General features: G+C 52.8%; 397 protein-coding genes, 15 tRNA genes, 3 rRNA genes, 1 other RNA gene, 3 pseudogenes and 1 other annotated feature (2 of these 420 only partly in view). Of the genes and pseudogenes, 148 read left to right on the forward strand and 271 right to left on the reverse strand.

Features of this window, described 5'->3' with window-relative positions:
- Window positions 1-171 carry the 3' portion of an MFS transporter gene (locus AAGQ96_RS15245; RefSeq protein ID WP_147199077.1) on the forward strand. The gene continues 1,431 nt to the left of window position 1, outside the view, so 171 of the gene's 1,602 nt are visible here — the last part of the coding sequence; its start codon lies beyond the left edge, outside the window; the stop codon is at window positions 169-171.
- Between the two features lie 5 nt (window positions 172-176).
- Entirely contained in the window at window positions 177-1,205 is a 1,029-nt protein-coding gene (locus AAGQ96_RS15250) for an HlyD family secretion protein (RefSeq protein ID WP_147199078.1), read from the forward strand.
- 299 nt (window positions 1,206-1,504) lie between these two features.
- Here AAGQ96_RS15250 and alaC read toward each other — a convergent pair whose 3' ends face one another.
- Window positions 1,505-2,743, reverse strand: coding sequence for an alanine transaminase (alaC, locus tag AAGQ96_RS15255; RefSeq protein WP_147199079.1), 1,239 nt, complete (start codon window positions 2,741-2,743; stop codon window positions 1,505-1,507).
- Window positions 2,744-2,861: 118 nt separating this feature from the next.
- Window positions 2,862-3,389, reverse strand: a complete 528-nt coding sequence (locus tag AAGQ96_RS15260) for a GNAT family N-acetyltransferase (RefSeq protein ID WP_147199080.1) — start codon at window positions 3,387-3,389, stop codon at window positions 2,862-2,864.
- Window positions 3,390-3,725: 336 nt separating this feature from the next.
- On the opposite strand from AAGQ96_RS15260, the gene AAGQ96_RS15265 reads away from it, so the two are divergent.
- The gene (locus AAGQ96_RS15265) at window positions 3,726-5,441 is read left to right on the forward strand and encodes a sensor histidine kinase (protein WP_342755574.1); all 1,716 of its coding nucleotides are present in this window, start codon (window positions 3,726-3,728) and stop codon (window positions 5,439-5,441) included.
- The gene (locus AAGQ96_RS15270; RefSeq protein WP_147199081.1) at window positions 5,438-6,166 is read left to right on the forward strand and encodes a LytTR family DNA-binding domain-containing protein; all 729 of its coding nucleotides are present in this window, start codon (window positions 5,438-5,440) and stop codon (window positions 6,164-6,166) included. The genes AAGQ96_RS15265 and AAGQ96_RS15270 overlap by 4 nt, the downstream gene beginning before the upstream one ends.
- Before the next feature lie 41 nt (window positions 6,167-6,207).
- Here the strand turns inward: AAGQ96_RS15270 and glk are convergent, their stop codons facing one another.
- Window positions 6,208-7,173 (reverse strand): glucokinase, encoded by a 966-nt coding sequence (gene glk / locus AAGQ96_RS15275; protein WP_147199082.1) that lies wholly within the window; start codon window positions 7,171-7,173, stop codon window positions 6,208-6,210.
- Between the two features lie 174 nt (window positions 7,174-7,347).
- On the reverse strand, window positions 7,348-9,000 hold the full coding sequence (locus tag AAGQ96_RS15280; RefSeq protein WP_342753973.1) for a thiamine pyrophosphate-binding protein: 1,653 nt from the start codon (window positions 8,998-9,000) through the stop codon (window positions 7,348-7,350).
- A gap of 208 nt (window positions 9,001-9,208) precedes the next feature.
- On the opposite strand from AAGQ96_RS15280, the gene AAGQ96_RS15285 reads away from it, so the two are divergent.
- Both AAGQ96_RS15285 and AAGQ96_RS15290 read left to right on the forward strand, forming a co-directional pair.
- On the forward strand, window positions 9,209-10,198 hold the full coding sequence (locus AAGQ96_RS15285; protein ID WP_147199084.1) for an aldo/keto reductase: 990 nt from the start codon (window positions 9,209-9,211) through the stop codon (window positions 10,196-10,198).
- A gap of 156 nt (window positions 10,199-10,354) precedes the next feature.
- Window positions 10,355-10,705: a DUF2502 domain-containing protein gene (locus AAGQ96_RS15290; protein WP_147199085.1), complete on the forward strand. Its 351-nt coding sequence runs from the start codon at window positions 10,355-10,357 to the stop codon at window positions 10,703-10,705.
- 63 nt (window positions 10,706-10,768) lie between these two features.
- Here the strand turns inward: AAGQ96_RS15290 and AAGQ96_RS15295 are convergent, their stop codons facing one another.
- Entirely contained in the window at window positions 10,769-12,007 is a 1,239-nt protein-coding gene (locus tag AAGQ96_RS15295; RefSeq protein WP_147199086.1) for an Nramp family divalent metal transporter, read from the reverse strand.
- 365 nt (window positions 12,008-12,372) lie between these two features.
- Here AAGQ96_RS15295 and AAGQ96_RS15300 point away from each other — a divergent pair, with 365 nt between their 5' ends.
- The 6 genes from AAGQ96_RS15300 to AAGQ96_RS15325 all read left to right on the forward strand — a co-directional run bounded on the left by AAGQ96_RS15300 (window position 12,373) and on the right by AAGQ96_RS15325 (window position 20,114).
- Complete coding sequence (locus AAGQ96_RS15300) at window positions 12,373-13,560, forward strand: NupC/NupG family nucleoside CNT transporter (RefSeq protein ID WP_147199087.1); 1,188 nt, start codon at window positions 12,373-12,375, stop codon at window positions 13,558-13,560.
- 189 nt (window positions 13,561-13,749) lie between these two features.
- Window positions 13,750-14,832 carry an LLM class flavin-dependent oxidoreductase gene (locus AAGQ96_RS15305; protein WP_342753975.1) on the forward strand — a complete coding sequence of 361 codons (1,083 nt, stop codon included), beginning with the start codon at window positions 13,750-13,752 and terminating at the stop codon, window positions 14,830-14,832.
- A complete protein-coding gene (locus AAGQ96_RS15310) occupies window positions 14,832-15,803 on the forward strand; it encodes an ABC transporter substrate-binding protein (RefSeq protein ID WP_147199089.1) in 972 nt (323 codons plus the stop codon). Before AAGQ96_RS15305 ends, AAGQ96_RS15310 begins: the two co-directional genes overlap by 1 nt.
- Window positions 15,796-16,386, forward strand: a complete 591-nt coding sequence (locus tag AAGQ96_RS15315; protein WP_147199090.1) for a cysteine dioxygenase — start codon at window positions 15,796-15,798, stop codon at window positions 16,384-16,386. The genes AAGQ96_RS15310 and AAGQ96_RS15315 overlap by 8 nt, the downstream gene beginning before the upstream one ends.
- Entirely contained in the window at window positions 16,379-17,977 is a 1,599-nt protein-coding gene (locus tag AAGQ96_RS15320; RefSeq protein ID WP_342753976.1) for a rhodanese homology domain-containing protein, read from the forward strand. The genes AAGQ96_RS15315 and AAGQ96_RS15320 overlap by 8 nt, the downstream gene beginning before the upstream one ends.
- Window positions 17,978-18,743: 766 nt before the next feature.
- Window positions 18,744-20,114: an FRG domain-containing protein gene (locus AAGQ96_RS15325; protein ID WP_342753977.1), complete on the forward strand. Its 1,371-nt coding sequence runs from the start codon at window positions 18,744-18,746 to the stop codon at window positions 20,112-20,114.
- Window positions 20,115-20,196: 82 nt separating this feature from the next.
- Here AAGQ96_RS15325 and AAGQ96_RS15330 read toward each other — a convergent pair whose 3' ends face one another.
- Window positions 20,197-20,934, reverse strand: coding sequence for a hypothetical protein (locus tag AAGQ96_RS15330; protein WP_342753978.1), 738 nt, complete (start codon window positions 20,932-20,934; stop codon window positions 20,197-20,199).
- An 898-nt stretch (window positions 20,935-21,832) separates the two neighbouring features.
- Here AAGQ96_RS15330 and AAGQ96_RS15335 point away from each other — a divergent pair.
- Together AAGQ96_RS15335 and AAGQ96_RS15340 are read left to right on the forward strand one after the other, a co-directional pair.
- On the forward strand, window positions 21,833-22,426 hold the full coding sequence (locus AAGQ96_RS15335; RefSeq protein ID WP_342753979.1) for a hypothetical protein: 594 nt from the start codon (window positions 21,833-21,835) through the stop codon (window positions 22,424-22,426).
- Window positions 22,427-22,914: 488 nt separating this feature from the next.
- Window positions 22,915-23,523 carry an HD domain-containing protein gene (locus tag AAGQ96_RS15340; RefSeq protein ID WP_342753980.1) on the forward strand — a complete coding sequence of 203 codons (609 nt, stop codon included), beginning with the start codon at window positions 22,915-22,917 and terminating at the stop codon, window positions 23,521-23,523.
- On the opposite strand, the gene AAGQ96_RS15345 is transcribed toward AAGQ96_RS15340, so the two are convergent.
- The 4 genes from AAGQ96_RS15345 to AAGQ96_RS15360 all read right to left on the reverse strand — a co-directional run bounded on the left by AAGQ96_RS15345 (window position 23,498) and on the right by AAGQ96_RS15360 (window position 28,273).
- Window positions 23,498-24,427 (reverse strand): AEC family transporter, encoded by a 930-nt coding sequence (locus tag AAGQ96_RS15345; protein ID WP_342753981.1) that lies wholly within the window; start codon window positions 24,425-24,427, stop codon window positions 23,498-23,500. The genes AAGQ96_RS15340 and AAGQ96_RS15345 overlap by 26 nt on opposite strands.
- A 7-nt stretch (window positions 24,428-24,434) precedes the next feature.
- Window positions 24,435-25,169, reverse strand: coding sequence for a hypothetical protein (locus AAGQ96_RS15350; RefSeq protein ID WP_342753982.1), 735 nt, complete (start codon window positions 25,167-25,169; stop codon window positions 24,435-24,437).
- Between the two features lies 1 nt (window position 25,170).
- Window positions 25,171-26,598 carry a pyruvate kinase gene (gene pyk, locus AAGQ96_RS15355; protein WP_342753983.1) on the reverse strand — a complete coding sequence of 476 codons (1,428 nt, stop codon included), beginning with the start codon at window positions 26,596-26,598 and terminating at the stop codon, window positions 25,171-25,173.
- 472 nt (window positions 26,599-27,070) lie between these two features.
- Window positions 27,071-28,273, reverse strand: coding sequence for an MFS transporter (locus AAGQ96_RS15360; RefSeq protein WP_342753984.1), 1,203 nt, complete (start codon window positions 28,271-28,273; stop codon window positions 27,071-27,073).
- Between the two features lie 65 nt (window positions 28,274-28,338).
- On the opposite strand from AAGQ96_RS15360, the gene AAGQ96_RS15365 reads away from it, so the two are divergent.
- Together AAGQ96_RS15365 and AAGQ96_RS15370 are read left to right on the forward strand one after the other, a co-directional pair.
- Window positions 28,339-29,361 carry an AraC family transcriptional regulator gene (locus tag AAGQ96_RS15365; RefSeq protein WP_342753985.1) on the forward strand — a complete coding sequence of 341 codons (1,023 nt, stop codon included), beginning with the start codon at window positions 28,339-28,341 and terminating at the stop codon, window positions 29,359-29,361.
- A 330-nt stretch (window positions 29,362-29,691) separates the two neighbouring features.
- On the forward strand, window positions 29,692-29,832 hold the full coding sequence (locus tag AAGQ96_RS15370) for a hypothetical protein (protein ID WP_342753986.1): 141 nt from the start codon (window positions 29,692-29,694) through the stop codon (window positions 29,830-29,832).
- Between the two features lie 252 nt (window positions 29,833-30,084).
- On the opposite strand, the gene AAGQ96_RS15375 is transcribed toward AAGQ96_RS15370, so the two are convergent.
- Together AAGQ96_RS15375 and AAGQ96_RS15380 are read right to left on the reverse strand one after the other, a co-directional pair.
- The gene (locus AAGQ96_RS15375) at window positions 30,085-30,924 is read right to left on the reverse strand and encodes a hypothetical protein (RefSeq protein ID WP_342753987.1); all 840 of its coding nucleotides are present in this window, start codon (window positions 30,922-30,924) and stop codon (window positions 30,085-30,087) included.
- Between the two features lie 55 nt (window positions 30,925-30,979).
- On the reverse strand, window positions 30,980-31,975 hold the full coding sequence (locus AAGQ96_RS15380) for a DGQHR domain-containing protein (protein ID WP_342753988.1): 996 nt from the start codon (window positions 31,973-31,975) through the stop codon (window positions 30,980-30,982).
- Between the two features lie 864 nt (window positions 31,976-32,839).
- On the opposite strand from AAGQ96_RS15380, the gene AAGQ96_RS15385 reads away from it, so the two are divergent.
- The 6 genes from AAGQ96_RS15385 to AAGQ96_RS15410 all read left to right on the forward strand — a co-directional run bounded on the left by AAGQ96_RS15385 (window position 32,840) and on the right by AAGQ96_RS15410 (window position 38,574).
- Window positions 32,840-33,703: a glucose 1-dehydrogenase gene (locus tag AAGQ96_RS15385; protein WP_147199096.1), complete on the forward strand. Its 864-nt coding sequence runs from the start codon at window positions 32,840-32,842 to the stop codon at window positions 33,701-33,703.
- Between the two features lie 106 nt (window positions 33,704-33,809).
- On the forward strand, window positions 33,810-34,877 hold the full coding sequence (locus AAGQ96_RS15390; RefSeq protein WP_342753989.1) for a type I phosphomannose isomerase catalytic subunit: 1,068 nt from the start codon (window positions 33,810-33,812) through the stop codon (window positions 34,875-34,877).
- Between the two features lie 8 nt (window positions 34,878-34,885).
- Entirely contained in the window at window positions 34,886-35,644 is a 759-nt protein-coding gene (locus AAGQ96_RS15395; RefSeq protein ID WP_342753990.1) for an alpha/beta hydrolase, read from the forward strand.
- A gap of 169 nt (window positions 35,645-35,813) precedes the next feature.
- Window positions 35,814-36,722 (forward strand): LysR family transcriptional regulator, encoded by a 909-nt coding sequence (locus AAGQ96_RS15400; protein ID WP_342753991.1) that lies wholly within the window; start codon window positions 35,814-35,816, stop codon window positions 36,720-36,722.
- A gap of 101 nt (window positions 36,723-36,823) precedes the next feature.
- Entirely contained in the window at window positions 36,824-37,231 is a 408-nt protein-coding gene (locus tag AAGQ96_RS15405) for a DoxX family protein (protein WP_147199100.1), read from the forward strand.
- Between the two features lie 221 nt (window positions 37,232-37,452).
- A complete protein-coding gene (locus AAGQ96_RS15410) occupies window positions 37,453-38,574 on the forward strand; it encodes an aminotransferase class V-fold PLP-dependent enzyme (protein ID WP_147199101.1) in 1,122 nt (373 codons plus the stop codon).
- Between the two features lie 162 nt (window positions 38,575-38,736).
- Here AAGQ96_RS15410 and AAGQ96_RS15415 read toward each other — a convergent pair.
- Together AAGQ96_RS15415 and AAGQ96_RS15420 are read right to left on the reverse strand one after the other, a co-directional pair.
- A tRNA-Ala gene (locus AAGQ96_RS15415) sits at window positions 38,737-38,812 on the reverse strand.
- Between the two features lie 46 nt (window positions 38,813-38,858).
- A tRNA-Ala gene (locus tag AAGQ96_RS15420) sits at window positions 38,859-38,934 on the reverse strand.
- A gap of 415 nt (window positions 38,935-39,349) precedes the next feature.
- Between AAGQ96_RS15420 and AAGQ96_RS15425 the strand changes: the two genes are divergently transcribed.
- Together AAGQ96_RS15425 and AAGQ96_RS15430 are read left to right on the forward strand one after the other, a co-directional pair.
- On the forward strand, window positions 39,350-40,132 hold the full coding sequence (locus AAGQ96_RS15425) for a formate/nitrite transporter family protein (protein WP_147199102.1): 783 nt from the start codon (window positions 39,350-39,352) through the stop codon (window positions 40,130-40,132).
- 160 nt (window positions 40,133-40,292) lie between these two features.
- The gene (locus AAGQ96_RS15430) at window positions 40,293-40,652 is read left to right on the forward strand and encodes a YfeC-like transcriptional regulator (RefSeq protein ID WP_147199103.1); all 360 of its coding nucleotides are present in this window, start codon (window positions 40,293-40,295) and stop codon (window positions 40,650-40,652) included.
- A gap of 43 nt (window positions 40,653-40,695) precedes the next feature.
- On the opposite strand, the gene gltX is transcribed toward AAGQ96_RS15430, so the two are convergent.
- A complete protein-coding gene (gene gltX, locus AAGQ96_RS15435) occupies window positions 40,696-42,111 on the reverse strand; it encodes a glutamate--tRNA ligase (RefSeq protein ID WP_342753992.1) in 1,416 nt (471 codons plus the stop codon).
- A gap of 272 nt (window positions 42,112-42,383) precedes the next feature.
- On the opposite strand from gltX, the gene AAGQ96_RS15440 reads away from it, so the two are divergent.
- The 5 genes from AAGQ96_RS15440 (at window position 42,384) to AAGQ96_RS15460 (ending at window position 43,330) form a co-directional block, all read left to right on the forward strand.
- A tRNA-Val gene (locus AAGQ96_RS15440) sits at window positions 42,384-42,459 on the forward strand.
- A 50-nt stretch (window positions 42,460-42,509) separates the two neighbouring features.
- A tRNA-Val gene (locus AAGQ96_RS15445) sits at window positions 42,510-42,585 on the forward strand.
- A gap of 32 nt (window positions 42,586-42,617) precedes the next feature.
- A tRNA-Val gene (locus AAGQ96_RS15450) sits at window positions 42,618-42,693 on the forward strand.
- A gap of 4 nt (window positions 42,694-42,697) precedes the next feature.
- Window positions 42,698-42,773, forward strand: a tRNA-Lys gene (locus tag AAGQ96_RS15455).
- Window positions 42,774-42,985: 212 nt separating this feature from the next.
- Entirely contained in the window at window positions 42,986-43,330 is a 345-nt protein-coding gene (locus AAGQ96_RS15460; protein WP_147199105.1) for a FlxA-like family protein, read from the forward strand.
- On the opposite strand, the gene AAGQ96_RS15465 is transcribed toward AAGQ96_RS15460, so the two are convergent.
- A complete protein-coding gene (locus AAGQ96_RS15465) occupies window positions 43,327-44,247 on the reverse strand; it encodes a LysR family transcriptional regulator (protein WP_342753993.1) in 921 nt (306 codons plus the stop codon). The genes AAGQ96_RS15460 and AAGQ96_RS15465 overlap by 4 nt on opposite strands.
- A gap of 96 nt (window positions 44,248-44,343) precedes the next feature.
- Here AAGQ96_RS15465 and AAGQ96_RS15470 point away from each other — a divergent pair, with 96 nt between their 5' ends.
- Window positions 44,344-45,369, forward strand: a complete 1,026-nt coding sequence (locus tag AAGQ96_RS15470; protein ID WP_147199107.1) for a bile acid:sodium symporter family protein — start codon at window positions 44,344-44,346, stop codon at window positions 45,367-45,369.
- 66 nt (window positions 45,370-45,435) lie between these two features.
- On the opposite strand, the gene AAGQ96_RS15475 is transcribed toward AAGQ96_RS15470, so the two are convergent.
- The 3 genes from AAGQ96_RS15475 to zipA form a co-directional block, all read right to left on the reverse strand.
- Entirely contained in the window at window positions 45,436-45,651 is a 216-nt protein-coding gene (locus AAGQ96_RS15475) for a DUF3820 family protein (RefSeq protein ID WP_147199108.1), read from the reverse strand.
- Window positions 45,652-47,670 carry an NAD-dependent DNA ligase LigA gene (gene ligA, locus AAGQ96_RS15480; RefSeq protein WP_342753994.1) on the reverse strand — a complete coding sequence of 673 codons (2,019 nt, stop codon included), beginning with the start codon at window positions 47,668-47,670 and terminating at the stop codon, window positions 45,652-45,654. It lies immediately after the preceding gene.
- Window positions 47,671-47,744: 74 nt separating this feature from the next.
- Window positions 47,745-48,752, reverse strand: coding sequence for a cell division protein ZipA (gene zipA, locus AAGQ96_RS15485; RefSeq protein ID WP_147199110.1), 1,008 nt, complete (start codon window positions 48,750-48,752; stop codon window positions 47,745-47,747).
- 220 nt (window positions 48,753-48,972) lie between these two features.
- On the opposite strand from zipA, the gene cysZ reads away from it, so the two are divergent.
- The 5 genes from cysZ (at window position 48,973) to crr (ending at window position 53,962) form a co-directional block, all read left to right on the forward strand.
- Window positions 48,973-49,734 carry a sulfate transporter CysZ gene (gene cysZ, locus AAGQ96_RS15490; protein WP_147199111.1) on the forward strand — a complete coding sequence of 254 codons (762 nt, stop codon included), beginning with the start codon at window positions 48,973-48,975 and terminating at the stop codon, window positions 49,732-49,734.
- A 129-nt stretch (window positions 49,735-49,863) separates the two neighbouring features.
- Window positions 49,864-50,835: a cysteine synthase A gene (gene cysK, locus AAGQ96_RS15495; protein ID WP_342753995.1), complete on the forward strand. Its 972-nt coding sequence runs from the start codon at window positions 49,864-49,866 to the stop codon at window positions 50,833-50,835.
- Between the two features lie 393 nt (window positions 50,836-51,228).
- Window positions 51,229-51,486, forward strand: coding sequence for a phosphocarrier protein Hpr (gene ptsH, locus AAGQ96_RS15500; RefSeq protein WP_034916267.1), 258 nt, complete (start codon window positions 51,229-51,231; stop codon window positions 51,484-51,486).
- 199 nt (window positions 51,487-51,685) lie between these two features.
- Window positions 51,686-53,413 (forward strand): phosphoenolpyruvate-protein phosphotransferase PtsI, encoded by a 1,728-nt coding sequence (gene ptsI / locus AAGQ96_RS15505; RefSeq protein ID WP_147199113.1) that lies wholly within the window; start codon window positions 51,686-51,688, stop codon window positions 53,411-53,413.
- 45 nt (window positions 53,414-53,458) lie between these two features.
- Window positions 53,459-53,962 (forward strand): PTS glucose transporter subunit IIA, encoded by a 504-nt coding sequence (gene crr, locus AAGQ96_RS15510; RefSeq protein ID WP_147199114.1) that lies wholly within the window; start codon window positions 53,459-53,461, stop codon window positions 53,960-53,962.
- A gap of 61 nt (window positions 53,963-54,023) precedes the next feature.
- Here crr and AAGQ96_RS15515 read toward each other — a convergent pair whose 3' ends face one another.
- The 13 genes from AAGQ96_RS15515 to AAGQ96_RS15575 all read right to left on the reverse strand — a co-directional run bounded on the left by AAGQ96_RS15515 (window position 54,024) and on the right by AAGQ96_RS15575 (window position 64,682).
- Complete coding sequence (locus AAGQ96_RS15515) at window positions 54,024-54,719, reverse strand: GntR family transcriptional regulator (RefSeq protein WP_147199115.1); 696 nt, start codon at window positions 54,717-54,719, stop codon at window positions 54,024-54,026.
- A gap of 57 nt (window positions 54,720-54,776) precedes the next feature.
- The gene (locus AAGQ96_RS15520; RefSeq protein WP_342753996.1) at window positions 54,777-56,126 is read right to left on the reverse strand and encodes an ATP-binding protein; all 1,350 of its coding nucleotides are present in this window, start codon (window positions 56,124-56,126) and stop codon (window positions 54,777-54,779) included.
- Window positions 56,123-56,803 (reverse strand): response regulator transcription factor, encoded by a 681-nt coding sequence (locus AAGQ96_RS15525; RefSeq protein WP_147199117.1) that lies wholly within the window; start codon window positions 56,801-56,803, stop codon window positions 56,123-56,125. Before AAGQ96_RS15525 ends, AAGQ96_RS15520 begins: the two co-directional genes overlap by 4 nt.
- Window positions 56,804-57,013: 210 nt before the next feature.
- Entirely contained in the window at window positions 57,014-57,892 is an 879-nt protein-coding gene (gene cysM, locus AAGQ96_RS15530) for a cysteine synthase CysM (RefSeq protein WP_147199118.1), read from the reverse strand.
- Between the two features lie 73 nt (window positions 57,893-57,965).
- On the reverse strand, window positions 57,966-59,060 hold the full coding sequence (gene cysA, locus AAGQ96_RS15535) for a sulfate/thiosulfate ABC transporter ATP-binding protein CysA (protein WP_147199119.1): 1,095 nt from the start codon (window positions 59,058-59,060) through the stop codon (window positions 57,966-57,968).
- Window positions 59,050-59,922 carry a sulfate/thiosulfate ABC transporter permease CysW gene (gene cysW, locus AAGQ96_RS15540; RefSeq protein ID WP_342753997.1) on the reverse strand — a complete coding sequence of 291 codons (873 nt, stop codon included), beginning with the start codon at window positions 59,920-59,922 and terminating at the stop codon, window positions 59,050-59,052. The genes cysA and cysW overlap by 11 nt, the downstream gene beginning before the upstream one ends.
- Window positions 59,922-60,755, reverse strand: coding sequence for a sulfate/thiosulfate ABC transporter permease CysT (gene cysT, locus AAGQ96_RS15545; protein WP_147199121.1), 834 nt, complete (start codon window positions 60,753-60,755; stop codon window positions 59,922-59,924). Before cysT ends, cysW begins: the two co-directional genes overlap by 1 nt.
- Complete coding sequence (locus tag AAGQ96_RS15550) at window positions 60,755-61,762, reverse strand: sulfate ABC transporter substrate-binding protein (protein ID WP_342753998.1); 1,008 nt, start codon at window positions 61,760-61,762, stop codon at window positions 60,755-60,757. The genes cysT and AAGQ96_RS15550 overlap by 1 nt, the downstream gene beginning before the upstream one ends.
- A 272-nt stretch (window positions 61,763-62,034) precedes the next feature.
- Window positions 62,035-62,652 carry an RpoE-regulated lipoprotein gene (locus AAGQ96_RS15555; protein ID WP_147199123.1) on the reverse strand — a complete coding sequence of 206 codons (618 nt, stop codon included), beginning with the start codon at window positions 62,650-62,652 and terminating at the stop codon, window positions 62,035-62,037.
- Window positions 62,653-62,706: 54 nt separating this feature from the next.
- On the reverse strand, window positions 62,707-63,162 hold the full coding sequence (locus AAGQ96_RS15560; protein ID WP_342755576.1) for a DUF2919 domain-containing protein: 456 nt from the start codon (window positions 63,160-63,162) through the stop codon (window positions 62,707-62,709).
- 16 nt (window positions 63,163-63,178) lie between these two features.
- Window positions 63,179-63,604 (reverse strand): GNAT family acetyltransferase, encoded by a 426-nt coding sequence (locus tag AAGQ96_RS15565; RefSeq protein WP_147199124.1) that lies wholly within the window; start codon window positions 63,602-63,604, stop codon window positions 63,179-63,181.
- A gap of 98 nt (window positions 63,605-63,702) precedes the next feature.
- A complete protein-coding gene (locus AAGQ96_RS15570; RefSeq protein WP_342753999.1) occupies window positions 63,703-64,020 on the reverse strand; it encodes an AzlD domain-containing protein in 318 nt (105 codons plus the stop codon).
- Window positions 64,017-64,682: an AzlC family ABC transporter permease gene (locus AAGQ96_RS15575; protein WP_342754000.1), complete on the reverse strand. Its 666-nt coding sequence runs from the start codon at window positions 64,680-64,682 to the stop codon at window positions 64,017-64,019. The genes AAGQ96_RS15570 and AAGQ96_RS15575 overlap by 4 nt, the downstream gene beginning before the upstream one ends.
- A 98-nt stretch (window positions 64,683-64,780) precedes the next feature.
- Here AAGQ96_RS15575 and AAGQ96_RS15580 point away from each other — a divergent pair, with 98 nt between their 5' ends.
- The 3 genes from AAGQ96_RS15580 (at window position 64,781) to hemF (ending at window position 67,320) form a co-directional block, all read left to right on the forward strand.
- The gene (locus tag AAGQ96_RS15580) at window positions 64,781-65,329 is read left to right on the forward strand and encodes a helix-turn-helix domain-containing protein (RefSeq protein ID WP_147199127.1); all 549 of its coding nucleotides are present in this window, start codon (window positions 64,781-64,783) and stop codon (window positions 65,327-65,329) included.
- 122 nt (window positions 65,330-65,451) lie between these two features.
- Window positions 65,452-66,312, forward strand: coding sequence for an N-acetylmuramoyl-L-alanine amidase AmiA (amiA, locus tag AAGQ96_RS15585; RefSeq protein WP_342754001.1), 861 nt, complete (start codon window positions 65,452-65,454; stop codon window positions 66,310-66,312).
- Window positions 66,313-66,411: 99 nt separating this feature from the next.
- Window positions 66,412-67,320: an oxygen-dependent coproporphyrinogen oxidase gene (gene hemF / locus AAGQ96_RS15590; RefSeq protein WP_147199129.1), complete on the forward strand. Its 909-nt coding sequence runs from the start codon at window positions 66,412-66,414 to the stop codon at window positions 67,318-67,320.
- A gap of 100 nt (window positions 67,321-67,420) precedes the next feature.
- Here the strand turns inward: hemF and maeB are convergent, their stop codons facing one another.
- Window positions 67,421-69,700 (reverse strand): NADP-dependent oxaloacetate-decarboxylating malate dehydrogenase, encoded by a 2,280-nt coding sequence (gene maeB / locus AAGQ96_RS15595; RefSeq protein WP_342754002.1) that lies wholly within the window; start codon window positions 69,698-69,700, stop codon window positions 67,421-67,423.
- Between the two features lie 616 nt (window positions 69,701-70,316).
- Here maeB and tal point away from each other — a divergent pair.
- The 3 genes from tal (at window position 70,317) to AAGQ96_RS15610 (ending at window position 74,680) form a co-directional block, all read left to right on the forward strand.
- Window positions 70,317-71,267, forward strand: coding sequence for a transaldolase (tal, locus tag AAGQ96_RS15600; protein WP_147199131.1), 951 nt, complete (start codon window positions 70,317-70,319; stop codon window positions 71,265-71,267).
- Window positions 71,268-71,378: 111 nt separating this feature from the next.
- Window positions 71,379-73,379 carry a transketolase gene (tkt, locus tag AAGQ96_RS15605; protein WP_342754003.1) on the forward strand — a complete coding sequence of 667 codons (2,001 nt, stop codon included), beginning with the start codon at window positions 71,379-71,381 and terminating at the stop codon, window positions 73,377-73,379.
- A 152-nt stretch (window positions 73,380-73,531) separates the two neighbouring features.
- Window positions 73,532-74,680 (forward strand): heparan-alpha-glucosaminide N-acetyltransferase domain-containing protein, encoded by a 1,149-nt coding sequence (locus AAGQ96_RS15610; RefSeq protein WP_342754004.1) that lies wholly within the window; start codon window positions 73,532-73,534, stop codon window positions 74,678-74,680.
- On the opposite strand, the gene AAGQ96_RS15615 is transcribed toward AAGQ96_RS15610, so the two are convergent.
- The 4 genes from AAGQ96_RS15615 to AAGQ96_RS15630 form a co-directional block, all read right to left on the reverse strand.
- Window positions 74,677-75,759, reverse strand: coding sequence for a DUF1176 domain-containing protein (locus tag AAGQ96_RS15615; protein ID WP_342754005.1), 1,083 nt, complete (start codon window positions 75,757-75,759; stop codon window positions 74,677-74,679). The genes AAGQ96_RS15610 and AAGQ96_RS15615 overlap by 4 nt on opposite strands.
- Window positions 75,760-76,126: 367 nt before the next feature.
- A complete protein-coding gene (gene nudK / locus AAGQ96_RS15620; protein ID WP_147199135.1) occupies window positions 76,127-76,711 on the reverse strand; it encodes a GDP-mannose pyrophosphatase NudK in 585 nt (194 codons plus the stop codon).
- A gap of 121 nt (window positions 76,712-76,832) precedes the next feature.
- Complete coding sequence (gene ansP, locus AAGQ96_RS15625; RefSeq protein WP_342754006.1) at window positions 76,833-78,320, reverse strand: L-asparagine permease; 1,488 nt, start codon at window positions 78,318-78,320, stop codon at window positions 76,833-76,835.
- A gap of 312 nt (window positions 78,321-78,632) precedes the next feature.
- A complete protein-coding gene (locus tag AAGQ96_RS15630) occupies window positions 78,633-78,908 on the reverse strand; it encodes a YdgH/BhsA/McbA-like domain containing protein (RefSeq protein ID WP_342754007.1) in 276 nt (91 codons plus the stop codon).
- A gap of 361 nt (window positions 78,909-79,269) precedes the next feature.
- On the opposite strand from AAGQ96_RS15630, the gene narQ reads away from it, so the two are divergent.
- Together narQ and acrD are read left to right on the forward strand one after the other, a co-directional pair.
- A complete protein-coding gene (gene narQ, locus AAGQ96_RS15635) occupies window positions 79,270-80,940 on the forward strand; it encodes a nitrate/nitrite two-component system sensor histidine kinase NarQ (protein ID WP_342754008.1) in 1,671 nt (556 codons plus the stop codon).
- Window positions 80,941-81,121: 181 nt separating this feature from the next.
- The gene (gene acrD, locus AAGQ96_RS15640; RefSeq protein ID WP_342754009.1) at window positions 81,122-84,238 is read left to right on the forward strand and encodes a multidrug efflux RND transporter permease AcrD; all 3,117 of its coding nucleotides are present in this window, start codon (window positions 81,122-81,124) and stop codon (window positions 84,236-84,238) included.
- A gap of 429 nt (window positions 84,239-84,667) precedes the next feature.
- Here the strand turns inward: acrD and AAGQ96_RS15645 are convergent, their stop codons facing one another.
- On the reverse strand, window positions 84,668-84,862 hold the full coding sequence (locus AAGQ96_RS15645; RefSeq protein ID WP_147199140.1) for a hypothetical protein: 195 nt from the start codon (window positions 84,860-84,862) through the stop codon (window positions 84,668-84,670).
- A 134-nt stretch (window positions 84,863-84,996) separates the two neighbouring features.
- Between AAGQ96_RS15645 and AAGQ96_RS15650 the strand changes: the two genes are divergently transcribed.
- From AAGQ96_RS15650 to AAGQ96_RS15660, 3 genes are read left to right on the forward strand one after another with little or no spacing between them, the layout of a single operon-like run.
- Window positions 84,997-85,353 carry an ArsC family reductase gene (locus AAGQ96_RS15650; protein ID WP_342754010.1) on the forward strand — a complete coding sequence of 119 codons (357 nt, stop codon included), beginning with the start codon at window positions 84,997-84,999 and terminating at the stop codon, window positions 85,351-85,353.
- Between the two features lie 2 nt (window positions 85,354-85,355).
- On the forward strand, window positions 85,356-86,483 hold the full coding sequence (gene dapE / locus AAGQ96_RS15655; RefSeq protein ID WP_147199142.1) for a succinyl-diaminopimelate desuccinylase: 1,128 nt from the start codon (window positions 85,356-85,358) through the stop codon (window positions 86,481-86,483).
- 9 nt (window positions 86,484-86,492) lie between these two features.
- Window positions 86,493-86,681, forward strand: coding sequence for a YpfN family protein (locus AAGQ96_RS15660; RefSeq protein WP_147199143.1), 189 nt, complete (start codon window positions 86,493-86,495; stop codon window positions 86,679-86,681).
- A 33-nt stretch (window positions 86,682-86,714) separates the two neighbouring features.
- Here the strand turns inward: AAGQ96_RS15660 and ypfH are convergent, their stop codons facing one another.
- From ypfH to dapA, 6 genes are all read right to left on the reverse strand, one after another.
- On the reverse strand, window positions 86,715-87,407 hold the full coding sequence (gene ypfH, locus AAGQ96_RS15665) for an esterase (RefSeq protein WP_147199144.1): 693 nt from the start codon (window positions 87,405-87,407) through the stop codon (window positions 86,715-86,717).
- A 43-nt stretch (window positions 87,408-87,450) separates the two neighbouring features.
- The gene (locus tag AAGQ96_RS15670; RefSeq protein WP_342755577.1) at window positions 87,451-89,484 is read right to left on the reverse strand and encodes a GNAT family N-acetyltransferase; all 2,034 of its coding nucleotides are present in this window, start codon (window positions 89,482-89,484) and stop codon (window positions 87,451-87,453) included.
- Window position 89,485: 1 nt separating this feature from the next.
- On the reverse strand, window positions 89,486-90,346 hold the full coding sequence (locus tag AAGQ96_RS15675) for a neutral zinc metallopeptidase (RefSeq protein ID WP_147199145.1): 861 nt from the start codon (window positions 90,344-90,346) through the stop codon (window positions 89,486-89,488).
- A gap of 195 nt (window positions 90,347-90,541) precedes the next feature.
- Window positions 90,542-91,255: a phosphoribosylaminoimidazolesuccinocarboxamide synthase gene (gene purC, locus AAGQ96_RS15680; RefSeq protein WP_147199146.1), complete on the reverse strand. Its 714-nt coding sequence runs from the start codon at window positions 91,253-91,255 to the stop codon at window positions 90,542-90,544.
- A gap of 151 nt (window positions 91,256-91,406) precedes the next feature.
- Window positions 91,407-92,441, reverse strand: coding sequence for an outer membrane protein assembly factor BamC (bamC, locus tag AAGQ96_RS15685; protein ID WP_147199147.1), 1,035 nt, complete (start codon window positions 92,439-92,441; stop codon window positions 91,407-91,409).
- Between the two features lie 15 nt (window positions 92,442-92,456).
- Complete coding sequence (gene dapA / locus AAGQ96_RS15690; RefSeq protein WP_147199148.1) at window positions 92,457-93,335, reverse strand: 4-hydroxy-tetrahydrodipicolinate synthase; 879 nt, start codon at window positions 93,333-93,335, stop codon at window positions 92,457-92,459.
- Window positions 93,336-93,492: 157 nt separating this feature from the next.
- Here dapA and AAGQ96_RS15695 point away from each other — a divergent pair, with 157 nt between their 5' ends.
- Together AAGQ96_RS15695 and bcp are read left to right on the forward strand one after the other, a co-directional pair.
- Entirely contained in the window at window positions 93,493-94,086 is a 594-nt protein-coding gene (locus AAGQ96_RS15695; protein ID WP_147199149.1) for a glycine cleavage system transcriptional repressor, read from the forward strand.
- Window positions 94,064-94,531, forward strand: a complete 468-nt coding sequence (gene bcp / locus AAGQ96_RS15700; protein WP_147199150.1) for a thioredoxin-dependent thiol peroxidase — start codon at window positions 94,064-94,066, stop codon at window positions 94,529-94,531. Before AAGQ96_RS15695 ends, bcp begins: the two co-directional genes overlap by 23 nt.
- A gap of 349 nt (window positions 94,532-94,880) precedes the next feature.
- Here the strand turns inward: bcp and AAGQ96_RS15705 are convergent, their stop codons facing one another.
- The 3 genes from AAGQ96_RS15705 to AAGQ96_RS15715 all read right to left on the reverse strand — a co-directional run bounded on the left by AAGQ96_RS15705 (window position 94,881) and on the right by AAGQ96_RS15715 (window position 98,505).
- Entirely contained in the window at window positions 94,881-95,942 is a 1,062-nt protein-coding gene (locus AAGQ96_RS15705; protein ID WP_147199152.1) for an AI-2E family transporter, read from the reverse strand.
- Window positions 95,943-96,038: 96 nt separating this feature from the next.
- Window positions 96,039-97,640: a sensor domain-containing diguanylate cyclase gene (locus AAGQ96_RS15710; protein ID WP_342754012.1), complete on the reverse strand. Its 1,602-nt coding sequence runs from the start codon at window positions 97,638-97,640 to the stop codon at window positions 96,039-96,041.
- A gap of 259 nt (window positions 97,641-97,899) precedes the next feature.
- Window positions 97,900-98,505, reverse strand: a complete 606-nt coding sequence (locus tag AAGQ96_RS15715) for a DsrE family protein (protein ID WP_147199154.1) — start codon at window positions 98,503-98,505, stop codon at window positions 97,900-97,902.
- Window positions 98,506-99,203: 698 nt separating this feature from the next.
- On the opposite strand from AAGQ96_RS15715, the gene AAGQ96_RS15720 reads away from it, so the two are divergent.
- Complete coding sequence (locus AAGQ96_RS15720) at window positions 99,204-100,661, forward strand: M48 family metallopeptidase (RefSeq protein ID WP_147199155.1); 1,458 nt, start codon at window positions 99,204-99,206, stop codon at window positions 100,659-100,661.
- Between the two features lie 11 nt (window positions 100,662-100,672).
- On the forward strand, window positions 100,673-101,044 hold the full coding sequence (gene arsC, locus AAGQ96_RS15725; RefSeq protein ID WP_147200657.1) for an arsenate reductase (glutaredoxin): 372 nt from the start codon (window positions 100,673-100,675) through the stop codon (window positions 101,042-101,044).
- Between the two features lie 55 nt (window positions 101,045-101,099).
- Here the strand turns inward: arsC and hda are convergent, their stop codons facing one another.
- The 3 genes from hda to upp all read right to left on the reverse strand — a co-directional run bounded on the left by hda (window position 101,100) and on the right by upp (window position 103,850).
- Window positions 101,100-101,801 carry a DnaA inactivator Hda gene (hda, locus tag AAGQ96_RS15730; RefSeq protein ID WP_342755578.1) on the reverse strand — a complete coding sequence of 234 codons (702 nt, stop codon included), beginning with the start codon at window positions 101,799-101,801 and terminating at the stop codon, window positions 101,100-101,102.
- A 91-nt stretch (window positions 101,802-101,892) separates the two neighbouring features.
- Window positions 101,893-103,170, reverse strand: a complete 1,278-nt coding sequence (gene uraA / locus AAGQ96_RS15735; protein WP_147199157.1) for a uracil permease — start codon at window positions 103,168-103,170, stop codon at window positions 101,893-101,895.
- Window positions 103,171-103,223: 53 nt separating this feature from the next.
- Window positions 103,224-103,850 (reverse strand): uracil phosphoribosyltransferase, encoded by a 627-nt coding sequence (gene upp / locus AAGQ96_RS15740; RefSeq protein WP_125289554.1) that lies wholly within the window; start codon window positions 103,848-103,850, stop codon window positions 103,224-103,226.
- Window positions 103,851-104,090: 240 nt separating this feature from the next.
- Between upp and purM the strand changes: the two genes are divergently transcribed.
- Both purM and purN read left to right on the forward strand, forming a co-directional pair.
- On the forward strand, window positions 104,091-105,131 hold the full coding sequence (purM, locus tag AAGQ96_RS15745; protein ID WP_147199158.1) for a phosphoribosylformylglycinamidine cyclo-ligase: 1,041 nt from the start codon (window positions 104,091-104,093) through the stop codon (window positions 105,129-105,131).
- Window positions 105,128-105,766 (forward strand): phosphoribosylglycinamide formyltransferase, encoded by a 639-nt coding sequence (purN, locus tag AAGQ96_RS15750; protein ID WP_147199159.1) that lies wholly within the window; start codon window positions 105,128-105,130, stop codon window positions 105,764-105,766. The genes purM and purN overlap by 4 nt, the downstream gene beginning before the upstream one ends.
- Before the next feature lie 240 nt (window positions 105,767-106,006).
- Here the strand turns inward: purN and pstB are convergent, their stop codons facing one another.
- From pstB to AAGQ96_RS15765, 3 genes are read right to left on the reverse strand one after another with little or no spacing between them, the layout of a single operon-like run.
- A complete protein-coding gene (gene pstB / locus AAGQ96_RS15755; protein ID WP_147199160.1) occupies window positions 106,007-106,774 on the reverse strand; it encodes a phosphate ABC transporter ATP-binding protein PstB in 768 nt (255 codons plus the stop codon).
- Between the two features lie 15 nt (window positions 106,775-106,789).
- Window positions 106,790-108,436, reverse strand: a complete 1,647-nt coding sequence (gene pstA, locus AAGQ96_RS15760; RefSeq protein ID WP_147199161.1) for a phosphate ABC transporter permease PstA — start codon at window positions 108,434-108,436, stop codon at window positions 106,790-106,792.
- Entirely contained in the window at window positions 108,433-110,577 is a 2,145-nt protein-coding gene (locus AAGQ96_RS15765) for an ABC transporter permease subunit (RefSeq protein WP_147199162.1), read from the reverse strand. The genes pstA and AAGQ96_RS15765 overlap by 4 nt, the downstream gene beginning before the upstream one ends.
- Window positions 110,578-110,735: 158 nt before the next feature.
- On the opposite strand from AAGQ96_RS15765, the gene ppk1 reads away from it, so the two are divergent.
- The 3 genes from ppk1 to tehB are packed head-to-tail and all read left to right on the forward strand — an operon-like array spanning window position 110,736 to window position 114,928.
- The gene (gene ppk1, locus AAGQ96_RS15770) at window positions 110,736-112,796 is read left to right on the forward strand and encodes a polyphosphate kinase 1 (RefSeq protein ID WP_147199163.1); all 2,061 of its coding nucleotides are present in this window, start codon (window positions 110,736-110,738) and stop codon (window positions 112,794-112,796) included.
- A 6-nt stretch (window positions 112,797-112,802) separates the two neighbouring features.
- On the forward strand, window positions 112,803-114,332 hold the full coding sequence (gene ppx / locus AAGQ96_RS15775) for an exopolyphosphatase (protein ID WP_147199164.1): 1,530 nt from the start codon (window positions 112,803-112,805) through the stop codon (window positions 114,330-114,332).
- Window positions 114,329-114,928, forward strand: coding sequence for a tellurite resistance methyltransferase TehB (tehB, locus tag AAGQ96_RS15780; protein ID WP_147199165.1), 600 nt, complete (start codon window positions 114,329-114,331; stop codon window positions 114,926-114,928). The genes ppx and tehB overlap by 4 nt, the downstream gene beginning before the upstream one ends.
- Before the next feature lie 19 nt (window positions 114,929-114,947).
- Here tehB and AAGQ96_RS15785 read toward each other — a convergent pair whose 3' ends face one another.
- Window positions 114,948-117,173 (reverse strand): EAL domain-containing protein, encoded by a 2,226-nt coding sequence (locus AAGQ96_RS15785; RefSeq protein ID WP_342754013.1) that lies wholly within the window; start codon window positions 117,171-117,173, stop codon window positions 114,948-114,950.
- A 328-nt stretch (window positions 117,174-117,501) separates the two neighbouring features.
- Here AAGQ96_RS15785 and AAGQ96_RS15790 point away from each other — a divergent pair, with 328 nt between their 5' ends.
- Window positions 117,502-117,675 (forward strand): YfgG family protein, encoded by a 174-nt coding sequence (locus tag AAGQ96_RS15790; protein ID WP_147199167.1) that lies wholly within the window; start codon window positions 117,502-117,504, stop codon window positions 117,673-117,675.
- Window positions 117,676-117,799: 124 nt separating this feature from the next.
- On the forward strand, window positions 117,800-119,236 hold the full coding sequence (gene mgtE, locus AAGQ96_RS15795; RefSeq protein ID WP_147199168.1) for a magnesium transporter: 1,437 nt from the start codon (window positions 117,800-117,802) through the stop codon (window positions 119,234-119,236).
- Between the two features lie 76 nt (window positions 119,237-119,312).
- On the opposite strand, the gene guaA is transcribed toward mgtE, so the two are convergent.
- Window positions 119,313-120,893, reverse strand: coding sequence for a glutamine-hydrolyzing GMP synthase (gene guaA / locus AAGQ96_RS15800; protein ID WP_147199170.1), 1,581 nt, complete (start codon window positions 120,891-120,893; stop codon window positions 119,313-119,315).
- Between the two features lie 79 nt (window positions 120,894-120,972).
- Window positions 120,973-122,439 carry an IMP dehydrogenase gene (gene guaB / locus AAGQ96_RS15805; protein WP_147199171.1) on the reverse strand — a complete coding sequence of 489 codons (1,467 nt, stop codon included), beginning with the start codon at window positions 122,437-122,439 and terminating at the stop codon, window positions 120,973-120,975.
- A 170-nt stretch (window positions 122,440-122,609) separates the two neighbouring features.
- Between guaB and xseA the strand changes: the two genes are divergently transcribed.
- The 3 genes from xseA (at window position 122,610) to AAGQ96_RS15820 (ending at window position 125,420) form a co-directional block, all read left to right on the forward strand.
- On the forward strand, window positions 122,610-123,974 hold the full coding sequence (gene xseA, locus AAGQ96_RS15810) for an exodeoxyribonuclease VII large subunit (protein ID WP_147199173.1): 1,365 nt from the start codon (window positions 122,610-122,612) through the stop codon (window positions 123,972-123,974).
- Window positions 123,975-124,074: 100 nt separating this feature from the next.
- Window positions 124,075-125,088, forward strand: a complete 1,014-nt coding sequence (locus tag AAGQ96_RS15815) for a M4 family metallopeptidase (protein WP_342754014.1) — start codon at window positions 124,075-124,077, stop codon at window positions 125,086-125,088.
- Window positions 125,088-125,420, forward strand: coding sequence for a protealysin inhibitor emfourin (locus AAGQ96_RS15820; RefSeq protein WP_147200658.1), 333 nt, complete (start codon window positions 125,088-125,090; stop codon window positions 125,418-125,420). The genes AAGQ96_RS15815 and AAGQ96_RS15820 overlap by 1 nt, the downstream gene beginning before the upstream one ends.
- A gap of 66 nt (window positions 125,421-125,486) precedes the next feature.
- On the opposite strand, the gene AAGQ96_RS15825 is transcribed toward AAGQ96_RS15820, so the two are convergent.
- The 11 genes from AAGQ96_RS15825 to ndk all read right to left on the reverse strand — a co-directional run bounded on the left by AAGQ96_RS15825 (window position 125,487) and on the right by ndk (window position 138,502).
- Window positions 125,487-127,919 carry a glucose/quinate/shikimate family membrane-bound PQQ-dependent dehydrogenase gene (locus AAGQ96_RS15825; RefSeq protein WP_342754015.1) on the reverse strand — a complete coding sequence of 811 codons (2,433 nt, stop codon included), beginning with the start codon at window positions 127,917-127,919 and terminating at the stop codon, window positions 125,487-125,489.
- A 538-nt stretch (window positions 127,920-128,457) separates the two neighbouring features.
- Window positions 128,458-128,685: a zinc ribbon domain-containing protein gene (locus AAGQ96_RS15830; protein WP_147199178.1), complete on the reverse strand. Its 228-nt coding sequence runs from the start codon at window positions 128,683-128,685 to the stop codon at window positions 128,458-128,460.
- Between the two features lie 64 nt (window positions 128,686-128,749).
- A complete protein-coding gene (der, locus tag AAGQ96_RS15835) occupies window positions 128,750-130,240 on the reverse strand; it encodes a ribosome biogenesis GTPase Der (protein WP_147199180.1) in 1,491 nt (496 codons plus the stop codon).
- Between the two features lie 168 nt (window positions 130,241-130,408).
- On the reverse strand, window positions 130,409-131,590 hold the full coding sequence (gene bamB, locus AAGQ96_RS15840; RefSeq protein ID WP_342754016.1) for an outer membrane protein assembly factor BamB: 1,182 nt from the start codon (window positions 131,588-131,590) through the stop codon (window positions 130,409-130,411).
- A gap of 45 nt (window positions 131,591-131,635) precedes the next feature.
- A complete protein-coding gene (locus AAGQ96_RS15845; RefSeq protein ID WP_342754017.1) occupies window positions 131,636-132,268 on the reverse strand; it encodes a YfgM family protein in 633 nt (210 codons plus the stop codon).
- A 14-nt stretch (window positions 132,269-132,282) separates the two neighbouring features.
- Window positions 132,283-133,569: a histidine--tRNA ligase gene (gene hisS, locus AAGQ96_RS15850; protein ID WP_147199186.1), complete on the reverse strand. Its 1,287-nt coding sequence runs from the start codon at window positions 133,567-133,569 to the stop codon at window positions 132,283-132,285.
- Window positions 133,570-133,664: 95 nt separating this feature from the next.
- The gene (gene ispG / locus AAGQ96_RS15855) at window positions 133,665-134,786 is read right to left on the reverse strand and encodes a flavodoxin-dependent (E)-4-hydroxy-3-methylbut-2-enyl-diphosphate synthase (protein ID WP_147199188.1); all 1,122 of its coding nucleotides are present in this window, start codon (window positions 134,784-134,786) and stop codon (window positions 133,665-133,667) included.
- A 37-nt stretch (window positions 134,787-134,823) separates the two neighbouring features.
- Window positions 134,824-135,795: a cytoskeleton protein RodZ gene (gene rodZ, locus AAGQ96_RS15860; RefSeq protein WP_342754018.1), complete on the reverse strand. Its 972-nt coding sequence runs from the start codon at window positions 135,793-135,795 to the stop codon at window positions 134,824-134,826.
- On the reverse strand, window positions 135,785-136,516 hold the full coding sequence (pilW, locus tag AAGQ96_RS15865) for a type IV pilus biogenesis/stability protein PilW (RefSeq protein ID WP_147199191.1): 732 nt from the start codon (window positions 136,514-136,516) through the stop codon (window positions 135,785-135,787). Before pilW ends, rodZ begins: the two co-directional genes overlap by 11 nt.
- Window positions 136,517-136,597: 81 nt before the next feature.
- Window positions 136,598-137,767, reverse strand: a complete 1,170-nt coding sequence (locus AAGQ96_RS15870; RefSeq protein WP_147199193.1) for a bifunctional tRNA (adenosine(37)-C2)-methyltransferase TrmG/ribosomal RNA large subunit methyltransferase RlmN — start codon at window positions 137,765-137,767, stop codon at window positions 136,598-136,600.
- 303 nt (window positions 137,768-138,070) lie between these two features.
- Window positions 138,071-138,502 carry a nucleoside-diphosphate kinase gene (ndk, locus tag AAGQ96_RS15875; RefSeq protein ID WP_147199195.1) on the reverse strand — a complete coding sequence of 144 codons (432 nt, stop codon included), beginning with the start codon at window positions 138,500-138,502 and terminating at the stop codon, window positions 138,071-138,073.
- A 335-nt stretch (window positions 138,503-138,837) separates the two neighbouring features.
- Here ndk and sseA point away from each other — a divergent pair, with 335 nt between their 5' ends.
- Entirely contained in the window at window positions 138,838-139,692 is an 855-nt protein-coding gene (sseA, locus tag AAGQ96_RS15880; protein WP_342754019.1) for a 3-mercaptopyruvate sulfurtransferase, read from the forward strand.
- Window positions 139,693-139,763: 71 nt separating this feature from the next.
- On the opposite strand, the gene sseB is transcribed toward sseA, so the two are convergent.
- From sseB to trmJ, 5 genes are all read right to left on the reverse strand, one after another.
- On the reverse strand, window positions 139,764-140,528 hold the full coding sequence (gene sseB / locus AAGQ96_RS15885) for an enhanced serine sensitivity protein SseB (protein WP_342754020.1): 765 nt from the start codon (window positions 140,526-140,528) through the stop codon (window positions 139,764-139,766).
- A gap of 60 nt (window positions 140,529-140,588) precedes the next feature.
- Complete coding sequence (gene pepB, locus AAGQ96_RS15890; RefSeq protein WP_342754021.1) at window positions 140,589-141,872, reverse strand: aminopeptidase PepB; 1,284 nt, start codon at window positions 141,870-141,872, stop codon at window positions 140,589-140,591.
- 162 nt (window positions 141,873-142,034) lie between these two features.
- Window positions 142,035-143,249, reverse strand: coding sequence for an IscS subfamily cysteine desulfurase (locus AAGQ96_RS15895; protein WP_342754022.1), 1,215 nt, complete (start codon window positions 143,247-143,249; stop codon window positions 142,035-142,037).
- A gap of 116 nt (window positions 143,250-143,365) precedes the next feature.
- Window positions 143,366-143,863 (reverse strand): Fe-S cluster assembly transcriptional regulator IscR, encoded by a 498-nt coding sequence (iscR, locus tag AAGQ96_RS15900; protein ID WP_147199204.1) that lies wholly within the window; start codon window positions 143,861-143,863, stop codon window positions 143,366-143,368.
- A 187-nt stretch (window positions 143,864-144,050) separates the two neighbouring features.
- Window positions 144,051-144,785 carry a tRNA (cytosine(32)/uridine(32)-2'-O)-methyltransferase TrmJ gene (trmJ, locus tag AAGQ96_RS15905; protein WP_342754023.1) on the reverse strand — a complete coding sequence of 245 codons (735 nt, stop codon included), beginning with the start codon at window positions 144,783-144,785 and terminating at the stop codon, window positions 144,051-144,053.
- A gap of 118 nt (window positions 144,786-144,903) precedes the next feature.
- Between trmJ and suhB the strand changes: the two genes are divergently transcribed.
- Entirely contained in the window at window positions 144,904-145,707 is an 804-nt protein-coding gene (suhB, locus tag AAGQ96_RS15910) for an inositol-1-monophosphatase (protein ID WP_147199208.1), read from the forward strand.
- A gap of 45 nt (window positions 145,708-145,752) precedes the next feature.
- Here suhB and AAGQ96_RS15915 read toward each other — a convergent pair whose 3' ends face one another.
- Both AAGQ96_RS15915 and AAGQ96_RS15920 read right to left on the reverse strand, forming a co-directional pair.
- Window positions 145,753-146,751: a nickel/cobalt transporter gene (locus AAGQ96_RS15915; protein ID WP_342754024.1), complete on the reverse strand. Its 999-nt coding sequence runs from the start codon at window positions 146,749-146,751 to the stop codon at window positions 145,753-145,755.
- On the reverse strand, window positions 146,742-147,344 hold the full coding sequence (locus AAGQ96_RS15920) for a DUF1007 family protein (RefSeq protein ID WP_342755579.1): 603 nt from the start codon (window positions 147,342-147,344) through the stop codon (window positions 146,742-146,744). Before AAGQ96_RS15920 ends, AAGQ96_RS15915 begins: the two co-directional genes overlap by 10 nt.
- A 171-nt stretch (window positions 147,345-147,515) precedes the next feature.
- On the opposite strand from AAGQ96_RS15920, the gene csiE reads away from it, so the two are divergent.
- Window positions 147,516-148,793 (forward strand): stationary phase inducible protein CsiE, encoded by a 1,278-nt coding sequence (gene csiE, locus AAGQ96_RS15925; RefSeq protein WP_342754025.1) that lies wholly within the window; start codon window positions 147,516-147,518, stop codon window positions 148,791-148,793.
- Here csiE and AAGQ96_RS15930 read toward each other — a convergent pair.
- Together AAGQ96_RS15930 and glyA are read right to left on the reverse strand one after the other, a co-directional pair.
- Complete coding sequence (locus AAGQ96_RS15930) at window positions 148,776-149,930, reverse strand: 3-phenylpropionate MFS transporter (RefSeq protein WP_342754026.1); 1,155 nt, start codon at window positions 149,928-149,930, stop codon at window positions 148,776-148,778. The two genes, csiE and AAGQ96_RS15930, sit on opposite strands and share 18 nt — an antisense overlap.
- A 121-nt stretch (window positions 149,931-150,051) precedes the next feature.
- Entirely contained in the window at window positions 150,052-151,305 is a 1,254-nt protein-coding gene (glyA, locus tag AAGQ96_RS15935) for a serine hydroxymethyltransferase (protein ID WP_147199216.1), read from the reverse strand.
- A gap of 334 nt (window positions 151,306-151,639) precedes the next feature.
- On the opposite strand from glyA, the gene hmpA reads away from it, so the two are divergent.
- Window positions 151,640-152,824 (forward strand): NO-inducible flavohemoprotein, encoded by a 1,185-nt coding sequence (gene hmpA, locus AAGQ96_RS15940; protein ID WP_342754028.1) that lies wholly within the window; start codon window positions 151,640-151,642, stop codon window positions 152,822-152,824.
- 113 nt (window positions 152,825-152,937) lie between these two features.
- Here the strand turns inward: hmpA and glnB are convergent, their stop codons facing one another.
- The 5 genes from glnB to purL all read right to left on the reverse strand — a co-directional run bounded on the left by glnB (window position 152,938) and on the right by purL (window position 161,504).
- Entirely contained in the window at window positions 152,938-153,276 is a 339-nt protein-coding gene (gene glnB, locus AAGQ96_RS15945; RefSeq protein WP_125289509.1) for a nitrogen regulatory protein P-II, read from the reverse strand.
- A 141-nt stretch (window positions 153,277-153,417) separates the two neighbouring features.
- Window positions 153,418-154,752, reverse strand: coding sequence for a two-component system response regulator GlrR (gene glrR / locus AAGQ96_RS15950; protein WP_147199220.1), 1,335 nt, complete (start codon window positions 154,750-154,752; stop codon window positions 153,418-153,420).
- The gene (gene qseG, locus AAGQ96_RS15955) at window positions 154,749-155,471 is read right to left on the reverse strand and encodes a two-component system QseEF-associated lipoprotein QseG (protein WP_342754029.1); all 723 of its coding nucleotides are present in this window, start codon (window positions 155,469-155,471) and stop codon (window positions 154,749-154,751) included. Before qseG ends, glrR begins: the two co-directional genes overlap by 4 nt.
- Window positions 155,471-156,901, reverse strand: a complete 1,431-nt coding sequence (locus tag AAGQ96_RS15960) for a HAMP domain-containing sensor histidine kinase (protein WP_147199223.1) — start codon at window positions 156,899-156,901, stop codon at window positions 155,471-155,473. Before AAGQ96_RS15960 ends, qseG begins: the two co-directional genes overlap by 1 nt.
- A 715-nt stretch (window positions 156,902-157,616) precedes the next feature.
- The gene (gene purL, locus AAGQ96_RS15965) at window positions 157,617-161,504 is read right to left on the reverse strand and encodes a phosphoribosylformylglycinamidine synthase (RefSeq protein ID WP_342754030.1); all 3,888 of its coding nucleotides are present in this window, start codon (window positions 161,502-161,504) and stop codon (window positions 157,617-157,619) included.
- Between the two features lie 268 nt (window positions 161,505-161,772).
- On the opposite strand from purL, the gene mltF reads away from it, so the two are divergent.
- Entirely contained in the window at window positions 161,773-163,230 is a 1,458-nt protein-coding gene (mltF, locus tag AAGQ96_RS15970) for a membrane-bound lytic murein transglycosylase MltF (protein WP_147199227.1), read from the forward strand.
- A gap of 198 nt (window positions 163,231-163,428) precedes the next feature.
- Here mltF and tadA read toward each other — a convergent pair whose 3' ends face one another.
- The 3 genes from tadA to murQ all read right to left on the reverse strand — a co-directional run bounded on the left by tadA (window position 163,429) and on the right by murQ (window position 165,741).
- On the reverse strand, window positions 163,429-163,938 hold the full coding sequence (gene tadA / locus AAGQ96_RS15975; protein WP_147199229.1) for a tRNA adenosine(34) deaminase TadA: 510 nt from the start codon (window positions 163,936-163,938) through the stop codon (window positions 163,429-163,431).
- 40 nt (window positions 163,939-163,978) lie between these two features.
- Window positions 163,979-164,617, reverse strand: coding sequence for a phosphatidylglycerophosphatase C (yfhb, locus tag AAGQ96_RS15980; RefSeq protein WP_147199231.1), 639 nt, complete (start codon window positions 164,615-164,617; stop codon window positions 163,979-163,981).
- Window positions 164,618-164,841: 224 nt separating this feature from the next.
- Window positions 164,842-165,741, reverse strand: a complete 900-nt coding sequence (gene murQ / locus AAGQ96_RS15985; protein ID WP_342754031.1) for an N-acetylmuramic acid 6-phosphate etherase — start codon at window positions 165,739-165,741, stop codon at window positions 164,842-164,844.
- Window positions 165,742-165,903: 162 nt separating this feature from the next.
- On the opposite strand from murQ, the gene AAGQ96_RS15990 reads away from it, so the two are divergent.
- Window positions 165,904-166,743 carry a MurR/RpiR family transcriptional regulator gene (locus AAGQ96_RS15990; RefSeq protein WP_147199235.1) on the forward strand — a complete coding sequence of 280 codons (840 nt, stop codon included), beginning with the start codon at window positions 165,904-165,906 and terminating at the stop codon, window positions 166,741-166,743.
- An 84-nt stretch (window positions 166,744-166,827) separates the two neighbouring features.
- Here AAGQ96_RS15990 and AAGQ96_RS15995 read toward each other — a convergent pair whose 3' ends face one another.
- Window positions 166,828-167,661, reverse strand: a complete 834-nt coding sequence (locus tag AAGQ96_RS15995) for a benzoate transporter (protein WP_342754032.1) — start codon at window positions 167,659-167,661, stop codon at window positions 166,828-166,830.
- A gap of 801 nt (window positions 167,662-168,462) precedes the next feature.
- Between AAGQ96_RS15995 and AAGQ96_RS16000 the strand changes: the two genes are divergently transcribed.
- On the forward strand, window positions 168,463-169,752 hold the full coding sequence (locus tag AAGQ96_RS16000) for an O-antigen ligase family protein (protein WP_342754033.1): 1,290 nt from the start codon (window positions 168,463-168,465) through the stop codon (window positions 169,750-169,752).
- Window positions 169,745-170,518: a glycosyltransferase family 25 protein gene (locus AAGQ96_RS16005; RefSeq protein WP_342754034.1), complete on the forward strand. Its 774-nt coding sequence runs from the start codon at window positions 169,745-169,747 to the stop codon at window positions 170,516-170,518. The genes AAGQ96_RS16000 and AAGQ96_RS16005 overlap by 8 nt, the downstream gene beginning before the upstream one ends.
- 136 nt (window positions 170,519-170,654) lie before the next feature.
- Here AAGQ96_RS16005 and AAGQ96_RS16010 read toward each other — a convergent pair whose 3' ends face one another.
- From AAGQ96_RS16010 to AAGQ96_RS16110, 21 genes are all read right to left on the reverse strand, one after another.
- Window positions 170,655-171,206: a tail fiber assembly protein gene (locus AAGQ96_RS16010; protein ID WP_342754035.1), complete on the reverse strand. Its 552-nt coding sequence runs from the start codon at window positions 171,204-171,206 to the stop codon at window positions 170,655-170,657.
- Window positions 171,206-172,159 carry a hypothetical protein gene (locus AAGQ96_RS16015; RefSeq protein WP_342754036.1) on the reverse strand — a complete coding sequence of 318 codons (954 nt, stop codon included), beginning with the start codon at window positions 172,157-172,159 and terminating at the stop codon, window positions 171,206-171,208. Before AAGQ96_RS16015 ends, AAGQ96_RS16010 begins: the two co-directional genes overlap by 1 nt.
- Window positions 172,160-172,161: 2 nt before the next feature.
- The gene (locus AAGQ96_RS16020; protein WP_342754037.1) at window positions 172,162-172,728 is read right to left on the reverse strand and encodes a DUF2612 domain-containing protein; all 567 of its coding nucleotides are present in this window, start codon (window positions 172,726-172,728) and stop codon (window positions 172,162-172,164) included.
- A complete protein-coding gene (locus tag AAGQ96_RS16025) occupies window positions 172,725-173,927 on the reverse strand; it encodes a baseplate J/gp47 family protein (protein ID WP_342754038.1) in 1,203 nt (400 codons plus the stop codon). Before AAGQ96_RS16025 ends, AAGQ96_RS16020 begins: the two co-directional genes overlap by 4 nt.
- Entirely contained in the window at window positions 173,927-174,277 is a 351-nt protein-coding gene (locus AAGQ96_RS16030; protein ID WP_147199250.1) for a hypothetical protein, read from the reverse strand. Before AAGQ96_RS16030 ends, AAGQ96_RS16025 begins: the two co-directional genes overlap by 1 nt.
- Window positions 174,274-174,930, reverse strand: a complete 657-nt coding sequence (locus AAGQ96_RS16035; protein WP_147199252.1) for a Gp138 family membrane-puncturing spike protein — start codon at window positions 174,928-174,930, stop codon at window positions 174,274-174,276. Before AAGQ96_RS16035 ends, AAGQ96_RS16030 begins: the two co-directional genes overlap by 4 nt.
- Window positions 174,931-174,982: 52 nt before the next feature.
- On the reverse strand, window positions 174,983-176,005 hold the full coding sequence (locus AAGQ96_RS16040) for a hypothetical protein (protein ID WP_147199254.1): 1,023 nt from the start codon (window positions 176,003-176,005) through the stop codon (window positions 174,983-174,985).
- Window positions 176,002-176,310, reverse strand: coding sequence for a hypothetical protein (locus tag AAGQ96_RS16045; RefSeq protein WP_147199256.1), 309 nt, complete (start codon window positions 176,308-176,310; stop codon window positions 176,002-176,004). Before AAGQ96_RS16045 ends, AAGQ96_RS16040 begins: the two co-directional genes overlap by 4 nt.
- Window positions 176,310-176,867: a phage baseplate protein gene (locus AAGQ96_RS16050; RefSeq protein WP_342754039.1), complete on the reverse strand. Its 558-nt coding sequence runs from the start codon at window positions 176,865-176,867 to the stop codon at window positions 176,310-176,312. The genes AAGQ96_RS16045 and AAGQ96_RS16050 overlap by 1 nt, the downstream gene beginning before the upstream one ends.
- Window positions 176,867-178,513, reverse strand: coding sequence for a hypothetical protein (locus AAGQ96_RS16055; protein ID WP_342754040.1), 1,647 nt, complete (start codon window positions 178,511-178,513; stop codon window positions 176,867-176,869). The genes AAGQ96_RS16050 and AAGQ96_RS16055 overlap by 1 nt, the downstream gene beginning before the upstream one ends.
- Window positions 178,503-178,655, reverse strand: coding sequence for an NTP pyrophosphohydrolase (locus AAGQ96_RS16060; protein ID WP_147199261.1), 153 nt, complete (start codon window positions 178,653-178,655; stop codon window positions 178,503-178,505). The genes AAGQ96_RS16055 and AAGQ96_RS16060 overlap by 11 nt, the downstream gene beginning before the upstream one ends.
- Window positions 178,656-178,690: 35 nt before the next feature.
- Complete coding sequence (locus tag AAGQ96_RS16065; protein WP_147199263.1) at window positions 178,691-179,116, reverse strand: phage tail assembly chaperone; 426 nt, start codon at window positions 179,114-179,116, stop codon at window positions 178,691-178,693.
- Window positions 179,117-179,119: 3 nt separating this feature from the next.
- Window positions 179,120-179,560 carry a phage protein gene (locus AAGQ96_RS16070; RefSeq protein WP_147199265.1) on the reverse strand — a complete coding sequence of 147 codons (441 nt, stop codon included), beginning with the start codon at window positions 179,558-179,560 and terminating at the stop codon, window positions 179,120-179,122.
- A 10-nt stretch (window positions 179,561-179,570) separates the two neighbouring features.
- Window positions 179,571-180,722 (reverse strand): DUF3383 family protein, encoded by a 1,152-nt coding sequence (locus AAGQ96_RS16075; RefSeq protein WP_342754041.1) that lies wholly within the window; start codon window positions 180,720-180,722, stop codon window positions 179,571-179,573.
- 3 nt (window positions 180,723-180,725) lie between these two features.
- Window positions 180,726-181,271: a hypothetical protein gene (locus AAGQ96_RS16080; protein ID WP_147199270.1), complete on the reverse strand. Its 546-nt coding sequence runs from the start codon at window positions 181,269-181,271 to the stop codon at window positions 180,726-180,728.
- 31 nt (window positions 181,272-181,302) lie between these two features.
- The gene (locus AAGQ96_RS16085) at window positions 181,303-181,620 is read right to left on the reverse strand and encodes a lysis system i-spanin subunit Rz (RefSeq protein ID WP_342754042.1); all 318 of its coding nucleotides are present in this window, start codon (window positions 181,618-181,620) and stop codon (window positions 181,303-181,305) included.
- 199 nt (window positions 181,621-181,819) lie between these two features.
- The gene (locus AAGQ96_RS16090; RefSeq protein ID WP_342754043.1) at window positions 181,820-183,643 is read right to left on the reverse strand and encodes an amylovoran biosynthesis protein AmsF; all 1,824 of its coding nucleotides are present in this window, start codon (window positions 183,641-183,643) and stop codon (window positions 181,820-181,822) included.
- Window positions 183,644-183,695: 52 nt separating this feature from the next.
- The gene (locus AAGQ96_RS16095) at window positions 183,696-184,133 is read right to left on the reverse strand and encodes a lysozyme (protein ID WP_342754044.1); all 438 of its coding nucleotides are present in this window, start codon (window positions 184,131-184,133) and stop codon (window positions 183,696-183,698) included.
- Window positions 184,123-184,467, reverse strand: coding sequence for a phage holin family protein (locus tag AAGQ96_RS16100; RefSeq protein ID WP_147199281.1), 345 nt, complete (start codon window positions 184,465-184,467; stop codon window positions 184,123-184,125). Before AAGQ96_RS16100 ends, AAGQ96_RS16095 begins: the two co-directional genes overlap by 11 nt.
- A gap of 161 nt (window positions 184,468-184,628) precedes the next feature.
- Entirely contained in the window at window positions 184,629-185,471 is an 843-nt protein-coding gene (locus AAGQ96_RS16105) for an alpha/beta hydrolase-fold protein (RefSeq protein ID WP_342754045.1), read from the reverse strand.
- A gap of 450 nt (window positions 185,472-185,921) precedes the next feature.
- Window positions 185,922-186,296 carry an antiterminator Q family protein gene (locus tag AAGQ96_RS16110; RefSeq protein WP_147199287.1) on the reverse strand — a complete coding sequence of 125 codons (375 nt, stop codon included), beginning with the start codon at window positions 186,294-186,296 and terminating at the stop codon, window positions 185,922-185,924.
- A gap of 174 nt (window positions 186,297-186,470) precedes the next feature.
- On the opposite strand from AAGQ96_RS16110, the gene AAGQ96_RS16115 reads away from it, so the two are divergent.
- A complete protein-coding gene (locus AAGQ96_RS16115; protein WP_342754046.1) occupies window positions 186,471-187,136 on the forward strand; it encodes a S24 family peptidase in 666 nt (221 codons plus the stop codon).
- An 84-nt stretch (window positions 187,137-187,220) separates the two neighbouring features.
- Window positions 187,221-187,478 (forward strand): YfhL family 4Fe-4S dicluster ferredoxin, encoded by a 258-nt coding sequence (locus tag AAGQ96_RS16120; RefSeq protein ID WP_147199292.1) that lies wholly within the window; start codon window positions 187,221-187,223, stop codon window positions 187,476-187,478.
- 89 nt (window positions 187,479-187,567) lie between these two features.
- Here AAGQ96_RS16120 and acpS read toward each other — a convergent pair whose 3' ends face one another.
- The 11 genes from acpS to rpoE all read right to left on the reverse strand — a co-directional run bounded on the left by acpS (window position 187,568) and on the right by rpoE (window position 197,013).
- On the reverse strand, window positions 187,568-187,948 hold the full coding sequence (gene acpS, locus AAGQ96_RS16125) for a holo-ACP synthase (protein ID WP_147199294.1): 381 nt from the start codon (window positions 187,946-187,948) through the stop codon (window positions 187,568-187,570).
- On the reverse strand, window positions 187,948-188,679 hold the full coding sequence (gene pdxJ / locus AAGQ96_RS16130; RefSeq protein ID WP_342754047.1) for a pyridoxine 5'-phosphate synthase: 732 nt from the start codon (window positions 188,677-188,679) through the stop codon (window positions 187,948-187,950). The genes acpS and pdxJ overlap by 1 nt, the downstream gene beginning before the upstream one ends.
- Window positions 188,680-188,753: 74 nt before the next feature.
- Window positions 188,754-189,488: a DNA repair protein RecO gene (gene recO, locus AAGQ96_RS16135; protein ID WP_147200660.1), complete on the reverse strand. Its 735-nt coding sequence runs from the start codon at window positions 189,486-189,488 to the stop codon at window positions 188,754-188,756.
- Window positions 189,489-189,493: 5 nt separating this feature from the next.
- The gene (era, locus tag AAGQ96_RS16140; protein WP_147199298.1) at window positions 189,494-190,399 is read right to left on the reverse strand and encodes a GTPase Era; all 906 of its coding nucleotides are present in this window, start codon (window positions 190,397-190,399) and stop codon (window positions 189,494-189,496) included.
- Window positions 190,396-191,076 (reverse strand): ribonuclease III, encoded by a 681-nt coding sequence (rnc, locus tag AAGQ96_RS16145; protein WP_342754048.1) that lies wholly within the window; start codon window positions 191,074-191,076, stop codon window positions 190,396-190,398. The genes era and rnc overlap by 4 nt, the downstream gene beginning before the upstream one ends.
- Before the next feature lie 131 nt (window positions 191,077-191,207).
- Entirely contained in the window at window positions 191,208-192,161 is a 954-nt protein-coding gene (lepB, locus tag AAGQ96_RS16150) for a signal peptidase I (protein ID WP_147199301.1), read from the reverse strand.
- Window positions 192,162-192,186: 25 nt separating this feature from the next.
- A complete protein-coding gene (lepA, locus tag AAGQ96_RS16155; RefSeq protein ID WP_342754049.1) occupies window positions 192,187-193,986 on the reverse strand; it encodes a translation elongation factor 4 in 1,800 nt (599 codons plus the stop codon).
- A gap of 356 nt (window positions 193,987-194,342) precedes the next feature.
- Entirely contained in the window at window positions 194,343-194,807 is a 465-nt protein-coding gene (gene rseC / locus AAGQ96_RS16160) for a SoxR-reducing system protein RseC (protein WP_147199305.1), read from the reverse strand.
- Window positions 194,804-195,757: a sigma-E factor regulatory protein RseB gene (gene rseB / locus AAGQ96_RS16165; protein WP_342754050.1), complete on the reverse strand. Its 954-nt coding sequence runs from the start codon at window positions 195,755-195,757 to the stop codon at window positions 194,804-194,806. Before rseB ends, rseC begins: the two co-directional genes overlap by 4 nt.
- The gene (gene rseA, locus AAGQ96_RS16170) at window positions 195,757-196,407 is read right to left on the reverse strand and encodes an anti-sigma-E factor RseA (protein WP_147199309.1); all 651 of its coding nucleotides are present in this window, start codon (window positions 196,405-196,407) and stop codon (window positions 195,757-195,759) included. The genes rseB and rseA overlap by 1 nt, the downstream gene beginning before the upstream one ends.
- Window positions 196,408-196,437: 30 nt before the next feature.
- Window positions 196,438-197,013: an RNA polymerase sigma factor RpoE gene (rpoE, locus tag AAGQ96_RS16175; RefSeq protein ID WP_147199310.1), complete on the reverse strand. Its 576-nt coding sequence runs from the start codon at window positions 197,011-197,013 to the stop codon at window positions 196,438-196,440.
- Window positions 197,014-197,473: 460 nt separating this feature from the next.
- On the opposite strand from rpoE, the gene nadB reads away from it, so the two are divergent.
- Window positions 197,474-199,075 carry an L-aspartate oxidase gene (gene nadB / locus AAGQ96_RS16180; protein WP_342754051.1) on the forward strand — a complete coding sequence of 534 codons (1,602 nt, stop codon included), beginning with the start codon at window positions 197,474-197,476 and terminating at the stop codon, window positions 199,073-199,075.
- On the opposite strand, the gene AAGQ96_RS16185 is transcribed toward nadB, so the two are convergent.
- The gene (locus AAGQ96_RS16185) at window positions 199,076-199,813 is read right to left on the reverse strand and encodes a tRNA1(Val) (adenine(37)-N6)-methyltransferase (protein WP_342754052.1); all 738 of its coding nucleotides are present in this window, start codon (window positions 199,811-199,813) and stop codon (window positions 199,076-199,078) included. It abuts the gene before it with no gap.
- Window positions 199,814-199,945: 132 nt separating this feature from the next.
- Here AAGQ96_RS16185 and srmB point away from each other — a divergent pair, with 132 nt between their 5' ends.
- Window positions 199,946-201,277 (forward strand): ATP-dependent RNA helicase SrmB, encoded by a 1,332-nt coding sequence (gene srmB, locus AAGQ96_RS16190; RefSeq protein WP_147199315.1) that lies wholly within the window; start codon window positions 199,946-199,948, stop codon window positions 201,275-201,277.
- A gap of 242 nt (window positions 201,278-201,519) precedes the next feature.
- Here the strand turns inward: srmB and grcA are convergent, their stop codons facing one another.
- Window positions 201,520-201,903, reverse strand: a complete 384-nt coding sequence (grcA, locus tag AAGQ96_RS16195) for an autonomous glycyl radical cofactor GrcA (RefSeq protein ID WP_147199317.1) — start codon at window positions 201,901-201,903, stop codon at window positions 201,520-201,522.
- A gap of 280 nt (window positions 201,904-202,183) precedes the next feature.
- On the opposite strand from grcA, the gene ung reads away from it, so the two are divergent.
- Window positions 202,184-202,870 carry a uracil-DNA glycosylase gene (gene ung, locus AAGQ96_RS16200; protein WP_147199319.1) on the forward strand — a complete coding sequence of 229 codons (687 nt, stop codon included), beginning with the start codon at window positions 202,184-202,186 and terminating at the stop codon, window positions 202,868-202,870.
- Window positions 202,871-202,957: 87 nt separating this feature from the next.
- On the opposite strand, the gene grpE is transcribed toward ung, so the two are convergent.
- Window positions 202,958-203,539, reverse strand: coding sequence for a nucleotide exchange factor GrpE (grpE, locus tag AAGQ96_RS16205; protein WP_147199321.1), 582 nt, complete (start codon window positions 203,537-203,539; stop codon window positions 202,958-202,960).
- 124 nt (window positions 203,540-203,663) lie between these two features.
- Between grpE and nadK the strand changes: the two genes are divergently transcribed.
- The 3 genes from nadK (at window position 203,664) to bamE (ending at window position 206,928) form a co-directional block, all read left to right on the forward strand.
- Complete coding sequence (gene nadK, locus AAGQ96_RS16210) at window positions 203,664-204,542, forward strand: NAD(+) kinase (protein WP_342754053.1); 879 nt, start codon at window positions 203,664-203,666, stop codon at window positions 204,540-204,542.
- Between the two features lie 88 nt (window positions 204,543-204,630).
- Window positions 204,631-206,292: a DNA repair protein RecN gene (gene recN, locus AAGQ96_RS16215; RefSeq protein ID WP_342754054.1), complete on the forward strand. Its 1,662-nt coding sequence runs from the start codon at window positions 204,631-204,633 to the stop codon at window positions 206,290-206,292.
- A 288-nt stretch (window positions 206,293-206,580) separates the two neighbouring features.
- On the forward strand, window positions 206,581-206,928 hold the full coding sequence (gene bamE / locus AAGQ96_RS16220) for an outer membrane protein assembly factor BamE (RefSeq protein WP_147199326.1): 348 nt from the start codon (window positions 206,581-206,583) through the stop codon (window positions 206,926-206,928).
- Window positions 206,929-206,992: 64 nt separating this feature from the next.
- On the opposite strand, the gene AAGQ96_RS16225 is transcribed toward bamE, so the two are convergent.
- Both AAGQ96_RS16225 and AAGQ96_RS16230 read right to left on the reverse strand, forming a co-directional pair.
- Window positions 206,993-207,280, reverse strand: coding sequence for an RnfH family protein (locus AAGQ96_RS16225; protein WP_342754055.1), 288 nt, complete (start codon window positions 207,278-207,280; stop codon window positions 206,993-206,995).
- On the reverse strand, window positions 207,273-207,707 hold the full coding sequence (locus tag AAGQ96_RS16230; protein WP_217363415.1) for a type II toxin-antitoxin system RatA family toxin: 435 nt from the start codon (window positions 207,705-207,707) through the stop codon (window positions 207,273-207,275). Before AAGQ96_RS16230 ends, AAGQ96_RS16225 begins: the two co-directional genes overlap by 8 nt.
- A gap of 158 nt (window positions 207,708-207,865) precedes the next feature.
- Between AAGQ96_RS16230 and smpB the strand changes: the two genes are divergently transcribed.
- The 3 genes and pseudogenes from smpB (at window position 207,866) to AAGQ96_RS16245 (ending at window position 210,153) form a co-directional block, all read left to right on the forward strand.
- Window positions 207,866-208,348, forward strand: coding sequence for an SsrA-binding protein SmpB (gene smpB, locus AAGQ96_RS16235; protein ID WP_147199333.1), 483 nt, complete (start codon window positions 207,866-207,868; stop codon window positions 208,346-208,348).
- 48 nt (window positions 208,349-208,396) lie between these two features.
- Window positions 208,397-208,760, forward strand: a transfer-messenger RNA (tmRNA) gene (ssrA, locus tag AAGQ96_RS16240).
- Between the two features lie 192 nt (window positions 208,761-208,952).
- Window positions 208,953-210,153 (forward strand): annotated as a pseudogene (locus AAGQ96_RS16245) (integrase domain-containing protein).
- A 9-nt stretch (window positions 210,154-210,162) separates the two neighbouring features.
- Here the strand turns inward: AAGQ96_RS16245 and AAGQ96_RS16250 are convergent.
- From AAGQ96_RS16250 to AAGQ96_RS16265, 4 genes are all read right to left on the reverse strand, one after another.
- Window positions 210,163-212,811, reverse strand: a complete 2,649-nt coding sequence (locus AAGQ96_RS16250; RefSeq protein ID WP_342754056.1) for a DEAD/DEAH box helicase — start codon at window positions 212,809-212,811, stop codon at window positions 210,163-210,165.
- A gap of 9 nt (window positions 212,812-212,820) precedes the next feature.
- Entirely contained in the window at window positions 212,821-213,768 is a 948-nt protein-coding gene (locus AAGQ96_RS16255) for a DUF1837 domain-containing protein (RefSeq protein ID WP_342754057.1), read from the reverse strand.
- 344 nt (window positions 213,769-214,112) lie between these two features.
- Complete coding sequence (locus AAGQ96_RS16260; protein ID WP_342754058.1) at window positions 214,113-214,364, reverse strand: ogr/Delta-like zinc finger family protein; 252 nt, start codon at window positions 214,362-214,364, stop codon at window positions 214,113-214,115.
- Complete coding sequence (locus tag AAGQ96_RS16265) at window positions 214,361-214,780, reverse strand: hypothetical protein (protein ID WP_342754059.1); 420 nt, start codon at window positions 214,778-214,780, stop codon at window positions 214,361-214,363. Before AAGQ96_RS16265 ends, AAGQ96_RS16260 begins: the two co-directional genes overlap by 4 nt.
- Before the next feature lie 199 nt (window positions 214,781-214,979).
- Between AAGQ96_RS16265 and AAGQ96_RS16270 the strand changes: the two are divergent.
- Window positions 214,980-216,418, forward strand: a pseudogene (locus tag AAGQ96_RS16270) (primase-like DNA-binding domain-containing protein); the annotation flags it as partial.
- A gap of 47 nt (window positions 216,419-216,465) precedes the next feature.
- Here AAGQ96_RS16270 and AAGQ96_RS16275 read toward each other — a convergent pair.
- From AAGQ96_RS16275 to AAGQ96_RS16290, 4 genes are all read right to left on the reverse strand, one after another.
- Window positions 216,466-217,626 (reverse strand): IS30 family transposase, encoded by a 1,161-nt coding sequence (locus AAGQ96_RS16275; protein WP_342754060.1) that lies wholly within the window; start codon window positions 217,624-217,626, stop codon window positions 216,466-216,468.
- Between the two features lie 396 nt (window positions 217,627-218,022).
- On the reverse strand, window positions 218,023-218,784 hold the full coding sequence (locus AAGQ96_RS16280) for a DUF4145 domain-containing protein (protein WP_342754061.1): 762 nt from the start codon (window positions 218,782-218,784) through the stop codon (window positions 218,023-218,025).
- A gap of 32 nt (window positions 218,785-218,816) precedes the next feature.
- Entirely contained in the window at window positions 218,817-219,839 is a 1,023-nt protein-coding gene (locus tag AAGQ96_RS16285) for a DUF3307 domain-containing protein (RefSeq protein WP_342754062.1), read from the reverse strand.
- Window positions 219,840-220,496 carry a hypothetical protein gene (locus tag AAGQ96_RS16290; protein WP_342754063.1) on the reverse strand — a complete coding sequence of 219 codons (657 nt, stop codon included), beginning with the start codon at window positions 220,494-220,496 and terminating at the stop codon, window positions 219,840-219,842.
- A gap of 1,171 nt (window positions 220,497-221,667) precedes the next feature.
- Here AAGQ96_RS16290 and AAGQ96_RS16295 point away from each other — a divergent pair.
- From AAGQ96_RS16295 to AAGQ96_RS16310, 4 genes are all read left to right on the forward strand, one after another.
- Entirely contained in the window at window positions 221,668-222,489 is an 822-nt protein-coding gene (locus AAGQ96_RS16295; protein WP_342754064.1) for an RNase A-like domain-containing protein, read from the forward strand.
- A 7-nt stretch (window positions 222,490-222,496) separates the two neighbouring features.
- Window positions 222,497-222,790, forward strand: a complete 294-nt coding sequence (locus tag AAGQ96_RS16300; protein ID WP_342754065.1) for a contact-dependent growth inhibition system immunity protein — start codon at window positions 222,497-222,499, stop codon at window positions 222,788-222,790.
- Between the two features lie 377 nt (window positions 222,791-223,167).
- The gene (locus AAGQ96_RS16305) at window positions 223,168-225,402 is read left to right on the forward strand and encodes an immunoglobulin domain-containing protein (RefSeq protein WP_147199378.1); all 2,235 of its coding nucleotides are present in this window, start codon (window positions 223,168-223,170) and stop codon (window positions 225,400-225,402) included.
- Window positions 225,403-225,641: 239 nt separating this feature from the next.
- Window positions 225,642-225,998 carry a hypothetical protein gene (locus AAGQ96_RS16310; protein WP_147199379.1) on the forward strand — a complete coding sequence of 119 codons (357 nt, stop codon included), beginning with the start codon at window positions 225,642-225,644 and terminating at the stop codon, window positions 225,996-225,998.
- A gap of 87 nt (window positions 225,999-226,085) precedes the next feature.
- On the opposite strand, the gene AAGQ96_RS16315 is transcribed toward AAGQ96_RS16310, so the two are convergent.
- Complete coding sequence (locus tag AAGQ96_RS16315) at window positions 226,086-227,231, reverse strand: phytanoyl-CoA dioxygenase family protein (protein ID WP_342754066.1); 1,146 nt, start codon at window positions 227,229-227,231, stop codon at window positions 226,086-226,088.
- Between the two features lie 160 nt (window positions 227,232-227,391).
- Between AAGQ96_RS16315 and AAGQ96_RS16320 the strand changes: the two genes are divergently transcribed.
- A complete protein-coding gene (locus tag AAGQ96_RS16320; RefSeq protein WP_342754067.1) occupies window positions 227,392-228,393 on the forward strand; it encodes a LacI family DNA-binding transcriptional regulator in 1,002 nt (333 codons plus the stop codon).
- Between the two features lie 32 nt (window positions 228,394-228,425).
- Here AAGQ96_RS16320 and AAGQ96_RS16325 read toward each other — a convergent pair whose 3' ends face one another.
- The 7 genes from AAGQ96_RS16325 to AAGQ96_RS16355 form a co-directional block, all read right to left on the reverse strand.
- Window positions 228,426-229,595: a Gfo/Idh/MocA family oxidoreductase gene (locus AAGQ96_RS16325; protein WP_254446266.1), complete on the reverse strand. Its 1,170-nt coding sequence runs from the start codon at window positions 229,593-229,595 to the stop codon at window positions 228,426-228,428.
- 9 nt (window positions 229,596-229,604) lie between these two features.
- Entirely contained in the window at window positions 229,605-230,657 is a 1,053-nt protein-coding gene (locus AAGQ96_RS16330) for a sugar phosphate isomerase/epimerase (RefSeq protein WP_147199385.1), read from the reverse strand.
- Window positions 230,658-230,700: 43 nt separating this feature from the next.
- Window positions 230,701-231,630, reverse strand: a complete 930-nt coding sequence (locus tag AAGQ96_RS16335; protein ID WP_342754068.1) for a substrate-binding domain-containing protein — start codon at window positions 231,628-231,630, stop codon at window positions 230,701-230,703.
- Between the two features lie 119 nt (window positions 231,631-231,749).
- A complete protein-coding gene (gene iolG, locus AAGQ96_RS16340; protein WP_147199388.1) occupies window positions 231,750-232,745 on the reverse strand; it encodes an inositol 2-dehydrogenase in 996 nt (331 codons plus the stop codon).
- A gap of 33 nt (window positions 232,746-232,778) precedes the next feature.
- On the reverse strand, window positions 232,779-233,771 hold the full coding sequence (locus AAGQ96_RS16345) for a hydroxyacid dehydrogenase (protein WP_147199391.1): 993 nt from the start codon (window positions 233,769-233,771) through the stop codon (window positions 232,779-232,781).
- Window position 233,772: 1 nt separating this feature from the next.
- The gene (locus tag AAGQ96_RS16350; protein ID WP_147199393.1) at window positions 233,773-234,588 is read right to left on the reverse strand and encodes an aldolase/citrate lyase family protein; all 816 of its coding nucleotides are present in this window, start codon (window positions 234,586-234,588) and stop codon (window positions 233,773-233,775) included.
- A 9-nt stretch (window positions 234,589-234,597) separates the two neighbouring features.
- Window positions 234,598-236,031 (reverse strand): NAD-dependent succinate-semialdehyde dehydrogenase, encoded by a 1,434-nt coding sequence (locus AAGQ96_RS16355; protein ID WP_342754069.1) that lies wholly within the window; start codon window positions 236,029-236,031, stop codon window positions 234,598-234,600.
- 410 nt (window positions 236,032-236,441) lie between these two features.
- Between AAGQ96_RS16355 and AAGQ96_RS16360 the strand changes: the two genes are divergently transcribed.
- The 5 genes from AAGQ96_RS16360 to AAGQ96_RS16380 all read left to right on the forward strand — a co-directional run bounded on the left by AAGQ96_RS16360 (window position 236,442) and on the right by AAGQ96_RS16380 (window position 241,796).
- Window positions 236,442-237,377, forward strand: a complete 936-nt coding sequence (locus AAGQ96_RS16360) for a MurR/RpiR family transcriptional regulator (protein ID WP_147199399.1) — start codon at window positions 236,442-236,444, stop codon at window positions 237,375-237,377.
- Window positions 237,378-237,524: 147 nt separating this feature from the next.
- On the forward strand, window positions 237,525-239,369 hold the full coding sequence (gene iolD / locus AAGQ96_RS16365) for a 3D-(3,5/4)-trihydroxycyclohexane-1,2-dione acylhydrolase (decyclizing) (protein ID WP_342754070.1): 1,845 nt from the start codon (window positions 237,525-237,527) through the stop codon (window positions 239,367-239,369).
- 17 nt (window positions 239,370-239,386) lie between these two features.
- Window positions 239,387-239,548: a hypothetical protein gene (locus AAGQ96_RS16370; protein WP_342754071.1), complete on the forward strand. Its 162-nt coding sequence runs from the start codon at window positions 239,387-239,389 to the stop codon at window positions 239,546-239,548.
- Window positions 239,548-240,357 (forward strand): SDR family oxidoreductase, encoded by an 810-nt coding sequence (locus tag AAGQ96_RS16375; RefSeq protein ID WP_147199404.1) that lies wholly within the window; start codon window positions 239,548-239,550, stop codon window positions 240,355-240,357. Before AAGQ96_RS16370 ends, AAGQ96_RS16375 begins: the two co-directional genes overlap by 1 nt.
- A gap of 572 nt (window positions 240,358-240,929) precedes the next feature.
- Window positions 240,930-241,796, forward strand: a complete 867-nt coding sequence (locus AAGQ96_RS16380) for a nucleoside-specific channel-forming protein Tsx (protein ID WP_147199407.1) — start codon at window positions 240,930-240,932, stop codon at window positions 241,794-241,796.
- Between the two features lie 59 nt (window positions 241,797-241,855).
- Here the strand turns inward: AAGQ96_RS16380 and AAGQ96_RS16385 are convergent, their stop codons facing one another.
- Both AAGQ96_RS16385 and aspT read right to left on the reverse strand, forming a co-directional pair.
- A complete protein-coding gene (locus tag AAGQ96_RS16385) occupies window positions 241,856-243,457 on the reverse strand; it encodes a bifunctional aspartate transaminase/aspartate 4-decarboxylase (RefSeq protein WP_342754072.1) in 1,602 nt (533 codons plus the stop codon).
- 42 nt (window positions 243,458-243,499) lie between these two features.
- A complete protein-coding gene (aspT, locus tag AAGQ96_RS16390; RefSeq protein WP_342754073.1) occupies window positions 243,500-245,191 on the reverse strand; it encodes an aspartate-alanine antiporter in 1,692 nt (563 codons plus the stop codon).
- A gap of 640 nt (window positions 245,192-245,831) precedes the next feature.
- Between aspT and speG the strand changes: the two genes are divergently transcribed.
- Window positions 245,832-246,398 carry a spermidine N1-acetyltransferase gene (gene speG / locus AAGQ96_RS16395; RefSeq protein ID WP_342754074.1) on the forward strand — a complete coding sequence of 189 codons (567 nt, stop codon included), beginning with the start codon at window positions 245,832-245,834 and terminating at the stop codon, window positions 246,396-246,398.
- Window positions 246,399-246,463: 65 nt separating this feature from the next.
- On the opposite strand, the gene AAGQ96_RS16400 is transcribed toward speG, so the two are convergent.
- The 4 genes from AAGQ96_RS16400 to AAGQ96_RS16415 form a co-directional block, all read right to left on the reverse strand.
- Entirely contained in the window at window positions 246,464-246,886 is a 423-nt protein-coding gene (locus tag AAGQ96_RS16400; RefSeq protein ID WP_147199415.1) for a hypothetical protein, read from the reverse strand.
- A gap of 95 nt (window positions 246,887-246,981) precedes the next feature.
- The gene (gene mmuM / locus AAGQ96_RS16405; protein WP_147199416.1) at window positions 246,982-247,905 is read right to left on the reverse strand and encodes a homocysteine S-methyltransferase; all 924 of its coding nucleotides are present in this window, start codon (window positions 247,903-247,905) and stop codon (window positions 246,982-246,984) included.
- On the reverse strand, window positions 247,892-249,310 hold the full coding sequence (gene mmuP, locus AAGQ96_RS16410; protein ID WP_342754075.1) for an S-methylmethionine permease: 1,419 nt from the start codon (window positions 249,308-249,310) through the stop codon (window positions 247,892-247,894). The genes mmuM and mmuP overlap by 14 nt, the downstream gene beginning before the upstream one ends.
- Before the next feature lie 148 nt (window positions 249,311-249,458).
- On the reverse strand, window positions 249,459-249,794 hold the full coding sequence (locus AAGQ96_RS16415) for a DUF2002 family protein (RefSeq protein ID WP_147199420.1): 336 nt from the start codon (window positions 249,792-249,794) through the stop codon (window positions 249,459-249,461).
- A 162-nt stretch (window positions 249,795-249,956) separates the two neighbouring features.
- Between AAGQ96_RS16415 and AAGQ96_RS16420 the strand changes: the two genes are divergently transcribed.
- From AAGQ96_RS16420 to emrB, 12 genes are all read left to right on the forward strand, one after another.
- On the forward strand, window positions 249,957-250,283 hold the full coding sequence (locus AAGQ96_RS16420) for a DUF883 family protein (RefSeq protein WP_147199422.1): 327 nt from the start codon (window positions 249,957-249,959) through the stop codon (window positions 250,281-250,283).
- Between the two features lie 367 nt (window positions 250,284-250,650).
- The gene (gene nrdH / locus AAGQ96_RS16425; protein WP_147199424.1) at window positions 250,651-250,890 is read left to right on the forward strand and encodes a glutaredoxin-like protein NrdH; all 240 of its coding nucleotides are present in this window, start codon (window positions 250,651-250,653) and stop codon (window positions 250,888-250,890) included.
- Between the two features lie 4 nt (window positions 250,891-250,894).
- Window positions 250,895-251,305 (forward strand): class Ib ribonucleoside-diphosphate reductase assembly flavoprotein NrdI, encoded by a 411-nt coding sequence (gene nrdI, locus AAGQ96_RS16430; protein ID WP_147199426.1) that lies wholly within the window; start codon window positions 250,895-250,897, stop codon window positions 251,303-251,305.
- Between the two features lie 41 nt (window positions 251,306-251,346).
- Window positions 251,347-253,428 carry a class 1b ribonucleoside-diphosphate reductase subunit alpha gene (gene nrdE, locus AAGQ96_RS16435; protein WP_254446364.1) on the forward strand — a complete coding sequence of 694 codons (2,082 nt, stop codon included), beginning with the start codon at window positions 251,347-251,349 and terminating at the stop codon, window positions 253,426-253,428.
- Window positions 253,429-253,450: 22 nt separating this feature from the next.
- Window positions 253,451-254,410 (forward strand): class 1b ribonucleoside-diphosphate reductase subunit beta, encoded by a 960-nt coding sequence (gene nrdF, locus AAGQ96_RS16440; RefSeq protein WP_147199430.1) that lies wholly within the window; start codon window positions 253,451-253,453, stop codon window positions 254,408-254,410.
- Between the two features lie 372 nt (window positions 254,411-254,782).
- On the forward strand, window positions 254,783-255,979 hold the full coding sequence (gene proV, locus AAGQ96_RS16445) for a glycine betaine/L-proline ABC transporter ATP-binding protein ProV (RefSeq protein ID WP_342754076.1): 1,197 nt from the start codon (window positions 254,783-254,785) through the stop codon (window positions 255,977-255,979).
- Complete coding sequence (gene proW, locus AAGQ96_RS16450; RefSeq protein WP_147199434.1) at window positions 255,976-257,151, forward strand: glycine betaine/L-proline ABC transporter permease ProW; 1,176 nt, start codon at window positions 255,976-255,978, stop codon at window positions 257,149-257,151. The genes proV and proW overlap by 4 nt, the downstream gene beginning before the upstream one ends.
- Window positions 257,152-257,224: 73 nt before the next feature.
- Entirely contained in the window at window positions 257,225-258,220 is a 996-nt protein-coding gene (gene proX, locus AAGQ96_RS16455) for a glycine betaine/L-proline ABC transporter substrate-binding protein ProX (RefSeq protein WP_147199436.1), read from the forward strand.
- A 129-nt stretch (window positions 258,221-258,349) separates the two neighbouring features.
- Window positions 258,350-259,534 carry an MFS transporter gene (locus AAGQ96_RS16460; protein ID WP_342754077.1) on the forward strand — a complete coding sequence of 395 codons (1,185 nt, stop codon included), beginning with the start codon at window positions 258,350-258,352 and terminating at the stop codon, window positions 259,532-259,534.
- 439 nt (window positions 259,535-259,973) lie between these two features.
- Window positions 259,974-260,504, forward strand: coding sequence for a transcriptional repressor MprA (mprA, locus tag AAGQ96_RS16465; protein WP_147199440.1), 531 nt, complete (start codon window positions 259,974-259,976; stop codon window positions 260,502-260,504).
- A 143-nt stretch (window positions 260,505-260,647) separates the two neighbouring features.
- On the forward strand, window positions 260,648-261,817 hold the full coding sequence (emrA, locus tag AAGQ96_RS16470) for a multidrug efflux MFS transporter periplasmic adaptor subunit EmrA (RefSeq protein ID WP_342754078.1): 1,170 nt from the start codon (window positions 260,648-260,650) through the stop codon (window positions 261,815-261,817).
- Between the two features lie 17 nt (window positions 261,818-261,834).
- Window positions 261,835-263,370, forward strand: a complete 1,536-nt coding sequence (emrB, locus tag AAGQ96_RS16475) for a multidrug efflux MFS transporter permease subunit EmrB (protein ID WP_147199444.1) — start codon at window positions 261,835-261,837, stop codon at window positions 263,368-263,370.
- 50 nt (window positions 263,371-263,420) lie between these two features.
- On the opposite strand, the gene AAGQ96_RS16480 is transcribed toward emrB, so the two are convergent.
- A complete protein-coding gene (locus AAGQ96_RS16480; RefSeq protein WP_342754079.1) occupies window positions 263,421-264,449 on the reverse strand; it encodes a tRNA/rRNA methyltransferase in 1,029 nt (342 codons plus the stop codon).
- A 311-nt stretch (window positions 264,450-264,760) separates the two neighbouring features.
- On the opposite strand from AAGQ96_RS16480, the gene trxC reads away from it, so the two are divergent.
- The 5 genes from trxC to AAGQ96_RS16505 all read left to right on the forward strand — a co-directional run bounded on the left by trxC (window position 264,761) and on the right by AAGQ96_RS16505 (window position 270,559).
- The gene (trxC, locus tag AAGQ96_RS16485; protein WP_147199450.1) at window positions 264,761-265,180 is read left to right on the forward strand and encodes a thioredoxin TrxC; all 420 of its coding nucleotides are present in this window, start codon (window positions 264,761-264,763) and stop codon (window positions 265,178-265,180) included.
- 82 nt (window positions 265,181-265,262) lie between these two features.
- Window positions 265,263-265,949 carry a tRNA-uridine aminocarboxypropyltransferase gene (locus AAGQ96_RS16490; RefSeq protein ID WP_147199453.1) on the forward strand — a complete coding sequence of 229 codons (687 nt, stop codon included), beginning with the start codon at window positions 265,263-265,265 and terminating at the stop codon, window positions 265,947-265,949.
- A gap of 108 nt (window positions 265,950-266,057) precedes the next feature.
- Window positions 266,058-268,712 (forward strand): bifunctional acetate--CoA ligase family protein/GNAT family N-acetyltransferase, encoded by a 2,655-nt coding sequence (locus AAGQ96_RS16495; protein ID WP_342754080.1) that lies wholly within the window; start codon window positions 266,058-266,060, stop codon window positions 268,710-268,712.
- A gap of 114 nt (window positions 268,713-268,826) precedes the next feature.
- On the forward strand, window positions 268,827-270,182 hold the full coding sequence (gene pssA / locus AAGQ96_RS16500) for a CDP-diacylglycerol--serine O-phosphatidyltransferase (RefSeq protein WP_147200664.1): 1,356 nt from the start codon (window positions 268,827-268,829) through the stop codon (window positions 270,180-270,182).
- A 56-nt stretch (window positions 270,183-270,238) separates the two neighbouring features.
- Window positions 270,239-270,559: a YfiM family lipoprotein gene (locus AAGQ96_RS16505; RefSeq protein ID WP_147199459.1), complete on the forward strand. Its 321-nt coding sequence runs from the start codon at window positions 270,239-270,241 to the stop codon at window positions 270,557-270,559.
- Here AAGQ96_RS16505 and AAGQ96_RS16510 read toward each other — a convergent pair whose 3' ends face one another.
- From AAGQ96_RS16510 to rluD, 8 genes are all read right to left on the reverse strand, one after another.
- On the reverse strand, window positions 270,560-271,861 hold the full coding sequence (locus tag AAGQ96_RS16510) for an MFS transporter (protein WP_342754081.1): 1,302 nt from the start codon (window positions 271,859-271,861) through the stop codon (window positions 270,560-270,562).
- A 425-nt stretch (window positions 271,862-272,286) separates the two neighbouring features.
- Window positions 272,287-272,402 (reverse strand): 5S ribosomal RNA (rrf, locus tag AAGQ96_RS16515).
- A 106-nt stretch (window positions 272,403-272,508) separates the two neighbouring features.
- Window positions 272,509-275,418: ribosomal RNA gene (locus AAGQ96_RS16520) — 23S ribosomal RNA — on the reverse strand.
- Window positions 275,419-275,637: 219 nt separating this feature from the next.
- Window positions 275,638-275,712 (reverse strand) — tRNA-Glu (locus tag AAGQ96_RS16525).
- A gap of 89 nt (window positions 275,713-275,801) precedes the next feature.
- Window positions 275,802-277,342: ribosomal RNA gene (locus AAGQ96_RS16530) — 16S ribosomal RNA — on the reverse strand.
- Together the 16S, 23S and 5S rRNA genes with 1 tRNA gene alongside form the textbook arrangement of a ribosomal RNA operon.
- Before the next feature lie 480 nt (window positions 277,343-277,822).
- Window positions 277,823-280,396: an ATP-dependent chaperone ClpB gene (clpB, locus tag AAGQ96_RS16535; protein WP_147199463.1), complete on the reverse strand. Its 2,574-nt coding sequence runs from the start codon at window positions 280,394-280,396 to the stop codon at window positions 277,823-277,825.
- A gap of 125 nt (window positions 280,397-280,521) precedes the next feature.
- Window positions 280,522-281,250 (reverse strand): purine nucleoside phosphorylase YfiH, encoded by a 729-nt coding sequence (gene yfiH, locus AAGQ96_RS16540; protein ID WP_342754082.1) that lies wholly within the window; start codon window positions 281,248-281,250, stop codon window positions 280,522-280,524.
- Complete coding sequence (gene rluD / locus AAGQ96_RS16545) at window positions 281,250-282,227, reverse strand: 23S rRNA pseudouridine(1911/1915/1917) synthase RluD (RefSeq protein WP_147199467.1); 978 nt, start codon at window positions 282,225-282,227, stop codon at window positions 281,250-281,252. The genes yfiH and rluD overlap by 1 nt, the downstream gene beginning before the upstream one ends.
- Window positions 282,228-282,357: 130 nt before the next feature.
- Between rluD and bamD the strand changes: the two genes are divergently transcribed.
- From bamD to AAGQ96_RS16575, 6 genes are all read left to right on the forward strand, one after another.
- Window positions 282,358-283,089: an outer membrane protein assembly factor BamD gene (gene bamD / locus AAGQ96_RS16550; protein WP_147199469.1), complete on the forward strand. Its 732-nt coding sequence runs from the start codon at window positions 282,358-282,360 to the stop codon at window positions 283,087-283,089.
- A gap of 265 nt (window positions 283,090-283,354) precedes the next feature.
- Window positions 283,355-283,687, forward strand: coding sequence for a ribosome-associated translation inhibitor RaiA (raiA, locus tag AAGQ96_RS16555; RefSeq protein ID WP_147199471.1), 333 nt, complete (start codon window positions 283,355-283,357; stop codon window positions 283,685-283,687).
- 96 nt (window positions 283,688-283,783) lie between these two features.
- Window positions 283,784-283,908, forward strand: a sequence feature (Phe leader region).
- Window positions 283,785-283,832: a pheA operon leader peptide PheL gene (pheL, locus tag AAGQ96_RS16560; protein WP_125294913.1), complete on the forward strand. Its 48-nt coding sequence runs from the start codon at window positions 283,785-283,787 to the stop codon at window positions 283,830-283,832. It overlaps the preceding feature by 48 nt.
- Before the next feature lie 23 nt (window positions 283,909-283,931).
- Window positions 283,932-285,092 (forward strand): bifunctional chorismate mutase/prephenate dehydratase, encoded by a 1,161-nt coding sequence (gene pheA / locus AAGQ96_RS16565; protein WP_147199474.1) that lies wholly within the window; start codon window positions 283,932-283,934, stop codon window positions 285,090-285,092.
- A gap of 150 nt (window positions 285,093-285,242) precedes the next feature.
- Window positions 285,243-286,295: an ABC transporter substrate-binding protein gene (locus tag AAGQ96_RS16570; protein ID WP_147199476.1), complete on the forward strand. Its 1,053-nt coding sequence runs from the start codon at window positions 285,243-285,245 to the stop codon at window positions 286,293-286,295.
- 22 nt (window positions 286,296-286,317) lie between these two features.
- The gene (locus AAGQ96_RS16575; protein WP_342754083.1) at window positions 286,318-287,034 is read left to right on the forward strand and encodes a molybdate ABC transporter substrate-binding protein; all 717 of its coding nucleotides are present in this window, start codon (window positions 286,318-286,320) and stop codon (window positions 287,032-287,034) included.
- 58 nt (window positions 287,035-287,092) lie between these two features.
- Here AAGQ96_RS16575 and tyrA read toward each other — a convergent pair whose 3' ends face one another.
- From tyrA to AAGQ96_RS16595, 4 genes are all read right to left on the reverse strand, one after another.
- Window positions 287,093-288,214, reverse strand: coding sequence for a bifunctional chorismate mutase/prephenate dehydrogenase (gene tyrA, locus AAGQ96_RS16580; protein ID WP_342754084.1), 1,122 nt, complete (start codon window positions 288,212-288,214; stop codon window positions 287,093-287,095).
- Window positions 288,215-288,216: 2 nt separating this feature from the next.
- Complete coding sequence (locus AAGQ96_RS16585; protein ID WP_147199480.1) at window positions 288,217-289,296, reverse strand: 3-deoxy-7-phosphoheptulonate synthase; 1,080 nt, start codon at window positions 289,294-289,296, stop codon at window positions 288,217-288,219.
- Between the two features lie 256 nt (window positions 289,297-289,552).
- Window positions 289,553-290,692, reverse strand: a complete 1,140-nt coding sequence (locus AAGQ96_RS16590) for an MFS transporter (RefSeq protein ID WP_342754085.1) — start codon at window positions 290,690-290,692, stop codon at window positions 289,553-289,555.
- Entirely contained in the window at window positions 290,689-291,222 is a 534-nt protein-coding gene (locus tag AAGQ96_RS16595; protein ID WP_342754086.1) for a TetR/AcrR family transcriptional regulator, read from the reverse strand. The genes AAGQ96_RS16590 and AAGQ96_RS16595 overlap by 4 nt, the downstream gene beginning before the upstream one ends.
- A 140-nt stretch (window positions 291,223-291,362) precedes the next feature.
- Between AAGQ96_RS16595 and AAGQ96_RS16600 the strand changes: the two genes are divergently transcribed.
- Together AAGQ96_RS16600 and AAGQ96_RS16605 are read left to right on the forward strand one after the other, a co-directional pair.
- Entirely contained in the window at window positions 291,363-291,884 is a 522-nt protein-coding gene (locus tag AAGQ96_RS16600; RefSeq protein WP_147199486.1) for a GNAT family N-acetyltransferase, read from the forward strand.
- Window positions 291,885-291,959: 75 nt separating this feature from the next.
- On the forward strand, window positions 291,960-292,652 hold the full coding sequence (locus tag AAGQ96_RS16605; RefSeq protein ID WP_342754087.1) for a CTP synthase: 693 nt from the start codon (window positions 291,960-291,962) through the stop codon (window positions 292,650-292,652).
- 94 nt (window positions 292,653-292,746) lie between these two features.
- Here the strand turns inward: AAGQ96_RS16605 and AAGQ96_RS16610 are convergent, their stop codons facing one another.
- From AAGQ96_RS16610 to ffh, 6 genes are all read right to left on the reverse strand, one after another.
- Window positions 292,747-294,045 (reverse strand): PAS domain-containing methyl-accepting chemotaxis protein, encoded by a 1,299-nt coding sequence (locus AAGQ96_RS16610; RefSeq protein ID WP_342754088.1) that lies wholly within the window; start codon window positions 294,043-294,045, stop codon window positions 292,747-292,749.
- Between the two features lie 242 nt (window positions 294,046-294,287).
- Complete coding sequence (gene rplS, locus AAGQ96_RS16615; RefSeq protein ID WP_024965502.1) at window positions 294,288-294,650, reverse strand: 50S ribosomal protein L19; 363 nt, start codon at window positions 294,648-294,650, stop codon at window positions 294,288-294,290.
- 46 nt (window positions 294,651-294,696) lie between these two features.
- A complete protein-coding gene (gene trmD, locus AAGQ96_RS16620) occupies window positions 294,697-295,467 on the reverse strand; it encodes a tRNA (guanosine(37)-N1)-methyltransferase TrmD (protein ID WP_147199491.1) in 771 nt (256 codons plus the stop codon).
- A 35-nt stretch (window positions 295,468-295,502) separates the two neighbouring features.
- A complete protein-coding gene (gene rimM / locus AAGQ96_RS16625) occupies window positions 295,503-296,051 on the reverse strand; it encodes a ribosome maturation factor RimM (RefSeq protein ID WP_147199493.1) in 549 nt (182 codons plus the stop codon).
- A gap of 18 nt (window positions 296,052-296,069) precedes the next feature.
- Window positions 296,070-296,318 (reverse strand): 30S ribosomal protein S16, encoded by a 249-nt coding sequence (gene rpsP, locus AAGQ96_RS16630; RefSeq protein ID WP_124234201.1) that lies wholly within the window; start codon window positions 296,316-296,318, stop codon window positions 296,070-296,072.
- A 136-nt stretch (window positions 296,319-296,454) separates the two neighbouring features.
- Window positions 296,455-297,816, reverse strand: coding sequence for a signal recognition particle protein (gene ffh, locus AAGQ96_RS16635; protein WP_147199494.1), 1,362 nt, complete (start codon window positions 297,814-297,816; stop codon window positions 296,455-296,457).
- 158 nt (window positions 297,817-297,974) lie between these two features.
- Between ffh and AAGQ96_RS16640 the strand changes: the two genes are divergently transcribed.
- Both AAGQ96_RS16640 and AAGQ96_RS16645 read left to right on the forward strand, forming a co-directional pair.
- Window positions 297,975-298,766, forward strand: coding sequence for an inner membrane protein YpjD (locus tag AAGQ96_RS16640; RefSeq protein ID WP_147199496.1), 792 nt, complete (start codon window positions 297,975-297,977; stop codon window positions 298,764-298,766).
- Window positions 298,767-298,791: 25 nt separating this feature from the next.
- Complete coding sequence (locus AAGQ96_RS16645; protein ID WP_147199498.1) at window positions 298,792-300,078, forward strand: HlyC/CorC family transporter; 1,287 nt, start codon at window positions 298,792-298,794, stop codon at window positions 300,076-300,078.
- Between the two features lie 38 nt (window positions 300,079-300,116).
- Here the strand turns inward: AAGQ96_RS16645 and luxS are convergent, their stop codons facing one another.
- The 19 genes from luxS to AAGQ96_RS16740 all read right to left on the reverse strand — a co-directional run bounded on the left by luxS (window position 300,117) and on the right by AAGQ96_RS16740 (window position 316,192).
- A complete protein-coding gene (gene luxS, locus AAGQ96_RS16650) occupies window positions 300,117-300,632 on the reverse strand; it encodes an S-ribosylhomocysteine lyase (protein WP_147199500.1) in 516 nt (171 codons plus the stop codon).
- Between the two features lie 155 nt (window positions 300,633-300,787).
- Window positions 300,788-302,347, reverse strand: a complete 1,560-nt coding sequence (gene gshA / locus AAGQ96_RS16655) for a glutamate--cysteine ligase (RefSeq protein ID WP_147199502.1) — start codon at window positions 302,345-302,347, stop codon at window positions 300,788-300,790.
- Between the two features lie 72 nt (window positions 302,348-302,419).
- Window positions 302,420-302,848 (reverse strand): YqaA family protein, encoded by a 429-nt coding sequence (locus AAGQ96_RS16660; protein WP_147199503.1) that lies wholly within the window; start codon window positions 302,846-302,848, stop codon window positions 302,420-302,422.
- On the reverse strand, window positions 302,845-303,411 hold the full coding sequence (gene yqaB / locus AAGQ96_RS16665) for a fructose-1-phosphate/6-phosphogluconate phosphatase (protein ID WP_147199505.1): 567 nt from the start codon (window positions 303,409-303,411) through the stop codon (window positions 302,845-302,847). Before yqaB ends, AAGQ96_RS16660 begins: the two co-directional genes overlap by 4 nt.
- A 356-nt stretch (window positions 303,412-303,767) precedes the next feature.
- Window positions 303,768-303,844 (reverse strand) — tRNA-Arg (locus AAGQ96_RS16670).
- 114 nt (window positions 303,845-303,958) lie between these two features.
- Window positions 303,959-304,035 (reverse strand) — tRNA-Arg (locus tag AAGQ96_RS16675).
- A 231-nt stretch (window positions 304,036-304,266) separates the two neighbouring features.
- Window positions 304,267-304,343: transfer RNA gene (locus AAGQ96_RS16680), tRNA-Arg, on the reverse strand.
- Between the two features lie 116 nt (window positions 304,344-304,459).
- Window positions 304,460-304,536: transfer RNA gene (locus AAGQ96_RS16685), tRNA-Arg, on the reverse strand.
- A gap of 3 nt (window positions 304,537-304,539) precedes the next feature.
- A tRNA-Ser gene (locus tag AAGQ96_RS16690) sits at window positions 304,540-304,632 on the reverse strand.
- Window positions 304,633-304,939: 307 nt separating this feature from the next.
- Complete coding sequence (csrA, locus tag AAGQ96_RS16695) at window positions 304,940-305,125, reverse strand: carbon storage regulator CsrA (RefSeq protein ID WP_004155916.1); 186 nt, start codon at window positions 305,123-305,125, stop codon at window positions 304,940-304,942.
- Between the two features lie 246 nt (window positions 305,126-305,371).
- Window positions 305,372-307,999, reverse strand: a complete 2,628-nt coding sequence (gene alaS / locus AAGQ96_RS16700) for an alanine--tRNA ligase (protein WP_147199507.1) — start codon at window positions 307,997-307,999, stop codon at window positions 305,372-305,374.
- 141 nt (window positions 308,000-308,140) lie between these two features.
- Window positions 308,141-308,656, reverse strand: a complete 516-nt coding sequence (locus tag AAGQ96_RS16705; RefSeq protein WP_147199509.1) for a regulatory protein RecX — start codon at window positions 308,654-308,656, stop codon at window positions 308,141-308,143.
- A gap of 204 nt (window positions 308,657-308,860) precedes the next feature.
- Window positions 308,861-309,925, reverse strand: coding sequence for a recombinase RecA (recA, locus tag AAGQ96_RS16710; RefSeq protein WP_147199512.1), 1,065 nt, complete (start codon window positions 309,923-309,925; stop codon window positions 308,861-308,863).
- A gap of 97 nt (window positions 309,926-310,022) precedes the next feature.
- Window positions 310,023-310,517, reverse strand: coding sequence for a nicotinamide-nucleotide amidase (pncC, locus tag AAGQ96_RS16715; protein ID WP_342754089.1), 495 nt, complete (start codon window positions 310,515-310,517; stop codon window positions 310,023-310,025).
- Between the two features lie 165 nt (window positions 310,518-310,682).
- A complete protein-coding gene (locus AAGQ96_RS16720; protein ID WP_342754090.1) occupies window positions 310,683-311,711 on the reverse strand; it encodes a fimbrial protein in 1,029 nt (342 codons plus the stop codon).
- Between the two features lie 52 nt (window positions 311,712-311,763).
- Window positions 311,764-312,291, reverse strand: a complete 528-nt coding sequence (locus AAGQ96_RS16725) for a fimbrial protein (RefSeq protein WP_342754091.1) — start codon at window positions 312,289-312,291, stop codon at window positions 311,764-311,766.
- Entirely contained in the window at window positions 312,282-314,837 is a 2,556-nt protein-coding gene (locus tag AAGQ96_RS16730; protein ID WP_342754092.1) for a fimbria/pilus outer membrane usher protein, read from the reverse strand. Before AAGQ96_RS16730 ends, AAGQ96_RS16725 begins: the two co-directional genes overlap by 10 nt.
- Window positions 314,838-314,878: 41 nt before the next feature.
- Window positions 314,879-315,562, reverse strand: coding sequence for a fimbria/pilus periplasmic chaperone (locus AAGQ96_RS16735; RefSeq protein ID WP_342754093.1), 684 nt, complete (start codon window positions 315,560-315,562; stop codon window positions 314,879-314,881).
- A 60-nt stretch (window positions 315,563-315,622) separates the two neighbouring features.
- The gene (locus tag AAGQ96_RS16740) at window positions 315,623-316,192 is read right to left on the reverse strand and encodes a fimbrial protein (RefSeq protein WP_147199529.1); all 570 of its coding nucleotides are present in this window, start codon (window positions 316,190-316,192) and stop codon (window positions 315,623-315,625) included.
- 387 nt (window positions 316,193-316,579) lie between these two features.
- On the opposite strand from AAGQ96_RS16740, the gene AAGQ96_RS16745 reads away from it, so the two are divergent.
- The gene (locus tag AAGQ96_RS16745; RefSeq protein WP_342754094.1) at window positions 316,580-317,728 is read left to right on the forward strand and encodes an alpha/beta fold hydrolase; all 1,149 of its coding nucleotides are present in this window, start codon (window positions 316,580-316,582) and stop codon (window positions 317,726-317,728) included.
- Here the strand turns inward: AAGQ96_RS16745 and mltB are convergent.
- Entirely contained in the window at window positions 317,725-318,792 is a 1,068-nt protein-coding gene (mltB, locus tag AAGQ96_RS16750; RefSeq protein ID WP_147199533.1) for a lytic murein transglycosylase B, read from the reverse strand. The two genes, AAGQ96_RS16745 and mltB, sit on opposite strands and share 4 nt — an antisense overlap.
- Window positions 318,793-318,992: 200 nt before the next feature.
- Between mltB and AAGQ96_RS16755 the strand changes: the two genes are divergently transcribed.
- The 3 genes from AAGQ96_RS16755 to mdtI all read left to right on the forward strand — a co-directional run bounded on the left by AAGQ96_RS16755 (window position 318,993) and on the right by mdtI (window position 320,679).
- On the forward strand, window positions 318,993-319,577 hold the full coding sequence (locus AAGQ96_RS16755; RefSeq protein ID WP_342754095.1) for a DJ-1/PfpI family protein: 585 nt from the start codon (window positions 318,993-318,995) through the stop codon (window positions 319,575-319,577).
- Window positions 319,578-320,012: 435 nt separating this feature from the next.
- Window positions 320,013-320,363 (forward strand): multidrug/spermidine efflux SMR transporter subunit MdtJ, encoded by a 351-nt coding sequence (gene mdtJ, locus AAGQ96_RS16760; RefSeq protein ID WP_147199537.1) that lies wholly within the window; start codon window positions 320,013-320,015, stop codon window positions 320,361-320,363.
- Window positions 320,350-320,679 carry a multidrug/spermidine efflux SMR transporter subunit MdtI gene (gene mdtI, locus AAGQ96_RS16765; protein WP_147199538.1) on the forward strand — a complete coding sequence of 110 codons (330 nt, stop codon included), beginning with the start codon at window positions 320,350-320,352 and terminating at the stop codon, window positions 320,677-320,679. Before mdtJ ends, mdtI begins: the two co-directional genes overlap by 14 nt.
- Window positions 320,680-320,807: 128 nt before the next feature.
- Here the strand turns inward: mdtI and lldD are convergent, their stop codons facing one another.
- The 6 genes from lldD to AAGQ96_RS16795 form a co-directional block, all read right to left on the reverse strand.
- Window positions 320,808-321,944, reverse strand: a complete 1,137-nt coding sequence (gene lldD, locus AAGQ96_RS16770; RefSeq protein WP_147199539.1) for an FMN-dependent L-lactate dehydrogenase LldD — start codon at window positions 321,942-321,944, stop codon at window positions 320,808-320,810.
- Window positions 321,945-322,153: 209 nt separating this feature from the next.
- On the reverse strand, window positions 322,154-322,831 hold the full coding sequence (narI, locus tag AAGQ96_RS16775; protein ID WP_342754096.1) for a respiratory nitrate reductase subunit gamma: 678 nt from the start codon (window positions 322,829-322,831) through the stop codon (window positions 322,154-322,156).
- A gap of 2 nt (window positions 322,832-322,833) precedes the next feature.
- Entirely contained in the window at window positions 322,834-323,556 is a 723-nt protein-coding gene (gene narJ / locus AAGQ96_RS16780) for a nitrate reductase molybdenum cofactor assembly chaperone (protein WP_342754097.1), read from the reverse strand.
- Window positions 323,553-325,121 (reverse strand): nitrate reductase subunit beta, encoded by a 1,569-nt coding sequence (gene narH, locus AAGQ96_RS16785; protein ID WP_342754098.1) that lies wholly within the window; start codon window positions 325,119-325,121, stop codon window positions 323,553-323,555. Before narH ends, narJ begins: the two co-directional genes overlap by 4 nt.
- Window positions 325,118-328,879: a nitrate reductase subunit alpha gene (locus tag AAGQ96_RS16790; protein WP_342754099.1), complete on the reverse strand. Its 3,762-nt coding sequence runs from the start codon at window positions 328,877-328,879 to the stop codon at window positions 325,118-325,120. Before AAGQ96_RS16790 ends, narH begins: the two co-directional genes overlap by 4 nt.
- Before the next feature lie 78 nt (window positions 328,880-328,957).
- The gene (locus AAGQ96_RS16795) at window positions 328,958-330,352 is read right to left on the reverse strand and encodes a NarK family nitrate/nitrite MFS transporter (RefSeq protein ID WP_342754100.1); all 1,395 of its coding nucleotides are present in this window, start codon (window positions 330,350-330,352) and stop codon (window positions 328,958-328,960) included.
- A 307-nt stretch (window positions 330,353-330,659) separates the two neighbouring features.
- Here AAGQ96_RS16795 and narL point away from each other — a divergent pair, with 307 nt between their 5' ends.
- Window positions 330,660-331,310 carry a two-component system response regulator NarL gene (gene narL, locus AAGQ96_RS16800; RefSeq protein WP_342755580.1) on the forward strand — a complete coding sequence of 217 codons (651 nt, stop codon included), beginning with the start codon at window positions 330,660-330,662 and terminating at the stop codon, window positions 331,308-331,310.
- 142 nt (window positions 331,311-331,452) lie between these two features.
- On the opposite strand, the gene AAGQ96_RS16805 is transcribed toward narL, so the two are convergent.
- The 4 genes and pseudogenes from AAGQ96_RS16805 to AAGQ96_RS16820 all read right to left on the reverse strand — a co-directional run bounded on the left by AAGQ96_RS16805 (window position 331,453) and on the right by AAGQ96_RS16820 (window position 336,580).
- Window positions 331,453-332,745, reverse strand: a complete 1,293-nt coding sequence (locus AAGQ96_RS16805) for a flippase (RefSeq protein WP_147199546.1) — start codon at window positions 332,743-332,745, stop codon at window positions 331,453-331,455.
- A gap of 45 nt (window positions 332,746-332,790) precedes the next feature.
- Window positions 332,791-333,777 carry a glycosyltransferase gene (locus tag AAGQ96_RS16810; RefSeq protein WP_147199547.1) on the reverse strand — a complete coding sequence of 329 codons (987 nt, stop codon included), beginning with the start codon at window positions 333,775-333,777 and terminating at the stop codon, window positions 332,791-332,793.
- 1,369 nt (window positions 333,778-335,146) lie between these two features.
- Window positions 335,147-335,814: pseudogene (locus tag AAGQ96_RS16815) on the reverse strand (nucleotidyl transferase AbiEii/AbiGii toxin family protein).
- Window positions 335,807-336,580 carry a type IV toxin-antitoxin system AbiEi family antitoxin gene (locus AAGQ96_RS16820; RefSeq protein WP_342754101.1) on the reverse strand — a complete coding sequence of 258 codons (774 nt, stop codon included), beginning with the start codon at window positions 336,578-336,580 and terminating at the stop codon, window positions 335,807-335,809. Before AAGQ96_RS16820 ends, AAGQ96_RS16815 begins: the two are co-directional and overlap by 8 nt.
- A gap of 374 nt (window positions 336,581-336,954) precedes the next feature.
- On the opposite strand from AAGQ96_RS16820, the gene mutS reads away from it, so the two are divergent.
- Complete coding sequence (gene mutS / locus AAGQ96_RS16825) at window positions 336,955-339,510, forward strand: DNA mismatch repair protein MutS (RefSeq protein ID WP_342754102.1); 2,556 nt, start codon at window positions 336,955-336,957, stop codon at window positions 339,508-339,510.
- 114 nt (window positions 339,511-339,624) lie between these two features.
- On the opposite strand, the gene rpoS is transcribed toward mutS, so the two are convergent.
- The 13 genes from rpoS to cysG all read right to left on the reverse strand — a co-directional run bounded on the left by rpoS (window position 339,625) and on the right by cysG (window position 350,962).
- Window positions 339,625-340,617, reverse strand: a complete 993-nt coding sequence (rpoS, locus tag AAGQ96_RS16830) for an RNA polymerase sigma factor RpoS (protein WP_147199549.1) — start codon at window positions 340,615-340,617, stop codon at window positions 339,625-339,627.
- Window positions 340,618-340,667: 50 nt separating this feature from the next.
- Window positions 340,668-341,735, reverse strand: a complete 1,068-nt coding sequence (gene nlpD, locus AAGQ96_RS16835) for a murein hydrolase activator NlpD (protein WP_342754103.1) — start codon at window positions 341,733-341,735, stop codon at window positions 340,668-340,670.
- A gap of 149 nt (window positions 341,736-341,884) precedes the next feature.
- The gene (locus AAGQ96_RS16840) at window positions 341,885-342,511 is read right to left on the reverse strand and encodes a protein-L-isoaspartate(D-aspartate) O-methyltransferase (RefSeq protein WP_342754104.1); all 627 of its coding nucleotides are present in this window, start codon (window positions 342,509-342,511) and stop codon (window positions 341,885-341,887) included.
- Entirely contained in the window at window positions 342,505-343,266 is a 762-nt protein-coding gene (gene surE, locus AAGQ96_RS16845; RefSeq protein ID WP_147199552.1) for a 5'/3'-nucleotidase SurE, read from the reverse strand. The genes AAGQ96_RS16840 and surE overlap by 7 nt, the downstream gene beginning before the upstream one ends.
- 173 nt (window positions 343,267-343,439) lie before the next feature.
- A complete protein-coding gene (gene truD, locus AAGQ96_RS16850) occupies window positions 343,440-344,486 on the reverse strand; it encodes a tRNA pseudouridine(13) synthase TruD (protein ID WP_147199553.1) in 1,047 nt (348 codons plus the stop codon).
- Window positions 344,486-344,965 carry a 2-C-methyl-D-erythritol 2,4-cyclodiphosphate synthase gene (ispF, locus tag AAGQ96_RS16855; RefSeq protein WP_147199554.1) on the reverse strand — a complete coding sequence of 160 codons (480 nt, stop codon included), beginning with the start codon at window positions 344,963-344,965 and terminating at the stop codon, window positions 344,486-344,488. Before ispF ends, truD begins: the two co-directional genes overlap by 1 nt.
- The gene (gene ispD, locus AAGQ96_RS16860; protein ID WP_174822364.1) at window positions 344,965-345,681 is read right to left on the reverse strand and encodes a 2-C-methyl-D-erythritol 4-phosphate cytidylyltransferase; all 717 of its coding nucleotides are present in this window, start codon (window positions 345,679-345,681) and stop codon (window positions 344,965-344,967) included. Before ispD ends, ispF begins: the two co-directional genes overlap by 1 nt.
- A 3-nt stretch (window positions 345,682-345,684) precedes the next feature.
- A complete protein-coding gene (ftsB, locus tag AAGQ96_RS16865) occupies window positions 345,685-345,999 on the reverse strand; it encodes a cell division protein FtsB (protein WP_147199555.1) in 315 nt (104 codons plus the stop codon).
- Between the two features lie 204 nt (window positions 346,000-346,203).
- Window positions 346,204-346,524, reverse strand: a complete 321-nt coding sequence (locus AAGQ96_RS16870) for a DUF3561 family protein (protein WP_147199556.1) — start codon at window positions 346,522-346,524, stop codon at window positions 346,204-346,206.
- A gap of 56 nt (window positions 346,525-346,580) precedes the next feature.
- A complete protein-coding gene (cysC, locus tag AAGQ96_RS16875) occupies window positions 346,581-347,189 on the reverse strand; it encodes an adenylyl-sulfate kinase (protein WP_147199557.1) in 609 nt (202 codons plus the stop codon).
- Window positions 347,189-348,619, reverse strand: coding sequence for a sulfate adenylyltransferase subunit CysN (cysN, locus tag AAGQ96_RS16880; RefSeq protein ID WP_342754105.1), 1,431 nt, complete (start codon window positions 348,617-348,619; stop codon window positions 347,189-347,191). Before cysN ends, cysC begins: the two co-directional genes overlap by 1 nt.
- Window positions 348,620-348,628: 9 nt before the next feature.
- Complete coding sequence (gene cysD / locus AAGQ96_RS16885; RefSeq protein WP_147199559.1) at window positions 348,629-349,537, reverse strand: sulfate adenylyltransferase subunit CysD; 909 nt, start codon at window positions 349,535-349,537, stop codon at window positions 348,629-348,631.
- Between the two features lie 9 nt (window positions 349,538-349,546).
- Complete coding sequence (cysG, locus tag AAGQ96_RS16890; protein WP_342754106.1) at window positions 349,547-350,962, reverse strand: siroheme synthase CysG; 1,416 nt, start codon at window positions 350,960-350,962, stop codon at window positions 349,547-349,549.
- Between the two features lie 253 nt (window positions 350,963-351,215).
- Between cysG and AAGQ96_RS16895 the strand changes: the two genes are divergently transcribed.
- Genes AAGQ96_RS16895 through AAGQ96_RS16905 form a run of 3 tightly spaced genes read left to right on the forward strand, consistent with a single transcriptional unit; the run spans window position 351,216 to window position 352,762 of the window.
- Window positions 351,216-352,250: an aminopeptidase gene (locus tag AAGQ96_RS16895; RefSeq protein WP_342754107.1), complete on the forward strand. Its 1,035-nt coding sequence runs from the start codon at window positions 351,216-351,218 to the stop codon at window positions 352,248-352,250.
- A complete protein-coding gene (locus AAGQ96_RS16900; protein ID WP_342754108.1) occupies window positions 352,250-352,534 on the forward strand; it encodes a YciI family protein in 285 nt (94 codons plus the stop codon). The genes AAGQ96_RS16895 and AAGQ96_RS16900 overlap by 1 nt, the downstream gene beginning before the upstream one ends.
- Complete coding sequence (locus tag AAGQ96_RS16905; protein ID WP_342754109.1) at window positions 352,535-352,762, forward strand: hypothetical protein; 228 nt, start codon at window positions 352,535-352,537, stop codon at window positions 352,760-352,762.
- A 169-nt stretch (window positions 352,763-352,931) separates the two neighbouring features.
- On the opposite strand, the gene cysH is transcribed toward AAGQ96_RS16905, so the two are convergent.
- From cysH to cysJ, 3 genes are read right to left on the reverse strand one after another with little or no spacing between them, the layout of a single operon-like run.
- The gene (gene cysH, locus AAGQ96_RS16910) at window positions 352,932-353,663 is read right to left on the reverse strand and encodes a phosphoadenosine phosphosulfate reductase (RefSeq protein WP_147199567.1); all 732 of its coding nucleotides are present in this window, start codon (window positions 353,661-353,663) and stop codon (window positions 352,932-352,934) included.
- Window positions 353,664-353,675: 12 nt separating this feature from the next.
- Entirely contained in the window at window positions 353,676-355,391 is a 1,716-nt protein-coding gene (gene cysI, locus AAGQ96_RS16915; RefSeq protein ID WP_147199569.1) for an assimilatory sulfite reductase (NADPH) hemoprotein subunit, read from the reverse strand.
- On the reverse strand, window positions 355,391-357,196 hold the full coding sequence (gene cysJ / locus AAGQ96_RS16920; RefSeq protein WP_342754110.1) for an NADPH-dependent assimilatory sulfite reductase flavoprotein subunit: 1,806 nt from the start codon (window positions 357,194-357,196) through the stop codon (window positions 355,391-355,393). Before cysJ ends, cysI begins: the two co-directional genes overlap by 1 nt.
- Window positions 357,197-357,496: 300 nt before the next feature.
- Between cysJ and queD the strand changes: the two genes are divergently transcribed.
- Window positions 357,497-357,856 carry a 6-carboxytetrahydropterin synthase QueD gene (gene queD, locus AAGQ96_RS16925; RefSeq protein ID WP_147199572.1) on the forward strand — a complete coding sequence of 120 codons (360 nt, stop codon included), beginning with the start codon at window positions 357,497-357,499 and terminating at the stop codon, window positions 357,854-357,856.
- 43 nt (window positions 357,857-357,899) lie between these two features.
- On the opposite strand, the gene AAGQ96_RS16930 is transcribed toward queD, so the two are convergent.
- From AAGQ96_RS16930 to AAGQ96_RS16995, 14 genes are all read right to left on the reverse strand, one after another.
- Window positions 357,900-359,507, reverse strand: a complete 1,608-nt coding sequence (locus AAGQ96_RS16930; protein ID WP_342754111.1) for a hypothetical protein — start codon at window positions 359,505-359,507, stop codon at window positions 357,900-357,902.
- 86 nt (window positions 359,508-359,593) lie between these two features.
- The gene (locus AAGQ96_RS16935; protein WP_147199576.1) at window positions 359,594-359,980 is read right to left on the reverse strand and encodes a hypothetical protein; all 387 of its coding nucleotides are present in this window, start codon (window positions 359,978-359,980) and stop codon (window positions 359,594-359,596) included.
- 9 nt (window positions 359,981-359,989) lie between these two features.
- Entirely contained in the window at window positions 359,990-360,580 is a 591-nt protein-coding gene (gene tadF, locus AAGQ96_RS16940) for a tight adherence pilus pseudopilin TadF (RefSeq protein ID WP_342754112.1), read from the reverse strand.
- Entirely contained in the window at window positions 360,558-361,088 is a 531-nt protein-coding gene (locus AAGQ96_RS16945; protein ID WP_147199579.1) for a TadE family protein, read from the reverse strand. Before AAGQ96_RS16945 ends, tadF begins: the two co-directional genes overlap by 23 nt.
- A 36-nt stretch (window positions 361,089-361,124) precedes the next feature.
- Window positions 361,125-361,886, reverse strand: coding sequence for a tight adherance operon protein (locus AAGQ96_RS16950; RefSeq protein ID WP_147199580.1), 762 nt, complete (start codon window positions 361,884-361,886; stop codon window positions 361,125-361,127).
- On the reverse strand, window positions 361,879-362,724 hold the full coding sequence (locus tag AAGQ96_RS16955) for a type II secretion system F family protein (protein ID WP_147199581.1): 846 nt from the start codon (window positions 362,722-362,724) through the stop codon (window positions 361,879-361,881). Before AAGQ96_RS16955 ends, AAGQ96_RS16950 begins: the two co-directional genes overlap by 8 nt.
- A gap of 1 nt (window position 362,725) precedes the next feature.
- Window positions 362,726-363,655, reverse strand: coding sequence for a type II secretion system F family protein (locus tag AAGQ96_RS16960; protein WP_342754113.1), 930 nt, complete (start codon window positions 363,653-363,655; stop codon window positions 362,726-362,728).
- A 4-nt stretch (window positions 363,656-363,659) separates the two neighbouring features.
- Window positions 363,660-364,934: a CpaF family protein gene (locus tag AAGQ96_RS16965; RefSeq protein WP_147199583.1), complete on the reverse strand. Its 1,275-nt coding sequence runs from the start codon at window positions 364,932-364,934 to the stop codon at window positions 363,660-363,662.
- A gap of 3 nt (window positions 364,935-364,937) precedes the next feature.
- Complete coding sequence (locus AAGQ96_RS16970; protein ID WP_342754114.1) at window positions 364,938-366,062, reverse strand: hypothetical protein; 1,125 nt, start codon at window positions 366,060-366,062, stop codon at window positions 364,938-364,940.
- Window positions 366,063-366,083: 21 nt separating this feature from the next.
- Window positions 366,084-366,530 (reverse strand): hypothetical protein, encoded by a 447-nt coding sequence (locus tag AAGQ96_RS16975; RefSeq protein WP_147199585.1) that lies wholly within the window; start codon window positions 366,528-366,530, stop codon window positions 366,084-366,086.
- A 12-nt stretch (window positions 366,531-366,542) separates the two neighbouring features.
- Window positions 366,543-367,865 (reverse strand): pilus assembly protein N-terminal domain-containing protein, encoded by a 1,323-nt coding sequence (locus tag AAGQ96_RS16980; RefSeq protein WP_342754115.1) that lies wholly within the window; start codon window positions 367,863-367,865, stop codon window positions 366,543-366,545.
- The gene (locus AAGQ96_RS16985) at window positions 367,865-368,617 is read right to left on the reverse strand and encodes a hypothetical protein (protein WP_342754116.1); all 753 of its coding nucleotides are present in this window, start codon (window positions 368,615-368,617) and stop codon (window positions 367,865-367,867) included. Before AAGQ96_RS16985 ends, AAGQ96_RS16980 begins: the two co-directional genes overlap by 1 nt.
- Complete coding sequence (locus AAGQ96_RS16990) at window positions 368,614-369,045, reverse strand: A24 family peptidase (protein ID WP_147199588.1); 432 nt, start codon at window positions 369,043-369,045, stop codon at window positions 368,614-368,616. The genes AAGQ96_RS16985 and AAGQ96_RS16990 overlap by 4 nt, the downstream gene beginning before the upstream one ends.
- A 45-nt stretch (window positions 369,046-369,090) precedes the next feature.
- On the reverse strand, window positions 369,091-369,333 hold the full coding sequence (locus tag AAGQ96_RS16995; protein WP_342754117.1) for a Flp family type IVb pilin: 243 nt from the start codon (window positions 369,331-369,333) through the stop codon (window positions 369,091-369,093).
- Window positions 369,334-369,701: 368 nt separating this feature from the next.
- On the opposite strand from AAGQ96_RS16995, the gene AAGQ96_RS17000 reads away from it, so the two are divergent.
- Complete coding sequence (locus tag AAGQ96_RS17000) at window positions 369,702-371,114, forward strand: PLP-dependent aminotransferase family protein (RefSeq protein ID WP_342754118.1); 1,413 nt, start codon at window positions 369,702-369,704, stop codon at window positions 371,112-371,114.
- Window positions 371,115-371,170: 56 nt separating this feature from the next.
- On the opposite strand, the gene queE is transcribed toward AAGQ96_RS17000, so the two are convergent.
- The 4 genes from queE to AAGQ96_RS17020 form a co-directional block, all read right to left on the reverse strand.
- Window positions 371,171-371,842, reverse strand: a complete 672-nt coding sequence (gene queE / locus AAGQ96_RS17005) for a 7-carboxy-7-deazaguanine synthase QueE (protein WP_147199590.1) — start codon at window positions 371,840-371,842, stop codon at window positions 371,171-371,173.
- Window positions 371,843-372,025: 183 nt separating this feature from the next.
- Window positions 372,026-373,321: a phosphopyruvate hydratase gene (gene eno / locus AAGQ96_RS17010; protein ID WP_147199591.1), complete on the reverse strand. Its 1,296-nt coding sequence runs from the start codon at window positions 373,319-373,321 to the stop codon at window positions 372,026-372,028.
- Window positions 373,322-373,399: 78 nt separating this feature from the next.
- Window positions 373,400-375,037, reverse strand: a complete 1,638-nt coding sequence (pyrG, locus tag AAGQ96_RS17015; protein ID WP_147199592.1) for a CTP synthase (glutamine hydrolyzing) — start codon at window positions 375,035-375,037, stop codon at window positions 373,400-373,402.
- Window positions 375,038-375,293: 256 nt separating this feature from the next.
- A complete protein-coding gene (locus tag AAGQ96_RS17020) occupies window positions 375,294-375,962 on the reverse strand; it encodes a TetR/AcrR family transcriptional regulator (RefSeq protein WP_147199594.1) in 669 nt (222 codons plus the stop codon).
- Between the two features lie 143 nt (window positions 375,963-376,105).
- Between AAGQ96_RS17020 and AAGQ96_RS17025 the strand changes: the two genes are divergently transcribed.
- Both AAGQ96_RS17025 and AAGQ96_RS17030 read left to right on the forward strand, forming a co-directional pair.
- Window positions 376,106-376,762 (forward strand): class I SAM-dependent methyltransferase, encoded by a 657-nt coding sequence (locus tag AAGQ96_RS17025; protein ID WP_147199595.1) that lies wholly within the window; start codon window positions 376,106-376,108, stop codon window positions 376,760-376,762.
- 92 nt (window positions 376,763-376,854) lie between these two features.
- On the forward strand, window positions 376,855-378,192 hold the full coding sequence (locus AAGQ96_RS17030; protein WP_147199596.1) for a peptidase: 1,338 nt from the start codon (window positions 376,855-376,857) through the stop codon (window positions 378,190-378,192).
- Between the two features lie 42 nt (window positions 378,193-378,234).
- Here AAGQ96_RS17030 and mazG read toward each other — a convergent pair whose 3' ends face one another.
- From mazG to rlmD, 3 genes are all read right to left on the reverse strand, one after another.
- Window positions 378,235-379,017, reverse strand: coding sequence for a nucleoside triphosphate pyrophosphohydrolase (gene mazG, locus AAGQ96_RS17035; protein ID WP_217363416.1), 783 nt, complete (start codon window positions 379,015-379,017; stop codon window positions 378,235-378,237).
- Window positions 379,018-379,224: 207 nt separating this feature from the next.
- Window positions 379,225-381,453, reverse strand: a complete 2,229-nt coding sequence (gene relA, locus AAGQ96_RS17040) for a GTP diphosphokinase (RefSeq protein ID WP_342754119.1) — start codon at window positions 381,451-381,453, stop codon at window positions 379,225-379,227.
- Between the two features lie 33 nt (window positions 381,454-381,486).
- Window positions 381,487-382,803, reverse strand: a complete 1,317-nt coding sequence (rlmD, locus tag AAGQ96_RS17045; RefSeq protein WP_342754120.1) for a 23S rRNA (uracil(1939)-C(5))-methyltransferase RlmD — start codon at window positions 382,801-382,803, stop codon at window positions 381,487-381,489.
- A 112-nt stretch (window positions 382,804-382,915) separates the two neighbouring features.
- On the opposite strand from rlmD, the gene barA reads away from it, so the two are divergent.
- Window positions 382,916-385,648 carry a two-component sensor histidine kinase BarA gene (barA, locus tag AAGQ96_RS17050; protein ID WP_147199600.1) on the forward strand — a complete coding sequence of 911 codons (2,733 nt, stop codon included), beginning with the start codon at window positions 382,916-382,918 and terminating at the stop codon, window positions 385,646-385,648.
- A gap of 61 nt (window positions 385,649-385,709) precedes the next feature.
- Here the strand turns inward: barA and AAGQ96_RS17055 are convergent, their stop codons facing one another.
- The 6 genes from AAGQ96_RS17055 to AAGQ96_RS17080 all read right to left on the reverse strand — a co-directional run bounded on the left by AAGQ96_RS17055 (window position 385,710) and on the right by AAGQ96_RS17080 (window position 392,676).
- Window positions 385,710-386,849 (reverse strand): glycerate kinase, encoded by a 1,140-nt coding sequence (locus tag AAGQ96_RS17055; RefSeq protein ID WP_147199601.1) that lies wholly within the window; start codon window positions 386,847-386,849, stop codon window positions 385,710-385,712.
- A 77-nt stretch (window positions 386,850-386,926) separates the two neighbouring features.
- Window positions 386,927-387,811 (reverse strand): 2-hydroxy-3-oxopropionate reductase, encoded by an 885-nt coding sequence (garR, locus tag AAGQ96_RS17060; protein ID WP_147199602.1) that lies wholly within the window; start codon window positions 387,809-387,811, stop codon window positions 386,927-386,929.
- 22 nt (window positions 387,812-387,833) lie between these two features.
- Complete coding sequence (gene garL, locus AAGQ96_RS17065) at window positions 387,834-388,604, reverse strand: 2-dehydro-3-deoxyglucarate aldolase (protein ID WP_147199603.1); 771 nt, start codon at window positions 388,602-388,604, stop codon at window positions 387,834-387,836.
- 20 nt (window positions 388,605-388,624) lie between these two features.
- Window positions 388,625-389,986, reverse strand: coding sequence for a glucarate dehydratase (gene gudD, locus AAGQ96_RS17070; RefSeq protein WP_342754121.1), 1,362 nt, complete (start codon window positions 389,984-389,986; stop codon window positions 388,625-388,627).
- A complete protein-coding gene (locus tag AAGQ96_RS17075; RefSeq protein WP_342754122.1) occupies window positions 389,986-391,323 on the reverse strand; it encodes an enolase C-terminal domain-like protein in 1,338 nt (445 codons plus the stop codon). The genes gudD and AAGQ96_RS17075 overlap by 1 nt, the downstream gene beginning before the upstream one ends.
- Window positions 391,324-391,332: 9 nt before the next feature.
- Entirely contained in the window at window positions 391,333-392,676 is a 1,344-nt protein-coding gene (locus tag AAGQ96_RS17080) for an MFS transporter (protein ID WP_342754123.1), read from the reverse strand.
- A gap of 510 nt (window positions 392,677-393,186) precedes the next feature.
- On the opposite strand from AAGQ96_RS17080, the gene garD reads away from it, so the two are divergent.
- Entirely contained in the window at window positions 393,187-394,746 is a 1,560-nt protein-coding gene (gene garD, locus AAGQ96_RS17085; protein ID WP_147199607.1) for a galactarate dehydratase, read from the forward strand.
- Window positions 394,747-394,817: 71 nt separating this feature from the next.
- Here the strand turns inward: garD and AAGQ96_RS17090 are convergent, their stop codons facing one another.
- The 4 genes from AAGQ96_RS17090 to syd all read right to left on the reverse strand — a co-directional run bounded on the left by AAGQ96_RS17090 (window position 394,818) and on the right by syd (window position 397,529).
- Window positions 394,818-395,267 (reverse strand): flavodoxin, encoded by a 450-nt coding sequence (locus AAGQ96_RS17090; protein ID WP_147199608.1) that lies wholly within the window; start codon window positions 395,265-395,267, stop codon window positions 394,818-394,820.
- Window positions 395,268-395,284: 17 nt separating this feature from the next.
- On the reverse strand, window positions 395,285-396,064 hold the full coding sequence (gene truC, locus AAGQ96_RS17095; RefSeq protein ID WP_147199609.1) for a tRNA pseudouridine(65) synthase TruC: 780 nt from the start codon (window positions 396,062-396,064) through the stop codon (window positions 395,285-395,287).
- Window positions 396,064-396,390, reverse strand: a complete 327-nt coding sequence (locus AAGQ96_RS17100) for a YqcC family protein (RefSeq protein WP_147199610.1) — start codon at window positions 396,388-396,390, stop codon at window positions 396,064-396,066. The genes truC and AAGQ96_RS17100 overlap by 1 nt, the downstream gene beginning before the upstream one ends.
- Window positions 396,391-396,974: 584 nt before the next feature.
- On the reverse strand, window positions 396,975-397,529 hold the full coding sequence (syd, locus tag AAGQ96_RS17105; RefSeq protein WP_342754124.1) for a SecY-interacting protein: 555 nt from the start codon (window positions 397,527-397,529) through the stop codon (window positions 396,975-396,977).
- Between the two features lie 135 nt (window positions 397,530-397,664).
- On the opposite strand from syd, the gene queF reads away from it, so the two are divergent.
- From queF to xni, 3 genes are all read left to right on the forward strand, one after another.
- Window positions 397,665-398,510 carry an NADPH-dependent 7-cyano-7-deazaguanine reductase QueF gene (gene queF / locus AAGQ96_RS17110; RefSeq protein ID WP_147199612.1) on the forward strand — a complete coding sequence of 282 codons (846 nt, stop codon included), beginning with the start codon at window positions 397,665-397,667 and terminating at the stop codon, window positions 398,508-398,510.
- 195 nt (window positions 398,511-398,705) lie between these two features.
- Window positions 398,706-400,067: a nucleotide 5'-monophosphate nucleosidase PpnN gene (ppnN, locus tag AAGQ96_RS17115; RefSeq protein WP_342754125.1), complete on the forward strand. Its 1,362-nt coding sequence runs from the start codon at window positions 398,706-398,708 to the stop codon at window positions 400,065-400,067.
- A 45-nt stretch (window positions 400,068-400,112) separates the two neighbouring features.
- A complete protein-coding gene (xni, locus tag AAGQ96_RS17120; RefSeq protein ID WP_147199614.1) occupies window positions 400,113-400,883 on the forward strand; it encodes a flap endonuclease Xni in 771 nt (256 codons plus the stop codon).
- A 178-nt stretch (window positions 400,884-401,061) separates the two neighbouring features.
- Here xni and rlmM read toward each other — a convergent pair whose 3' ends face one another.
- The 4 genes from rlmM to AAGQ96_RS17140 all read right to left on the reverse strand — a co-directional run bounded on the left by rlmM (window position 401,062) and on the right by AAGQ96_RS17140 (window position 404,075).
- Window positions 401,062-402,162: a 23S rRNA (cytidine(2498)-2'-O)-methyltransferase RlmM gene (gene rlmM / locus AAGQ96_RS17125; RefSeq protein WP_147199615.1), complete on the reverse strand. Its 1,101-nt coding sequence runs from the start codon at window positions 402,160-402,162 to the stop codon at window positions 401,062-401,064.
- Window positions 402,155-402,550, reverse strand: a complete 396-nt coding sequence (locus AAGQ96_RS17130) for a DUF423 domain-containing protein (protein ID WP_147199616.1) — start codon at window positions 402,548-402,550, stop codon at window positions 402,155-402,157. The genes rlmM and AAGQ96_RS17130 overlap by 8 nt, the downstream gene beginning before the upstream one ends.
- A 58-nt stretch (window positions 402,551-402,608) precedes the next feature.
- On the reverse strand, window positions 402,609-403,526 hold the full coding sequence (locus tag AAGQ96_RS17135; RefSeq protein WP_147199617.1) for a transcriptional regulator GcvA: 918 nt from the start codon (window positions 403,524-403,526) through the stop codon (window positions 402,609-402,611).
- A gap of 324 nt (window positions 403,527-403,850) precedes the next feature.
- Complete coding sequence (locus AAGQ96_RS17140) at window positions 403,851-404,075, reverse strand: YgdI/YgdR family lipoprotein (protein ID WP_147199618.1); 225 nt, start codon at window positions 404,073-404,075, stop codon at window positions 403,851-403,853.
- A 226-nt stretch (window positions 404,076-404,301) separates the two neighbouring features.
- Here AAGQ96_RS17140 and csdA point away from each other — a divergent pair, with 226 nt between their 5' ends.
- Window positions 404,302-405,507 (forward strand): cysteine desulfurase CsdA, encoded by a 1,206-nt coding sequence (gene csdA, locus AAGQ96_RS17145; RefSeq protein ID WP_147199619.1) that lies wholly within the window; start codon window positions 404,302-404,304, stop codon window positions 405,505-405,507.
- A gap of 2 nt (window positions 405,508-405,509) precedes the next feature.
- A complete protein-coding gene (gene csdE / locus AAGQ96_RS17150; RefSeq protein ID WP_342754126.1) occupies window positions 405,510-405,956 on the forward strand; it encodes a cysteine desulfurase sulfur acceptor subunit CsdE in 447 nt (148 codons plus the stop codon).
- Between the two features lie 7 nt (window positions 405,957-405,963).
- Here csdE and tcdA read toward each other — a convergent pair whose 3' ends face one another.
- Together tcdA and mltA are read right to left on the reverse strand one after the other, a co-directional pair.
- Window positions 405,964-406,764 (reverse strand): tRNA cyclic N6-threonylcarbamoyladenosine(37) synthase TcdA, encoded by an 801-nt coding sequence (tcdA, locus tag AAGQ96_RS17155; RefSeq protein WP_342754127.1) that lies wholly within the window; start codon window positions 406,762-406,764, stop codon window positions 405,964-405,966.
- Between the two features lie 28 nt (window positions 406,765-406,792).
- Window positions 406,793-407,935 carry a murein transglycosylase A gene (gene mltA / locus AAGQ96_RS17160; protein ID WP_147199622.1) on the reverse strand — a complete coding sequence of 381 codons (1,143 nt, stop codon included), beginning with the start codon at window positions 407,933-407,935 and terminating at the stop codon, window positions 406,793-406,795.
- A 204-nt stretch (window positions 407,936-408,139) separates the two neighbouring features.
- Between mltA and AAGQ96_RS17165 the strand changes: the two genes are divergently transcribed.
- The 3 genes from AAGQ96_RS17165 (at window position 408,140) to AAGQ96_RS17175 (ending at window position 408,486) form a co-directional block, all read left to right on the forward strand.
- Window positions 408,140-408,216, forward strand: a tRNA-Met gene (locus tag AAGQ96_RS17165).
- A gap of 55 nt (window positions 408,217-408,271) precedes the next feature.
- Window positions 408,272-408,348, forward strand: a tRNA-Met gene (locus AAGQ96_RS17170).
- 61 nt (window positions 408,349-408,409) lie between these two features.
- Window positions 408,410-408,486 (forward strand) — tRNA-Met (locus tag AAGQ96_RS17175).
- A 169-nt stretch (window positions 408,487-408,655) separates the two neighbouring features.
- Here the strand turns inward: AAGQ96_RS17175 and amiC are convergent.
- Complete coding sequence (amiC, locus tag AAGQ96_RS17180) at window positions 408,656-409,909, reverse strand: N-acetylmuramoyl-L-alanine amidase AmiC (RefSeq protein WP_342754128.1); 1,254 nt, start codon at window positions 409,907-409,909, stop codon at window positions 408,656-408,658.
- Window positions 409,910-410,144: 235 nt separating this feature from the next.
- Between amiC and argA the strand changes: the two genes are divergently transcribed.
- The gene (argA, locus tag AAGQ96_RS17185; protein ID WP_147199624.1) at window positions 410,145-411,488 is read left to right on the forward strand and encodes an amino-acid N-acetyltransferase; all 1,344 of its coding nucleotides are present in this window, start codon (window positions 410,145-410,147) and stop codon (window positions 411,486-411,488) included.
- 27 nt (window positions 411,489-411,515) lie between these two features.
- Here the strand turns inward: argA and recD are convergent, their stop codons facing one another.
- The 13 genes from recD to rppH form a co-directional block, all read right to left on the reverse strand.
- A complete protein-coding gene (recD, locus tag AAGQ96_RS17190; RefSeq protein ID WP_342754129.1) occupies window positions 411,516-413,351 on the reverse strand; it encodes an exodeoxyribonuclease V subunit alpha in 1,836 nt (611 codons plus the stop codon).
- On the reverse strand, window positions 413,342-416,869 hold the full coding sequence (recB, locus tag AAGQ96_RS17195; protein WP_342754130.1) for an exodeoxyribonuclease V subunit beta: 3,528 nt from the start codon (window positions 416,867-416,869) through the stop codon (window positions 413,342-413,344). Before recB ends, recD begins: the two co-directional genes overlap by 10 nt.
- Window positions 416,866-419,754 carry a pitrilysin gene (gene ptrA, locus AAGQ96_RS17200; protein WP_342754131.1) on the reverse strand — a complete coding sequence of 963 codons (2,889 nt, stop codon included), beginning with the start codon at window positions 419,752-419,754 and terminating at the stop codon, window positions 416,866-416,868. The genes recB and ptrA overlap by 4 nt, the downstream gene beginning before the upstream one ends.
- Before the next feature lie 152 nt (window positions 419,755-419,906).
- The gene (gene recC / locus AAGQ96_RS17205; protein WP_342754132.1) at window positions 419,907-423,275 is read right to left on the reverse strand and encodes an exodeoxyribonuclease V subunit gamma; all 3,369 of its coding nucleotides are present in this window, start codon (window positions 423,273-423,275) and stop codon (window positions 419,907-419,909) included.
- A 100-nt stretch (window positions 423,276-423,375) separates the two neighbouring features.
- The gene (locus tag AAGQ96_RS17210) at window positions 423,376-424,125 is read right to left on the reverse strand and encodes an oligogalacturonate-specific porin KdgM family protein (RefSeq protein ID WP_342754134.1); all 750 of its coding nucleotides are present in this window, start codon (window positions 424,123-424,125) and stop codon (window positions 423,376-423,378) included.
- 321 nt (window positions 424,126-424,446) lie between these two features.
- A complete protein-coding gene (locus tag AAGQ96_RS17215; protein WP_147199630.1) occupies window positions 424,447-424,755 on the reverse strand; it encodes a prepilin-type N-terminal cleavage/methylation domain-containing protein in 309 nt (102 codons plus the stop codon).
- The gene (locus AAGQ96_RS17220) at window positions 424,748-425,173 is read right to left on the reverse strand and encodes a DUF2509 family protein (RefSeq protein ID WP_342754135.1); all 426 of its coding nucleotides are present in this window, start codon (window positions 425,171-425,173) and stop codon (window positions 424,748-424,750) included. Before AAGQ96_RS17220 ends, AAGQ96_RS17215 begins: the two co-directional genes overlap by 8 nt.
- On the reverse strand, window positions 425,170-425,721 hold the full coding sequence (locus AAGQ96_RS17225; protein WP_147200667.1) for a prepilin peptidase-dependent protein: 552 nt from the start codon (window positions 425,719-425,721) through the stop codon (window positions 425,170-425,172). Before AAGQ96_RS17225 ends, AAGQ96_RS17220 begins: the two co-directional genes overlap by 4 nt.
- The gene (locus AAGQ96_RS17230) at window positions 425,712-426,161 is read right to left on the reverse strand and encodes a prepilin-type N-terminal cleavage/methylation domain-containing protein (RefSeq protein ID WP_342754136.1); all 450 of its coding nucleotides are present in this window, start codon (window positions 426,159-426,161) and stop codon (window positions 425,712-425,714) included. The genes AAGQ96_RS17225 and AAGQ96_RS17230 overlap by 10 nt, the downstream gene beginning before the upstream one ends.
- A 232-nt stretch (window positions 426,162-426,393) precedes the next feature.
- The gene (gene thyA / locus AAGQ96_RS17235) at window positions 426,394-427,188 is read right to left on the reverse strand and encodes a thymidylate synthase (RefSeq protein ID WP_147199633.1); all 795 of its coding nucleotides are present in this window, start codon (window positions 427,186-427,188) and stop codon (window positions 426,394-426,396) included.
- The gene (gene lgt, locus AAGQ96_RS17240) at window positions 427,185-428,066 is read right to left on the reverse strand and encodes a prolipoprotein diacylglyceryl transferase (protein ID WP_342754137.1); all 882 of its coding nucleotides are present in this window, start codon (window positions 428,064-428,066) and stop codon (window positions 427,185-427,187) included. The genes thyA and lgt overlap by 4 nt, the downstream gene beginning before the upstream one ends.
- Before the next feature lie 138 nt (window positions 428,067-428,204).
- Window positions 428,205-430,451, reverse strand: a complete 2,247-nt coding sequence (ptsP, locus tag AAGQ96_RS17245; protein WP_147200668.1) for a phosphoenolpyruvate--protein phosphotransferase — start codon at window positions 430,449-430,451, stop codon at window positions 428,205-428,207.
- Window positions 430,452-430,463: 12 nt separating this feature from the next.
- Window positions 430,464-430,988: an RNA pyrophosphohydrolase gene (gene rppH / locus AAGQ96_RS17250; protein ID WP_147199635.1), complete on the reverse strand. Its 525-nt coding sequence runs from the start codon at window positions 430,986-430,988 to the stop codon at window positions 430,464-430,466.
- Between the two features lie 686 nt (window positions 430,989-431,674).
- Here rppH and mutH point away from each other — a divergent pair.
- From mutH to AAGQ96_RS17270, 4 genes are all read left to right on the forward strand, one after another.
- Entirely contained in the window at window positions 431,675-432,361 is a 687-nt protein-coding gene (mutH, locus tag AAGQ96_RS17255) for a DNA mismatch repair endonuclease MutH (protein ID WP_342754138.1), read from the forward strand.
- A 69-nt stretch (window positions 432,362-432,430) separates the two neighbouring features.
- Window positions 432,431-433,141: a TerC family protein gene (locus AAGQ96_RS17260; protein WP_147199637.1), complete on the forward strand. Its 711-nt coding sequence runs from the start codon at window positions 432,431-432,433 to the stop codon at window positions 433,139-433,141.
- A 176-nt stretch (window positions 433,142-433,317) separates the two neighbouring features.
- Window positions 433,318-433,533, forward strand: coding sequence for a YgdI/YgdR family lipoprotein (locus AAGQ96_RS17265; RefSeq protein WP_147199638.1), 216 nt, complete (start codon window positions 433,318-433,320; stop codon window positions 433,531-433,533).
- 213 nt (window positions 433,534-433,746) lie between these two features.
- Window positions 433,747-434,787, forward strand: coding sequence for an NADP(H)-dependent aldo-keto reductase (locus AAGQ96_RS17270; RefSeq protein WP_342754139.1), 1,041 nt, complete (start codon window positions 433,747-433,749; stop codon window positions 434,785-434,787).
- A 162-nt stretch (window positions 434,788-434,949) separates the two neighbouring features.
- On the opposite strand, the gene lplT is transcribed toward AAGQ96_RS17270, so the two are convergent.
- The 9 genes from lplT to AAGQ96_RS17315 form a co-directional block, all read right to left on the reverse strand.
- Complete coding sequence (lplT, locus tag AAGQ96_RS17275; protein ID WP_342754140.1) at window positions 434,950-436,149, reverse strand: lysophospholipid transporter LplT; 1,200 nt, start codon at window positions 436,147-436,149, stop codon at window positions 434,950-434,952.
- Window positions 436,142-438,298, reverse strand: coding sequence for a bifunctional acyl-ACP--phospholipid O-acyltransferase/long-chain-fatty-acid--ACP ligase (aas, locus tag AAGQ96_RS17280; protein ID WP_342754141.1), 2,157 nt, complete (start codon window positions 438,296-438,298; stop codon window positions 436,142-436,144). The genes lplT and aas overlap by 8 nt, the downstream gene beginning before the upstream one ends.
- Before the next feature lie 411 nt (window positions 438,299-438,709).
- Entirely contained in the window at window positions 438,710-440,110 is a 1,401-nt protein-coding gene (locus AAGQ96_RS17285; RefSeq protein ID WP_342755581.1) for an efflux transporter outer membrane subunit, read from the reverse strand.
- A 2-nt stretch (window positions 440,111-440,112) separates the two neighbouring features.
- The gene (locus AAGQ96_RS17290) at window positions 440,113-443,208 is read right to left on the reverse strand and encodes a multidrug efflux RND transporter permease subunit (protein WP_342754142.1); all 3,096 of its coding nucleotides are present in this window, start codon (window positions 443,206-443,208) and stop codon (window positions 440,113-440,115) included.
- Complete coding sequence (locus AAGQ96_RS17295) at window positions 443,205-446,384, reverse strand: efflux RND transporter permease subunit (RefSeq protein WP_342754143.1); 3,180 nt, start codon at window positions 446,382-446,384, stop codon at window positions 443,205-443,207. The genes AAGQ96_RS17290 and AAGQ96_RS17295 overlap by 4 nt, the downstream gene beginning before the upstream one ends.
- A complete protein-coding gene (locus AAGQ96_RS17300; protein ID WP_342754144.1) occupies window positions 446,381-447,616 on the reverse strand; it encodes an MdtA/MuxA family multidrug efflux RND transporter periplasmic adaptor subunit in 1,236 nt (411 codons plus the stop codon). Before AAGQ96_RS17300 ends, AAGQ96_RS17295 begins: the two co-directional genes overlap by 4 nt.
- 154 nt (window positions 447,617-447,770) lie before the next feature.
- Window positions 447,771-449,177 (reverse strand): efflux transporter outer membrane subunit, encoded by a 1,407-nt coding sequence (locus AAGQ96_RS17305; protein WP_147199645.1) that lies wholly within the window; start codon window positions 449,175-449,177, stop codon window positions 447,771-447,773.
- Entirely contained in the window at window positions 449,177-452,290 is a 3,114-nt protein-coding gene (locus AAGQ96_RS17310; RefSeq protein ID WP_342754146.1) for an efflux RND transporter permease subunit, read from the reverse strand. The genes AAGQ96_RS17305 and AAGQ96_RS17310 overlap by 1 nt, the downstream gene beginning before the upstream one ends.
- A gap of 10 nt (window positions 452,291-452,300) precedes the next feature.
- Entirely contained in the window at window positions 452,301-453,428 is a 1,128-nt protein-coding gene (locus AAGQ96_RS17315) for an efflux RND transporter periplasmic adaptor subunit (RefSeq protein ID WP_147199647.1), read from the reverse strand.
- Window positions 453,429-453,876: 448 nt separating this feature from the next.
- Here AAGQ96_RS17315 and AAGQ96_RS17320 point away from each other — a divergent pair, with 448 nt between their 5' ends.
- Window positions 453,877-455,901 (forward strand): DUF2235 domain-containing protein, encoded by a 2,025-nt coding sequence (locus AAGQ96_RS17320; protein ID WP_342754148.1) that lies wholly within the window; start codon window positions 453,877-453,879, stop codon window positions 455,899-455,901.
- On the forward strand, window positions 455,898-456,569 hold the full coding sequence (locus AAGQ96_RS17325; protein WP_342754149.1) for a DUF2931 family protein: 672 nt from the start codon (window positions 455,898-455,900) through the stop codon (window positions 456,567-456,569). Before AAGQ96_RS17320 ends, AAGQ96_RS17325 begins: the two co-directional genes overlap by 4 nt.
- Before the next feature lie 54 nt (window positions 456,570-456,623).
- Here the strand turns inward: AAGQ96_RS17325 and AAGQ96_RS17330 are convergent, their stop codons facing one another.
- On the reverse strand, window positions 456,624-459,497 hold the full coding sequence (locus AAGQ96_RS17330) for an autotransporter domain-containing protein (protein ID WP_342754150.1): 2,874 nt from the start codon (window positions 459,495-459,497) through the stop codon (window positions 456,624-456,626).
- Window positions 459,498-459,742: 245 nt separating this feature from the next.
- Window positions 459,743-461,373 carry the 3' portion of a penicillin-binding transpeptidase domain-containing protein gene (locus AAGQ96_RS17335; protein ID WP_342754151.1) on the reverse strand. Its footprint extends 91 nt past the window's final position, so 1,631 of the gene's 1,722 nt are visible here — the last part of the coding sequence; its start codon lies beyond the right edge, outside the window — the gene reads right to left on this strand; the stop codon is at window positions 459,743-459,745.

A 461,373-nucleotide genomic window follows, 5' to 3' on the forward strand; every position in this document is an offset into this window, starting at 1 on the left:
AGTCATTTCAGCACGCTGGTAAAACATCAGGCGGTAATCCTTAGCATCAGCGACGCTTACCTGATGCTGATTGGTTTTGCCCTGCTGCTGGTCGTGCTGACCGCCTGGCTACCGAAACGCGTCTGGCCGCCGCAAACTTTACTTCAACCCGTTTCAAAAGCGACGAGATAATAACGATGAGCTTTACACCTGCCAAAAGAACATTCACCCTGGCCGTTCTGCTGCTGATCCTGCTGGGGATTGCCTTTTTCATCTGGTCGGCCATGAGCCGTCACCAGGCGCGCACTGATGATGCCGTCATCACCGCTGATTACACCGCAGTGGCACCAAAAGTGTCCGGTTATATTCGTACGGTAAACGTTGGCGATAACCAGATCGTTAAAGCGGGCGCCACGTTGGCGACGATCGATGACCGCGACTATCGGGTTGCGCTGGAAACGGCCGAAGCTAATTTACAGGTGAGTCAGTCCAAACTCACCAGCGTTCAGGCGCAGCTGGAACAGCAGCAGGCGACCATTGCACAGAACGATGCTGCCGTCAGCGCCAGCCAGGCTACGTTAAATTATGCCGGTCAGAATGCTGAACGCTATCGCCGCCTGCTGAAAAGCGGTACCGCCACGGCCGATGAGCAGCAGAAAACCAGCGCGTCAATGCAGGAAGCCGCCGCCCAGCTGCGCCAGAGCCAGGCAGCCGCGCTTGCTGCGCGTAAAGAAGTTGGCGTCCTGGAGGCCAGCATTCGTCAGGCTCAGGCCGATATTGCCGCATCTAAAGCCAGCGTCGATCAGGCTCGTCTGAATCTCTCTTATACCGTGATTACTGCTCCAATCGATGGCTCAGTAGGCCAACGTTCTGCCCGTCAGGGTGCCTGGGTTTCCGCCGGTACCCGGCTGATGGCCGTGGTGCCGTTACAGCAAACTTATGTCGTTGCTAACTTTCTCGAAACGCAGCTTGGCGATGTACGTCCAGGCCAGCCTGTCTCCATTGAAGTCGACGCGCTACCGGGCGTCACGCTGCGCGGGCATGTGGACAGTATTGCACCTGCTACCGGCTCTACCTTTGCCGCTATCACGGCTGATAACGCCACGGGAAACTTTACCAAAGTGGCTCAGCGCCTGCCGGTGAAGATTTTGCTGGAACCGGGTCAGGCAGATCTGCCTCGCCTGCGCGTGGGAATGTCGGCGATACCGACCATCGAAAAACGCTAAATCAGGCACTATTCTTAGTGCCGCAGCCTTTATTTTGCCGGTGAGAGCGGGTAAATTAGCGAACGATCCTGCTATGAGCTGACTCATGGCAACCTCAACCGGGGAATCTTCCGGTGTTTGTTCTGTTTGCGTTGCGCAGGCCCGGGATCGCCTCAGGTAACCGCTCAGAGGAGTCGTTTGGTGAAATATGCGTTGATGGGAATCTCATTTCTTCTGCTGGCCTGGCTGGGCACGTTTTATCTGATGCTGTAATTCAGGCTGGCGTGAGAGGGCAGGCAACGAGCCTGCCCTTCTGCTGTTTACTCCGCGCTCTCTTCGCTGATTTTTACCGTCCCCGGTAAGATGCCGTCCGCCCGGAACATCGCCTTAATGCCCCGGATCGCCTGACGAATACGGTCGCTGTTTTCAATTAGCGCAAAACGAACATGGGTATCACCATAGTCACCAAAACCGATGCCTGGCGAAACACAAACCTTCGCTTCCTGCAGCAGATGTTTGGCAAACTCCAGCGAGCCCATATGCGCGTAATGGTCCGGGATTTTGGCCCAGACATACATAGACGCTTTCGGGATCTCCACCATCCAGCCCGCCTCATGCAGCCCTTTCACCAACACATCGCGTCGGCGCTTATACTGCTCTGCAATATCGCGTACGCACTGCTGATCGCCTTCCAGCGCGGCAATCGCGGCCACCTGTAAAGGCGTGAAGGTGCCATAGTCATGATAGCTTTTGATGCGCGCCAGCGCGGCCACCAGCTCTTTGTTGCCGACCATAAAGCCAATGCGCCAGCCAGCCATATTATAGCTTTTCGACAGCGTGAAGAATTCTACCGCCACGTCGCGCGCACCGGGCACTTCCATGATCGACGGCGCTTTCCAGCCGTCGTAGACGATATCGGCATAGGCCAGATCGTGGATAACCAACACGTTATACTGCTTCGCCAGCGCGATAACCCGTTCGAAGAAATCCAGCTCCACGCACTGCGCGGTGGGATTCGAAGGGAAACCCAGGATCATCATTTTCGGCTTGGGATAGCTTTCGCGGATGGCGCGTTCGAGTTCATTGAAGAAATCGACGCCCGCAACCAGCGGGACTGACCGTACCTGAGCGCCCGCAATAACGGCACCATAAATATGGATCGGGTAGCTTGGGTTAGGCACCAGCACGGTGTCGCCATGATCCAGCGTGGCCAGCATCAGGTGCGCCAGCCCTTCTTTCGAACCGATGGTGACAATCGCTTCCGACTCGGGATCGATATCGACCTGATAGCGGTCGGCATACCAGCGTGAAATCGCCCGGCGCAGGCGTGGGATCCCGCGTGAAGTGGAATAGCCATGCGTATCTTCGCGCTGGGCAACCGCACACAGCTTTTCAACAATATGCGGCGGCGTGGGGCCATCCGGGTTGCCCATACTGAAATCAATAATATCTTCACCACGACGGCGTGCGGCCATCTTTAGTTCGCTGGTGATATTGAACACGTAAGGGGGAAGACGTTCGATACGGGAAAAACGACGTGCGGAGCTGTTGTCAGCCATAGGATCCTCTGATTTACGTTAGCGCCCGGACCGTCCGAGCGACGCTGACCAGAATCTGGTCGAGGAATGAACATATCGCACTGTTTGCCAGGCTGTCGAGAGGCAGAAGAAAATTTCTTTAAAAGTCAGATTTCAGGCAGCCAAACACCCAATCGTTCACCCATTGCCCGCGCAGCAGATAATTATCCCTTAGCGTACCTTCAAGCTGGAAACCATTTTTCTCCAGCACGCGCCGCGACGGCCAGTTGCCTTCCACCACCTGCGCCTTGAGCTTATGGAATTCACAGTGAGTGAACAGATAGTTGCGTATGGCTCCCAGCGCTTCGCTACCGTAGCCCTGCCCGGTAAAGCGATGCAGCAATGAATAACCGACTTCCGCCTGACGATACGGCGCCCATTCAGCGTTCGCGCCGATCAGGCCAATCGCTTCTCCACTGCTTTTCAGACGAATGGTCAGGCACAGCATATGCAAACTGGTTACCTGCCAGGGTGCCAGCCGATCGTTGAAGCGCTGGCGAATATCAGCCAGCTGCGGCACCGCGCTGATAAATTTCATGCTAACCGGGTCAGTATGCACCTGGTGAAACAGCGTCCAGTCGGCGGGCTGTAACCGATCCAGCAGCAGGTGCCGGGTATTTAGCTGCATAATTTGCTCCTAAAAGGGGATATATTTATTTTCTTATGGGGCAGAATTTCCTTGTTTTACGGCGATATTGCCCGGGAAAGGCGCGAGATATCTTCCAATACCTATCCCCTTTTTCCAACCAGGATTTCCGCAAATATCTTTTTTTGCGATGTTTGACAATATTTCGGCACCCGAAGCAATTCAAGCCTGCGAGGGCAAAAGAATGGCTGAGTCAATATTGATCCAAACAGGCATTATCTCATTTGGCCTCTCGCTTACCTGGCACATCGCCTGCGCTTTCCTTATCATGGAGCTCTCTTTTCCCGAGCCGGAGGGCTTGTGCACTCAACGTTTGAAATGCTGTTGGCGGTGCTGGATCGTGCCGCCCTGATGCTGATTTGTCTGTTCTTCATGACGCGCACCCGTCATTTTCGCCAGCTGCTGCAAAAAGACGAGCATTCACGTCAGGAGCTGATGGCGGTTACGGCTATCTTTTCGCTGTTCGCGCTTTTTAGCACCTGGAGCGGAATCAACGTTGATGGCTCGCTGGTTAATGTGCGCACCATTGCCATTATGTCTGGCGGCATCCTGTTTGGGCCCTGGGTGGGTATTATTACCGGCGTGATTGCTGGCCTGCACCGCTTCCTGATTGATATTCACGGCGTCACCTCCGTTCCCTGTCTGATTACCAGCATCATTGCTGGCTTTGCTGCCGGCTGGATCAATCTTAAAGTCGTTAAAGAGAAGCGCTGGAGCATGGGTATCGCTGGCGGCATGCTGTGCGAGTCACTGACCATGATCCTGATCCTGCTGTGGGCCGAACCGCGTGAGCTGGGGCTGAATATCGTGTCGGAGATCGCCCTGCCGATGATTTTAGGCGCGGTAAGCATCGGACTGATTGTGCTGCTGATCCAGAGCGTGGAAGGCGAAAAAGAAGCCATTGCCGCCCGTCAGGCCAAGCTGGCGCTGGATATTGCTAATAAAACCCTGCCGCTGTTTCGTCACGTTAACAGCAGCTCATTGCGAAAAGTCTGCGATATTATTCGCAGCGATATCAATTCTGATGCAGTGGCTATCACCAATAAGTATCAGGTTCTCGCTTATGTCGGTGTAGGCGAAGAGAACTACCGTGAAGGCGATGAAGCGATCAGCCCGACGACTGCCCGATCGCTCGCTAATGGTGAAATCATCATCAGGAATAACGATGAGGCGCACCGTACGCCGGAAATCCACTCCATGATTGTCATCCCGCTGTGGGAAAAAGGCAAAGTGACCGGCACGCTGAAAATTTATTATCGCCATGCTCACCGCATCACCTGGTCACTGCGAGAAATGGCCGTTGGCCTGTCGCAGATTATCTCGACCCAGCTGGAAGTTTCACGGGCAGAACAGCTGCGTGAAATGGCCAATAAAGCGGAACTGCGCGCGCTGCAAAGTAAAATCAACCCACATTTCCTGTTTAACGCTCTGAACGCCATCTCTTCGTCTATCCGTATCAATCCCGATACCGCCAGGCAGCTCATCACCAATCTGGCGCGTTATCTGCGCTATAACCTGGAACTGAACGACGACGAAGTCATTGATATTAAAAAAGAGCTGTATCAAATCAAAGATTACATCGCTATTGAGCAGGCGCGTTTTGGCAGTAAGCTGACGGTGATTTATGAAATTGACGAAGACGTAAGCTGTTCACTGCCGAGTCTGTTAATTCAGCCGCTGGTGGAAAATGCCATTGTGCACGGTATCCATCCCTGTCGTGGCAAAGGTGTGGTAACAATTAGCGTGAAGGAGCTGGACGACCGGGTCCGTATCGCCGTACGCGATACCGGCAACGGCATCAGCCAGGAAGTCATTGCCCGGGTTGAAAGCAATGAGATGCCCGGTAATAAAATTGGCCTGCTGAATGTGCATCATCGCGTGAAGCTTTTATACGGTGAAGGATTGCATATTCAACGGCTCAATCCGGGCACGGAAATTGCCTTCACCATTACCAGGAACGGGGCCGTTTTGCCCGAACGGGCGTCGCTCACCTTGTTTGCTGACGAAACCGCAACAACCGGAAAAACACCGTGAAAGCGATCATAGTTGAAGATGAATTTCTGGCTCAGCAGGAGCTGAGCTGGCTTGTCAGGCAGCACAGCCAGCTGACGATTGAAGCGACATTTGATGACGGCCTGGACGTGCTGAAGTATCTGCAAAACCATCAGGTTGACGTTATTTTTCTGGATATTAATATTCCGTCGCTGGATGGCGTATTGCTGGCGCAAAATATCAGTAAGTTCGCCCACAAGCCGCTGATCGTCTTTATCACCGCTTATAAAGAGCACGCGGTAGACGCCTTCGAACTTGAAGCCTTTGACTATATTCTCAAGCCGTACCACGAGATGCGTATTATTACTATGCTGCGCAAACTGGAGAATACGCTACAGCCGCCGCCTGCCGGAAATGCTGAGGCCGTTCGCAGTCCGGTACAGACCATTAATCTGGTGAAAGACGAGCGCATTATCGTCACCAATATCAACGATATCTATTATGCCGAAGCCCATGAAAAGATGACGTTTGTTTATACGCGGCGCGAAGAATACGTGATGTCGATGAACATTACCGAGTTTTGCCATCGCCTGCCGGAAGAGGCGTTTTTCCGCTGCCATCGTTCTTACTGTGTGAATCTGAGTAAAATTCGCGAAATCGAACCCTGGTTCAACAATACCTATATGCTGAAGCTGCGCGATCTGGATTTTCAGGTGCCGGTAAGTCGCAGCAAGGTGAAAGAGTTTCGCCAGCTGATGCGCTTATAATGATAAAGAGCCGGAAAGATATCCGGCTCTTTAGAGAAGTATTACAGGATCGTACCCAGCGTCTGGCGCAGATGCGCACCCGCGCCCAGCAGGCCTGGCTTATCATGCGTGATCAGATAAACCGGGATGTTCTGCACGTAATCCTTAAAGCGCCCTTTATCTTCAAACGCCGCACGGAAGCCGGAGGATTTGAAGAATTCCAGGAAGCGCGGCACGATACCGCCAGCGATATAAACGCCGCCGAACGTACCGAGACTCAGCGCCAGATTGCCGCCAAAACGTCCCATGATCACGCAAAACATTGCCAGCGCACGACGGCAGTCGGTACAGCTGTCGTCTAACGCACGCTGAGAAACATCCTTCGGCTTGAGATTTTCCGGTACGCGGTTATCGGCTTTAACAATCGCCCGATAAAGGTTAACCAGACCCGCACCTGACAGTACGCGCTCAGCGGAAACATGGCCCAGTTCAGCTCGCAGCACTTCAAGGATCAGATCCTCTTCTTCGCTGTTAGCGGCGAAATCGACATGGCCGCCTTCACCCGGCAAACTCACCCAGCGCTTATCAACATGCACCAGATGCGCGACGCCCAGTCCGGTTCCCGCACCGTAAACGGCAACAGGCTTATCTTTTACCGGCGCGGTGCCGCCAAACTGCATAACGTCCTGCTCGGTCAACATCGGGATAGCCATTGAAACGGCAGTAAAGTCGTTAATGATCTCCAGATGTTCAAAACCCAGGTTAGCTTTCATTTGGCTGGTGGAGAAAGCCCAGTCATGATTGGTCATATCAACCCAGTCATCGGTGATCGGACAGGCAATCGCGATGCAGCCGTCGGTCACATCCTGTTTTTGCTCGTCGAGATAAAAACGGATGACCGCTTCCAGGCTATCGTAGTCTGCTGTGGAGAACGTTTTGGCTTGTGAAATGGCGCCGTTCTCAACATCACACAGCGCCAGGCGAGCGTTGGTGCCGCCGACATCACCTACCAAAGCATACTTAGTCATTATTGTTTTGCTCCGCTTACGTCATTTGTACACACTATAAATTTCCCCCACTCAAACAACAACGCCCACCAACCGAAAGATGAGCGCAAAATCAAGCTGCGACCGCCTACCATACCTGCACTGGCGGCCTTTTCCCACGGGCATCAATCTGAATTCTGCCGCTGGTGCAGAATTTCAGGCGGAATTACGTTGATTCAGTGCTCTGGTAACGGCTTCAAGCAACGGTGGTACGTCCAGCGGCGGCAATATTACCTCGACCAGTGACAAACGCGAGCTTTGTGCGATCACCTTCAGTACCTCCGTTAATTGTACTGTTTGCGTCACTCGCCAGCTCTGGGCCATGCACGTTTTGCTCATCGCCTGAGGCAGCTGCGTCCAGTTCCAGGCCGCGATATCATTGTAGCGTTGATGTTCACCATGAATAGCCCGTTCGACCGTGTAACCGTCGTTATTCAGCACAAATATGATTGGCTTCAGATTGTCACGCAGCATAGAACCCATTTCCTGCGCGGTTAACTGTGCAGAACCATCTCCCACCAGCAGTACGACGCGCCGTTCAGGGCAGGCAATTTGCGCACCATAAGCTGCTGGCAGCGTATAGCCAATTGAGCCCCACAGCGGCTGGCTGATAAAGGTAACATCTTGCGGTAAACGCAGAGCGGCAGCGCCAAACGCGGCGGTCCCCTGATCGGCCAGCACGATATCGCCGGGCCGTAAAAAATCCTGCATTGCCTGCCAGAAGGTATTTTGCGTGAGGGAATCGGAGGGTTCATCAACCAGCGCAGGCGGCGCAATTTTACGTTCTGGCCAGCCTCCTGCGTGCTGCTTTAACAGCTTATGCAGAATAGCGATTGCTTCGCTCATCGGTACCTGCGGGAAATGCGCGTCTCCTACGCGCGCGCTGTTAAGGCCAATCGCGATAGTGTTCGCGGGATCGATTTGGTGGGTAAAACCGGCAGTAATAGTGTCAGTGTAAATAACGCCAACGGTAATAATGACCTCGTTTTCTTCAATGATTTTCTGGGTGTTGCCCGCGCTGGCTTTACCGGAATAGGTTCCGGCGAAGCCAGCCTGCTGTTCCGGCAGCACGCTTTTTCCCATCAGCAGCGTGGCAAACGGCAGTGGGATATCCGTCACCAGCCGGGCCAGCGCCGCTTTTTGTCCGGCGCGATCCGCCAGAAAATCAGCCAGCAGCGCTACGCTATTGGCCGCAGACAGCCTCTTCTCAGCCGCTGCGGCGAAGGCATCCAGTTTGCTTTTGTCGACGTCATGGCTCAGCGGCAACGGTTGTGCTGGCGGCTGGATGCGGGCCTCCGCCACGTCGGTGGCTAAAAAGAGATAAACGGGCCGGTGCTCGCGCAGCGCCACCACGATCAGCCGATCGATTTCTGCCGCCGCGTTTTCAGGCGTCAGCTCCGCCTGAGCCACGGTCACTTCTTTATACATACGCTGAAAGTGGCTGAAATCGCCATCGCCCAGCGTATGGTGCAGTAAAAGCCGGCCTTGCTGTGAAGTTGTCGAGGGGGCACCCACGATATGTATAACGGGCACATACTCCGCATAGCTGCCTGCCACGCCGTTTAACGCGCTAAGTTCACCTACGCCAAACGTTGTCAGTAGCGCAGCCGCGCCGTGACAGCGTGCATAACCATCCGCAGCGTAAGCCGCGTTCAGCTCGTTGGCACAGCCTACCCAGCCAATGTCCGGGCTGTTAATAACGTGATCGAGAAATTGCAGATTATAGTCACCGGGTACACCAAAAAGATGGCCAATGCCCGCCTGATGCAGCCGGATTAACAGGTAGTCTCCAACGGTCAGATTTTGCATGATTTTCCCCTTATTAAAATAAGCGCTGTAATCAGTATCGCCGATTATTTCGCCTCTATTTACAGCCGGTCTTCCCTCAATCTGGCAAGCGAACGTTACGCCTGAGACTTTTCCGTAAGTTGCGATCTGTGGCGCGAATCCATTTGGTGTAACCGTATACACTGCTACGCTCATTTTTACCCCGGTCTTTCAGCACAGGAACTTTTTTATGGTTTATCAGCCCGATGCACAGCGCTACCAGACAATGTCCTACCACCGTTGTGGAAACAGCGGCCTTAAGCTGCCCGCCATTTCGCTGGGGTTATGGCATAATTTTGGCGACAGCACCCGCGTCGATAACAGTCGCGAACTGCTGCGCCACGCTTTTGATAACGGTATCACCCACTTTGATTTAGCCAATAACTATGGTCCGCCACCGGGCTCAGCCGAGCAGAATTTTGGCCGGATTTTGCGTGAAGATTTTCACTCGCTGCGTGATGAACTCATTATCTCTTCGAAAGCCGGTTACACCATGTGGGACGGGCCGTACGGCGATTGGGGCTCGCGTAAATATTTGATAGCCAGCCTGAACCAAAGCCTGAAGCGCATGGGCCTGGACTATGTTGATATCTTCTATCATCACCGCCCGGACCCGGAGACGCCGCTGGAAGAAACCATGACCGCGCTCGACCATCTGGTACGCCAGGGAAAAGCGCTCTATATCGCGCTGTCAAACTATCCGGCAGCGCTGGCTGAAAAAGCCATTGGTATCCTTAATCAGCTCGGCACGCCTTGCCTGATTCATCAGCCAAAATATTCTATGTTTGAACGCGCGCCGGAAAACGGCTTGCTGGATGTGCTGACTGAACAGGGCGTCGGCTGTATCGCCTTTTCACCGCTGGCGGGCGGTATGCTGACTGACCGTTATCTGCACGGGATCCCGGATGATTCGCGCGCCGCCAGCGGCAGCAAATTCCTCAGCGGGGATCAGCTAACGCCGGAGAAAATGGCGAAAGTGCGCCAGCTCAACGAACTGGCTAACGCGCGCGGGCAGAAATTATCGCAAATGGCGCTGGCCTGGGTGTTGCGCGGCAACCGCGTCACGTCGGTGCTGATTGGGGCCAGTAAAACCAGTCAGATTGACGATGCTATCGGCATGCTTGCCGCGCGCGACTTCAGCCAGGCCGAGCTGGAACGCATTGAGGCCATCCTCGCCTGAGCCCTTTCCCGCCGCGCCCTGCGGCGGGATTTTTACAGATAACTCCCAATCTCATTATCTGCGCTGCTTTTCAGAACTTCCCAGGCGAAACGTTCGCAATCTCTTTATAATACTGGTACCCCAGCGGAGCAGGTGTGCCGTTGATAAGGAGATATAATGAAACGTTTGATGCTTATTGCCACGTTACTGGCAAGTTTGTCCCCGTTGGCAATGCACACAGCGCACGCCGACAGCGCCCGAATTTTTTTAGCACCGGGCGTCTCGCTGCAATTAGGCGATCGCGATCCGCGTGGTCGTTACTGGGACGGTGGTCGCTGGCGCGATGGCCGTTACTGGCATAATAACTATCGCTATGGTGAAGGGCGCTGGTGGCGGCACGAACAGTGGCGTCGTCATGAAGAGATGCGTCGTCGCCACGAGTGGCAGCGTGAACAGCGATGGCATGACCGTGAACGCCACCGTGAATGGCGCCATCACGAACGCGAGCGTCATCACGATCGCTGGTAATGATTATGACACGGCCTGTTCATGGGCCGTGTCATGCTTTCCCGGCATGGAGTATGCCGTCGGTTAAAACCCTCTTGCCATGGCCACCAGCAGATAGAAATTCAATGCAATAACAATCACCACTATCACCTTACCGACCGCCTGCATCAGGCGGGAGTTAACCATATCGCCCATCAGCTCGCGATTGCCGGTAAAAGCCAGCAAAGGGATCAGCGCCAGCGCGATGCCGAAGCTTAGCAGCACCTGGCTCATGACCAGGATGCGGGTGGGTTCCCAGCCAGCCATAATGACGATAAACGAGGGAAGCATGGTTACCACGCGGCGTACCAGTAGCGGAATGCGCACGTGAATAAAGCCCTGCATCACCACCTGCCCGGCCATGGTGCCCACCACCGTGGAAGAGAGACCCGCGGCCAGCAAGCTTAAACCAAACACCAGCGCGGCCGCGCGTCCCAGCAACGGATCCAGCGTCAGATAAGCCTGATCGAGTTCAGCAATGCCCGTATGCCCGCTAAAGTGGAACGCGGCGGCGGCAGTCGCCATCATCGCCAGGTTGACGAATCCGGCAATAGTCATGGCAATAGCCACGTCCAGTTTGGTCGAAGAGTAGCGTTCAGAGCGCGTGTTGCCGTTGGGATTTTGCGTCAGTGAGGAATGTAAATAGATGACGTGCGGCATGATCGTTGCGCCCAGCACCCCGGCGGCCAGCAGCACGGCATCTGCGGTTGGCAGCTGCGGGACGGCAACGCCCTGAAGTAAATCGACAATTTTCGGCTGCGAAAAGAACAGCTCAATGACATACGCCGCCGCGACAAACAGCAGCAGGCCGCCAATCACCAGCTCGAGCGGTTTCTGCCCGCGACTTTGCAGCATCAGAATCAGGAAGGTCACTACGCCAGTTAGCACAGCGCCCTGTAACAGACTGACGCCAAAAATCAGCTTAAAACCGATGGCTGCACCAATAAACTCCGCCAGGTCGGTCGCCATGGCGATAATTTCCGCCTGTATCCAGTAAAACCAGACGGCAGGACGCGGAAAACGATCGCGAATATGTTCAGCCAGGTTTTTGCCTGTCGCGATCCCCAGCTTGGCGGACATCAGCTGAATGACCATCGCCATGATGTTGGCCCAAACCACTACCCACAACAGTTTATAGCCGTAGGATGCGCCCGCCTGAATGTTGGTCGCGAAGTTGCCTGGATCGATATAGCCGATCGCCGCAATGAAGGCTGGCCCCATTAGCGCAAATTTAATTTTACGGGAACTGCGAATGGTTCGTTCCGCAGCGCGGCCTTCGAACATAAACATACTCCTGCTGATACACCTGAAGTTATTATTGTCTTTTAAATGATAATGATTATCAAGTGCATTTAGATAGGTTATTTTTATCGCTGTGATAGCCTGCGCTATAAAATATAGCATTGGCTATACTTTTAGACAAAGTATGTCATTCCCAGTCGATACGCAACAAGTTAAATCTAGGTTAAAAGGAATAACCACACAAGTTATTTGGTGTTTTTTTGAACATCAGCCCGCGCGTTCGGGAAAGGAAAATATCAATTTTGTGCGATAGGTAATTATTATAGTGAGGCTTTAGTCTCGTTTTTCTGCAACTTGTTACATAGAATATGCAGCGAAATATAACAGCCTTCAAATTTGGAGCAATCATGTCCCGCATTCTGCATTTTGCTTTGGCGATGGTGGTCGTGACGCTGCTGGCCCTGCTGGTGAGTAGCGATCGAAAAAACATCCGCGTACGTTTTATCATACAGCTTCTGGTGATCGAGGTTCTGCTCGCCTGGTTCTTCCTGAACTCAACGATCGGTCTGGGCTTCGTCCAGGGCTTCGCTGGCTTCTTCGATAAGCTGCTGGGCTATGCTGCTCAGGGAACTAACTTTGTATTCGGTAATATGAGCGATAAAGGCCTGGCGTTCTTCTGGCTTAACGTGCTCTGCCCTATCGTTTTTATCTCTGCGCTCATCGGTATTTTGCAACACTTCCGGATCCTGCCGGTGGTGATCCGGGCTATCGGCACCGTGCTGTCTAAAGTTAACGGCATGGGCAAACTGGAATCCTTCAACGCGGTAAGTTCGCTGATTTTGGGACAGTCAGAAAACTTTATCGCCTATAAAGATATCCTGGGCAAAATGTCGCAGCGTCGCATGTACACCATGGCGGCAACGGCGATGTCAACGGTCTCCATGTCCATCGTTGGCGCCTATATGACCATGCTCGAGCCGAAGTACGTGGTGGCGGCCCTGATCCTCAATATGTTCAGCACCTTTATCGTGCTTTCGCTGATCAATCCTTACCGCGTGGAAAGCGAAGAGGACCTGAAGCTCAACGATTTGCATAAAGGACAGAGCTTCTTTGAAATGCTGGGCGAATATATTCTTGCCGGTTTCAAAGTTGCGGTGATTGTAGCCGCGATGCTGATTGGCTTTATCGCGCTCATTTCCGCGGTCAATGCCCTGTTCTCCACCGTTTTCGGCATCAGCTTCCAGGGCGTGCTGGGCTACGTGTTCTACCCGTTTGCCTGGGTGATGGGCGTGCCCGCACACGAAGCGCTACAGGTTGGCAGCATTATGGCGACCAAGCTGGTTTCCAACGAGTTTGTCGCCATGATGGACCTGCAAAAAATTGCCGGTACGCTGTCACCGCGCGGTGAAGGCATCCTCTCCGTGTTCCTCGTTTCCTTTGCCAACTTCTCCTCAATCGGGATTGTGGCGGGTGCGATTAAAGGCCTGCACGAAGAACAGGGCAACGTGGTTTCACGCTTTGGTCTGAAACTGCTGTATGGATCAACGCTGGTCAGCGTGCTGTCTGCATCGATTGCCGGTTTGGTATTGAGCTAACCGTCTTTGACCGTGTTCGTTGACAGAAAAAGCGGATCCAACAGGATCCGCTTTTTTTATGTCTGCTGCCGGTGAATAGCTGTTTTGCATCTAACGTCAGCAGATATATGAATTTCACAGCAGGCCCTTGCGATAATAGGGTTTTCTCTTCCGTGCCGGCTTACCGGCCTTCCCTTCGGAGAGTTAACCATGAGCATTCAGTTTCTCGGCATGATTGGCCACCGGCTGGCATCGGAAATCATTCCTGCCAGTGGCCCCGTTTTCGATAAGCAATATATCGCGGATTTTGCCCGCGCCCATGAAGAAGCCGGTTTTGACCGGATACTGGTTGGCTACTGGTCCGATCAACCTGACGGTTTTCTGGTCACGGCGCACGCGGCGACCCATACGTCGCGCATTAAATTTTTGCTGGCTCACCGCCCAGGCTTCGTCTCACCCACGCTGGCTGCCCGTAAACTGGCGACGCTTGACCAGCTTACCGATGGCCGCCTGGCGGTACATATTATCAGCGGCGGCAACGATGCCGAACAGCGCCGCGACGGTGACTATCTCAATAAAATTCAGCGCTATGAACGCACCGACGACTTCCTCAGCGTGTTGAGAAAAAGCCTCTCTTCTGAGCAGCCTTACGATCATCAGGGCGACCATTATCAGGTTGAACAGGCATTTTCCGCCGTGAAACCGGTGCAGGCTAACCTGCCCGTCTACTTTGGCGGTTCCTCACCGGAAGCGATTGAGGTTGCCGCTCGCCACGCCGACGTGTTTGCCTTATGGGGCGAGCCGCTGGCCGGTGCGGCCGAAACGGTGCGTACCGTGCGTGCCGCCGCCGCCCGACACGGCCGTAAAATCGGTTTCAATATCTCTTTCCGACCGATTATTGCCGCCACCGAAAAAGAAGCCTGGGAAAAAGCAGAATATATTCGTGAAACCGCCCGTCAGAAACTGCTGGCGTCGGGTCACGATTTTGGCCTGCCGAAGCCGCAAAGCGTCGGTGCGGAACGCCTGATGGCGGCGGCCAACGAAGGCGACAGGCTGGATAAGAACTTATGGACCGGCATCGCCAGGCTGGTTGGCGGCGGCTATAACTCAACGTCGCTGGTCGGCACGCCGGATCAGGTCTCCGATGCGCTGCTCGATTATTACGATTTAGGCATTGAAAGCGTACTCATCCGCGGCTTCGACCCGCTGAACGACGCGCTGGATTATGGTAAAGAACTGATCCCGCTGACGCGGGAAAAAGTTGCGGCTCGCCGTATTGCAAGGAGTGCCTGATGCGTTTGTTCGCCGCCGTGCTGTTAACAGCCATCGCCACCTCTGCGGTTGCGGCTGAAAAGGTCACGCTGCGCCTGGGTGACGTAAAAGGGGATCGCTTTATCTCCCTGCGTGAATCCGGCGAGCTGAATAACCTGCCTTATGACTTAAAGCTGACCTCCTTTGATTCCGGCGCGCCGGTGCAGGAAGCATTGAACGCAGGCGCGCTGGACGTTGGCTTTACCGGCGATCTGCCCTTCCTGTTTGTTTATGCCGCAGGCGCCCCGGTAAAAGCGGTAGGTGCCTGGAAAAATAACCCGGACAGCATTGCCTTACTGGCCCGCCCGGATAGCGGCATTCACAGCCTCAACGATCTGAAAGGCAAGCAAATTGCCGTCAATCGCGGCGGCTGGGGCCACTATCTGCTGCTGGGGTTGCTGGAGCGCGCCGGACTGAAACCCTCCGACGTGACGCTGCGCTTCCTCGGGCCGGTGGATGGCCGCGCCGCGCTGGCCAGCCATTCCGTTGACGCCTGGGCGACCTGGGAACCCTACGTTTCTTCCGCCGTGGTGGTCGATCAGGATGTCCTGGTGCCGCAAGGCGGCGGCAAAGGCATTCTTTCAGGTTACTCATACTCGCTGGCACGGGAAGAGTCGTTGAAAGATCCCGCTAAGCGTCAGGCAATTGCCGATCTGCAAGCCAGACTGGCAAAAGCTCAGGTCTGGGCCGCGCAGCATCCTGCTGAATTTTCTGCTGCGCTGGCGAAATCACTGGGCATGCCTGAAAAAATTACTCAGCGTTGGATTGCCAGCGCGCAAATCCGCCCGGTGGATTTCACGCCAGCGGTGGCGGAAACCCTGCAACAGTCAGCAGATTTCTTTTTCAAATATCACGTTCTGCCTAAAGCCGTAAATGTCCATCAGGCCTTTGATTACAGCCTGTCAGCACAGGCGAACAAGGTAGCCGACCGCCAGGAGACCTCTTATGAGTGAGCTAAACCACTACCGCCTGCGTGAATTTGTCGGCGGGCTGGCAGAGTTACTGGATCGCCAGCCTGCGGAAGCCGAAATTTTGCAGGTCGGCAGCCAGCTACTGAGCCAGTTAATCCGCGATGACGACTGGCTGGGAGAGGCGTTTACCCGGCCCAGCCCGGAACGTTATCAGCAGTATTTATTGCACGCCGACGCCCGCCAACGTTTTTCAGTCGTCAGTTTTGTCTGGGGGCCGGGCCAGTCGACGCCGGTACACGATCATCGCGTCTGGGGATTAATCGGCATGCTGCGCGGCGCTGAAGTCTCTCAAAATTTCCGTCGTGACGCGCAAGGCCTGCACGCGGAGGGAGAACCCGTACGCCTGAATCCTGGCGATGTGGAAGCGGTCTCCCCGGCCGTTGGCGATATTCATCGCGTCAGTAATGCGTTTGCCGATCGCACCTCAATCAGTATTCACGTTTATGGCGGTAATATCGGGGCAGTCAGGCGCGCGGTTTATAGCGAAGATGGCCGCGAAAAGCCTTTTATTTCCGGCTATAACAACGAATTTCTACCTAATATCTGGGATCTTTCACATGGCTGATACTTTTACTACCCGTCGTTATCAAGACATTCGTCAGGCGCTGTTACAGCGTCAGGAACTGGCGCTGCTGGATGTGCGAGAAGAGGCACAGTATGCCGAAGGCCATCCGCTGTTCGCCGTCAATGTCGCCCTGTCAAAGCTGGAAATTGAGGTGCTGAACCGCATTCCCCGTCTGACTACGCCCGTTACCGTTTACGATAACGGTGAAGGGCTGGCCAAAATCGCCGCTGAACGCCTGAGCGCGCTGGGCTATCAGGATGTCGCCTTGCTGGAAGGCGGCCTGCAAGGCTGGCTGGACGCGGGCGGCGAGCTGTTTATCGATGTCAACTCACCGAGCAAAGCCTTTGGCGAACTGGTCGAGAGCCGCAACCATACGCCTTCGCTGCCGGCTGAAGAGGTCAATGCCCTGCTGCAAAGCGACGAATCTGTGGTGGTGCTCGACAGCCGCCGCTTTGATGAATATCAGACGATGAGCATCCCTGGCGGCATCAGCGTTCCTGGTGCAGAGCTGGTGCTGCGGGTCAGAGATTTGGCCCCCTCGCCTGAAACCAAAGTCATTGTTAACTGTGCAGGCCGCACCCGCAGCATTATCGGCACTCAGTCGCTGGTCAATGCCGGGATCCGCAACCCGGTTTATGCGCTGAGAAACGGCACGATTGGCTGGACGCTGGCCGGGCTTGAACTGGAGCACGGGCAAAACCGACGCTATGGCGAAGTCAGCGAAACCGCACAGATTCAGGCTGCACGCAGCGCGCGTGACGTGGCCGATAAAGCGGGCGTAAAACGCATTACGCTGGCCGATCTTCACAGCTTGCAGCAGCAGGATCGGCGCACGGTCTATCTGTTCGACGTGCGTGACGGTGAAGAATATGCGGCGGGCCATCTGCCCGGCGCACGCCACGTTCCCGGCGGCCAGCTGGTGCAGGAAACCGATCACTATGCCAGCGTGCGTGGCGCAAAAGTGGTGCTGGTGGATGATAAAGGCGTGCGGGCGAATATGAGCGCTTCATGGCTGGCACAGATGGGATGGGACGTGGCGGTGCTGGACGGCGTCGGCCCCGAAGAGTTCACCGCCACAGGAAACTGGTCGCCAGCCGTTCCGCCTTTAGCTCCGCAGCCGGAAGTGGAACCGATCCAGCTGGCCGAATGGCTAAAAGAGGGCCGGACGCAGGTACTGGATTTCACCACCAGCGCCAACTATGTTGCGGCTCACATTCCAGGTGCGGCATGGCTCCAGCGCGCCCTGCTCTCTTTAAACGGAACGCTGCCGGCTGCCGAACGCTATGTTGTCACCTGCGGCAGCAGCATGCTGGCACGCTATGCCGTCGCGGATATTGAACGCCTGACCGGCAAGCCGGTTGTGGTGCTGAAAGGGGGTAATACCGCCTGGAAAGCGGCCGGGCTTCCGGTTGAACAGGGCGAAGCGTTACTGCTTCAGCCGCGCAGCGATCGCTATCGTCGTCCCTATGAGGGAACTGACAATTCAGCAGAAGCTATGCAGGCCTATCTGGACTGGGAATTTGGTTTGATTGCTCAGTTAGATCGCGATGGTACGCACGGCTTTAGCGTGGTGACACAAAAAGTCGCCTGATAAAATCGGCCAGCCGTTGCAACAACAGCGTGCTGGCCTTATTTCCTTCGCTTCCCTTCTGTCCCCTTCTGTCCCCTTCTGTCTGGCCCGCTTCTCATCCTTAAAGTCATTATCATACTGAATCTTGTTTAGCAGCATATGGCCTCCGCTTCACCTTTCACGCCAGCACAGCAGGTTGAACGGTTACCATGAGCTCGATTTCGTATGTACAAGGCGAACAGGCGTGACGGTTTATATGAGAGGAGTGAGACCATGTTTCCAGTAGGTACAGACGTAAGCAAGAGCACGCTTGACCTCTGTATGCTTTACGATGGTATCAAAGGGCGTGTTAAAAAACCGCATGTCGAAAATCGAACCGTCTCAGCTGAGAGCGAAGTTTTACATGTCATCCCTGGGCGGGAAAATTCATAATAAACGGATGCGCAATATCTACAATGTGTGGTGTCTGCGGGGCAAACCGAAAAGGGTGGCCATCGGCGCACTGATGAGAAAACTGATCCACTTGTGTATGGCGTACTGAAAACGAAAGCGGCATTCTGTGACGTAAATTTTCATACCTCTGCGCACGCCTGACTTTCGCCCAGGTTTTACACGGCCGTTTTGTACAGAGGACAATATGAGCTGAGCATAGTCCGTTATGAGCGAGGAATGGACATTGCTAACAGCGTTCTATGTGAACCCGCGGGGCACAGGTCACGCAATGTTTAAAAATCAACCTGTTCTGGCATAATGAAAATACAATGTAATTCATGCAAGGATGACATACATGTTGAATCTTATCGTGGTCGGTAATCCCGATTATCACAGTTTTTTCTCTGACAATAACGGTGTAGCGTCTTTTCCGGTTTCCCGGCTTTTTGAATCCACCCCTGACTCACTCAGAAATAAACTGCTCCCCCTGACCAGCAAAACCTATCAGTTTCTTCAAGAACTGCCGGTCATCTTTATGACAGAGCCGGAGTTTGAAGTTGATGAGGAAGACAATACAGGCGGTTATTACAGCCATATCCGCATTGGAAGAATAAGTAACATCAGAGCAACAACTATAAACCGGGAAAAAGTTCTGGCTTTTAACTATGAGTTAACCGGTATCATCGGCAAAGAGTTCTTAACTAGTGAAAAAGAATACGTCAGGAAGCTGGAACTGGGCAGTTTCGGGCTGAACAGAAATTTCTGGGCAGTCAAGGATATAGACGTTAAAGAGTTTTTCGATATATTAGGTCTCAGTGTATTAGCCCCTGAAGCTTCCGCTGCGGTTAAAACTGAAGCACCTGACAATAATGAAAACCTTGAGGTAATTTCGGATATAAATCAATATCTGGAAATCATACTGAATCATCCTCAGGAAAATAATGAAGAGGTGTTTTACCGGGGTCACTCCGACATCAGCTATCAGTTAGAACCTTCGCTGTTCCGAAAAAATACGCAGGGTAACTATCGCTACCGACATCACGAATCGGATATGATTACCGAGCTGCTGACGGTTCAACCCGCCGAGTTCAGGGATGACCGCTATATGCTGGATAAGCTTGTACGCATGCAACATTATGGCTTACCCACGCGCCTGCTTGACGTCTCAACTAACCCGCTTATCGCACTCTATTTCGCTTGTTCCAAAATCAAACGAGATAAAGATGGAAATGAAATTGATGGCAACGTCATTATATTAACGGCACCCAAAAGTGAAATTAAGTTTTTCGACTCCGATACCGTAAGTTGTATAGCCAATCTTTCCCGGCTTCCATCACGTATCAAAAGCAACCTGAATACCAGCTTGGCGACTCAGGCATTTAATGCCACCGAAGAGTGCGGGCATTTGCTTCATCTGATCCGTGATGAGAAGTCCTATTTCAAAAACATTATCGATCCGGCACATCTGAGTAAAATCGTTCTGGTTAAAGGGCGGCTCAGCAACGCCCGCATTTCGTCTCAGTCTGGAGCGTTCCTCTTATTTGGCGAAAACGTGGACCTGCCAGAAACGGGGCTAAGTACGCTGAATGTCAGAAAACTGGTGATTAGAAACAAGGAACGCCTGATGCAGCAGCTCAGCCGCTTCGGCATCAACGAAAGTACGGTTTATCCGGGTATAGAGAAAGCTGCAACGGAAATCGCCAAACTCTACGATGGTCGGAGCTGATAACAGATAGGCATACGGTGCCACTGTATGCCATCCCAGTGCTACCTGTCGCGTATTTCTTTCGGAAAAGACGTACTCCTGATTAGAACGGAATGTCATCGTTCTTAACGGCATCATCAGAGATGAGTGCACCTCCGGGCAGAGGTATATTACTTACAGTATATAAATTAAGAATGTCTTCCCGGTCCATAAACATTATCTGGCTTCTTTTGCTGGCATCAAGTTTCCCGCCCAGCCAGTTCCTCGCCTGTTTAGTAATTTCTCCGCCGGCAACAATAAAGGCATGATCCACCAGCACCTTTCTGTTAGTTTCCGGGTCAAATATTTCATGGCCAAGCATCATCAGTACCTGGTTGTGGATTTCTGCCACGTTTGAATTCGTAGCTTTGCTTACGCCGGACGCATCAAGCTTGCCTTTTTTTGCCTGTATGCCGAAATAAAGAACATGCTGAGTTGGCAGTGTGAACTTCATCCAGATGTCTTTCCCGTATTCCAGCGCTTTATCTTTATGTCCCGCTGCTGTTATCCGGTGAAAACCGAGTTGCCGGAATAAAGGGAGGAGTACCTCTTCTATCAGCTCATCTTCAGAGCAGGTATCGAGAAACACGGTCAGTAATGTTCTGCGTTTTATTTCGTGAGGAGTTAAGGGCCGGTGAGGGTTATTACTTACTGAAACTGTTTTGGTGCCAATATGGCGTATATACAAAAGGTTATCGTCACCATAGAATGACTCATAGCCTTCCCGCATCAATGGCTTATTCAGTTCTTCAAGCGCTTTTGATCTTCCGGGATCGTCATCCATGGCATCTTCTTTTAACATTAAAGTCCTGAGTATATGAACAAACCTTTCCGGTAAAGTATGGGCCTTTGACTGTGGCTCATTAAGAAGTTCTTCAAGCCTCTGGGCCGTCCATGCCCACCGCGTTGATCCGTCATGAATAACCTCCATGTCGCAGTCCTGGAAAAATTCAGTGATGCGACTACTTGAGCGATACAGGAATGCCGTATTATCTCCGATGAGACATTCCGCGAGAGCCCTGAGATTTCTGTCCTTAAATTTCATGTGTAATAATCTCCCCCTGTTCAGTATATAGAATTAATTGCAGGCACCGTTTGTTCGGGTAACTGTTAGCGATTCACTGCTCATTACCACTAATTCACAAAAGAAACGCCCGAGGCAGTTATTGGGCGGGTATCACTGGCGGAACCTTCATACAGCAAGTGTATCCCCCATCATAATGGTGTTACAACGTCCCGGCTACGGGATTAACGCACTCGCGTGAAGCAGACTTGATCCGGCGTGCTTTTTTCATTTCCTGAGGGCAGAAAAATCAAGTGACCCTTTCCCCGTTGAACAACACTGATGGTTGTTAACTACTTCCGCTTATGGCACAAAGCGGACTGATGCTTACCCGTCTGATCACGTTCGGTAAAACGCCAATTCTGCCGAACCGCTCCCTCTAGATGGGCTTCGTCAGCTATGAGCGAAAAGCGGACGCTTGCTATTGCTCCCGCATTTGATGGCGCATGTTAATCAACAGTGAACGATAGTGGTGTATCAATGAATAGCGTAAAATAAATTTAGAGTGTTGTTACTTAAGACTATTGTTAAGTTTCGAAACGAAGTTTCTATATAGAACGCTAGTTTTTGAACTCAGCGAGCTTACGGTCCACAATCTCATGGGAGGAATATTGAGTTTCACAAATCGAGGAAAAAAATGCCGTTAAAAAAATGGATAGCAAAAGGCTTTATCGCAATCATTCTAGCAGTGGGAGGCGCCTGTCTGGAGGCAAGCTCAGATCTCATTAAGAACAATTTTGAACCAGTACTGGTGTCAGTAAGAAATTTCTTAGAGGATCGGTTATCCCCTATCCCGAGCAGCGCGCTTATTGGCATCAATCTCACCTTTTATTTATCTTCTGCTGATGCTGGAGAAGCATATGCGGAAGGAGTATCAGCAACGATACCAGGTTCCCTATGCTTGGCATCAAATGGACATAACATTGTACGCCCTTTTGAAGAGTCGGCTAACGGGTATAAAACGAACGTAATAATGCATATCGCTTGCAGACCCTCTGGTCGGATTTCCATAACTCTTTCACCTCAAAATGGCCAAGGCGTCAAGGTATACGAGGGTAGACTTAGTGACGGAGACAAAGTGGCTTTTTCCGGCGTGCCGGGCAGCTACAATGCAGGCATAGTAACAATCTACCGGCTCGATGCGATTGAACCTCAGGGACCTTGGGTACCAGCAAATAAATGTCTGCAATCTAATACATGTAAAGATTCCGACTTTTCAGTCGCAGAATAAAGTCTCAAGGACAGGATCAATTCTTATGCATTCAGGCTAGTCAAGTTAACAGCTTGCTCACATTGGCCGACTTTTACCTATGGCCAAAATGAGGGAGCAGTTATGACCTGTCTCCTATTGATTAAAACACAACATTGATAGCATTTTCCGCTTATGTCACTCAGCTGAAAAGCCCGTGGCGCAAAAGGTCTACTTTGAGCGAGGAGCGGACGTTATGCTGAATCTCCAGTTCGATAAGGGATGCAAAAAATACTGAAAGTCAAAAAATTTGATGCTATATCAATCGGGGTGAAATTCTGACTTCTCATATCCTTATGCTGAAATCGAATAAAACCAGCCATACTTTCCCTGAACAATTAAGTTTATGATAAACAGCATAAACATTAATCTAAAAACTCTTGCAGCTTGTAGATATCCCTCTATGAGGTTCCAGAATCTTTAAAGAGATTAATAAATGATTCAGCTCGTGATTTGATAAGGCTCAGAGAATGAATATTCGACAAAAGGCACAAAACTTCGCAACAAAAGCACATACCGATGCTGGTCAGTTACGCAAATTTACTGGTGAACCTTATATCGTGCATCCTGCCGCTATTGTTGAGCTGCTAGGAACTATCAGCCCTTCTGATGAAATGATCGCTGCCGCCTGGCTCCATGATGTTGTGGAAGATACTGACGTAACTCTGATGGATATTCAGAATGAGTTTGGCACTGTTGTAGCTCAATACGTAGAGATGCTTACCGATATTCAAACGAGAAGTTTCGGCGGGGAACGTATTCATCGAAAGAATGCAAATTTGTTGCATACGGCACAAGCTTGTCCCGAAGCACAGTCTATTAAACTTTGCGATTTAATCGATAATGCGTCGATGGTGGTTGAAAGGGATCCGATATTTGCACGCCAATACCTGCTTGAAATGAAACGTTTACTGATCGTCTTAACGAAAGGCGACCCAATTTTACACCAGCGCGCTTCGCTTATTTACGAAAGGGGGATCTCCCTGCTGTGCCTGCAACAGGGAAGTGAAGAATGGTTTAAACGCAGTTGGGAAGAATACGAAGCACATCTTCCTATAAAATCGGTGATATCTGCGTAAGCATGAGTATGAATGGGATCGTCATTGCAGCCAACACTGTTTGCACAGAGATAATACCGGCCGAAAGTTGATGATCTCCACCTAATAGCTTGGTCATAATATATGCTGAAGGCGTGCACGGAAGAGCATTAAAAAGAACCACAGTAGCTAATACTGGCCCTGAAATACCCGTCCAAATTCCTATAATCAGTGTTATTAATGGGACCAACAATAATTTCACAAAGGTTGACTGCAATACAGGCCCATGCGCCATTTTAGCCGCTTTTAAGTCAAGGCCAGCCCCCACAGCCAATAATCCCAGTGGTAGAGATGCACCGCCCAGTATATGTAAGATACCGGTTGCGGTTGCGGATATGTTTAACCCGCTCATATTAAATAGCAGTCCCGTAACAACTGACAAAATAACGGGGTTACGTATTAAGGCTTTTGTTATTTGGGCAAAGCCAGGCTTAGTGCCCCTGCCGTAATGCATTAATACGACTATTGAAGCTATGTTAAGTATTGGAATAGCCACTGCGATACTAATGGACGTGACAGTAAGCCCCGTATTTCCATAAGTGGCCGCCGCCGCCGCCACGCCGATATAAGTATTAGGACGTAGTGCGCCTTGTACTACCGAAGAAAATACACGACCAGATTGTTTACTCCATAACCGCCACAACCAGAGTGATAAAGCAGCTATCACTACAGCACCCAATACTGAACAGGCGATAGGTTGAACGGGGAACTCCTTTAAATCTGTTGAGGCAACCTGAGAAAACATCAACGCAGGAAAGAGATAAAAGTAGTTCAATTTTTCACAGGGCAACCAAAATCCAGGTTCTATCATCTTTCTGGCTCGCAAAATGTAGCCCATTGCGATGAGAAACATTACGGGAGCGAGTGATAAGAGTGTTGTCGCCATAAAATTCTCAAATGTAATCTTTGGTTATTACTACAATACCGTAAACGGCAATAAACACAGTTAGCAACCGTTCATAGAAGGGGGCAGTGGCTCGTATGAATAATAAATTACCCACGGCCCAATAGATGAATAGTCCCAATGGTGCAGCTTCCAATCCCAGCAGACTCAAAGCCTGTGGGCGCAAAATTGCCAATGTGGCCAACTGGATAAGGCCAAACATCAAATAATAACGGGATACAGTGGCCCGTATACCCACTTTCTCAGATTGAGTTGACGTTGAATATAGCGTCAGCAAAGCCCCACCCATGTTGGTCAGACCGTGGACCGCTCCCATAAGAAGTACAAAGCTACGTTGGTTACCAGCCAGGGCTCTGTTCACAGCGGTTCTGAATTTGGGACTTAATCTTATTGCGGCCGAAAAAATGAGGATGATACCAATGAGAATATCAATGTTAATTTTTAGACTTACCGTCAATATCAAGCTTAATAGTCCAACAACGGCGATAGCGCAAATCACCATGTTGGATTTTTCTTTGCCAGAAAAATCCAATTTTCTCGCGGTATACATTTGCGTGAAAGAAATAAAAACTGATGAAGGCAATAGCAGGCCCAGAACATCAGAGAAATCATAACCCATTAAAAGCAGTGTTGGCGTTCCAAATACCAAAATACCCATACCAAATACGGACTGAATTACTGCAAAAACGATAATTACCAGAAAATAGAGGTATTGATGTTCCATATTAGGCTACCTCTGAATCTGTTTTGTTAAAAGCATGCTGCTGTAACCAGGTTTTGATATTCAACGTTCTTAATAAATTCCCACTCAGGTTCTCACTATCCTGCTGTGCACTGACTAATACGACATAATCTTTTTCATCAATGAGATCTTTTTCTATCAACGCCTGAACAATACGATTTTCATCTGAAAGTGATGCAACAGAGAAAACACCACTCGTAATGCTGTCGACACCGGGTAATAAGTTCCAGCCACGGGTCAGGAAGGGGTCCGATCCCACAGCGATGACAGGCAGCCCCGTGCCTGACATTGCAGCAATGCGAACTGAGTACCCAGTTTGAGAAAGAACCACAAGTTTTGAAATCGGTAGCGCCTCTGCCAGTGCTCGGATAGCAAGGCGAATATCATTTTGTGGGTGCTCTATCTTAGAAATTTCTGGAGCGGCTAGCTGCGCGGCTGCAAGAGAAGCGATATTACTAATGCGTGAAACAGCTTCAACCGGATAGCGACCTACCGCTGTCTCACCGGAAAGCATGACTGCTGAGGCGCCATCCAGAACAGCATTTGTTATGTCGCTGACTTCAGCCTTTGTCGGTAAAGGGTTTTCAATCATGCTGTGCAGCATTTCCGTTGCTACGATTGTTGGCTTACCTGCCCTGCCAGCCGCAGAAAGAATCTGCTTTTGATACAGCGCTACATGATTAATTGAGGTTTCGACGGCTAAATCTCCCCGGTCAATCATAATAACGTCAGCAGCATCGACGATTTCTATGAGATGTTTAATACCCCCACTGTTCTCAACTTTCGCCACAATTTTTGGCGTTGGTGCATCAATAAGTCTTCTAATAGCTTCAATATGCTCTCTGCTTTCGACAAAGCTAATCCCGATATAATCAACACCGATATTTTTCGCAAAATCAATCATGCTGCGGTCTTTATCAGTCACTAAAGACTGCCCTAAATTGATACCGGGAACGTTAATACCTTTGCGACTTTTTAATGTTCCATCCATATCAGCACGGAGATAAATATCCCTTCCTTCGATTTTTACGACAACAAATGAAAGTGTGCCATCGTCCGCAAATACGCCAACGCCGGGAGAAAGCTTTTCGTGCAGTTTGTCATAGCCTACGGGGACTTTCACTTTGCCATTATGTGAAACGTCGGTGGTCAGAATAATTATCTCGCCGCGAAGGAATGAAGGTTCGTGTTCCAACTGAAGAGTACGAATCTTTCGACCCGGTATGTCCAGCAAAACTGGGACATCAGGTACAGTTTCTCTTAGTAGTTTAACGGTCTCTGCATGCCATTCATGAGTGTTATGGGAGCCATTAAGGCGCGCTACAGACATTCCCGCAGCACGGAGTTGAAGAAGTATTTTAGGATTATTTGAAGCGGGGCCAATAGTGGCAATTACACGAGAACCTGTCATTTAAGATATTCCTTTAAAAAAAATCTTTATGACATTTTTATTACAAAAAGATTAATGCTTAAATATAATTACATATTCACTCATATTATAAGCGGTAAGGAAATGTAAAAATATAGGTGCATCGTATTGGTTTTAATACTTTTCTGGATAATTTATTAGTAAATCAACTTTTCATATATAAACTTTAATTACGTTTGAGCAATTAAAAAGCACTTAAAACGTTCACTTTTGACACAAGGCTACTGTTGCAATTCTAAATAAGACAGGCTTCAAATGGACTCTGATAGCGCCTCATGAAGCAAAAGGCCGGTGTCCGCTTCTGGCACGAAGGGGACGCACGAGTAAGGTCAGCTAAGAGCTGACTATCGGAGAATAAATTGAGCGGAAAGAGGTAGGAAACTTCGCTACTTTTTTCAGGCCAGCCACCTTATTTAGCTGGCCTTTATTTTAAAAGTTTTTATAGAGGAAGTGGTCAAGTCAGGGCGACCTTCACCTTTAGTCCAATAACCAGCGTGGCAACAAGCATTATGCAACCAGCGGTGATGAAAACACCTGTTACGCCGCTGAGACCAAAAATTAATCCTCCCAACGCAGCGCCCGCAGCAATTGAGGATTGAACTGCTGCGACTACCATGCCGCCAGCAGTTTCAGCCTGATCGGGAACGGAACGTGCTACCCAGTTTGACCACGCAACGGGTACGCCACCAAATGCCATCCCCCACAACGCGACGCACAACATCAATCCTGCTTCGTCAAGTGGCAGCAAAATCATGCTTAAAGCCGCTAAACCAACAAGCGCTGGCATCAGTATCAGGGTAAGACGCAGACTTCTCTCCATCAGCCACCCGGCAAGCAGCGTACCGATAAAATTAGCGACGCCAAATCCAAGCAGTATTAATGACAAACGATCCACATCAAGTTGGGCAATATTTTCAAGAGCCGGACGGATATAGGTAAACAGCGCATATTGACCAGCATGAGCAATCACACACCCCGTCATTCCCACCGCGATGCCTGGGCGGCGGAGTAAATCCATGACAGATGCCGTTATCATCATTTTCCGCGGAGCCATTCCAGGAAGGGTAAACAGCTGAAAGAGCAGTGTCAGCACGCCTACTGCGGTTGCAGCGATAAAAGCACTACGCCAGCCATAAAGCCCACCTAAATAGCTCCCAAGTGGGATCGAAACCACGGTACCGACAGCAATACCGCTAAAAATAATGGAGAGAGCACGCGGGACGCTTTTAGTAGGGACCAGCCGCATAGCTACGGCAGCAGCCATACTCCAGAAGCCTCCCAGCGCGATGCCCAACAAAATGCGCATGAGCAGCAGCACAGCCAGGCTGGAGGAAATTGCGACAAGCAGGTTGGAGGCGATCATCAGCACGGTAAAACCCAGCAAAACAGTTCGGCGATCATAATTACGTGTCAGGCGTGGAATCATCAGACCAGCAAACAGGGCCACCACAGCCGTTACCGTTACAGCCTGACCAGCAAGCGCTTCGGTTACACCGAGATCCGCGGCCATGGGTGTCAACAAGCTGGCTGGAAGATATTCTGCAGTCAGCAAGCCAAACACGCCCATAGTCAGTGAAATAACGGCCATCCATGCGGATTCTTTAGGTTCCGAATTGTTCAAACTAGCGGATACAGCTTCAGTTGCTTCATTTCTCATAACACACTCTTTTTTTAGAGAAAAAATGATAACTCCAAGTCTAGAGTTGAGCAGCTGGACGATCTATGATGCCACATCCTGATTTTTTACCCGAAACTCCGAATATGCATGTGAATAAACATTTTGCCCTATCATCTGAACTCATCAGTGAATTGCTACTGGAAATGCGCCTGCGTGGCGTGCAGTATCGCCGTTTACAGACTGGCTCTGAGTTTGGCGTCGGTTTCAGCAACAGACCGGGACATGCCTATTTTCATTACATCGCAGTGGGTACTGCTCTGCTGCGCACACACGACGGTACGTTGCACGAACTGAGAGCCGGAAGCATGGTATTCATGCCGCAGGGCGAGGAGCATCAGCTTTTATCGGATGTCCGCTGTTCATTTCAACATATCGACACGTTCGGCTCTGCTCCTTTAGGCGAGGCCGTCAGCGGAATTAATACCTGCCCGAGTTCGCATCCGACACCCAGCACGGTTCTGTTTTATGGCTGTATGGAGTTCGATCTTGGTGGAATGCAGGGCCTTGGTAAACTGATGCCGCACGCCATCGTGGTTGAGGCAAATGAACAGATTTATCCGGGGCTGGTTCCCGTTCTGGGCGCGATGAAATCTGAAATCTGTTCCGGACGCACGGGCTTCGCGGGCATTCTGGCACGCCTCGCAGAAGTGGCAGCAGCCATGATTGTGCGTGGATGGATTGAAAACGGTAGCGAGAACGCCGCTGGTCTGCTCGCTGCGTTACGTGATCCACGACTTGCCCGTGCTATTCTGGCCATCCATCGTGATACGAGTCGGGAATGGTCTGTTGCTGAGCTTGCTGCGCAGTCGCATGTATCACGTTCTGTTTTTGCTGAACGCTTTAAATCAATCATCGGCATACCTCCCCAGCGCTATGCAAGGGAAGTGCGAATGCGCATCGCAGGTCACTGGATTATTCACGATAAGCTCTCAATTGACACCGTTGCTCTTCGCCTCGGCTATGCCTCACAGGCAGCGTTTAGCAGAGCTTTTAAACGCATCAATGGCTATCCGCCGGGTGCTATGCGTCAGCGACCAGTGAGAGGCGTTAATACAGTAAATAAGTGAATGTTATTTTTATGATTTGCTGGATTAACGTTAGGAGTCCGCTCTCAATATTAAAAACTGAGCGGAAACGTCCTTTCATCATTCAACGTATCGCAAATTTTCCGATATCCGCTTCCGGCACAAAGCTGGCTGTTGCAAGGAGCGGATGTCCGTTTTGAGCGAGGAGCAGACCTATCAATATGGTGTATCAATCGATGGGGAGCAGGTCAATTGGTGTGATCTTTGGAATTGCCACAGCTGGTGTAGTAGCGCTAGCCATTGCTGCATCTATTGGGGCTAGCGGCATTCTTGGAACAACAGCAGGAGGCACGATAATAGCAAGACTTGAAGGTGCAGCTTTATCAAGCGCATCTCTCGCTGACCTTGGTGGCGGATCTGTCGCAGCTGGTATGGCTGGAGGCGCTTGCGTTGATGCAGCGGGAGATGGTGCGGCTGCAGGCGCAATCACCCTCGGTGGGGTTGTTACTGTGAAATCAATGAAAAGCTAATTCTAGCTAGGAGCAATCACAATTATTCAAGCTGAACCTCAGATTGCCCAAATACGGTGGGACTTCGTGGCAAAATTATCCAGCACTATCTGACATCAACCAATATCAATAACTTAAAGTTATTACCGAAAATCACAGTGATGTATGTGAGTTGGTTTTTTCTACTCATATACATCATAATGTGTATTACATTTAATACCAAGATCCTCAAAAATTTAATTTTTAACAGAAAAATCTAATCACTATCATCAGAAAAAAATTGTCTATATGCCTCGTCTGAAGCTTTATATAAGACATCAGACAGCACTCCTATGGAAGCAGCGCTCGATGACTTACCCTTCCAAATAAAATTAGATGTCAACCAACCTTCAGAGGATGATGGGTTAGATGATAATTTTAAAAACTCCTTTCCCATCTCAATACCTTTACTTCCATAAAGGTATGGGTCTATATAATTCCATTCATTCCTAATACTGCTTGGGTACTCCCATCCATTTTCGCCAGATAATATAGATAATAAAACATTAACCTCAGGCCAATCTTCCTTATTTCTAAAGACAGTTTTCAGACAACTCTTTAAATTTGACCAGGCGTATTGATGAGGTTTTGATTTTGTATGATGGAAAATTATCTTACCAAACCCCGCAGAGACAACACCAGAAAATCCATTTAATCCTTTTAACTCTTCATGGTCGAACCCAGCCTTACGCTCAACTAAAGATACTTCCTCGCTAGTTAGATTTAAGTTAACCATATTTAGTATTCTAGATATATCTGTCGCACAGAAAAAGGCAGAGTAATAGGAAGTTATTATTTCCCATGCGGGACTAACATCTTTTTTTATTGGGTTCATGTTTAATAACTTTTGATTCTGAATGTTTCTCCTTTGATGACTTAATACGAAATCACAAATTATAGCCTCAGCAATAAGCCTTTCATTTTCAACTGCGACCGCAAAAGAAGACTTACCTGTTTTCACTAATTTAAAGTAAGGGTCATTAATTATTGAATACTTTAATCCATCATTAATAGATATCTTAGAAAAATCAATATCATCATTGATGACATCCATCATCCTGTACATTCTGGATATCATTTTCTCGGCAATAACATTAGATAACCTTCCCATTTTAGAATAAATCCTGACGGGGCAGCTTTGACTTTAACTCTATATCCAAATATTCATTAATATCTTTTTCTAATGCAGAAACTGCCTGTTCGTTAGTTCCTGAGTGCTGTTCGAAATCTATTTTTTGGATTAAGCTGAAAACTTCTTTAAACGACGCTACCTTATAATTACCATGCAAAGACATAGTGCATGAGCATGTTTTTTCGAAGCATCTGAATATAGCTTGGAAAAATGCAGCTTGATATAGTTTTTGTGTCAACCCTATTTCATCAAGGTTAATTTTTACACCACAAAGGAAATTACTTATTAACTTATACTTATCGTTGTAACCAACATCTTTTAGTGGTGAGTTAGATAGGGGTTTATTTAGAGCCGCCTCAAATGGGACGTGAGTTAAATAACCCCTCCCCCGCTGCGAAGAGCTAAGCTTAGAAAATAATGGGGACCCTTCTCGAGTATTTAAATCATCAAACAATTTAAGTCTAGTTGAATCTATACCACCCTCATCAACTAGGTACTTTGTTAACTCTATCCTTAAAGTTTTAGGAACCCCCTTCTGCGTTGAATTTATATCAATGAAATATTGTATTTCCTCTAAATGATTAAGGTTTGACAAAATACACACCGGGACATTAAGGTCATGTATAGTTTCCTTTGCCAATACAGATCCATACAATCTATGCTGCCCATCTATAACTAGAAATGAACCAACTTCGTCATCGAATGACAGGATGTTACTTTCATCATCAAATGAAAGTAATTCATTATTTTGACAAGATAAGATAATAGCCCCAGGTATTATCTTATTATCCAGAAGATAAGATGATATTTTCTTTGCTCTTGATTCATCAAGAGTCCTTTGAAATCCTTTTTCTAAGTCCTCATTTACCCTTGAAACTCTGGCTGTCTTTACTAATTCATCTGGCGTCATTGAAGTAAGGAAAAAAGAAGTTTCTCCACGACTAAGATTTATTGCGAGTTTTTTTATTTTTGCCACAATCAACCACCTAGAATAGGTTAATTACACAAGGTATCAATTAGAATAACATAGTGTATAATACTTACCAGCTATGGAAAACAAAAAAAACAATGTTTCAATTATTTAATAATCATATAGGTGTTTATTTTACTCCCATACGAGTTGCCTGTGTCAACCTTAACGCAAGGTTTTCCATCACAGGTTCTGGTATTAGCCAATGGAGCTTTCAGCTCCCACTCAGCTTTCTTTGCCTGCATCCGGGCAATCTGACTATAACCATCATTCATAAACTGACCTGCTCCCCGTTAATCAACACTAAGTGCTATTAACTACTTCCGCTTCTGGCACAAAGCGGACATTTTCCCTGAACTGTAACTAATAGCCTGAAGCCGACGATCGGTGGGCAGCCTGCCCCTGAATGCCGCTTCAGCGGCATGGAGGCACCAGATGATGCCACATGTAGGGCCGAAGCTCATTGCGCCGTACGCCCGGCGTAGCCGGTTACACCCTAATAAATCCTGCCCTATCCCTCCCTGAACAGCATGAACCCGCTTTCAGCAATGAATACGCTCAGGTAACCCCTTTTAACCCCGGTGAGCGGGCTTCGCGGCGCTTGCTACGTGCAGTGCGAGGTTTCCGGGACCTTAGCTTGCTGCTGACGCTTAAGGGGGGTGTATTGATGCATTCAGCGAAACCATGGAACTTAACAGGGTAGCTGTTTAGCCGAATCGGTTTAGCACTTTCATTTTTTTTAACTATGCTTACCTCATGCCCGGCTTACAGAGCCGCCTGGTAAAAATTCTTTCATATTCACTGCGTTGCCGCTGGCAGCGCGCTGTCTCATCAACTACCGGCGTAAAAACCGGTCTTAGAGGAGAAATCATGTCTACAACGCATCGTCCAAAACCTCCCTTCCCGGAACAGCCACAACAGTGGCCTGGCAGCACGAACGAAATGCAGCCGAAACCCGACCACGGTGAAACCAGCTACAAAGGCTCCGGCAAGCTAACCGGCAAAAAAGCCATTATCACCGGCGGCGACTCAGGCATTGGCCGGGCAGTGGCCATCGCCTACGCCCGTGAAGGCGCCGACGTGCTGATCTCTTACCTTGATGAACATGAAGACGCCAAAGAGACGGCTCGCCTGGTTGAAGAGGCGGGACAAAAAGCGGTGCTGGTTGCCGGAGACGTTACCGAGTCCGCGCATTGCAGGGACATTGTGCAGAAGGCGGTTGACGCCTTTGGCGAGGTCAACATCGTGGTCAATAACGCGGCTTTCCAGATGACCCGTAACTCGCTGGAAGAAATCAGCGATGACGAGTTTGACCGCACCATGAAAACTAATCTTTATGCGATGTTCCATATCTGCAAGGCTGCGGTTCCGCATATGCCACCAGGCGGCTCAATTATCAACACCGCCTCGGTCAACGCCGACCAGCCGAAGCCAAAGCTGATCGCCTACTCCGCGACGAAAGCCGCCATTATCAATTTCTCCGGTAGCCTGGCCGCCCTGCTTGCCGAAAAAGGCATCCGTGCTAACGCCGTGGCGCCGGGCCCAATCTGGACGCCGCTGATCCCAACCACCATGCCGGTTGAGCAGGTGAAACAGTTTGGTAGCGAAGTGCCGCTTAAGCGCGCGGGTCAACCTGCCGAACTGGCCGCTCCTTATGTGATGCTGGCCAGCGACGAAGCCAGCTATATCTCCGGCGCGACCATCGCCGTCACCGGCGGCGTTGCCGTTATCTGATTTTTCCGGCGTCAAGGCCTGACGCCGGTACCGGTTCTTTCCTCGCTGTCACCGCTGAAATATTACCTGCACGGGTAAAGAATCGCTTTCTGTAAGGAGCTGGATTATGGACGCTTATCCTTTGCAGCTGACGCTGCCGATGGCTTACCACATCTTCGGCGGAGAGCTGATCAAAACACGTCTGGGCAAGGCGAACCTGCCCGATAAACGGATTGCGGAAACCTGGGAAGTCAGCGACGTGGACGGCATGATCGCCACGGTGAAAAACGGCTCGCTGAGCGGTAAAACCCTGCGTGAGCTGGCTGAACAATTTCCCGACGAGCTGGTTGCGCCCGGCTGGAGAGGCCCGCACTTTCCGCTGCTCACCAAATTCATTGATGCCAGCGGCATGCTGCCGGTGCATCTTCACGCCAACGATGAGGCAGCGCAGCGGCTTGAGCAGCAGCCCAATGGCAAAACCGAAGCCTGGCATATTCTCTGGGCCGCACCGGGTGCGACCTGCCTGGTAGGCATCAAACCGGGTATTGGTCAGCAGCAGCTGCGCGCTGCCCTGCTGGCGGAGAAGTACGATGAGGTGATGCCTCGTAAACCGGTAAAAACGGGCGATACGTTTTATATTCCTGGCGGCATGCTGCACACGTTCGGGCCGGACACGCTGATTTATGAAATTGAACAAACCTCGAATATTCAACAGCACGCCATGCCGTGGCGGATGGAAGATGGCAGCAAGCTCTCCGCCCAGGAGCGGGAAAAGAATATTGATGCTCTGCTGGCCGAGCTGCGCCCGGAACTCACTACTGAACCCCAGCCGGGCCTGAAGCTGGAAGAAACGTCCCAGTTGAGCCGCCTGATCTGCTGCGCCGGGCCTTATTTCGCGCTGGAGCGCTGGAAGCTGTCGGGTTCATACCGTTATCAGTACAGCGGCGCCCGCATCGTCTCCAGCCTTGGCGACCCGCTACAAATTACCGCTAATGGAGAAAGCTGGACGCTGGAGCGCGCAGAAACCTTCCTGCTGCCTTCCGCGCTCGGCGACGTTACCTTTAGCGGCACAAGTGAGGTGCTGGTAGGCTACGTTCCTGATTTACAAAAGGATGTTATCGCACCTTTGCAGGCACGTGGCTACAGCGAGCACGCTATTGCCCAACTGGGTGATGTGCACGACAAACTGCGTTAGGAGATTCTATGCTGCCTTACAGCCTGCATGGCCAGGCAACCGACACGCCGACGTTCGTGCTGTTGCACTATCTTGGCGGTTCACGCCATACCTGGTATCCGACTATTTGCTGGCTGGACGCCCATCATCAATGCGTTGCGCTGGATACGCCCGGCTTCGGTGATGCTCATCATATTGAAGGTTACGACGTGGCCGCTATGGTTGCGCACGTCGATCGAACAATTCGTCAACTGGAACTGCGTAATTGCATTCTGGTGGGCCATTCCATGACCGGAAAAGTGGCGCTGGCCCTGGCGGCAGAGCAGCCGGACTACCTGCGAGGGCTGGTACTGGTTGCACCCTCACCGCCGGGCCCCCAGCCGATGACTGACGAAGCCAGGCAGAGCCAGATTGCGTATCGTGCCAGCCGGAAGGAAGCTGAAGCCTTTGTGGACACCGCAGCCCACGATCGCCTGCCCGATCTCCTGCGCGAGATTGCCATCCACGACGCGCAGCGTGCCAACCTTAATGCCTGGCGTGCCTGGCCGGAAGAAGGCAGCCGCGAAGACTGGACCAGCCGCATCGGACGGGTTGACTGTCCGGCTTTGTTGGTGGCCGGCTCGGAAGATGACCAGGTGCCGTCGGCGGAGGAGCAAAAGCAGCTGACGCTTTCACATTTGCCCAACGGACAACTGGAGGTGATAGCCAGCGCCGGGCATCTGATGCCGATGCAAACGCCTGAAACGCTGGCGAGACTGATGCTGGATTTTGCTGCCGAACTGGCTTAAACGGACGGGGAGAAATCCCCGCTCCCCTTTCCCTTCCGTTTGTCTTATCCACTTTACCTTATCAGCCCGTGCAATCATGTCACACTTCGCCGTCGTGTTAACGGCATTGCTATGTTAAAAATGGTTGCCTGAATAATAATTTATTTCCCCTCTGCCAACAGGAGGCCCGGTGGAAAGACTGGACTGCGAAAGAATGTTTATCGCCGTAATGGAAACAGGGAGCTTCACCGCCGCCGCTAAACGCATCGGCACCAGTCATGGTCAGGCTTCCAAACTCGTTTCTCGCCTTGAGAATGAGTTAGGTGTGCAGCTGTTTCGTCGCAGCACTCGCGCGCTGACCGCTACCGATCCTGGCATTGCCTATTACGATAAAATCCGAACGGTGGTCGCCGAATATGATGCGCTGAATGATGCTATTCGTAACAGTTCCGCGTCGCCAGCAGGACGGATACGCATTTCCGTGCCGGTGACGTTTGGCACCCGGCAGCTGACGCAGCCACTGATCGCCTTTGCCCGACGCTATCCCGACATTGAAATTGACGTCAGTTTTGCCGACCGCGTGGTCAACGTGGTGGATGAAGGTTTTGATCTGGCGCTGCGCATTGGTAACCTGGCTGACAGCAGTCTGATAGCGAGAAAGCTTTGCGATATCCATATTCTGACCGTCGCCTCGCCGCACTATCTGGCGCAAAAAGGCATACCTGAACACTTGCAGGCGCTGGCAGAGCATGACTGCATTATTGATACCAACTTTCGTGACCCTTTCCGCTGGGCTTTCCAGCAGGATGAACAAGTGTTGCCACTGCCGGTGAACGCACGGCTGAAATTTTCGAATGCGGAAGTTTGTCTTGAAGCGGCCGCTGGCGGCCTTGGCATCGCCCGCGTTCCGACCTTTGTCGCCAGTGAGGCGCTAAGACAAAAATCGGTGGTGCCGGTGTTGGAAGATTTTGCCTTGCCGCCACTGGGCCTGTTTGCCGTCTATCCTCCGGCAAAATATCTTGCGCACAAATCCCGCACCTTTATCGACTTTCTGATTGAAAATTTCGCGGGTCAGCCTGAGTGGGAAAAAGGCTGGTGACCATTTCCATTCAGGAACAAATCTTGCGCTAAATAAGCGGATAATCATCATTCTGGAAATAAGTTATCTTCCTTTCATCAACTGACTGAGAGGAAATCATCATGACCGACAACCGTACTGCACCCTTTGCTGCTTTGATACTGCGTATCTCGTCAGGCATTCTGTTTCTCGCCCACTTCGGCCTGAAATTCTTTGTCTTTACACCCGCTGGCACCGCCAAATTTTTTGCTTCGCTGGGACTGCCCGGCGGCCTCGCTTATCCGATCATGGCCGTTGAGCTGATCGGCGGTATCGCCCTGATCCTCGGGGCCTGGACGCGCATTGTCGCCGTTGTGCTGATCCCGGTGCTGCTGGGTGCCATCGCTACCGTTCACGGCCCGGCAGGGTTTTTCTTTACCGATACCAACGGCGGCTGGGAGTTTCCCGCGTTCTGGATTATCGGTTTGATCACGCTTGCGCTAATGGGCGATGGCAAATATGCCATCAGGCCAACGCTGGCAGGACGCTGATGGCGATTGCTGACCGGCTAAAGCCTGTACCCGTCTTACGCTAAGTCCTGACGGCCGTTTTTCTGCCGATCAGGATTTTTGCGTGAAGGGCGTTCGGTTGAACGATAAAACAAATAATTAACACCCGTGGTTTAAACAGGTTTATATTATTTTTTAATCAGTTATCAATCCGTTAGCCCGGCCGCCCGCTCTGACAGGGCCGCCACAGAGAGGAACAGCGCGTGGTAATAACCATCCCGGAACACCTGATCCCGACCGATCCCCGCTTCGGTTGCGGCCCATCCCTGATTGAACTCGATGACCTGACCCGTTTGCAGGAGTACGGGCCGCATCTGTTGGGAACCAGCCATCGTAAAGAACCCGTGCGGGCTTTGTGCCGCGACATTCAGCAAAATCTAAGGGCCTTTTTATCGGTTCCGGATGATTACAGCATCGTATTGGGTAACGGTGGCGCAACGGCGCTGTTCGATATGGTTGGGCTGGGACTGGTCAGAAAGCGCATTGCTCACCACGTTTGCGGCGAATTTTCCGATAAGTGGTTTAAAGCCTCCGATCGCATTCCCTGGATCGAAGCGCAGAAAGTGGCGGTAGATTATGGTCAGGCCAATCAGACGTTTGTTACTGAAAACGTTGATGTGGTGGCCTGCACGCTGAATGAAACATCGACAGGTGTCATGAATCCACGTTTGCCTGAAGTGGGTGAAGCGTGCCTGCTGGCCGTTGATGCCACCAGCGGTGCCGGACAAATTGCCTGTGACTTATCACGCGTGGATCTGTTCTTTTTCTCGCCACAAAAAGTTTTCGCCAGCGAAGGCGGACTGTTCGTGGCTATTTTGTCGCCCAAAGCCAAAGCACGGGTAGCCGAGATCGCCGCCGACAGTAACCGCTATATTCCTGTGTTCGCCGACTGGCGTCTGGCGCTGAGCAACAGCGAGCAGCAGCAAACTTACAATACGCCAGCCGTGGTCACGCTGTTTCTCTTTGCCAGACAGGCGCAGCGGATGAATCAGCTGGGATTTGCCGAGGTCGAGCGTCAGGCCGCAGCCAAAGCAGAATGGATCTACCAGTGGGCGGAGCAAAAAGCATATCTGTCCGCTTACGTCACCGATCCTGAATTCCGTTCCACTACGGTAGCCGCGATTGATGTCGCCGAACGAATTTCCGTCGATAAATTAACGCGTTTTTTGGATGAGCAAGGACTGGTACACGGTATTGAAGGCTATCGGGCATTGGGCCGCAACCAGCTGCGGATTGCGCTGTTCCACAATATCGCTTATGCCGATCTGCAAAAGCTTACCGCGCTGATCGACTATCTGATTGAAAGCAAAGAATTTAACGCTTGATGCCTAAGGTGCGGCTGTCCGGTATTAGCAGGATGGCTGCATTTAGCATTCACATCAGCAAACAGGCAGTTTTGAGCAATAAAAGGAAAGTACGACGAAAAACAGCGCGTGAATCGCAATGATTATCAAAATAAGGAATGCTGGAGCAGAGAAGAAAGGATTTGGTGGAGATAAGCGGGATCGAACCGCTGACCTCTTGCATGCCATGCAAGCGCTCTCCCAGCTGAGCTATACCCCCACAACAAAAAACCGGTTTTTCGCGGCCAAATCGTCTGGTGAAGATTTGGTGGAGATAAGCGGGATCGAACCGCTGACCTCTTGCATGCCATGCAAGCGCTCTCCCAGCTGAGCTATACCCCCGAGCCGAAAAACCTTTGTCGTCTTGACGGCGTGGATAATATGAAACGAGGCAAGGGGTGTCAACGGCAAATTCACAATCTGTGTTTGATCGCTGAAAAAGAAGCCAGAAGAGCGGTGCCGTGATGATATTTACAGCAACAGCCGCAGCATAATCCTCCTCAATACTACCGACGGTGGCGATCAAATGATGCCCAGAACGCAATTAATCGATGTTCAGGCTGCAATCACGAGACGTGCCAACCAATCCTGTAAACAGAGCGTTAAAACCCCGTTTTATTACGCTTGTTTTTGTTAATTTCCCGTGCAAAACTTCTCGCGTTTTCGAAGGCCAGTCCCCTGCCCGCGCCGGATACACGCGTTTCCGCTGCGGTGGATTTAGCCATTCTTCCTTTACTACACCAGAATCAGAGCCACTATGTCCTTGCATTCACCTAAAGAAATCGCGGCGGTCGCCATTCAGGCCGGTATCGCCAAAAGTCATTCTTCTGTCGCTAACCTGCTCATCCTGGGTTTTTTAGCTGGTGCTTTTATTGCCATCGGCTTTTTACTGGATTTGCACGTCATTAACCAACTGCCTGCGGACTGGGGTTCATTTGGCGGTCTGCTGGGCGCAGCCGTGTTCCCGGTCGGTATTATTCTCACCGTGCTGGCTGGCGGTGAATTGCTTACCGGCAATATGATGACCATGCCAATTGCTTTCTTTGCCCGCAAAGTAAGCGGATATGGCGTAATTCGTAACTGGTTCTGGGTCACCATCGCCAACTTTATTGGCAGTATTGCGGTTGCCTGGTTCTTTGGTCATCTGCTGGGCATGACGGAAGGCGACTATCTGAAAAAGACCGTCGCGATAGCAACAGCTAAAGTCCATACCGATTTTATGCACGCGTTTATTTCAGGTATTGGCTGTAACTGGCTGGTTTGTCTGGCGACCTGGCTGGCTTTTGCCAGTAAAGATGTGGTCGGTAAAATCTTCGGTATGTGGTTCCCGGTAATGGCTTTCGTTGCCATTGGTTTCCAGCACGTCGTGGCAAATATGTTTATTGTTCCTGCGGCTATTTTTGCTGGCCAGCTGAGCTGGGCCGACTATCTGCCAAACTTTGCGGCGGTATTTTTAGGTAATACCGTTGGCGGCGCAGTCTTTGTTGGTCTTGCCTACTATATGGCTTATCGCCCACAAACTCAGTCTGCTTCCGTATAAGGCCATCGCCTGTTTCCCTCTGTCAGCAGGCAGAGGGAACGCCCAAATTCAATCTCCCGTTTAGTAACAGCTTCGGATAACTCTTATCTGTTAGTTGTTCAGACAATAAATTCCTGTAATATGTCCTCGTTACATATAAACGCAAAAAGGATATTGCATAATGAAAAAGGAATGGTTAACGCCGGAAGAACTGGCGCAGGAAACGGGTTTTAGTCGTCAAACGATTAATAAATGGGTCAAGAAAGAACAGTGGACTACCGTGCCGAAACCCGGTGTTCAGGGCGGAAAAGCCCGAATGATCCATATTGACGAGAATGTCAGAAACTTTCTCAAGTCGACCCGCCATGTTGCTGAGCCGACAGCCACCTACCGCGTCACCCAAAACTCTCTCCCTGCACTGTTAATGACGTCTCTTCAACAGATGAACAGCGAAGAACAAGAAAAGCTTTACGCTCTATTGTTACGCGAAGGCATACAGGGGATGCTGCTCCGACTCGATATTTCTCAGTCTGAGACGTAAAAAAAACCGGCCAACTGGCCGGTTTCTTGTTTCTGCCTTAACGTCAGGCCTGAGCTTCACGGGCTGCAATGTAGCCCAACGCTTTTTCAATTCGCGCAACGGTGCGAGAGCGACCAATAGCCTGTACCGTCACGTCCAGCGCTGGCGACTGACCTGCACCGGTCACCGCTACACGCAGCGGCATACCGACTTTACCCATTCCCACTTCCAGCTCGTCTGCCGCTGCCTGAATCGCCTGATGCACATTTTCCGCGCTCCAGTCGGCAACCGCGGCCAGCTTATCACGCACGACCTCCAGCGGCTGGCGAGCGACCGGACGCAGATGTTTTTTCGCGGCATCCGCATCGAACTCTTCAAAATCCTCATAGAAATAGCGACAGGAAGCCGCCATCTCTTTCAGCGTTTTGCAGCGTTCGCCCAGCAGTTTAACCAGCTGAGCCAGTTCAGGCCCGGTGCGGGTGTCGATGTTTTCCTGCTCGATATGCCATTGCAGATGCGTGGCGACATATTCCGGTGCCAGCGTGGTGATGTAATGATGGTTCAGCCACTGCAATTTTTCAGTATTGAACGCGCTGGCCGATTTGCTGACCGCATTGAGATCAAACATCTGCTTCATTTCTTCAATGCTGAAAATTTCCTGATCGCCATGAGACCAGCCCAGACGCACCAGATAGTTCAGCAGCGCTTCAGGCAGGTAGCCATCATCGCGATACTGCATCACGCCTACCGCGCCGTGACGCTTGGAGAGCTTTTTACCGTCATCACCGAGGATCATCGAAACGTGCGCATAGACCGGAACCTGTGCACCAATCGCTTTCAGGATATTAATCTGACGCGGCGTGTTATTGATATGGTCTTCGCCACGGATAACGTGGGTGATTTCCATATCCCAGTCATCGATCACGACACAGAAGTTGTAGGTCGGGGCGCCATCGGTACGACGAATGATCAGATCGTCCAGTTCCTGGTTGCTGAACTCGATTGGGCCACGGATCTGGTCGTCAAAAATCACCGATCCTTCCTGCGGGTTGCGGAAACGCACGACGCAAGGCTCATCAGCAGCATGATGTTCGTGGCTGTCACGGCAGCGGCCGTCATAGCGAGGTTTTTCATTGTTCGCCATTTGCGATTCACGCAAGGCTTCCAGACGTTCTTTGGAGCAGTAGCATTTGTACGCTGTACCCGCGTCCAGCATTTCGTCGATAACGGCGTTATAACGATCAAAACGTTTGGTCTGATAATACGGGCCTTCGTCCCAGTCGAGGTTCAGCCAGTTCATGCCATCCATAATCGCGTCGATAGCCTGCTGCGTTGAACGTTCCAGATCCGTATCTTCGATACGCAGTACAAATTCACCGCCCTGATTGCGGGCAAACAGCCAGGAATAGAGTGCGGTACGAGCGCCGCCAACGTGCAGGTAGCCAGTTGGGCTTGGGGCGAAGCGGGTTTTGATTTTCATTAACAGCTGCCTTATTACGCTATTAGAGTCGGCCATCGCCGGGGGGTCTGGTAAAGACCAAAAGAAAGTGGGCAACATTCTATCATCTGAAGACGATTCCTCAACGGCAAACCCCTGCTTACTCACGGCCTTTGCTGTAAAAGGCAACAGGCGGCTGTTGTTTTTGCACAAAAGCCCAACATCCTGTTTAAATTTAAGACGAACGAACATTTTTGCCAGAAAAACCGTTGACTCATTTCCCGCGATCCCTATAATGCGACTCCACACAGCGGGGGTGATTAGCTCAGTTGGTAGAGCATCTCCTTTACACGGAGGGGGTCGGCGGTTCGAGCCCGTCATCACCCACCACTCTAAACGGTGGCTCCGCAGTGTTAAGTAAGACCAGAATTCTTCAGGATGGGTGATTAGCTCAGTTGGTAGAGCATCTCCTTTACACGGAGGGGGTCGGCGGTTCGAGCCCGTCATCACCCACCATTCTGAATGCATTTTGTGAGAAGTACCGAAGTGGGTGATTAGCTCAGTTGGTAGAGCATCTCCTTTACACGGAGGGGGTCGGCGGTTCGAGCCCGTCATCACCCACCACTTCGGGTCGTTAGCTCAGTTGGTAGAGCAGTTGACTTTTAATCAATTGGTCGCAGGTTCGAATCCTGCACGACCCACCAATGTAGAAAGGCGCCCTAAAGGCGCCTTTTTGCTTTTCTGCGTTTGTAGCATCGTCTAAAAATCAAAATCAAATTACGAGTCTGGCGCCACAGCAATCACCCAACCCACCGCTTCGCTTACGGATTCTTATCATTTCTTTTACTCTTTTCCGCATCAAGTCTCAGTCATCGCTGACCGATAACCGTATTGACCTATCACTAAGGAGACAGCGATGACGACTATCAGTACCAGCACCACCACTTCAATCGGTTCCGGCAGCTCCGGCAGCGGTTCCAGCTCGCAGATCGCCTCACTGAACAAGCAGATCACCACGCTGCAAACTCAGCTGAAAACCATCGATAAGGACACTACCCTTACCGACGAGCAGAAAACGCAGCAGGAACAGCTGATTAAAAACCAGATCCAAATGATTGAAGCGCAGATTGCTCAGCTGGAACAGAAGCAGGCAGAGAAATCAGCAGATAAAAAAGACGACCAGAAAGAAACAACCGCGACTAAAGCGGCAGATGGTGTTAACCGTCCGACCTCAACTAATTCGCTTAACGTTTATATCTAAAACGCTGGCGTGAGTTCTCGTTGTTGCGTCAGCAGGATCGCCTGCTGACGCACTTCCTGCCAGATAACTTCAGCCGCTGGCGTCAGCGAGCGGTTTTTACGTCTTATCAGCATAATTGAGCGATTAATCTCTGGCTCTATACGCCTGACCAGCAGCGGCCTGCCCTGCGGCAGCGGCAATGCCAGCGCAGGCAGAATACTGATGCCTATCCCTGCTTCTACCATCGGGTAAAGCGTTGCCGGATGGCCAATTTCCTGTACGATTTCCGCCTCAACCCGTTGCGCCCGCAGCGCCTCGTCAATCAGCACACGACTGCCGGATGAGTAATCTTGCAGCACCAGCTGGCGATTACTCAGCATTTCCCAACGGACCATTTGTTGATCCGCCAGCGGATCGTCCTGGCGGCAAAGCAGTAAAAAAGGCTCGTCCAGAATCGCCTCACACTCAAAGTCATCAACCTGTAGCGGGCCAATAGCAATGCCAAAATCGACCTCTGCGTTGCGGATACTCTGCAATACCCATTGCTGGGGTCGGTCGCGCAGCATTATTTTGATATCAGGAAAGCGCAGCTGACTGGCAGCCAGGCACTGTGGCATCAGATGCGCGGAAATGGTTTGGCTGGCGGCAACACGCACGGTGCCGCTTCGCTGCTGACCATAGCTGCGCACATCGAGCAGGGTTGTATTCAGTTCCTCAAGCAAGCGCTCCAGACGGCTGGCAAGCTGTTCGCCTGCCTCGGTAAGAAGCACTTCGCGGGTGGTGCGGTCGAGTAACCGAATCCCCATTTCCGTTTCCAGCTCTTTAATACTGTGGCTCACCGCAGACTGGCTAAGGCCAATCATCTGCCCTGCCTGACTGAAACTGCCCTGTTGGGCAACGGCAACAAACACCCGCAGCTGCCGTAGCGTGTAATTCATCGATTTTACTCATAGATGCATTCAATAAATCAATTTTATTTCTAAAACCCGGCGGCGCACAATAGCGCCATGATTTTTTTAACTGGGCGTTAACAAATGCGTATTTTTCGTCTTGACCCGCTGATGGTAAAACTGATCGTCACCGTACTGCTGGCGAGTTTTCTGCCTGCACGCGGTTATTTTGTTGAAATTTTTGAATGGCTGACAACGGCGGCGATTGCCCTGCTTTTCTTTATGCACGGCGCAAAGCTTTCCCGCGAAAAAATTATTGCTGGCGGTGGCCACTGGCGGCTGCATTTGTGGGTAATGTGCAGCACCTTCGTTATTTTCCCGCTCCTTGGGCTGCTATTTGTCTGGTGGCACCCGCTGCCGGTCAGCGCTGAAATTTATACCGGATTCCTTTATCTTTGCATTTTGCCTGCTACCGTACAGTCTTCTATTGCGCTGACCTCCCTGGCCGGCGGTAACGTTGCCGCAGCGGTCTGTAGCGCTTCAGCGTCAAGCCTGCTCGGCGTTTTTATCTCCCCACTGTTGGTCGGGCTGGTGATGAATGTTCATAGCGATGCGGCCGGCGGCAACCTGGAGCAGATTGGTAAAATCATGCTGCAACTGCTGCTGCCTTTCGTTCTGGGGCACATTTCACGTCGCTGGATTGCGGATTGGGTTGAAAGGCATCGTAGCCTGATTGGCAAAACGGATCAGACCTCCATTTTGTTGGTGGTCTACTCTGCGTTCAGTGAAGCGGTGGTAAACGGTATTTGGCACCGTGTTGGCGCAGGTACGCTGCTTTACATTGTAGCGGGTAGCCTGGGCATCCTGTTTGTGGCGCTGGCGATTAATCTCCTGGCGGCCCGCCTGTTCGGGTTTAACCGTCCGGATGAGATTACTATCCTGTTTTGTGGTTCGAAGAAAAGCCTGGCGAACGGCGTCCCGATGGCCAATATTCTGTTCCCTTCCGCAGCGGTCGGGATTATTGTCCTGCCATTAATGATTTTTCACCAGGTACAATTGATGGTCTGCTCAATGCTGGCGCAGCGCTATAAAAGAGCCGGTGAGAAGCTGATTGCCCAACAGCAACAAGAAAACACGCCGCGCAAAGCGGTGGTTGAATCGCAGAAATAAACAGTAAGGGGGAGCCAGGCTCCCCCTTGCATCACTGATGTGATGCGTTGCGTTTGCAGCCAGTCTCTAGTCTTTGCGTAAAGGCTTCACTAAACCTTCCAGACCTTCCACTTTTATCGCTAACGTCAGCTGCATCAGCTCCCCCAGATGCCCGGCCGGGAACTCGCCTTTACGGGCAAACCACAGCAGATAGGGTTCAGGTAAATCGATCAGCATGCGCCCTCTGTATTTTCCAAAAGGCATCGCCGTATTCGCGATTTCGATCAGGTGTTCTTTTTCCATTTAGTCACCCAGGAGCCGAATCATCTCCGCTTCGTCAATCACTTCAATCCCCAGTTCCTGCGCTTTCGCCAGCTTGGAGCCAGCGGCCTCACCGGCAATAACCAGATCGGTTTTTTTCGAGACGCTACCACTCACTTTGGCACCCAGCGCAGTCAACCGGTCTTTAGCTTCATCGCGGGACAGTAGGGTCAGTGAACCGGTCAGCACCACCGTTTTACCGGCGAAAGGACTGTCGATCTCCTCAGCCTTAATCACGGCAACCGCCGGCCAGCTAATACCGGCCTCTTCTATCAGCTGACGAATAACCTCACGGTTGCTCTCTTCATCCATAAAATTACGAACGTGAGCGGCAACCACGGTTCCGACATCCTGCACGGCGATTAACGCCTCAAGATCGGCTGCCATAATTTTTTCCAGCGAGCCGAAATGCGCCGCCAGGTTGGCGGCTGTCGCTTCACCAACTTCGGTAATGCCTAATGCATACAGGAAGCGTGCCAGCGTGGTATGACGTGATTTATCGAGCGCATTAACGACGTTTTGCGCCGATTTCGGCCCCATACGGTCTAAACCAGTCAGCTTGCCTGCGGTGAGCTGATAAAGATCGGCCGGGGTTTTGACGTATTCCTTTTCCACCAGCTGATCGATAATTTTATCGCCCATACCGTCAACGTCCATGGCGCGGCGAGAGACAAAATGCTTCAGCGCGCCTTTACGCTGTGCGCCGCAAATTAAGCCGCCGGTACAGCGGGCAACGACTTCGCCTTCCACACGCTCAACGTCCGAGCCGCACACCGGACAATGCGTTGGGAATTCTACCGCTCTGGCATCGGCGGGGCGATCGGCTTCAACCACACCCACCACCTGCGGAATGACATCACCGGCACGCCTGATAATCACGCGATCGCCAATGCGCAGCCCAAGGCGATCGATCTCGTCCGCATTATGCAGCGTGGCGTTGCTGACCATCACGCCAGCCACCTGCACAGGTTCAAGCCTTGCCACAGGCGTAATAGCGCCGGTACGGCCTACCTGGAATTCGACATCACGAACCCTGGTCATCTGTTCCTGCGCGGGGAATTTAAAGGCGACGGCCCAGCGAGGCGCGCGAGCAACAAAGCCCAGCTGCTCCTGGAGATCCTGAGAATCGACCTTGATGACCACACCGTCAATATCGAACCCAAGCGTGGCGCGATCCTGCTCGACCTGACGGTAGAATGCCAATACGTCGTCCGGTGAATGACAAAGCCGGATGCGATCGCTAACCGGTAATCCCCAGGCTTTAAACTGCTGTAACCGCGCAAGGTGGCTGCGCGGCATTTCGCCACCTTCCAGTAATGCTAAACCGTAGCAGAAGAAGGTTAACGGGCGTTTTGCGGTGATGCGTGGATCAAGCTGGCGCAGCGATCCCGCAGCGGCATTACGCGGATTAGCAAAGACTTTAGTTCCGGTACGGCGCGCCTCTTCGTTTAGTGCTTCAAAGCCGTTTTGCGGCATAAAGACTTCGCCACGAACCTCAACGCGTGCAGGAATGTTCTCGCCATGAAGGCGCAGAGGGATAGCACGAATGGTTCTGACGTTGGCAGTGATATTTTCACCCGTCGTGCCATCGCCGCGCGTAGCGGCACGCACCAGCAGGCCATTCTCGTACAATAAGCTTACGGCCAGGCCATCCAGCTTAAGCTCACAACAGAAAGTGATGTCGTCAACGCTTTTGAGGCGATCCTGGACGCGCTTGTTGAAAGCCCGATAACTCTCTTCATCAAAAGCATTATCCAGCGAGAGCATCGGCACTTCATGACGCACCTGCTCAAAAGCGCTGAGCGGTGCAGCCCCGACACGCTGAGTCGGCGAATCTGGCGTTATCAGGTCAGGATGAGCCTCTTCCAGCTTGCGCAGCTCGCCCATCAGGCGATCATATTCAGCATCTGGTACAACAGGCTCATCAAGGACGTGATACTGGTATTCGTAATGGCGAAGCGTGGTTTGAAGTGAAATAATTTTGTCTTGTACGGATTCCATAGCGGCACCATAGCGATAAAAAACCCCCGACGGGCGGGGGTCTTGTCATACGAGGATTAAGGCAGATTAATGAATCAGGCGTTCGCCTCAATCACGTCACGAATGCGGTTTTTATACGTTTCCAGCTTTTGCGGCGTCATCATCCGACGCTCATCATCCAGCACCACGCCGCCAACATCATCGGCAATACGCTGGGCCGACTGTAACATCAGCTTGAAGTTCTGATTCGCATCACCGTAAGAAGGCACCATCATAAAGATAGATACGCCCGGCGTGGTGAAATCAGCCATTTCGTCGGGATTGAAAGAACCCGGTTTCACCATATTGGCGAGGCTGAACAGTACCGGGCCGCTGCCTGCCGGGCTGAGATGACGATGGAAAATATTCATTTCGCCAAACTGGAAACCGGCCTGCAACATACCTTGCAACAGGGCTTCACCATTCAGTTCACCGCCTGCGTGGGCGCTGACGTGCAGCACCAGAACGGTCTCTTTTGGACGTTCCTGTACCGGTGTCGCTACTTCAGGCTTCACCGGTTCCGCTACGGGTTCTGGCTCAGGCGCTTCAGGCTCTGCAACGGGTTCTGGCTGAGGAGCCTGACTCACCACCGGCTGTGGGCTAACCGGCTGCGGCGGGCGCTGTGGTGACGGCGTACGCTGCGGCTCAGGCTGCCGATGAGTTGCCGGTGCAAGAGTGGGTTCATCATCGTAGTCATCTTCAGACGGCAAATCTCCGCCAAAGAGCGGATCGCGTTCAGGTTGCTCATCAACCGGCTGCTGATGACGAACGGGTTCAGGCTGAGCGCGAGGCTTAACCGGACGCGGCTGCGCCTTTTCCTCAAAAACGCCTACGGCGGGCTCATCGTCTTCCTGGCGCGAACGGGGACGTTTTGCGCGCACTTCCTGAGCGCCGTCATCGACGTCGTCATAAGACTCTTCTCTGTCCTGTTTTAAACGTTTGTGAGGACGATCGCGAAAAACGGAAGAGCGCTCTTTACGGCTGGTCCAGAAGCCGTGAAGCAGAAGCGCTATTATAGCGATCGCGCCAACAACGATTAATATCAGACGCAAATCCTGCATCATTGTATTCTCTGTTGTTCCAATACCTTGCCACCGCGGCAAACTTTATCCCCTAACTGTATTTGCCCGGCTGCACAAGTGCAAGTCTGTACAGTATTTTCTGACAAATAAGCGTATTTAGACACGCTTATTTGCTGTTTTTTCGCGCAAAACCCCTCTGGTCAGCGCAAGCAGCTGGGTTATTATAGCCCGGCTCAGGCTGCCTAACAGAGGAAAACAGGACATGGCCCTTCAACGAACTCACGTTTCCGGTAACGGAATTCACTATTTTGCGCAGGGATGGCGACTGATAAACCTGCCCGGGATCCGCCGTTTCGTGATCGTTCCTCTGGTACTCAACTTTTTGTTAATGGGCGGCGCGTTTATCTGGCTATTCCTGCAACTGGGACACTGGCTGCCTGCCATGATGGCTTATGTGCCTGACTGGCTTCAGTGGCTCAGCTATTTGCTTTGGCCTCTGACGGTGATCTCTGTCGTGCTGGTATTCAGCTATTTCTTTTCAACGGTGGCTAACTGGATAGCCGCGCCGTTTTGCGGGCTGCTCGCCGAGCAACTGGAAGCAAAGCTGACCGGAAAACCGCTACCCGACAGCGGCTGGGCCGGTATGGTGCGTGATATACCGCGTATAATGAAACGTGAATGGCAAAAACTGGCCTGGTATCTGCCGCGCGCGCTGTTACTGTTCCTGCTCTATTTCATTCCAGGTTTTGGTCAAACGGTAGCGCCCGTGTTGTGGTTTTTGTTCAGTGCGTGGATGCTCTCTATTCAGTATTGCGATTACCCTTTCGATAATCACAAAGTGAGCTTTAAACAGATGCGTTCCGCACTCAAACAGAATAAAACGGATGTGATGCAGTTTGGCGCGCTGGTCAGCCTGTTTACGATGGTGCCCGTGCTGAACCTGGCCATTATGCCGGTGGCTGTCTGCGGCGCGACCGCCATGTGGGTGGATCACTATCGCAATGCGTTGGGACGCGTCAGGTAAGGCTTATGCCATTTCATACGTCCTTATTGCTACAGAACATATATATATACTATTTCTTCACTTCCTTGAAAAAATGAAGCGGGTATGATCCAGGCTGTTCCCAATATTTCATACAGTTAAGGACGGGCTATGAGTAAGATCTATGAAGACAATTCGTTAACAATCGGTCATACGCCACTGGTTCGACTGAACCGCATCGGTAATGGCCGTATTTTGGCGAAAGTGGAATCGCGTAACCCGAGCTTCAGCATCAAATGCCGTATCGGTGCCAATATGATTTGGGACGCGGAAAAACGAGGCATTCTCAAGCCCGGCGTAGAACTGGTGGAACCGACCAGCGGTAACACCGGCATTGCTCTGGCCTATGTCGCTGCCGCTCGCGGTTATAAACTGACGCTGACCATGCCTGAAACCATGAGCGTAGAGCGCCGTAAACTGCTGAAAGCACTGGGTGCAAATCTGATCCTGACCGAAGGCGCTAAAGGCATGAAAGGTGCCATTACCAAAGCGGAAGAGATCGTTGCCGGCAATCCTGATAAATTTGTGCTGCTACAACAGTTCAGCAACCCGGCTAACCCGGAAATTCACGAAAAAACCACCGGCCCAGAGATCTGGGAAGATACCGATGGCGAAGTGGATGTCTTTATTGCCGGTGTAGGCACGGGCGGCACCCTGACGGGCGTGACGCGCTACATTAAAAACACGAAAGGTAAAAAAGACCTTATTGCGGTTGCGGTAGAGCCTACTGATTCTCCGGTTATCGCTCAGGCGCTGGCAGGCGAAGAGATCAAGCCAGGCCCACACAAAATTCAGGGTATCGGTGCCGGTTTCATTCCGGGTAACCTCGAACTGAATCTGATTGACCGCGTTGTGGCTATCACCAATGAAGAATCCATTTCGACCGCACGTCGTCTGATGGAAGAAGAAGGTATCCTTGCCGGGATCTCCTCTGGCGCAGCGGTTGCCGCAGCGCTGAAATTGCAGGAAGAGGAAGAGTTCGCCAATAAGAATATTGTCGTGATCCTGCCTTCTTCCGGTGAGCGTTACCTGAGTACCGCGCTGTTTGCCGATCTCTTCACCGAGAAAGAACTGCAGCAGTAATCTCTGTCACCGACAATTGCGCAAAAAAGCATCCTTTGGGGTGCTTTTTTGTGGAGCACGTCAAAGTTTTGCCATTCTCAACATTGCTTTTACCCTTGAGTGTCTGGTATCTAAGCTTTCAATTATTTCGAACCGCAAAATTAATCGCTGTGCTGATTCGATGCGGCTGAATCGATTTACCGGTTTGGCGCAACAGGAAGAATCGCGGCATAATGGGAAAGGGATAAGCGAGACAAAAATCGTTGATTTTAGCCCCGCCGCCACCCGCTCCTTAGCAGCGCATTTTTTGGCGCGTCTTTGTACGCAGGCCAGCGCGACTCCCAGGCTAAAGTCACGGTCCCAGGCTAGACTTTATGCCGATAACACCAAACCAAATTAAGTTGGGGAAACAGAATGTTCCAGCAAGAAGTCACAATTACTGCACCAAACGGTCTGCACACTCGCCCTGCCGCTCAGTTTGTAAAAGAAGCAAAAGCCTTTGCCTCTGAAATCACCGTCACCTCTAACGGCAAGTCTGCCAGCGCAAAAAGCCTGTTCAAGCTGCAAACACTGGGTCTGACTCAGGGCACCGTTGTGACGCTGTCGGCAGAGGGTGAAGACGAGCAGAAAGCCGTAGAGCATCTGGTTAAGCTGATGGCGGAACTTGAATAAGCCGTCGCTTTTCTTCCGCGGCTTGTACATTACTGCAAACATATTGATCGCGGACAGTTAGTCCGCGATGTTGTTTCGGTAAAGTATTCAACCGCCAGACGACAGCTCCAGGCGGGCGTTATCTGCCAATGGCTCAAGAGTGCGCCGACAGTTTCTGGATCGATCGCTCGCGATTATCAGTTATCAAAAAGGTAGGGTTATGATTTCAGGCATTTTAGCATCACCGGGTATCGCTTTTGGCAAAGCGCTTCTGCTGAAAGAAGATGAAATAGTCATCAACCGGAAAAAAATTACTACCGAACAGGTTGAGCAGGAAGTTCAGCGTTTTCTTGAAGGTCGCAGCAAAGCCGCCACGCAGCTGGAAGCGATTAAAATCAAAGCCGGTGAAACCTTCGGCGAAGAGAAAGAAGCCATCTTCGAAGGGCATATCATGCTGCTGGAAGATGAAGAGCTTGAGCAGGAAATCATAGCCCTGATAAAAGACGATCTGGCTTCTGCCGACGCGGCGGTGCACTCCGTCATTGAAGGCCAGGCGAAAGCACTGGAAGAGTTAGACGATGAGTATCTGAAAGAGCGTGCGGCTGACGTTCGCGATATCGGTAAGCGTTTACTGCAAAACATCCTTGGCTTGCACATCGTCGATCTGAGCGCTATTTCAGAAGAAGTTCTGCTGGTAGCGAAAGATTTAACGCCTTCAGAAACCGCACAGCTGAATCTGAACAAAGTGCTGGGCTTCATCACCGATTTGGGTGGCCGCACCTCCCACACCTCCATTATGGCGCGTTCTCTCGAACTGCCAGCCATTGTCGGCACCGGTTCTGTCACTTCACAAATTCAGAATGGCGATTATCTGATTCTCGATGGCGTTAACAACAATGTTTATGTTAATCCAACACCAGAGCAGATTGATGAGCTAAAAGCAATTCATAATCAGTATGTTACTGAGAAAAATGACCTCGCCAAGCTGAAAGATTTGCCCGCAATCACTCTGGATGGTCATCAGGTTGAAGTGTGCGCTAACATCGGTACCGTACGCGACGTCGCGGGTGCTGAGCGCAACGGTGCAGAAGGTGTCGGCCTGTATCGTACCGAATTCTTGTTCATGGATCGTGACTCTCTGCCCAGCGAAGAAGAGCAGTTCCAGGCTTATAAAGCCGTCGCAGAGGCGATGGGATCTCAGGCAGTTATCGTGCGTACGATGGATATCGGCGGCGATAAAGATCTGCCTTATATGAATCTGCCAAAAGAAGACAACCCGTTCCTGGGCTGGCGTGCAATCCGCATCGCCATGGATCGTCCGGAAATTCTGCATGCTCAGCTGCGCGCCATTCTGCGTGCTTCCGCCTTCGGCAAGCTGCGCATCATGTTCCCAATGATTATCTCTGTTGAAGAAGTTCGTACGCTGAAAGCCGAGCTGGAAACGTTAAAAGCGCAGCTGCGTACCGAAGGCAAAGCTTTTGATGAAAGCATTGAAGTCGGTATCATGGTGGAAACACCTGCTTCTGCCGCGATTGCTCATCATTTGGCCAAAGAAGTCGATTTCTTCAGCATTGGTACCAACGATCTGACGCAGTACACCCTGGCGGTCGATCGGGGCAATGACCTGATTTCTCATTTATACAACCCAATGACCCCTTCCGTGCTGACGCTTATCAAGCAAGTTATTGATGCATCTCACGCTGAAGGCAAATGGACTGGGATGTGTGGTGAGCTGGCTGGCGATGAACGTGCTACACTACTGTTACTGGGAATGGGGCTGGACGAGTTCAGCATGAGTGCCATTTCTATCCCGCGCATCAAAAAAATTATCCGTAACACGAATTTTGAAGATGCGAAGGCGTTAGCAGAGCAGGCTCTGGCTCAACCGACAGCGGAAGAGTTAATGAACCTGGTCAACAAGTTCATTGAAGAAAAAACACTCTGCTGATTACCCGCGAGACGCTGGCCAAATATTACTGCTTAGGAGAAGATCATGGGTTTGTTTTCAAAACTTTTTGGCGATAAGTCAGATACCGCATCTGGAGCCATTGAGATCGTAGCGCCGCTGTCTGGCGAAATCGTCAATATCGAAGACGTTCCAGACGTGGTGTTCGCAGAGAAAATTGTTGGCGACGGTATCGCTATTAAACCTACTGGCAATAAAATGGTAGCGCCGGTTGACGGCACCATCGGAAAGATTTTCGAAACCAATCATGCGTTCTCTATCGAATCAGACAACGGCATTGAGCTGTTTGTCCACTTCGGTATTGATACGGTTGAACTGAAAGGCGAAGGTTTTAAACGTATCGCTGAAGAAGGCCAGAAAGTGAAGAAAGGCGACGTCGTTATTGAGTTCGACCTGCCGCTGCTGGAAGAAAAAGCGAAATCCACGTTAACGCCGGTCGTTATCTCTAATATGGATGAGATTAAAGAGCTGGTTAAACTGACTGGTAGCGTAACCGTGGGCGAAACCCCGGTGATCCGCATCAGGAAGTAATCGGTCAGGCGTCCCGACTAAAGCCTCCTGAGCAGTCAGGAGGCTTTTTTTTGCGGTGAATTCAATGGCCGACAGCTAACGCTTCGCGCAGGTTTACCGGATCGGGCGTGGCGTCATTCAGATCGAGCTGCTGTTCAAGAATATCCAGATGTTCTTTCATCGCCATCTGCGCGCTGGCACCGTCGCCGCTCTGCAAGGCAGCAACGATTTTGCCATGCTCAAGGCACTGACAGGCGTGATTTTCGTTGCTTTGATACAGCGCCACAATCAGCGAGCTGCGTACCAGCAAATTAGCGAGGATTTCATTGAGTACCTGATTACCGCTGATTTTTGCCAACAGCAAATGAAAGCGGGAAAGCTGATGGACGATTTCAAGACGCTCGTTGTGCGCTATCGCCTCTTTTTCCGCCTGCTGCTGTTGCGCCAGTTCTTGTTGATGAGCAGCCATTTTTGCCGGGGTGATGTTGTCGATTACCGCGCTTTCAATCGCGCGGCGGGCGATAAACACTTCCACGGCCTCACGCGCTTCAGGACGTGCAACCATCGCTCCACGGTGAGGCTCAATGGTGACAATATGCTGCAATACCATACGCTGTAACGCCGCCTGCACATGATTACGGTTGGCGTTCAGCACCTCGACGATTTGCGCTTCGACCAGTCGCATTCCCGGCTTCAGTCTGTGCTGGGCGATAGCGCTCGATAAAGCTTCAACGATACGCTGCACTTCCTGCTGCTTACCCGGAACAGCCTTCCTCATCCCCTGCCCTCCAGCGTTACGTTTTTCCGGTAAGAATCATAGCACTGGCGCACACATTTAAACTAGCCAATGTGGAAGTTTGAGAGTTAGCTCAAGTCCGCCATCCTTACCGTTTACCGCACTGACTTCACCCTGATGCGCTAACAGGACTTTACGGACAATAGACAGTCCCAGCCCGTATCCCTTACCGGAAAGCGGCGAATTGACCCGGACAAAAGGATCGAAAATACTGGAAAGCTTGTCGGCATCGACGCCAGGCCCCTGATCGCTAACCGTAATGGTCAGCCAGTCATTATTCTGACGAAGATTGATTTTGACCTGCTGGCCCTGCATCGAAAACCGTAGTGCATTGCGCACGACGTTTTCCACAGCGGAACGGATCAGCTTGGCATCGCCTTTCACCGTATAATCGCTGTTCCGATCGGCGTAGAGCAGAATTTCCACGCCCGGTATCTGCGCTTCGTAACGCGCATCATTCGCGACCGCTTCCAACAAACCAAGCAGATCGAAATACTGCTCCTCAGGCACGCTCTGATGCTCAGTGCGCGACAAGGTCAGCAGCTCACCGATCATTTTGTCCAGCCGCCGGGCTTCTTCGTCAATACGATCTAAAGACTGCCCGACGGATTCCGGCGTTTGACGTGCCAGGCCGGTAGCCAGCTGTAACCGTGCCAGCGGCGAGCGCAATTCATGAGAAACATCGTGCAGCAGCTCTTCCCTCGCCTTTACCAGCACGGAAAGACGTTCCACCATGGCATCAAAATCCTGTGCCACCGTAGACAGCTCATCATGACGGCGACGCATTTTCGGAAACAAACGCACCGAAAGATCGCCTTTTGAGACGCGTTCAAAGCCGGCACGCAGCTGACGCATCGGCCTCGTCAGATTCCAGGCCAGAAAGAGGCTAAACAGTAACCCGCCGCCACCGGCCATAAACAGCATCGGTTCCGGGATATTCAGGAAATTACGATGATGGCCGGTTATGTCGCTATCTTCCCGTAAGCCCTGCACGTTATAGCGCAGCTGATACTGCTGCCCGTCTGCACCCGTCACCCACTCAATCACCTCTTTGGGGAAATCACCGGGACGTAAATCACGGTTAAGATCGCCACGCGGCAGTTCCTGCGGTGCTTTAGACATGAGCTGTACGGAGAAGAACCGACGGTCGTTGTCCGACCAGTCCGCCATCATATCGTTCAGCGCATCCATTCCGCCACGCTGAAGCACGGATACCGCTGACGTCATTTGCAGGTTAACGATGCGACGCGCCGCCAGATTTTCCGGAGGCTCGTGTTTTTTATCGTACAGGCTGAAGCTCAGCCACAGCAGCTGGCTCATAATCAGAAAGGTCAGCCAGAAGCCCAGCAGAATTTTCCAGAAAAGCAGCCCGCGAATGCCTGCTTTCATCGGATACGATAGCCAATGCTGCGAACGGTTTCGATGGTGACAGTGTCATTGGTCAACGCTGACAGCTTCTGACGGATATTGCTGATATGCACATCGACGCTGCGATCGTAAGCTTCGCGAGGACGGCCCAGCCCTTTTTCAGACAGCTCATCTTTTGAGACAACCCGATCGGGTGAACGCAGCAACAGATCCAGCAGATTAAATTCTGAGGCGGTCAAATCAAACGGCTTCTTTTGCCATTCACTGATGCGCGTGGCGGGATTGAGCGTTAGCTCGCCCCAGCTTGCCACTTCTTTGTTTTCAACCACTATCGGCTGCTCTTCCACGCGACGCAGGACGGCACGCAAACGTGCAACCAGCTCACGCGGATAACAAGGCTTGGGCACGTAATCATCCGCCCCCATTTCCAGTCCAATCACCCGATCGATGTTATCGCCTTTCGCCGTCAGCATAATGACCGGAAGTCGGCAAAGCTGCCGAACCTGACGCAATACATCAATCCCGCTCATGTCCGGCAGCATAATATCCAAAATCATTGCGCTGTATTCACCTGACATTGCGCCTTCAATTCCTGCCTTGCCGCTTAGTACCAGCGTGGCATCAAATCCTTCGGCAATCAGATACTGGCTGAGCATCGTACCCAGTTCAAGATCGTCATCCACCAGTAAAATTTTCATGCGTCATCTCTCAGTAGGCCAGGCGCTATTTTCACCTGTTGTTGCAACAATAGCAGCAGGATTTACCCAATCCTTACAGTGTAACAGCCGGGTAAGGAAAGTGGGCTTTATCAGGACAATGGCGAGCAGAAAGGGGATAGCGCAGGAGCGGTCAGAATTGCTGTTGCACTGTCGCGCACTACGCGTTGCTACAGTGCATCAGTCTGGTTATTACTGGTAGACGCCCGTTGAAAGATACCGATCGCCACGGTCGCAGATTATGGCCACGATAATGCTGCCAGGCTGCTCACGCGCGATGCGCAACGCGCCTGCTACGGCTCCGCCTGAGCTAACGCCGCAGAAAACACCTTCACGCCGGGCGAGCAAGCGCATTGTCTCTTCGGCTTCAGACTGGGCCATATCCAGCACGCGATCGACCAGTTCCGGCCGATAAATGCCCGGCAGATAGGCCTGTGGCCAGCGGCGAATGCCCGGAATACTGCTGCCTTCTGCTGGTTGCAGGCCGATAATTTGCACGCTCTGGTTCTGCTCTTTCAGATAGCGTCCTACGCCGGTAATGGTGCCGGTAGTGCCCATACTGGAGACGAAATGCGTGAGCCGTCCGGCAGATTGCTGCCAGATTTCAGGGCCGGTCGTGGTGTAGTGCCCCAACGGATTATCAACGTTATTAAACTGATCGAGCACTTTACCTTCGCCGCGCGCCGCCATTTCCAGAGCGAGGTCACGTGCGCCTTCCATGCCCACTTCACGACTTACCAGCATCAGATCGGCACCGTAAGCCCGCATCGCAGCCTGTCGTTCAATGCTCATGTTTTCCGGCATCAGTAGCTTAAGCCGATAGCCTTTCATTGCGGCGATCATGGCCAGCGCGATGCCGGTATTACCGCTGGTTGCTTCGATCAGGACGTCACCAGGATGCAGTTCGCCGCGCAGCTCAGCCATATGGATCATCGACAATGCGGCACGATCCTTTACCGATCCGCCAGGGTTGTTCCCTTCAAGCTTCAGCCAGATTTCGCTGCCTTCTGGCGTCAGGCGCTGAAGCTTAATCAGTGGCGTATTGCCGATAGTTTTTTCCAGGCTAGTCACGGTCCGGTTCCTGAAGTGGTGAAACAGGCAAAAAAAAGGTCAGGCAAGCCTGACCCGGTTCCGCCAGAACATATCAGGCGCTTTGTGCAAAGGCAACCTGCCGCAGCGGAGTTTCGCCTTTATAAAGTCGGGCCTGCTGCAAACCAACAAACAGACGCTCGCCGCGAATCGGCGCGGTCTGGTCGCCTTCCACCACCACGGTGACGGGTTCATGAGTCTGGCCCCAGCCGGAAGGCTGCACCACCAGCTGCCAGTAATGTCCACGAGGACTGACTTCCAGCACCTGTACCGGCAGCGGCGTTTCCAGACTGCTCTGGCGACTGACGTCAATCTCCCACGGACGCAGGAACAGTTCGACCGTGCCCTGATGCGCTGGCGTGTAGCCGAGCGGCCAGTGATGCGCGCCAACGTGGAACTGAGAACCATTGACTTCGGCGTCGAAGCGGTTCACCTCGCCGAGGAATTCCAGCACGAAGCGGGTAGCCGGATCGCGCCAGACTTCATCAGGCGTTCCCACCTGTTCAATATTGCCCTGGCTCATGACCACCACGCGGTCTGCCACTTCCATCGCCTCTTCCTGATCGTGGGTGACGAAGACGCTGGTGAATTTCAATTCTTCATGCAGCTGACGCAGCCAGCGGCGCAGCTCTTTACGCACCTGCGCATCCAGCGCACCGAAAGGCTCATCCAGCAGCAGGATTTGCGGCTCTACCGCCAGCGCACGCGCTAAAGCGACACGCTGTTTCTGGCCGCCCGACAGCTGTGCCGGATAGCGGTTAGCGAGATGGCCCAGCTGCACCATCTCCAGCAGTTGGGTCACTTTTTCTTTAATCGCGGCGGCAGAAGGACGCTCGCGACGCGGTAACACCGTCAGACCAAAGGCAATGTTGTCGAACACGGTCATGTGGCGGAACAGCGCATAGTGCTGGAAAACAAAGCCGACGCGACGATCGCGCGCATGCAGCGAGGTCACATCATTGCCATGGAAGCTGAGACGGCCGCTGTTCTGGCTTTCCAGACCGGCGATGATCCGCAGCAGCGTGGTTTTCCCGGAACCTGACGGCCCAAGCAGCGCAACCATCTGACCGGAAGGGATATCCAGTGAAATATCGTTCAGCACCTTAGTCCGGCCAAAGGATTTGTTAATTTTACTGATTTCAATGCTCATGATTCCCCTCCTCAAGACGCTTGTCCTGGCGTTCTAGTCGCCATTGCAGCGCGCTTTTCAGAAACAGTGTAACTATCGCGATCAGGGTCAACAGTCCGGCAGCGGTAAAAGCGCCCACGGTGTTATAGTCCTGATGCAGTAACTCAACCTGTAATGGCAGCGTATAGGTTTCGCCGCGTATCGATCCCGAAACCACCGAGACCGCACCAAATTCACCTATTGCACGGGCGTTGGTTAGCACTAACCCATACAGCAGCGCCCAGCGAATGTTCGGCAATGTCACGCGCCAGAACATTTTCCAGCCGGACGCACCCAGCAGCACGGCCGCTTCATCTTCATTGCTACCCTGGCTCAGCATCACCGGCACCAGTTCGCGTACGACAAACGGACAGGTAACGAAGATAGTGACCATCGCCATGCCCGGCCAGGAGAACATCAGCTGAATGTTATGCGCATCCAGCCAGCTGCCTGCCGGACCGTTGATGCCCCAGAACAGCAAATACATCAGCCCTGCTACCACCGGCGACACGGCAAAAGGAATATCAAACAGCGTCAATAACAGCTGACGGCCAGGAAAGGTAAAGCGTGTTACCAGCCAGGCCAGCAGCGTGCCGAACACAAGGTTCACCGGCACGGTAATCAGCGCCATCAGCACCGTCAGCCAAATTGAGTGCAGCATGTCGCCGTCCTGCAAGTTGCTGAACGTTGCCATCAGGCCTTCGGAGAAAGCGCTGGCAAAAATAGCAATCAGCGGCACCACCAACAGGCCAAGGGAGATAATCATTCCGGTGGCGATAAGCAGCCATTTACTCCAGTTGGTGCGGCTGCGCCCTACTCCGTTAAATTCAGTCACATCAGCCATTATTGACCTCCAAGACGACGGCCAAAGCGGCTCTGTAAGGTATTAATCGCAAACAGCAGCAGCAGCGAAGCGGCCAGAATCACCGAGGCAATTGCGCTGGCGGCTGGGTAGTCAAACTCCTGCAAACGGACAAATATCATCAGCGAGGTCACTTCCGTTTTCCACGCGATGTTACCGGCGATAAAAATCACCGCGCCGAATTCGCCGAGGCTGCGGGTGAAAGAGAGTGCCGTTCCCGCCAGCAGAGCCGGGCCCACTTCAGGCAGCACCACGCGACGGAAGCTCTGAAACGGCGTCGCGCCTAAGGTTTCAGCGGCCTCTTCGTATTCCGGCCCCAACTCTTCCAGCACCGGCTGTACCGTACGTACCACAAACGGGATGCTGGTGAAGGCCATCGCCACGGCAATCCCCAGCCAGGTGTAAGAAACCTTGATATCAAACTGCGCCAGCCACTGCCCGTACCAGCCGTTTACCGAAAACAGCCCGGCCAGCGTCAGCCCTGCCACGGCGGTCGGCAAGGCAAAAGGCAGGTCCATCAGGCCATCCAGCAGCGCACGTCCCGGAAAACGATAGCGCGTTAATATCCACGCCATTAGCATGCCGAAAAAGGCGTTGAAAAGTGACGCGACGCCCGCAGAAATCAGTGTCACTTTGTACGCGGCCATGACCTGAGGGTTAGTGACCACTTCCCAATATTGTGCCAGTGTCATCTGGGAAAGCTGCATCAGCAGCGCGCTGATTGGCAGTAATAAAATCAGGCAGGTGAAAAACAGGCTACTGCCGAGGCTGATGCCAAAACCAGGCAGCACGCGCTTACTTTTAGTGGCAAACATTACTTACGTCCCGCTGCTAACAACTTATCCAGCTCGCCACCGCTGGCAAACTGCGTTTTCATAACCCGATCCCAGCCGCCAAAAGTCTCTTCCACGCGAAAGAGATTGACCGTTGGGAAACGATCTTTCTGCTGCGCCATCAGCTCAGGATTATTTACGCGGTAATAATAATGAGTGATGATTTTCTGCGCCTCAGGACTGTACAAATAATTCAGATAGGCTTTTGCTGCTTTTTCCGTCTGGTTAGCCGCCACGTTTTTGTCGATCCAGGCGACCGGGAATTCAGCCAGGATATTGGTTTCGGGCACAATGACCTCAAAACCCTGCCGTGCGTACTGGTTACGGATGGTGTTAACTTCAGATTCAAAACTGATTAACACATCGCCCAGTCCACGTTCAGCAAACGTTGTCGTTGCACCGCGACCGCCGGTATCAAACACTTCCACATTCTGCAAAAAACGCTGCATAAAACGTTCTGTTTTAGCCGGGTCGTTTTCATCAGCTTTGTTCGCCGCTCCCCAGGCCGCCAGATAAGTATAACGTCCGTTACCGGAGGTTTTTGGGTTAGGGAAAACCAGCTTTACATCGCTTTTGACCAAATCCTGCCAGTCGTGAATGTGCTTTGGATTCCCCTTGCGAACCAGAAAGGCCATGGTCGAATAAAATGGCGAACTGTTATTTGGCAGACGTTTTTGCCAGTCGGCCGGGATCAGGTTGCCGCGATCGTGCAGTATCTGGACATCGGTAAACTGGTTATAGGTGACAACATCCGCCTTCAAACCCTGCAAAATCGCCAGCGCCTGCTTTGACGACCCGGCATGCGACTGCTTTATCGTCAATTTATCGCCCTGATTTTGCTCTGCCCACTGCTGCTCAAAAGGTGCATTCAGGGCAACGAACAGTTCACGGGAAACGTCATAGGAGCTGTTTAACAGCTCTGTTGCCTGGGCTGACCCGGCCAACAGCAGGAAAACGGCACCGCTGAAGCGTTTTTTCAATGTGGTCATTATCGTTCATCCTGGACAGATGGCCCGGCCTGTGGCCCGAGAAGCACCCAGTTTATTTATAACCACACGAAAAGCAGTAGCTGTTTTATATACCGTTTGGTGATTTAGAAGTTTAAAAAGCTATAAGCCGCTGGAATTGGTTATGCAGAGAACAGATTTAGGCGCGCATTTTATGCGCAAAGAAGGGACGTTCGCTTTTGATGCTATTACCCGATGGTACAACGCAGGCAGCCGTTGCTTCAGCGGCTGTGTGCGCCGCTGAAGCTTAACCTTTATTTACGCCAGATAATCTTGCTGACGGTCCATTTTTTTAATGCTTCGTCTGACGGCAACAGCCCTTCCGGGCCATGCCACTCGCCGGTAAAAACGTAGCTGATATGCTGACTGCCCGGTGCCTGACACTCCACACCATTACGATCGCTTCCTGAACCTTTCTGGCAGGCACCGAAGGCTTTGCTGTAGAGGTCACTGAATGGCGTGCCGATTTTGGTTCCGGAAGAAGTGGCAATAGCATCGTCGGTGACGTCAATGCGGCTGACGGTGGCTTCGCCCGTCACTTCAACCTTTACCTGTTTGCCATCCATCGCCTGGAAAAACGTCACCACGCCACCGTTTTCTCCGCGCATACCTTTCCGCACCTGATAGTCGCCGTTTAGCCCATCACCGATCGCCTGCTCGTTCATGGCCGTGCTGCCATTCAATTCACCTACGCCCTGCTCGGTTATCTCTGTTGATGAACCAAACCAGTGCCAGGGCGACAGGCTGGACCAGGAATAAGTGAGTGGATTCCACCAGGTGGCGCCGCTGTGGGTTTCCTGCGCAGTACCTGAACTGGCGCAGCCAGCCAGCATTAAAGCGGCGGCTACCGCTAACGGACGAACAATTTTCATTACGGCTCCTGACGATAAGAATTGAGTGTTGGAGTGCCATTCGGGCAAAAAGTTTTATTCACCGTTCAGTCGTGGATTGAAACAGTCCCGTAAACGCACGCTGAACCCGAGCCAGATCAGGGCAATAAGGTCAAAACCGGTCAACAAGATAACCACAGGCGAAGCCGCTTCATCATCCAGCGACAGGCTGACAGCCTGAAGCGCGAGGATGCCCACCAGCGTCAGGCAAAGCACCCAACGCCACGCCTGCCAGATCCGGGGAAAACGCTGACGATAGCCGGTCAACAGCAGACCAAGCGCGGCAGGAACGCCCAGACCCATCCCAATCCAAAAAGCCTGGGTGTCAGGATAGAACAGCGCTAACAGCGACGCGCCCTGTTCCCTTGAGGCACCCGCCATCACAAAAAGCAGCCAGGTACGCGCCTGGAGCAGCAGCACAGCCCAAAAGGCCAGCGGTAATTTCAGCTGGCCCTTCGCGTCAAAATCATCGGGGGTATAGTTTTGCATCATCAAGGTGCGAAGTCGTTTAGTATTCACGGTCTTCAATCAGACGCTTACCTAACAACACGATATCCTGCATTTCATACTCAAGCTTCTCGTAAAACCCCAGCACGGCGTCATTTTCTTCGCGCACCATTACGTTAATTTTCGGACAGCCGCGGGCAATCAGCTTTTTCTCAAGACGATTAATCAATGCGTTGGCGAAGCCCCGTCCCTGATAGTCAGGATGCACGCCCAGATAATAGGCCGAGCCGCGGTGGCCGTCATAACCGCCCATCAGCGTACCCACCACGGTGCCGCCAACCACGGCGACCAGGAACAGGTCCGGGTCGTGTTTGAGCTTACGCTCGATATCCATTTCAGGATCGTTCCATGGGCGTAACAAATCGCAACGCTCCCACAGCGTGATAACTTCTTCAAAATCGTCCTGGCTAAATGCGCGAATTTCCATGGCGTTGCCCCAGATGTTAACCATAATTTGCTGATTATCACGGTTTCTTCCGCCAGTGCCAAGATCGGTTAGCCATTAAATGGCGCAAAACCGCCGGTTCAGGCGATTCCGGCATAGCGCATTCCCGCCGTCGCGACGGCAGCGGCGATAATAACGACAATCAGCGGCGCTTTTCGCCACGCCAGCAACAGAGCAACCCCTACACCGGTCAGGCGAGCGTATCCGGCAAAGCGGCCAGCCTCGTAGAAAGTGGACGTTGCGGCAACGGCCAGCAGCAGCAGGATAGCCGCATCGGCTAACAGGGTTCGCGCACGCTCAGAGAGCGGCATCCGTTCGCCCAGCTTATAGCCCGCAAAACGCATGGCAAACGTGCCGATCGCCAATAAAGCAATGCCCGCGATAACTGACTGTGTCATTGACGATGCCTCCAGGCAAACAGGCCTGACAGTGAAAAAAGGATCGGCATACCGGCCGGCACAAACGGAACCGTGGCCAGCGCGATAACTGCGCCGACGGCGGCAGGTATCGCCACACGGCGCTTTTGCAGCGCCGAAAAAATCAGCGCGATTAAAATAGCCGGGAAAACTGCATCCAGCCCGATGACGCGGGTATCAGGAATCAACTGTCCAATCGACGCCCCTGCCAGCACGCTCAACGGCCAGCACAGGGCAATACCCAGACCACAAAACCAGTAAGCGGCAACACGCTGTGCCTGATGCGTTTGCGAAATGCCAAAGACGACGCTTTCATCATTCATAATGTGACATCCAAGCCAGCTGGCCGCTTTACGCCCAACCAAATCTTTCACCGCGATGCCAAAAGGCAAATGCCGCGCATTGACCAGTAAACCGGCTGCTGCGGCCATTAACGGACTTCCGCCGCCCGCGACAATACCAATGAACATAAATTCTGATGCCCCGGCCAGCACCATTGTGGAGAGCGCCATCGGCACCCATAAAGGAAAGCCCTCGGCGATGGCCAGCGAGCCATAGGAGAGTCCGACCAGGCTGTCGGCCAGGCAAACCAGCACGATAGCCTTGACCACGTTTCGGCTTAACGCCGGGCGGTAAAGCGCCATAACTCCATCCCATAACGAACGATAAAACGTTATAATGAACGCTTAAAATATGATTTACAAGACGAACGATCGTTCGTTATAGCGAAAGGAAACTGCTTTTGTCTCAACCTATCGATATCGTTGCAGGGGGATTGTTGCGGGAACGCCAGCGGGCCGGTCTCTCTCTGGCTGAAGTCGCACGCCGGGCTGGCGTGGCAAAATCGACGCTATCCCAGCTTGAGGCGGGTAATGGTAATCCGAGTCTTGAAACCCTGTGGGCGCTGTGCGCCGCGCTGAATATTCCCTTCGCGCGGCTACTGGAGCCAGAAGTGAATAAAATGCAGGTTATTCGTTGTGGCCAGGGGCCAATGGTCACCGCAGAGCTGGCTGATTATAAAGCGATTTTGCTTGCTACCTGTCCACCTGGCGCGCGGCGCGATATTTATCTGCTTTTGACCCAGCCGGGTTCTGACCGGCTTTCCAGTCCGCATCCCATCGGATCGGTTGAGCATTTAATCTTAACCAAAGGCCGGGCGCTGGTCGGGTTGACCGCTTCACCTGTTGAACTGCATCCGGGCGATTATATTTCTTATCCGGCCGATCGGGAGCATCTGTTTCGGGCGCTGGAGCCGGACACGATGGCTATCCTGGTGGCAGAGCAGCGCTAACACAACTGGACACGCCGTTAGCCTGCTGCAATAAAAAGTAAGAGGTTGAAATAGTTCCGTTCTCGCCGTTACGTGACTGTTACGATATAACACTAAGCACTTTGTGCTGTGAGGATGTTGTAATGAAAAAAGGCCCGATGACTCCGCTGACCTCCCGTCGCCATTTGCTGCTCTCTGGCCTGGCGCTGGCTTTATTAACCAATAAACCGGCTCGAGCCAAAGAATCGCCGCTCAAAACCGTAGGGCCACATGGGAAAACTCACGGCCCGTCTGCCAGCGGCAAGAAGATCGTGATGATCGATCCCGGTCACGGTGGCATTGACTCCGGCGCGGTTGGCGAAGAAGGATCGGAAGAGAAACATGTGGTGCTGGAGATTGCTAACCACATCCGCGACTTACTGAACGATCATCCGCACATTGAGGCGCGCCTCACCCGCGAGAGCGACCATTTTATCCCTTTGGGCGAACGCGTCGAAATTGCGCATCAGCATGGCGCCAGCCTGTTTATGTCGATCCATGCCGATGGTTTTACCAGCCCGGATGCCAACGGCGCATCGGTATTCGCCCTCTCTAACCGCGGCGCAAGCAGCAGCATGGCGCGCTATCTTTCCAACAGGGAAAACGCGGCTGATGACGTGGGCGGCGTAAAAGTGGCGCAGAAAGATCATTATCTACAACAGGTACTGTTTGATCTGGTGCAAACCGATACGATCAAGAACAGCCTGACGCTGGGTAAACACGTGCTGAATCAGATCCGTCCGGTGCATCATCTGCACAGTCAGCATACCGAACAGGCAGCTTTTGCGGTGCTGAAGTCGCCGTCGATTCCGTCTGTGCTGGTAGAAACTTCATTTATTACCAATCCGTCCGAAGAGCGCTTACTGGGCACGACAGCGTTCCGTCGCAAGATTGCCAGCGCTATCGTTGACGGTATCAACAGTTATTTCACCGAATTCGATGCGAATAACCGCCGTCCCGGCTGATGTCTGTTGCTTCTCACGGCGGATATTGATAACCGACGACCCAGCCCGCGCGTTTTGGCGTATACTTCGCGCGTCATTTTTTGTTATCCAGGTTATCTCATGAACGCACCCGATATCGCTAAGGTTAAGCAGTTTCTGCTCGGTTTACAGGATTCGATTTGCCAGCAGCTGGCGCAGGCTGACGGCAAGGCCGGTTTTGAAGAAGACAGCTGGACGCGTGAAGGCGGCGGCGGTGGACGTAGCCGCGTGCTGCGTAGCGGTGCCGTGTTTGAGCAGGCCGGCGTAAATTTTTCCCATGTTCACGGCGATCGGATGCCCGCTTCTGCCACCGCGCACCGGCCGGAACTGGCTGGCCGTAGCTTTGAAGCGATGGGCGTATCGCTGGTGATCCATCCTGAAAACCCCTATATCCCCACCAGTCATGCCAACGTGCGCTTTTTTATAGCCGAAAAGCCGGGAGCCGATCCGGTATGGTGGTTTGGCGGCGGTTTCGATCTCACGCCTTATTACGGCTTTACAGAAGATGCGGTGCACTGGCATCAAACCGCGTTCGATCTCTGTCAGCCATTTGGTGAAGAGGTGCATCCTCGCTTTAAGAAATGGTGCGATGACTACTTCTTTATTAAACACCGTAACGAGCAGCGCGGCATTGGTGGTTTGTTCTTTGACGATCTGAATACGCCCGATTTCGATCACAGCTTCCGCTTTACGCAAGCCGTCGGCGAAGGTTTTCTGAAAGCTTACCTGCCGATTGTTGCGCGTCGTAAAGCACTGCCGTGGGGCGAGCGTGAGCGTAATTTCCAGCTCTACCGTCGCGGCCGCTATGTGGAATTCAATTTAGTGTGGGATCGCGGGACGCTGTTTGGTCTGCAAACCGGCGGACGTACCGAATCGATTTTAATGTCGATGCCGCCGCTGGTTCGCTGGGAATATGACTATCAGCCGCAGCCGGGTACGCCGGAAGCGGCGCTCTATACCGATTTTCTGCCGGTTAAAGAGTGGATTTAAACCTATTTAAAACAGGGTGTTAAGCAGGTATTAAGACAGGGTTTCCCTCAGGCGGCTAACACCGTGCTGGCGTGAGAAACCCCATGTCCCTGCTCACCTTTTATAACGGGGTCGTTTGTGCCTCCACCACCGCCAGTGCCACCATATTGACGATACGCCGCACCGACGCGACTGGCGTCAACACGTGGACCGGTTTGGCGATGCCCATCAGCACCGGCCCCACTGTCACCCCTTCCGAACAGGAGACCCGCAGCAGGTTATAGCTGATCCTCGCGGCCTCCACGTTAGGCATAATCAAGATATTAGCAGCGCCTTTTAACGGGCTGTCCGGCATCAAATCCTGACGAATACTTTCTACCAGCGCGGCATCGCCATGCATCTCGCCATCAATTTCCAGTTCCGGTGCACGCGCCTGCACCCTCGCCAGCGTCTGGCGCATCTTACTGGCGGCGGGACCGTCGGACGTGCCAAAACTGGAGTGTGACAGCAGCGCCACTTTAGGTTCAATACCGAAACGCCGCACCGTTTCTGCCGCCATCAGCGTGAGCTCGGTCAGCTGCTCGGGCGTGGGATCTTCGTTAACGTAAGTGTCGGCGATAAAAGTATTGCCACTCGGCAGCAGCAGCGCGTTCATGGCACCCGCCACTTTGACGTCCTGCCGGAAGCCAAACAGCTTTTCAATCACGTCATAATGCTCGTGATAATCGCCAATAGTGCCGCAAATCAGCGCATCGGCTTCGCCGCGATGAACCATGATTGCGCCAATAAGCGTTGGATTACCGATAACCGCGCGCTGGGCCTGCTCCGGCGACACCCCGCGCCGCTTCATGATGTGATAATATTCGTTCCAGTAGGCCTTAAAGCGCGGATCGGACTGATTGTTCACAACCTCAAAATCTTTTCCCGCCTCGATTTTCAGCCCGAGCTTTTTCAGCCGCATCTCAATCACATTAGGGCGACCAATCAGTATCGGTTTCGCCAATCCCAGCGTGACCAGCTCCTGCGTAGCATGCAGGACTCGCGCCTCTTCCCCTTCCGCCAGCACCACGCGTTTAGGATCTTTACGTGCCTGAGTAAAGATGGGTTTCATAAACAGATTGGTTTTGTAGACAAATTCTCCCAGTTTTTCGCGATAGGCATCCATATCGTGAATGGGACGTGTCGCCACGCCCGACGCCATGGCTGCTTTAGCGACGGCGGGCGCGATTTGTACAATCAGCCGCGGGTCGAAAGGCTTGGGGATCAGATAATCGGGCCCGAAAGAGCGTTCTTCATCGCCATAAGCGGAGGCCACCACGTCACTCTGTTCTGCCAGCGCCAGTTCCGCAATCGCCTGTACCGCCGCCAGTTTCATCGCCTCATTGATTGCCGTAGCACCGACATCCAGCGCACCGCGAAAAATAAACGGGAAGCAGAGCACGTTATTGACCTGATTTGGGTAATCGGAACGTCCGGTGCAGATAATCGCATCGGGACGTACAGCCTTTGCGAGCGGCGGCAGGATTTCCGGTTCCGGGTTGGCCAGCGCCAGAATCAACGGGTCACGCGCCATTTTTTTGACCATTTCCGGCTTCATCACGCCCGGCCCTGAACAGCCAAGGAAGATATCCGCGTCAGCAATTACTTCATCCAGCGTGCGCTTTCCGTTGTCCGGGATAGCATAAGCCGCTTTGGTTTCCACCATATCTGCTTCGCGGCCCTGATAAATTACGCCACGGGAATCGCAGACCACGATATGGTGGCGCTGCATTCCCAACGCCACCAGCAGATTCATACAGGCGATGGCGGATGCGCCCGCTCCCGATACCACCAGTCGCACATCGGCGATATTTTTCTCCACTACGCGCAGTCCGTTTAGCACCGCTGCCGTACAGATAATAGCGGTGCCGTGTTGGTCATCATGAAATACCGGAATGTTCATGCGCTCGCGCAGCGTTTTTTCAATGTAAAAACATTCCGGCGCTTTAATATCTTCGAGGTTAATCCCGCCGAATGTGGGTTCCAGCGCCGCCACCACCTCAATCAGTCGGTCGGGATCCGTCTCATCAATCTCAATATCAAATACGTCGATACCGGCGAATTTCTTGAACAGTACCCCTTTGCCTTCCATTACCGGTTTTCCTGCCAGCGCGCCGATATTCCCTAATCCCAGTACGGCCGTTCCGTTCGAGATCACCGCGACCAGATTACCGCGCGCCGTATATTTGTGTGCGGCAAGCGGATCGGCAGCAATTTCAAGACAGGGTGCCGCCACGCCTGGCGAATAGGCCAGCGCCAGATCGCGCTGCGTCGCCAGCGGTTTAGTTGGAGAGACCTGAATTTTGCCAGGAACCGGATATTGATGAAAATCGAGCGCGCTCTGCTTCAGTTGTTCGTCCATTAGCATGATCCTTTCGTTTTGGCAGGAAGGTACAACCGCAACAGCATAAAAGGTGAGCGCCGGGAAAAACTTGAAGCAGCCCATAGTTCAGCGGCTGCGGGTTAAATGCTGCTGTTCAGCCCCGGTAAAAAGGACAACAGCCGCAGGTTAACGTTACGTAATGAGGCTGAAACTGCCGAAATTTGTTACCGTTAACACCAGGTTAAATTCCTGGTTTTCAGAGGGCAAGATTAAATAAAAACAAGTATTAACAAAGAGTTAACCATTCAAAATCGCGACGATTATTACGCGTAAGCGGCGCGGCGTCGTGCGCGCCGTCACGTAAATCTGAAGAGGTGCTACACTTTCAGATGCGGCATTTTTTCTTTGCGCAAACCTGAGTCATTGGGCTAACCCATTGCAACAATCAGAGAAAACGCATTCCCATCCCAGGACGTCTGATGCAATGTTTGGCCTGAGAACCTACCACCGTGTCGGGAATCCGCAGCAGGCCTTATGAAAAATCGTTGTGAATATTTAAGGCTTTCAGCGGATTTTTGGCTTAAAAGCCAGGGCAATCCCGTTGCCCAACGCGGTCATAATCCGCTTTGCAGATTGCACATCAAGGAGTCATGAGATGAACCAGCTAGACGCATTAAAACAGTACACCACCGTGGTGGCAGACAGTGGCGATATCGAATCTATTCGTAATTACCACCCGGAAGATGCCACCACCAATCCATCTCTGATCCTGAAAGCCTCCAGCCTCGAATCTTATAAGCACCTGATCACCGACGCTATTGACTACGCCAAAAAACAGGGCGGCAGTAAAGAGACCCAAATCATCAACGCCAGCGACAAAGTTAACGTCAATCTGGGCTTAGAAATTTTGAAAAGCGTACCGGGCCGTGTCTCGACTGAAGTAGACGCACGCCTGTCGTTCGATCGTGGTATGTGTGTGACCAAGGCTGAGAAACTGGTCAGAATGTATGAAGATCACGGTATCGACCGTTCACGTATTCTGATCAAGCTGGCTTCCACCTGGGAAGGGATCCGCGCCGCAGAAGAGCTGGAAAAAAACGGCATCAACTGTAACCTGACGCTGCTGTTCTCCTTCGCCCAGGCTCGTGCCTGTGCCGAAGCGGGCGTATTCCTGATCTCGCCGTTTGTTGGCCGTATCTACGACTGGTACAACACCCGTAAGCCTCTTGACCCGTATGTGGTGGATGAGGATCCAGGCGTGGTGTCCGTACGTAATATCTACGACTACTACAAGCAGCATCGTTATAACACGGTGATTATGGGTGCCAGCTTCCGTAAAACGGAGCAGATTCTGGCGCTGGCAGGCTGCGATCGCCTGACTATTTCCCCGAACCTGCTGGAAGAGTTGCAGGCAAGCGATGCGCCAGTTGAACGCAAGCTGAAGCCATCAACCGAAGCTTTCCACCAGCCTGCTCCGCTGTCTGAAGCCCAGTTCCGCTGGGAACATAATCAGGATCCTATGGCGGTAGAAAAACTGGCTGAAGGTATTCGTCAGTTCGCCGTTGACCAGCAGAGCCTGGAAGACGTGCTGGCAGCACAACTGTAACCGTATTCATATTGAGCGAAAGTTTTCCCGCTAAGGGTCGCGCTGGGAAACGCTTTCGCTCTGGCGTTTTCATCGCCCAATTTATCCCACCCCACTATCAGGGAGAAAAACATGTCTTCACGTAGAGAGCTGGCTAATGCAATCCGTGCCCTCAGTATGGATGCCGTGCAGAAAGCCAAATCCGGCCACCCGGGCGCCCCAATGGGCATGGCAGATATTGCTGAAGTGCTGTGGCGCGACTTCTTGCATCACAACCCGACGAACCCGGCCTGGGCCGACCGCGACCGTTTCATCCTCTCTAACGGTCACGGCTCCATGCTGCTGTACAGCTTGCTGCACCTCAGCGGCTACGATCTACCGATCGAAGAACTGAAAAACTTCCGTCAGCTGCATTCTAAAACGCCTGGCCACCCGGAAATCGGTTATACCCCAGGCGTGGAAACCACCACCGGCCCGCTGGGTCAGGGTCTGGCCAACGCGGTAGGTCTGGCTATTGCTGAACGTACGCTGGCCGCGCAGTTTAACCGTCCGGGTCACGACATTGTCGATCACCACACCTATGTGTTTATGGGCGATGGCTGTCTGATGGAAGGGATTTCGCATGAAGTTTGTTCGCTGGCCGGTACGCTGGGCCTGGGCAAACTGATCGGTTTCTACGATCACAACGGAATTTCTATCGATGGCGAAGTCGAGGGCTGGTTCAGCGACGACACCGCGAAACGCTTTGAGGCCTATCACTGGCATGTGATCCGTGATATCGACGGTCACGATGCCGATGCCGTTGCTAAAGCGATCAAAGAAGCGCAGAGCGTGACCGATAAACCTTCGCTGCTGATCTGCAAAACCATTATTGGCTTTGGCTCACCAAACAAAGCGGGCAAAGAAGAAGCACACGGCGCGGCGCTGGGCGATGAAGAAATCGCACTGACCCGTAAGCAGCTGGGCTGGACCTCTGCTCCGTTTGAAATTCCACAGGATATCTACGCGCAGTGGGATGCGAAAGAAGCAGGCCAACAGTACGAGCAGGCGTGGAACGAGAAGTTCGCCGCTTATAAAGCTGCGCATCCGGAACTGGCGAAAGAGTATTCGCGCCGAATGGATGGCGGCATGCCGGAAAACTGGGAGCAGGAAACGCAGAAGTTTATCGAACAGCTTCAGGCTAATCCGGCGAAAATTGCCAGCCGTAAAGCGTCGCAAAACTCGCTGGAAGCTTACGGTAAGCTGCTGCCGGAATTCCTCGGCGGTTCCGCTGACCTGGCGCCAAGTAACCTCACTATCTGGTCTGGCTCAAAGTCGATCAAAGAGGAAGCTGACGGGAACTATATCCACTACGGCGTGCGCGAGTTCGGTATGACCGCTATCGCTAACGGCATCGCGCATCATGGTGGCTTTGTGCCTTACACCGCGACCTTCCTGATGTTTGTGGAATATGCCCGTAACGCAGTGCGTATGGCCGCGCTGATGAAAGCGCGTCAGATTATGGTCTATACCCACGACTCTATTGGTCTGGGCGAAGATGGCCCGACGCACCAGCCGGTTGAGCAGATTGCCAGCCTGCGCGTCACGCCGAACATGAGCGTCTGGCGTCCTTGCGACCAGGTCGAAACCGCTGTGGCCTGGAAGCATGCGATTGAACGCCATCATGGCCCTACCGCGCTGATCCTTTCCCGTCAGAATCTGGCACAGCCAGAACGTACCAAAGCGCAGCTGGAGAACATCTCCCGCGGTGCTTACGTGCTGAAAGAGTGTGAAGGTACGCCGGAAGTGATCCTGATCGCAACGGGTTCAGAAGTGGAAATCACGCTGGGTGCTGAAGCGAAACTGACCGCCAGCGGTCATAAAGTTCGCGTGGTTTCAATGCCTTCGACCGATCTGTTTGACAGGCAGGACGTGGCATACCGTGAATCCGTGCTGCCATCAACCGTCACCGCGCGCGTGGCTGTTGAAGCGGGCATCGCCGATTACTGGTACAAGTATGTTGGCCTGAACGGCGCTATCGTTGGGATGACCACCTTTGGTGAATCCGCTCCGGCGGAGAAGCTGTTTAACGAGTTTGGCTTTACGGTGGAAAACATCGTTAGCCATGCCGAGAAGCTGCTGAAGCCGCACTGATAGTCGTTAACCCTGCTACCCCGTCTTCACCGGCGGGGTATTTTTTTGCCTGAAAAACGCCTGGTCGGCAATAATCGCCCTGCCAGCAAACCCGTTTAACCGCATCAATTGTTATGATATAACATTTCCTTTTTCATTCAGGATTTGTGAATATGCCTCACTCGCTTTCCCAACGTCTAATCGCTATTGATGCCCTGCGCGGTCTGGTGATGTTGCTCATGCTGCTCGACCACGTCCGCGAAACTTTTTTTCTTCATCAACAGGTCAGCGATCCTATTGACGTCACCAGTACCGATCCGCTGCTGTTCCTGATGCGTACGCTCGCCCACCTCTGCGCACCGACCTTTGTTTTTTTAACCGGGCTGTCTGCCATGCTCTATCACCAAAAGGTGCAGGATCGCCGTTTGACCTCGCTGTTTTTGTTTAAGCGGGGCCTGGTGCTGATTTTACTGGAGCTGGTGCTGGTGAATTTCGGCTGGACTTTTCAGTTTCCGCCACAGGTGATTTACTTACAGGTGATCTGGGCGCTGGGACTGAGCATGCTGGCGCTGGCCGCTCTGCTGTGGCTGCCTGAAACGGTATTGTTAGCGGTTGCGCTGGCCATCGTCGCCGGGCATAACCTGCTGGATCCGATTGTTCTGTCAACGGAGACGCCGCTGGGAATGCTCTGGGCCGTGTTACACCAGCGAGGCTGGATTGAGCTGGGCGAGAGCCTGCGGATGCGCACCTCTTATCCGGTGCTGCCGTGGATTGGCACTATCGCACTCGGCTACCTTGCCGGGTTGCTTTATCGCCCTCCGGTTGCAGCCGATAAGCGAGTCAACGCCCTGCGGCTTCTCTCACTGGCAACGCTGTTGCTGTTCTTCGGTCTGCGTTTTTTAAACGGCTACGGCGAAAAACCCTGGCAGCCTGGCGAGAACGTCACCCAGACGATGATGAGCTTTTTCAATCTCACCAAATATCCGCCTTCGCTACTGTTTCTCTGCCTGACAGTGAGTATTGCTCTGGCTCTGCTGGCGGCATTTGAACGGCTGCAGCAGCATCGAAGTATGGTGCTGCTGGCACAGTTTGGCGGCGCGCCAATGTTTATGTATCTGTTACATCTTTATCTGCTGAAAGCGATGTATCTGGGTGCGCTTGCCGTCTGGGGGAAAAATCACGGCGACGGGTTCGGCTTTAATGAGGTGTGGCAGGTAGCTGCCGGGGCGGTTGTACTCGGCGTAATCATTTTCTGGCCGGTACGTGCTTTTGCTGCTTTTAAAGCCCGCCGCCGCGATATCCCCTGGCTTAAGTATTTTTAATCACCCACCGCCGGAGCATCAGCTGCGGATGTCTCACGGGTTTCACTGGTCCACAGCGTGGGCCAGTCATCGCTACTGTGCCAGGCGTCACAGGTGCCCTCTTCCGCATATTCAGCCAGCACAAATTCGCGGCCATTATATTGCCAGCGCGTGGCCGTGCCACAATCGCCCAGCCCGCGTCCTTTACTGTAGGTCAGCAGTTCGCTTTTGCTGGCATCGTACTGCGCGTTAATCAGCTCCAGCTTTTTGTCGCTATGGTGTGGCGGCACAAAAGGCAGCGTCAGGGTGAGCCCCCGGGCCACATAAGGCTGAGTGCGTGTGACTTCAAAAGCCAGATCGATAACGTTATAAGCGCCCATTTCACAACTCACCAGCAGTAACGCTTTTTTGTCGCTAAGGGGTGCCACGCTGACCTCGCGTCGCTGTGGATCCAGCGAGCAACGATCGGTATTAACGCGCCAGGTGCCGAAGTCAATCAGGCCGGTGGTCTCTTCCTGAGTCAGTGCCAGCGGAACATTACGCGGAGCAGAAAGTGTCGGCTGCGCAGCCGGTGCCGGTACGTCGGTGCGGCTGCCGGGTTTAATCCACGCGCTGGTGCTGTTTACCCTTCCCTGCGTCTCATCCATCAGCAGCAGTGCCGCTTTCAAACCGTGTAAAGAGACAGATGAGCGTGGCCGATAGAGTAGCTGGATAGTGTTGGTATCCATCACCTGTAACAGAAACTCGTTGATAGAAATGGCGTGTGAGGTGCTCAGATGGTGAGTTTGCACATCCCAGTGCTTGAGATCGAGCCTGAGGCGCTGACCGTCGAGCAGCAAATTATCTTTCAGTGCCGCGCCGTTCAGTTCACCCGAAAAGCGGTTACCGTAATCAATGCGCAATAAAGGGCGATCGTCTGCGCCAGCCTGACGGCTGATGGTCATGACCAGCCCTTTATCGCCCGGAAAATTACGGGCTACACAGCTGTTCTGGTTATTACAGGTAATCTGCCAGTCAGAAAACGTTTTTTGTAAAGGTTCGCCATGCGCTGCCACAACAAAAAAAATTAGCACAAAAGGTAATTTCATCCAGTAACGCATTGATAACCTTTATCCCCGGGCGGCAGTGGAGCAGAGTGAAGCATAAGCATAGCGCAGTGATTGCCGGTCAGTGGCGTAAGTCAGCAACTGCGACAGCAATTTATGCACATCGTTAAACAGTTTCAAGCTGATTCTGGTCTCAAGCCAGAGGCTATCATGCCGCCTGGGATCGGTGCGCTCAATCAGATTAGTCGGACAAGGATCGCCCGATAGCGCCTGTTGCCGCAACCCCGGCAGCAGCCGGCTCGCTATTCTTATTCTCTTTGTCGGGATAAAAAACGTATTTCATCTTAATAAACAGGGCCAGTGCGATTAGTGTGATTGTTATCACTTTTTAAGCTGATAACGCGCACAGGGCCAATGCCGGCTACTGAGGAAGTTTCAGCCAGCCTTCAATGAAAGCATGCTGCAACAGCATAACGGTTTTAGCATCCCTGATGCGGCCATCCTTGAGCATGGCCCATGCCTGTGGAAACGAAATTTCCATCACGTCGATATCTTCATCATCCACGCCGCCGCCCTCATTCGCGCGGGTTGCGTCATTATACTCGGCGGCAAAAAAGTGCAGCAGTTCGGTTACGCCGCCCGGCGACATATAGAGCTCGTAAAGTTTCACCACTTCACCGACTTGATAACCGGTTTCTTCAATGGCTTCTTTACGGATACAGGCTTCCGGTGAGTCATCGTCCAGCAGCCCGGCGCAGGCTTCAATCAGCATGCCGCTTTGATTGCCGTTCAGCCAGGTGGCGATACGAAACTGACGCGTGAGGATCACGCTATTTTTCTTACGATTATAAAGCAGGATGGTTGCGCCATCGCCGCGATCGTAAACTTCGCGCTTATGCCGCAGCGTTACGCCATCTTTGTTGGTGAGTTCGTAGGTGAAATTGCGCAGGACAAACCAGTTTTCGGAGAGGATTTTATCTTTTATGACGTTGATTTTGACTGACATAGAGGCTCCATTGCGTTAAGCGGGACCCCATCATCTTAAGGTGAACGTTAGCGGAAAACTATCTTAAAGAAACCCGCCGCGCTCTGCTATTGCAGTCAGGGCGCGGCGGGTAATTCAGCGCTTAATGTGCTGACTTTTCGTGCAGTTCGTCAGCCTCTTCAGGCTCGTGGTGCTCTTCCTGAGCCAGCGCATTGGCGCGTTTACGCACGCCAAACCAGCCAAGAACCAGGATCACCGCAATCACCGGAATGGAAGCGATAGTGTAGGTGCCGTTCGGATAATCAAACGCCATCAGCACCAGTACGCTAACCAGGAACAGCAGCGTCAGCCAGGAGGTAAACGGCGCCCATGGCAGCTTAAAGCTTACGTCTTCCGCCTTGCCTTCTTTGATCGCTTTGCGCAGGCGCATCTGGCATACCACGATAAAGCCCCAGGAGGTGATGATACCCAGTGAAGCGATGTTCAGCACAATCTCAAACACGCGGGAAGGCACGATATAGTTGAGGTACACCCCAACAATATAAACGCCAATCGTCACCAGGATGCCCATGTAAGGAACCTGTTGACCGCTCATTTTTGACATGAACTTTGGCGCAGATCCCCCCATCGACATCGAACGCAGAATACGACCGGTTGAATAAAGGCCGGAGTTCAGGCTCGACAGCGCTGCGCTCAGCACCACGATATTCATGATGCTGCCAATGTAAGGCACACCCAGCTTCGAGAAGAAGGTCACAAACGGACTTTGGCCCGCCTGATAAGCGTTCCACGGCAGCAGCAGCACCAGCAGCACCACAGAACCGACGTAGAATAAACCAATACGCCAGATCACACTGTTAATGGCTTTAGGCAGCATGGTTTTCGGGTCTTTACACTCGCCCGCCGCCGTTCCTACCAGCTCAATAGAGGCGAAGGCGAACACCACTCCCTGTACCAGTACAAAGGCCGCCAGGATCCCATGCGGGAAGAAACCGCCTTTATCACTAATCAGGTGGAAACCGGTGGTGTTGCCATCCAGCATTTTACCGCTGCCCAGGAACACCACGCCGACAATCAGGAAGATAGCAATCGCCAGGACTTTGATTAGCGCAAACCAGAACTCCATTTCTGCAAACCATTTCACGCCAATCATATTCATTGTGCCGACAATCGCCAGCGCACCGAGGGCGAAAACCCACTGTGGAACGTCGCCGAAAGCGCCCCAGTAGTGCATATAAAGCGCTACTGCGGTGATATCAACAATGCCGGTCATCGCCCAGTTGACGAAATACATCCAGCCCGCCACGTAGGACGCTTTTTCGCCAAGGAATTCACGTGCATAAGAAACGAAGCTGCCGCTGGAAGGACGATGTAAAACCAGTTCGCCTAACGCACGCAGTATAAAGAAGGAGAAGATGCCACAAACCAGATAGACAATTGCCAGGGCCGGACCCGCAATTTGCAAACGAGCACCGGCACCAAGGAACAGGCCCGTACCAATCGCACCGCCAATAGCAATCATCTGCACGTGCCGGTTATCCATCGCTTTGTGATAGCCGGAATCATGAGAATTTAACCAACGTCGTCTTGCGGCGCGCTTGTCTGCAACCGCTTTTTTATCAGCTTTCATTTTCTTTCCTAATTATCCTGTCCACAGTGATAAGGCTGTCCTTCCTGGACATCCTGATTTCTGCCTTGCCAACCAAACGATTGCGTACAGACGCAAAAATTCGGGCAAGTTCCCGCTTCCTGTAGTTATTATCTTGAGGGAAGAAGGAGAAATGCGGCGATGCATCCTAACCGTTCTGTAAAGCCGACGCAAAAAATCTGTGGTGGAAATCGTTAGGTTTTGTGATTCTGACTGAAGGACGCAAAAAAAACCGGCCGCATCTTGCGGTCGGTTCAGTGAAATCACTAAGGCTACACTGGGACTAACTGATACTTAACGGTAAATCTCGGCGTTACCACTCCACAGGCTGGAGTCGCCGGGGGTGTCGGCACGGATGATTCGATAATGGGTCGCACCCATCTCTTCTGCCTTTTGCGCCAGCTGCGCGGTGGCATCATCCAGAGAACCGCTTACGCCCTGCACGGAAACCGTGCCCATTTGTTGCAGATTCTGAGTCTGACTCTCATCGACCTGCGTGGCCGCTAAGGTTGAAAATGACGCTGTCGCTAAAAAGGCGGCGGCAATCAGACCGGCTAATTTCGTCTTCATAGGATGCTCCTCGTCGGGTCCTGCTGGACATTCATTTTGTTAACGTCAGTGATTATGAGCGACGCAATGAAAAGCAGCGTGGGCAGCAGGTAAAGGCGTTAAAGGAATGTGAAGCCTATGAAGATTTTTAAAAAGAAGCGTCAATGAAAGTTACATTTTTTATAGCCTGTAACTTTGTGTGAATGGCGTGGGCATAAATAGCTAAATATTGTCCTACTCTATTCCTCGCTACGCTTCGCTTCAAGCGATACGGCGCACAATTTTGATATTCGACAAAGGAGAGTGAGCTGCTGGCAAATGCCCCTTTTGATGACGTTATACTGCCGCTCGTTTGCACCCTGCTCAGCCTGAGGAAGGAAGAATGTTGAAACGCTCCGTCACCCGCAGCCTCGCCCGCACGCTCTTTGCCATTGTACTTCTCTCCGTTCTCAGCTCCACCCTGGCTTTATTGACGCTTTCCGCCAGCCTGCGCGATGCCGAAGCGATTAACATTGCGGGTTCACTGCGAATGCAAAGCTATCGACTGGCCTGGGATGCCGCAGCCGACTCAGCGGGCCTGGCCCATAATATCGATCTCTATCAGCAGACGGTCGAGGCACCGGTCCTGCACGCATTAGAACGTGCATGGGTCCCTGACAGCGTGAAGGCGCGTTATCACGCGCTACAGCTCAGCTGGCGCGAGCTACGCCCCCTGCTGCTGAGCGGTAACACCGCCAGCTATCAGCAAAATGTCTCTCGCTATGTCACTCAGATCGATCGGTTTGTACTGGCCCTGCAACACTGGGCAGAATTGAAAATGAAACTGGTTGCCAGCGCCTGCCTGCTGGGATTTGTGGCGATTGCGCTGCTGGTGTTATGGACGCTGCGGCGGGTGAAAAAAGAAGTTGTTATCCCGCTACACCAGCTGGTGACGGCCAGTCAGCAGATCGAGCAGGCCAACTTCCATTATGCCCCGCTGGAGACAACGCTCCCCAACGAGCTGGGCGTACTGGCGCAAGCGTTTACCCATATGTCTGAAGCGCTGGAAAAACAGTACATCTGGCTGGAGCAGGCGGTGAAAGAGAAAACCCGCGATCTGCTTCAGGCCAATCGTCGGCTGGCGCTGTTATATCAATGTTCAGAAATGCTGCGCGGCCGAAACAGCCATGCTTATTCTGACGTTCTGCACCGGGTACGGGAACATGAAAATCTGCATGCCATAGCGCTGGTTGCGCAGCCTCAATGGCAGATTCAAATGGGCGAGCCATGTGCGGATCTCACCTGGCAAACGCTGCCGCTTGATTTGGCATCGGATAAGCACGTTGCCGAGCTGCGCTGGCAGGCGCAGGAAAGTGAGCCGCCGCTGATGCAGGGGCTGGCAACGATGCTGGCGCGTTCGCTACAGCTGGAAAATGCTGAGCAATCGATGCGGCACCTGTTATTAATGGAAGAGCGCGCCACCATCGCCCGTGAACTGCATGACTCCCTGGCCCAGTCTCTGGTTTATTTACGCATTCAGATGGTCCGCCTGAAGCGGGCAATGGGCGAGAGCAGCCCGCCAGCTCAGGCGATAACAGGAGAAATCGATCGGGCGCTTACTGAAGCTAATCGTCAGCTGAGAGAGTTACTCACCACTTTTCGCCTGTCGGTTGAACCCGCTGATTTGCTTACCGCTTTGCGGCAGGTCATCGCGCCGCTGCAAACGGAAGCGAAAATTCTGCTGGAGGGAGAACAGACGTTGCATCTTAGTGCGGCTCAGCAGGTACACGTCTTGCAGATCGTTCGGGAAGCCTTGCTGAATGCCATTCGTCATGCCAGCGCAACGCAAATTATCGTGCGCTGTATGCCGGACACAACCCCTAACCTGACCGTTGAAATTGAGGATAACGGGCCGGGGCTTAAAAAGCCTGAAGCACGACCGGGACACTACGGTTTGGCTATTATGCAGGAACGGGCCAGGAGCCTGCACGGAACACTCAAAATCAGCCAGTCTGCGGCGGGCGGGACAAAGGTCGCTTTCGTTTTTCCGCTCTCCGCTGAGGATTTTGCATGATAATTTACATATTCTCCTTATTTTCTCCACGATTATGCCGTTGGCGGCGGGTAGAGTGAAAGCTTAACCAATCCGGTTGAATAACCAGAAAAATTTGTTGCAGGCTGCTTGTTGCAGTGCCGTCAGGGTGCGCCGCCAGACGCAACGCCTTTCCGATAAATAGCCCGGAGTGCACCATTCAATGGCGAATTTTTTTATCGACCGTCCCATTTTTGCCTGGGTCATTGCTATTTTGCTGTGTCTGACTGGCGCACTGGCAGTATTTTCTCTGCCCGTTGAGCAGTATCCCGAACTCGCGCCGCCTAACGTTCGCATTACCGCCAATTATCCTGGTGCTTCTGCACAAACGCTTGAGAATACCGTCACGCAGGTTATTGAGCAGAATATGACCGGCATCGATAACCTGATGTACATGTCCTCTCAAAGCAGCAATACCGGGCAGGCGACCATTACGTTGACCTTCGTTGCGGGCACCAATCCGGATGAAGCACGCCAGCAGGTGCAAAACCAGCTGCAAAGCGCGTTGCGTAAATTGCCTCAGGATGTTCAGTCGCAAGGGGTTACGGTAACAAAGACGGGTGATACCAATATTCTGATGGTGGCTTTTGTCTCCACTGACGGCAGCATGGACAAGCAGGATATCTCCGATTATGTCGCCAGTAATATTCAGGACCCGCTAAGCCGCATCGATGGCGTAGGCCAGGTTGATGCTTATGGCTCGCAGTACGCCATGCGCATCTGGCTCGATCCGAATAAAATGATCGACTATGCGCTGACCACCAGCGACATTGTCAGCGCTATCGAGTCGCAAAACAGCCAGGTCGCGGTCGGCCAGCTGGGCGGATTACCCTCTGTCGATCGCCAGGCGCTGAACGCCACCATCAACTCTCAATCGCTGTTAACCACGCCAGAACAGTTCCGCAATATTACGCTGCGGGTTAATCAGGATGGTTCAGAGGTGAAGCTCAGCGACGTTGCCAGCGTAGCGCTTGGGGCAGAGAAATATGATTTCCTCAGTCAGTACAACGGCCAGGCCGCATCAGGGCTTGGCGTAAAGCTCGCTTCCGGTGCTAACGAGCTGCAAACCGATGAGCTGGTGCGGGCGCGTATCGACGAGCTTTCCCATTTCTTTCCCCACGGTCTGAAGGCGGAAATTGCTTACGAAACCACGCCGTTTGTTACTGCATCAATCCGCGACGTCGTGAAGACGCTTATTGAGGCCATCATCCTGGTCTTTGTCGTCATGTATCTTTTCCTGCAAAACTTCCGCGCAACCTTAATTCCGACGATTGCCGTTCCCGTCGTGCTGCTGGGGACGTTTGCCATACTTTCGGCCTGCGGCTTCAGTATCAATACGCTCACCATGTTTGCCATGGTGCTGGCAATAGGCCTGCTGGTGGATGACGCCATCGTGGTAGTGGAAAACGTCGAACGCATTATGAGTGAGGAAGGTTTATCACCGCGTGAGGCCACCCGCAAATCAATGGGGCAGATTCAGGGCGCACTGGTGGGCATTGCGCTGGTGCTGTCCGCCGTGTTTGTGCCTATGGCTTTTTTTGGCGGCACCACCGGCGCCATTTACCGTCAGTTCTCCGTCACCATCGTTTCCGCCATGGTGCTTTCGGTACTGGTGGCGATGATCCTGACCCCTGCCCTTTGCGCCACGCTGCTTAAACCCCTGCCTGCGGGGCAACATCACGAGCGCCGGGGCTTCTTCGGCTGGTTCAACCGCATGTTTAACCGCAATGCTGCGCGTTACGAACGGGGCGTCGGTCGCATTTTATCAAAAGTCGGGCGCTGGCTGATTCTGTACGTCGTGATCATTGCGGGCATGGCCTTGCTGTTTCTGCATCTGCCCACTTCTTTTTTGCCGCTGGAGGATCGCGGCGTCTTTACGACCCAGGTTCAGCTGCCGCCAGGCTCCACGTTGCAGCAAACAAATAAAGTCGTGGATAAGGTCGAGCAGTATTACCTCACCCAGGAGAAAGACAATGTGGTCTCCGTTTTCTCAACCATTGGTGCCGGGCCGGGCGGTAACGGTCAGAACGTGGCGCGTATGTTTGTGCGGCTGAAAGACTGGGACGAACGCAGCGGCGCAGAAAATACCTCTTTTGCCATTATCGAACGGGCTACTGCGGCCTTTAAACATATTCGCGAGGCTCGCGTTATCGCCAGCAGCCCGCCAGCCATAACCGGCATGGGTAACTCCGCCGGTTTTGATATGGAGCTTCAGGATCATGCGGGGCTGGGTCACGATGCGTTAATGAAAGCGCGCGATCGGCTGTTGGCCGAGGCCGAAAAAGATCCCTCGCTGGCCAGGGTTCGTCATAATGGTTTGGACGACACGCCACAGCTGAGAATCGATGTCGATCAGCACAAGGCGCAGGCGTTGGGCGTTTCTGTTGATGATATTAACGCTACGCTACAGACCGGCTGGGGATCGACTTACGTCAACGATTTCCTTGACCGGGGCCGGGTGAAAAAAGTTTATGTTCAGGCCGCCGCTCCGTTCCGTATGCTGCCGGACGATATCAGCAAATGGTACGTGCGCAACAGCAGTGGCAGCATGGTACCTTTCACCGCATTCGCCTCCACCCGTTGGGAAACCGGTTCGCCGCGTCTGGAGCGTTATAACGGTTATTCCGCCGTAGAGATTGTCGGTGAATCCGCCAGCGGCGTCAGTACCGGTACAGCAATGGATGTTATGGAAAAGTTGGTCAACAAGCTGCCCACCGGCTTTGGCTTGCAGTGGACCGGCGCTTCTTATCAGGAGCGCATGTCCGGTACCCAGGCACCCGCGCTGTACGCTATTTCGCTGCTGGTGGTTTTTCTGTGTCTCGCCGCACTCTATGAAAGCTGGTCAATTCCCTTCTCGGTTATGCTGGTGGTGCCGCTGGGCGTGGTGGGTGCGCTGGTGGCAACCTGGCTGCGCGGTTTGGAGAACGACGTTTACTTCCAGGTCGGTCTGCTCACCGTGATTGGTTTGTCGGCGAAAAATGCCATCCTGATCGTTGAGTTCGCCAATGAGATCAACAGCAAAGGACAGGATTTGTTAGCGGCCACGCTGGAAGCCTGTCGCCAGCGTCTGCGTCCGATATTAATGACCTCGCTGGCCTTTATTTTCGGCGTGCTGCCGATGACCATTGGTCAGGGTGCGGGTTCCAGCAGTCAGCATGCGGTAGGAACAGGCGTGATGGGCGGTATGATTTCCGCAACGTTATTAGCACTTTTCTTTGTGCCGATCTTCTTCGTGTTAGTACGGCGGCGCTTTCCGATAAAAGAGAAGCCGGTCACATAACGAATAAAGGCAGCCCGCAGGCTGCCTTTGTTATATTCGGATACTGAAGGTAAAGCTTGTTGATGTTGTCGCCGAGCTTTTCTTTATGAATGTGTTACTTACGAGTCAACATCACTTCGATAAAGTCTTTCCAGTTCCCCAGTTCTAAATCAATCATAAGTCACCTCTCGTTGTAGTGACGCCATTATAAGATTATTCCTAAAGCAAAGTGAACATCTTTCGTCCAACAACGCATCAACAAAACCAGGATTTATCCGAATATGTGGTGCGACGCACAGTTTAACCGATATGATTACCCAGGCAATTAATAGCAGTGTCATCATAAGGTTAGAAAGGTTTGTCTCATCAAAAAGAGGCGCTAAAAGAGAGGGAATATCACCAGTAGTGGCTGTCAAGTGAGAGGGGAGAAACCTCCCCTCAGAATCGCTGTTATTTCAATACGATGATTTTATCGTAACCGCCGCTTTCGCTGTCGATATGGGTTTTGGCTTCCGGATGTTCTGCCAGCACCGCCTCCACAATGTGATTGAACTCATCGCAGCGGCTCTCTCTTTTCCGGGCGATCACAATTGTCGACTTCGTTTCTTCAACCGTATGGGCGGAAGACGCTTTCATATAGTTCATATTGTCCCTCCTGATGCTAACTCTCTGTTAAACGTGCCGTCTTCCGTGCCTCTCAGGCGTATCCGTTGTAAACTAAGCGCCTGAGCAGTATCGAATATAGATGAAACCCACAGAAAAAAGAAGGGAACCCCGCCATGCTGACGATGTACGGCATTAAAAATTGCGACACCATCAAGAAGGCGCGAAAATATTTAGAAGCCCGGGACGTGAACTATCAGTTTCACGATTACCGGGCCGACGGACTGGATGCTGCACTGCTGCAAAAATTCATCGACCAGCTGGGTTGGGAAGCATTACTGAACACGCGCGGTACGACATGGCGTAAATTAAGCGAAGAAACGCGCAGCGCGGTGAATAATGCCGCAGCGGCACGGGAAGTGATGCTGGAAAACCCGGCAATGATTAAACGCCCGTTGCTCTGTAGCGCCGACGGCTCTATGCTGCTGGGCTTTAGTGAAAATGCTTACCAGCCTATCGTGGAGAAGTCCTGATTATGTTCTGTCCGGTCATTGAGCTGACGCAGCAGCTTATTCGTCGCCCTTCCCTCAGCCCGGATGATGCCGGTTGTCAGGCCATTATGATGGAACGCCTGCGCGCGCTGGGTTTCACCATTGAACCCATGAATATCGGCGACACCCAAAACTTCTGGGCCTGGCGTGGTGAGGGCGAGACGCTGGCGTTTGCCGGTCATACTGATGTGGTACCCGCCGGGGATGCCAACCGCTGGATCAATCCGCCGTTTGAACCGACCATCCGCGACGGTATGCTTTACGGACGTGGCGCAGCGGACATGAAAGGCTCGCTGGCCGCAATGACGGTGGCCGCCGAGCGTTTTGTTGCCAGTCACCCCAATCATAAAGGACGGCTTGCGTTTCTGATTACTTCAGATGAGGAAGCCAGCGCCACCAACGGCACGGTTAAGGTTGTTGAAACACTGATGGCGCGCCGTGAACGTCTTGATTACTGTCTGGTCGGCGAACCATCCAGTACCGAAATCGTCGGCGACGTAGTGAAAAATGGTCGCCGTGGTTCAATGACCGCTAACCTGACGCTGCACGGCGTTCAGGGGCACGTGGCCTATCCGCATCTTGCTGATAACCCGGTTCACCGCGCGCTGCCAGCGCTGAATGAATTAGTGGCGACAGAGTGGGATCGGGGCAATGAATTTTTCCCGCCGACCAGCATGCAGATTGCTAATGTTCAGGCCGGAACCGGCAGTAATAACGTTATTCCTGGCGAGTTTTTCGTGCAGTTTAACTTCCGCTTCAGTACCGAGCTGACCGACGAGCTGATTAAACAGCGCGTGCGGGAACTGTTAGACCGTCACCAGCTCCGTTATACGCTGGAATGGACGGTTTCCGGCCAGCCGTTCCTGACTTCAACCGGAAAACTGGTAGAAGCGGTGGTAAACGCCGTTGAGCACTATAATGAAATTAAACCGCAGTTGTTGACGACAGGCGGCACCTCTGACGGGCGCTTTATTGCCCGAATGGGTGCACAGGTTGTGGAGTTAGGGCCGGTGAACGCCACCATTCATAAAATCAATGAGTGTGTGAAAGCCGCTGATTTACAACTGCTTAGCCGTATGTACCAGCGTATTATGGAACAGCTTATCGCTTAAGGAGCAGATATGGAATTTCTCAAGCATTATTGGTGGCTGCTGGTCATTGTGTTGATGGTGGGCGTTCTGATGAACGTTTATAAAGACCTGAAGCGCATCGATCCTAAAAAGTATCTGGATAATAAACCGGATCTGCCGCCGCATCGTGATTTTAACGATAAGTGGGATGACGACGAAGACTGGCCGAAGAAGAAATAACATTTTCAGCAGGGGCATCCGTCCCTGCTTTTATCATCTCATTGGGATGACGTCATCATCACCCGGCGCGCTGCCGCTCAGGGCTTCATCGAAATAGCGTCGCGGCACCGTATAGTGCAGATGATCCAGCGCCGACTGCATGGCGCGCTGATCGACAGCATGCGGCAAATCTTCCACAATATTCAGCGTGACGTCCCCCCCCAGCGCCAGCAGCTGTGCTTCGGCTTCAAGCGCATGGCCTAACGGGACTTGTTCATCATCATCACCGTGGATCAAATGAATGGTGGTACGCTTTGTCACCGATTGTGGCGGGCTGGCATAACGTCCCGAGAAAGCAATTACCCTTCCCGCGAGGCCCGGCTGCGCCTTGATCGCCTCCAGCGCCATGGTGCTGCCCTGAGAAAAACCGATCAGCGCCGTTGCTTCCGCTTTTACGCCGCTCTGACGCTGCCAGTCCCGGATAATTTCAGTAAACGTTGCCATTACCGCATCGACTCGCTGCTGGTGATTTTCTTCGCTCAGATCGTCGACAGAATACCACTGACGGCCATGGACGCCAGAATCCGATGCGCCGACGCAGATCACCATCGCCTGTGGGAAAGAGTCGGCAAACCATTTGCCCAGATCGCCCATGGATATGGGGTTATCGCCCACGCCGTGAAATAACAGGAACAGCTGAGCCGGAGCGCTGACGGGACGCTGAACAACAAAATAGTCATGGTGCATGGTTTCCTCCTTAAAAAGCCTTACGCATCGCAACAGGAAAAGCTTAGCGCTGCTGATTTTGCAGCAATATAGCGATATAGCGTTGCCAGTTTGCGCTGCGCTGCGGATCCAACCGGTTCAGTGCCCGCTGCGTCTCCTGCCGCCAGCCAGCCAGTAGCGCTTTACGCCCCGACAGCCCGGACTGCTGAATGAGGCAGGTCGGAGAGAGCCGTTCAAGAACCGCGCCTTGTAATAATGGCAGCTCACGTGAGTCATTGCTGACCAGACGGCCAAGCGCGCCGATACTGGCTTCAAAAGGCCGATGCGCCCAGGCGAAACCGGCCAGATCCCGCCAGTCGTCTTCGTCCAGTTGATTAACCGCGCCCGACTCGCTTGCGGTAAGCGTTAGCGCCAGATCCACATCCCGCAGCTGAGGCCGCAGCCAGGGCCAGTCGCGGGCCAGTTTTCGCCTGCCTTTTTCTGCCAGCGCCCTGCCCGCTTCACTCAGCGGCAGGATGGCCATTGCGGTATAGCAGCCGCTGCTGGCCTCCGGTTTAGTGCCAAATCGCACCAGCTGAAAACCACAGGCCTGCCAGAAGCGCCATAAAACTTCAGTATAGCCAAAACTCACCGAGAGAAAATCCAGCCCTTCGGCATGCCCAAGGCTCTGCTGTATCATCTGACGACCGATGCCTCGCTGCCGAAGCGCAGGAGAAATGGCGATACGGCTGATGCGACGCGACGTCAGGGCAGCGGCTTCCGGCCAGCCGCCGTGGGCCGCCAGCGACTGGGCAACCAGATTGCCTGCCGGTCGGCGTAGTCCTGCCCATACGGCCTCTGCCAGCCCGGCTGACAATCCGCCTTCATCCACCAGCCACAGCGCACCCTGCACCTGGTCACCTTGCAATGCAGCGCTGAAATGCATGCCGGGCGCATCCATCATGCGCCGTAAATCCAGCGGTGAGGTGCGGTAATGGGCGCTGGTCAGCAGGCGGTACATCGCCTCAAGCTGGGTAGCGCGGCCTTGCCATTCGTTTTGCTGAGGATAGCTAAAATCAATATCACGCTCGGCTGCGATCGGTTCCGCCTCGCTAAATAACAGCGTGTCATCAATAAAGCGTTCCAGCGGATCGAACTGTGACCAGCGCAGCGGCTGTGCCAGCCTGAGAATTGTCGCCTCGGGTAAAGAAGCGCAGAACTTCAGCAAAAAGCCTCTCCCCGTCCCTTCATAACCCTGCAAGGTCGTGGTCAGCAGGACGCGTGGATAAAGATGAACCAGTTGATGAAGCATAGGGGTGGGAATGGCCGCCGCCTCGTCAATCACCAGCCAGTCGATATTTTCTGGCCGCTCTGCTGCGGTAAGCGCCAGTAGCCTGTCCGGGGCGATAAACTCAAACGCATCACCGGCAAATTTCGCCAGCACGTCCGTGGCAACTTTAGCCGGTGCGGAGATCAAACAGCGGCCCCGCCAGCGTGCGGCGAGGGTACCCGCCAGCGCTGACTTTCCTCTGCCACGCGGGGCAATCAGCACTGAAATGCCCGGCTCGCTTCTCAGAAGCTGTTGTAATACTTGCTGCTGCTGAGAGGTATCATCCGGCTGCCATTCTGGGGTGGCTGGTGGCGAGGGCAACACAGGCGCATGATGCTGGCGCAGAAGCGCGACCTGCTTATCTGCCAGCAAGCGTTTCTGCAAGCGATGGATAAAGTTGGGCGTGGCAATCGGCGTGGAGGTTTCGCTCCAGCGCAGGGAATCAAGATCGGGCTGTGTGGGCCAGCTTTCCCACTCCGGAGCAAGGATGACCAGCCAGCTACCCGCTTTGAGGGTACCGGCCAGCACCGCCAGCGCTTCGGCATGGAAACCGTCGCGGGCGTCGAAGACCGCATGCAGAAACTCTTGTCCCAGCAGCGTTTTTGCAGCAGAAGGTTTGCAGTTCAGCGGCGTTTGCGGCGCATCGCCAATCCACAGCCAGTCTCCAGGCAGCAGGGAGATCCACTGCTGTGCCTGAAGCTGGCACCACTGCGCCTCGCCGCTAACGACCATCAGTCGCCGTAAGCCCTGGCGTTTTAGCCTTTCCGTTTGCTCAATAATGTTGCCCAGATCAGCCACTGAAGGTATCACACTGGCCAGGATTACCGCTGTCGTAGCCTTTTTTAAACCAGCTGTAGCGCTGTTGCGAGGTGCCATGAGTGAAGCTGTCCGGCACTACGCGCCCCTGACTTTTCTGTTGCAGGCGATCGTCGCCAATCGCTTCAGCCGCATTGAGTGCCTCCTGCAAATCCCCCGGCTCCAGAACTTCCTGCTGCTGCATATAGTGTCCCCAAACGCCCGCGAAGCAGTCAGCCTGTAGCTCAAGCTTCACGGAAAGTTGATTGACCTGCGTCTGAGATGCGCCCTGCTGCAACTGCCGTACTTTGGATTCGATACCCAGCAGCCGTTGTACGTGATGGCCTACTTCATGGGCAATAACGTAACCCTGTGCGAAATCGCCATCCGCACCCAGCTTGTTTTTCATTTCGTCATAAAAAGAGAGATCGATATAAACGGTGCTGTCCGTCGGGCAATAGAAAGGCCCCATTACCGACTGGCCGGTGCCGCAACCCGTTCGCGTAGCGCCACGGTACATCACCAGTTTTGGCGGCGTATAGTTCTTCCCCATCTTCTGAAAGATTTTTTGCCAGGTATCTTCCGTTGTGGCGAGGATCACTGAAGTGAATTTTGCGGACTCGTCCTGTTGAGGATTGATTCCCTGCTGTTGTGAAGCCGGCTGAGAATAAGATGAGGTCTCTCCGGTCAGTAGCGGAGTTAAATCGTAGCCATAGTAACCGGCAATCATTACCAGAATCAGAATGACAATGCCGCCCTTTCCACGGGGAATACGCATTCGTCCCGCGCCTACCGTACCGGATTCATTACGGCGATCTTCCACGTTATCGCTCTCACGGCGCCCTTGCCAACGCATAAATTACTCCTGGTGATCTTAAAGTTGTTCTGATTTTAGTCGTGCGAAAGCACTAACACCAGCATCGTGAATAACGGCAGGAAATTACTGACAGTGAGGGAACAGCAACGTTGGCCAGCGCGCGGCGGCCGAAGGCGTGATAAAACAGGAGAAAGCGTAAAATAAGCTGCGGCCAGTCAGCCGCAGCCGAAAAAATCAGTCCAGCTTCACGCCAAGACGGTTAGCCACTTCTTCGTAGGCTTCAATCAGGCCGCCAAGACTCTGACGGTAGCGGTCTTTGTCCATCTTGTTCAGGGTTTCTTTATCCCACAGACGCGCGCCATCTGGTGAAAACTCATCGCCCAGGGTCACTTCGCCGTTAAACAGGCCAAATTCCAGTTTGAAGTCGACAAGGATCAGGCCAGCATCGGAGAACAGCTTGCTCAGCACATCATTCGCTTTGTAAGTTAATTCACGCATCCGCGCCAGGTTCTCTTTGTTCACCCAGCCGAAGGTTTCACAGTAGGATTCATTGATCATCGGATCGTGGCGGGCATCGTCTTTGAGAAACAGGTCGAACAGCGGCGGATTCAGGATTGTGCCCTCTTCCACGCCGAGACGCTTCACCAGTGAGCCAGCCGCACGGTTACGCACCACGCATTCAACAGGTACCATATCCAGCTTTTTCACCAGCGCTTCGTTATCGGACAGCAGCGCTTCCATTTGAGTTGGGATGCCTGCTTCCTGTAGCTTGCTCATGATGAAATAATTAAATTTATTATTAATCATCCCTTTACGATCAAACTGTTCGATACGCTCACCGTCCAGTGCTGACGTATCGTTACGGAATTCGAGTACCAACAGATCCGGGTTTTCGGTGCTGTAAACGGTTTTCGCTTTGCCGCGATACAACTCAGCTTGCTTTTTCATCTTGTCTAACTCCAAACGTGGATCCCCGTGGCTGACTGCTGGGGAATGAACCTATTGTGCGGTGGCTATTGTATGATCTGCGGCGAAAAAACCGAAGCAATCGTTTACGCAGCAGAAAATAAAAAAGGCCGGATAAATCCGGCCGGGTCGATTACTTGCTGAATGCCGCCTGGAATACCGCCACTAAGGCGTCATTCTGCGACTGGGTCAGCGAGTGACCTTTTGGATCGAGGAACTGCAGGCTGCTGCGGTTATCCAGATCGCCGACCTGCAACTTATAGTTGCCGTTTGGCAGCCCCGGATCTTTCGCACCCAGGCTGTCCCAGGTTTCTTCTGAAGGCGCGCTGTAAGCCACGCTCAGACTGCCCTGCGAACGGTTCTGGTCTGAGGCTTTCATGCCGATGCGCTGAAGCGCTGCTGGCAGACGTTCCCAAACGGTGTTGAACGGCGCACGCACAATCAGATTTGGCAGGCCAGTATCATCCGCCCCGCTCTGCACATTGATCTGCGCAGCGCTGTTTTTCGCCGCGGAATCTTCACGAATGTTTTCGATCTTATCCAGACCCATGCTCAGCTCGTTGAGCATCTGGGCGGTATAACGCTGAAGCTGCACAGGAGAATTAACAACTTTATCTTCCTGTTGCAGTTCCAGCAGCTTAACGGTCAGCGCCTGCTGATAGCCCTGCTGCTGAACGGCGATCTGATAACGTCCGCGATACTGATGGTCTTCATCAGCACGGTTCCACTGCACCCAGTCAGTGGTCAGCGTCTGGCTGGCGTCGGTACGGCTGGCAATGGTGTAATTACGCGCCTGCACAATATCGACAACCTGCGGCCACAGCGCACCGTTACGGGCATTGTCCACCAGCAACACGCCGGAATTACCGGCAAACTGCGTGCGTGTGCCGTTCATCAACGCCAGCGGCTGGGCCGGTGGGCGGATATCCAGCTGTTTGCCGACGGCACCTTTGCTGCTCACGGAAGGAATGTCGAAATCACCATTTTGCAGCGGCAAAATCATCCCTGAAGGCGCATGCAGCTCGCTGATATCAGCCGCCTTCAGATAAGATTCGTCTCCGCTAACCTGCCGCTTGTAACGCTGGTCGCTGGAGCAAGCTGCCAGCAGCATCACCAGTGAAACACCAACCACTTTCGCGATCGCAGACTTTTGTACTGAGTAAGCCATTAATTCTCCCTAAATTTACAGCAGGCCTGCGTTTTTCAGTGCCTGCTCAACAACCGGACGACCGGCATCAGTCATCGGCGTCATGGGTAGACGCAGCGTATCGGTTGCAATTAATCCTAATTTTTTAGCCGCCCATTTTACCGGGACAGGATTAGGCTCAATAAATAGCTTCTGATGCAGATGCATCAGGCGCTGATTCAGGCGGCGCGCGGCAACGAAGTCACCCTGCTGTGCAAAGGCGCACAGCTCGGCCATTTCGCGCGCGGCGATGTTCGCAGTCACGGAGATTACGCCCTTTCCGCCCAGCTGCATGAAGTCGAGGGCAGAGGCATCATCGCCACTGACCAGCACAAAGTCTTCATCAACCAGCTCTTGGATCTGACTTACCCGCGATAAGTTCCCGGTTGCTTCTTTGATTCCGATAATATTTTTGATTTTCGCCAGACGACCCACGGTTTCCGGCAGCATGTCACAACCGGTACGCGAGGGTACGTTGTAGAGCATTTGCGGCAGATCGGTGCTTTCTGCAATGGCTTTGAAGTGCTGATACAGCCCTTCCTGAGTAGGACGGTTGTAGTATGGGGTAACGGTCAGACAGCCAACCACGCCACTTTTTTCAAAACGTTGGGTCAGTGCGATCCCTTCTGCCGTCGCGTTGGCGCCGGTTCCGGCGATAACAGGAATACGGCCATCGGCTAAATCCAGCGTCATCATCACCACATCACCATGCTCATCATGGCTGAGCGTGGCGGATTCGCCGGTTGTTCCCACGGAGACAATTGCCGCTGTTCCGCTGGCAACATGATAATCAATCAGTTTTTTTAAACTCGTACGGCAGACATACCCTTTGTCATCCATCGGCGTAACGAGCGCAACAATACTTCCCGTGAACATTTGCCATCCCCTCCACAAACAAGTTCTTCATGGTACGTTTGACAGCTATTGAAAAGCAAGCGGCAAGCCCGCGTGGCCCCTTGGCAGAGGGTATTTTTTATGTTTACCTTAGGGTTATCACAATTGCTAATCACTGAGACGCACAGGAAGCATCATTTTGCCGCAGTTACCTCAACAACATTTGGTTATCACCGCCGTGGGGGTCGATCGCCCGGGGATCGTCAATGCCATCACCCGCCACGTCAGCAGCTGCGATTGCAACATTGAAGATAGCCGTCTTGCCATGCTCGGTGATGAATTCACTTTTATCATGCTGCTTTCCGGCAGCTGGAACGCCATTACCCTTATTGAATCCACGCTGCCGCTGAAAGGCGCCGAGCTGGAATTGCTGATCGTGATGAAGCGCACGACTTTTCGCGAACGGCCGCCAATGCCCGCAACGGTATGGGTGCAGGTTGAAGTTGCCGACTCGCCGCATATCATTGAACGCTTTACCGATTTATTCGACTCTCAGCAGATGAATATCGCTGAGCTGGTTTCCCGCACGCAGCCTGCGGCAGAAAATCAGCCGCCTTTGCTCTATATTCAGATCACCGCCCACAGTCCGGCCAGCCAGGATGCCGCGATTATCGAGCAGGCATTTAACAGCCTCTGTACAGAGTTGAGCGCTCAAGGCACTATTAGCGTCGTTCAGTATCCACAGCATGATGAAAAAACGGAGAATAGTGATGAATCCACTGAAGGCCGGTGATTTAGCACCGAAATTTAGCTTGCCCGATCAGGACGGCGAGCAGATAAATTTAACCGACTTCCAGGGACAGCGCGTTCTGGTCTATTTTTACCCGAAGGCGATGACGCCCGGCTGCACCGTTCAGGCTTGCGGCTTGCGCGACAGCATGGACGAATTGAAAAAAGCCGGCGTTGAAGTGCTAGGGATCAGCACGGATAAGCCCGAAAAACTGTCGCGATTTGTTGAGAAAGAGCTGCTGAACTTCACGCTGCTTTCTGACGAAGACCATCAGGTTTCCGAGCAGTTTGGCATCTGGGGCGAGAAGACTTTTATGGGTAAAACCTACGACGGGATTCACCGCATCAGCTTTTTAATCGATGCCAACGGCAAGATTGAGAAGGTGTTCGACGATTTTAAAACCAGTAACCATCACGATATCGTGATGGATTATCTGCAGTCGGCCTGATCAAATCCTGACTCAAAACCCCGCTTTAGTGGGGTTTTGAGTCAAACAGGCCTCTGAGCCAGATTAAGCCTCATGAGAGTTTAACTGACGCCGTGAAAATCGTTGTCCAGACGATACCCGCATTTTGCCCAATGGACGGTAATCTGCCAAACCGACATGCTTTTCACCCGCGACAATCTCACCAAAACTCGCAACCAAATCTTTTCCAGGCAACGAATTTAATCTGTTTTTATCTTGAGTTTTTCCATTTTAGAATCGGTCTCATCTCTCATAATAAAGCCCCTCCGCAACTGTTCATTTAATCGGCACATACAACTGCTGCAATCCTGAGCAATACTTTTCTGTCAGGTCAGAGAGGTTTTGCCAGCTCGTCCGGCCAGGCATGCACGACGGCTTTGACCAGCGTTGCCAGCGGAATAGCGAAGAACACGCCCCAGAAGCCCCACAGGCCACCAAAAATCACCACCGAGAGGATAATCACCAGCGGATGCAAATTGACCGCTTCGGAAAACAGTACCGGCACTAAAATGTTGCCATCCAGTCCCTGAATAATCAGATAAACGATAATCATCGTCCAGAATTCGCTGCCCAGCCCCCACTGCGCCAGACCAACACCCACTACAGGTATCGTCACCGCCAGCGCGCCGACGTAAGGTATCAGTACCGATACACCAACCAGCACCGCCAGTAATAAAGCGTAATTCATGCCGATAGCGAGGAAACCTATCCAGCTGGCAATGCCGACCACGATCATCTCCAGCACTTTGCCACGGATATAGTTGGAAACCTGCTGATTCATCTCTTCCCACACCTGACCGGCCAGGCCGCGATTGCGCGGCAATACCTGACTAATAGCGGCAAGCATTTGCGCTTTGTCTTTTAGCAGGAAAAAGACCATCAGCGGCACCAGTACCAGATAGATTGCCAGCGTCATTAGGCCAACCAGCGATGCCAGCGAGTATTTAACCAGCTGATCGCCCATGCCGCTCAGACGCGCACGCAGATTTTCTACCACAATATCAACAATGCCCACGTCCATTAACGCAGGAAAGCGCTCCGGCAAACGCGTGGCAAAGTGATACAGGCTGGTCAACATGGCGGGAAGCTCATGCGCGAGATTAATGCTTTGCTGCCAGGCAATCGGTGCGACGACCAAAATCAGCATCAGCACGATGGTGGCAAAAATAATCAGTACGATGGTAGTAGCCCAGGTGCGGGAACAGCCCAGACGCTCAAGACGCACCGTTGGCCACTCCAGCAGATAAGCGACCACCAGCGCGACCAGCAACGGCGCCAGCAGGCCATTAAAGAAGAAAAGAATACCGAAGGCGGCGAGAAGGATCGCCAGTAGTGCAATAGCCTGGGGATCGCTGAACCGACGACGATACCACTGTAATAAAAGATCCAGCATGTCAAACTTCCTGGCTTTCTGAAGGAGCGGGAGAGTCTACATGAAACAGGCTGGCGCTGTCGCGTGAACCGGCTGCGGTCTGGCTCAGGCTGGAAATCAACCTTGCTGACGAAGCTTTTCAGCCTGAATTTCATCCCGCTGCGGGCTAATTATCACCCGATTACGGCCCGCATTTTTAGCCGCGTAGAGCGCATCATCAGCCTGCTTGAACACGCGTTCGACAGAGGCGTTATCAGCAGCCCACAGCGCAACGCCAATGGAAATGGTGACGTGGCCCACCAGCTCTTGCTCCTGCTGTTCGATTCTTTTGCGCACGCGTTCAGCAATCGCACCCGCCATATCGCGGTCTGCGCCAGGGAGGATCATCAAAAACTCTTCACCACCGTTACGACAAACCACATCCGTCTGCCGTGAGCTTTTGCCCAACTGCTGCGCCACGTTCTTAATCACGCTGTCGCCCACGTCATGGCCCCAGGTATCATTCACCCGTTTAAAATGGTCGATATCGAGCGCCAGCACCGCAAACGGTTGATTGGTAGCAATAAAATATTCCAGTACCGCGCTGAGGCCGCGTCGGTTAAGCAAAGACGTTAGCGGATCTGTTTGCACTTCAAACTTCAGCCGACCGATTTTATCCTGCAACAGGCCGATGCCGGTCAGCATTGCGGCTTTAATTTGACTGGCTTCGTAGTACCACGAACGGATATTGCCAATCTCCAGCGAAACACCCAGCATATCCATCTGCGTCGCTTTACTGGCCAGCTGCCCCAGCGGTTTGGCAATCAATCGGGCAAGGAACCAGGCTAAAAATATCGTCAACAGTACCCAGGGAATGGAGCGCAGCAGAACTTTCAGCACCAGGCTGGTCAGAGGCACCAGCGTAGTCTGCGTCGGCTTCATCGCAACAATCATCCAGCCCGGCGTGGCAACCATGGCGTAGCCTGCCAGCATCGGTTCACCATGCTGTTTTAACACCTGCTGATAACCATTATCTTTTTTACGATCGTCGCTGATTAACGGCTTAATCGTCTGCCCGATGAGCCTGCTGTTCTGGTGATAAAGCACCCGGTTGTCGCCATCAACGACGTACAGCGACGAGCCGTCGCGATAAAACTGCTCGCCCAGCAATTCGTTAAGAATGCTTTTTTTCTTCAGGTAAATCGTGCCGCCAATAAAACCAAGGTAGTTGCCGTTTGCAGACCAGATAGGATAAGAAACAAACACCATCAGATTATTGGCGGCGGAAAGCGTGGCTTTACTGACCAGCGGCCGACGTTCCGCCAGTGCCTGACGCGTGGCGCTGGAGGTCAGATGCATCCCTTTAAGCATCAGTGATTCAGGCGAAATAGCTTTCAACCAACCGTTGGCATCGACAATCACTACCGAGTTGAAGCTACGGGTCTGTTCACGCAGGCGATTCACTTCACGCAAGGTCAGAGCATCGTCATCCATACCCGAACTGATTTCTTTCGCACTCCAGGCAAGCTGCGACTCGGCCTGCTGGAAAAACATTTCCGTCGTGGAAGCCAGCTTGGTGGCATAGACGCGGTTAGACTCCAGCGTGTTATTAATCAGCACTTCCCGCTGTACCTGCGAACTGGCATAGAGCGAACTGGCTAATGTAATTACAATGCTGGCTATCACTAATAAAGTAATAAGCGTTAGCAAGTCCGCCCTGAGTCTTTTTTGCCTCAGCATGGGCTTACCTCGAAGAAACATGTCATAGATGTCGCGTCTTATTTTTTTAGGTCTTATGGCGTCTCATGCCCTGGTGAAGCATGCGCTGATAGTACATCGTCACCCCCCTTCCCTCTTCGGCCATGTGCAGAAGAAGAGAACCGGCAGGCTGTGATCTACGTTATCGTCCATATGGCCAAAAACTTAAGGCAAACATTCCATTCTTTAGCAGGAAATTAAGCGGGCCAGCGCCCGCTATGTTAAGAAAACGTAAGGATTATTACATGGCGAGAAAAGCGTATCCTTGATTTTCCAGCGTTGCGACGGTTGTCGGGCTGGATAAGGCATGTGTAACAGAAGTATCGATCCAGTCATGATTAAAATGATGAAAAGCGACCGACTGATCGCAAACCGAGACGTCCACACCTTTCGCCCGCAGTTCATTAATCAGCTTCAGGTTCGGGTTATCAACACCATAAAACTTTTTGTATTGCGCATTCGTGAGCATGGCTGGCGTGCCATCACCCGTAACGGAAACCACGAATTTCAACTTATCCTGCGGGACACCGGCAGCAATATATAAATTAACCACGCGGGCAACCCGTTCAAGACCGAGGTTAGGCACGGTGGGGCCATTTTCCGCTTTGGTAATCTGGAAAACGACTTTATTACTGTCTCCGCTTGCAGGCTTATAAGCGGCATCGGATTCGTAATGAATTTTGCCATACCCATCAATAGCGGGCGTTGTCCAGAATCCTTCAGGGTCGCTGGGCTGACTGCCAAAATGCTGGCTAAATTTATCGGCCAGATCGGGGGCTTTTGAAAAACTGGCTCCCACCAGGCCGGCTACAACAGCAATTAAAACGTAAGATAAAACAGGGCGCATAGAATCCTCTCTACCTTCATACTTGCGTCAGTGGCCTGACGTCAAAAAGGAAAATAAACGTAACGGTTAAGAAAACGAAAAGAGATATACCACACTTAAAAATATAATTTCATCGAACAAATAATCGTAATGGCTGGTAGTGCCATTTTTTTGTTCGTCCAAATAAGTTTTTATTCTCATTTGCAAAATAAATAAGTGGGATTAGCGTGGCAATAAAGAGCCAGTATTAATCATGGCTTTAACTTTTAAAAGAAACAAAACTCCCTGCATTAACAGGCACCACCTCAATCCTGATATTTTCCAGCCCCGTCAAACTGCCATTATTCTTTTATTTGTTGGTACGGTAGATTCTGTATAAATGTAACAAAAAGACGCTCGATCCTTGCGTAATGGTTTTGTTACAACACGATCAATTAACTTGTTTTTCGGACTATACCTAACCATTTACATACAAACTTCAATTTATTTGAGTAAACCTGACAAATTTTAATTAAATAGCGCAGGATTGCTCACCCTGTAAGCGCAGTGTCTTTCAGTTTTTTTAAGTGAGTTACGCCCGGTTTCTTTCTGGCCTGATGAATAGCTGACGCGAGTCGTTTCCTTCCTCATTTCCTGTGGTTAAGATAGCCTGCGGTAAACATCCGGGATGCGGATCACCGCGAAGGATCAACGAGGACTTCATCAGAATGGGATTCAGTATGATTAACCGATTGAAGCACTGCGCGCTGGCATCAATGATCGCTGCACTGGCGGCAACCTCATTTTCCGTCGCAGCGGACGTTAGCGATATGTTACCGGATATCGGTACGACCGCCGGTAATACGCTCTCTATTAATCAGGAACTGGCGATGGGTGATTTCTATGTGCGCCAGCTACGCGCCAGTGCGCCCCTGATCAACGATCCCCTGCTGAATGACTATGTGAATCAGCTCGGCCAGCGGCTGGTTACGCATGCCTGGTCGGTGAAAACGCCTTTTCATTTTTATCTCGTCAGCAATGATGAAATTAACGCCTTCGCTTTTTTTGGCGGCAATGTGGTGCTGCACTCCGCGCTCTTTCGCTATACCGATAATGAAAGCCAGCTGGCTTCGGTTATGGCTCATGAAATCTCCCACGTTACGCAGCGTCATCTGGCACGCGCGATGGAAGAGCAACAGCGCAATGCGCCACTCACCTGGGTTGGGGCTTTAGGCTCCATTTTACTGGCGATGGCCAACCCGCAGGCGGGAATGGCTGCCCTGAGCGGTACGCTGGCCGGTACGCAACAGGGCATTATCAGCTTTACTCAGCAAAACGAGCAGGAAGCGGACCGTATTGGTATTCAGGTGCTTCAGCGTGCCGGATTTGATCCCCAGGCCATGCCGAATTTTCTGCAAAAACTGGCGGATCAGTCGCGCTTTTCCTCCAAACCGCCGGAAATTTTGCTCACCCATCCCCTCCCCGACAGCCGCCTTTCCGATGCCCGCAACCGTGCTAACCAGATGAAAGCGGTCGTGGTGCAGTCTTCGCAAGACTTTTACATGGCAAAAGTGCGCATACTTGGGATGTACGCCACAGGACAAAATCAGCTTACTGACGATCTGCTTGATACACTTAGTAAGGGCAATACGCGTGAACAGGCCGCCGCTCAGTACGGCAAAGCCGTGCAGTTTTTACAGGCGAAAAGCTTTGAGAATGCCCGACGCATTATTGCGCCGCTGCTGGCTAAACAACCCGGCAATGTCTGGTATCTGGATATTATGACGGATATCGACATCGGCCTGAACCAGCCTCAGCGCGCCGTAGCGCTGTTGCAGGGCGCTCAGGCAAGCGGTAGCCCGGTTGTGCAGCTGAACCTGGCGAACGCCTTTGTTGAAGCCAAACAGCCGGCGAATGCCAGTAAAGTGCTTTACCGTTATACCTGGGCGCACAAAGATGACCCTAACGGCTGGGATCTGCTGGCTAAAGCCTCTGCCGATCAGGGGCTAAGCGATGAAGAACAGGCGGCACGTGCCGAAAGTCTGGCGTTGAATGGCCAGTTGGATCAGGCGATCCGCAGCCTGAGCAGCGCCAGCGCGTCGGTGCCGTTGGGTAGCCTTAAACAGGCGCGGTATGATGCGCGGATTGACCAGCTGCGTCAGTTACAGCAGCGTTTCCATCAATATCAGAAAAAATAGAGAGGTGAATGATGTCCGATATCCTGATCTATCATAACCCACGCTGCTCCAAGAGCCGCGAAACGTTACAGCTCCTGCAAGCGCAGGGTATTACCCCTGAAATCGTACTCTATCTGGAGGATCCCCCGCCTGTCAGCACGCTGAAAACGCTCCTGGCGAAGCTGGAATTCACCACCGCCCGGGAGCTGATGCGTCAGCAGGAAGATGTTTATAAGCAGCTGAATCTGGATGATGAAACCTTAAGCGAGGAGCAGCTACTGCAAATCATGGCCGATAATCCGAAGCTAATTGAGCGACCTATTGTCATTGCCTATGGCAGAGCGCGTCTGGGGCGACCGCCGGCGCAGGTGCTGGAGATCCTGACCACCGCTAAGGCATACTAAAACATGCAGAAAAGAGTAAATGTTTTACGTGATGCCAGTGGCTTTATGCCGCTATTTACAGGCCCAGCGCTTCCTTCACAAACGGAATAGTGAGCTTGCGCTGGGCGCTGATAGAAGCGCGATCCAGCTTGTCGAGCGTGACGAACAGCGTACGCATTTCACGATCCAGCCTTTTTAGCAGAAAACGTCCCACGTCCTCAGGAAGTTCAAAACCTCGCAATTTTGCGCGCAACTGCATTGCCTGAAGTTTGTCTTCGTCGGATAACGGTTGCAGCCGATAGATTTGTCCCCAGTCGAGGCGGGAAGCGAGATCCGGTAGCTTTAAATTCAGCTGACGGGGTGGACGATCGCCCGTGATCAGCAGACGCGTTTTACCGGTTTCCAGAATGCGGTTATAGAGATCGAAGATCGCCATTTCCCAGGGCTCATCGCCTGCAATGCATTCAATATTATCAATGCAGATCAGCGCCAGCTGTTCCATTCCATCCAGCACCTCTGGCACAAACCAGGTGCGCTTATCCAGCGGCACGTAACCCACTGCTTCACCGTGAGCGGACAGCTGTGCGCAGGCAGCATGCAGCAGATGGCTGCGGCCGCCGCCTTCCCGTGACCAGAAATAGAAATAGCTGCCGTGCTCCTGTTGCAGCGCACTTTGCAGCGCAGCAATCAGCGACGGATTTTCCCCTGGCCAGAAGCTGGCGAAGGTTTCATCGTCGGGCAAATAGAGTGGCAAAGAGAGCTGTGCCGGCGTATTCAGAAGCACCTCAGTATCGATCGGGCAAAATCCGGCTGAAGTTTATCACAACTCTGCAAGGATTATGAAACGGGCAGCCTCAGCTGCCCGAAACTTAATCGCGATCTTCAGGCTCGAGGATCACCTCTTCCGGGCGGATCAGGCTAATGACTTTAAAAATCAGGCTCAGCGCGATGCCCACGATAGTCGCCAGCGCCATGCCTTTCAGTTCGGCCGCGCCGATATGAACCGTGGCGCCGCTGACGCCAATTATCAGGATCACCGAGGTCAGGATCAGGTTTTGCGCCTTGTTGTAATCGACTTTCGATTCGATCAGCACGCGGATCCCTGAAGCGCCAATCACGCCATAAAGCAGCAGCGATACGCCGCCCATCACCGGCACCGGCACCGCCTGAATTGCCGCAGCCAGCTTGCCGACGCACGACAGCAAAACGGCCAGAATGGCCGCGCCACCAATCACCCAGGTACTGTAAACACGGGTGATTGCCATTACGCCGATGTTTTCGCCATAGGTGGTATTTGGCGTGGAGCCGAAAAAGCCTGAAAATACGGTAGAAATGCCGTTAGCAAACATCGAACGGTGCAGACCCGGATCTTTTAGCAGGTCTTTTTTAACAATATTTGCCGTCACCACCAGATGGCCAACATGCTCGGCAATCACCACCAGCGCTGCAGGTAAAATGGTCAGCATGGCCGCCCATTCGAAGCGCGGCGTATAAAAGGTCGGTAAGGCAAACCAGGGCGCGGCTTCAACCGTCGACCAGTTGACGATCCCCATGAAGTAAGAGAGCGCATACCCCACCAACACCCCGACCAAAATGGGAATAATGGCCAGGAAGCCGCGAAACAGCACCGAGCCAAATACCGTTACCGCCAGCGTCACCATGGAAATCAGGATCGTTTTACCGTCGACGGACGCGCCGTTTGCCGGCAGCAGCCCGGCCATATTCGCCGCCACGCCAGCCAGCTCCAGACCAATGACGGCCACAATGGCACCCATTGCCGCAGGTGGAAACATCACGTCCAGCCAGCCAGTACCGGCTTTTTTAACAATCAGCGCCACCAGGCAGAACAGCACGCCGCACAAAATAAAGCCACCCAGCGCCACTTCATAACCCAGCGGCAACAGCAGCAGTACCGGTGAGATAAAAGCAAAGCTCGATCCCAGATAAGCGGGGATTTTTCCTTTACAGATAAATAAATACAGCAGCGTGCCGAGGCCGTTAAACAGCAGCACCGTCGCCGGGTTAATATGGAAAAGGATAGGAACCAGCACCGTCGCGCCAAACATGGCGAACAGATGCTGGAAGCTGAGTGGAATAGTTTGCAGCAGCGGTGGCCGCTCGCTTACGCCTATCGCGCGACGCGTCATAGTAATACCCTTTTTCAGACAATAAAAAACCGACTCTCTGGTCGGCTTAACGCTTATTTCGTACCGAAGATTTTATCGCCTGCGTCGCCGAGACCAGGAATGATATATCCTTTTTCGTTCAGCCCCTGATCGACTGATGCGGTGTACAGTTCAACGTCCGGGTGCGCTTTTTCCAGGGCGGCAATCCCCTCCGGCGCGGCAACCAGCACCAGCACTTTGATGCTGCTACAGCCCGCTTTTTTCAGCAGATCGATAGTGGCGATCATCGACCCCCCGGTCGCCAGCATCGGGTCAACGACCAGCGCCATGCGTTCTTCAATGTTTGAAACCAGCTTCTGGAAATACGGCACGGGCTCCAGCGTTTCTTCATCACGGTAAACGCCGACGACGCTGATACGAGCGCTTGGCACGTGCTCCAGCACGCCTTCCATCATACCCAGACCGGCACGCAGGATGGGTACGACGGTAATTTTCTTACCTTTGATCTGATCGATTTCCACCGGGCCATTCCAGCCCTCAATGGTCACTTTTTCCGTTTCTAAATCCGAGGTCGCCTCGTAAGTCAGCAGGCTACCTACTTCTGAAGCCAGCTCACGAAAGCGTTTAGTACTGACATCCTGCTCACGCATCAGACCCAGTTTATGTTTGACCAATGGGTGTTTAACTTCCACGATCTTCATTGTTGTTCTCCCGGAAAATATTGCTAAAAAAAAATCGCGGGATTATAGCGCCATTCCGGCGCTGCAACCTACCATTTAATCCAGGTTTTAAAACATCACACACGCTCCTGTAAGAATTGGCTAAAATTTAGCTATCCGCAATGTCACGGAAGATGAGGCTCGCAAACGTTTGCCTGCGCTGTTAGAATTGCCGCGCTTTATTTTCCAACCACCAACCGCAAACCGCGTGGGGATTTCGCAGTGACCGACAAAACCTCTCTCAGCTATAAAGACGCCGGCGTAGATATCGATGCTGGTAATGCTTTAGTCGATCGTATTAAAGGCGTGGTGAAAAAGACGCGTCGCCCGGAAGTGATGGGTGGACTGGGCGGTTTCGGTGCGCTTTGTGCGCTGCCGCAAAAATACCGTGAGCCCGTTCTGGTTTCCGGCACTGACGGCGTCGGCACCAAGCTGCGTCTGGCGATGGACCTGAAACGCCACGATACTATCGGTATCGATCTGGTCGCGATGTGCGTGAATGATTTGGTGGTACAGGGCGCCGAGCCGCTGTTCTTCCTTGACTATTATGCGACGGGCAAGCTGGACGTGGACACCGCTGCCAGCGTGATCACCGGCATCGCCGAAGGCTGTTCCCAGTCCGGCTGTGCGCTGGTGGGCGGCGAAACCGCTGAAATGCCAGGCATGTACCACGGTGAAGATTACGACGTGGCAGGCTTCTGCGTCGGCGTGGTGGAAAAATCAGAAATTATTGACGGCAGCAAAGTACAGGATGGCGACGTGCTGATCGCGCTGGGCTCCAGCGGGCCACACTCCAACGGCTACTCGCTGGTACGTAAAATTCTGGAAGTCAGCAAAACCGATCCTGAAGCGACCCAGCTTGAGGGCAAATCGCTGGCCGATCACCTGCTGGCACCCACCCGCATCTATGTGAAGAACATCCTGAGCCTGATTGAACAGGTTGATGTGCATGCCATCGCGCACCTGACCGGCGGCGGCTTCTGGGAAAACATCCCTCGCGTGCTGCCAGATAACACCCAGGCAGTTCTGGATGAAAAAAGCTGGGAATGGCCAGCGGTGTTTGGCTGGATGCAGGAAGCGGGCAACGTTAGCCGTTTTGAAATGTACCGCACCTTTAACTGCGGCGTCGGCATGCTGATTGCGCTGAGCGCAAGCGAAGCGGATAAAGCGGTTGAGCTGATGACCGCAGCCGGTGAGAAAGCCTGGAAGATTGGCGTGATCAAAGCGTCAGATTCCGAAGAGCGGGTGGTTATCAACGCATGAAAAGGCTGGTAGTGCTTATTTCTGGTCAGGGGAGCAATCTCCAGGCCATTCTGGAAGCCTGCCAGCAGCAGCGGATCCACGGCAGCGTCGCTGCCGTATTCAGCAATAAGGCCGAGGCTTACGGGCTGACGCGTGCGCGTGAAGCGGGTGTCGCTGCTCACGCGCTCAGCGCGGCTGATTTTGCCGATCGCGAAGCATTCGACCGTCAGCTGATGCTGGAAATCGATGCTTATGCGCCCGATCTGGTGGTGCTGGCGGGCTATATGCGTATTCTCAGCCCGGCATTTGTTGCTCGCTACGCGGGTCGGATGCTCAATATCCACCCTTCCCTGCTGCCCAAATACCCCGGTTTACATACTCATCGTCAGGCCATTGAAAACGGCGATGACGAGCATGGCACTTCCGTGCATTTTGTTACTGAGCAGCTGGACGGCGGCCCGGTGATCCTTCAGGCGAAAGTTCCAATCTTTGCCGGTGATACCGAAGAGGATGTGACGGAGCGCGTGCAGCATCAGGAACATGCTATCTATCCGCTGGTTGTTAGCTGGTATCTGGAAGGAAGAGTAGTGATGCGCGACGGTGCTGCCTGGCTGGACGGTAAAGAATTACCGCCGGAAGGCCATGCTTACGACTGAACCGGCTAAAAAACGGTTGAGGCGGTTGAGATAGTGCTCGCGTGAGGAGCATGTTTTTTTGCAGGCCATGAATTTGTTCAGAGCATCAGGAATACGGTACGGTAATAACGCCGCCCGGGCCATAGACGGCCCGGGCGGCGCTGTCAGGAAGGCGCTTTTTGTGCCTTTATGCACGGCCCGTGTTCCTGACGCCTGCACGGTGCAACAGGCCACTTTTTCCCTTCAGCCAAAACGTTCGATTCAGCCATAGCGCCCGGTAATATAATCTTCCGTACGCCGCTGCCGTGGCGTGGTAAATATCTTATCCGTCTCGCCAAACTCCACCACGCTGCCCTGATGCATAAACGCGGTAAAATCCGATACGCGTGCCGCCTGCTGCATATTGTGTGTAACCAAAACCAGCGTAAAATGCTGTTTAAGCGTGCTCATCAACTCTTCAATGACCAGCGTACTGATGGGATCCAGGGCGGATGTCGGCTCATCCAGCAGTAAAATTTCAGGTTCGATGGCTATCGCTCTGGCAATCACCAGCCGCTGCTGCTGTCCGCTGGAAAGCGTTAGCGCATTCTGCCAGAGATTGTTTTTAACTTCGCTCCACAGCGCCGCTGCGCGTAAAGCTCGCTCAACCGCTTCATCGAGTACCCGACGATCACGCACGCCTTGCAGACGCAGCCCGTAAACCACATTTTCGTAGATGGTTTTCGGGAACGGATTTGGACGCTGGAAGACCATCCCCACCTTTCTGCGCAGCGCGGCCAGATCCCGGCTGTCGCCCAAAATCGATTGCTGATTAATGCGAATATCACCCTCAGTCCGGCAGCCGTCGATTAAATCATTCATCCGGTTAAAGCAGCGCAGCAGGGTCGACTTACCGCAGCCGGAAGGCCCAATCAGCGCGGTGATCCGGTTTTTGGGCACGTTTAGCCTGATGGCACTAAGCGCCTGCTTCTCGCCATACCACAGTGAAAGATCCTCCACCTCCAGCACGGTGTCCAACTCATTATGCATTACTGCCCTCGCTCATTAATTCATCAGCGCGCGATAGCGCTCGCGCAGACGATGACGCAGTGCCATCGCTAACAGATTCAACGCCAGGATAATGATCACCAGCAGCAGCGCTGTGGCAAAAACCAGCGGGCGATCGGCCTGCGCATTTGGACTCTGGAAAGCCAGGTCATAGATTTGAAACCCGAGATGCATAAATTTGCGATCCAGGTGCAGATACGGAAAAATCGAATCCACCGGCAGCTCCGGCACCATTTTTACCACGCCCACCAGCATCAGCGGCGCGGTTTCGCCCGCGGCTCGGGCCACGGCGAGGATCAGTCCGGTTAACATGGCCGGTATCGCCAGAGGCAGCGTAACGTGCCACAACGTTTCCGCCTGCGTTGCGCCCAGCGCCAGCGATCCCTGGCGCAGCGATTGCGGAATGCGCGAAAGCCCCTCTTCGGTAGCCACAATCACTACCGGTAAGGTCAGAAGCGCCAGCGTCAGGGACGCCCATAGCAGGCCTGGAGTCCCGAAGGTAGGATTGGGTAAAGCGCTGGCGAAAAACAGCTGATCGAGACTGCCGCCAACCAGCCAGACAAAAAAGCCCAGCCCAAATACGCCATAAACGATGGACGGTACCCCAGCCAGATTGACTACCGCAATGCGTACCAGCCGGGTCATCAGGCTGTTTCCGGCATACTCATGCAGCCAGATTGCTGCAATCACCCCCAGCGGCATGACCACGACCGACATCAGTAGCACCATCAATACCGTGCCGAAAATAGCCGGAAATACCCCTTCATCTCCCAAACTACTGCCTGAAGATCCGCTAACGAAATGCCAGAGCTGCAGCAGGAAATGCTGCCATTTTTCACCGTAGCTCATGGCATTAGGATACCAGGCCGCCATGATATTACTCAGCGGTACCTGATGCTGTAGCCCGTGAACATCGCGCAGGATCAGCACCGTGCTTGCGCTTTCATTATTCAGCGCAATCAGCTGATTTGCCTTAGCGGCAAACTGTCGCTGAATTTCAGCACTGTCCGCCTGATGAATCGACTCGGCCTGGGCAGTATAGCGATGCTGCTGTTTCAAATGCCGCTGCTGCTCTGCCAGCTGCTCCATTTCGCTGTTCAGTTTTGCCATGCTGACGCGCCGGATAGCATCGGCCTGTTTTTGGCGCTCGCGAGTTTGTTTAATCCTCTGTTGCAGCACCTGCATCATATTTTTTGCTATCAGCGGCTGGCCGTTTTCCAGCAGGCCATCAAACCAGCCATACGCCATACCGCCGCTTCTTCGCTGGAGCGCAATGACGCCGCTGGGATAGTTTTCATCAATAATTTCACTGCTCAACAGACTGTGGAAATCGGTGTCGGCAAAGTCGCGATTCCCGGTTTTAATCAGGTAGCGCGTCACCTCTTCCGGCAGCGATGATGGCAGGGAGACGCCACTGTCCAGCAGCTGCTGACGTGAAACCCGCCCGGCGCTCACCTGCTCACCCAGCATCAGCGTTTGCCCTGCTGGTTTTTGAAGCGTAAAGAGCGTGACCGGCTGTGGCCAGAAATAGCGTAAACCGGTCATGCCCAATAATAAAATCAGCAGGATAAAAGCCAGCAGGCTGACGGCGACCGCGCCCGCCGTCAGCCATCGCCAACGGTGATTGTTCTTTACCGCACTCATCCCTGCATCTCCTGCTGACCAAAGCGCTGTCGCAGCCGCTGACGAACCAGTTCGGCAAGCGTATTGATCACCAGCGTAAAGACCAGCAGCACCAGTGCACTGAGGAACAGCACGCGATAATGCCCACTTCCCGCCGCCGCTTCCGGCATTTCAATCGCCACATTTGCCGCGAGGCTACGTACGCCATGCAGCAGGCCGCCCTCCGTAACCGGCGTGTTGCCCGTGGCCATCAGCACGATCATCGTTTCCCCTATTGCCCGGCCAAAACCGATCATCAGCGCGGCAAAAATACCTGCCGATGCGCCGGGCAACACCACGCGGGTGAGCGTCTGCCATGGCGTAGCGCCCAGCGCCAGCGATCCCTGCCCTAACGCAGGCGGGACGCTGAAAATGGCATCTTCCGCCAGGGTAAAAATCAACGGCACCAGCGCGAAGCCCATCGCCACGCCCGCTATCAATAAATTGCGTTGCTGATAGCCGCCGCTGAGGCGGCTGGCAAGGCTCTGACCCGTCAGGCTCTGTTCCAGTAAAGGAATGGCCCACACGCAGAACAGCGATGCCAGCAGCAGCAGCGGCAACAAAATCCAGATTTCACGCCCTTCGGCACATAAGCGCCGACGCCACTGCGGCGCCAGGCGCTGCGAGAGCCAGCCACACAGCAGCAGCGTTATCGTCAGAACCCCTGGCAACAACAACAGGCCCAGCAGCCGCTCAGCCAGGATGGGGGCCAGCCATATACCGGCGATCAGCCCAATGACTACGCTGGGCAACGCCCCCATCATCTCTATTGCCGGTTTCACCCAGCGTCGCAGGGCAGGCGCCATAAACCAGGCGGTATAGATTGCTGCCGCCAGCGCCAGCGGCGTGGCAAACAGCATCGCCAGCCCGGCCGCCTTTAGCGTGCCCACGACCATCGGGACCAGGCTGAATTTGCCCTGATAGTCATCATTTGCCGACGTGGACTGCCAGACATAGTCTGGCGCAGGATAGTGTTCGTACCAGACTTTTTGCCACAGGTTCCGCCAGCTGATATCCGGCCACGGATCGGCTATCAGAAAATGTTGCCAGCGGCCTGCGCGCTCAATCACTAAGCCATCGCCGCGCGGGGAGAAAATCGCGTTCGTAATGCCCGCTCCCAGCTGATGCGAGAAAAGCACGCCGTTTCGCTTACTGGAAAACAGCGCTAACGCTCCTGAGGGAGCAAGCGTGGCGAATACGCGGCGATGGGCCTCTGTCAGCAGCAGCTTCTCAGCCTTTGCGCCAGCAAAATAATGTATAAAGCGTAAATGCGGGCCGGTTTCGCTGGCGATATCAAACCACTGTGAGATCCCTCTCGCATCGACCACCAGCAGCGTACTCCCGCCGCTGAGCAGCGCTATCCGCTCCGGCGGCTGCGCAAAGGTTTGGCTATCGCGAAGCTCAAGCCCCTCAGAAGTGATGCGCCAGACGCGCAGAATATTGCCCGAGAGGCCGTACAACAGCTGACCATCGGGTGCCAGCAGCAGCTGACGAATATCCGCTATGGCGACGGTGTTATTCACCGCATTTTGCGCCGGCTGCAACCGTGACAGCGTAATCTGCTGCGGGCTGGCCTGAGCAATCAGCCAGTGTTGCTCATCAGGGTGCGCCAGCGCCATCAGTGTTGCTGACGGATCGCCCACGCTCAGCGGCCGGTCACCCAGCGGAAACGTCCAGCGTGGCGCTTTATCCACATTCAACGCGCTGAAGTCAGGCTCCACCACCAGCAGGCCGGCCGGGGTTTTTAACAGCACGCTGCCGTTATCGGCTGAGGTTGCGGCCGTGACCGTACCCTGAGACAGCGCCAGCGGGGTATAAGCAGGCTGACTGTCCAGCGGAATAAACTCTGCCTGTCCGTGTTCATCAATGCGCCATCCCCATTTCTGCTGCGCATCCGTTCCCATTGCCACGGCAGCAGTGGATTGTGTCAGGGCAATCTCTTTACTGCTGGTTATCGTGGGAGAAGAAAACAGCGGGACGACAACCCAAACCAGCCAGACAAACAGCAACAGCATCACCAGCAGAATCGCCAGCCCGCACGCCATCACCAGATAGCGGGTTAACCGGTCAATGATGCGTCGGCGACCGTCATTAAATTGTGCAGGAATGGGGGTTGGAGTCATGCCATTTTTCACTTTAGGGGACATTTCAGCAGCGTATGTTGCCCGTATGTCGTTAATAAGACAATCAGCATTCTCGATAGACATCGCCGTCATACTCCCGCAATAATGGCATAAGACAATGCCTGGTTTTTGACGGGAATCTGTGCAACGGAGTAAAAATGGGTCAGGAAAAGCTCTACATTGAAAAAGAATTAAGCTGGTTATCATTTAACGAACGCGTTTTACAGGAAGCGGCAGATAAAACCAATCCTCTTATTGAGCGTATGCGCTTTTTGGGGATTTACTCCAATAATCTGGAAGAGTTTTATAAGGTGCGTTTTGCTGACCTGAAACGCCGTATTCTGATTGGCGAAGAGCAAGGCTCGCCCAGTACGCCTCGTCACCTGCTAAAAAAAATCCAGGCGCGGGTTCTGAAGGCAGATCAGGAGTTTGATGGTCTCTATAATGATTTGCTGCTGGAGATGGCGCGTAATCAAATTTTCCTGATCAACGAACGCCAGCTCTCGCCAAACCAGCAAAACTGGCTGCGCCACTATTTCAAGCACGAGCTGCGCCAGCACATCACGCCCATTCTGATTAACCACGATACAGACCTGATCGAATTCCTGAAGGATGATTACACCTATCTGGCCGTTGAGATCATCCGTGGCGAGGACATTAACTACGCGCTGCTGGAAATTCCTTCCGATAAGGTGCCGCGCTTCGTTAACCTGCCGCCGGAAACGCCGCGTCGCCGTAAGCCAATGATCCTGCTGGACAACATTCTTCGCTATTGCCTGGGCGATATTTTCCGCGGCTTCTTTGATTACGATGCGCTGAATGCCTACTCGATGAAGATGACGCGCGATGCGGAATACGATCTGGTCACTGAGATGGAGTCCAGCCTGCTGGAGCTGATGTCTTCCAGCCTGAAGCAGCGTCTGACGGCTGAACCGGTGCGCTTTGTTTATCAGCGTGATATGCCGGATGCCATGGTTGAGATGCTGAGTAAAAAACTCAATATCAGCAATTATGATTCGATTGTGCCGGGCGGCCGCTATCATAATTTTAAGGATTTCATCGGCTTCCCTAACGTCGGTAAAGCCAATCTGGTCAACAAACCGCTGCCGCAGCTGCGTCATATCTGGTTTGATCGCTTCCGTAATGGCTTCGATGCTATCCGCAACCGCGACGTGCTGCTCTACTACCCGTATCACACGTTTGAGCACGTGCTGGAACTGCTGCGTCAGGCCTCTTTCGATCCGGCAGTGCTGGCGATTAAAATTAATATTTATCGCGTCGCGAAAAACTCCCGCATTATCGATGCGATGATCCACGCCGCCCACAACGGTAAAAAAGTCACCGTTGTGGTCGAGCTACAGGCGCGCTTTGATGAAGAAGCCAATATCCACTGGGCAAAACGCCTGACCGAAGCGGGCGTTCACGTGATCTTCTCCGCGCCGGGACTGAAAATTCACGCCAAGCTGTTTTTGATTTCCCGTCGCGAAAACGGCGAAATCGTGCGCTATGCGCATATCGGCACCGGGAACTTTAACGAAAAGACGGCAAGAATTTATACCGACTACTCGCTGCTGACCGCCGATGCCCGCATTACCAATGAAGTGCGCCGGGTGTTTAACTTTATTGAGAACCCCTATCGTCCGGTTACGTTTGAACACCTGATGGTGTCACCGCAGAACTCCCGGCAGATGCTTTATCAGCTGATCGATACGGAAATCGCCAATGCGCAGAAAGGCATTCAGGCAGGCATTACGCTGAAGGTCAATAACCTGGTCGACAAAGGCCTGGTGGATCGTCTTTACACCGCCTCCAGCGTGGGCGTGAAGGTCAATCTGCTTATCCGTGGTATGTGTTCGCTGATCCCCAATCTTGAAGGGATTAGCGAAAATATTCGCGTCATCAGCATCGTCGACCGCTATCTTGAGCACGATCGCGTCTATATTTTTGATAATGCCGGTGACAAAAAAGTCTACCTTTCTTCCGCAGACTGGATGACCCGCAATATCGATTATCGCATTGAAGTTGCCTGCGCCATCCTTGACCCTATTCTGAAACAGCGGGTGCTGGATATTATTGGCATCCTCTTCAGTGATACGCTTAAAGCGCGCTTCGTAGATAAAGAACTGAGCAATCGTTATGTTCCGCGCGGCAACCGCCGTAAGGTGCGCGCGCAGCTGGCTATTTACGATTACATTAAAACTCTGGAACAACCTGACTAATTCACTATGCCAATATCCCAGAAAAATACGCCTAAACCACAGGAATTCGCTGCTATCGATTTAGGCTCGAACAGTTTTCACATGGTGATTGCCCGCGTGGTCGATGGCGCCATGCAGGTGCTCGGCAGACTGAAACAGCGGGTCCATCTGGCCGATGGGCTGGATCACCAGAACCGGCTTAGTGAAGAAGCGATCCAGCGCGGCCTGAGCTGCCTGGCGCTGTTTGCTGAACGCTTACAGGGCTTCAGCCCGGCGAATGTGACGATTGTCGGCACCCATACCCTGCGTCAGGCGGTTAACGCGGAAGAATTTCTGCAACGCGCGGCCGATGTTATCCCCTACCCGATCGAAGTGATCTCCGGGCATGAAGAAGCGCGCCTGATCTTTATGGGCGTTGAACATACGCAGCCGGAAAAAGGCCGTAAGCTGGTGATTGATATCGGTGGGGGATCCACCGAACTGGTCATTGGCGAAGATTTTGAACCCAAGCTGGTAGAAAGCCGCCGCATGGGCTGCGTCAGCTTTGCCAATCTCTATTTCCCGGGCGGCGTCATCAGCAAGGAGAATTTCCGTCGCGCTCGTCTGGCCGCCACGCAAAAACTGGAAACGCTCTCATGGCAATATCGTTTGCTGGGCTGGCAGTATGCGCTGGGCGCGTCCGGCACGATTAAGGCGACCTGCGAAGTGCTCCAGGCGATGGGTGAGAAAGACAAGCTGATCACGCCAGAGCGGCTGGAAATGCTCTACGACGAGGTGGTTAAGCATAAATCTTTCGACAGCCTCAGCCTGCCCGGCCTTTCTGACGAACGCAAAGCGGTGTTTATCCCTGGCCTCGCGATTCTGTGCGGCGTTTTTGATGCGCTGGCTATTCGTGAGCTGCGGCTTTCCGATGGTGCGCTGCGTGAAGGCGTTCTCTATGAGATGGAAGGCCGCTTCCGTCACCAGGACATTCGCAGCCGCACCGCGCAAAGCCTGGCTAATCACTATGCTATCGACAGCGATCAGGCCAGGCGCGTGCTGGAAACTACCGATCGGCTTTATCAGCAATGGCGGGAGCAGAATCCGAAACAGGCGAATCCTCAGCTCTCTGCGTTGTTAAAATGGGCGGCGATGCTGTATGAGGTGGGCCTGACGATTAACCACAGCGGTCTGCATCGTCACTCGTCCTATATTCTGCAAAACACCAATTTGCCCGGCTTCAATCAGGATCAGCAAACGCTGCTGGCCACGCTGGTTCGTTTCCACCGTAAAGCGGTGAAAACGGAAGAGATGCCAAGGCTGACGCTGTTCAAGAAGAAGCAGTTTTTGCCGCTGGTATTTTTGCTGCGTCTTGGCACCCTGTTAAACAATCAGCGCCAGGCCACCTCTACCCCGGAAACCCTGAAACTGACCACCGATGATGGTCACTGGACGCTGACTTTTCCTCGCGATTACTTCAGCCAAAACAATCTTGTGCAGCTCGATTTGGAGCGTGAACAAAGCTACTGGAAGGATGTAACCGGCTGGCAGCTGATGATTGAAGAGTCTGACGAATGAAAGCCGCTCATTACTACAGCGAGAAATATCAGCTCACGGCTCCGCATTCAGAAGTGGTGGCCGCAGCCGAGTTAATCGCCCCCGGTCGGGCGCTTGATATCGGCTGTGGCAGCGGCCGCAATACGCTTTTTCTCAATCTGAAAGGATTTGAGGTGACGGCCTGGGATCGCAATGCCGCCAGCCTGGCTCGTCTGGATCAGATCGTTGCAGAGGAGCATCTCTCGCAGATCCATACCGCAGAAAAGGATCTCAACGATCTGCGTTTCAACGGGGCTTACGATCTGGTGCTCTCCACCGTGGTGATGATGTTTTTACAGCCGGAAACCATTCCGCAGCTGATCGCCGATATGCAGGCAAGCACGGTAAGAGGCGGCTATAACCTGATCGTGGCGGCAATGGATACGGAAGATTATCCCTGCAACGTCGGTTTTCCGTTCGCCTTCAAGTCAGGCGAGCTGAGTGAATATTATCGCAAATGGCATATCATCAAATACAACGAGCATGTCGGACAGCTGCACCGCACGGATGAAAGCGGCAACCGTATTGCGCTGCGTTTCGCCACGCTGCTTGCTAAAAAAGAGCAGGTTAAGGATTAAATTAACCTGAGCACCAGCGTCAGTTATTCGACGCTGGTGCCAGCGATTCTAACTGACAAGGCTCGCCATACAGGCTGCCCTGAAGGTAATCCACGCCCAGCTTACGCAGTAAAATATCCGCTTCTGCTGACTCCACGCAGCAAACAATAACCTGCATCTTTTTCGATCGGGCAATCACGCATGTTGCTTCGATGATTTGGTAATCCAGGCTGCTGTTCAGCATGTTACGCACAAAGCTGCCGTCGATTTTAAGCATATCCACCTGGGTTTCCTTCAGGCGCACATAGCTGTTGTAACCCTGCCCAAAATCATCGATCACGATCCGGCAGCCCAGCGCACGTAACTGAGCAATAGCACGGTTTCCCCAGCTGTAATCCGTCAGAACCGGTAATTCTTCTATGGCAAATATCAGCTGCCAGGGCTCAACCTGAAATTCGTGCAGCAGCGTTTCAATCTCTGTGACCAGCCCCGGGCGGCAAAGGCTTGCGGCAAACAGATTGATGGCAAACCGGATACCGGGCAGCGTTCCCCGGTGCGCATCAATAAAACCCAACGTATGCCGGATAACCCACTGGTCGAGCTGCCAGTTCAAACCAAATTCGTTCACTATCGGGTAAAGTCGTTCAAATTCGACCTTTTCGCCATAGCTGTCATTCAGGTAGAGCTGGAGATGATAATAATCATCACCTCTGGCACCACACGCTCTTTCCGCCATCAGCGTAAAGCTGTTCGATGTTAGCGCCAGCTGGATATCATTCAGTAAGGCGATTTTCTTGCTGATGCGAAACTGGACCGGCAGGCTTATATTCTGCTGTAAATTCTCCGCAACGCCGCTGGTCAGTGATGCTTCAGCCATGCCGCTCATCTCACCCAGCAATTCATATAAGTGGCTGACCGGCGGCCGAATATGGCAATAGCTCAGGCCCACTTTCAGATGAACCGGCAGGCCGTCCCAGCTCAAACGATAGTCCTGTAGCCGCACCGCGATGCTTTCTATCCGCGTCAAATGATTGTCGTCCTCCAGCCGCACGACCAGATCAAAACCTGGAAGCTGGTAGATATCTTCTCCAGCGCGCAACAAGGGTCGCAAATGGTTAGCCAGGCTGCGCTTGTACTGAATACGCAAGCGCAATCCATAGGTGCGGCTTAAACGATCCAGTTCGGGAATGGTCATAAAGCACAGCGTGGAACGGGAACTGTTGGCCAGCGCAAGACTCAACGCCCGCAGATTAGGCAGCCCCATCACAGGATCGTTTAATGCCGCTTTTTTCGTCCGGTTGAGCGCTCGTCGCTGTTGGGTGCTAACGGCGGCCATCAACAGTATGGTCATGCTGAATATCAGCAGATTGGCCGACATGACCGCCAGATGATACGGGTCAGTATACGGATGCAGAAAACGATCCCTGAGCTGATAGAGCACCATCAGCAGCAATGCCCAGCTGAGGGCGGTAAACAGATAGCCAAAGCGGACGGCGGCCCATAACATCAGCGGCAGAAGCAGCGGCAAGCCATAATCCGTACTCAGCAAATTGCGCTGGGTGGCGTCCAGCTGCATCAGCATAGCCAACAGGAAAACCAGCAGACAAAGCCAGGCAAGATATTCGATTCGGCTGACGCCTGCGGCGGCCTGACGCTGAATACGCAGAAATATCATCCGAAAGAAGGCAGGCTTACGCAGACCACGAATAAATAAATAGCAAATTTGCACCATGGTGACGCTGGAGAGCATCACTGACTGAAGATTAAGCAGCGTATGCAGCGACAGAAGATCGCGGGAAAAAACGCTGCCTTTTAGTGGCATCAGGCCGCTTGCCGCGACTATCTGCATCATCAGCCCAAACAGCGTGGGAATAAAAAAAACCAGCCACAATAGTCGTACAGGCATCAGCCGCAGCTCGCCATAATCTACACACCATCTTCGCCTGGCCTGTAATCGATATCCGCTCCACCCTGCCGCTAATACAATCAGATAAATGCCGATAATGATACTGGCGGGTTCTGGGGCATAGCGGTTGAAGTAATAGTATGAAAGCCCCAGCGTAATACCGGGCAAAGCGCCCCAGTCGTAGACCAGCATTAGCGCGATCATTACCGCCAGCGGCAGATAAATCAGATAGACATACCCTTCCAGCACCCACAAGCGTACCGAGAGATGTGTGGTCAGGGGAATCAATAACAGCGGCAGAATAAGGGCTAAGCCCCAGGGACTTTTGCGGAAATGGTTAAGCCGGGCTGTGGTGCACATGGTGTTCGCTGGTCGATGGCAGGCTCTGCCTGAACAAAGGGGCGCGCCGAAAAAAACAGGCGCGGTCGGATACGCCTTGCCAGCAGTTATCGGAAAGCAATAGCGCTGGCGCGCCACGTCATAGTAGGGATAAATGTCCGGTTAAATTTGATCCACATCAACCCATTTCAAGGTTTTAGCAGCAATAGCCGGTTGTTTAGCTAAAAATAGCCTTTATCTTTAAAACGGGCGCGTAACCCAGTCAATGATGAGGTGAGTTGATATTGACCTGTCGATTGGGCTGTGCGTAAATTGTTCTTCCGCCTTTGGGCTACTCCAGGATAAATGCGTGAATAACGCCATGTCATTTAAACGTCAGAAAACCAGCAGGATGACCCGCGTCGTTCTCCTCATAAGCTTTATTCTTTTAGTCGGCAGGCTGATTTATGCGGTTCCCGGCGCCATCGAACATCATAAGCAAAAACATCAGGACGCGAGTGTACCCAACACAGTGAATAAATAACGCTCACCCGTACGGTCTATCTATAGGGAGTTGCCTGAAAAAATGCAGCTTTTCCCTTCTTTTTGCCCGTTTTAAGCAATACTTAGTCCAACACCTGCATTTTGCCAGACACAAGGGAATTAATATGTCTGTAGCTCATTCACATGCTCGGCAACTTGCTGAGATTCGTAGCCGTATCCTTAACTTATTACTTAACGACGGCGACCTGGTCGATACGCTCCTTGAGCGGCCGCTAAAAGAAACCGATGCCGAAGCCCGCGCCCATGAGGAGCAGGTTCAGGAAATCGCCCAGTATCTTCCTTTGCTGCACGCGGCAGATATTGCTGACCTGCTGGAAGCGCTGCCACAGGACGAGCGACTGGCGCTATGGCGGCTGGTCAGTACCGAACGCCGGGGGATGGTGCTGGTTGAGGCGTCTGAAAGCGTTTGGGAAAGCCTGATTGAAGAGATGAGCGATCGCGATTTGCTGCGCGCTATCGAACCGCTGGATATTGATGAACAGGTCTACCTTGCCAAATATCTCTCCCGTGATTTAACCGGCCGCCTGCTGACTTCGCTGGAACCTGAGCAGCGTTCTCGCGTGCTGGAAGTGATGGATTTTGATCGGGATCGCGTAGGTCGTATTACCGATTTTAAGCTGGTCACCATGCCAGCAGACGTCACGCTGGCGACCGTACAGCGCTACCTGCGGCGGAAAAAATCGATCCCGGACGGTACCGATAAACTGTTTATTACTGATGAAAACAACGTGCTGTTAGGCGAGCTGACGCTAACGGATATTTTGCTGAACAAGCCGAAGAAACTGGTGCTGGAAGTAATGAACGATCGCCCCACCACCTTCCGGATTGATGATAAAGCGGAAGATGCCGCCGGCGCGTTTGAACGTTATAACCTGATTTCTGCGGCAGTTATTGATGCCAAAGGCAAGCTGATGGGTCGCGTGACCGTTGAAGACGTCATCGACCTGGTGAACGAGCAGAACGACAGCAGCATCCGTAAAATGGGCGGCGTGAACCCGGATGAGGATGTGTTCGCCCCGGTTACCAAAGCGGTTCGCACGCGCTGGACATGGCTGGCTGTTAACCTGTGTACGGCTTTTGTTGCCTCACGGGTCATCGGCCTGTTTGAAGATACCATTTCACAGCTGGTTGCGCTGGCGACGCTGATGCCTATCGTCGCCGGGATTGGCGGCAACACCGGCAACCAAACCATCACCATGATTGTTCGTGCGCTGGCGCTGCATCAGGTGGAGCCGGGCAACTTCTCCTTCCTCATCGCACGTGAGCTGGGCGTAGCGCTGATTAACGGGCTGTGCTGGGGCGGTATTATGGGCGGCGTGACCTGGGCGATGTACGGCAATCCGGCACTGGGCGGCGTGATGATGCTGGCGATGGTACTTAACCTGCTGCTGGCGGCGCTGATGGGCGTACTCATTCCGCTGATTATGACCAAACTCAACCGCGATCCGGCCGTCGGCTCCAGCGTGTTGATTACCGCCCTCACCGATACCGGCGGCTTCTTTATCTTCCTCGGGCTGGCGACGATGTTTTTACTGCACTGAGTTATATATGTAAAAAAGCCCGCAATTATGCGGGCTAATTTTTATCTGTTCGCGCCAGTCTGAGCCAGACGCTAAATCATTCCCACTCAATCGTGGCCGGTGGCTTACCAGAGATATCGTAAACCACGCGGGAAATACCGTCGATTTCATTGATGATGCGGTTAGAAACGCGGCCAAGGAATTCATACGGCAGATGCGCCCAGTGTGCGGTCATAAAGTCGATGGTTTCTACCGCGCGCAGCGAAACAACCCAGTCATATTTACGGCCGTCGCCCATTACGCCCACGGAACGAACCGGCAGGAATACGGTAAAGGCCTGACTGACTTTGTTATACAGGTCGGCCTTATGCAGTTCTTCAATGAAGATAGCATCGGCGCGACGCAGCAGGTCGCAGTACTCTTTCTTCACTTCGCCCAGCACGCGAACGCCCAGACCCGGACCCGGGAACGGATGGCGGAACAGCATCGCGTGCGGCAGGCCCAGCTCCAGACCGATTTTGCGCACTTCATCTTTAAACAGCTCGCGCAGAGGCTCAACCAGCCCCATCTTCATCTCTTTCGGCAGGCCGCCCACGTTGTGGTGAGATTTGATGACGTGCGCTTTGCCGGTAGCAGAAGCAGCAGATTCAATTACGTCAGGATAGATAGTGCCCTGCGCCAGCCATTTCACGTCTTCCAGCTTCAGCGCTTCTTCATCGAAGACTTCAACAAAGACGCGGCCAATAATCTTACGCTTGGCTTCCGGCTCATCGGTTCCTGCGAGCGCGTCGAGGAAGCGTTTTTCGCCCTCCACATGGATGATGTTCAGGCCGAAATGATCGCCAAACATCTCCATCACCTGCTCCGCTTCGTTCAGACGCAGCAGGCCGTTATCCACGAATACGCAGGTCAGACGGTCGCCAATCGCACGGTGCAGCAGCATCGCGGTCACGGAAGAGTCCACGCCGCCAGAGAGGCCAAGGATCACTTTATCGTTACCCACCTGCACGCGCAGACGTTCAACGGCATCCTCAATGATTTTAGCCGGGGTCCACAGGGCTTCACACTGGCAGATATCCAGCACGAAACGCTCCAGCATGCGCAGGCCCTGACGGGTATGCGTCACTTCCGGGTGGAACTGCACGCCATAGAAACGCTTCTCTTCGTTGGCCATAATGGCAAACGGGCAGCTGTCGGTGCTGGCAACGGTAACGAAGTCAGCAGGGATCGCGGTCACTTTGTCGCCATGGCTCATCCAGACGTCCAGCAGCGGTTTACCCGCTGCGCCGATCGCATCTTCGATGTCACGGATCAGCGCGCTGTTGGTCTGTACTTCAACCTGCGCATAGCCAAATTCACGTTCGTTAGAACCTTCAACCTTGCCGCCCAGCTGCATCGCCATCGTCTGCATGCCGTAGCAGACGCCCAGAACCGGCACGCCTGCGGTAAACACATAATCTGGCGCGCGCGGGCTGTCGTGTTCGGTGGTGCTTTCCGGGCCGCCGGAAAGAATGATGCCGTTCGGGTTGAACTGGCGGATCTGTTCTTCGGTAACGTCCCACGCCCACAGTTCACAGTAGACGCCCAGTTCACGCACGCGGCGTGCAACCAGCTGCGTATACTGCGAGCCGAAATCAAGGATCAGTATGCGATGTTTATGAATGTTTTCCGTCGTCATTGAGCTATTCCAGGGCGATATTACAAATAGAGGGATGAATTAAAACGCCCGGTCTGACCGGGCGTATGCAGCAGGGCTATCAGGAACCCATGCGGTAGTTCGGTGACTCTTTGGTGATGGTCACGTCGTGCACGTGGCTTTCGGTGATACCGGCGCCGCTGATGCGAACAAATTCCGCTTTGGTGCGCAGGTCGTCGATAGTCGCACAGCCGGTCAGACCCATACAGGAACGCAGGCCGCCCATTTGCTGATGCACGATAGCTTTCAGGAAGCCTTTATAAGCCACACGGCCTTCGATACCTTCCGGCACCAGTTTGTCGGCAGCGTTATCGGTCTGGAAGTAGCGGTCTGAAGAGCCTTTAGACATCGCGCCCAGTGAACCCATACCGCGATAGGACTTGAATGAACGCCCCTGGTACAGTTCGATTTCGCCCGGAGATTCATCCGTTCCTGCCAGCATAGAGCCAACCATGACCGCGCTTGCGCCGGCCGCGATAGCTTTGGCGATGTCGCCAGAGAAGCGGATACCGCCATCGGCGATAACAGGAATCCCGGTGCCTTCCAGCGCGGCAACCGCGTCGGAAACCGCGGTGATCTGCGGAACGCCCACGCCGGTGACAATGCGAGTGGTACAGATTGAGCCTGGGCCAATACCCACTTTTACCGCGCTCACGCCCGCTTCCACCAGCGCCAGTGCGCCAGCGCCGGTCGCAACGTTACCGCCCACGATTTGCAGGTCAGGATATTTAGCACGGGTAGCACGAATGCGTTGCAGAACGCCTTCAGAATGACCATGAGAGGAGTCAATCAGCAGCACGTCAACGCCTGCCGCAACCAGCGCATCAACGCGCTCTTCGTTGCCTGCACCTGCGCCTACCGCTGCACCAACGCGCAGGCGGCCTTCCTGATCTTTACAGGCGTTCGGTTTACGTTCGGCTTTCTGGAAATCTTTTACGGTGATCATGCCCAGCAGATGGAAGCTGTCATCCACTACCAGCGCTTTCTCGATGCGTTTTTCGTGCATCTTTTGCAGCACGACTTCACGCGCTTCGCCTTCGCGAACCGTCACCAGACGCTCTTTCGGCGTCATGACCGCAGAGACCGGCAGGCTCATATCGGTAACAAAGCGCACGTCACGACCGGTGATGATGCCCACCAGCTCGTTTTCGCCGTTCACCACCGGATAACCGGCAAAGCCGTTACGCTCGGTCAGCTTGCGGACTTCGCTCAGCGCGGTCGTTGGCAGCACGGTCTGCGGATCGGTGACAACGCCGCTTTCGTGTTTCTTCACCTTGCGAACTTCTTCCGCCTGGCGCTCGATGGACATGTTTTTATGAATAAAGCCCAGACCACCTTCCTGTGCCAGCGCAATCGCGAGGCCCGCTTCGGTGACGGTATCCATGGCTGCGGAGAGCATAGGGATATTCAGACGGATGGTTTTGGTGAGCTGGGTGCTGAGGTCGGCCGTGTTAGGTAATACAGTCGAATGAGCGGGAACGAGCAGAACGTCGTCAAATGTCAGGGCTTCTTTAGCGATTCTTAGCATGGCAATATCTCAACCTCAGGGTGAATGAGAACTTGTAAAATATTGCCGCGGCATTATACAGGCCGTAATCGATTGCCTCCAGCATTATTTACGAAAAGTTCTTGATCCCTCTGGTGAGCAATGTAGTATCGGTCAATTAACCCTCTGATTTAAAGTTTGATCCTCATCACATGTCGCTACCGCCAACCGCCAATATTTTTACCGTCAGCCGTCTCAATACGACAGTGCGTAAGCTGCTGGAGATGGAAATGGGCCAGGTCTGGCTGAGCGCTGAGATCTCCAACTTTTCTCAGCCCTCCTCCGGTCACTGGTACTTCACGCTGAAAGATGATGGCGCGCAGGTTCGCTGCGCCATGTTTCGCAACAGCAACCGGCGGGCCACGTTTCGGCCGCAAAATGGCCAACAGGTACTGGTCAGGGCTACCATCACGCTTTACGAGCCGCGTGGCGATTACCAGCTGATTGCAGAGAGCATGCACCCTGCTGGCGACGGCCTTTTGCAACAGCAGTTCGAACAGCTGAAGCAGAAACTGATGAGTGAAGGGTTATTTGAACAAATTCATAAGCAGCCGCTGCCCGATCCCGCGCGACAGGTCGGCGTGATCACCTCCTCAACGGGCGCGGCGCTGCACGATGTTTTACGTGTACTCCATCGTCGCGACCCTTCGTTGCCCGTCATCATCTATCCTACGCCGGTACAGGGCGCTGAAGCGCCAGCCAGCATTGTCCGGGCAATCGAGCTGGCGAACAGCCGCGCCGAGTGTGACGTGCTGATTGTTGGCCGTGGCGGCGGCTCGCTGGAAGATCTCTGGAGCTTTAACGACGAGCGCGTCGCCCGCGCTATTTTTGCCAGCCGCATCCCGATTGTCAGCGCCGTTGGCCATGAAACGGACGTGACGATTGCCGATTTTGTTGCCGATCTGCGTGCGCCGACCCCTTCCGCTGCGGCGGAACTGGTCAGCCGCAATCAGATTGAACTCCTGCGTCAGCTTCAGTCACAGCAAACGCGGCTGGAAATGGCGATGGATTATTATCTCGCCCAGCAAAACCGAACGTTCACCCGTCTGCATCATCGGTTGCAGCAGCAGCACCCACAGCTGCGGCTGGCCCGTCAGCAGACGGCCCTGATGAAGCTCCAGCGCCGTCTCGACGATGCCATGCAAATCCGTCTGCGTCAGGCAACACGACGTCAGGAGCGCGTTGAACAGCGTCTGGTCGCTTATCAGCCCGCCGGGCGTATTCATCGCGCGCAGCAACAGCTGCAAAACGGGCAGTTCAGGCTACAGCAGGCGATGCAGCAACAGCTTAACGAAGGCAAACAGCAGTTCGGTAAACAGGTCGCGCAGCTTGAAGGCGTCAGTCCGCTGGCCACGCTGGCTCGCGGATTCAGCGTTACGACAGCGCCTGACGGCAAAGTGGTGAAGAAAACCCGCCAGCTGCACACCGGCGATAAGCTAAAAACCCGCCTTGACGATGGCTGGGTCGAAAGCGAAGTCACGGCCATTGAACCGTTAAGGAAACGTAAATCTCGCTAATGGATTAGTCCGAAAAACTGGTCAATTTTTGTTTACTCCGTGCGTACGCAATACGGGTACTATACTTTTTTGGACAATTACTTTGACCAAGGAGCATGGTATGAATTATGGCGTTATTCCTCCCTATATTCTGCGTAAAATCATCGACAACGGCTCAGGGCAACAACAGAGCTGCGCGCGTCATACCCTGGCGCATGTGCAGACGCTGATGGCGGAAACCTGGACTAAACCTCAAAGTGCGCAAGCCGCAACGGCAGGTAAGGTTCAGCGAGAGATTTACAGCGCAGAGCAGACCCAAAACCTTCCTGGCACGCTGGTTCGTAGCGAAGGCCAGTCTCAAACCAATGATGTGGCAACCACCGAGGCCTATGATTATCTGGGCGTCACCTATGATTTTTTCTGGCAGGCCTACCAGCGCAACTCGCTGGACAATCAGGGACTGACGCTAAAAGGCACCGTTCACTATGGCGATGGTTATCAAAACGCCTTCTGGAACGGTCAGCAGATGGTTTTTGGTGACGGCGACGGCGAAATTTTTAATCGTTTCACTATTGCACTGGATGTTGTCGGCCATGAACTGTCGCACGGCGTGACGGAAACCGAAGCCGGGCTAATCTATTTTGAGCAGGCAGGCGCGCTGAATGAGTCGCTGTCGGACGTGTTTGGTTCACTGGTCAAACAGTTCAGCCGCAAGCAAACGGCGGACCAGGCCGACTGGATTATTGGTGAAGGCCTGCTGGCAAAAGGGATTAACGGCAAGGGGCTTCGCTCAATGTCCGAGCCGGGTACGGCCTATGACGATCCGTTGCTGGGTAAAGATCCTCAGCCAGCCGATATTAAAGGCTACGTGCAGACGCGTGAAGACAACGGCGGCGTCCATCTCAACTCAGGCATTCCTAACCGGGCTTTTTACCTGGCAGCAAAAGCGCTGGGTGGCTATGCCTGGGAGTTGGCGGGTTATGCCTGGTACGATACGGTCTGTGATAAAGAGCTGCCGCAGGATGCTGATTTCAAAACCTTTGCGCAGTTCACAGTCAGGCACGGCCAGACGCGGTTTAATAGCTCAGTGGGACAGGCTATTGAGAACGCGTGGAAAGAGGTCGGCGTATTATGATGAAAAACCTTCCGAAACTGAGCGATGACGCGGTAATTGACGTGGCACGCGAAGGCGGCTTTGCTTATATCCCTAAACTGGCTGGCGCAAGACGTTTCGCGCTGGCACAGCTGGATCCTCCCGAGCGGGAACACGTTTGTAGCGTGCTGCGACGTGCATTGCCTTTGGGTGAACCTGCGGGAGAGCAAAGTTGTGTCGGAAGAGGCGATCAGCGCTATTACCGTGTTGAAATCAGCTACGCTACTCCCAATCAGATCGGCAGTATTGTCATCGTGATCCCGGAAGATCAGGCGCCTCCCGAGCTGGTTCAGCTCTGGAAGGAAGGTCAATAACCCTGGTCAAACGACGTAAAAAAAGCCCCTTCATCACTGAAGGGGCTTTGTTTTATTCAGCCTGAATTATTTATCCAGGGCGTAAGCAATGACGTAGTCGCCACGGTCTGGAGACTGACGTGCGCCACCGGCAGAAATCAGGATGTACTGCTTACCTGTTTTCGGTGACTTGTAGCTGATTGGGCCGCCCTGGCTACCCACTGGCAGACGTGCTTTCCACACTTCTTTACCGGTTGAGGTATCGAACGCGCGCAGATAGTAATCCTGCGTTCCCGCGATGAACACCAGTCCACCCTGAGTCGCCAGCGTACCACCCAGCGTCGGCATTCCTACCGGCATCTGTGCATGCATCTTAATACCGAACGGTCCGGTATCCTGTACGGTACCAACCGGAACCTGCCACACCAGCTTCTGCGTTTTCAGATCGATGGCGGAAAGCGTACCAAACGGCGGCTTCTGGCAAGGAATACCCAGCGGCGACATAAAGCGGTTTTTGTTTACGGCATACGGGGTGCCTTTCAGCGGAACGGCGCCCATACCGGTGTTGATGGCTTCACCACCGTTGCTGCCACGCGCGATAGCACCCGTGTTAGCTGGGATCATCTGCACCCACAGGCCAAGACGCATGTCGTTGACAAAGATGTAGTGATTGTTCGGATCGGTCGACATGCTGCCCCAGTTCATCCCGCCCAGAGAGCCAGGGAAGCTGAGTGCCTTGTCGGTGCCCGGAACGGTATACAGGCCATCGTAACGCATAGATTTAAAGCCGATACGGCAGGCAAGCTGATCGAACGGCGTCGCGCCCCACATATCAGACTCTTTCAGCGTCTCCGCACCAATCTGCGGCATACCCACTGACTTAGGCTGGGTTGGCGTGTACTGCTCGTTCGGGATATTGCCTTTCTTAACCGGGACTTCTTTCACTTCGGTCAGCGGCTTGCCGGTCAGGCGATCCAATACGTAGATCTGCCCGGCTTTGGTGCCAATCACAACCGCAGGCTTGGTGGTGCCGTCTTTCTGCGGGAAGTCGATCAGGCTTGGCTGCATCGGCAGGTCAAAGTCCCACAGATCGTTGTGCACGGTCTGATAAACCCACTTCTCTTTACCGGTAGTGGCGTCAACCGCCAGTACAGAAGCACCATATTTGTGGTTCAGTGCGGTACGGGTTGCGCCATACAGGTCAACAGACGAACTACCCATTGGCATGAACACGGTGTTCATGGTTGGGTCATAAGACATGGGTGCCCATGAGTTTGGCGTACTGCGAGCATAGTTCTGACCCGCCTGCAATTTGGCATTTGGATCGTCATTACCGGTGTCGAACGCCCAGCGCATTTCGCCAGTAATCACGTCGAAACCACGAATTACGCCGCCAGGCATATCGGTCTGCACGTTATCCGCGACGCGACCCCCTACCACAACGGTCGTTCCAGCCAGCGTAGGTGCTGAGGTCAGCTGATATTTTGGATCCTGTGCTTCACCCAGGCCTGCTTTCAGGTCAACCACGCCGTGGTCGCCAAAGTTCTGGCACAGCTCACCGTTGTCGGCGTTGACAGCCATCAGGCGCGCGTCGATGGTGTTCATCAGCAGACGACGCTGGCAGGTATCGCCAGCGGCCAGCGCAGGCTGTGGAACAGGCGTTGAGCCTGGCACAGAAGGCTGGGTCAGTGGTTTGGTCGCATCAAAGTACGCCAGACCGCGACAGCGGTTCCACACTTCTGCCTGGGCGTTAACGACGTGCTCCCAGATTTTTTTACCGGTGTCGGCGTTAACCGCGATGATGTTGTTGTGTGGCGTACAAAGGTACAGGACATCGCCAATTTGCAGAGGGGTTTGCTGATCTTCCGCACCGTTGCCGGTTGGGCTTTCCGGGATATCGCCGGTATGGAAAGTCCAGGCAACTTTCAGATCCTTCACGTTATCGCGAGTGATCTGATCCAGCGACACAAAGCGGCTTCCGCCAGGCGTGTTACCGTAGTTGTCCCAGTTTTTCTGCTCGGTAGCGTTGTTAACCGGCGTCAGCGGCAGTTCTGTACCGTTAGCAACGGGCGCATGCGGCTGGAACATCTGGATAAACGTCGCCACCAGGCCTACAACCAGCACAACGGCAACGGTATAAGCAGGCTTAGCTGCTGAGGTTTTGCCTTCGTGCTTACGCAGCGCAGGGAAAGTGATAACCGCCAGCAACAGGAAACCGGCCAGCGTCATCAGACGGGAGACCAGCGGCCAGAAATCGATGCCCGCTTCCTGCACGGCCCAGATAGCCGAACCGATAAACACCAGCGCAAAGATTATTACCGCGGAAGATTTACGACGGAAAAACTGAATAGCGGAAATGACGGTAAAAATACCGGCAATAACGAAATACCAGCTGCCACCCAGCGAAACCAGTTTTCCGCCACCAATCACAAAGAACAGGCCGGTAGCCAGTAATAACAGCCCCAGCACAATACTCCATAAGCCCAGCCATTTTGACGACCGGGCATTCGTTTGAGACATGGTCAAAATACTCCTGAAAAAAACAGCGCCTGAGCACAATCTTTATTCTCTTTTCGCCCCGGTAGCGCTCACGCTGAAGGTGACGAACGAAATAGACATTATGCTTTGAACCCTACTTTCATTAACAATTCGTTACGGGTCAAATCCCGTCCTGTACCTGCCAAAGGCACGCCTGCCGTGGGTTTCCGCGACAGAAGGCTTTCAAAGGACGGCAAAATTGTACCACGCGGTTCGTAAGTTAATAAACATAAACTTAACAAAGTTCACAAAAGCCGCAATTTTTGACAATAGGCTTCCAGAGAGTGTAACCGCCTAAAAATAGTTCACCAGAAGAATAATTCATTTTTGCTGAAGGGGAAAAATGCGCGGGAAATACCGAAATTAATTAACTTACAGAAAATTAGGCAGTTATCTGGATGAGAAAAAGCAAACCAGGAAACAGTCGTGTTAAAAAATTAAATATTACTGAAAATAATACGCTTAACTGTAGGGATTTAACCTGGCATTAATCAGGCCACTTATTAGCCTGATTATCTTTCTAAAGTGTTTCTATTAACGCCTTAAAAACCACGCGCTTTTTAGAAATCAGCCCGTGACCGTTCGGACAAAAGTAATCAACCGCGCCGCAGGCCTTCAAAACCTGAAGAGATTGCTCGCAATCCGGGCAGATAGCCTTGGCGGCAAAATTGCGCTGACAATGGGTGCAGTGGAAATGTCCTTCTTCCGCAGTCAGATTTTGCTGGCAAACCGGGCAGGTCTCACTCATATCACTCTCCTGTTTTATCTGCATTGAGTATAAAACAAAGGGGGCCGATTGGCCCCCTTGTGGATTAACGTTTATTTTTCTTCAGATGGCTCATCAGACGCTTACGCTTGCGCTGCTGATTAGGCGTCAGCAGGTTACGCTTACCGGCAAACGGGTTGTCGCCTTCCTTAAACTGAATACGGATTGGCGTGCCCATCACTTCCAGTGAACGACGGAAGTAGTTCATCAGGTAGCGTTTATAGGAGTCCGCTAAATCTTTCACCTGGTTGCCGTGGATCACTACAATCGGTGGGTTATAGCCCCCCGCGTGCGCATATTTCAGCTTCACGCGGCGACCACGCACCAGCGGTGGCTGATGATCGTCAGCTGCCATGTTCATGATGCGGGTCAGCATGGAGGTGTTCACACGACGGGTCGCACAATCATACGCTTCGGTGACGGATTCAAACAGGTTGCCTACGCCGCTGCCGTGCAGAGCAGAAATAAAGTGCACGCGAGCAAAGTCGATAAAGCCAAGACGCAGATCCAGTGCTTCTTTCACTTCATCACGCGCTTCCTGCGTCATGCCGTCCCACTTATTGACCACAATCACCAGAGAGCGGCCGCTGTTCAGGATAAAGCCCAGCAGTGACAGATCCTGATCGGAAATCCCTTCGCGCGCATCGATAACCAGCAGGACGACGTTAGAGTCTTCAATTGCCTTCAGGGTTTTGATTACCGAGAACTTCTCGACAGTTTCAGTAATCTTGCCACGTTTACGCACGCCAGCCGTATCGATCAGAATATACTCACGGCCATCGCGTTCCATGGGGATGTAGATACTGTCACGCGTGGTACCCGGCATGTCGTAAACCACAACGCGGTCTTCGCCGAGAATACGGTTAGTAAGCGTTGACTTACCTACGTTAGGACGCCCAACGATAGCCAGTTTGATCGGCAGATCCAACGGGTTGAAGTCATCTTCCGGCTCTTCCAGCCCTTCTTCACCCTCTTTTTCTTCCAGATCCGCCCAGTATGCGGCGTTTTCTTCTTCTTCCGTCAGCTCGCGCGGTGGCTCGACTTTTTCCATCCACGGCAGCAGCACCATCTCAAGGAGGCTGTTAACACCGCGTCCATGAGAAGCGGCGATAGGATGAATATCACCCAGGCCCAGTGCAAAGAAGTCGACTACGGCGGAATCAGGATCCATGCCGTCGGTTTTGTTGGCGACCAGGAAAGTCGGTTTCTGACGCGAACGCAGATGTTGGGCAATGGCCTGGTCGGCAGGCATCAGGCCGGCACGAGCATCAACCATAAACAGCACCACATCAGCTTCTTCGATTGCTAACAGGGACTGTTCGGCCATACGGGTTTCTACGCCCTCTTCATTGCCATCGATACCACCGGTATCAATACAAATGTATTCCCGCCCTTCGACCTCGGCGCGACCATATTTACGGTCACGGGTTAGCCCAGGAAAATCCGCCACCAGCGCATCTCGCGTGTGCGTAAGACGGTTAAACAGGGTGGATTTTCCCACATTGGGACGCCCGACCAGCGCGACCACAGGTACCATATTGAAGCCTCATTACAAAAAAATAGAGCCTTGATCGCTTAACGACGGCAAACAGAGGTTGCTGACGCACACGCAGGCTGAAGGCGTAAAGAATACCACGCCCAGAGAAAAACGAAACGGCCCCTGACGAATCAGGAGCCGTTACAGAGCATCGCTAATGCCGTAATATTAGCGGGTAAAAGCGTAAACTTCACCGTCTTTCGACTGAATCAGCAGCTTATCGCTGGCAACAACCGGTTCAGTCTGGAAACCCGAGCTGTCCACTTTCTGCTGAGCTACAAAGCGGCCGTCGGTCGTATTGATCCAGTGCAGATAGCCTTCGCTGTCGCCAACCACCAGATAGCCATTGTACAGCACCGGTGAGGTCAGGTTGCGGTGCAACAGATCGCTCTGACGCCAAACCGTCACGCCACCGTCAGTGTTCAACGCCACGACGCGGTCATCCTGATCGACAAGGTAAATATGGCCCGCATCAACAATAATATTGTGTACGGAACCAATCTCACGTTTCCACATGATCTGCCCTGAGCGCAGGTCCATCGCAGAAAGCGTACCGTTATAGGCCAGCGCATAAACCACGCCGTCAACAACAACCGGGGTGGTATCTACATCTGACAGACGATCGATTTCGGTCGCGCCGCCAGGCTGGGAGATACGCTGCTGCCAGATAATCTGGCCCTGGTTCATCATCACCGCGCTAACGCGTCCGTTGTCACCACCGACGATTGCCGCACCAAAAGCAGTTACCGGCGCAGATTCACCACGAAGTGACAGCGCAGGCACGTCCAGATTGACTGTCCACTTCACGACGCCGCTGCTTTGATCCAGCCCCTGCAACATGCCGTTGCTGGTATGGATCAGCACCAGGCCATCGCTGGCTACCGGGCGGGAAAGCACTTCACCGGCGACTTTTGTCTGCCAGGCAATCGAACCGTCGCTGGTGTTAAGCGCATAAACCTGACCGCGCTCGCTTCCTACATAAGCATGGCCGCCGTCAACAGAGACACCGCCTGAAAGCAATGCAGGAAGATTCTTTGAGAAGAAACCCGTCTTTTCAGAGAGATCGACCTTCCACTGTTCTTTACCGTCGCCCGCATTGACCGCTTTCACAATGCCGAAACGATCGGCCGCATAAACGGTACTGTCTGCCCAGGCCGGATGCAGGTTAGAGTAATAATCACCCACGCCATCGCCAACGGATGTGCTCCAGACTTTTTCCGGAGTGAACTGATTTTCGACCTTAGGCAGCGGCGACATTTTTACCACGTCTTCTTCACCGCTGAACCATGAACATCCGCTGAGTAAGGTGACTGAAATCAGTCCCGGCAGAAGTATCTTACGCAATTCCATGAAATCCCTCTTGAGCCTGTTGAGGCAATTTTTTTACTCAGGCCGTTAGCCCGGCAAATTATTCATTTTCATCTGCAGCATCTCTTTCAGCGCCGGAGACGCGTCAGAGGCAATGCCTTTGCTCCAGGCATCGCGCGCGCCTTTGCTGTCGCCTTTGCTGTCGCCTTTGCTAAGCAGGGCTTCACCACGCACATCAGCAATGATTGCGGTCCAGCCGTCGCCTTTAATGGCATCGAGAGTTTTCAGCACGTCGTCCGGCTGCTTCTGCTGTAGCTGAATACGCGCCAGGCGCAGATTCAATACCGCCTGCAAATTCGCATCTTTCGTCGCTTTCAGGCCCGATTGCAGCTGTGCAGCGGCTTTATCCAGTTGATTACTGTCAACATAGCGCTTAGCCAGATCCAGCGACGCCAGCGCACCGTAGGTGTTGCTGTTTTCACTGGCAAACTTCGCGGCCGCGTTCAGCGTCTCAGGCTTACTGGCGTCCAGCGCGGTAGAGACCTGCTGATAACGAGCCGATGCTTCGCGGCTGCTGCCATCCTGATGAGTGCTCCAGTAACGCCAGCCCGCCAGCGCACCAATGCCCAGAATGACGCCGACTACCAGCGCTTTACCGTTCTGAGCAAAAAAGCCTTTTAACGCATCGACCTGTTCGTTTTCGTTGCTATAAACTTCCACGCGCACCTTCTCCTTTAAACGTCGGCCTGCTGCAGCATTGCTGCCAGCGTGCTCGCTGCATCATGCTGATCCAGCGTCTGCTGCTCGCCGTTACGCAAATCTTTAATCACTACCTGACCGTTAGCAACTTCCGCTTCGCCCAGTACCAGCGCCACGCGTGCGCCCCACTTATCTGCACGGCCGAACTGCTTCTTGAAATTACCGCCGCCAAAATTGGTCATCAACTTTAAAGACGGGTCAGCATCACGAAGCCGTTCAGCCAGCTGCATCGCGGCGGACTGCACGCCTTGCCCTGAAGCGATAACATAGACATCGACAATGCGCGTCGGTTCAAATTCCGGATTAACTGCCTGAACCAGCAGCACCAAACGCTCCAGGCCCATAGCAAAACCGACGGCAGGTGTGCCCCGGCCGCCAAGCTGTTCAACCAGGCCATCGTAGCGTCCACCGGCACAGACGGTACCCTGAGCGCCCAGGCTGCTGGTCACCCATTCAAAAACGGTACGGTTGTAGTAATCGAGGCCGCGCACCAGACGCTGATTCACGGTATAGGCAATGCCAGCTGCATCAAGCAGTTCGCACAGACCATCAAAGTGTTCACGTGATTCGGTATCCAGATAATCACCCAGCACCGGCGCCGAGTTCAGCAGCGCCTGCACGTCTGGATTTTTGCTGTCCAGCACACGCAGCGGGTTGCTGTACATGCGGCGTTTGCAATCTTCATCCAGCACGTCTTTATGTGCTTCCAGGAAGGCGACCAGCGCATCACGATAGTCAGCCCGCGCTTCCAGTGAACCAATAGAGTTCAGCTCAAGACGAACGTGATCGGCGATGCCCAGCGCTTTCCACCAGCGGGCCGTCATCATAATCAGCTCAGCATCGATATCCGGCCCCTGCAAGCCGAAAACTTCCGCGCCGATCTGATGGAACTGGCGATAGCGCCCTTTCTGCGGACGTTCGTAGCGGAACATCGGACCGATATACCACAGACGCTGTTCCTGATTGTACAGCAGACCGTGTTCGATGCCGGCACGCACGCAGCCTGCCGTCCCTTCCGGACGCAGCGTCAGGCTTTCGCCGTTGCGATCGTCAAAGGTATACATCTCTTTTTCAACCACGTCGGTGACTTCACCGATAGCGCGCTTGAATAACGGGGTCTGCTCTACAATCGGCAGGCGGATTTCGCTATAACCATAGCTGGCCAGCACCTGCTTGAGGATCTGCTCAATGCGTTGCCATACGACGGTGTCCGCGGGCAGGTAATCGTTCATCCCGCGAATTGCCTGAATATTCTTCGCCACTTTTCTTCTCTTCTTAATACTGGGAACTGAACCAAGACACGCTCACCGGCCAGCAGGCCTGTCTGCTGCGCTTAATTCAGCTCCGCAAATACGATTTATTTTTCGACTTGCTGTACGTCAATGCGGCGGGACTCATCCATCATCGAGGCTTTGGCACGAATACGGGCTTCCAGCTGATCGATCATGTTGTCATTATCCAAACGCTCCTTGAGGCGTACGCCATCCTCATAAAAGCCGCTTTTCTTGTTGCTGCCGGTCACGCCCATGGTCGACACCAGCGCTTCGCCCGGGCCATTCACCACGCAACCGATAATGGAAATATCCATTGGCGTAATGATGTCCTCCAGACGCTCTTCAAGGGCATTGACCGTGCCGATCACGTCAAATTCCTGACGAGAGCAGGTTGGACAGGCAATAAAGTTAATGCCACGAGAGCGAATGCGCAGGGATTTGAGGATATCAAACCCAACCTTCACCTCTTCCACCGGATCGGCCGCCAGCGAAATACGCAGCGTATCGCCGATGCCTTCTGCCAGCAGCAGTCCCAGTCCAATAGCGGATTTCACTGAACCGGCGCGCGCGCCGCCCGCTTCCGTAATGCCGAGATGCAAAGGCTGATCGATCTGCTTAGCCAGCAAACGATAAGACTCAACCGCCAGGAAGACGTCTGATGCTTTTACGCTGACTTTGAACTGATCGAAGTTAAGACGATCGAGGTGATCGACATGGCGCATGGCAGATTCCAGCAGAGCCTGCGGCGTAGGTTCGCCGTACTTCTCCTGCAAATCTTTTTCCAGCGAGCCTGCATTCACGCCGATGCGAATAGGGATATTGTTATAGCGTGCGCAGTCGACAACCTGACGGATGCGTTCTTCGTTACCGATGTTGCCGGGATTGATACGCAGGCAGTCGACGCCGTATTCGGCAACCTTCAGCGCAATGCGATAGTCAAAGTGGATATCGGCAACCAGCGGGACATCCACCTGCTGTTTGATCAGGCGGAAAGCTTCAGCAGCATCCATGGTAGGAACAGAAACGCGAACAATGTCCACGCCGACGCGCTCAAGCGCCTTAATTTGTCTGACCGTGGCTTCCACGTCAGTGGTTCGCGTGTTGGTCATGGACTGTACGGCTATAGGTGCGCCGTCGCCCACTGGCACCTTGCCGACGTAAATTCGCTTTGATTTGCGACGGATAATGGGTGCTTCGTTATGCATATTCTTTCTCCGAAATTACTCGCGACCAGAAGATGCGTTAATGCGCACCGACTGTGAGGCGGGCAACCTGGTTGGTACGGATGAAACGACTCAGATCGACCGGCTGTCCCTGGTACTGGATCTGGACTGCGCCTGGCGCGCCAATTTTCAGGCGATAAGGTGCGGTGCCGGCGAGACTGAGTTTACCACCACTGCGCTGCATTCCGCTGAACAGTTTTTTTCCTGTCGCATCGGTGACTTCCAGCCAGCAGTCTTTATTGAAGTTCATAACCAGAGCAGAAGGATCGGCTGCAGGCGCGCTAACGCCTGCAGTGCCGGTAGGCATTTGTCCATTGCTGGTATTGTCAACCGGCGCCTGGGAAGGCGAAACGGCCGCAGGCTGCTGCTGGGCGGCAGCAGCATTAGTGGTCGATGCCGGTTGCTCCGCTGCCGGTGCGACAGCAGGTGCGGATGAGGTTTCAGCCGGGGCTGGCGCTGGCGTCGTCTCGGTCGGCGGCGTACTGTCGGCACCGCTATCGTTCAGCGGGATTGACTGGCTGTTACCGTCCGACGTTGACACATTCTGATCGGCCATCGAAACCAAATCGTCCTGCGCGGCTTTATGATTTTGCCACCACCAGGCACCGGTCAGACCGACCACAACAAACAGCACCAGCCAGGTGAAAATCATCAACCAGCCGTCGCGTTTTTTCCGCCTTTTGCCCAGTGAAAAACTCTGCATCGGTTCCACTTTGGCGGCACGCACTGGAGCCTGCTTCGCCATCATCGGCAGCAGCTCCTCTTCGGGTACATGAACCAGACGAGCATAGGAACGAATGTAGCCACGCAGGAAGGTCGACGCCAAATCTGCCGGCGCTTTATCTTCTTCAATGTCCCGTACGGTGGAAAGTTTCAGGCAAAGGCGCTCTGCAACGTTCTGCTGAGTCAGACCCATTTGTTCACGGGCCCCACGCAGGCGCTCGCCTGTTGAATTTACTGCTGATTTATCTTGAGTGGCTTCAGTATTCATTAGCTAAAAAATGCAGGTACTGTATCGATTGTGGAAAATTTCGCGCCAGCTGCTCTCCGGCAAGCTTTACGCTTGCGGGCTGCTCTGCCTGCGCGGCGAAGCGAATCTCTAACCACAGGCTTTCTGCCGAGGCAGTAAAGTTGTGTTGATAAACATCTAACAGGAGCCGCGTTGCGGTGCGCTCCTTCTTTCCAAATCGCCTTTCGGCTTCTGCCAGCAAAGCAGCGCCTCTCTGCGGATCGTGCCGGGTAGCCTTAATGAGCGCTTCCTTTGCCTTTTGCTGCTCTCCCGCATGGAGATAACAGTAGCCAGCATTTTCAACTGCATCAGCACGCCCGCTGTTTTCGGCACCGTCAGCCGCTTTACTGAACTGCTGCTGAGCCGCATCATACTGCCCTAAACGACAGAGAAACGCACCGTAATTATTGATTACGTCACGGTTTTCTCCGGCCAGACGGCGTGCCGCCTGGTAACGTGCGTCCGCGGCAGACACATCGCCAGCCTGCTGGAAGTACCGTGCCATCGCTAGCTGGCAGCGATAATCCTGAGGGGCCAGCGTCAACGCCTGCTGCAAATTACGTCGCGCAAACGGCAGTTCGCCCAGTGCCAGATAATCGAGCCCTAATTGTAGCCGTGTCTCCACCAGCTCGCTGCGTTGTACCGGTGCCGTACAGCCCGAAAACAATAACACAGCCAGCCAGATCGGGAATCCTTTACCCATATCGCCTCCTGATAAACAGGTGGCGATGGTACTCCAGACACATCACGGCTGACAGACGATAAGCCGGTTAAAACTCAGGTTTCAGAGCGCTTTCACAGAAATGGCTTCACCGGCCATTTTCTTACGCATCGTACGACGGGTACGGTCAATAACCTCACCCGCCAGCTGCCCGCAAGCCGCGTCAATATCATCACCACGAGTCTTACGCACAATAGTGGTAAATCCGTAATCCATCAACACTTTAGAGAAGCGATCGATGCGACTGTTCGAACTGCGACCATAAGGTGCTCCCGGGAAGGGGTTCCACGGGATTAGGTTGATTTTGCATGGCGTATCTTTCAGCAACGCCGCCAGCTCATGGGCGTTATCGGTGCTGTCATTCACGTGATCCAGCATGACGTATTCAATGGTGACCCGGCCCTGATTGGCGTTAGATTTTGAGATATAGCGTGCAACGGAATTCAGGAAAGTTTCGATATTGTACTTTTTATTGATCGGCACGATTTCGTCGCGAATGGCATCGTTTGGCGCGTGCAGAGAAATGGCCAGCGCGACGTCAATCATATCGCCCAGCTTATCCAGCGCAGGAACCACGCCGGAGGTCGACAGCGTTACGCGGCGTTTTGACAAACCAAAGCCAAAATCGTCCAGCATGATTTCCATTGCTGGCACAACGTTGTTCAGGTTCAGCAGGGGTTCGCCCATGCCCATCATTACCACGTTGGTAATCGGACGCTGGCCGGTAATTTTTGATGCGCCAATGATTTTAGCGGCACGCCAGACTTGGCCAATAATTTCTGATACGCGCAGATTGCGGTTAAAGCCCTGCTGCGCCGTAGAGCAGAATTTACATTCAAGTGCACAGCCTACCTGGGATGAAACGCACAGGGTGGCGCGATCTTTTTCCGGGATATAAACCGTTTCGACCTGCTGGCCGCCAACGGTAATCGCCCATTTAATGGTGCCATCTGCCGAGCGTTGCTCTTCTGCAACTTCCGGCGCGCGAATTTCGGCCAGCTCTTTCAGCTTGCCGCGGAAAACTTTATTGATGTCGGTCATCTCGTCGAAATCATCACAGCAGTAGTGATAAATCCACTTCATTACCTGATCGGCGCGGAACGGTTTTTCACCCAGGCTGGCAAAAAATTCACGCATTTGCTGACGGTTCAAATCGAGCAGGTTGATTTTTTCTTTTTTTGGCGTGGCGATAGCAGGTGATGCAGACGACGGAGTCACAATATGTTCAGACATAATTTTCTCTGGCCTCGTTATTACACGTTATGGCGCTGGGGAGTGAATAATACATACCAGATAGATTTCGAACTGCAAGAAGGCGGCAGCTGAGTGACCCCCCATGAGCTTACTGTGGTAAGTGATTGGGGTGAGTGAAGGCAGCCAACGCATCTGCAAATTGAAAGATAGCGGGTATAAATGAAACGCCCCCGTTGAGCGAACTCATCAGGGGCGCATTATTGTACAAGTGTGGAACAGCAGGTTAAAGTGCGTCAAACAAATAAATTGTAAACGCCCTGGTCTTCCACACTGCAAATAATCTTAGCGAGTGCGTGGGCACACTTCGTTTTCACCGAAGAAAAACGCGATTTCACGAGCAGCAGACTCAGCAGAATCTGAACCGTGAGTAGCGTTTTCGGTGAAGCTGTCAGCGTAATCTGCACGCAGAGTACCCGCCAGAGCGTTATCCGGGTTAGTTGCACCCATCAGATCGCGGTGACGCTGTACAGCGTTCTCACCTTCCAGCACGGAAACCACTACCGGGCCAGAAGTCATGAATTCAACCAGACCGTCGAAGAAAGGACGGCCCTGGTGTTCAGCGTAGAAACCTTCAGCCTGTTCTTTGGTCAGGTGCAGCATTTTGGTGCCAACGATTTTGAAGCCAGCGCTTTCAAAACGGTTAAAAATGGCACCAATTACGTTTTTTGCCACCGCGTTTGGTTTTACGATAGAAAAAGTACGTTCAATAGTCATGTGGACCCCTGTTTGATGTCGAGTGTAGCCGGTGAAAAGCCTCCCCGGCCGGGAAAATGGCGCCGATTATAGGGGGCATAGCCGGGCTTGCCTATCGGAGATTCAACAAATCATTAAAAAAGTGCCTTTCATTTCCTTACGTTTATAACGGCCTTTCCGATATTTGAACAAAATTACTCCATTTTGAACGTTGTTGCTGCTATTTGCGCTTTTTTACTGATTTTTCGAGGTATCGTCAGGTTTTTGATTAATCCGGGCGCAAAAATGCACAACCTCTTGTGATGCCCGCCAGGATGGTTGACACTCAGCACAATGACATCCACAGCGAGGCCGCTATGACTACCTCTTTCTTTGTGACCGCCGACTGGCTGGCGGAACATTTTTCTGATGATGATATTCAGGTACTGGACGCGCGTATGCTGCCGCCAGGTCAGGAAAACGTGCGCGATATCGTCGCCGAATATCAGTCCGGGCATCTGCCGGACGCGCCCTTTTTCGATATTGAAGCCCTTTCCGATCACACCAGCCCTTATCCACATATGCTGCCGCGCGCCGAGGCTTTTGCTGTCGCTATGCGGGAACTGGGGATCGGCAGCGACAAGCATTTGATTGTTTATGACGAAGGTAATCTGTTCTCTGCGCCCCGTGCCTGGTGGATGCTGCGCCAGTTCGGCGTGGAAGAAGTCTCTATACTGGCGGGCGGGCTGAAGGCCTGGACCGACGCCGGTTTGCCGCTGACGAAAGGCGCGGTTTCTCTACCGGAAGCGGAATTTGAGGCCAGCTTTGATCCCGCCGTCGTGAAACGCGTGACCGATGTGATGCTAATCAGCCATGAAGGCAGCGCACAGCTTGTCGATGCACGAGCAGGAAATCGTTTCAGGGGAGAAGTCGACGAGCCTCGTCCTGGTCTGCTGCGTGGGCATATTCCCGGCAGCCGAAACGTACCGTGGAACGATCTGGTCGAAAACGGTCAGTTAAAATCACCGGAAGCGTTAAAAGCGATCTTCCAGCAGCAGGGTCTGAAGCTCGATCGGCCGATTGTGGCCAGCTGTGGCTCCGGCGTCACCGCAGTTGTCGTCATTCTGGCGTTGAATACGCTGGGGGTAACTGACGTTACGCTGTATGACGGTTCGTGGGGCGAATGGGGAAGCCGTGATGATTTACCGCTCGCTGTTGGCGAAGCGCAGTAAACATTAACAATTACCTTAAAAAAGTGAACCGCTCTGACCAGTAACGATCGGAGCGGTTAGCAATAAACGGCTTAATTACTGCTTTTGAAATCGCGCAGAAAGCTGCCCCACCGGCGTTCATAAAACGGCGTGATGTGCGCCATAAAGAAGTGGCTGATACCCTTTTCACCCTCAATCACTTCGCAAATGTCTACCGGCTCGTCATCCAGCAGGGTATCTGTCGCGACGCTTCCTGCTGCCTGAATGATATTTTCGATATCGCTGTCGGCCTCAATGCCAATGAGCAGATTTGGCCGATCTTCCGGCGCTTCTTTGATATGAGCAACCCAGGCACGGCGAACCTGCTTATGTTTAGCGAAAAGCTGCGTTAATGAAGCAATTACCTGTTCCGGCGGCTTGGCAATTTCAGAAAGCAGCAGGGATGTACCCCCTTCCAGTACGCTTTGCTGGCTAAGCGCATTACCGCCCTCACCTAACAGGCTGGTAATTTCGCGCGGGCTGAATTCTTTCCCGGCAGGAAGCTTTGGGTTCAGGAATAAGGTTTCGCCCTGCGTCAGGCTAAACAGCGTGTGCACCGGCATTACCAGAAAAGGCTGGGCAGAAGTAACGGCCTGCTCCATTGCAGCTAAAGAGGTGAAGAAAGGAATAATGCTGCTGCCATCCTCTTTCTCCCAGTGCTCCAGATCGACCTGCGCCGGCTCAGCGTCCGTTTGTTCCTGCTCGCCTGGAACCCAAACGCTGGCGGCCATCAGTAATGAAAAGAACTCAGGACGGTGTGCCGGCTCCGTTGCCGCCAGCTTCAGCACCTCTTCAAGGCGCTGGTTAGTGTCATTCATTGGTTGCTTCCAGTAAAAGGTTCGAACAACCCGGCCAGATGCATCCGGCCGGGTTGGGTACTATTTCAACAGCAGGTTGGCTACGGTGCGCACGCCCAGACCGGTCGCCCCCGCAGGCCACTGATCGACAGCACCTTTGCGGTAGGTGGCCGAACAGTCAATATGCAGCCAGCCTTTCTGGTAGTTTTTAACAAAATGCGACAGGAAAGCGGCCGCGGTGCTGGCACCCGCAGTGTGTGAAGGTGCCGCAATATTGTTCAGATCGGCAAAGTTCGACGGCAGATAGCTGCGATGGAATTCCGCCAGCGGCAGACGCCAGAACGGTTCGTTTTCTGCCGTGGCGCTTCCCAGTAAAGAGTGGGCCAGCTCATCGTCAAAGCTGAACAAGGCATGGTAATCATTGCCCAGTGCAGTTTTGGCTGCGCCGGTAAGCGTTGCCGCATCAATCAGCAACTGTGGGTTCTGCTCGCTGGCGTCAATCAGGCCATCAGCAAGTACCAGTCGCCCTTCCGCATCGGTGTTCATGACTTCCACGGATTTGCCATTGCGGTAGCGAATGATATCGCCAAGACGGAAAGCATTGCCGCTCACCATGTTATCCGCGCAGCACAGATAAAGCTTGACGCGTTTATTAAGGCCACGACTGATAGCCAGCGCCAGCGAGCCGGTAAGCGTAGCTGCACCGCCCATGTCTGATTTCATGGAGTCCATTGAGCCGCTTGGCTTAAGGCTGTAACCGCCGGTATCAAAGGTAATGCCTTTGCCCACCAGGCAGGCAAAAACGGGCGCGCTGTCATCGCCGGTTGGATTGTAGTCAAGCACCAGCAGCGCCGGATTACGGGTTGAACCGCGCCCAACGGTGTGCAGGCCCGCATATCCCTGTAAACGCAGATCGTCGCCTTTGGTAATGCGATAGCTGACTTTTTCGTTGCCTACCTCACTCAGTAAATCCACCGCACGCTGTGCCAGCTGGGACGGACTGAGATCTTCGGCGGGTAAATTAATGGTATCGCGTACCCAATCGATAATTTTGCTGCGGCGATCGAATTCGGCCCGGTCCTGCTCGTTAAGCGTGGCCCATTCTACTTTTCGTTCGCCTTTCGGGCCGCGATAGCCCTGCCAGAATGCCCAGCTTTGTTCCAGATCCCAGTCGCCACGCAGGCTAACGTGACGAATTCCCTGCGCATCAATCTTGCGTGCCGCTCGCTGGATAGTCGTTAACGCATCGTTACCGGTTAAATGAATAGTCATGCCGCTGTCGTTGCTGGTCAGGGTCGCTTTCTCGCCCCAGCGTGCATCCGCCGCTGCCGTTGACAGCAAAATGTTCATTGGCGTTGTGGTCATCGCATGGTTCCTTGTTAGAAAATAAATCGTGGTCCGTGTTCAAAGTCGGACACTACAATAAACCTTTCTTGAGATTCATTTAACCAGACTAACAGAAATCATAAAAAACGGGCTAAAACAGCAGCCCGTTAAATCAATGCAATAGCACAGAAGTGTCGAAAATCAGGAACGCAGAGAGGATGCCTGGCTGCCCAGGACGCTGGCTTTAAAAGCTTTCCACTGGGGTGACAGCTCACGCAGGCGCTGGATTGATTTGCCAACCAGTTCAACTGCGTAATCAATTTCTTCGCGGGTGGTGAAGCGGCCCAGTGAAAAACGCAATGAACTGTGGGCAAGTTCGTCATCCAGACCCAGCGCGCGCAGCACGTAGGACGGTTCAAGGCTGGCTGAAGTACAGGCTGAACCGGAAGAAAGCGCTAAATCTTTCAGCGCCATTATCAGTGATTCACCATCAACATAGTTAAAGCTGACGTTCAGAATGTTGGGTGCGCCCTTTTCCAGATCGCCATTCAGATAAATTTCCTCAATGCCGCTGATCCCCTGCCACAGCCTCTGGCGAAGTCCGGCGAGACGGGCCGATTCTTCCGCCATTTCTTCTCTGGCAATCCGGTAGGCTTCCCCCATGCCGACAATTTGATGCACCGGTAGCGTTCCGGAACGCATGCCGCGCTCATGACCGCCGCCGTGAATTTGAGCCTCAATACGAATGCGGGGCTTCCGGCGCGCATACAGGCCACCGATGCCTTTTGGTCCATAGAGTTTATGGGCTGAAAACGACATCAGATCGACGTTCAGCTGGCTGACGTCTACCGGAAGTTTCCCCAGGCTTTGAGTCGCATCAACATGAAAGAGGATATCTCGTGAGCGGCACAGCTCGCCGATAGCGGCAATGTCCTGCACCACGCCGGTTTCATTATTAACGTGCATGATGGAAACCAGGATGGTGTCATCACGCATCGCGGCTTCCAGCTCGTTCAGATCAATAATGCCGTTGGGTTGAGGCGCAAGATAAGTCACCGTAAAACCTTCGCGCTCAAGCTGAATACAGGTATCCAGTACCGCTTTGTGTTCTGTCTGGCTGGTGATGATGTGGCGCCCTTTTTCCTGATGGAAATGTGCGGCACCTTTAATCGCCAGATTGTCTGATTCAGTTGCGCCAGAAGTGAAAACAATTTCACGCGGATCGGCGCCAATCAGTTCTGCGATTTGGTTGCGGGCGACATCAACAGCTTCTTCTGCCTGCCAGCCGAAGCGGTGAGAGCGGGAAGCTGGATTACCAAACGTGCCGTCCATCGTCAGGAACTGCATCATTTTTTCAGCGACGCGGGGGTCGGCGGGAGTGGTAGCGGCGTAATCCAGGTAAATCGGTACTTTCATTGCTCTTGAACTCCGTACATCACAATAAAATGTATGTCATTCAATGCGTTCTGACTGGCTCGTCAGTTTCTGTCGCCCCACAGGGTAGGGGACGACAAGTTTCGCTGCCGCTTTAATCAGGCACGCAGATTGACGTTAATGGTTTCATGCACGCGGGTGTTAGGCACGCGTGCTTTTTCAGTAGAATTTTGACGGTCTGCAACGTCCAGGATTTCCTGGTTGTTAACCAGTTCAGCCAGCGTAATGTTGTTGAGGAAATCGCTAATGCGTTCGCTCAGATCGCGCCACAGCACGTGAGTCAGACAACGCTCGCCGCCCTGACAACCTTCTTTACCCTGGCATTTGGTCGCGTCAACGGACTCATCCACGGCAGTAATTACCGCACCGACAGCAATCGCGTTCGACTCTTTACCCAGCAGATAACCACCGCCCGGACCGCGAACGCTGGCCACCAGACCATTTTTGCGCAGGCGAGAAAACAGCTGTTCCAGATAAGACAGGGAGATGCCCTGGCGTTCAGAAATATCAGCTAACGGCACTGGACCTTCGTGAGAATGAAGAGCAACGTCGAGCATAGCGGTAACGGCATAACGGCCTTTGGATGTCAGTCTCATGGCGTAAACGACCTCGGTTGTAGCCTGGTTGGCGTGAACAAATGATGGTCGTGAGTCTGACATTCCCGAGTGATTTGGTCAACTATTTAACCAAGTAAAACACTCAACTATTTAACCAAGTGTTTCACTCAAGTATTTAACCTGGTATTTCACTCAACTATTGCTGCCGCTATGCTGTTTTTTTGCGCTATTTATCGCCTTTCGGTTTTTCCAGCGAAGAAAGCATGCCGCGCAGAATGTTCAGCTCGTCACGCTCCGGGCGCGCACGGGTATAGAGGCGACGCATCTTGCTCATCACCTGCCCCGGGCTGCCTTCACGGATAAAGCCGCTTTTTACCATCATCTGTTCCATATGCTGATAAAAACGCTCGAGGTCGTCGACCAGCGGATACGGTGACGCTTCAAAGTCTGGCTGTTCTGCTCTCTGTTCCTGCGATTGTAAAAATGCCATACGCACTTCGTAAGCGATGATCTGCACCGCCATCGCCAGGTTGAGCGAGCTGTATTCCGGGTTAGCCGCAATAGCGACATGATAATGACACTTTTGCAGTTCTTCATTGGTCAGGCCAACGCGCTCGCGGCCAAAGACCAGTGCCACCGGGGCCTGCTCGCCTTCCTGTACGCTCTTGATGCCGCATTCGCGTGGATCGAGCATCGGCCAGGGAAGCGAACGGGAACGGGCGCTGGTACCCACGACCAGGCTACACCCTGTCAAAGCTTCGTCAAGGGTATCCACGATGTGGGCTTCGCCAATAACATCGCTGGCACCGGCAGCCAGCGCAATCGCCTGGGAGTCAGGTTTGACGAGTGGGTTGACCAGGTAAAGGTTTGTTAAACCCATGGTTTTCATCGCGCGAGCGACAGAACCCATGTTGCCAGTGTGAGAGGTTTCCACCAGCACAATTCGGATATTCGAGAGCATAGGAATTCAGGTCTGTGAGATAATTTGAGGATGCTAACATATTTTCAGGACTTTTACCGAACCCCCTGCTATAATCCGCGCCGTTTTCCCGTTCTTTAACATCCAGTGAGAGAGACCGATGCATCCGATGCTCAACATCGCCGTGCGCGCTGCGCGCAAGGCCGGTAATTTAATTGCCAAGAATTACGAAACTCCAGACGCCGTTGAAGCCACCCAGAAAGGCACCAACGACTTCGTTACCAATGTTGATCGCGACGCTGAGCGCCTGATTATTGAGGTGATTCGCAAGTCTTATCCGCAACACACCATCATTTCCGAAGAAAGTGGTGAATTAGCAGGTACAGACCAGGATGTACAATGGGTTATCGATCCACTGGATGGCACCACTAACTTCATTAAGCGTCTGCCTCACTTCTCCGTGTCCATCGCGGTACGCATCAAAGGCCGTACCGAAGTTGCCGTGGTTTACGATCCAATGCGCAATGAGCTGTTTAGCGCGGTTCGTGGTCAGGGTACGCAGCTGAACGGTTATCGTCTGCGCGGCAGCACTGCTCGCGATCTGGATGGCACCATTCTGGCAACCGGCTTCCCGTTCAAACTGAAGCAGCATGCCACGCCTTACATCAACATCATTGGTAAGCTGTTCACTCAGTGTGCTGATTTCCGTCGTAACGGTTCAGCGGCGCTGGATCTGGCGTATGTTGCTGCGGGCCGCGTAGATGGCTACTTTGAAATCGGCCTGAAGCCATGGGACTTTGCTGCGGGCGAACTGCTGGTTCGTGAAGCGGGTGGCCTGGTGACCGACTTTGTTGGCGCTCACGGTTATCTGCACTCTGGCAATATCGTTGCGGGTAATCCACGCGTAGTGAAATCTATGCTGGCTACCATGCGTGACGAACTGAGCGAAGCGCTGAAGCGCTAAGTTCGCAATAGTTGATAAGGGCTGAAGGATAACTTCAGCCCTTTTTTAACGCATAAACAGCGGCCTGATGCCACCCGACAAGGCCGGTTGCGCCGTAAGCCACAGCACGATCCCCATCACTACCAGCAATAAGCCTCCGGTCAGCGACAGGCAGGCTAATCCCATTTTTTGCCAGCCTTGTAACGACCCACGACTTAACTTCAGCGCCAGCGAACGAGAAATGTGCACCAGTAAAGCCATGGCAGAAACCGTGAGTGCCGTTCCCGCAGCCATGACCATTGCCGATAAAACCCCCCACCAGTAAACGCCAATCACTTTTGCAAACAGCAGCATCATCAGCGCGCCAGAACAGGGCCGTAGCCCCATGGATAACACCACCATGATTTTTGTTCTGATATTCACCGCTTTGTTAACGGATTCACTGTCCGGCACATGCTGGTGCCCGCAGCCGCAGTCCGCACTGTGCTGATGAGTGAGTGGCGTCAGGCGATGGAAAGTGCGCGCTGGTTTTTTTAAAATTTGCAGCATCTTTCTTACTGCGCGCCAGCTCAGCCAGGCTCCGAGTACAATCACCAGTAAATAACTGCCCTTCTCCAGCCAGTAGCTGCCGAGATGCAGCTGGCGCGAAGAAAGCTGCAATACCGTTAGCATCACCGTTACCAGTACAACCGCAACAGCGCCTTGCAAAAGCGCCGCCGCCAGCGTCAGTTGCAGGCTGGTTTTAAGTTTCAAAGGATGCGTCGCCAGAAACGTCGCGATTACCACTTTGCCGTGACCCGGCCCCAGTGCATGCAATACGCCATAAATCAGGCTGAATCCCAGCAGCGTCAAGCCAACCTGATGAGGATGAGCGACGACCTGCTGCATCAACATGGTCATCTCTGCATGCAAATTCCTCTGCCAGAAGATGGTTTGCAGTAAAATCTGCGACCAGTGCAGCCAGACCACTCCTGCCCCAATAATCAACGCCAACAGCAGCAGGATGATCGGCCAGAACTGCCGCCAGCCGCGCGGCGTTTTTTGCTGCGTGATGATTACTGACATGTCAGCGTCACCGCTTGGGCAAACTCTCTGCCAAGTTCCCTATCCTCCGGTGGCGCATCGGCTTTATCGAGCGATAGCGCATACGCCTGTACAGACGCGTTCGGGTTGGGCGTTTTCAGACTGAACTGACACTGCTGAGCAAGTTCAGCAGGGATATGGAGAGATTTTTCGGAATCAAAGGTCATATCAACAAAATAGGTTGGATCGAAAGTTGAAAAAGTATAGCGCTGGCCCTTGAGCGGCTGCGGCTCGCCCAGAGGAAGCACAAATTCCAGCACCGCCTGATTGCCCTGGCGCAGCAAACGATATTCTGGCGGTAAGTTATCAAATTTTACCGCTTTGCCTTCATGCCAGAACTCGGTGAAATAATGCTGTGCCAACACGTTAGCCATCACTTCCGCTGCCAGTTTTTTCCACACCACCGAGTCAGATTTTGCCTGTCCGGCATCATAGAGTAAATCGGCAGAGGTAATCGCATCCATCACCCAATGCATTTTCAAGCCGGTAAGCTGATTGCCTTGATGAACCAGCGTGGTTTGCATTGAAATAAAACTGTGAGGATGGCTCCAGGCTTGTGGTGCCACCGCAATCATTAAAGCAATAAAGGGACGAAAACAGAATACGTTATAACGTAACAATTTATATTCCTTTCACCTGTTAGCAAAAATTCTGTGACCTGCCTTAAAAGCTAAGAATAAATCTGGCGTCTCAGGACGCAGCGGGAGGCAATCACGCTATTCTTAGCGATGTTACTTTAACTGGGAATGCAGAAGATGATTTTACCGCCATCAGCGCCTGCTGCACTTTCCAGTCCGCAGCGTCACTGCCATCTGCTTTTGCTATTTTATCTTCCGAATGCCGCTGTCACGCTGGAGACAATCTGCAAGGTGAACAGCGTGGATGATTCCACTGCCCGGCAAGATATAGCGGAGGTGGCAGCAAAAATCCAGCACTATCATCGGCTTGTCCTGCGCCATGAAGCAAGCGGACACTATGGTCTTATCGGTGCTGAACTGGATCAGCGTCTTTGCCTGCTGCACTGGCTGCGCCGTGCACTCCGGCTGGTACCCGATTTCGTTCAACAACAGTTTTCTCCGGCCCTGAAGCAGCATCTGAAAAGGATGCAGACGGAAAAAGCGCTTTATGATGAACATAACCTCCAGGCGCTGGTACAGCATTGTGCACTGGGACTTTCCCGTGACTTCAGCAGCCGCGATCGTCAATTTTTACAGCTTTTTATACAGCACTCGCTCTGTCGCCGCGCCTCTACCGATTTTACCGACTCGCAGCGCAGCTGGCTGAACGGGCGTGCAGAACATCAGCTAGCGGAAGAAATCGTGCGCCACTGGCAAAAACGCTGCCATCCGGCACCTGACGCCAGTGAAGTCTGGTTATTTGCTTTACTGCTCAGCCAGCTTCATGCGCCGGTGACCACAGAAATCCGTTATGATTACGAGAGGGAGTTACTGGCGGGGGTCAGAGAGATGATTGCGCATTTTCAGGCGCTGTCTGCTAACCGCTTTTGTAATGAACAAGGGCTTTGTGACCGCCTCTATACCCATCTTGCGCAAGCGCTCGAACGCTGTCTGTTTGGCATCAGGATTGATAACAGCCTGACGGAAGAAGTTCCCCGGCTTTATCCCAAATTACTGCGCACCACTCAGGCAGCAGTAAAGGCTTTTGAACAGCGCTACAACCTGACGTTTTCACCGGAAGAACTCGGCCTGATTGCGATCCTTTTTGGCGCGTGGCTGATGCAGGAAAATGTTTTGCAGGAGAAGCAAATTCTTTTACTGACAGGAAAAGATGCTGCACTGGAAAAGGAGGTAGAACAGCAGCTGAGAGAGCTGACGCTGCTGCCTCTGAATATCAAGTATCTTGACGTGGCAGAGTACCAAAGCAACAGCGCGCCAAAAGGCGTGGCGCTGGTTATTACGCCTTACGCCACGCCTCTGCCGCTCTATTCGCCGCCGTTAATCCATGCCGAGCTGCCATTGCAGCCCCATCAGCAACAGCGTATCAGGCTACTGCTGGAGTCCTGAAGGTTGCAACTTGGGACGCAGCAGCAAGGCGGGCACCACCAGCGCTGCCATCACCCAGAACACGTTGCCATGCAAATGCTGAAACAGGACGCCGCACACCATCGTCATCACCGCAATACCGCCGCCCATTGCCAGCGCTGAATAGGCAGACTGCAAGCGAATAACCTCGCCCCCTTGCCGTGCAGCAATAAAGCGCATCGCGGCCAGATGGCAAATGGTGAAGCTGCCGCAGTGAAGGATCTGCCCTACCACCAGCCAGGGCAGTGACGTGGTTGAAGCAAGCAGGCTCCAGCGGACGATTGCGCAAACACCTGAAAGCAGCAGAAGATCGCGCGCGGTCCAGCGGCGGAATAAGCGATTGCTTGCGGCAAATACGACGATTTCTGCCACCACGCCCAGCGACCAAAGATAGCCGACGATGCTGGCGGAATAGCCAGCCTCCTGCCACCAGATGGCGCTGAAGCCATAATAGGCCGCATGTGCGCCCTGCATCAGGGTAACGCAGAGTAAAAACCGCCAGACGGCGTTCTCCTGAAGCAGCTGCTTCCACTCCGGCCAGCCCGCTTTTTTGCTTGCTCGCTCATCGCCTTGCGGCATAACCGAAGGACGCAGCAGCATGCCAGCCGCCATCGCGCCCACGCCAATGCAAAGCATAATGAGGATTGCCTGATAAGAGAAGGCACTGACCAGCGCGCCCGTCAGCGCGGAACTGATAACAAACGCCAGCGATCCCCACAGCCTGACCGGGCCATATGCCATAGCAATCTGCCGCTGCCATGTGGCTGCCAGCGCATCGCTCAGCGGCACCAGGGGTGAAAAAAGCAGGTTAAAACCGATCATCACCAGCAGCAGCCAAATCCAGGAGGCCTGGATAAAGAAACCCAGCGTGAATAATAGCGATAATAACGCCAGCAGACGTAGGGCGGTAATCAGACGGGAAGGATGAGTAATGCGGGAAGCGATCAGCAAGCTACCGATAAAACGAGAGACCATGCCCACGCCTAACAACAGGCCGATTTTTTCTGCATCAAGCCCTGAGCCCTTTAGCCAGACAGCCCAGAACGGTAGCCAGACGCCGTAGGCAAAAAAGTAGGTGAAGTAGCCCAGGCCGAGCCACCAGGCGGAACGGATTGCCATTTTCCCTCCGGCAAACAGATTTAGCGTGCAGATTTTCGGACGCTCAGATCAATTAACGGGACGTTAAGTCCCGTTAATTGATCACTGACTTCCCTGCCGGATAGCAGGGAATCGGGCATGATTAAGCGTACACAGGGAAGCGTGCGCAGATTTCCAGAACCTGCTTCTTCACGCGTTCAATGGTCGCTTCATCGTTGATATTGTCAAGAATATCAACGATCCAGCCAGCCAGTTCGCGTACTTCAGCTTCTTTAAAGCCACGGCGAGTCACGGAAGGTGAACCGATACGGATACCGGAAGTTACAAACGGGCTTTTCGGATCGTTAGGTACGCTGTTTTTGTTAACCGTAATGTTCGCACGGCCAAGAGCTGCATCAGCTTCTTTACCGGTCAGGTTTTTATCAACCAGATCCAGCAGGAACAGGTGGTTATGAGTTCCGCCGGAAACCACTTTGTAACCGCGCTCCAGGAAAACTTCCACCATCGCTTTGGCGTTTTTAGCAACCTGCTGCTGGTAAACCTTAAACTCAGGCTCCATCGCTTCTTTTAACGCGACCGCTTTACCGGCGATAACGTGCATCAGCGGGCCACCCTGGCCGCCAGGGAAAACAGCAGAGTTCAGTTTTTTATACAGATCTTCGTCGCCGCCCTTCGCCAGGATCAGGCCGCCGCGTGGACCAGCCAGCGTTTTGTGCGTGGTCGTGGTCACGATGTGTGCGTGTGGCAGCGGGTTAGGATAAACGTCTGCGGCGATCAGACCCGCAACGTGCGCCATATCGACAAACAGGTAAGCGCCGATGCTGTCAGCGATTTCACGCATTTTTGCCCAGTCACAGATGCCTGAGTAAGCAGAGAAACCACCGATAATCATTTTCGGCTTATGCTTCTGCGCCTGTGCAGCCAGATCGTCGTAATCGATTTTGCCGGTTTCGTCGATACCGTAAGGCACAACGTTATACAGTTTGCCGGACAGGTTTACCGGAGAACCGTGGGTCAGGTGGCCACCGTGCGCCAGGTTCATCCCCAGAATGGTGTCGCCCGGCTGTAGCAGCGCGGTATAAACGGCAAAGTTGGCCTGCGAGCCAGAATGTGGCTGCACGTTAGCGTAATCGGCACCGAACAGCTCTTTGGCACGATCGATAGCCAGTTGCTCAACGATATCAACATATTCACAGCCGCCGTAATAACGCTTGCCCGGATACCCTTCGGCATATTTGTTGGTCAGCTGAGACCCCTGCGCCTGCATAACACGCGGACTGGTGTAGTTTTCTGAAGCAATCAGTTCGATGTGCTCTTCCTGACGCACTTTTTCCTGCTCCATTGCCTGCCATAACTCGGCATCATAATCGGCAATATTCATATCACGCTTTAACATCCGCTTCTCCTGACTCAGCTAACTAAATATTCGGCATTGAACGGCCCGTTTGGGCGAAGGCCAACAGTGTAAACTGTTTTACCCGTTAAGGGATAGCCGGAAAGCACCCTTTTTACGCAAACGATTGGCTTCAGCACTGGCGTGGGTTGTTCAATAATTTTACATGATTCCGCGATCGGATATTTCCTCATCATCCGGATGTGATTTTCTCACTTTTACACAGCGCCCGTGGTGAAAGATGCCCTTATGGCTAAAAGGGATATTTACAAACTGGCCGCAGCTGCTATAAGATGCATTTAAAATACATGTTTTAAATTTTCCTCAGGAGCACGCCATGTTAGATGCCCAAACCATCGCCACGATTAAAGCCACCATCCCTGCCCTGCTGGCGACAGGCCCTCGCCTTACCGCTCATTTTTACGACCGCATGTTCGCGCACAATCCCGAGCTGAAAGAGATTTTCAATATGAGTAACCAGCGCAATGGTAATCAGCGGGAAGCGTTGTTTAACGCGATTTGCGCCTATGCGGGTAATATTGAAAATCTTGCCGTATTACTGCCTGCGGTGGAGAAAATCGCGCAGAAACATACCAGCTTTGCCATTCAACCCGAGCAATATCAGATTGTGGGCCAGCATCTTCTGGCGACGCTGGATGAAATGCTCAGCCCGGGCCAGGAAGTGCTGGACGCGTGGGGAAAAGCTTACGGCGTACTGGCAGGCGTGTTTATCCAACGGGAAGAAGAAATTTATCAGGCGGCGGAAAGCAAGGTGGGAGGATGGCGCTCGCCACGCGCTTTCCGCATTGCTGAAATCACGCCGCAAAGCGAGGTGATTAAAAGCTTTTTGCTCAGCCCGCTTGATGGACAGCCTGTCGCCGACTATCAGGCTGGCCAGTATCTGGGCGTCTGGTTACGCGATAAAAGCTTTGCTAATCAGGAAATTCGTCAGTACTCACTGACTCGAGCACCGAACGGCAGGGATTACCGTATTGCCGTGCGTCATGAGCCAGGCGGGACGGTTTCAGGCTGGCTGCATCAGCATGCTCAACCCGGTGACGAAGTGCATCTGGCTGCGCCGGCGGGTGACTTTTTCCTCACTGTTGAGCCGAAAACGCCGGTCACCTTGATTTCCGCAGGCGTGGGTCAGACGCCCATGCTGGCGATGCTTGACGTGCTGGCTGCGCAAAACCATCCCGCGCCTGTGCAATGGTTCCATGCAGCTGATAACGGCAAACGGCACGCTTTTGCTGAAGAAGTGGCCGCTTCCGGTCGCCGCCTGGCGCATTTTACTCAGCATATCTGGTACAAAGAGCCGCTGCCGCAGGATACGGGCCGTTTTGACAGCGCGGGCGTGATGGATCTGTTACCGATCGAAAGCAAGCTCAGCGATCCTGACATGCATTACTATCTCTGCGGGCCGTTGGGATTTATGCAGCATATCGCCGGGCAGCTGCTGCAAATGGGCATTGAGGCGGAACGCGTTCACTACGAAGTGTTTGGGCCGCATAAGGTGATTTGATGATATGGCATGATGCAGCCTGAAACTTAGCAGGCTTGCTCAGACAAAAAGGGGCGACTGTTTTGCGACAGTCGCCCCTTTGATATTCATAAGATAGTGCGGGCACAAGAAAATCAGATGGCTTCTTCGTCTTCTTCGCCAGTACGGATACGCACCACGCGCGCCACGTCAAAGACGAAAATTTTACCGTCGCCGATTTTACCGGTTTGTGCTGTTCTCATGATGGTTTCAACACAGGTATCAACGATGTCATCAGCAATCACGATCTCGATTTTTACCTTCGGCAGAAAGTCGACCATATACTCCGCACCGCGGTAAAGCTCAGTATGACCTTTCTGACGACCAAAACCTTTCACTTCAGTAACGGTCATACCGGTAATCCCGACTTCGGCCAGCGCTTCACGCACGTCGTCGAGTTTGAATGGTTTGATAATTGCATCAATCTTTTTCATGACAGACCCTTTTCATTCCCTCGGCAACCGGAGGGTAATCTTTAATCAGTATATGTGCCACGGACAGGTTCCGCCGTGCGGGCTGCCTCTTTTTCCTGAGGCTTAAGCTACCATAACCCGATGCCGAAGGCAGTGAAAAAACTATTCTTTAAAATCAGATGCATCCAGCTCGTGGCGCGACAGCAGCTTATAGAATTCTGTGCGGTTGCGCCCGGCCAGACGTGCGGCATGTGTCACGTTGCCTTTGGTCATTTGCAGTAGCTTACGTAAGTAGTTAAGTTCAAACTGGTTTCTGGCTTCCGCAAAGGTCGGCAGCGCGGTATTTTCGCCGACCAGCGCCTGCTCCACCAGTGCTTCGCCAATAACCGGCGCTGAGGTTAACGCAACACACTGCTCAATAACGTTCACCAGCTGACGCACGTTGCCTGGCCAGCTCGCTGCCATTAACCGTTTCATAGCATCGGTCGAGAAGCTGCGCACAAAGGGTTTGTGCCGCTCTGCCGCCTGCTTCAAAAGATGATTCGCCAGCAGGGGAATATCTTCCGCGCGCTCGTGCAGCGCCGGAATTTTCAAACTCACCACGTTTAGGCGATAGTACAGATCCTCACGAAACTCCTGCTTTTCCATGGCTTTAGGCAAATCCCGATGCGTTGCCGACAGGATACGGACGTTAATATCCAAATCGCGATTGCTGCCCAGCGGACGCACCTTGCGCTCCTGTAATACGCGCAGCAGTTTGACCTGTAACGCCTGCGGCATATCGCCGATTTCATCAAGAAACAGCGTTCCGCCTTCTGCTGCCTGAAACAGCCCTTCTCGCTGACTGACCGCGCCGGTAAAGGCGCCTTTGGCATGACCAAAAAGTTCAGATTCCAGCAACTGTTCCGGAAGTGCGCCACAGTTGATGGCGATAAAGGCTTTGCCCGCTCGCGGGCTGGCAGCATGGATTGCCTGTGCGAGGATCTCTTTACCCGTTCCGCTCTGTCCGTTAATTAACACGCTAACGTCAGACTGAGCCACCATCCTTGCCTGTTCGAGCAGGCGCAGCATAATCGGGCTGCGGGTAACGATGCTTTCACGCCACGCATCATCACTGGCTGGCGCACGGTGCGCTAAGGCCTGGTCGATCGCGCTGTAGAGCGCATCGCGGTCAACAGGTTTAGTCAGAAAGCTGAAAACGCCCTGTTGGGTTGCCGCAACGGCCTCCGGGATCGATCCATGCGCAGTAAGAATGATCACCGGCATGCCGGGCGAGATCTTCTGGATCTCAGCAAACAGCGCAAGACCGTCCATTTCATCCATTTTTAAGTCGCTGATGACCAGATCGATTTTTTCACGCTGAAGCAGGCGTAACGCTTCAGGGCCACTTGGGGCCGTGAATACGCTAAATCCCTCGCTGCCGAGGCGCATACCTAACAGTTTGAGCAAGCTGGGATCGTCATCAACCAGCAGAAGATTGGCCGATTTTTTTATCATGGCTGGGTGGTTTCCTCAGAGCTTGTCTGAGCTCCGCTTCCCGCGGCGCTTTTGTCAGAATGATTATTGTCAGCATTATCCGCCGAACGGCGTGTGGAAAGCTGGCGCTCAATATCGGTTAGCGTTTCCAGCTTGCGACGCGTCAGTTTCAGCTCGTTGGTCAGCGCTACCTGCTGCTGGCGCAGGGCATCCAGCTGCGCATCGCTGTTTTGCTGCAAATGATGATAGCGGGTGCGCTCTTCCGACAGCTGAAGCTGCGCAGCCTGGTTATCGCGCCATAGCTGGATCAGCGCTCTTACTGAATCAGGATAAGCCAGGCTGAACGTATCCAGCCGCAGCATGTACTGGCGTCTTTCGACAGGCGTCACGTTTCCATTTGCCATCAGCACGCCCTGCCGGAACGCGCTCTGCCAGTTATCATCAGACCAGCGTCGTGCTTCTGCCCTTGCCTGAGCTGGCGCAAGCCTTGCCGCGCAGTCTGTTGCCCGCAGCCAGTACAGCGCATTAGTAACCGTTTTTTGGTCATCAAGATCCCACAGCCGGTCGCAATCAACTGCCTGATAGTCAATCACTTTTACCTCGGGCACCACCAGCTTTAGCGGTTCACCCGTCACGGTTTTATTCGCTGTCTGGCAGCCAGCCAAAAGCGCCACCACAAAGGTGGCGATGATTGCGTTGCCGAAAACGGTCAGTGCGGCACTAAAAGGAGGCTTTCTCATTATTTGTTCTTTCCGGCAATGGCATTGAGTTCAATTCTGAAACAAACATCGGCCTCTTTACTGGTCACCAGTTGAAGATCGCCCTGTAAACGATGCAGGCAGTCTTTGGCAATGCTAAGCCCCAGTCCGCTCCCCTTCACCGCGCCTTTGCGCTGCTGACTTCCCTGAAAAAAAGGCTCGAAGATCATCGCCTGCTCCGTGATGGGGATTGGCGATCCGCTGTTTGCCACGTCAATAATGACCTTGCGGCCCTGCTGCTGACTGCGGATCCAAATGGTACCGGATTCACGGCCGTAGTGTATCGCATTCGAATAGAGATTATCGATGGCCCGCGCCAGCAGCGTCGCTTCCGCCCGGCAGGCTTTTGCCTCAAGCACGATTTCAGTGCGCATCATTTTTGCCCGGGCAGTCAGGCTGTGGCTGTTAACAATGCCTGCAATCAGCGGCTCAAGCTCTACCGGCTCCAGCGATATCTGGGCTTCCGTCAGTTTGCGATTGTAGTCCAGCAGCTGCTCAATCAGACGCTGTAAGTGGCGGCTGCTTTCATCCAGAATGCTGACCACCTCCTGCTGATCCGAGGTGAGCGGGCCCGCTACTTCATCCGCTAACAGTGCAGTGCCTTCGCGCATGCTGGCAAGCGGCGTTTTCAGTTCGTGTGAGATGTGACGAAGAAATTCATGGCGCTGTGATTCCAGCCAGGCGAGCCGCTCGCTAAGCCATAAAATGCGTTGTCCCAGCGAACGCAGCTCACGCGGGCCTTTCAAAGCCAGATTATGTCCTAACGTACGGCCTTCACCGAGCCGGTTTATCATGCGTTCGACGGCCTTAACCGGCCCAATAATCATGCGCGTAAACAGTACCACCAGCCCCAGACTGAGCAAAAACAGGATCAGCGCCTGCCAGCCGAAATACTGTCCGCGCTCGGCGATTTCACGCTGTAATTGTAAACCGCGCGAGAACACCACTTCTCTGGTCGACTGCACCAGCTGGCCGTTGGCTGTTGAAAATTTCTCAAGGCGGACTGAGGCGCTCTTTACGGGATTACTGTTTTCGCAGGTGATTTTACCGAGCTGAGTCAACGACTGACGGAGTGATTCATAAAGTCGCGAGTCTGGCAGAACGGCGGCGTGCACATCCAACAGCTGAGCATATTTAGTGCGCTGAGTCTGATAGAGATTAGCCAGCATGGGGTCGTCCAGCACGCAGTACTGACGGTAGCTGCGTTCGAGTTCAAGCGCGGTACGGGCCATCGCTTCGCTGCGGCGAACATCGGTTAAGGTTGTGCGATTAGTCTCTGCTGCGCGATCGCTAAGGGCTGACAGGCTTTCCCAGGCTTGCCACGCGAGCACCAGCAGCGGCAGCAGAACCAGCAGAAACGCCATCAGCACCAGCTGACGCAGAGAACGGGGGAATAAACGCCATGTTTTCACGGGACACTCTCAGTTAACGAACTCACCCGATGCTAGCTGAGTGTGGCGAACGAAGAAAGTCCTGATGCAAAAACGAAAAATGGCAGATTTTCATCTGCCATTCGCGCCGTGACGAACTCATTCATCACGGAAAATAGGTGGTGCCTAACTCAACGTTACGCCCGATGCTTGATAAAGACGGAAGTCTGTTATCGGTTTGGTGGGCGGCAGGCACCGTATTGTGCGTCATTCGGGTTGTTATGAAGCGCTTGTCCGCTTGCGCAGGGCTGTCATAACCAGGTGAATGAGCCACTGCGGTAATTATAGCAATATCCATGCCAGATTTAACAGCAAATTTATCATGCTGAATACTATAAGATTTTCTTTAACTGAATAAATGGGGCGTGGCGCAGCTTACCCTCTGGCAAAAAAAGTGTCTCCAATTGGTAACACCACTGCATAAGCCTGCAACAACCTAATAAAATCAGCAATTTATATGTCTCAATTTAGCGACATCTTATTGGCAGCATGTCGTGATTTTGCGACATATCCTCAGATAAAGCTGGAACCGCCCCGTTTTCAACATAAATTTTAGCGTCGTATGCCAGACAACAGGCAAAAAAAACGAACCCGTGAAAGCAGGGTTCGTTATCAACGGCTCGAAACTCAAAGCGAAAGGGGCAAGGGCCAGTAGCGGCCTCAACCCGAAGATTCAGCCGGCAAACTCGTTACAGCCTCAGCCCAGCTGCTTGCGCGCATTGCGGAAAATGCGCATCCACGGGCTGTCTTCGCCCCACTCTGCCGGATGCCAGGAGTTGCTGACGGTGCGGAATACACGCTCCGGGTGCGGCATCATAATGGTGACGCGACCGCTTTCGTTAGTTACCGCAGTGATCCCGTTAGGCGAGCCGTTCGGGTTGGCCGGATACTGCTGAGTGACCTTACCGAAGTTGTCTACAAAGCGCAGGGCAACCAGGCCCTTATGCTCCAGCTGAGCCAGATGCGCTTCATCGCGGACTTCCACAAAGCCTTCGCCGTGTGAAACCGCAATCGGCATCTGCGAGCCGACCATGCCATCCAGTAACAGAGAGGGGCTGGCCGCGACTTCTACCAGGCTGAAACGCGCTTCAAAACGCTCGGACTGGTTACGCACAAAGCGCGGCCAGGCTTCGCTCCCCGGGATCAGCTCACGCAGGTTGGACATCATCTGGCAACCATTACAGACACCCAGCGCCAGCGTTTGCGGGCGATGGAAGAAGGTTTCAAACTCATCCCGCACGCGCTCGTTAAACAGAATGGATTTCGCCCAGCCTTCACCCGCACCCAGCACGTCACCGTATGAGAAGCCGCCACAGGCAACCAGCGTCTGGAAATCTTCCAGACCCCGGCGTCCGGCCAGCAAATCGCTCATGTGCACATCGACCGCGTCAAAACCTGCGCGGTGGAATGCCGCCGCCATTTCAACATGGGAGTTCACGCCCTGCTCACGCAGAACCGCAACTTTCGGACGTGCGCCTGTCGCAATAAACGGTGCGGCGACGTCTTCTTCCGGCTTGAAGGTCAGTTTGACGTTCAGGCCGGGATCGAGATCGTTTTTCTTCGCTTCGTGCTCCTGATCGGCGCAGTCTGGGTTATCGCGCAGGCGCTGCATCTGCCAGGTGGTTTCTGCCCACCAGGTACGCAGCGTGGTACGGCTTTCGCTGTACACCGCAGAGTCACCTGACGTGATAACAAAACGATCGCCCTGAAGCGCGCGGCCGAGGAAATGCACGCAGTCGGCCAGGCCGTTGTCGGCAAATACCTGCTCAACCTGAGCACGGTCAGCCGCTGCAACCTGGATCACCGCGCCCAGTTCTTCGTTGAACAACGCGGCCAGCGCGTCACTGCCCAGCGAAGCGATATCGGCTTCCACGCCGCAGTGACCGGTGAAGGCCATTTCCGCCAGCGTTACCAGCAGGCCGCCATCCGAACGGTCATGGTAAGCCAGCAGTTTACCTGCGGCCACCAGCGACTGCATGGCGTTGAAGAAACCGGCCAGCTGCTGTGCATCACGAACATCGGCAGGTTTGTCGCCTAACTGACGATAAACCTGGGACAGTGCCGTTGCGCCCAGCGCGTTAACGCCTTTACCAAGATCGATCAGCAGCAGCGCATTATCTTCCTGGGTTTGCAGCTGTGGCGTAACGGTACGACGAACGTCTTCTACGCGAGCAAAAGCAGTAATCACCAGCGACAGCGGAGAAGTCATCTCGCGCTGTTCGGTGCCGTGCTGCCAGCGGGTTTTCATCGACATAGAGTCTTTACCCACCGGAATGGTGATGCCCAGCGCCGGACAAAGTTCTTCACCCACCGCTTTTACCGCTTCGTACAAGCCGGCATCTTCACCCGGGTGCCCTGCCGCCGCCATCCAGTTAGCAGAAAGCTTAATGCGCTTCAGCGAGCCAATTTGCGTCGCGGCAATATTGGTAATCGCTTCGCCAACCGCCAGTCGGCCAGAAGCCGCGAAATCCAGCAACGCTACCGGCGCACGTTCGCCCAGCGACATCGCTTCACCGTAGTAGCTGTCCAGGCTGGCAGTGGTCACCGCACAGTTAGCTACCGGGATTTGCCACGGGCCAACCATCTGGTCACGCGCGACCATGCCGGTGACCGAGCGGTCGCCAATGGTGATCAGGAAGGTTTTTTCCGCCACGGAGGGCAGATGCAATACGCGATGCACCGCATCGGCCACGGTAATGCCTTCGCGCACCAGCGGCTCGCCCTGCGCTTTCAGGCTGCTAACGTCACGCGTCATTTTTGGCGTTTTACCCAGCAGCACGTCGAGCGGCATATCAATTGGTTTGTTGTCGAAATGGCTGTCGTCCAGCGACAGGTGCATTTCTTCGGTCGCTTCACCAATGACGGCGAACGGCGCACGTTCACGCTCGCAAAGCTCGGCAAACAGCGCCAGCTTCTCTGGCGCTACAGCCATCACGTAACGTTCCTGAGACTCGTTACACCAGACCTCCAGCGGGCTCATGCCTGGCTCATCGCTGAGGATGTCGCGCAGGTTGAAACGGCCGCCGCGCTCGCCATCGCTGACCAGCTCCGGCATTGCGTTTGACAGGCCGCCTGCGCCTACGTCATGAATAAACAGAATGGGGTTGTCCTGGCCCAGCTGCCAGCAGCGGTCAATCACTTCCTGACAGCGACGTTCCATTTCCGGGTTATCGCGCTGTACGGAAGCAAAATCCAGATCGGCGTCAGACTGGCCGGAAGCCATGGAAGAAGCGGCACCGCCGCCCAGGCCGATATTCATCGCCGGGCCACCAAGTACAATCAGTTTGGCACCAACGGTGATTTCACCTTTCTGCACGTGGTCAGCGCGAATGTTGCCGATGCCGCCGGCCAGCATGATTGGCTTATGATAGCCGCGCAGCTCAACGCCGTTGTGGCTGTTCACCTGCTCCTCATAGGTACGGAAGTAGCCATTCAGCGCCGGACGGCCAAACTCATTGTTAAACGCCGCGCCGCCCAGCGGGCCTTCGGTCATGATGTCCAGCGCGGTGACGATGCGATCGGGTTTGCCGAAATCTTCTTCCCACGGCTGTTCAAAACCAGGAATACGCAGGTTAGAGACCGAGAAACCGACCAGGCCCGCTTTTGGCTTAGCACCGCGACCGGTTGCGCCTTCATCACGAATTTCACCGCCGGAGCCGGTTGCCGCACCTGGCCACGGCGAAATCGCCGTTGGGTGGTTGTGCGTTTCGACCTTCATCAGAATGTGCGTATCTTCCTGGTGGAAGTCGTACTTATTCTGCGTATCCGCATAGAAGCGGCCAACCTGAGAACCTTCCATTACCGCAGCGTTGTCTTTATAAGCAGACAGCACGTGATCCGGGGTCTTCTCGAAGGTATTTTTAATCATTTTGAACAGCGATTTAGGTTGCTGTTCGCCATCGATAATCCAGTCGGCGTTAAAGATTTTATGACGGCAGTGCTCAGAGTTGGCCTGAGCAAACATGTACAGTTCGATATCGTTCGGGTTGCGCCCCAGCTTTTCAAAAGCGGCCAGCAGATAGTCGATTTCATCTTCCGCCAGCGCCAGGCCCAGCTTGCGGTTGGCCTGCTCCAGCGCCACACGGCCTTCGCCTAAGATATCTACGCTGTTCAGCGATGCAGGTTCGTGGTGGGCAAACAGCTGTTCAGCCTGAGACAGCTCGCTGAGTACCACTTCCATCATGCGGTCGTGCAACAATGTGGCCAGCTGCGACCACTGCGTTTCTGTGAGCTGGGGCGCTTTTACATAGAAAGCCAGACCACGTTCCAGGCGCAATACCTGAGGCAGATCGCAATTGTGCGCAATATCAGTGGCTTTAGAGGACCACGGAGAAATCGTACCAGGCCGCGGCGTCACCAGCAGCAGGCGACCTTCCGGGGTATGTTCGGCGAGAGAAGGGCCGTATTTAAGCAGGCGCTGCAAACGGGCTTTTTCATCACCGTTAAGTGGCGCGCTGACATCGGCGAAATGGACGTACTCAGCGTAAATGTCACTCACCGGCAGGTGAGCGTCCTGAAAGCGGGCCAGCAATTTAGTAACACGAAATGCCGACAGAGCGGGCGAACCACGCAGAATTTCCATCATTAAAGATCTCTCGTCAGAGCGCCGGGCGACGCTTCTTTGGGGCGCAACAGGGAAAACGGGCGCTATTATAGAGAATCCCCGCCCGTTACGAAACCGTTTGCGCAGAATTAATCGGAGAAAGGAATTGCCTGAAAAACGCACAATTCCCGATGAATTCAGTTGCGCAGGGCCACCGAGTTGCGCAAAATGCCCCACGCTCAGGATCCATTAAAGACAACCAATACTGCCGATACAGACAGAAACCTGAGAGCACTCGAGAGATAACCATTTGAAACGCCTGAAAATTAATTATCTGTTTATCGGGTTGGTCACCGTGCTGCTCGCGCTGGCGCTGTGGCCGTCGATCCCGTGGTACGGTGGCGGGCAAAACCAGATTGAACAGATAAAATCGCGGGGAGTACTGCGCGTAAGTACCCTGAACTCTCCGCTGACTTACTACACAGTTAATAAAGCGCCGGCCGGTATGGATTACGAGCTGGCGAAGCGCTTCGCCGATTACCTTGGCGTTAAGCTGCAAATTACCGTCCGTCAGAACCTGAGCGAGCTGTTTGACGATCTGGAAGATGACAAAGCTGACGTGCTGGCGGCCGGGCTGATTTATAACAACGACCGGCTGGCGCGTTTTCGCACCGGCCCGACTTACTATTCCGTTTCCCAGCAGCTGGTTTACCGGATGGGCAAGCCTCGTCCGCCAAATCTGGGCGCATTAAAAGGAAGGCTGACCGTCGCTTCCGATTCCGCGTTTGCCTCAACGCTGCGGGATATTAAGCAAAATCAGTATCCGGATCTCGACTGGGCAATTTCAACCGATCAGAGTCCTAATGCGCTGCTGGAAGCGGTGGCCGACGGCAAGCTGGATTATACCGTGGGTGATTCCGTGTCGATTGCGCTGCTACAGCGGATCCATCCGCAGCTGGCGGTGGCGTTCGATATCACTGAAGAAGAGCCGATTACCTGGTATATGCGGCGCGATGACGACGACAGCCTGAATGCGGCCCTGCTGGATTATTTCAATCAAATGGGCGAAGAAGGCGCGATGGCGCGGCTGGACGAAAAATATCTGGGCCATGTTGGCACCTTTGATTACGTTGATACCCGCACTTTCCTGCGAGCGATCGACGATACGTTGCCGAACCTGCGTCCGCTGTTTGAAAAATATGCCCGTGCGATTGACTGGCGCTTACTGGCAGCGATTGCCTGGCAGGAATCGCACTGGAATCCTCAGGCCACCTCGCCGACCGGCGTACGCGGCATGATGATGTTAACCCGTAATACTGCGGAAAGCCTGCAGGTGAGCGACCGAACCGATCCGGAGCAGAGTATTCGTGGCGGCAGCGAGTATCTGGTGCGGATGATGGAGAAAGTTCCGCCAACAATACCGGATGATGAGCGTATCTGGTTCGCGCTCGCCGCTTATAATATGGGCTATGCGCATATGCTGGATGCCCGCCGGCTGACGGAAAAACAGAAGGGAAATCCGGACAGCTGGGCCGATGTGAAGCAGCGCCTGCCGATGTTAAGCCAGAAGCGTTATTACAGCCTGACGACGTATGGCTATGCTCGCGGGCAGGAAGCGTACAATTACGTGGAAAATATTCGTATTTACCAGCTCAGCCTGGTGGGATATTTGCAGGATCAGGAAAGCAAGCTGGCGCAGAAGGCTGCCATGGAAGCCGAATTGGGGAAAGGCTACCCGACGGTCGATCCGTTGGTGGCGCTAAACTGATCGAGGACGCTGGGGTTTCGTATCCCAGACGACCGGAAAGTTTGAAGCACGGGGAACATGGCACGTAAGTAAAGCGTCCCGCGACAGGGACGTCGCGGGCCGAGCTGGCATGGACGCCGCTTTTTGCGTCTTTACGTCGGGCCATGTTCCCTGTGCCTGCGCCATTTTTAAAGACGGCGCTGAAACTCAGCGACTGCTTTAATCGCTTTTCTGCGATTCCGCCCGCAGCCTGTCGCGCAAGGCTTTTTTTTCTGCCCGGCGATGGCGGAAAAAATCGCTGAGCATCGCAGCACACTCCCCAGCTAAAATCCCCTGCTCGATTTTAACCTGATGATTCATACCAGGATGCCGTAATACATCGAGCAACGACCCTGCCGCGCCGGTTTTCTCATCATTAGCCCCAAACACCAGTCGCCCAACGCGACCATGCACCATCGCGCCAGCGCACATCACGCAGGGTTCCAGCGTGACGTAAAGCGTGGTATCCAGCAGCCGGTAATTTTCCAGCACCTTTCCCCCCTGACGCAGCGCCATAATCTCTGCATGAGCAGTAGGATCATGATGGCCGATAGGCCGGTTCCAGCCCTCTCCTATTACCGTTTCGCCCTGCACCAGCACGGCACCAACGGGAACTTCGCCTTCTTCCCAGGCCCGGCGCGCCAGCGTTAATGCATGGCGCATCCAGTATTCATCAATTGTTTCGCTCACCTGAGTCTCCAGCCCAAAAAACGCCGGGCAGTATACCTGTTTACTCAAGCTGTTGCAGTTCACCCTGCGGCGTTACCCGCCAGCGATGCTGGCAAAAGAACAACAACGGGTTGTCCTGCTTGCTGTCGCTGTAGCCACTGTAAAGCTGCAAAGGCGTGCCGATTTGTTCTTCCAGCCTGGCGACCTTTTCATGACCCAAACAGCGCATGGACAGCAAACGACCGCCATAGCCCCTGCTCATCTGGCTGGCAATCAGCTTTACCTTTGGCAGGAACGCCGAATCAAAATAGACCAGTTCGACCAGAGGCTGCGGCGAGCCGGTGATCAGCCAGACATCTGCATCAGAACTGTTGAGATAGTCAGTTAGCCGTTGCTGCACGACCGGAAAAGCAGTCACTCTCTGGCGGAACCACTGTGCAAAAGCTTTTTCACGACGAGCCAGCTTCGACTCACTGTGACCAAAGGTGATCGCCCACAGCAGCAGGCTCATTGGCCAGCGCGCTGCGCGACCTTTCCATAATAGCCCTGCGCCAATGACCGGCAAAAGCGGTGCGACCAGTAACAGATTCAGCGGCTGACGCCACAACAGATAGCGCATAAACGTGCCAAACATATCCTGCTGGTGCAGCGTGCCGTCGAGATCGAAAAACACCACGCGTCGTTCCTGACCAGTTATCAAAATTTCTCCTCTGGGCTTTAACTCCCATCAACCAGCGATAAGGAAAACCGCCATCACCGGCTTACCCACAGCAGAAAGAGGCTGTGCGGCTGCCTGTGACCGGCGCAAGCTCTTAGTGTAGTCAGTAGCGGCTAAGGGATCCGCCAAATCGATTCAGTTCCCAGTTATAACGCGATGTTTTTAACAACAACATGAATTTTTTAGCGATTTTGACGGGTTTAAACTCACGCCTTATCCTGTAAAGCCGCCCGCAAAAAGCCGTTATGCTGTGCGAGCTTCGCTTTTGCCTGCTCTGCGCCAAGGCCGCTTAACACCATCATAATGGCCGTTTTGACTTCAAAGGCCGTTTGTTTAAGCGCGGTTTCCGCCTCACCAGACGAGCAGCCTGTTGCCTGACAAACCATGCGGCAGGCGCGATCGACCAGTTTCACATTGGTTGCCTGCATATCTACCATCAAATTCTGATAAACCTTGCCCGTTTTTACCATCGCGCCCGTAGAGAGCATGTTGAGCACCAGTTTTTGCGCCGTTCCTGACTTCAAACGGGTAGAACCCGTCAATGCTTCCGGCCCGACAACCGGGGAAATGGCAATCTCCGCTTCGCGGGCAATCGGTGAATCCGGATTGCAGGAGATGGCGGCGGTACGGCAACCAAACAGGCGTGCGTGGCGCAATCCGCCAATCACATAGGGCGTGCGCCCCGACGCGGCCAGACCCACTACCATATCGTTAGGGGTCAGACAAAGCGCCTGCAAATCCGCGATGGCCAGCTCTTCACTGTCTTCGGCGCCTTCTACCGCTTTCAAAAGTGCGCCTGGCCCACCGGCAATCAGACCTACAACCAGCCCATGTGGAACACCAAAGGTCGGCGGGCATTCAGAGGCATCTAATATCCCAAGCCTGCCGCTGGTTCCAGCGCCCATATAAATTAGCCTGCCACCTTCTTGCAGCGCCTGAGCCGCAGCATCCACAGCTTTCGCGACTTCCGGTAACGTCTGCCGTACCGCTTCAGCAACCGTGGCATCCTGGTCGTTGAATTTTGTCACCAGCGCAAGCGTGGAAAGGCTGTCGAGATCCATTGTGTCGACGTTTCGCGTTTCTGAAATCAGGGAACCAAGATCCATGCTATTCTCTCTTATGAATTTTTAATTCTTCAACAAAACAAAATTTTGAATATTATATTCTTTCGCCGAGCCAGCTTACCCGATGGCGGTCAATAACACGGCATCAAATCGGGGCCTACCCGCATGCTATTCGGGCTAATGATTGACAGGAGATGTCACACGATGAGTTCACTGCTACGCATTCGCCAGCTCTATCCAGGACTGGCGTTAAACGAACGCCGACTGGCTGACTTTTTGCTGTCGCAACCCGACGTGGCTCGTCATCTCAGTTCGCAAAAACTAGCAGAAGAGGCTGGCGTGAGCCAGTCCAGCGTGGTGAAGTTCGCCCAAAAGCTGGGCTATAAAGGTTTTCCGGCTCTCAAGCTGGCGCTCAGCGAATCGCTGGCGGATAAAGACGCCATCACCGTACATAACCTGATACTCAGTGACGATCCGCTGAAAATCGTGGGCGAAAAATTGCTCGCTGAAAAGCAGTCAGCTATTCGCGCCACGCTGGATATTAACAGTGAAGAAATGCTTGCCGAAACGTTACGGCTACTGAAAGGGGCAAACCGGATAATTCTGGTAGGTATTGGCGCATCCGGGCTGGTCGCGAAAGATTTCTCCTGGAAGCTGATGAAAATTGGCATCAGCGCCGTGGCTGAACAGGATATGCATGCGCTACTGGGAAGCGTACAGGCGTTGAGCGTGGGCGATGTACTATTAGCGATTTCCTATACGGGAGAACGCCGTGAGATTAACCTTGCTGCGCAGGAAGCACAGCGCGTGGGGGCCAGCGTGCTCGCTTTTACCGGCTTTACGCCAAATACTCTGCAACAATGCGCGACGCACTGCCTTTATACCGTCGCAGAAGAACAAACTACTCGCAGCGCGGCTATCTCTTCCACATCGGCTCAGCTGACGCTGACCGACCTGCTGTTTATGGCGCTGGTGCAGCACGATCCCGAGCGCGCGCCCAGCCACATCCGGCATAGCGAGGCGCTGGTAAAGAGGCTGGTTTAGCCGTTGGCTTGCCGGGGGTAGAGAAGTTAATTGAATTTTAGCCAGCACAGCATTTATTTAATTCGGCTGCGCTGGCTTCTTTCATTATTCAATAATAAAATCTTTATATTCTGCTGGATTTTCCACTAATGCATGAGGGAATTCTTTTACGGTTAGTGCTTTCTTAACAAATTTCCTGTCTCTTGCCCAGATATCCTGACCATTGTTAATACACTTAAGAATATGTTCTTCATTATTAAATTCAGGCAGGTCATATTCCGTATGCGAAATTGATGACATTTTCTTTGAAATCTTTTCAGGCGTCATAATCCATGAAAAATGCCAGCCGCCCTCTTCAACAATAGCCGTGTTCATTTTCAGCCATTGCCATTTGAACCAGTTTTTTCGGATAAAAGAGTCTTTGCGCTTAACGTTACGCAAAGTCTCCGGCTCACTGTTAAAAAAGTGGGTGAGATTATAATAGCTTACCGCTTTAGGCAGTTTACAAAGACGAGGTGAGCCGTCCGTATTGAGAACCTGAAGATTAAACTGATAGTTATAAAATTTTTGATAAATTGTTGTACAAAGTTTGCGTGGATTTATTTTTGCCAGAATTTTCGGATCGTAAATTTCATCTACATCAGCGATAAGAATCAGGTCTTCATCCGATGCCCCGGTCAGGCCCCGCGTAATAGCGTTGCGCGTGTCAGATTCGTTCTGCCATGCATCCGCCTCAGGTGCCTGATCAAAGACGATATAGAGAATCTTATCTTTAAAGCGGCTGAAGCGTTCAGGCTTAAAGTTAAGCGGCTTAGGGTTACCGGTAAAGCTATGAGTAGACTCGACAATCACAAACTTATCGACATGATCGTACAGGGTTTCGAGGCGTAATTTCAGCATCATTTCTTCATCATAGAAGAGAAAGCAGTCGTAAATCATAGGGCTCCATGCTCGTATAATATATGTATTATCGATTCCAAAAGAAAACAGATTAATGCTATTGCAAAAGCAAAATAAAGAAATTGATTAATATCACGAGACGGCCCCCTCGTAATTTTAAAAAGTAAAACGCCGGGCGAGTGATGACGTGTTGATGTAATGTAAATTACTAATGCGAATGGGTTATAGTTTTTTTTGAATGACTAAACAACAGCTAAGTCTGCATATGGGAACGGAACATCGTAGAATCCGTGCCAGCATTGTTAATGTGCGCAGTATAGTGGTCCAACATTGCCAGTGAGATTTTTTCATGGGAGATAATGTGGATAGTAATAGCGCCATAACCAGACAGGCTACAGATGCGTTGCTGGAAGTATACAACGCCAGGTGGTGGTGACGTGTGCGTTTGCTGTAACCTTTACGGTAGAACGCCACAAGCCTGGCTGTACAGGGAATATCGTATAGGTGCAAGCGCGCTTACCGTTATGGGGGATAGAGATTAAGCCAGCTTGACCGATAGTTTGCTGCCTCCTGCTTATACAAGCCAATAAACTCGCGTTAAGACAAAAAACACTATTTTTTTGATTTATCTTGACAAATAAGTTATAAGTGAGTGTTTTCTATCAAAGATAGCAGTGATTAAAATATTTATGGATGACAGTGAAATTTTATGATCAATAATTTAAGAAGTTATCACTGATGTTTAGAACCGGTTTCACCAAATACGTCGTTAAGGGTGAAATTAACTTTTCGTCTTTCATCGAAAAAAAAGACTCTCTTGTGCCAAGGATCATGTTCAAGATGCCTGAAATTCCAGTTCTAAATAAACACAGTAAACGTGAACGCATCACCCAAATCATCTTCATTCTGGCTGTGGCTCTTCTTTTATTAATCCTGCCGCTTGGCTTTGTCCATGAAAAAGCGAGTAGAGTCACTTTTTACTGGTGCAGTTATTTATCCATAGCGGGAATAGCTCTTAATATAAAAAGTATCATCCCGATATTTAACAAATCGAAAATAGTACTTCCAGGACTGCTCCTGGCCATTATGTATACAACCTGGTCAGCGATTGTCTCACATAATATAATTCCCGGCGTTGATAATGGACTATTATTTACACCTGCGAAGCGCTGGCTACTCGGTTCGTTAATCTCCTTATTTATCCTGTGGGGAGTGCATAATAAACGAATGGGCAGAGAATTACTTTTTAAATTGACATGGATTTCATTGTTCTCAGCGTTTATTATTTCCAGCGCATATGGCATATGGCAGCATCTTAACGGCGTGGACAGAATCGTGTTGGGCATCAATCGCGCGACATTAACTGCCTATGCCTACAGTGCAATGGCACTGGCAATGATGACGATGCTAAATCAAATTCGTATGGTTTCCATTAAATATATAGCGATCATATTAACCTGCCTGCTGTCTATCTATATAATATTTCTTACCGAGACACGCTCAGCTATGTTTATCCATACGCTGATTTCCGTAGTAATCCTTTTTAAATCCCTCTGGCAGGGTAAGCGATTAAGACCTCTCCCGATCATTGCTATCCTGCTCGCTTTTTTTGCTATTGCTTTCTCAAGCAAAAATATCATAACCACCCGTTTCGATTCAACTCAGCAAGAATTAGCAAAATTTAATCAGGGTGATGACCATACCTCTCTGGGATCGCGATTTACGCTTTGGAAATCAGGTTTCATTGCTATTGAAAAAAACCCATTGGGTGAAACTCAAGTAACCAGAAATACGATAATCCGTCAATGGCTCAATACCAACAACCCAGATTCTTTTGCCCTTGAATATATTAACGTTCATTTGCACAACGAATTTATTCAATATACTTCACTATTTGGTGTATTTGGCTTTGTTGTGCTCTTTGTTTTTTTCGCTAAGTTAATTTTTGATAACGGTATTCGAGGTGTATTTAATAACCCGATATCCGTAATGGCAGTTTCAGCTTTGCTCTATGGAATGACTGATGTTCTTCTGACATCAATAGAGTATGTCGTTATTTTCTCCACGCTTGCTTTGTTAGCCAGTATTAATAACCTTGAAAAAGTTAAGAGTACAAATTGTAATGAGTAAAGTCGCTATTTTTATCATTAACCTGCCTGCTTCTACTGACAGGCGGGATTTTATGCAAAGTCAATTGGCATCAATTAGTACTGAATTTACTTTTATCGAAGCCGTCGATGGCTCAAAATTTGATAACGCAGAGCTTTCCACCGTTAAGAAAGAGGTGAGCTATGCGATTACAAAAGGGGAAGTCGGATGCGCTTTAAGCCATCTAAAAGCCTATGAGACGCTGGTAAAATCAGATTATGACATGGCATTGATTTTAGAGGATGATGTTATCATACCTTCCGATATTGATATGCATCTCTCGCGGCTGCATGAAAATAATAACAGCAAGCGCGCGACAATAACTTTGCTTTCAGAAGTTTATAAATACTACGAAAAAAATTCATTTTCAACTGACGAGAATCATCATGTCCACAAAGTTGTGGACGCAACTTTTGCTCATGGTTATGTAATCAACAAGTTAGCAGCAGAACGACTATTGAAAAAGCTGTACCCAGTCTGGTGCGTTGCAGATCAATGGACAACTTTCAAAGAATTTGGTTTTGTAGATATCTATGCTGTTATCCCCTCTTTAATTAATACTCATGACGTTTTTGAGAAAAAAACGACTATTGAAAATAGAAAACTGGATAATGTCCAGGAAGAAAAAAAACGTATGTGGAATGAGATAAAAAAATCCCGGCCATTAAAAGTTAAAATAAGAAGAAGCCTATGGCTGGCTTTTGTAAGACACTTTGTATCAATAAAAAAGAACAGCATTCCCAAATGACAAAACATTACATATTCACTGGGAAATCTCAAATAATTTGAATTTTTCACCACACCTTACTTTTACAAGCCCTGAAACAGGGCTTAATCATAATAAAAGATCAGGTCATTTATTTACCGTGCCAATTCTAAATCAGTCATAATTCTTCAGGAACAGAGGGCCAGGAAAGATTAGGTGCATTATCCGTACTAATACGATTCACCATTACTCGAAATTGTTTCCATTTTTCAAGTAAAGATTTTTCCTGTTCAGTTGCCATCCCCAATACCTGTGCATCCTGTAAAATTTCAATTTTATCATTTGCCAGCTTCAACCATTCCATTTTTTGCTCAAGCGCTTTTTCTTGATAGTTAACAGGAAGTGGCTTAACTTCATCATTTTCGATTACCCACTCACCAGAACGGTTAATATCACTCGGTACTTCTGACTGTAATAATTCAATAACACTAAGATTATTTGGGACTATTGCCGAGGCGTCATTATTATAATCTCTTATCGTACCGCGTTCATCATAGGCAACCTTTATCGTATCCTTTTCAAAAAGGGTTTGAGATTCATACCAGTCAAGGCCGGTTTCATCACAATAAAAAATAACGGGCAGATCATTCTTTCTCAAAAAATCATAAAGTTCACGTTCTTTTTTCCCAGAGGCAGGAATATAACTTACCAAGTTTTTAAGATGTAGCATCAGGCGACCCCTACGTTATACCAGTTACCATTGACTAGAATTTGCGGATATCGATAATTTACAGCTGTATAGTTTGTTTTTTGTTGGACTCCAACAACTACTGTCCCGTCAGGAGCATTAGCAAAGGTATTATCATTATTACCGTTTGTGGCCGAACCCCAACCTGCCAGACGAAATGATGAAACCCGACTATTTAATTGCCCAGATAACCAGTTATTAAGCCATCCCCCCCAAAGGCTACCATATACATTACCATCACCAGATAAGATAGACGTCCCTCCACCAGCGTAAACACTCCCGCTGGCAACAATATTTTGAGCACAACGGAAAGTATGATCAGAACTTAACTCACCGGTCTGGAAATTAACCATTAGTGGACGGAGATTATTCCACCCCCCTTTTGGGTCTCCATCATTTGTTAGCATTAAATAATAATTACTGCCGTCAAAACGCCAAAAAACGCCCTTGTTGTTAGCAATAATCCTGTAATTATTTACAAATGTGGACCAGGCCTCGCCTTTTAACTCTCCGGCACTTATCGGATAAGCCCCAACATCAGCCGCAGTAAGGCTATTTTTTAACGCAAGGTTTCCCAGCCCAAGATTCCCTCGCGCCGCCGCTGTATTCCCTACGTCAGCCAGATTACTGGCAGACTTTAAATAACGGCCATCCAATTGCGATGTGGAATTATTTAATAGCGCTTTCAATAATGATGCTTCCAGCGCTTCCGTGTCGCCATTATCTACTACATCATTGCCAGACTTGTCCGCGATAAATCCTGCCACTACAGCCGCAATAGTCGAGGCCTGACGCCAGACCTTATTGAGTTGTTCGCTGCGCGCTATTCCCGACTGGAAACCCGCATCGACCGCATCGAGTTCTTCATATTCTGCTTGCGAAAGTACATTGGCATTCTCACCCGTAGCAAACGCCTTGAAATCATTAACCGGCATGATTATTCCTCATTTATTTTATAGATTACAGAAACGCCAGCAGGCTTAACGGCCAGATAGCCCTGTTTGATAATTTCTTTGGTGATGTTTGAGACCGTATTGCCGTTAACATAAACGGTAATCGACATATTCTGATTATCAGTAAAAGAGAGTGATATATCTCCTTTAGGATAAATACTTTGCAGCACTTTCGGCAGCGTTTCCGTCGTACCGTCCCAGCCGTTCGCCCCTATTTTGGCTCGCAGCATGGTGCGATAATCTTCGTCATCGACATTAATCGCACCCGATTCGGGATCGTAACGGTTTTTCCAGGTGCCATAACCAAATCCCAGCGTACTGCTGTCGAGCGTGAAAAAATAATCTTCAATGGGTGCCGTAATTTTTCTGTTACGTCCAATCCATTCGCCCAATATATCCAGTTGAGCCCCTGCCGCACTGTCGATATCCAGTGCAGAAAGTAATCCCGAGAGCGAAGCGGACAGTTCGCTTTGTGGTCGGGAAATTAAGTCAACGTGCTCAACAAATAAAGGCTTACGGTGATAATTTGTAATCAGCTCGGTATATTTCATGAGGTCACCGTAACGGTGATATTTTCAATTTTACAGGAGGCCAGGCAATCGTAAGGGATTGAAATATTCGCCGTTGCCAGCGCCGATTCGCTAATACCCACTTTCAGGCTCAAAATATCGTAATACTGGCTGTTATTGCTGTCCGTTCCCGCTGTCAGGTTGGCCGGAGAATAGAGTCGGCTTAGCAACACATCCTCTCCAATACCCAGCTTGTTGATCCAGGCGGCAAGCGCCATTTTTATTTCGTCGGCAACGGCGCTGGTATATCCCGGAAGCGCCTTAATCTCTAAAGCCAGATAAACCGGAACGGCTACCGGACGGGTGAAATTAATGGTTTGCGCTGCGCCATAGCTATCCGCTACCGCGATTGCCGTATTGCCCCAGGTGGCCACACCCAACGATTTTTTTCTGCGGAGCGTATCCGCAATCTCGGTAGCGTCACCGCCAATAACAATGGCTGAAATCGCATGGGCCGGTAAGCCGTTATCATCTGTCTCGCTGGTATCGTTTTGATACAGCTTGTGCCCGGTCACGCCCTGAATATTGGCAATCGCACCGTCCAGCGCATCAAATGTAACCAGCGCCGCCGATGCAACGCTCTGCGCCTGGCGACTACGTAGCTGAGCATCGGTTTCCGCTGCGTTTCCTACTGCCGCTGCTGAAACATTGCTAACTGCGGTCCAGCCGCGCGTCGGCGTATTGATTTGATTAACCGAACCAATTACTGCTGCAACGGCACCCTGCGTGGCGCAGGTTGCCGTCACGATGGTGGTGCCGGAAGTATCAAGCGTAACGGTCGCCGGAAGTTCCCAGAGCACGTTATTACTGTCCCTCACCGAGCCGTTGATAATCAGCGTTCCCGGCAAGCCAGTTAGCTTGACGTCTACCGTCGAACGGGTTGCCGCCTTACGGGCAATGCCGTTGATTTTTACATTGCGCGTTAGCGCATCGCCCGTGGCCGTCGCCGGCGAAAATGAGTTGTAGCAGGCAATCGCCGTGTTATTGGCATCATGGATAGCCAGAGCGTAGATCGCCAGCATCTGCCCGTCTTTACTGTCCGGCTCCAGGTAAGCATCGGAGCCGTAGATTTGCTGAAAGTAGCGGGTCAACATGCCCAGAATGGTTTGGTAATCGGGCGCACTGATCCCCTGGGCCGTTACCGTTGCCGATAACCCCAGCCTGTCTGTGTTGAGAGCCATTATGCCTCGCTTATAACTGTTGTCTGACCAAACAGAGTGTCTACCGTGGTCGTAATTACCATGCGGCGTGTGGAAGGGTTAAACGTTGCTGTATATGAAAGGATCGCTTTCACACCTTCGGTCGCCAGAATGCGCTTACGCAGCGCCAGCTCCATCGCCGTTGAGCTGCGTTTTCCCAGTAGCGATTGCATCCACGGTGTGCCTTCGGTGGTATCGAGAAACCACTGGCCGTACCACAGCTGTAATCGGGTTTTAATCGCCTGCGCCACGCATTCGGCCGAATCAATCAGGAAAGTGCCCTCTCCTTTACCAAAGGTGTAATCACCTTGATCTTCGCGTCGGTATTTCATTGTGGTCCTCTTGTGTAGCTGGTTCCGCTCTGAATGCCGCCATGAACGTGATCTTTCAGGCTGATCCCGCTGGCTGTCTGGTCGCCGCTGGAGTGAACCTCGCCGTTAACCGTCACGTTGCCATTCACGGTTAGCTGCGGTGTGGTTATGGTCACTTCGCCGCCCTGTTTCAGCTCAATAAAGGCGTTGCCTTCATCGGTGCGAATTTGCAGCGAATCGGTACTGATACTGCCGATTTTTTCCGCCTGTGACTGCGGCCCAACCAGCGCGAAGGCATCTGACAGGTCGTGTTGGCGCGGATCGACCGGCTCCTGCACGCCGCCGTTTTGCCACCAGAAATCAATGCAGCGATCGCTAAAAATCACCAGGCATTCATCCCCTTTCGCGACTGGAAAAGTTATGGTGCAGCCGCCACCACGCGGAAAGATAACGGGCACATCCACCAGCAAAGGCAGCGAGACGGAAACCGGGTCGTTATCAGCGTTGCGGAGAGTGCCTTTTATCGCTGGCTGAACCGTGCAGGTTACCGCGACGGGATCGAACGACTGGATAATTCCGGGCAAAGCAACGCGTAGTTTTGAAGAGATCGCGTCGGCTAAGGCCTGATATGCCTGAGCCTGACCGCCGAGAATGGACTGAATTGAAACGGGCATAAAATCTCCACGCAAAAAACCCGCATAGCGCGGGTAAGGCATCATCTTTGAATTAGGAGGCGCCAGACGGAAGCGGCGTCTGCTTATCTCGCGGGATGCAGGTTAAGGTCATATACCAGGCTGTGTCTCTGGTATCTCCGTTACAGCTGATGCCGTTAACAATATAAGTGCCATCAGCAGTAATATCGGCGAGCTTTTGGTCGGTTTTATTAACGGTGCCGTCAGCCGCTTTTGCCGGTTTAACGGCCTCTTCGGTAGATCGCCAGGCCTGCATCAGCATTGCCTGATCGACCTGCACCGTTCCATGCAGGCGAATATTTGGATTTATCAAACATTTTAGCTCGACCCCGGTCATCAGCAGCTTCGGCGCGCCAATCAGGCCAGACTGGCTGTTAAGCACCACCTGCTGCTGAAGATAGTTATCTTCCGGCACCATTTGGAGCTTGCCGTCAACAAACTGCCAGCTGGCCCGACACTGAGCAGCAATATTATCCATCACCTGATGCGCGGCCTGATATAACACTTTCCCCCGGGGAAAGCGGGTTGGCGGCATCGCGCCGGTTACGCCAGCCGTTATCCCAAAGGGATTAAAGTTCCGCAGGGTTAACGCCAGCAGTGATTCAGCGCTATGGCCGGCTGCCAGCGTAGTATTAAGCGTGGTTTCCAGCATCGCCTGATGGCCATCCAGCGCCTGAATAACCAGCGTCGTATCCTGGTTTGTTTTGCCGCTGAAGGCATAGCGGATTTCGCCGCTAAAGATCTCGCCATAGTTCATTCCCCGCGCCTGCCCTGCCTGCCACGCCGGAACGTTATAAACTTTGCCAACCTGGCTGCTGTCGACGTCAGGCGCAATGCCTGAATAACCCGCAACAATTTTCAGCCGGGTATATTCTCCTTTCATAATCGCATTGCAGGTTGATTGTTTAAGGTTATAAACGGTAATTTTCGCTTCGCTGCCGTTTTTAGTGACGTCGCTGGTAATCTGAAAGGTGACTTTAAAATCGTTCAGGCGCAGCGACTTGCCGTTATTGCCGTCGATGACCAGGTCAAAATAACGCATCCAGTTAGCGCTCATAATGACCCCGTCACAATGCAAAGATGGCTGGTATAGCCGAGGCTGAACTGATTCGGTGCCTCACCGCTACTCTCGTCAGTGAGCACCCTCAGACCAAAGCCCAAGTCCAGCCAGGCATACTGTTCCAGCAGGTCGATACCGGTTACCAGCGGAATGCCGGTAATAATATCCGCCTCGCTGTCGTCCAGCAGATCCAGAACCCAGCTGTCACCGCGCCAGATAAGCCGCATTTTATAACCGACGTTATTTTGTGACAGGGCAAAAAGCTGGTTCTCAGGCGTTAACGGGATTTCTGCAATGACCATCAGCCACCTCCTGTTAACGACAGGCTGGAGGTCTGCTTAGTGACTTTTTTGCCGCTGTTCTGCACGGCCGAGGTCGCTACGCCCTGCTGCATATTCTCTTTAGCCGCGCTGGATCGGTTATCCGTATCGGCAATGATTACTTCAGTCAGCGTTAGCGAGGCGAAAAGAACGTGTTCGCTATTGGCCGCCGTGGTGACGTTGAGATGGCTGATTAACATGTTGCTATACAGACGTTTACCGGTCACCACGTCCAGCAGGTTTCTGTTTTTCTGCATCTCCAGCAGGTTTTGGTAGATCTCGGTTGGGCTAAGCCCCTGGCCCACACCCAACTGGCGGCTATCCCAAAAATCCACCAGCGAACCGCCGCTGGAAAAGCCAATGTCCATCTTGACGGTAGGCGAGGTCAGATAAGCGTGATCGGAAATATTTGTGCCATTTTCAACCGGATGGCTGGTAAGGGTTAGCACGTCCGTGTGGCTCTCGCTGGTCACTACGTCAGGGATCAGTAAGCCAATTTGCCGTCGCTGCGGCAGAAAAAGCGTTGATAAAGATTGCATTACACTGCCCTCCTGGCCAGTTTCTGTACCAACAGTGAATTCACGTCGAACTGACTGCGTTCAACATATTTAGCCGCAGCCTGAGGATCGCTGACGCCATGCAGGTGAATATTGGTCTCCTGCTGGATCCCTGGCCCGGCGGGTTGCATCAGCGCGTTTTGCCACAGCATGCGATCGTTACCCGTGGCATTAATAGTCGCCATCGCGTTGCTGAGATAAGTCGGATTGAAAATTTGCCTGTTCGCCTGGCTTGCGGAACCTGCCGACGCTTTATCATCTCCACCAAACATGTTGCTCATAAAATGGATCATGTCTTCGGTGTCTTTATCCGTCAGGATGTGGAGTTTCCTTAATAGCGTCCACGCCGGGCCGTCAGCCAGTTTATTTGCGATGTCGGCAAAGAAACTGTTGAAGTATTCTTTGACGCTTTTCACGGCGTTAATCATCGTCGGCGACCAGTTTCCGGAGACAAAGTCGGCCAGCGCCTGCATGCCGCTTTTCCAGTCCAGCGTGCCCTGGCTTAATTTAGCGATTTTGTCGATCAGCCAGCCAATCGCCGTTTTCGCTGCCTGAATGCCCGGCGCCCATGAATCCCAGTCAATCAGGCTTTTTCCCCCTTCCTGCCAGGTTTTGTAGTCGTCGTAGAGGGCAAACAGCGCGCCCGCCAGCGCTAATACGATGCCTAACGGCGACATCAGAAATGCGCTGTTCAGCACTAACCAGGCAGCGGTAACTGCGCCAAGCGAGATAAGCAGCTGTTTCGTAGCGCCATCGAGCGAATCCCACCAGCGGCTGAGATCGGCAGCGGCCTGCACAAGGCGAATGACCACCCGCTCTCCAACTTCTGCCAGCCAAAGAAGCGCGCTCACCACGCCGTCAATAACGCGCTGAAGATCGGGCGCGTTATCGATCAGCCGCTGGCTGAGACGATCAAAGGAGTCCGCCAGGCCATCGTTCAGACGCGCACTGCTTTTGGTTTGCAGCAGTTCAACAACCTCATCAAACTTACGTCTCGCCCCCATAAAACGATCGGCACCGGAGACGGCATCCGTCATATTCACGTCGAACGACGCGGAGATGTGGTTGTAGTCGGTGATGAATTTGCCTAATCCTTGCTGCATAGCGGCCAGTACGTCAGGGGCAAGCCCCAACTGCTGCGCCGTTTGCACCGCCTGGGCTTCAGGCATTGCGCCAAGACTGTTGCCAAGGTCATTAAAAACGCTGCTCTCCGCGCGTTTTTGACCGTTGGCATCAGCGGTGGCGACCCCCAGGCGGTTAAGGAGCGTTTCGGCACCGGGCGTTTTAAGCGCACCAACAGCTTTGGCCAGCGATTCATTACTCAGTCCGCTTTGCGCGGCGCCATATTCAAGCGCTTTTAAATCGCCAGCTTCCACGCCGGCGTTTTGTGCCCTCTGCCCCAGCTGCTCCAGCCGACTGGCAAAACGATCGATATAGTTCACCAACGCGTTGCCGGCTTTTGCCACGGACTGCCTGATTTTTTGCAGATCCAGCGTTTTTGATGCCTGGTCGCTGTCCGAAACAGCGGGATCCTCAACGATTTGCTGCAGTTTCTGCCAGCTGGCGACCTCTGCCGTCAGCTGATTTTCCAGCACCAGCGGAAAATTGTTGCTGTTTTCAGCGTTCATTAGCCTGTTTCCATTGAGCGATGCGGTAGTGATTCTCCGCTTTCAAATCCAGCCAGTCGTTCAGACGGGCAATGTCCGCCAGATCGACCGAGCCGTCTTTAAGCGCGGTGTAGCTGATAAACCCGGCATCCACCGGGCGCATCAGAAAATCTTCCCCATCAGGAAGCGTTTCGAGGGTCAGCTCGCTGGCTGGGCCGCACCGGGACTGACGGGGAGTTCGGGCAAAAAACTTCCCAGCGAATCCTCCACTACCCGCATAACCAGCTTCAGCATGGTGACCAGATCCAGATCGTCAAACATCAGCACGCCCTGAGAAAAGATCGGTGCCCAGCCTTTCGCCTGCTGCCGTGACACCACCGAAAGGCAGGGATGCAGAATCGCATGGGTATCTTCTTCGCTCATGTCGGCCAGCGTTTGCGCAATCGTCGGCAGCGTTTTTTCCAGCGCTTTATATAAGTCGCCTTCAGCCGCAGCGGCTTTAAGCGTTCCCACATCCGATAACATCCCGGCCAGCAGCGGCAGTAATTTGCGGGAAACTTTCAGCTGTTGGAAAACATCCAGCTTCGCGATGCGGTAATTAACGTCGGCAATGTCAACTTCCATAAATTAATATTCTCCCGGCATGATATCGATTTTGATACAGTCAAAAACCCAGGCGGAAGTGCCGCCCTCTTTCGCAAACTTGCGATCGGGCAGTTTCTGGAATGCCACGCCACGAGCAGTAATGACTTCGCCTGAGGCGTTGTTGCGAATAACAATAATGTTATTGCCCCAGCTGGCTGAAGACTGACTTTGTGCGTTATAAGCCAGCGACAGCTTTTTATTTGCCGGCGAAGTCTGTAGCAGGTTAATTGTCACCGTCCCTGATTTCCCAGGCAGCAAGGAGTTCATCCCTTCGCCATCAATCCCCAGCGTCATGGTGTTTTTGATGCCGCTCATGGCAACCGTGATCCCTTCCTCAGAATTACCCGAGCCGCTTCCCAAATCAAATACCATTCCCGGACCGATAAAAGAGGCGGTTACATCCATAAATGAATAAGCAGTCATTATTATTTCCTTAGCGAACAACGTTAATCTGAACATCGGCGTAGTGCACGGCACCGGCCAGTTTACAAGCCACCTGAATCAGCGGCGCTTTACGGGCTTCACGATCGGCCTGAGACTGTGTAGCCAGCGGCTGCGCGTAGACGTAATAGCCTTTGGTCAGGGTATCGCCTGCGCTCAGCTGGCCCATATCGCTGCCGTTCCAGATACCCGGCGCAACCAGCCCGTTGGTGACGGCCTGGTCCATTGACGCCTCGACGTTGCCCATCAGGCGGGTAATGCCCGCTTCCGTCTGGGGAATTTTGCTGGTCGAGGTATAGAGCAGGTTGAATAAATTGGTCTGCACGTAGTTCTGCAACCAGTCCAGGCCGTGGCGCTCATCAAAGAAGTCGCCGTTTGTCATCACGCCCTGTTGCAGAATGGCGCTGTCGTTAGCAAACAGGATGTAAACATTGACACGCTTGCTTTCCAGCGTAACTGCCTGAGTGGCGGTCAGGGTTTCATAAGTTACGCCCGGCTCCGTTTTGAACTTCAGGGTCAGCGTAGTATTGCTGCCGCTGAAATTTACGGTGAAGGCACGGGCAAAGGCTGAAATCGCTGCAAAGCGGCTTTTCGTGGAGTACTGAATAAAGGTTCGCGCATAGCCGGCTGCTTTAAGCCTGGAAGCAAGATCGGTAGTCGAGGTTTTACTAAGGATCTCTTCACTGCCTGAGGTAACAGCAAAAACACGGCTCTGACTGGCGGATTCAATTGCCGCCGCCGCAGCCAGGATATCGTCATCCGTTACCGTGGTATCACTGGCGGCGGCAACGGCCAGGCCATACCAGCTGGCGTAATCAAGCGCGGCATTTACCGCTTCAGCCAGCGTTTCTGCCTTTCCTTCCTCACCGGTGGCCAGCGTGGTTGCCCAACGACCGATATAAAGTTGCTGTGGCTGTGGCGACTGAGCGAAATACACGGCTGCTGCCTGATATTCCGCGGAATCAATACCGAAATCAGCAGCAATATCCGCAGCGGCAGTATAGAGGCGCAGGCGTTCTGTTAACGGAATAACCGTCGAGTTGCCTAAAATGAGCATTGAACCAAAATTACGGCCGGTTGTAGCTGTGGGTGACATAATCACATCAACATTGACAATACCGGATAAAGGTAATCCTTGTGGCATCTTTTATTCTCCAAAAAAGTTAACGGGTGCTTCCACCAGTGTATTAATTCCGTATAGACGGATGACTTTACGAACCAGATTTACCGTCAAATCATAACGGCGAGTTTTTACGTCATTAACGACATCAATAACGGTCGTTATTTCACTGCAGCTCTGAATATTCAGTGCGTGAACGTTTAATTCTTCTCTGTTTTGTGACAGCTCACTGCCATCACGGAATCGCGTGGCATATTTCTGGGCGGAAGGGCCATAAAAATGCAGTACGCATTGAATGATTTCTTCACGCCATAATTCGCTATTTTCCTCCTGCTGATGAGTAATAACCGGCGCGCCTGCGGCGGATATTTGCATAATGATAAAAGAGCAGCCTGATTCATCGGTTTGCCACGATGGCGGTTCGCTGCCTTCAACCACGGCGACGCGGTTATCGGGTAAACCAGTTATGCCGAGGATCCCTTCTCTTATTTGCTCTTCCAGTAATGTGTCATAGGCCGGGGCGTCACTGACCGGCGTTAGCCAGCCAGCCGCTTTACTGCTGTTATCAGTCAAAGCACCTCCTTATTAATTTTGAAAACGGCTTTTATTTCAGGCACTGCTCGCGGATATAGCTCTGTAAACCGGCTATCTGGAGACGGGCAGTGTCGATCCTTTCTCTGAGAGTGAAATAATGCCGTTGAGCGGCGTCATTAAGTCTGGGGCGCTCTCCATCATCCACGCGGGCGGCGCGGGGACTGTTTGAGGGCGAGCAGCTGGCGGCGAGCTGCAACCTGCGCTGACCAGCAGCAACATCGTGCTCAAGCTGGCTAACCGTCGCCGCCGCTTTTTGCCGTTGTTCAGCATATTTTTTATCAAGAGAGGCCACCTCCTTTAGCCGATACTGAATATCTGTCAGCTGCACCTGCTGCTGTTTAAGCTGCGCTTGTGCAGTGAGATATTGCGAGTGGTAATAGAATGCGGCTTTTATTAATACCGCAAAGCAAAGAAGTAAAAATATAAAGCCGATCCAAAGGACTTTAGCGCTCAGTCATTTTCTCCTTTTTTCCTGTTAATAAAATTGGTACGGCTGGATATCCGCTACGGTTTTCCAGATTCAACAATCAGAAATAAGCAAGCTTGCGGTTTACGCCGTTAATTTTAACGGTAATGTAACCGGCAGGTGCCGCTGAAGCAGCCGGAGCATCCGCTACCTCACTGGCTAATGTCACCACACCGCTGTCGAAGCCGATACCTGCCGCGCCATTGTGATAATTCATCACCGTGGAGAGGGTGACGCGGTTTTTAGTATCCAAATCAGTGACTTCTGAGAAGTCGGCGCTGAAAAGTGAGCATTCTCCCGCTTCAAAACGCGTCGGTCCGTTGGATTTGAGGTTTACCACCACGTCGCCACACTGTGCCTTGAGCTTAATCCATGCTTCGCCATACGATCCGTTGCTATTACTGGTGGAGCGGACGAGGCAATCAATGACGCCTGAATCACCTTCATAATGCACGTTGCCTCCCACCGAACTGGCACCGCGATATAAATTGAGATAGGCCTTGCCGCACACGTTGGTCAGTAGCGGCGCGGCTGCCGGTGAGGTCGCGGTATCGCGCAGCGCTTTGCCATGCATCTCGATATGCCAGTGCTGGTTCGCATTCGGGAAAAAGAATTTGCCGACGCGGAACCATTTATCTTCCGTTGAGGTATTACTGACGCGATAGCCCGAATACCAGCCCGCTTTCATCGAGCCAGTCATTACCGTGCCGTAGTTTTCATCGCGTCGCCAGCCCTGGTCGAAACCGGAAAGCCAGGCGGTGCCGGTTTTGGTCATATCCACGGTGGCACCGCTTTGCAAACTCAGGGCACGGATAAGGGCTTTGGTATAATTCAGCTTTAAAGGATTATCGGAAGATTCAATACTCAGACCATCAATAATCCACTGGCCGTTGCTTAAATCGCCCGGGTATCGCGTGTGCTCAATCCAGACATTACGTATTAAGCCCTGAGTCATGCGCGGCATGTAAAGCGTCGCATCCGCATAGCCAAGCTGGAAGTTTGCGTTAGTGAGTTCTACCGCTGTTGAATGATCCCACTTACCGATCACGGAATCTGACCACTGGATATCAAAAACCCGGGCGTAGGTGGTGTTGGTATAAATCTGGTCGAGTTTTGTATCCAGCGTATCCAACAATTTAAACGCCGAGCCGCCGATGTTTTCGATGCGACAGCAGGTAATATTAACAAACTCCCCTTCAATCACCGTATTTTCAAAAAATGGCTGGGTATTGCTGACCATTGCCGGGGTGATGACATCGGTGTTAGTCGTGACGTCGGCAGTCGCCTGACCATCCCAGAAAATACCGCGGATCGCCGTACGGCGCGCATTGACCTTAAACACCGTTGAAGTGGATTTGTCGGAGACAATAATGGTGCGTGGCGAAACGCCATATTCGCAATCATCACCGTACAGTGAGAAATAGTTGATTTCGTCGTCGCTGGTTAAATCTACCGGGTTAACGATAAACTTCCCGGCCGGGAAACGAATGCCCAAGCCATGTAGCGGATTCTTTTTTACATTGCTGACCGGAGAAGAAAATCCCTGGGCCCATTTAAACATGCTAATGCAGGCAGCCTGGTTTACCGTTCCGTTGTCGGCATCAAAATTGGTGTCGCCGCGCAGACGCTTGCCGCCGAAGTGATAGATGTTAATGGCATTAACGTCATCAATAATGCGCTTCCAGTAATAACCGCCTCCGGTAGCAACAGCGACAGTACCGCTATCATCGTTCGATGAACTGTATGATGCATCGATAAAGCCGACAAAACGCCCGCCGCCCTGGAAAGTGGCGTCGCCGTCGTAATAGCGTTTCAACATCGCGATTTCGCCCGAAGCGGACGGTTTTGTGGTGCGTAATTGTGCAAATGAATTGACTTCAATCATCTTTATTCCTTTCAATTAATAGTTGTATGATCCCGATAGTTTTTTATTACCGTCACGACATAAAAAGCGCATATTCGCGTCGCCTGCGAGGCAGTAAAGCAGCTGAATCTTTTCCCGCCCGCTTCCACATCAGCATGGCTTCGGCAGCCTCTTTATAGTCTGAACGGTTTACTCGTTGTAGTACGGTTGAAGAAATAAAAGCCCTGGCGCCAATATTGAAAACCAAACTGCATAAGGCATCATATTGATTCTGCGTGAGCGTGACCCTGACGTTATTATTAATGGTGCGCTGCACCCAGCCTAAGTCCTGAGTAAGCAATTGATCCGACGTTTCAGCGGTGATGCTCATGCCAGCAGTAACCGGATTATCGCCAACGTTTCCTGTATGCCCCACGCCTATGGTGGGAATACCACGGCTATCGAGATAGGCCGTTAATTTTTGACCCTCCTCGCGTTTAATAAATTCTTTGCCATTACGGCTAAGTTCCATCCATACCTCCTGTTTTACGAGAGATCCACCAGCGTAATTTTTCGCTGATATAATCGTTACCTATATAGCCAATATAAACGGCTAAGACCTGAGCCGCAGCATCAGGGACATTCCAGTGAAGCAGTGCGCCAACAACCTGAAGCGTGGGTGCCGCAAAGAATGCCAGCGCGCTGCATGAAACAGCATCGAGTGCCCGTTTGCTCCAGGGACTTTTTGCACAGGCACTGCGTAAAAGGGAAAACATGCCTGCGATACCGGCATAACCCCATTCAGTTTTATGACTATAGAGCCATAGCATTACGCTGGCCCAGAAACCAGGTTCTTGTGGAAACATGCTTATATTTCTCATCGTGGGATGGGTGATGATTGTTTTTACTGCCGGGTTTACGGCATATTGACTCTGACAAAGGCACTCACCGAATGCCTTTTCGCAGAGGAAATCAAACCAGTGTTACCCCGAAGGTATTGCCCACAACGGAAATGTTATTATTCGTGCTAGAGCCCATCATTTTGAGGTTTCTGACCTGCAATAATATTAGCTATTTTTGCATAATCCTTAATTACCCCACCATGACGACGGCCCGGACAAAAAATAAAATCACATCGCTGTTCGTTACTGATTAAGCGCACAGCAAGATTACGACACCGCAGTTGTGCATCGGCATTGATCATTTCAATTCGTTCTTTCTCTGCTTCATTCGAGTAGGGGGAGACGATTTCTTCATATTCACCAATCATCAGCGCTAAAACATTAATGCTGGCATCAAGTTGCAACTGACCCTGTGGAATAAGAATCCCTTTACCCCACCAGATTGAAGGACTTGCCGCAACGTAATTTTGAAACGTCTGTGGATGATTTAGCGCAACATACAGCGCAAACATTCCGCCATAAGAGTGCCCGCTCAGCGTTTGTTTTTCAGTATCGATATCAAACTCACTGTTTATCCAGGGTATAACGCATTGCGAAATAAACTGATAGAAATTTTCCGCCCCGCCGCCCTGAGCATATTCTTCCCCTTCTGCCGGGATGGTATAGTCTTTAGCGCGTGCCACCAGCGGGTCAACGCCATCCTGATAGCCAATCCCTACATATAAAATGCTGGCACCGTCAGTTTCATTATTGTTTTGCAACATCACGTCTGACTGGGTATTGGCATCCAGGTAATAGAGTGGCTGAAACAGATCGCTATGTTGTTTATTATAAGAAATAAACAGCCTGTACTTTTGGTCGTTATAGTCAAAATCTTTAGTTTGAGAAATCATCTTACTTTTCATTAATGCCTCACTTTTTGCAGGTTGTGTTTGGGATCCCTTGGATTCCGTATTGTTTTTAGGCATAAAAAAACCTCGCATTTGCGAGGCTTTTTATCATGCATTTAATTTTATTGACGAGGCTTACTGTTTATCAATTGTTTATTTCATGCTGCTACATTACGACTTAAAATTCGTTACGAAAAGCACTTTCTCAATTTTTTTTCACAAGATTTTATAGTCTGTTAATCAACCATAAAACGCGCAATAAAAAACGCACGCCATAACTGGTATGGCGTGCGATTAATGAATCACTACGTTGTTGATGCAAATCTCATGCTACTAAGTTACTTGATCAATTTCGTAACGAAAAGCCTTTTCATATTAAATTTTGAAAATTTTTTTCATCTGTATTTTTATCGAAAATGCACATATGTAATCGCTCTTACAAGCATCTTTCTGCTACCTGAGCAACAAGGAGAGTTATTAATCCCTATAAGGATTTTTTTTCATTATGGAAAGTTCGATGCTGATGCATTATACCCAGGCATCCATTTCTAATTCGGCATCACTCATAATAATACAGGCGTCAATAAAGGTTTCGGCAATCATTAGCTGGTTTCTTATTTTGCCTTCAGAACATTTCTTTTTGCGGGCAATGGCAGACTTTGAGAGGTTATAAAAATAGTGCAGCATTATCAGCTCAACTTCTTCACTGCGCCCGACTTTATTCAGCTTTGCAATGGCGGAATCTACGATCGTACCGTCATTATCACAACAGGAAAGTCGGCTTCGCCGCTCGTCGGGTAGCAACCCTTTAAAACCCGCTGCAACTGGAGACCAGTCCAGCTGTGTACCTTCGGCCGCAGCCCAGCCACCCCACCGTTCCAACACTTTTTGTATATCGCGCATTCATTGACCTCCTTTCAGATTGAGTTGGGTATCGCCGTCATGCAATGGCGACATGACATACATTACAAGCTATACTAAAATGCATTATTCATCAATTCAAAAACGCTTTAACAATGCAAAAACGCATTAAAACGAGGCTAATCATACCGACAGGGTAAAAAAATGATCTTTGACATGGAAATTTTTAACAGTAATATCAAATACTTGATGGAAAGAGATGAGATTAGTAGCGTCACTGAACTGGCAAAAAAAGTGAATTTACAGCAGTCCACGCTGCATCGGCTGCTGACGGGTGAAGTCAAAGATCCTAAGTACACCACGTTGAAAAGCCTGGCCGATTACTTTCACATCTCGACTCTCGACCTGACAGAACACAGTCTGGAAGCGGGACAGAGCCAGGCGTCGATAGAAAACGCAGCGGGTTTTCAGGCGGTGACGTTGCACAAAGTGCCCGTATTAGGAAATACACAACTTGGCCATGGCGGCTACTGGAGCGATATGCAATACCCTGTTGGTAATGGAGATGGTTTTTTGCGCTGGCCCTCGGGCGATCATGAAGTTTATGCGCTAAAGTGCGTGGGTGATTCGATGATGCCGCGTATTAAGGAAGGGGAATTTGTTATCGTTGAGCCAAACCAGAGTTTTCATCCGGGCGATGAAGTCCTGGTAGTGACTAACAACGGCGAGGTGATGGTTAAAACGTATCTGTTTAAGCGGGATGGTTTTTATCACCTTTTACCGGTGAACGAAGATCATGCACCGATCCGCATTGCCGTGCAGGACGTGACGAAAATGCAGTATGTTGCCGGGATCGCCAAATCCTCTTTGTGGCATCCGTGAGGATCGGTTGCGGAAAGCGATATTGGGAATAGCAGGCCATTATGGTAAATTACGCCCCTTCTTCTTCTGAGGGTATTTCTCAATATGGCTTTACTGATCACCAAACGCTGTATCAATTGCGATATGTGCGAGCCTGAATGCCCCAACCAGGCCATCTCCATGGGCGATGAGATTTATCAGATTGATGCTAACCGCTGCACAGAGTGCGTGGGCCATTACGATACTCCCACCTGTCAGCAGGTTTGCCCTATCGACAACACCATCGTGACCGACCCGGCGCATATTGAAAGCAATGAGCTGCTGTGGGAAAAGTTTGTCGTTCTGCATCACGCCGTATCCTGAACAGACATGGCCGTGGCGCTCATGGTGAAATGCCTGGCGGGCGAATAGCACAGAACTAAAAGAGCGAAATCGCTTTCGCCCTCTTCACTTCAGCTTTCGATAATCACGGTTGCGCAGGCATAGTGTCGTTCATCCGCCAGCGTAACATGAACGCTTACCACACCCAGCTTCCTGGCCACTTCAGCCGCCTGCTGAAAAAAACGCAGGCCGGGCTTGCCCAACTCATCGTTATAAACTTCAAACTGATTAAAGGCCAGTCCGCCACGGATGCCGGTGCCAAAGGCTTTGGCTGCTGCCTCTTTGACCGCAAAACGTTTGGACAAAAAACGCACCGGCTGCTGATGTTTCTGGTACTGCGACCATTCGTTTTCACTCAGCACACGCTTTGCCAGCCTGTCGCCGGAACGGGAAATCACCCCTTCGATACGGGCGATTTCCACGATGTCGGTGCCAAGACCGAGGATAGCCATTAGCGACGCGCTTCCCGCATAAGGGCTTTCATTTCGCTAACGGCATCCGCCAGGCCGCTCATCACCGCCCGGCCAATAATGGCGTGGCCGATATTGAGCTCGTGCATTTGCGGCAGCGCAGCGATGGGCTGCACATTGTGGTAGGTCAGGCCGTGACCCGCATTCACCTTCAGGCCTTTGCCAGCAGCATAGACGGCAGCATCTTTAATGCGTCTGAATTCGGCATCGCGTTCCCGTCCTTCTTCCGCTTCAGCATAGGCACCGGTATGAATTTCGATATAAGGTGCGCCAGATGCCAGCGCGGCATCAATTTGCTGATGGTCGGGATCGATAAACAGGGAAACCTGAATGCCCACTTCTTTCAGACGTGATACGGCTACGGTGATTTTTTCCAGCTGGCCGGCCACGTCCAGCCCGCCTTCCGTCGTGACTTCCTCACGTTTTTCCGGCACCAGGCAGCAAAAATGCGGTTTGATCTCGCAGGCGATATCGATCATCTCATCGGTGACGGCCATCTCAAGATTCATACGGGTCTGAATAGTCTGGCGCAGGATACGCACATCGCGATCGGTGATGTGGCGGCGGTCTTCACGCAGATGAACGGTGATACCATCGGCACCCGCCTGCTCAGAGACAAACGCGGCCTGGACCGGATCGGGATAATGAGTGCCGCGTGCATTACGCACGGTCGCAACGTGGTCGATATTAACGCCTAACAGTAACTCAGCCATGACGGTCCTCAGAATTATGCATCGTCTTTACAGTGTACCTCTTTCCGCGCGTTCACCGGAATGGGCCTGCTCGATTACTCAGCGACTGGCGGCGTATTTGCGCGTTTTTTCGGCACAAACTGGCGAAAAAGTTCCTGACTCTTGAGCGGTTTACCGCCCAGATAAGGCTTCAGGGCCATGCGGGTAAACCGTTTTGCTGCCCGCAGCGTATCGACATCGGGAAAAGTACGTTCTTCCAGCGCACGCAGCTGACGACCGGTAAACGTTTTATGGCCCGTCACCAGGCTGGCAATAAAGCCTTTTTCTTCCCGATAGCTGTAGGTCATTTCATCCGCCACTTCTTCTCCGCTTCCGGCGCAATGCAGAAAATCCACGCCGTAGCCAAGATGGCCAAGCATCGCCAGCTCAAAACGGCGTAACGCGGGTTCAGGCGAGCCTTCGGCGGCTGCCAGTGCCTGAATGCAGTGCAGATAATCAAAGAAGAGTTCAGTAAATGCGGTTTCCTGCTCCAGGACGCGGGCCAATAGTTCGTTAACGTACAGGCCGCAGTAGAGCGTGATACCAGAAAGAGGAAGCGCAAGAGAGATAGGTTCGGCACCGCGCAGGGTTTTCACCTCGCCACGCCCGCCCCAGCGAACCAGCAGCGGCGTAAAGGGTTGCAAAGCGCCTTTCAGGCTGGAGCGCTTGCTGCGGGCGCCTTTAGCCAGCACCCGAATTCGACCGTAGTTTTCAGAAAAGAGATCGAGCAGAAGGCTGGTTTCGCTGTAAGGGCGTCCATGCAGGACGAATGCGCGTTGCCAGCCTTCCATCACGATTAGAGGTCGTCTACATAGCCCAGGCTACGCAGAGCACGTTCATCATCTGCCCAGCCGGACTTCACTTTCACCCACAGTTCAAGATGCACTTTTGCTTCGAACATCTCTTCCATGTCTTTACGCGCTTCAATACCGATGGTTTTGATCTTGGCGCCTTTATTGCCAATCACCATTTTCTTCTGGCCTTCACGCTCAACCAGAATCAAACCGTGGATGTCGTAACCACCGCGTTCGTTCGTCACAAAACGCTCGATTTCAACCGTCACGGAATACGGCAGCTCGGCACCAAGGAAACGCATCAGCTTTTCACGGATCATTTCTGAAGCCATAAAACGCTGTGAGCGATCGGTGATGTAGTCTTCCGGGAAGTGATGTACCGCTTCCGGCAGGCGCTTACGCACGATGCTGGCGATGGTATCAACGTTTTTACCGCTTTCAGCTGAGATCGGCACCACGTCCATAAAGTTCATCTGCTGGCTCAGGAACTGCATATGCGGCAGCAGAACGCTTTTATCAGTAATGTTATCCACTTTGTTGATCGCTAACAGCACCGGCACTTTGCCGTCTTTCAGCTTGTTCAACACCATTTCATCGTCAGCGGTCCAGCGCGTGCCGTCCACAACGAAAATCACCAGCTCAACGTCGCCGATAGAGCTGCTGGCTGCACGGTTCATCAGGCGGTTAATTGCCCGCTTTTCTTCCATATGCAGGCCGGGGGTATCCACATAAATGGCCTGGTATTCGCCTTCGGTGTGGATGCCCATAATACGGTGACGCGTAGTTTGCGGCTTACGCGAGGTGATCGAGATCTTCTGCCCCAGAAGCTGGTTCAGCAGTGTGGATTTCCCGACGTTTGGGCGGCCTACGATAGCAATAAAGCCGCAATGGGTGGTTTGTTCGCTCATTCAAGTCCCAGCTTAATCAGCGCCTGTTCGGCCGCTGCCTGCTCAGCTTTACGGCGGCTGGAGCCGGTTCCAACAACCGGATCTGCCATGCCGCTTACCTGGCAGTGGATAGTAAATTCCTGGTCATGCGCTTCGCCACGCACCTGCACCACCAGATAGGAGGGCAGCGGCAAGTGACGACCCTGCAGATACTCCTGCAGACGCGTTTTTGGATCTTTCTGTTTGTCACCTGGGCTGATCTGCTCAAGACGACTGGCGTACCAGTTGAGGATCAGCTGCTCCACTGTCTGGATATCGCTATCCAGGAAAACGCCACCAATCAGCGCTTCGACAGTATCGGCCAGGATGGACTCACGACGATAACCGCCGCTTTTTAATTCGCCTGGTCCAAGGCGCAGGCATTCACCCAGATCGAACTCGCGGGCCATCTCGGCCAGCGTGTTGCCGCGCACCAGCGTGGCGCGCATCCGGCTCATATCCCCTTCATCCACGCGAGGAAAACGGTGGTAAAGCGCGTTAGCGATCACGTAGCTGAGGATAGAATCGCCCAGGAATTCCAATCTTTCGTTGTGTTTACTGCTGGCGCTGCGGTGAGTGAGCGCCTGCTGCAACAGTTCCTGATGGGTAAAAGTGTAGCCCAACTTCCGCTGGAGCCTGTTAATTACGATGGGGTTCATGTGTTACCAATATCTGAATGCGTCAATTATGCTGCACACGGAACAGGGCTGGACGCGCCAACACGAGACTGTTTCGTGTGCAGTGGCCTCCGCAAGGAGACCACCCGTTTAGCTATAGCGTCAGAACGCTATTAATGAATACCGCCAATGCGGCTCAGGCGAACGCCGGTTGGCCATTGCCCTTCCTGCTTTTCAAAGCTCATCCAGATGGCGGTGGCTTTACCGACCAGATTTTTCTCCGGTACAAAGCCCCAGTAACGACTGTCCGCGCTGTTATCGCGGTTGTCGCCCATCATGAAATACATTCCGTCAGGAACAACCCAGGTAGATTGCGGCTGGCCCGGCTGCTGGTAATACGAGCTTGCCTGGCTCTGCGCCTGCGTGACCAACAGAATGCGGTGCGTCACGTCACCCAGCGTTTCATTACGGGTTGCCAGACGCAGGCCCCCGCGCAGTGTCTCGCCCTGCGGTTTTTGGTAGAAGCCGTTGCCCGCTTCGTTACCATCAAAACCGCTAAAGGTCTGAATAAAATCGCTCGGCTGCACGTCAGAATAGGTTACTGGCAGCGCCCGATTGCAATTTTCATCGGAAGCACAAGCTGGATTAATCGTTACGGTCTTGCTTTGCGGATCGTAAGTCACCCGATCGCCCGGCAAACCGACAACACGTTTAATATAATCCATGCTCGGATCTTTCGGATATTTAAACACCGCAATATCACCGCGCTGCGGATGACCGGTTGGGATCAGCGTCGTTTGCGTAATCGGATCTTTGATGCCGTAAGCAAATTTCTCAACCAGGATGAAATCACCAATCAGCAGCGTTGGCATCATCGATCCGGACGGGATCTGGAAAGGCTCGTAGATAAATGAACGCACCACGAACACCAGCAGCAGCACCGGAAATACCGATGCAGCCGTTTCGATCCAGCCTGGCTGCTCTTTTTTATCCGTCGTTCCTGCCTGCGCAGTCGCCTCAGCCCGTTTCGCTTTGCGGGCCGGAGCCCACTTAACTTTATCCACACACCAGATAATGCCGGTAATGAGCGTTGCTATCGCCAGTATCAGGGCGAACATATTAGCCATTCCAGTTCCCTCTTAGCCTAAGGTTTTATTTACTGTCTTTACCGACATGGAGAATGGCAAGGAACGCTTCCTGCGGCAGCTCAACGTTGCCGACCTGCTTCATGCGCTTCTTACCGTCTTTCTGTTTCTGTAACAGTTTTTTCTTACGGCTGACGTCGCCGCCGTAGCATTTCGCCAGGACGTTTTTACGCAGCTGCTTTACGGTGGAACGGGCAATAATGTGATTGCCGATAGCCGCCTGAATCGCGATATCAAACTGCTGACGCGGGATCAGGTCTTTCATCTTCTCAACCAGCTCACGGCCACGGTACGGCGCATTATCGTTGTGGGTGATCAGTGCCAGCGCATCAACGCGCTCGGAGTTAATCAACACATCGACACGCACCATGTTGGAAGCCTGGAAGCGTTTGAAGTTGTAATCCAGTGACGCATAGCCGCGTGAGGTGGATTTCAGACGGTCAAAGAAGTCGAGAACCACTTCCGCCATCGGGATTTCATAGGTCAGCGCCACCTGGTTACCGTGGTAAACCATGTTGGTCTGCACGCCACGTTTCTCGATACACAGGGTAATCACGTTGCCCAAAAACTCCTGCGGCAGCAGCATGTGACACTCGGCAATCGGCTCGCGCAGCTCTTCGATGTTGTTCAGCGGCGGTAGTTTGCCCGGGCTGTCAACGTAGACAACCTGTTTATCTGTCGTCACAACTTCATACACCACGGTCGGTGCGGTAGTGATCAGTTCGAGATCGTACTCACGCTCCAGACGCTCCTGAATGATCTCCATATGCAGCAGACCCAGGAAGCCACAGCGGAAACCGAAGCCCAGCGCGGTGGAGCTTTCTGGCTCATAGAACAGTGAGGCATCGTTCAGGCTCAGTTTGCCCAGCGCGTCGCGGAAGGCTTCATAGTCGTCAGAACTGATTGGGAACAGACCGGCGTAAACCTGCGGCTTCACTTTTTTAAAGCCCGGTAACGCTTTTTCGGCAGGGTTGCGCGCAAGCGTCAGCGTATCCCCTACCGGCGCGCCCAAAATATCTTTGATGGCGCAGACTAACCAGCCTACTTCACCACATTGCAATACGTCGCGATCGACACGTTTCGGCGTGAAAATACCCAGGCGGTCAGCATTGTAGACCTGGCCGGTACTCATCACCTTGATTTTTTCGCCTTTGCGCATCGTACCGTTTTTAATACGTACCAGCGAAACGACGCCCAGGTAGTTATCGAACCAGGAGTCGATGATCAGCGCCTGAAGCGGCCCTTCCGGATCGCCTTCCGGCGGCGGAATATCACGCACTAAACGTTCAAGCACGTCCGGTACGCCCACGCCCGTTTTCGCTGAGCAACGTACAGCATTGGTGGCGTCGATACCCACGATGTCTTCAATCTCCTGCGCAACGCGATCGGGATCGGCCGCAGGCAGATCGATCTTGTTCAGCACCGGTACCACTTCCAGATCCATTTCCATCGCGGTATAGCAGTTGGCCAGTGTCTGTGCTTCCACACCCTGCCCGGCGTCGACCACCAGCAGTGCACCTTCACAAGCCGCCAGCGAGCGCGAAACTTCATAGGAGAAGTCCACGTGGCCCGGGGTATCGATAAAATTGAGCTGGTAAGTTTCACCGTCCGGCGCGTGATAGTCGAGCGTTACGCTCTGCGCCTTAATGGTAATGCCGCGTTCACGTTCAAGATCCATGGAGTCCAGTACCTGGGCTGCCATTTCACGTTCGGTGAGGCCACCACAAATCTGAATCAAACGGTCAGAGAGCGTTGATTTGCCGTGGTCGATATGAGCGATGACAGAAAAGTTTCTTATATGCTTCATTTATATGAATATTTTCGCTTAAACGTTCGGTTTAGTTCTCGCGGTGGACACAGCTGTTAATACTTACTGCAATGTACCCGCCATCAATGAGCACGCATCTTACACTGTTAGCCCCCGTCACGAAAGAATTCACATACCTGGCCGCCATCAAATTCGCAACCGGGCATGTCCGTCGGACAAAAACGCCACTCACGTTCACTGTGGGACTGAAGAGAGAAAAATCCTTTCTCCGGGGCAATTAAAAGCGACAGATGCTATACGGTAATAAAGCGCTTACGCAGTTTCCGACAGCGATAGTGAGAGTCGGGAGAGGTTTAATAAGGAAACTCACCGTCGTCGGAACGACAGTGAGTCAATCAGGCATCCGTCTCAACGCGCAACGCGTCAGGCGGTAAGGCAACGCTCAAAATCACCGGCTGGAATGAAGCGGCTTTTGCCAGGTAGCTGGAAATCCCTTTAGCCACGATAAAACCGCCAATGCCACCGAGCAGCGCCCCCGCTGCCGCCGCCAGATCGCTGTGGAACAGCATCTGAAACAGGCCGGCAACCACAAACAGCCCCAACAGCGGCGTCATATAGACAAGCAGCGCTGAGCTGAGCAAACTTTTCTCTTCAATGCCAAGTTCAATACGCTGGCCGGGAGTGAGCGGTTCGGTGCTGGTGATTTTCATCACGTGGGCGTTTTTTGGCCCCAGCTTATTCAGCATATGGCTTCCACAGCCTTTACGCGCGGAGCAACTGCTGCACGAGGTTTTCAGTTCGGAATGCAGCGTGGCGACGCCGTTTTGCCAGGAGACCACAGTGGCCCATTCTCTCATCATTTTTTCGCACCTAATGTAATGCTGTCAGCGATTCGCTTGGCCGTTGATGGCGGAAGCTCGCCCACCACGGTAATTTCAGCATTATCGCGTATTACCGTCTCGACCGTACGACGCCCAGTGCGCAATAGCTGATTGGTGCTGTTTTTATCCGCCATGCTGACGTTAATGGAGAAGCTGAACAGGCCATCGGAGTACAGCCGTGACTCAACCGGCTTATTAAGTGAAGGAATTTGTCGGCGACTTTGTGTCACCTCCTTCATGCCGCCGGGCAGCCAGCCTGCTTTCCAGTTAAAGGTGACCTTGTCGCTGACCGGCACCGACAGTGAAGGCGGCAGACTGGCTTTTTCCAGGCTCTGCATCATTTTGCGGATGCCTTCGTCCACGGCAAAACTGACCACGCGATACTGTTCCAGCGTTTCACCGTCGCGGTCGAGTAAGTCAACGCGCAATGGCAACCTTGTCTCGCTATCCAGCCAGACAATATAGCTATAACGCGTGCCATCGCGGGCCACGATGCGGATCACCTCACACATCTGATCGGCAATGCGTGTCCGTCCAACCGGGACAAAGTCATAAATGGCAGACAGCTGCTTAAAGTCGGCGAAAACCAACGACGGCAAAGAGTCGACGATATGCTCACCAGCCAGCGTAAAAGGTTCCAGGCCCGGTTCAAAATAGCTGATTTCACTGCCGCGCTGAATTATCTCACGGCGCGGCCCGTCCATTTGCAGCAGCTGGGCATACACTTTGTTGTCCAGCACGGCATGACGAAAGCGTAAGGATTCGATCCCGAGCCTTGAGACGTTGATATAGGCGAGTTCGTAATTGAGTGACTGGCTGGCCTGCTCCATTTGTTGCAACAGCGCCCCGGAAGTGGTTTGCGCCGGGGCGAGCGTGGAGTACATCAGGCTGCCAGCCATAAGGCTGACGGCGCACCAAAGCTGCTTCATTACTGCTGCTGAATTCCTAACGACTGATTACCGGGAACCTGGACAGCGGCTTGCTGATCCGGGCTCTGCTCAAACTGCAGCCGATCGGAGTGCAAACGACGTTGCAATTCATAGTCCTGTAGCATTGCGTTCACGCGGCGACGCTGATCCTGCACCTGCTGTGGCGCGTTGCTGTTAGTCGCGCTTTCGGAAGGCACGCCAAGGCTGACAGGCGATGCCTGACCCATCATCGGCAGCGTATTGAACACCGGCGAATCTGACTGGCTCTGCCCTTCCTGCGGCTGGTTATAGTGCTGAACGCCGACGATAACCGCCAGAGAAACACAGGCCGCAACGCCAACCTGGGTAATCTGCGCAGCCCATGGGCGCACCTTGTGCCAGAACGGCATATTTCCATAGCGTTCCGGCGTTGGCTGCGCTTCAGGGATCAGCGGCGTGGTATTCTTCAATGGCTCATTTTCGATAGCGGCAGCCACACGGGCAGCAATATCGAAATGCATAACCTGTCCCACATCGCCGCGCAGGGTATCGCGAATCAGGTGATAGCTTTCCCAGTTTTTTTGCAGCGTCGCGTCTTCAGACAATGCGGTCAAAACTTCGTTATCCAAAGTTTCGCCGTCCATTAAAGCGGAAAGTTGTTCTTTCTGCATGCCTCAGTACCCTTCCTTTAGCCGCTATCGCTAGCGTTGGATAAGCGGTTGAATTTTATTATCAATGGCTTCGCGCGCGCGGAAAATACGGGAACGAACCGTACCGACCGGACACTCCATGATGGCGGCTATCTCTTCATAGCTCAGGCCATCCAGCTCCCTGAGAGTGATCGCCATACGCAGATCTTCAGGCAGCGTCTCGATGGTGCGAAAAACCATCTGTTTCAATTCTTCCGACAACATTAAGTTCTCAGGGTTCGAAATTTCTTTCAGTGCACCTGCACTTTCAAAGTTTTCCGCATCATTTGCATCCACATCGCTGGCGGGTGGACGACGCCCCTGAGCTACAAGGTAATTTTTGGCCGTATTGACGGCGATTCGGTAGAGCCAGGTATAAAAAGCGCTATCGCCACGGAAAGAGTCCAGCGCCCGATAGGCTTTAATAAATGATTCCTGCACTACATCAGGCACATCTCCTGAGGGAACATAGCGGGAAACCAGGCTCGCCACTTTATGCTGATAGCGTACTACCAGTAAATTGAACGATCGCTGATCTCCTTTCTGGACTCGCTCTACGAGAACCTGGTCCGTTAACTGCTCGCTCATCCGAGGTAATGTCTCCCCAAATCTTTATCCACGCGTTTAAGAACTAACCGCAATAACTCATACTTTTCGAGCAAGCATGCGCTCAGACTGATGATCATGAGTAAAGTTCCATTACGCCATTATATTTGTGATGTTGTGAAGGTAAGGATGGACCGGCGATTGTTGTTGTGCGTTATGACGGATAGTCCGCTGCCGGTTTTTGCTTTTGTCGCAAAAAGATCCCCTTCAACGCCGCAGAGTACCCCAAGAAGCCCATTTTTTCATCTTAAAATCATGCGGCCCGCTTTCTGTTCGGCATAGTAAACGCTGCGGGTAATAATTCCAGTCCATAAGTGCAATCTCAGACAACTCTGCACGCATGACGTGGGTTTTTTACCGCAAATGGTCGCAAAAAAAGCGTGACCGCGCCGGGAAGTTGCGGTTATGCTCAACAAACAACCTGTTTAGTAAATTAAACACTATGACCTCTTCATCAGAATACAGTTGTGACGTGTTAATCATCGGGAGCGGCGCGGCCGGTCTTTCACTGGCGCTTCGTCTGGCGGAAAATCATCAGGTAACCGTGCTGAGTAAAGGCCAGGTTAGCGAAGGGTCAACGTTTTATGCTCAGGGCGGTATTGCTGCTGTTTTCGATGAAACCGACAGCATTGAATCCCATGTAGAAGATACGCTAATCGCTGGCGGCGGGCTTTGCGATCGCGAAGCGGTTTCCTTTATCGCCAGCAACGCCCGGAATTGCGTGCAATGGCTGATTGACCACGGCATGCTGTTCGATAAAGAAAACCCTGACACCCACGATCCTCGCTATCACCTGACGCGTGAAGGCGGTCACAGCCACCGACGCATTCTGCACAGCGCGGACGCAACCGGACGCGCGGTTGAAAACACGCTGGTCAGCCAGGCGCTGAGCCATCCCAACATTCGCCTGATTGAACGCAGCAACGCGGTCGACCTGATCGTTTCCGATAAAATCGGGTTGCCTGGCGAACGACGCGTGGTAGGCGCTTACCTCTGGAACCGCAAACGGGAAAAAGTTGAGACCTGCCGCGCTCGCGCTGTGGTATTAGCCACAGGCGGTGCCGCTAAGGTTTATCAATACACCACCAATCCTGATGTGGCTTCCGGTGACGGTATTGCCATGGCGTGGCGGGCGGGATGCCGGGTCGCCAATCTTGAGTTTAACCAGTTTCATCCCACCTGCCTGTTCCATCCTGAAGCCAGAAATTTCCTGCTGACAGAAGCGCTGCGAGGCGAAGGTGCGTTACTGAAACGTCCGGACGGCACGCGCTTTATGCCGGATTTTGACCCACGGGCAGAGCTTGCTCCCCGGGATGTCGTGGCACGGGCTATCGATCATGAGATGAAACGGCTGGGCGCTGACTGTATGTATCTGGATATCAGCCATAAACCGGCCGATTTTATTCGGGCGCACTTCCCGATGATTGATGAAAAGCTGCAAACGCTGGGCATCGATCTGACCAGAGAACCCATCCCAATCGTTCCCGCCGCGCATTATACCTGTGGCGGCGTGATGGTGAATCAACAGGGGCGAACCGACGTTACTGGCTTATACGCTATCGGCGAAGTCAGCTATACCGGTTTGCACGGCGCAAACCGCCTTGCTTCCAATTCTCTGCTGGAGTGCCTGGTTTACGGCTGGTCAGCAGCCGGCGACATCCATGATTATTTGCAGCAGGTTCCTTTAGCAGAAACCCTGCCAGCCTGGGATGAAAGCCGCGTCGACGATTCGGATGAGAGAGTCATCATTCAGCATAACTGGCACGAACTGCGACTGTTTATGTGGGACTACGTGGGCATCGTGCGCACCACCAAGCGGCTGGAGCGCGCGCTGCGCCGTATCAGCCTGCTGCAACAGGAAATTGATGAGTACTATGCCAATTTCCGCATCTCTAACAATCTGCTGGAGTTGCGTAATCTGGTGCAGGTGGCAGAGCTGATTGTGCGTAGCGCCATGGCGAGAAAAGAGAGTCGCGGGCTGCACTACACGCTGGACTACCCGAACAGGCTGCCGGAAGCGAAGCCGACCATTCTGGTTCCCTGATTAGCGGAACAGATAAAACTCGCGGGTCAGGCTGCAATGGGCTTCCGAATAGCGCTGATCGGGCCCACGAATCGTCATCCGGTCAATAAACTGCTCGCCCGGTTTAGGGGAAAGCGCCAGCAAGACGCGGTTAGGCGGACGCGTTTCGTTATCTGAGATGTCGGTACGGAAATGCAGATGCCAGCCGCGCTGTAACGCCAGCTCCACCAGCGCATTACCGGCTGGGGCGGGCAAAACCACACAGAAATAACCTTCTTCCGTGATCAGCGCTTCCGCGCAGCCCAGCAATACATCGTGCGTCAAATCCGTGGTGTAGCGGGCAGACGCTCGTTCCGGCGTCGCGCACTCCACGCCAGGCACAAAGTAAGGCGGATTACTGACAATCAGCGAGTAGCGCTGCTCACATTTTTCCGTCCAGTGACGAATATCGTGTTGATGAACGGTAATTCGATCGGCCCATTTTGACGCCGCGGCGTTTTCCCGCGCCTGTCCGGCTGCCTGTTCATCCAGCTCAACAGCCTCGATCCGCACGTTTTCAGCAGTACGCTGCGCCAGCATCAGCGCAATCAAACCGCTGCCAGTGCCGATATCGAGTACGCTTGTCGCACCCGCTACGGGCGCCCAGGCACCCAGCAACACGCCGTCCGTGCCGACCTTCATCGCACAACGATCGTGAGCGACAAAAAATTGTTTAAAGGTAAAACCATTAGCGCGCAGATGCGCTTTCTGTTGCGACATTTGACTGACCTGAAAGGGAAACGGCGCTAGCATAGGACAATTGAGATACAAGGAAAAGTCATTCAGACCACACAAACAGATGAAGATCGTGTTCAATCTGTCTATAATCAGCGCCCCAAACTGAGGTAGACCATGACTGTAACCACTTTTTCCGAACTCGAACTTGATGAAAGCCTGCTGAATGCCTTGCAGGAAAAGGGCTTCACGCGCCCCACTGCTATCCAGGCCGCTGCGATCCCGCCTGCACTGGAGGGTCGCGACGTTCTGGGTTCGGCACCAACCGGTACAGGCAAAACAGCGGCTTATTTGCTGCCTGTTCTACAGCATCTGCTCGATTTCCCGCGTAAAAAATCCGGCCCGCCACGTATCCTGATCCTGACGCCTACGCGTGAACTGGCTACGCAGGTTGCGGAGCAGGCGCGCGAACTGGCGAAGCATACCCATCTGGATATCGCTACCATCACCGGCGGCGTCGCCTTTATGAACCATGCTGAAGTGTTCAGCGAAAACCAGGACATCGTGGTAGCTACCACCGGTCGTCTGCTGCAATACATCAAAGAAGAGAACTTTGACTGTCGCGCCGTCGAGACGCTGATTCTGGATGAAGCCGACCGCATGCTGGATATGGGCTTTGGTCAGGATATCGAAACCATTGCTGCTGAAACGCGCTGGCGTAAGCAAACGCTGCTGTTTTCCGCCACGCTGGAAGGCGATGCGATTAAAGACTTCTCTGAGCGCCTGCTGAATGAGCCGGTTGAGATTGAAGCCGATCCTGCCCGTCGCGAACGTAAGAAAATCCAGCAGTGGTATTACCGTGCTGATGATATCAAGCATAAAACGGCGATGCTTATCCACCTTCTGAAGCAGCCTGAAACGACGCGCGCCGTGGTCTTTGTGCGTAAACGTGAGCGTGTGCATGAGCTGTGCGGCTGGCTGCGTGATGCAGGCATCAACACCAGCTATCTTGAAGGCGAGCTGGAGCAGTTCAAGCGTAACGAAGCGATTAAACGCGTTGTTGAAGGCCGTGTTAACGTGCTGGTTGCGACCGATATTGCGGCACGTGGCATCGACATCGATGACGTCAGCCATGTGTTCAACTTCGATATGCCTCGTACTTCTGATACCTATTTGCACCGTATCGGCCGTACCGGTCGTGCTGGTAAAAAAGGTATTGCGATTTCGCTGGTCGAAGCGCATGACAACCTGTTGCTGGGTAAAGTTAGTCGCTACATCAACGAGCCGCTAAAAGCCCGTACCATCGATGAGCTGCGTCCGACAACCCGCGCGCCTAGTGAAAAACTGAACGGCAAACCGTCGAAGAAAGCGCTGGCGAAACGCAAAGAGAAGAAAGAGAAAGAGACTGAAGAGACTAAGCCGCGCGTGAAGAAACGTCACCGCGATGCCAAAAATGTCGGTAAGCGTCGTAAGCCAAGCTCTGCGGCTAAAACAGACAGCGCTGAATAAATCATCGCTACAACAAAAAACCGCCTGATGATGGCGGTTTTTTTTTCACTAAACATCTGGAAATACCGGATTCGCAACGATTGAATCTTTCCAGCTGCTATCAGGCATGAGTTATCTTTATATTCCTGAGATAAGGCAATAAAAATCCTTTTTTTTCAAAAGATTGTACAAACCTCACCCCTGATGCAGTTTTCAACACGAGAGATATTTCCCTGGTGTTAACGCGCATTTACCGCTGTGAATTACAGGCTTTCTGTAAAGGTACGTGCGATAACGTCGCGTTGTTGCTCTGGCGTCAAAGAATTAAAGCGAACAGCATAGCCGGAGACGCGAATGGTCAGCTGCGGATATTTTTCAGGATGCTTAACGGCATCTTCCAGCGTTTCACGGCGCAGCACGTTTACATTCAGGTGCTGTCCACCTTCTACGCGCACCTGGGGTTTCACTTCCAGTGGGATCTCACGATACTCAATCTGTCCGAGATCGCTAACCGGCACGATCTGATCTTCCTGATACTGCGCTTTAGCACACACACAGCGCGCTTCAGCTTTTTCGTCATCCAGCAGCCAGAAAGAGTTGAGCAGGGCCGTATTCGCTGCTTTTGTAATTTGAATTCCGGAAATCATAGTGTTGCCTCCCAAGCGGTTTAACGCCGATCGACGATCGGCAGTGAAAAACGGATTAAATTTACTGTGCAACCTATATAACAGGCTGAGAACTGAGCAACTTTGATTGAAATCAATAACGCGACTTCGTCAGATTTGAGGCATATTTCAACTTTTTGATTTATCGACAGATTAAGCGGTAATAACACGAACTTTTTTTGTAAATTTAAACTTTTTTTTAATTTTATCGTGCTAACGATTCGCGTTAAGCTACGGTCTGATTACCCCAAAGGAGGCGGACATGGTCAATGCACTGACCTGGCACGATGTGCTGGCAGAGGAAAAAGAAAAACCGTATTTCATCGAAACGCTGTCAAAGGTGGCAAAAGAGCGCGCGGCCGGTAAAACCGTTTACCCACCGCAAAAAGATGTGTTCAATGCATTCCGGCTGACAGAACTGGGCGAAGTGAAAGTGGTGATCCTCGGTCAGGATCCGTACCATGGCCCCAATCAGGCACACGGTCTGGCCTTTTCCGTTTTACCGGGCGTGGCGGTTCCGCCTTCGCTGGTGAATATGTATAAAGAACTGGTGACTGATATTCCGGGATTCGAGCGTCCTAACCACGGCTTTTTGGAAAGCTGGGCGCGACAGGGCGTGCTGTTGCTGAATACGGTGCTAACCGTGGAAGCCGGTCAGGCACATTCTCATGCCCGCTTTGGCTGGGAAACCTTTACCGATCATGTTATTGCGGCCATCAATGAACATCGTGAGGGCGTCGTGTTTCTGTTGTGGGGTTCGCACGCGCAGAAAAAAGGCAGCATCATTAACAGAGATCGCCACCACGTATTACAGGCGCCTCACCCTTCCCCGCTGTCGGCACATCGCGGCTTTTTCGGCTGTGGCCACTTTTCCAAAACCAATCAGTGGCTGGAAGAACATAACCAAAAGCCGATCGACTGGATGCCTGCGCTGCCGCGTCAGGATTAAGCGCTGCGGGTTTCTGAACAGGTCAATCACCGCGGATTTACGCGCATAAAAAAAGCCCCGAGAGGGGCTTTTTTTAAATCAATGCAATCAGCCTTTGGCTTTTGCTACTGCAACCATCGCCGGGCGAAGCAGGCGACCGTTCAGCGTGTAGCCACGTTGCATCACCATCAGCACGTGGTTTGGTGCAACGTCTTCAGACTCAATCATCGACATCGCCTGATGGATTTCCGGGTTGAACGGCACGTTGACATCGCCAACGACTTCCACACCGAATTTACGTACGGCGCCCAGCAGGGATTTCAGCGTCAGATCGATACCTTCGATCATTGCAGCCTGCTCAGCATTGTCTTTATCTGCAACTTCCAGCGCACGCTCCAGGCTATCGACAACCGGCAGCAGCTCGTTAGCAAATTTTTCCAGCGCAAATTTGTGCGCTTTTTCGACGTCCAGTTCGGCACGGCGACGGATGTTCTCGATCTCAGCCTGCGCACGCAGCTGGGCTTCACGTACGCCACCCTGCGCCTGCTCCAGCTGGGCTTCCAGCTCGGCAATCCGCTCGTCACGTGAATCCACCACTTCTGCTGTCTCTGCGTCCTGGTTTTTTGCCTGTTCCATCTCAATATCGTCTGAGACTTGCTCGTTTGGTGTGTTCTGTTCTTTACTACTCATGAAATTCTCCGCGTTTGTGCACATTCATCTCGCTGGTTCGCTTATTATGGGGATCAGAATTGCGGTTTCAAGGGAACCCGTCACATTGTCTGAGGTAGTTTACCTCATGAGGAACGCCAGCATCATGAACAACCATTTCAACTGCATCGGTATTGTGGGCCATCCGCGCCATCCTACCGCGCTGACGACGCACGAAATGCTCTACCGCTGGCTCACCGCCAGGGGCTATGAAGTGATTATCGAGCAGCAAATTGCACGCGAGCTGAACCTCTCTGACGTCGAGACCGGCTCGCTGGCAGAGATTGGCCAGAAAGCCGATCTGGCGGTTGTGGTAGGCGGCGATGGGAACATGCTTGGCGCAGCGCGCGTACTGGCGCGTTACGATATTAAAGTGATTGGCATCAACCGCGGCAATTTAGGTTTTTTGACCGATCTTGATCCGGACAATGCTCAGCAGCAGCTCGCCGACGTGCTGGAAGGAAAATATATCACCGAAAGCCGGTTTCTGCTGGAAGCGCAGGTATGTCGTCAGGGACGCGAGCCGCGTGTAGGCACCGCCATCAATGAGGTGGTGCTGCATCCCGGCAAGGTCGCGCATATGATTGAGTTCGAAGTGTATATCGATGAAACGTTTGCCTTTTCGCAGCGCTCCGATGGCCTGATTATCTCAACGCCAACCGGCTCGACCGCCTATTCGCTTTCTGCTGGTGGGCCAATTTTAACGCCTTCTCTGGATGCGATTGTGATTGTGCCGATGTTTCCGCACACGCTTTCAGCCCGACCATTAGTGATTAACAGCAACAGCACTATCCGGCTGCGCTTTTCCCATATGCGCAGCGATCTGGAAATCAGCTGTGACAGCCAAATTGCGCTGCCGATTCAGGAAGGCGAGGACGTTTTGATTCGCCGCAACGACGATCACCTTAATCTGATCCATCCAGAAAACTATAACTACTTTAATACGTTGAGTTCGAAACTCGGCTGGTCGAAAAAATTGTTTTAAAATCGACAGCCAGCTACTTTACTGGTTATAAAACCAGTATATACTGTATGAAAAACCATATCTGTGTTTTCATACAGGAACGTTAACGATGCTGGCACAACTGACCATCAGTAATTTTGCGATTGTTCGTGAACTTGAAATCGATTTTCAGCGTGGCATGACCGCGATTACCGGCGAAACCGGTGCGGGTAAGTCTATTGCAATTGATGCTTTAGGCTTGTGCCTGGGCGGTCGCGCTGAAGCCGATATGGTGCGTCAGGGTGCGACCCGCGCCGACATCTGTGCCAGATTTTCCCTCAAAGATACGCCATCCGCCCAGCAGTGGCTGGTTGATAACCAGCTTGATGAAGGTAATGAGTGCCTGTTGCGTCGGGTTATCAGCAGCGACGGCCGTTCACGCGGGTTTATCAACGGTACCGCCGTCCCCCTTTCCCAACTGCGCGACTTAGGCCAGCTGTTAATTCAGATCCACGGTCAGCACGCTCACCAGCTGTTGCTGAAGCCTGAACATCAGAAAACGCTGCTGGATGGCTACGCCGGTGAAACCAGCCTGATGCAGGAGATGGCGCAGAGCTATCGTCAGTGGCACCAGAGCTGCCGCATCCTTGCGCAACACCAGCAGCTGTCGCAGGAGCGCGAAGCCCGTCGCGAGCTGTTGCAGTATCAGCTGAAAGAGCTGAACGAATTCGCGCCGGTAGCGGGCGAATATGAAAACATTGATGAAGAATATAAGCGCCTCGCCAATAGCGGGCAGCTGCTTTCAACCAGCCAACAGGCGTTGATGCTGCTCGCCGATGGTGAAAGCAATACGTTACAGAATCAGCTGTATACCGCCCAGCAGCTACTGAGCGAGCTGGTTTCGATGGACGACAAGCTGAACGGCGTCTGTTCAATGCTGGATGAGGCCGCTATTCAGATAAGCGAAGCGAGCGATGAGCTGCGCCATTACTGCGAACGTCTGGACCTCGATCCCAATCGTCTTTACGAGCTGGAACAGCGCCTGTCACGCCAAATCGCCCTGTCGCGCAAACACCATATTTCGCCGGAAGATCTGCCCGTCTTTCATCAGCAGCTGCTGGAAGAGCAGGCGTTGCTCGACCAGCAGGAGAGCGATCAGGATGAACTGACGCTTGCGGTGACTAAGCATCACAAAATCGCCCTGAGCTGTGCTGAACAGCTTCATCAGCGCCGTGCGCACTACGCCGCAGAGTTGAGCCAGCTGATTGGTGAAAGTATGCATACGCTGTCGATGCCGCACGGTCAGCTGGCTATTGAGGTACAGTTCAATAGCGATCATCTTACGGCTGAAGGGGCTGACCGCATCGAGTTCCGCGTTACCACCAACCCTGGCCAGCCATTACAGCCGCTGTCGAAAGTGGCTTCAGGCGGTGAACTCTCCCGCATCGCGCTGGCGATTCAGGTTATCACTGCCCGCAAGATGGATACGCCTGCGCTGATTTTCGATGAGGTGGATGTGGGGATCAGCGGCCCAACCGCTGCGGTGGTCGGTAAGATGCTGCGCCAGCTGGGGGAATCGACTCAGGTCATGTGCGTGACTCACCTGCCGCAGGTTGCAGGCTGTGGCAATCAGCATTTCTACGTCAGTAAAGAGACCGACGGCGAAATGACCGAAACGCATATGCGACCGCTGGATAAGCGAGCTCGTCTTCAGGAACTTGCCCGTTTGCTGGGCGGCAGCGAAGTCACGCGTAACACTCTGGCGAATGCGAAAGAGCTTTTAGCGGCCTGATACCGCACTTTTTTGGCCCCTTGTGGTCATAAGCTTGTTCCGTAGAGGTTTCAAACTGCGGAAAGGTTTATTATCATCGGCTTCTTACGCTGTTATCGAAGCGATAATCCGATACAGCCAGATGCCGGTCATTGATGCACGGGATATCTGGCGTAACTGTTGTCGCCAGCGTGAGTCAGGTTAAGCAGTTTTGCATGGCGAGAGCGCAGGACTGCCGATCGGATTCAGGCTGGCAAATAAAATAGCCAGATGCCCAAGGTGTTGGCCCGAAAAGGAATAAAGATACTTATGCGCTGTAAAACGCTGACTGCTGCGGCGGTGGTTCTTCTGATGATGACCGCTGGATGTTCCACTCTGGAGCGAGTGGTTTACCGGCCAGACATCAACCAGGGAAACTACCTGGTTGCGAATGACGTTTCTAAAATCCATACCGGCATGACCCAACAGCAGGTGGCATACACCCTGGGCACGCCGATGATGCGCGATCCTTTTGGTAGCAACGTCTGGTATTACGTTTTCCGTCAGGAGCCAGGCCATGAGCCTGTTAAGCAGCAGACGCTGACGCTGACCTTTGATGGTAGCGGCACGCTGACTAACATTGATAACAAACCTGAACTGGCTTCAGGCAAGCAGTAACAGAACAGCAACGGTGACGTAATCCGTTGCGCTGAGGTTTGACAGATAAGGCGCTTTTAGCGCCTTATTTTTTTGCCGCGCGTTCGGCGCGCTGACGACGTAGCTCTTTTGGATCGGCCAATAGCGGACGATAAATCTCAATCCGATCGCCGGCCTGCACCTCATCGCCCAGCTTCACCGGACGACTAAAAACGCCAACCTTGTTGCGGGTAAGATCGATATCGCTGCGCAGCTCCAAAATGCCTGAAGCCTTGATTGCCTGCTCAACGGTCGCGCCCTCTTCCACGTTCACCGTGTAGAAATACTGTTTTTCCGGTAAGGCATAAACAACTTCCACCGCGATATCAGGCACTGTAAACCTCTTTAGCGCGCTTGGTAAACGCCTGAACCATGCTGCTGGCCAGCTCTTTGAAGATGCGGCCGAAGGCCATTTCAACCAGCATATTGGTAAATTCAAACTCCAGGTTTAGCTCTACCTTGCAGGCATCTTCGCTCAGCTCGGTAAACACCCAGCCGCCTGTCAGCTTACGGAACGGCCCATCTACCAACTGCATGTGAATGCTCTGATTGTTGGTCAGCGTGTTGCGCGTAACAAAGGTTTTGCTGATCCCGGCCTTGGAAACATCCACCGATGCCGTCATCTGTTGTTCACTGGCATCCAGTACCCGGCTGCCGGTACACCCTGGAAGAAACTCCGGATAGGCATCCACATCGTTTACCAACCGGAACATTTGCTCAGCACTGTAGGGGACCAGCGCGGAACGACTAATCTGGGACATAACATTTCCTGTTAATCTTAAACTTTTCAATAATACCATCGACGGCAAACAAACAAAAATTCTCAGCCGCCAGCGTTCTGCTAAAATAGCGCTTTTCCCCGCGCTTGTTGTTACAGGGGATGCCATCATTCACCGCTTCATGTACACTAAGTTGCACTATGACAAAGAAAAAAGCACATAAACCCGGTTCTGCCACCATTGCCATGAACAAGCGGGCGCGCCACGAATACTTCATTGAAGAAGAGTTCGAAGCGGGTCTGTCGCTCCAGGGATGGGAAGTCAAATCTCTCCGTGCAGGTAAGGCGAACATCAGCGAAAGCTACATCATGCTACGCGATGGCGAAGCGTTCCTGTTTGGCGCCACGTTCCAGGCACTGACTGGCGCATCTTCTCATGTGGTCTGCGATCCTACCCGAACCCGCAAGCTTCTGCTAAAGCAGCGCGAGCTGGATACCCTGTTTGGCAAAGCCAATCGCGACGGCTACACCATTGTGCCGCTGTCGATGTACTGGAAAAACGCCTGGGCCAAGCTGAAAATCGGCGTGGCGAAAGGTAAACGTGAGCACGATAAACGCGATGATATTAAAGATCGTGAGTGGAAATTAGACAAAGCACGTATTATGAAACACGCAAATCGCTAACCTACTGGCATAGCGACAGGTTTTTCGTTATACTGCTTCACAGTACTTGGGGCTGATTCTGGATTCGACGGGATTTGCGAAGCCCAAGGAGCATGCCGAGGGGCGGTTGGCCTCGTTAAAAGCCGCAAAAAAATAGTCGCAAACGACGAAAACTACGCCCTAGCAGCTTAATAACCTGCTAAGAGCCCTCTCTCCCTAGCCTCCGCTCTTAGGACGGGGATCAAGAGAGGTCAAACCCAAAAGAGATCGTGTGGATGTCCTGCCTGGGGCTGAAGCACTAAATTCAATCAGGCTAGTTTGTTAGTAGCGTGTCCGTTCGCAGCTAACCGGCGAATGTAAAGACTGGACTAAGCATGTAGTGCCGACGGTGTAGTAATTTCGGACGCGGGTTCAACTCCCGCCAGCTCCACCAAATTCTTGATCGATGGCCACCAGAACCATTCGATGAAGTCCTGAAAGCCCGCAAAGTGAAAGCTTTGCGGGCTTTTTTGTGTTTGTGATCTTTCGAGACGATCTGCTTGAATCAGGTGATGATTGGTATGCGTTTAGGTACACGCTATAATGCGAACCAAAGACGTGTACCAATTATGGACGGAAATCAGTTATGGCGCGGATGACACGCCCCCTCACCAATAACGAAACCCTCAAAGCTAAGCCTCAATAAAAAAAGACTTCACTCTGCACGATGGAAATGGGCTTTTCATACTCGTGAAAACATCCGGTAAGAAGCTGTGGCGTTTTCGCTACCAGCGGTCAGAAAGCAGTAGTCGTACAAATCTCAGCTTAGGCTCTTACCCTGCCCTGACGCTCGCTGTCGCACGCCAAATGCGCGACCACTATCTGCCACTGCTAGCGAAAGGGATCGAACCGCAGAAGCAGCAAGAAGAAGTATCAGAGCAACGGCAAATTGAGCTGGATAGCATTTTTTCGGTTGTGGCCGGTGATGGTTCCTGCTTAAAAGCAAAAGCGTCACTGAGGATTACGCGAAGGATATCTGACGGTCGCTGGACAAGGACATTTTCCCTGCTATTGGTGAAATTCCTGTTCAAACACTTAAAGCCAGAACGATCGCTGAGGCACTGGAGCCGATTAAAGCTCGCGGGGCGCTTGAAACAGTGCGCCGTTTAGTTCAGCGCATTGGCGAGATCATGATTTATGCCGTCAATACGGGGTTGATTGATGCGAACCCTGCTTCTGGCGTTGGGATGGCCTTTGAAAGGCCAAAGAAGCAAAACATGCCAACATTGCGACCAGAAGAACTGCCAGAGCTAATGCGCTCATTAGTCATGTCCAATCTCTCAATCACCATTCGCTGTTTAATCGAGTGGCAACTACTTACCCTTGTAAGGCCGTCAGAAGCCTCTGGAACACAATGGGCAGAGATCGACTTCGATTTAAACCTTTGGGTTATTCCAGCAGAGCGCATGAAGGCCAAGCGCGAACATATCGTTCCTTTATCCGAACAAGCTTTGGAAATCCTCGAAGTTATGCGGCCTCTAAGCGCTAACCGACAATATGTTTTTCCTAGCCGTAACGATCCTAAACAACCAACGAATAGCCAAACTGCGAATGCCGCATTAAAGCGTATAGGCTATGGCGGAAAATTGGTTGCTCATGGTCTTCGTTCTATAGCTAGCACAGCACTTAACGAAGCAAACTTTAACGCCGATGTAATTGAAGCTGCATTAGCGCATAGTGATAGAAATGAGGTGAGAAGAGCCTACAATCGTTCAAAGTATCTTTCACAACGCAAAGATTTATTAGAATGGTGGGGGTGCTACGTGCACCCCCAATCCATCAGATAACATGCTTTATTAACCTCTCGCTTCCCCGAAACCAGCTCTCGATAAATACTTTTTATGTAATGGCGAGAGCTTATTTATATCATAGCTATTAAGGTAACTATCTACAGATTCACCATCTGCAATCCTTTTTTTGCGCAAGAGCTCGATAGCAGTACTTCGATTTATACCAAAAGCCATTATTTCTAAAACTTGGGAATCATAGCTCCCCATTTCTAACATTGAAGGTAAATTTAGAAAGAACGCGTGTTCTTCCTTTTCATCTTCATTCATAAATGAGCTAACTACATCAGACCATACCGACAAATACTTAACAAGAATGAAGGTTAAGTTTGTATTAATATGAGATGTAATGAAATTTGTTACACTATCAATTTTCTTGTAGTCAACAGAGATACCGTGTTTTGTGAACTTATTATTGACCATGTCTTCAATAAAGAATCTATATTTTTTCCCAAGCATCCAGCTATGAGAATCATAAGCTAGTTTTGCTATACTAACTCTATATTTTGATTTAATAGATATCCCATCTTCTTTAAAATTGACTTCTCTCTCAATATCAAATAGATCGTTTAACCTTGCAATAATGTTTTTATATTGATGGTAGTAATTCATTTCCAAGAACTCAACATCTTGACTTGACAAACCATTTTTATTTCCTGGATATTTATTCATAACCCATGAAGAAATCCCCTCTCTTTTTATTAAGAAGTAAAGATCATCCAGAATCAAAGGATCTATAAAGGGATTTTTTTCAATAAGCTTTAGGGGAACTGTAAGGTTGTTCGCAACGGTTTCTAAGCGTGAATCCATCAGACTCATTTGTTCGGCATCCAAATTACTATTATTTATTATTTTTTCGTAGTGATCGCGATCGACAATGAATTGACTCCTCAAGTAGGTCACTAGAGGATAAACTTTATAATCACCCTCACCAGAAAGAATGTCACTTCCAAACAAGTTAATATAACTAACAACCTTTTCAGCGTTATCATTTATTTTTCTTAAAACCGAAGATTCTATTTCTTTCTTTTCTTCTTTATTAATCTTTTCCTCAGCCCAAGACTCATCACATAATTCAACGCAAAAAATCTCACCATATAAAGAATTACTAATTCTTCCAGCTCTTCCGATTAAGTTTAAAAAGTCAAAGTGTGATAATTCGTAATCACCTATCTTGGGGGAAAGGATAATTATCCTATCAGCAGGTAAATTAACTCCCTGTAATAAAGTAGAAGTACAAACCAAATTTTTTATAACACCTTCTGAAAAAAGATCTTCTACCTCTAATCGTGCAACGTCTAGCAATCCTCCATGATGAAATGCAACCCCTTTTTTTAAACTTCTCACCAATGAGTAAAGCGGATGAATTTCACTCTCTAGAAAGGAGCAGAGGCTACTTATCTTTTCATTTTCAAAATCATCAAGTAAATTGGCAGCATTACCTTCATCATCAGCACCAGATATCTTAAGAGCCCAGCCTTGAGCTATATTTTTTTTAGGCGCATATATTATATTTTGCTCGGAATCATCAAACAAAGACGTTAAATACTTGAGTGCATCTCCTTTTGAAGAAGATAATTTGCTATAAAGGGACTTCCCAATATTAATTGAACCTGATATAGGACCACCCACAGGCCCAAAAAGTTTATAATTTACATCGTGGCTCCTTTTTAGTACTGATAAAATAACTTTCAATTGCAAAACTGGTGTTGCTAATGTTTTATGTTCTACTAATTTAATGTCTACAACTTTATTTAAAGATAAATGAAGGTCACTTATATACGGGCCTGCCATAATAAACTGCGTTTCTTTCCACAAACTTGTCATCCTATAAATTATATTCTCGAACACACTCCCTCTACTTCCGTCTTCTAAATTTTGTATCTCATCGAAGAAAACGATTACTGGCGATTTATTAGAACTTTCATTGAGTAGCCGTAAGCATCGCTCAGGCGTTAATACAAAAACTATTTTCCCCTGTCCTTCTGTGTTCTCTCTGTAAGTTGTCAATACGGAGGCAGTTTTTTTAAGCTCCCTCGACAATTCGTTACTAACCTGATTAATTAGTGCTTTCGAAGGAACTATATAAACATAAACGCCATCCTTATTTTTAGTTATTTTTTCAAAAATGTACTTTTTAATCACAAACGATTTCCCAGCGGAAGTGGGCGCAGATACAGCCACATTATCGCCATCAACTAACCGGTGCCATAGATCTTTTTGAAAATGAGTAAAATAAACAGTTTCTTCACCATAAAATTCTTTTTCAAGGAGAACTTTTTGCGATGTAAGCTCGAAATCTAAAGATACACTAAAATGATTAATTATATTTTTATTTTTGTAGAGACCTTCAAGGTGCTTGGAAGAAACAATATTTCCCGCTCTTGATTGCAAAACATAGCAAGCCTTGAGAAACAACTCATTTTTAGAATCATACAAGTAAAGGAGGGCTCCGAAGGAGCTGGCAATACTTCGCTCTTTTTCATCCCCTAGAGATATTAATGATGCAAGCCACGTTGCTCTCCTAATTCTTTCCATTGACAAGCTTGGCAAATCCCTTTCCTTTCTATTTTTTAGAAACAGATACTTAGCTAAAAAATTAAAAACCTCCTGGAAATCTCGATGCATCAATGCTTTACTGGCTGTTGTTTCAGACATGAGTCTTCCTTAATTTTCGTTATAATCTATACCGTGGATAGCTCGGTATAAAGATTTTTTGAAGTGCCCCACATCAGACATTGGGATTAAAAAGAAATCCAAAAAACAAGGTTTAACGTTTTCATATTTAGATAGCTTTTCCTCTATACTTTCCTTAATGATTAACTTCTTATCTTCAAGCCATTTTTCTAACATTTCCTCTGCATGTTTTTTACTCATTGCTTTATTTTCAATTTCTTTAATGTCTCTATCTTCAAATATCAATAAAACCGGATGAGTCTTAATACATTCTGAATTCAATGATTTACCTGGAGTGAAAGCGTCATAAATAAGCTCCATGGTTTCAAAATCAAAGTTATTGGATATATTAGTTCTTGCCATGAAAAGCTCATGACTCAACGCACCAGTTGAATAGCTTTTCGTGAATCTATCAAGAGAGTCAAACGCACTCTCTAATGCACCACTAAAGCTTTTATATATTTTAGACTCACCAATAAGCAAAGATATGTTATCTCTATAGACGCCAAAGAAAACCCCATCTCCTCCTTTGACCTGATCATTTAAATTACTTAGCGTCGTGATTTTATGAGATACCATTGGAGTATTTAAAATAGCCTCAGAAAGAATATAAAGAATCAACTCACCATACTTCCCATCCTTGACTGGATTTGTATCGCCAAAAAATTGCGAAGCTTTTCTAAATGGGACAGTGCCTTCACCTCTCATCTTTTCTAACGCCTCTTTATCAAAAACGTAGTGTTCGATTGAATCTGCTAAAGAATCAACTAAACTTTGAATTTCTTGGATTACACCACTAAAAGGAATTGTAAATAACCGAGAAATAACTTTATTTTCAGTTGAACTACCATTATGAGATAATTTTGACTCAATCCAAGAATGTTTCGAGTGTACCAGTTCAGACCAGTCAATTGCCTTTAATTTTTCGATATCGTCCATATAGTTTTGAGCCTGATAGAATAGGAAATATCCCATTTTGTATCATTTTCAATGTTTCAAAAAGCTGATCATTTCATCAGGTATTCGGGCACAACAATCTCAGCGCGCAATGCTACCCCCGCCTCGCCTGCCCGCTTTATGCATCTTTTTTTATGCAGCTGCATGAACCGGGCAAAGCCGCGCCGCGCGTGGGCTGAAGGGGTATCTGTAGCCCCGCATTCTGCATGCAAATCCATGCGCCTTATGCATGCATTGCTCTTTACAAACCGGGCTTGCCAGAAAAAGGGCGCTGAAAGGATAAAAAGCGGTCACAAAAAAGCCGCTGTTTTCAGCGGCCGTTGTGGTCAGTGGAGAGTGCGGAAGGACGAGCCGTAACGCCCCAGCGTCTGGCGTTCTTTCACCGGCTCCGGCGTGGCTGCGGGAACCGGTTCGCGCTGCGGCGGCGCGGTAATGACTTTCGTAATGCTCTCGCTGGTTTTGAACGAGCAGGAGCAGTCGAGATTGGTGCACTGGTGATAGCGCTCCTTCACCTGTTCGGACATATAGCGGCTTGATTTGGCATGCGCCGGGCTTTTGCAGTACGGACAGTGCATCATGCCTGGCTCTCCTTTTTCTGCTTTCTTTCAAGCTTTGCCTTGCGCTCGTGTACCAGCTTGTGAATGGCGGCCGGGCTGTTAAAGAGGCGCATATCCACGCCGGTCAGCGCGGGCCGGTAAATGCCAATTTCCGACAGCAGCGGCTCGGCATTCATATCCAGTCGTGCGGCTTCTGCTTTGCCTGCCAGTAGCTCGCCGGCTTCGCGGGCGAGTATCACCTCCGGTTCCACGTGCTGCGGGTCAGTGTGGCGTCCCCGGTCGTTAAGCCTCAGCGACAGCAGCTTCAGGCGGATGGCGCGTACCAGCGTCGGGCTGATATTACGCATGGCGGCCTCCCACTGCCCTTCAGCATGCTGCGTAAAGGCGGTACGGTGGGTGTTGACGTACTCGCGGCCGGTAAACGCAGCCTTCATCATCTCCCCCTCGTGCTCGAACTCCAGCTCCTCAATCAGGCCGGTGAACTCCTCAGCCAGCTCGCGGCTGGCGATGCGCTCGCTGTGCTGGGCGCGCAGCTCCGGCGTGATGGCCCCGCGCAGGTCGCGAAAACGGGTACGCCAGTTCGTTTCCTCCTCTTTCCCGTTCTCAATGGCCGCCTCACGCTCTTTTTTGCTGTGGGTGCCGCCCGTTACCGGCGACTGGAACGACGTCTTTCAGGCAGATGGTGAAATAGTTGCTCAGGCGATGCTGACCGCCTTTACCCAGCCGAAAGCGCTCAGCCCGTTTGAGTCGGTGAGCGAGGCCGACCTGAAGGCGATGAGCGCCAGCCAGAAGGCAGAGCTGCTGGCCGCGCACTACCTCAACGCGCTGGCCGTGCCGGTCGTGGGTGAAGACCTCTGCCGCTACGAGGGCGGCGCGTGGCAGGTGCTGCCGTACCGCGTGCTCAGCCGCGAGATTGCCGCGCTTTTTCAGAAGGTACGCGCGCCGTTCTCGACAACCGGTATCGGCGGCATCGTGGACACGCTCAAGCTGATGGTGCCGCAGATGGGCACACCGGCCCGGCGGCTGATTGGTTTCCGTAACGGCGTGTTTGACACCGCGACCGGCACCTTCCGCCCGCACCGTAAAGAGAACTGGCTGCGCACCATCAACAGCGTCGACTACACCACGCCCAAAGCAGGCGAGAATCTGGCGGACGATGCGCCGTACTTCTGGCAGTGGCTGACGCGGGCGGCCGGGCGTAATGAGGCGAAGCAGGAGCGTATCCTCGCGGCGTTATTTATGGTGCTGGCAAACCGCTACGACTGGCAGCTGTTCCTCGAAGTGACCGGCCCCGGCGGCAGCGGAAAAAGCGTGTTGGCGTCGATTGCCCGCCTGCTGGCAGGCGAGGACAACACCACGGCGGCCACCATCGACACGCTGGAGTCGTCCCGGTAACGCGCCAGCGTGGTCGGCTACTCCCTGATTATCCTGCCGGACCAGGAGAAGTGGAGCGGCGACGGCGTGGCGATCGACCCGAAGTACCGCGACGCATATTCAACCCATATTCCGGCCGTAATTCTGGCGGTGAACAACAACCCGATGCGCTTCAGCGCCCGCAGCGGCGGCGTGTCCCGTCGCCGGGTTATCCTGCCGTTCCCGGACGTGATACCGGCGAACGAGCGCGACCCGCAGCTGCTGGAGAAGATTGCCGGTGAGCTGGCGGTTATCGTGCGCCACCTGATGCAGCGCTTCATCCGCCCTGACGACGCCCGCGAGCTGTTACAGGCGCAGCAGTCGTCGGAGGAGGCGCTGGAAATCAAGCGCAGCGCCGACCCGCTAGTCGACTTCTGCGGCTACCTTACCCCGCTCAGCGGACCGACAGGGCTGTTTATCGGCAACGCCAATATCCGGCCCATGAACCCACGCCGCTACCTCTATCACGCCTACCTGTCCTTTATGGAGGCCAGGGGGCTCAACATCCCATGAGCCTGACGGCGTTCGGCCAGGCGGTCCCGCAGACACTGAAGGAGTACGAGATAGAGCTGCTGAAGCGCAAGACAAAGAACGGTATCCAGACCAGTCTGGAGCTGAGCGAGGACTGCGAGGCCGACTGGCTGCCGCGCTGCGATGCATAATTCATACGAAAAGACCAAACCGGCTGCGGCCGGTTTGTGCTGTGAGTTCAACTGATAGATGCAACACGTTGGTTAAAACGCTCTGCGGGTGATTCATAGTTTAGCGTTTTTCTTGGCCTCTCGTTGAGCTGCCTGGCAACACTGTCTAGTCTTTGCTGGCTGTGAACCGATAAGTCAGTTCCTTTTGGAAAATACTGCCTGAGCAATCTGTTTGTATTTTCATTGGAGCCGCGTTGCCAGGGGGATTGAGGATCGCAGAAGTAAACCTGAATATCTGTGGCTACAGTAAACCGGGTGTGGCTGGTCATTTCAGCCCCCCGGTCCCATGTTAATGTTTTATAAAGCTCAGCAGGTAATTCCCGGGCTTGTTTGATGAGTGCAGATATAACCGTTATGGTCTTGTTGTCCCTGACTTTGGCCAGCATAACAAAACGGGAATGACGTTCTACGAGGGTGACGATACAGGAGTTTTTCGAGCCCTGGATCAGGTCACCTTCCCAGTGACCGGGTATGGCTCTGTCAGCGGCTTCATGTGGTCTTTCGCTGATAGAGATCGTATCCCGGATTGACCCTAATCCTTTCCCTTTAAGCGATGATGTTCTGGATCTACGCACGACTCTTCCGCTTCTGAGGCATTGCTGCAGTTCTTTTTTTAATGCACCCCGGGTTTGTATAAAAAGCGTTTTATATATCGTTTCATGTGACACATGCGTTTCCTGATTATCCGGATAACAGCGTTTCAGCCAGCCGGTGATTTGTTCCGGCGACCAGTCCTGATGCATCTTCTCTGCGATGATTTTACACAGTGTGGGTCTTTCAATTAGCTTGCAAGGTTTTGGTCTCAGAGCATTTTCCCACGCAGCAGTATCCGCTTTTGATGCACGGTATTGATTTGCACCACCGTGCCTCTTGATCTCCCGGCTAATCGTTGAGGGGGCTCTCGATAGTTTGTTTGCGATCGCCCTGATGCTGATTTTTGCTACCAGCGCTCTGGATATTTCCTCTCTTTCATCAAGTGAAAGCGCTAACGGATGCCGCTTTCGGACAGGGGGGCGGTATCCACAAGTCTGGTGGATAGTGGGCATAATAGAAGAATGATATCTGTCGAACATTCTGGCGATATCATGCAGGGAATCACCTTGCTTATATCTGTCCCAGATAATCGCCTTCTGCTCTGGCGTGTAGTTAATCCGAGTTCTTCGTTTCATGGCAACGCCCCCCTTGATTAAGGATAGCGTTGCATCGACCCGTTGAACTCACAGCCAGAAGCGGATGTTTCCAATATATGCATGCACTAATCCGTGGAGAACAGATCTTACTGCATAGCCATGCAGCATATCGGAATCATTAGGGCCGTTTTTCAGGGTTCAAGCCGGGGAAGTCTGCCGAAAATGGCCATCCCACAGCAGGATCGCGCTGAGAAGCCCTGCGGGGGTTCAGCCAAGGAAAGTTATGTTTAAAGCTATGAAGATATTCAGTAATGTTGAAAGGGTGGTGACGGAAAATCTCTTTTTGATTTTTATAATAACTGAGGATGCATAATTTCACCGTCCCGCCAAATAAGCAAGAATGCTCTGATACAAATTAGAGAGATCCTGAAGGAATTATGATTCGTCTTTTTTCTGAGACTTGTCCTGCAAGTCAGGAAGATCAATAGTTGATGCACTAACCTTTTTAACGAATTCCTTCTTATTAGGTATTTTACCGGCTATTTTCATAATGGTTTTATCACGAAGGATTGAGCGGCGTATAAAGTCTTCTGTGATAGTTAAAAGTGATTTGAACTCGCTTTTATTCGGTGACCAGGCACGGTGTGCAGCAGCGCTTCCTGCTTCCGTAACGATAAATAATTGGCTCTTTTCAGTTTCTCCGATGAATCCGTCTTCCGCGAGTTTTTCAACTTTTTTTCCGAGAGGCAGGGTAGGCAATATATTCAGCACCTCAGATGTACGGTCAAACGCCGTTCTTAAACCAATTGAAGCCAAAATATAAGACTTATTATAATAAGCCTGATACATTTCATTAAGAATGAGGTAGAGTTGATGGTCGATATCTGCAATGTCATCAACCCATTGCGGTCGATGTTCAAGTGAACCTGGATACGTATCTAATCTGTAATTGGCTGAAACTACAGTTTCTCCTTCATCATCATAGTCATAATCCAAATCTTCGCTATGCCATGATTTTGATTGATAGAAAACAGTATCGCATCCTTTGCATTGCAGAAGGCGATATTCTGTTCCCCATTGAGCAGAATATTGCCCTCTTCCACTGCTCCACCTTCTCTCAGTCTCTCCGATAATTATGCAGTTTCTTTCGCCATTACATTCTGGACACTTAGTCCGAAAACTATCTTTATCTATCATTCACCCTCCTGATTTTTTCTTTACAAACAAAGTCATACAAACGGATTAACAAGACTATCGATAAACTTCGACAAATCGCCAGATGAAACGTAATGCTTAACCATAAGTGAAACCAAAAAGGTCATAAACAAGCTGACAAAGGTACCAAGCATAATGTACTCGGAACGATGACTATCATTATCATCCTTCAAATCATTGAATCTAAATGCTGTTTTTATTGCCATTATGGCTGCAATTGCTGTAAACTGCCCGAACATGAAAAAAGTAAATATCATCACGCGCTCTACATACCCTATCCATTGCCCCCCTTTATTTGATGTAAACGCTTCTTTAGATTCTATGCTTATATCAACATTTGGGATTTCACTTATAATAATCTCTGCACGGTCCTTGTAGTCTTTATACACTTTATTCACAACAGTAGGTGCACATGACGTGTCATTCATAAGGGCATTAAGCTTTACTTTAAGATTCTCCTCTAACATTTTAGAAATATGGCTTTTAGTTACTTTGATATGTGTTATCTTTGTTTCAGCCATTGCCATGTTCAGGAATTTTTCAACAAATAATGATACAGGCCTTATAAGGATAAGTAAGCCACACATTATTGTAATAATGCTGGCCATTCCTTTTATATACTCATTCTTAATGGGCGTGAATTTTAATAGCTCGAATTTATATATAATACCCACAATTATCAATATGGTTGATAAATGAATTACTTGATCTGCCATGAAGAGGAATAGATCCTTATTGGCGAAATTTTTCTTTGTAAGTTCTTTCAAAATATCTGTTATCAAATGGATAACTGCATAAGCCGCACCAAGACACAGTACAGGAATGACAAAGAGGCAGAAATCGCCACCCATTAAGTAAAACCATAGAAATAACCCAAAACAAAAAGATAAATAGTGTTCGCCAACATGTGTAATATGACCTAGTACGGCCTTATTCCTACCGTGTTTTCCTGATTTATTCTCAACCATAACTGTACTTTGAGTATAAAAATCAGCAATGAGATGCGCCAATATCAAAATAAGTGCAAGATAGAACATTTAAATTATTCCTGTGATGTATTTCCGGCAATTTAGTAATGACTCAATTACCCTATCCGTTCCTGAACGCTCAATAATTTTGTGTATATTCTGTCGAGTTTTTTTTGTTTTCTTAACCAGTTCAGGTGGGTTAACTTCCATAACGTCTAGGGCTTCCCTGAGAATCTCGGCTTGGGGCTTAGAGAGCATCGATATGGTGTGATCCAGCAGGTTGGTTATAGAGGAAACCGGAAGCATAAAATTTCTTTGCGTTGAATTAAACACCATTTTTTTGGATTTATGCATTGATTCAAGATTTTTTCCTGAAAGTACATATGCCTGTTCATATGCGCTTTCATTGTGTTGAGAGTATCTGTTGAGCATTTCGATTGATAATGAAAGTCTGGCATCCAGACTTTCGGACTCGTGAACATCTGTCTGAGAAATCAGATACGTTCGGATGTACGAAGCTACCTCAAGAATGGATTGAGGAGATTCCATCGTAATCTGGAAAGAGTCGCCACGGAAGAATTCGGTTTTTGAAATGCCGTACCAGTCGTGACGGGAAACTTCACTCAAGAGCGTATTCACCAACTCTCTGTACGTAATACCACGTTCTTTACCGTCACTTGAGTTAACCAAGTCGCCAGTAATAACTCCTATGTACCTGTTTTCCATAGCATATACCTTAATGCCTCAAGTATTCTTTCATTTAGCATGATAATAAATAGTTCTTGACATGATACTACCTAATCAGGAATTTTCGTCAACCAAATTAGTTGACATTGGCCTTTGTCAACCAAATCGATTGACGTTACTATAAGCTAACAGACGGTTTTACGACGATAATTTGACTTAAAAACAGGCATGGAAGGAATGGGTTCCCCCAAAACTAGTTACGTTTTGCCACAAGGTTAAATGCTAGGTCTTTCTAACCTTAGCAATAGCTCTGAGGTGATTGTCTGCAATTCGCTCAAAGTCGAATTACAACGTAGGCGGTAGGTTCCTTTCACCCAAGCAGTGAAACCGGCCATGTTCTGCAGTAGGACGAAAATCTAAACTTGCTATTATACTTTTTTACGCCTGAAGGTGAATGGTGTTCACCTTGAGTGAAGAGTGGTGAAGAGTACTCGTCTAAGTGATCACCAGATAACATTATGATTATTAAGAATAAAAATCAAGGATGAACAGGGTGAGCACTTTTTCGTAAAATCTTTTTTTTCTGAAGATAACCTGTGTATTTAGTTTTATACATTCTTGACTTATCAGCTGTCGAAAAGCCACAGACAAAACGGCATTGGTATACGCTTAGGTATACCAATCAAAGTTGAATTCACGGAAACCATTTAAAAACATACGGTTATCGAAAAAAAATTCAGATTCCGCCAGCCGCTTTTTAATTGTTTTTGCTTGCCTTTTTAAAAAATATATGGAATTTCCGATGTCAACGAACAGGAACACAGCATAATATGCCTTACTGTATTCTCTGCCATGCAAAAACCAATAAAGCACGATATAAAATCATACAAGAACGAAAATTAGAATATTATTCCTGCCGCCTTAATGCTTATTGAAAAATATCGTAAGAAAACTACCTACCTAATTCGTCACCACAAGCAACCCAATCATTATTAAAACGGCACCGATCGGGTTTATACCTAAAAGCAAGCAGTGATAAAGAGGACCTGTTAAACCAATCACTACTTAAACCGTTAAAGTTAAATCATGAGTTTAAAATATAGACAGGCTGAACACTTTAGGTAAAATCCTTATTAAGGAGTCAGCGGAGCTGAGCTCTGAAGATGGATATAATTTCTCTGTTTAGATTTAAACCACATGAGGTTTCATTATGGATGATGGCATAAAAATCGTGATGTCCCCGGTTCAACTTGCTGCGGTTATCTCCGATACAACTGTTACAGAATCTGAGACAATTACAAGCCGATTAATGGGCGGACTTGGGCTGGTCATGGGAACATTAGAACTGGCGGGAGCCACAGCGCTTTGTATTGCGCCAGAACCCACCGGACTAACCAAAGCCGCTTGCATCATAGTCGGTGCACACAGCATGGACAGCATTAATACCGCTGCCGATCAGCTACTCTCAGGTAAAAATGTGCGCAGCGCTACCTATCGTGCGGCTGCGGAGATGGCTAAGCAGTTCGGTGCTGATGATGATACGGCCTGGAAAGTAGGCCTGACCGTTGATGTCGCCGTACCCGTTGCCCTTTCACTTGGATTGGGAGCTGCAAGAGTTGCGGCCGTGCGTGTCGGACGGATTAAGTTGATTGAGCATGAATCTGTTACTGGGCTAAAACCCGGTGGGCATACGATCCTGAAGCATGTTGGTAAGTCACAGCAGGAGCTCCACGAACGAATCATCAAATCAAATGGAGTGCTGGATCTGTCTGGTTCGTTCTCATCGCTGGATATTGCCGAAACAGCCATCTCAAAAGCACTACATCATAACCGTGAATGGATAAAGGTATGGGCTGCAAGTACCCCGAGACATAATTTAACCATTACCTATGATATGGGGAAACCGGTTGGCTATGTTGTTCAGAAAGGCACCGATATTGCTTATAAAGCAACTAAAATCAGGGTTGCGCTTAAGTATCAGACTTATAACAATAAACCCTATTACATAATTACTTCCTTCCCAGATAAGTGAGATGTATATGAGCCGTGCCCCCCTTGCCCCAAATTTGGATCTATGTCTTGTAGGTACACTCAACCAGGACTTCGACTACATAACTGGCGCTGATACGATGGATGGTGCTATTGATGTGGTCGTCAATGAGGCTACACCAGATGAACGAAGCGATCTCCGGAAAGAGATTTCTGATTTTCTAAAATTATCAGAAGAAGAAATTAAAGAAGAATTCGCTATGCGGTGGAAAGAGATTTCACCTGATTATGCCAGGCGTTTCCTGATTTATTTTCTTGAGAGCATCGACAGGCACAATGAGTGACAGTTAAGCGATTTCAATGGCGGGCTTTAACACACCAGTCGAAGTTGCCCCCACGAAATCTAACGACTGTGAACAAAATTCAGATTCTGCCATCTCTTAACTGATAGCACCCAAGCCGATAAAAGCCAAAAGCCTGCCATACCTTTACTGCGCGGGCTTTTTTATATTTTCTTTTTTTTATTTCCCATCCCCAAAAATAATTAACAAAACTAACCAGTCCACATCCTCAGCCGCATCCAACAGAAGTACGCGCTCACTTCATAAACCCACTGATACGAATAGGAAAATTCTGGCATTGCCATAAGTACTGTACAGGCATACAGTAAATTCACTGTATATCCATACAGTATTTAAAATTCAAAAAAGGATAAGAAACGATGAGTGATAATACAGTTGTATCAGTAACCGAAGTGGGTTCTTTCGCTGCCCTGCGTGCCCGTAAACCCGCCAGTGAAGGCGAGCGTGTCTGGCTGACATCCTGGAATGCCCGTGCGGCTTCCGACCGCTCGAAGAACTTTGGTGAAGGCTGGTTTGTGGGCTATCTGGTGGCGGCAGCGGATGATGGCGGCTTTATTGCCAGTAACGGTGGCGCGTATCACTGGCGTCGCGATGTCGATATCGAAGCGCTGACCGTGCACGATTTTGGCGCGGTGCCGGGCGGCAGCGTTGACTGTGCCCCTGCCCTGAAGGCGATGTACGAGTTTATGAACGGCAGCTTTGCCCGTGGCTTTACCAATGAGCTGTCGCGAAAGGTTGGCGTTCGTTTTGGCGCGGGCGTTTACCTCGTTTCGCCTCTCGATCTGCGTAAGTATGGCGACAAAATTCCAGCCAATCATGCAGAGTTGCCTTACAACCCGAGCGGCTATTTCGCGGCAGGTGATTTTATTCTTCGTGGTGCGACCACCAGCTTTGGTAAACAGATTGCCACGCGCATTGTCTCCAACAAATCCAGCTCGGCTGTGCTGGCGCTGAACCATCGCTATTTCTCCATTTACGGCATCGAATGGGATGGACAGCAAACGGTGAAGCAGGACGAAACCACCAATATGCTGATCGGCGCCACGCTGGGCGTATTCAACGATACGGCCTCCAATAAACAGCCGTTTATCACCAACGAGTGCGTAGGCGGAACCTTCGCTAACGTCTCTTATTTTCGGGCGATCGACACTGGCGAAGCCGCTATTTACTATCTCGACAGCCTCGACAGTAAATTCACCCAGGTTTACTGTAGCCGCGTTGCGGGTCCGGTAATCAAAGTGGGCTGGAGCAACCGTCCGTCCGGCGCCTGGGATCACTCTACCGCGATCGAGCTTACCGAATTCAACTTCCAGTACTGCTACGCGCCTGCTATCTGGATCCCACGTCATGGTCAGGGCCTGATCCGCAACGGCTGGATCGAGCACGGCTCGGTGCCGATGGATATCAATAACGGCCAGTGGCTGATTGAGGCACTCAGTATTGAGGCTTGTACTTACGATGCCGTATTTTATAAATCGCGCGTTGTGATGTCACAATGGTCAAACCCAACCGGCGTGAATTACGACCGTACAACCACGCCCGGAACGGCCGCCTGGTACAGCTATCCGAAAAACCCGGACGGCAGTGAAATCACGGCAAAACTTTCCGCTTATGAAATGGGCATGTCCCTGTTCCAGAACTCCGGCACTTATCTGGATAATCCGCTTCGCGCGCAATGGTTAAGCGGCGTGCTGCGCGGCACTATCGACAGCAGCAAACTGTGGCTGAACATTGGCTCCTTCCAGATGCCAAGAACCGGCACCCACTGGAAGATTGAGGTTGACTGCCGCAACAGCTATGGCAGCGCTGGCGGCGGCGATCCGATGCCGGTTGTGAACGACCGCTCTGCCGGTACGCTGCATATTCATGTCGCTCGCGGTGCGGGCCTGGTGCCGACGGTGACTTACTGGATGGAAGGCACAACGGGCATCAGCGAGGTGCAATATATCGCGCAGGATTACAATAATATTCTGCCGGGTCTGTGGGTGAAACTGCCTGACACCATCGGTGAGTATGGCGTTCACGTTCGTGGAACGGGCGAAATGCGCACGGAATCAGGCAGCTGGGCGATCTTTACCCCAAGCGGCGTGACGCAGGCAGAGGCACCGAATGGCGTGGCGGCGCAGGCACGTTTGTCGATGAGCAATGGCCTGGCTGGCTTTGGCGCGCAGAGTGACGTGGCGGCGATCAGTACCCGTTCGCAGGCATCAACCACGGTTCCGGTGGAGCAGTCCAAACCGCGCCAGTGGATGCGTGTAAATGTCAACGGCGTTGAATATGCCATGCCGTACTATGCCTTTACGCCTCAGATTGCGACACAGCCCGCTGCCACGCTTTCGGTCGCGGCCGGAAGTACGCTTAGCCTGACGGTGGAAGCCAAAGATGCCGCCAGCTATCAGTGGCAGAAATCCACCAACGGCACCAGCTGGAGCAATATTTCCGGGGCGACAAAAGCGACATACAGCAAAAGCGCTGTCGCAGGCGATGCGGGACAGTATCGCTGCGTTATCAAAGGTCAGGTCGGTGCGGTAGATTCCTCCGTCACCACCAATCAGGTCATCACTTCCACTTCAGTGGTCACCGTAACCGCATGATGCGGCCAAAACCTGCTTTAAATGCCCCCTCTTTCTAACGGCCTGTATAAGACGCTCCCAAAAGGAGCGTTTATTACGTTACTGACTCTTTTACTCCTTTCAGGCTCCCTTCCTCAGCGCTTCGACACATCCTAATCCCGCTACAATCATCCATTTACGGTTTATTCTTAGAGAAACAACGATCCAACCGTGCCATTCTTAACTACACTTAAAGGCTAATAACATTTGGCGAGGATATTATGAAAAAGACCATCATGGCACTATCTGCACTTCTGCTGGCGTCTCCTGTTTTTGCCGCCACCACACATGCAACTGACGATACTGTCGCTACCGCGCATGAAGGCGCGAACACGGCGAAAGAAAAACTGCATCAAACGCAAAACCAGGGCAAAGAGCTGAAACTGAAATCTCAGCACGCTGCCGAAGGTAAAAGCGATGACCTGAGCAGCAAAGCCAGCGAAGGTACGCAAAAAACCTGGCATAAAACCAAAGAAGGGACTGAGAAAGGTTGGGATGCCACGAAAGAAGGCACCGAAAAAGGCTGGAATAAGACCAAAGAAGGCGCCAGCGATCTGAAAAAGAAAGTCACTGACTAACATTACTTTCTGCTTCCTGAACCTGCACTTTGTTAACAATCTAAGGCCGCAGCTGCGGCCTTTTCTTTTTTCTGATGCGATCCCGCTTTACGCACGTCGTTTCAACGTCTGCGCATCCAGTTCTGCCTCAAACTTTTCCACGCTCCATCCGGCATTCAAGGCCTCGGCCACCAGCTGCTGCTGGGTTTTCGGCACCATGCCGCCAACCGGCGGATCGGTATCCAGGTTAGTCGGGAAAGAGTAGCCTCGCGCCGCGACGGCGATGGCCGCATTAACCTCGCTGGCAGAAAGCTCACCGTTAAGTAAAACGGGATAAACCAGTTTGAGCAGCCGTTCGTGATTCACTTCCTCCATCGGTACGCCAAAAGCGGAGGAGATTTGCAGCAGATTCGCAGTACGTACATGGTCTTTTGTGGTGTTGTTACCGGCGGCATGAAAGAGTGCAGGATTAAAGAATAAGCCATCGCCTTTACTGAGCGGTAGCTGCACAAAGTGTTCGGCGAAATAGTTGACGAATTCCGGACGACGATAGGCGATATAGCCCAGCTCATACTGATGCGACCACGGCAGCAGCTGCGTCGGGCCGGATGCCAGCGGCATATCCGTATGCGCGATCGCGCCCTGGAGCGTCAGATATTGTGACAGGATCTGCACCGGCACAGGAAACCCGACGGCGAAAGAACTTTGCTGAAAACCGAGATGATAATCACGATGCGGCTGCTGCGCTTCTCCCCCAGGACGCACCTGATTTACCTGCGAGGTCATGCGCCATGCTGGCCCCAACCAGGCCTGACATATCAGCCCCAGCAAGGGATTGGCGTAGTAATCACGAAACACTTCCGGGCTGGCTTCCGCCATTTTTTGCAGTGCATTCCAGATACGTCCATTATTACCGGCTTTAGAAAAATGGTCGGCCTGGACCCTGGTTGTCGCCTCGCTCTGCATGATTGTTTCAAACACCTGCGAAGCGCGGTCAATGATTTCCGTGTCAGGAAAAAGATTTCTGACCACGAATACCCCAGGCCCGTAAGAAAGTGCCTGATGCAACTCATTTAGTACCGTGCGTTTATGGGTTTGTGCTGCATCTTCCAGCACGGCGCGATCGTAAATCAGTACCTCTGAAACCACTTCGCTGGCGAGTGGAAAAGCGTTTGCCTCGACGCGTTGTTGGCAAAACTCGCGAAAGTCGTCAACGGAGGCTTCTTCTTCAGTAACGAAATAGTGTGATGCCATTTTTATCACCTCGTTTTATCAGGTCTTCTGTAGGGTTGCATCTGCCCCGCCCTGCGCGTGGCGGCGGCATTGCTCAAAGCCAAATTAGCAGTTACATTTATTTAACAACACCCCAAAAAGACCTCAAAAACACCTCATGGCCGAGCAGAAAAAATTCAGTATGAAGCAGATAGCGGCACAGTCGGGCCTGAGCCTGGCTACCGTCGATCGGGCGCTTCATCAGCGTGGGAAAGTGCATCCGCAAACCCTGCACCGCATCAAGCAGGCGATGGCCGATCTTGATTTGCAGCAGAAAGCCAGCCAGGCCCGTGGCCGGACGATCTATTTTGATGTGATCATGCATACGCCGGTCCGCTTTAGCGAGTTGGTCAGAGAAGCGTTTATCAGCCAGATTTCCAGCTTTATCTCTTTTCGCATCCAGCTGCGGTTTCACTGCTATGAAAATATGACGGTAGCGGATGTCGATGCCTTGCTGAAAAAGTGCGCCGTCAGCAGTCACGGCATCATCCTTAAAGCCATTAACGCGCCGGAACTGGTGCCGACGATCGAGAACCTGATCAAGCAACGGATACCGGTGGTAACGATAGTGACCGATATCCCTGACAGCGCCAGGCTGCGCTATATCGGCATGGATAATTATACTGCCGGAAAAGCGGCGGCTTATATGATGTCCAAATGGCTGAAAACGGAGAGCGGCTGCATTGCGGCCATTACCGGCAGCGAGGAGTTTATTGGTGAACAGGAGAGGATCGGCGGATTTATCAGCGGCATTGGGCAGTTTATTCCGCACTATAAAATTGCTGTGATTTCAGGTGGATTTGGCATCGATCGCCTGATGTATGAATGCGTCAGTCAGTTTCTGCACCATGACCGCCAGATTGATGCGGTTTATACCGTCGGCGGCGGTAATTCAGGTATTCTTCAGGCGCTTGCTGAACAAAATATTAACCCCGGCGCATTTATCGGTCACGATCTGGACCGGGAAAACCGGGCGCTAATGCAGGCCGGAAAAATTGATGTGCTGATTGAACATAACCTCCAGCTGGACGCGCAGAATGCCTTTAAAACGCTACTGGCGTTTCACCGTTTTTTACCGGAAAGCGATAACCAGACGCCCTATTCCAGAATCAATATTATTACCCGTTTCAATATGTCTTTTTAAGGGGCGTCCGGCGAGGGAAGCCCCTCTGGCCGCTAGCTGTATTCCGGCTTCTTCCAAACCGTGCCCTGTTCATGGCTGTCGACCACCGCATCGACGAACGCCACGCCTTTCAGGCCGTCGTAAATTTGCGGAATATTGCGACCGGCCGCGTCAGGCTCGCGCCGTTCATCACGAGCGCGAAGCACTTCGGCAAATCCTGAATAGAGGTTGGTAAAAGCTTCAATGTAGCCTTCAGGATGGCCAGGCGGCGTGCGGGTTCGGGCGCGGGTCAGCGCATCAAGATCGTCACGACCACGCTTAACGATCTGCGTGTTCCCGCCCAGCGGCGTATAAATTAATTCGTTCGGCTGCTCCTGAGACCACATCAGGCTGCCTTTCTCGCCAAAAACGCGCAGCCGCAGCGAGTTGGCACAGCCGATTGCGACTTGAGACGACCATAACAGGCCACGCGCACCGCCCTGGTAGCGGATCATGACGTGAGCATTATCATCCAGCGCACGGCCTTCAACGAACGTCGCCAGATCCCCCATCACGCTTTCCGCTTTCAGGCCCGTCACGTAGCCCGCCAGATGATATGCATGCGTGCCAATATCGCCCACAGAACCACCCCGACCATTTTTCCTGGGATCTACTCGCCAGGCTGCCTGCTGGTTATTCTGTCGCTCAACGCCTGTCGCCATCCACTCCAGCGGATACTCCACCTGAACTGTGCGTACTTTTCCGATCAGTCCCGCCTCGACACGCTGCTTTGCTTCCTGGATCATCGGATAACCGGAGTAGGTGTAAGTGACGCCGAGAAAGCCGCCCGTACGCTCGACCACTTCCGCCAGCGCCTGAGCATCCTGCAAGGTTGTGGTCAGCGGTTTTTCACAGATAACTGCGATACCGGCTTCCAGACAGGCGCGCGCGACAGGATAGTGGGTGAAATTAGGCGTGCAAATGGCGATAACATCCACGCCATCTTCGCGCTGGGATTCTGCGGCAATCATCGACTGATAATCATCATACGAGCGATCGGCAGCAATATAGTTCTGCGCGGCAAAAGCATGACCGCGTTCAGCGTTAATATCAAACGCCCCCGCCACCAGTTCGAACTGATTGTCGAGCCGGGCCGCAAAGCGGTGAATACCGCCGATATAGGCACCTTCGCCGCCGCCCACCATTCCCAGTCTGATCCGACGTCCTTTCAACGTTTTGTTCATGATTTCCCCTTAAAGGCCTAAAATTTTTCTGTTGAGCGAGCTGTCGGCGTAAGACTTGCAGAAATCATCAAATGATTTCCCCGTTACCCGAATGATGTGGTCGCTAATAAAGTTCGCCCCTTCGCGCGCGCCGTCTTCCGGGTTTTTAAAGCAGCACTCCCATTCCAGTACCGCCCAGCCATCAAAGCCATAGCCGGTCAGTTTGGAAAAGATGCCGCCAAAATCGATCTGACCGTCGCCCGGTGAACGGAAACGCCCGGCCCGACTTGTCCAGGGCTGATAGCCTCCGTATGCCCCGGTTTTACCATCCGGCCGAAACTCCGCGTCCTTCACGTGAAACGCTTTGATCCGTTCGTGGTAATGATCGATCCAGGTCAGATAATCAATGCTCTGTAACACCAGATGGCTGGGGTCATACATCATGTTGCAGCGTGCATGATTACCTGTTTTTTCCAGGAACCGTTCAAACGTCAGGCCGTCATGAAGGTCTTCTGTTGGATGGATCTCATAGCAAACATCCACGCCCTGCTCATCAAAGGCGTTAAGAATAGGGGTCCAGCGGCGGGCGAGTTCGTCAAACCCTTCTTCAATCAACCCTTCCGGCCATTGCGGATAAGGGTAAAGATAAGGCCAGAGCAACGTGCCGGAAAACGTCACGTGCCTGTCCAGCCCAAAGCGGCGAGAGGCTTTAGCGGCCAGCAGCAGCTGTTCGGTAGCCCAGCGCTGGCGCAGCTCGGGGTTGTTATGCACCTTCGCCGGCGCAAAGCTGTCCGCAGGTAAATTAAATGCCGGATGCAGCGCCACCAACTGCCCCTGCAAATGACTGGCAAGATCGGTCAGTTCCAGTCCGTGCTTATCCAGAACGCCGAGGATTTCATCAACGTAAGTCTGACTTTCGGCCGCTTTATGCAGATCAATTAAGCGGGTATCCCAGCTGGGGATTTCAACGGCTTTAAACCCTTTCGCTGCCGCCCAACCCGCCATACCTTCAAGGGTATTAAAAGGCGCACTGTCGCCGGCGAACTGCGCCAGAAAAACAGCAGGACCTTTGATGGTTTTCATAATGACTCCTGATTAATAAAGGATACCTGTAATAGCCCGTAATTTATTTCGTCATGAACTTTTGATAATTTTCCGGCGTGACCAGCTGAAAAGGAATAAAGTTAATATCCTTTATGCTTTCGCCTTTCGAGGCCTTTTCCGCCATATCGACAGCACCATAAGCCTGAGATTTTGCATCCTGGAAAACGGTTACGGTTAGTAATCCGGCTTTTATTGACTGCAACCCATTTGGGCCGCCGTCCGTTCCGCCTACCAGAATATCTTTGCCAATTTTCATGCCGTTGCTTTTAATCGCCATCGCCGCGCCAATCGCCATTTCATCCGCGTTGGCGGAAAGAATATCGATTTTATCACCCGATAAAATCCAGTTATTCATCAGGTTCATCCCGTCTTCGCGCATCCATTTTGCCGTATCTTCAATCACCACATGCATATTCGGATGCTTAGCAATAATCTCTTTCGCGCCCTGAGTACGAAACCGAGTCGCGTCATTGCTCAGTAAGCCTTTCATGATGGCGACGTTCACCGAAGGGCGATCTTTAACCCTGTCCGCAAGATATTGCATTTGCAGGCGTCCGGCTTCAATTTCATTGCTGCCAATATAGCTGACGCCATTTCCCATTTCGGAATCAGACGGCATACGGTTAAGATAAATAAGCGGAATTTTAGCAGCACGCGCGGCGTCAGAAACGTTTTTTGTCCCCTGAGTGTCAACCGGGTTAACAATAATGACGTCAACTTTTGCATTAATAAAGTTTTGCACCTGGCTTAATTGTTTATCTACTGCGCCTTGTGCATCTTCAAATTGCAATTTCATATCCGGATAGGTTTTCGATCTTTCAATGACGTAGCCTCTCAGCCGCGAAAGAAATACATCATCCATTTGGGCAATACTGACCCCAACCTGAAGCGCAAATGCCGACGGGCTGAGCGAAATTAATGCCAGAGACAATAAGATTATCTTTTTCATCATTACGATATCCTGTACGGCTGGGGATATTACAGCCAGCCCCTCAATCGTTTTCAAAGCATTAAATCCAGGCGGATGGCCTGGAACCGGGCAGAGCAGACCGCAAGGCGGATGGTGGATTTCTATTCCAGCGTGACGACGCTGTGGGTATCCGCCGACAGCTGTGCAGCATCCGCCAGCTTCAGGGCGAGGCAGCCGTCCCGAACCGTAACCGGCATAGTCCTGTCATCAGCAACAGCAGTAATAAAAGCATCCATTTCATGACGATAGGCATCGGTATAGCGCTGCATAAAGAAGTCGAGCAGCGGCCCGCGTACTTCGGTTTCCGTCGCGCTGAAGCGACGAACGGGGGTTTCTCGCAGGTTATCGTTCATCATCATCCCTGCCGAACCAAACACTTCCATGCGCTGGTCATAGCCGTACACGGCCCGGCGGCTACAGTTGATCTGGCACTGTTTCCCGGATGCTGTGCGCATCTGCACCATGACCGTGTCGTAATCGCCCAGCGCTTCCAGCGAGGGTTCAAACAGGCGGCTGGCAACGGCAAAAACCTCCGTCGGCTCTTCGCCCAAAAACCATCTGGCAAGGTCGAAATCATGGATAACCATGTCACGGAAAATGCCGCCGGAGGTTTTCAGATAGCCCATTGGTGCCAGGCCAGGATCGCGGCTGGCGATCAGCAACTGGTGAAAGTCGCCAATGTCGCCCTGCTGAATGCGACGATGCATCTCGCTGAAACCGGGATCAAAACGGCGATTGAAGCCCAGCATCACCCGATTCGCCTTATCGCCCAGCGCTTTTTCGGCGGCATACGCTTTGGCAATATCAAGATCGACCGGCTTCTCACATAATACTGCTTTGCCCGCTTTCGCCGCCGCCAGCATCAGATCGATGTGGGTATGCGTTGGCGTACCGATAACCACGGCATCAATATCAGGATGGTGGATCGCTTCCAGCGGATCGGCCAGCGCAATGCCGCCAAACGCCGCCGTCAGTGCCTGAGCGTTTTCAATTAACGGATCGGCGACGGCTGCCAGTATCGCCCCTTTATGTTGTGCAACGTTTGCAGCGTGCACCTGTCCAATACGGCCTGCGCCGAGCATCGCGACTCTGATCATTGTTAACTCCGGGTAAGAGGGTAATTATTATTTTTAAGGTGTCTGGCTCATCAGGTCGTCGAGCGCCAGCTGCTGATGATTGACCACCAGCGCGGTATCAAGCTGACCCGTGTAGAAATCGACTATATTGCTGGCGGCGGAAACCGACATACGCATCGCCGCTTCTGCGGTAAGGCCAGCGGAGTGCGGGCTGAGGATCAGGCGATCGCTTTGCGCCAGCAGTGCCGCGCTCAGATCCGCAGGCTCCTGCTTCAGCACGTCCAGCCCTGCTCCACCCAGATGCTCTTGTTGCAGCGCTTCGGCCAGCGCATCCTCATCGACGATGCCGCCACGCGCGGTATTAATCAGCAAGGCGCCGCGCTTCATCATTGCAAGCTCTGCCTTGCCGATAACCGGTTTTTCGCCACTTAGCGGCAAATGGACAGTGACGGCATCGGCGATCTTCAGGCCTTCCCCGATGTCACCCACGCGCTGCACGCCATGTTCGGTAAAAACGTCGTCCGGCAGGTAGGGATCGTAAGCGATAACTTCCATGCGAAAACTGGCTGCCAGGCGAGCGACTTCCCGTCCGATACGACCAAATCCCAGTACGAACAGCCTCCGGCCTGCCACTTCAACCGCTGAAAAACCGTTGCGGCAGTTCCATTCACCCTGACGGATGCTGCGGTCGAAGTAGCAAACACGTTTCGCCACGGCCAGCAGCAGCGTTAGCGTATGCTCGGCGACCGAGAGCGAATTGACGTTGCCGACCACCGTCAGCGGAATGTTGCGTTCAGTTAGTGCATTTACATCAACCGAGTCAAAGCCCACGCCGTGACGGGAAACAATCTGCAACCGATCGGCGGCTGCAATCTCTTTAGCGGTCAGCAGCTGCGTGCGGATCAGCAGGGCATCCGCCTCGGCGAGATAAGGCGCGTAGCTTTCCACGCTAACCTCCGGCACCAGATGAAAAGTGAAGCCCGGCGCGTTACGCAGCACATCCAGCCCGGCCTGGTGAATTTTTCCTGCAACCAGTACATGCGGCATATCAGTAGCCTCCTGACTGAGCCGGAGGCGCTGTACGCTGTCCGTCATTCAGCTCGCGAAACTGCTGGACGCTGGCGGCGGCGGCGGTGCGAAGCAGCTGGACGTCGTTCGAGACGGTGACCAGGTCGAATCCCCATTCCGCTGCTTTAGCCGCATAGGCTGCGGTGCCGTTGTGCAGGCCCGCTTTTTTACCGGCACGATGCGCGGCGTCGAGAACGTGTTTGATCGCCGCAACAATGTCCGGCTCATCCCGATCGAAGCCGGTGCGGTATTGACGTCCGGTCAGGCCGAGCGTCAGGTCGGCAGGCCCGATATAGATGCCGTCCAGCCCCGGCGTCGCAACAATGGCTTCGATATTTTCAACCGCTTCGGCCGTTTCAATCATGGCGAAGCAGACGACGTGCTGGTCCGCGTGCTGACCGTAATCCTGCCCGGCTGAAATCGTCACGCGAGTCGGCCCAAAACTGCGGCTGCCTGCTGGTGGATAACGCACGCAGGAGACCAGTGCACGCGCCTGTTCTGCCGTACTGACCATCGGGCAGATAATTCCCCATGCGCCCGCATCCAGCGCTTTCATAATGATGCCCGGCTCCAGCCAGGGAACCCGCACCATCGGCGCCACGCCGCTGGCCCGCATCGCCTGTAACATCTGTTTCGCTTCTTCATAACCCACAAAACCGTGCTGTAAATCAATGGTGACCGAGTCATAGCCCTGTTCGGCGATAATCTCAGCGGTAAAGGTGTTACCGATACTCAGCCAGCCATTCAGCACGGTTTGACCGGCTTCCCAGCGCTGTTTGATGTTATGCAGTTTCATGCCTTCTCCTCACAGAACCACCTGGGCCAGTTTGACGTTCATGTAGTCATGAATGCCTTCCGAGCCGCCTTCACGCCCCATCCCGCTCGCTTTAATACCGCCAAAAGGCGCTTCGGCAGCGGCCAGCGCGTAGCTATTTATCCCCACCATGCCTGATTCAAAACGCGCGATGGTTTCACGAATTAATGCCGGATCGCGCGTAAACGCGTAGGCGGAGAGCGCAAAGTCAGAGCCGTTGACCCGACGCCACAGATCGTCCGTCTCCTTAAACGAAGTGATGGCTGCAATCGGGCCGAAATTCTCTTCCGCGATAGCGAGCGCCTCGTCAGGAACATCCGCAATGACGGTGGGCGCATAGAAGAAGCCGCCATTGTTCTCGATGCGCTGACCGCCGGTGACGACTCTTGCTCCCCGTTTACGGGCATCCGCAACGATGCTTTCAATCGCTTCAAGACGGCGGATGTTGATCAGCGGGCCCATTTGGGTCTCTTTGTCCTGCCCGTAGCCGACCCTTAGCTGGCTGGCGCGGCTGGCGAAGCCTTCAACGAAGGCGTCATACAGGCTTTCATGCACGTAGAAGCGATCGCAGGTCACGCAAACCTGACCACAGTTGGCGAATTTGGTGGCGACCGACAGATCCAGCGCCTTCTCAAGATCGGCATCGGCATAAACGATCGCTGGCGCGTTGCCCCCCAGCTCCATGCTGAGCCGCTTGATGGTTGCGGCTGAGTCGCGGATCATCTGCTGTCCAAGCTGGGTTGATCCGGTTAACGACACTTTTTTGACCACGGGTGATGAAATAAGCGGTTCGTAAGTGGCCGAGGTTGGCCCCACCACCAGATTGGCGACGCCTGGCGGCAGCCCCGCTTTACGCAGACATTCAAAAATCATCATTGCCGAGCCAGGCACTTCGCTGGAAGGACGCAGCACAACGGTACAGCCCGCGGCCAGCGCGGGTGCCAGTTTGCGAGCCACCAGCACCACCGGAAAATTCCATGCGGTAAATGCGGCGACTACCCCTATCGGCTCGTGAGAAATTTCACACCGCCCGCCAGGCACGCGACTCTCGACAATGCGGCCGTAAATCCGCCGCGCTTCTTCCGCATGCCAGACAAACTGATCGACAGAAAGCTCCCATTCGCGTTTGGCCTGAGCAACCGGCTTGCCGCTCTCTTGGGAGATCACTAAGGCCGCCTGTGCGGTTGCCGCGACCATTTCAGCCGCTACACGCTGCAAGATATCGGCGCGCTCCCAGCCGGACGTCCCTTTCCAGCTGGCGAAAGCCCGATCCGCGCTGTGCAGGGCTTCTTCAGTATCCGCAACTGACGCGCCCTGAAGGGTGCCCAGCTGGCTGTTGTTACCTGGATCGATCACGCTGACCACTTCGCTACCGCTTCCCGTGCGCCATCTGCCATTAATAAACTGTCCGAAATTGTCATACATGGTGTGCTTTCCTCCGGCATCCGAGCCAGGTCGGTCAGACCGCCTGCTCATCGTTGCATCTGCCTGAAACGCTCCTGTTAAACGCGCAGAAACCGTCACAGCAGCATCAATATTTGCAATATTAGGATCACAGCAATAAAAATTGCAATAGCGTCAAACCGACAACTCCAACTGCAAAAAGAACTTTAAAAACCTTAATAATCAATAGAATAAAAATAAAAAGAGTATTAATTTTTCATTTGAACTTTGAAATGAAATCTATTTTTTAGAGACGAATCACAAATTCCACTGGTAAATTTTCCCTGCCGCCAGCAAATGCGTTAGAAATAGTTGCATGCGAGTTTTACTTGCAATTTTTATTGCTGTAGCGTGCTGGCATGACTGGCAACTGCCTGAGAAGGAATGAAGTAATGGGAAAAGCGAAAGACGTTCAGGCTGCACCGAAGCCGCTGCCGCACAATACTTATGAGCAAATTGTTAATGAAATTACCCAGCGCTATCCGCAGCTGTCGGAGCGGCATCAGCAGGCCGCCCGTTATATAACGCAAAATCCTAATACGGTGGCGCTGGAGTCGATTAACGCCGTGGCGGCTAAATGCGGCATGCACCCTTCGGTGCTGGTCCGTTTTGCCCAGGTGTTTGGCTACAGCGGTTTTAAGCAGATGCAGGGCGTGTTTCAAACGCGGCTGGCGACGGCAGCGCCTGGCTATAACGAACGCATTACCGCGTTGGAAAGCGATCTGAAAAAGAATGATGAGAAAGGCAGCTTTGGCTTTCTGCAAAGCCTGGTCATCAGAGATATCGCTACCTTGCATGAACTGCTCAACAACGTGGCAGAAAAGGATCTGGATGAAACAGCCACGCTGCTTAAGAACGCCGAAACGATTTATATCGCTGGTCAGCTGCGATCGGAACCTGTCGCTTCCCTGCTGCGCTATATGCTGACCATGCTGAACCGGCGCGTGATCCTGCTGGACTCCGCGGGTGGCCTGGCCCCGCAGATGGCCAACAATATGCGTGATAACGACGTGTTGATCGCTATCGCCTTTCGCCATTATGCAAAAGAGGTGATTACGATTGCCGATGATGCAGGCGCAAGAAACATTCCGGTAATTGCGATTACCGACGGCCAGCTCTCGCCGCTGGCAAAAAATGCTCAGGTGCTGTTTACCCTTCCTGAAGAGGAATACAGCTTTTCGCGATCGCTGGCCGCGCCGGTTTGCCTGGCTCAAAGCATTGCCATGGCGCTGGCAGCCGCATTACAGCCGGAGCACGAGCAGCCGCGAATTGAAACCATTACCGAAAGAGAAAAGCGTGCAGAAGGTCGTAAACGTAACCGCGCCTGATTGAGCCCATAAGATCCCCGCTATGACCACCGGGGATCTTATCGCCTGAATTTGCAACTTTTGTTGCATATGAAATATTTAAGCAATTAACGCTGTAACAATAAACTGTGATGCTGTTCTCTGGCGTCCTCTCAGAGTGAGAAAGATATGGCTACGATTCGTTGCACGACAGCTCAGGCGATAGTTCGCTATCTGAGTCAACAATTTACCGAAGTGGATGGCAAACGTGTTCCGCTTTTTCCCGGGGTTTACGGCATTTTTGGTCATGGCAATGTGACCTGCCTTGGCGAAGCGCTTGAAGCCGTTCAGGATACGCTGCCGACCTGGCGCGGCCAGAACGAGCAGTCGATGGGCTTTGCCGCGGTGGGTTTTGCCAAAGCGATGGTTCGCCGCCAAATTATGGTGGTCACCGCCTCAATTGGCCCTGGCACCACCAATTTGCTGACCGCCGCGGGCGTTGCGCATACCAGCCGTCTGCCGATGCTAATGATTTGCGGCGACAGCTTTGCCCGGCGCCATCCCGACCCGGTGATGCAGCAGGTTGAGCATTTCAGTAATCCCACGCAAACCGTCAACGATGCTTTCAAATCGGTCACTCGCTATTGGGATCGTATTACCTGGCCGGAACAGATCCTCTCTTCGCTGCCGCAGGCGGTGGCCACCATGCTGGATCCGGGCGAATGCGGCCCGGCATTTATCGGCGTTTGCCAGGATGTTCAGGAGATGGCGTGGGATTATCCGGAAGCATTTTTCCAGCCGCGTCTGCATTCGATGCCGCGCCCACGTCCGGATCGTCTGGTGCTGGCGCAGGCGGTCGAGCGCCTGAAACAGGCAAAACGGCCGCTGATTATTTCCGGCGGTGGCGTGCGTTATTCGCAGGCCGAAGCGGTGCTGGAAGAATTTGCGCTGGCGCACGGTATTCCGGTAGTAGAAACCATCGCCGGTAAAGGCGCCTTTACTCACGATCATCCCGCGCATATGGGGCCGATTGGCATTTTGGGTTCAACCTCTGCTAACGAGCTTGCCGCTCATGCCGACGTGATCCTCGCCGTGGGTACGCGTCTGATGGATTTTGTCACCGGCTCCTGGACGGTGTTCGACCATAAAGCTCAGTTTATCGCGCTTAACGCCGCGCGTTTCGACGCTCATAAGCACTTTTCCCTCCCGCTGGTATGCGATGCCCGCGAAGGGCTCAGTGAACTGCACGCCGCGCTGGGCGAATGGGAAGCCGATGCCGCCTGGCTGGAAAGAGGCCGCAAAGCTTTTGCCGGGTGGAATGCACTGATCGCCGGACAGCAGGAACGCACCACCGGCAACGACGATCCCACTTATGCGCAGGTTGTCGGCGTGGTGAACGCGCAGGCGGCACCGGAAGATTACATTATCAGCGCGGCAGGCGGTTTGCCTGGCGAGCTGGTGAAGGGCTGGCGCGTCAAAAACAGCGGCACCTTCGACTGCGAATTCGGTTTCTCCTGCATGGGATATGAACTCTCCGCAGGCTGGGGCGTGGCCATGACCGAACAGGATCGGGATGTGTTCGTGATGATTGGCGACGGCACCTACATGATGATGAATTCGGATATCTATTCCAGCGTGCTCTCCGGCCATAAATTTATTCTGCTGGTCTGCGACAACGGCGGCTTTGCGGTGATTAACCGGCTTCAGAATGCCAAAGGCGGTGCCTCCTTCAATAATCTGCTGAAAGATTGTCGGGTCAAAGAACCCTTCCATGTCGATTTTGTCGCCAATGCGCAATCAATGGGCGCGCTGGCCCGTAAAGTCACCTCGCTGAACGAGCTGGAAGAAGCGATTCAGTGGGCGAAAGACAACGATCGCACGACGGTGATTTGCATTTCTACTCATCCTTACAGCTGGACGCCGGGCGATGCATGGTGGGACGTCGGCGTGCCGGAAGTGAGCGCTCGTGAAAGCGTTAATGAAGCCCGCGCGGCTCATGTTGAAGGACGTAAAAAACAGCGGCTCGGCCTTTGACAGGGAATAACAAAAGGGTGCTTAAAGCGAAACCCGGCATCGCGCCGATTGCCTGGCCGAATGACGCTCTTCCCCAGCTGGATGGCGACACGCCGCTGAAGTATGCCCGTATTGGCTATAACACCCTGCACAGCGCACTCTGCGCGGCAGGATATCATCTCGTTCAAGGAGTCATCTGATGAGTCAGTTAACAGGAAAAGTTGCCGTTGTTACCGGTGGCACCCAAGGGCTAGGCGCCGCTATCGCCCGTCATTTCATGCAGCAGGGCGCCGCTGGCGTGGTTATCTGTGGACGAAATCAGGCTAAGGGTGAGGAGATAGCCGCCCAGCTGAGCGAAGCAGGCCGAACTCGTGTGGTATTTGTACGCGCCGATTTATCTTCTGTGGAAGATTGTCGTCAGGTTATTGCGAAAACAGACGAGCTGTTTGGCAAAGTTGACGTGCTGGTTAACGCAGGCGGCATGACCGATCGCGGCACCATACTGGACACTGAGCCGGAGCTGTTCGACAAGATGTTTGCAACCAACGTGCGTGGCCCCTTCTTCCTGATGCAGGAGACAATCAAAATTATGCGCCGGGAGAACACTGAAGGCGCAATAGTGAATATTTGCTCCATGTCTGGCCTGGCGGGCCAGCCGTTTATTGCCGCTTACTGCTCATCGAAAGGGGCGCTGGCGACGTTAACCCGTAACACGGCCTACGCGCTTTTGCGTAATCGTATCCGCGTCAATGCGCTGAATATTGGCTGGATGGCGTCGGAAGGCGAAGACCGCATCATGAAGCAGTATCACGGCGCAGAAGACAACTGGCTGGAAAAAGCGGCGGCGGAACAACCTTTTGGCCGCCTGATTAAGCCCGAAGAAGTGGCGGAAGCCGTCACCTTCCTGGCCAGTACTGCCTCCGGCGTCATGACCGGTTCGGTAATCAACTATGACCAGTCAGTCTGGGGCGGTTATGACCAGGCGGCTTCTCCAGCAGCTCCGCTTTAAGGCATCGTCTTTCAGCCTGTTCAGGCAGGCTGAAAAAACCTTTAACGGCGCTTTCACTGGAGATTTGATGGACATTCAGCAAGTCACCGACATCCACTTTTTTTATCAACGGTTTCTGCTGCAAATCCGTTGCACCCGAATATGCCCACGGCAGCCAGCCTTAACCCCTGCTTATTTCTCCCTCTATCCATAAGATATCCTTATCACAACATCTGGCCGGTCTGGCTTTACAACGTCGTTCAGGACGCGTTGCTCACCCTAAAATTCCATCCCTCCGTCAGGCAAACGATTACCTGGCGAGAAAAACGGCCGTTATGCCGCGACAGCGGATTCCGCGCATTAGTTCAGTTGTTAATGTGATCTTAATCACACTTTAGCGGAATTGAAATGAAACAGAGTTTGACATGTGTGAGCAATCTCTATTTCCTAAAGCGCGAATCACGGCACACTGCCGCGGCATTTGATACGGGTGTTTTCGGTTGTGAAAACAGTCCTTCTTCCTCACCGGATAACGACTTAACAAGACCATCTTGCAGGCAGCAGAAAATGGTCATTAAGCATGTGGTAATCTAATGAAATATAAATCTCTGATGGCTGGCGCCCTGGTTGCGCTCTCTTACAGTGCCGCTTCGTTTGCTGCAACCGATGAACCACAATACGTTTCCGACTGGTGGCACCAGAGCGTGAACGTGGTAGGAAGCACCCATACCCGTTTCGGGCCGCAGTTCAATAACGATGTCTACCTCGAGTATGAAGCCTTCGCGAAAAAAGACTGGTTCGATTTCTATGGCTACCTCGATCTGACCAACTTCTTTGGCGTAGGCAACTCAAATGCCAACGGCGTTTTTGACCACGGCTCGCCGATGTTTATGGAGATCGAACCGCGTTTCTCCATCGACAAGCTGACCAACACCGATCTGAGCTTCGGCCCGTTCAAAGAATGGTACTTTGCCAACAACTATATCTACGATATGGGCCGCAACAGCGATAACCGCCAGAATACCTGGTATATGGGTCTGGGCACCGATATCGATACCCATTCCGACATTGGTCTGTCGCTGAACGTCTATGCCAAATATCAGTGGGAAAACTACGGTGCGGCCAATGAAAACAGCTGGGATGGCTATCGCTTCAAGGTGAAATACTTCGTCCCTATCACCACCCTGTGGGGCGGCAAACTGGGTTACGTTGGCTTTACTAACTTTGACTGGGGTTCGGATCTGCGTGATAAAAGCGATGCGTCGCGCACCAGTAACTCTATTGCGTCCAGCCATATCCTGTCACTGGCTTACGACCACTGGCACTACTCTGCCGTGGCCCGTTACTTCCATAACGGCGGACAGTGGGCAGATGGACAGGAGCTGAATTTTGGTAGCGGCCCGTTCGAAGTGAAGTCTACTGGCTGGGGTTATTACCTGGTTGTCGGCTATAACTTCTAATTTCCTGAAGCAATGCTCAACCGCCAGCCGAATGTTCGCGCTGGCGGTTGCCTCAGACGCTACTCAGCCGTTTGCGACGAGTTTTGCGTATATTCTTTGTAATAGTGTTCCATCATCTGTCGCAGCGCCTTACCGATGGCGGCATATTCATATTCATTGAGATTCGCCAGCGAAATACGCCCCGCGGGTTTTAGCGTGCCAAACCCTGTTCCTGGCAGCATAACAATGCCGGTTTCCTCAGCAATGCGGAATAACAGGTCGGTGGGATTTAATGTCTTATTCACCCAGGCTGCAAACTCGTCACCATAAACCTGGCGCGAAATGGCCTCCAGATCCAGCAACGTGTAATAATCCACTTCTTCTTCACTTATGCTATGCGTAATACCCAGCTCACGGTAGAGCACGGCCTGACGGCGTCGAATAATTTCCGATACCGCCGCCTTGTATCCGTTATTGCCATCCATCAGAGCAAACAGGCTGAACAGCACCATCTGTATCTGTTGTGGCGTGGATAATCCGGCCGTATGGTTTAGTGCCACGCTGCGGCTATCTGCAACTACGCGGTCAAGGAAACTCAGTGCGGGGACGTCAGGCGTCAGGGAAAGATAACGTTCGTTAAGGCGATGCTTTTCAGCATCGTTGAGGTTACTGATTTTTTCATCAAGAATATTTTGTCGGTGGGTGGCAATAACGCCCAGCCGCCAGCCTGTTGCGCCAAAATATTTTGAAAAGGAGTAAACCAGAATGGTATTTTGCGGACAGATCGCAAAGAGAGATTTAAAATCGTTGGCGAAAGTCCCGTAAACGTCATCGGTGAGGATGATAAGATCGGGACGCTGCTCCACTATTTTAGTCATCTTTTCCAGCGTGCGATTATCCATTTTTACCGAGGCGGGATTGCTGGGGTTCACACAGAAGAAAATCTTCACCTCAGGATCTAATAATTTATCCAGCTCCTCATCAGGATACTGCCAGTTATTTTCCGGGGAAGCGTTGATCATAACACTCTCCAGCCGGTAATCCTCCAGCTGAGGGATTTCGATATAAGGCGTAAATATCGGTGCCCCCATCGCTACCTTGTCACCTGATTTCACCAGGCCATTGGTACGCAATGTATTAAACAGATAGGTCATAGCCGCCGTCCCGCCTTCTACCGCGAACAAATCCAGGTCCTCGGCAGAGAGCATTCCGCCAATCATCTCTTTAACGATGTACTCACGGGTTATTTTTTCACTAATATGCAGCATCCGCGGCGGCACCGGATAATTAACGCCCAGAATCCCTTCCACCATTTCATGCAAAAAAGCCGAAGCGGAAAGGCCTAACTGATCGCGTACATAGCTGACGGCGCGCGATAAAAAAGCCACGCCTGGCTGTTCGTGGTTATTCGCCAGAAACGCGTCAAAACGGGCTTCAATGCCCTGAATTCTTGGTAAACCGCCTATGCCATGAGGAAGATAGGAGTAGGAGAGCTCAGCTTCTTCGGTGGCAAACAGACCCAGTCGCCAAAAAGCTCTGCGAGGAAGCGTCGCCAGAAAATTGGGATTGCCCCGACCCGCATTGAGCATCAGCCTGTCAGCCTTACTTGAGGCCAGCTCAATTAGCGCATCTTTTAATTCAAACGGACTCAGTGAAGCATATTTTTCATAGGGATTTGACATAACAAGGCTCTCTGTTGAGGAGTTCAGATTCACTGACAGGGATTAGACCAGCGCGACAATTAGCGGACCCAGCAAGGTGAGGAACACGTTGGCTAAACCATAGGTCACTGCGAAAGGTGCTGTTGGAACAGAATTCCCCGCTTTATCAAGAATTTCACCAAAAGCGGGATTGGCGCTACGCGTGCCGGAAAGGGCACCGGCAAAAATGGCCACATTGTCATAACGCAGGACATAGCGACCAATCAGTAGCGTGATCATCAAAGGAACCACGGTGACCACGACGCCGATCAGGAAAATTGAGATGCCGTTTGACATGACGGTCTGTACAGCCTGCAAGCCAGACTGTAGGCCTACCACAGCCACAAAACCGGCCAGTCCCAGATCGCGCAGCAAACCGGAAGCCGGCGTTGGCATATTGCCGCTGAGTGGTTTACGGGCCTGATACCAGCCAAAGATCAGCCCCGCCAGCAGCGCGCCGCCACCGCTGCCAAGCGTCAGAGGCACCGCGCCGATACGCACGACCAGTAGCCCTAATATCAATCCGAAGGAGAGACCCAGGCCATGAAACATCAAATCGGATTTTGGACTTTTAATCAGCAACGGCCCGGCCAGTGCGACAGCGCGCTGAACATCCTGTTCACTGCCGTACAGCGTCACAATGTCGTTTTGTTGAATAACCGTATCGTCTTTAAACGGCAGCAATACTTCTCCGCGCTTTAGCGCAGTGACAAACACACCGTGACGAACATCAACCGAGATTTGCTGACGCAGTTCATCAATTCGCTTACCAATAAACACCGGATTTGTCAGCAAGGCTTCAGACGTCTGCATGACCATTTCTGGCCCCTCTTCAGCTTCCAGCTCTTTTCCCAGCAAAGAGGCTAACGCGATAACGCCTTTACGCCGCCCTACCAGCAGCAATACATCGGTGTCGTTCAGCCGCATTTCAGGCGTGACGGCGATGACCTCGCCTCTACGCTTTATGCGCTCCAGCGTAACGGGATAAAGCGGATCGGCAGCCGACTCCACCGCCGCTACAGTTTTTCCAGCAGCCGGCCCGGCGAGAAATACGCGTCCTACCAGCTCTGGCAGAGCCGGTTCCTGACCCGGTGCCAGCAGACTGGCACCGTGAAGAAGCTCCAGCTCCGCTTTTACCGCATCGTCACGTATCGTACGGCCCATAATTTTGGGCAGAATATTGACGCAAATAATAATCGCGCCCAGAGAGCCAAAGATATAAGTAACGGCATAACCCACGGCCACATTTCCCTGCATTTGTTGCAGCTGCGCCGGATCCAGACTCAATTTAGAAATGGCCGCACTGGCTGTCCCTATAATAGCTGACTGTGTTAGCGCACCGGCAGCAATACCTGCGGCAATACCTTTATCCAGCGCAAAGAATTTCGCCATCGCTACGATCGTTATTAATGAAGAAACAACTAAAATTAGTGCCAGAGCTATTTCACGCAGCGTACGTCGACCTAATGAAGAAAAGAATTTAGGGCCACTTTCAAAACCTACGGCATAGATGAAAAGGGCAAACAAAACATTTTTAATTCCACTATCAATAGTGACCCCGACCTGACTAATTAATACGGAAACCAGCAGTGCACCCGCTACGCCGCCAAGCTGAAATGCGCCAAGTTTAAATTGACCAATCCATGTACCCACAGCGAGCGAAAGGAATAGCGCCAGCTCGGGTGAAAGCCGAAAGATTTCGTGGAGCCAGTTCATAGAAATTATCCTGCAATAAGTTAACGACCGTACGAAAAATACCTGGCCGGAAGAGTAATTTATATTAATAGCGTATTGAGTCGCGACATTCATAAAGCTAGTCGTGATTGCGAAAAAAACAAATTATTTCCTCAACATAAAAATCACATTAATAGCAGTGATAAATTAACGCATAAATATAAAAGAGACATAAATGATGATGCTGTTTTCTGCGCTGGAGATATTTTTCTGTGGTGAGTAACAACAATCATCGATCGCAAAAAAAACAGATAACAGGCAAGATATAGTGATGTAATACAAAAAGTTATGAATTAACCTTCGTGTATTTAGCTTTGCGTATTTACTGTCGCCATTGCAATCATCGCAATAATTTATTCGTCCCCTCTTCTTCCTGCGTTGTTTACTTGCATTCCATTAAATATTACCTTAGTGAAACATTAGATTAACTTATGGTTCATTTATTTCATGCTAACGCGCGGTTTACGCAGGGAAGGAAGAGTTTGAAAATACGGCAACACGCGGGATCTCCTGCGCTGAGTAAATAAATACTTTCTAAACCTCTACCGGGTCATCCTGTTATTTTGTTCCTGACGTCGTATACTCCCCCCCGACTAAAAATTCGTCAGTAAAAGGAAGAGTGATGAGTGCCAAATCCGTTGAAAATGGCGTAAAGCTGCGTCCGCTGGAGCGGGAAGATCTGCGCTTTGTTCACCAGCTTGATAACAATGCCAGCGTGATGCGCTACTGGTTTGAAGAGCCTTATGAAGCTTTTGTGGAGCTGGAGGATCTGTACAGCAAGCATATCCACGATCAGAGCGAACGTCGTTTTGTTGTGGAGTATGAGGGGGATAAAGCTGGCCTGGTCGAGCTGGTGGAAATCAACCATATTCACCGCCGCGCCGAGTTTCAGATTATTATCGCGCCCAGCCATCAGGGCAAAGGGCTGGCGAGCAAAGCGGTCAGGCTTGCCATGGAGTATGGTTTTTCAGTACTGAATCTTTATAAGCTCTATTTGATCGTCGATAAAGAGAACGAAAAAGCGATTCATATTTACCGCAAGCTGGGATTTGAGATTGAGGGAGAACTGATCCACGAGTTCTTTATCAACGGCGAGTATCGCAACACAATTCGTATGTGCATCTTCCAGCAGCAGTATCTGGCAAAGCACAAACCCACCCACGCGATGGTGCAGCCTACGGCGCAATAAGCCTCAAGGCGTAACAAACGGCCCGCGTCATCTCAGGCGCGGGCCGTTTTGCTTAGCGTTACCTGTTAACCCCCACGCGCACCAATTGGATTCAGGATAATGCGTGCGGGTGGTGGCTCAATGCTGTACATGCCGCCGTTAAACGGATCGACCAGCAGCCAGCCGGGGAAGCCGCCCAGCGGAATGTTGCCCAGCAGATACCAGAGGTTAGCCTTCTCTTTCAGCGGGATAGTCTGCGGCACAAAACCGGGCTGCTCCAGCATCAGCAGGAATTTCTTTTTGCCAAAATAGCTGCCGTCGGACTTAGCCAGCGTCACGGTTTTTGGCGTGTAGCCTTCCGCTACCGCCCTGCCCGTTTCATCCTGTACGACGAATTTTGCGCCCTGCGGCCAGCTCTGGATGGTCACGTCCTGGGTTTTATCGCCCACGATAGTCGCACACCCACTCAGTAGCCACGCCGAGGCCAGCGCCAGTAAAAGAAGTCTCATAAGCTTTCCTGCCAGGTTAAATAGTGAGAATAGTCCAGGCGGGTTTGATAATCACGCCCGATGCGATCGGGCGATGATGTAAACCTCAGGAAGCTTTATCGGCAGCGCTGCGCAATAGCTTTAATATCGGCAGGCGTGGTACGGCAGCAGCCACCAATCAGTTTTGCCCCGGCGGCCTGCCAGTCGGCAAGATTATCGATCAGCGTGCAGGTTGAGGCATCGCTGTGCCAGCGTTTACTGATGGCGTCATACTGCTCACCCGAATTGGGATAGACCACCAGCGGCTTTTCGCTTAGTGCTGAGAAGACCTTCAGCGCAGCCGTCACCTTATCCAGCGCGATGCAGTTGATGCCCAGCGCCACCACCTGAGGAACGTTATCCAGAAACGCCAGCACATCGGCCAGCGGCGTACCGTCGCTAAGATGGTCGCTGTCTCGCAGCGTGAACGAGAACCAGGCGGGGGTAGCTGGAAACGCCTGTAGTAAAGCCACCAGCGCCTGGATCTCCGCGAATGAAGGCAGCGTTTCACAGGCAAGGATATCCGCCCCCGCCGCCACCAGCGCCTCAATTCGCGGACGGTGGAAAGCCATCATCTCCTGCTGAGGCAGAGCATAATCGCCGCGATATTCCGAGCCGTCGGCAAGATAAGCGCCATAAGGCCCGACCGATCCGGCCACCAGCAAAGCGGCACCCTCCGGTTGCGTCGCCAGGTAGTCTGTTCTGGCGCGGCTCGCCAGCTCAACGCTTCTGGCAATTAACTCAAGCGATTTTTCTTCACTCAGGCCACGCTTCGCAAAACCCTGCGGCGTCGCCTGATAGCTGGCGGTGATCGCCACCTGCGCGCCCGCGCTGAAATAGTCGTAATGCACCTGATAAATCAGTTCCGGGTTTTCAATCAGCACTTTAGCAGACCACAGCGCATCGCTTAAATCGCAGCCCCGCGCTTCCAGTTCGGTCGCCATTGCGCCATCCAGCACCAGGCCGGAAGCCACCAGCCTTGTAATATCAGTCAGGGACATGCTGAACCTCCTTTGCCAGCTCGCGTTTTCTCACCAGCTGCGTGAAATAGTAAGCGCCATAGCAGAGCGCGACAAAAGGCAGACCGCAGTACAACGCAATACGCTGTTCAGGATCGAACGCCAGCCCGATGCAGGCCAGCAGGCAGAGCAAAAAGCCCAGCACCGGCGTCAATGGATACCACGGCGCGCGGTACTTCAGATCCGACAGCGGTTTGCCCGCACGCAAATGTGCACGACGGAAAAAGTAGTGGGAAGCGCAGATACTCAGCCAGACGGCGACCACGGCAAAACCGGAGATAGCCGACAGCGCCACGAACACCGTGTCTGGCGCAATCACGCTGGAAAACAGCGCCAGCAGCCCACCCAGCATACTGACGGAAATCGCCATCAGCGGAATGCCGCGGCGCGTCAGCTTAGCAAAGCAACGAGGCAGCGTTTGCTGATTAGAGAGCGACCACAGCATGCGGCCTGACGCATACAGGCCTGAGTTAGCGGCAGAAAGAATGGCTGTCAGGATCACAAAGTTAAAAATATCGGCGGCATAAGGAATGCCAATCTTTTCAAATACCAGAACAAACGGACTTTTGACGATCCCGGCCTGATCCATTGGGATCAGCGCCGCCAGGATCAATACGGTACCAATAAAGAAGATGATCAGGCGGGCAACGGTGGTACGGATAGCCAGCGGCAGAACCTTGTGCGGGTTTTCCGTTTCGCCTGCGGCGATGCCGATCAGTTCAGTACCGGAAAATGCAAAGTTGACCGCCACCATCGTCATTAAAATCGGCAGTCCGCCATGGGGCAGCCAGCCAGAAGCGGTCAGGTTATGGAAGAACGGCGCGCTGCTGCCATCTTTTAACGGAATAAAGCCGAACATGGCGGCTCCGCCCAGTACGATAAACGCCAGAATGGTGATCACTTTAATCACCGAAAACCAGAACTCACCTTCGGCGAAAAAGCGTGAGGAAACCACATTCAGCATAAAAATTAGCACGCAGAACAGCAGGCACCACAGCCAGACAGGCGAGTCAGGGAACCAGTATTGCATACAGAAAGCGGCGGCGGTCAGGCTTGATCCCAACGCCACGGTCCAGGTAAGCCAGTAAAGCCAGGCAACGGTATACCCCGTCGCCGGGCCAAGATAGCGTGCGGCGTAAACGTGGAACGCACCGGTCTCGGGCATGGCCACGGAAAGCTCGCCAAGGCTCAGCATGACCAGGTAGACCACCAGCGCGCCAATCAGATAAGCCAGCAGCGTGCCCGCTGCGCCGGTGGTTGAAATTATGTAGCCGGTGTTGAAAAACAGGCCGGTGCCGATGACGCCGCCAAGAGAGAGCATCACCAGATGGCGCGCTTTCATGCTGCGTTTGAACTGTTGCGTGTTGTCCTGCTGGGTTTGTTGCATTGCTGTGTTATCCGTATAGACGTCTAAACTTCCACTCAGTCAGCGTTATACCTGGTCTACAGCAGTAAAGCAACGTTACAGATCGCAGGGAGATGCAGGATGCCAGCGCACTCTCTGGCGAGACGCGCTGAATCGCTTAGGGAGGAGATCAGTCGAACATGTGTTCGAGATAACGTTCAAGCGCGGCGCGCGAGCTGAAGCCGTGAGGAATGCCGTAATGATCCTGACTGTCTCCCACCAGATACATGGGGAACTGCACATAGTGCTCGCAGGTTTTAATCTCCGATGCCGGAACGGCAAAGCTGTGGCTTTTTTCCTTTAACGTAGGATGAATCACCAGCGCGGTGCGGCCCAAACGTGCTTCGCGGTTGACATAAACGTAACTGTCGCCACGGCGAAATCCGTAAGCTTTTGCCGTTACGGCATCCATCTCAAATCCCGCTTTTTCCAGTACGCGAGCGACCTCATCAGGGCGTAAATACATGTTTAATCCTCTAATACTTGCCAACCCCGCCACCTTACCTCAGCGCCAGGGCGCAGGGCTTTCGGAATTGTCCACAAACGGCACTGAACAGGACCAGCGCCATTAAAAATCTCTCTGATAGTCTATAGTAAAGAGTACGAATCATTTCCACGGGAGATAAAAATGTTTAACCGGACGACCAAAAATGAAGACATTGATATCAATCAGGACGTCGCTCAGTTAGCCGATACCCTCGACGATTTGCTGAAATCTTACGGTAGCAAAGCTCAGGATGAGGTTGACGGCGCCCGCTCAAGAGCGGAAGCCCTGCTGAAGGAAACACGCGCCAAACTGCATGGCCGTAATCGTGTGACTCAGGTTGCCAAAGAAGCCACGCAACAGGTTGACACTTACGTTCGTGACAAGCCATGGCACGGTGTCGGTATTGGTACAGCTTTAGGTATTTTTGTTGGGGCGTTAATTGCCACAACCACGACTACCCGCAACTAATTCAGTCTACGCTTATCATCCCCGCGCTGCGGGGATTTTTTTTGCCTGAAGCCGGGAGGCAGAGATATCAGGTCCAATTTGGGAAACGCCTTCAGCAATAATGGCGAAATTTTCACCCTCTCTCTTAACCTAATCTACAATTTTTTACAGTAAAACTTTCTCAATTTTTTTTATTTCCGCTTCAGGCCAGGCTTCTCAAGGGTTCCACCCGCTTCGCTGATAAAATACCACATCTTGTGCGGTTGCAATGCAACAGCACTACATCTAGTATTTAAAACATCAAATCGACCACAACATGTGGCCCGCAACGGCATCGAAAACAGTAAACCGTGCCGGGCTCCAACCCACCTGAAGGGTAATACGAATCATGCGCATTATTATTTACACTAAAAATAACTGTGTCCAGTGCAATGCGACGAAAAATGCGATGGACAAGCAGGGTATCGATTATCAGCTGGTGAATCTTGATCATGAACCTGCTGCGGTAGAAACGCTGAAATCGTTGGGCTATCGCCAGGTGCCGGTGGTGATGGCCGAAGAAGAGCACTGGAGCGGTTTTCGCCCCGATAAAATTTCTGCATTAAGCCATGCGGCACTGCGAGGCTGAGCCAATGTCCATACTGGTTTATTTTTCCAGCCAGTCGGAAAACACTCACCGCTTCGTCGTCCGTACCGGCCTGCCCGCCCGGCGCATCCCGCTGGATAGCAATCGGCGTTTGCAGGTACAGGAACCCTATATTTTAGTGGTTCCCAGCTATGGCGGCGGTACCGCCCGTGGCGCGGTGCCTAAACAAGTCATTCAATTTCTAAACGATGTCAGTAATCGCCAGCTAATCCGTGGCGTCATTGCGGCGGGCAACCGCAACTTTGGCGAAGGCTACTGCCTGGCGGGCAGCATTATTGCGCAAAAATGTCAGGTTCCCTGCCTGTATCGCTTTGAGCTGCTGGGCACCGCCGACGACATCGCGAACGTTCATCACGGAGTAACCCAATTGTGGCTGCAACAGAAAGCACACTCATAACCCCTAATGCGGTCGCCGCGGATTATCATTCGCTGAACGCGATGCTTAACCTCTACGATGCTGACGGACGTATTCAGTTCGAGAAGGATGCCGAAGCGACCCGGCAATATTTTCTGCAGCACGTGCTGCCAAACAGCGTCACTTTCGACTCAGTTAGTGAACGCTTACAGTATCTGGTTGCCGAAGGTTATTACGAAGCCGACGTGCTTAACGCCTATCCTTTCGATTTCGTTAATACGCTGTTTGAACAGGCTTATCAGCATCGCTTCCGTTTCAAAACCTTCCTCGGTGCCTGGAAGTTTTACACCAGCTACACGCTGAAAACCTTTGACGGCAAACGCTATCTGGAAGGGTTTACTGAACGTGTCTGTATGGTGGCGCTGACGCTGGCAAAAGGCGATGCCGTTCTGGCGACGGCATTGATGGAAGAGATCCTTTCGGGCCGTTTTCAGCCTGCAACGCCAACGTTTCTGAACTGCGGCAAGCAGCAGCGCGGCGAGTTAGTTTCCTGTTTTCTACTGCGCATTGAAGACAACATGGAATCTATCGGACGTTCGGTTAACTCTGCGTTACAGCTCTCCAAACGCGGCGGCGGCGTGGCGTTTCTGTTGTCGAACCTGCGTGAAGCGGGCGCGCCAATCAAGCGTATTGAAAACCAGTCATCGGGCGTGATCCCCGTGATGAAAATGCTGGAAGATGCTTTTTCCTATGCCAATCAGCTTGGCGCTCGTCAGGGCGCGGGCGCGGTCTATCTGCACGCGCATCATCCCGATATATTGCGTTTCCTTGATACCAAACGTGAAAACGCCGACGAGAAAATCCGTATTAAAACGCTGTCGCTGGGCGTGGTGATCCCGGATATCACCTTCCAGCTGGCGCGCGACAATCAGCCGATGGCGCTGTTCTCTCCTTATGACGTAGAGCGGATTTACGGCCTGCCGTTTGCGGATATCAGCATCAGCGAGAAATATGAAGAAATGCTGGCCGACGAGCGTATTCGTCGTACCTTTATTAATCCACGCGAATTCTTTCAGACGCTGGCGGAAATCCAGTTTGAATCGGGCTATCCGTATATCATGTTTGAAGATACGGTGAATCGCGCCAACCCGATTCAGGGACGGATTAACATGAGCAATCTTTGTTCAGAAATCCTTCAGGTTAATACGCCGACCGAATACAACGACGATCTCAGCTATCGCCATATCGGCAAGGATATCTCCTGCAACCTGGGATCGCTGAATATTGCCCATACCATGGATTCGCCCGATTTTGCCCGCACCGTCGAAATCGCGGTACGCGGCCTGACCGCCGTTTCTAATCAGAGTCATATTCACTCGGTGCCATCGATTGAGAAAGGCAACGCCCAGTCGCATGCTATCGGCCTGGGGCAAATGAACCTGCACGGCTATCTGGCGCGTGAAGGGATTCAGTATGGTTCAGACGCGGCACTGGACTTCACCAACCTCTATTTCTATACCATTACCTACCACGCGCTGCGCACCTCTAACCTGATTGCTCAGGAGCGCGGTGAACGCTTTGCCGGTTTCGAGCATTCCCGCTACGCCAGCGGCGAATACTTTGAACAGTACGTCAGTCAAAGCTGGCAGCCACGCACGCCCGAAGCCGCCGCCCTGTTCCGTAAAGCCGGTATTACGCTACCGACCCAACAGGCGTGGCAGCAGCTGCGTGAAGCGGTGATGCAGCACGGTATTTATAACCAGAACCTACAGGCTATTCCGCCGACCGGTTCGATTTCCTACATTAACCACGCCACGTCGAGCATTCACCCGATCGTTTCCCGCATTGAGATCCGCAAAGAAGGGAAAACGGGCCGCGTCTATTATCCGGCCCCCTTTATGAACAACGACAATCAGGCGCTGTACCGTGATGCGTACGACATTGGGCCTGAGGCCATTATCGATACCTATGCCGAGGCGACTCGCCATGTCGATCAGGGCCTGTCTCTGACGCTGTTTTTCCGTGATACCGCCACCACGCGCGATATCAACAAGGCGCAGATTTACGCCTGGAAAAAAGGCATCAAGACGCTGTATTACATTCGTCTGCGACAGATGGCGCTGATGGGAACCGAAGTCGAAGGCTGCGTTTCCTGCTCGCTGTAGTTACCCCACGGAAGAAATGAGAATGAAATTAAAACGTGTTCACGCCATTAACTGGAACCAGATTGAGGATGAGAAAGACCTGGAGGTCTGGAACCGTCTGACCTCTAACTTCTGGCTGCCGGAAAAAGTTCCGCTGTCGAACGATATTCCTGCGTGGAATACCCTTAATGCGGAAGAACAGCGCCTCACTATCCGTGTTTTTACCGGACTGACGCTGCTGGATACCATTCAGAATACCGTTGGCGCTCCGGCACTGATGGAAGACGCGCTGACGCCGCATGAAGAAGCCGTCATGTCCAATATCAGCTTTATGGAAGCGGTACATGCGCGCTCTTACAGTTCGATCTTCTCCACGCTGTGCCACACCAGTGATGTGGATGCGGCCTACGCGTGGAGCGAGGAAAGCGCCTCGTTGCAGCGTAAGGCAGATATCGTGCTGGAGCATTATCACCATGACGATCCGCTGAAGAAGAAAATCGCCAGCGTTTTCCTGGAGTCTTTTCTGTTCTATTCCGGCTTTTATTTGCCAATGTACTGGTCAAGCCGCGGCAAGCTGACCAATACCGCCGACTTGATTCGCCTGATTATTAAAGATGAGGCGGTGCACGGCTACTATATTGGTTATAAGTACCAGAAAGCGCTGGAAAAACAGAGCCAGGAACGGCGTGATGAACTGCAACAGTTTGCTATCGAGCTGCTGCTGGCGCTCTACGAGAACGAACTGGCTTACACTGCCGAGCTTTACGATGGCGTAGGCTGGACGGAAGAGGTCAATAAGTTCCTGCATTACAATGCAAATAAAGCCCTGATGAACCTCGGCTATGAGGCGCTCTTCCCCGCTGAGCTGACCGATGTGAACCCGGCTATCCTTTCGGCTCTGTCGCCCAATGCCGATGAAAATCACGATTTCTTCTCCGGCTCCGGTTCGTCATATGTGATGGGCAAGGCGGTTGATACCGAAGACGAAGACTGGAACTTCTGACCGTTAACGGCTGACAAACTCAACGCTAATTATTTTTTATTAATCGATCGTTCAATAAAAAATAATTAGCCCCGTTCAGTCATTTTATTTGTCACTATTTCCCGCCAATGCATTTGCTTTCTGGCAATAATTTCTCATCTGCATGACGTGATAATCACAAAATATTCCTTTTTTTTAGCCCACCACAATTCCCCGCCATCCCTTACCCTCTCTGGCATTTTCAGAGATGCGTGTCTCTCTTTACAACTCAAATAGCTTTACTCAGGGTTGCCTCAGATTCCTAAGTGTGCGAGGGTATAGACCGCTAATATTCGACCAGGACAAACCAGAAATATAAGATAATTAACCGCTAACCAGGAAATTACTTCGTGCATGGCTATTAAACTAGAAGTCAAAAATTTATATAAAGTTTTTGGGGAAAATCCCGATCGTGCCTTTAAGCACATTGAAAAAGGAATCAGCAAAGAAGCGCTGCTGGCGAAAACAGGACTCTCTCTTGGCGTTAAAGATGCCAGTCTGGCCATTGAAGAAGGCGAGATATTCGTGATCATGGGGCTCTCCGGTTCCGGTAAGTCCACTATGGTTCGCCTTCTCAATCGTCTGATAGAACCTACCCGCGGACAGGTAATTATTGACGGCGTCGATATTGCCAAAATATCTGACAGTGAATTACGCGAAGTCCGCCGAAATAAAATCAGCATGGTATTTCAGTCGTTCGCATTAATGCCACATATGACGGTATTAAATAATGCCGCCTTCGGCATGGAATTAGCAGGCATCCCCCTTCAGGAACGACAGGAAAAAGCGTTAGAAGCCTTACGTCAGGTAGGGCTGGATAATTACGCTCATGCTTATCCCGATGAATTATCTGGCGGTATGCGTCAGCGCGTTGGATTAGCCCGCGCGCTGGCGATAAACCCGGATATATTGTTGATGGACGAAGCCTTTTCAGCACTTGATCCGCTTATTCGTACCGAGATGCAGGATGAGCTGGTGAAGCTGCAATCACGCCACCAGCGCACCATTGTCTTTATTTCTCACGATCTGGATGAGGCAATGCGTATTGGCGATCGGATTGCCATTATGCAGGGCGGCGAAGTGGTGCAGGTCGGCACACCGGATGAGATCCTGAATAATCCGGCCAATGACTACGTGAAAACCTTCTTCCGCGGTGTTGATATCAGTCATGTCTTCAGCGCGAAAGATATTGCCCGCCGCGCTGCCGGTTCGCTGATCCGTAAAGCGCCGGGTTTTGGCCCCCGTTCAGCCATCAAGCTGCTACAGGATGCCGACCGCGAATATGGTTACGTGCTGGAAAAACAACGGTTTGTTGGCGTTGTTTCCACCGATTCGCTGAAGGCCGCGCTGGTGGCAGGGGTGGGGCTGGATCAGGCAATTTTGCCTTCTCCCGCCGCGATGCCTGCTGAGACCACGCTCAACGAACTGCTGTCGCATGTCGCGCAGGCTCCCTGCGCGGTGCCGATTATCGGCGAAGATAATCAGTACGTCGGCATTATTTCCAAGGGCATGTTGCTACAGGCATTAGATCGTGAGGGCGCAGCGCAATGAGTGATACCCGCAATCCATGGCAGACCGCCGACGCCGGCAATACGTCTGCCGCTGATGCTACGCAGGCAGCGACCACCACACCGGCCAGTAGCGATCCCTGGGCGGCAGCGTCTTCAGCACCCGCCGATGCTGCGCCCGCCAGTACCGCAGCGAATACAGGAACGGCCGACGCGTGGGGAGCCCCCACAGGCAGCCACGATGTCGCCGCCAGCGGCAGTGACTGGCTGAACAGCGCACCCGCGCCGCAGACAGAACACTTCAGCCTCCTCGATCCTTTTCATAAAACGCTGATCCCACTGGACAGCTGGATTACCAGCGGGATCGACTGGATCGTTTCCCATTTCCGCCCCGTTTTCCAGGGGATTCGCATCCCGGTGGATTACATTCTTAGCACCTTCCAGCATCTGCTAATGGGATTGCCCGCGCCGGTCGCGATTGTGCTGTTTGCGCTTATTGCGTGGCAGATTGCCACCCCGGCCATGGGCATCGCCACGCTGATTTCCCTGATCGTCATCGGTGCTATCGGTGCCTGGTCTCAGGCGATGGTGACGCTGGCGCTGGTGCTCACCGCCCTGCTGTTCTGTATTGTTATTGGGCTTCCGCTGGGGATCTGGCTTGCACGCAGTGAAAAAGCCGCCAAAATCATTCGCCCGATGCTGGACGCGATGCAAACCACGCCCGCCTTTGTCTACCTGGTACCTGTCGTTATGCTGTTTGGTATCGGCAACGTGCCTGGCGTAGTCGTCACAATTATCTTTGCGCTGCCGCCGGTTGTCCGTCTGACCATTCTGGGCATCAAACAGGTTCCGGCCGATTTAACAGAGGCTGCCGAGTCGTTCGGTGCCAATCCGCGCCAGATGCTGTTCAAAGTGCAGCTGCCACTGGCGATGCCCACCATTATGGCTGGCGTAAACCAGACTTTAATGCTGGCGCTGTCGATGGTGGTAATTGCCTCGATGATCGCCGTGGGCGGACTGGGGCAGATGGTTCTGCGAGGCATTGGCCGCCTGGATATGGGGCTGGCGACGGTGGGTGGCGTAGGTATCGTGATCCTCGCTATCATCCTTGACCGCCTGACTCAGTCCATGGGCCGCGACAGCCGCAGCCGTGGCGCTCGTCGCTGGTATGCAACCGGACCTTTAGGGCTGTTTACCCGTCCCTTCCGTAAATAATTCATTCTCATTTCAGGTGGCGTGCGATGCTCGCCACCCGCTCCTTCCCTCAAAATAAAAAAAGGATCTCACTATGCGTAAGACAGCATTGTTAGCCGCCGCATTCACTACGCTCTCCGTCACGCACGTTTATGCCGCGGAGCTGCCGGGGAAAGGTATTACCGTTAAACCGGTGCAAAGCACGATTACGGAAGAAACCTTTCAGACGCTGCTGGTCAGCCGCGCACTGGAGAAACTCGGCTATACCGTCGATGACCCCAGCGAAGTGGACTACAACGTCGGCTATACCTCGCTGGCTTCCGGCGACGGTACGTTTACTGCGGTAAACTGGCAGCCGCTGCATGATGATATGTATAAAGCCGCAGGGGGCGACGCGAAGTTTTTCCGTCAGGGCACGTATGTTCAGGGCGCCGCTCAGGGCTACCTTATCGATAAAAAAACCGCTGAGAAATATCACATCACCCGTATCGACCAGCTGAAAGATCCCAAGCTGGCCAGGCTGTTCGACAGCAACAATGACGGCAAAGCAGATTTGACCGGCTGTACGCCAGGCTGGGGATGTGAAGCGGTGATCAACCATCAGATCCAGGCCTATGGCCTGAGCAATACGGTTGAACATAACCAGGGTAACTACTCGGCCATGATCGCCGATACCCTTACGCGCTTTAAAGAAGGTAAACCCATCCTTTATTACACCTGGACCCCGTACTGGGTAAGTGACGTGCTGGTGCCGGGCCGCGATGTTGTATGGTTACAGGTGCCTTTCTCTGCGATGCCGGGCGCGCAGAAAGAGATGGAGACCAAACTGCCGAACGGCGCTAACTATGGCTTCCCGGTAAATACCATGCACATTGTGGCGAACAAAGCCTGGACGGAGAAAAACCCTGCGGCCGCGAAACTGTTTTCCGAGATGAAATTACCGATTGCGGACATTAATGCCCAGAATTCTCGTATGCATCAGGGACAGTCCAGCGAAGCGGATATTAATGCTCACGTCGATGGCTGGATTAACGCGCATCAGGCGGTATTTGACGGCTGGATCAAGGATGCGCTGGCTGCCGCCCACTAATTTACTGACACGATAAAGGGCAGCGATGCCCTTTATGTCACTGGTAAGCTTTGTTAATTATCCTGTGAGTGAAATAATTTTTTAGGTTACTATTCGTCTAACAGTCTTTTAACAACCCTGACGAATAAAATGAAATCCCCTCAGCCCGGACTTAGCCCTGCCCTTGTTGCCCTGATGTCGTTAGCAACCGGTCTCTCTGTCGCCTGTAATTATTATGTTCAGCCTCTGCTTGAAACCGTTGCCAGAACCTTTGCACTCTCGGTCAATCAGGCCGGTTTTATCGTGACGACAGCGCAGCTGGGTTATGCCGCAGGCTTGCTGCTGCTGGTGCCGCTTGGCGATATGCTCGAGCGACGCGGGCTGATTGTCGTGATGAGCTTACTGGCTGCGGGTGGCATGGTGATCACGGCTCTTTCACCGACGCTGCCGCTTATGCTGCTCGGTACCGCTTTAACCGGCCTTTTTTCCGTTGTGGCACAGCTTTTAGTGCCGCTGGCGGCCACGCTGGCCGCACCGGAAAAGCGCGGCAAAGTTGTCGGCACGGTAATGAGCGGCCTGCTGCTGGGGATCCTGCTGGCCCGTACCGTTGCAGGTGGTCTGGCGCAGCTTGGCGGCTGGCGCACCGTTTACTGGGTCGCCAGTGTGTTGATGGTAATGATGGCGCTGGCACTGTGGCGTTATCTGCCTCGCTATCAGCAATCAGTAAAGCTTAACTATGGTCAGCTGCTACGTTCCATCTTCAGCCTCTATTCGACCACCCCAATATTACGCAGTCGTGCCGTAACCGGCTGCCTGGCCTTTGCGAATTTCAGCATCCTCTGGACCTCAATGGCCTTTCTGCTGGCATCGGAACCTTATGGTTATTCAGAGGGTGAAATCGGTCTGCTGGGTCTGGTTGGGGCAGCTGGCGCGCTGGCGGCGCGTCAGGCTGGCTCACTGGCGGACAAAGGCAAAGCCCGTTTAACCACCACCGCCGGCCTGATTATCATGCTGGTTTCCTGGGGGATTACCGCGCTGGGGAGCCATTCGCTGATTGCGCTAATCATTGGCATTATCCTGCTGGATCTGGCCGTACAGGGTGTTCATATTACTAATCAGAGCGTAATTTATCGTTCAATGCCCGAAGCCCGTAACCGCCTGACTGCCGGTTATATGACCAGTTACTTTGTTGGTGGCGCAGCCGGTTCACTCATTTCGGCAACAGCATTTCAACATGCGGGCTGGTATGGCGTTTGCGCAGCAGGCGCTTTCATCACCGTGCTTAATCTGTTGAGCTGGTGGCGGGGATCGCGCTTTGAGGCGCACACTCCTTAGCCTGACGGCATCAGATTGCGTAAATTTCAGCGCCAGCGGCCTGTTAAGCGTTTACACAGTCTGGTATGGTTAGCAATGCACTTATTCATATGTGTTATTTTTTCTCGCGAAACTATTAAATTTTGAACTGTACCAAATTAGTAAGCCTTGTTATGCAGCGTGCGGGTCGCGGGCATCATTTAACATTTCCGTGCTTCACTCTCGCAGGCTGATAAAAATTTCCGGCTTTTGTCGGCTTTGGCCTGGCCTCAGCGTTCGGGCTTTACAGGTTAAAAACCTGCAGCATCCTTTTCAATGCTGCACATCGCCCTGGGTTATGGAGTGACCTGGAAATTACTGATGGTGTTCCCGGTTTTGCGAGCGTGCTCGCACCGGCAGGAATGACCCTTTACTATCGCCGTCGTTACAATACCAGTTGCAACTAATGAGGTTCCCCCAGATGGAAAGTTCGTTTACCCCCATTGAACAGATGCTAAATTTTCGCGCTAATCGTCAGAAAGACTTCCCACTACAGGAAATCATGCTGACGCGGCTGTGCATGCACATGCAGAGCAAGCTGCTGGAAAACCGCAACAAAATGCTCAAGGCTCAGGGGATTAACGAGACGTTATTCATGGCATTAATCACGCTGGATGCGCAGGAAAATCACAGTATTCAACCTTCCGAGCTGAGTTCCGCGCTGGGTTCATCCCGCACGAATGCAACCCGCATCGCCGACGAGCTGGAAAAACGTGGCTGGATTGAGCGCCGTGAAAGCGATAACGATCGTCGCTGTCTGCATTTACACCTGACTGAAAAAGGCAACGAGTTCCTGCGCCAGCTGCTGCCGCCTCAGCATCAGTCTTTGCAGCTGCTGTGGTCTGCCCTGAGCCTTTCAGAAAAAAGCCAGCTGGAAGGGATCACCCGCAAGCTTTTGAATCGTCTTGATAAGATGGACGAAGAAGAGGCTGCAACCGCCCTTTCTCGCTAAAAATTTCTGTAATAGCATATTGTGCGACACCCTGCCTGCCAGTAACCGCTATTTTAGTCCGCTTATTAACTTATGCCAGCTCACTGCTGGCATTTTAGATCCGTGCAAACAGCCGGATTGCCATGGAAAACGTGGAGAAAACCATGAGTGCAAATGCGGAGATGCAACAGCCGCAGCCAGCGAATAAAAAGAATAAACGCAAAGGTGCGTTACTTTTATTAGCCGTGTTGTTCGTAGTGATTGGGGTTGCCTGGCTGGTTTACTGGTTCCTTGTGTTGCGTCATTACCAGGAAACCGATGATGCTTATGTTGCAGGCAACCAGGTGCAGGTGATGGCGCAGGTATCTGGCAGCGTCAACAAAGTCGCGTTTGATGACACGGACTACGTCAAAAAAGGGGATGTGCTGGTTACGCTGGATAAAACCGATGCTGAGCAGGCCTTTGAAAAGGCGCAAACCGCACTGGCCACCAGCGTGCGTCAGACTCATCAGCTCATTATCAATGGCAAACAGTATCAGGCGACCATTGAGCTGCAAAAAACGGCGCTGGTGCAGGCTCAGGCCGATCTGAAACGTCGTGAACCGCTAGGCGCGGCGAACCTGATTGGTCGTGAAGATCTCCAGCATGCTCGTGATGCTGTTGCTACCGCTCAGGCCCAGCTCGATGTCGCCGTCCAGCAATACAATGCTAACCAGGCGATGATCCTGAATACCTCGCTGGAAAATCAGCCTGCGGTCAAACAGAGTGCCGCCGAATTGCGCGACGCCTGGCTGGCGTTACAGCGTACCGATGTGGTCAGCCCTATCAATGGCTACGTTTCGCGTCGCAGCGTTCAGGTCGGGTCACAAATTTCGACTTCCACACCGTTGCTGGCCATCGTTCCGGCCGACAACCTGTGGGTAGACGCTAACTTTAAAGAAACCCAGCTGGCGAAAGTGCGTATTGGTCAGCCCGCTACCGTCATCAGCGATATTTACGGCGACGACGTGGTTTATCACGGCAAGGTCGTCGGTCTGGATATGGGCACAGGCAGCGCGTTCTCCCTGCTCCCCGCACAGAATGCCACGGGAAACTGGATCAAAGTCGTGCAGCGCCTGCCGGTACGTATTGAACTGGATCCGCAGGAAGTAGCGAAGCATCCTCTGCGCATTGGTCTTTCCACGCTGGTTAGCGTCGATACGGATAATATTGAGGGCGGCGTACTCGCCACCAGCGTACGGTCAACACCCGCCTATGAAAGTAATGCGCTGGCGCTGGATTTAGCTCCGGTTAACCAGCTGATTGCCGATATTATTCATGCCAATGCGGGCTAAGAAAGCGGGAGGCTGCTATGGCACGACAACCGCTTGAAGGAACCCCACTGGTTCTGATGACCATCGCGCTGTCGCTGGCGACGTTTATGCAGGTGCTGGATTCGACTATCGCTAACGTAGCGATCCCAACCATCGCGGGAAATCTGGGCGCGTCCAACTCTCAGGGAACCTGGGTCATCACCTCGTTTGGCGTCGCTAACGCCATTTCGATTCCGATCACCGGCTGGCTGGCTAAGCGCGTCGGCGAGGTGAAACTGTTCCTGTGGTCAACGGCAGCTTTTGCGGTGGCATCATGGCTGTGTGGGATCTCCAACAGTTTGGGCATGCTGATTTTCTTCCGCGTGATTCAGGGGCTGGTTGCCGGCCCGCTAATCCCGCTGTCACAAAGCCTGCTGCTCAGTAACTATCCTCCTGCAAAACGCAGCATTGCCCTGTCCCTTTGGGCGATGACGGTGATCGTTGCGCCGATTTGCGGCCCGATTCTGGGCGGCTGGATTAGCGATAACTATCACTGGGGCTGGATCTTCTTTATCAACGTTCCTATCGGTGCCGCAGTCGTTATGCTAACGCTGAAGACGCTGCGCAACCGCGAGACGGCAACGGCCATTCGCCCTATTGATACCGTCGGGCTGGTGTTGCTGGTGGTGGGCATCGGCTGTCTGCAAATGATGCTGGATCGCGGTAAGGAGCTGGACTGGTTCAGCTCGCCGGAGATTTTGACCCTGACGATTGTCGCCGTGATAGCGCTGTTGGTGCTGCTGGTATGGGAGTTGACCGACGAACATCCGATTATCGATCTGTCGCTGTTTAAGTCGAGAAACTTTACGATCGGCTGCCTGTCGATCAGCCTCGCTTATATGCTCTACTTCGGCTCCATCGTGTTGCTGCCGCAGCTGTTGCAGGAAGTGTATGGTTATACGGCGACCTGGGCAGGGCTGGCTTCCGCGCCGGTAGGGATTTTGCCGGTCATCCTCTCGCCGATAATCGGTCGTTTTGCACATAAGCTTGATATGCGCAGGCTGGTAACGTTCAGCTTTATTATGTACGCGGTCTGTTTCTACTGGCGTGCGTATACGTTTGAGCCCGGCATGGATTTTGGCGCGTCGGCCTGGCCGCAGTTTATTCAGGGTTTTGCCGTGGCCTGCTTCTTTATGCCGCTCACCACGATTACGCTGTCGGGCCTGCCGCCTGAGCGTCTGGCCGCCGCGTCGAGCCTGTCAAACTTTACGCGAACGCTGGCAGGTTCAATCGGCACGTCGATTACCACCACTCTGTGGACCGATCGGGAAGCACTACACCACAGCCATCTTACTGAGTCAGTGAACGCTTACAACTTCAATTCGCAGGAGATGTACAGCAAGCTGGAACAGATGGGAATGACTCACGATCAGGCTTCCGGCTGGATTGCGCAGCAGATTACTAATCAGGGGCTGATTATCTCTGCCAACGAGATCTTCTGGGCCTCGGCCGGGGTATTTCTCTTCCTGCTGATCCTGGTCTGGTTTGCCCGTCCGCCGTTTGGCGCAGGCGGTGGTGGTGGTGGCGCACACTGATTTTAGCCATAAAAAAACGGGCCACGAGGCCCGTTTTGTTTTGCAATGGCTTAGGCGTTTTGACGCCACCATTCTGCAAGCAGAATGCCGGTTGCAACGGAAACGTTAAGACTTTCAACATTTCCCGTACCGCCGATGGAGACGCTCATATCTCCCTGCTCCAGCGTGCTGTCGGACAGACCTTCACGCTCCTGACCCAACACCAGCACCATTTTAGCCGGCAATGCTGCCTGCGCCAGTGGCGTTCCCTGGTGACTGGACGTTGTGACAATGGTGTAACCCGCTTTGCGGAACGCATCCAGACCGGAAGCGAAGCTCTCGCCGCTGATCGCCTGGACGTGTTCGGCACCGCCTTCCGCCGTACGCACTGCTGCGCCAGACTCCAGCAGGGAAGCATCCTGTACCAGCACGCCTTTCGCACCGAAATGCGCACAGCTGCGCATGATGCCGCCCAGGTTGTGAGGATTACCAATATCTTCCAGCGCCAGCACGCAGTCTTTCTGAGCCGCTTTTGACAGCCACTCACCAACCGGCATACCGACGCGTTTTTTGATCAGGAAGCAAACGCCACCGTGATGCTCAGTCCCGGAAGCTTTAGCCAGTTCGGCCTCGTCTACCACGTGATAAGCTTTACGGTTGGCCGCCATCCATTTCAGCGCTTCGCGGAAGCGCGGCGTGACGCTCTGGATAAACCAGGCGCGCACAATGCAGTCCGGACGGCTCTGGAACAGTGCCTGACAGGCGTTCTCGCCATAGACGCGCGTTTCTTCATTACGCTGACGACGGATTTGCTCCGGATCGACATAACTTTTCCCGCTGATACCGCCATGATCTGGCTTGTTATCATCGGTTGCAGACGGCGCGCGTGAGACCGTACGCCATGGTGAATCGCTCACTACGTCGCGATCGCGCCCGCCACGCGGCTTGCTGTCTGCATTACGTGAAGGACGACGACTGCCATCCTGACGAGGTCCACCCTTACCGGTACGGGGATTAGCCCCGCGCTTGTCACTCTCGTCATCACCGCGGACATACATCACTTTGACTTTACCGCTTTTACCTTTAAATTCGTCGTTCATTTTCCCTCCACCTGGCTGAGCGCGAAGCGCGCAGATTACCTGATGTGGCTGCGCTTAGCTATCAACTTCCAATAAAAGCACGCAATGGGTATTTTTCATCGCGATGCCCGTACGCTTGCGGTTGTAAAACCATCGTTTACAACGTGATGTGGTACGGCGTATCAGCCAATGCTTTCAGATGCGCTGTTACCTATCGTACCCATTGGACAAATCTCTTTGTTGCCAGCCGCAAGGACAACCATAATTATCGCTACTTTATCCAGGAATGCGGTAAGTAAATACTTACCCCCTATTATTACTGAGGTGTCCCAATGAATACGGTTTGTGCTTCATGCCAGGCGACTAACCGCGTTCCGCCAGAACGTATGGCTGACGGTGCGAAATGCGGCCGCTGCGGCAGCGAGCTGTTCAACGGCGAAGTGGTCAATGCCACCGCCGCGACGCTCGATAAATACTTGCAGGACGATCTGCCGGTTGTTATTGATTTCTGGGCGCCATGGTGCGGCCCGTGCGTCAACTTCGCGCCAGTTTATAAAGATGTGGCCAGCGAGCGCAGCGGTAAAGTTCGCTTCCTTAAGGTCAATACCGAAGCAGAACCTGAGCTGAGTGCCCGTTTCCGCATTCGCAGTATTCCCACTATTATGGTCTTTAAACAGGGCCAGACGGTGGACATCCTTAGCGGCGCAATGCCGAAAGCGCCCTTTAATGAATGGCTGAACGAAAATATCTAAAACTCCGGTGGTCAGTGCTGACTGACCACTACTGTTTTTTGCCGGATTCTGCCAGAATAGCGTTTTCCCCAGATTATTATTCATGACTGAAAACGCTGTTCTTCGTCTGCGCGCCGAGCGCCTTGCGCGAGCGACCCGTCCTTTTCTCGCCCGTGGCAATCGAATTGCTCGCTGCCAGCGCTGCCTTTTACCCCAGAAAAATTGCCTGTGCGCCACGCTACAACCCGTTGAAGCACGCAGCCGTTTCTGCCTGGTCATGTTTGATTCAGAACCCATGAAACCCAGCAACACCGGCCGCCTGATTGCCGATATCCTGCCGGATACTCAGGCCTTTGGCTGGTCACGAACCGAGCCGGAACCGGCTCTGCTGGCGGCAGTCAGTCATCCTGACGTCCAGCCGCTGGTGGTGTTCCCGGAATCCTATGCCGATGCGGACCGCCCTGTTGTTAACGCGCCGCCGCTGAGCGGTAAGCCGCCGCTTTTTATTATGCTGGATGGTACCTGGACGGAAGCGCGGAAAATGTTTCGCAAGAGCCCCTGGCTGGATAAGCTGCCGGTGATGTCACTGACGCTCACCAAACCCTCAAATTATCAGCTGCGAGAGGCTCACGCTGAAGGTCAACACTGTACGGCCGAAGTCGCCGCCGAGCTGCTGTTACAGGCTGGAGATGTTGCCGCCGGGAACGCGCTCTTCCAGCATTTTGACCTGTTTCGCCAGCGCTATCTGGCCGGTAAGCCTCACCATCCCCTGCATCAGCAGGTTGAATAAAACGCCGGGCCAGGCATCACGGCACTGCCGATAATATCGACTGTGCCGCAGCGTTGAGCTGAAGATACGTTTAGAATCAAAGATAACTTTTCGTATCGGGAGCTTAAGATGAGTCAACGAGGACTGGAGGCGCTGCTACGTCCTAAATCGATTGCGGTGATTGGCGCTTCAGTACGTCCTGAACGTGCAGGTCATCTGATGATGCGCAATCTGCTGGCGGGGGGATTCAACGGGCCGGTTTTGCCTGTCACCCCTAAATATAAAGCGGTGTGCGGCGTGTTGGCATGGCCTGATATTGCCAGCCTGCCTTTTTCACCCGATCTTGCCATCATCTGCACTCATAGCCGTCACAACCTGGCACTGCTGCGCGCGCTGGGCGAACGGGGCTGTAGAGCCTGCATCATTCTCTCCTCGCCCGCCAGCCAGCATGACGTGTTGAAACAGTGTGCCAGCGAATGGCAAATCCGTTTGCTCGGGCCAAACAGTTTGGGCCTGCTCGCGCCCTGGCAAGGGTTGAACGCCAGCTTTTCTCCGGTACCCATCGCGAAAGGCAAGCTGGCGTTTGTCTCACAGTCTGCCGCCGTCTCGAATACGATCCTCGACTGGGCACAACAGCGCCAGCTGGGCTTCTCCTGGTTTATCGCGCTGGGTGACAGTTTGGACACTGATGCCGATGACCTGCTCGATTTCCTTGCGCGCGATGGCAAAACCAGCGCCATCTTGCTCTACCTTGAACATCTGAGCGACGCCCGGCGCTTTGTTTCTGCCGCACGCAGCGCTGCCAGAAATAAACCGATTCTTATCATCAAAAGCGGCCGCAGTCAGCAGGCACAGCGGCTGTTGAAAACTCAGGGCGGATCGGATGCGGCCTGGGATGCCGCTATCCAGCGTGCTGGCCTGCTGCGGGTGCAGGATACCCACGAGCTGTTTTCGGCAGTGGAAACGCTGAATCATATGCGGCCGCTGCGTGGCGAGCGACTGATGATAGTGAGTAACGGTGCGGCGCCAGCCGCGCTGGCGCTGGATGCGCTCGAGGCTCGCAATGGCAAGCTGGCTGTACCGAGCGAGAACCTGCTGGCAGATTTGCAAAACCTTCTGCCAGATGAAATTACTGCCGGTAATCCGCTGGATTTAAAAGATGATGCGACCGTCGAACGTTATTTACTTACGGTATCACGCCTGCTCGACAGTCGGGATCTTGATGCGTTGATGATCATTCATGCGCCAAGCGCCGTTGCGCCGGCAACGTTAACTGCCCAGCGCCTGATTGAACTCATCGCTTCCCATCCACGCGGTAAACAAATTACCTTGCTGACCAACTGGTGTGGTGAGTTTTCATCACTTGATGCCCGCAGGCATTTTAGCGATGCCGGTCTTCCCACTTATCGCACCCCCGAAGGCACAATAACGGCTTTTATGCATAGCGTGGAATATCGCCGTAACCAGAAGCAGCTGCGCGAAACGCCCGCCCTGCCAGCCGATTTAATAAATAACACAACTGAAGCCCATCAGCTTATTCAGCAAGCGCTGCATGCTGGCAGTACTACGCTCGATACTCACGAAGTACAGGATATCTTACGGGCTTACGGGCTAAATACGCTGCCGACATGGATCGCCAGCGACAGCGTAGAGGCCGTGCATATCGCCGAACAGATTGGTTATCCGGTAGCGCTTAAGCTGCGTTCCCCGGACATTCCGCACAAGTCTGACGTTCAGGGCGTAATGCTCTACCTTCGCACCGCCAGCGAAGTGCAACAGGCCGCAGAGGCGATTATAGATCGTGTCAGGCAGGCCTGGCCTCAGGCCCGAATTGATGGTCTGCTGGTTCAAAGCATGGCTAACCGCGCCGGTGCACAGGAGTTAAGAGTCGTGATGGAGCACGATCCCGTTTTTGGACCGATGATTATGTTGGGAGAAGGCGGCATTGAATGGCAGGCCGATAAGCAGGCGGTTGTGGCGCTGCCGCCACTCAATATGACGCTGGCGCGCTATCTGGTTATTCAGGCAATCAAAAGCGGCAAAATTCGTGGCCGCAGCGCGCTTCGCCCGTTGGATATCACGGCGCTGAGCAACGTGCTGGTGCAGGTTTCAACGCTGGTTATCGACTGCCCGGAGGTACAACGGCTGGATATTCATCCCCTGCTGGCCGCCGGAACCGAGTTTTCGCTGCTGGATGTGACTATGCAACTGGCACCATTCAGCGGCGATGCGGAAAGCCGTCTGGCTATTCGCCCCTATCCCCACATGCTGGAAGAAAGTATTGAATTAAAGAACGGTCAACATTGCCTGTTTCGACCGATTCTTCCGGAAGACGAACCCCTGTTGCAGCAGTTTATTGCCCAGGTGACGAAGGAGGATCTCTACTATCGCTACTTCAGTGAGATCAACGAGTTTACGCATGATGATTTGGCTAACATGACGCAAATCGACTACGATCGAGAAATGGCTATTGTGGCTATACGCCAGCACAACGGTGCCGATGAGATTATTGGCGTAACGCGCGCCGTTTCGGATGCTGACAATATTGATGCCGAATTTTCGGTGCTGGTGCGCTCCGATCTTAAAGGACTTGGCCTCGGCCGGCGACTCCTCGAAAAGATGATTAGCTATACCCGCCAACACGGGTTACAGCAGCTCAACGGCATTACTATGCCGGGAAACCGCGGCATGATTACCCTGGCACGCAAACTGGGCTTCGCGGTTGATGTACAGCTGGAAGACGGTATCGTAGGCCTTTCCCTCAGGCTGGGTACAAGCGGTTAATGTCTGGAAACGTAAAACTGCCCACCTCAACGCTAAGTAATGGTAACATTAGCGGTTATGGTGATGATTTTATGGCGAAAGGCCATTCTATGAACAGAGAAGAAACGCACTGTGATGCTGTCTAAATTCAAACGTAATAAACACCAACAGCACCTTGCGCAACTGCCAAAACTGTCTCAGTCGGTTGCTGATTTCACCACGCTGTATTCGCCCGCAGATTTTCGACAAACGCTGCTGGAAAAAATAGCGGCTGCCACGCGGCGCATCTGCATTGTGGCACTTTATCTTGAAAATGATGATGGTGGACGCAGCATCCTGTCCGCGCTTTATGAAGCGAGACGCATCCGGCCCGAGCTGGATATTAGAATCCTTGTCGACTGGCACCGTGCTCAGCGTGGTCGTATTGGCGCAGCGAAAGGCGTGACCAACGCCGACTGGTATTGCGAAATGGCCGATCGCTATCCCGATCTCGCTATTCACGTCTATGGCGTGCCGGTTAACACACGCGAGGCACTGGGCGTTTTACATCTTAAAGGCTCGGTTATTGACGATACCGTCCTCTATACCGGTGCCAGCCTGAATGATGTTTATCTGCATCAGCATGACAAATATCGCTATGATCGCTACCAGCTGATTACCAATCCGACGCTGGCCGATACCTTTATGAACTGGATCGATACCAATCTGATTCAGGCTGAGGCCGTCCACCGTCTCGATCAGCATGAACGCCCAAAAAGCCCGGAGATTAAAAACGAAACCCGCCAGTTCCGTCAGGAGCTGCGTGGCTTCGATTATGAATTTGTCGGCGACGCCAATAACGAAGAGCTGGCGGTGACGCCGCTGGTTGGCCTCGGCAAGCGCAGCCTGCTAAATAAAACTATTTATCACCTGATGCCCTGTGCCGAGCAAAAGCTGACGCTCTGCACACCCTATTTTAATCTGCCGGCTATTCTGGTTCGTAATATTATCTGGCTGCTGCGACAGGGCAAAGACGTTGAAATCATCGTGGGGGATAAAACCGCGAATGACTTCTATATTCCGCAAGATCAACCCTTCAAAATCATCGGGGCTCTGCCCTATCTGTATGAAATTAATTTGAGGCGTTTTCTCAGTCGCCTGCAATATTATGTCACCAGTGGGCAACTGACGGTGAGATTATGGAAAGACAGGGAAAACAGCTATCACCTGAAAGGTATGTGGGTGGATGATGAATGGATGCTGATTACCGGAAATAACCTGAACCCGCGCGCCTGGCGTCTTGATTTAGAAAATGCCGTGCTGATCCACGATCCCCTTCAGCAATTAGCCGCACAGCGAGAAAAAGAGCTGGCTCTGATCCGTGAGCATACCACGGTAGTCCAGCACTTCCGCGATCTGGAAAGTATTGCTGATTACCCGGTTAAAGTGAGAAAACTGATTCGCCGCCTGCGTCGCATCCGTATCGACAGGCTTATCAGCCGTATTTTATAAGTTAGCTATCCTTATTGAGCCCTGTCATCGTACAGGGCTTTTTTACAGGAGCAGGCATGCGCATACTTTTGTTAAGCATCATTCTGGGTTGTAGCGGCTGTACGCACATGGCGCAGGATGACTGGACGGGTAAAGATAAGGCCCAGCATTTTATCTCCTCCGCTTTTCTTTCTGCTGCCGGCAATGCATATGGTGAAAAACAGAACTGGCATAAAGGGCATAGTGGCGGTTTCGGCCTGTCGTTTGCTATTAGTATTGGGGCCGTAAAAGAGTTGTACGACAGTCGGAAAGGCGGAACAGGCTGGAGCTGGAAAGATTTCAGCTGGGATGTAGCCGGTGCTGCCACCGGCTATGCGTTGTGGAATGCAGGACGTTAATTAGAGCTTAAGACCCTTGCCTCTGCGGTGCAGCATCAGAGATACCAGGAAGGCCACTGCGCCCATGCCAGCAACGTACCAGAAGAAACTGGTTTCGCTTCCCGCCGCCTTTAGCGACAAAGCAACATATTCCGCAGATCCGCCAAACAGGGCGTTGGCTACGGCGTATGACAGGCCGACTCCCAGCGCACGCACTTCGGGTGGGAACATTTCCGCTTTAAGTATGCCGCTGATTGAAGTATAGAAACTGGCAATCAGCAGTGAGAGCATGATCAGCGAGAACGCAATCCATGGGCTGGTAACGCTCTGTAAAATGGTTAATACAGGCACAGTGCAAATTGCCGCCAGCCCGCCAAAAATCAGCATGGAGTTTCTTCTGCCAATCTTGTCAGATAATGCACCAATTAACGGCTGAATCAGCATAAAAATGAACAGTGCTGCGGTCATCAAAGCGCTGGCAGTACGCGTATCCATCCCTGATGTATTCACCAGATATTTCTGCATGTAGGTCGTAAAGGTGTAGAAGCTGAGCGAGCCGCCCGCCGTAAAACCCAATACCATGATAAAGGCGCGACGATGTTTCCACAGCCCTTTTAGCGACCCGGCGTCTTTATGATTACGTGTTTCGCTATCAGAAGTTTCATTCAGTGAGCGACGTAAATAAAGCGCAATGACCGCAAGCGCCGCACCCAAGGCAAAAGGAATACGCCAGCCCCAGGTTCTCAGCTCCTGGTCTGACAATATCTGCTGTAGCACGACAACGGTGAGCAACGCCATTAGCTGACCGCCGATCAGCGTGACGTACTGGAATGATGCGTAGAATCCTTTCTTACCCTCAACGGCTACTTCGCTCATATAGGTTGCGCTGGTGCCATATTCCCCGCCAACTGACAATCCCTGAAACAGACGTGCCAGCAACAGCAGGGCAGGAGCCCAAAGACCAATGGTTTCATAACCTGGCAAACAGGCGATTACCAGCGATCCAAAGCACATCATGCAGACAGAAATTAGCATCGATTTTTTTCTGCCGTGCTTATCGCCGATATAACCGAACAACCAGCCGCCAATAGGACGCATCAGGAAACCAGCGGCAAACACGCCTGCTGTTTGCAAAAGTTGGGTGGTTGAATTGCCGGTAGGGAAAAACACATGCGCAAAATAGAGCGAGCAAAATGAATAAACGTAGAAGTCGAACCACTCCACCAGATTGCCTGATGAAGCCCCTACAATAGCCCAGATTCGTTGTCGTGTAGTAAGGGCCCCTGGTGGCGCTGTACTCCTTGATGTGGTGGCTACTGCCATATTGTCTTAACCTCGCAATTATCCTTGCTAATTACTAGCAATGGAAATGAATCAATACCGCAATAAATTCTATTCACGGCATGCTAAAAACTTGTTTTTATTTGAAAGATGTAATGCTGTTGCAGGTATGAGCATTGAAAACATCCCTGCTCTGATTATGTCAGGATATGTTTATTTATTGCAAAAAAGATTAGCAGGTTACCGGGCAAGATCGCTTTTTCTACTGATTAATGCCACTTTCGGTAAGGGTTCGGTCTACTACGGTAGATGAAATTCAACGTTGTTAACTGGTTAAGCGAGGCTTTCCACCTGCTTCTGGTCGGAAACCGCTCACTGAACGGGCAAACGCGATGACTTATAAGCCGATTTTCTGGCCCCAAACGCAAAAAACCCTGACCGTGAGGTCAGGGTTATCGCGATTTGATGCCTGGCAGTTCCCTACTCTCGCATGGGGAGACCCCACACTACCATCGGCGCTACGGCGTTTCACTTCTGAGTTCGGCATGGGGTCAGGTGGGACCACCGCGCTAAAGCCGCCAGGCAAATTCTGTTATTCACGCCGCCATAAAGGCCGCGCAAATTTATCCGGTTAACAAGCTGAAAATCTTTGCGTCTCTCAACGCTCACCAGAACGCTTCTGGCGTTGTAAGGTTAAGCCTCACGGGTCATTAGTACCGGTTAGCTCAACGCATCGCTGCGCTTACACACCCGGCCTATCAACGTCGTAGTCTTCAACGTCCCTTCAGGTGGCTTAAAGCCACAGGGAGAACTCATCTCGAGGCAAGTTTCGCGCTTAGATGCTTTCAGCGCTTATCTTTTCCGCACTTAGCTACCGGGCAGTGCCATTGGCATGACAACCCGAACACCAGTGGTGCGTTCACTCCGGTCCTCTCGTACTAGGAGCAACCCCTCTCAATTCTCCAGCGCCCACGGCAGATAGGGACCGAACTGTCTCACGACGTTCTAAACCCAGCTCGCGTACCACTTTAAACGGCGAACAGCCGTACCCTTGGGACCTACTTCAGCCCCAGGATGTGATGAGCCGACATCGAGGTGCCAAACACCGCCGTCGATATGAACTCTTGGGCGGTATCAGCCTGTTATCCCCGGAGTACCTTTTATCCGTTGAGCGATGGCCCTTCCATTCAGAACCACCGGATCACTATGACCTGCTTTCGCACCTGCTCGAGCCGTCACTCTCGCAGTCAAGCCAGCTTATGCCATTGCACTAACCTCACGATGTCCGACCGTGATTAGCTGACCTTCGTGCTCCTCCGTTACTCTTTGGGAGGAGACCGCCCCAGTCAAACTACCCACCAGACACTGTCCCCACGCCGGATCACGGCGCCAGGTTAGAACATCAAACGTTAAAGGGTGGTATTTCAAGGTTGGCTCCACGCAGACTGGCGTCCACGCTTCGAAGCCTCCCACCTATCCTACACATCAAGGCTCAATGTTCAGTGTCAAGCTGTAGTAAAGGTTCACGGGGTCTTTCCGTCTTGCCGCGGGTACACTGCATCTTCACAGCGAGTTCAATTTCACTGAGTCTCGGGTGGAGACAGCCTGGCCATCATTACGCCATTCGTGCAGGTCGGAACTTACCCGACAAGGAATTTCGCTACCTTAGGACCGTTATAGTTACGGCCGCCGTTTACCGGGGCTTCGATCAAGAGCTTCTCCTTGCGGATAACCCCATCAATTAACCTTCCGGCACCGGGCAGGCGTCACACCGTATACGTCCACTTTCGTGTTTGCACAGTGCTGTGTTTTTAATAAACAGTTGCAGCCAGCTGGTATCTTCGACTGGCTTCAGCTCCGGGAGCAAGTCCCTTCACCTACGCGCCAGCGTGCCTTCTCCCGAAGTTACGGCACCATTTTGCCTAGTTCCTTCACCCGAGTTCTCTCAAGCGCCTTGGTATTCTCTACCTGACCACCTGTGTCGGTTTGGGGTACGATTCTGTGTTACCTGATGCTTAGAGGCTTTTCCTGGAAGCAGGGCATTTGTTACTTCAGCACCGTAGTGCCTCGTCATCACGCCTCAGCCTTAAAGAGTTCCGGATTTGCCTGGAACTCAAGCCTACACGCTTAAACCGGGACAACCGTCGCCCGGCCAACATAGCCTTCTCCGTCCCCCCTTCGCAGTAACACCGAGTACAGGAATATTAACCTGTTTCCCATCGACTACGCCTTTCGGCCTCGCCTTAGGGGTCGACTCACCCTGCCCCGATTAACGTTGGACAGGAACCCTTGGTCTTCCGGCGAGCGGGCTTTTCACCCGCTTTATCGTTACTTATGTCAGCATTCGCACTTCTGATACCTCCAGCAGACCTCACAGTCCACCTTCGACGGCTTACAGAACGCTCCCCTACCCAACAACGCATACGCGTCGCTGCCGCAGCTTCGGTGCATGGTTTAGCCCCGTTACATCTTCCGCGCAGGCCGACTCGACCAGTGAGCTATTACGCTTTCTTTAAATGATGGCTGCTTCTAAGCCAACATCCTGGCTGTCTGTGCCTTCCCACATCGTTTCCCACTTAACCATGACTTTGGGACCTTAGCTGGCGGTCTGGGTTGTTTCCCTCTTCACGACGGACGTTAGCACCCGCCGTGTGTCTCCCGTGATAACATTCTTCGGTATTCGCAGTTTGCATCGGGTTGGTAAGCCGGGATGGCCCCCTAGCCGAAACAGTGCTCTACCCCCGAAGATGAGTTCACGAGGCGCTACCTAAATAGCTTTCGGGGAGAACCAGCTATCTCCCGGTTTGATTGGCCTTTCACCCCCAGCCACAAGTCATCCGCTAATTTTTCAACATTAGTCGGTTCGGTCCTCCAGTTAGTGTTACCCAACCTTCAACCTGCCCATGGCTAGATCACCGGGTTTCGGGTCTATACCCTGCAACTTAACGCCCAGTTAAGACTCGGTTTCCCTGCGGCTCCCCTATACGGTTAACCTTGCTACAGAATATAAGTCGCTGACCCATTATACAAAAGGTACGCAGTCACCCTGATAAATCAAGGCTCCCACTGCTTGTACGTACACGGTTTCAGGTTCTGTTTCACTCCCCTCGCCGGGGTTCTTTTCGCCTTTCCCTCACGGTACTGGTTCACTATCGGTCAGTCAGGAGTATTTAGCCTTGGAGGATGGTCCCCCCATATTCAGACAGGATATCACGTGTCCCGCCCTACTCATCGAACTCACAGTAAGTGCATTTTTGTGTACGGGAGTATCACCCTGTACCCTGCGACTTTCCAGACGCTTCCACTAATGCACAAACTGATTCAGGTTCTGGGCTGTTCCCCGTTCGCTCGCCGCTACTGGGGGAATCTCGGTTGATTTCTTTTCCTCTGGGTACTTAGATGTTTCAGTTCCCCAGGTTCGCCTCGCAACACTATGTATTCATGTTGCGATGATGCACCGTAGTGCACCGGGTTTCCCCATTCGGGTATCGTCGGTTGTTGCGGTTCATATCACCTTACCGACGCTTATCGCAGATTAGCACGCCCTTCATCGCCTCTGACTGCCAGGGCATCCACCGTGTACGCTTAGTCACTTAACCTCACAACCCACAAGCGTCCCGAAAGACACATTGCTGTTGTAAGCATTTGAGAGACTCGAACACATCGTTTCGTTTATCCTTATTACGGAGGATAAACACGACGTGTCGTTTCAATTTTCAGCTTGTTCCGGATTGTTAAAGAGCAAATATCTCAAACGTAGCTCGTAAGCCAGTTTTGAGATACTTTGTGGAGACACCTTTCACCTGTCACCAAGCAAGTGGCGTCCCCTAGGGGATTCGAACCCCTGTTGCCGCCGTGAAAGGGCGGAGTCCTAACCGCTAGACGAAGGGGACACGGATAGTGTCACGACTTCGCAGCCGTCTTGCTCTAACGTTTCTATCAGACAATCTGTGTGAGCACTGCGCGGGAAGGTATCTTCAGGTAAGGAGGTGATCCAACCGCAGGTTCCCCTACGGTTACCTTGTTACGACTTCACCCCAGTCATGAATCACAAAGTGGTAAGCGCCCTCCCGAAGGTTAAGCTACCTACTTCTTTTGCAACCCACTCCCATGGTGTGACGGGCGGTGTGTACAAGGCCCGGGAACGTATTCACCGTGGCATTCTGATCCACGATTACTAGCGATTCCGACTTCACGGAGTCGAGTTGCAGACTCCGATCCGGACTACGACGCACTTTATGAGGTCCGCTTGCTCTCGCGAGGTCGCTTCTCTTTGTATGCGCCATTGTAGCACGTGTGTAGCCCTACTCGTAAGGGCCATGATGACTTGACGTCATCCCCACCTTCCTCCGGTTTATCACCGGCAGTCTCCTTTGAGTTCCCACCATTACGTGCTGGCAACAAAGGATAAGGGTTGCGCTCGTTGCGGGACTTAACCCAACATTTCACAACACGAGCTGACGACAGCCATGCAGCACCTGTCTCAGAGTTCCCGAAGGCACCAATCCATCTCTGGAAAGTTCTCTGGATGTCAAGAGTAGGTAAGGTTCTTCGCGTTGCATCGAATTAAACCACATGCTCCACCGCTTGTGCGGGCCCCCGTCAATTCATTTGAGTTTTAACCTTGCGGCCGTACTCCCCAGGCGGTCGACTTAACGCGTTAGCTCCGGAAGCCACTCCTCAAGGGAACAACCTCCAAGTCGACATCGTTTACGGCGTGGACTACCAGGGTATCTAATCCTGTTTGCTCCCCACGCTTTCGCACCTGAGCGTCAGTCTTTGTCCAGGGGGCCGCCTTCGCCACCGGTATTCCTCCAGATCTCTACGCATTTCACCGCTACACCTGGAATTCTACCCCCCTCTACAAGACTCTAGCCTGCCAGTTTCAAATGCAGTTCCCAGGTTAAGCCCGGGGATTTCACATCTGACTTGACAGACCGCCTGCGTGCGCTTTACGCCCAGTAATTCCGATTAACGCTTGCACCCTCCGTATTACCGCGGCTGCTGGCACGGAGTTAGCCGGTGCTTCTTCTGCGGGTAACGTCAATCGACAAGGTTATTAACCTTATCGCCTTCCTCCCCGCTGAAAGTACTTTACAACCCGAAGGCCTTCTTCATACACGCGGCATGGCTGCATCAGGCTTGCGCCCATTGTGCAATATTCCCCACTGCTGCCTCCCGTAGGAGTCTGGACCGTGTCTCAGTTCCAGTGTGGCTGGTCATCCTCTCAGACCAGCTAGGGATCGTCGCCTAGGTGAGCCATTACCCCACCTACTAGCTAATCCCATCTGGGTTCATCTGACAGCGAGAGGCCCGAAGGTCCCCCTCTTTGCTCTTGCGAGGTTATGCGGTATTAGCTACCGTTTCCAGTAGTTATCCCCCTCTGTCAGGCAGATCCCCAGACATTACTCACCCGTCCGCCACTCGTCACCCAAGAGCAAGCTCTCTGTGCTACCGTTCGACTTGCATGTGTTAGGCCTGCCGCCAGCGTTCAATCTGAGCCATGATCAAACTCTTCAATTAAAAGTTCGATTTGCTGCAACAAGTGCAGCGATGCTCAAGTGTAAAACGTCATAATGAATTTTCATTATGTGTTCACTCTTAAGACTTGATATTTTTTGACACCCGAAGGTGTCTGATATCAATCCTGCGAGTGCCCACACAGATTGTCTGATAAATTGTTAAAGAGCGTTGCGGGAAGTAGCTGAGCTACCCTGCCGCGAGGTGGCGTATATTACGCTTTCCTCCTTCAGAGTCAACTTCTTTTTGGGAAGTTTTTCTCCGGCGATTCAGCTTCCTGAACCTCCTGAACCGGCGGGCTGTAAGCCGTTGTGCCGTCTCAGTGGTTGCGCATTATAGGGAGTTCTCGCCGGCTGACAACCCCTAATTGCAAAAAAGTTCTCAACCGCTCAAAAACCAACCTCAACCATCCAAAAACTACACATTTCGCCCTCTTTTTAAACAAAAATGGGCCCGAAGGCCCATTTAAATACGTTTCATCTGTTATTGCTGAGCAACAATGACGCCATCCTGGACGGTCATTTCAATCATTTTTCCTGGAACAAGAGTTCCGGAAAGTATCTGTTGCGCCAGCGGGTTCTCAATTTGCTGCTGAATAGCGCGTTTCAGCGGTCTTGCACCGTAAACCGGGTCATAACCATTTTCGCCAAGCAGCTGCAATGCCTCATCAGAGATATGCAGCTGATAGCCACGATCGGCCAGGCGATCGTACAACCGCTGCAGCTGGATTTTGGCGATTGAAGCAATGTGTTTCTCGCCTAACGGATGGAAGACCACCAGCTCGTCAATACGGTTAATGAACTCCGGACGGAAATGGTGCCCCACAACCGTCATCACCACATCTTTCATTTCAGGGTAGCTGAGTTCGCCAAAACGCTCCTGAATCAGATCGGATCCAAGGTTAGACGTCATAATGACGACGGTATTACGGAAATCTACCGTTCTGCCCTGCCCATCCGTCAGGCGACCGTCATCCAGAACCTGTAAAAGGATATTAAATACGTCCGGATGTGCCTTCTCGACTTCATCCAACAGGATCACAGAATAAGGACGACGACGAACCGCTTCGGTCAGATACCCCCCTTCTTCATAACCTACATAGCCAGGAGGTGCGCCAACCAAACGCGATACCGAGTGTTTCTCCATAAACTCGGACATATCAAGACGGACCATTGCGTCATCGCTGTCGAACATAAAGTTAGCCAGCGCTTTGCAAAGTTCGGTCTTACCCACCCCCGTAGGGCCAAGGAACAGGAAGGAACCGATCGGTCGGTTAGGATCCGCGAGGCCCGCACGGCTACGCCGTATAGCATTAGACACCGCCTCGACGGCTTCATTCTGCCCAATAACGCGCTGATGAAGTTCCTGTTCCATTCGCAACAGCTTATCGCGCTCGCCTTCCATCATGCGATCGACCGGGATACCGGTCCAACGCGCCAGCACATCTGCAATTTCAACGTCGGTTACGCGATTACGTAACAGCCGCATGGTTTTGCCTTCCGACTGCGTGGCTGAAGCCAGCTGTTTCTCCAGTTCAGGAATTTTGCCGTATTGTAACTCTGACATCTGCGCGAGATCGCCGGAGCGTCGCGCTTGCTCAAGAGAAAGCTTAGCCTGCTCAAGTTCCGCTTTAATTGTCTGAGTGCCGGACAGCGACGCTTTTTCCGCTTTCCACTCCTCTTCCAGCTCAGAGTAGTCGCGCTCTTTCTGATTCAGTTCATCTTCCAGCATTTCCAGGCGTTTGATGCTGGCATCGTCAGACTCTTTTTTCAGTGCCTGCTGTTCCAGCTTCAACTGAATGATGCGACGCTCAAGGCGATCTAAAGATTCCGGCTTAGAGTCAATCTGCATACGAATACTGGAAGCCGCTTCATCAATCAGGTCAATGGCTTTGTCAGGCAGCTGGCGATCCGCAATGTAACGATGGGACAGCGTAGCTGCGGCCACGATTGCTGGATCGGTAATCTGTACATGGTGATGCAGCTCGTAGCGTTCTTTTAACCCGCGCAGGATAGCAATGGTATCTTCGACGCTGGGTTCAGCGACGAATACTTTCTGGAAACGACGCTCAAGCGCGGCATCCTTCTCTATATACTGACGATACTCATCCAGCGTTGTGGCACCCACACAGTGCAGTTCACCACGAGCCAGTGCGGGTTTAAGCATGTTTCCGGCATCCATGGCGCCGTCCGCTTTACCCGCGCCGACCATGGTATGGAGCTCATCGATAAAGAGGATGACGTTGCCTTCCTGCTTTGACAGGTCGTTCAATACGGCTTTCAGCCGCTCTTCGAACTCGCCACGATATTTTGCACCCGCCACCAGTGCGCCCATATCCAGTGCAAGCACCCGGCGCCCTTTCAGCCCTTCTGGCACTTCACCGTTAATGATTCGCTGCGCCAGACCTTCTACAATGGCGGTTTTACCGACGCCGGGCTCACCGATAAGCACCGGATTGTTTTTCGTACGGCGCTGAAGAACCTGAATAGTGCGGCGAATTTCTTCGTCACGCCCTATCACCGGGTCGAGTTTGCCTTTTTCTGCCCGTTCGGTCAGATCGATAGTGTATTTGTTCAGTGCCTGACGCTGATCTTCAGCCCCTTGGTCGTTCACGGTTTCGCCTCCACGCATCTGGTCAATCGCTCTGGTCAGCTTATCGCTGGTTGCGCCAGCAGATTTTAGTAAATCCGCCAGTGAGCCCCGCGAGTCGAGAGCGGCAAGAACAAACAATTCGGATGAGATAAAGTTGTCGGCGCGCTTTTGCGCCAGTTTGTCACAGAGATTGAGTACGCGGACAAGATCCGCTGAAGGTTGTACATCGCCATCCGTTCCTTCCACCTGCGGCAAACGACTGATGGACTGTTCCACGGCGGCGCGCAGCGCAGCGACATCCACGCCAGCGGTAGTAAGTAAAGGACGAACGGAACCGCCTTCCTGATTGAGCAGGGCGCTCATCAGATGAAGAGGTTCTATAAATTGGTTATCGCGCCCGAGCGCTAAAGACTGGGCATCAGCCAGAGCAAGCTGGAATTTATTAGTAAGACGATCCAGACGCATAATTCCCCCATTCAGGTCAAATTGCTACTGGAGATTAAATGAGGTCTTCCCTCAAATTTTCAAGTTTAATGACCCGAATATTTTGGCGAAAAATACATCAATCTGGACCGTCTTATGGCGACAGGTTATATCAGCCAGATCAAACTTGCCATACGGCCGGTAACGCCATCGCGCCGGAAAGAGAAAAATTGCTCAGGTTGAGAAACGGTACAAATGCCGCCACCCGAGATGTGGCGCACTCCTCTGGCCGCCAGACGACGGTGAGCAAGCTGCCAAATGTCGGCATAATATTTTTCACCAGCCGGACGAAAAGCGGCGGAAGTGGTTAAATCCTGAGCTAAAAAGGCGGCACGAACTTCCGGGCCGACCTCAAAAGCTTCAGGGCCAATGGCAGGACCAAGCCATGCAACAATCTCCTGCGGCGGAGAAATAAAAGCATCAAGCGTCGCTTCAAGCACACCCGCGCAAAGTCCTCGCCAGCCAGCGTGAGCGGCAGCAACTTCCTTACCGTCCAGCGAACTGAACAAAACGGGCAAACAGTCAGCGGTCATTGCCGCGCAAACCACGCCAGGCTTGCGGGTATAAGCCGCGTCGGCCTGAAGAGATTGCGGCTTTTCCCCTGTGAGATGCAAAACGCGCGTGCCGTGTACCTGTTCAAGCCAGACCGGCATAGTGGGCATTTCGGCCAGCTCAACCAGCCGCTCACGGTTACGTTGCACATGCTCAGGTTTATCGCCAACGTGCGCGCCGAGATTCAGGGAATCCCAGGGCGCGTGGCTGACGCCATTAAGACGCGTCGTACTGCATGCCCGCACGTTGGCGGGCGCATTCCACTGAGGGAGAAGCAGGCTCATTACCAGTCCATCTGATCTTTGAACTCTTCGGTATCCGCTTTCAGCGCGGCGATCAGTTCAACCATATCCTGCGGCAGCGGCGCGTGCCATTCCATTTCAATACCGGTAATCGGATGGTACAGACGCAGCATGGTGGCATGCAGGGCCTGACGATCGAATTTACGCAGCACAGAGATAAAGGAATCGGAGGCACCCTTAGGCGGGCGTGGACGACCACCGTACAGCGGATCGCCCACCAGCGGATGGTTGATATGCGACATATGCACACGGATTTGGTGAGTACGACCCGTTTCGAGGCGCAAGCGCATCCGCGTGTGAGCACGGAAATGCTCCATGATGCGATAGTGCGTTGTGGCCGGTTTACCCATCGGATGAACCGCCATATGAGTACGTTTGGTGGAGTGACGACTAATAGGTTCATCAACCGTACCACCAGCCGTCATTCTGCCGATCGCTACCGCCTCGTACTCACGGGTAATTTCTCTGAGCTGTAGGGATTCCACCAGATGCGTCTGAGCGGGTACCGTTTTCGCCACGACCATCAGCCCGGTGGTATCTTTGTCCAGACGATGGACAATACCGGCCCGGGGAACGTCGGCAATGGCCGGGAAGTGATGCAGCAGTGCATTCAGCACCGTTCCATCAGGATTGCCCGCGCCCGGATGGACGACCAGATCGCGAGGTTTGTTGATTACCAGAATGTAGTCATCTTCATAAACGATGTTTAGGGGGATGTCCTGGGCTTCCCAGCGAGCTTCTTCTTCAATCTCTGCATCGATAGCGATTTGTTCGCCGCCAAGCACTTTTTCTTTAGGTTTGTCGATGATTACGCCATTAACGCTGGCGCGACGGTCGAGAATCCACTCTTTTATGCGCGATCTTGAATAATCAGGGAACAATTCGGCCAAAGCCTGATCTAAGCGTTGTCCGAGTTGCGATTCGGATACCGTTGCGTTGAGTTTTACTTGTTGTGCCATAAACAGCTTCTTCGTTAACGTTGGGTTTTCACGGCGATGCCGTTTAATATAATGTGCTATTGTACCTGGTCACTATCGGGAGCTACATGGACAGCTTCCTGAATAACACTCTGAGGATAATCAAATCGTCATGACGCGTATGAAATATCTGGTGGCTGCAGCCACGTTGAGCCTGGCATTAGCGGGTTGTTCCGGCTCGAAGGATACGGTGCCCGATAGCCCGCCTTCTGAGATCTATGCCACAGCCCAGCAAAAACTGCAGGACGGTAACTTTAAAGGAGCAATAACGCAACTGGAAGCGCTTGATAACCGCTATCCGTTCGGGCCTTACTCCCAGCAAGTTCAGCTAGACCTGATCTACGCTTACTACAAAAATGCCGATTTGCCGCTGGCGCAGGCCGCGATTGACCGCTTTATGCGTCTGAATCCAACCCACCCGAATATTGATTACGTGATTTATATGCGTGGTCTGACGGACATGGCGCTTGATGACAGCGCACTGCAGGGCTTTTTCGGCATTGACCGTTCGGATCGCGATCCTTCACATGCGCGCGATGCCTTCCATGATTTCTCACAGCTGCTGCGCGGTTATCCAAACAGTCAGTATGCTACCGATGCCAGAAAGCGTCTGGTCTATCTGAAAGACCGTCTGGCGAAGTATGAGTTATCCGTTGCCCAATTCTACACTAAGCGCGAAGCTTATGTCGCAGTAGTTAATCGGGTTGAGCAAATGATGAAAGATTATCCGGATACGCAGGCGACCCGCACGGCACTGCCGCTGATGGAAAATGCTTACCGTCATCTGCAGCTGAATGCAGAAGCAGATAAAGTAGCAAAAATCATCGCAGCGAATCAGGCGTAATGTTGTAAACGAAAAATGGCAGCCGGTGGCTGCCATTTTTTTCCTCAGAACGAACATTCGGACTAAATCCTTCCTGAGTTAACCCACCTATACTGCCTGCGAAATTCCCCCTCGGCAAGGCTTCGCTTTCGGTTAATCACGCCATCTCACAGATTTTTCATTCTTGACAAAAAGTGACAAAATAAGGTGATGTAAATCACACATAACCCCTTTTTCCAGGGTATGCTGAATCTACATTCGACGGAAATGATTAGAGGTAAGCACTATGGTTCTGAACATTACCAGCAAGCACATGGAAATCACTCCGGCTATCCGCCAACATGTCGAAGACCGTCTCGCCAAGCTCGAAAAATGGCAAACTCATCTGATAAATCCCCATATCGTTCTTTCAAAGGAGCCGAAGGAATTCGTTGCCGATGCGACCATCAATACGCCCAACGGCCCTCTGGTGGCCAGTGCGAAGCACATTGATATGTATACGGCCATAAACGACCTGATCAACAAGCTGGAGCGCCAGCTGAATAAAGTTCAGCACAAAGGCGAGGCGCGCCGCGCCAATGCCAGTGTGAAAGACCTTAGCGTCATCGATCAGGAATAAGCTTTAAAAGATGATAACGCGCCTCAGGGCGCGTTTTTTATTGACAGAAAGAATTTGCAGCGGTTACTTTAACCCTCTGACAAACGTGGACACTCGTATGAAACAACTACCGTTCTTCTTCGCATTCTTTTTTACCTTCCCCTGACTGGGAGGCTTTTCGTCGTGTAAGAAAGAATGCGAAGACGAACAACAAAGCCTCCCAAGCGGGAGGCTTTTTTTTTATGCATATCTGACAGGTATTCCTATGAACTCTGAGAACCCCTTGCTGGGACTGCGCGGAAAAATCAGCGCGCTGGATGAAGAACTGCTGAGCTTGCTGGCAAAACGCCGGGCGCTGGCGGTTGAAGTTGCCACGGCGAAAATGGCTACCCATCGCCCTGTTCGCGACATCGACCGCGAGCGTGACCTGCTGGAGCACCTCGTTACGCTAGGTAAAGAACACAAGCTGGATGCCCACTACATCACTCGCCTGTTCCAGCTCGTTATTGAAGACTCCGTACTCACCCAACAGGCGCTACTGCAAAAACACCTCAATAATACCAACGCCCAGTCAGCACGAATCGCCTTCCTCGGCCCTAAAGGTTCCTATTCACATCTGGCATCACGTCATTATGCGGCGCGCCATTTTGATAATTTTATTGAGTGTGGCTGCCTGAAGTTTCGCGATATCTTTGCTCAGGTGGAAACCGGTCAGGCTGACTATGCCGTGCTGCCGATTGAAAACACCAGTTCGGGATCAATTAATGACGTCTACGACCTTTTACAACAAACCAGCCTGTCCATTGTCGGAGAATTAACGCTTCCTATCGATCACTGCGTGCTGGTCTCGGGCAGCACCGATCTACAGCAGATTGAAACGGTTTACAGTCATCCACAGCCTTTCCAGCAGTGCAGCCAGTTTATTCATCGCTATCCTCACTGGAAGATTGAATATACTGAAAGCACTGCCGCAGCGATGGAACAGGTGGCAGCGCTCAACTCACCAAAAGTGGCGGCGCTGGGCAGCCAGGCCGGCGGCGAATTGTATAGCTTGCAGGTACTGGAACGTAATCTGGCGAACCAGCAGCAGAATATTACCCGTTTTATCGTTCTTGCTCGTAAACCTGTCGACGTCACTCTTCAGGTTCCGGCCAAAACCACGCTTATTATGGCAACGGGCCAACAGGCTGGGGCTTTGGTCGAAGCGTTGCTGGTGTTGCGTAAGCACAACCTGCCGATGAGTAAGCTTGAGTCCCGCCCCATTAACGGCAATCCATGGGAAGAGATGTTCTACATTGATTTCCAGGGCAACCTGCGTTCGGAAGAGGTCCAGCAGGCGCTGCGCGAACTGGCTCCAATCGCTCGCTCCTTAAAAGTACTCGGCTGCTATCCAGGTGAAAACGTTATTCCTGTCGTACCAGAATAAATTTTCCCGGCCGCCGGTCACGGCGGCTCATTCTCACCTCCCCTGCAAACTCTTTATTGCAAGCTACTCCTGCCTTACCCCATCAGGATCATTTACCGCGAACACCCTATCGCTATATCATGCTTTATACAGCGATTTTGAGGTGAATTTATGTTCTTTCCTTTCCGTACCGTTTCCTTGCTTTGCGCCCTGACACTTCTGCCCTTTTCCGCGCTGGCAAACCGTCAGATTACCGATCAGCTGGGACGGCATGTCACTCTTCCCGATCGGGTTGATCGGGTCGTCGTACTGCAACATCAGACGCTGAATCTCCTGGTGCAGCTGGATGCAACGAATACCATGGTTGGTATCCTTGATAACTGGAAACAGCAGCTGGGCGATGGCTATCAGCGGCTGGTCCCGCAGCTTTCCAGCTTGCCCACGCTTGGCGATTTAACTCATGTCGATTTAGAGAAGCTGGTAGCGCTACATCCACAGGTGGTCTTTGTTACCAACTATGCTCCTCAGGAGATGATTGACCAGATACAGAAGCTTGGCATTGCCGTTATTGCGATTTCTCTACGTGCTGGCGATGAAAAACAGCAAAATCGCCTTAATCCTCAGCTGGTTGATGAGGAGCAGGCCTATAACGAAGGTCTGAAAGAAGGTATCCGTCTGATTGGCACAGTGGTCAACCACCAGCAGCAAGCTGAAAAGCTGATTGACGCTACGTTCACTCAGCGTCAACAAACCCGCCAACGGTTGACGGAAATCCCCCCGGCGCAGCGTATTCGCGTTTATATGGCTAACCCCGATCTCACGACTTATGGATCGGGTAAATATACCGGTTTGATGATGGCGCATGCGGGCGCGATGAACGTCGCGGCAGCCACGGTCAAAGGCTACAAGCAGGTTTCAATGGAACAGATCCTGGCATGGGATCCGCAGGTGATATTTGTACAGGATCGTTATCCGCAAGTTATCGATGAAATCAAGCAGCAGCCCGCCTGGCAAGCCGTTGATGCGGTAAAAAATCATCGAGTTTATCTGATGCCTGAATATGCCAAAGCCTGGGGCTATCCTATGCCGGAAGCGATGGCGCTGGGCGAGCTCTGGATGGCGAAAAAGCTTTATCCGCAAAAATTCAACGATATTGATATGCAGCAAAAAGCCGACAGCTGGTATCAACGTTTCTATCGCACCCAATATGTGGGTAATAACTAAAAGTGCCCCGGGGGAAAAGCTTTTGAACAGTATACGTGTCCTGGCGGCAGGAAGTTTGCGCCTGGTTTGGCCCGAACTGATTGCTGCTTTCAAAGCACATCAGCGAATGAATGTTGAAACTGAGTTTGGCCCTGCCGGACTTCTGTGCCAGCGTATTCAGCAGGGCGAAACCTGCCATCTCTTTGCCTCGGCAAATGCAGCCCATCCGCAAACCCTGCTGACTTCCGGCAAGGCGCTCAGTGTCGCTGTTTTTACGCATAATCAGCTATGCCTTAGTGTGAAAACGGCGCTGATTTCTGCCTCTGCCGACTGGCTGGCCTTGCTCACCGATCCGTCGTTGCGCGTTGCAACCTCCACGCCACAAAGCGACCCTTCTGGTGATTATACGTGGCAACTTTTCGATCTGATTGAGCAGCACTACGCTGGGAGGGGAAACGCGCTAAAGGATCGGGCTTTACAGCTGGTTGGCGGACCGAAAAGCCCTGTTGTACCTGCGGGAGAAATGGCAGCGAGCTGGCTGCTGGAGAACGATCGGGCCGATATCTTTATTGGCTATCGCAATTATGCAGCGCGCTTAAAAAATCTTAAAACGCTTACCGTGCTGGATATTCCCTCGCCCTTTCAGGTTCAGGCTGATTACGCGCTGGCGATTTGTCAGGCTGAAGCCCAGCCGCTGGCCGATTTTTTATTAACCGCTCAGGCAAAAAGGATTTTACAACAGGCGGGTTTCAGTTGTTAAACCGCCTGCTGCACTACGGCTCGGTAAAAGAGGAAAAAGGCCGTCACCGGCCTGTGAACTATTTGCGGTTGTCATTCGCCTGACGCAGCAGCGTACGGCTTTCCAGCATGAACTGCTGAGCGTGATCGCCAAACCAGCGTTTAACATTACGGAAGCTGTCAATAAACGCCTGCTTGTCACCCTGCTCCAGCAGGCCGATCGCTTCGCCAAAACGCTGATAATAACGTTTGATCAGCGCCAGATTGCTCTCCGAAGACATAATGATATCCGCATAGAGCTGAGGATCCTGCGCAAACAGCCGGCCAACCATAGCCAGCTCAAGCCGATAGATCGGCGATGAAAGCGCCAGCAGCTGATCGAGGTTAACATTCTCTTCCGCCAGATGCAGACCATATGCGAACGTCGCGAAGTGGCGCAGCGCCTGGATGAAAGCCATGTTCTGATCGTGTTCCACCGCGCTGATACGATGCAGCCGCGCGCCCCAGACCTGAATCTGTTCAAGGAACCACTGATAGGCTTCCGGCTGACGGCCATCGCACCAGACCACCACCTGCTTCGCCAGGCTGCCGCTATCCGGCCCAAACATGGGATGCAGACCCAGTACCGGACCGTTGTGCACGGCCAGCATAGCCTGTAACGGACTGTTTTTGACTGACGCTAAATCGACCAGGATACAGTCTTCCGGTAACGGCGGCAGACCGGCAATCACTTTTTCCGTCAGATGAATCGGGACGCTGATAATCACCATTCCGGCATTCGCCAGCATGCTGTCAGCCTGTGCCCAGTCTTCTTTATCGAGAATTTTTACCTGATAGCCAGAGAGCGTCAGCATTTTTTCAAACAGGCGACCCATTTGTCCCCGGCCACCGACAATCACCACTGGCCGCAGCTGCGGACACAGCGTTTTGAAGCCTTTATCATTTTCGCTGGTATAGGATTCGCGCATCACGCGACGCAGGATGTCTTCAATCAAGTCCGGTGGTACACCAAGCTGCTCAGCTTCTTTGCGCCGCGACTCCAGCATAGAAGCTTCGCGCTCGGGCACGTAAATCGGTAATCCGTACCGGCTTTTCACCTCGCCAACTTCAGCGACGAGGCTTAGCCGTTTGGCCAGCAGATCGAGCAGCGCTTTATCAACTTCATCTATTTGATCGCGAAGCGCGGTCAGTTCAGCCACCATAATTAGTCCTCATGCGACAGACGCGCCGTCAGCACCCCGTCCAGGTTCTGATGAATTTCTCGCAGCAGCGTTTCGGTCGTTTCCCAGTTGATGCAGGCATCGGTAACGGAAACGCCATAGCGCATTTCACTTTTCGGCTGCTCAGAAGACTGGTTGCCCTCATGTAAATGGCTTTCCAGCATCAGACCCATAATAGAACGGTTGCCATCTTTGATCTGCGCAACCGCAGATTCAGCCACGCCGGACTGACGACGGAAATCTTTGTTAGAATTGCCATGACTGCAATCTATCATCAGTGATGGGCGGAGTCCCGCCTGTAACATCTCTTTTTCGCACTGGGCGACATCTTCCGGGCCGTAATTAGGGCTTTTTCCGCCGCGCAGGATCACATGTCCGTCCGGATTGCCCTGCGTTTGCAGCAGGCAAACCTGGCCGCTCTGATTGATGCCGACAAAACGATGCGGCATTGCTGCGGCGCGCATGGCGTTGATAGCCGTACCCAGACTCCCGTCGGTGCCATTTTTAAAGCCGACCGGCATCGATAAACCTGAAGCCATCTCGCGGTGAGTCTGTGATTCAGTGGTACGCGCACCGATCGCTGACCAGCTGAACAGATCGCCAAGGTATTGCGGGCTGTTCGGATCCAGCGCTTCTGTTGCCAGCGGCAGGCCCATTTCAACTAATTCCAGCAGCAGGCGACGCGCAATATGCAGACCGGCTTCCATATCGAAAGAGTTATCCATGTACGGATCGTTAATCAACCCTTTCCAGCCAACGGTTGTACGAGGTTTTTCAAAATAGACGCGCATAACGATGTAGAGCTGATCCTTCAGCTGCTCAGAGAGTGTTTTCAGGTGACGGGCGTAATCCAGAGCGGCTTCGGTATCGTGAATTGAACAGGGACCGCAAACCACCAGCAGGCGGTGATCTTTGCCGCTGATAATGTCAGAGATCGTCTGACGTGAAGCGGTGATTTGCGATTCAAGCGCAGCATTGAGCGGAAACTGTTTTTTCAGCTCTTCCGGAGTAATCAAAATCTGTTCTTCGGCAATATGAACGTTATTCAGCGCGTCTTTTTGCATGGTGGTCATCCTGTTTCTCTCGTTATGCGTAAGTCAGCCCTCGCAAGGTGATGAATAATGTATCAGATCCGGTACAGAACTCAATCCGCCATGTACACTTTTATTACCACAGAGATTAAACAAGCAGAAAAAATAAATATTTATTATAAAAATCAAAATATTAAACAAATATAGCGAAATATCACTCACAATCAAAATGTATCATTAAGTTTACAGATTGTTTTGCAATCGACTCTCTATACGGAAATTTTAGAAGTTATGTCTTATGAGGCACTGCTGGTGTAAACGGCATCATCCCTATTCCGAGAGTACCAAACGTAAGTAACGCGGTGGCAGCATGGGTGTGCGTATAAAGCTGACCGAACAGGACCGATCCTGCCACCTGACCGACAGCGAGCATTAAGAAAACCTGCCCCACACCTGAAGCCGGATCGCTTTCGTTAGCTGAAATGCCCCACACCAGCAAAACGCCAGAAAGAATAATGTAGCCAGCACCGCACATGGCGGCAGCAGGGTAGAACCATCCCGACGGCTCATTTTTTAGTGCCAGAACCACAAGCGGCAGAACCATAAGTAATAAAGCGCCGCGGTAAACCAGATTCATGCCAATCCTCTTCGCCACTGGCCCGGTCAGTACGCCTGAAATCCCCGCTCCGCCCGCGATCATCCACAGCCAGCTAATGGTTTGCGCATCCACGCCAGCGTGCTGTTGTAAAATCTGCGGACCAAAACTCCACCAGGCCGCGCTGATTATTCCACTGGCAAAAGCAATAGCCATAAGCCGCATCATGGCCGGGGCGGGCACTCGCCACCTGCTGCTGTTAGTTTGTACCGGGCTTGTTACTTTGTCAGCGGGCAGGTAACGCAGGACCGGCAACAGGCATACCAGCGCAATCGTGCCGAATACCAGGCAAGCGGCCCGCCAGCCGCCGGGGAGCAAAAGCAGAATGGGTACGGAGAGGATAATCCCGGCGCCGGTGCCGGCGTTAATGAAGGTATTGATTTGCGACTGCCGCTCTGCAGCGATCAGCTGGTTAACGGCAACCGCGAGAGAAGGAGAAGCCATGCCCGGGCTCAGACCAGCAACAGACAGCCCTACTGCAAGCATTAAGGGACTGAAGGAAAAAGCCAGTATTAGCAGACCGGCAGCTGCTAAAAAAGCTGCCGCTGCCGCCAACCCACGTGAGCCAAAATGCTTTATCAAAACCGGCGTGCTGATAATTGCCAGACAATAGGCAGCAAAACTACAGGCGGAGATCGCTCCCGCCGTACCGGTACTGAAAGGAATTTCCTTTATCAGCGCAGGCAACATCAGTCCCCAGGAAAATCTGGCCATTCCATAGGTAACGGCAATTAACGAGAAACCTGTGATACTCAGCGCCCGGGAAGTATTCACTGTTTTTGACCGCAGGTTGCCAGAAGTTTTTTCGCCGCCTCTCCTGCATAAATCGCCGCTTGTGGACCCAATATCAGCGCTGAGGTAATGGCTCCTTCAAACAGCATCCACACCGCATCGGAAAGCGCTTCACCCGCAGAGTGTCGAAGACAGGAGGAGATGTATTCGCGCTGCCTGTAACGGTAATCAAGCGCCAGCGCCGCCAGATGCCGATCTTCTTCAGCATATTCGCCCCACGCTTTCAGGAACAGACATCCTAACGGGCCATTCTCCTGCATCCATTCGCTCTGAACCTCGAACAGCCGGGTGATGGCCTCGGAATGTTCCGGAGGAAGCAGTGCGGCAAAAAAGCGCGCTTGCCGCGCGGCCAACACCGCTTCAGTCAGCACTTCCCGCGAGGGGAAATAACGGTACAGCGTTCGGGTTGATACGCCCGCTTCACTACAGATGCGATCCGTGCTGGTCGCATGAAACCCGTTGATATAGAACAGCCGCTCTGCGGCCTGGATGATGTCATCTTTTTTATTCATCCTTAAAAAGTAAACCGATCGTTTTACTTTTGCAAATGTATCGGCGGCAAAAAATGCTCTTTTGGGCGATAAACACGCTCATTAATTTTTTCTGTCAGATTTATGATTAAGATAAATAACGAAAAATCATGGAGTTCACTATGAAAGTCATTTTACGCCCTTACGCTGACCCGGATGCACAGGCGTTTTCCGACGCGGTTCGTGACTCGCTGGACACGCTTCAGCCATGGTTGCTCTGGGCGCATGAAGGGTTTAGTGAAGAAGAAGCGCGCAAATGGTTCGCTGCCACCCACATGCTGCGCGAAAAAGGAGAAGCGAACGAACTTGGGCTGTTTGCTGAAGATGGCCGTTTACTGGGAGGCGCAGGCCTGCGTTACTCCAGCGGTCAACTCAATCACTGCTCAATTGGCTATTGGGTACGTAGTAGCGAACAGGGCCAGGGTATAGCCTCCCAGGCCGTTCGTTATCTGGTCGACATGGCATGGCAAAGCCCGGAAAGGGAAATTGTGGAAATCCTGGCCGTGGAAGGAAATACCGCCAGCCGCCGTGTTGCGGAAAAATGTGGCGCCAAATTTATTGGCATACAATATGGCCTGATTGTATTAGACAGTGGTCCGGTGAATACCGCGATCTATCATTTCCACCGACCGTCGCCACATTAACAGTCTGCATAAGCACTCTGAGCCAGTTTGATTATTACCGCTTCTGAGCCTCTTTTATCTGAACAGGAAATAGAAATGAACAAGCCCGCCCGCATTGCCCTTGTTGGTGATTATCGTCCTGAAGCTGTTGCTCATCAGGCCATTCCGCCTGCTGTCAAACTGGCCGCTGCTTCACTGGATATTCCAGTGACCGCAGAATGGCTCCCCACCGAAACCGTGACCAGCCCTGCCATATTTGAAAATTTTGACGCCATCTGGGTAGTACCCGGCAGTCCTTATAAAAACGATCATGGTGCGTATATGGCAATTACTTACGCACGTGAAAACAATATCCCGTTTCTGGGTTCATGCGGCGGCTTTCAGTATGCGGTCATTGAATATGCCCGCAGCGTAATGGGCTGGCACGATGCCATTCATGCAGAAACGGATACTAAAGGGCGCGTGGTGATTGCGCCGTTAAGCTGCTCTCTTGTGGAAAAAACCGGTGATATCGTTATCGCGCCTGATTCGGTGATTGCCAAAGCCTATGGCAGTCTGCAAACACATGAAGGTTATCACTGCAACTTCGGCGTAAACCCGGAATTTGTCGCCGAACTGGAAGGATTCCCCCTTCAGATTACCGCCTGGGATAGCGAAGGTGATGTACGCGGTATTGAGTTACCGGATCATAAATATTTTGTCGCCACGCTGTTCCAGTCAGAGCGGGCTGCCCTGCGCAATACGCTTTCACCGCTGGTGGTGGAGCTGATCAAAGCGGCATACCGCTAAACTTTTGGCAGAGCGCCAGGAATACAGGCACGTTATAAAATAACGCCCTGCCGCAGGCAGGGTTTTACGGACCTTCAGCTCGCCTGGGTTTGTATTACTCTTTTAAAGCAGCATTTACGTTGCCAATCGCTTCGACCACCTGAGAAGCATTCAGCTGGATGTCGGCAACCACCTTCCCCGCTTTCTGCGCCAGGGTGACGCCTTGTTCTGCCCTGTTTCGACTGGCTTCGATATTTTTTAACGCCTGGTTCGCTAACGTATGGTTGTCCCGAACCACGCCTTCAATTTCCTGCGTGGCGCGATTGATATTGGCGGCCAACGTTCTGACTTCACTAGCAACGACGGCAAAACTGCGCCCATGCGTACCGGCTCGGGCCGCTTCTACAGCAGCATTCAGCGCCAGCAGGTTGGTCTGATCGGCAATACTGCGAATTGTTTCCACTCTTTCACTGATATGGAGAGACTGCGTATTCAGGTTGGTGATTTCTCCGGTAACGGTTTGCAGCTCAGCGGCAATAGCATTCATTACCGTTACGCTGCCCTCGATTACCGTTGCCCCGGTACGTGTATTTTCCTGAGTATCAATTGCGGCGTGCCAGGCATGTTGTGCCGCGTCGCGCTCCTGCTGATTTTTGATTACCTGGGCCGTAACGTCACTGGCAAACTTCACAACCTTGTAAGGCTGGTTATTTTCATCAAACACCGGATTGTAAGTTGCCCGCAGCCAGACCGTTTCTCCACGCTTATTGATGCGCTCAAACTGACCAGATATAAAATCGCCGTGCTTCAGACGCGCCCAAAACTGCCTGTATTCCGTGCTGTTACGTATTTCCTCAGAACAGAACATCCGGTGATGACGTCCGGTAATCTCTTCGGGCGTATAGCCCATGACGCTGAAGAAATTATCGTTAGCTTTAATTATTTCACCTTCCGGCGTAAAGGTGATTACCGCCATGGAGCGTTCCATTGCGGTAGTCATCGCACGCTGTTCCATCGCATCTTCAATATGCGAAGTAATATCTGAAGCCAGCTTCACAATTTTAACTACCCGACCCTGCCGATTTTTTACCGGAATGTAGTGTGCTTCCAGCCATACCGGCGTGCCGCTTTTCGTCAGCCGCATAAATTTATCGCTGAAGCTTTCTCCTTTGCCCAAACGTCGCCAGAAATGCGCATATCCGGCCGAAGCAGGCCATTCAGGAGAGCAGAAGATGCGATGATGCTGCCCAACAATTTCTTTCAGACCGTAACCCATTGCACTAAGAAACAGGGGGTTGGCTGAAAGAATAGTGCCGTCAGGCTTGAATTCGATACAGGCCACGGCGCGTTGTAAAGAGCGGAGCGTGTCCGCCGCATAACGCTTAACGAAAAAGGATTTAATATGACTGAACATAATTGAGCGCCCACTCTTATGATTATTGTAGTGAGTATCGGCACGCTTTTAAGTTGATTTAATTTATAAATGTTATTACTTCAATCGGTACTACCTTTTACGCAGCTCTTAACTGGATGTATTAGCGAAGTCAGAAGCGGGAAAAAACGAGTTTTGCTTATCGCGGGCGCGAACCGCTAAGCCCGCGAAAAAGACATAAAAAAAGGGCCGACCTTTCGGTCAGCCCTTTATTCACTATTAACTTAGGATGCTGCTTTAGCGCCCAGACGTTCTTTGATACGTGCAGACTTACCGGTACGCTCACGCAGGTAGTACAGTTTGGCCTTACGTACGGCACCACGGCGTTTAACAGCAATGCTGTCGATAACTGGTGAGTGAGTCTGGAATACACGCTCAACACCTTCGCCGTTAGAAATTTTACGAACAGTGAATGCAGAGTGCAGACCGCGGTTACGAATAGCGATAACCACGCCCTCGAATGCCTGCAGACGTTTTTTAGAACCTTCAACGACCCATACTTTCACTTCCACGGAATCACCCGGACGGAATGAAGGTACGTCCTGTTTCATCTGCTCTTGTTCGATTTGCTTGATAATGTTGCTCATAATTAAATCTCTTATCCTGGGTAAACTGATATTCAGGCTCCCGCGGCTATCGCCCGGTCTGCCCATCATCGTTATGTTGCTGGTTGAATTCACGTTTGAACTCTTTCAGCAACTTTGCTTGCTCTTCAGTCAGAGCCAGGTTTTCCAGAAGTTCAGGTCTTCTCAGCCAGGTACGGCCCAGCGACTGTTTCAGGCGCCAGCGGCGAATTTCAGCATGGTTGCCCGACAGCAGAACTGGCGGAACCTCCATCCCTTCTAACACTTCAGGTCGGGTGTAGTGCGGGCAGTCCAGCAGGCCATCGGAAAATGAATCTTCCTCGGCTGACGCCTGCTTGCCCAGTACGCCAGGTATAAACCGGGCGACGGAGTCAATCAGCGTCATTGCTGGCAGTTCCCCACCACTGAGAACGTAATCGCCGATCGACCATTCTTCATCGATTTCGGTTTTAATTACGCGCTCATCAATCCCTTCATAACGACCACAGACCAGAATTAACTTGTCGTTGGTCGCCAGCTCGCAAACCCCATCTTGATCGAGTTTGCGCCCCTGAGGTGAAAGATAAATCACCTTAGCGCCTTCTCCTGCCGCCGCTTTTGCTGCGTGGATGGCATCCCGTAAGGGCTGAACCATCATTAGCATCCCCGGCCCGCCGCCGTAAGGACGTTCGTCCACGGTACGGTGCCGGTCATGAGTGAAGTCACGAGGACTCCAGCTCTGGATGCTGAGCAGGCCATTTTTTACTGCCCGGCCGGTTACTCCGTAATCGGTAACAGCGCTAAACATCTCAGGGAAGAGGCTGATTATGCCTATCCACATCGACTGCGCCGGTGTTTTACCGCTATTCCCGGAGCTCAAAAACCAGGATCCCAATCTACTTCAATGGTGCCGGTAGTGAGATCGACATTCTTGATAACCTGTCCATCAAGGAACGGGATCAGCCGCTCCTTCGCACCGAATGCATCCTTCAGGTTTGCCTTCACGACGAGAACGTCGTTCGAACCGGTTTCCATCATCTCAGTGACTTTGCCCAGTTCATAGCCTTCCGTGGTAACAACCTGGCAACCCATAAGGTCTTTCCAGTAATAGTCACCGCTTTCAAGCGCTGGCAGTTGCTCAGAATCCACGACAATTTCGCAATTGGTCAGCAGACCTGCCGCATCACGATCGTCAATGCCTTTGACTTTGATGATCATGTCCTGATTGTGGCGCTTCCAGCCTTCCAGCTCGATTAGCTGCCATTGACCCGCTCGCTGGATAAACCAGGGCTGATAGTCAAAAATGCTTTCGGCATCTTCGGTGGAGGAAAACACTTTGAGCCAACCACGGATACCGTAGGCCGATCCCATCTTCCCTAAAACGATCGGGTTAGCGGGAGGCTGGGCGGTGAGTTGCTTGCTCATGTTGACCACCGTGACAGATTAAGCTGCTTTCTTAGCTTCTTTGATCAGCGCACCAACGCGATCAGAGAGAGTTGCGCCCTGGCCAACCCAGTGCTCAATGCGGTCCAGGTCCAGACGCAGTGCTTCAGCCTGACCAGATGCGATCGGGTTGAAGAAACCAACGCGCTCGATGAAACGACCGTTGCGTGCATTGCGGCTATCGGTTACGACTACCTGATAAAACGGACGCTTTTTAGCGCCGTGACGTGCCAAACGAATTGTTACCATAACATCCTCTTTAGTGAATAAAACAACCGGGCCCCATTGAGGGAACGGGGCCCGGGTGCAATATAAAAAGCCCGAAAATTTTACTCATTTTGGCGCAAAAAGCAATCTAATTCGCCTGAGCGCATTTCCGGCTGACTTAGCGGCCCGGGAAGCCCGGCGGCATCATACCTTTCATGCCGCGCATCATCTTCGCCATACCGCCCTTTTTCATCTTCTTCATCATACGCTGCATGTCGTCAAACTGCTTGAGTAAGCGGTTAACGTCCTGCACCTGCATGCCGGAACCGGTCGCGATACGACGCTTACGCGATCCTTTGATGATCTCTGGTTTTTCGCGCTCTTTGCGCGTCATGGAATTGATCATCGCTTCCATACGCACCAGCACTTTATCGTCCATCTGCGACTTAACGTTGTCCGGCAGCTGTCCCATGCCCGGCAGTTTGCCCATCAGGCTGGCCATACCGCCCATGTTACGCATCTGTTTCAGCTGCTCCAGGAAGTCGTTCAGATCGAAGCCGTCGCCTTTTTTCAGCTTGCTGGCAAGCTTCTCTGCCTGCGCACGGTCAACTTTGCTTTCGATATCTTCGATCAGCGACAGGACATCGCCCATTCCCAAAATACGAGAAGCAATACGATCCGGATAGAACGGCTCAAGGGCGTCAGTTTTTTCACCGACACCCATAAATTTGATTGGCTTGCCGGTGATATGCCGGATAGAAAGCGCGGCGCCGCCACGGGCATCACCGTCAACCTTGGTCAGAACCACACCGGTCAGCGGCAGCGCTTCGTTAAACGCTTTCGCCGTATTAGCAGCATCCTGACCCGTCATCGCATCGACAACAAACAGGGTTTCAACCGGATTAATCGCGGCATGAACCTGTTTGATCTCGTCCATCATCGCTTCGTCTACGTGCAGACGGCCCGCGGTATCCACCAGCAGCACATCATAGAACTTTAGCTTAGCCTGCTGCAGCGCATTTTTAACGATGTCGACCGGCTTCTGGCTCAGATCTGACGGGCAGAAATCGACGCCGACCTGTTCCGCCAGCGTTTCCAGCTGTTTGATCGCCGCCGGGCGATAAACGTCAGCTGAAACCACCAGCACTTTTTTCTTGTGCTTTTCGCGCAGGAACTTACCCAGTTTGCCGACGCTGGTAGTTTTACCCGCACCTTGCAAACCCGCCATCAGCACGACGGCTGGCGGCTGGGCGGCCAGATTAAGCGTGTTGTTCTCCGCGCCCATGGCGGCAACCAGCTCATTCTGTACGATTTTTACAAACTCCTGACCCGGCGTCAGGCTTTTGTTGACGTCGTGACCTACGGCGCGTTCTTTAACGCGGCCGATGAAGTCACGCACTACCGGCAGCGCAACATCCGCTTCCAGCAGCGCCATGCGCACTTCACGCAGGGTGTCTTTAATGTTGTCTTCTGTCAGCCGTCCACGGCCGCTGATATTGCGCAGGGTCTGCGACAATCTGTCGGTTAAATTATCAAACATCGTCTCTCGCTCAACGTAATGAGAGGTCGCCAGGCGACACAATGGCGCGGATTATAACATGAAGACGCTGCGATCTCAGCCATCTGAGTTGAGATCGTTTGGAGCCAGCAGCCGCTGGCGCTATACTGATTTTTTTCATAGTCTTGCCGGTACCACCTATGTCCGTTTTTGCGATTCTGGCGCTGCTCGCCTACTCCTTCAGTCTTGCACTGATCATTCCAAGCCTGCTGCGCAAGCAAAGCGCCTGGCGACGTCTGGCGGTGATTTCGGCTTTTCTTGCGCTGATCTGCCATGCCGTGGCGTTAGAACAGCGTATTTTTGCCATGGACAGTGGTCAGAACCTCAGCCTGTTGAATATCGGCTCGCTGGTCAGTCTGCTGATTTGCGCCATCATGACTATCGTGGCTTCACGTAACCGGGGCTGGATATTGCTGCCGATAGTTTACAGCTTTGCGCTTATTAACCTGGCTTTTGCGACCTTCGTTCCCAATGCTTTCATCACTCATCTGGAAACCACACCGGGAATGATGGTGCATATTGGCCTGGCGCTTTTTGCCTACGCAACGCTGATTATTGCAGCGCTTTATGCCTTACAGCTGGCCTGGATTGACTGGCTGTTGAAGAACAAAAAGCTGGCGTTCAATAACGATATCCCCCCGCTGATGTCTATTGAGCGTAAAATGTTTCACATCACCCAGGTCGGTGTGGTGTTGCTGACGCTGGTGCTTTGTACCGGCCTGTTCTATATGCACGATCTCTTCAGCCGGGAGAATGTTGATAAGGCTGTCCTGTCGATTCTCGCCTGGTTTGTGTATGTCGTTTTGCTCTGGGGTCATTATCATGAAGGCTGGCGGGGACGCCGCGTAGCCTGGTTCAATTTTGGCGGCGCATTTTTGCTGACGATGGCGTATTTCGGTAGCCGGATGCTGCAACATTTTCTGACCTCCTGATCCCCAACCACAAGGAATTCCCTCGTTGGAACACGTTTCGACCACCACACTGATTATTATTCTGTTTGTTATGGTTCTGGTTTCGGCCTGGTTCGCCGGCTCCGAAACCGGCATGATGACCCTTAACCGCTATAAGCTGCGTCACCTGGCTAAAAACGGCAATCGCGCTGCGCGCCGGGTAGAAAAATTGCTGCGTCGGCCCGATCGCTTACTCAGCCTGGTGCTTATCGGCAACAATCTGGTCAATATCCTGGCCTCCGCTCTGGCGACTATTGTGGGTATGCGCCTGCATGGCGATGAAGGCGTGGCCATTGCGACCGGGATTCTGACCTTTGTCGTGCTGGTTTTTGCCGAGGTACTGCCGAAAACCGTTGCCGCGCTCTATCCCGAAAAGGTCGCTTTCCCGAGCAGTCTGCTACTGGGGCCGCTCCAGATTGTTATGCTGCCGCTGGTCTGGCTACTGAATACCATCACCCGTATTTTGATGCGTATGGTCGGCATGAAAACCGACAGCTCAGCCAACTCGGCTTTAAGTAAGGAAGAGTTGCGCACTATCGTTTACGAATCACGAACGCTGATGTCTCATCGTAATCAGGATATGCTGCTGTCGGTGCTGGATCTGGAGAAAGTGAACGTTGATGACATCATGGTGCCGCGCAATGAAATTGTCGGCATCAATATCAATGACGACTGGAAATCTATCGTTCGCCAGCTGACTCACTCCCCGCACGGCCATATTGTGCTGTATCGCGACTCGCTCGATGACACCATCAGCATGCTTCGCGTGCGTGAGGCCTATCGCCTGATGACCGAAAAGAAAGAGTTCACCAAAGAGGTGATGCTGCGTGCGGCGGACGAAATCTACTACGTTCCACAGGGCACGCCGCTGAATATTCAGCTGGTAAAATTCCAGCGGAATAAGAAAAAGGTTGGCCTGGTGGTCGATGAGTACGGCGATATTAAAGGACTGGTGACGATTGAAGACATTCTCGAAGAGATCGTTGGCGATTTCACCACCTCAATGTCTCCCTCACTGGCAGAAGAAGTGATGCCGCAAAACGATGGCTCAGTGCTAATTGAAGGCAGTGCTAACGTACGAGAACTGAACAAGGCGTTTAACTGGCAGCTGCCGGAAGAGGAAGCGCGTACGGTTAACGGTATGATTCTGGAAGTGCTGGAAGATATTCCGCTGCCGAATACCACAGTGCATATTGGGCACTATGCGGTTGATATTCTGGACGTGCAGGAAAATATGATTAAGCAGGTGCGCGTTACGCCGCAGAAGACCCTAAAAGAGTCTGTAGAATCCTGAACTCGTCCCGGTCAGGCCGGGACGACAGCAAATAAGCACTAGATATGCAGTTCGCGCAGCTTTTCTTTCGGCAGCGCCAGTTCGTCGTTATGGTTAACGCGAATGTCGTTGTCGATAATGTGGCGAGCGATATCCTGAGCTTCATCTAAAGAGTGCATTTCATAAGTGCCGCACTGATAAACGTTCAGCTCAGGAATGCTGTTCTGGTCGGCGACCTTGAGCACATCCTGCATCGCTTCTTTCCAGGCTTTGGCCACACGATCTTCAGCAGGCGTACCAATCAGGCTCATGTAAAAACCGGTACGACAACCCATTGGCGAAATGTCGATGATTTCGACGCCATCACCGTTCAGGTGGTTACGCATAAAGCCAGCAAAGAGATGCTCCAGCGTATGAATACCGCGCTCGGGCATTACCTCAATGTTTGGCTTGCAAAAACGCAGGTCGAAAACGGTAATAGTATCGCCATGAGGCGTTTTCATGGTTTTCGCTACGCGAACCGCAGGAGCCGCCATGATAGTGTGATCGACGGTAAAGCTATCCAGCAATGGCATATTGTTACCTCAACTAATGAATTTATTTTCGCAACGATGCAACTTTCTCGTTCGTCCCGGGTCTGAATCTTTGAAAGACGCGCATTTTGTTATCATCATCCCTGACATCAGAGATGTTAATTTTGGCCACAGCGATGTGGCCTTTTCTTTTTGCGCTAGCTTCGGCTTTTCAGAAACTCTTCAAAGCTAAGCGTATCACTTTCTTCGATTTCCTGCTGTTTAACGTTTGAACGTATGGCTTCCTGTTCAAACTGCGACTCGCTCAGGATTTCCAGTTGCTCACCAGCCAACTGATGACGATACTGCTCAGCCAGCGCCAGTCCGGTGCCATCCAGACCATTTTCTTTTAACGCATTCAGAAAACGTGCTGAATAGGTCAGGTCCGGATCGTCAAACGAGGCAACCAGGCGGTCGCAGACAACCTGATAGTGATTATCGCCCTGCTGGCTGTCCAACGTCTCAGCTACACGACGCAAATCTTTAAATAAGGTTTTACCGACATCGGCTAACAGATGCTGAGCCTCACCACATCCCATCCCAAGCATCAATCCAGGTTTACGCCCTTCCAGAATCACCCGGTTCCAGTTTGTGCGGGTGCAGAGCAATTCATCACTGCTCATTTCCGGCGCATCAGCCAGCGTACACCAAATCAGGAACAGATCGAGGAAACGAACCTGGTTTTCATCCACGCCAATCGGCGAGAAAGGATTGATGTCCAGCGAGCGGACTTCAATATACTCAATCCCACCGCGCAGCAAAGCATCGGAAGGGTTTTCTCCTGAACGCGTGACGCGTTTAGGGCGAATAGGTGCATAAAGTTCGTTCTCAATCTGCAACACGTTGGTATTGAGTTGCAGCCAGTTACCCTGCTCGTCCTTGATACCCATCCGGGCATACTCTTCTGACGGCGTTTTGATCGCTGCTTTCAGCGCCTTCACATAATCAGGAAGATTATTGAAGGTGATGCCCAGCCCGCTCTGCGATTTATTGGTGTAGCCAAGATCGCTCAGGCGCAGTGAAGTGGCATAAGGGAGATAAAGCAGTCCTTTATCCGTCCGCTCAAAAGGCAGCGCCGTTTCTTTGCCCTGTAGGAAAGAGGAACAAATAGCGGGCGAAGCGCCAAACAGATAAGGAATAATCCAGCCAAAGCGGTAATAGTTACGGATTAGCCGCAAATAACCTTCTGAGATGGCATCTTTCCCACTCTGCTCGTCTTTTACATCCGCCCAGGCCTGCCAGAAAGAGAGCGGCAGTGAGAAGTTGTAGTGCACACCAGAAATCACCTGCATCAGCGCGCCGTAACGATTCTTCAGGCCCTGACGATACAACGTTTTCATCTGACCAATATTCGAGCGCCCATATTGAGCCAGCTCAATATTGTTACTGTCGTCAATCAGGCACGGCATGCTCATTGGCCACATCCGCTCTTCGCCAAGATCGCGAGAAGTGTGGCGGTGAATGTCGCGCAAAAAAGCCAGCAGATGATCGATGTCATTATCTACAGGCGTAATGAATTCAAGCAGCGTTTCTGCAAAGTCAGTGGTGATCCACTTATGCGTTAAGGCTGAGCCAAGCGATTTTGGATGCCCGCTGGTCGCCAGGTGACCATCGGGTTTTACACGCAGCGTTTCGCGTTCAATGCCGCGACCAATACCTTTCATTGCCTCAGGATTCGCTTCCAGCCAGGAAAGCGCCTGTGATACGTCCGGGATCAAATTGACCTCCCGCTCGGGGAAAAATTTTTATTGTTCAGCATAAGGTTAACCATGACAGTGATTATTCGCGAATCAATGCCACCATTCCATGCCCTGTAATGTTGCGAAAGCCAGCACCACATATCGCAACGTCTTGCCTGCGGCGAGCCAGAATATCACCGGAAACCAGGCGAAACGAAGCCAGCCAGCGACCACACAAAGCAGATCGCCAATTACCGGCAACCAGCTAAGTAATAATGCAGCCGGCCCCCATCGGTGCAGCCACGCCGTTGCTGTGTGTTGCCATCGCCCCTGTTGTTTTAGCGGCAGACAGCGGCCAATAATAATATTTGTTAAACCGCCCAGCGTGTTGCCCAGAGCGGCGACCGCAACGATACTGGCTGTCTGGACTTTGCCCGTCAACAGTAGACCTGCCAACAAGACTTCTGAACTACCAGGCAATAGCGTCGCGCTGAGGAAACTGCTTGCAAACATCGTGGTGTAAGACAACCAGTCATTCACAACAAGCGAACATCCACAAAGTCCATACCGGCAGCTTTAGCCGCCTGTATGCCAAAATCAGCATCTTCGAAGACAATACAGCGCTCGGGCGCAATGCTGATGAGCTCGGCACACCGCAGGAAAGTTTCTGGTTCCGGCTTGTGTTTGGTCACATCATCCGCGCCCACAATGGCCTCAAAACAGTTGCGCAGCCCTAAATGCTGTAACAGCGCATCAGCCATAGCATGCTCGCTGCCCGTTCCCACAGCCATTGGACGGCGGCCGCGATAGGCTTTAACGACATCAATCAGCGGCAGCGGTTGTACGGTATCGAAAAGCATCTCTTTCAACGCAGCCGTTTTTTCTGCCGCGAGCCGGTAAGGATCAAGATCGCTCTGATGGCTGGCAAGGATTACTTCAGCAATACGCCACGTCGGCGATCCATTGAGGCCAATGACGGTACGCTCATCAAAACCCAGGCCATACCGCGCCAGCACGGCATGCCATGCTTTGCGGTGCGTTGGCTCAGTATCCAGGATGGTGCCATCCATATCGAATATCAAGCCGCCGTAACTATCGTACATACCTGCCTCCATCCCTGAATAACCGAACGATTACTTTAGCGTAAAGCACTGCCGTTGTCGCTGTCGGCATGGATCCGCAAATGCCTTGAAACATATAGGGTTTTTTATTATCAGATTATATCCTTGTTAAAGAATTCGAAAATCGGTAGCGATCGAGGGCATAAATCAGGCAAAGCAAAGCAGGAAGAATAAGAAATTTAATTTAAGGAGAGTATGGAATATGAACAGCAAACGGGAGAGATAAACGTCAATACGAACGGGAGAAACTAAAAGTTTACAGAGGGTATTGAGGAAGGGCGCATTCGGGAGAATGACTCAGCATGAACAGAGGTGATTACCACCAGCCTGACTAAATATGGTGCATCCGGGAGGATTCGAACCTCCGACCGCTCGGTTCGTAGCCGAGTACTCTATCCAGCTGAGCTACGGATGCATTGGAAATGCAGTAAAACAGGGGGCGTTGCCAGAGCAACGTTATCATCACTTGTGCTGGCTTAAACATACTGCTTTATGCCAGTACAGCTTTAATGACCACTTCTTCAAAATATGGTGCATCCGGGAGGATTCGAACCTCCGACCGCTCGGTTCGTAGCCGAGTACTCTATCCAGCTGAGCTACGGATGCATCGGAAAAACTAAAGGGAGATAACGCGACAAACCTGAGGAGATACGGAAGAAACTGACTGTCACTCTAAAGAATGCTTTCATTTCTACAGAATATGGTGCATCCGGGAGGATTATTCGGCTTACGCCTCACCCTGACGGGCCGTTGCTAAAGCAACGTTATCATCCCTTGTGCTGGCTTAAACATACTGCTCTATGCCAGTACAGCTTTAATGACCACTTCTTCAAAATATGGTGCATCCGGGAGGATTCGAACCTCCGACCGCTCGGTTCGTAGCCGAGTACTCTATCCAGCTGAGCTACGGATGCATGACAAATTCTGGTATAACGCAGGGGTGCTAACGACTCACCGTGATACAGGCTGCTAACACCGTATCCTTACTTCTTAAACAAAATGGCTTCTTACAAACCCACTTCGTAAAATATGGTGCATCCGGGAGGATTCGAACCTCCGACCGCTCGGTTCGTAGCCGAGTACTCTATCCAGCTGAGCTACGGATGCAAATGGCGGTGAGGCGGGGATTCGAACCCCGGATGCAGCTTTTGACCGCATACTCCCTTAGCAGGGGAGCGCCTTCAGCCTCTCGGCCACCTCACCATACGCACTCTTGCGAGTTGTGCTTCAGAACTTTGTTTCTGCTCATCGGCACTGCGTGGCGCACATATTACTTTCTGGGCCTTATAAGTCAAACATATTTTTCGCCTCATGCGTTTGTTTGCACACTTCACAGCCAATACGGGTGTTTTGGAGACAAAAAGAGTGATTTATCAACAATAATCACCCAGTTGAGCAGGAATAAAGTGATGCAGGGGAAAACGAAAAGAAGAGAGAAAAAGCCAGAGAAGGTAGTAAGAGAGGGGAAAACCGGTAGCGCCTCGCCATAAATAGCGAGGCGCTGGATCCGTTAGTAACTCGTTTGCTGAGTTTTTTCGGCCTGGATACGCTGATAGATCTCTTCGCGATGAACCGAAACTTCTTTAGGGGCATTCACACCGATGCGAACCTGGTTCCCTTTCACTCCCAGCACCGTTACAGTCACCTCATCACCAATCATGAGGGTTTCACCAACTCGACGAGTTAGAATAAGCATTCTTTGCTCCTTGAAAGATTAAAAGAGTCGGGTTAACTGTCGCCCGGCATTATCCATCATATAACGCTAAATGTAGACTATGACAAATACACGGGAAGTGCACCATCACACTCATACATTCTGCTGATATTTAGTTTAGCCGAAATACACACCATCAACCTGACTTTGTGTTTTTTGCGATTGCACCTGGCCAGAAAACGCCATGGAGGCTCTCCATAGCGCCTTCTGAGATGCCTTTTTATTGTGTTACAGTTTTGCAGCCACCCAGGATTCAACGCCTGCCAGTGCTCCAGGCAGCGCCTGAGCGTCGGTGCCACCAGCCTGTGCCATATCCGGGCGTCCGCCGCCCTTACCGCCTACCTGCTGAGCTAACTCGCCCACCAGCTCGCCGGCTTTCACGCGGTCGGTCAAATCTTTCGTAACGCCTGCAATCAGCGAAACCTTACCCTCTGCCACGGTTGCCAGCACAATAATCGCTGACTTGAGCTGATTTTTCAGATCGTCGACCATGGTGCGCAGCATCTTCGGTTCAACGTTGTTTAGCTCGCTCACCAGCAGCTTGACGCCTTTAACGTCCACGGCCTTACTGCTGAGCGACGCGCTTTCCTGCGCCGCCTGCTGATCTTTCAACTGTTGTAACTCTTTCTCCAGCCCGCGCACATGATCGATCATCGCACGAACCTTTTCGTTCAGATTGCTGTTGTTGGCTTTAACCAGCTGGGCCACTTCATGCAGCTGTTCACTCTGAGCGTACACCTGTTTTAGCGCGCCCTCACCCGTTACCGCTTCGATACGACGTACGCCTGCTGCCGTTCCTGATTCAGAGGTGATACGGAACAACCCAATATCTCCCGTACGGCTGGCGTGTGTGCCACCGCAAAGCTCGGTAGAGAAATCGCCCATTGTCAGAACGCGCACATGGTCATCGTATTTCTCGCCAAACAGGGCCATTGCGCCCAATGCTTTGGCTGACTCAAGTTCCATGATGTTGGTATCGACGGACAGGTTACGACGGATCTGCGCGTTGACGATCTCTTCAACCTGACGAATTTCCTGCGGCTTCATCGCTTCAAAATGTGAGAAGTCGAAACGCAGGTATTTGTCATTTACCAGCGAGCCTTTCTGCGCTACGTGATTTCCCAGCACCTGACGCAGTGCGGCATGCAACAGGTGAGTTGCAGAGTGGTTCAGACGAATACGGGCACGACGCGTTTCATCGACATGCGCGGCCAGACGATCGCCCACGCGCAGCGTGCCGGACGTCAGCTTGCCGATATGGCCAATCGCCTGCGCATATTTTTGCGTGTCGGTCACGGTAAACAGCGCGCTTTCGCCTTGCAGTTGACCGGTATCACCAACCTGACCGCCTGACTCACCATAGAATGGCGTTTCATCCAGCACAATCACGCCTTCCTGCCCGGCCAAAATTTCTTGCGCTGGCTGACCCTCAACGAAAATTGCCTTCACGGTAGCGGTCAGTTCAAGCTGGTCGTAGCCTTTGAACGTTGAAGCATCATCAACGCGGATAACGTTGTTGTAGTCTGCGCTAAAGCCGCTGGCTTCACGCGCACGCTGGCGCTGCTGCTCCATTGCCTGTTCAAAACCGGCTTCATCAATTTTCAGATTACGTTCGCGGCAAACGTCTGCCGTTAAATCGGCAGGGAAACCGAAGGTATCGTATAAACGGAAAACGGTTTCGCCGTCCAGCGTATCGCCCTGCAGTTTTGTCAGCTCTTCATCTAACAGCGCCAGGCCACGCTCCAGCGTTTTAGCAAACTGCTCTTCTTCCGTCTTCAGCACCTGCTCAACCTGAGCCTGCTGTTTAGCCAGATCTTCGCCAGCTGCACCCATGACGTCAATCAGCGGAGCAACCAGTTTCCAGAAGAAGGTTCCCTGAGCGCCCAGCATGTTGCCATGGCGCACAGCACGACGAATGATACGGCGCAGCACGTAGCCACGGTTTTCATTCGACGGGATCACGCCATCGGCAATCAGGAAAGCACAGGAACGGATGTGATCGGCAATAACGCGCAGCGATTTGCTGGTCAGATCGGTTACGCCGGTAACGGAGGCCACAGATTTGATCAGTTTCTCGAACAGATCGATTTCGTAGTTGGAGTTAACATGTTGCAGTACAGCAGTAATACGCTCCAGCCCCATACCGGTATCGACGGATGGTTTTGGCAGCGGCAGCATGGTGCCGTCAGACTGACGGTTAAACTGCATGAAGACGATGTTCCAGATCTCAATAAAGCGATCGCCATCTTCTTCCGGGCTGCCCGGAGGCCCACCCCAAATATGGTCGCCGTGGTCGAAGAAAATTTCGCTGCACGGGCCGCACGGGCCAGTATCGCCCATCTGCCAGAAGTTATCTGAAGCGTAAGCGCCGCCTTTATTGTCGCCAATACGGATAATGCGCTCGCGCGGCACGCCTACTTCGTCGGCCCAGATGTTGAAAGCTTCGTCATCGGTTTCATATACCGTCACCCACAGCTTCTCTTTCGGCAGGTTAAACCACTGCGCACCGGTCAACAGTTCCCATGCGTAGCCGATAGCTTCACGCTTGAAATAGTCACCGAAGCTGAAGTTGCCCAACATTTCAAAGAAGGTGTGATGGCGAGCGGTGTAACCCACGTTTTCCAAATCGTTATGCTTGCCACCAGCGCGAACGCAGCGCTGGGAAGTTGTCGCGCGCGAATAGTTGCGCTTATCCTGCCCAAGGAAAACATCTTTAAACTGGTTCATCCCGGCGTTAGTAAACAGCAACGTCGGATCATTAGTCGGGACGAGGGAGCTACTGGCTACAACCTGATGTCCCTTGCCATGGAAAAAGTCGAGAAACGCCTGGCGAATCTCCGCAGTGCTCTTGCTCATAATTGTCCTGGAATCACGCTAACGAAACATTTCGTGGGTTTTACTACGCCGGCAGGGCTGACCCTTTCCCCGGCAACACACGAACAAAAAGTGGTGAATAAGATAAATTTTCTTCGGAGGGAAGTAAAATCACATTGGCGCTCAATCATCAAAATTAGAAAAAATGCTGCGAATATCTTCGGAAAAGAAGCCTTTTGTCATCAGATAGCGCTGCACTTTAGCTTTTTCCTTCCAGTCGACCGGTAACGGCAGCCCAAACTTACGTTCGGCGGCGTCAAATGCCATTCTTTGCCAGTCGATATCAGATTCAGCCAGCACTTGATCCGTTAAGGCTTTATCAATGCCTTTTTGTCCCAATTCCATACGAATACGCTGTGGACCATAGCCTTTACGGCTACGGCTGGCAACAAAGCGCTCGGCGAAACGGGCATCATCAAGATAATTGTTTTCATAACACCAGGCGACCACGCGGTCGATCAGCTCTGGCGTAAGAGGCTCAGGCTGCTGGGTTCGATCTTTTGCAAACATGGCAGCACGTTCGGCTGAAAGCGACAGCTTGCGTCGAAATTCAGCTTCGCTGTGATCGCGCAAGGTCAAAATACGCATTGCTCTGTCCAGCTGGCGAGTAAACTGGTTACGTTCAGTGGCGTCAGACATGGTACTCCGAAGGTATCAGGTTTAAATCAAAGTAAGGGTAGCGAGGAACCGCTGAAGAAACAAAGTGGTTTTCGCTTTTCAGGCTGCTGAAATGCAAAAAGGAACGGCATGGTAGCCGTTCCTTTTGAGTGATTAACATCGTGCTCAGGCAAACGCATTTAACGTTTACCAGCATGCTGAAAGGGTTCCCTTTCAGCCGACTAATCAGAAGTTCTCTTTCTCTTCCGCCGCATCAACGTCGCTTGGGTCAGCAACGAAATCAGGCTTGCTGTCAGGATTGTTCAGCAAGGTCGCGCGCAGTTTAGCTTCGATTTCGCTGGCGACTGCCGCGTTCTCTTTCAGGAAGTTACCTGCGTTAGCTTTACCCTGACCGATCTTATCGCCGTTGTAGCTGTACCATGCACCTGCTTTTTCAATCAGCTTGTGCTTAACGCCCAGGTCGACCAGCTCGCCGTAGATATTGATGCCTTCGCCGTACATAATCTGGAACTCAGCCTGCTTGAACGGTGCGGCAATTTTGTTTTTCACCACTTTCACGCGGGTTTCGCTGCCCACCACTTCATCACCTTCTTTGATCGCGCCGATACGACGGATATCCAGACGGACGGAAGCGTAGAATTTCAGAGCGTTACCGCCGGTGGTGGTTTCCGGGTTACCGAACATCACACCAATTTTCATACGGATCTGGTTAATGAAGATCAGCAACGTATTGGAGTTTTTCAGGTTGCCGGCCAGCTTACGCATTGCCTGACTCATCATACGAGCAGCAAGCCCCATGTGGGAGTCACCAATTTCGCCTTCGATTTCTGCTTTAGGCGTCAGAGCCGCCACGGAGTCAACGATGATAACGTCTACCGCGCCAGAACGTGCCAGCGCATCACAGATTTCCAGCGCCTGCTCACCCGTATCCGGCTGTGAACACAGCAGGTTGTCGATATCCACGCCCAGCTTTTTTGCATAGACCGGATCGAGGGCGTGTTCTGCATCGATAAAGGCACAGGTTTTACCTTTGCGCTGTGCAGCAGCGATAACCTGCAACGTCAGCGTGGTTTTACCGGATGATTCCGGGCCATAGATTTCGACGATACGGCCCATTGGCAGACCGCCAGCGCCCAGCGCGATATCCAGTGATAAAGATCCGGTTGAGATCGTTTCCACATCCATCGTGCGGTCTTCACCCAGGCGCATGATGGAGCCTTTACCAAACTGTTTTTCAATCTGGCCCAGCGCTGCTGCCAGTGCTTTTTGCTTGTTTTCGTCAATAGCCATTTCAACTCCTAATCACGCGGGGTAAAGCACGCTTGCGCGGCTTCGTGTCACAATCAATATGGGTGCAATTATACTGTATAGTCATACAGTATCAAGCTTAATTTTTAAGAAAATGGTCACGCAACGTCAGCAGCGCCCAGGCCGTGGCCTGACGTCGTACCGCTTCCCGATCGCCGGAAAATACCTTGCGCTGCGCCAGCGTTTCGGCTGTTGCTGACGCGAAGCCAAACCATACGGTTCCCACGGGTTTTTCTGCGGAGCCGCCATCAGGACCGGCAATCCCGCTTACGGAGATGGCGAATTGAGCACAGGCTTTTTCCCTCGCGCCTTCAGCCATTTCGCGAACAACCTGTTCGCTTACTGCACCGTAGCCAGTGAGAGAATCCACGCTGACGCCTACCAGCTCCTGTTTGGCATCATTGCTGTAAGTGACAAATCCCCGTTCAAACCATTGCGAACTCCCCGCAACATCCGTGAGGATTTTAGCAATCCAGCCGCCGGTACAGGACTCTGCCGTGGTCACCGTGGCATTCAGGCGTTTCAGGTAACCGCCTACTTCTGTACTCAGCTGGATTAACTCATTATCCGTCATCAGCGCTCCTCGCTAACTTAAAGAAGAAAGAGCAAGGTTAGCATTTTTTCAAAGTACGCGGAGAGGCACAGTCAGAGATTGCGAGTAGCTTTCCAGTAATGGGATTTCATTACCTTTGTTTGCGGGCGCTTAAGCCATGCCTGAGGATAAGCGCCAGGCGAACCGCTATTGATAGGAAAAAGTGATGCTGGCAACAGCATCCGCTGTACCTGGCGTAATGTCGCCGGTACGAATATAACGGGTTTGAAAAGGCAGGTTTAGCACTTCAGCCTGCGAAGTACTTTGGATAAAAAACTGGCTAACGGTCGAATTCAAAGAACTGTCTGGTCCCAGTGATAAGGGGCCAATATTATTATAAAAAAATTGCACTCCAACGCCAGAAGCGGTGGAGTCTGGCGTAAGCGAAACGGTATCCGTGACGTTGGTCGGATCCGTCTGATCGGTGACTACGGCATACAGGGAGATATTTGCATCACAGCTCAGGTTAACGGAAAAATTGCGCAAGTCTGAAGTGCTGTTTACGGCAGAAAGCGTCCGCACATCCACCCGTCCCAGATCAATTTGCACATTTGGCGTCCCGATTGTGCAGCCTGATGCCAGCACGCTGATAGTCGTTGGCTCAATAATAACTTTTGCCGTGGCGGTTTCATTGTTATACGCAGTAAGTATCGCCGCATTAATGGCAGGCGTAGTATAAGTGCCGCTGGCAAGAGGCTGCCCGGTTTTTACAAAAGTGACTTTTGCAGCCCAGCCCAGATCCATCGCCGTGCCGCTTGTCCCGTCAGCAGGATAAGTTTGGGTAATACCGCTCTGCAATGGCACATAGTTTGTGCCATTGGCGTCTTTGAGTCCCAGAATAAAACCGACACCCGGCACGCCCGTTTCAAATACCGCGTAGCTTACGCCATCCATGATTACCGTCTGCCCGGAAGGGATTACGCTACTGTCGGGTTCCATGGTGCCCTTAGAACACCAGTAGATTAATCCACACCTAAATACATGATTAGTTGTTACCGATGCGCTCCAGTCTCCACCAATAATACTACCGCCAGTCACAGAGTCTGCCGGGCCGGAATAATTCAGCTCACCAGGTGATAAGGTTATGTCTGACTTCCACTCCAGCGCGTAAGCAGGGCGGAAGAGAAACATGCCCGCCAGAAAAATCACCAGGTAATATTTATCAAAATGTCTCATCTGAAGTTGTTCCTTGTACCGAAGAAGAACTTACCGGGCAATTTGTGCAACGTTAGCGATATTCAACCGTATAAGTTGCCGTTGCTGTGACATTGCCAGGCGTCACGGGAAGTTGAGTAGCAATAAGACGCGCATAAAAAAGCATATCCACACTATTTTCTCCGGTCAGGCCATAAGCTGCGGTGGGATGATTAAGTGGAATAACCGAACCCGTGCGATCAAGCAAAGAAATTGCCACACCTGATGCCCCCCCTTCATCCGTTTTTAAATACCGGCCATCATATTCATCACCCTCACCAGTAAAAGTAATCGTTGCGCCCTTAAATGTTGGGCCACACTCTTCGAGTTTGATCCTGAAAGGCGTTTTAATCTGGCTAACAGCGCCTGTCCTTAAGAACTGCCGAGTGGAAATATTCCCCAATGGAATAGTGATATTTTCCGATTCGGTCGCAATTGTGCATGTATTGCCATAAAGCACACCTGTTACTTTAATATATACATCATAGGCCGCAACGGGAAAGCAGTAGCTACATGCCAATAGTATTGGGAATAACCGTCGGATTAATAAATTCACTGACATACCAACCCTTGTGTATAAATATTTGTATCAGCGTTATATTTACTGGCGATAAGACGATAGTTAGCCGTACAGCGTTGGTGCGCTTTCCGTCCCCATTGCGCAATCAGCACGCCACTTTCTGGTAATCCTGAAAGCCAAAGCGATCCCGCATCTCCAACTATCCCCGTTGAATTATCACGCGTTTTCAACGTAACGGTGGTGCCAAAAGGTAACCACACGCCGTCTTTTTTTATCGAAAAAATAGCCCGATATCCAAGCTGAGTGGCAAGTGTGGCGCGGACCATAGCACCTTCACCAGGGGTTTTACTCACTACTGACTGCGGGATCTCAACGTTATCGCCGAGCGTCTTAACGTCCAGATCTACACGATTTTCTCTGTAAGCCGAAGCATAAGGAATCACTGCGTAACCCCGAGAGTCGGTATAAATTCCCGTCTGATTACCTACTTTTACATTGGCTGCACCTGGCGCTTTTACCAAAATATTGGTATTCCCGATTGGCTGGCTTAACGTCAGGCCATTTGCGTGCAGAACAATACCTCCACTGGTACCATAATTATAATAGCGACTGTCTGCTGAGTAGCTGTAGCCGGCATTATAAACCCCATGACTGCCTTGATATTTAACCGACATATCTGCTCCGCTCTGATTATTGCTTTTATTTCCATAACGTGCATTCAGGTTGTAATTTAAGTTTTCATACCCCGGCATATTCCCACTAACACCTGTAGTATGCGTCGTTCCGGAACGATGGTTGTTAGTCATTGAATAGCGTGCCCGAGCACCCGACACTATTTTATTTAAAGGTACTGAAGCAGAAAGAGAAATTATGTTATCACTTTTATCTGACCAGATATTTTGGCTGCGTTGCCATGCCAGCCCCCATGACACCGCCTGCCAACTGCTATTCCAGGCCACCTGCAAGCTTTTATTTGTTTTGCCGGAATTCCAGTAACGTTGCTGATCCAACGATAAAGAGAGTGAGCCATAATCCGCAATACGTTGCGAAACCAGCAGCTGATTATGCATTTTTCGAGCATAGGCCAGGTTGTAATAGCTGCTGTTATCGTTGACGATATGCCTGTCATCCAAAGATGTCGTTCTTTCTCCGCCCTGCATACGCTTACAGGCCGTATCTGACAGCGTATAAAATCCCTGGGTTGTGTATTGCCATGAATAAAAGTTGAGGGTCGTTCCAGCCGTGTTTAATATCTTGCTGTATCGGAAACGAACCGAATCACCGCTGTGGCGAGTATTATTGGCTAATAAGCTGTTGGCATGGATAGCATCAATGGAAAAGGCGCCATAAGCGCCGATATTTTGTCCCATTCCAACAGCAAAAGCGCGATAGTTTTCTGAGAACTGTATCCCGCCATAAAACGTCAGCCCATAGCGCCAACCATAGAAAAAATCGCTCTGCGCGAAAGCAGGAGCTGCCTGTTGAGTTCCTCCACGAAAATTACCCGCTTCCAGTGAATATTTGAACTGCCCCTGCCTGACAAGGTTCGGGACGCTGGCAAAAGGCACCACGTAACGCGTAACCTGGCCATCAACTTCTTCAATAGCCACATCCAGATCGCCGCCTGATGATGTCGGATAAAGATCGTTAATAATGAATTCACCCGGCGTTACGCTGGTCTGGTAAATAACATTGCTGTTCTGACGAATGCGGACTGTTGCGTTAGTCCGGGCAATGCCTCTGACCTGCGGCGCGTAGCCTCGCAGGCTATTTGGCAGCATATTCTCATCAGAGGCGAGCTGGACCCCGCGAATTCCCGCACTATCGAAAATGGCGGAAGATGTGTAGGTTTCGCCCAGGGTTATCTGGGATTTTAAAGGGATAACCTCCCGTTGCAGCGTGGTACTAATGTGATTCCAGGTGCCCTTCTGGCTGGTAGTATAGGTCCAGTTAGAAGCGTCTCTTAAACGCCATGGTCCTATATTAACCCCACTGTTAAGACCAAGAAAATAGTTGGTACGCCGTAAGTTGCTCTGTCCGGAGTAATCACTTTGGGAACCATTGGCGCTATAGCTAACAAAGGCGGTATTGATACCCTGCTCCCAGCTCGCTGGATTGATAAAACCTCGCGGCCGGTTTTGCATGAATACCTGAGGGAAAGTCAGTTTCAGAGTCATCTTGCCGGCATCAAAATCGCTCTTAATATCATTGTCCTGAAAAATACTTTTAAGCAGAAGACAGCCCTTTTGTGGCGAAATTTTAGATGCCCGCTGGCGATCAAGACCCAGCTCGTCCATTTCCTCAGCGGTAAAACAGGGAAGAAGTTGTGAGGCCTGGCTCTCCTCAGGAGCGACAAAAGAAACCTCTTTGTCGCCTACAAACTCATTATTTACAAATACTGCTGTGTGATATTTTCCCGGAGGAATATCATTTCCTTGCTCCAGCCAGGACAAGTCGGCTACGTTACCTTCTTTACCCGCAAGAAAAAGCGGATTGAATTGATATTTATCCTGAGCAACGGCTGCATTGAGGAACAGAAGTAGCCCCAACGTTAACGCATTCCCGGGAAAATAAAAATTTTTATTCATAGGTATCGTCTACGAATTATCTGCATTGTATTAATGGCTCGTTAATTTATCTTCTTATTCAACAGGGGTGTCCACGCACCATAATCGTTAATAGTTTGGTAACTCATATTTCTTGCATTACTAAAGTTACCTGGAATCGTAACACTTCCTTCAGGTGGCAGCATAAAAGGTTTGATCTCCTTATTGTCTACACGCAGCGTAATCAGGGTCAGGTAATAAGGCGTTGGGTTTTTTAACGTGAGCTTACTGCCATTGAGAGAAGGCAATATTTTCTTATATGCCTCATTTGATTTTTCAGACAGCCCTGCCGGACGGTAAAAAACTTTAATTCGACTGGCCGCAGCCAGCTGTAATGTGTTTTTTCCCTGTTCTGAAGTCTGGGGGATGGCTTTTACCGTAAGCCAGTAAAGCGTTTCCCTGTCATTCGGCAACCCTTTTCCGCTAAAGATAATACGTAAGGTATTTTCGCTTTTTGGCCGCAGCACGGATAATGGCGGAACCACAACAAAGTCCTGCGTTTTCACACCGGCATCGTTTTCCAGCCATGTTTGAATAAGGAAAGGTGAACTAGTATGAGTATTACGAACATCAAGGGACGTCTGTTTCTCATTTGCATGGTAAACCAGACGAGTTGATCCCAGCCCAACGCCACCTGAGCCAGCTATTGCCGCCTGCGCTGACAAAAATAATGAAAAGATCGCCAGCAGGAGACCAGTAACACGCATATTCGTTTACCTCTAAAAATAGAATATCCGGAATGATTAACATTCCGGCTCCAGGGTTTATTAAGAATAAGTGAGGGTATAAGTTGCTACTGCGCTTGCGTCACCTGCTGTCACACTGCCTTTTTCCGTATGGTATTTTGCACTAAATTTCAGGGTATTCGTTCCGGCGCGTAGTGCCGTGTTATCACTATTCTCATTTAACTTAATCTGGGTGCCCGCTTCATCATAAAAACGAATTGACAGATTTTGTGCCGATCCGCTTCCGCCATTCGTGCCGGTGGCCAGACCGCTGGCATCATCAGCATCGGCAATACCGGTGAAGTTTACAGCTACATTGGTATAAGTACTGTTGTCGCAATCTTCGAGACTAATAGTGAAATCTTTTCCGGTTGAAAGTGTTGTTCCCGCTGTAGCAAGTGAAGCTGCACGTACCTGTCCCATATTGATACTCTGAACGGCAGAACTGCTGGATAAAGCACAAGCGGCAGTAATTACGCTGCCTTCAAAATTTAAGGTGCCGCCATCAACCGTAACCGGGATAACCTCATCTTCGGCATAAGACAGTGCTGGCATAACAGCTAATGCACTGCAAATTGACATTGCTACAACTGATTTCAACATTAAACGCATAATTACACTCTCCATATGCAAAAACTTTAAATTAATCTATTTAAATAACAATGAAACATAAAATAAAAACTTCACCACTAGCTGCCGACCGTTGCCGATAAATTTATAAAAAAAATTTTATTGATAACATCCCTGTCAAAAACTCCCTAACAAAATCAATACAACAACAAGATAATTAACAACTAACTTAAAATGAACGGATAAGATTCAATCTAAAAAATGGCTCCCTGCCCGGTAGTTAGAGGCTTCCTGCGAAATAAAGCTAACTCCGTTACGGTATTAATACGGCAGGATCGCAGAATGACTTAAATTTTTTTCGAAAAGTTGACGGATCCCGGATCGGCCATCCAGGGTTAATGTTTGCCGTCTGGCTCTCAGGAATACGCTGTGAAACTTTCCCCGCGCTTGGTCATATTGCTGTTGCTAACAGGCTGTAGTCGTTCAGCTGAACTTATCCCGCCGCATGGTCAGGCAACATTCGCGCAATACCAGCAGGAAACCACACGTTGGGTAGAGCAACACCGGCTCTTTCAGAGCAGCGATCGGGTAGCCGAGCTAAGGTGGAATACGCCACAAGAATGGCGGCCGGCGGGCGTTCCTGATCAAGGCATTCTGTTGATCCATGGGTTGGGCGATTCACCCGGCTCTTTCACGGATATCGGGCCGGAACTGGCAAAGGACGGTTTTCTGATACGTACAGTCCTGTTGCCGGGACAGGGTACACAGCCAAAAGATTTAATCGGGGTGTCGGCGGATGACTGGCGGAGTATCGTTAACGAACAGATGGCTATATTGCGCAAGGATGTGGGCAAGGTTTGGCTGGGCGGCTTTTCGACCGGAGCCAACCTGGCGATTGAATATGCCTACCAGCATCAGGACGTTAAAGGACTGCTGCTCTTTTCCCCGGCGATTAAGGCGAATGAGCCGCTGGTAGCAACGACACCGTTTATTGCCTTATTCCGCAACTGGCTGCGAAAACCGAAACCCGGCTATCCCACTCAGCGCGCGACGCGTTATATGACGGTGCCAACCAACGGCTTCGCGCAGTTCTGGCGCACCAGCAGCGCCGCACAGCAAAAGCTAAACCAGCATCCCTATGATAAACCGGTGCTGATCGTCGCCACCGAGCACGATTCGGTGCTGGATACCCAAAGCCTGCTGGCGCACTTTGATCGACAATTCACCTCGCCACAAAGCCGCCTGATCTGGTATGGCTATCCGCAGCCACAAAACGCGCTGTCAAACCGGGTGCTGATCCGGACAGACTCCCTGCCAGACCAGCATATCAGCCAGTTTTCCCATATGTCGGTGCTCTTTTCACCGCAGAATCCCGTCTACGGTGTGCACGGCAGCGACCGGATATGTGAAAACGGCCAGAGCGATGCCGACTATCTCGCCTGCCGCCAGGGCGCTGAAGTGTGGTTTTCCGACTGGGGACTGCGGGAAACCGGTAAAATTCATGCGCGCCTGACCTGGAATCCCTGGTTCAGCTGGCAAAACAGGGTAATGAAGCAGGTTGTCTCTGATATTCCCTAACGGGCATCCCGCACTGCTTCACCAAGCTGCCACACCGCCATCGCATAGTGGTTGCTGTGGTTGTAACGGGTAATCGCGTAGAAATTAGGTAATCCGTACCAGTACTGATAGTAGGTACCCATATCAAAGCGCAACAAACTGATCTGTTGTTCGCCGTTCAGGGGCACCTGTGGTGACAGGCCAGCGGCTGACAGCTCGGCGGGTGTATAGCGGGTTTTAAAACCGTTTTCCAGCAGCGGTGCCTGTCCGTTAGCCGGTACGGCAACCGTGGCCCCCTTCACCCAGCCATGTGCGTTAAAATAGTGGGCGACGCTACCGATAGCATCGACCGGATCCCATAGGTTGATATGACCATCACCGTTAAAATCTACCGCATACTGTTTGAAAGATGACGGCATAAACTGGCCGTAGCCCATGGCACCCGCAAAGGATCCACGCAAATCGAGCGGATCGTCGTTTTCTTCTCTCGCCATCAGCAGGAAAGTTTCCAGCTCGCTGCTGAAATATTCAGCACGGCGCGGATAAGCAAAAGAGAGCGTCGCCAGCGCATCAATGATGCGGGTTTTCCCCATCACCCTTCCCCAGCGGGTTTCCACCCCAATAATGCCGACGATGATTTCCGGCGGCACACCATAGACCTGCCAGGCGCGATTGAGCGCATCCTGATACTGATTCCAGAACTGCACGCCGTTCTGAACGTTATCCGGAACGATGAATTTTTTACGATAGCGCAGCCATGCGCCATTCGGGCCGGCCGGGGGTTGATAAGCCGGTGCCTGACGATCCATCAGCCGCAATACCCAGTCCAGCCGCTTCGCCTGCGCCAGCACATCATGCAGCTGCTGACGATCGAAATTATGCTCGCGTACCATTTTATCAATAAAGGCCGCCGTCGCGGGGTTATCCGCAAAATCGCCGCCTAACGGGGCAATATTATGGGAAGGCTCCAGCAGAAAACCGTTGCCGCCCTTAAAAGGATTGCCGTGCGGTTGCGGCTGGGGTGCTTTACTGCTGCAGGCCGAAAGCAGCAGCAGCGCAGGTAACAGTGTGGCCAGATGACGCATTGAATATCCAGAGTGCGAAGCTGAAAAAGGGAAGTCATGTTAAAGCATTGGCGGCGGTGAAGAAAACAGATGTTATGTAAAGCTACGTAGGTCTGCCACTGGCGGCCCATCGTCATTACGACCGGGAAATGATTGACAACAAATAAATAAAACATTATTTCATTTATTATAAACTGTCATTTTGTTAATCAGGAGGCGTTATGAGTAAACAAGCCGCTGTACTGCTGGCTCCCGGTTTTGAAGAAGCCGAAGCCTTTATCATCATCGATATTTTAAACCGGCTGCATGTAAAGGTGACAACCGTTGCCTGCCATACCTCGCGAGAGGTTCCCAGCTACCACGCTGTACCGGTAATTGCCGATGTTCTGTTATCCGACCTGCAACAGGAATTCGATGCCGTGGTGATACCCGGCGGCCCGGAAGGCACCGTTAACCTTGCCGCTAATCCGCATGTTGTGGAATTTATTCGCCGTCATGACGACGCTGGAAAATGGATTGCGCCCATCTGCTCTGCCGCCGCCCGGGTTTTGGGAGGGAATCATCTGCTGAAAGGCCGTCGTTATACCTGCTCAGGCGACCTGTATAAAGCCGTAACCGATGGCATTTACAGCGGCGAAAACGTGGTCGAAGACGGCAATCTCCTAAGCGGTAAAGGCCTGGGCGTTAGCTTTGAGTTTGCTTTTCAGCTGGCATGGCGTTTAACCGATGACACTGAAACCGCCGATTTTCAGGCGGAACATATCTATTGCGACAGCTGGCGTTCTTACAGCGGTATTAACGCTTAACAGGTTAGTCACGCCGTTTTATTAACGCAGCGCAAGGAAAAATAAAACGGCGCATTCTCACCAGCCTGTTTGTTGCTTATTTGTGAAAACTCAGTTTTAAAAAAATATAAAGCCCGAGGGAAAAGTAAAACAATGAAAATAAACAGGCAGACCTTGCCTTTTTATGTCAAAGTATGTCGGTGTTTAACTATTGAGAGCAATTGTCTGTCCACACCGATGAGAAGCAACACCGTGGATAACGTGTAACATTATGGATAATTCCTTCATTCCAAAAAAAAACACCCCTTCCCTTTCCCCGTGCATCTCTTTTTGCCAGAACGGCGAACAACACTGGCGCTCTGCCCTGTAGCCTTTTTCTCCTGCACTGATTTTTAATTAAGCTGCTGGCTTACCTGCCTTCAGGTTTAGCCGTGTCTTTTTATCAGGAGAGATTTTATGCTGTACTGGATATTATTAGCGCTGGCTATTGCGACAGAAATTATTGGTACTTTATCGATGAAATGGGCGGCGCTTAACGATAATGCCTCAGGCTATATTTTTATGCTGGTGATGATTGCCATTTCCTATATTTTCCTGTGCTTCGCCGTAAAACACATTGCTCTGGGCGTTGCCTACGCGCTGTGGGAAGGGATCGGGATCCTCTTTATTACTTTCTTCAGCACGCTACTTTTTGATGAACCCGTCTCTGGCTTAAAAGTCGCCGGGCTGATGCTACTGGTTATGGGCATTATTTTTATCAAAACCGGCACGCAGGTTATAAGGAGGCAGAAACATGTCAGCGTTTGATTGGGTGCACAGCGCCTGGCTGTTACTGGCTATTGTGCTGGAGATCGCCGCCAATATCTTCCTGAAATATTCCGATGGTTTCCGTCGCCCGCTTTACGGCATGCTGTCACTGGCAGGCGTTATGGCGGCTTTCAGCGCGCTGGCACAGGCGGTGAAAGGTATCGATCTGTCGGTGGCGTATGCGCTCTGGGGAGGATTTGGCATCATCGCCACCGCAGCGGCGGGCGCGATTCTGTTTGGACAGCGTTTTACCCGTAAAGGCTGGTTTGGCGTCGCCCTGCTGCTGATGGGCATTGTGTTGCTTAAACTGGCGTAACCCCATCTTCACCGTATGTACCGCGTTAAGCCTTTATGGGGAGCGGCAGACGGCTGACAAACCTGAAGCGAAGGGAGCATGCCTGGAGCAACGCATCACGGGCCATTTACGGCCCGTGAAGATCGCCACTAAAGAGCAACCAGCGAATCGCGGCTGAGGTCGGCAACAGACTTCGCCCCCGTCAGCGTCATGGCCACCCGCATCTCTTTTTCAATCAGTTCGAGCAAATTAATCACGCCAGCTTCCCCTGCTGTGGCAAGTGCATAAACAAATGCCCGCCCCAGCAGCACGCTATCTGCGCCCAGCGCAATCATCCTCACCACGTCCAGACCAGTACGAATACCCGAATCCGCCAGTATTTTTATTTCGCCTTTTACCGCATCGGCAATCGCTGGCAGCGCCCTGGCCGTTGACAGTACGCCATCAAGCTGGCGACCGCCGTGATTGGAAACCACAATGCCATCGGCACCGAAACTGACGGCATCTTTTGCATCCTGTGGATCTAAAATGCCTTTAATAATCATCGGCCCTTTCCAGAAATCGCGGATCCACTCCAGGTCCTGCCACGAAATGGACGGGTCGAAGTTTGCCCCAAGCCAGCCGATATAATCTTCCAGCCCGGTGGGATGCCCACGATAGGCAGAAACGTTACCCAAATCGTGAGGCTTGCCGTTCAGGCCGACATCCCACGCCCACTGCGGGTGCAGCATCGCCTGTAGAACGCGACGGGCAGCCGCGTTTGGCCCGCTCATCCCGGAATGCGCATCACGATAGCGGGCGCCCGGTACCGGCATATCGACGGTGAATACCAGCGTTTTAACCCCTGCCGCCTGAGCACGTTCCAGCGCATTACGCATAAAACCCCGATCTTTCAGCACGTAGAGCTGGAACCACATTGGCCGGTCGATTGCTGGCGCGACCTCTTCAATAGGGCAAACAGAAACGGTGGAAAGGGTGAAAGGAATGCCTTTTTTCGCTGCGGCACGGGCGGCCTGCACCTCACCGCGTCTGGCGTACATACCGGTCAGACCCACCGGGGCCAGTACAACCGGCATCGCCAGTTTTTCGTCAAACAGCGTGGTTTCCAGACTCAGCGCGGACATATTGTTGAGGATGCGCTGGCGCAGCGCGATATCGGCTAAATCAGCGGTATTACGCCTGAGGGTATGCTCGCTGTAGGCTCCGCCATCAATATAGTGAAATAAGAAAGGGGGCAGCCTGCGCTGCGCTGCTGCCCGATAGTCCGTTGATGCAGAAATAATCATCTACTCTCCTGCCTGTTAAGGTGCGCTCGCTGGCGGCATCCATAAGCCAGTACCACAGCGAAACGGGTGTTACGGGCCACCGAAAGCTGGTCATCATCAGCCTCGGTGCCCGTCAGTTCAGGCAGTGTAGTGGATAAAAATCAGCGTTACGCTGACCGATATCTCAACATAAACAACATATTTACAACAAAATGTTGAGCGGAAAAGTCTTAACGACGATTGCGCACCAGCTGATAACGTCGCGTTAAATATTCCACTGGCGCACTCCAGATATGGACTAAACGGCAGAACGGGAACAGTAAGAACAGCGTCATGCCGAGCACCATATGAATACGATAGATCACCGCCACGCCTTCAAGGTGCTGTGAAGCGCCGGCATGAAAAGTAACGACCGCCTGCGCCCATGCCACCAGCTTCATCATCTCGCTGCCGTCCATATGCTGTGCGGAGAACGGAATGGTCAGTAATCCGAGACAAACCTGCACCACCAGCAGCGTTAAAATCAGAATGTCGCCAATGCTGCTGGTGGCGCGCACCCGCGGGTTAGTCAGACGGCGCTTTAGCAGCAGTGCGCCGCCGGTTAAGGTCAATACCCCACAAATGCCGCCAGCAACCATCGCCAGCTGCTGCTTCACCGCAACAGGCAGAAAAGATTCATACATCCAGTGCGGCGTTAGCATGCCGACAAAATGCCCGAAGAAAATGCCAATAATACCGATATGGAACAGGTTGGAAGCCAGCCGCATGCCCTTTTTATCCAGCATCTGGCTGGAACCCGCACGCCAGCTGTATTGACCATAGTCATAGCGCAGCCAGCTGCCGATCAGAAACACGCTGCCAGCCAGATAAGGATAGATATCGAAAAAGAACCGGGTAATAAAATGCATAATTAGAGTCCTTTACTCCGCGTAGTCGCCTGCGAAATATCCAGATACTGTGGCGCAACCGCACCGGCAAAACGCCGTTGGTGCGCTGCCTGTTGCGCAGAAGCACAGCCCTGCTCGCCGAGGAATTTGATCTGTTCCTCTTCCCAAACCGCATCCAGTGCCGCAGGCGTATCATCACGCCCCTCTTTTGCTACCTGAGGAGCAAGCGCAGCGGCCTGAATTTCTGCACCGGAAAGGGTCAGCAGCAGGGTAAACAGTTCGCCATAAGGACTTTGCCGCTGTTGCAGCCTTGCCGCCAGCAGCGCCAGAATCGGCGCAATATCCTGCAAACCTGTACAGGCACGTTCCGGCCTCAGGCTGGCGAGGTATTCGAGATAGAGCGGCAAAAAGTCCGGCAGCTCTTTCGCATTCAGTTCGAGTCCGTCGGCACGATACTGATCCAGCAGATCGATCATCGCCTGACCACGATCGCGCGATTCGCCATGAACATGTTCAAACAACAGCAGCGATGTTGCACGACCACGGTCGAACAGCTCGCAGTAGTCAGCCTGCACGTCCAGCAGCGGGCGGGCGCACAGCCGGGTAATAAACTGCGTTAGCGTATGGCGATCTCGCTCGTTTAATTCGCTGGCGGTAGCCAGCGCCTCGTGCAGTTCATGCTGGTTTGCAAAAAGCGCCTCATCCGGATAATCCAGCAGGCGACCAATTACACGTAAGGCGATCATGATGCATCCTCCGGCAAAGCCTGTTGTTGGTTATCGTTGTGCCCGGTCTTGCTGCTGATATCGATGGCATCGATTCGACGGCTGTTAAACAGATTGAATTTACCGTCGCTGCCGTGGCAGCCGTCACCAAAACTAAAGCCGCAGCCTTTGCTTTCCGGAAACGCTTCCCGTGCCAGTTCACGATGGCTGGAAGGCACGACAAAGCGATCTTCATAGTTGGCAATCGCCAGATAACGATACATCTCCTGAGCCTGCACTTCGGTTAAGCCAACCTGTTCCAGCGCGCGGATATCAGAGACTCCTTCCACCGTTTCGGCTCGCTTATAGTGACGCATCGCCAGCATCCGCTTCAGCGCCAGCAATACCGGCGCGGTGTCACCAGCCGTCAGCAAATTAGCCAGATACTGCACCGGGATCCGCAGGCTTTCGACATCCGGCAGGATACCCGTATGCGCCAGCGCGCCTGCATCTGCCGCCGACTGAATCGGTGAAAGCGGCGGGACATACCAGACCATCGGCAAAGTGCGGTATTCCGGATGTAGCGGCAGCGCCAGCTTCCATTCCATCGCCATTTTGTAGACTGGCGAGCGCTGAGCGGCCTCGATCACGCTTTGTGCTACGCCGTCCTTCAGCGCCTGAGCGATCACCGTTGGATCGTGCGGATCGAGAAAAATATCCCTCTGACGCTGATAGAGATCCGTTTCGTTTTCCGTCGAGGCGGCCTGCTCAATTTTATCGGCGTCATACAGCAGCACGCCCAGGTAGCGGATACGCCCAACGCAGGTTTCGGAACAGACTGTTGGCTGGCCCGCTTCAATACGCGGATAGCAGAAAATGCATTTTTCCGACTTACCGCTTTTCCAGTTGAAGTAGATTTTCTTATACGGGCAGCCGGTGAGACACATACGCCAGCCGCGACATTTATCCTGATCGATCAGCACAATGCCGTCTTCGCCACGCTTGTAGATAGCGCCGCTGGGACAGGTTGCCACGCAGGCCGGATTCAGACAGTGTTCGCACAGCCTCGGCAGATACATCATAAAGGTGTGCTCAAACTGGCCGTACATCTCCTTCTGCATGTTATCGAAGTTCTTATCCTGCGAACGTTTGGAAAACTCACCACCGAGGATCTCTTCCCAGTTCGGACCGTTTTCGATCTTCTGCATTCGTTGACCGGTGATCAGTGAACGAGGTCGCGCTATCGGCTGATGTTTGCCGCCCGGCGCGGTATGCAGATGCTGATAGTCGTAATCAAACGGCTCGTAATAATCGTCCAGCGCCGGGACATCCGGGTTTGCAAAGATCTTCGACAGCAGGCCAACGCGATTACCCATGCGCGGGATCAGCCTGCCGTTGATTTTGCGGATCCAGCCCCCTTTCCACTTCTCCTGATCTTCCCATGCGTGGGGATAGCCCACGCCCGGCTTGCTTTCGACATTATTGAACCAGGCATATTCCATACCTTCACGGCTGGTCCAGACGTTTTTACAGGTCACGGAACAGGTATGACAGCCGATGCATTTGTCGAGATTCAGTACCATGCCGACTTGCGAACGAATTTTCATCGATTTTTCTCCTGCTGGCTGCCCTGACAGTCATCATTGCCTTCACCGTCTAACCAGTGAATGTGGTTCATTTTGCGTACAATCACGAACTCATCGCGGTTGGATCCGACGGTGCCGTAATAGTTGAAGCCATAGGAAAGCTGCGCGTAGCCACCGATCATGTGGGTCGGTTTAGGACAGGCGCGGGTCACAGAGTTATGAATGCCGCCGCGCTGGCTGGTGATTTCCGAACCGGGAATATTCACGATGCGTTCCTGAGCGTGATACATCATCGTCATACCCGCCGGAATGCGCTGGCTCACAACCGCTCTTGCGGTCAGTGCGCCGTTGGCGTTGAACGCTTCAATCCAGTCGTTATCGACAATGCCCAGCGCCTGCGCATCCTCCTCGCTCATCCACACAATTGGCCCACCGCGCGACAGCGTCAGCATCAGCAAGTTGTCGCTGTAGGTAGAATGAATGCCCCATTTCTGATGCGGCGTCAGAAAGTTCAGCGCCTTTTCAGGATTGCCGTTTGGCTTCTGGTTCAGCAGCGGTTTCGCCGCGCGGGTGTCGATGGGCGGACGATAAACCAGCAGGCTTTCACCAAAAGCACGCATCCATTCATGATCCTGATAAAGCTGCTGACGGCCGCTGAGCGTGCGCCATGGGATCAGCTCATGGACGTTGGTGTAACAGGCGTTATAGGAAACGTGTTCATCTTCCAGACCGGACCAGGTCGGGCTGGAGATAATTTTGCGCGGCTGCGCCTGAATATCGCGGAAGCGGATCTTTTCATCTTCTTTATTCAATGCCAGATGGCGGTGATCGATACCGGTGATGTCGCTCAGCGCCTGCCACGCTTTCACAGCGACCTGACCGTTAGTCTCAGGAGCCAGCGAGAGAATGACTTCGGCAGCATCAATTGCGCTGTCGATATTAGGGCGTCCCGCCGCCGGGCCGCTGGTTTTGATGTAATTGAGCTGTTTGAGGAAATCGACTTCCGTCTGGGTATTCCAGCTAATGCCTTTCCCGCCGTTACCCAGTTTATCCAGCAGCGGGCCAAGCGAGGTAAAACGCTCCCAGGTCGCCGGATAGTCGCGCTCAACCACGATGATATGCGGCGCGGTTTTACCCGGAAGCAGATCGCATTCACCATTTTTCCAGTCTTTAACGTCAAAAGGCTGAGCCAGCTCCGCCGGAGAATCGTGCTGAACCGGCAGCGTTACTACGTCGGTTTCCACGCCCAGATGTCCCGGACAGAGATCCGAGAAGGCTTTGGCAATGCCTTTATAAATTTCCCAGTCGCTTTTCGCTTCCCAGGCGGGATCGACCGCCGCCGACAGCGGATGAATAAACGGATGCATATCCGACGTATTCATGTCGTCTTTTTCATACCAGGTTGCCGTAGGCAGCACGATGTCGGAATAGAGGCAGGTGCTGGACATGCGGAAATCGAGCGTCACGACCAGATCCAGCTTGCCTTCGCCGCCGCAATCCTGCCATTCCACCTCTTCCGGCTTCACGCCGCCCTGCACGCCCAGGTCTTTACCCTGAATGCCGTTCTCGGTGCCGAGCAGATATTTCAGCATGTACTCGTGCCCTTTGCCGGACGAGCCAAGCAGGTTTGAGCGCCAGACAAACAGGTTGCGCGGAAAGTTCTGTGGATCGTCAGGCTGCTCCGCTGCGAAACGCAGCGAGCCTTCTTTCAAACTCGCAACGGTATAATCCACCGGGGAGAGACCGGCCGCCCGGGCCTGTGCAGCAATGCGTAGCGGATTGGTATTGAGCTGCGGCGCAGAGGGTAACCAGCCCATTCGCTCCGAGCGCACGTTGAAGTCAATCAGGCTGCCGCTGTAGCGCGTCGGGTCGGCCAGCGGCGAAAGCAGTTCGCGCGTCTGCACCGTTTCATAGCGCCACTGGCTGGAATGGTTGTAGAAAAACGAGGTGCTGTTCATATGGCGAGGCGGACGCTGCCAGTCCAGCGCAAACGCCAGCGGCGTCCAGCCGGTTTGCGGCCGCAGCTTTTCCTGCCCGACATAATGTGCCCAGCCGCCGCCGCTCTGCCCTACACAGCCGCAGAAGATCAGCATGTTCATCAGGCCGCGGTAGTTCATGTCCATGTGATACCAGTGGTTCATACCCGCACCCACAATGATCATTGAGCGGCCGCGTGTTTTTTCCGCGTTTTCAGCAAATTCACGGGCAATACGGATGATGTTCTGACGCGACACGCCAGTAATCTGCTCGGCCCAGGCCGGGCTGTAGGCTTTTATCTCGTCGTAGCTTTGCGCGCAGTTAGCGTCATCCAGTCCGCGATCCAGACCGTAGTTTGCCAGCGTTAAGTCATAAACGCTGGTAACCAGCGCTTCGCTGCCGTCGGCCAGCTGTAAACGTTTTACCGGCAGCCTGTGCAGTAGAATTTCATCCAGCGCGACGCTGTTGAAATGTTCGCTTATTGTGCCGCCAAAATAGGGGAAGCCAACGTCAACCACCTCGTCGTGGCTGCCCAACAGGCTGAGTTGCAGCGTGACTTCCTGCTGAGATTTGCCTTCACGCTGTTGCAGGTTCCATTTGCCCTTTTCACCCCAGCGATAACCAATTGAGCCCTGCGGTGCCACCAGCTCGCCGCTGGTCTGGTCAAGGGCTACCGTTTTCCATTCAGGATTGTTCTGCTGACCGAGGTTCTCGACCAGGTCGCTGGCGCGTAGCTGGCGTCCTGCGGCGTAGTAGCCGCCTTCACGCGGCTCCAGCAGTACCAGCATTGGCATATCGGTATAGCGACGTACGTAATCGCGGAAATAGCTGACTTCCCGGTCAAGGTGAAACTCTTTCAGCATCACGTGGCCCATCGCCAGCGCCATTGCGCTGTCGGTGCCCTGCTTCGGATTCAGCCACTGATCGCACAGCTTAGCCACTTCGGCATAGTCTGGCGTGATCGCCACGGTTTTGGTGCCTTTGTAGCGCACTTCGGTAAAGAAATGGGCATCCGGGGTACGGGTCTGCGGAACGTTCGACCCCCAGGCGATGATGTAGGAGGCGTTATACCAGTCTGCCGATTCCGGCACGTCGGTCTGCTCACCCCATGTCATTGGCGACGCGGGCGGTAAATCGCAATACCAGTCGTAAAAGCTCAGGCAGACGCCGCCAATCAGCGACAGGTAGCGCGCGCCCGCAGCGTAAGAGACCATTGACATCGCCGGGATCGGTGAGAATCCCACAATGCGGTCCGGGCCAAAAGTACGGGCGGTGTAAATGTTGGACGCGGCAATCAGCTCATTCACTTCCTGCCAGCTGGAGCGGACAAACCCGCCGCGTCCGCGGGCTACCTTATAGCTTTTAGATTTTTCAGCATCGCTGACAATCGATCCCCAGGCCTCAACCGGATCGCTGTGCCGGGCTTTGGCTTCGCGCCAGAGCTGGATGAGTTTCTTGCGCATTAACGGATATTTCAGTCGGTTAGCGCTGTAGAGATACCAGGAATAGCTGGCACCGCGCGGGCATCCGCGAGGTTCATGATTCGGCAGATCCGGCCGGGTGCGGGGATAATCTGTCTGCTGCGTTTCCCAGGTTACCAGGCCATTTTTGACATAAATTTTCCAGCTGCACGAGCCGGTACAGTTGACGCCATGAGTAGAACGCACGATTTTGTCATGCTGCCAGCGGCTGCGATAGCCGTCTTCCCAGTCGCGGTTGGTGTTGAGGGTTTGGCCATGATTGCCAGAAAAAGGCTCCGCGAGCTGTTTAAAATAGCGGAACCTGTCGAGAAATTTGCTCATCCGGACTTCTCCTGAAGGCGAGGAATTGACATTGCTAAGGTGCGACAGACCCATAAAAACGGATCTGTCCAGGACGGCCTATGCGATTTTTTTACGCCCGTAAACCAGCCAGGTGATACCGACACAGATCAGGTAAAACACCAGGAAGATTTTCATTGCGGCGGTTGGTGTGCCGAACAAACTCAGCGACAGCCCGAAAGTCTGCGGGATAAAGAAGCCGCCCAGCGCGCCGATTGCCGAAATAAAACCCAGCGCGGCTGACGTTTCGGTAACGGCTTCATGCTGTGATGACTCTTCACTCCGGCCTTCGGCTTTACTTCGTTCAAGCGTAAGCCTGCGGAAGATCACCGCGATCATTTGATAAGTCGATCCGCTGCCGAGGCCCGCGGTCAAAAACAACCCCATAAACACGACAAAAAAGGCGCCAAATGAACCCGCATGATTGGCATCCGGCAGCGTCAGGAATAGCAGCGCGGCGAACAGCGTCATCAGCACAAAATTGATCAGGGTGACGCGGACCCCGCCAAAGCGATCGGAGATAATACCGCCCGCTGAACGGGCTAACGCGCCGAGGAAGGGGCCAAAAAAGGCGTAATGCAAAATCACAACGTCAGGAAACTGGGTTTTGGAGAGCATGGCAAAACCCGCGGAGAAGCCGATAAACGATCCGAAAGTCGCCAGATAAAGCACCGCCATAATCCACAGATGGCCGCGTTTCAGCACCGGCAACTGTTCACGCAGCGAGGATTTTGCCGCCGCCAGATCGTTCATGCCAAACCATGCGGCAAGCGTGGCGACAGCCAGGAACGGCACCCAAATCCATGCCGCATTTTCTAACCAAATCGCCTCGCCACCGACCACGTTTTGCGCGCCGCCGCCAAAAGCGCCGAAAACAGCAAAAGAGATCGCCAGCGGAGCAACAAACTGCATTACGCTGACGCCAAGGTTGCCCAGGCCGCCATTGATACCTAACGCCCCGCCCTGCATAGCCTTCGGAAAGAAAAAGCTGATATTGCCCATGCTGGAAGCAAAGTTAGCGCCAGCAAACCCACACAGCAGTGCGATGACGACAAACGTACTGAACGCTGTCGTTGCATCCTGTACGGCAAATCCCAGCCACAGGCAGGGAATCAGCAGGATCCCCGTACTGAAAGCCGTCCAGCGCCGGCCGCCAAACAGCGGGATCACAAATGAATAAGGCACGCGCAGCAGCGCGCCGGACACGGAAGGCAGCGCGGTCAGCAGAAAGAGCTGATCGGTAGTGAAGTTGAAACCGACTTTATTCAGGTTAACCGCGACGGCACTGAACAGCATCCAGACGCAGAAAGCGAGCAGCAGACAAAAAACGGAAATATACAGATTGCGATTAGCAATCCGTTTTCCCTGCTGCTGCCAGAATTCGTTGTTTTCAGGTTGCCAGTTCTGGATAACGGCAGCACCTTGTTGAGCAGGCTGTTGGGAAAGTTGCGACATAATATTCTCACTGGCTAAAATATCCGCGCATTTTGCTTAACGCCTTCTCAGGCCAGATTGACGCAAATCAACGCAGTGAGAGGTAGTAAATCTTCCGCTGTCGCTTCCCTCCTCCTGTTGGAAAAGCAGAAACAGCCTGTTAAAAACAATTAAATCAATCAGTTAAAAAAAACTTTCCGACCTTTTTTAAACTGAATAAAGCCACGCAGAAATTAAGGGTTACTCCTTTGGAGGTATAGGGTTATATCTTCTTAACAAAGAAAATGAGACGTTATCCGTTAAACTGCCGCAAGGTTCACAGGAGCACCTGGTGAAAGAAGAAGCCGCCTCGATATTACTGATTGACGATCATCCTATGCTGCGCAATGGCGTAAAACAGCTGATTGAGCTTGATGAAGCGCTGCGGCTAATAGGTGAAGCCAGTAACGGTGCAGAGGGCGTCGCTCTGGCTGAGCAACACGATCCCGACCTGATCCTGCTGGATCTGAATATGCCCGGTATGAACGGGTTGGATACGCTGGTCCAGCTGCGTACCATCGATCTTTCTGGTCGGATTGTGGTGTTCAGCGTCTCGAATCATGAAGACGATGTGGTAAATGCTTTGAAGCGCGGTGCCGATGGCTACCTGCTGAAAGATATGGAACCCGAGGATCTGCTAAAAGCGCTGCATCAGGCTGCTGCGGGCCAGATGGTACTCAGCGAGAAGCTGACCAATGTGCTGGTGGCCAGCCTGCGCGACTCTCGCCTGGCGGAAGAGCGCGATGTAGAACAGTTAACCCGGCGAGAACGCGATATTTTACAGCTAATTACGCTGGGCATGACCAATAAAGCCATTGCCCGCAAACTGTCGATTACCGAAAGCACCGTAAAGGTTCACGTTAAGCATCTGCTGAAAAAGATGAAGCTGAAGTCACGGGTTGAAGCGGCGGTGTGGGCGTTGCAAAACGGCTATGAATGAGAGCGATGTGTAACATTTCCACCGGCAATTGATTCCTGGCGGTCTCATTAAATGCAAAATCTTTGCGTGATGCGCTGGGTATTCGAAGTGCGTAAGGAAATGGCTGTCTGACCTTTGCAGGCCAGACAGCATCAACAGCGGGTTATTCTTTTACTGCCGGGCCAGTTTTGGCACCGATATGCAGGTATTCGTGCAGAATTTTATGTTTCACCATCAGGTAGAAAATGCCCAGACAGATAATCACTTCTGCAATCACCATTGACCATGCAGCTCCAATTGCGCCGTACTGCCAGGCCAGGAAGCAGCACACTGGAATGTTCAGCAGGCCCGCACCCACGATAATCACCGTACGCTGACGCGTCAGACCGTGCGGGATCAGAATCTGCAAGCCAGCAGGATAAGCGATGTTGCCGAACAGGAAGCACAGCACCAGCACTTTCAGTACATCGACTGACGCCAGGAACTCTTTACCTAACAGAATAGTGACGATCTCTTCAGCAAAGAACCAGGTGAAGATAACGATAGCCAGGCTCAGCGCAAAGGAGAGTGCCAGGCTTTTGCGGCTCGCTTCGATTGCCGCTTTTTTGTCGCGGCCGAACAGGTAGCTCACTCGCGGGAAGAAGGCGTTGCCAATCTGCTCCGGCACGGAGTTTGCGGCTTTACGCAACCTGTCGGCACCGTTATATATCCCGATCGCATAGTGCGAGGTAAAGGTCGCCAGGATCAGCACGTTTACGCTGTTGAACAGGTTTGCACCCGCAATGGCGATAAAGATGTCGCCACTTTCGGCAAGACGCTTACGGATTTCGGCGATTTCAAACCGGTAACGGCCGATAACCTTCATCTCAACCACAAATTTAAGGGTGATCAGCGCGCTGATTACTGAGGTCAGTCCAGGAATCAGTGCCGCAAGCCAGGTATCTTCCGGGCCGTGAACCAGCAGGAAAGTCAGTGGAATGGCGCAGAAATTACCTAAAGTAGAAATGGTCGCCGTTTTGCCCAGTTTCTCATAGCCCTGCATCAGCCAGCCGAAAGAGAACAGCGAGCCAACCAGCGTGGTGGCATTTGCCAGCACCACCCAGAACAGATAATGCCATTCAGGATTGAACCAGGTCACGCTAAGCAGCACGCCTGCGGTTAGCAGGATCAGCATCAGCTTGGCGTTGAAGGTGGACCAGAAAAGGCAGGAAACCTGTTCTTTATCATCACGATGGTGCGCAATGCTTTTCGTGGTGAAAACGTTAAAGCCCCAGTCCGCGATCGTGCTGCAATAGAGCACGCAGGCGATGGCCAACGCCAGAACACCCATCTGGCTGACGCCCAGCGTTCGGGCCAGATAAGGCAGCGTAATCAGCGGGAAGAGTAGCGACGTCCCACGGTAGGCCAACAATGATAATATGTTGATAAGCAGTGACTTATCCAAAAATCTTCGCACGTAAAACCTCTAAATTTTCAAAACAGTTAAGAAACCGCAGGCGACTTAATTCGCCGCCGTTCGTCTCATTTCATTGGCGGTTCTTATCTTCTGAAGCAGAATAAATTTTGTGGTGTGTCGGAGCAGCAGCCTTTCTTTCAGGTTTTCAGGACTGATGGTCCTGCCCATATCGCGAATAGCGTTGATCACCGGGCGTGGCACATCCGTTCTGTTATATAAGGAGATGTAAATCATCAGCCTGAACGAGTGCAGCAGATAGTTTCTGCGGATACGCTGCGACAAAGGGCTGTTATCCGTATTCGCAAGCAGCATGTCTACGGATTTAGAAAAGGCTTCATAACGCGCCTGGAAATAGTGTTCAGGTTTGTGACTGTTGGTCAGAGAACCGTTACGCACACGCTGCCTGTAGTAAGTTTCGCGGCTGACCCATGCCTGACCGGAATGCAGGAAGGCGCCCAGCGTGAAGCAGTGATCTTCGTGTACCCGATCCTGGAAAACCAGTTGATGCTTAAGAACTAAACTTCTTCTGACGATATAGTTCCACGCCGCAGAGGTGTAACGGCTGTTAGCCAGAAGAGAAGAAAGGACTTCGCGGGCCTGCGTCAGGCCGGACAGCGTATGCTGAACTTTAAACTGCGTTTTTTCAGGATGGCCATCGACAAAGGTTTTGGAGTTGAAACAAAACAGGTCGGTTGCCGGATGGGCTTCAATGACTTCACTGAATTCGCGGAACATACCGTCGCCAACGATATCATCCGGATCGCAGAAGAAAAGGTACTCCCCTTCCGCTGCGGCAATCCCGGTGTCTCTTGCCAGACCGGCACCCTGATTGTGCGAGTTGATGACTTTTATTGCGGCATTGCCAGCGTAGTGCTGCTCAACAAGTTCGCCCGTGCCATCCGTTGAACCGTCGTTTACCACGATGATCTCGTGAGGAATGGAAACCTGTCCTGTGAGTGAGTCGATACATTCAATAATATACTCACGCACATTGAATGCCGGTATGATCACCGATAATAAAATGGAGTTCATTGGATTACCCTTGCTTTTTTAATATGAGGTATAAAACATATTATCCTTTAGCAATTAACAGTGAAAAGTACATTCCACTAATGATAATTGTCAGGAAAAACACTACTTTATAGGAATATTCTCACTCGTCCTGTCAATATCCTCAAAACGACCAATGAACACGTTCAACTGTGGTCACGTTTTATCCGATTATGACCCATGTGTCGTTGCCGATGCGGAAAAAACGGTAAATTGCTTTACAGTACTGACAAGGTTCCTGGACAGCTGAATAACAGAATTCCCGAGTGGAAAACAGAACGCGCTGGCGCGGAAAGGGAATTTTCTGATTTTTAGCGAAAGGGTGGACATTTTCTTAATGTATGCCGCTGACCTGCATCCTGGCAGGCTGACAGCACAATGAGCGGTATTTGCGAATGAGGTTTTTCTTATCGCAAATCCGTTCCCGAAAATATCAATTATCATATTGCCACCATTTCAATCAGTGTCGCAGCCAGGCCAATTGTCAAGATGCTATGAAAAAGTACCGCAATTACATCATGAGGTCTAGCACAATAAGATTGCACAGACTTTTTAGGAATTATCTCACAAGAAGTTAATTTTTAAGTTTTTTCGCAAAGAATCACCTGGTGTGATTATTTAACTTTTTTATCTGGCAGTCATAGCAACAATTCACCTTAACGTTTTCATCCCGTCATTATTATTAATAATGCAGTGAGAAAAATTATACTGGGGAGGCGACGAAACCAGACTACATCAGGCCTCAGACCGTTAAGTGCCTTACCGGCTAAGCATTTCATCTGGCACAATAAAACAGCAGGGATTTTAAGGAGGTTAATTAAACCAGGTGAAAGAAGAAGAATTACTCAGAAAAATTTTTTTGATCGTCCCAGCAGGATTATAAAGAAGATTCCTGTCTTAAATAATTTTATCACCGTCGTTGCTTTGATTATAACTATTTATCAACCTGCCTGAAAATTACTGTCGTGTTTTATCTTAAAAAAACGATAATCAGAAATATCCCTGGTTTCGCTCTTCTGCTTGTCCGGTATCAATGCGTGGAGAATTTCAACCCGGCGCTCGTTTAGCGCCCGTCGTAACCGGTGAGTGTTTTTTGCAGCAAGGCTTTTTTGAAACTTGCGGCAAGTCTTCCTGTTTTACCTGTGACAGCCTCTGTACTGCTGCGTTACTATAGCGGCATTTACAAGGCCCTGGTGCCCACAACCAGCGGCAACCGGCTTGCTGTCTGTTACGCCAGCGCCCCGCAAATAACCGCCACGTTGAAAAAATACTGTACATTGACAGAGCAGAGTACAGTTTAAAAATTAACGTATAGTTACACTGTAGGTGAATCTAAACATTAAATAATAAACTAATTTATCCACCTGGTTAGAACAGCCTCAAGCTTCGCTAATGCCTCAATATGCTTCTCTTTTGGTATGCGCCCAATGTTTTGCAACTTCCACTTAACCGCGGGTAGATGCTGAATCTGCTCTTCAGGAGCCAGGCTCCAGTCCGGTTGACCACTTTTGAAAGACATCAAAAAATCATAATCCTGCTGCGTAAATTGTGCTTTGAGAGCAGTCACCATTAAGTGAGGTATCGCATTCAGTTCTTCCAGAGAAGCCGCATCGAATGTCATGCCGCTAAATTCATTCGCATATAATTCAGAAATATCTTTCCAGCGGGGATTGAGTACCTCTGATAATGGGCGTGGGTGTCCCAGCAGATAGGTAATGAAACCATTAAAGATGAGGCGATCGATACCTTGCGTTTCGAGAAGCATTTTGACGTCATAAAAATCGCGTGGATGCTGCCGATCCAGCGCAGCGCAAAGTTTTCCACCATAGAGATCCGCAAGTGATACTACCTGAATAGTAGCAAAGCCAAATCGATATCAACCGATAAACGTGGAAAATCACGGACAAACAAGTTTATGGCCGTTCCACCTTTCAGCGCAAAGCATCGCTCTGATGCGACAGCAGGTAATGCGCTGAGCAGTAACGCAACTTGCCGATGATAAGGTGATTGTTTATCCATGTGAAATCCCTTTGCTAACAAAACTCTCTGGAACAGTGATCTGATATTTTTGGTCCAGCTTGCCCCCAGATACGATCTGCCGTTTCCCGGCCCCCAAATCAATTTTGGCTTTATCTACTCGCTTAACCCATGCATGCGCATAGTGATCGGCCAGAAACAGGTAAAGGCGGTTAGTTTTCACTGCCCGGCTGGATTGCATCAACACTTCGACTTTACGTGGGCTCAGATTTACCAACCCCTGAAACAGCTCCGCTGCGTGCTCAAATGAAAGCGAACCAGGCACTGCATTAGCAATCTCATAAGCGGCTAATTCCAGTACACTCGCTTTCAACCGTTCTCCCTTTACTTCTACCTCTGTCAGATACTTTTCATCCTTCATATTGAGCTTCTGATTAGAAAGTAAAAGCCATTCGGCATTGGGAAATTCTTTAAACCACTTTGGTAATGAAGCTTTATTTTCTACGCAAAGCCAAATCGCCTTGCCTGTTAAGTTAAGGTAATGAGAACGGCCTTGCCAGGTCAGGCTGGTAAGCCCCGCCAGATGTACAGAAATCCCCAGCTGATTTTGCAAGCATAGAACGGCATCACTCCACTGAGGCTCGCGGCCACTTCGCACATAGACGCCGGCACGTAACTTTTGCAACCAGTCGTTGTGCATATACTTATTGGCTAAAGAAGGGCTAATACCATTTTGGGTTAGCCATGACTGTAACACTAAGGAACCCGGTGCAGTGTTCTGCAACAGCCAGTTTAGTTTTGATGCCATAGACTCACCGTTGGTTTAACAAAATCATAAAAAGTAAACTACTGCGGGGAGAAAATGTCAATTCGGAAAGAAATTAGTCCAACCACACCGATCAGTTTGAGTTGTGTCAATTTCATACGAGCTATTGCATGCCAGGTTTGCGGCAAGTCTTCCTGTTTTACCTGTGACAGCCTCTGTACTGCTGCGTTACTATAGCGACATTCACAAGGCCCTGGAGCCCACAACCAGCGGCAACCGGCTTGCTGTCTGTTACGCCAGCGCCCCGCAAATAACCGCCACGTTGAAGTAAAAATCAGTGATGTTCAGACAACGCAAACGCGGGATTCAGAAATCGCAACTGACTTTATATTCAATGGACTGGAAAAGAAGACCTGATGATGACCACAGAAAACCTCTCTTCGCACACCCCAATGATGCAGCAGTATCTACGCCTTAAGGCTGAGCATCCTGAGATCCTGCTGTTTTACCGAATGGGAGACTTCTACGAGCTGTTCTACGATGACGCCAAACGCGCCTCGCAGCTGCTGGAGATCTCGCTGACCAAACGCGGCGCTTCAGCCGGCGAACCGATCCCGATGGCGGGCGTGCCACATCATGCTGTTGAGAACTATCTGGCCAAACTGGTTCAGCTTGGCGAATCGGTAGCCATCTGTGAACAGGTTGGCGATCCGGCGCTGAGCAAAGGACCGGTTGAACGCAAAGTGGTGCGTATCGTCACGCCAGGCACGATCAGCGATGAAGCGCTGCTTCAGGAGCGCCAGGATAACCTGCTGGCCGCTATCTGGCAGGGCGCGCGCGGCTTTGGTTACGCCACGCTGGATATCAGCTCCGGCCGCTTCCGCCTGGCTGAGCCTTCCGATCTGGAAACGATGGCGGCAGAACTCCAGCGTACCAATCCCGCCGAGCTGCTTTATTCAGAAGACTTTGCCGCCATGTCGCTGATCGAGAATCGCCGTGGCCTGCGTCGTCGCCCTTTATGGGAATTTGAAGTCGACACCGCTCGCCAGCAGCTCAACATGCAGTTTGGCACCCGCGATCTTACCGGCTTTGGCGTGGAGCAGGCTCAGCTTGCCCTGCGCGCCGCTGGCTGCCTGCTGCAATACGTTAAAGATACGCAACGCACCTCGTTGCCGCATATCCGCTCGCTGACCATGGAGCGCCAGCAGGATGGCATCATTATGGATGCCGCTACTCGCCGCAATCTGGAGATTACCCAGAACCTGGCTGGCGGCATTGAGAACACGCTGGCATCGGTACTGGATAAAACCGTCACGCCGATGGGCAGCCGCATGCTCAAACGCTGGCTGCATATGCCGATCCGCGATACAAAAACGCTGAGCAATCGCCAGCAAAGTATCGGCGCGCTACAGGATTTCTCTGCTGAATTCACTCCCCTGCTGCGCCAGGTTGGCGACCTGGAACGTATTCTGGCAAGGCTGGCATTGCGTACGGCGCGTCCTCGCGATCTGGCAAGAATGCGCCACGCGTTCCAACAGCTTCCACAGCTTGATGCCCTGCTGATTGACAGCGAAACGCCTCATCTGCAAACGCTGCGTCAGCAAATGGGCCAGTTTGACGAGCTGCGCGATCTGCTGGAACGTGCCGTGGTTGAATCGCCGCCGGTGCTGGTTCGCGACGGCGGCGTCATTGCGCCAGGCTATAACGCCGAGCTGGACGAATGGCGCGCCCTGGCCGACGGCGCCACGGACTATCTTGATCGTCTGGAAATTCGCGAACGGGAAAAGCTGGGGCTGGATACGCTGAAGGTGGGCTTTAATGCCGTACACGGTTATTACATTCAGGTCAGCCGTGGGCAGAGCCATCTGGTGCCGATTAACTATGTTCGCCGCCAGACGCTGAAGAATGCCGAACGCTATATTATTCCTGAGCTGAAGGAATATGAAGACAAGGTGCTGACCTCAAAAGGCAAAGCGCTGGCGTTGGAAAAAGGGCTTTATGAAGAGCTGTTCGATCTGCTGCTGCCGCATCTGGAAGCATTGCAGGACAGTGCCGCCGCGCTGGCGGAACTGGACGTGCTGGCGAACCTGGCGGAGCGTGCCTGGACGCTGAATTTTAACTGCCCAACGTTTGCCGACAAGCCCGGCATCAAGCTGACCGGCGGCCGTCATCCGGTAGTCGAGCAGGTACTGAAAGAGCCGTTTATCGCCAACCCGCTTTCGCTCTCGCCACAGCGTCGTATGTTGGTGATTACCGGGCCGAATATGGGCGGTAAGAGCACCTATATGCGCCAGGCCGCGCTGATTGCGCTGATGGCCTATATCGGCAGCTACGTGCCGGCAGAAGAAGCGGTACTGGGCCCGATCGATCGCATTTTTACCCGCGTCGGCGCCGCAGACGATCTGGCTTCCGGCCGTTCGACCTTTATGGTGGAAATGACCGAAACCGCCAATATTCTGCACAACGCCACGGAACACAGTTTGGTGCTGATGGATGAGATCGGGCGCGGCACGTCCACTTATGACGGCTTGTCGCTGGCCTGGGCCTGTGCAGAAAGCCTGGCAAACCGCATTAAGGCCATGACGCTGTTTGCCACGCACTACTTCGAGCTGACCACGCTACCGGAGAAGATGGAGGGCGTCGCTAACGTGCATCTGGATGCTATAGAGCACGGTGACACCATCGCCTTTATGCATAGCGTGCAGGATGGCGCAGCCAGTAAAAGTTACGGTTTAGCCGTTGCCGCGCTGGCAGGTGTGCCAAAAGAAGTGATCAAGCGTGCGCGTCAAAAGTTGAAGGAGCTGGAAACGATGTCTGGCAATGCGGCCGCCACTAAAGCCGATGGCCCACAGCTGCCGCTGCTGGTGGAGGAGACGTCCCCGGCCGTTGAAGCGTTAGAAGCGCTGGATCCCGATTCGCTGTCGCCACGTCAGGCGCTGGAGTGGATTTACCGTCTGAAAGCGCTGGTTTAAATCTGGAAGTGGCCTGCTACGCAGGCTGTTTTAGTAGCTAATACGGATTTACAGGCAATAAAAAAGCGGTGGCTTTCGCCACCGCTTCTCGCATCTACATCGAAAGCACCTTGCTTATTCGCGGAACAAGGCTTCAATATTCAGTCCCTGAGCCTGCAGGATTTCCCGCAGACGACGCAGACCTTCAACCTGAATCTGGCGGACACGTTCGCGAGTCAGACCGATTTCGCGGCCCACATCTTCTAACGTAGCGGCTTCATAACCCAACAGGCCGAAGCGACGCGCCAGAACCTCACGCTGTTTGGCGTTCAGTTCGAACAGCCATTTGACGATGCTTTGCTTCATATCATCGTCCTGGGTGGTATCTTCCGGGCCGTTATCTTTCTCGTCGGCCAGGATATCCAGCAGCGCTTTCTCAGAATCTCCGCCTAACGGCGTATCAACTGATGTAATGCGTTCGTTGAGACGCAGCATACGGCTGACATCATCAACGGGTTTATCAAGCTGCTCGGCAATTTCTTCTGCGCTTGGTTCGTGATCCAGCTTGTGGGCCAGTTCGCGAGCAGTACGCAGATAGACGTTCAGCTCTTTAACAATGTGAATTGGCAGGCGAATCGTACGGGTTTGGTTCATGATAGCCCGTTCGATGGTCTGACGAATCCACCAGGTAGCGTAAGTAGAGAAACGGAATCCTCTTTCAGGATCAAATTTCTCTACCGCGCGGATTAAGCCGAGGTTACCTTCCTCAATCAGATCCAGCAAAGCCAGACCACGATTGCTGTAACGACGGGCAATCTTCACTACCAGACGTAAGTTACTTTCAATCATACGGCGACGGGACGGAACGTCCCCACGCAGTGCACGACGAGCGAAGAATACCTCTTCCTCAGCCGTGAGGAGCGGAGAATAACCAATCTCTCCCAGGTAAAGCTGCGTTGCATCTAATACACGTTGCGTAGCGCCTTGCGACAACAGCTCTTCTTCAGCTATATCGTTATCAGCAGGTTCGTTTCCGACAAGAGCCTTCTCATCAAAAATCTCAGCTCCGTTTTCGTCGAATTCCGCGTCTTCATGTAACTCATTAACTTTCAGCGTATTCTGGCTCATAAGCGGCTCCTACCCGTGATCCCAGGGCAGAACACCAGGGTTCTGCCGGATTATCGCTGCGGTAAATAACGCAACGGGTTTACGGATTTCCCCTTGTAACGAATTTCAAAATGCAATCTAACCGAACTCGTGCCGGTACTGCCCATGGTCGCAATCTTCTGACCCGCTTTAACTTCTTGCTGCTCGCGGACCAGCATCGTGTCGTTATGGGCGTATGCACTCAGGTAATCATCATTATGTTTGATGATAATCAAGTTACCGTAACCGCGTAACGCATTCCCGGCATAAACAACGCGCCCTGAGGCGGTTGAGACGACGGGTTGCCCTCGCGATCCCGCGATATCAATACCTTTATTGCCACCTTCGGAAGCAGAGAAGTTATCAATGATCTTCCCGTCAGTCGGCCAACGCCAGCTTCCCACTGGAGTACTGCTGTTCGTTGTACTGCTGACGGTCGGTGCGGTAACCGGCGCTGTTGTCGTTGCAACAGTATTAGTGCCGGATGAAGGTAACATTTTGCCTTCACTTGGTTTACCTGAATCCTCAGAATACGTAATAACTGGCTGGTGCGCAACCGTTGCGCCTTTCATTTGTGAAGTGGTCGGCTGAGTCGGTACGCCACCCGATGTGGCATCGGCTGCGGTAATTGCGTTGCCGCCAGTGAGGGTACCACCGGAGCCATTACTAACCTGCAACTGCTGGCCCACGTTGAGACTGTATGGCGCAGTGACGTTATTTCGTTCCGCTAAATCGCGGAAATCGTTCCCGGTAATCCAGGCAATATAGAACAGCGTATCACCGCGTTTAACGGTATAAGTTTGTCCGCTGTAGCTACCTTTAGGAATATTCCCATACGCGCGGTTGTACACGATGCGACCATTTTGTGTAACAACGTTTTCACTTTGACCGGAGGCTACGGGAGCAGGAGAACGCGTGGAGATCGCCGGAGGACGGCCAATCAGCCCACCGCCGCCTTCGCTGGTTTGCGCATTATTACCGCCGCCAACGGAGCTGATAGGGGCCTGTGAATTGTTGCTGGAACAGCCAGCCAACCAAAATCCAACAAGTGAAAGCGCCGCAATCCGGCGTAACTTAAGTACTGGGCTTCCCGTGCTCATTTATATCCCCCGTTACGGCAAAACTGTGATAACTGTCCGGATGCAGGCCACTTAGCTGGCATCCGCAGTATTAAATTCTGAATGGATGAGATAGTAACAATATCGTGGTTCAGGTGCCATTCACAGATGTGACCAATTGCGTATCGGCGTCAGGCCAGGTCGCCCTGCACTAACGGCACAAAACGCACCGGCTCGATCGTTTCCACCCTGTACTCGCCGCCTTTGCGGGTGATACGCTTCAATTCCTGCTGCTCTTCGCCAACCGGCAGCACCAGCACCCCGCCTTCATCCAGCTGGTTAAGCAGCTCAACAGGGATTTCCGGGGGAGCCGCGGTAACGATAATGGCATCAAATGGCCCTTTTGCCGGCCAGCCCTGCCAGCCATCAGCGTGGCGGGTGGAAACGTTGTGCAGATCGAGCTGCTTCAGGCGACGTTTGGCCTGCCATTGCAGACCTTTGATACGTTCAACGGAGTAAACATGCCCGACCAGATGCGCCAGGATAGCGGTCTGATAGCCCGATCCCGTACCAATCTCCAGCACGCGAGACGTGGGCTTAAGCGCCAGTAGCGAGGTCATTTTCGCCACAATATAAGGCTGAGAAATGGTCTGCCCGGAACCGATCGGCAGCGCCATGTTTTCCCAGGCATTATGCTCGAAAGCCTCGTCGACAAACCGCTCGCGCGGCACCTCTTCCATGGCTTTCAGCAGCAGCTCATCGTCGATCCCCTGCTGACGCAGCTGCGCCAGCAGTGTATCAATGCGTCGCATCACCATTCGCTGCCAACCTCGGCACTAACCAACCATGCAGCAACAACCTCCTGCGCGTTATGGGCAGTGAGATCGACGTGCAGCGCAGTGACCGAAACATAGCCTTCATCCACGGCAGCAAAATCGGTATCCGGACCGGCATCGAACTTGTCGCCCGGCGGCCCAATCCAGTACATCGTGTTGCCGCGCGGATCCTGCTGTGCAATAACCTGATCGCTGGGATGGCGACTGCCGCAACGGGTCACACGAATACCTTTGATTTCCGCCAGCGGCAGATCGGGAACGTTAATATTGAGGATGCGGCCAGTGCGCAGCGGTTCACGCTGCAAAGCGCGCAAAATTGAACAGGTGACGGCCGCAGCGGTATCGTAATGTTGATGGCCATCAAGCGAGACAGCCAGCGCGGGCAGTCCCAGATGACGCCCTTCCATTGCCGCCGCCACCGTACCGGAATAGATGACGTCATCACCGAGGTTCGGCCCGGCATTGATGCCGGAGACCACGATATCGGGTTTTGGGCGCATCAGCGTGTTAACGCCCAGATAGACGCAATCGGTCGGCGTCCCCATTTGTACAGCAATATCACCGTTGGGATAGCTGAAAGTACGAAGCGGCGTTTCCAGCGTCAGTGAGTTAGACGCCCCGCTACGATTGCGATCCGGCGCGACCACCTGCACTTCCGCAAATTCACGCAGCGCGGTAGCCAGCGTTTGGATACCGGGAGCATGAATACCGTCATCGTTACTCAGCAAAATTCGCATCTGAACTTCAACCTCTTGATTTCAATATGCTATCTATCATACCACGCTTTATGCATCCTGCCGCCTGCGGGTTAATCACAGCGGCAGAAGGTCAGTTCAGGCGGGATGTTCTGGAATGAGCAAACTGCATTCTATCGTGAGGAAAGCAACAGTACCAGGCGCAGTGAACCGGCTTATTCGTCAATACTGACTTCTTCGTGCTGATTCAGAATTTCACGCACCACGCTGGTAGCGAAGCTTCCGGCCGGCAGCCAGAAATTCAGTTCAACGGTGACATCATCCCACCAGCTCCAGCCGAGATCGCGCGGGATGACCAGCACTGCGCGCCGGGCAGCATCCACTTTCTCGCGTTCAATAAGGCCGATCAGATCGGCTTCACCTGCAAGGCTCTGCTGCTCAAAAGCCAGCGCTTCGCCCTGAGTGCCCCAGTCGCCACTGCCCGGCAGCGGAGCGGTAATGCGGAGCTCGTTGTTATCTACGCGCGCCTGAAGGGAAGCCAGCTCCGCTTCGTCGGCAACAAACCAGCTGCCGCGCCCGGTGAGCTGAAGCGCATCGCCCGGCATCACTTGAGTCAACGAGCCCTGCTGCGTCAGGCGATCGCTCGCAATCTGATTGAACAGCACGCTACGGGCGGCAGACAGGATAAAGCTGCGTTTATTGCGCTCACGAACGCGAATTTCATCGGCTGCCCAGCGTTTCGCCATCGTCAGATTGTTGCCGTCACGTCCAAAGCGCTGTTCACCAAAATAGTTAGGCACGCCGGCGACGGCAATCTGTTTCAGCCGCTGCTCTACCGCTTCCCGGTCAGAAACCTGACGCAAAATCAGCGTAAAAGCATTGCCCTGTAGCGCACCGGTACGCAATTTACGACGGTGACGAGCGCTTTCCAGCACCTCGCAGCCTTCCAGATCAAACTTAGTGAAGTCAGGGGTTTCTTTACCAGGAACACGCAGGCAAAACCACTGCTCGGTGACTGCATGGCGATCTTTCATGCCGGCAAAGCTGACATCACGAGGATGGACACCGGCGAATTTTGCCAGCGCCTCGGCGACAAAACGGGTATTGCAGCCGTTTTTACGGATGCGAACCAGCACCTGCTCGCCCTCGCCGTCTGGCCGATAGCCCAGATCTTCGATAACGATAAAGTCTTCCGGGTTCGCCTTCACCACGCCGCTGGCCGCAGGCTGACCGTACAGCCATTGCAGAGTGTTGACCGTCATTAGGCAGCCGCCTTCATCAGTAGCGCGACAGCTTCACAAGCGATGCCCTCGCCGCGACCGGTAAAGCCCAGTTTTTCGGTGGTGGTGGCTTTTACGTTGACATCGTCCATATGGATGCCGAGATCTTCAGCGATGTTGATGCGCATTTGCGGCACGTGCGGCAGCATTTTAGGGGCCTGAGCGATAATCGTGACGTCCACGTTGCCAATGCGATAGCCTTTCTTCTGAATCTGACGCCAGGCTTCGCGCAGCAGCTCGCGGCTGTCAGCGCCTTTATAAGCCGCGTCCGTGTCCGGGAACAGCTTGCCGATATCACCTAGCGCCGCCGCACCCAACAATGCATCGGTCAGCGCGTGCAGCGCGACGTCGCCGTCAGAATGCGCCAGTAAGCCCTTTTCATAAGGAATTCGCACGCCGCCAATAATCAACGGGCCTTCGCCGCCAAACGCGTGAACATCAAAACCGTGGCCGATACGCATTATGCGTTCTCCTTAATCTGTCGTTGAGTCAGGTAAAACGTGGCCAGCGCGAGATCTTCTGGCCGCGTCACCTTTATATTATCGCTGCGGCCTGCGACCAGTTCAGGGTGATAGCCGCAATATTCCAGCGCTGAGGCTTCATCGGTAATCACCGCGCCTTCGTTGAGCGCGCGTTGCAGGCAGTTACGCAGCAGGTCGAGCGGAAAAAGCTGCGGCGTCAGAGCGTGCCAAAGCGCCTCGCGATCGACAGTATGCGCGATTGCAAGACCGGCTGATTCCGCTCGTTTCATGGTGTCGCGAACCGGTGCCGCAAGAATACCGCCAACCTGACTGGTTGCGGTAAGCGCCAGCAGGCGCGTAAGGTCGTCGGGATGCAGGCAAGGACGCGCGGCGTCATGTACCAGCACCCAGCGTGAGGAAGATGCTGCCTGCAAACCGGCCAGAACGGAGTCGGCCCGCTCTTTGCCCCCCGCCACGCTGATAATGCGCGGGTCGTTAGCAATGGGCAGCGTAGAAAACCAGGGATCGTCCGGACTGATAGCGACGATAATGCGGCAAATTCTGGGATGCGCCAGTAATCTGTCGAGCGCATGTTCCAGAATGGTTTTCCCCTGGATAGTCAGATACTGCTTAGGGCATTCAGCCTGCATCCGGCTGCCGATACCGGCAGCAGGAACAATGGCAATGACGTCCGGTTCGGTGCCTGCGATGTTCATGTTTTATCGTTGCTGACTGTTACCCTGCTGCACGTTTCGTCTGTTTTGATCCGGCACCAGGCGATAGAAGGTTTCGCCGGGTTTGATCATCCCCAGCTCGTTACGTGCGCGTTCCTCAATTGCTTCAGAACCGCCGTTAAGATCGTCGATTTCTGCAAACAGCTGATCGTTACGCGCTTTTAGCTTCGCGTTACTGCTTTGCTGCACGGCAACATCTTCATTGACGCGCGTATAATCATGTATGCCGTTCTTGCCCAGCCAGAGCGAATATTGCAGCCAGCCGAGTAAAACAAGTAACAGCAGCGTAAGTTTTCCCATCCCCGCCCCCTGAAAAACGGCCCAATCATCCCACAACTTTTCCCCCGACTCCACTCCGACAGAGATTTAGCCGCGGATTAACGGATCGGTGAGCGTTTAGCGACCTGAAACAGGCAGGATTAAGCAAAGTTCTGTTACCGGTATGCGCATTCAGACATCAGATTTTGCCAGTCCGCAGGCAAACCTTCCGACAATCAGCGACAGTTACCAGCCGCTCAGCAGCGTAAACAGCAGCCAGAACAGCCCGACGACGACGACAATCGTGAGCAGGAGCGTCCAGATGAGATGACCGCGCAGCAGCACGCTGGCGACGATGCCGATCAGCACCGAGACCGGCAGCAGTGCCAGAAAGAAAGGCCAGGTGTACAGAAAGAAAAACAGCGTGTTGGAGCCGTAGAGTATGAAGGGGATCGCGAGGGCGAGCCAGTAGCAGGCAAAGCCGACAACCCCGCCGGGAAACGACCAGGAAATCTCTTCCTGGTCCCGGTCATCTTTACGGGCCAGCATGGGCGTAACGTTATGCATAAGTATCCTGTTGACGCGTGATACGGCCCGCTCTGAGGCGTTTTGCCGTGGCTATCTCAGGGCTTGATGATATCGCGACCGCGCAGCAGATCTAACACTTGAACCAGCAAATTTGTTACCAATTGTTCGCCGTCGAGGCGGATTTCCGGCTGTTCTGGCGCTTCATATACGGCGTCAATGCCGGTGAAGTTACGCAGCTCACCGGCACGCGCTTTTTTGTACAATCCTTTCGGATCGCGCGCCTCACAAATCGCCAGCGGCGTGTCGACAAAGACCTCAATAAAGCGGCCTTCGCCGAGCAGATCGCGGACCATCTGGCGCTCCTCACGATGCGGCGAAATAAACGCGCTCAGCACCACCAGCCCGGCATCCACCATCAGCTTCGCCACTTCGCCGACGCGGCGAATGTTCTCTTTACGATCGTCATCGCTGAAGCCCAAATCGCGGCACAGGCCATGGCGAACGTTGTCGCCATCCAGCAAATAGGTGCTGACGCCAAGCTGATGCAAAGCCTGCTCCAGCGCACCCGCAACGGTAGATTTCCCCGACCCCGACAGGCCGGTAAACCACAGCACCACGCCCTGATGGCCGTGCTGCTTTTCACGTTCCTCACGCGTCAGGGCATGGTCGTGCCAGATGACGTTTTCATCATGAGCGGCAGCCATTATTTGCCGCCTGACAGCAGATCGCGAGCGCCCCAGTGTGGGAAATGACGACGGACTAACGCGTTCAGCTCCAGCTCAAAGGCGCTGAAATTGCCGTTTTCCTGCACCGCCTCTTCCTGAGGTTCACGGATCATACCGGCACCCACCGTCACGTTGCTCAGACGGTCGATGAAGATCATGCCGCCGGTCACCGGGTTTTGCTGATACTTATCCAGCACCATCGGCTCATCGAAAGTCAGATCGACCAGGCCGATACCGTTCAGCGGCAGGCTTTCCACGCTCAGCTGCTTCAGGCTGTTGATTTCCACCTGATACTGCACTTTCTCAACGCGCGCGCGGGTTTTCTTACCGGCAATTTTAATGTCAAAACTCTGCCCCGGTACCAGCGGCTGTTCTGCCATCCAGACCACATCAACGCTGGCTGCCTGTACCGGCTTCAGCACGGCACCCGCTTCTACCAGCAGATCGCCACGGCTGATGTCGATTTCATCTTTCAGCACCAGCGTAATCGCTTCACCCGCCTGCGCTTCCTGCAAGTCGCCGTCGAAGGTGACGATGCGTGCAATAGAAGATTCCACGCCGGAAGGCAGCACTTTGACGCGCTGACCCACATGAACCGCTCCTGACGCCAGCGTCCCGGCATAGCCGCGGAAATCCAGGTTAGGACGGTTCACGTACTGCACCGGGAAACGCATGGGCTGCTGTTCCACCACGCGCTTCACTTCGACCGTTTCCAGCACGTCCAGCAGCGTTGGGCCGGTGTACCAGCTCATCGCTTCGCCTGGGCTGGCGACGTTCTCGCCTTCCAGCGCGGAAAGCGGCACGAAGCGGATATCCAGATCGTTCGGCAGCTGAGCAGCAAAGTCGAGGTAATCGGTTTTGATTTGCTCAAACGTCGCTTCGCTATACTCAACCAGATCCATTTTGTTGATGGCGACCACCAGATGCTTGATGCCCAGCAGCGTGGAGATAAAGCTGTGGCGACGCGTCTGGTCCAGCACGCCTTTACGCGCATCGATCAGCAGGATCGCCAGGTCGCAGGTTGACGCGCCGGTTGCCATGTTGCGGGTGTATTGCTCGTGTCCCGGCGTGTCGGCAATAATAAATTTACGCTTCTCGGTGGAGAAATAACGGTAAGCCACGTCGATGGTGATGCCCTGCTCGCGCTCGGCCTGCAAGCCATCGACCAGCAGCGCCAGATCCAGTTTTTCGCCCTGGGTGCCGTGACGCTTGCTGTCGTTATGCAGCGAGGAGAGCTGATCTTCATAAATCTGACGCGTGTCGTGCAGGAGACGGCCAATCAGCGTGCTCTTGCCATCGTCGACGCTGCCGCAGGTCAGAAAACGCAGCAGGCTTTTATGTTGCTGTGCGTGCAGCCAGGCTTCCACGCCGCCCTGATCGGCAATTTGTTGTGCAATGACGGTATTCATGTCGGCTCCTTAGAAATAACCCTGGCGTTTCTTCAGCTCCATCGAGCCGGACTGATCGCGGTCGATGACGCGCCCCTGACGTTCGCTGGTGGTGGAAACCAGCATCTCTTCGATGATTTCAGGCAGCGTTTGCGCTTCCGATTCCACCGCGCCGGTCAGCGGCCAGCAGCCGAGCGTGCGGAAACGCACCATGCGTTCTTCAATTTTCTCGCCAGGCTGTAAATCAATGCGATCGTCATCAATCATCATCAGCATGCCGTCGCGTTCCAGTACCGGACGCGGCGCAGCCAGGTAAAGTGGAACGATGTCGATATTTTCCAGGAAGATGTACTGCCAGATATCCAGCTCGGTCCAGTTAGAGAGCGGGAAGACACGGATGCTTTCGCCTTTGTTGATCTGGCCGTTGTAGTTGTGCCACAGCTCAGGACGCTGGTTTTTTGGATCCCAACGGTGAAAACGGTCGCGGAAGGAGTAGATACGCTCTTTCGCACGCGATTTTTCTTCGTCGCGACGAGCGCCGCCGAACGCGGCATCAAAGCCGTATTTGTTCAGCGCCTGCTTCAGTCCTTCAGTTTTCATGATATCGGTATGTTTGGCACTGCCGTGCACGAACGGGTTAATGCCCATCGCCACGCCTTCCGGGTTGCGATGCACCAGCAGCTCTGCGCCAATCTCTTTCACCGTGCGGTCACGAAATTCGTACATTTCTTTGAATTTCCAACCGGTATCGACGTGCAGCAGCGGGAACGGTAGCGTGCCCGGATAAAATGCTTTACGCGCCAGGTGCAGCATTACCGAGGAGTCTTTTCCGATAGAGTACATCATCACCGGATTGCCGAACTCTGCCGCCACTTCACGGATGATATGGATACTTTCCGCTTCCAGTTGACGCAGGTGGGTGAGTCGTTTTTGATCCATAACTTTTCCTCAAGCCAAATTCACAACAGCCGACTCGCGTCCGGCCTGCTGCGCTGAATGTTGAAACCACGCCAGCTGCTGATGCAGGTTAACCACTTCCCCGATCACTAGCAGGGCTGGCGTTGGCGCGCGTTGCGCGAGTCCTTCTAATTCTTCCAGCGTGCCGGTCAGCACTTGCTGATCCTGACGCGTTCCACGGCCAATCACCGCGACCGGCGTGTGGGCATCGCGGCCATGGGCAATCAGCTGCGCCGAGATCTCAGCGGCTTTCACCGTACCCATATAAATCGCCAGCGTTTGACGGGCACGTGCCAGCGATGGCCAGTCCATGCCTTCGCCATCGGCGCGGCAATGACCGGTAATAAACAGTACGCTCTGAGCGTGGTCGCGGTGCGTTAGCGGAATACCGGCATAGGCGGTTGCGCCTGCGGCAGCGGTGACGCCGGGTACGACCTGGAAAGGAATGCCGGCCTCAACCGCTGCCTGCAATTCTTCGCCGCCGCGACCAAAGATAAAGGGATCGCCGCCTTTCAGCCGCACCACGCGTTTGCCCTTTTTCGCCAGCTCCACCAGCAGACGGTTGGTCTCGTGTTGGGGAACGGTGTGCGCATTAGCCCGCTTGCCTACGCAGATGCGGTCGGCATCCCGGCGTACTAAATCAAGAATTTCGTCGCTGACCAGATGGTCATAGAGCACCACGTCCGCCTGCTGCATCACCTGAAGGCCGCGCAAGGTCAGCAGGCCAGCATCGCCCGGGCCTGCGCCCACCAGGATGATTTCACCCTGATTCGACTGGGTGTCAGTCAGCTGGCGATCCAGCGTCTGTTCGGCGCCCTGAACGTTGCCCGCAGCGACCTGGCTGGCAAACAGTCCGTTAAACGCGGTTTCCCAAAAACGGCGACGCTCGGACATCTTGCTAAAGCGGTCTTTCACCTTGCCTCGCCAGCGACCGGCGATTTCTGCCATCTGTCCCAGATTAGCGGGTAACAGCGCTTCAAGTTTCTCACGCAGCAGGCGGGCCAGAACCGGCGCGGTGCCGCTGGAAGAGATCGCCACCACCAGCGGCGAGCGATCCACAATCGATGGAAAAATGAAGGAGCATTTAGGCTGATCGTCCACCACGTTAGCCAGTAGCCGACGCTCGCTGGCGTCCTCGAAGACGCGGCTGTTGAGTTCACCGTCGTCGGTGGCGGCAATCACCAGGTAAACGCTGTCCAGCTGGCTGCTTTGGTATTCCTGAGCTATCCACTCTACCGCGCCGCTGTGGTGCAGGGACGACAGCTCTTCGCAAAGTTCCCGGGCAGCGATTTGCACGCGTGCGCCTGCGCGACGCAGCAGTTCGATTTTGCGCGCAGCGACATCACCGCCGCCCACAACCAGCACCGGTTTGTTTCGGATGTCTGCAAAAAGAGGGAGATAGTCCACGTCAGCCTTATCAAATAACAAAAAGTTAACGCGACTATACGGCCCCGGCTTAAGGCTTATGAAATTACTAATTGGAATGAGTAGTTCCCGAATGGAATAACGCCCTGGCAAAGCTAAGGACAAAATGTGCTTAACGGATGAAAAACCGGGGCTTTCAGAGAGAATGTAATTGTGCGCGCACGGTCACACTTTCATACTGTAACGGCAAAATATTTTCGCAAGATCGTCACAGGATGACGACTAAGGACGCAACATGTTTTCCCGACTCCGCCTGAGCGCGCTGGCCGCGCTGCTCGCTTGCGGTGCGATTTTCCCTCTTCAGGCGGCCACTAACGCCTGTGGCCATCTTGCCGAGCAGCAGTTGCGGCACATCGCGACCCGGTATCCGGGCCGTATGCCAGGTAGCCCAGCGGAGATGCTGAACGCAGACTACTTACAGCAACAGTTCCAGGCACTGGGCTACGACAGCAATAAACGAAATTTCACGCTTCACTATCAGTATAAATCACAGAATGGCCATCTGACGGACCATAACGCGACGGCGACCACGGTGATTGCCGCGCGGGCTGGCGAGGTGCCACAGCAGATTATTATCCTGACGCATGCCGATACGTATCTGCCGCAAAGCGACAGCGACAGGCAGCAGAATCTTGGCGGCCTGACGCTACAGGGCGTGGATGATAACGCTTCTGGCCTGGGCGTGATGCTGGAGCTGGCACAGCGCCTGAGTAAGGTTCCGCTGCATTACAGTTTGCGTTTTGTGGCGCTGAGCGGCGAGGAGCTGAATCAGCGCGGCGAGGAGGATTATCTCGCCCGTATGAAGCCAGAAGAGAAGAAAAATACGCTGCTGGTGATCAAACTCGACAGCCTGGTGGTTGGCGATAAGCTGTATTTCAACAGCGGCGTGAATACGCCCGAACCCGTGGCGCGGCAGACCCGAGATCGGGCGCTGGCCATCGCCCGCTCGGCCCGAATCGCCGTTTCTACGCGGGGTAAAGCAGTGAAAACCGAGCCTGCGGCAGATTTGTTTGATAAAGCGGGATTCCCGCTGTTGAGCGTGCGTGCCACTAACTGGGATCTGGGCAAACAGGATGGCAATCAGCAGCGAGCTATCAGCCACCACTTTCCGCAGGGTACCAGCCAACACCAGGCCGCTATTGATAATCTGACTTACCTTGATCGCTGGCTGCCTGGCCGTATTACCCAACGGATGCACAACAGCGTACGGATCCTGCTACCGTTGATTACCGAGCTGGTTAATCCTAAAACCCCGTCAAAGGAGTCTTAATGTATATCGTTACGCTTAGCTATACCCGCCCGATGGAGGACGTTGAAGCCGTTCTGGATGCGCATATTGCCTGGCTGGATACGTATTTTGACGCCGGCATTTTTATTACCGCGGGCCGTAAGGATCCGCGTACTGGCGGTGTGGTGCTGGTGCGGGATATCGATCGGGATCGGCTGAATGCCATTCTGGCAGAAGATGCTTTCCAGGCCGTGGCGGAGTATGAAGTGACGAAGGTGAATGTGACGCGGGCGACCGATGAGTTTGCCGGGCTGGTGGGGATCTGAGTGGATGCCTGGGCGTTCGCTGTAAGCCGGTGGCTGGTGCTGAACACCGAAGCGCTCGCTGTAAGCCGGTGGCAGGTGCTGAACACCAAAGTGCTCGCTGTAAGCCGGTGGCTGGTGCTGAACACCAGGGCGTTCGCTGTAAGCCGGTGGCTGGTGCTGAACACCAAAGCGCTCACTGTAAGCCGGTGGCTGGTGCTGAACACCAAAGCGTTCGCTGTAAGCCGGTGACAGGCGCAAAGCCCTCTGGCCGTCCATAAAGACGCAAAAGACGTCGTCCATGACAGCTCGACCTGGGCCGTCCATGGCCCAGGACGCTTTATTCCCGGCCAGGGCGCTTTACGCTTTGAATTCAGGCGTCGTCGGTTATAAAAGGGCGGGATACTTTCCGCCCTTTTTACTACTCGTGCAGCCCGCACTCGCGCTTCAGGCCGAAGAAGCGGGTTTCTTCTTCCGCCATGCCCGGCTCCCACTTGCGTGTGGTGTGCGTGTCGCCTACCGACAAATAGCCCTGCTCCCACAGCGGGTGATAGCCCAGACCGTGTTCTTTAAGGTACTGGTACACCTGCTTGTTGTCCCAGTCGATAATGGGCAGCACTTTAAACACGCCGCGCTGTATAGCCAGCACCGGCAGGTTGGCACGGCTGCTGGACTGATCGCGGCGCAAACCAGCAAACCACGTCTGTCCATTCAGCGTTTCCAGTGCGCGGTTCATTGGCTCTACTTTGTTGATGTCGTTGTAGCGCTCAATGCCTTCCACGCCCTGCTCCCAAAGCTTACCGTAGCGCGCTTCCTGCCAGGCCGCGCTCTGTTCAGCGCGGAAGACTTTCAGGTTCAGGCCAAGCTTGTCGGTCAGCTCATCGATAAACTGATAGGTTTCAGGAAACAGATAGCCGGTATCGGTGAGGATCACCGGAATATCCGGTTTGATCTGGGAAACCAGATGCAGGCTTACCGCCGCCTGAATGCCAAAGCTGGAGGAGAGCACCGCTTCACCGGGCAGGTTTTCCAGCGCCCAGATCACGCGATCCTGAGCGGACAGCTTTTCCAGCTTAGTGTTAACTTCAGCGAGCGCCATTACGCGCTCCACTTTAGGCAAATCGTTCAGTGCTGCGAGATCGAGTACAGCCATTACACGCCTCCGTTATTGCCAGAAATCACGGGCCGGATCGAGAACCGGTTTCACCACGCCAGCGCGAATAGTGAAATCGCCAAAGCCTTCACCCGCTTCGCGCTCTGCCGACCAGCGGCCCAATAATTCATCAAGGGTAGCTAAAATTTCGTCTTCAGTAATGTTCTCGCGATACATGCGCGGGATACGCGTACCGATACGGTTGCCCCCCAAATGCAGGTTATAACGGCCCGGCGCCTTGCCCACCAGCCCAACTTCGGCCAGCAGCGCACGACCACAGCCGTTAGGACAGCCGGTCACGCGCAGCACGATGTGCTCATCGCCCACGCCGTGTGCATTCATCAAACCTTCTACGCGGGTAACGAATTCAGGCAGGAAACGTTCGGCTTCCGCCATTGCCAGCGGGCAGGTTGGAAACGCGACGCAGGCCATCGAATTTTCACGCTGCGCGGTCACGTTTTCCATCAGGCCATGATCGCGGGCAAGCCGCTCGATAGCCTGTTTCTGCGCTTCCGGAACGCCTGCAACGATCAGGTTTTGGTTCGCGGTCAGACGGAAATCGCCCTGATGGATTTTGGCGATCTCAGCCAGTCCGGTTTTCAGCGGGCGGCCAGGATAGTCGAGAATACGGCCGTTTTCGATAAACAGCGTCAGGTGCCATTTGTCGTCGATGCCTTTTACCCAGCCAAAGCGGTCGCCACGCGTGGTGAATTCATAAGGGCGGATTGGCTCGAACGTTATTCCAGCACGTCGTTCCACTTCCTGCTTAAAGGTTTCCACGCCCACGCGCTCCAGCGTGTATTTGGTTTTGGCATTTTTACGATCGGTACGGTTGCCCCAGTCGCGCTGGGTCGTCACTACCGCTTCCGCCACGTCGAGGATTTTTTCAACCGGCAGATAACCAAACTCGCTGGCGGTGCGCGCATAGGTCGCTTTGTTACCGTGATCGATAGATAGCCCGCCACCGACCAGCAGGTTAAAGCCAATCAGCTTGCCGTTTTCGGCAATGGCGATAAAGTTCAGGTCGTTGGCGTGCAGATCCACATCGTTATGCGGCGGCACTACCACGGTGGTTTTGAACTTACGCGGCAGATAAGTTTCGCCCAGAATCGGCTCTTTGTCGGTGGTCGCGACTTTTTCCTGATCCAGCCAGATTTCCGCGTAGGCACGAGTTTGCGGCAGCAGATGTTCGGAAAGTTTCTTCGCCCACTCGTACGCTTCCTGATGCAGTTCAGACTCTACCGGGTTAGAGCTGCACAGCACGTTACGGTTCACATCGTTGGCGGTGGCCAGTGCATCCAGGCCCACCTCATGCAGCATCTGGTGCGCAGGCTTCACGTTACCTTTCAGGATGCCGTGGAACTGGAACGTCTGACGGTTGGTCAGGCGAATGCTGCCGTAGAGCGTGTTGTCTTCGGCAAACTTATCAATGCCCAGCCACTGTTTCGGCGTCATGATCCCGCCAGGCAGACGGCAGCGCAGCATCATCGCGTGACGCGGCTCCAGCTTCTGCTCGGCACGCTCGGCACGGATATCGCGGTCGTCCTGCTGGTACATACCGTGGAAACGGATCAGCAGGAAGTTATCGCCGGTGAAGCCACCGGTCAGGCCGTCATGCAGATCTTCGGCAATGGTGCCGCGCAGATAGTTGCTCTCTTTTTTCAGGCGCTCGGCGTCAACCAGCTTGCCTTCAACCACCAGCGGTCCAGGATGTTTTTCGTCAGTCATTAGTAAACGTCTCGCTGATAACGGCGCTCAATGCGCAGCTCACTTAAAAATTCATCGGCGGTCTCTAAATCCATGCCACCGTGTTCTGATACGACTTCCAGTAATGCTTTTTCGACATCTTTTGCCATGCGGTTAGCATCGCCGCAAACATAAATGTGTGCGCCCTGCTCAATCCAGCGCCAGACTTCCTGCCCTTTTTCGCGGATTTTATCCTGCACGTAGACTTTATGCTGCTGGTCGCGGGACCAGGCCAGATCGATATGGGTCAGCAGGCCATCCTTCACGTAGCGCTGCCACTCAACCTGATACAGGAAATCTTCGGTAAAATGCGGATTGCCGAAGAACAGCCAGTTTTTACCTTCTGCCCCATCGTTATCGCGCTGCTGCATAAACGCGCGGAACGGCGCGATGCCGGTGCCCGGCCCAATCATGATGACCGGCGTTTCCGGGTTTGCCGGTAAACGGAAGTTATCATTGTGCTCGATGAACACGCGAATTTCGCCATCTTCTTCCAGGCGATCGGCCAGGAAGCTGGAAGCCCCGCCTGCGCGGGCACGTCCATCGATTTCATAGCGCACGGCACCCACGGTGATATGCACCTCGGATTCGCTTTCCGCCTGTGAAGAAGCGATGGAGTAAAGGCGCGGCGTCAGCGGACGCAGCAGCTCAAGCAGCTGTTCTGCTCTCAGCTCAACCGGTGCCTGGCGAACCATATCCACAATTGGCGTTGACTGCGCATACTGTTGCAGGCGGCTCTTATCGCTCACCAGCTCCAGCAGCTTCTCGTCGCGGCACAACGTGCCGTATTGCTCAACGATCTGCGTCGTATTCACCGTCAGTTCAAAATGTTTCTGCAAGGCTTCAGCCAGCGGCAGCGTCTGTCCGTGAACCTGAACGTCCTCATCGCCTTTCAGCCACAGCAGTTCAACCAGTTCCTGCACCAGCGCGGGATCGTTTTCATACCACACGCCGAGCGCGTCGCCAGGCTGATAGCGCAGGCCCGAATCGCCGAGATCGATTTCGATATGGCGCACATCTTTATCTGAGTTACGACCGGTAATTTTTTGGTTCACCGCAAAGCTGGCGGTCAGCGGCTCTTCTTTAGTATACGGGCTGCTGAAAACTTCGTTTACCGTGCCCGCCGCGGTAACAGCGGCAACGGCTGGCGATTCGCTCGGCACGCGTGCTTTCAGCACGTCAACGATTTGCTTGCGCCATTTTTCAGCGTCTGCGGCGAATTCAACGTCGGCATCGACGCGATCCAGCAGGCGTTCGCCGCCCATTTCCGCCAGCTTGCTGTCGAAGTCTTTACCGGCCTGGCTGAAGAATTCATAAGAGGTGTCGCCCAGACCAAAGACCGCGAAGGCGGTATTGTCCAGCTTCGGCGCTTTCTTCGACATCAGGTATTTGTGTAGCGCCACGGCTTCTTCCGGCGGCTCGCCTTCACCCTGCGTGGAGGTAATGACGACCAGCAATTTTTCCTGCGCAATCTGCTTAAATTTATAATCGCCGGCATTGACCAGGTTGACGTTCAGTTTGGCAGCCAGCAGGTCATCACGCAGCTGTTCGGCTACGCGACGGGCGTTACCGGTCTGGGAAGCAGACAGCAAAGTAATGGTTGGCGTGTCGACCGGTGCAGGCGCGCTAACGGCAGCGGTGCCCGGTGCCTGGTTGACCAGGCCCCAGAAATAGCCGGAAAGCCATGCCAGTTGCGTTGTGGAAAAATCACCGGTCGCCGCCTGCAAGCGGGCGAGTTGTTCCGGCTGAAGCGGAAGCAGAGAACCTGGAGGTGCCTGAGTCGTCATTGCGTTAAATGTTCCAGTAGGGATAGTCCGGGCCGTTAAGCCAGCAAGATGGGGTTAGGGTAACGACTGACATAATAACCCTTAAATAAGGGTTGGTAATATTAAATAACCAAAATGACTAAACGGTTTTACAAGTAAGACATAGTAGATAAACAGGTTAATTAATTTGCAATATATCAGTTAGTTAGGATCGGCACCTTTCTGTTACGCCGCGCCGGCACGGAATCCATGGGGAAACGGGTGCGAAAAAAGGCTTTTTCGGGTAGACTTCGCCCGTTTTCCCAGAATGAGACTGTGTTTATGGCTACCACGCTGTTTAAAGATTTCGTATTTGAGGCTGCTCACCATCTGCCTAACGTGCCTGCCGGGCACAAATGTGGGCGCCTGCATGGGCACTCTTTTTTGGTGCGGCTCGAAATTACCGGCGAAGTGGATGCGCATACCGGTTGGATTATCGATTTTGCCGAGTTGAAAGCGGCGTTTAAACCGATTTATGACCGCCTGGATCACTACTATCTGAACGAGATCCCGGGCCTTGAGAATCCCACCAGTGAAGTGCTGGCTAAATGGATTTGGGACCAGATGAAGCCGCAGCTGCCGCTGTTGAGCGCCGTGATGATTAAAGAAACCTGTACCGCAGGCTGCGTGTATAAAGGTTAACCTGTCGGGATCGGCCGCGGCCGATCCCGTTCCTTGTTTCTTTTCAGCTGGCAAAGTGCCCGGTTTCGTCGTTCATAAAACCTTTAATGGTTTTAAGCAGCTCATCTTTATCATCAGCCGTGGCGGCATTGTTTGTGCCCACGCAATGCTCTGCCCATATCGTATGCCATTGTTTAGCTTGTTTTATTGGTATGGCATAGACCCCTTCCGAATAGGTAATAAAATACATTTCTACTCTGCTGGTATTGGTTTCGCCGCGTTCTTTGATCCCCGCTTTGATTTTTTCGCACAGCTGATATTGCTTTAGCCACTTCTCCGTGACGTCAGCATTAGGCTGGAGATAATCGACCCGGCGTGAAATGATAATAAAAACCTTACGCTTATTGCGTCCTTTCATCATCACCGGTACGGAACGAACCAGCCCGGAAGAAATTTGCGTCCAGGATCCGGCCTGAGACATGTTTTCAACCTGAGCCAGCTCGCTTTTATCGTTGGTTAACTCAATCAGCCACGAAAAGGGGGCTGCCTGGCTTAAATCGTTATCAGGTAAAGCAGGATTATAACCGCCGGCATTTTCACACATCATTTGAAAAGGACGAAAGGTAGATAGAGTGCTGCGCGACCACAGCAGCGGATAGGTAATAACAGCGTTATTCGAAAACATATTGTTAAGCGTGGCCTGATAATCAATGGCATTATCATTAAATAACGAATTCCACTTATACTGCATTAAAACTACGTGTCTGGCCTTTGCTCTTTCACTGGCAATAATACGCTGCGAACGCTCGGAGAAAATATCATCATCGGGATAGTTTCCGTCGTGACAGGAGTACTCCCCCCTGCCCTCTTTAGAACCATATTTTTTATTCTTTGCACACCAGCGAGCAAGCACAAGCACATCATCCGTGGGAGGGTTAAAGTAGAGTCCCCCTACGTAGTAACGATAAAAATCAAAGCGTCCTCTGTCCATAGTGTACATAAACTGATTAAATGTAGCAGTGCTCTGATTATTAATACTTTTATCACCCCAAAAGGTATAATCAATATCGTAACCTTCATTGGGAACAAATAGCAGCGAACAGCCGACCCGCTGGCCTCCACGCTGGTTTTTACCGGGAAGTTTTACCGGCACGCCGATCGTGTAAGGCACCAGCGCTATTTTATTTTCCGGGTTATTTTTTAAGGCATATTCACTCACTTCGTTTACCACGCTTTTGAGGCTGGTGAATGACTGTCGTGACGCTGAATTCGTGAAATCAACCACAAGCACATAATCAGCCGGAACGGAACTGTATTTTTTAATCCTCACATTGCCGGATCCAATCGCCAGATTGCGCTCGAGCCCGCTCACCATTTTTGCAGTGAAAAGAATGGGCACTTTTATTACAGCGCTAATATCGTAACCGGTATAGCTAACGCTGTCCTGGTCAACCTCATGAAAGGCGCTGGCAATATCAATATGGCTAATCGCCAGCTTTTCAGGGAAGTAATAATCAATATAGTGAGTAATTATCTGCTTCGCGGTGGTTATCTCCTCCGGGCTCATCTCATATTTGCCTCCTGCCGCCACGGCCAGCGAGGCTTCCCCCACCGCCCTTGCCAGCCGCGCTTTTTGCGAAAGTGCCTGAGCGCCATCCAGGCCAAAGGCCATCATAGCGACTAATGCAGGCAGAATAATGGCGAAGGCAGGGGTTAAAGCGCCTTTCTGGCGGGTCATCCATTTTTTAAACAGAGAAATTACAGGCATGTCCGTATCTCCTGTGCCGCAGTGAATTTTTCAGCTCGCATCTTTCCTCCTTTCAGGCAAATCAAGGCGGGGATTTCCCCTGGCCGATATTTCCCTACCCAGGCCCCGCTTCCCGCCTTGATATAGTTAGCGGGCCCCAGAACGTAATTGCCTCGGGGATAAATATCGACGATGGTGACGGTAAGCCGGCTGCGGATTTGCTGGCTGTAAGCCAGCTGACGATTAATATCCTGTACTAAGGTTGTTTGCGTGAGAAAAGCCGAATTGATAAAAACGATCGCTTCAGTAGGTTGCCTCTCCGGCTGCTTTTTTCCTGCCGCCGTCTGATGCGACGCCAGTAAAAGCAGCGGCAGAATTTTGCAGATAGCGCTGAACATGGCGTCGTCCTATCGCGGCAGCGCCACGTTAGAAATAATAATACGCTCCGGTAACGCGCCGACGCCCTGGAGCAGTTTATGCAGGCTGTTTTCCGGCGTCGGCACGCTCAGCGTTACCTGGTAAAGCGGCATCCAGCGGCTGGCACTGCTCCAGGGTGAAAGTTCGGTCAGGGCTTCCAGCCGGGTGATGGGTTGAGTCCGACAGTTGGCCGCTCCGCTAAAAAATATCGTGCTTGCCGCCACGCTTTTTATCTTCTCGTCTTTAAAGACGATTTGTTCCACGGTCAGGCACAGCTGCTGCGCTCCCGTTTTGCCAAACATAACGCCCGCCAGTTTGGCCAGCTCGTCAAGCTGTACCTGTGTCACCGCTTCATCGGCATCATAAAGCCAGATTCTTTCTCGCAAAACCGAGGTTAATGAATAGTTTACGGCTTCGGCGCGGCTGCGCAATGTCAGGTAGAAACCGTAATCCGTGACGGCAATCACTAAGATGACGAGCAGAGAAAAAATAAAGGCAGCCTCTACGGCAACCACGGCGGAAGCGTCACCTGCGCGGGCAAACAGGCCTTTGCTCAGGCTACATATCTTTGAAATGGGCACTGGTTTCATATTCCTGTACAGAGATAATCTGGCGCGACAGCGAGTTTTTCAGGGCTGCGACAAGCGTACCTGCACCTGGGATGCCGGAAAGGATCAGCGGTTGGTAGCTGTAGCTCACCTGATAGACGGCCAGCTTTTTTAGATCAGAATCGGACGCGCTGCATTTATTCGCGGCGGCCTGCGCCACCGTGTCACAAAAAGTGACGCCAGTAGTCAGCAATGACGGGTCGATAAATCCGGCCCAAAAGCCGTTGTCGGTAGTGATCGTTTTTCTGAACAGCGCGTTGTAATCCGTCTGGCTTGCCGACCGGGAAGCGCTGGTGCGTGACGCCGATGAAAGCATAAAATCGATCGCGGAAGAGATAAACATATAGCGGCTTATCTCAAAAATAAAAAAAACCATAAACAGGAAAATAACAATCACGAAGGAGAATTCCACAGCGACGATACCTTTTTCTTCCTCCAGTATGTTAACCAGCGGCAAGCGCGTATATTTTCTGTTGTTCATAACAATCCCTGTGCTCTTTAAATAGCCTCTGCTGCGTTATAAAGTCGAAAGGTTACTTTCAATTTCAAATAATGAAGAAACCAGCGTATCCGGATATTTGGATAAATTCTCACGCTTAATGATTTCTCTTGCATAGCGAAGATCGCCCGCTTTCACCAGCGCAAAGACCAGATTGTGAGTTAAGTGATTATCCCGATAGCCACGTAAATAAACCGGCAGCAGCAGTTCTATTGCCTGCGAGTAACGCCTGTCGGCAATATGAATCAGCGCAATATTATTCACCACTTTCTCTTCAGAATAGAACGCGTTGCGGGCCTGTTCGAAAGCATGTAGGGCACCCGGCAGCTCGCCGCGCTGAGCCTGAATAATACCGCGCAAATTCAGTCCTTCGCCGTTGGCAGGTTCTTTCTGCAACAGCAGATTGACGAAATTCAGCGCATTATCATATTTCTGCTGAGCCACCAGGTTTTTGCTTTGCAGCAGATAGACCCGTGCCGACGGATTATTTTTCAGCGAGACCACCAGGTAATGCAGCGAAGCGTCGTAATTCCCTGCCAGATAAGCGTACTCCGCAAGCCTGAGCCGTACCTCCGGATTTTCCTTTTTCTGCAGCGACCGGCGATTCAGATCGATCAGGCTTTGGTAGTTTTTGGTTTTAAGCAGAATGCGTTCTTTATCGGCAAGCTGACGGTTGTCGACGCTGCTTTGCCCGTCATGGCGGTAATCTCCTGACGTGCAGCCTGACAAACAAATCAGCAGCATCAGGTAACATGCCTGCGCCTTTCGTTGTTTACACATTGGCCATCATCCTCATTACGCCCGGTGCGCCAACCACCACAATCACCGGAAACATAAAAAACAGGATCAGCGGCACGCTCATTTTTGCGCCCAGCTTGCCGATTTTTTCTTCCAGCGTGAGGAGCTGGATTTCACGAATTTCCCTTGAAAGAATAATCAGTTGTTCGTAGAGCGAGGCGCCATACTGCAAGCTTTGCATCAGCATCGCACAGAGCATGCGGTTCTCCGGCGACGGAATTTCGATATAGAACTGACGCAGGGCATCGCTCAGGCCGCTGACCTCGGTACGTTTTACCAGCCGGGCCAGAAACGGCGTAAAGTCAGGATTGATCCCGGCCATTTTTTGACTGAGAAAGGTAAAAGCTACTTCAAGGCTCATCCCACACTGAACGCACACGGCCAGCAAATCAACCATCCACGGGATCTCGCCGCTGAGCTTCTTAACGCGTTGATTAACCATCAGGCTGCGCAACCTGCCGGGAAGAATAATCGCGATAATCAGCATGACCATCAGGGTGGCAATCAGGCCCGTTCGCCCTATTTCTATATTAAAAATCGCGTTAATAATAAAAAATAGCGTTAACAGCACCAGCAACAAGCCCAGCTTATAAATAATATTACCGTCAAGAATGCGGAAATAGCTCAGCGTCCTGTTTTGCTTTTCCAGCACCATTTCTGCTTCATGATGCATTTTAAGCTGTTGAACATTTTTAACGGCCGACGCTTTGCTCATAATTTCCATCATCAGGGTTAACCGCTTCATCCTTCGCTGGCGTAAAATAAAGTGAACCAGTATCGCCAGCGACAACACAATCAATACGCCCATCATGATTTGCATTTTATACTCCACGCATTAAAAAACGGATAACGGCGATACCCAGAATCTCGCTGCCCAGCAGATAATAGAGAATATAATTCCCCTTCTGGTCGTACAGCACAAAGTCAAAATTTTCCGGGCTGATAAACTTAAGCAGAATAAGAAAGACAAAAGGGATCGCCCCGGTGATTTTGGCCGACATGCGCATTTCAGAGGTCATCGTCAGCATCTTTTTTTCCGTCGCCACGCTGGAAGCAATCGCCCGTTGCAGTTTGGCCAGCACCTCTTTCAGACGGCCGCCGCTGCTGATATTGAGTAACACAGCCACAATGAAAAAGTAATATTGTCGATAGGGATAGCGTTTCCAGGAGTCGTTAAACACCTGCTCGGGACTTTCACCTAAATTAAGACGCCGGCTAACCCTACCAAATTCTGCGCCCAGCGGTGTGCTGCTGGTAAAGGAGTAGTCCTGCATGGCCTGCGCAAAGGTTCGTCCCGCTGAAACAGCGCCGCCAATAGAGGTTAAAGCCTCCATAAAATTCTCGTTAAACTGCTTTTGTTTCTTTTTTGCCAGCATCGCGTGCCAGACGGTAAAAACGATCGGAATTGTCGGCGTCAGCAACCATGACGCAGGCAGATTAATGTAGAGCATATTCACCAGGCCTGTGGCCAGGCAGATCATCGTCGGTATTAACACGTTGCGCAGAAAGGCCGGTTTATTATGCGGTTCCAGTACGCTGCAATAGCGGGCGACTTTTTGCGTTATCAGCCGGCCTGCCTGCCGCCAAAATGCGTCACGACGCTGGGGGGATGACTGGCCCAGCAACAGCTGAAGTGAGCGCTTTCGTTGTCCACGAAACAGCATGGCATGGCGGGTAAGCTTTCTGCGCTGAACCAACAGCAGCAGGCATAGCAGACCAAAGACGATGACGACGATAAACAGAGTACGCATCGTTTCAGCTAAAAATGGTGTTGAGATAGCCTTCGCACGCGTGCTCCCGGGCTTTACGATAAACCACCGAGCGCGTTGATAATCCCGCGCTAACAAATGTGCCTTTCACCCGTGCTCCTTCTGCCGCCGGTTCGACTTCACAGGTAAAAATATCCTGCAAAACGATCGTTTCGCCCTCCATGCCCATAATCTCGCTGATATGGGTGATTTTTCGCGAACCGTCATACAGGCGAGAGACCTGAACAATCAGATTCACCGCCGAACAGATATTGCGGCGGATCGATTCAATGGGCAGGCTGAGGTTAGCCATCATGACCATATTTTCCATACGTGCCAGCGCGTCTCGCGGGGAGTTAGCGTGCAGCGTGGTCATTGAGCCGTCGTGCCCGGTGTTCATCGCCTGCAGCATCTCAAAGGTTTCGCCGCCGCGACACTCGCCAACGATAATGCGGTCGGGACGCATACGCAGCGTGTTGATCATCAGATCCCGCATGGTGACCTGGCCGCTGTTTTCCACGCCGGCCATCCGCGTTTCCAGGCGAACCACATGGGGCTGCTGCAATTTAAGCTCTGCCGCATCTTCCAGCGTGATGACACGTTCATCCTCATTGATGTAGAGGGAAAGCGCGTTCAGCAGCGTGGTTTTACCGGAGCCGGTCCCGCCAGAGATCACGATATTGACCTGACATTTAGCGGCAATGGAGAGAAAGTTAGCCATGCGCTCGTCCATGGCACCCCAGGCGACCAAATCGGCAAAGGTACGCGACACCTTGCTAAATTTACGAATGGAAATTGCGGTACCATCCAGCGCCACAGGATTGATCACCACATTAAGTCGACTGCCGTCGCTCATGCGGGCATCAACCAGCGGCTGCGAATCATCAATGCGACGCCCTACCCGGCTAACCAGTCTTTTGGCGATTTCGGTAAGCTGCGCGTTATCGATAAAGCGCCTGGTGGTTTTAACCAGCTTGCCGCCCGTTTCGATAAAAATATTGTCCGGCCCGTTAACCAGGATATCGCTGATGCTGTTGTCCTCCATCAGCTCACGCAGCGGCCCAACCCCGGTGATTTCATCTGCCATGGCGCCCGCCAGCGTCTGCATCACTTCAGAAGGCAGATAGCGGTTGGTTTCAATACTCACCTGCTGGATCATCTGTGCAATTTCATTTACCAGCGCCGGCCGGTCGTCCATCAGCCGCTCGACAGTGTCCAGGTCGAGAAGCGGCAATACGGTCGTACGCATTGTCCGCACTAATTCATCATACTGCGTATTCATTCCTTAACTCCTTTTGCCGGCGAGCTTGAGAAGCTGCTTTAGCGCCGAACTGGGCGGTAGCTTTTCCGTGCTGCCCAGCGTCAAATTGGTTAGCCGTTGCAGCAGTTTTTTATGTTTACCGTTGAAACTGAGCGCCATAGCGGGATCGCCCGCGTTTTTAATAAACGGGATTGCCACATCCACTGACTGACCAATAAGATTTCCCGCCTCCGGCGGATTAATCATGCCGTTTTGTGTGGGCTGGCTCTGATTAAAACAGAGGATAATTCTTTTCGTGCGATTGCCGCTTTTTTTCAGGTGTTGGTTATATTCGATCACTTTTTTGGCAGTGCGTATCGATGCCAGATCAAAATGAAAAACCAGTATAATGCTGTGGCAGTTGTGCAAGGCGCGTTCAATTTCACTGTTGTCTGCGTTATAAATCGTATGATCGAACACCACGAAATCGTAAGCATCGTATAAAGGCTGATTAAAATTCCAGGCATGTTCGCTTTGCTCCGCCAGGGCAAAAAGATTTTCCTGAATTTTAATGACGTCGCTGGCGATCTCTTTCCTGGCGATCAGATCCAGATTTCGGGTGCCGCCCTGTCCCTGAACTAAAAGCAAAGAGACGTTACGCTGTTGAACCAGATTTTGTGCAAGCTGGAAACTCAACGACGAGTTTCCTACACCGCCTTTACAGCTGAGCAAGGCGATTTTTAATGACGATTTGCTCCTGCTCACCTGCTCGCCGGGGTTATCCAGGATCTTACCCAACGACTTTATTTCGTCAGGATGGAAATAAATATAATGAATCCCCTGTGACTGATATTTTCCGGCCAGCAACAATGAATCGCTGTTGCCGATGGCAATGCAGAGCGTCTCTTTAGAAAGGAACAGGCTGATTTTTTCAACGAAGCTGTCGCCTTGATCGGAAGAACCGATATCAAAGATAAAATGGCTGATGCTTCCGGCTAAATTTTGCGGGTCAAACTGCTCCAGGGTAACCTGATGGACGCTAAGCTCCCCCAGATTACGCACGTTCAGCTGGTCGCAGACGCTGCTGATGACTTCCTGGCGGGGAGAGATCACCACGACCAGCGAGAACAGATCCCGTTTTTTTTCCCTGGTACCCGGAAAGAGCAACATAGCCACCTGCCTTTTTATGGATTAAAAAACCACTTTGTTGTTATCAATTAAGGAAGCGTGCAAATTATTTTCTAAAGCACAGCCGAACTTATCCGTGTCTCGGTAACTGTAAAACTGATATTGATAATCACAGCTGTAGGGCTGTCGGGCGAAAACAATATTCACGCCGATTAATGTTGCTGAAGATTTGTCGCTGTATTTACTCTCTTTTTGCAGGCGAACGTCGCCAGGCACTACGCCGGCGCGGACCAGATTCTCTTTTAACGCTTTTGCCAGGTCGTCCATATCATTACGCTGCCAGCTAATCAGGATCTGGCCGCTGATGTATTGATAGCTCTCCAGTATTTGCGCGACCACTATTTCCCGATCGATCGGATTGCGGCTATTAAGCTTAAACTGATAATACTCACTGGCAGCAGTAGGTAATGAAAAAAGAGCCGCGACGAAAAAGAGTGCTATCCTCAACATAGATAATCCTTTCTATTGAATAAAACCGCTTTGTTCCATAAACATTCGAACTTCGCGTCGCGATCTTTCCTTTTGTAATACATTCACGTTAAAAAAACGCTCCAGCAGGCTGCTGCGATTTACCGACGGATAGAGCACGTTGCGGGGAGATATTGGCCTGACCAGATTCACGGTGGCCACCATAATTAATTCTGTCCGTTCCTTCGTTGACGAGGTATTGCGAAACAGTGCTCCAAGAATGGGGACATCACCAATAAAAGGCACTTTTGATAACGATTCTCTTTCTGTTTCACTCAATAAACCGCCCAACACGAAACTTTCACCATCGGCAAGTTCAATGGTCGTTCTGGCTTTTCGCGATTTCAGTATGGGGATTGAAAGAATCTCACCATTAACCAGGCTCACCTCTTGTCCCAGCGTTAACCTGACCTTCTGGCTGCTTTCAACCTTTGCAGCAACAAACATTTTAATGCCGAACTCTTTATAGGTGACTTCGGTACCGTTTTGAGAACGGGTAATAACAGGTACTTCCCCGCCAACCAAAAAATCCGCCGTCTCGCCAGACAGCACCGAAAGATTCGGCTCGGCAAGTACCCGCGCCAGGGCTTCATTTCCCACCGCATGGATGGCCGTTACCAGGCTACTGGCATCAAACTTAAACTGGTTCAGCACGAAATCGCCAATTTGCGTGGCAGCGCTCCAGTCAATACCCAGACTGTCGGAATAGGTTTTATTGATCTCCACCAGGGTGATTTTTACATTGACCTGGTTCGCCAGCGGCAGCGTAAGATGGTTTTGTAATTTTCTGAAGCTGACATAATCCATGTGCTTTAAATCGGCGACCGTTTTATCGTTGATCTCCAGCTGGGTTTTGGTCACTTCTCGCTCCAGCCCGAGCGATTCCCCGACCAGCTGATGGATTGCATCCCGACTTTCTTCGTCCGTCACGGTGCCGGAAAGAATATAGCCATCGCCCACTTTTCGTAGCTCAATGTTGCTGCCGGGAAAATGCTCCCGTACCGTCTGATTTAGCTGACCAATGAGCGGATCGACCATCACGCTGATGCTGCGGGTATGCCCGCCCTGTACCAGCAAAATCTCGCCGCGCCCGTTGCCCAAAGCGTATACCACCACTTCGCGATCGCTGATTACCTGATAATCCACGACCTCAGGACTTGAGGTGAAAACCGTATCAACGACGTCGTTCAGCTTGAGGGTTCTCGCCGCCCCCTTTTGCAGATAAATCGTTTCTGCACGGGCTTTACCGCCATACATTACGAATAGCAGCAGCAGAATAAACAGCCCCATGCCAGACGTTAATTTAGGTTTTTCCATTACCTCTGCCTGCCTCGTAGTTGAGTAACCAGCTCGGGGATTGCGCCCTGTTTATTTCCTGGTGAGGCGCTGGCGGGAAATAAAACGGTATCGCCCAGATGCCTGACCGCGTAAATTCGCGTCAGGTCGTCGCTACTAAGCTCAACATAGACCATAGTGCTGCTGCCGGTTTTTGCGGCTTCGCCTTCATTGCCGGCCATTTTTTCTGCCGAGAAAAATCGCTTCGGGCCTAACAACCAAACCATCTTGCTGGTTTTATTTATGATGCTTTTTCCCTTACCATCAATAAACTCAACACGCTTCGTTTCATCTTCTTGCTGGCGAATGAAATAGCGCAGGTAGACGTTTACCTCATCGCCTTTTTTTAATCGCGTCAGCAAAAAAAGATCGGCATTACGCACGGGCACAGGATAAATGTAGTGATCGCTTTTCAGCGACACCGTTTCTCTGGGAACATATTCAATATCTTTTCGCTTCAGCGCCTCGCCAGCCGCGATGTTATTAACGACCTGATAGCCTTCAAGGCTTTCCGGTAGCCCTGGCTCCGTGGGCGCCTCTTTTACCGGCAATCGAACCACCTGTTTGCTGTAGCTTTCCTTCGTCAGTGGCTCGCCTTTTATTAACGCCTTAGTGGCGGTGAAGGTCGTGACATCCGTCATCGCCTCAACCCGCTCTTCACCGGAAAATTTTAGGCCCACAATACCGACAACCAGCAGCAGCAGCGCCAAAATCACCAACAGCCGCTGATTCATAATGCTGACCTCGTCAAGACAACCGTTGCCGTATAGCCGCTAACAATGGCCACGCCGTATGGGACGCCACGTTGACCAGATGATTTAACATAGCGACCGATCACCGTGGCGAGCGCAACGGGTAAACCTGCCAGCGCCGTTAATAACAGCAGCAATATGACATCATCACTCCCCAGTGAAAGGGACAGGCCGGCCAGGAGTTTTACGTCTCCGGCACCGAGTACGCCGATAACGCTTAATAAGAAACCCGCCGTAAAAACCAGTAGCGCAGGAATAATAAAAATCCCGCCTGGCGTAAGGCAGCCAATCGCCAGCGATAAACAACTGATAAGTAGCGTGGTGGTATTTCTTATCTTCCGATAGCGGATATCACTGTAGCAAACATGGAAAAACAGAATTAAAAGGAGTAAATAAAGGCCGCACATCATTGCTGTTCCACCACGCCACGTTGGAAAATTACTAAGTATTTACTGTTAGTTAACCGTGCCTTTAACGTTATCACTAATAAGGTTGAATTTTGCTTTAAGCACGCCGATAAAAGAACTGTTATCATCCTTAAAAATCGCCATCAATAATCCGCTGATAGCGACAGCTATAACGGCATATTCAATGGCGGTAACGCCATCCTGTTTGCGTATGAAATCGTGCAGTTTATTACCTATAGTCTGCAATCCGTTGTAAATCATTACCGAACCGCTCAGTACGATACCGTTCATTTTACTGCTCCTTAGTGACCTGACCCGAAACCAATAGCGTCGATTAAACTGCACGCCACCGACAATGCTCATACTGCTTCTTTGAAACATGCAGCAATATGAACCAACCCGGCCGAAAATGTAAGCGACAGTCACTAACTATTTTTCTGACAGAATAAAGTAAATTACAGACAGCGTTGCCTGCACGGCGAGAATGTTCTTTCTGATCTGGCACCGATAGATATCTGAAAAGAAAATGCCTATAGTATTTATTTACCCGCGGGTAAGACGCTTGCTGACTCATTTATCAGCCATAGCAGGGCTGCGCGGCATTCATCTGTGGCCAATATCTTATACCGTAATACGCTAATCACTAACAGGGAGCTTTTATGATTGTAGTGGAAAAAATCAAGGACGTTCATATCAGAAGAACATTAGTGGAAAACGTTATTAGCATGATATTTCGCGGCATGATCAATGATGGCGATTATCTGCCGTCCATTCGAAATATGAGCGAGCGCTACCATATTTCTCGCAATAGCGTTGTTTCTGCTTATAAAGAACTGGAGAGTTTGGGATTTATTGAAGGCCGTGAAAGGCGCTGTTATCGCGTGGTCAGCAAGCGACAAATGCAACCTGAAAACCTTTCAGGCCGTCCGGCCAGTGGAAGTGAACAAATAAAAAATCCTGCATCTTTACCCGAGCCTGATCTTATGGCGTTAGCCAATCGTATTACTTTTAACAATAACGCCAGCCTGCCACTGCATTTTATGCGTAAATATTTTAATGATATCGCCATGGAGCCTGGCGGGAAGCGGCCAGATAACAACCAGCGGCTTAATCATAATCTGACCCGCTATGTGAAGATAACCCGAGGCTGTCTCATTGATACTGAAAACGCCCTGGTGATGCAAAGTCAGCAGCAAGCATTAATGCTGATTGCTCATTATGGAAAACAACAGGCTGCGCGACCGAGTATTGTTTTGGAAGACCCCGTCTCTCCCGCTGTGTTCCAGCTCTTTTCCGGCTTGGGTTATGAAATTATCAGGGTCAGCGTCGGTAAGGAGGGAATGGATACCGCATCGTTACCTGAACGTCACGTAGATTTTATTTATACTTCCCCAGCAAATCAGTTTCCGACGGGCGCAAAAATGAGCGTCGCTCATCGTAAGCGGCTCCTGCAATGGAGCCTGCGTAACAACGTGCTGGTGATAGAAGATGACGCCTGCTTTATGTTGGGATTTGGCGAGAATATCATTCCACCGCTTTGTGAATTTTATCCGGCAGCTAATATTATTTATCTCTATAGCCTGAATGAATTTATTGGTAACAGTATTAACCTTAGCCTGTTATCGCTGCCGCTTTCTCTGATTACCGCGTTTAAACAGCTTCATCCCCTGTTCACCAGCCCGGTTCCTGTGGCGATGTATCACCTCGTTAACAGTTTTTTGGAATCCCCCCACCTGCTTAAATATTTATCCGCCACGTTAAAAACCCGGCAGAATAGATATGAACTTGCCGTTAGCGGGCTGCGAAAAGTGGGTGGCGATATCGACTGTTGGGGATTGATGCACGCTGGTTATTTCAGCTTTTCCTGCGGCAATGCGCTTTTACCCGGGATGTTAAAAGCGCAGAATTTTATCCCTTTAACGCTGTTTTGCCATACCTCGCCGCTATGGCAAACCAACCGCTATATTTATGCAACAGGATCGCTTTCCACGGCTGATATTAAGGCAATTAATAAGAGGCTGGCATCACTTCAGAAAAGCAGGTTGATAGCAGAATTCGATGAGGAAGAATGAGGAAAGGTGAAAACTGAAATACCGGATCGGTAATTTCAGTTTTCACTCAGCAAACGTCAGGCGATATTGAGATATTTGTGCGTCTGCATGGAAAGACGCCAGTTACGCGCAATGCAGGTTTCAATGCACAGCTTTGTCGCTTCGTCTTTCTGGCTGATCGGCTGTAGCGCCACGATGCGGCTTTTGTCATCGTTAAGCGTTACCAGCAGCGCATCCAGCGCATCCACATCGCGCTGACGGGCAACCGGATGCTTCACCTCATCGGCACGCACCAGCGCCTGATTCAGCACGTCATAGCCACCGCGCATATTTACCTTTGGCGAAACCGTTACCCAGGTATCGTCACTGCACAGCACTGTGTGCGTGCCGCTGGTTTCGATCTGGCAGCTGAAACCGTGCTGCTCCAGCGTCTGCGTTAGCGGCGTCAGATCGTGGATACAAGGCTCACCACCGGTGATAACCACATGCTTTGCGGTCCAGCCATACTGGCTGATTACCGCCAGCAAAGCCTGTGCATCGGCCGCGCCCCAGGCATCGGTTTCCACTGTCTTGATAAGGATATCGCCGAGCGAAGTTTCCCGATCGGCCAGCTTATCCCAGGTGTGTTTGGTGTCACACCAGCTGCAGCCCACCGGGCATCCTTGCAGGCGGATAAAAATTGCAGGAACACCGGTATAAAACCCTTCGCCCTGCAACGTCTGGAACATCTCATTAATCGGGTACTGCATTACGCTCTCAACTGGCTGTGAAAATAAGGGCGCAGATTATGACAGATAGCGCCTTTTTAACCAAACCACATTGTGCCAGAAACAGAGAATGTTTTCCGCGGCTCAACGGGACATAAAAAAAGCCCCGTCCAAAGACGAGGCTTTCAGAAAATCCGCAGCCTGTATCGGCTGGGATTAGCAGGCTTACTGGCCTTTAACTTCTTTCAGGCCGTTGAATGGCGCACGGCTGCCCAGCGCTTCTTCAATACGGATAAGCTGGTTGTACTTAGCAACACGGTCAGAACGGCTCATAGAACCGGTTTTGATCTGGCCTGCGGCTGTACCTACCGCCAGGTCGGCGATAGTTGCATCTTCAGTTTCGCCTGAACGGTGAGAGATAACGGCGGTGTAGCCAGCATCTTTCGCCATTTTGATCGCAGCCAGAGTTTCGGTCAGAGAACCGATCTGGTTGAATTTGATCAGAATGGAGTTAGCGATACCTTTATCGATACCTTCTTTCAGGATTTTAGTGTTGGTCACGAACAGGTCGTCGCCCACCAGCTGAATTTTGTCGCCCAGCACTTTAGTCTGGTAAGCGAAGCCGTTCCAGTCAGACTCGTCCAGACCGTCTTCGATAGAAACGATTGGGTACTGTTTAGTCAGGTCTTCCAGGAAGTGGGTGAACTCTTCAGAGGTAAAGGCTTTGTTGCCTTCGCCAGCCAGCACGTATTTGCCGTCTTTGTAGAATTCAGAAGCCGCGCAGTCCATCGCCAGCGTGATGTCTTTGCCCAGCTCGTAGCCTGCTGCTTTTACCGCTTCAGCGATAACGGCCAGCGCTTCGGCGTTAGAGCCCAGGTTTGGCGCGTAGCCGCCTTCGTCACCTACAGCCGTGCCCATGCCTTTCGACTTCAGCACTTTTGCCAGGGTGTGGAACACTTCAGAACCCATACGGATGGCTTCTTTCAGGGTTTTTGCGCCCACTGGCTGGATCATGAATTCCTGGATGTCGACGTTGTTGTCGGCATGCTCGCCACCGTTGATGATGTTCATCATTGGCAGTGGCATAGAGAATTTACCTGGGGTGCCGTTCAGCTCAGCGATATGCTCGTACAGCGGCATGCCTTTTGCGGCGGCTGCTGCTTTCGCTGCTGCCAGAGAAACGGCCAGGATGGCGTTTGCGCCGAACTTGGATTTGTTCTCAGTACCGTCGAGGTCGATCATGACCTTGTCGATGTTTGCCTGGTCTTTTGCATCTTTACCGGTTACCGCGTCCGCGATTGGGCCGTTTACCGCAGCAACGGCTTTCGTCACGCCTTTACCCAGGAAACGAGATTTGTCACCGTCACGCAGTTCCAGCGCTTCACGGGAACCGGTAGAAGCGCCTGATGGAGCCGCTGCCATACCGACAAAACCGCCTTCCAGATGCACTTCTGCTTCAACGGTCGGGTTGCCACGAGAGTCGATGATTTCGCGACCGATGACTTTAACGATTTTGGACATTAGTTTTTCCTCAGTACAAGTTAACTTAAAACTCAGACAAACAACGCGCGAAAAGTTCGCGCGTCGTTATGAAAACACTTATTTTGCCAAACGCTTTTGATGCTCGCTGGCGGCTTTAACGAAGCCGGCAAACAGAGGATGACCGTCACGTGGTGTAGATGTAAATTCCGGATGGAACTGACAGGCGACATACCACGGATGCTCAGGAAGCTCGATGATCTCTACCAGCTGATCGTCGCCTGAACGGCCCGCTACACGCAATCCAGCCGCTTCAATCTGCTTCAACAGCATGTTGTTAACTTCGTAACGGTGGCGATGACGTTCAACGATGGTATCGGAGCCGTACAGCTGCTCGACCAGGCTGCCCGGCGTCAGCTGACACTGCTGGCTACCCAGACGCATCGTGCCGCCCAGATCGCTCTGCTCGGAACGCACTTCCACGTTGCCATCTTCATCACGCCATTCGGTAATCAGCGCCACAACCGGGTATTTACAGTCCGGCACAAATTCCGTTGAGTTCGCGTCCGCCATACCGGCGACGTTACGAGCAAACTCCATCAGCGCAACCTGCATGCCCAGGCAAATGCCGAGGTAAGGAATGTTGTTTTCGCGCGCATAACGCGCGGTCATCAACTTCCCTTCAACGCCACGGTAGCCGAAGCCGCCAGGAATAAGGATAGCATCCAGATCTTTCAGCAGCTCAACGCCACGGCTTTCGACATCCTGCGAGTCAATCAGCTTGATGTTCACGGTGACACGGTTTTTCAGGCCGCCGTGTTTCAACGCTTCAATCACTGATTTGTAGGCGTCCGGCAGTTCGACATATTTGCCGACCATACCGATAGTCACTTCGCCGCCCGGATTTGCTTCTTCATAAATGACCTGTTCCCATTCGGACAGGTTCGCTTCCGGCGCGTTCAGGTTGAAACGCTTACAAATATAATCATCCAGGCCTTGTGATTTCAACATGCCAGGGATTTTATAAATTGAATCAACATCTTTCAGGGAGATAACCGCTTTTTCCGGCACGTTACAGAACAGCGCGATCTTCGCACGTTCGTTTGCCGGAACCGCGCGATCCGAACGGCAGATCAGCACATCAGGCTGGATGCCGATAGAAAGCAGCTCTTTAACGGAATGCTGAGTGGGTTTGGTTTTGACTTCACCTGCCGCTGCCATATACGGCACCAGCGTCAGGTGCATATACATGGTGTGCTCGCGACCGACATCGACGGCCATCTGGCGAATGGCTTCAAGGAACGGCAGAGATTCGATATCGCCGACGGTGCCGCCGATTTCAACCAGCACCACATCATGGCCTTCACCGCCTTCGATGATGCGCTCTTTGATGGCGTTGGTAATGTGCGGGATTACCTGAATAGTCGCGCCCAGATAGTCGCCACGACGCTCTTTGCGCAGCACTTCCGAGTAGATACGACCCGTCGTGAAGTTATTACGACGGCTCATTTTGGTACGGATGAAGCGCTCGTAGTGGCCCAGATCCAGATCGGTTTCCGCGCCGTCATCGGTGACGAACACTTCGCCGTGTTGGGTAGGACTCATGGTACCCGGATCCACGTTGATGTACGGGTCCAGCTTCATGATGGTCACATTCAGACCACGTGCTTCAAGAATGGCGGCCAGGGAGGCTGCGGCAATGCCTTTACCCAGAGAGGATACGACCCCGCCGGTCACAAAAATATAGTTCGTTGTCATGCTGAACCTGAGAAAGTAGGTTTAAAGACGATGGAATAACCAAGACGGGAAAACAGTATACGGGAATCCCCTTCATGCCACAATTAATCGTTTCTGGTTATCTGCCAGCCATCGTGTTGACCGCCCCAACACTACCCGATTTTGTGACGGCTGAGATTGACGCAGGTCACACTTTTGTTGAATCGTGTCAGCGGGTTATTCGGTTTGAGGGAATAATTTTATCGGTTCTGCACAATCAACAAGACTTATTAACAACTTAGTCTGTCGATGCCGGGCACTCATTAACGCTGCGTAAAACACCCTGCATCACAATCTGCAACCGTTGTTTTATATGCTCAATACCCAGCGATCTTTCCGTGGCATTTTGGGGTTTTCTGCGGGGCAACAGCGCGCCAAAAACGATGTCCATCAGCATGCCTGCATACAATGCCAGATCCTCAATGGCTATTCTTCCTCGCTGGTTTTCGCTTTCCAGCCACTCAATCAGCCTCTCACGTGAACGAACAATTTCATGCTCATAGAGATAATCAGCAAGCTCAGGCATTAGCACGGATTCCCTGACAATAAGGTTGAGCAAAGTCTCACGCGACCGGGACAGCTCCTCATTGCTGTCGAGCCTGAAAATATGATACAGCGTGGCCATCACCGAAAGGTCTTCCCCGCCAGGACGCGGAAGATCGAGGATCAAATGGCGATGTTGATGCACTACGGCCGCAAACAACGCCTTTTTATCCGTAAACGCTTCATAAAGCGTCCGCTTAGAAACTTTAGCCCTGGCGGCAATGCCAGCCGTTGTCGCTGCCTTAAAACCCGTTTCAATAAAAATTTGCATGGCCGCCGCAAGAATACGCTGGCGACGTTCGGTTTCGTTCGATGCTTTGGGCCGCCCCCGCCTGGTGACAGCTTTATTAACGGCGTCGTCCATTTCTGCCTCCGCAACAAAATGACAAAAAGCGCTATTTGCTAATATAGGTACTCACTAGTACCATTATTCCTGCATGCCCGGCAGTATATCAGAATATGGTAGAGCAGGCCGGGCAGAACTCATCCGGTTTACAGGGGAAGTCTATGTCTGAACATAATGTGAAAAACATCCAGCGCAGTCCCATTAGCGATCCTCGAGTAAATGCTGTTATTACCGTTCTGAACAATGCCCGGAGCCGACCGTCAGGTAAATCGCTGGAAGGCGTCTCGCGATTTGATGCCGAAAGCTTTGCTGATTATGGTTTTTCCATACATCCTGAACAGGGCGATCTCATCTATCTGCTGTGTCGGGGAATGAAAGCGACTCGGGTAGTCGACTTTGCCACCTCCATCGGTATGTCAGCGCTTTATTTTGCTGCTGCAATGCGAGATAACGGCGGTGGCCAGGTCATTGGTGCAGAGCTGGTTGCCTCAAAAGCGGCAGTGGCGCGGAAAAACCTGGCCGAGGCAGGGTTGGCGGAATTTGCTGATATTCGTGTTGGTGACGCGCGTGAAACGCTGCGTGACGTTGGCGGCCCGATCGATTTTGCGCTCATTGACGGCTGGCCGCAGGCAGAAGGCCCAACGTTGGCCCGCCAGATGATTGAACTGCTTGCGCCCCAGCTGCGCGTTGGCGGTTACGTGCTGAACGATAACGCCGAACCGGATTTCCTTGATTATATTCGCGATCCGCAAAACGGCTTTATTTCCGTCACGCTACCCATTAAGCGCGGCACCGAGCTGGCGTTGAAAATTCGATAATGCAGAACGGCTGCGGTTTGCCTGCGGGCAATCGCAGCCGTGTGGTGTAACGGCCCATAAGGCAAAAAAACGGCAGGGATGGAGAAAGAGTGATGCAAACACGTAGAGAGTTTCTGATGATGAGTTCCGGGCTGGCCGCCATGATTGCACTGAGTGCGCCAGCATACGCTCTTCAGGGAAGAAAAGGCATCCTGCACGCAACGGCCGTCACCCAGGTATTCGGTGACGGCGTCCGTCTGATTGCCGTCGCGATAGAATACGACAGCCGCATTGACGCCAACCGGTTGGCATCAACAGATTTTGCAGTGCAGGGAAGAACGGTCATTGAGGTTTTCGCCAGCCGCTCAGCCAACCCAGCAGACAGGGCCACAACGGGCAACTATGTGATTATCACGCTCTCGCCCGCCGATAAGGATGCTTTGCTGGCGCAAAAGGTAACGCTACCTGCTCAGAAAACCCCGGCAAAAGGCGGTCCCGGAAAGGCGGGCGACGTGCCTTTTTATGACACCCTTTACCCACCAGCCAAAGCCACTCTGACTCAGTTAGTTCCGCTGGAAGCAGCCAATGGTGAGCGGATCTCGGCAGACAAGGTTCCTGTGATTACAGAAGCCGTGAAGAATCTGGTAGTGGATGATTTTAAACAGTCTGAATTTCACGATGCCGTAACCGGGAAGTCCTTAAAATACAATTTATTCATTCCTGAAAAGGCCACTTTTGAACATCGCCTGCCGCTGGTACTGTTTATGCACGATGCGGGCGCGACCAGTGATGTGACGCGAACTACGCTGTTTCAGGGGCTGGGCGCAGTGACATGGGCCAGTCCGCAGGATCAGGCGCAGCGCCCCTGTTTTGTGCTGGCACCGCAGTATGGCGAAATCATTGCCGATGACGATTCCCATACCTCCGATATGTTGGATATCACCATTAACCTGATCAACACACTAGTGGAACAATACCCAATAGATCGTTCCCGGCTGTACACTACCGGACAGTCCGGCGGCTGCATGACATCGATTGCCATGGATATTAAATATCCGGATTTCTTTGCCGCGTCCTTCCTGGTTGCGGGTCAATGGGATGCAACGCTGGTAGCGCCTCTCGCCCGTCAGAAGCTGTGGATTTTGGTGTCGCAGGATGATGACAAAGCCTGGCCCGGCCAAAATGCCATCACCGGGGCGTTGGCAAAAGCGGGAGCAAAAATCAGTCGGGCAGAATGGGATGGCACCTGGGACGAGAAGGCATTCCGGGTTGCCTTTGAGCAAATTGATGCGGAAAATAGCCCGATCAACTACGTCTCCTTTCGTAAAGGCACGGTGATCCCCGCAGGCCAGTCGGCTGCGGGCGCAAGCGGCCATAGAAACACATGGCGCATCGCTTATAGTATCGAGCCGATCAGAGAATGGTTGTTTCGTCAGAAGAAATCCGGCTAAGGGTAAGGAGGCTGGGTCGCCTCCTTACAAACGGGTTTACGGCTATTCCCCGGCTTTTACCTGCTGCCAGGCGGCTTCCATCTGTTCAAGCGTCGCTTCCTGCATCGCTAAGCCCTGTGCGGCGATAATCTGTTCGACCTGACGAAAACGCCGCTCAAACTTGTCGTTGGCTTTTTGCAGGGCCGTTTCGGCCTTGCTGCCAAGGTGGCGGGAAAAATTCACGGTGGCAAACAGCAGGTCGCCGATTTCCTCTTCCAGCTTCTGCTGGTCGACCACGGCCTGCTGCGCTTCATGCATCACTTCGTCGATCTCTTCATGCACTTTGTCCAGCACCGGGCCAAGCGTATGCCAGTCAAAACCGACGTTGCTGCAACGCTTCTGGATCTTATGTGCGCGCATCAGAGCGGGCAGCGCACGAGGAATATCGTCCAGCGCCGAATGCTGCTCTTTTCCGGCACGTTCGCTGATTTTGATCTGTTCCCAGTTGGCCAGCACTTCCTTGCTGTCGCTGACTTTTACGTCACCAAAAATATGCGGATGACGCCGCTCCAGCTTGTCGCTAATCGTCTGGCAGATGGCATCAAAATCAAAACGCCCTTCTTCTTCCGCCATTTGCGCATAAAAAACAACCTGAAACAGCAGGTCGCCCACTTCGCCTTTGAGATCGTCAAAGTCTTCCCGGCTGATGGCATCCAGCACTTCATAGGTTTCTTCGAGGGTGTAGGGCGCGATAGAGGCAAAAGTCTGTTCGCGATCCCATGGGCAGCCCTTCTGCGGATCGCGCAGGGTTTTCATGATGCCCAGCAGGCGATCGAGTGAGGTCATAGCGGAGTCCATTTGAGTGTGATGAAAACAGTCGGATAACTTTACGGCATGATGAAGGAAAATGCATGCAGGCAACGTCGTGGCGCTCCTGGCGCTGGCAGTTTGCGTTCTGCCAGCGCGCAATCCCCTGGGAGCATACTCAAGTATGTGACCAGGGGTGAGCACTGCCAGACCGCAAAATGGCAAGCAAAGTAGCCACCTGAAAGATTAATGCAATCTTCTCGCGTCGATGATATCAGGCACCTGGTTGAGCCTCGCCAACACGCGTCCCAGCACCTGATGGTTGTAGATTTCAATATCCATATCGATGGTTGCCAGCTGCTTTTTAGTATCGCTCCTGCTGGAGACGCCAAGCACGTTAACTTTCTCGTTAGCGAGAATCGTGGTGATATCGCGCAGTAAACCACTGCGATCGTTAGCAGTCACACGCACCACCAGCGAATAGCCGCTGGAATAGCTCTCGCCCCAGACAGCATCAACAATGCGCTCTGGCGCGTGCGACATCAGCTCGGTCAGCTGATCGCAATCTGCGCGGTGAATAGAAATACCCCGGCCCTGCGTAATAAAACCGGTAATATCGTCACCCGGGATCGGCTGGCAGCAGCGCGCAATGTGATGCATCAAATTGCCGACGCCTTCGACCACGACCCGGCCACTCTCCTTGCTGCGCGGCGCGGCGGACTTCTGCGTCAGCTGGCGTAACGCTTCGCGATCTTCTTCTTCCGCACTTGGCTTGTTGAGCTTCGATTGCAGGAAGTTGCTCATCTGGTTCAGACGAATATCACCGCCGCCAATCGCCGCCAGCAGTTCATCCAGCGAGTTGACGTTATAGCGCGGCAACAGCAGCTTTTCAGCTTCTTTCAGACTGATATCAAGATGATCCAGCTCGTTATCCAGAATCTGTTTTCCGGCAATGATATTTTTGTCGCGATCCTGCTTACGGAACCAGGCGTGAATTTTTGACCGTCCACGGCTGGTGGTCACGTAGCCCAGATTCGGGTTTAGCCAGTCACGGCTTGGATTCGGCTGCTTCTGGGTGATGATATCGATCTGATCGCCCATTTGCAGCTGATAGGTAAAGGGCACAATACGGCCGCCGATTTTTGCGCCGATGCAGCGGTGCCCGATATCGCTGTGGATATGATAAGCAAAGTCCAGCGGCGTTGAGCCAGCGGGCAGATCCACCACGTCCCCTTTTGGGGTAAACACATAAACACGATCGTCGAACACCTGGCTGCGCACTTCGTCCAGCATTTCGCCGGAGTCCGCCATCTCTTCCTGCCAGGCAATCAGTTTACGCAGCCAGGCGATACGCTCTTCATGACCTGACGCGCCACGTGCGCTGCCCGTTGTACCGCCCTCTTTATACTTCCAGTGCGCAGCAACGCCCAGCTCTGCATCTTCATGCATCTGGCGGGTACGAATTTGAATTTCAACGGTTTTGCCTTTCGGCCCCAGCACCACGGTATGAATTGACTGGTAGCCGTTAGGTTTCGGATTTGCCACGTAATCATCAAACTCGCTGGGAAGATGGCGATACAGCGTGTGCACAATCCCCAACGCGCCATAGCAATCCTGTAAACGTTCGGCCACGATACGTACGGCACGCACGTCGAACAGCTCGTCAAACGTCAGTGATTTTTTCTGCATCTTGCGCCAGATGCTGTAGATATGCTTGGGACGGCCATAGACTTCCGCCTTAACGCCCTCTTTAACGATTTCGGTGCGCAGCGACTGCACGAAGGTATCGATATAGCCTTCGCGATCGATACGCCGCTCGTGCAGCAGTTTGGCAATGCGCTTGTATTCGTCGGGATGCAGGTAGCGGAAACAGAAATCCTCCAGCTCCCATTTCAGCTGGCCGATACCGAGTCGGTTAGCCAGCGGCGCATAAATGTTCGTACACTCTTTCGCGGCAAGTACGCGCTCATCTTCCGGCGCGTCTTTTACCTCGCGTAAATGGGCGATACGCTCAGCCAGCTTGATGACCACGCAGCGGAAATCTTCCACCATCGCCAGCAGCATACGGCGAACGTTGTCCACCTGCTCGGAGGCCATTGAATCGTTATGGGTGGCTTTTAGCTGGCGGATGGCGTCCATGTCTCTTACGCCATGTACCAGCGAGACGATGGCCGTGCCGAATTTCTCTTCCAGTACCGCTTCAGAAACTACGTTAGCGTCGGCCAGCGGAAACAGCAGTGCAGCACGCAGGCTTTCGTTATCCATGCTGAGCATTGAGAGGATTTCGACCATCTCCACGCCGCGCCAGAGCAGCAGAGCCGCGTCGGGATGATCCCGGGTCGCCTCTTCGCAATAGCGCCAGGTATCGGCGAGTCGTTCACATGACTGCGGGTTAGCGATCCCCAAACGGGCGATCCATTGATCGAGTGCAAACTCGCCAGCCGTATTCAGATGTGCACTTCTTACCGCAACCATATCCTCTCCAGACTAACGCTCCCTTCCGGGAAGCTATTTTCGGCTAAATAACACCATGGATTCCACGTGCCCGGTATGCGGAAACATATCAAGCAGGGTAACCCTTTCCAGTTGGTAGCCGGACGCCAGAAGAATCTGACTATCCCGAGCAAGTGTAGTCGGATTACAGGAAACATAGACCACGCATTGGGGCGCAAGTTTAATAATGTGAGGTATCACACCTGCGGCTCCAGCCCGGGCCGGATCCAGTAAAACTTTGTTAAATCCTTCAGCTGCCCAGGGCTGCCCGGACACGTCCTCTTCCAGATTGTGCTGAAAGAAAGCGATATTATTCAGATTATTCTGCGTGGCATTATACGCACCCTTTTGCGCTAATGCTGCAACACCCTCCACTCCTGTAACATTTTCTACCCTTTTTCCTAACGGAAGCGTGAAGTTGCCCATACCGCAAAAGAGGTCCAGCACCCGGTCCTGCGGCTGGAGATCCAGCCAGTCGATGGCCTGCGCCACCATCTGCTGATTCAGTTCGCCATTGATTTGAATAAAATCACGCGGACTGAAGGTCAGCGTCAGGCCATCAAGGCGGTAAAAAGGCTTCTCGCCTTTAACCTGTTCAAGCGTCTCGCTATCCGGGGCTAAAAAGAGTGCAACTTGCCGATCATGCGAAAACTGTTCCAGTTTACGTCGGTCGGCCGCACTTAACGGATCCAAATGGCGTAAAACCAGCAGCGGGCCGTTGTCAGCCAGCACCAGCTCAACGTGTCCAAGCCGTCGGACCGCCTGCAAACTGCTCAGCGCCTGGTGCAGCGGCTGAATTAACGCATTAAGTTCGGGCTTCAAAATGGGGCACTGGGTAATCGCCACCAGCTCGCTGGAGCCTGCCTGACGAAAACCCATCTGTAATTTCTGGCTACGCTGATGATAATTCAGGCTGAGGCGGGCACGGCGGCGATAGCCGTAAGATTCGCCCGCCAGAATAGAATCGACGGTGACTTGCTGCCCGGTTTGCTGATGCAATAAATGAGACAGGGCGTTTGCTTTGCTGCGCTGCTGCAACGCAGAAGAAACGTGTTGCTGTTGGCAACCGCCGCACTGGTGATAGTGCGGACATTGAGGTTTCACCCGTTCCGGGCTGGTGCTCAGAATACGCGTTGTCTTTGCCCGCGCCCACGAACGTTTGTCTTCGACGATTTCTACTTCAACCTGCTCGCCTGGCAATGCGCCATTGATAAACAACGCTTTACCATTAAGCCGACTGACGCCCTGCCCTGAACCGTCAAGGTCATTAACTGTCACTGTCATGATCTGGCGGGTCGTCACGCGCCGTTTTGCAGAGTAGAATTGCGCCATTATTCAGTTTTATCTCGAAAAGTAGTTAGCGTAAACGCGCGTAGCCTACACCAGCAGTCGAATTAATTCGAGGTGTGACAGCGGGCGATTATCATCGCGCTACAGGATGATTATGACCAAATACAGCCTGCGGGCACGCATGATGATATTGATTCTGGCGCCCACGCTGATGATCGGGCTGCTGTTAAGCACCTTCTTTATTGTGCATCGCTACAATGAACTTCAGCGTCAGCTGGTGGATGCCGGTGCCAATATTATTGAGCCACTGGCCGTTTCCAGTGAATACGGCATGACCTTCCGCAGTAAGGAGTCGGTGCGCCAGCTGGTCAGCCTGCTGCACCGTCGGCATTCGGATATCGTTCGGGCGATTACCGTTTTTGACGCGCAGAATCAGCTGTTCGTTACCTCTAACTATCATCTCAGCGCCGACAAATTACGTCTGCCAGCGGGCAGCCCGCTGCCGGCGACCTTCAGCTATGAACGTAAAGGCAACTCGGTAATTCTGCGAACGCCTATTTTATCCGAAAGCTATTACCCGGATGAGTCGCCGGGAGAAAACGTCAAGCCTGACGGTAATCCGCTCGGCTATGTCGCTATCGAACTGGATTTACAGTCGGTCAGGCTACAGCAATATAAAGAAGTTTTTGTTTCAACCCTGCTGCTGCTGTTTTGCCTCTGTCTTGCCATGCTGTTCGCCTACCGGCTGATGCGGGACGTGACCGGGCCGATTCGCGATATGGTGAATACCGTTGACCGCATTCGTCGCGGCCAGCTGGACAGCCGCGTCACCGGGCATATGCTCGGCGAGCTGGATATGCTGAAAAACGGCATCAACTCAATGGCGATGTCGCTGACCGCCTACCATGAAGAGATGCAGCAGAATATTGACCAGGCGACGTCAGATCTGCGCGAGACGTTAGAGCAGATGGAGATCCAGAACGTTGAGCTGGATTTGGCGAAGAAACGCGCTCAGGAAGCAGCCAGGATCAAGTCAGAATTCCTTGCCAATATGTCGCACGAGCTGCGTACGCCGCTGAATGGCGTGATTGGTTTTACCCGTCAGACGCTGAAAACCCAGCTGAATATTACCCAGCGCGATTATCTGCATACCATCGAACGCTCCGCGAATAACTTGTTAAGCATCATTAATGACGTGCTCGACTTTTCCAAGCTGGAAGCGGGCAAGCTGGTGCTGGAAACCATTCCTTTCCCGCTGCGCGCCACGCTGGATGAAGTGGTGGTACTGCTGGCGCAGTCGGCTCATGAAAAAGGGCTGGAACTGACGCTAAGCATCCAGCACGACGTGCCGGACAATGCCATCGGCGATCCGCTGCGCATGCAGCAAATCGTCGTAAACCTGCTGGGCAACGCGATCAAATTCACCGAAAGCGGCCACATTGATATTCGCGTAGAAAAGCGTTCGCAAAGTAATAATCGGGTCGATCTGGAAGTTCAGATCCACGATACCGGTATCGGCATTTCCGAAAAGCAGCAGTCACAGCTGTTCCAGGCGTTTCGTCAGGCCGACGCCAGCATTTCACGTCGCCACGGCGGCACCGGTTTGGGGCTGGTCATTACTCAGAAGCTGGTCAATGAGATGGGCGGTGAAATCTCCTTCCACAGCCGGCTGAATCAGGGCTCAACGTTCTGGTTCCATGTTAACCTGGCGCTTAACCCCAATGCCGCCAGCGATCTGCATGCGGTAGACTGCCTGCATGGTAAAAGCCTTGCCTACGTTGAAGCCAACCCGGCCGCTGCCCAGGCAACGTTAGACCTGCTTGCGGCCACGAACATGACCGTCAGCTACAGCACCACGCTGGAAGGCTTGCAAAAGGAGCGCTACGACGCGCTGTTAGTTGGCTTACCCATAGCGAAAGAGCGGCACCGTGAACTGTGCCTGGACGCGCTGCTTCCTGCGCTGAAACGGGCCGATCACGTTATTATGGCGTTGCCTTGCCAGATGCAGGTTCATGCCGAAGAACTGAAGGAAAAAGGGGTCAGTGCCTGCCTGATCAAACCGGTTTCGCTCTCCCGCCTGCTGCCCGTGTTGCTTGACAATCACGCACGCGAGACCGATTTCCGCACGAACAGAATTAAACTTCCGCTCACGGTGATGGCCGTAGATGATAACCCGGCTAACCTGAAACTGATCGGCGCGCTGCTGGAAGAGCAGGCGGAGACTATTATTCTCTGCGACAGCGCCGTCACCGCCATTCAGCAGGCTGAACAACGGGAGCTGGATATTATCCTGATGGATATTCAGATGCCGGAAATTGACGGCCTGCGCGCCAGCGAATTGATTCGGGAAATCCCTCATCATATCAACACGCCTATCGTCGCCGTCACCGCTCACGCCCTGGATGGCGAGAAAGAGCATTTGATCAAAGCGGGCATGAACGACTATCTCGCCAAGCCGATAGATGAAGTTAAGCTTAGCCATCTGCTGGCGCGTTATTCGCCTCATCTTTTACCTGCTGTGCCCGTATCAAACGGCGTTTCGGCATCGCTTGACTGGGATCTCGCGCTGCGCCAGGCCGCCAATAAGCCCGATTTAGCACGTGATTTGCTCCAGATGCTGGTGGATTTCCTGCCGGAAGTTCGCAGGCAGGTTGAAGATCATATGGCCGATGAAAACAGGCAGGGATTGCGGGATATTATTCACAAGCTTCACGGCAGCGCCAGCTACAGCGGTGTGCCCCGCATGAAGGCGCTTTGCCAGCAGCTGGAGCAAGCTCTGCGGGCCGATAACCCTATTGCGGATATTGAACCGGAGTTGTTTGAGTTGCTTGATGAGATGGAAAACGTCGCGAAGCTGGCAAAAGAAAGGCTGAGCCGATCTCACTGACGGCACGCACCAGACAATATGCGGAAGCCCCATTAAACCGGGGCTGTTTTATTCCAAAGCGCTACATCTTTTGGCCAATTGCCAGCGAGGCGGCGATATTTCTTGCCGTCATTCGAACGTTCTCCGCAGCGTTTTCCAGCGCGTCTTCCAGCGTGCAAATGCTGTAAATAACGCTGAAAACCGCATCCAGCCCGTGCTGATGCACCACGGCAACGTCGGCAGTCAGGCTTCCGGCAATGCCAATCACCGGTTTATTATAGCGTTTGGCTACTTTCGCTACGCCAATCGGCACTTTACCGTGAATCGTCTGGCTGTCGATGCGTCCTTCGCCGGTGATCACCAGCGTGGCGTCCTTCACCAGCTCATCCAGCCCCAGCGCCTCAGTGACAATTTCAATGCCCCGACGCAGTTCAGCCTGACAAAATGCATGCAGCGCCGCGCCCATGCCACCGGCCGCACCACCGCCCGGAATGGAAAGCACATCGATATCCAGATCGCGTTGAATGATCCGTGCATAGTGCTCAAGCGCCTTATCCAGCTGTCTGACCAGTTCTGGCGTGGCACCTTTTTGCGGGCCAAATACGGCGGAAGCCCCCTCTTCCCCCAGTAACGGGTTTGTCACGTCACAGGCGACTTCAAAACGGCAATTTTTAATGCGCGAATCAAATTCGCTGAGATCGATGCTGTCCAGCTCCGCCAGCCTGCCGCCGCCAAAACCAATTTGCTTTCCCTGCTTGTCGAGAAGCTTTGCGCCGAGCACCTGAACCATTCCGGCCCCACCATCGTTGGTGGCGCTGCCGCCAATGCCGATAATGAAGTGCTCAACGCCTCGGTCCAGCGCGTTGCGGATTAACTCCCCCGTACCCAGTGAGGTGGTGATCAGCGGATCGCGGCGTGAAGCGGGAACCAGTTCGAGTCCGCTGGCCGCGGCCATTTCAATATAGGCGCAGCTGTCGTCACCGGAGAGGCCGTAAAAGGCTTCCACCTCTTCACCCAGCGGACCGGTGACGTTCAGCCGGATAATTTTACCTTTGGTCGCGGCGACCATCGCTTCTACCGTGCCTTCTCCGCCATCGGCAACCGGAAGTTTGACATACTGTGCTTCAGGAAAAATCTCACTAAATCCCTGTTCGATTTGCGTGGCAACCTGCTGGGCTGTCAGGCTCTCTTTATATGAATCAGGTGCAATGACTATTTTCATACGTTATCCGTGCGCGTTTGGACTGGCCTGCGCCAGAAATGCAGGTTCCGGCTTAATAATTAAGCCGGATTCCTGGCTTACTTACTGATTTCTACTTTCGCTAATTTCTCATAATAGCAAGCCAGGGCGCTGTGATCGGCCGTGCCAAGGCCATCGGCACGCAGCGCCTGCATCATCTCCATCACCGCCGCCGTCAGCGGCAGCTGGGCACCCACGCCGTGCGAGGTATCCAGCGCATTCGCCAGGTCTTTAATATGCAGATCGATACGGAAGCCCGGTTTGAAGTTGCGATCCATGACCATTGGTGCTTTGGCATCTAATACGGTACTGCCTGCCAGTCCGCCACGAATCGCCTGATAAACCAGTTCCGGATTTACACCCGCTTTAGTCGCCAGCGTCAGCGCTTCCGACATGGCTGCAATATTCAGCGCCACAATCACCTGATTTGCCAGCTTGGTAACGTTGCCCGCGCCAATATCTCCCGTATGAACAACAGAACCGGCCATCGCTTTCATAATGTCGTAGCATTTATCGAACAGCTCTTTATCACCGCCGACCATTACCGACAGCGTTCCGTCTACCGCTTTAGGTTCGCCGCCGCTGACGGGCGCATCCAGCAGAGCGATGTTTTTCTTCGCCAGTTGTTCATGAATTTCGCGGCTGGCAAGCGGCGCGATGGAACTCATATCAATAACGATCGTACCGGGTTTCGCGCCCTCAATGACGCCACCTTCGCCCAGCAGCACTTCTTTGACGTGTGGTGAGTTAGGCAACATGGTGATAATGACGTCGCTCTGCTCAGCTATCGCCTTTGCCGACTCGGCCGCGGTGGCACCAAGGCCGACCACTTCCGCCACGCTGTCTGCATTATGATCGCGTACAACCAGCGAATAGCCCGCTTTCAGCAGGTTTTTGCTCATGGGTTTGCCCATGATGCCCAGACCAATAAATCCGATTTTCATTTCTGTCTCCTTAAAATATGCGTTATTTTTTGAAGCGATCGCACAGAGCCTGAGTGGCTCCACGGAACACGCCTACGTCACTGCCTACCGCCACAAAACCGGCGCCCCACTCCAGATAGCGCCGGGCATCGGCTTCCACCGGCGCGAGGATGCCGCTCGGTTTGCCCGCTGCTTTCGCTCGTTCAAAGATATATTTAATGACTTTCAGGACTTCCGGATGGGCCGGCTGCCCGAGATAGCCCAGTGCCGCCGACAGATCGCCAGGACCGACAAAGATGCCGTCCACGCCTTCAACTGCCGCTATCGCATCAATGTTGTCCACCGCCTGCTGCGTTTCAATTTGTACCAGCACGGTGATGTTGCTGTTGATGGTGCTGTTGTACTCCGGCACGGTGCCGTACATGTTGCTACGATGCGAAACCGACACGCCACGAATGCCCATTGGCGGATAGCGCGTGGAGGCGACGGCGCGCACCGCTTCTTCTTCCGTTTCAACAAACGGGATCAGAAAGTTAGAGAAGCCGATATCGAGCAGACGCTTGATGATTACCGGCTCATTACAGGGAGGACGCACTACCGGTGCGCTGACGCTGCCTTTCAGTGCCATCAGCTGAGGGACAAAGGTGGTGATGTCGTTTGGGGCATGCTCTCCGTCAAGCACCAGCCAGTCGAAACCGGCCAGACCAAGAATTTCCGTGGTAACAGGATTTGCCAGCGCACACCAGCTGCCGATTAAGGTTTCGCCTGCCAGTAAACGCTGGCGGAAGCTGTTAGGACTGCTTACATAGCTCATTGCTCTCTCCTGAAAAAGGGTTAGCGCACCAGACAAGGGCGTTTGTTATCAAAGGTCCAGTTTGGTACCAGGAACTGCATTGCCTGCGCGTCGTCGCGCGCGCCCAGACCAAATTTTTGATACAGCTGGTGAGCCTTCATTACCTGATCCATATCCAGCTCGACGCCCAGCCCCGGCTTTTGCGGTACCTGCACACAGCCACCTTTGATCTGTAGAGGCTGACGCGTCAGGCGCTGATTGCCTTCCTGCCAGATCCAGTGGGTGTCGATGGCGGTGATTTTGCCAGGAGCGGCTGCGGCCACATGAGTGAACATCGCCAGTGAAATATCGAAATGATTATTGGAATGTGAGCCCCAGGTAAGGCCAAAGTCGTTGCACATCTGCGCCACGCGGACGGAGCCTTGCATCGTCCAGAAGTGCGGGTCGGCCAACGGAATGTCGACGGACTGCAAAGATAAAGTATGACCCATCTGCCGCCAGTCGGTGGCAATCATGTTGGTGGCGGTTGGCAGACCCGTCGCACGTCGGAATTCCGCCATCACTTCCCGGCCTGAATAGCCCTGTTCTGCGCCACACGGGTCTTCAGCATAAGCCAGCACGTCTTTCAGCTGTTTGCCCAGCGCGATCGCTTCGTTCAGCGACCATGCGCCATTTGGATCGAGCGTAATTCTTGCTTCAGGAAAACGCCTGGCCAGTGCGGTAACCGCTTCGGCTTCTTCGCTGCCGGCCAGCACGCCGCCTTTCAGCTTGAAGTCGTTGAAACCATATTTTTCATACGTGGCTTCCGCCAGGCGAACCACCGCCTCCGGCGTCAGCGCCTCTTCGTGGCGCAGTCGATACCAGTCACAGTGCTCATCCGGCTGGCTCTGGTAAGGCAGCGACGTTTTACGCCGGTCGCCGACATAGAACAGATAGCCCAGCATTTCGACGCGATCGCGCTGCTGCCCATCGCCCAGCAGCGAAGCCACGTTCACGCCCAGGTGCTGCCCAAGCAGATCCAGCAGCGCGGCTTCAATGCCGGTGACGACGTGGATTGTCGTGCGCAAATCAAAGGTCTGATTTCCCCGTCCCGCCGAATCACGATCGGCAAAGGTATTGCGCACATGACTCAGCAGGTTTTTATATTCTCCAATGCTGTGTCCTTTCAGCAGCGCGGCGGCTTCTTCCAGCGTGCGACGAATCTTTTCGCCACCGGGTATTTCTCCCACGCCGGTATGCCCGGAATTGTCTTTGATAATGACAATGTTCCGGGTAAAAAAAGGACCGTGAGCGCCGCTGAGATTCAGCAGCATACTGTCGTGTCCCGCCACGGGGATCACCTGCATTTCCATTATTAGCGGTGTTGTTTGACTCATAACCTGTTCCTTCTGAGAAGTGGGCATCAGCGGCCAAAAGCGGGACGCTTGCGATCGAAAGTCCAGCCAGGGATCAGATACTGCATTGAGGCGGCGTCGTTACGTGCGCCGCCAGGCAATGTTTTGTACAGCGCATGGGCTTTCTCAACTTGTGCCCAATCCAGCTCTATCCCCAATCCTGGCGCATCCGGCACGGCAATCTTGCCGTTGCGGATTTGCAGAGGCTCTTTAGTCAGGCGCTGGTTCCCTTCCTGCCAAATCCAATGGGTATCAATGGCCGTCGGTTTACCCGGCGCGGCCGCCCCCACATGGGTGAACATCGCCAGCGAAATATCAAAATGATTGTTGGAATGGCAGCCCCAGGTAAGCCCCCAGTCGTCGCAAAGCTGCGCGACGCGAACTGCTCCACTCAGGGTCCAGAAATGCGGATCCGCCAGCGGAATATCGACGGCATTGAGCATCACCGCATGATTCATCTCGCGCCAGTTAGTGGCGATCATATTGGTGGCGACAGGCAGGCCCGTTGCACGGCGGAACTCGGCCATCACCTCGCGACCTGAATAACCCTGTTCTGCACCGCAGGGATCTTCGGCATAAGTCAGAATGCCCTGCATGTCTTTGCACAGCGCAATGGCTTCATCCAGCAGCCAGGCCCCATTGGGATCGACGGTAATTCTCGCGTCAGGAAAGCGTTTTTTCATCGCTTTCACCGCATCAATTTCCTGTTCACCTGGCAGAACGCCGCCCTTCAGCTTGAAGTCTTTGAAGCCGTATTTGTCCTGGGCAGCTTCCGCCAGACGCACCACGGCGGCGCTGTCCATCGCCTTTTGATGACGCAGGTGATACCACGCGTGTTTTGCCTGTTCGCCCGCAAGATAAGGAAGATCGGTTTGCTCGCGGTCGCCGATATAGAACAGATAACCCAGCACCGTCACTTCATCACGCTGCTTGCCAGGGCCGAGCAGCTCCGCCACCGGCACGTTCAGGCATTGTCCTAACAGATCCAGCAGCGCCGCTTCCAGCGCGGCTACCGCGTTTACCCGCAGCTCAAAAGTCCAGGCGCCTTTACCAAAAGTATCGAAATCAGCCGACTGGTTGCCTTTGTGCACGTCCTGCACCAGCCGGTTCATCCTTGCCACTTCCCGCCCTTTTACCTGGGGAATGGCGTCCATCAGCGTTTGATAAATGGTCTCGCCCCCTGGTGCTTCGCCTACGCCGGTATGCCCGGCGCTGTCCGTCAGTACCACGATATTTCGGGTAAAATAAGCGCCGTGAGCACCGCCAATATTAAGCAACATACTGTCGTGACCCGCCACGGGGATAACTTTCATATCCGTAATGGTCGGGCTGCTTTGCGTATCCATATTCCGTCCTTACAGGGATTTCAGCTCAATACGTTTGATATCGCGTACCAGCACCAGATAGCTCAATACCGCAACGAAGGCGTGAATACCGACGTAAATCAGCGCACCGTTATAGGAGCCGGTGGTGGCAATGATGTAGCCGATAGCGATAGGCGTAATAATGCCGGAGACATTACCGAACATATTGAACAGGCCGCCGCTGAGACCGCTAATCTCTTTTGGCGCGGTATCCGCCATTACCGCCCAGCCGAGTGCACCAATGCCTTTCCCAAAGAACGCCAGCGCCATAAAGAACACTACCACCCATTCGGTATCGACATAGTTACAGACCACCATGGTGATAGAGAGCAGCATGCCCGCCACGATCGGCGTTTTACGTGCAATATTAAGGGAACCGGTTTTACGCATCAGCCAGTCAGAAATAATGCCGCCCAGTACGCCGCCCAGAAAACCGCAGATGGCTGGGACAGAGGCCACCATGCCGGCTTTCAGAATCGACATGCCGCGCGCCTGCACCAGATAAACCGGGAACCAGGTAATAAAAAAGTAGGTTAAAGCGTTAATGCAATACTGCCCGAGGTAGATGCCAAGCATCATACGCGATCCGATTAACTGCTTAATTTGATAACGTTTTTCTGCCCAGCTGACTTTACGATCTTCTTTCTTTTGATCCATGTTGATCAACGCGCCGCCCTGCTCCATATACTCCAGCTCGGCTTTGTTGACGCCCGGATGATCGTTAGGATCGTGAATCACTTTCAGCCAGATAAAGCTGATAATGATGCCGAGCCCCCCCATAAACCAGAACACGTGCGCCCAACCTACCTGCGACGTTAGCCAGCCCATGATCGGTGCAAAAATAACCGTCGCGAAGTATTGTGCTGAATTGAAAATGGCCACGGCGGTGCCGCGTTCCTGCGCCGGAAACCATGCCGCGACAATACGACTGTTGCCCGGAAACGAGGGCGCTTCGGCCAGCCCAACCATAAACCGCAGCATAAAGAGCGTGACGATAATGGTGAAGCCGCTGAACAGGTCGACAAATCCCTGCAACAGCGTAAACAGCGACCACAGAAAAATACTCCAGAAATAGACCTTTTTAGATCCAAAGCGGTCCAGCAGCCAGCCGCCGGGGATTTGCCCAATAACGTAAGCCCAGGAGAATGCCGAGAAGATGTAGCCCAGACCGACCGAGTCCATCCCAATATCTTTTGACATGGCCGAACCCGCAATGGCGATCGTTGCGCGGTCCCCGTAGTTGAAAGAGGTGACGATAAATAACATCACCACTATCCAGTAGCGAGCATTCGTTCTTTTTTGCACTTCGCTCGCAGCACTGCTGATTGAATTCATGATGCACTCCTGAAATATAGCGGTCAGGCAAACTCACTCTGGACTGCATACACATCGCGTTGGGTATCAGAATGACGTTGGGTTAAACACAGCGATTAAATAGCAGAATAATGCGCTAACAACTCTGTCCCGTTCGCTAAAAAGTATAAGAAGGGTAAAACGGGAACACATCAGTAAACTGCCCGGTTAAACCGGTTAAATAGCCCTGTTCTTTTGGCAATTGCACAACATGCTGCGGGCTGGCTCACGGAACCTGATAATCTGTGGAAGCGGTCACACTCTAACGGTAATGCCGCATTGTTTGTGAGCACTCTCACTGATTGCTGGGGAAACGCCCTAAAATAAACGGTTAAAGAAGTATGATGTCGGACATTTGCATAATGTTTTTGCCCCAACCGGCTCATATACTGTCCAACAGCAGAATAACGTCTACTCACAAAGTCTTTAAATCTCGTATTTCAGGGAGAGAAAGAAAACGCTTCTTTCATTTATTTCAGGACTTGTCGAGCAATGAACAAAACGCAAAATGACACACCTCTCTATATTAAGGTGCATGAAAACGATAATGTCGCCATCGTGGTCAATAATAACGGCCTGAAGGCGGGCACGGAATTTCCATGCGGTTTACAACTCAAAGAGCATATTCCCCAGGGGCATAAAGTTGCGTTAAGCGATATTGCCAAGGGCAACGATATTATTCGTTACGGTGAAGTCATCGGCTATGCCCTGCGCGATATTCTGCGCGGCAGCTGGATTGATGAGTCGCTGGTGGTGTTGCCGGAAGCACCGGAACTCGCCAGCCTGCCGCTCGCCACCCATATTCCTGCCGATTTACCTGCGCTTGAAGGGTATACCTTTGAAGGCTATCGCAACGCCGATGGCAGTGTGGGAACACGAAATCTTCTGGGGATTACCACCAGCGTTCACTGTGTCGCGGGCGTTGTGGATTATGTTGTTCAGATTATTGAGCGGCAGCTGTTGCCCAACTATCCCAATGTCGATGGCGTGGTCGCCCTCAATCATCTTTATGGCTGCGGCGTAGCGATCAATGCACCTGCCGCCATCGTTCCTATTCGCACTATCCATAATCTTTCGCTGAATGCTAACTTCGGCGGCGAAGTCATGGTCGTGGGGCTGGGCTGTGAGAAGTTGCAGCCGGAGCGCTTGCTGGAAGGCACCCCTGACGTACAGGCCATTTCGCTTGGTGAAGAAGATATTGTGCGCCTTCAGGACGAAAAACATGTCGGCTTTGAATCGATGGTGCAGGATATTTTGCAGGTTGCCGAACGCCATTTACAGCGCCTGAACCAGCGTCAGCGCGAGACCGTTCCGGCTTCAGAACTGGTCGTCGGCATGCAGTGTGGCGGTAGCGATGCTTTCTCGGGCGTCACCGCGAATCCCGCCGTGGGTTTTGCTTCCGATTTGCTGGTACGTTGCGGCGCAACGGTGATGTTTTCAGAAGTCACGGAAGTGCGCGATGCCGTTCATCTGCTCACACCACGTGTGATCAATAAAGAGGTGGGTAAGCGCCTGCTGGAAGAGATGGCCTGGTATGACGACTATCTGAATATGGGGAAAACCGATCGTAGCGCGAACCCTTCTCCGGGCAATAAAAAAGGGGGGTTAGCCAACGTGGTGGAAAAGGCGCTGGGCTCAATTGCCAAATCCGGACGAAGCGCCATTGTCGAAGTGCTTTCGCCGGGTCAGCGCCCGACTAAACGCGGCCTGATTTATGCCGCAACGCCCGCCAGCGATTTCGTTTGCGGCACGCAGCAGATGGCTTCGGGTATTACCCTACAGGTGTTTACGACCGGTCGCGGCACGCCTTACGGCCTTGCGGTGATCCCGGTGATCAAAATGGCTACCCGAACGGCGCTTGCCGACAGATGGCATGACCTGATGGATATTAATGCGGGAACGATAGCGACGGGAGAAGAGACCATTGAGCAGGTGGGCTGGCGGCTGTTTGAACTGATTTTGGATATTGCCAGCGGACGCAAACAGACCTGGTCAGATCGCTGGGGGATACGCAATTCACTGGCGGTCTTTAATCCTGCCCCTGTCACCTGATTTATTTTACGGTGCCGGTAAGCGTATTGACCGGCACCGCTATAATGCTGACAGGGAGGAATCAAACCTTTTCAGCCAAGCTGTTTAGCCCATTCTTCAATCCAGGGTGAAGAGACTTCTTCCGGTTCGGGATGCTCGGTCGCATCGATCAGCAAAACATCACCTATGCGCCGGGCAGCATGCTCCTGCAATAAATCATCAAATTTTTTGCCTGCGCCACAGAAATCATCATAGCTATTATCGCCCAGCGCGATTACGCCATAGCGTAACGTGGGCTGATGACCGAGCTTATCCTTAATGGCGTGAAACAGAGGCGCGATACTGTCCGGAAAATCACCCTGTCCTGTCGTCGACGTGATAATCAGCGCCACGTTTTCACTGTAGCGCAGCCAGTCATCCAGCGTTGGATCTTCAAAAATTTTTACCTGGTGGCCCTGATCCACCAGCAGAGGTTCCGCTTCTTCCGCAACCAGCAGTGCATTACCGTAAACCGTACCGACAAAAATACCTACCTGAGCCATGCTTTTCTCCTTTTCCTTTATTCTGCTGCACTATCCTGAAGGCGGGCGGCATCAAACTCAACCCTGGGAAGATGAGGGAGACACGCCTGCCAACCAAATTGCTGCATCGCTCCCTGCCAGACAGTATCCAGCCCGGCACGCAGCACCAGCGGTTCTCCCGTAACCGGATGGGTCAGCTGAAGTTCGCTGGCATGCAGCATCAGCCGTTTCATACCGAAATGCTGGGCAGCACTCCGGTTTTGCCGCAAATCGCCATGCGCGCTGTCGCCAATAATCGGATGGCGCAGATGAGTCATATGACGGCGCAGCTGATGCTTACGGCCTGTCTGCGGCTTCAGCTCCATCAGCGTATAACGCGATGTCTCATAACGGCTAACCGGAACCGGTAACTCAGCAGTGGCCAGCGCACGCCAGTGCGTTACCGCAGGCTGGGGGGCCTTTTCAGGGCTGGCGAATTTATCCGCAATTTTATCCAGCTCTTCGGTCAGGGCATAGTCAAGGGTTTCTTCGCCATCAAGCCAACCGCGCACCACAGCATGGTAGGTTTTTTGCAGCTGGTGCTGCTCAAACTGTTGCGACAATAACCGGGCGACCTCGCTGGACAATCCCATCAGCAACACGCCTGAAGTCGGTCGATCAAGGCGGTGAACGGTAAACACGTGCTGACCAATTTGATCGCGTACGGTTTGCATCACAAAAACGCTTTCATGTCTGTCGAGCCAGCTGCGGTGAACCAGCCATCCGGCAGGCTTATTTACCGCCACCAGCCATTCATCCTGATACAAAATCTCCAGCATCAGGAATCATGCTCGAACAGTTGATCCAGCTGATTCAGCATGTGAAGCAACGTCGCCCGGCCGGGCATGCTGCCTTCCAGCGCCATTTCATAATAAGGCGCAATAGCCAGCTTAACCGGCAGAGGCGTTTCTGTATCCAGTAAGTTTTGCATGCGCGGAATAAACACCCATTGCAGCCACTGAACCGGCATCATGGTATCCACACAGAAGGGTTCCGGGCTTTCAAAAGCCTCTGTGTTTGGGGCGCAGGTTTGCCACAGTCCCGCGTCGTGTAATACCTGCTCAATCGCCTGCAAGCGTTCGCGAACTTGTTGTTCCCGGCTCATAAGCGCTCTCCTGTATCAGAATTCAGAGTTAAAAAAGGGCCGCAAGCATAGCACTACCACGCGGAGATGGTAAAAGTATGGACGAAAAAAAGGGAGCACTGTGAAAACAGTGCTCCCGGTTCGTTCGCAGCCATCCCGCTACATCTATGCTCCCTGCTCGTCCTTGATAACTTTGTCCTGCAGCTTCCTTACTTTTTCACCGTCACTGGCGAGAGTCCCTAAGCATCCTGGCTCGCTGCCTATACTGGCAGCTCCCATTCTCCATCCTGGAGGTGTCCCTGGTCTCAATCCTGAGATATCCTGACTTCATCCTGAAGCCTTTCCCTGTTGCATCTTCCCGATGTGTCCTGACTCATTCCATAAGTAACAGCATCCCTTCCGACGTAATAGATTTTGCCCGAATCCCCCAAGCAAACAATATAGCCTGAGCACTTTTTTGATTTATACCCGTTTTTGTTCGGAAACATCTAAAACAACGTTTTGATTTACTGGGTTTTTGTCAAAAAAGCTTTATCAGTCCCGACGTATTAAAAAGCGATATCTTACAGATATTGTAAGATATCTCTCACACGGGGACCGGCACATTATTGTACAGGATCAATTATCTCCAGAGCGTCAACAAACGCGGCTAAGTCTTTGGCCAATACTTCACGCTTCTGCGTTCCAGGCTGCTCAAGAATGACTTCTCCGCTCAAATTACATACGGATATGACATCCATTTCAGAAGCCGTAGTGGCGATAAATAAGGTGGGAGTCTGTTTCAGACGACGCTTCATCACCAGATGACCAATCAAATTTTCCTGCACCCGCAGGAAGTCGTCTTCACTCCAGGTCTGCAACAACGTACAGTCCTTGCCGCCAATATTGACATACATATCACCGGCAAACTGAGAGGTGTACCAGGCGACAATTGCTGGCTGCAATTGCAAATCTAGCGCTCGTTCTATCGCATCGAAATTTTTCGCCAGCGTAAAAGGCTGCGGCATCCAGTAAATTGCTTCCCCCACCGTTTGCTGAATGCAGGGGGAAGGCACACCATAGAGTTCGCTGCTGGCAGGGGGATGACCGTATTGCTGGATCCAGCGATGGCAGTATTTATCGGTAAACTCTTTTAGTGCATGGGTAATCTCTTCACTCATTCTTTTTTCACTCTTAACGGCCTGAGTTACACTAAGGCTATGTTCATATTCACTCGCGAATCGCCATCTGGCGCGTCGTGAGCGGAAATTTAATTTGCGACACCGCCAGCTTAAGGCAGGCCAAAAGGTATTACGATGTCTTCACCAGATTCACATCAGGCGCTCAGCGGCCTGACGTTGGGAAAACCAACAGAGTATCACGATAGCTATGCGCCTTCTTTATTGCAGGCTGTGCCACGGAGTATGAACCGTGAGCCTCTTGGGCTTTATCCTGAGAACTTACCTTTCCACGGCGGCGATATCTGGACGCTGTATGAATTGTCCTGGCTTAACGCTAAAGGGCTGCCGCAGGTAGCGGTAGGCGAAGTTAATCTGGATGCCAGCAGCGTTAATCTGATCGAATCGAAAAGCTTTAAGCTTTACCTTAACAGCTTTAATCAGACGAAATTTGCTGACTGGGGTGAAGTGCGAGCGACGCTTGAGCGCGACCTTAGCGCCTGCGCTCAGGGCAACGTCAGCGTCGCGTTATTCCGTCTGCGGGAAATCGAAGGCCAGCCGATTGGCCATTTTTCCGGTTACTGCATTGACGAACAGGATATCGAAATCGATAACTATCAGTTCACGACCGACTATCTGGAAAAGGCGACACAGCCTGAAGTGGTGGAAGAGCAGCTGGTCAGCCATCTGCTGAAGTCTAACTGCCTGATCACCAACCAGCCTGACTGGGGCTCGGTACAAATCAGCTATCGCGGCCCGCGCATTCAGCGCGAGGCGCTGTTGCGTTATCTGGTCTCTTTCCGCCACCATAATGAGTTCCATGAGCAGTGCGTAGAGCGTATTTTTAACGACATCCTGCGCTTCTGTCAGCCAGAAAGCCTGAGCGTTTATGCTCGCTATACCCGACGCGGTGGTCTGGATATCAATCCATGGCGCAGCAACGGCGATTTCCGGCCGGGTCTTTCCCGCCTGGTACGTCAGTAAAGGGTTCGATTTGCGAGTTGTTACGCATTAGCACCACGTGCACTCTTGTTTATCTGTTGCGGACAGGGCTAATCTGGACAGGAGCGAAGCGGAGCAGCCTCGCTCTGTGGCGCGATCTCTTTCACATTTGCCTGAGGCGCTCAGGCAAATGTTTGTTGCTGAGTGACTTACCCTTATGGGTGTAAAGGAGTTAATTTGATTACTCATATCAGCCCGCTGGGCTCAATGGATCTGTTGTCACAACTGGAAGTCGATATGCTGAAACGTACCGCCAGCAGCGACCTCTACCAACTCTTTCGCAACTGTTCACTCGCCGTCCTTAACTCCGGTAGCCAGACAGACAGCAGTCATGAATTGTTGTCACGCTTTGAGAACTTCGATATCAACGTTCTGCGTCGCGAGCGCGGCGTCAAGCTGGAACTCATTAACCCACCGGAAGAAGCCTTTGTGGACGGGCGCATCATTCGGGCCTTGCAGGCGAATTTGTTTGCCGTACTGCGCGACATTCTGTTCGTCAACGGCCAGTTCGACAGCGCTGAACGTTTCCAGCAAAACGCCGACGATTCGGTGCAGATCACTAACCTGGTGTTCTCTATCCTGCGTAACGCCCGGGCGCTGCACGTTGGTGAACTGCCTGGTACCGTCGTGTGCTGGGGTGGCCACTCAATCAATGCGGTTGAATATCAGTATTGCCGCAATGTCGGTTCGCAGCTGGGGCTAAGAGAACTGAATATCTGTACCGGCTGTGGTCCGGGGGTGATGGAAGCGCCGATGAAAGGCGCAGCGGTAGGCCACGCGCAGCAGCGTTATAAAGAAGGACGCTTTATCGGGCTGACCGAGCCGTCGATCATTGCTGCCGAGCCGCCGAATCCGCTGGTCAATGAGCTGATTATTATGCCGGACATTGAGAAGCGTCTGGAAGCGTTTGTCCGTATTGCGCACGGAATTATTATCTTCCCGGGGGGCGTTGGTACCGCAGAAGAGCTGCTTTATCTGCTGGGCATTCTGATGAACCCGCAAAACCAGGAGCAGGTCCTTCCGCTGATCCTCACCGGGCCGAAAGAGAGCGCGGACTATTTCCGCGTCATGGACGAATTCATCGTCAGTACGCTGGGTGAAGCCGCTCGTAAGCACTACACCATCATTATTGATGACGCGCCCGAAGTGGCACGCCTGATGAAGAAGGCGATGCCGAAGGTAAAAGAACACCGTCGCGAAACGGGAGATGCTTACAGCTTCAACTGGGCAATACGCATCGATCCTGAACTTCAGGTGCCCTTTATACCGACGCATGAAAATATGGCCAATCTTAATCTCTACCCTGACCAGCCTGCCGAACAGCTGGCCGCCTCGCTGCGCCGGGCTTTCTCCGGCATTGTGGCCGGTAACGTAAAAGATTTAGGAATTCGGGAGATTAAAGAAAAAGGCCCGTACAAGCTGCATGGCGATCCGGAAATGATGCGCCGCATGGACGATTTGTTACAGGGATTTGTTGCCCAGCACCGTATGAAGCTGCCGGGAACGGCCTACATCCCCTGCTACGAAATCATCAGATAATTACCCGGGAGCGGCAGCCGTGCCGCTCTTTCTTTGTGTGTACTTATGACCATTCATTTACTGATTGTTGACGCTCTCAACCTGATCCGCCGCATTCATGCCGTTCAGGATTCGCCCTGCCAGGAAACCTGTGTGCATGCATTGCAGCAGCTTATTCTGCACAGCAAGCCAACGCACGCCGTTGCGGTTTTCGATGACGACGATCGTCATGAAGGCTGGCGTCACCAGCTGCTGCCCGACTATAAAGCGGGCCGCTCGCCTATGCCGGATAATCTGAAAGAGGAGATGCCACAGCTAAGAGCCGCTTTTGAAGCCGCAGGCGTCGCCTGCTGGCAGGCAGTCGGCGAGGAAGCGGACGATCTTGCCGCGACGCTGGCGACAAAAGTGGCCGCCAGCGGTCATCAGGCGACGATTGTTTCTACCGACAAAGGCTACTGTCAGCTGCTGGCACCCAATATTTTGATTCGCGACTATTTTCAGAAGCGCTGGCTGGACGTGCCGTTCATTACCGGCGAATTTGGCGTGGCACCTTCGCAGCTGACCGACTACTGGGGCCTGGCTGGTATTAGCAGCAGCAAGATCCCAGGCGTGGCGGGTATTGGCGCGAAAAGCGCAGCGGAATTGCTGAAGGAGTTCGGCACGCTGGACGCCATCTGGCAGAACCTGCCCGCGGTGGCGGAAAAGTGGCGGAAAAAATTAGAGCAGCAGCAGGAGACCGCACAGATTTGCCGTCAGGTTGCTACGCTGAAAACCGATTTGATTTTAGAAGGGAACCTGAAGGCGCTGCGGCTACCGCAAAATACGCCTCAGGTTTAACCAGCAATGCCAGGCATCTGCGGGACAGTGGAGGCACGAGGAACAGAAGATCTTCACAAAGACGCAAAAAGCGATATCCGTGGCCGGCTCCGTCCATGGCCCGTGACCCTTTGTTCCTGACCTCTGTTCCTCGCGCGTTGAGTTTCTCAGTGGTCTGATAAGCCGCAGTCGTTTTCGCTTAACGCTCGTCGCGACGGCCTGGCGTTGCGCTCCAAATCCGCCAGATATGCACCGTCACCTCTTCACGATCGTGATAGAGCTGACGCGCCCGAATCTGCGCGTTGATGCCGTTGGCTTTTAGCTTTTCATCAATCATCGCCAGATTTTGCGATACTTCTTCGTAGCGCTTTTTCATCGGTAGCTTGAGGTTGAAAATAGCCTCGCGGCACCAGCCGTTGATCATCCAGTCGGCCATCAGGTTTGCTACGCGAACCGGTTTTTCTACCATATCGCACACCAGCCAGTAGATATTGCTGCGCGTAGGGCGATAGCGGAAGCCATCTTCGCGATGATGGAAGACCTGGCCGGTATCCATCAGGCTGGGTGCCATCGGGCCATTGTCTACGGCGTGAACCATCATGCTGCGTTTAACCAGCTGATAGGTCCAGCCACCGGGGCAGGCACCGAGATCCACCGCATACATCCCACTCCCCAAACGTTCATCCCATTCGTCGGCAGGAATGAAGACGTGAAACGCCTCTTCCAGTTTCAGCGTTGAGCGGCTGGGTGCGTCAGACGGGAACTTCAGGCGTGGAATGCCCATAAAGAACGGCGAGTTGTTCTCAGGCAGCGAGTAACCGACGTAGCAGCAGCCCGGTGCGATGAAAAAGACATGCACTACCGGACGCTTGTTGCTTTCGTAATTCAGCAGGATCCCCGCAGCACGCAGGCCAGCACGCAGCGGAACGGTAAATTTTCGGCAAAACTTCAGCAGCTCTTTGCTTTCGTTCGTATCAGGGACTTCAACCCGCAGTTCGCCGCCCTTTTCCACTACGCCAGTTAGCATGCCAGCAACAGGCGTTACCCGATCGGTTGGTGGCAGATCGCGCAGCAGCTCGCCCACCACGATCATCTGGCGGGAAAAGATCAGCTCGCTGAAAGGTAACTCACGCACCAGCTTTTCCGCCTCTTCTGGCTGATAGCATTCAAACAGCACGTAGCCGGAGTCTTCTTTCACGCGCGCGAAACCGAAGACTTCGCGTTCTGCGGCTTTTGCAGTGATCTCTGCCGCACACTCTTTTTCAAAGCCCAGACGGCAGTAGAGTAAAACTTTATTCATGGCGTTCTGCCCTTTTTTTCAGACGCAGTGCGCCAACTAACATCAAAATCCAGCCAATCAGGAAGCAGGTGCCCCCGACTGGCGTGACATAAACCCACAGCATAAGGTGGGACAGCGCCAGACAATATAAGCTGCCGCTGAACAGCACGGTGCCAAGCGCCAGAAAGGCGCTGCTCCAGTAAAACCAGATATTGGCGCGACGCAGCATAGCGGCGGCCAGGCCCAAAATTGCCAGCGTATGAAACCCCTGGTATTCCAGGCCGGTTTTCAACCAGGCCATTTCGCCCGGGCCTAAAGACTTACTTAACATGTGGGCGCCAAACGCACCCAGCATCACAAACACAAACCCGCTGATTGCCGTAAAAATCAGCATTGCACGACTCGACATTGATATCATCCTCTGAGCTTGCCTGCGCCGCCGGAGCCACGCAGGAACCATACTGACTTCAGCTCTCGTAGCGGAAGCGGAATTTTTCCTGTTCACTGGCCGCTTTTGCCAGGATCCACTGGCGGAAGGCGGCTATTTTACCCAGTTCTGCCTGGCTGTCATGACAAACCAGATAAAAAGCATTTTTACTGACTAATACGTCGTTAAACGGACAGGCCAGCCTCCCCGCCTCTATCTCTGTCTGGGCCATTACATTGTTGGCCAGCGCCACCCCCTGACCGTGAATCGCCGCCTGCAACACCATCGCGCTATGGCTAAAAATAGGACCGTGCTGCACGTTGATATGCGCCACGCCCAGCTGGCGGGTATAGGACTGCCAGTCCCGACGCGATGCGTCATGCAGCAAGGTGTGATGGGCCAGATCCGCTGGCGTTTTCAACGGATTGTCGCCGGTTAACAGCAGAGGTGAGCAGACGGGCAGCAGATATTCGGCATACAGCTTTTCTACTCGCAGCCCCGGCCAGTTGCCACGGCCATAAAAGATCGCCACGTCGACATCGTCTGCCAGTTTTTCCTCTTCGCGGTCCACGGCCTGAATGCGGACGTCGATCCCCGGATAAGCTGAGTTAAAGCTGGAAAGGCGTGGGACAAGCCACTGGATGGCGAAACTCGGCAGGAGACTTACCGTCAACGCGCCTTTAGCGCTGCGCGCCTGAAGCTTGCGCGTCGCATCGTTCAGCGCGGTGAAAATTTCTTTAATATCGAGGTAATAGCTCTGGCCTTCTTCAGTCAGCAGCAGCGATCGATTACGCCGGCGAAACAGCTTGAGGCCCAGAAAATCCTCCAGCGACTTGATCTGATGACTGACGGCGGCCTGGGTAACAAAGAGTTCTTCCGCTGCACGGGTAAAGCTGAGATGTCGGGCGGCAGCATCGAAAACACGCAGCGCATTTAAAGGAGGAAGACGTTTAGACATGATTACCGGATACTTGATGACGGCTTAGGGACGTAAGGTTCCTGACGGTGCTTTACGTATTAGTTTTTATTATCCGAGCCATTATAATTTGTCCGTTGAGGATGCACCAGCAAATACCTATAGTTGCGCCACTTCCCGAGCCGGAACGAAAAGCAGTTTGAAATTTAAGCATTTACGCGGGGTTTTGAAAGGCTTTTGGCTTGTGGTCGTGATGTTGTGTTTGCAATTGGTCTGCTAACTTGCAGATCCGTTATTCTTTAGATTTACCCTGTCTGTCCATAGTGATTTAGTAGCACCGCAAATTGCGGTGCTTTTTTTTGCCCGTTACTGGTCCATTTCAACCATTTCTTTTACGTCAGAACGGTTAATCTGTTGCTTGTTGCCGTTGGCATCTTTGTAGCTGATCATACCGGTATCCGTATCAACGACGGGTTTGCCTTCCGCGACAATCGTGCGTCCATCATTGGTATGCATAACATAATTGCTTGAACAGGCAGCCAGAGCGAAAGTCATGGCGCAGGCGGCCATGATAGCAGCTAATTTTTTCATCTTTATATCTCCTTGCAGATAGTAACGCGATAAACCACCCGAAGCGCACGACCTGAAGACAAAAAGCGAGTAAATTGCCTGTCTTAAGGACGCTTATTTGCGGGTAATAGTTTAAACCTTGCATAATTCAGGATAACGCGCTTTTTCAACATTGCCAGAAAAGCGCCATTAAACCGCGCGGCCCCTGAAAAAACCGCACCAATCCATCATCCGCGTCGAGGAGAGTATGACGTCATTTTCCCCCGTTGAGTTTCGCCAGCAGTTTCCCGCGCTGGCCGATGCCGGTATTTACCTCGACAGCGCCGCCACCGCGCTCAAGCCGCAGGCGGTGATTGAAGCTACCCGGCAGTTTTACAGTCTGAGCGCGGGAACCGTTCATCGCAGCCAGTTTGCTGCGGCGCGCGAACTGACTGAGCGCTATGAAAATGCCCGGGGTCAGGTCGCCCGCCTGCTGAAAGCGCCAGCAGATAAAAATATCGTCTGGACGAAGGGCACAACGGAAGCCATTAACCTTGTGGCTCAGGGCTATTTTCGTCCGCGCCTGCAGGCCGGTGATGAAATCATTGTCAGCGAGGCGGAGCATCATGCCAATCTGGTTCCCTGGCTCATGGTGGCGGAACAAACCGGAGCCAGGGTGATTAAGTGGCCGATTGGCAACGGTTTCCTGCCTGATGTCGCGGCGCTGCCGGACTTAATCACCGCGCAGACCCGGGTGCTGGCGCTGGGGCAGATGTCGAACGTGACGGGCGGTTGTCCGGATATGGCCAGCGCGATCCAACTGGCTCACGAGGCAGGAGCAAAAGTGGTAATTGACGGTGCGCAAGGCGTGGTGCATGCGCCACCGGACGTTGTATCACTGGACATTGATTTCTACGCTTTTTCTGCGCATAAGCTGTATGGCCCGATGGGTACCGGCGTGCTGTATGGCAAAACCGATCTGCTTGAAGAGATGCAGCCCTGGCAAGGCGGTGGCAAAATGCTGACGCATGTTAGTTTTGCCGGCTTTACGCCTCAGGCAGTTCCCTGGCGTTTTGAAGCCGGAACGCCAAACGTGGCTGGCGTGATTGGGCTGAGCGCGGCGCTGAGCTGGCTGGAAAAGATTGATCTGGGACGGGCAGAAAGCTGGAGCCGTGGTCTGGCGGATATTGCCGAAGAGCGCCTGTCGGCCCTTCCCGGTTTTCGCAGCTTCCGCGCCGATCGATCCAGCCTGCTGTCATTTGATATTGCTGGCGTGCATCATAGCGATCTGGTGACGCTGCTGGCTGAAAGCGGCGTTGCGCTACGCGCCGGTCAGCATTGTGCTCAACCTCTGCTGCAAGCGCTTGGCGTCAGTGGCACACTGCGTGCTTCTTTTGCGCCTTATAATACGCTTAACGATGTGGATGCGCTGGTCAAAAGCCTGACCTTCGCTTTGGAATTACTGGCAGATTAACTATGACTTCTTTATATGCTCCCCATCCGTTTGGCGATCTGATCACCGCCGACGGTTTAAAACAGAAATTCTCGGCGTTTACGCAGTGGGAAGATCGCTATCGTCAGTTGATTCTGACAGGCAAACAGCTGCCGCCGCTGGCTCCAGAGCTGAAAACGGCTGAAATCGAACTGAGCGGGTGTGAAAATCGCGTCTGGCTTGGTCATCAGAAAAAGGCCGACGGCAGCCTGCATTTTTATGGCGACAGCGAAGGCCGCATTGTACGAGGATTGCTGGCGGTGCTGCTTACCGCCGTGGAAGGCCAGCAGCCTGATGCGCTGTTACACCAGGATCCGCTAACCTTGTTCGACGAGTTGGGATTACGTAACCAGCTAAGCGCTTCACGCAGCGCCGGACTGCACGCGCTGGCGGAAGCGGTCATTAACGCAGCCAGGCAGGCTCAGGACTAAAAAGACTTTAGCCGCGCGCCGCTTTCGCCATCATCTTTTTCAGAATATGCGAAACGGCCACGAAACCAAACGTTGCGGTAACCATGGTTGCCGCACCGAAACCCGAGGCACAGTCCATGCGCTTCGGCCCTTCCGCAGTACTGCGTGAAGCGCAAACCGAGCCGTCCGGCTGCGGATACATCAGCGCTTCGGTTGAAAATACGCAGTCGATGCCCAGCTTGCCCTTGCTGTTTTTCACCATCTTAAAATCACTTTTCAGGCGCTCACGCAGCTTGGCCGCGAGCGGATCCTGGATAGTTTTCGCCAGATCGGCCACCTGAATCTGCGTGGGATCGATTTGACCGCCCGCGCCACCGGTCGTCACCAGCGGGATCTTATTCCGCCGACACCAGGCCAGCAGTGCCGCTTTCGGTCGTACGCTGTCGATCGCGTCAATAACGTAAGTAAAACCGCCGCTCATCAGCTCAGCGGTATTTTCAGCGGTAATAAAATCATCCACGCAGGTGACTTTGCATTCGGGATTGATCGCCAGGATACGTTCGGCCATCACCTCCGTTTTCGCCTGGCCGACCGTCTCTTTCAGCGCGTGGATCTGCCGGTTGGTGTTGGTTACGCAGACATCATCCATATCGATCAGCGTAATCGCACCGATGCCGGTACGCGCCAGCGCTTCCGCAGCCCACGAGCCCACCCCGCCAATGCCCACCACACAGATATGCGCTTCGGCAAAAAGTTGCAGGGCTGACTGGCCGTATAAACGTGCCGTACCGCCAAAACGTTGTCGCCAGGCGTCAGAAAGAGCAGTCATGCTTTACCTCAAAATTCATTAGTCGCGGTTAGTCCTGCTGCGTAAACGACGCCGGACTGCCGTTTTGTGCCGTGGAAAAGAGCGGCGTACCCGCGCCCGGCGCGGCTTTCAGCACCCAGACGCGGCCATAATGGTTAAACCAGCCCGCCATATGCCCAGCCTGTTCACCAATCCCCTGATAGATATCAAAATGCTGGCCTTTAATTGCGCCGCCGACATCCAGCGAGACCATCATGCGCATCTCATATTTCCCGGTAAACTTGCCTTTATTGTCCAACAGAGGCACTTCAGCCAGCAGCGCTGTGCCGGGTGGGATCAGCGAACGGTCAGACGCCACGGACGCTTTAGCGACGAGCGGTACCGCACTGGCTCCACGCACCGGCGCAAAGTTTTCAGGTTTAAAGAACACAAAGGAAGGATTCTGCTCCAGCAGCTCCTGCACTTCTGCCGGGCTGTGCTCCTCGCCCCACTGGCGAATAGCCTGCATCGACATATCTTCCCGCTTCACTTCACCGCGGTCGATTAGCACCTTACCGATGCTGCGATAGGGATGACCGTTCTTTCCGCCGTAACCGAAGAACATCAGCGGGCGGCCATCGCCGTAATCCACATAGCCGCTGCCCTGCACATCCATAATGAAGTTATCCATCAGTGAATTGCTGTAGCCAACGACGTAGCGGTCATCAAGCGCGCCACGGTAGATTTCAGCACGACTTGGCAGACGGCGCTTACCTTTTGGCGGCATACGGTATAAAGGATACTGAAATTCGCCCTGCCGGGTATAGCGAGCGTGAATAACCGGCGTGTAGTAGCCGGTAAACTGCACGTTGCCGTAATTATCTGTGCCTTCCATCTGGTAAGCATCCAGGCCGAACTGGCGCAGCTGACGCGTATCGCCGCCCGCCATCAGCCAGCCTTTGATTGCACTAAAGGTCGTGGTCTGCCGTGAAAACATCGCGGGTGAAGCAAACTGGATTTCCGAGACCTGATCGGCAAAATCTTTTCCATTAACCGGCCGCCCTTTCGCGCTGGGCTGATTAACCAGTCCCAGCGGCTGCTCCAGTTTTCCATCCTTATACTGCTGCCCACGGTCGGTAGGTTTAGAAGAACACCCCGCGAGCAGGGCAATCAGCGCCCCAGTGGCGATATACTTAGTCCAACGTGCTTTCATTGCTCGGCTACCTTTATGCGGAATTGCAGGCGAAGATAGCAAAGCGCCCTTAAGATTTAAACGCCCAGTCAGAAAAGAACGGTCATCTTTGATTGATAAACCACCAAATGGCAGATAAATTAAGCAGTAAGCCCTGTTTTCATCACTTTAGCGCAAAAAAGGGTTGCAAGAAAAACGACTCAGCGTATAGTGCGCATCCACGGACGCGGGATGGAGCAGCCTGGTAGCTCGTCGGGCTCATAACCCGAAGGTCGTCGGTTCAAATCCGGCTCCCGCAACCAATTCTCTTCGGAGAAAAGCAGTAAGCTGTCGTGATGGAAGCGACAGTCGTTCGGACGCGGGATGGAGCAGCCTGGTAGCTCGTCGGGCTCATAACCCGAAGGTCGTCGGTTCAAATCCGGCTCCCGCAACCATTTTCTCTCAGGAGAAAATGCGGTAAACCTGTCGTGACGGAAGCGACAACAGTAATTCGGACGCGGGATGGAGCAGCATGGTAGCTCGTCGGGCTCATAACCCGAAGGTCGTCGGTTCAAATCCGGCTCCCGCAACCAATCAAGCACCCTTTTGGGTGTTTTTTTGTTTCTGGCATTCGCCAACCTTTCCCTGTGCTTATTTTCCTGCCGCCATCCTGTGGCCCCTCTTCCCTCTTTCCCGTCGTTTTCAGACCGGGCGCACTGCCTCTGCCTCATTAAGCCAGAAAGCTTTTGCCACCCGAACCTGTTATTTTTGGGGTGCCAATGGCGCACCATGAGCGAAATAAGCTTTAATCCCTGAAAAAATCGCGTGAGCGACCTGCTGCTGAAATTTGCTGGTGCGCAGTTTCCTTTCCTCTTCCAGATTACTGATGAACGCCGTTTCGACCAGAATCGAGGGAATGTCCGGCGCCTTCAATACCGCAAAGCCTGCCTGATCCACCGTTTTTTTATGCAGATGGTTGATCTTGCCCATCCCTGAAAGCACTTCTTTACCGAATTTCAAACTGTCGTTAACGGTAAGACTCTGCACCATATCAAACATGGTATGGTCGAGATAGCGATCGCCGCTCATGCTGACGCCGCCAATCAAATCCGATTCATTTTGCGTTTGAGCCAGATAGCGTGCCGCCGTGCTGGTCGCACCGTGTTTGGAAAGTGCGAATACCGATGAACCGCGTGCGGCCCTGCTGGTAAAAGCATCGGCATGAATAGAAACAAATAAATCGGCGCGCAGCCGGCGGGCTTTCGCCACCCTCACCTTTAATGGAATAAACACGTCTTCACTGCGGGTCATATGCGCCCGCATATTATGCTGTTTATCGATCAGCGCCTTTAGCCGCCGGGCAATCTGTAGCACCACGTCTTTTTCACGCGTTTTATGCTTGCCAATTGCGCCGGTATCTTCCCCGCCGTGACCGGGGTCGATCATGATAATTATGGGACGATCGTGTCCCGCTTTTCCCGGCAGCGGGGCCGAAGCGGGTTGGCTGGCTTCAAGATCGCCTTTGTTATAATCCTCAAGCAAGGCCAGCAGCGGATCGTCATGATGATGATTGCTGTGTCCCTGGGCCGGATAAAGATCCAGCACCAGCCGATTCTTCATACCGGCCACGGGATCGAGGGTAAAAACTTTCGGCGTGACGTTACGTTTCAGCTCCAGCACCAGCCGCACCGTCGTCGGATTAAATTGACCAACGCGCGCATTTTTTATGTAGGGATCGTCATGACGAACCAGCTTTCCCACGTTGTTAAGCACGCGGTTAAGATGAACGTTACTGATATCCACGACTACCCGCTGCGGATTACTCAAGGCAAACTGCTTGTATTTCAGTGGAGTATTGGATTCCAGCGTCAGACGCGAATAGGTCGATGAGGGCCAGATGCGGATAGCCACGACGTGACTGCTGGCCGCAAAACCCACTTTGCTCACGCCCAAAAGCAGAGTAGCGCCAGCGCTTTTTAAAAAAAGGCGTCGGCCAGGCGAAGGTAAATCAGACATGCAACTCCAGAGTGATTGCTGTTTTTTTTGCGAAAAATAGAGCCAAAATAAGACCAGGTGCGCAAACTTTAGCGAATCCTGCCAAAGGTGTCATCCGGAAAAGCGCAGCCGCGCGGTCTGTTAAACCCACTTGTTACCCGCTGTTAAAGAAAACAAAAAAAATTGCTACTTGCACCCGCCGCATAAAAGAATAAAAATACATTTTTAGCGAATAATAATTCATAGAGGGTTTGCCGTGAAGGAACGGAGTACCGAGCTGGTTCAGGGGTTTCGCCATACAGTCCCTTATATCAATGCCCACCGTGGTAAAACGTTTGTCATCATGCTGGGTGGTGAAGCCATCGAGCATGAGAACTTCTCAAGTATCGTCAACGATATCGGCCTTCTGCACAGCCTGGGCATTCGGCTGGTGGTGGTGTATGGCGCACGGCCACAGATTGATGCCAATCTTGCCGAGCACCAGCTGGAGCCGTTTTATCATAAACATACCCGCGTGACCGATGCGCAATCGCTGGAGCTGGTCAAACAGGCTGCCGGACGTTTGCAGCTGGATATCACCGCCCGCCTGTCGATGAGTCTGAATAATACGCCGCTTCAGGGCGCGCATATTAATGTGGTGAGCGGCAACTTTATTATCGCGCAGCCGCTGGGTGTGGATGACGGCATTGACTACTGTCACACCGGCCGTATCCGTCGTATCGATGAAGAAGCGATCCACCGCCAGCTCGACAGCGGCGCCATTGTGCTGCTGGGGCCGGTCGCGGTTTCCGTTACCGGCGAAAGCTTTAACCTGACGTCGGAAGAAGTGGCAACACAGCTGGCAATCAAGCTGAAAGCAGAAAAAATGATCGGATTCTGCGCTGAGCAGGGCGTGACCAACCGCGAAGGCAATATTATCTCTGAGCTGTTCCCGAACGAAGCTCAGCAGCGCATTGAAGAGCTGGAAAAGGACGATGATTATCTCTCCAGCACCGTTCGCTTCCTGCGCGGCGCGGTGAAAGCCTGCCGCAGCGGCGTGCGTCGCAGCCATCTGATCAGCTATCAGGAGGATGGCGCGCTGTTGCAGGAGCTGTTCTCCCGCGACGGTATCGGTACGCAGATCGTAATGGAAAGCGCTGAACAGATCCGTCGCGCCACCATTAATGATATCGGCGGCATTCTCGAACTGATCCGTCCGCTTGAGCAGCAGGGTATTTTAGTGCGGCGTTCACGCGAGCAGCTGGAGATGGAAATCGATAAATTCACCATTATCGAGCGTGATAACCTGACCATCGGCTGTGCGGCGCTTTATCCTTTCCCGGAAGAGCAGATTGGCGAAATGGCCTGCGTTGCCGTGCATCCCGACTATCGCAGTTCCTCACGGGGCGAAGCTTTGCTGGAACGCGTAGCGCTCCAGGCTCGTCAGATGGGGCTGAAAAAACTGTTTGTGCTCACCACTCGCAGCATCCACTGGTTCCAGGAACGCGGCTTTACGCCGGTTGATATTGAAGAGCTGCCGGAAAGTAAAAAGCAGATGTATAACTACCAGCGCCGTTCAAAAGTCTTAATGGCCGATCTCCGCCACGCGCGCCTGGCCTGACGCTAATCGCGGCTCTGAATGGCCGGGCTACTCGCCCAGCCTTTCAACCAGACCGCTGCGACGCTGAGTCTGCATTTTTACCGCGCTGTTTAACACCTGGCCATCGGCATACAGCGTAAGCTGCCGTCTGGCCCGGGTGATAGCGGTATAAACCAGCTCCCGCGTCAGCACTGGCGTAAACTGGTTCGGCAGCACCAGCAGCGTGTGGTCAAACTCCGACCCTTGTGATTTGTGCACCGTCATGGCAAAAGCGGTATCGTGCGGCGGTAAGCGGCTGGGCTGAACGGCCTTGATAGTGCCGTCCGGCAGCGGGAAGAAGACCTTTAGTGCGCCCTCTTCATCATTCATCGCAATGCCAATATCCCCATTGAACAAGCCCAGCGCGCTGTCGTTACGGGCAATCATCACGGGCCTTCCCACATACCATTTACCGCCAGCGCCCGCTGAACGGGTAATCAGCCGCTTCTGTTGTAGCGAAGCCTCAATACGTTCGTTGAGACCAAACACGCCAAATGGCCCTTCGCGCAGGGCACACAGAAGCTGAAAGCGACCAAAGGCTTCCAGTACCTGCTGTGAACTTGCTCCCTTCGCCAGCTGCACCAGATAGTCGCGATAGCCTTCCACACACCGATTTAACAGGTGCTGGTACTCTTCGCTGCTGTTCAGCGAAAAACGCTCAATATCGCCATAATCAGCCGCAAAAACCTGATTAAGCTGACGCGTGTCGCCTGCATTTACCGCCCGCGCCAGCTGACCAATTCCGGAAGAAGCGTCAAACCGATAGCTCTTACGCAGCAGACAGATGCTGTCACGCACCGGCGGTGCCGTCGCATCATCCAGTCCTTCAATAACGCAGCCGGTCAGTAGCGCCAGCATCTCAGCACGCTCATGGCTGTAGCCCGCTTCGGCACAGCGGCAAATATCGCCCAATACCGCGCCCGCTTCTACCGATGCCAGCTGATCGCGGTCGCCGAGGAAAATCACTCTGGCATGCGGTGGCAGCGCGGCAATCAGATTGGCCATCATCGGCAGATCGACCATTGACGCTTCGTCGACGACCAGCAAATCCAGATGCAGCGGATTGGCTGCGTGATAGCGCATCCGCTGGCTGCCCGGCACCGCGCCAAGCAGGCGATGCAGCGTGGTGGCTTCCGCCGGAAAACGCTGCTTTTCTGCTTCGCTGACGTCCAGGTCCTGTAGCGCCTTGCCCAGCGACTCCGTCAGGCGCGCCGCCGCTTTCCCGGTGGGTGCCGCCAGACGAATGCGCATTGAACCGGCCGACAGCTCCAGCAGCGTAGCCAGCAATTTAGCCACCGTAGTGGTCTTACCGGTTCCCGGCCCGCCTGAAATAACGGCGATTTGTCGGGTTATTGCCACGGCAGCGGCGATTTTCTGCCAGTTATCCGCTTCCAGCCCAAAATGCCTGTCGAGCGCGGCCCGTAGCCGCTGCTGGTCAAAATCACTAAAGGCGGTTTCACGCAGAATAAACTGCGCTACCAGGCCTTCTGACAGCCACATGCGGTGCAGATAAAGGCGTTGTTGATGTATGACCAGCGGCGTGGCCGTAGTACCGTCGCCTACCGCTTCAAAACCGGGCAGCAGGCTGGGCCAGTCAGGTTGGCCTGCCGCCTGCCAGAGCTGGCGTGCAAGCTCAGGATGACGCCCGGAAAACAGCGCGGACTCGGTAAGCTGCTCAAGCGGCAGGCATACGTGACCTTCTCCGGCTTCGGCACTGACCCAGGCCGCAGCAAGCATTAGCGCGGGTTGCGTTTCGTCGGCCACCATGCGGGCAAACTGCACGTCGAGCGAACGGAACAGACGTTGGTCGCAGGCGGCCAGCAATAATTGGTTCATTACAGACATACTTCTTCTCCGGCGAACAGGGCATCCAACGCCGCGACAAATTCAGCCTGTGGACGGGTACGGAATACGCCGTTTTCACTGGCTGTTCCTTCCATACCGCGCAGGAACAGATAGATCACGCCACCAAAATGCTGCTGATAGTCATAATCAGCCAGACGATGGCGCAGATAGCGATGCAGTGCCAGCGTATAGAGCTGGTACTGTAAGTCATAACGGTGAGATTGCATCGCGGCAGCCATCGCTTCCGGCGTATAGTGTTCGCCAGACTCGCCCAGCCAGTTAGATTTATAATCCAGCAGATAATATTTACCTTCCCAGCAAAATACCAGATCGATAAAGCCTTTTAGCATGCCCTGTACCTGCTGAAAGTTGAGCGTCGGGCAACCTTGCGAGAGCGAATCGTAATGGCGGATCAACTGGTCCAGCTTTGCGGCACTCAGCAGCTGCTCAATCGGCAAATAAAATTGCAGTTCGACCTGACGATTGTCAGCAGTCAGTTGATTAAGCGTAACGCCGGTGTCGTTAAGCGGCGTTCGCAGCACCTCTTCCAGCCACTGCTTCATTACCGGCAGCCAGGCAAGGTCATGGCCCTGCGCGGCCAGCTGCTCGCTCAGCCAGTTTTCATCAACGGGCTGCGTAAAATCTAACGCTTCAAATAAGCCATGCAGAAACGTTCCGGGCGCTGCGCCACGTGGAAAAGTATGCGGCGTAAGCTGAAGCGCGGTCTGGCTTTGCGCTTCGCCCGCCGCATCCACATCCAGTCGGGGAAGCAGTTCAAAGGCGGCGGAGTGCCCATGCTGCTGTAAACCCGAATAGCTGGTTACGCGCCACTCATCATGCAGAGATCGTGTCACCTGCAAGCTGTTAAGCTCCTCGTAAAAATCCTGTTCCGGCCGCCAGCTTTCGCTTTCCGGCTCGGTCGGCATAACGACCTCAATCGCCGGACTTTGCAGGCTTAGCAGCTGCTTATGCAGGCCCGCCGCATCCGCAGGCTCGCCAAGCTGGAGCAAATAGCCCAACGCGCTGTTGTGCAGATCGCTGTTACCTTCTTTTTTCCGGTTGCCTTTCACCAGCGGCGCCACGCCAACGCTGCAATGCCAGACTGAACGCGTCAGCGCCACGTAGAGCAGGCGCAAATCTTCAGCCAGCCGCTCCTGTTCAGCCAGCTCAACGCTTTCAGCTTCATCGCGCAAATCCAGCAGCGCCTGAAAGCTCTGCCGATCGTGATAAATGCCCTGGCCCGCTTCGCGATAGTTGGCGATAAAAGGTAGCCAGACCAGCGGATATTGCAGGCCTTTTGATTTGTGAATGGTGACAATCTGCACCAGGTGGCGATCGCTCTCCAGCCGCAGCTGCTGACTTGCCGACTGGCCGTTTGGCTGAGCCACTTCAGCCGCCAGCCAGCGTACCAGCGCGTGTTCGCTGTCAAGCTGTGCTGACGCTTCCTGCAACAGTTCGCCCAGGTGCAACAGGTCGGTCAGCCTGCGTTCGCCGCTGTCTGAAACCAGCAGGTTCTCTGCAATCTGGCGGTTTACCATCAGCTCTCGCAGCATCGGCAGCACGCCACGCTTTAGCCAACGCTGGCGATAGCGGTCAAACTCATCGACCAGCGCATCCCATCTGCGCTCGTCGCGGCTCAGTTCTTCCAGCGTTGCTGCATCCAAACCAAAAATGCTGGTTGCCAGTGCACTGCGCAATATACGCTCCTGCTCCGGTGCCAACACCGCCTGTAGCAGCCAAAGCATTTCGCGCGCTTCAGGCGTAGTAAAAACACTGTCGCGGTTGGAGAGATAAACGGAAGGAATATTCAAACCGTTCAGCGCTTCCCGCATAACGGCGGCTTCACCCCGGCTGCGCACCAGAATCGTAATATCCGAGGCCTGCACCGGCCGTAAAAATTCGCCTTTGCCAATTTGCGCCGTGCCTTGCTGTCCGGCCGTTAGCCAGCGACAGATATCTGCGGCGCACTGGCGAGCCATAAACTGCTGGTAATCACTGACGCCAACGCCTTCGCCCGGCTGTAAGCAGAAACGCAATGCGGGCTGAGGCTTACCCTCCATCACAAAATTCAGTGCCGCGTTTGGTGCAGCAGGTTCAACGGTAATAAAAGGGATCTCGTTGAACAAAAAGGGATTTGGCAGGCGCAGGAACAGCTGATTAACGCTGTTTACCATCGCAGGAGAGGAGCGCCAGTTAGTTTCAAGCGTGTAGTGAGCGCTAACTTCATTGCGCGCTTTCATATAGGTGAAAATATCGGCACCGCGAAAAGCATAGATCGCCTGCTTGGGATCGCCAATCAGCAGCAGCGCGTTGTCCGGCTGCTGACCATAGAGCGTACGGAAAATACGATACTGCTGGGGATCGGTATCCTGGAATTCATCAATCAGCGCTACCGGATAGCGAGTACGGATTGCCTGCGCCAGCGCTTCACCTCCGGGCTGCTGTAACGCACTATCCAGCCGTCCGAGCAGGTCATCAAAGCCAAGCAGCGCGTTCAGCCGCTTTTCTTTCTGCGTAGCAAAACGGATTTCTCGTAACGCGGTAGCGATAACCAAATCGCGCAGCGACAGCGGCTCGGCGAGGAAACGATCGATGTGTTCAAAGAGTGCATGCTGCGGCGGCTCGCCCTTTTTGGTTTTTTCCAACAGGATGCGTTGCCCGAAGCGCTCCAGCTCCTTTGGCACCTGATAGTCTGCCGTTTCTTCCGCTGCCCACTTGGTCAGTTTTTCCAGCCAGTTAGGTAAGTGCTTACTACTGTAACTTCGCTTGTCTACGCCTGACTGAGCAATCAAATCATGCAGGTTTTCTGCCGCACGCCAGGCGGCCTTCAGCCTGTCGATTTGCGCAATGATTTTTTCATGCCGCTGGGTAAAGGTTTCGTCTAAATCCAGCGGATGCTTTAGCGCAGGTGCCTCGCCGCTTAGCCAGGGCGAGAGCGTCGCCAGCAGCTGTTCCGGCCCCTGCCACATTTGCGTCATAACACGAGCTATCGGCAGCGGTAGCGGATAGCAAAAGCGCCGCCAGAAATCGGCCGCCGCCTGCCGCCGCAGCGGAAACTCATCCTCAATCAGCTGTTGTTCGAACAGCATGCCGGACTCAAAGGCGTTCAGATTGAGCATGCGCTGACAGAAACCGTGAATAGTGAAAATCCCGGCGTCATCCATCTGCCGTTCAGCAGCCAACAGCTGGGCGGCGGCCTGAGGCAAATCATCTATCTCAGCCATCAGCTGAGTAAGCACCGGATCGGCACTGTGCCCGCGAATGCAGGCAATACGCAGCTTGTGAATGTTTTCCCGGATACGCCCACGTAGCTCTGCCGTTGCCGCTTCGGTAAAGGTTACAACCAGAATTTCTTCTACCGGCAGCGGCCGCCCAAAAGAGGCTTCTCCGCCCAGCCCCAGCAGCAGGCGGAGATAGAGCAGGCCGATGGTAAAGGTTTTACCTGTTCCCGCAGAAGCTTCAATCAGCCTCTCACCCTGTAGCGGCAGAGTCAGAGGATCAAGGCGCTGCAATGTCATGATTTGTCGCTTTTCACCGGAAATGACTGCTGCAATTTCGACACTTCCTGCCAGGTGGTAAAGCCTGACGGTGCAGCGTAATCAGCCTTATCGTGCTGGCTGCCAGAAATCTGCGACAGCAGCGTTAATCCTTGTGGCGCCATGACGGCATCGTGGAAGAAGGTCGCGATTTTTTCCGGCGTTAGCGCCTGAATGCGTTTTATCACTTGCTCCCGCGTATCAAAGTTGTCATTTTCACGATTGAAATCTTTGCTAAAGCGTCCGGCTTCTTCATCCAGCGTTTGCGGACGTTGTTTCAGCTCGTTGATCATCGCGGTCTGATACTGAGCAAAATCCTCTTTACTCATGTCACGTAAACGCTTTTCCGCTGTCGGATAGAACGCGGCGAAACGCTCAAGCAAATAAGCCGGCTGTTTCACGTTGCTTTGTAGCAGGAAGCCGATCCCCCACTGACGCCCAACCGGCATCTGGAAAGAGAAGACCGCATAGCCGAGCTGCTCTTCCGTGCGCAGCTGGTTGTAAAACCATGGCTGAATAATCTGGCTGAGCATGGCGCTGTTAGCGATGCTGTCATGTTCTTCATAGCCAGGCGGCACGTAAAGCGCGGCCAGCGCAGAATCGGTGCTGCTGCCCTCTTTTTGCAGGTTAGCCGTCGTTTTCTTGTCAACCACCAGATACTGGCTATGCCACCAGCTTTGGCCTTCGCAGTTAAGCTGGTTTTTTAACTCGCCTGCCAGTGTCTTAACGCTGTCAGCGGTCATGTTACCGACGACCAGCAGTTCCGGCGTAGCATTTTCCAGCAGCATTTTGCGATACGCCTTCAAATCCTCAAGCGTCACCTCCGCCACCAGCTTACGGCGCTCGCTGCGCTGGGTGTATGGCAGCTGCGACAACATCTGTGCAGGCTGGATTGCCAGCTCAAAGGCTTTGCCTTTGTCCGCGGAGTCGAGCCGCTCCAGATACCAGGATTTTGCCTGATCCAGCTGCTGCCGATCCGGCTGATAGCTGGCATAACGTTTGAGCAAGGTTTTCATCAAATCCGGCAGGCGCTGAGTAAAACCGCTGGCATTAAAGGTGACGCCATCGTTCTCGCTGGTGGAGAAGCTGATGCCGCCAACCGACGCCTGCGAACTCAGCTCGTCCAGCGCCAGCCCGGCCAGGTAGTCATTCAAACCATACATCACCTGATTTTTCGCCGTGCTCATCGCTTCTTTGTTGCGCAGCGCCAGGGTGATATTGGCTTTGGGATCGTCCGCGTAGAACTGGCTCGGCATATAAAACGCCCGCAGGCCAGGCTGATTGATAAGCAGCTCCGGGTGCGCATATTTATGCTGCGGCTTAATCAGCGTGAAGTCGTCGGGGATGTACGGGTTAAGCACGGGCAGAGATAACGAAATCTTATCGCTGGCGGCCTGCCACGCTTTGAAACGCTCTGGCTCAATCTTATTCACCTGATAAGGCGCATTCACGAAGTAAGCCATTTTGTTGTGCGGTTCATTCGGGCTGATGTACCAGATGCGCGCGTTCTGTGGCGTCATACCGTCAAGCCGCGCTTTGATGGCCTGGGGATCGTACTGGTCAGCAATATAGGGGGCGACCAGCGTATCGGCGACAGGAACGCGCAACATGGTATCCGCCAGCCATTCGATATAGTCCATATCACGGGTAATGGAGGGATAACGGAAGTCCAGATCCAGCACGTGGGCGACTTCGTCAAAATAGCGTTTATCGATGCCGCCGCTGCGCAAGGTGTTCAGATAGCTGAACACTGCTGCCACCACTTCATCACGGTTAGCCAGCCCTTTATCGGTCAGCGAAACGGTAATAGAGAAGATGCCGCCGTTACGATCGATAACCGGATCGGCCCCCGCATCAATCGAATCTGCCAGTCCCTGGTTTTGCAGCCAGTCGGAGAGCGTATTTTTACTGCGGTTGCCAATCAGATAGCCGATCAGCGTATCGGTTTTGCTGCGAAATTTGTCGCTGTTATTGTCGATACGGAATTCAATTTTTAGCTGCTTACGAGGCTGGGCCGGTACGTAATGAATGATGATGCCTTTCTGCTTATCGGTCACCACCGGGACGGCGATCTCCGGCACAGCAGCCTGGTGCGTTTGCACACGGCCATAGGTTTTTGCGGCAATAGCTTGCAGTTCGGCCAGCGGCTTGTTGCTGTAAATTACCGCTTTCATCAGGTTGGCCGAGTAGTAACGCTGATAAAAAGCGGTTAGCGCATCATGTAGCTTGCTGTCTGGTTTGTCCTTCAGCGTTTCCAGGTTCCCGCCTGAGAACAGCGAAGCCGGGTGCTCAGGGTTTAAGGTTTCCGCACCCACCTGCGCCATTCGTAAGCCATCCCGGGACCGCGCCATCGTCAGCTCTGCATTGACCGCATGACGTTCACGATCGGCGTTTACCGGATCCAACAGCGGTTCGGCAATGGCATCGGCAAGCCGGTCAACAGCAGGCTCCAGTGCATCGTTCTCAACTTCAAGATAGAACGCAGTGCGGTAGGAAGCGGTGCTGGCATTGTGGCTGCCACCGTGCTTTTTCAGAAACTCGGCAAGGTTGTCTGGCTGCGGGTAGCGCTTCGACCCCATCAGCAACATATGCTCAAGATAGTGAGCCAGCCCCTGTTGATTACGGGGATTGTCTAGCGAGCCGATGGGGATCGTCAGCGCCGATAATGACCTGGTCGCTTGCGGATCGGAAACCAGCAGTACGGTTAACCCGTTATCCAGCTTGATCGCCTGATACTGGCGCGGATCTTTCTCGCTTTTACGAATCGTTTCAGGGACGGGCTGCCATCCCGATTGCGCCTGTGTCAGTGGACTCCAGAAGGTAAAAAGCAGGAAAAGAGTGGTGAACCAGACTGCATAACGACGCATTCAAACTCCTCGACGATCTGTTGCTCTGTTACCCCATGCCGTGCACACGGGGCGGTGAGACCGTTAAACCTAAAGACTTCACTTATCCCCGGCGGACAAGCAAACAGAAATAAACGTTAAAAAATAGTTATAAAGTAACATTACAGGATGTCTTACTTAATGTCATTGATCTGCATTAGTGGTAACAGCCACGCTTCTGCGTTATCGGTAATTGCACGAAACGTAGCTTCATCCAGCGTGCGGAAAAGCCGTGCCAGATAAGGGTCGCTGCCCTCACCTTCAACCTGCATATTGCCCTGCCAGGCCTGCAACAGCTTGATGCGCGCTTTTGCCTGGGTCGCTTCATCGTGCAGGATTGAGGCGGACTTCTCGTCATAGCTGGCTTCCAGCCATGCGCCACCCGTTTTGGGCAGCAGCAACAAGGGCGAACACATCCCCTGCCTGTAGCCCTGAATATAACGCTCCAGCCACGCCTGCGCTTCCTCAACCGGCAACGCCGGAAAACGCCACTGGCTCTCTTTGCGGCCATACATTCGGCTGTCACCGCTGCCGCCCAAAATGCAATAAACCAGGTGCTCAAGCCACAGCGCCAGTCCGTCAGTGAAGTTAAGATGCCCCGGGCGCCAACGCAGCAAACCATCATCCTGAACCTGGGGCAACCAGCCGTTCAGCTGAAGACCGGCGATTTGCAGGTTGATCTCCCAACTCTTCGAGTCTTTACGCTGTTCGCGTACCTGCCCTGCCAGCTCGCTCATATCTGTTAACTGCTCCTGCCAGAAAAGCTCGCCATAGGCGCCGTAAGGCAGATTCCCTGCGGCGCGCTGCCGGGCATACAGCGGTTCGCTGGGCTGCTCATCAATCAGGGTATTCAGCAGCTGGCTGTTTAGCTGGTAGCGACTGAGATTATCCAGCGTAAAGGGCTCAGCATCGGGCAGTTCGGTATCGGAGAGCAGGAAACTGACGCCCAGCCGCTGGCTGAAGAAGGCACGCACCGGATGACGCCAGAAGCGCACCAGGTGCTCGAAATTCAGTTCGGCCATCTCCAGTTCGGGCAGCGGCTGCATAAAAGGCGGATGCGGTACGCCGCTGGCCTTTGCCGCCGGTAGCCATTCTGCCGCATAGCTTTGATATTTCGCCTGCGGCAGAAAGTTTTCGGCGGCAAACGGCATACGGCTGTGCAGATGGTGCAGGTGCGCCACAACGGCCGCCGCGCTGGTATCAACATCCCGTCCCTGGTCGCCAGGCAAACAGAAGCTCTGACTGATGTATTCCACCAGTTCACTGACCAGTACCGACGGAAAACGTTCCGAGTTGTCCTGAATTGTACGGCCGATATAGCTGATATAAAGCTGTTGCTGAGCCGAATTCAGCGCCTCTAAAAACAGATAGCGATCATCGTCGCGCCGGCTGCGATCGCCTTTTTTGGGCTGCTGGCTCATCAGGTCAAACCCCAGCGGCGGCAGCGTGCGCGGATAAACGCCATCGTTCATGCCCAGCAGACAAACTACCTTAAAGGGAATGGAACGCATCGGCATCAGGGTACAGAAGTTGACGGGTCCGGCGAGAAAGCGCTGGCTGATCCTTTCCTGATCAAGCCTGGAGGCCAGCTCATCACGCAGCAGAGAAAGCGGCACGGCCTGCTGATACTGAGCCTGCACGCCGTAGTTAATGACCTGCTGCCACTGCTCTTCAATCAGCGCCAGCGCGGCTTCGGCATCGGCATCTCCGGCAAAAAAGTCGTTTAGCAGCTCGCGGCACAGCGGTAGCCAGCTTTCCAGCTCCCGAGGCGCGCTTAACAGCTCACGCCAGCGACGCAGCCGCATCAGCAGCTCGGCCAGATTGCCAGCCAGTTCGGCAATTAACCCGCTGGACTCGTCATAAGGCAAAATCCCCTGCCAGTGCCCGGTTTCGCTGTTCATCGCGTAGCCCAGCAGCATTCGCGTCAGGCCAAAATGCCAGGTATGTTGCCCGGTTGGCGGCAGATCCAGCTCGCGGACCGTGTCGTCATCCAGACCCCAGCGGATGCCCGATTCACCTACCCAATGGCGCAGGCGCCGCAGCCCCTCTTCATCAATAGCAAAGCGGCTGGCCAGGGCCGGGACCTCAAGCAGCGCCAGTACGCCCTCGGAGGTAAAGCGGCTGTCTGGCAGGCTCAGCAGCGAAATAAAAGCCTGTAGCGCAGGATGCGCCTGGCTGGCTCTGCGGTCGGAAATGGAGAAAGGCAAATAGCGTCCGGCCGGCGCATTACCAAATACGGCCTGAATAAAAGGCGTGTAGGCGTCAATATCTGCCACCATCACGATAATATCGCGCGGTGAAAGCGCGGGATCGTTAGCCATGATCTCTAACAGACGATCCTGTAAAACTTCAACCTCGCGCTGAGGGCTGTGGCAAAGATGAATACTGACGGATCGATCTTCAGGATCGAGGATCCGTTTGCTGTGGCTGGTCTCCCACTCTTCCTGCTTTAACCCAATAACGGCATTGTCTTCCAGCTCAAGCAGATCGCGCTGCAAGCTGTGCAGAAGGTTGCCCGGCTCGATGTCGACAAAAGCGTCAATTTCCCGGCACTCCATCTGTGCCAGCAAAAACAGGTTATCGCGTCCAAGCTTACCCCAGGAGGCCAGCAGCGGATTACTGAGCTGCTGCTCGCCCGCATCGTTAAACAGGCTGCTTGCATCTGACTGACGGAACAGCGCACTTTCGCCCTGTTGATTAAAATGCTGCCTGCGGCGGCTTTGCAGCTTCGCCAAAAAAGCGTAGTCCTGAATATCGCCCCAATAATGACGACAGGGGTTAGTAAACAACAGATGAATATCGATATGTTTACCCAGCGCCTGTAAGGCTTGCAGATACACGGGCGGCAATGCAGAAATACCACAAATAAATACGCGATCCGGTAAATTGGGCGGACGGCTGGCACTGTTTTCCAGCGTAGAGATAAAGCGGGCATAGAGATTTGCACGATGCCATTCCGGTTGTCCTAATTCGCGGTTGTATTCCACCAACGCGGCCCACAGCGGCGCCTGCCACAGCTGAGCTTCGCCCAGATCGGCTATTTGCTGCCCTTTTTCCCAGCTGTTCAGCCATTCTGACCGGTACACCAGATACTGGTCGAACAGATCGGCAATACGTGCTGCCAGCTGGAAAAGTTTTCTTTTATCCTCGTCATCGGTGAGGTAGTGCTTCAGCATAGCGAATTCGGTCCGCGTCAGCATTTCTGGCAGGATAGCCATCAGCTTCCAGCTCATGCTGGCTTTATTAAAGGCGCTCTCTTTAGGAATGCCGGGTAAAACGCGGACGAACATATCCCAGATAAAAGAAGCTGGCAGAGGAAAAGCGATATTGGCCGCGATGCCAAACTGCTCTGCCAGTGACATTTGTAACCACTGTGCCATCCCCGGACTTTGCACCAGCACCACTTCCGCCTGGAAGGGGTTACGCAACGGCTGATTTTCGATATGAAAAGCTGCCAGCGTCTTCAGCAAATCCAGCTGATTCGAGTGATAAACGGTAAACATGTCTGCTCCTGCTTTGGGACTAATGCTCTGCGTGAACACTGTACCCGAGCCGAAGGCCGTTGCAAATGCATCGGCCAGACGGTTTAGCAATCAGCAAGCATTATTTAAAGGTGTAGACCACGCCCATACGTAAGCGGAGCTGCCGCTCGCTGGAGTAAGCGCTTCTGCCAATATCCGCAAAAGTCACATAAGGTCTCCACTGTTTATTGTCGCCAAGGATATAATCGAACTGAAGTTCCTGTTCATAATTACTTTTTTTGTTGGCAAAAAGTTTGTCATCGCCATGCATATAAATAAATTTATACGTGCTAATCAGATTTTCCAAACGGTAGCGAAAATAAGCATCGAATCGATTAACCGTCCGGTGACGATCCAAACTGCAATTATCATGGCCCACATCATTGCACTGGCTGTCATGGGCGTAATCGCTAAGCTCCAGACGATATAAACCGCCGAGTGACCAACTGTCATTAATTTTATACCAGGGGGCTACACCAAATTTCCATTCTGTTCTGACAGAGCTGAATTCCGGCTGAATAAATGGCGAAACCGTCCAGTTACCGTAGTTAAACGTTTTCAGTAACGTCATTTCCACAACGTTCAGGACGGTATCATAGTAAAACTTGTCTTTCGGATCTGGCCCACCCGTTTTAAACTTGGTTTCCACTATAAAAGCGTAATTATCAGGAAGGTTGGCGCCTAAAGCCAGCTTGTCGTAATGAGTACGATCGCGCAGGCGATAGCCGTGTCGGTAGTCTACCGTAACATCTTTAACCGCTTCGGCCTGAATCTGATCGGCAAATCCCAGTGCAAGACTTAAAAATAGTGAATACTTCGCAAATCTTTTCATAATCGTTCTTCCATGACATCCGTGTTAAACAGAATAAAGGTATCAAAATCATGCATCCATTACGGGTTAATGTTATTTAATCTCCTGTTTTTAAAATATCCATTCAGATAAAATCCATCGTCAACAACTGAAGTGTTTAACGCGTGGGGGATTTATATTTTCAATGCATTACTGAAAAAATAGTTTGCACGTTAAATACACCCCTGAGAAAACTAATGGATGCATCAGCTTTAAACCTTTACGATATTGCCATTAATACTATTTTACTGGCAGCGGCAAAAAGATATCCTGAAGCCAGTTCTCATAATATGAGAATACAAGCTAATCGCTGTTTTTATTACAGCGTAACTGTTGCAGCGTTGCTTCGCGTCCTGCCGGGCTGACTGCGGTTGATGTTAGCAATTGACAGCCAGCTGGCCCCATTTTTTTACCGAGCGTTGTCTCCCAGCCTGCTGCCTCATAGCCTTCGAATCGAAGCCAGGCACGATACCAGGCTTCTCGCTGCTGTATCTGAAGCTGAAATCCTTTCGCTTGTGCAAGCTGATAATGCAACAGCGCGGTAAAACTCAGCGAGAACAGCAGTAACGCTACCAGCGTTTCCGGCAGGCTAAAACCCCCCTGTTTATTCATCTGAAAAACACCTTTTCTCTTCGGTGTATGGGCAGTAGTCAAGCCAGCCGTGCGGCTGAGCGAGGAGTTTCCCCGTACCCGTAACGCGGCTCACCCACTGATAAAAAGCCAGCGTTCCCGCCCCGCTGTCCCCCTTCAACAGTACGCGCTCTTGCTCAATCAGCAAACAGGCCCGCCAGCGGAAAAAGGATTCGATCTGACACTGCCAGCCAGCTTCCCCTTCCGGCCACTGCCGTTGCCTGCCCCAGTTCAGCGCCGATTCCGCCAGGCTTGCCTGCTGAAACCAGATACGCTCATCGGCCACCAGACTCAGCGCATCCTCTGCCTGTTGACGGGTGGCATTGAGCAGCATCGCCGACATCAGTAATAATATGATTACCGCTATCAGCGCGCCGCTCCCTTGTTGCCGTGAGTTCATAAATTTCCTGCCGTTATCCAGCTTTCCAGCGTAAGCGGAACGTCGGGAAAAGCGGTGGCGTATCCGCTCAGTAGCAGACGTATTTGCCGATCCGCTCGTGTTATCTGGAACGCGCTAATGGCAACAGAGGCAGGATCGTTCAGTTTTTCCCAACCTGCGGACTCGCAGCTGCTTACGCCACGCTGGGTTTCGAGGTTGCCGTTACGCAATCTGTAGCCATAATAATCGCTGTTTTCATTATTCGTTCCCTCCCATTTTCCGTTGCTGTTTTCATCCCAGCGCACTAACAGGCACATGCCGCCAGCGGTGCTGATTGTGAGCCCCTCACCCACGCATTCCCCGGCGCAATAACCGGCGCGGCGCACCGCTTTTTCCAGCGAGTTCATCATCAGCCTTAACTCTTCATGAAGCTGAAATGCCATCAGGGTGCGCAGGTTATTCATCTGTAAAGCAGGCAGAAAACGCGCGATGCCCAGCATCAACACGCTGCTGATAGCCAGAGCAATCAGCATTTCCAGCAGGGTAAAACCACGCTGATTCATGGGCAGGCATCCTGACAAATGCGCACTCTGGCCCGTGATGAAACGATGATATGCCGCTCACCGGCCTCGCTGGCGATGACAATCCGTCCCGGTTTGGCAACGTTACGTCGCCCATAAAACCCCATTCCCTCCGTCACAGAGAGCAGACCGATCTCTTCCCAGCTGGCAGTCAGCGTTCTGCGCTGTTTGTGCCCGCACGTCGTTTTTGGCCCACCGCCCAGACACCAGGGCTGACCGCTTATTTGCCACAGCAGTATCTGTTGGTTGTGCCCGTTAGCGTCGTTGCGCAGCCGCAGTAAAAAGTGCTGGATCTGGCGCGCGCTGGCGTTGAGCCGCTGCTGCTGCTGCCAGTGGCGCCAGCCCATAACGCCGCCCAGCATCAGCGTAGTGGCAATCACCATTACCACCAGCAGTTCCAGTAAGGTAAATCCGCTTGTCCTGTTCATCTTCACAGGGTGGCTTTTTTGCTAAAAGCGATCCACAGACCAATATCAGCGTTGCGAGACGTGCTCCGGCCTTTAATTCCGTTTGCAGTGCTACGGGTACTGACCTGCGGGATTGCTCGCAAAAAGACGGCTACCGGCGCGGAACGGCGGCATGCTTTTTTGCAGGAGAAATGAAGTGTGAGAAGGCAAACGGACGTTCAGGAGCGGATAAATCCGCTCCTGGTTATGAGCATCAGATCGCGACCGGCGCTTTGATGGCTGGATGGGGATCGTATCCTTCGATTTCAAAATCTTCGAAGCGATAGTCGAACAGCGAGGCGGGTTTACGCTTAATAACCAGCTTCGGCAGCGGACGCGGCTCACGAGTCAGTTGCAGATCGGTTTGTTCCATGTGGTTGCTGTACAGGTGCGTATCGCCGCCCGTCCAGACAAAATCACCGACCTGTAAATCACACTGCTGCGCGACCATATGCACCAACAGCGCATAGCTGGCGATGTTAAACGGCAGGCCGAGGAAAACATCGCAGGAGCGCTGGTAGAGCTGGCAGGAAAGCTTCCCGTCCGCCACGTAGAACTGGAAGAAAGCGTGACAGGGTGCCAGCGCCATTTCGTCCAGCTCGCCAACGTTCCAGGCAGAAACGATGATGCGGCGGGAATCCGGGTCGTTTTTCAACTGCTGCATCACTTTAGCCAGCTGGTCGATCTGCTCACCGTTTGGCGCGCCCCAGCTACGCCACTGTTTGCCGTAAACCGGACCGAGATCGCCATTTTCATCTGCCCACTCATCCCAGATAGTGACTTTGTTTTCCTTCAGATAGGCGATATTCGTCTCGCCCTTCAGGAACCAAAGCAGCTCGTGGATAATGGAGCGCAGATGACATTTTTTAGTCGTGACCAGCGGAAAACCTTCCTGCAAGTTGAAACGCATCTGATGACCAAAAATTGACAGCGTGCCGGTGCCGGTACGGTCATTTTTCGGCGTGCCTTCGGTCAGCACTTTTTGCATTAATTCCAGATACTGTTTCATTTTTCCTCACGTAGTTGCTGCGTAGTTCGACGGCGGTAAGCCCAAATCATCATAATCACGCCAGCGAAAATCATTGGCGTCGAAAGAATTTGCCCCATGCTGATGGTGTTGTCGAACAGGCCCAGCTGCGCATCCGGCTGACGGAAGAATTCCACAATAAAGCGGAACGTGCCGTAACCAATCAGGAACAGGCCAGAGACAGCGCCCATTGGGCGGTTTTTACGGATAAAGATATTCAGAATGATAAACAGTACCACCCCTTCAAGTATCAGCTCGTAAAGCTGAGAAGGATGGCGCGGCAGTACGCCATAGGTCGCCAGCAGCGACTGCCATTCTGGATGAGTGGCAGCCAGGGCGATATCTTCGCCACGCGAGCCGGGGAACAGCATCGCCCACGACAAATCGGGCGCGACGCGGCCCCAAAGCTCACCATTGATAAAGTTGCCCAGGCGGCCAGCGCCAAGACCAAACGGGATCAGCGGCGCAATGAAATCCGCTACCTGGAAGAAATTACGTTTGGTGCGACGGGCAAACCACAGCATGACGCAAATCACGCCGATTAAGCCGCCGTGGAACGACATGCCGCCATCCCAGACCTTAAACAGATAAAGCGGGTTATCCAGAAACAGCGGCAGGTTGTAAAACAGCACGTAACCGATACGGCCACCGAGGAAAACGCCGAGGAAACCGGCATAGAGCAGGTTTTCGACTTCATCTTTCGTCCAGCCGCTGCCCGGCTTGTTGGCGCGGCGCACGGCCAGCCACATGGCAAATATAAAGCCGACCAGGTACATCAAACCGTACCAGTGCAGAGCAATCGGCCCGACAGAGAAAATCACCGGATCAAATTGGGGGAAAGCCAGATAGCCGTTAGTCATCTTTCACCATTTTTAATAGTCCCTGGCCCGCAGGCGCCGGAGTGAATAAACCAGTGCGCGCAAGGCGCTGCATATAAGGCGCGCATCATAGCACAGGCAGCAAAGGCCATCCCGCCGGAACTGTAACTTTGTTGCAGCCTAACGTCCGCCGCGGATCAATCCGCCTAAGCCACGCCGCTCCATAAAGGCGGCGACCAGATGGCGGACTTCGCTGGCCAGCTGTGCCCGGAGGCTGGTTTCCGCCAGCTTTTGCGCCTCTTCATAATCGATATGATGAAGCAGGTATTTTACCCGGGCCACGTTGCGGCCATTCATGCTGAGGTGGTGATAGCCCAGACCAATCAGCAGCGCAACACAGCTGGAATCTCCCGCCATTTCACCACACAGGCACAGTTCGATACCGGCCAGCTTCGCTTCTTCAGCAATGGTTTTTAACGCCCGCAGCATCGCCGGATGCAGGCTGTCGTACAGGTTCGCTACTCGGGTATTGTTACGATCGACGGCCAGCAAATACTGGGTCAGATCGTTGGTGCCGACGGAAATAAAGTCGACGCGTTTTGCCAGGTGCCCGATCATAAAGATCATTGACGGCACTTCAATCATCACGCCGAGGCGGGGCTTTGGAATGGCGTAGCCGAGCATCTCTTCTACTTCCCGAGCCGCACGCTCGATCAGCCTGATCGCCTCATCAATTTCATCAATGCTGGTGATCATCGGCAGCAAAATGCTCAGATTATCGCTGGCGACGTTGGCCCGTAGCATTGCCCGTACCTGCACAAGAAAGATCTCTGGTTGATCGAGCGTCAGACGGATGCCGCGCCAGCCCAGGCAAGGGTTTTCCTCGCTAATAGGCATGTAGGGCAGCTGTTTATCCGCTCCCACATCGAGCGTTCGCAGCGTCACCGGCTTTTCCAGAAACAGTTGCAGCATGCCCTGATACTGCGCGACCTGCTCCTCTTCAGAAGGGAAGCCGCTTTGTAGCATGAAAGGAATTTCCGTGCGGTACAGCCCCACGCCATCAACCCAGCTACCCAGCGCCTGCTCATGCTCGGCGCTTAATCCGGCGTTGAGCATCACCTTTACCGGCTCGCCCGATTTCAGCGCTGCCGGGCATTCCACCACGTCTTCTGCCAGCTTGCTCAGCTCGTTTTCTTCACTGATAAGACGTTGATATTCCTGCACCAGCATCGGTTCTGGATCGACCAGCAGCTCGCCGCGATAGCCATCCACGACCAATAGCCGGCCGTTCAGCAACTCCGGCTGAATATCAGCACCCATCACCGTTGGAATGCCCATCGCACGAACCATGATCGCCGCGTGAGAGTTCGACGCACCGTCACGAACCACGACGCCTGCGAGACGATCGTGCGGCAGCTCCGCCAGCGTTGTCGCCGTCAGTTCATCAGCGACCAGTACAAAGCGTTCAGGCCAGGTATTAGTGCCCTGCACGGTGTCATCGAGGTGAAAAAGCAGGCGCTGCCCCAGCACGCGCAAGTCGCCAGCCCGTTCGCGAAGGTAGCTATCCTGCAAGCTGGCGAACTGATGGACAAACTTCTCAATGACCTTTTTTACGGCCCACTCGGCTACCGATCCGTTATCGATCTCGGTATAGAGATCTTTTTTCAGGCGATTGTCGCTCAGCAGGTGGGAATAGAGATCGAAGATCGCCGCGCTTTCTTTATGCACGCTGGAGGTGAATCGCTTGCTGTAGCGGCGAAACTCGCCGGAGGCTTCATCCATCGCCAGCGACAATCTTTCACGCTCGCGCGCGGTGTCCAGCGTGGAGGCAGCGAAAACATTTTCCAGCGACGGCTGTGTGCTGTCGACCCAGCCTTCGGCAACGGCAACGCCAGGTGCTGCGGCCAGCGCACGAATACGGGTTTGGCGATACTGACCAAACAGGGCATTAAGCTGTGACTGCGACAGAATTGTCGCCATTTGGGTTGCCAGCGTAACCAAAAACGATTCTTCGCTTTCATCAAACTGGCGGTGTTCCCGCTGCTGAACAACCAGCACGCCAAGCAGCTGACGGCGGCTGATAATCGGTACGCCTAAAAAAGAACGGAAACGCTCCTCTTTGACGGCAGGAACATATTTGAAGCTGGGGTGGCTCTGCGCATCGGCGAGGTTAATCGGTTCGGCAAGACGCCCGACCAGCCCGACGATCCCTTCGTCAAAGGCCAGTGCGACGGTGCGGCCTCGTGGCTTTTTCAAGCCGCGAGTCGCCATCAGGTAATAGCAGCGACGATCGTGATCGGCCAGATAGACCGAACACACTTCGGTATCCATCGCCAGGCAGATCTCGTTAACCAGGATATCCAGCGCCTCGGTCAGCCGGGGCGCCCCTGCCACTTTTTCCACTATCTCGCGCAGCTGTGTAAGCATCATCGGAGTGGCTTACCCTCTTTTCCGTCGATAAAGCGCATTGCGCTGTACGGCGTTCTCCTGCAGCGGCATTACTACGCCAGCAAATTCTTTCATCACCCGGCGATAAACGTCGCGCTTGAAAGAGACTACCTGGCGCACCGGATACCAGAAGCTGACCCAGCGCCAGCCGTCAAATTCCGGCGTGCTGCTGGTCTGCATGTTGATATCCGCGTCATTGCACAATAATTGCAGAAGAAACCACTTCTGTTTCTGGCCGATACAAACCGGCTTTGTGTCCCAACGCACCAAACGTTTTGGCAACTTATAGCGTAACCAGTTTCGGGTAGAGGCAAGAATACGGACATCCTTGCGGTGCAAACCGACTTCTTCGAAAAGTTCTCGATACATCGCTTGTTCCGCGGTTTCGCCAGGGTTAATGCCTCCCTGAGGAAACTGCCAGGAGTGCTGACCATATCTTCTGGCCCACAACACTTGTCCCTGCCTGTTACAAATTACGATACCAACATTCGGGCGGTAGCCATCATCATCGATCACTGGACTACCTCAAACTAAAACTCGGATGTTCTGATTGTTTCATACTCCTCACAGGCGGTAAACCACTGCTTTGCGGCCTTGAACGGCGCTAATCACGGGATAACTCGCAGTTGGAAACAAAGTTATAAACAGAATTTGCCGATTTTACCCGATCTTATTCACCTTTTCTGTGGATAGCTTTGTGCAGAACTCGGTTAACATTTGGGGAAAACTTTCCAGGCCAGCTAAAAGGCAGAGGAATGTCCGCAGCTTAACCTGCTAAATATCATAGGAATTATCTGGAGAACGGCGCAGCTTCGACACCCGTCATACTCCTGTCACAAAGGCATGAGCACCGACTGGACAAAGATCGAACAACGCACCTTTTATCCACAGCTTATGGTGCGATGATAAGCAAAAAAGGGTGAAAAAATGGTAAAATGGTGCCGTCAAGGCTGTAAATCAAAACAGTATTATTGTAAAAAGCGACTTATCCCATTTTTCTGTGGATAACTACGTGTAAGATCCTGTTCATTGTCGGTGACAACTCGCGCATAACCTTGTGGCATGGCTTAGTCATGAGCGGGAGGCAAAATAAAAAGCCATGATTTATCATGCTATTATTCGACTTTTGCACCGCCAGAGTCGGTTAGCCTTCGGCAGGCAAAAAGAGTGGTTATTTTTTAATCAGTTCAAAAAGGTTATTCATGGTATCTGATTTTGTTGCGGTTACGCCCCCTGAAAATGAAACGATCCTGCTGGAGCGGGCGCAGCGGCTGGCAGGTTATACGCTGGGCGAACTGGCGTTACGAGCCGGTCTGCCGATCCCGCCCGATCTTCGCCGGGATAAAGGCTGGGTCGGCATGCTGCTTGAACGCTACCTGGGTGCCAGCGCAGGCAGTAAGCCAGAACAGGATTTTGCGGAGATTGGCGTGGAGCTGAAAACCATCCCGATTGATGCGCTGGGACGCCCGCTGGAAACAACTTTCGTCTGCGTCGCTCCCCTGACGGGTAACAGCGGCGTGACGTGGGAAACCAGTCACGTGCGTCATAAGCTAACCCGAGTGCTGTGGGTCCCGGTGGAAGGCGAACGCACTATTCCGCTGGCGATACGTCGGGTCGGTGCACCGCTGCTGTGGAGTCCCAGCCAGCAAGAAGAGACTTTGCTGCGCTGTGACTGGGAAGAACTGATGGATATGATTGTGCTTGGCCAGGTCGAACGTATCACCGCGCGGCATGGCGAAGTGCTGCAAATCCGGCCAAAAGCCGCGAACAGTAAAGCGCTTACCGAAGGGATTGGTGAAAATGGTCAACCGATCATGACGTTGCCACGCGGCTTTTACCTGAAAAAAACCTTTACTGCCCCCCTGCTTGCCCGCCATTTTTTACTGTAAAGCTTTAGCTGCTTGCCGCCTGACCAGGTATACTCTTCGTTTACCTTTCGTTTAGGATGCGATGTTAGTATGTTTGATTGGATTGCAGATCCCAATGCCTGGCTGGCGCTGGGTACGCTAACGATTCTTGAAATCGTTCTGGGTATTGATAATATTATTTTCCTCTCTCTGGTTGTCGCCAAACTTCCCAAAAAGCAGCAGCATGCAGCCCGCCGTCTGGGCCTTGCGGGCGCAATGTTGATGCGTCTGGGCCTGTTAGCGTCTATCGCCTGGGTTATTCGTCTGACTACGCCGCTGTTTACCGTGATGGATCACAGCTTCTCCGCCCGTGATTTGATTCTGCTGTTTGGCGGCCTGTTTCTGCTGTGGAAATCCAGCCAGGAAATCCATGAAACCATTGAAGGCGGCGAAGAAGAGCATCAGACCAACGTTCACTCATTTTTCGGCGCTATCGTGCAGATTATGCTGCTGGATATTATCTTCAGCCTTGATTCGGTCATTACGGCGGTCGGGCTCTCCGATCATCTGATTATCATGATGGCGGCGGTGGTTATTTCCGTTGGCGTGATGATGTTCGCGGCCCGTACGATTGGCGAATTCGTCGAGCGTCATCCTTCGGTGAAAATGCTGGCGCTGAGTTTCCTGATCCTGGTTGGCTTTACGCTGATGCTGGAAAGTTTCAGCGTCCACGTGCCTAAAGGCTATATCTATTTCGCCATGTTCTTCTCTATGGCCGTAGAGTGCCTGAATTTGCTGCGTAATAAAAAGAATCACGCTTAATAGTGCCTGGCCGGTTTTGCCGGCCAGTTTCCTCCTGCCCCCTGGTCATATCACTTTACGAAAAATGTCAATGTTCTGACGTGCTGATGCCATAAATTCAGAGTTCTGCGGTTACGTATTGCGCAAAAATACGCTATTACTACTCCAACAAGTTACAGCAGCTAAGGGAGCAAAATATGAAGGTACTGTCTGGCGCAGTGGTGCTGATGCTGGCCACACTGCTCGGTGGATGTAGTAGCGATTACGTGATGGCAACCCGGGATGGCAAGATGATTATGACGCAGGGAAAACCTGAAATAGATAAAGATACGGGCCTGGTCAAATATACCGATAGCTCAGGTCATGAATTACAAATCAATGGCGATGACGTCTCATCGATTGTGGAACGTTAATCTTTTATAGCAGAACGCCAGGCATCCGATCCGCTTTCGCCACCGCAATATTAACGCTGGGGTGGCGCCGTAGCACTTCCCGATAAATCGCCTCTTCCCCCTCTTGCACCTGACGGTTATAGTCAAAAGCCGGACTGCGGCAGTATCTCCGCGCTTTGCAGTAGCAAAAGGTCCAGGTTCAGCTTTTAATAATGAAAAAAAGGAAGCCGGCAAATGCACTATCATCGTATCCCCCACAGCACGCTGGAAGTTAGCCGCCTTGGTTTAGGCACTATGACGTTTGGCGAACAGAACAGCGAAGCCGATGCTCATGCCCAGCTGGATTTAGCACTACGTTCAGGTATTAATTTTATTGATACCGCCGAAATGTATCCGGTGCCGCCGCGCCCGGAAACGCAGGGACTCACGGAAAAATATATCGGCAGCTGGCTGAAGGCTCGCGGCAGCCGTGACAAAATCGTGCTGGCCTCTAAAATCGCTGGTCCGATACGCGGCACCGACGCGTCTATTCGTCCAGGCCAGGCGCTGGATCGTAAAAATATCCGCGAGGCGCTGGATGCCAGCCTGAAACGGCTTAACACGGATTATCTGGATCTCTATCAGCTGCACTGGCCGCAGCGGCAGACCAATTACTTCGGCAAGCTGAATTATGACTATGCCGAGAGTACGGCAACGGTTACGCTGCTGGAAACGCTGGAGGCGCTAAACGAACAGGTTCGGGCTGGAAAAATTCGCTACATTGGCGTGTCTAACGAAACGCCATGGGGCGTGATGCGCTACCTGCAACTGGCAGAAAAGCATGAGCTGCCACGCATCGTCAGTATCCAGAACCCCTATAGCCTGCTGAACCGCAGCTTTGAGGTTGGCCTGGCAGAAATCAGCCAGCACGAAGGCGTAGAGCTGCTGGCCTATTCCTGCCTGGCGTTTGGTACGCTAAGCGGAAAATATCTCAACGGCGCAAAACCGGAAGGCGCTCGCAATACGCTATTCAGCCGCTTTACGCGTTACAGCGGCGAACAGGCACAGCTGGCCATTGCGGAATATGTCGCGCTGGCCAAAAAGCATAATTTAGATCCTTCGCAGATGGCGCTGGCTTTTGTGCGTCAGCAGCCGTTTGTCGCCAGCACGTTGCTGGGTGCTACCACGCTGGAACAGCTTAAGATCAATATTGACAGCTACAATCTGACGCTGGATGAAGAGGTGATGCAGGCGCTGGAAGCGATTCACCGTCGTTATACTTTCCCGGCCCCTTAATGGTCAACAGGGCGGGAAAAGTCCCGCCCGGATATTTTTGGCAGGGTGCAGGCAAGAGAAACTCAGGCCTTTCATGAAAATGCCAGAAACGGCTTCCATGCCGGCGCGACCAGAGCCATCCATGGCGCTGGTCGCCTGTTCCGGGCCTGAGCTCCACGCGCTTTAGATTTGTCTGCGCTTTTGCGCCAGCTGCCATCCCCAGAGTACCGCAATCGCCAGCGCAAACAGCGCACCAAACCCGACTCCTGTCGCTACCGGCGGCGCACCCAGCTTGATCGCCACGGAATAGATGCCCAGCATCAGCAGCATTGCGCTGTTTTCACCAAGATTCTGTACGGCGATGGCGTTCCCCGCACCGACGCTCTCTTTACCACGCATTTGTAGCAGCGCGTTCAGCGGCACTACAAAAAAGCCGCCCAGCATGCCAATGATCACCAGCAGCGCGTAAGCGCCAGCGGCAGTGTGCTGCAACGAGAAAAACACCACGGCAACGCCAATCAGCACGCCTGCGGGCATACAGCGACCGACCGTTTTTAGCGTGACAATTTTTGCTGCGGCAATCGCCCCAACAACAATACCGATGGCGACCATCGCGTTCAGCAACGTCGGTGTTTTGTTGTCGGTAATACCCAGCGCCACGGGCACCCACAATACCAGCAGGAAACGTAACGTGACGCCTGCGCCCCAGAACAAACTGGTGCCCACCAGCGAGAAGCGGGTTTCACCATCACGCCACAGGAGGCGGCAGGCGCGGAAGAAACTTGCCGACATCTGTACGGGATGCCACGTTTGTCCAGGACGTGCGGCAGCCAGTTTTGGGATCAGCAGATTCGCTGTAACCGCCAGACCATACGCCACCACACAGGCAATCAGCGCCGCCAGCAGGTTCCAGTCGGCCAGCACGCCACCGGCGATGGATCCGATCAGGATCGCCGCAATGGTCGACGACTCCATCAGTCCATTGGCTTTAACCAGCGTTTCGCCGCCGGTTATCTCGCCTAAAATGCCATATTTAGCCGGAGAATAGGCTGCCGCGCCGACGCCCACCAGGCTGTAGCCGATAAACGGATTAAAACCAAAACAGATCGCCAGCGCGCCCAGCAGCTTCAGGCCGTTGGCGAACATCATCACCCGGCCTTTCGCAAAGCTGTCCGCCACCTGACCGACAAACGGCGCGAGAATGATATAGGTAGCGACAAAAACCATTTGCAGCACCGGCTGGCTCCAGTCGGGATACACCTGCTGTTTTAGCACTGCCAGCGTCGCGAACAGCAGGGCATTGTCGCCGAATGCAGAAAAGAACTGGGCGGCAATCACCGCCAGCATGCTGCGGGAAAACAGGCTTTCGCGGGTCTTACTCATCTTTATTCTCCGCAAGCGCCATGCCGTTTAGGGTAACAAAATCGGGCTTCCCGCTGCCCAACAACGGCAGCTGTTGCAGGTAGCGAATATCACGCGGCACGGCCAGTTCAGGGCTTCCTGACTCGCGAGCGGCGCGCTGCAACCGATCGCGGGTTAAATCGCTGTCGGTAGTAAACAAGACCAGGGCTTCTCCCCGATTGCCGTCCGGCTTCATCGAGGCAGCGTGCTGTTTCTCTGCCGAGGCTTTCAGGGCTATTTGCTCCACGGTCTCAAGCGACACCATCTCACCGGCAATTTTGGCAAAGCGTTTCGCGCGCCCCTGAATCTGACAGAAACCATGTTCGTCAAAGCTAACGATATCGCCGGTGTCATACCAGCCGGCTTCCATTTGCCCTTCGCCATTATCGGCCTGAGGCGCTTCCAGCACGCCTGGCTTCTCCACGCGCAGATAGCCTTTCATGATATTTGGGCCACGTAGCTGGAGCTGGCCGCCCTGCTCAATACCCGGCACCGCAATCAGGCGCGAATCCATGCCCGGTAAAATACGGCCAACGGTATGATTTTTAGCGGCCATCGGGACGTTGATCGCCACCACAGGTGCGCACTCCGTGACGCCGTAGCCTTCAAGAATGCGGATGCCAAATTTATCCATCCACGCCTGGCGCGTGTTTTCCTGAAGTTTTTCCGCACCGGCGACAACATAGCGCAAGCGCGCAAAATCGTAAGGATTGGCGAAACGGGCGTAGTTGCCAAGGAAAGTCGAGGTGCCGAACAACACCGTACAGTTCCGGTCATAAACCAGCTCAGGCACGATGCGGTAATGAAGCGGGCTTGGGTAGAGGAACACCTGGGCGCCGGTCATCAGCGGCGTAAACAGGCCAACCGTCAGACCAAACGCATGGAACAGCGGTAGCGCCGACATAAAACGGTCGCGCGGCGTAAAGTCAGCCACGGTGCGGATTTGCTCGACGTTGGCCAGCAGGCTTTTATGCGAATGCACCACGCCTTTTGGGTGGCCCTCGGAGCCAGAGGTAAACAGCACCATCGCCGCCTCTTCCGGCTGCTGCGGGACGGCCGCAAGACGAGGGAGAAGCAGGCGGCTTAAGATCCAGAGCTTATCCTGAGCGGTGACGGTATCCTTCAGATCCTCAAGGAAAATCCATTTCACCTGCGTCAGTTCTTCCGGCAGATGCCAGAGCTTGCCTTTCTCCATAAACTGACGGGAAGTGAACACGGTTTTCACCTCAGCGGCTTGCAGCGCGCTGCCCAGTCCCTTGACGCCTGCCGTATAGTTCAGCATTGCCGGCACGCGGCCGCGCATCGTCGCGCCAAGGATCGCCGCCGCCGTGACGGTCGTATTCGGCAACAGCAGACCGATATATTCGCCAGATGAGGTATAACGCTCCAGTATGCGCCCCACGCCCAGCGCCTTTTTCAGCAGGCCGGTATAGCTGTCAGGACGGAAATTGACGTCTTCAATACAGGGCTTAAACAGTCCGTAACGGTGACGGGCAGAGAGAAAAGCCTGATAGAGCGTTTCACGCGGGCGCACCGCCATACGCGCTTCCATCATAATATGATGCAGATGCTCACCGGCCAGCTTGCGACGCTCACGTGCGGTTTTGGCTTCCGGCATCGGAATGGTGGTAGCAGGCAGCACGGTCAGGCTGATGCGGGGAAACAGGCGACGCTTAAACACCCCACCCAGACGGCCAAAAGGCGAGTATTCCGCGCCTTCAATGCGCATGGGCACCACGGTAGCCTGAGATTTTGCCGCGACAAAACCCGCACCGTCGTAAATTTTCATCAGGGAGCCGGTGACGGTAATACGTCCTTCCGGGAAGATGACCACCGGTCGTCCGGTATTGATCAGTTTTACCAGATGCTTAACCGACAGTGGCTTGGTGGGATCCAGCGGAACGAAATCGATCAGCGGACGCAACCCGCGCATGTACCACTGTTCGCTGATGGAGGAATAGACCGCAAATACCGGTTTAATCGGCAGAAACAGCGCCAGCAGCATGCCATCCAGAAACGACATGTGATTGGGAACAATCAGCACTTTCTCTTTATGCAGAGCCGACAGATCGCCGCCGAGTGAGGTACGAAACGCCACGCGAAAAAGCAGGCGAAAAAATGAAAATAACATGCCATCTCCTTAGCTAAAAAACTGCCTGTAACGATGCAGGATATAGCGACACAAGACAATGCAGTAGGTGAAATATTGTGGCGATAAACTTTGCCTTTATGCGTCACCCTTTCGCCATGGGTGCTATACGTTTTACGGCTGTCCAGGCTGGATATAGGGGTTCCGATACCTTTGGCACTTCTGGATTTTTAATGTAATCCGGCAAGCACAGAAAATATTTTGCCCAATAAATATTCCTGCGAGTCCCGGCAAGAGAAATAATCGCCAGACACAAGCTGTCTCTCGCCGAAGTATGTTCTGGTGAGAAATCATTTACGATGAAGAGGGAATGTTTTGATAACAGGGCTTACTCAATAAAGCACGCTTAGAAAAAACGGACCCCAGGGTCCGTTTTTTTATGGCTGAACGCACTTATAAGGCCCAGCCGCCGCCTAACGCGGCGATAAGCTGAACGCTGGCGACCCACTGCGTGCTTTGCAATGACAGCAGGCTTTGCTGCTGGCTGAGGCTGCTGTTTTCCGTGGTCGCCACGTCGAGATAATCGATCATGCCGGCTTCATATTGATTGCGCGTAACGCGGGCTGAATCCTGGGCAGCGGCCGTTGCGCGCTGCTGCGCCAGCATCTCTTCCTGCAAGGTGTTCAGCTCCACCAGATAGTTCTCCACTTCCTGGAAGCCGGTCAATACCGCCTGACGATAGCTGGCAACGTCGGCATCATAAGCGGCTCTGGCCTGTTCCACTTTAGATGAGGTCGCGCCAAAGTCCAGCAGCGTGCCGCTGAGCGACGGGCCAAGCGACCAGACGCGATTTGGCAGCGAAATCAGATTATGCAGGGCGGAACTGGTGAACCCACCGGTCGCGCTCAGGGTCAGATCGGGATAATAACCCGCAATGGCCACGCCGACCGCCGCATTGGCCGCCGCTACGTTGCGTTCTGCATAGGCAATATCCGGGCGACGCTGAAGAAGCGAGGATGGCACGGCGTGCGGAATCGCCGGTAGCGTCGCCTTCAGTTCTGCCGCCGGCAGCGTGAATTCCGCTGGCGTCTTACCGATTAGCAGTGCAATGGCGTGCTCAGCCTGCGCACGTTGCCAGCTGAGATCCAGCGCGGAAGCCCGGGCGGTTTCCAGCTGCATCTGTGCCTGAGCGAGCGTGGCGCGGGATTCGCTACCCGCCTGATATTTATTATTAATCACCGTCAGGTAGCGCTGATAGGCGTCAACGCTTTGCTGATACAGCGCAATCTGCTGGTCCATTATCCGCAGCTGGAAGTAGTCCTGCGCCAGCTCAGACTGCGCGCTGAGGGTAATGTTAGCCAGTTCGGCCGCGCTGGCCTGCGCGCTGGCTTTGTTCTCTTCCAGCGTGCGCCTGAGCTTGCCCCAGATATCCAGTTCCCAGCTGGCGCTGGCTTCCAGAGACTGGCTGTTGCTGGTCGTTCGTTGGCCGGTGCCGCTGGTACTGCTCCCCGCGGCTCCGCTGCGCGTAGAGGAACCGGTCCAGGTCGCGCTGGGGAACAGATCGGAACGAGATTCCGAAACCAGCGCCTTCGCCTGGCGATATTGCGCCTCATACTGCGCGACGTTTTGGTTAGAAACAGAGACCTGGCTCAGTAATCCGCTCAGCGTGGCATCATGGTAGACCGTCCACCATTCGCCTTTGCTTTGCGCATCCTGCGGCGTGGCCTCACGCCAGCCTTTTGCCTCTTTATACTGCGTTGGCACGTTGACCGTCGGGCGATGGTAATCAGGCCCAACGGCGCAGCCGCTGAGAAGCAACGCCAGCAAAACGGGTGTGAGTTTATTCATTTTCATCATTAATTAGCTCTGAGGCGTGCCCACTGCCGTTTGGTGGCACGGCTGGCGCGGTCAAGATAGAGATACACCACCGGCGTGGTGAACAGCGTTAATAACTGGCTCAGCGCCAGACCGCCCGCAATGGCCAGCCCTAACGGACTGCGCAGATCGGCATCACCACCGCTGCCGAGCGCCAGCGGCAGTGCACCAAAGAACGCGGCCAGCGTGGTCATCATAATCGGACGGAAGCGCATCAGGCACGCCTGCGTAATCGCCTGCTGAGGTGAAAGCCCCTGATTACGCTCGGCGGCCAGCGCAAAGTCGATCATCATAATGGCGTTCTTTTTCACAATGCCGATCAGTAACAGGATGCCGATCAGCGCGATGACCGTCAGCTGCGTTCCGGTCAGCAACATCAGCAACAGCGCGCCGACCCCGGCAGAAGGCAGCGTGGAGAGAATGGTCAGCGGGTGAATATAGCTTTCATAGAGCATGCCCAACACGATATAGACGGCAATCAGCGCCGCCAGGATCAGCCACGGCATGGAAGAAGTAAGATCGGCAAAGGCTTTCGCCGTGCCCTGGAAGCCCGCCTGAACGGTATCCGGCAAGGCAATCTTCGCCATCGCGGTTTTGATTAACGCCTGCGCCTGCTCCAGCGAGACGCCGTCCGCCAGGTTAAAGGCGATCGTGCTGGTTGCAGACTGCCCCTGGTGCGCGACCGACAGCGGTGCATTCGCGCCGCTAAAGCTGGCAAAGGCGGAAAGCGGGATCTGCTCGCCAGAATCGTTCACCACATACAGCTTATTGAGCATCTCGGGATCGCGGGTGTAAGCATCCTGCAACGACATCACCACGTGATACTGGTTCAGCGTTTTATATAGCGTCGCCACCTGCCGCTGAGCAAAAGAGTTGTTCAGCATCGTATCAATCATATTCACATCCACGCCGAGCCTTTTGGCGCGGTCGCGATCGATATTGATCATCACTTCCTGACCGCCTGTCTGAGAATCGGAGTCCACGCTGGTTAACTGCGGGATCGCTTCCAGCGCGGCTTTCACCTTTGGCGTCCAGACGCGCAGCGTATCCAGATCGTCAGCCTGCAAACTGTACTGATAGCTGGCGTTGGCGCTGCGTCCGCCAATGTGAATATCCTGCGCCGCCATCAGAAACAGCTCGACGCCGGGAATATTTTTCGTTTTCCCGCTCAGGCGGTTGGCAACTTCCGTTGCGGTCGCGTCGCGCAGCTTATAGTCCTTCAGATGCACAAAGAAATTCGCTGTATTCCGCGAGCCGAACGCCCCGCTGCCCATCGATGACATCACGCCATCGACCGCCGGGTCCTGCTGGATCATTTTGGCGAACTGTTGCAGCTTCGGCTTCATGTCCTGGAAAGAGACGTTCTGATCGGCGCGCAGCATGCCCATCAGCAGGCCGGTATCCTGATTAGGGAAGAAACCTTTCTGCACCACCGAATAGAGGAACAGATTAAGGATCACCGTCAGGATCAGGCTGAACAACGTCAGGCGCTGATGACGCATCACCCAGTTCAGCGCGCGGGAATAGGCTGCCAGCAGACGATTTAGCCCGTTTTCGATCCACTGGTAAACCGGATGCGGTCGCCGTGTCACTTCCGGCTTGCGTTTCAGCAGGCGCGAACAGAGCATTGGCGTCAGGCTGAGCGAGACGATCATGGAGATGATCAGGGAAACGGTCAGCGTGACGGCAAATTCGCGGAACAGGCGTCCGACGATGCTCCCCATCAGCAAGATGGGAATGAACACCGCCACCAGCGACAGCGTCATCGACAGCACGGTAAAACTCACCTCGTGTGCGCCTTTTAACGCAGCACGCACCGGGCTTAGCCCCTCCTCGATATAGCGCGTGATGTTTTCCAGCACCACGATTGCGTCGTCGACCACAAAACCGGTAGCGATAATCAGCGCCATCAACGAGAGATTATCCAGGCTGTAGCCCAGCAAATACATCACCGCACAGGTGCCTATCAGCGACACCGGCAGCGCCAGTGCCGGGATCACCACCGCCTGCAAATTACGCAGGAAAACAAACACCACGCCAATCACCAGCATCATGGCGATCAGCAGCGTCTCTTCGGTGTCATACAGTGAATCACGAACGTTAGGCGAACGATCCACAACGATATGGAGTTTCGTATCCGCGGGCAAATCTTTTTCCAGAGCGGGAAGCTGCGCTTTGATCGCATCAATCGTCTCCAGCATGTTGGCGCCCGCCTGGCGGGTTACGCCAATCATCACCGACGGTGAATCGTTGTAATAACCGAGGTTGTATTTGTCTTCGACGGAGTCATAAACGGTCGCGACATCGCTCAGACGGATGGCGCGGCCGTCCTGATAGCTAACGATCAGGTTACGATACTGGCTGGCCTGCTCAAGCTGTCCGTTACCATCCACCACCCACGACTGTTTGTCGCCCTGCAACATGCCTTTAGGCAGATTGGTGGTGCTGTTGGCCACCGCTTCCCGCACTTTATCGAGCGAGACGCCGAAATGCGTCAACATCTGCGGTTGCAGATCGATTCTGACCGCGGGCAGCGCACTTCCCATCAGCGAGACATCGCCTACGCCCTGCACCTGCGCAATTTTTTGCTCGATTTTGCTTTCGGCCAGGTCGTAAAGTTCGCCTTTGGAACGGGTCGATGACGTCAGCGCCAGCATCACAATCGGTGCGTCAGACGGATTGGCCTTACGGTAGGTGGGGAGCGAGGCCATACTGCTCGGCAGCAGGCTGCGCGCTGCATTGATCGCGGCCTGCACGTCACGCGCCGCACCGTTGATATCGCGGTTCAGCTCGAACTGCAAAATGATATTAGTGGAACCCTGCGAGCTGCTGGAGGTCATCTCGGTAATGCCCGCGATTTGCCCCAGCGAACGTTCAAGCGGCGTGGCGACCGTCGCAGCCATGGTTTCCGGGCTGGCTCCTGCCAGACTGGCGGAAACCATAATGGTCGGAAAATCAACCTGCGGCAGCGGCGCAACGGGCAGCAGACGATAGCCCAGCGCGCCGAGCAGCAGCAGGGCCAGCGTCAACAGCAGGGTCGTGACGGGCCGGAAGATAAAGAAGCGGGAAATATTCATCCACGCGCCTTACGCATTCTGCGACGGCCACGCTCTGCCAGACGGTCAAACCACAAATAAATGACCGGCGTGGAGAACAGCGTCAGCACCTGGCTGAAAATCAGCCCGCCGACAATCACCAGGCCCAGCGGCTGGCGCAGCTCCGCGCCCGACCCGGATGCCAGCATCAGCGGCAGCGCCCCCAGCAATGCCGCCATGGTCGTCATCAAAATCGGCCGGAAACGCAGCAGACAGGCCTGATGGATCGCCTCACGTGGGCTGAGATGCTGGTTTTTCTCCGCATCCAGCGCAAAGTCGATCATCATAATCGCATTCTTTTTCACTATGCCGATCAGCAGTATCACGCCGATTAACGCAATCAGGCTGAACTCGCTACCTGCCAGCAGCAGCGTCAGCAACGCGCCGACCGCCGCCGACGGCAGCGTGGAAAGAATAGTCACCGGATGGATAAAGCTTTCATACAGAATGCCCAGCACCACGTACATGGTCATCAAGGCAGCCAGGATCAGCCACAGCGTGTTGCTGGTGGCGCTCTGGAACGCATCGGCTTCGCCCTGATAGCGCAGCGTAATACTGGAAGGCTGTTTCAGGCTTTCCTGCGTTTCTGCAATCGCCTTCTGAGCCTCTTCCAGCGAGTAGCCGTCGTTGAGGTTGAAAGAGACCGTGACCGCCGGGAACTGATTCAGGCGCATATGCACCAGCGATCCAATCCGCTGATGAATTTTGGCAATTGAGGTCAGACGCACCATGCCGGTGCTGCTGCCGCTTGATGAACTGCTGGCAGAAGAGGAGCTTGATGACGAAGCGCTGGTGCTGCTTGCCGAACTGGAACTGCTGTCCGTGCTGGAAGAGGCCGCCAGCCAGATATCGTTAAACGAGGCTGGTGACTGCTGATACTGCGGCGCAACTTCCAGCACCACGCGATACTGGTTTGACTGGGTAAAAATCGTCGAGACCAGCCGCTGGCCAAACGCGTTATAAAGCGCGGTATCGACGTCAGAGGCGGTAATGCCATAGCGCGCGGCGGCATCGCGGTTCAACTCAACGTAAGCCACCTGTCCCTGATCCTGAAGGTTGCTCACTACCGAGCTGAACTCAGGCCGCTTTTGCAGCGCCGCCACCAGCTTAGGCGACCAGCTTACCAGGTTTTCACTGTCGGCATCGTCCAGCGAGAACTGATATTTATCCGCCGTCACCTGATCGTTAACCGTCAGATCCTGCGCAGCCTGCATATAAAGCTGGATCCCCGGCACGTTTTTCGTCGCCTGTTGCAGCTCGGCAATCACCGCATCGGCACGTTCGTCGCGCTCGTCAAAAGACTTCAGGTTGATCTGCAAACGACCGCTGTTCAGGCTGGTATTGGTGCCATCAATACCGATGGTGGACGACAGGCTGTCCACCGCCGGATTTTTCAGCACGATTTCCGCCAGCTGCTGCTGTCGCTTTGCCATCTCACTGAAGGAAACATCCTGCGAGGCAACCGTCACACCCTGAATCAAACCGGTATCCTGCGACGGGAAAAAGCCTTTTGGAATAATCAGATAAAGCAAGGCGGTAAACACCAGCGTTGCCAGCGCCACCAGCAACGTCAGGCGCTGATGGTTAAGCACAATGGTCAGCAGACGGTCATAACCCGCGATCAGCTTATCGAAGAACTGTCCGCCTTTGCGGTAAAAACGCGTCTGCTTCTCTTCCGGGATATGCCGCAGCAGATAAGCACAGAGCATTGGCGTCAGCGTCAGGGAAACCAGCATTGAAACCAGAATCGACACCGCCAGGGTGATGGCAAACTCGCGGAACAACCGCCCTACTACATCACCCATAAACAGCAGCGGGATCAGGACAGCGATCAGCGAGAAGGTCAGTGAGATGATGGTAAAGCCAATTTGCGCCGAGCCTTTCAGCGCCGCTTCCATGGGCGTTTCGCCCTGCTCCAGCCGGCGGGAGATGTTCTCCACCACTACGATGGCGTCATCGATAACGAAGCCGGTGGCAATGGTCAGCGCCATCAGCGACAGGTTATTCAGGCTGAAGCCCGAGAGATACATCACGCCAAAGGTGCCGACCAGCGACAGCGGAACGGCCACGCTGGGGATCAGCGTGGCTGCAACGTTGCGCAGGAACAGGAAAGTGACCATCACCACCAGCGCAATCGACAGCATCAGCTCAAACTGCACGTCGCTGATAGAAGCACGAATAGTCTGCGTGCGGTCGGAGAGGATCTGGATTTTCACGCCATCCGGCAGCGCCGCCTGCAACGCTGGCAGCTGGGCTTTAATATTATCGACAACCGAGATGACGTTAGCGCCGGGCTGACGCTGCACGGCAATCACGATGGCAGGCGTATTATTGGCCCACGCAGACTGATAGGTGTTTTCCGCCGCTTCTTCGATATGGGCAATATCATGCAGCCTGAGCGCCGCGCCGTTCTGATACGTCAGGATCAGGTTGCCGTACTCTTCGGCGGTGCGTAGCTGATCGTTGGCATCAATGGTCACCGAGTGATATGTGCCGTCAAAGCCCCCTTTCGACCCATTGACGTTACTGTTGCTAATCAGCGTGTTGACATCTTCCAGCGTCAGGCCGTGCGCCGCCAGCGCTTTCGGATCCATCCGCACCCGGATAGCGGGCTGATGCCCCCCGGCCAGCGTCACCATCCCCACCCCGGAAATCTGCGACAGCTTCAGCGCAACCCGCGTGTTAACCAGATCCTGCACCTTAATCAGCGGCAGCGTATCCGAGCTGGCCGCCAGGGTGATAACCGCCGTGTCCGCCGGGTTCACCTTTTTATAGGTCGGCGGATTGGGCAGATCGGACGGCAGCAGGCTGTCTGCCGCATTGATCGCCGCCTGCACTTCCTGTTCGGCCACGTCCAGCGAGAGGTCAAGAGAGAACTTCAGCGTAATTACCGAGGAACCGCTTGAGCTGCTGGACGCCATCTGGCTCAGGCCCGCCATCTGCCCGAGCTGGCGCTCCAGCGGCGCGGTAACGCTGGATGCCATCACGTCGGGACTGGCGCCAGGATAGAGCGTCGTCACCTGAATAGTGGGATAGTCCACCTGCGGCAGCGCCGAGGTGGAAAGAAATTTATAGGCAAAGATGCCGGAGATCAGCACGCCGATCATCAGCAAAATTGTCGCGACCGGGCGCTCGATAAACAGGCGGGAAGGATTCATTGCGCTTTCGCGTTCCCGCTGGCCGCTTTGGTTTCGTCAGCCGTTACCACAGAGACTTTGCTGCCGCTGCTCAGACGATCGATGCCCACGGTCACAACCTGCTCGCCTGCGGTGACACCTTCCAGGATCGCCTGCTGCGAATCGCCCAGCGTCGGGCCGGTTTTTACCGCTTTGCGCGTCACGGTCTGGTCTTTATTAATCACGTAGACAAAGCTGCCGTCGCTGCTCAGCTGCAACGCCTGGGCGGGGATCACCGTGGCCTGTTTCAGCGTGCCGGTTTGCAGCCGCAGATTCACAAACTGGTTCGGATAGAGCGCCTCATCCTCATTGGCAAACAGCGCTTTCAGCTCGATTGAGCCGGTGCTGGTGTCAATCTGGTTGCTGATAAATTTCACGCTGCCGGTCGCCAGCTGGCTGTTGCCATCCTGATCGAAGGCGGCGGCCGGTAAACTCTGGCCGTTGTGCAGCGCCTTTATCAGCGTGGAGATATTGCTTTGCGGCACGCTGAACGTAACAGCGGCAGGCTGGGTCTGCGTAACGGTGACAATGCCGGTCGTATCGCTGCTGTGCACCATATTTCCTTCATCAACTAAACGCAGGCCAACCCGACCAGAGATAGGTGACGTGATGCGGGCAAATTCAATATTGAGTTTTGCCGCGGCAATCTGCGCCCGATCGGCTTTTACCGCACCGCTATACTGCCCCACCGTTGCAACCTGAGAATCCAGGTCCTGACGGGATAATGAATCCTGCGAATAGAGTTTGCGGTAACGCGCCAGCGTTAACTGCGCGCTGTTCAACAGCGCCTGGTTCTGATTAAGATCGCCCTGGTACTGCGCCAGCGTCGCCTCATAGCTGCGCGGATCGATCTGCGCGAGCAGCTGCCCTGCGGCGACCTTCTGCCCTTCAGTGAAAAAGACGTTGGTCAGCTGGCCATCAACCCGGCTGGTGACGGTGACGGTTGCATTAGGGATCACCGTGCCCAACGCAGTGAGATAAACCGGCACGTCCGCCGTGGTGACGACGCCTGCATGTACCGGCGTTGGGCCTGACATCATCATGCCGCCGGGGCCACCGGGGCCGCCGGGACCTCCAGGCCCCCCCGCGCCTTGTGGCGCACCGGAACCTTTCGGCCAGAAGCGCCATGCCAGTAGTGCAACGAGGATGACCAGAAGCAGTAAAAGGATCTTTTTACGTCGTAGGGATGAGGTTTTCGCAGTCGTTGGGGTCATGAGGCTCTGTAAAATCAGCAATAACGAAGAAACGGCAGCACTCCGCCACCGCCTGAAAAACGCGGGCCAAAAAATGGCCAGCGCTATTATGATTGAGCACGCTGATTAATTTCCATCCTTGTAACGTAAGGATTGCGTAATCAACACGCGTAAATCATGATTTCCAACCACCACCCAGCGCTTTATACAGTGTAATTTGCTGGTTTAACTGCCCTAACTGCGTGGTTATTAGCGATTGCTGCGCCGCATACAGTGAACGCTGCGCCACCAACACGTTCAAATAGTTATCCACGCCTTCCTGATAGCGGATATGGGCAAAGTCATAGTTTCGCTGGTTGGCCTGCTCATCCTGCTTACGCGCATTCAACTCGTCCTGATACGTATCCTGCCCGGCCAGCGCGTCGCCGACCTCTTTGAAGGCGGTCTGAATGGATTTCTCGTAGTCCGCGATTTCAATACGCTTTTGCAAATGAGCGACATCAAGATTAGCGGAGTTCACGCCGCCGTCAAAGATAGGGAGATTGATACTCGGTCCAAACGACCAGGCCGCCGTGCCGCCTTCCAGCAAATGCCCGAGACTGCTGGAGGTGGATCCGCCCGACGCGGTCAGGCTGATACTCGGGAAGAAGGCCGCACGGGCCGCACCGATATTGGCATTGGCCGCTTTCAGCGTGTGTTCAGCAGCAATAATATCCGGACGACGCGTTAGCAGATCGGACGGCAGTCCGGCTGGCGTAGCCGGGAAGTGCCAGTCCTTTTTCAGCCGCGCATTGGCCAGCATATCGGCAGGCAAATCGGTACCGACCAGCAGCGCCAGCGCGTTCACATCCTGTCGTACCTGGCGTGTGTAAGACGCCACATCAGCCTGCGCGGCACGCACCGACGTTTCCGCCTGCACCAGATCCTGCTCGCTGCTGACGCCGCCGTCCACGCTGCGTTTGGTCAGGTTGTAAGAATCCTGCTGGCTTTTTACCGTGCTCTGCGCCAGCGTCAGCAGCTCGTTATCCGCACATAATGAAAGATAAGCCGACGCGACTTCCGAAATCAGGCTGATCTGCGTCGCCCGCTGCGTGGCGGCGGTGGCGAGATAGCTCTCCAGCGCCTCATCGCGCAGGCTGCGCAGGCGACCAAAGAAGTCCAGCTCCCAGGCACTGACGCCCAGACTGGTGTTGAACTCGTGATAAGTTACCGGCCCGGTTGAGGCGGTGTTATACAGATTGCCCGGCAGATGAGCCGCCGTTTGCGAGCCGCTCAGGTCGATGGAAGGCAGCAGCGCTGCCCGGTCAATCTGTACCTGTGAACGCGCCACATCAACATTTAGCGCCGCGACCCGCAGGTCACGGTTATTCTCAAGCGCGCTGGCAATCAGCTTGTGCATCACCGGATCGGTGAAAAAGTTTTGCCAGCTGATGTCCGCGCCGTTGCCCGCTTTGTTTCCCTGCTGGTCATAATGCGCCGCTACCGGCAGCGCAGGACGCGCATATTTCGGTTCCATGGTACAGCCACTCAGCACCAGCATTACCGCCAGCGGCATTACAGCCAGTGAAAAAGTCTTACGCATTACTTAACCTCAGTGTGTGTTTTTTTGCCCGAAAAACGCTGCGCCACTACCACGTAGAACATCGGTACAAAGAAGATGGCCAGGAACGTGGCGGTGATCATTCCGCCGACAACGGCGGTACCAATTGAGTGCTGGCTTCCGGCACCTGCGCCGCTGGAAATCGTCAGCGGCATCACGCCCAGCACAAAGGCCATTGAGGTCATGATGATTGGCCGGATACGTAACCGGGCCGCCTCCAGCGCGGCTTCCACCAGCCCCTTCCCTTCCTTCTCATGCAGCTCTTTGGCAAATTCGACGATCAGAATGGCGTTTTTTGCCGCCAGCCCGACGGTGGTTAACAGGCCAACCTGGAAGAACACGTCGTTTTCCAGCCCGCGCATCAGTACCGCCAGAATCGTGCCGAGCACGCCCAGCGGCACCACCATGATCACCGAGAAAGGAATAGACCAGCTTTCGTACAGCGCGGCCAGACAGAGGAAGACCACCAGAATAGAAATGGTATACAGCGCAGGCGTTTGCGAGCCGGACGTCTGTTCTTCATAGGACATGCCATGCCACTGGACCTTGAAGCCCGGCGGCAGTTTGGCCGCAATTTCATTCACCGCTTTGACGGCATCGCCTGAACTGTAGCCGCTGGCTGGCGAGCCCATAATTTCTACCGCCGAAATGCCGTTGAAACGCTCATAGCGAGGCGAACCGTATTGCCACTCGCCGCTGCCAAAAGCGGAGAACGGCACCATGTCGCCGCTGGTATTACGGAAGTACCATTTGTTCAAATCCTCTGGCGTGACGCGTGAACCGGCGTTGCCCTGGATGTAGACCTTCTTCACGCGGCCGTTATAGATAAACTGGTTTACGTAGCTCGACCCCCAGGCGGTCGAAAGCGTGTCGTTGATATCTTCCAGGCTCAGACCCAGCGCGCGGGCGCGTTCATCATCAATGATCAGGTGATACTGCGGTTCGTCATCCATGCCGTTCGGTCGGGTTGCCATCAGGCGTTTATCCTGTGCCGCCATGCCGAGGAACTGGTTACGCGCCGCCATCAGCGCTTCGTGTCCCTTGTTGTTGGTATCCTGAAGATAGAAATCAAAACCGGTGGCGTTGCCCAGTTCCATTACCGCCGGCGGCACCAGCGCAAAGACTTTGGCCTCTTTTAGCGTAGCGAAGTGGGCCATGGTGCGGGCAGCCAGTTTCTGAACGGTTTGGTCGCTGTTACGCTGCGCCCATGGCTTGAGCAAGACGAACGACATGGCGGTGTTTTCGCCACGTCCGGAGAAACTGAATCCGTTTGGCGAGAAGACCGAACTGACTTCCGGTTCGTTTTTCAGCAGCCATGCCTGGATATCATCCAGCACCTGTTGCGTCCGCTCGGATGAGGCGTTGGCGGGCAGCGTGGTTTGCATCATCATCACTCCCTGATCTTCATCCGGCAGGAACGACGTGGGAACACGGGTGAACAGGTAGCCGGTAGCGACAATCAGCAGCAGATAGATCGCTAAAAACAGATTCCGCTTCGAGATCACCGCGCCAACGCTGTGGGTATAGTGCAGCGTACCCGCATCGAATTTGCGGTTGAACCAGCCCGCCATGCCGGTAGTTTTATGATCCGCCGAGCCGGGTTTCAGCAGCGTCGCACAGAGTGCGGGCGTGAAGATCAGCGCCATCAGTACCGACAACGCCATTGCGGAAACGATAGTGACAGAGAACTGGCGGTAGATAACGCCGGTCGATCCGCTGAAGAAGGCCATTGGCAGCAGCACCGCCGACAGCACCAGGGCAATACCAAACAGCGCGCCCTGAATTTGCTCCATCGATTTTATCGTTGCGGCCTTCGGATCTAACCCCTCGTCATGCATTACGCGCTCGACGTTTTCCACCACCACGATGGCATCATCCACCAACAGCCCTATTGCCAGCACCATGCCGAACATCGTCAGCGTGTTGATGGTGTAACCACAGGCGGAAAGAATGCCGAAGGTGCCCAACAGCACAACCGGAACAACCATGGTAGTAATTAGCGTGGCCCGCAGGTTTTGCAGGAACACCAGCATCACCAGAAAGACCAGTCCGATCGCTTCAAACAGCGTTTTCACCACTTCCTCAATCGACGCGCTAACGACCGGCCCGGTATCGTACGGGAAGGTGACTTCCACACCGTCCGGCAGCGAAGATTTCACCCCATCAACCGTGGCGCGTACGGCATTGATGGTGTCCAGCACGTTAGCGCCGCTTGCCAGACGCAGCGCCATACCGGCAGAAGGTTTGCCGTTATAGGTGGCGGAAATACTGTAATCCTGCGGGCCGAGATCGACTTTTGCCACGTCTTTCAGGCGCACCTGAGAACCATCTGCATTCACTTTCAGCAGGATGTTTTCAAATTGCGCAACGGACTGAAGTCGGGTTTTGCCGACAATCGTTGCGCTGAATTTTGCGCCGGGAATCGACGGCAAACCGGCCAGCTTGCCGCTGGAGATCTGCACGTTTTGCTGACTGATAGCCGTGGAAACATCGCTGGGGATCAGCTGATATTTGTAGAGTTTTCCCGGATCGAGCCAGATACGCATGCCGTATTCCGATCCCATCACCATAAAGTCGCCAACGCCTTTGGTGCGCGAAACCGGGTCTTCCAGTTTGGAAACCAGCAGGTCAGCGAGGTCGCCGTTGCTCATTTTCCCGTTGGTGGAGATCAGACTGACCACCAGCATAAAGTTGGCCTGATATTTCCGGACGTTGATGCCCTGTTCGGTCACTTCGCTGGGCAGCTGCGACTCCGCCAGCGAGACCTTGTTTTGTACCTGAACCTGCGCGGTATCGGGATCGGTACCCTGATTGAAGGTCACGATGATCGTTGCGCTGCCGTCGCTGTTGCTCTGCGATTCAATGTAGCGCAGGTTATCAATGCCGTTCAGCTGCTGCTCAATCACCTGTACCACGGTATTCTGCGCGGTTTCAGCACTGGCTCCCGGGTATGTCACCTGCACCGAAATCGCCGGCGGTGCAATATTGGGGTACTGGTTGATCGGTAGCTTGAGGATCGCCAGGCCGCCAACCAGCATCACGATGATCGCCACCACCCAGGCAAAGATGGGACGCTCAATAAAGAATTTAGACATCAGGTTTCCTCTACTGCGCTGAAGGGTCGGTGGTAGTCAGGTTGGCCTGCGGTGCCGCTTTCGCCGCGGCTTCCGTTGGGTTGACCTTGTTGCCCGAACGCACGTTTTGCAGCCCTTCCACCACGACGCGATCGCCGGATTTCAGGCCCGATGTCGCCAGCCATTTGCCGCTAATCATTTCACCCGTGGTAATGCTCTGCTGACTGATGGTGTTATCTGCCTTTACCACGAAGACGTAAGGCTTGCCTTTGGTGTCGTGCATCACCGCTTCCTGCGGTACAAGAATGCCGCTATCGGCAACCCCCTGTGGGAAGCTGGCGTGAACGAACATGCCTGGCAACAGCACGCGTTGTGGATTCGGGAAGGCCGCGCGCATCGTCACGCTACCGGTGCTCTGATCGACCGTCACCTCAGAGAATTCCAGCCTGCCTTCCTGCGCATAAGTCGAGCCATCTTCCATCGTCAGTTTGACCGCTGCGGCGTTTTCGCCGGTTGCCTTCAGCTTGCCTTCCGCCAGCGCACGACGCTGCCGCAGCAGATCCTGTGAGGATTCGCTGACGTCAACATAGATAGGATCAAGCTGCTGGATAGTGGTGAGATAGCTGGTTTGTCCGTTAGTAACCAGCGCGCCCTCGGTGGAGAGAGAACGTCCGATATGGCCGGAAATCGGCGCGCGAACGTTGGTGTAGTTAAGATTCACCCGTGCAGTTTCCAGATCGGCCTGCGCTTCGCGTGCGGCGGCAACGGCATCGTCATAGGTCTGCCCGCTAATCGCGTGTGCAGCTGCCAGTGGCTTGTAGCGTTTAGCCAGCTTATTCGCATTCGTCAGCGTCGCCTCGGCCTTGTCGTAAGCGGCCTGGTAACTGGCAGGATCGATTTGATACAGCGGATCGCCCGCTTTCACTTCGCCGCCTTCGGTAAACAGTCGTTTGAGAATGATACCGCTTACCTGCGGGCGGACTTCTGCCGTACGGACGGCGGTGGTCCGGCCGGGTAGTTGAGTGGATAGCGTTACCGGCTCGCTTTTCAGCGTCGCCACACCGACCGATGTAGGTTGATTGCTGGCCACCGGCGAGGAGCTCTGGTCACAGGCGGCCAGTAAAAAAATCAGGCTCGCTGGAAGGATCGTTAAGCGCATGGTGAATTCTCAATTAAATAAAATAGTAACGAGAGTGAATATTCTCAAAAAAGAGGATGATTATAGAAGCGCCGTCAGATTGACAGTGTTAAGTTTTTGCTAAATTAAATGTCGAAACGCTTCCGGTTTTTCTGGGGCTTTTTGCCAGCAGGAAAGTTGCCCCTGACAGCGCTACCAACACGGAAAGGGGCTGGCACCACCTGAGGAATGCGGTGTCAGGCGGTGATGCTATTACCCTACCCTTTCCGTCCGGAGAGGGTTGTAACTTTTGTGCAAAAAATCAGTTAAGAGTTGTGAGGATGTTCGGGCCGTTTTAACGGGCTAATCTGCAAGCCGCAGCACAATTATCGCAATCTTCCCCTTTGCTCTGACCTTTTTTTATTTTTAATCAATATTTCACTGGTCAGAAAAAATACGCTGGTCACTCTTTTAATCACCCAGGGAAGGGATGATGAGCTTCAGCCTGCCAGGACTTTATCTCTATTATCTGCCAAAAGATGACCTTGCGCCCGAAGAGTATGAGCGCATTATTTCCCCCATTTTTGCCTGGATGCACATCCGTGAAGAGTATGAATTTGACGACGCCCATGACAGGGGTTTCCGTCTGGTAAATATGCATAAGCGTCCCTGTAACCCTAATCCCCATCAGCCACGCCGCTATGGGCCGAGGGAGGAGGCACGCCTGAAAGCGATGGTTAAATCGGGTGAGGTGGTAATGCTGTCGCCATTTCACGGTCCCGCCACGCTTTTTTATATCGGCGACCAGGGGCAGCTGATTTGCCGCGATCCTTCCGCGTTTTCATTTTACGGCGCAAAGAACGTACTGCGCGCCTATGCGAATTCCGTCAGCCGCCGCGATTACCGACATTCCGGGGGAAAACCCCGCCCCACACGTATTGAGCGGCGACGGGCGACTGCGTTGGACGAGGTTGTCCCTGAGGCCCGGCAGCGGCCTGATCCTGAACAGCGTGCCCAGAGCGCCCACAAACTTCGGGAAATTACCCTGACCCTTGGCGTGTTTTTTGACGGCACCGGCAATAACGCCGTCAACACCGAGAACATGCTGGCAGCCTGCAACGGCGAGCATTTCAGCCTGAGTGATGCCGACGCGCACACCATTCTGGCCCAGGCGGCACAGGAGCAGATGGGGATATCCGGCGTCGGGGCAAACAGCTACACCAGCTATTACACTAATGTGTACTGGCTGAGCACGCTGTATAAAATCGATATCCCGGTAGAGACGGAAACGGCGCAGCATGCAATCTATATAGAAGGCATCGGTACCCGGGCAGGAAAACCGGACAGCGTGGTGGGGATGGGGCTGGGCATTGCCGATACCGGCGTGGTAGCAAAAACGGATGAGGCTGTGGCGAAACTGCCTACGGCAGTAAAGCAGGCCATCACTGACGTCCAGGATATTTTGAAAGATGTCCCCTTGCAGATCAAAAAACTACAGTTTGATATTTTCGGCTTCAGCCGGGGCGCTGCCGCCGCGCGGCATTTCGCCAACCGGATACAGTCAGAAGATGTTGCTATTGTCAGCGCTATTCGTGAGGGGTTGGATCGGGTGGAGTATCGGGGTGCTCCCGCCGGGAAAACGCGTTTTATCGGCCTGTTTGATACCGTGGCGGCCATCGGCACCGCAGTCAACGGTCTGAATCCCCACAGTGCCGACACCGGCAGCGTTAACCTTGGGCTGCGCCCCGGCGTGGCGGAGAAGGTGTTTCATCTGACGGCGCAGCACGAATGCCGCTTTAACTTTGCATTGAACAGCGTCCGGCCGGCCTGGCCAGAGCTGGCACTGCCCGGCGCGCACTCCGATATCGGTGGTAGTTATCTGCCGCTGGTCAGGGAAAACCTCTGGCTGACGCGTCCGCAGGCGGAAACGGTGTTGCTGAGCCTGCCGGGAGAACAGACCCGCGTGTTCCGTCAGGCCCTCAGCCAACTCGACGCGCTGGACATGTATCCTGCCATCGCACCGCTGGTGCATAATCGGGAAGTGATGGTAGAAGTCTGGCACGATGAAAGAATGCCGCAGGACCGCTACGGCAACTTTCAGAAACGCAGCTTTGCGGCGCTGTCGCTGCGTAACCGGCTGGTGAAAAACGACTGGTCGAAGGTGGCGCTGCGGGTGATGATCGATGCCGCTCAGGAGGCCGGAGTTGCATTTGATCCTATTCGTGAAACTCATCAGGAACTGCAACTACCCGCCGAACTTATACCGCTGTGTAATAAAGCCATCTCGATGGGCAAGGCCACCCGACAGGGGCAAAAACCGGGCAGCTTTAGCGCGGCAGAGAACGATCTGCTGGCTGACTATACGCACTGCTCCGCACACTGGAATGCACGGGTAACGAACCCGGCAGGTAATATTCAGGGAGGCGTATCGCTTTCGGAGACGCTCGGTTTTGCTCAACGCCCTGACCAACGGTGGTGCCGCACGGTTTATAATATGGAAGGAAAAAAACAGTGACAGCCAAACGTAGAACCTTACTGATACTGATACTGGCCCTGACCGGCTGTCAGGGGCCGCACAAGGCTCCCCCTTTTGCTAAAAGCGACTATAAGCTGCCGTATGGCAAATGGAAGTTTGCCTTCTTCACGCCGAATGCGCTGCCAGCCATGGTAACTCGGGTGGGAATTGTGGGCACCTCAGGGTACCTGTACCAGTTTTATACGCTGGACAGCACCCAAGGTAATCCCTACTCAGTAGGGACATGGAGCGAAAAGATCAGGCGCAGCTCAATCCATTTCAATCAGGCAAAATCTCCGCCGCAGTATATGGTGTTCTGCTGGGACTCACTCATTGATAAAAAGGTTTATGAGACGAGTATGTTTTTTCCGGAGTCGGTGTGGAGAAAGATGATCGCGCCCGCCTGGAATAAATATCGTCCGGAAGAGCCCGCCTGGTATGACACCATGCTGTTTGGGCTGGCCCCGGAAGGTAAGGTACGGGTCTGGTTACAGAACAGTGGCGGCGGGGATAATTACCCGGTACCGGTAATAAAACTGAAAACCGTCTCAGGAGATAAGCTGGACCTCTGCAGGAACGTCACTAAAAGTGATTTTTCCTCTGGCTACGACCAGGATATAAAAGAATTTATCAAAGGCAAAACTTACCCTTACGGCAGCTGGTCATGATCAACAGCGGAAAAAACCCTGACCTCCCGGCCAGGATTTAATCAGTAGACGTAATCAAAACGCGATATCCACACCACCACGGAACACCGATTCGTCGCCTTTATCCGCCACATGTTTATCCATGCGCAGGAACAGGCGGGCATCTTTGGCTTTGCCCACGTCCAGCCTCATCCCGTACCACTGGGAATCCTGGTCGAGCATCATGCCGGGGATAGCAAAACGCTCGCCTTCATCGCCCGTTCCCACCCAGCGGGCAGTGACGTCCATGGATGGATTGGTAAACGCGTGCTGATGTTCGCCATAAACCGACAGCATCGACCACCACTGACCCACCTCTAATAGCGGTGCGCTAAGGTTGAGCCCGCTCATCCCTACAGTACGGCTGTAACGGGCGCTGTCGCCTTCCAGACCCAATGCGCTGCCATCATCGTTAAAGCCGCCGGTATAGAGCTGGCTCAGCTTCATTCCGGCATAGGGCTCCAGCGTCAGGCGATCGTTCAGCGACCAGCGATAGCCCGTTTTGACCAGTGCCTGCCAGCTGTCGTTGCGCGTATCTGACGAGGTAGCCTGAATGCCATTGAGCAGCAGAACACGGTTAAGTTCCGTATCGCCATGCTGATAGCTCAGGTTGCCCTGCCAAATCCATTCTGGCGTCACGGCGTACTGACCGTAGAACATCACGCCCTGCAAGCTGTTGCTGCTGTTGCCGCCGCTGCCGTCATAGCTGGCTCTGATTTCGCTGTCCGTCACGGCAGCGCCCAGTCTCAGGCCGGTGACGTCGAAGTCGCTGTCAACGCCGATTGCGGTGGTATTAATACGATAGTGGCTTCCCAGATAGCCGTCCTGTTGCAGATCGCCATGCAGCGTGCCGGTTTCCGCCCACATGCCGTAAGGCTTCTGCTGTGCCGGATCGAGGCGGTTATTCAACAACTGGTTCTGATAATCAAGGCTGTTGAAAAGGATCGCATTACCGCTGGAATGCGCCTGACCGGAAAGCGAGTCCAGCGTGGCACCGGCTTCTGCGCTGCTGCCAATTTGTTGAAACGCAGCGGCGGCTGATAACAGCTCATCCTGTTGTGCCGATCGCGCTGTCTGAGTCGACAGGCTGTCCGCAACCCGTAGCGCCTGTTCAACGTTTGCGGCGCTTTTCAGGGTTGCCGCCCCGGTCAGCCCTGCCGCTTCTGCCGCCGTGACGGTATTCACGCGCTGGAAGCTACCGTTGACGCTGTTAGCGCTGTAATTCACCGAGCCGGTCAGGAATACGCCAGTATCTACGCTGGAAAACTGCCCGCTGATCCCCTGCGTGCTCTGCAACAGCGATTCGCTGGTTTGCACAATATAGGTGTCAGAAGGCAGATAGACCTGCAATGCGCCATTCAGCATGGCTGGCCCCGCAACCGTCAACGGCTGGGAGAGCGTGATCCGCAGCGTTCCGTCGGCACTCTGCTGATAGCTGCCAACAACATGCAGGCCACCGGCGGACGTGGTGACCACCGTTCCCTGGTTGCTCAGGTTGCCGCCAATAATACCTTTACCGGCCAACAGACCGCTGCCTGTAACCTGCACATCGCTGGCCACGGTTCCGTCAATATACAGGCTGTTGCTTTGCACTCGGGTAGACCCGGTGTAGGTATTGTTGCCGGTCAGCGTCAGTACGCCGCCCGCGTCGCTGTCACCGCTAACGATTAACCCACCGTCGCCGCTGATATCGTTAGCGAAGGTGTAACTGCCCCAGGTCAGCGCAGCGGTAAAATCAGCGCCGTAAAACATGCCCGGCCCCTTCAGCGCTTTATCGACATTGACATCCCCCCAGCCAAAGGTGTCGTTATAAGGACGTCCATTGGCCGTGTCCGCCGCCACGCCCGCTACGGCATCGGTGTGGTAAGTCGCCGTGGTTAACAGCGTTTGCTGGAGGTTGTAACCGGTCATCCACGGGAACTGTGCCGACACTCTTGATGCCACTCCGGCCACGCGCGGCGCGGCGAAAGAAGTGCCATATTCACGGGCCAGCGTTCCATCATCCTGTAGATAATCGGCATAACCCGGCGCCGCCAGACACCAGGCGGCAGCATCGCCACAGGCATCAAAAACCCACAGCTCAGGGGGACGACTGCCCTGCGCTACGGTATAGCCTGGAATATAGCCGGTGACGGCAATCAGCCCCTTTTGCAAGCTGGGATCGTTATAAATCAGCGGCACCTGCGCGTTCGGTGAAGGCGTGGACGTCCCGCCGTTACCGGTGACCACTACGCCAAGCGCGTTCGCCTGCACGATGCTGCTCAGGCTGTCACGCAGCAGATCGTAGCGCCCGCTGGTACGCGCGCTTTCCAGTGCTGCTGCGCTGGTCAGACGCTCGCTGGAGGCGTAGGACATATTGATAATTTTTACCCCGCTGTTCAGCAGGCCCGCGATCGCCTTCTGCGTATCGGAATAATAAAAAAGATTGTTGCTGGAAGCCTGGGCGATCCATAAATCACTGTCTGGCGCAACGCCTCCGGTATAGCTCCCACTGGCAATACCCGCCAGCGCCAGGGCAACCACGGTGCCGTGTCCGGCGCTTCCGCCATTATCATTCAGGGTCTGACTGCCGCCGGACAGGTAAGAAGTAAAATGTACGTTGTCGTAGTTGATATCCGACCGACCAGCTGCCAGCCCTGAGTCAACGATCCCGACTTTTACTTTGCCGTACGTCACCACGTTGGTTGTCGGCGTCGTTGCTACCGGTGTCGTTGTGGTTACTGGCGTTGTTGGGGCTGTTGGCGTGGTAGGTGTTGTGGGTGTTGGGGTAACAGTCTCGCTGTCGTTATTACTGCCACCGCCGCCACCGCCGCCGCCACAGCCGTTCAGCAGAAGCGTAGCGATTAAAACGGCCAGCAACGACAAAGGATGATTAAATGAATGTACAGGAACAGATTGATGAATTCGCACGATGATCCTCTTAAATCGCAATAGCGGAAAAACAGAGCCATCCATGCTTTGACAGATACAGTTTAGATCCCATTACGCGGGAAACAGATAAGATTAATTTAACAGTAGCGGATGTTTTCGATCGCGGGAACAGCCGCGGGTTTTTAGGGATGTTTAGCGGTTAAAGGTGGAATGGCGAGGTAAGAGGTTCAAAAAAAAACCCACGCGAGCCGTGGGTTTGGATAAACAGCTTGCTGTTGGTGAAGTCAGCCGCTATGCGTGGCATAAAGCGCATCTGGCGCAATATTCATATGCTTTAGTACCGGACCGATGATGTTGCCGAATACCGGTGCGGCTACCGACCCGCCGAAGTGATCGCCTGCGGTGGGATGGTTAATCATAATCACCAACGCGACCTGAGGGTTACTGGCTGGCGCGACGCCAGCGGTGTAGTTGATATAGCCGCCGTCATATTTACCGCTGGCACCCATTTTTTCCGCCGTACCGGTTTTAATCGCTAACCGATAGCCGGGCACCGCCGCACGCACGCCACTGCCGCCGGGCAACGCATCACTTTCCATCATATGTACTACCGAGCGCACGTTATCTTCGTCTGCCACGCGCGTTCCGATTACCGGAGGCGTCACTTTAGTGATGGAGAGCGGCCGGTAAACGCCGAATGAGCCAAGCGTGGCATATTCACGAGCAATCTGTAACGGCGTGACGCGCAAGCCGTAACCAAACGAGAACGTCGCGCGTTCAATGTCGGCCCAGCGCTCGCGGTGCAGCGGGAAGTAACCAACGCTTTCGCCCGTCAGCCCCAAACCGGTGGGTTTTCCGAGGCCAAAGGAGTGGAAAGTGTTCACCAGCACTTCTGCGGGCATCGCCAGAGCGATATGCGAGACGCCGATATCACTCGATTTTTGCAAAATACCGGTCATGGTCAGGCGCGGCCAGTGGCCTACGTCACGGATTAAATGCCCGTTAACGCGATACGGCGTGGTGTCCAGCACCGAATCCGGGCGAACCAGTTTACGGTTCAGCCCTTCCATGACCACCAGCGGCTTAACGGTGGATCCCGGTTCATAGCTGTCGTTGATTGCCGCATTACGCATCTGGGCAGGCGAAACGTTGACAAAGTTATTTGGGTTGTACGAAGGGTAAGAGGCCATCCCCAAAATTTCACCGGTATCGATTTTAACCAATACCGCCGCACCAGAGTCCGCTTTGTTCAGCAATACGCCGTCGCGGAGTTTGCTGTACATGGTGTACTGGTCGAATTTGTCGATGCTCAGCTGCACGGTCGGCGGCTGGCGAGGCGGCTCGTAATTGATCATCGCAATAATGTTGCCATGAGCATCCTGGCGGTATTTTTCTTCGCCCGGCGTGCCCTGCAATACTTTATCAAAGCCTTTTTCCAGCCCGTTCAGTCCGGTGTTGTCTGCGCCGACGATGCCGATCAGCGGCGCGGTCGCTTCACTCATGGGATAAAAGCGGCTGTCGTCGTAAACGGTAGAAATGCCGGCCAGATGCAGCTGAGAAATATCTTTCGCGATCCCCAGCTCAATTTTATGCCCCAGGTAGAGAAAGCGACGGTGAGGATTCGCATTGATCTGCTGAGCCAGCTGCTCAGGGCGCTGGTCGAGCGCGTTCGCCAGATATTCCCATTTTGCACTGGTGAAGTCGGGATGCGCTTCCAGTACCCGCTGGGGATCGGCAATGATGTCGCGCGAAGGCACGCTCAGCGCCAGCGCTTCGCCATTACGATCCAGCAACGTACCGCGATTGGTCGGTAGCGTAACGGTACGCAGTGAGCGTTCATCCGCCTGCTTTTCCAGCATCGGATGGTTGATAAGCTGTAAATCCCCTACCCATGCCAGCAGCAGCACCAGACAGC

The organism is Pantoea sp. MBD-2R (assembly GCF_039134845.1).
Lineage (GTDB): Bacteria > Pseudomonadota > Gammaproteobacteria > Enterobacterales > Enterobacteriaceae > Erwinia.

What these genes read in the sequence shown, in the direction of transcription:
- AAGQ96_RS15825 (WP_342754015.1), bottom strand. Translation starts at nt 127,919, where the DNA reads ATGTCTCAAACGAATGCCCGGTCGTCAAAATGGCTGGGCTTATGGAGT.
- mmuP (WP_342754075.1), bottom strand. Translation starts at nt 249,310, where the DNA reads ATGCAACAAACCCAGCAGGACAACACGCAACAGTTCAAACGCAGCATG.
- AAGQ96_RS15565 (WP_147199124.1), bottom strand. Translation starts at nt 63,604, where the DNA reads ATGGAAATTCGCGCATTTAGCCAGGACGATTTTGAAGAAGTTATCACG.
- AAGQ96_RS16980 (WP_342754115.1), bottom strand. Translation starts at nt 367,865, where the DNA reads ATGGAAAAACCTAAATTAACGTCTGGCATGGGGCTGTTTATTCTGCTG.
- AAGQ96_RS16090 (WP_342754043.1), bottom strand. Translation starts at nt 183,643, where the DNA reads ATGATTGAAGTCAATTCATTTGCACAATTACGCACCACAAAACCGTCC.
- recN (WP_342754054.1), top strand. Translation starts at nt 204,631, where the DNA reads ATGCTGGCACAACTGACCATCAGTAATTTTGCGATTGTTCGTGAACTT.
- rluD (WP_147199467.1), bottom strand. Translation starts at nt 282,227, where the DNA reads ATGGCACAACAAGTAAAACTCAACGCAACGGTATCCGAATCGCAACTC.
- AAGQ96_RS17020 (WP_147199594.1), bottom strand. Translation starts at nt 375,962, where the DNA reads ATGGACGACGCCGTTAATAAAGCTGTCACCAGGCGGGGGCGGCCCAAA.
- AAGQ96_RS16015 (WP_342754036.1), bottom strand. Translation starts at nt 172,159, where the DNA reads ATGCCGGTTAATGATTTCAAGGCGTTTGCTACGGGTGAGAATGCCAAT.
- recD (WP_342754129.1), bottom strand. Translation starts at nt 413,351, where the DNA reads ATGTCTGTAATGAACCAATTATTGCTGGCCGCCTGCGACCAACGTCTG.
- mgtE (WP_147199168.1), top strand. Translation starts at nt 117,800, where the DNA reads ATGTCTGTAGCTCATTCACATGCTCGGCAACTTGCTGAGATTCGTAGC.
- AAGQ96_RS16895 (WP_342754107.1), top strand. Translation starts at nt 351,216, where the DNA reads ATGTTTTCCCGACTCCGCCTGAGCGCGCTGGCCGCGCTGCTCGCTTGC.
- clpB (WP_147199463.1), bottom strand. Translation starts at nt 280,396, where the DNA reads ATGCGTCTGGATCGTCTTACTAATAAATTCCAGCTTGCTCTGGCTGAT.
- cysD (WP_147199559.1), bottom strand. Translation starts at nt 349,537, where the DNA reads ATGGATCAAAAACGACTCACCCACCTGCGTCAACTGGAAGCGGAAAGT.
- ptsP (WP_147200668.1), bottom strand. Translation starts at nt 430,451, where the DNA reads ATGCTTACACAGCTGCGCGAGATAGTGGAAAAAGTGGCAGGGGCGCCC.
- AAGQ96_RS15515 (WP_147199115.1), bottom strand. Translation starts at nt 54,719, where the DNA reads ATGAGGAAGGCTGTTCCGGGTAAGCAGCAGGAAGTGCAGCGTATCGTT.
- crr (WP_147199114.1), top strand. Translation starts at nt 53,459, where the DNA reads ATGGGTTTGTTTTCAAAACTTTTTGGCGATAAGTCAGATACCGCATCT.
- acpS (WP_147199294.1), bottom strand. Translation starts at nt 187,948, where the DNA reads ATGGCTATCCTCGGTCTTGGCACCGACATCGTGGAAATCGCCCGTATC.
- AAGQ96_RS15260 (WP_147199080.1), bottom strand. Translation starts at nt 3,389, where the DNA reads ATGCAGCTAAATACCCGGCACCTGCTGCTGGATCGGTTACAGCCCGCC.
- tyrA (WP_342754084.1), bottom strand. Translation starts at nt 288,214, where the DNA reads ATGGTGGCTGAACTGACCGCGCTTCGCGATCAAATAGATGAAGTTGAT.
- surE (WP_147199552.1), bottom strand. Translation starts at nt 343,266, where the DNA reads ATGCGAATTTTGCTGAGTAACGATGACGGTATTCATGCTCCCGGTATC.
- emrA (WP_342754078.1), top strand. Translation starts at nt 260,648, where the DNA reads ATGAGTGCAAATGCGGAGATGCAACAGCCGCAGCCAGCGAATAAAAAG.
- arsC (WP_147200657.1), top strand. Translation starts at nt 100,673, where the DNA reads ATGTCCGATATCCTGATCTATCATAACCCACGCTGCTCCAAGAGCCGC.
- ptsI (WP_147199113.1), top strand. Translation starts at nt 51,686, where the DNA reads ATGATTTCAGGCATTTTAGCATCACCGGGTATCGCTTTTGGCAAAGCG.
- cysK (WP_342753995.1), top strand. Translation starts at nt 49,864, where the DNA reads ATGAGTAAGATCTATGAAGACAATTCGTTAACAATCGGTCATACGCCA.
- pilW (WP_147199191.1), bottom strand. Translation starts at nt 136,516, where the DNA reads ATGGGTAAAGGATTCCCGATCTGGCTGGCTGTGTTATTGTTTTCGGGC.
- AAGQ96_RS16975 (WP_147199585.1), bottom strand. Translation starts at nt 366,530, where the DNA reads ATGTTGAGGATAGCACTCTTTTTCGTCGCGGCTCTTTTTTCATTACCT.
- hmpA (WP_342754028.1), top strand. Translation starts at nt 151,640, where the DNA reads ATGTTAGATGCCCAAACCATCGCCACGATTAAAGCCACCATCCCTGCC.
- nudK (WP_147199135.1), bottom strand. Translation starts at nt 76,711, where the DNA reads ATGTCAGTCAAAATCAACGTCATAAAAGATAAAATCCTCTCCGAAAAC.
- AAGQ96_RS16790 (WP_342754099.1), bottom strand. Translation starts at nt 328,879, where the DNA reads ATGAGCAAATTTCTCGACAGGTTCCGCTATTTTAAACAGCTCGCGGAG.
- AAGQ96_RS16260 (WP_342754058.1), bottom strand. Translation starts at nt 214,364, where the DNA reads ATGATGCACTGTCCGTACTGCAAAAGCCCGGCGCATGCCAAATCAAGC.
- AAGQ96_RS17310 (WP_342754146.1), bottom strand. Translation starts at nt 452,290, where the DNA reads ATGTCTAAATTCTTTATTGAGCGTCCCATCTTTGCCTGGGTGGTGGCG.
- bamC (WP_147199147.1), bottom strand. Translation starts at nt 92,441, where the DNA reads ATGGCTTACTCAGTACAAAAGTCTGCGATCGCGAAAGTGGTTGGTGTT.
- rlmM (WP_147199615.1), bottom strand. Translation starts at nt 402,162, where the DNA reads ATGAATAAAGTTTTACTCTACTGCCGTCTGGGCTTTGAAAAAGAGTGT.
- AAGQ96_RS17080 (WP_342754123.1), bottom strand. Translation starts at nt 392,676, where the DNA reads ATGAATTCAATCAGCAGTGCTGCGAGCGAAGTGCAAAAAAGAACGAAT.
- AAGQ96_RS16055 (WP_342754040.1), bottom strand. Translation starts at nt 178,513, where the DNA reads ATGAACGCTGAAAACAGCAACAATTTTCCGCTGGTGCTGGAAAATCAG.
- AAGQ96_RS15375 (WP_342753987.1), bottom strand. Translation starts at nt 30,924, where the DNA reads ATGATGGATGTCATCAATGATGATATTGATTTTTCTAAGATATCTATT.
- AAGQ96_RS17140 (WP_147199618.1), bottom strand. Translation starts at nt 404,075, where the DNA reads ATGAAAAAATTAGCTGCTATCATGGCCGCCTGCGCCATGACTTTCGCT.
- syd (WP_342754124.1), bottom strand. Translation starts at nt 397,529, where the DNA reads ATGAGTGAAGAGATTACCCATGCACTAAAAGAGTTTACCGATAAATAC.
- trmD (WP_147199491.1), bottom strand. Translation starts at nt 295,467, where the DNA reads ATGTGGATAGGCATAATCAGCCTCTTCCCTGAGATGTTTAGCGCTGTT.
- cysT (WP_147199121.1), bottom strand. Translation starts at nt 60,755, where the DNA reads ATGTTTGCCACTAAAAGTAAGCGCGTGCTGCCTGGTTTTGGCATCAGC.
- amiA (WP_342754001.1), top strand. Translation starts at nt 65,452, where the DNA reads ATGAAAAAAGGCCCGATGACTCCGCTGACCTCCCGTCGCCATTTGCTG.
- bamB (WP_342754016.1), bottom strand. Translation starts at nt 131,590, where the DNA reads ATGGAATTGCGTAAGATACTTCTGCCGGGACTGATTTCAGTCACCTTA.
- rseC (WP_147199305.1), bottom strand. Translation starts at nt 194,807, where the DNA reads ATGATGAGAGAATGGGCCACTGTGGTCTCCTGGCAAAACGGCGTCGCC.
- trxC (WP_147199450.1), top strand. Translation starts at nt 264,761, where the DNA reads ATGAATACGGTTTGTGCTTCATGCCAGGCGACTAACCGCGTTCCGCCA.
- gltX (WP_342753992.1), bottom strand. Translation starts at nt 42,111, where the DNA reads ATGAAAATCAAAACCCGCTTCGCCCCAAGCCCAACTGGCTACCTGCAC.
- proW (WP_147199434.1), top strand. Translation starts at nt 255,976, where the DNA reads ATGAGTGATACCCGCAATCCATGGCAGACCGCCGACGCCGGCAATACG.
- mdtI (WP_147199538.1), top strand. Translation starts at nt 320,350, where the DNA reads ATGTCAGCGTTTGATTGGGTGCACAGCGCCTGGCTGTTACTGGCTATT.
- raiA (WP_147199471.1), top strand. Translation starts at nt 283,355, where the DNA reads ATGGTTCTGAACATTACCAGCAAGCACATGGAAATCACTCCGGCTATC.
- AAGQ96_RS16030 (WP_147199250.1), bottom strand. Translation starts at nt 174,277, where the DNA reads ATGAAATACCGACGCGAAGATCAAGGTGATTACACCTTTGGTAAAGGA.
- mltB (WP_147199533.1), bottom strand. Translation starts at nt 318,792, where the DNA reads ATGCGTCATCTGGCCACACTGTTACCTGCGCTGCTGCTGCTTTCGGCC.
- AAGQ96_RS17130 (WP_147199616.1), bottom strand. Translation starts at nt 402,550, where the DNA reads ATGTCGAGTCGTGCAATGCTGATTTTTACGGCAATCAGCGGGTTTGTG.
- AAGQ96_RS17055 (WP_147199601.1), bottom strand. Translation starts at nt 386,849, where the DNA reads ATGAAAATAGTCATTGCACCTGATTCATATAAAGAGAGCCTGACAGCC.
- AAGQ96_RS16115 (WP_342754046.1), top strand. Translation starts at nt 186,471, where the DNA reads ATGGAAATTTTTAACAGTAATATCAAATACTTGATGGAAAGAGATGAG.
- AAGQ96_RS16310 (WP_147199379.1), top strand. Translation starts at nt 225,642, where the DNA reads ATGAAAAAGACCATCATGGCACTATCTGCACTTCTGCTGGCGTCTCCT.
- mutH (WP_342754138.1), top strand. Translation starts at nt 431,675, where the DNA reads ATGGTATCTGATTTTGTTGCGGTTACGCCCCCTGAAAATGAAACGATC.
- tehB (WP_147199165.1), top strand. Translation starts at nt 114,329, where the DNA reads ATGAAAGCCGCTCATTACTACAGCGAGAAATATCAGCTCACGGCTCCG.
- sseB (WP_342754020.1), bottom strand. Translation starts at nt 140,528, where the DNA reads ATGAATGACACTAACCAGCGCCTTGAAGAGGTGCTGAAGCTGGCGGCA.
- glk (WP_147199082.1), bottom strand. Translation starts at nt 7,173, where the DNA reads ATGACTAAGTATGCTTTGGTAGGTGATGTCGGCGGCACCAACGCTCGC.
- ppk1 (WP_147199163.1), top strand. Translation starts at nt 110,736, where the DNA reads ATGGGTCAGGAAAAGCTCTACATTGAAAAAGAATTAAGCTGGTTATCA.
- AAGQ96_RS16510 (WP_342754081.1), bottom strand. Translation starts at nt 271,861, where the DNA reads ATGGCAGTAGCCACCACATCAAGGAGTACAGCGCCACCAGGGGCCCTT.
- iolG (WP_147199388.1), bottom strand. Translation starts at nt 232,745, where the DNA reads ATGATCAGAGTCGCGATGCTCGGCGCAGGCCGTATTGGACAGGTGCAC.
- purL (WP_342754030.1), bottom strand. Translation starts at nt 161,504, where the DNA reads ATGATGGAAATTCTGCGTGGTTCGCCCGCTCTGTCGGCATTTCGTGTT.
- iscR (WP_147199204.1), bottom strand. Translation starts at nt 143,863, where the DNA reads ATGAGACTGACATCCAAAGGCCGTTATGCCGTTACCGCTATGCTCGAC.
- suhB (WP_147199208.1), top strand. Translation starts at nt 144,904, where the DNA reads ATGCATCCGATGCTCAACATCGCCGTGCGCGCTGCGCGCAAGGCCGGT.
- AAGQ96_RS15930 (WP_342754026.1), bottom strand. Translation starts at nt 149,930, where the DNA reads ATGGCAATCCGTTCCGCCTGGTGGCTCGGCCTGGGCTACTTCACCTAC.
- AAGQ96_RS16755 (WP_342754095.1), top strand. Translation starts at nt 318,993, where the DNA reads ATGAGTAAACAAGCCGCTGTACTGCTGGCTCCCGGTTTTGAAGAAGCC.
- pdxJ (WP_342754047.1), bottom strand. Translation starts at nt 188,679, where the DNA reads ATGGCTGAGTTACTGTTAGGCGTTAATATCGACCACGTTGCGACCGTG.
- tal (WP_147199131.1), top strand. Translation starts at nt 70,317, where the DNA reads ATGAACCAGCTAGACGCATTAAAACAGTACACCACCGTGGTGGCAGAC.
- AAGQ96_RS15830 (WP_147199178.1), bottom strand. Translation starts at nt 128,685, where the DNA reads ATGAGTGAGACCTGCCCGGTTTGCCAGCAAAATCTGACTGCGGAAGAA.
- AAGQ96_RS16460 (WP_342754077.1), top strand. Translation starts at nt 258,350, where the DNA reads ATGAAATCCCCTCAGCCCGGACTTAGCCCTGCCCTTGTTGCCCTGATG.
- rpsP (WP_124234201.1), bottom strand. Translation starts at nt 296,318, where the DNA reads ATGGTAACAATTCGTTTGGCACGTCACGGCGCTAAAAAGCGTCCGTTT.
- nrdH (WP_147199424.1), top strand. Translation starts at nt 250,651, where the DNA reads ATGCGCATTATTATTTACACTAAAAATAACTGTGTCCAGTGCAATGCG.
- AAGQ96_RS17100 (WP_147199610.1), bottom strand. Translation starts at nt 396,390, where the DNA reads ATGAGCCGGGAACAACAAGTTCGCGAACGCTTGCAGGCGATTGAGCAG.
- AAGQ96_RS16305 (WP_147199378.1), top strand. Translation starts at nt 223,168, where the DNA reads ATGAGTGATAATACAGTTGTATCAGTAACCGAAGTGGGTTCTTTCGCT.
- glnB (WP_125289509.1), bottom strand. Translation starts at nt 153,276, where the DNA reads ATGAAAAAGATTGATGCAATTATCAAACCATTCAAACTCGACGACGTG.
- AAGQ96_RS15525 (WP_147199117.1), bottom strand. Translation starts at nt 56,803, where the DNA reads ATGAAAATTTTACTGGTGGATGACGATCTTGAACTGGGTACGATGCTC.
- queE (WP_147199590.1), bottom strand. Translation starts at nt 371,842, where the DNA reads ATGCAGTACCCGATTAATGAGATGTTCCAGACGTTGCAGGGCGAAGGG.
- speG (WP_342754074.1), top strand. Translation starts at nt 245,832, where the DNA reads ATGAGTGCCAAATCCGTTGAAAATGGCGTAAAGCTGCGTCCGCTGGAG.
- AAGQ96_RS16010 (WP_342754035.1), bottom strand. Translation starts at nt 171,206, where the DNA reads ATGCTACATCTTAAAAACTTGGTAAGTTATATTCCTGCCTCTGGGAAA.
- AAGQ96_RS16020 (WP_342754037.1), bottom strand. Translation starts at nt 172,728, where the DNA reads ATGAAATATACCGAGCTGATTACAAATTATCACCGTAAGCCTTTATTT.
- AAGQ96_RS16375 (WP_147199404.1), top strand. Translation starts at nt 239,548, where the DNA reads ATGAGTCAGTTAACAGGAAAAGTTGCCGTTGTTACCGGTGGCACCCAA.
- AAGQ96_RS16095 (WP_342754044.1), bottom strand. Translation starts at nt 184,133, where the DNA reads ATGGAACTTAGCCGTAATGGCAAAGAATTTATTAAACGCGAGGAGGGT.
- AAGQ96_RS16730 (WP_342754092.1), bottom strand. Translation starts at nt 314,837, where the DNA reads ATGAATAAAAATTTTTATTTTCCCGGGAATGCGTTAACGTTGGGGCTA.
- AAGQ96_RS16000 (WP_342754033.1), top strand. Translation starts at nt 168,463, where the DNA reads ATGCCTGAAATTCCAGTTCTAAATAAACACAGTAAACGTGAACGCATC.
- AAGQ96_RS17295 (WP_342754143.1), bottom strand. Translation starts at nt 446,384, where the DNA reads ATGAATCCTTCCCGCCTGTTTATCGAGCGCCCGGTCGCGACAATTTTG.
- AAGQ96_RS15660 (WP_147199143.1), top strand. Translation starts at nt 86,493, where the DNA reads ATGGAATTTCTCAAGCATTATTGGTGGCTGCTGGTCATTGTGTTGATG.
- guaA (WP_147199170.1), bottom strand. Translation starts at nt 120,893, where the DNA reads ATGACGACGGAAAACATTCATAAACATCGCATACTGATCCTTGATTTC.
- grpE (WP_147199321.1), bottom strand. Translation starts at nt 203,539, where the DNA reads ATGAGTAGTAAAGAACAGAACACACCAAACGAGCAAGTCTCAGACGAT.
- nrdF (WP_147199430.1), top strand. Translation starts at nt 253,451, where the DNA reads ATGAAATTAAAACGTGTTCACGCCATTAACTGGAACCAGATTGAGGAT.
- AAGQ96_RS16820 (WP_342754101.1), bottom strand. Translation starts at nt 336,580, where the DNA reads ATGGCATCAAAACTAAACTGGCTGTTGCAGAACACTGCACCGGGTTCC.
- pstB (WP_147199160.1), bottom strand. Translation starts at nt 106,774, where the DNA reads ATGCATAATGAGTTGGACACCGTGCTGGAGGTGGAGGATCTTTCACTG.
- AAGQ96_RS16990 (WP_147199588.1), bottom strand. Translation starts at nt 369,045, where the DNA reads ATGATGTGCGGCCTTTATTTACTCCTTTTAATTCTGTTTTTCCATGTT.
- guaB (WP_147199171.1), bottom strand. Translation starts at nt 122,439, where the DNA reads ATGCTAAGAATCGCTAAAGAAGCCCTGACATTTGACGACGTTCTGCTC.
- acrD (WP_342754009.1), top strand. Translation starts at nt 81,122, where the DNA reads ATGGCGAATTTTTTTATCGACCGTCCCATTTTTGCCTGGGTCATTGCT.
- AAGQ96_RS16290 (WP_342754063.1), bottom strand. Translation starts at nt 220,496, where the DNA reads ATGGAAAACAGGTACATAGGAGTTATTACTGGCGACTTGGTTAACTCA.
- AAGQ96_RS16595 (WP_342754086.1), bottom strand. Translation starts at nt 291,222, where the DNA reads ATGAATAAAAAAGATGACATCATCCAGGCCGCAGAGCGGCTGTTCTAT.
- AAGQ96_RS15350 (WP_342753982.1), bottom strand. Translation starts at nt 25,169, where the DNA reads ATGGAACATCAATACCTCTATTTTCTGGTAATTATCGTTTTTGCAGTA.
- csdA (WP_147199619.1), top strand. Translation starts at nt 404,302, where the DNA reads ATGACGTCATTTTCCCCCGTTGAGTTTCGCCAGCAGTTTCCCGCGCTG.
- AAGQ96_RS15390 (WP_342753989.1), top strand. Translation starts at nt 33,810, where the DNA reads ATGGACGCTTATCCTTTGCAGCTGACGCTGCCGATGGCTTACCACATC.
- garD (WP_147199607.1), top strand. Translation starts at nt 393,187, where the DNA reads ATGAACAAAACGCAAAATGACACACCTCTCTATATTAAGGTGCATGAA.
- maeB (WP_342754002.1), bottom strand. Translation starts at nt 69,700, where the DNA reads ATGGACGAACAACTGAAGCAGAGCGCGCTCGATTTTCATCAATATCCG.
- AAGQ96_RS16345 (WP_147199391.1), bottom strand. Translation starts at nt 233,771, where the DNA reads ATGCCGCATGTACTGGTTGCAGGAAAAATTCACCAGGCCGGGCTGGAT.
- srmB (WP_147199315.1), top strand. Translation starts at nt 199,946, where the DNA reads ATGACTGTAACCACTTTTTCCGAACTCGAACTTGATGAAAGCCTGCTG.
- dapA (WP_147199148.1), bottom strand. Translation starts at nt 93,335, where the DNA reads ATGTTCACGGGAAGTATTGTTGCGCTCGTTACGCCGATGGATGACAAA.
- AAGQ96_RS15645 (WP_147199140.1), bottom strand. Translation starts at nt 84,862, where the DNA reads ATGAACTATATGAAAGCGTCTTCCGCCCATACGGTTGAAGAAACGAAG.
- purN (WP_147199159.1), top strand. Translation starts at nt 105,128, where the DNA reads ATGAAAAGGCTGGTAGTGCTTATTTCTGGTCAGGGGAGCAATCTCCAG.
- cysJ (WP_342754110.1), bottom strand. Translation starts at nt 357,196, where the DNA reads ATGACGACTCAGGCACCTCCAGGTTCTCTGCTTCCGCTTCAGCCGGAA.
- AAGQ96_RS16100 (WP_147199281.1), bottom strand. Translation starts at nt 184,467, where the DNA reads ATGTTTCCACAAGAACCTGGTTTCTGGGCCAGCGTAATGCTATGGCTC.
- nlpD (WP_342754103.1), bottom strand. Translation starts at nt 341,735, where the DNA reads ATGAGCACGGGAAGCCCAGTACTTAAGTTACGCCGGATTGCGGCGCTT.
- csdE (WP_342754126.1), top strand. Translation starts at nt 405,510, where the DNA reads ATGACTTCTTTATATGCTCCCCATCCGTTTGGCGATCTGATCACCGCC.
- nrdI (WP_147199426.1), top strand. Translation starts at nt 250,895, where the DNA reads ATGTCCATACTGGTTTATTTTTCCAGCCAGTCGGAAAACACTCACCGC.
- csiE (WP_342754025.1), top strand. Translation starts at nt 147,516, where the DNA reads ATGCAGAAGATGATTTTACCGCCATCAGCGCCTGCTGCACTTTCCAGT.
- AAGQ96_RS15610 (WP_342754004.1), top strand. Translation starts at nt 73,532, where the DNA reads ATGCCTCACTCGCTTTCCCAACGTCTAATCGCTATTGATGCCCTGCGC.
- AAGQ96_RS15280 (WP_342753973.1), bottom strand. Translation starts at nt 9,000, where the DNA reads ATGCAAAATCTGACCGTTGGAGACTACCTGTTAATCCGGCTGCATCAG.
- ndk (WP_147199195.1), bottom strand. Translation starts at nt 138,502, where the DNA reads ATGACTATTGAACGTACTTTTTCTATCGTAAAACCAAACGCGGTGGCA.
- AAGQ96_RS15615 (WP_342754005.1), bottom strand. Translation starts at nt 75,759, where the DNA reads ATGCGTTACTGGATGAAATTACCTTTTGTGCTAATTTTTTTTGTTGTG.
- AAGQ96_RS15465 (WP_342753993.1), bottom strand. Translation starts at nt 44,247, where the DNA reads ATGAATTACACGCTACGGCAGCTGCGGGTGTTTGTTGCCGTTGCCCAA.
- AAGQ96_RS15575 (WP_342754000.1), bottom strand. Translation starts at nt 64,682, where the DNA reads ATGGCGCTTTACCGCCCGGCGTTAAGCCGAAACGTGGTCAAGGCTATC.
- AAGQ96_RS16275 (WP_342754060.1), bottom strand. Translation starts at nt 217,626, where the DNA reads ATGAAACGAAGAACTCGGATTAACTACACGCCAGAGCAGAAGGCGATT.
- AAGQ96_RS15460 (WP_147199105.1), top strand. Translation starts at nt 42,986, where the DNA reads ATGACGACTATCAGTACCAGCACCACCACTTCAATCGGTTCCGGCAGC.
- proV (WP_342754076.1), top strand. Translation starts at nt 254,783, where the DNA reads ATGGCTATTAAACTAGAAGTCAAAAATTTATATAAAGTTTTTGGGGAA.
- rseA (WP_147199309.1), bottom strand. Translation starts at nt 196,407, where the DNA reads ATGCAGAAAGAACAACTTTCCGCTTTAATGGACGGCGAAACTTTGGAT.
- AAGQ96_RS15360 (WP_342753984.1), bottom strand. Translation starts at nt 28,273, where the DNA reads ATGAGAAATGAAGCAACTGAAGCTGTATCCGCTAGTTTGAACAATTCG.
- AAGQ96_RS15475 (WP_147199108.1), bottom strand. Translation starts at nt 45,651, where the DNA reads ATGGAAAAAGAACACCTGATCGAAATCGCGAATACGGCGATGCCTTTT.
- AAGQ96_RS16945 (WP_147199579.1), bottom strand. Translation starts at nt 361,088, where the DNA reads ATGAACAACAGAAAATATACGCGCTTGCCGCTGGTTAACATACTGGAG.
- AAGQ96_RS15995 (WP_342754032.1), bottom strand. Translation starts at nt 167,661, where the DNA reads ATGATTTACGACTGCTTTCTCTTCTATGATGAAGAAATGATGCTGAAA.
- AAGQ96_RS17315 (WP_147199647.1), bottom strand. Translation starts at nt 453,428, where the DNA reads ATGCGCTTAACGATCCTTCCAGCGAGCCTGATTTTTTTACTGGCCGCC.
- mutS (WP_342754102.1), top strand. Translation starts at nt 336,955, where the DNA reads ATGATGACCACAGAAAACCTCTCTTCGCACACCCCAATGATGCAGCAG.
- AAGQ96_RS16330 (WP_147199385.1), bottom strand. Translation starts at nt 230,657, where the DNA reads ATGAAAACCATCAAAGGTCCTGCTGTTTTTCTGGCGCAGTTCGCCGGC.
- AAGQ96_RS15335 (WP_342753979.1), top strand. Translation starts at nt 21,833, where the DNA reads ATGCCGTTAAAAAAATGGATAGCAAAAGGCTTTATCGCAATCATTCTA.
- AAGQ96_RS16325 (WP_254446266.1), bottom strand. Translation starts at nt 229,595, where the DNA reads ATGAACAAAACGTTGAAAGGACGTCGGATCAGACTGGGAATGGTGGGC.
- AAGQ96_RS16735 (WP_342754093.1), bottom strand. Translation starts at nt 315,562, where the DNA reads ATGCGTGTTACTGGTCTCCTGCTGGCGATCTTTTCATTATTTTTGTCA.
- AAGQ96_RS16810 (WP_147199547.1), bottom strand. Translation starts at nt 333,777, where the DNA reads ATGAACTCCATTTTATTATCGGTGATCATACCGGCATTCAATGTGCGT.
- AAGQ96_RS15320 (WP_342753976.1), top strand. Translation starts at nt 16,379, where the DNA reads ATGGCTGATACTTTTACTACCCGTCGTTATCAAGACATTCGTCAGGCG.
- era (WP_147199298.1), bottom strand. Translation starts at nt 190,399, where the DNA reads ATGAGCGAACAAACCACCCATTGCGGCTTTATTGCTATCGTAGGCCGC.
- recA (WP_147199512.1), bottom strand. Translation starts at nt 309,925, where the DNA reads ATGGCTATTGACGAAAACAAGCAAAAAGCACTGGCAGCAGCGCTGGGC.
- AAGQ96_RS16315 (WP_342754066.1), bottom strand. Translation starts at nt 227,231, where the DNA reads ATGGCATCACACTATTTCGTTACTGAAGAAGAAGCCTCCGTTGACGAC.
- AAGQ96_RS15405 (WP_147199100.1), top strand. Translation starts at nt 36,824, where the DNA reads ATGACCGACAACCGTACTGCACCCTTTGCTGCTTTGATACTGCGTATC.
- AAGQ96_RS15650 (WP_342754010.1), top strand. Translation starts at nt 84,997, where the DNA reads ATGCTGACGATGTACGGCATTAAAAATTGCGACACCATCAAGAAGGCG.
- AAGQ96_RS15300 (WP_147199087.1), top strand. Translation starts at nt 12,373, where the DNA reads ATGTCCCGCATTCTGCATTTTGCTTTGGCGATGGTGGTCGTGACGCTG.
- AAGQ96_RS15915 (WP_342754024.1), bottom strand. Translation starts at nt 146,751, where the DNA reads ATGTCAGTAATCATCACGCAGCAAAAAACGCCGCGCGGCTGGCGGCAG.
- cysH (WP_147199567.1), bottom strand. Translation starts at nt 353,663, where the DNA reads ATGGCTGTACTCGATCTCGCAGCACTGAACGATTTGCCTAAAGTGGAG.
- AAGQ96_RS15990 (WP_147199235.1), top strand. Translation starts at nt 165,904, where the DNA reads ATGAGTTCACTGCTACGCATTCGCCAGCTCTATCCAGGACTGGCGTTA.
- AAGQ96_RS17000 (WP_342754118.1), top strand. Translation starts at nt 369,702, where the DNA reads ATGATTGTAGTGGAAAAAATCAAGGACGTTCATATCAGAAGAACATTA.
- AAGQ96_RS17300 (WP_342754144.1), bottom strand. Translation starts at nt 447,616, where the DNA reads ATGACCCCAACGACTGCGAAAACCTCATCCCTACGACGTAAAAAGATC.
- AAGQ96_RS17260 (WP_147199637.1), top strand. Translation starts at nt 432,431, where the DNA reads ATGTTTGATTGGATTGCAGATCCCAATGCCTGGCTGGCGCTGGGTACG.
- xseA (WP_147199173.1), top strand. Translation starts at nt 122,610, where the DNA reads ATGTCGCTACCGCCAACCGCCAATATTTTTACCGTCAGCCGTCTCAAT.
- pstA (WP_147199161.1), bottom strand. Translation starts at nt 108,436, where the DNA reads ATGAGTGCGGTAAAGAACAATCACCGTTGGCGATGGCTGACGGCGGGC.
- alaS (WP_147199507.1), bottom strand. Translation starts at nt 307,999, where the DNA reads ATGAGCAAGAGCACTGCGGAGATTCGCCAGGCGTTTCTCGACTTTTTC.
- AAGQ96_RS16505 (WP_147199459.1), top strand. Translation starts at nt 270,239, where the DNA reads ATGCGCATACTTTTGTTAAGCATCATTCTGGGTTGTAGCGGCTGTACG.
- aspT (WP_342754073.1), bottom strand. Translation starts at nt 245,191, where the DNA reads ATGAACTGGCTCCACGAAATCTTTCGGCTTTCACCCGAGCTGGCGCTA.
- cysZ (WP_147199111.1), top strand. Translation starts at nt 48,973, where the DNA reads ATGGCCCTTCAACGAACTCACGTTTCCGGTAACGGAATTCACTATTTT.
- AAGQ96_RS17265 (WP_147199638.1), top strand. Translation starts at nt 433,318, where the DNA reads ATGAAGGTACTGTCTGGCGCAGTGGTGCTGATGCTGGCCACACTGCTC.
- AAGQ96_RS16050 (WP_342754039.1), bottom strand. Translation starts at nt 176,867, where the DNA reads ATGCAATCTTTATCAACGCTTTTTCTGCCGCAGCGACGGCAAATTGGC.
- AAGQ96_RS16720 (WP_342754090.1), bottom strand. Translation starts at nt 311,711, where the DNA reads ATGAGACATTTTGATAAATATTACCTGGTGATTTTTCTGGCGGGCATG.
- lldD (WP_147199539.1), bottom strand. Translation starts at nt 321,944, where the DNA reads ATGATTATTTCTGCATCAACGGACTATCGGGCAGCAGCGCAGCGCAGG.
- AAGQ96_RS16570 (WP_147199476.1), top strand. Translation starts at nt 285,243, where the DNA reads ATGTTCTTTCCTTTCCGTACCGTTTCCTTGCTTTGCGCCCTGACACTT.
- AAGQ96_RS16415 (WP_147199420.1), bottom strand. Translation starts at nt 249,794, where the DNA reads ATGTATTTACGCCCTGATGAGGTCGCTCGCGTACTGGAAAAAGCGGGA.
- mdtJ (WP_147199537.1), top strand. Translation starts at nt 320,013, where the DNA reads ATGCTGTACTGGATATTATTAGCGCTGGCTATTGCGACAGAAATTATT.
- nadK (WP_342754053.1), top strand. Translation starts at nt 203,664, where the DNA reads ATGAACAACCATTTCAACTGCATCGGTATTGTGGGCCATCCGCGCCAT.
- ypfH (WP_147199144.1), bottom strand. Translation starts at nt 87,407, where the DNA reads ATGCACCATGACTATTTTGTTGTTCAGCGTCCCGTCAGCGCTCCGGCT.
- sseA (WP_342754019.1), top strand. Translation starts at nt 138,838, where the DNA reads ATGACTACCTCTTTCTTTGTGACCGCCGACTGGCTGGCGGAACATTTT.
- AAGQ96_RS17135 (WP_147199617.1), bottom strand. Translation starts at nt 403,526, where the DNA reads ATGTCTAAACGTCTTCCTCCTTTAAATGCGCTGCGTGTTTTCGATGCT.
- relA (WP_342754119.1), bottom strand. Translation starts at nt 381,453, where the DNA reads ATGGTTGCGGTAAGAAGTGCACATCTGAATACGGCTGGCGAGTTTGCA.
- AAGQ96_RS16930 (WP_342754111.1), bottom strand. Translation starts at nt 359,507, where the DNA reads ATGGCCTTTGGCCTGGATGGCGCTCAGGCACTTTCGCAAAAAGCGCGG.
- AAGQ96_RS17270 (WP_342754139.1), top strand. Translation starts at nt 433,747, where the DNA reads ATGCACTATCATCGTATCCCCCACAGCACGCTGGAAGTTAGCCGCCTT.
- truD (WP_147199553.1), bottom strand. Translation starts at nt 344,486, where the DNA reads ATGACGGTCAACACTCTGCAATGGCTGTACGGTCAGCCTGCGGCCAGC.
- narJ (WP_342754097.1), bottom strand. Translation starts at nt 323,556, where the DNA reads ATGATCGCCTTACGTGTAATTGGTCGCCTGCTGGATTATCCGGATGAG.
- AAGQ96_RS15570 (WP_342753999.1), bottom strand. Translation starts at nt 64,020, where the DNA reads ATGACACAGTCAGTTATCGCGGGCATTGCTTTATTGGCGATCGGCACG.
- pheA (WP_147199474.1), top strand. Translation starts at nt 283,932, where the DNA reads ATGAACTCTGAGAACCCCTTGCTGGGACTGCGCGGAAAAATCAGCGCG.
- lgt (WP_342754137.1), bottom strand. Translation starts at nt 428,066, where the DNA reads ATGACTAACGGCTATCTGGCTTTCCCCCAATTTGATCCGGTGATTTTC.
- AAGQ96_RS16355 (WP_342754069.1), bottom strand. Translation starts at nt 236,031, where the DNA reads ATGTATGACAATTTCGGACAGTTTATTAATGGCAGATGGCGCACGGGA.
- AAGQ96_RS15395 (WP_342753990.1), top strand. Translation starts at nt 34,886, where the DNA reads ATGCTGCCTTACAGCCTGCATGGCCAGGCAACCGACACGCCGACGTTC.
- AAGQ96_RS15305 (WP_342753975.1), top strand. Translation starts at nt 13,750, where the DNA reads ATGAGCATTCAGTTTCTCGGCATGATTGGCCACCGGCTGGCATCGGAA.
- ptrA (WP_342754131.1), bottom strand. Translation starts at nt 419,754, where the DNA reads ATGCGTCGTTATGCAGTCTGGTTCACCACTCTTTTCCTGCTTTTTACC.
- AAGQ96_RS16480 (WP_342754079.1), bottom strand. Translation starts at nt 264,449, where the DNA reads ATGAACGACGAATTTAAAGGTAAAAGCGGTAAAGTCAAAGTGATGTAT.
- alaC (WP_147199079.1), bottom strand. Translation starts at nt 2,743, where the DNA reads ATGGCTGACAACAGCTCCGCACGTCGTTTTTCCCGTATCGAACGTCTT.
- AAGQ96_RS16280 (WP_342754061.1), bottom strand. Translation starts at nt 218,784, where the DNA reads ATGATAGATAAAGATAGTTTTCGGACTAAGTGTCCAGAATGTAATGGC.
- der (WP_147199180.1), bottom strand. Translation starts at nt 130,240, where the DNA reads ATGGTACCTGTGGTCGCGCTGGTCGGGCGTCCCAATGTGGGAAAATCC.
- AAGQ96_RS17215 (WP_147199630.1), bottom strand. Translation starts at nt 424,755, where the DNA reads ATGAATAAACAGGGGGGTTTTAGCCTGCCGGAAACGCTGGTAGCGTTA.
- AAGQ96_RS15555 (WP_147199123.1), bottom strand. Translation starts at nt 62,652, where the DNA reads ATGAAAATTGTTCGTCCGTTAGCGGTAGCCGCCGCTTTAATGCTGGCT.
- AAGQ96_RS15820 (WP_147200658.1), top strand. Translation starts at nt 125,088, where the DNA reads ATGAAAAACCTTCCGAAACTGAGCGATGACGCGGTAATTGACGTGGCA.
- AAGQ96_RS16935 (WP_147199576.1), bottom strand. Translation starts at nt 359,980, where the DNA reads ATGTTCAGCGCTATCTGCAAAATTCTGCCGCTGCTTTTACTGGCGTCG.
- queD (WP_147199572.1), top strand. Translation starts at nt 357,497, where the DNA reads ATGGCTACCACGCTGTTTAAAGATTTCGTATTTGAGGCTGCTCACCAT.
- AAGQ96_RS15385 (WP_147199096.1), top strand. Translation starts at nt 32,840, where the DNA reads ATGTCTACAACGCATCGTCCAAAACCTCCCTTCCCGGAACAGCCACAA.
- mazG (WP_217363416.1), bottom strand. Translation starts at nt 379,017, where the DNA reads ATGACCTCACTCGATCGCCTGCTGGGCATCATGAAAACCCTGCGCGAT.
- AAGQ96_RS16075 (WP_342754041.1), bottom strand. Translation starts at nt 180,722, where the DNA reads ATGCCACAAGGATTACCTTTATCCGGTATTGTCAATGTTGATGTGATT.
- AAGQ96_RS16045 (WP_147199256.1), bottom strand. Translation starts at nt 176,310, where the DNA reads ATGGTCATTGCAGAAATCCCGTTAACGCCTGAGAACCAGCTTTTTGCC.
- ispF (WP_147199554.1), bottom strand. Translation starts at nt 344,965, where the DNA reads ATGCGTATCGGCCACGGTTTTGATGTTCACGCGTTTGGCGGCGAAGGC.
- ispD (WP_174822364.1), bottom strand. Translation starts at nt 345,681, where the DNA reads ATGAACATCGCAGGCACCGAACCGGACGTCATTGCCATTGTTCCTGCT.
- AAGQ96_RS16120 (WP_147199292.1), top strand. Translation starts at nt 187,221, where the DNA reads ATGGCTTTACTGATCACCAAACGCTGTATCAATTGCGATATGTGCGAG.
- AAGQ96_RS16110 (WP_147199287.1), bottom strand. Translation starts at nt 186,296, where the DNA reads ATGCGCGATATACAAAAAGTGTTGGAACGGTGGGGTGGCTGGGCTGCG.
- AAGQ96_RS15295 (WP_147199086.1), bottom strand. Translation starts at nt 12,007, where the DNA reads ATGTTCGAAGGCCGCGCTGCGGAACGAACCATTCGCAGTTCCCGTAAA.
- AAGQ96_RS15325 (WP_342753977.1), top strand. Translation starts at nt 18,744, where the DNA reads ATGTTGAATCTTATCGTGGTCGGTAATCCCGATTATCACAGTTTTTTC.
- AAGQ96_RS16995 (WP_342754117.1), bottom strand. Translation starts at nt 369,333, where the DNA reads ATGAACGGTATCGTACTGAGCGGTTCGGTAATGATTTACAACGGATTG.
- AAGQ96_RS17220 (WP_342754135.1), bottom strand. Translation starts at nt 425,173, where the DNA reads ATGAACTCACGGCAACAAGGGAGCGGCGCGCTGATAGCGGTAATCATA.
- ptsH (WP_034916267.1), top strand. Translation starts at nt 51,229, where the DNA reads ATGTTCCAGCAAGAAGTCACAATTACTGCACCAAACGGTCTGCACACT.
- AAGQ96_RS17305 (WP_147199645.1), bottom strand. Translation starts at nt 449,177, where the DNA reads ATGCGTAAGACTTTTTCACTGGCTGTAATGCCGCTGGCGGTAATGCTG.
- lepA (WP_342754049.1), bottom strand. Translation starts at nt 193,986, where the DNA reads ATGAAGCATATAAGAAACTTTTCTGTCATCGCTCATATCGACCACGGC.
- iolD (WP_342754070.1), top strand. Translation starts at nt 237,525, where the DNA reads ATGGCTACGATTCGTTGCACGACAGCTCAGGCGATAGTTCGCTATCTG.
- AAGQ96_RS15330 (WP_342753978.1), bottom strand. Translation starts at nt 20,934, where the DNA reads ATGTTAAAAGAAGATGCCATGGATGACGATCCCGGAAGATCAAAAGCG.
- AAGQ96_RS15345 (WP_342753981.1), bottom strand. Translation starts at nt 24,427, where the DNA reads ATGGCGACAACACTCTTATCACTCGCTCCCGTAATGTTTCTCATCGCA.
- trmJ (WP_342754023.1), bottom strand. Translation starts at nt 144,785, where the DNA reads ATGCTCTCGAATATCCGAATTGTGCTGGTGGAAACCTCTCACACTGGC.
- rlmD (WP_342754120.1), bottom strand. Translation starts at nt 382,803, where the DNA reads ATGGCGCAATTCTACTCTGCAAAACGGCGCGTGACGACCCGCCAGATC.
- AAGQ96_RS16380 (WP_147199407.1), top strand. Translation starts at nt 240,930, where the DNA reads ATGAAATATAAATCTCTGATGGCTGGCGCCCTGGTTGCGCTCTCTTAC.
- AAGQ96_RS16060 (WP_147199261.1), bottom strand. Translation starts at nt 178,655, where the DNA reads ATGCGCCCGGTGGATGCCGGGTTTATCAGCTACACCGCGCTTAAAGAC.
- AAGQ96_RS15290 (WP_147199085.1), top strand. Translation starts at nt 10,355, where the DNA reads ATGAAACGTTTGATGCTTATTGCCACGTTACTGGCAAGTTTGTCCCCG.
- narQ (WP_342754008.1), top strand. Translation starts at nt 79,270, where the DNA reads ATGTTGAAACGCTCCGTCACCCGCAGCCTCGCCCGCACGCTCTTTGCC.
- ffh (WP_147199494.1), bottom strand. Translation starts at nt 297,816, where the DNA reads ATGTTTGATAATTTAACCGACAGATTGTCGCAGACCCTGCGCAATATC.
- AAGQ96_RS16360 (WP_147199399.1), top strand. Translation starts at nt 236,442, where the DNA reads ATGGGAAAAGCGAAAGACGTTCAGGCTGCACCGAAGCCGCTGCCGCAC.
- AAGQ96_RS16335 (WP_342754068.1), bottom strand. Translation starts at nt 231,630, where the DNA reads ATGATGAAAAAGATAATCTTATTGTCTCTGGCATTAATTTCGCTCAGC.
- glrR (WP_147199220.1), bottom strand. Translation starts at nt 154,752, where the DNA reads ATGATAAAAAAATCGGCCAATCTTCTGCTGGTTGATGACGATCCCAGC.
- pssA (WP_147200664.1), top strand. Translation starts at nt 268,827, where the DNA reads ATGCTGTCTAAATTCAAACGTAATAAACACCAACAGCACCTTGCGCAA.
- AAGQ96_RS16610 (WP_342754088.1), bottom strand. Translation starts at nt 294,045, where the DNA reads ATGTTCAGTCATATTAAATCCTTTTTCGTTAAGCGTTATGCGGCGGAC.
- AAGQ96_RS17285 (WP_342755581.1), bottom strand. Translation starts at nt 440,110, where the DNA reads ATGAAAATGAATAAACTCACACCCGTTTTGCTGGCGTTGCTTCTCAGC.
- ansP (WP_342754006.1), bottom strand. Translation starts at nt 78,320, where the DNA reads ATGAAAGCTGATAAAAAAGCGGTTGCAGACAAGCGCGCCGCAAGACGA.
- AAGQ96_RS15340 (WP_342753980.1), top strand. Translation starts at nt 22,915, where the DNA reads ATGAATATTCGACAAAAGGCACAAAACTTCGCAACAAAAGCACATACC.
- AAGQ96_RS15315 (WP_147199090.1), top strand. Translation starts at nt 15,796, where the DNA reads ATGAGTGAGCTAAACCACTACCGCCTGCGTGAATTTGTCGGCGGGCTG.
- AAGQ96_RS15365 (WP_342753985.1), top strand. Translation starts at nt 28,339, where the DNA reads ATGATGCCACATCCTGATTTTTTACCCGAAACTCCGAATATGCATGTG.
- AAGQ96_RS17090 (WP_147199608.1), bottom strand. Translation starts at nt 395,267, where the DNA reads ATGGCTCAGGTAGGTATTTTTGTCGGTACGGTTTACGGTAATGCACTG.
- rpoS (WP_147199549.1), bottom strand. Translation starts at nt 340,617, where the DNA reads ATGAGCCAGAATACGCTGAAAGTTAATGAGTTACATGAAGACGCGGAA.
- cysC (WP_147199557.1), bottom strand. Translation starts at nt 347,189, where the DNA reads ATGGCTGCCGCTCATGATGAAAACGTCATCTGGCACGACCATGCCCTG.
- rpoE (WP_147199310.1), bottom strand. Translation starts at nt 197,013, where the DNA reads ATGAGCGAGCAGTTAACGGACCAGGTTCTCGTAGAGCGAGTCCAGAAA.
- AAGQ96_RS15715 (WP_147199154.1), bottom strand. Translation starts at nt 98,505, where the DNA reads ATGCGCCCTGTTTTATCTTACGTTTTAATTGCTGTTGTAGCCGGCCTG.
- AAGQ96_RS16070 (WP_147199265.1), bottom strand. Translation starts at nt 179,560, where the DNA reads ATGACTGCTTATTCATTTATGGATGTAACCGCCTCTTTTATCGGTCCG.
- uraA (WP_147199157.1), bottom strand. Translation starts at nt 103,170, where the DNA reads ATGACGCGTCGCGCGATAGGCGTAAGCGAGCGGCCACCGCTGCTGCAA.
- recO (WP_147200660.1), bottom strand. Translation starts at nt 189,488, where the DNA reads ATGGAAGGCTGGCAACGCGCATTCGTCCTGCATGGACGCCCTTACAGC.
- tcdA (WP_342754127.1), bottom strand. Translation starts at nt 406,764, where the DNA reads ATGACTGCTCTTTCTGACGCCTGGCGACAACGTTTTGGCGGTACGGCA.
- tkt (WP_342754003.1), top strand. Translation starts at nt 71,379, where the DNA reads ATGTCTTCACGTAGAGAGCTGGCTAATGCAATCCGTGCCCTCAGTATG.
- eno (WP_147199591.1), bottom strand. Translation starts at nt 373,321, where the DNA reads ATGTCCAAAATCGTTAAAGTCATCGGTCGCGAAATCATCGACTCTCGT.
- AAGQ96_RS16185 (WP_342754052.1), bottom strand. Translation starts at nt 199,813, where the DNA reads ATGTCGCAACAGAAAGCGCATCTGCGCGCTAATGGTTTTACCTTTAAA.
- AAGQ96_RS16065 (WP_147199263.1), bottom strand. Translation starts at nt 179,116, where the DNA reads ATGGAAGTTGACATTGCCGACGTTAATTACCGCATCGCGAAGCTGGAT.
- pyrG (WP_147199592.1), bottom strand. Translation starts at nt 375,037, where the DNA reads ATGACAACGAACTATATTTTTGTGACCGGCGGGGTCGTATCCTCTCTG.
- ispG (WP_147199188.1), bottom strand. Translation starts at nt 134,786, where the DNA reads ATGCATAACGAAGCACCCATTATCCGTCGCAAATCAAAGCGAATTTAC.
- dapE (WP_147199142.1), top strand. Translation starts at nt 85,356, where the DNA reads ATGTTCTGTCCGGTCATTGAGCTGACGCAGCAGCTTATTCGTCGCCCT.
- cysW (WP_342753997.1), bottom strand. Translation starts at nt 59,922, where the DNA reads ATGGCTGATGTGACTGAATTTAACGGAGTAGGGCGCAGCCGCACCAAC.
- AAGQ96_RS17290 (WP_342754142.1), bottom strand. Translation starts at nt 443,208, where the DNA reads ATGAATATTTCCCGCTTCTTTATCTTCCGGCCCGTCACGACCCTGCTG.
- rimM (WP_147199493.1), bottom strand. Translation starts at nt 296,051, where the DNA reads ATGAGCAAGCAACTCACCGCCCAGCCTCCCGCTAACCCGATCGTTTTA.
- csrA (WP_004155916.1), bottom strand. Translation starts at nt 305,125, where the DNA reads ATGCTTATTCTAACTCGTCGAGTTGGTGAAACCCTCATGATTGGTGAT.
- AAGQ96_RS15285 (WP_147199084.1), top strand. Translation starts at nt 9,209, where the DNA reads ATGGTTTATCAGCCCGATGCACAGCGCTACCAGACAATGTCCTACCAC.
- mltA (WP_147199622.1), bottom strand. Translation starts at nt 407,935, where the DNA reads ATGAAAGCACGTTGGACTAAGTATATCGCCACTGGGGCGCTGATTGCC.
- queF (WP_147199612.1), top strand. Translation starts at nt 397,665, where the DNA reads ATGTCTTCACCAGATTCACATCAGGCGCTCAGCGGCCTGACGTTGGGA.
- garL (WP_147199603.1), bottom strand. Translation starts at nt 388,604, where the DNA reads ATGAGCTATGTAAGCAGTCCTAACAGCTTCCGCCAGCGTTTACTGGCA.
- AAGQ96_RS15520 (WP_342753996.1), bottom strand. Translation starts at nt 56,126, where the DNA reads ATGAAAGCAGGCATTCGCGGGCTGCTTTTCTGGAAAATTCTGCTGGGC.
- AAGQ96_RS16040 (WP_147199254.1), bottom strand. Translation starts at nt 176,005, where the DNA reads ATGAGCGCTAACTGGATGCGTTATTTTGACCTGGTCATCGACGGCAAT.
- AAGQ96_RS15265 (WP_342755574.1), top strand. Translation starts at nt 3,726, where the DNA reads ATGCTGTTGGCGGTGCTGGATCGTGCCGCCCTGATGCTGATTTGTCTG.
- AAGQ96_RS16265 (WP_342754059.1), bottom strand. Translation starts at nt 214,780, where the DNA reads ATGATGAAGGCTGCGTTTACCGGCCGCGAGTACGTCAACACCCACCGT.
- AAGQ96_RS16795 (WP_342754100.1), bottom strand. Translation starts at nt 330,352, where the DNA reads ATGTCGCAACTTTCCCAACAGCCTGCTCAACAAGGTGCTGCCGTTATC.
- AAGQ96_RS16605 (WP_342754087.1), top strand. Translation starts at nt 291,960, where the DNA reads ATGAACAAGCCCGCCCGCATTGCCCTTGTTGGTGATTATCGTCCTGAA.
- amiC (WP_342754128.1), bottom strand. Translation starts at nt 409,909, where the DNA reads ATGTCTGATTTACCTTCGCCTGGCCGACGCCTTTTTTTAAAAAGCGCT.
- recB (WP_342754130.1), bottom strand. Translation starts at nt 416,869, where the DNA reads ATGACATTGCAGCGCCTTGATCCTCTGACTCTGCCGCTACAGGGTGAG.
- AAGQ96_RS16960 (WP_342754113.1), bottom strand. Translation starts at nt 363,655, where the DNA reads ATGCGTACTCTGTTTATCGTCGTCATCGTCTTTGGTCTGCTATGCCTG.
- AAGQ96_RS16490 (WP_147199453.1), top strand. Translation starts at nt 265,263, where the DNA reads ATGACTGAAAACGCTGTTCTTCGTCTGCGCGCCGAGCGCCTTGCGCGA.
- murQ (WP_342754031.1), bottom strand. Translation starts at nt 165,741, where the DNA reads ATGGATCTTGGTTCCCTGATTTCAGAAACGCGAAACGTCGACACAATG.
- AAGQ96_RS16740 (WP_147199529.1), bottom strand. Translation starts at nt 316,192, where the DNA reads ATGCGTTTAATGTTGAAATCAGTTGTAGCAATGTCAATTTGCAGTGCA.
- narI (WP_342754096.1), bottom strand. Translation starts at nt 322,831, where the DNA reads ATGCATTTTATTACCCGGTTCTTTTTCGATATCTATCCTTATCTGGCT.
- nrdE (WP_254446364.1), top strand. Translation starts at nt 251,347, where the DNA reads ATGCTTAACCTCTACGATGCTGACGGACGTATTCAGTTCGAGAAGGAT.
- AAGQ96_RS16495 (WP_342754080.1), top strand. Translation starts at nt 266,058, where the DNA reads ATGAGTCAACGAGGACTGGAGGCGCTGCTACGTCCTAAATCGATTGCG.
- AAGQ96_RS16950 (WP_147199580.1), bottom strand. Translation starts at nt 361,886, where the DNA reads ATGTGTAAACAACGAAAGGCGCAGGCATGTTACCTGATGCTGCTGATT.
- AAGQ96_RS16985 (WP_342754116.1), bottom strand. Translation starts at nt 368,617, where the DNA reads ATGAATCAGCGGCTGTTGGTGATTTTGGCGCTGCTGCTGCTGGTTGTC.
- yfiH (WP_342754082.1), bottom strand. Translation starts at nt 281,250, where the DNA reads ATGAGCCTGCTTCTCCCTCAGTGGAATGCGCCCGCCAACGTGCGGGCA.
- cysN (WP_342754105.1), bottom strand. Translation starts at nt 348,619, where the DNA reads ATGAATACCGTCATTGCACAACAAATTGCCGATCAGGGCGGCGTGGAA.
- AAGQ96_RS15430 (WP_147199103.1), top strand. Translation starts at nt 40,293, where the DNA reads ATGAAAAAGGAATGGTTAACGCCGGAAGAACTGGCGCAGGAAACGGGT.
- AAGQ96_RS16400 (WP_147199415.1), bottom strand. Translation starts at nt 246,886, where the DNA reads ATGAGACTTCTTTTACTGGCGCTGGCCTCGGCGTGGCTACTGAGTGGG.
- AAGQ96_RS16005 (WP_342754034.1), top strand. Translation starts at nt 169,745, where the DNA reads ATGAGTAAAGTCGCTATTTTTATCATTAACCTGCCTGCTTCTACTGAC.
- AAGQ96_RS15920 (WP_342755579.1), bottom strand. Translation starts at nt 147,344, where the DNA reads ATGATTGCGGTGGCACCACAAGCCTGGAGCCATCCTCACAGTTTTATT.
- rodZ (WP_342754018.1), bottom strand. Translation starts at nt 135,795, where the DNA reads ATGAATACTGAAGCCACTCAAGATAAATCAGCAGTAAATTCAACAGGC.
- AAGQ96_RS15630 (WP_342754007.1), bottom strand. Translation starts at nt 78,908, where the DNA reads ATGAAGACGAAATTAGCCGGTCTGATTGCCGCCGCCTTTTTAGCGACA.
- AAGQ96_RS17210 (WP_342754134.1), bottom strand. Translation starts at nt 424,125, where the DNA reads ATGAAAAGATTTGCGAAGTATTCACTATTTTTAAGTCTTGCACTGGGA.
- rseB (WP_342754050.1), bottom strand. Translation starts at nt 195,757, where the DNA reads ATGAAGCAGCTTTGGTGCGCCGTCAGCCTTATGGCTGGCAGCCTGATG.
- AAGQ96_RS15705 (WP_147199152.1), bottom strand. Translation starts at nt 95,942, where the DNA reads ATGCTGGATCTTTTATTACAGTGGTATCGTCGTCGGTTCAGCGATCCC.
- cysA (WP_147199119.1), bottom strand. Translation starts at nt 59,060, where the DNA reads ATGAGCATTGAAATCAGTAAAATTAACAAATCCTTTGGCCGGACTAAG.
- barA (WP_147199600.1), top strand. Translation starts at nt 382,916, where the DNA reads ATGACCAAATACAGCCTGCGGGCACGCATGATGATATTGATTCTGGCG.
- AAGQ96_RS15815 (WP_342754014.1), top strand. Translation starts at nt 124,075, where the DNA reads ATGAATTATGGCGTTATTCCTCCCTATATTCTGCGTAAAATCATCGAC.
- AAGQ96_RS16420 (WP_147199422.1), top strand. Translation starts at nt 249,957, where the DNA reads ATGTTTAACCGGACGACCAAAAATGAAGACATTGATATCAATCAGGAC.
- AAGQ96_RS15310 (WP_147199089.1), top strand. Translation starts at nt 14,832, where the DNA reads ATGCGTTTGTTCGCCGCCGTGCTGTTAACAGCCATCGCCACCTCTGCG.
- garR (WP_147199602.1), bottom strand. Translation starts at nt 387,811, where the DNA reads ATGAAAATCGGATTTATTGGTCTGGGCATCATGGGCAAACCCATGAGC.
- aas (WP_342754141.1), bottom strand. Translation starts at nt 438,298, where the DNA reads ATGTTATTTTCATTTTTTCGCCTGCTTTTTCGCGTGGCGTTTCGTACC.
- AAGQ96_RS16320 (WP_342754067.1), top strand. Translation starts at nt 227,392, where the DNA reads ATGAAGCAGATAGCGGCACAGTCGGGCCTGAGCCTGGCTACCGTCGAT.
- mprA (WP_147199440.1), top strand. Translation starts at nt 259,974, where the DNA reads ATGGAAAGTTCGTTTACCCCCATTGAACAGATGCTAAATTTTCGCGCT.
- truC (WP_147199609.1), bottom strand. Translation starts at nt 396,064, where the DNA reads ATGCTGGAGATTTTGTATCAGGATGAATGGCTGGTGGCGGTAAATAAG.
- AAGQ96_RS16870 (WP_147199556.1), bottom strand. Translation starts at nt 346,524, where the DNA reads ATGCATAACGTTACGCCCATGCTGGCCCGTAAAGATGACCGGGACCAG.
- AAGQ96_RS16705 (WP_147199509.1), bottom strand. Translation starts at nt 308,656, where the DNA reads ATGTCTGACGCCACTGAACGTAACCAGTTTACTCGCCAGCTGGACAGA.
- AAGQ96_RS16230 (WP_217363415.1), bottom strand. Translation starts at nt 207,707, where the DNA reads ATGTCCCAGATTAGTCGTTCCGCGCTGGTCCCCTACAGTGCTGAGCAA.
- AAGQ96_RS16900 (WP_342754108.1), top strand. Translation starts at nt 352,250, where the DNA reads ATGTATATCGTTACGCTTAGCTATACCCGCCCGATGGAGGACGTTGAA.
- AAGQ96_RS15560 (WP_342755576.1), bottom strand. Translation starts at nt 63,162, where the DNA reads ATGATGCAAAACTATACCCCCGATGATTTTGACGCGAAGGGCCAGCTG.
- ligA (WP_342753994.1), bottom strand. Translation starts at nt 47,670, where the DNA reads ATGGAATCCGTACAAGACAAAATTATTTCACTTCAAACCACGCTTCGC.
- recC (WP_342754132.1), bottom strand. Translation starts at nt 423,275, where the DNA reads ATGTTTACCGTTTATCACTCGAATCAGCTGGATTTGCTGAAGACGCTG.
- AAGQ96_RS16285 (WP_342754062.1), bottom strand. Translation starts at nt 219,839, where the DNA reads ATGTTCTATCTTGCACTTATTTTGATATTGGCGCATCTCATTGCTGAT.
- AAGQ96_RS16970 (WP_342754114.1), bottom strand. Translation starts at nt 366,062, where the DNA reads ATGTTGCTCTTTCCGGGTACCAGGGAAAAAAAACGGGATCTGTTCTCG.
- thyA (WP_147199633.1), bottom strand. Translation starts at nt 427,188, where the DNA reads ATGAAACAGTATCTGGAATTAATGCAAAAAGTGCTGACCGAAGGCACG.
- AAGQ96_RS17320 (WP_342754148.1), top strand. Translation starts at nt 453,877, where the DNA reads ATGATGAGCTTCAGCCTGCCAGGACTTTATCTCTATTATCTGCCAAAA.
- AAGQ96_RS16105 (WP_342754045.1), bottom strand. Translation starts at nt 185,471, where the DNA reads ATGCCTAAAAACAATACGGAATCCAAGGGATCCCAAACACAACCTGCA.
- lepB (WP_147199301.1), bottom strand. Translation starts at nt 192,161, where the DNA reads ATGGCTAATATGTTCGCCCTGATACTGGCGATAGCAACGCTCATTACC.
- AAGQ96_RS15870 (WP_147199193.1), bottom strand. Translation starts at nt 137,767, where the DNA reads ATGTCTGAACATATTGTGACTCCGTCGTCTGCATCACCTGCTATCGCC.
- pepB (WP_342754021.1), bottom strand. Translation starts at nt 141,872, where the DNA reads ATGACCACAACGCCAATGAACATTTTGCTGTCAACGGCAGCGGCGGAT.
- AAGQ96_RS16725 (WP_342754091.1), bottom strand. Translation starts at nt 312,291, where the DNA reads ATGTCAGTGAATTTATTAATCCGACGGTTATTCCCAATACTATTGGCA.
- AAGQ96_RS15895 (WP_342754022.1), bottom strand. Translation starts at nt 143,249, where the DNA reads ATGAAAGTACCGATTTACCTGGATTACGCCGCTACCACTCCCGCCGAC.
- AAGQ96_RS17030 (WP_147199596.1), top strand. Translation starts at nt 376,855, where the DNA reads ATGCAAACACGTAGAGAGTTTCTGATGATGAGTTCCGGGCTGGCCGCC.
- qseG (WP_342754029.1), bottom strand. Translation starts at nt 155,471, where the DNA reads ATGAGAAAGCCTCCTTTTAGTGCCGCACTGACCGTTTTCGGCAACGCA.
- AAGQ96_RS16600 (WP_147199486.1), top strand. Translation starts at nt 291,363, where the DNA reads ATGAAAGTCATTTTACGCCCTTACGCTGACCCGGATGCACAGGCGTTT.
- pncC (WP_342754089.1), bottom strand. Translation starts at nt 310,517, where the DNA reads ATGACGGATAATGAGTTAATCCAGCTGAGTACAGAAGTAGGCGGTTAC.
- AAGQ96_RS15765 (WP_147199162.1), bottom strand. Translation starts at nt 110,577, where the DNA reads ATGACTCCAACCCCCATTCCTGCACAATTTAATGACGGTCGCCGACGC.
- AAGQ96_RS16035 (WP_147199252.1), bottom strand. Translation starts at nt 174,930, where the DNA reads ATGCCCGTTTCAATTCAGTCCATTCTCGGCGGTCAGGCTCAGGCATAT.
- bcp (WP_147199150.1), top strand. Translation starts at nt 94,064, where the DNA reads ATGAATCCACTGAAGGCCGGTGATTTAGCACCGAAATTTAGCTTGCCC.
- AAGQ96_RS15425 (WP_147199102.1), top strand. Translation starts at nt 39,350, where the DNA reads ATGTCCTTGCATTCACCTAAAGAAATCGCGGCGGTCGCCATTCAGGCC.
- AAGQ96_RS16385 (WP_342754072.1), bottom strand. Translation starts at nt 243,457, where the DNA reads ATGTCAAATCCCTATGAAAAATATGCTTCACTGAGTCCGTTTGAATTA.
- cysI (WP_147199569.1), bottom strand. Translation starts at nt 355,391, where the DNA reads ATGACTGACGAAAAACATCCTGGACCGCTGGTGGTTGAAGGCAAGCTG.
- hemF (WP_147199129.1), top strand. Translation starts at nt 66,412, where the DNA reads ATGAACGCACCCGATATCGCTAAGGTTAAGCAGTTTCTGCTCGGTTTA.
- luxS (WP_147199500.1), bottom strand. Translation starts at nt 300,632, where the DNA reads ATGCCATTGCTGGATAGCTTTACCGTCGATCACACTATCATGGCGGCT.
- AAGQ96_RS15720 (WP_147199155.1), top strand. Translation starts at nt 99,204, where the DNA reads ATGATTAACCGATTGAAGCACTGCGCGCTGGCATCAATGATCGCTGCA.
- AAGQ96_RS17075 (WP_342754122.1), bottom strand. Translation starts at nt 391,323, where the DNA reads ATGGATACGCAAAGCAGCCCGACCATTACGGATATGAAAGTTATCCCC.
- xni (WP_147199614.1), top strand. Translation starts at nt 400,113, where the DNA reads ATGACCATTCATTTACTGATTGTTGACGCTCTCAACCTGATCCGCCGC.
- AAGQ96_RS16965 (WP_147199583.1), bottom strand. Translation starts at nt 364,934, where the DNA reads ATGAATACGCAGTATGATGAATTAGTGCGGACAATGCGTACGACCGTA.
- narH (WP_342754098.1), bottom strand. Translation starts at nt 325,121, where the DNA reads ATGAAAATTCGTTCGCAAGTCGGCATGGTACTGAATCTCGACAAATGC.
- nadB (WP_342754051.1), top strand. Translation starts at nt 197,474, where the DNA reads ATGACCTCTTCATCAGAATACAGTTGTGACGTGTTAATCATCGGGAGC.
- AAGQ96_RS15550 (WP_342753998.1), bottom strand. Translation starts at nt 61,762, where the DNA reads ATGACCACATTGAAAAAACGCTTCAGCGGTGCCGTTTTCCTGCTGTTG.
- upp (WP_125289554.1), bottom strand. Translation starts at nt 103,850, where the DNA reads ATGAAGATCGTGGAAGTTAAACACCCATTGGTCAAACATAAACTGGGT.
- AAGQ96_RS15250 (WP_147199078.1), top strand. Translation starts at nt 177, where the DNA reads ATGAGCTTTACACCTGCCAAAAGAACATTCACCCTGGCCGTTCTGCTG.
- rplS (WP_024965502.1), bottom strand. Translation starts at nt 294,650, where the DNA reads ATGAGCAACATTATCAAGCAAATCGAACAAGAGCAGATGAAACAGGAC.
- AAGQ96_RS16840 (WP_342754104.1), bottom strand. Translation starts at nt 342,511, where the DNA reads ATGGTGATGCGACGCATTGATACACTGCTGGCGCAGCTGCGTCAGCAG.
- glyA (WP_147199216.1), bottom strand. Translation starts at nt 151,305, where the DNA reads ATGTTAAAGCGTGATATGAATATTGCCGATTATGATGCCGAGTTATGG.
- ftsB (WP_147199555.1), bottom strand. Translation starts at nt 345,999, where the DNA reads ATGGGAAAACTTACGCTGCTGTTACTTGTTTTACTCGGCTGGCTGCAA.
- AAGQ96_RS16955 (WP_147199581.1), bottom strand. Translation starts at nt 362,724, where the DNA reads ATGCAAATCATGATGGGCGTATTGATTGTGTTGTCGCTGGCGATACTG.
- AAGQ96_RS15710 (WP_342754012.1), bottom strand. Translation starts at nt 97,640, where the DNA reads ATGCTGAGGCAAAAAAGACTCAGGGCGGACTTGCTAACGCTTATTACT.
- AAGQ96_RS15785 (WP_342754013.1), bottom strand. Translation starts at nt 117,173, where the DNA reads ATGTGCACCACAGCCCGGCTTAACCATTTCCGCAAAAGTCCCTGGGGC.
- AAGQ96_RS16295 (WP_342754064.1), top strand. Translation starts at nt 221,668, where the DNA reads ATGGATGATGGCATAAAAATCGTGATGTCCCCGGTTCAACTTGCTGCG.
- lplT (WP_342754140.1), bottom strand. Translation starts at nt 436,149, where the DNA reads ATGAGTAAGACCCGCGAAAGCCTGTTTTCCCGCAGCATGCTGGCGGTG.
- pyk (WP_342753983.1), bottom strand. Translation starts at nt 26,598, where the DNA reads ATGACAGGTTCTCGTGTAATTGCCACTATTGGCCCCGCTTCAAATAAT.
- ppx (WP_147199164.1), top strand. Translation starts at nt 112,803, where the DNA reads ATGCCAATATCCCAGAAAAATACGCCTAAACCACAGGAATTCGCTGCT.
- proX (WP_147199436.1), top strand. Translation starts at nt 257,225, where the DNA reads ATGCGTAAGACAGCATTGTTAGCCGCCGCATTCACTACGCTCTCCGTC.
- smpB (WP_147199333.1), top strand. Translation starts at nt 207,866, where the DNA reads ATGACAAAGAAAAAAGCACATAAACCCGGTTCTGCCACCATTGCCATG.
- AAGQ96_RS16255 (WP_342754057.1), bottom strand. Translation starts at nt 213,768, where the DNA reads ATGGACGATATCGAAAAATTAAAGGCAATTGACTGGTCTGAACTGGTA.
- AAGQ96_RS17230 (WP_342754136.1), bottom strand. Translation starts at nt 426,161, where the DNA reads ATGAACAGGACAAGCGGATTTACCTTACTGGAACTGCTGGTGGTAATG.
- ung (WP_147199319.1), top strand. Translation starts at nt 202,184, where the DNA reads ATGGTCAATGCACTGACCTGGCACGATGTGCTGGCAGAGGAAAAAGAA.
- AAGQ96_RS16250 (WP_342754056.1), bottom strand. Translation starts at nt 212,811, where the DNA reads ATGTCTGAAACAACAGCCAGTAAAGCATTGATGCATCGAGATTTCCAG.
- zipA (WP_147199110.1), bottom strand. Translation starts at nt 48,752, where the DNA reads ATGATGCAGGATTTGCGTCTGATATTAATCGTTGTTGGCGCGATCGCT.
- AAGQ96_RS16025 (WP_342754038.1), bottom strand. Translation starts at nt 173,927, where the DNA reads ATGGCTCTCAACACAGACAGGCTGGGGTTATCGGCAACGGTAACGGCC.
- mmuM (WP_147199416.1), bottom strand. Translation starts at nt 247,905, where the DNA reads ATGTCCCTGACTGATATTACAAGGCTGGTGGCTTCCGGCCTGGTGCTG.
- AAGQ96_RS15675 (WP_147199145.1), bottom strand. Translation starts at nt 90,346, where the DNA reads ATGCGTTGGCAAGGGCGCCGTGAGAGCGATAACGTGGAAGATCGCCGT.
- AAGQ96_RS16350 (WP_147199393.1), bottom strand. Translation starts at nt 234,588, where the DNA reads ATGAAACTGCATAACATCAAACAGCGCTGGGAAGCCGGTCAAACCGTG.
- emrB (WP_147199444.1), top strand. Translation starts at nt 261,835, where the DNA reads ATGGCACGACAACCGCTTGAAGGAACCCCACTGGTTCTGATGACCATC.
- yqaB (WP_147199505.1), bottom strand. Translation starts at nt 303,411, where the DNA reads ATGTACGATAGTTACGGCGGCTTGATATTCGATATGGATGGCACCATC.
- bamE (WP_147199326.1), top strand. Translation starts at nt 206,581, where the DNA reads ATGCGCTGTAAAACGCTGACTGCTGCGGCGGTGGTTCTTCTGATGATG.
- rnc (WP_342754048.1), bottom strand. Translation starts at nt 191,076, where the DNA reads ATGAACCCCATCGTAATTAACAGGCTCCAGCGGAAGTTGGGCTACACT.
- gudD (WP_342754121.1), bottom strand. Translation starts at nt 389,986, where the DNA reads ATGCCCACTTCTCAGAAGGAACAGGTTATGAGTCAAACAACACCGCTA.
- bamD (WP_147199469.1), top strand. Translation starts at nt 282,358, where the DNA reads ATGACGCGTATGAAATATCTGGTGGCTGCAGCCACGTTGAGCCTGGCA.
- AAGQ96_RS16640 (WP_147199496.1), top strand. Translation starts at nt 297,975, where the DNA reads ATGTCCGTTTTTGCGATTCTGGCGCTGCTCGCCTACTCCTTCAGTCTT.
- AAGQ96_RS15470 (WP_147199107.1), top strand. Translation starts at nt 44,344, where the DNA reads ATGCGTATTTTTCGTCTTGACCCGCTGATGGTAAAACTGATCGTCACC.
- grcA (WP_147199317.1), bottom strand. Translation starts at nt 201,903, where the DNA reads ATGATTTCCGGAATTCAAATTACAAAAGCAGCGAATACGGCCCTGCTC.
- purC (WP_147199146.1), bottom strand. Translation starts at nt 91,255, where the DNA reads ATGAAAAAGCAAGCTGAGTTGTATCGCGGCAAAGCGAAAACCGTTTAC.
- AAGQ96_RS17025 (WP_147199595.1), top strand. Translation starts at nt 376,106, where the DNA reads ATGTCTGAACATAATGTGAAAAACATCCAGCGCAGTCCCATTAGCGAT.
- AAGQ96_RS16585 (WP_147199480.1), bottom strand. Translation starts at nt 289,296, where the DNA reads ATGCAAAAAGACGCGCTGAATAACGTTCATATTGCCGAAGAACAGATT.
- AAGQ96_RS16300 (WP_342754065.1), top strand. Translation starts at nt 222,497, where the DNA reads ATGAGCCGTGCCCCCCTTGCCCCAAATTTGGATCTATGTCTTGTAGGT.